This is a genomic window from Chryseobacterium geocarposphaerae, assembly GCF_002797535.1.
Classification (GTDB): Bacteria; Bacteroidota; Bacteroidia; order Flavobacteriales; family Weeksellaceae; genus Chryseobacterium; species Chryseobacterium geocarposphaerae.
On the sequence record NZ_PGFD01000001.1, the window covers coordinates 2,076,175 to 2,537,547 of the forward strand.

The window sequence follows — 461,373 nt, forward strand, 5'->3', positions numbered from 1 at the left end:
GTTAAAATCTGTATTCTGGAGCTTAGCAGTGACCTACTCTCTTATTTTACTCTTATTTCTGACCGTATTCGGGATCGCATTTTTTACCGTAATGATTCTTATTATATTTTTACCACTGATTCTGTATGTTTTCAGATTTAATTATGTATTGCTTAAACAATGAAAAATACGATTAAAATAGAAAGAGCGGTAAAAAATATTACTCAGGAAGACCTTGCAAAAATAATAGGTGTCTCAAGGCAGACCATCAATGCAATGGAAGCAGGAAAATATATTCCTTCTACAGTTTTAGCCTTAAAAATTGCAAGATATTTCGAAAAAAATGTGGAAAATATCTTTTTACTTGAAGATAATGATTGATTATTATTTCATCTCATCCGAAAAATAAACCATAGAAATTCTATGGTTTTTTGTTTATGATTATCTTTTAACAAACATTTTTTACAGAAAAAAAGAACTAATTCACAAATATTAGAATGAATAAATAACACTATTACCCCCTTAAATTCTTAAATTAGCTATAAACTAAAATGTAATTCTTATGAAATTCGGACAAGTAGAAGACCCCTCAAAAATAGATTTCACTTTACCAAAAGATCACCCCAGAACGAAAGACATTTTGAAGCAAAATAAAAAAGGGCTTGAAAACATCTCAATCGGTTGTGCTAAATGGAACAAAACCGATCTTAAAGGATTTTATCCCAAGGGAACTAAAGACGAGCTTTCTTACTATTCTACGCAATTCAATTCTATTGAGCTGAATGCTACTTTCTACGGAATGCCCACTCCGGAACAGGTAGAAACCTGGAAAGAAAAAACACCGGCAGATTTTAAGTTTTTCCCTAAAATCACCAATACAGTTTCTCACTTTAGAAGATTATTAAATGTTGATGATGTGGTGACACAATTTGCTTCAGCTGTACTGAATTTTGATGAAAAATTGGGAATGGTTTTTCTACAGCTTCATGACAATTTTAAACCAAAAGATTATGAAAGACTGGAAAAATTCGTGAATAACTGGCCACAAGAAGTTCCGTTAGCCATAGAATTAAGAAATACAGACTGGTTCAGTGATGAGGAAATTCTGAATAAGACCTGTGACCTTTTTGAGAAAAATAACATAACCAATATCATTGTAGACACAGCCGGAAGAAGAGATATGCTTCACATGAGACTTACTACTCCTAATGCTTTTATCAGATATGTGGGCGCAAATGCAGAGAGCGATTATGAAAGATTGGACGACTGGTTGAAACACCTTACAGAATGGAAAAAAGAAGGACTCCAAAATCTTTATTTCTTCGTCCATCAAAATATTGAAAAAGCCTCTCCTCTTTTATCAGCTTATTTTATCAAAAAAATGAATGAAGAATGGAAAACCGAGCTTAAAGTACCTCAAATGGCTACCGAAAGCATGCAAACTTTATTTTAATAGCCAACGAAAAATTTATTAAAACAACATTATCAATAAAAAATATCTAAAAATACCCTCCTAAAAACACAAAAAAACACATCGAAAAGCACAAAAAATCAATACTTTAAAATATTTTTTAATATTTTATAAAATTCACTATATTGTGACAGATTAAATCACACTATGGTAGAGTAATTAATAAAACTAAAATAATGGAAAAAGAAATTTGTACCATCACCCTCACAGGCGACCAGGCGGAACAGTATACATTCTACAATGACAATACAATAAAAAAAGTAGAAAATAATGATACTAGTCCATTAATTGAATGGGTTACCCCCAATCAGATCAACAAACATAATAAAGACAGAATCATCAGAAGCTGTCCGGAAGATGTGAAAGAAATCGTAATGCAAATATTAGATTATCCTTAACAGGATAATCTAATTTATTTTTTTCTTACGAATAAAGAAAGATTTAAAAACAGAAGCAGGAGATTTAGTGTGATGAGAACTCCAAGTTTGGTGTTCTCCTGATTATAGGCCTCTATTTCTTTTTTGGCAATGCCTGAAAGCTTTACACTTTGATTGATGTAATTCTGCACCTCGATCATTTGGTCAATATTTTTATTCGGAACCGAATGCTGAGAAAAATAAACGGCATTCTTTTTACCTAAATATCCGATAATCCAATATTCATCAGAATTTTTCATTTTCAGGTATTCAACTCTGTAATATTCGGGGCGAATCTTACCCAAGTGCATCACCTCCAACGCATCATTTTTATTGTTATTAACATTTAAAACATAAAAGTCCAGCGGTTGGGGAAGCTTATTGATCAGCTGTAAAGCAACGGCATTCTGCACAATACCAATTGAACTTTTTTTAATAAACCAATATGTAAAAAGAGAAATGGAAAAAACCAATATTACAGCTCTGAAAATCTTTGCCCACCCAAATTTTACCTTCGATAAAAGAAGCGAGATGATCAAAGTAATCAATATGATAAAAAGAAGATACCCCATATTACAAAGATAGTCAATTAAGAAATCATCTAATCAACATTCCATTCTTTATAAAACTGATCCAGAAAATTCAGCATAAACTCATGTCTTTCCTCTGCTATTTTTTTTCCTTCAGAAGTATTCATCAGGTCTTTCAGCAAAAGAAGCTTTTCGTAGAAATGATTAATCGTTGTGCCATTAGACTTCTTATATTCTTCTTTAGACATATTCAGGCTAGGCTTAATATTCGGATCATACATCGGATTATTTTTAAAACCTCCGAAATTAAACGTTCTGCCTATTCCAATTGCACCGATCGCATCAATTCTGTCAGCATCCTGAACTATTTTAAGCTCAATCGGAAGATTTTTAGGTGCATCTCCCCTGTTTTTAAATGAAATATTTTTGATCACAAATAAAACCTGTTCAATAATATCTTCGGAAGCATTTTCGCTTTCTAAAAACTCACGGGAAATTTTTAAAGCTAACGTTTCATCTCCGTTATGAAACTTAGGATCTGCAATATCATGCAGCAACGCGGAAAGTTCTACCACATCAATATTACACACCTCCTTTTCTGCAATTTTCCTGGAAAGCTTCCACACTCTTTCGATATGAAACCAGTCATGCCCCGCTTCCGCTCCTTCTAATTTTTCTTTTACAAATTTTATCGTGTTTCCAATTAAATTATTCATTTACCAATTCTTCTAAAATAATGTCCCAAAGTTTCCTATTATAGCTTCTAAAAAAATTAATGTGCCCAATTTCTCCTTTTTCCGATTCAGAGATTTTTACGATTCTATAGGTTGGCTTTAGATTCGGATAAGTTTCTTCCAATAAACTTTTTACACCTTTTTCGGTAAGCCATACATCGTCTTCTGCACGGATCACAAATACTTTTTGAGTTAATCTTTTAGAATAGTCCTCTATTTGATCCAACAACCGGTTGGTAGATTTCCTGTTCAAAATTAAGGTTCTCCAGTCATAAGCGCAATTTTTTGGAAGACTTTCTCCCAAGCCAAACCAATTTGCTGGAAAATAGCCAAAAAGCTCCGTAAATAGTGGTTGCGCCACACCAAATCCCAAAAAAGCCTCTACCTTTGTTCGCCATCTTAAATTCCCTACAAAAGCATTCTGAGTTCCTACAAAAACAAATTCATCAAATATCTTAGTATCCCGGTTCATTCCTAAAATCAATGCACCAACAGAATGTCCTAAACAATATTTTTTATAGGTCGGGAAATTCTCCTGTATATAATGGGTAAGTGTTTTAAAATCCTTTGTCCCCCAAGTTCTCATGGAAGCTTTAAAATTCTTCATCTTTAAAGGTTTTGAGAGACCAATTCCTGCATAATCATAGGTAATGACCGTAAACCCATGTTCTGCGAAAAAGTGAGCAAATGAAAAATAGATCTGCTGCTTTACTCCTGTTGCAGAATTAATCAGCAAAACTCTATGATTACTTCTTTTGGGAATAAAAATATGAACTACCAGATCTACATTATCTTCAGTTTTAAGAATAATTTTTTCCATAAAACAATAAAAAGTCCACTTCAAAAATGGACTTTTTATTTTAAAATATTTTATCTGAAAACTTTATTTCAGTATGCGGTAAATAGTTATTTAAATTGATTAACTCACAAGTACTTCTATAAACTCGGTTACAATTTTCACCGGTTCACCATTTTTGTTGTAAGCTATGTAGCTCGCATAAAATCCTTCTCCATAGCCGGTTTCAAAAGCAAAAATAGTCCCCGGATGTTCTTCTGAAGGCTTCAGAAATGCATACTGATCGATCGCACCGTTTTCATCAAAGAAATATTCATGGAAAAACTCTTCATAAATTCCCATGAAGTCTACTCCTTTGCTTTTGTACAATTTTTGTTCGAGCTCATTAAGGCTGTTTTGGGTATCAACATCCATAAAACAGCCCATTCCGCTTTCTACAGGATATCCAAAAACTTCTCCTTCAGCTAAATCTTTCACATTTTGTCCGACTGTTGTCGCCATTTTCCATTCAGCAATCTCTGAACCACTGAAAATAATTTCAGCATAGGCTACACAATTACTTTCTCTTTCTTTATGCAACAAGACAGAAAAGTCCCCTTTTGGAAATTCTGTTGAGAAAGGCTGCATATCATTTGTAATCAGAGGATCACAAGACACAAGCTTTCCGCTCGAAAGGTAGATCTTCCCAACCTCGAAGCTTTCCAGTAACGGACTTTCCACGAAGTTTTTAGAGAATAATTTCTGTATATTTTCTAGGTGTGTCATTTTATTTTTTAGGCTAAGATTAAGGTTTAGGCTAAGCTTGAGACTCAACCTTAACCTAAACCTTTAAATTATAAACTTTTCAGCTTCTCTTCTAAAATCGCAATCTTATCAAGAGCATCTTTTTGCTTTTTGCGCTCAACTTCTACAATTTCCGGTTTTGCGTTGGCAACAAACTTTTCGTTTGAAAGTTTTTTATCAACTGAAATTAAGAATCCTTTTAAATATTTCAATTCTTCTTCCGTCTTGATTTTTTCCTCCTCTAAATCTAAGTTTTCACTTAAAGGAATTGAAATTTCCGTTGCACCAACCAGGAATGTAAAACTAGGTTTATCAGTTTTCGTACCAAAATGAATTTCAGAAACGTTTGCTAATTTTTTAATAATAGATTCATTCGCAAATTCTGATGCGTTTGTATAAATTTCAGCAGCTTCTCTTGGGGAAATTCCTTTTGTTTGACGATAGTTTCTAACTCCGGAAATAATTTCAGATGCTGTTTCGAAGTTTTTAATAATATCTTCACTGAATGCTTCTGCTTTTTTCTGCTGGGCAATAATTAAGGCCTCTTCAATACTTCTTTCAGAAATTGTTTGCCATAATTCTTCTGTTAAGAATGGCATGAAAGGATGCAGTAATTTCATTAATTCCTCAAAGAAGTAGATTGTTTTATTGTAAACCTCTTTAGAAATGCCTTCTCCATAGTTCGGTTTAATAGCTTCCAGATACCAAGCACAGAAATCATCCCAGATCAGTTTATAAATCAAATGTAAGGCATCAGAAATTCTGAACTTTTCAAACTGATCATTAATTTCAACAATCGTTTTATTCAATTTATTTTCAAACCATTCGATTGTCTGAATTTCCGTTGTGTTGGCAGGCTTATCTTCATGATTCCACATATTGATCAAACGGAATGCACTCCAGATCTTTGTCATAAAGTTTCTTCCCTGAAGCATCAGATCTTCATCAAAAAGAAGGTCATTTCCAGCTGCAGAGCTTAATAAAATTCCTACACGAACTCCATCCGCTCCATATTTGTCCATCAGTTCCAACGGATCCGGTGAATTTCCTAAAGATTTTGACATCTTTCTTCTCTGCTTATCTCTTACAATTCCTGTGAAATAAACATTTTTGAAGGGAACTTCTTTTCTGTATTCCAATCCTGCCATGATCATTCTTGCTACCCAGAAGAAGATAATATCCGGACCTGTTACCAAATCAGATGTTGGATAGTAATAATTGATATCTTTATTTTCAGGATCAAGTAATCCATCAAACACTGACATTGGCCATAACCAAGATGAAAACCATGTATCAAGAGCGTCTTCGTCTTGTCTTAAGTCATCAAGATCAGCAATAATTCCTTTTTGTTCTTCTAAAACCACAAGAGCCTGATATTTATCTTCCGCAACTACAAAATCATTTTCTCCGTCACCATAATAATAGGCAGGAATTTGCTGTCCCCACCAAAGCTGACGAGAAATATTCCAGTCACAGATGTTTTCCATCCAGTGTTTGTAGGTATTTTTAAACTTTTCAGGATAGAATTTAACCTCATCATCCATTACAACATCCAAAGCCGGTTTTGCAATTTCAGACATTTTTAAGAACCACTGAACGGAAACTTTAGGTTCGATCACCGCTCCTGTTCTTTCAGAAGTTCCAACTTTATTTACATAATCTTCTGCCTTTAATAAAAGATCTTTTTCTTCTAATTCTTTCGCGATCTGTTTTCTTACTTCAAATCTGTTTTTCCCGGCATAATGTAAACCATAATCATTCAGATTTCCATCATCATCCAAAGCATCAATCATTTGGAGATTATGTTTTTGTCCGATTTCGTAGTCGTTGATATCGTGAGCCGGGGTAATTTTCAAAGCACCTGTTCCGAATTCAATGTCAACATATTCGTCTTCGATGATAGGAATCACTCTGTCAACGATCGGTACGATTACTTTTTTACCTTTTAAATGAGCATATCGCTCATCATTTGGATTGATACAAACCGCAGTATCCCCGAAAATTGTTTCCGGACGTGTTGTAGCTACCGAAAGGAATTCTTCCGAACCTTCGATCTTATATTTAAGGAAATAAAGTTTTCCGTTTTGCTCTTTAAAGATTACCTCTTCATCTGAGATATTGGTTTTCGCTTCAGGGTCCCAGTTTACCATTCTGTAGCCACGATAAATCAATCCTTTATTGTATAGATCAACAAAAGATTTGATAACCTGCTGAGAAAGTTTAGGCTCCATGGTAAAACGGGTTCTGTCCCAATCGCAAGAGCAACCTAGTTTTTTCAACTGCTCAAGGATCGTTCCTCCGTATTTATCTGTCCAGTCCCAAGCGTGTTTCAAAAATTCTTCACGGGTAATATCAGACTTGCTGACCCCTTCTGATTTCAATTTAGCAACAACTTTAGCTTCAGTAGCAATGGAAGCGTGATCTGTTCCCGGAATCCAACAAGCATTGAAGCCCTGCATTCTTGCACGACGGACCAGAACATCTTGAATGGTATTGTTCAGCATATGCCCCATGTGTAAGATCCCCGTAACATTTGGCGGAGGAATTACAACAGTGTAAGGCGGCTTGTCATTCGGCTCTGAATGGAAGCATTTGTTTTCCAACCAGTAATTGTACCACTTTTGTTCTGTTTCCTGTGGATTGTACTTTTCTGAAATCTGCATAAATTCTATTACTTTAATTTACAATTTGCAAAAATAGTCTAAAGAAAAAAAATTTTAAGTATGAATTAAAATAATTTTTAACTTTGTTTCTTAATATTTATCTAAACAAACGTATTAACATTCAAGAATATGAAAAAATTAATTGCAGGAATTGCATTATTCGGGACATTTGCTGTTGCATCTGCACAGAGCATTACTTTCGACACTACAACATTTGATTATGGTGCTATTAAACCGGGAGCTGATGGAACAAGATTTTTTAATGTAACGAATACAGGAGATAAGCCTTTGATTATTTCAAACGTAAAACCATCTTGCGGATGTACAACTCCTGAATTTAGCACAGATCCTATTCTTCCTGGTAAATCTGCAAAAATTAAAGTTGGATACAACACGGCTAATCCTGGTGCTTTCAACAAAATGATTGAAGTATTTTCTAATGACCCGGTAAACAGCAGAAGCGTAATCTATATTAAAGGTAACGTAGATCCTAATGCTCCCGAGCCAAAACCATTGACTCCTGAAGAGCTAAAAGCAAAAGAAAAGGCTGAGAAGAAAGCTGCTAAGATAGCTGCCAAAGAAGCTAAAAAAGCTGCAGCAGCAAAATAAATCTCTACTCAAAAAAATTAAAACCGTCTCAATTGAGACGGTTTTTTTATTACATTTATACTACGTTTACTTACTAAATTTTAAACACATACAATATATGGATAAAGATTTTTCAGACAATTTTCTCATCAAAGGAAGTTTTTCTATAAAAAAAGCTTCAACTCAATATAAAGGGAAACTTACCAAAGAGGAAGGAGAAATTCTTCTGGTTCAGGAAAAAGAAAAGCTTCGCGAACTGCAGGAAAAATTGTATTCGGATGGCAGCCAATCTCTTCTCGTTGTGCTGCAGGCCATGGATGCCGCAGGAAAAGACAGTTTAGTAGAACATGTTTTCGGAGGAGTGAATCCGCAAGGCTGTAATGTGACAAGTTTTAAAACTCCAAGCTCAAAAGAGTATTCCCACGATTTTTTATGGAGACATTATTTAGCATTACCACAAAAAGGGATGATCGGGATTTTCAACCGCTCACATTATGAAAGTGTTTTGGTATGCAAGGTACACCCTGAATATAATCTAAGTGAAAAAACCTGGAAATCGGTCAAAGATTTTGATAAAAAATTCTGGGAAAACCGCTATGAAAGTATCCGAAATTTTGAAAAACATCTTTCTCAAAACGGGACCACTATTGTAAAAATATTTTTAAATGTTTCCAAAGATGAACAAAAGAAAAGATTCCTGGACAGGATTAATGAACAGGAAAAAAACTGGAAATTTTCTATGGGTGACCTTCCGGAACGGGCATTATTTGATCAGTATATGAACTGTTATGAACAGGCTATCAACGAAACGTCAAAGGATTATGCACCATGGTATGTTTTGCCGGCAGATGATAAATGGTTTGCAAGAGTCGCTGCTATCCAGATCATTATTGATACTATGGAAAAAATGAATTTAAAATACCCCCAACTTTCGGAAAAAAATAAACAGGAACTGAAAGATGCAAAAAAACAATTGGAAAATGAATAAACATTAAAAAGCTTTCAATAACTGATTATAATAGTCTTTTGATTAAAAAATACACCTAAAAGTGAATAATTTCATTTTGGTGTATTTTTTTTATTTATATTTATAACACTAAATTATTAAACTTTAAACATGAAAAAACATTTATTGTTATCAGCCTTTCTAATATTAGGCTTAACATCTTGCAGTAATGAAAGAGCGGCAATCGACAATGTGGAAAGTATGAAAAGTCCAGAAATGGAAAATTTCAACAAAGCATTGAGAAGTGTAAACCAACCTAAAAACAGACCTACTGCAGAAGAAAGAAAACAACATTCTTTAGAAATGAGCGATTCAAGAAAAGAACTTTTAGTTCCCGCTTCAAAGGATTTAATTCTTTCTACAGGTATTTCTGAAAAAGAAATGATGCGTCAAACCGGAGGTGATAAAACAAAAATAATTGTTTGGGCCAATAAGATTTATTTTGAAAAGAAGAAGCAAATCAATAGAAGTCTGAAGCTTGAAAATTAATTCATTTATTATTTAATCCAAACAAATGTACTCACCATGAAAAAACTAACACTATTTATATTCTTATTCTTAGGAATTTTCGCATTTTCTCAAAGCCACACTTTAGTCATTGTTAATAATACCGGACTTGATGCTGTAGGCAGACTCATCACAGCAAGCCGTACAACTCCAGGAGGACCAGCAATGTTTGCATTTCCTAATCCTCCTTATGGCACATTCACAGTTCCTTCTGGCCAAACTGCAGATTATGATCATTTTGATACAACGGGAGGCTCTTCCGTATCTTTTCCCATTCCCGGCTGGAATATCATCAATAATCCCAATCCTGCATACAACGGACCTCAGGCTTATAACTCTCCTGCAGTAAGTTCAATGACCACATTAAATGAATGGGCAGGGTTTCTTTTTAACTTAGTTGATCCTGCAACAGGAGACTCAATTGATAGTTTTGCAATTGGAAATCCGGCAATTGCTGCCAATGCAAGTTTTGTTGTATACACAAATCAACTTGGAACAAATACCGGAATTCCTGTAGAATGGGCATATGTAGGTTCTATTGTTTACTTATTTATAGGATAATTAAAGACCTTAGATAACAGAAAAGCGGAGATAACCTCTCCGCTTTTCTATTTTTATGCAATTTAAATTTTATCAAAAACACGAGAAAATCTATAAGCCGGATTTTGTTCTTCAAAAAGAAGTGCCTGTTATTTATCTGCGTCTTACATTGCTGCAAAACTTTAGCTGATTACCCCTCGGCTTTCAGAGCGAGCAACCCCTATTTTCATTACTGAAAAGAACCGATATACTTATCATTGCACCACAAAGAGTTTACCTGATTTCACTACAGCCGAACTGTACATCCTTTCTGTTGCACTTGTCCTACCCTCGCGGGTGACGGATGTTATCCGCTTTGCTGCTCTATGGTGTCCGGACTTTCCTACCCTTACCTAAGTAAGAATCAACAAGCCGATTTTCTCGTGGCTGCAAAGATAGATAATTTGAAAATGTAGCAGTGTGATAATTTGAAAATTTTCAATTCGCATGAAGATTTATTATTCCTGTTTCACATGATTCATTCATTTTCAAATTACTTAATTTTTAAATTCTCAAATTATATCATATATTCGTGCAACTAAACAACACATCCTCATTGGGTTCAAAAGAAAAAGAATTTGCACAGCTTATTAAAGATAATCAGGGATTGATTATCAAAGTTTCGCGTCTTTATACCAATTCTCTTGAGGATGAGGAAGATCTTTTCCAGGAGATCGTCTTACAGCTTTGGAGAAGCTACGGTTCCTTTAAAGGAAATTCTAAAATTTCTACCTGGATGTATCGTGTAGCTTTAAACACAGCCATTACGCTTTTCAGAAAAAAAAGCAAAAGCCCGCTTACGAACGAACTAGATATTAATCACAAAGATTTTGTAGAGGATGACGATGAGAAACAGCAGCAAATTTCTCTTTTGTACACTGTGATTAAAACCCTTCCCAATATAGAGAGAGCCATCGTCATGATGTATCTGGATGATTTGCCTTATAAGGATATTGCAGAGAACCTCGGGATCACCGAAGTCAATGCGCGTGTGAAAATGAACAGATTAAAGAAAACCCTTAAAGAAAAGATGGAAAAACATGCCTGAATTTGATTTAGACAGCTTTAAGAAAACATGGCAAGAACAGCCTGTTCAAGAAAAATACGACAACACTGAGATTCTTCAGATGCTGAACAGAAAATCACGTAACTACGTTAAATATATTTTCTGGATCAGTGTTGTAGAGTTATTATTCTTTTCCGGAATAGGGTTATTTTACATCATAAAAGGTGATGAGTCTAATAGTTTTTTAAAACTTCTGGAGAGATTGGGAGCACAAAAAACCCCTGAAATCATTGCCAATTTTGACACCATTTATTTGGCTATAAAGGTTCTAAGTTTGCTCGTTACAGCCTATTTTGTCTTTAAATTCTATCAAAATTATCATAAGATAAAAATCGAGGAAAACTTAAAAGGTCTTATCACCCGTATCATTAAGTTTAAGAAAACTGTAAATGCTTTTATTTTAATAAGCATTGCCATATTACTTGTTTTTATTCTGACATTTACAGCATTTATTTTTTACGCACTGAATTCCCAAAACATAGAACCTAAAGGTTCAGACCTTATGATCGTTATTGCCATAATTATAGTTAGTACAGCATTATGTGTGTTGCTTATCTGGCTGTATTACAAACTTGTTTATGGAATCATCATCAGAAAACTGGATAAGAACTTAAAACAGTTGAAAGAAATAGATTCTCAGGAAATTTAATTCACCCATCCGTTCCAAGATAAAGATATAATTGTTAATTTTATTTTATCAAATCTTAATCTATGCCTTTATCTTACGTTCATGGAGCTTCTGATATTCCATTGTTGGGACAAACTATTGGAGCCAATCTAAAAAATACCGTAGAAAAATTTCCACATCAAGAAGCACTGATTTGTGTGCATCAAAATTACCGTGCCACTTATCAGGAATTTTATAATCAAACCACTGCTGTTGCAAAAGCTCTTATATTTTTGGGAGCAAAAGCTGGCGATAGAATCGGAATCTGGTCTACCAACCGTTACGAATGGGTTCTTTTACAATATGCCACAGCTAGAATCGGTGCTATTTTAGTGAATATAAATCCTGCATACAGAACCAGTGAGTTGATCTTTGTGATCAATCAGTCCGAAATGTCACACCTTTTCTCTTCCTTAGCTTTTAAATCAAGTGACTATAAAGCAATGATTACCGATGCAAGAGAATTCTGCCCTACTTTAAAATCAGAAATTTTCTTTGATGATAATTGGGAATATTTTTTAAATAACGGACAGGATATTTCTGACGATGTGCTACATAGCTATGAAGAACATGTTCAATTTGATGATCCGGTAAACATTCAATATACATCAGGAACAACCGGATTTCCTAAAGGCGTAACGCTTTCCCATCATAATATTTTAAATAACGGATATTTTATCGGAATACGATTAAAATATACACAAAATGACAGAGTTTGTATTCCCGTTCCATTTTACCACTGCTTCGGAATGGTGATCGGAAATATATGCTGTACTTCTCACGGAGCCTGTATGGTGATTCCTAACGACAGCTTTGATCCGGATATTACACTGAAAGTGGTTTCGGATGAAAAATGCACCTCTTTATATGGAGTTCCTACCATGTTTATCGCTGAATTGGCTGTAAAAGATTTTGATACTTTTGATTTTTCGAGCTTAAGAACTGGGGTAATGGCTGGTTCTGTCTGTCCGCCTGAAATCATGAAAAAAGTGGAAAGCCTCATGAATATTAAAGAAATGAGCATCTGCTATGGAATGACGGAAACCTCTCCTGTTTCTACCCAGACTTTAATTGGAACCCCTTTTGAAAAGCAGGTAAATACCGTAGGAACTGTTCAGGATCATTTAGAAATAAAAATCATTGATGAAAACGGCAAAATCCTTAAACGCGGCGAACATGGAGAGCTATGCACAAGAGGATATTCTGTTATGCTGAAATACTGGAACGATCCTGAAAACACTAAAAAAGTTATTGATGACGGCAGATGGATGCATACAGGAGATATGGCCGTAATGGATGAAGAAGGCTACGTTACCATTTCCGGAAGAATTAAAGATCTGATTATCCGTGGCGGAGAAAATATTTCCCCAAAAGAAATCGAAGATTTTTTATACACCTATCCTAATATTTTAGATGTTCAGATCATTGGAGTACCCAGTGAAAAATTTGGAGAAGAAGTTATGGCCTGGGTAAAAGTAAGAAAAGGCTTCAATGTAACAGAAGAAGAACTTTTAAATTATTGCAAAGGAAGAATTGCCCATTATAAAGTTCCAAAATACTGGAAGTTTGTAGAAGAATTCCCGATGACGATCTCAGGAAAGATAAGAAAAATAGAGATGCGGGAAGTCTCTGTGAAAGAACTTGGCCTGGAACATATAAAAGAATAATCCGTAAATAAAAAAAGCATTTCAGATTGAAATGCTTTTTTTTATTTTTTTAGAGTTCTTTTCTTAATCTTGCTACAGGAATATTCAGCTGTTCACGGTATTTTGCGATCGTTCTTCTCGCAATATTATAGCCCTGCTCCTTCAAAATGACTACCAATGCATCATCCGTCAATGGCTTTCTTTTATTTTCCTTATCAATAACCTCCTGAAGATGGGTTTTAATCTCTTTTGTAGAAACCTCTTCACCGTCATCATTGGTTAAACTATCCGAAAATAAATCTTTAAGATATACTATTCCGTTCGGAGTATCTGCATATTTACTTTTTACCACTCTGGAAATTGTGGAGATATCAAAACCGGTAATATCTGCGATATCCTTTAAAATCATCGGCTTTAATGACTTCTCATCGCCTGTAATGAAATAGTCCTTCTGGAATTTCACAATGGCAGTAATGGTCTGCAATAAAGTATTCTGACGCTGGTTGATGGCATCAATATACCATTTTGCCGCATCCAGTTTTTGCTTAATAAATAAAGCAGCCTGCTTATGTTCTGCAGAGTTCTTATCATGGGAATACGTTGATAAAATATCCTTATACTCTTCAGAAACTCTTAAAGTAGGCGCATTCTTACTGTTCAGCATCGGAATAACCTGCCCGTCTTTTACCTGAATGACAAAATCGGGAATGATTTCCTGATTAATAGTAATCGTCTGAGTATCGAAATTACCTCCTACTTTCGGTGATAGTTTGGATATTTCATCCAGTGCATCCTTCAAATCTTCTTCCTCAATATCATACTTCTGAATGATCTTATTATAATGCTTATTGGTAAGGGCATCAAACTGATGTCTTAGAATATTTGCCGCCAGAGAAACTGCTTTATCAGAGCTTACTTTCTTTTCAATCTGTAAAAGAAGGCATTCCTGCAGGTTTCTTGCTCCCACACCGGATGGATCAAGCTTCTGAATATAGTTTTCAAGAATATCCTCCACTTTTTCTTTAGTGGTGTAAATACCCTGAGAAAAGGCCAAATCATCCACAATCGATTTAATTTCTCTTCTCAGATAACCGTCTGTATCCAGGTTTCCAATGATATATTCTGCAATTTTCACATCTTCATCCGAAATATTCACAAGATGAATTTGCTCCATTAAGTAATCATATAAAGACTGACCTTCTGTCAGAAGACTTTCATTATCAAATTCTTCATCATCAGGAGAGTAGTTGCTGGATGCTGTTTTATAGCTTGGCTCATCATCATAAAGATATTCGTTGACATCGAAATCAGTTTCAATGCTTTCTGTACCCTCACTCTCGTAAGAATCTTCAAGGGAAGAATAATCATCTTCCTTAGAGTCTTCTTTTGCTATTTCCAACGCAGGATTTTCCTCTAACTCTCTTTCCAATTCCTCCTCAAACTCCAGAGTATGAAGCTGAATCAACTTCATCAACTGAATTTGCTGAGGCGCCAGCTTTTGTCCTAATTTGAGCTGTAAGTGTTGTTTAAGCATATCTGTCTTTGTGTTTTAACATACATATTCTACGAATTTAATAAATTTATTTGTAGAATAATAATTTTTAGCACGATTTTTGTAGTATAGATTTTTATAATAAACTATTTTAAATAAACTAAAAAGCCTTAAAAATTACTTTAAGGCTTTTTATTTTTAGAATTCTGCGTTTTTCGGAGTCCTTGGGAAAGGAATTACATCTCTGATATTGGTCATTCCCGTTACAAAAAGCACTAACCTTTCTAGCCCCAATCCAAATCCTGCATGCGGCACAGAACCGAATTTTCTGGTATCCAAATACCACCAAAGCTCATGTTCATCTACATGCATCTCTGTCATTTTCTGTTTCAGAACATCTAGTCTTGCTTCTCTTTCGGAACCTCCGATGATCTCTCCGATTCCAGGGAAAAGGACATCCATTGCCGCAACGGTTTTATTATCATCATTCAGCTTCATATAGAATGCCTTGATTTCTTTCGGATAATCAAACAGAACTACAGGACTTTCGAAATGTTTTTCAACCAGATATCTTTCGTGTTCAGACTGAAGATCGGTTCCCCAGTTTTCAACCGGATAAACGAATTTTCCTTTTTTATTTTCCTTAGAGTTCATTAGGATCTCAATCGCTTCTGTATAAGAAACTCTCTTGAAACGCTTAGCAACAACATTTTCAAGTTTCTCGATCAATCCTTCTTTTGCTCTGTCTTTTTCTGCTTTTCCTTTTTGTTCTTCAGCAAAACGCTTGTCCAGGAACTCCAAATCATCTTTGCAATTATCCAGTACATACTGAATCACATATTTCAGAAAATCTTCTGCCAAATCGATGTTGTCTTCAAGGTTGTTGAAAGCAACTTCCGGCTCGATCATCCAGAATTCTGCCAAGTGACGGGTTGTGTTTGAGTTTTCTGCACGGAAAGTAGGTCCGAACGTATAAATTCTTCCCAATCCCATCGCTGCAGTTTCCCCTTCAAGCTGCCCGGAAACCGTTAAATTAGTTTTTCTTCCAAAGAAATCCTGAGAGAAATCGATATCTCCCTGCTCATCTCTTGGAATATTATTTAGATCAAAGTTGGTCACTCCAAACATTTCTCCAGCTCCTTCCGCATCAGCTCCCGTAATTACAGGGGTATTGATATAAAAAAACTGGTTTTGATTAAAGAATGAATGTACCGCAAAACTTACTGCATGACGCACTCTGAAAACCGCTCCGAATAAGTTGGTCCTGAATCTTAGGTGAGCCTGCTCTCTCAACGTTTCCAATGAATGCTTCTTAGGCTGAAGAATCGTTTTATCTCTTTCCTCAGTAAAGTTGTCTCCTAAAATAATAATCTTTTTAGCGATGATCTCTACCGTCTGTCCCGCTCCCTGGCTTTCCACAACTTCACCTACCACTTTCAAAGAAGCCGCAGTACTGATTTTACTAATAATCTCTTCGTCGAAATTTTCGAAATCAACAACTATTTGCAAATTATTAATCGTAGAACCATCATTAAGCGCAATGAAGCGATTTGAACGGAACGCTCTTACCCAACCGTAAACCGTAATGTCATGATGTAATACTTTCTTGTAATCCTGTAGGATTTCCTTAATTGTCTGCTTTTTCATTTGTTGATTAAAATTTTTATATAAAAATTAATGTCCGCAAAGTTACAAAAAAACAGCGCAACTTGATGATTGCACTGCCTTAATTAAAAAGTGATTTATCAATTACTTAGCGAAGAACTATGCTTCAAATATGAATTAATTAAAGAAAATTGACTTTTTACGCTGTTTCCCATTCCGGATTTTCCACGCATGGTAAGAGCTGGGAACATCATACTGCCACTTTGGAAGGAATAAAATAATCATGATAACATCAATATGAGAAATAAAACCTAATATAACCGTCAAATAAAAAGCCCAACCTGCCTGCTGAAATCCAATTAAATAAGTAAAGGCAATCAGCAGACTTATTCCCCACATTTTCGATAAAAAAGCATGAGTACAGGTTTCCTTACCGAATTTCAGAATACTTACAACATAGCACAAAGCTTCCATTAACAGGATCAAAAGAATTCCTTCCCATTCACTTTTTATCAATTCTAGATTCAGAAAATAGGCTGCAAATCCTAACGAAAGCCAGAAAACCAAGTCAGTCTGACTGTCTAATCTTCTTAATTTTTCCGAAGAAGCTCCAATTTTCCGGGCAATAATGCCGTCGAAAATATCTGTTAACAATCCAAAATACATTAAAGAGAGAAGTAAGAATCGTGATTCTATACCTTGAAAATAAGCCAAGAAGAGAATAATTGGAGCAAGAAGAAATCTTATGATAATTAAAATATAGGGTATTGTTTTCATGATTTTAAAAATTAATTATGGGTAAACTTCTTTTTCCATTTTTGTTCCACAGACCAATTTGCAGCCCTTTCAATTTTTTAGATGTATTTACTAAGCCAATCTGCAGCCCTTTTACGTCATCACCAGCATTATATCCACCAATCTGTGTTCCTCTTACCATTTCTGCATCATTGAAAACTGAAAGACTCATTCCATTGAGCTCCTTTGAATAGACACCCAACGAAGAGGCAAAAATTCCGTTTCCTTTTTCAATATAAGTTGTAAATAGAGTACCCGATATACCATTCATCGTATGACCATAATTGTAAAGAGAAATACTCATCCCGTTATGACTCACTCCTCGTAAGTATCCCGCAGCAGAAATATTAAGTCCGTTAATCTTTATAAACTCTGTATTTTCGCCTTTTGCAGGATCGTAAAACATCCACAATAAAAATCCTAAAGCATTAACATCTATATTTAATCCATTCACTTTTTGGAGCAATTTTACATTTTGTTCTTTAATAATATGTTCAGAATCAAAACCCAATCCGATTGCCAATCCATTTACTTTACCAATTTTATCATTCAAAGGAGTTAAAGCAATCAATCTCGTTTTTTGCACTTTCAAGCTGTTTTGAGCATGAAAAAAATTAATTATCAAAAAGCTCATTATTAATAAAATCCTTGTTCTCATAATTCATTATTCTAAAATTATGTTTCAAAATTATCTGCGAAAAACACAAATCCGAATGCGAAAAAAAATTAAAATAAATAAGTACATTTGTGAAAATCACAAAACCATGCATCATGAACTTTTACTGAGGGAAATCCGAAAAAGAATTGGCGACAAATCATTGAATGATGAGATTGCCAATATCCTGAATATAAGCTATGATGCTGCCCACAGAAGAACCTCACAGAAGGCAAAATTCAGTTTTGAAGAAGCTTTGGAGCTGGCTAAATATTATCAGATTTCTTTAGATCAGTTTCTTACTTCCGACCATCAGATCCTGGTTCGGAAAACTTCAGCAGTTACCCAAACGGAAGATTTACAGTCTTTTTTTCAGAATAACCTCAGTATTTTTGAAAATTTGCCGCTTTCCGATGAGATGACTATTTATTATTCCGCGAAAGACATTCCGTTTTTCTATACACTTTCGGATACCTTACTTTCCCGTTTCAAAATATATGTATGGATGAATCTGCTGAATGCCAAACAGGTTTTTGTACCATTTTTACAGTTCTCCCCTCCTCAGTTTGAAGCTGACACGAAGGAACTAAGAAAAAAATACGAAGAACAGCATGTTGCTGAATTATGGAATGACATGACTATTTCCAGTATTTTACAACAGGTCTTATTCTATTACGACACCCGGCTTTTAAAAAGAAATGAAGCACACATCATTCTACAGGAGCTGAATGAATTAATAGAGTTTATTGAGAAAAAAACTGAAAACAATCCGAAATTTCATCTCTATGAAAACGAGCTGATGCATCTTTCCAATGACATCTTTTTTCATCACCCTCAACAGTCACTTTTTGCTTTACCAACAAATATGTTCGGATATATTTTGATTAATGATGCCAAAACCTGCAACGAAACGCTAAATTATTTTGAGCATCAAATCAAAAATTCAAAATCACTGAACACTTCAGGAAATCGCGATAGGAAAATATTTTTCAATAAAATGTACCAGCAAATTGAAAATTTAACCCAAAAACTATAATATGAAAAGCCTTCGTCATGGTGAATTTTTCGGGCAGACTAACGAAACTCTCAATTTCGATGGAGTTACTATTACGGATACAGAATACACCCATTCTTTTGTTGATTGGCATTATCATGAAAACCCTTATCTTACGTTTCTCCTACAGGGAAATATGACGGAAGGCAACAAAAAAGAAATATATGATTGCTCAGCAGGAACATTGCTTTATCATCATTGGGAAGATGCACATTACAATATAAAGCCAGATGTTTTTACCCGTGGATTTCACATCGAAATTACAGAAGATTGGTTTGAAAGATTTCACGTTCCGAAAACTCAAGTTGAAGGAAGCTTTACTATTAAAAACCCTGCCATAAAGTTGTTGATGCATCAGATTTTCAAAGAAACAAAATTAAATGATGATTTTCCTGATCTTTCTGTTCATCAACTTTTATTAAATCTTTTTGATCAATTATCAAATCAAAAAAGCGATACAAAAAAGAAGCCAGCCTGGGTAAAACAACTTGATGAAATTTTGCATGAACATTTTACAGAAAAATTGAATTTAGTTGAGCTTTCCCAAACATTAAATATTCATCCAGCACATTTGAGCAGAGATTTTCAGAAGTATTTTCAATGTAATCTGGGAGAATATCTGAGAAAATTAAAGGTTGAAAGATCCTTACAACTTTTGAATGAATTTGAGTCTTTATCGGAAGTTGCATTGGAGTGCGGATTTTCAGACCAGAATCATTTTATCCGTTGTTTTAAGGCAAATATCGGAGTTACACCTTGGAAATATCGGAATATTTTGAAATAGTCTTTCAACAGATTTCACAGACAATTGCGCATATTTTATATTTCATTTGATTCAGTAGTCCTTCTGACGAAAGAAGAATCTCACTTCTCAATAACAGATTCTTCACTGCGCTTCGCTTCGTTCAGAATGACAGTGTGTATTAGCAGTATATATTAATATGTAGTACAAAGGAAAATTAAAATGTTAATTTCATTCTATTTTTTCTAAAAATTGATATCTATTTTTGTTTAGATAAAATTGACAATGAAACTCATCATCTTATTTTTTTTAATTCTAATTTCAAGTTTGTCTTTTGGCCAAGCTTCAAACATTATTGAGCCGGAAAAAATTGAAAATTCCGTTCAGAAAAATCATTTGAACAGAATTATGTTTTTAGACAGAGTCATTTCTCTAGAAAATATAAAAGAAAGTGATTTCTTAAAAACCATGACATTTCATGAGGATAAGGATTTTGATATCCGTATCTTCCTCAGTAATTCATTGGTCAATTACTTACATCAGCTCGAACCCCATTTACCTGCAGATGAACTCTTGAAAAACAGAAATTATCAATTTAATTTCATCATTGACGGAAAACTGATATATGCTGAAAATCTGAATCCGGGAGCAGGAACCGCAGAAAGCAAAAAAATCAAAACAAATTTTAGAATTCCTTTTATAAGCGCGACAAACGAAGATTCCTGGGGAAGATATTTATGGATGCGGTTTTATCTTGCAAACGGTGGAATTGATGCGCTAGAACCTGGAAATCATATCTTGAAAATTGAAATAAAACCTTACTTAAAAACTTCAGCCTTGAAGGTAGGAAATGTAATTGCTCAAGGAGAAATTCAATTAATCATTCCTAAAAAAAGTATTTCTGAACAACAAATTGCGGTCCAGAAAATCAAACCCGGAAGTGGCTGGAAAGTTTCTGAAGAAAAGTTCAGCACTGAACGGATAAGAGCTTTAAATCAAAAAATAGCAGAAAACAGGTTTCGGGATATTACCGGAATCGTTATGATAAAAGATGAGAAACTGCTATTGGAGGAATATTTTAACGGGTACAAAAGAGACAGTTTAAATGATACCCGTTCTGTGGGAAAATCTTTTTCATCCGCATTAATGGGAATTGCGATACAAGATGGCTTTATTAAAAGTGAAAATCAAAGTCTGAAAGAGTTTTATAATGTAAGACAATTCAAAAATTATTCTTCTAAAAAAGACAGCGTTACCATTAAAAGTTTACTCACTATGAGCTCCGCATTTAACGGCAATGATGAAGATTACGAATCTCCCGGAAATGAAGAAAATATGTACCCTACAAAAAATTGGGTAACATTCACCTTAGATTTACCGATGACTCAAAATAAAATAGGGAAAAACTGGAATTATTTCACTGCCGGTGTTGTAGTAACGGGTGATATTCTGGATAAATCAGTTCCCAACGGCTTGGAAAATTATGCCGATAAAAAACTTTTTCAACCTCTCGGAATTAAAGAATACAAATGGCAATTTACACCTCAACAAAAGCCTTCTTTAGCGGGAGGACTAAGGATGAAAGCTTTAGATCTTGCCAAATTCGGACAGCTTTACAAAAATAACGGAACCTGGAACGGTAAGAGAATTTTAGAAAAAGTATGGATCAAAAAATCCTTTACCAATTATTTCACGGAAAATAAAGATTTTGAAGGTTACGGATATCTGTTCTGGAGAAAAGTGTATAAAGTCGGTAACAAAGCATTTGAATCTTACCAGTCCAGCGGAAATGGCGGAAACAAAATTATCATTTTTACAGAAATACCAGTGGTGATCGTTATTACAGCAAAAGCATATAATAAACCTTACGCCCATTCTCAAGTCGACAAAATTGTACAGGATTATTTATTGCCCTCGATTTATAATTAATGAAAATTGGTAATAAAGTATATGAAAAAGTGAATGGTCAACAGGAAATTGATCATCACAAAAGAAAAAATAATTATTCGTCTTTTTTAGAAGGAACTAAAAAGACATCAATAAGACCTTCAGGAAGTTCCATTTTAATAAATCTTTCTTCTCTGTTCACTTCAAGAATCCAGTCTTTAATAATAGGAATTACCACTTCCTTTCCATCAAGATTGGTAATGAAATACACTTGTGCTGTCTGATCATTTACAGATCTGATTACGCCACAGTCATTTCCGTTTTCATCTAAAATATTATATCCGATGATTTCGTGATAGTAGAATTGCTTTCCTGATAGTTTTGGCAGTGAAGTCAACGGCAAATAAACATTTTTACCCAAAGACTGGTCTACCAGAGCTTCTGTAGAGTTTTTAAAAGCAATATTAAGAGCATCCAGTTTGCTCCATGATGACTTAGCAATAAAAAAAGGAACCAATAATCCGTTGATTTCAACGAATATTGATTCCAGTTTATTGTAAAGCTCGGGTTGGTCTGTATCCAGTTTAAGGATTACATTTCCCGCAAGTCCGTGTCTGCGTGTGATTTTTCCTAATAAATAGCAATCTTCTTTACGCATACAGGAGTTTTCTTAAGCTTCAGTGTTTTCTTCTGTAGATTCAGCAGCAGCTTCTCCTTCTGTAGCAACTTCTTCAGCAGGTGCATTAGCAGCCTCTTCAGCAGCTTTAGCATCAGCTTCAGCTTGTGCAGCAGCAGCGATTCTAGCTTCATTTACTTTTACTTCAGCTTCTAAAGCAGCTTTCTTAGCATCAGCTTTAGCCGTAGCCAAACCTTCTACTTTACCTTGTACTTTAGATTCTTTAGCTTCTACCCAAGCATTGAATCTTTTTTCAGCTTCAGCCTCATCAAAAGCTCCTTTAGCAACACCACCTTGTAAGTGTTTTTTGTAAAGTGCACCTTTGTAAGAAAGGATAGCTCTTGCAGTATCAGTTGGCTGAGCACCGTTGTTTAACCACTTCACAGCAGAATCAACATTCAAATCGATAGTTGCAGGGTTAGTAATTGGGTTGTAAGTTCCTAGTTTTTCGATGAATCTACCATCTCTTCTTGATCTAGAATCTGCAACCACGATGTGGAAGAAAGGTCTCCCTTTTGATCCGTGTCTTTGTAATCTGATTTTTACTGACATAATGTTTGAATTTTAAGGGAACTCGTCCCAGTTAAATATTTAAGAGTGCAAAGATAAACAAAATTTTCAATTCAATGGTCTGAAACTAAGATATTTTTACATCTTTCTAATAAAATAAAATGAAAGGCAATACTGTTGAGAGGATTACGGAAATGAAAACAGCTAAAAATACAATAAGATTGTCTCTGGTTTTTCCTGTAATCAATCGTATTACCCAATAATTTACGATATAGAGAGGAATCAATAAAAGAAACGAAGCTCCATTGGTTATTGAAACCAAATCTCCTAATACCAGGATTCCGATAAATGTTGATATTAAAATCCCCAAAAGGCTTCTGTAAATAGTTTTTTTGTCGATTGTATTATTTTCTTTGTACGATGAAAATTGATAGTACTTTTCGATAATAAGATGTTCCAATTCCCTTTTAGTAAGAATATCAGATGAAATATTGTTCTCAATAACATTGAAATCATCTCCTTTCTGAACTCTATTATGAATCTCAAAAGAAATCCTTCCTTTTTCTTTAATTAAAGCCGTCCTGAAATTAGCTTTCTTTACAAATTCATTATAATCGAATTTCTGACTGATTGCCTCTCGCATTTCATCGTTGATCTTCCCTGTATGCTCTACCATAGAAAGATAGGCAACGATTAAATCTTCTTCGTTATAATTCCTGTAAATATTTTTCATTTCAAATTTGTCCCATGTAGAAAAGCCCCAGGCATTTCTGGTTTTCTTCAATTGTTAAAGATTCTTTCAGATGATCTACGATTTTCGGAGAACTCCAGTAACACCCTATTCCATTAGCTGTACAGGTAAGATACATATTCTGAACCGCCATAGAAACCGCTGCGATTTCTTCCCATTCCGGAACCATACCGCTGAAATTAACTACAATAGAAATAACGGTATCAGCTTTATTGATTTTAAAACCAATATCGTTATATTTTTTTTCCAGAAAAAGTTGTTCGGGTTGAGTTGCCTTGTAAATAGACTGCATTTCTAAAGCCAGTTTGGCTTTTTCCTGTCCCTTAAATATTTTAAAACGCCAAGGTTTTGTACGTTTGTGATTGGGAGCCAGTGTTGCTGAATGTAAAATCTCATCAATAATTTCCTGAGAAATTTCATTTTCATTATAATCTTTTGGAAAGATACTTCTTCTTTGCTCTATGATTTCTTTTAAAACTTCTGCTTTATTCATGAAGCAAAATTACAACATGAAATTCAATATACTTTACTTATTCTAAATTAAATAAGCTTAAAAATCTGTTTGTCATTCTGATGAAGGAAGAATCTCAGCAATAACAACAATTCTTCTTTACGTTTCGCTTCACTCAGAATGACAGTGAGGAGACATTATAAAACCTCAACGATCTCCTGATGGATTTTATTTAATGTAAAATCATCACCGGATTTCATCCCCATCATTTTTTTAGCCATCGGACTTTCCGGGGAAATCGCATAAAAACGATCACCCTCAAAGAAAAACTCACCCAGTGAAACCGAAATATAAAAACGGGCTTTATTGGTAATTACCAGAGAACCCAGCTGTATACGTTCAGTAGAATTTGTTAAAACCTTCGCCATATTTCTTCTCAAATCATTCAAAGCTCCAAGCTGTCTTTGCATCTGGTAGATTTCCTCCTGCATTTCTTCTCTCATACTGTCATATTTCGGAGTTTTTTTGATATCGCGACTTGCTTCCTGGGTAAATTCAATGAAGTTTTTAAGCTTCTCAATCTTTTCAGCAATCACGCTTTTCACATAATTTCTTATGTCATTTTTTTCAAATACTATCTTCTCCATACATCGAATCTTTATATAAAGATAATATTTTTATATAAAAAAGCCTTGTAAAAAATTTTACAAGGCTTTGATTTTATTTTTCTACCAATTTCTTCAGATTGTCCAATCCCTCTCCATAAGACTTACCCATCTGATAATCCATCATCGGTCTCATTATTTTCATCATCGGATCTTGTTCAGTGTCCATACTCCAGGTTACTTTTGTAGAATTGCCTTCAGGTGTTAAAATAATATCTGAAGTAGCCTGGCCTTCGAATGGTTTTTTAAAGATCATTTCCGTTTTCTGCTTTTGATTCGGAATCAATTCTTTAATTTCCTGACAGCCTGCTCCGGCATCTTTATTCTGACTGTCCCAACAATACTTATCTCCTACTTCTCCTGCATTCCCTGTATAATTAAGTGTCATACTTTTATCAAGTTTAAGCCAAGGATTCCATTGGTTAAAAGCTTTCATAGAACTTACTTGTTCCCATACTTTTTCTTTGGGAGCATTAATAACAATAGATTTTTCATAATGATAGTTTTTGCCGAAAGCCAGTATGGCAATCACAGCATACACAAGAATCAGAAGGATAAGTACACCAAGAATTTTTAAGATCGTTTTCATAGTCTAATTTATTTAAAGTTAAAATTTCCAAACGTAAAACTGTTGCCAAAAGTAGTCATTCCACCTTCATTTTAACTTCGCCTATGACAAGATTAATAAAGATAAACAATTTTGTCACATCTTTTCACTCAGGCATCATTTTTGAGCAATTCCCTCACGAATCACTATGATTCCTTACATTTACAATTATTAAAAATCAAAAAATGAATATTTTAACAGAACATTTTAACACACCATATCATTCCGCACCGTTCAATGCTATCAAAAACGAAGATTATCTCCCGGCTTTTAAGGAACTAATTCAAAAATCTGAAGAAGAGATCAATGCTATTGTCAATAATCCTGAAGAACCAACTTTTACAAACGTCATTGAAGCACTAGCATATTCCGGTGAACAGCTTGATGTGGTTTCCAACATATTTTTTAATCTGAATTCCGCTGAGACAAGTGATGAACTACAGCAAATTGCACAGGAAGTTTCTCCGATTTTAACAGAATATTCGTCAAAAATCTCTCAAAACGAAGCTTTGTTTAATAAAATTAAAAAAGTTTACGATGAGAAAGAAAACTACAATCTGAATGAAGAACAACAAATGCTTTTAAATGAAACCTACAAAGGTTTTGTAAGAAGTGGAGCTTTACTGAATGAAGAAAACAAAGAAAAATTAAAGAAAATCAGCATGGATTTATCTTTAAAATCGCTTCAGTTCGGGCAGAATGTATTGGCTTCAACAAATAATTATTTCAAACATATTACAAACAAAGAAGATCTGGCAGGAATTCCGGATGCTATTCTGGAGCAGTATGCTGAAGAAGCTAAAGAAAGAAATCTGGAAGGCTGGGTGGTTACCTTACAATATCCAAGCTATATCCCGTTCATGACCTATGCTGAAAACCGCGAACTGAGAAAAGAAATCGCTTTGGCAAATGGTAAAAAATCTTTTGACGGTGGCGAATTTGACAATCAGAATTTAATTAAAGAGCTTCTTAGTTTAAAACAGCAAAAAGCTGAATTATTAGGATATGGTAATTATGCAGACTATGTTTTGGAGGAAAGAATGGCTAAATCCCCATCAAAAGTTATTGACTTTTTAAATGAATTGTTAGTAAAAGCAAAACCTTATGCAGACAAAGAAATTGAGGAATTAAAATCTTTGGCAAAAGCAGATGGGATTGATGAATTGCAGTCGTATGACCATGCTTTTTATGCTGAAAAACTTCGTAAAGCAAAATATGATCTGAATGATGAAGAATTAAAGCCATATTTCCCTTTAAACCAGGTTCAGGATGCTGTTTTCGGATTAGCAAACCAGCTTTTCGGATTGACTTTTGAGGAAAGAAATGACATTCCGAAATATCATGAAGATGTAAAAGTATATGAAGTAAAAGAAAATGGGGATTATAAATCTTTACTGTACGTTGATTATTTTCCAAGAAAGGGCAAAAGAGCCGGAGCATGGATGACAAGCTATAAAAATCAGTATAAAAAAGATGTTGAAAACTCACGTCCTCATATTTCTATCGTTTGTAATTTCAGCAAACCAACAAAAGATACACCGAGTTTATTAACGTTTCAGGAAGTCACTACCTTGTTCCACGAATTCGGCCATGCCCTTCACGGAATGTTGGCCAACACACAATATCCTACTCTTTCCGGAACTTCTGTGAAATGGGATTTTGTAGAATTACCTTCTCAGTTCCTGGAAAATTTCTGTTATGAGCAAGAGTTCTTAAAAACTTTCGCAAAACATTATAAAACCGGCGAAACTCTTCCTGATGAAAAAATCGAGAAGATAGAACATTCAAAAAATTTCATGGAAGGTTACCAGACTTTGAGACAGCTTGGTTTCGGATTGCTGGATATGAATTACCATACAAAAGTGGCAGAACTGGAGAACAAAACCGTAAAACAGTTTGAAGATGAGTACACAAAAGCAACACAATTGTATCCTACCAATCCTGAAACAGCAATGAGTCCAAGTTTTTCCCACATCTTCCAGGGTGGTTATTCTGCAGGATATTATTCTTACAAATGGGCGGAAGTTCTTGATGCCGATGCTTTCCAGTATTTTAAAGAAAATGGAATTTTCAATCCTGAAATTGCAGCAAAATACAAAGTCCTGCTTTCTTCCGGCGGTACAAAAGATCCTATGGAACTGTATAAAAACTTCAGAGGCAGCGAACCGAAAGTGGAGAGTTTGTTGAAGAGGGCGTTTGGATAGAAAGAATATTAAAAACCATTAAGACCTTGATTAAAGCTTAATGGTTTTTATTTTTATAGAAATATCAATAAATTGGTAAAAACTTTCCAACCATGATATTTAAAGCTTTCGTTACTTTCTCAATATTATTTTCTTTTCATTTACAATCACAAAGAAGAAATTTCTTCCCTGATTCGGATACCCCCCCTAATTGTAATATAATTAAAAAGGGCACCTTTTTCAGAGATGATAAAACCGATTCACGTTTTAAAGTAAAATTTCACAACAATAAAATGATTGAAGTTTATGGAAATAATACTGTAATTATAGAAAGTAATCTGAAAATGTTGAGCAAATGCAAATTTGAAGGAGAAATAAAAAAAATCAAAACAAAATTTTTAATGACAGATAGTTTATTCTATGTTGGCAAGACAACGACATATGAAATTGTAGAAACTGGGAAAAATTATATTGTTTATGAATATCCATGCGTAGCAGATCTGAATAATTGTACTGAAATTTTAGAAAAAAAATAAACTAGAAAAAACATTTCCTATATTTCCTTAATAAAAAATTTAATAACCTGCACTTTGAAAAAAATCATCCTTACTTTTTTTATTTTTCTATTGAGCGCTAATACTTATCCTTCACAAGAATTAAAAAACAACATAGAATTTGGTTTAATAGGAAATTTAGGATTTTTGCATGTTGGCTATACACTATCTGTTTTTAATTTCTCTAAATTTTCAATTAATACAGGTCTGAAAGTTGGTTACGTTCCCAGTTCCGGTGATGAACAGACGAAAAATCCTCAGAATTCCGTTCCAAATTTTATACATTGAACCTTCCTGTTGAATTTTTATGGTAATTTCACAGATCAAATAATGTTGGAATTGGTGCAAGCTATTCAAAAATTTTCGTAGGATCAAGTGAATATGGCAATCGTCCCAAAACAAATTACAACAGAATGTTGGGAGAAATAAGCTACAGTCATATTCTTAGCTGGGGTGAAAATAGTGGTGACAACCTGGATCAGATTTGCTTTCACCCCGATGCTTCATGACGATCATGCAGATGATGTACAGAATCTTCCCGTTCGACTGTCATTTATTTATAATTTTTAATTACAATAATGAACACAATAACAAAAAGACTCCAAAACATAAAAAAACTCCAAGCCAAAAGATGGGAAAACGAAGAGGAATACTGGGATGAGATCAGTGAACTTTTAATCAACGAGCTGGATGAAATTTTACTGATCGAACCTGAAAATACAGTGGCTTTAATTAGTCTCGGAGCTATTTATTCTGATCTGGGAGAGAACGAAAAAGCCATGTATTATTTAAAACAGGCATTGCAATTAGGTTCTGAAGATAAAAATCTTTACATCAATCTCGCTATTGTCATGGTTGGTATGGGAATGCATGCGGAAGAATATCACGAATATCTTGAAATTGCAGAGGATAAAGAAGAAGATCCGCTGACTTTTAAAGCCTATTTTGATCCGCAGTCGCATTAGTGTATTGATCTTTAAAATCATCTTACCAGTCTCTTATCACTCTTATCCGTGGAAAAGTTAATCAGCCCATCAAGAAAACGAATATAATTTTTAATAAAAAAACGATAGCCAACTATGTTCAATTTTTTCAAGAAAAGCAAACCCGCTAAGCAACCGGCAACTATAATCCCTGTTACGATCCAATCCGTTACTATTCCCAATTTTGGATGGAATAAAGTAGAAGAAAACGATTCCCGGATTGTTTGGTAAACCCGGAAGAAAACGCATTGATTTCACTTTATTTTTTTAATATTCCTCCGGATTTGCCTACTATAAAAGATGTTAATTCCTTGAGAGATTTTTACCGACAATCAATTGCTGCTTCTGGTGGCGGACTTATTGAGGTATCAGCTTTCGATCTGCAGAATTTCCCAAGTGTAAAAACCATTTTTAAAGTTCCTCAACAGGAAGGCGGAATGACTTATCTCACAGCCGTAACAATTCCTTTTGAAAATTGCAGTTTTGTAATTAAAACCCAAGCCGTAGAAATCGGAACCACAGGAATTAGAGATGCTTTTGTTTTGAATAGATTTCTTGAAAACGGTAAAGTAACTTTTGATGGAAACGGACTTAAGAACTGGTTTGAAGATCCCTACGATCCCGCATTTAAAGAAGGAACTCTTATGAACAAATCCGAGCGGGAAGAATACGACACAGAGTTTCCTCAGCATCCTTTATCGATCGCAAGAGCTTCAATTGATAAGGCTATCCGGGAAATAGATTTCAAACCGGAAGTAATGGAGCTTGCAGGTTTTAACAAATAGCAAATCAATTATTACCTGAAAAAAACAACAGTTAAAGGAAAATCATCTTATTCAGTATTTTTAGAAAAAGTCGTATATTTATACATAGTAAAGAAGTTTAGAGCTCATCCAACAACCTTGATAATACTTGAAAGTAAAAACAAGCAGAAAACTAAATTTTTTGATCATGCCCAAGTACGTCATTGAACGGGAAATTCCCGAAGCTGGTAAGTTAACTGGCGAACAATTAAAAGGGATCTCACAAACCTCTTGTGGGGTACTCAGTAAAATGGGTTCACAAATTCAATGGTTACAAAGTTATGTGACAGGTGATAAAATTTATTGCGTTTACATTGCCCCCAACGAAGATATGGTTTGGGAGCATGCAAAACAAGGAGGATTCCCTGCCAACTCTGTAAGTGAAGTTGTCGCCATCATCGACCCTACAACTGCTGAATAAAAGTTATATTGTCTATTCAACATTTAATTTTAGCAGACAGTTTATAGCAAAGTCTAGCATTTGATTGAGATATACTGTAAGGAAATCTTAATCAAATGCTATTTTGTGATCATTCATCCGTTATACTATTTGAAAAACTTTTATTTTAAGTATTTTTTGCATTGATTTTTCTCTATTTTAGTTCATGGAAAATTATTACAACCATAAAAAACAACTAAATACAGCCTACGATTAAGTCAGTAAAAAAATAATTAACGAATGAAAAATATTGAATTTAATTTTGGTGAATATCACTTCTCCACCGATAAAAATAAAATGGACATTCCTGCAATTCATGATTTTTTATCAAACCATTCCGGATGGAGCAATGGTATTCCCATTAAGAAAGTTGAATTATCTATTCAAAACTCACTTAATTTTGGTGTTTTTCATCACAACCGTCAAATTGGATTTGCAAGAATAATTTCAGACTTTTCAACCATTGCCTATCTGGGAGATGTTTATCTTCTTAACGATTATCGCGGAAAAGGCATCTCCAAAAAACTAATGGATTTTATTATATCTCATCCCAATTTACAAGGACTAAGAAGATGGATATTGTTAACATCCACAGCTGATTGGTTATATGAAAAATATGGATTTGAAAAAATACCTAACCCGGAAATCTATATGGAATTGTATAATCCAAACGTTTATAAAAATAACAAATAGTTATAAATTACAGATTTCAGTTTCACAATTATGTAAAACATAATAAAAACCAAAATGACATAGTCTCAGAAAATTAATAATATTTGTATTTTAGATTAGAAAAACAGAATGTAAAAACTAAAAAGCTATTATCATAATTCGTATCTTTAAATAAGGAACAGCAATTTAAATTATTAATAAAATATGGCAGAAGAACTTTACTTTCTAAAAACCAATCCTCTTGTTGCCAAAATTAATTTATATAATAAGCTGTGCAATGAAGAAGATGATGTTTTACGCTTTCTAAATGAGGATAAAAAAACAAACCTTGAGGTTATTAAAAATAAATTACAGGATTCTATCGAAACCCTTAGTCCGGAAGAGCTTCGACAGCTCTTTGACTGGTTTAAGTTTCAATATAATTCAGCTTCTGTCAATGGAAATCTGAATAATGACGAAGTAAAAACCCAACTGTACATCAATGGGATTGATTTATTTCATGAAATTCCATCTAATCTTACCCAAACATTTGACAGGATTCTCAATGATTATGAAAAAGTAAATCAAACTCATCTTCAGTATCTTTCAGATGCAGAAAAATTTAATAAGTTTTTACTCTATGCTCTTTTCTACACAAGCTTTGCTCTTGAAGACGACAGTGAGAAACGTATTTTGACTGACTATTTAAAATCACAGCATCCTTCAATTTACGAATCGGCCCAATCCGTATTTAAAGAAAAAATAAACCATACGGGTTTTACAGAAGATTTAAATACCAAAGGAATTATATTATTTGACAATTTCTCTGAGCTGTATGATTCAACTAAATTTTACAAAGGTTCTATTATTCAGATTACAGATGTCTAAAAAAATGACCGGAAGAAAAACTCTCTCCCGGTCAATTATATCTAAGTAAGTTTTTATTTAAACTCTTTTTCAGCAACGACTTTATTTCTTGCTTTTGCCAACATAGGAATAGAAATAAGTCCCATTACCAACATAATGATAATCTGTAACGGTAAAGAAATAAAAGAATAGGTTAATCCTACTTCTCCTCCCAATTGTCCGCTTTTTCCCATTGAAATGAACAAAGCCATAAAACCATATTTCATAGCCAGGTTAAAAGCACCAATTCCGCCACTTGCAGGGATGATCATGCCGAATGTTCCTACTACGAGAATCAAAAAGCCATCATCGAAAGTAAAGTTTGAAGTTTCCGGAAGTGCAAAACATACAAGAAATGCCGCAAAATAATAAGAAACCCAGATTCCTATGGTGTAAAGGATAAATTTTCCTTTTTGTCTCAACTTAAAAATTGAGGTAAAACCTTTAAGAATTCCTCTCCCAAAATTGATCAGTTTTTCTTTTTTATATTTATAGAAAAGAAGTAAGCCTATTAAAACCAATATAGCAATAGCTATTTTTAAATATAAGTAGAAAGAATCAAAATCATTAACACCTAATTTAATCATTTGCTTTTCAAAAAAATTGGGAACAAACTTATCTTTTTCGACCCTTCTATCCATAACAAAATGGTAGAATGATAAAATTGTATGAAATTTAAAAATAGCCGTCAATGCTAAAAAAGCGAGCATACAAACCAAATCCACCACTCTTTCCAGAATAATCGTCCCAAAAGACTGATCAACCGGAACTTTTTCCACACCATACAAAGCGGTTGCTCTTGCCACTTCCCCGCTTCTAGGGATGGTAAGGTTCATTAAATATCCAAACGAAATTGACCACAATGAATTGGAATTTGAAATCTGGTGCCCCATAGGTTCCAGCATCAGGTTCCAGCGGATTGCTCTGAACCAATAGGCGGCAATTCCAAAGCAGGCGGCAAATAAAACCCACCAGTAGTTTGCTTTGGAAATCGATTTTTTAAAAGATATGTAATCAAAATCTTTAAGAGCCAGCCATAAAAAAAAGCCTGCAATCGCAAGCGAAATTACTATGGTGAGTATTGATTTTAAAGGATTTTTTACTTTTTTTTCCATCAGATTACGTCAAAAGATTGGTTTTCTCGTCCGGGAAAACAATTTTCGGCTGAAAATCTTTAGCTTCTTCGGGAGTCATCTGCGCATAGGCAATAATAATGATGATATCGTCTTTTTGTACTTTTCTTGCGGCAGGACCGTTCAGACAAACTTCACCTGATTTTCTTTTTCCTTTAATAACATACGTATCGAAACGCTCTCCGTTATTCACATTCACGATATACACTCTTTCACCCACTACCAATCCGGCAGCTTCAATAAGCTCTTCATCTATCGTAATACTTCCAATATAATTAAGGTCTGAAGCCGTAACTCTTACCCTGTGAATCTTAGACTTAAAAACTTCTATTAACATGATGCAAATTTATTAATAAAAATTCAGAAAACAGCCTTTTAAAATGATTTTAAAACTAGCAGATATACAGGAGTTTAATTTTAAAAAAAATATTTTTTTTGAATTTTAATTAACAAATATTCAAACATATTCTCAAAAACATTGAGACTTTATCTTAAATTTAGGATTTAATAAATACATGGAATAAAATATCAATTTTGCTAAAGTCAATATACATAAGCAATTGGCATGATTTTAGTAACGGCTAACGTAGATTTTTCGTGAAATGTTAAATTATGATATTTTAATCATTTTCATTGAATTTCAAAAAAATTGCACAATATTTAATAAAAAAATTGCACAATTAGAAAATAGTATTATATTTGCTATAATAACGAACTAACTTTAATATTAAAAATTATGAACAAGTCTGAATTAATCGACGCAATCGCAAAAGATGCAGGAATTACTAAAGTTGCAGCAAAAGCTGCTTTAGAATCATTCATCAGTAATGTAACTTCTACTCTAAAGAAAAAAGACGGAAAAGTTTCTTTAGTAGGTTTCGGAACATTCTCTGTAGCTGAAAGAGCTGCTAGACAAGGTATCAACCCTGCAACTAAAAAACCAATCAAAATTGCTGCTAAGAAGGTTGCTAAGTTTAAAGCTGGAGCTGACTTATCTAACGCAGTTTCTGGTGCTAAGAAAAAATAATCATTCAGATTAAAAGATCAAGGGCTGTTTCGATTGAAACAGCCTTTTTTTATATACTGAGATGCTTCACATTCGTTCAGCATGACAAATACTAATTTAACTTACAAACAGGTAGAATGTCATGCTGAGCGAAGCCGAAGCATCTTTAGATTACAACTTTACGGAGCTAATCTTGCTATTTTCCAATCCAAATCCTCCAAAGTATAAACAATTCTGTCATGAAGTCTATTAGGTCTTCCCTGCCAGAATTCTATTTCATAAGGTCTCGCAATATAACCTCCCCAATTTTCAGGTCTTGGAACTTCAGTATTTTCATATATTGTTTCCAAATCCTTCAATTTTTCTTCCAAAAACTCCCTGTCCGGAATTTCCTGACTTTGTGGAGAAACTACTGCTCCAAGCTGACTTCCTTTAGGTCTTGAATGAAAATACCCGTCACTAAGGTTTTCAGCAATTTTTTCCAGTTCAGCTTTAATAATGATCTGCCTTTCCAGGCCCGGCCAGAAAAAATGAAGACAGGCTTTGCGCGTTCTTTCTATTGCTTTTCCTTTTTTACTGTCATAGTTTGTATAAAAAATAAACCCTTCGTAGGTATATGACTTCAGCAAAACCATTCTTGTACGCGGGCATCCGTCTTCTTCCACTGTAGAAACCGCCATAGCATTGGCTTCGGAAATACTTGGAGTTTCGCTTGCTTCCAAATACCAGTCGCGAAATTGTTCCATAGGATTTTGTTTAATCTCACTTTCAATAAGTTGAGATTTCTCGTACACTTTTCTCTTATGGTGCAGGTTTTCCATAAATATTTTTATTAAATTTGAGTATGAATTACTCTTACAAAGGTAAAATATTAATTTCCACACCTGATATTTCCGGTGACATTTTTTCAAGATCAGTAGTCCTTATTATTGAGCATAACGAAAATGGTGCATTTGGGTTGATTCTGAATAAAAAAAACAACCAGATGAGCGGTAAATTTAAAAGTCTTTTTGATTTTCCGATTGAAGTTTATGACGGTGGACCTGTAGAAAATGATAAAGTTTTTTTCATTGTAAAAGGAAAAAAAGTAACGGAAGTATATTCTGAAATAACGGATGAGTTTTACCTTACCGAAGATATTGAAAACATCATGACTGCTATTCTCAGTAATGAATTAAAGATCGAAGATATAAAAATATTTTCGGGATATTCCGGATGGACCGCCCAGCAATTGGATAATGAGGTTCTCAAAAAGCTTTGGACAGTGGTAGATATCTACAATCTTGATTATACGTTACCTAATGACCAGACCCTTTGGAAATCGATCATGCAAAATTTGGGAGGAGAATATTTACTTTGGGCTAATTCACCTGAAGATATCTCTTTAAATTAATCTTCTTTTTCTATAACCAGTGATTTAACAAACTTTAAGATTGTTTTAACCAATTTTTAGGAAAGAATTGCCGTTATTTGATAAATCAAAAATAAAAGTATGAAAGGAACTAAACTACTTGTTGTATCTCTTTTTTCTACAGTATTTTTATCTTTTACTCCTGTCAATAAAAAATATATTGTCATAGATCCCGGACATGGCGGAAATGACCTAGGAGTTAATCTTAACGGACAATCTGAAAAAGAAATCACACTTACCATCGCTAAAGAAATCAAAACGATTATTAATTCTCAGGATAGATATGAGGTGGTTTTAACCAGAGATTCTGATACCAACAGCCAACTTAAAGAAAGAACTGACTTAATTAATAAGCTGACTCCTGAAATGGTAATTTCTTTACATGTGAACGGAAGTCCGCAAAAGGAATCCACACAGCAAGGACAAGAAATCTATTTTCAAAATTCTGATCCTTCAAGAATACTCGCTGAAAGAATATCTCAAAAATTCACTTCCAGTAAAGTAATAGGCGAACGCAATCTTCATATACTAAGAGAAAGCAAATCTCCGACTGTACTGGTAGAGCTTGGGTTTATCAATAATTCAAAAGACAGGGCTTATATGACCAGCAGAGAAGGTCAAAGAGAAATCGCACAAAAATTTGTTGAGGTCATCAACGAATCTAAATAAAAAACAATTTCTGATGTATTCAGAATAAAACCCGGTAAAGGACTTTGGGACTTTGTTGTTTACCGGGTTTGTCAATTTTAAAAACTTTCTTTCCAGCTCTCTACCCATTCTAAAAAACGGGAAACTTCAAAAGTCTTATTTCTTATTTTACCTACAGAAAATATACCTTTTTCTTCGGAAACCATTAAAATTTCTTCAGCTTTCTGAGATTCAAAGGCGATAATCTCGTGTTCCTGAATATCTGCAAGGTTATTTTTATGCAAAAAAGTAACGAAATTTTCCATTAAAGGAGAAATGTAAGCACCTTCCGTTTGTTTCGGAACTTTAATAACATTTCCTTCCAAAAACAAAAGATTCCCCGATGTGGTACGTGCAATTCTTTTATTGGGATTCAAAAGAATAACATCATCCAGATCATTTTCCTGGGCATAAATTTCGCCATAGATATTTTCCGGAGAATGAACCCTGATATTGCTTAAGAGATTATTATTGACGTTGATTTCCTTAATCAGATCCAATTCCAAAGGTCTCTTATTAACGGCTAAAACATCATCTGTTTCTGTAACATCATAGAAGTAGGAAATGCTTGATTTAGACAGTGTAAGTCCGTCATTATTTCTGAACACCTGAAAGTTGATGATCCCGTTTTCTATTCCCTTCTGGTCAATAATTTCTTTTTGAAAAAGAGACTGAAAAAATTCCAAAGTATACGTCAAAGGAATATTCATTCTCATCTTTCTCATGGATGCCATCAAGAAAAAATAACATTCTTCATCCATTATAAGTTTAGCATTTCTCACAAAGAAAGAAACCTTCACTGCATCTCCTGCAAGAAATGCTCTATTTTTTACAGGTATTTCTCCTGAAGTAAAATATTGATTTTCCAATTTTTATAGTGATTATGTTATAAAAAAATAATGAACGATAAATCGTTCATCAGTTTTGTTATTTGGTTTATACTGCATTATGCAGCACCTAATTTTATTCTTAGATTCTCTATCAGATTTTCCCAGTACATTGCGTTTTCTTCTTCATCTCCATCTTCGCAGAAGTCGGTAATATTTAGAGCAAGGTCTTCAGTAATATCATCAATTACGATCGTCATTTCAAAGAAGTTTTTGGTTCCTTCATCTTCTTCCCATCTGAAACGAACGAAACCTTCAGGCTTATATCTGATTAAAGTGGCTTTCTCAGCAGGACCTCCACCCCAGCTGAAAAAGAAATCATCACCCTTCTCTGTTACCTCATCCGCAAACCATTCAGATAATCCTTCTGCAGTTGCAAGATATTCATATAAAATCTCTGACAGACAATGCATTGGAAATTCATAATGGACTTTATGTTTCGCCATATAATCTTTGTTTTAATCGTCACGCAATATATAAATTAATTTTTTTATTACACAAAAATGTATTTACTTTTTTACACAATCTTCATGATATTTATCAGAGATTTTTAAATAGTTGTTTAACTCTGTTTTCATGAAAAAACGCTTCAAAAATTGAAGCGTTTTCTCTATTAATTTTCATTTAAAACATCCAAAATAATCTGGCACCCTTCTCTGATTTCATCCAGAGAAATCGTTAACGGTGGAGAAATTCTTAAATATTCGTTTCTGTACAATTGCCAGAAGACAATCAAACCTTTTTCCATACATTTTTTGGCAACATCCAGGGTGTACTCCGGAGAGCCTAGGTTTACAGCAAGCATCAATCCTTTTCCATTGATATTTTGGATTTTAGGATGAACCAACAATTCTCTGAATAGTTTTTCTTTTTCTTCGACTTCATCCATCAATCCGCTTTCCAACACCTCTTTTAACGTAGCATAACTGGAAGCAGCAATCAGCGGATTTCCTCCAAACGTTGTAATATGACCTAATTTTGGAGAATGGGCCAAAGTCTCCATAATTTCTCTAGAACTCATAAAGGCCCCTACCGGAACTCCTCCTCCCATTCCTTTTCCCATTACCAAAATATCGGGAACAATTCCGAAATGCTCAAAAGAGAATAACTTTCCTGTTCTTCCGAATCCCGGCTGAATTTCATCAAGAATCAATAAAGCTCCTACTTCTTCACATCTTCTTTTCAATTTTATTAAATAATCATCATTGGGAACCAAGAAACCTGCAGCTCCCTGAACGGTTTCCAAAATAACACAGGCAGTTTTTTCAGTGATTTTACTAAAATCTTCTTCATTATTAAACTCAATGAAAGAAACCATTGGCAACAAAGGACGGAATTCTCTCTTATGGGTTTCATTTCCCGAAACACTCAGTGCTCCATGTGTATTTCCGTGGTAAGAATTTTTAAATGATACGATTTCTTCTCTTCCTGTATATCTTTTGGCAAGTTTTAAACTTCCGTCAATCGCCTCTGCTCCACTGTTCACCAAATAGGTAATTTCTAGCGGATCCGGGGTAGCTTCTGCCAATAATTTACATAAAGCAACCGGTTTTTCCTGCGCATATTCGCCATATACCATGACATGAAGATATTTTTCTGCCTGTTCTTTAATTGCCTCAACGACTTTAGGATGTGAGTGACCTAAGGTATTAGCTGAAACTCCTGCTACAAAGTCCAAATATTTTGTTCCGTCGGTCCCATAAATATAGCTCCCTACTGCTTTTTCAACTTCAAAACCCGCCGCAAACTGTGTTGTTTGAGCCTGGTATGTAAAAAAATCCTTTTGCATTTCCATTATAAGAAAAATTTCAGCAAAGCTATAAAACATTCATTAAACCCTGAAATTAATCCCAATAAAAAAAGACCAGCTTAAAACTGATCTTTATATTATTTCCTTACTCTTTTCGGCTTTTTAGCTTCTTCTTTTGCTCTTTCCGCCTCTATGGCTTGCTGGGCCTTATCATAAAGCTCATTATCTGAGGTATATTTTATCTCTTCATAATTCGGAGTATCGACGAGAATATCCTGCCATTTCCTGATCCGGTCTTTTGTATTCCAGTTGAAATCCTGAAACTTTCTCTTTTCAGGTTCTATCTTACTCATGGGATATGTTTCAGAAGTAGCTCCAATACTACATGAAATAATATGCAACTCTCTTTCTGAAAACAAAGTACTGATAATACCACAAGAAGACAGAGTAATCCCTATTCTTTCTGTTTTTTTAGTTTCTTTATTAGTATCGTCTGTATAAGCAATTGCCTGAGCATTGCCGATCACCGAGGCTTCTTTAATCTCATTATTCTCATAATGGACTGTCATAAATTTTCCTTTCACCTGATTGAATTCATCTTTCAGAGTCAGAGAATCCACTTTACTTATGGCCAAAGCATTTCCTATTACTTTTAGTGAATCAATATTTTCATTTTGAGTATTGAAATAGGCTTCCACTTTATCTCCGGTCACCTGTTTTTCTCCACTCCAAAGAATAGGTGCTGTATACATGTGCATAACTCCGTCTGTCTCATTAAAAGCAATGGAATCAGCCCTTCCTTGTGCATTTGATTTGTAAAATCTGGCTTTTTTAAACGCTCTTATAAAGCTTTTCTTTACCTTCGGATCTATAGAATCCGGTCTTTGATAAGAGATTATTTTTTCCGATGCAAAATATAGAGAATCTTTTTCCATCGCTTTTACTGCATATGGATTTTTCGTCATCATTGCAGAATCTTTCTTTTCAAAAATTTCTCCATATCCTCCCTTTATCCATCTTCTTTCATTAGGATCATCCAATGTTACATTTCCCGTCGCTTTTCCAAAACCGGTAAGCTGATTGTAATACATTTCATCACCGGTAAGAATCTTATCATTATAATATACCCTTGAATTTTTCGTCAGAAAAGATTCTTTGGTATTCATGTTATGAGTTCCTTTTTCAGTAATGATTCTGTTTTTAGGATTTTTATTATTGGTAATGGTAGTATAGCCATTAATTGTAACAATGTTGGTATTTTGATTCTGAACAACATTATCACCTTCCAATGTATAGTCACGATCTACAATTTTCACTCTTCCTGTAAGATCAATGGTACGGGTTGTTAAAAAATAGGTTGCCGACTTGGAATAGGTTGTGCTCTTTCCGTCATTAATAGTACCTCCCGTATTATAATATGCCTGATTGGTAAGCCTGTCATAATACATCGTTTCCGTTGTGATAACAGTTCCTTTTGGGTCCGTAAGCACAACATTTTGTTTGGCAACACCTTTTTGAGTGGTACCATTGTACTCCATTTCTTTTGCCGAAATTACCGAACCGTCTGCATTCACAAGCTTTACATTTCCAAAAGCTTTTACAAGACTTTGTTCATTATAGAGAACCACTTCATCAGCAGTTAAAACCGAACCCTGATGTTCAATAACCACATGTCCAACCATATATTGGTTTCCCTCATATTTGGTGTCTTTCTTAAATTCATCAGCATTTTTAATTCTCACCTTATCTTCAGGACGAACCGGTTGTTGCGCAGCGCTAGCTTTAGGCTGTATATAAGGATCCATCTGCACAGTTTTTTTATCCTGCGCAAAAGAGAATGTAGAAACGAAAAATAACAGAAAAAGAATATATCTCATTGATTAGTCATTCTTAGTGCCATAAAAATATAGCGAATGAGAATCAATTTTTACGCCAAAAGCTTCTTCAATAGCCTCTTTAATTCCCTGAATTCTGGGGTCGCAAAACTCGATAATTTCTTCAATCTCCTTATCGGAATCTTTTTTATAAATGACCAAATGATCATGCTGCTTATCAAAATAAGACTTTTCGTAAGAAGAAGAAGTTAAAGTTTTCTCACCGAACTGATGTTTACGGATCAGTCCTGCATCAAGGAAAATCTCAATTGTATTATAAATTGTAGCTTTAGATACGTGATATTTTTTCTGAAGCATCAGTAAATACAGATCATCCACATTGAAGTGGTGATCCATATTATAGATTTCTTCCAATATAGTATATCTTTCAGGCGTATTTCTGAAACCCTTCTCTAATAAATAGTTTCTTAAAACATCCTTAATTAAAGTTATATTTTTTTCTTTTTGTAAAGTATCCATCAAAAAAATTATCTACAAATTTATTGATTTTTATTTAATTAATATCAGAAGGAACTGTTAAAGAAGTCTAACTATTGTGTCTTAAAAACCCAGCCTGTTCTATTTTATGATCATAAACTGTTAGTTCCGTAATCGGCGCAGATTCCACCACCACGTTGTGTGATGTCACTCCCCATGCTTTGAAATCATCACTTCCTATATACTTCACAAAGTTGTAAATATTAAGAATAATCTTCTGTTTAACAGTCAAAAGTATATCGTTGATATAGGAGTTATCTATAATTACATACTTTAAATCTGGTGGAATATTATATGATCTTAAAGAAGGATGACTGCTTCGCGAAGGTATCGTTCCGTCTGCCATTAAGTCCTTCAGAACCATGCTAAAATAGTCGTTGATTCTACGGTCCACCTTAAATCCTAAAAGGAAATTGATTTTATAAATGGTGCCTGGTAAAATCTCATCCACAGTATATTTAAAGGTAAACGGGTCTTCCTGATTGGTAATGGTAAGGATAAAATAATGATCCGCTCTCTTCGGCTGTTTTTTTATGATTGAATAGATGATTTTCGATTCAACTTCATCACTTCTTTTCGCCCTGCTCAGATAAGCTAAGTTAGTAGCATATTTAGGAATCGTTTCATCCAGCTTCATATCTTTAATAATCGGAGTATAATTTTCCAGTTTCACAAACTGAATAAACTGAGTCTTTATAGATCTTCCGTTGTACCATGCGTACATACAAACTCCAATGAAACCTCCTAAAACCACCGTGATCCAACCACCTTCCATGAATTTGATAATATTCGCACTGAAGAATCCTAATTCTATAGATAAGTAAACGATACCAAAAACAAGAATAAAAAGCTTGTTTACTCTGTGTTTCAAAAGCCAGAATCCTAAAAGTATTGTAGTCATCAACATGGTCACCGTAATAGAAAGGCCATAAGCCGCTTCCATTTTTCCTGACTCTTTAAAGTGAAGTACCACAATAATGCAGAATAATAAAAGCCCCCAGTTGATTCTTGGAATATACATCTGTCCTTTCACTCCGGAAGGATAATCAATTTTCTGATTAGGCCATAAATTCAGCGCCATCGCTTCGGAGAAAATAGTAAATGATCCTGTAATCAATGCCTGGCTGGCAATAATTGCTGCAGCTGTCGCCAGAATTACTCCCGGTAACACTGCCCATGGCGGCATAATTCCGAAGAAAGGATTGACTACAGAAAATCCCGGATTCTGATAATTTGACAATAACCATGCTCCCTGCCCAAGATAATTTAAGATCAGCATGATTTTAACGAATCCCCAGCTTACTCTGATATTTTTCGCACCACAGTGTCCAAGATCCGAGTATAAAGCTTCCGCTCCGGTTGTACAAAGGAAAACTGCTCCTAAGATCACAATTGCACTCGGAGAATTTACTATAAGTTTATAGGCGTAATAAGGGTTGAATGATCTTAAAATTTCAAAATTTTCGCTCAAATGGGATATTCCCAATCCACCAAGCACCAAAAACCAAACTACCATAATCGGTCCAAAAAACTTACCGATAAAGCTGGTTCCGAATTGCTGAACTACGAAAATAACAATCAAAATTCCAATAGTAATAGGAACTACAGGAGTATGAGGATTATAAATCTCCAGACCTTCAATCGCAGACATTACCGTCAGTGAAGGGGTAATAACACCATCTGCAATAAGCGCTGCTGCTCCCACAATAGCGATAAGATAGAGCCAGCCTTTTTTAAGATTTTTAACTAAGGAAAATAAAGCCAGAATTCCACCTTCCCCTTTATTATCTGCACGAAGAGCAATGATAACGTATTTGATGGTTGTCTGCAAGGTTAAAGTCCAAATGATACACGAAAGTGCCCCTTCGATGTATTCATTAAAAGGCATATTGCTTCCGCTTTCTCTTGCGTTGACAATTGCTTTCATTACGTAAAGCGGTGAAGTACCAATATCTCCAAAAACAATTCCCAAAGAAACTAAGACTCCAATAAAGGAAAGCTTTTTAATGTCAAAATGATGACCGCCTTCTGTAACTTCTGTCATAACAGATAATTTAATTTTTAAACGCGCAAATTTAAACCAAAATTATATCCACAAGAACTTTTCTTCATGAATATAATAAATGAAAAAACTTCCTTTCGGAAGTTTTTTTCTATTACTTAACGTACATCGCTTTTTTAATCTCTTCTTTTACTTTTTCAAGTTTCGGGAACCACTCTGCAAATAATGCAGCTGAATAAGGTGCCGGAGCATCAGGAGTTGTAATTCTCTTGATAGGAGCATCTAAATAATCGAATGCTTTTTGCTGTACCATATATGTAATTTCAGAAGAAATTGATCCAAATGGCCAAGCTTCTTCCAAGATCACCAATCTATTGGTTTTCTTCACAGATTCTAAAATCGTATCAAAATCTAGAGGGCGAACTGTTCTAAGGTCTATAACCTCTACAGAAATTCCTTCTTTTTCCATATCTTCAGCAGCCTGAATCGCCAACTTCATGATTTTTCCGAAAGAAACCAAGGTAACATCTGTACCTGCTCTTTTAATATCTGCTTTTCCGATTGGTAAGTAGTATTCTTCTTCAGGAATTTCCATTTTATCTCCATACATCTGTTCAGATTCCATGAAAATTACCGGATCATTATCCTGAATAGCAGATTTTAACAATCCTTTTGCGTCGTAAGGGTTGGAAGGTACAATTACCTTAAGCCCCGGACAGTTCGCATACCACCCTTCAAAAGCTTGTGAATGCGTTGCTCCCAACTGACCTGCAGAGGCAGTCGGTCCTCTGAAAACGATTGGACAATTCCACTGACCACCGCTCATCTGACGGATTTTAGCAGCGTTATTAATAATCTGATCAATTCCTACCAAAGAGAAATTGAATGTCATAAATTCTACGATGGGTCTGTTCCCGTTCATTGCAGCTCCCACAGAAATCCCTGTAAAACCAAGCTCAGCAATAGGTGTATCGATTACTCTTTTCGGACCAAATTCATCCAGCATTCCTTTTGAAGCTTTATATGCACCGTTATATTCTGCAACTTCCTCTCCCATTAAAAAGATGGATTCGTCTTTACGCATTTCCTCGCTCATTGCTTGTGCAATTACCTCACGAAAAGTATATTCTGCCATATCTATTTGAAAAATTTAGACTACAAAAGTAGTGTTTTTTTATTATACACCTCATAAAAAAGAGATCACATTCGCTAAGATTTTTGTATTAATTTTAATTTAAATTACATTTTCTTCCGCTTTATTAAATTTTTATAAATTCCTTCAAAACAAAAGACGATATTCCCAAAGAAATACCGTCTCACAATTCTATTTACACTTTATATTTAGTTCACTTTCTGCCAGGTCTGTGTTCTTCCGATCAAAGACAAACCGATATACCCTCTTACATTCAGCTTATCACCGTCTCTTGTAATGGTACATTTGTATGTTTTTCCGGTTTTAGGGTCTGTGATTGTTCCTCCTGTGAATTCATCATCCTCTTTCTTCAATCCTCTGATAATTTCCATCCCTAAAATAGGCTTCCCTTTTCTATCGTCTTTACAAACCGTACAATTTGGATCTGCAGGCTTGATCAATAGCTGAGAAACTTTCCCATAGTATTTCCCGTCAGATTTTTTATAGATTTCTACAATAGATTTCGCCTGTTTCGTTTCGTCATCTATTGTTTTCCACTTTCCTTCGATCTGTGCAAAGGACAATACTCCTAATAAAGAAAAAGCGGATGTTAATAATAATTTTCTCATATTTTTATAGTTTTAATTCTAATACGATAATTTAGTTATCTATTTATTGTTAAAAATATAAATTAATTTCAAACAAACAAAAACTTTTATTATCCTAGGCATATATAACAAGAGCTATACCAACTTTCAGAATTAAACATTTCTTAAACATTAATACATTTTTCTGTTAATCACCCTGTTCATATAATCCTGATACCAAGCTTTGGCAGTCAGCTTTCCTCTTTCTACTTCAGGATTGTTCTTCAGCTGATCGATCAGGTTTTTTTCTAATCCTAAATCAGTTTTCTCGAAAACACCTACTATTTCTTTTCCATCAAAGCGATAGATATAATTTCCAATAATAAACTGCTCAACCGTACCGTCCGAATTGGCTATAATCGGAGCATATTTTTTATCGCTCACCAAACTTCTGCCCCAGCTTCTTATTTTTTTATCATACCCTATCAAATCTGCCAATGTAGGATAAATATCAATCTGCTGCGCGAATTCCTGATTGACTCCTTTCAGATTATATTCCGGATTGGGTGAGTAAAAAATTAAAGGAACAGCAAAACGGTTCATTATTTTTTCATATTCGGGATAGTATACTTCATTGGTATGATCTCCTGTAAATACGAAAATGGTATTGTTGTACCAAGGTTGCTTTTTAGCGGTCTCAAAATATTTTTTGATTGAATAGTCGGTATACTGTATCGGCTCATGCATCTGATTTTTTCCTTTTTTGAACTTTCCGTTGTATTTTTCAGGAATCTTAAAAGGGTGATGAGATGAAGCTGTAAAAATGGTGGCCATAAAAGGTTGCGTTTTCCCTACATTTTTAGCAAAATACTGTAAAAAGGGCTCATCCCAGATTGCCCACATTCCATCAAAATCTTTATCATTGTTGTATTCCGTTTTCCCATAATAATGTTTAAATCCTAGAATATTTCCGAAGCCTAAAAACCCCATAGAACCATTCGGAGCTCCGTGATAAAAGGAAGTATCATAGCCTAAATCATTACAAATCGAAACAATAGACTGTATTTTCTGGTTAGAATACGGTGAACTTGTAAAAGCATCCGTTAGGCTCGGAATTCCTGCCAAAACAGAGCTCATCCCGTGAATAGATTGTCTTCCGTTCGCAAAAGTATTTGGGAATATTAAGCTTTGACCTGCTAAACTATCAATAAATGGTGTATAAGAAACATAATCCTTGATATTCTTGTCTTTGTTGAATGCTCCTGAATACTCTCTCCCAAAAGATTCTACAATAAAAATAACGATATTAGGTTTATTAGTTACTTTCCTGTCATACTGTTTATATGGCTGAATATTTTCATCAATAAACTTTTCATCTACGAAATATACCTCTTTAAAATTATTCGTATTCAATGTTCTGAAGAACGAAAAAGTACTGTTCAGCACCATATTTCCCTGAGCAGGAAGCTTCACAAAGCGGTTCGCATCTACCAGGTTAATCGGTCTTGTACTATGCTTAAAATCTCCCCGTATTCCTCCAACGGTTAGAACAGCAGTAATACAGAGTGTCAAAATGGATAAAATAAAATACGGAACCAATCTCACAGGTTTACGTTCTGTAATTTTCACTTTCTTGTAAAGGAAAACCCAAAGCCACATCAAAATGACAAACCATAGTAAGATATAAGGATTCTGTACAATAGAAGCGGTGAATACTTTAAAAACATTGTCCTCATGCTTCGCTACCTGGAAAGCCGCTGAAGTAAGCCTTGTCTGTGAGAATTTGAAATAAACAATATCTCCAAAGTTCATGGCATAGGTAATTCCGTTGGTGATAAAATATAACCAGAAAAGAATTTTCTGATACACTTTTTTAGTATTAACAACTATAGGAATTAAGCTCAACAAAATGAAAAGAGCATTTACATATAAGATGGCAGTGGTATCAAATGCAACCCCGTGATAAGACAGGCTAAAATAATCTGAGACCGAATCTACTTTAATCAACCCTTTATTAAAATACCAAAATAAAAACCTGGCAATCTGATAGAAAAAATAAGCTAAAAAAATCCGGTACAACAATACCAGAACTTCCTGTTTTCTAAATTCTTTAAAAAATCTCATGGCGCAAATTTACATCAAATTCGGTAACAAATAAGCAATCCGAAAATGTAACAATAATTAAATTGATAAATGCTTATCTTAATTTATTTGATATATTATTTTAATTTTGTGACTATGAATTTTATTAAAAATAATCTTGCAAACGCAATTACTCTGGGAAATCTGTTTTCGGGCAGCGTGGGAGCAATCCATCTTATTCTTGGCGACTATCAAACTACTGCTATTTGCATCATTCTTTCTTTGATTTTAGACTTTTTTGATGGTTTTGTAGCCCGGGCTTTAAAATCGAATTCAAATTTAGGAGTTCAGCTAGACTCCTTAGCCGATATGGTAAGCTTCGGACTGATTCCGGGGCTGACAATTGTTGTAGCATTAACAGGAGTTGAGATTCGGAATCCTTTAGAATCCATCAATTATGCATCTAAGCTCGCAGACGGCCATCTATGGATACCTTATCTGGGGCTTTTCATCACTCTTTTTTCATGTCTGAGACTGGCCATTTTTAATTTGGACGAAGATCAGAAATATTACTTTAAAGGATTAAATACTCCCTCAAATACCATCTTGATTTTCGGGTTATTTTACGCTAATAAAGAAGTAGGAAGCTTTGAATTTCTCTTTGAAAACCAAATATATCTTATTCTTCTTACGGCTATCTCATCTTGGTTTTTAATCAGTCCAATAAAAATGATCGCCATGAAATTCAAATCGATGAAGCTGCAGGACAATTATCCGAAACTGGCTTTACTGATCGGCTCTGTCATTATTTTAATTATTTTTAAAAGTGCCGGAGTTCCAATGGTAATTATTTATTATATACTCATATCAATTATTTTTCAGAAACAATTAAAATAAACTGGAACCGGATTCAATCACGTTTCCAATTTCAATTAGTACATTTTCAATTTCAAATTAAAAAAATGAATTTAAAGTTACATAAACCTCTTTGCATCTTTGATCTGGAAACTACCGGAACCAATATCGGGAAAGACCGAATTGTGGAAATCTGTATTTTAAAAGTAAATCCTGACGCTTCAAGAGAAAGCAAAACATGGAAAGTAAACCCAGAAATGCCTATTCCTTTAGAATCCAGCCAGATTCACGGGATATATGATGAAGATGTAAAGGATGCACCAACCTTCAAAGAAATCGCCCCTAAAGTAATGGAAATGCTTGCAGGAAGTGATTTGGGAGGTTTTAATTCTAACCGTTTTGATGTCCCTCTTTTAGCCGAAGAGCTTTTAAGAGTAGGCATTGATTTTGATCTGAGCAAATTCAGATTAGTAGATGCTCAAACGATTTTTCATAAAAAGGAACCTAGAAATTTAGGGGCCGCTTATCAGTTTTATTGTGGTAAAACATTAGAAAATGCCCACTCTGCAGAAGCTGATGTGATGGCAACTTTTGAGGTTTTGGATGCACAGGTCGGAAAATATGATGATATTCCAAATGAAATAGGACCACTAAGTGAATTCACTTTCCATAACAAGCATGCGGATCTTGCAGGTTTCATAGGATACAACGAGAAGCTTGAAGAAATTTTTAATTTCGGTAAATATAAAGGACAGTGTGTGAAAGTAATTTTCCAGAAAGATCTAGGGTATTTCGGGTGGCTTCAGAATGCGGATTTCCCGCTGTATACAAAGAAAGTATTCACAAAAATCCAACTATCAAGCAGATTCTAAATGAACGAGCTGGTTAAATTCAAATTTTACGAGAATGCTCTTCAGGCCAACAGAGATAAACAAATATTGGCAGAGAGCGGCATCAACAGCTTTATTGCTAATGAACAGCTGATTCAGTCGGATTGGCTGCTTTCTCAGGCTGTTGGCGGAATCCAGCTGCAGGTTTTTGAAAAAGATCTGGAAAAAGCAGAACAAACCTTACGGGATTACAATGAAAATCAAGAGTTTTCTTTAGAAGTGGAACATACCATTGAGAATCCTGAATTTGATTTTGTTTGCCCTAAATGTGGTTCGAATCATATTTACAGGGATGAAAAGCCAGGCGGTGTTTTTGGCCTAAGTCTCTTGTTCATAGGTATTCCCGTAAAAGTCCCTGCCAATTTATATCACTGTTATTATTGCGGGAATGAGTTTACCCATTAAAATAGAACATATGAGAAAACTACTGCTCACAATACTTTTTTTCATCTCCATTTCAGTTTTCAGCCAGATAACAAAAACTGACACATGGGATGAAGCACAGAAAATTGCACTTTCAGAAAATAAGGATATCCTTATAGAGTTTACAGGTTCCAGCTGGTGCAAACCATGCATCAGAATGGAAAAAGAAGTGCTTAGTGATCCTAAATTCGAAGAGTTTGCAAAGGATAAATTTGTTCTTTTTGTTTTAGATCTACAAATGCCAATAAAAGTTGATTCTGAAAATTATCAGACTTTTGAGCGCTATAAAAAAATACATAATGTTAGCTTTTATCCTACTTATATTCTTACCGATTCCGACGGAAAAGAAAAAATAAGATTAAAAGGGTATTACAGTCTAAACAATTTTATTAAAAAATTATCTAAATGAAAATAATCTGCATAGGAAGAAATTACAGCGAACACGCAAAAGAATTAGGAAATGAAATTCCTGACAGACCGGTAATTTTTATGAAGCCGGATACAGCCGTTTTAAAGGGAAGCGATTTTTATATTCCTGAATTCTCAGACGATATTCATTATGAGCTGGAAGTGGTGGTTAAAATTTCAAAAGGAGGAAAATACATCCAGAAAGAGTCTGCCCATAAGCATTATGAAGAAATCGGTTTGGGAATAGATTTTACAGCAAGAGATCTCCAGAGTGATCTTAAATCGAAAGGTTTACCCTGGGAACTGGCAAAAGGCTTTGATGGCTCTGCCGTAATAAGCAGTTTCTTCAAAAAAGAAAAGTTCAATCTTGAATCGCTGAATTTTTCACTATTAAAAAATAAGGAAAAAGTGCAGGACGGAAATACGCAGGATATGATGTTCAGCATTGATGATATCATCACGTTCGTTTCACAGTACTTTACTTTAAGAGTGGGAGATCTTATTTTTACCGGAACTCCGAAAGGAGTCGGAAAGGTTAACGAAAACGATATTCTTGAAGCTTACCTGGAAGAGGATAAAGTTTTAGATTTAAGAATATTGTAATTTTTAAATTTTTCATTTATCTATTTTTTTTCATACCTTTAAGAGACAAAATATGAAAATATGATAAATATAGTATTACCCGTAGATTTTGGGGAAAAAACAGATCAGCTGATAGATGGAGCCGTCAAGTTTGCAAAACAGGTCAATGGAAAAATAAATCTGATACATGTTGCTCCTACTGATATAGGTTTTGCTATTGGCGATATGGGATATCAATATTTTCCTGAGGTTGAAGAGAACGAAATCAGAGAAGAATTGGTACAGCTCAACAAACTTCAGCAAAGAGTTCTTGCCCATGATATAGATTGCGAGCACCTTTTGAAACAAGGGATTGCAAAAGATATCATTCTGGAGTATGCAAAAACCAAAAAAGCTGATTTTATTGTGATGGGATCACATGGAAGAAGCGGAATATATGACGTTTTTGTAGGAAGCTTAACTAAAGGACTTACCAAGAGTTCACCTATTCCGGTCCTAGTTTTGCCTATTCATGAATAACATTTTAATCGTTAATAATAAAAAAACCGATCAAATATATTATTTGATCGGTTTTTTACTATATAACCAATTAATTAACCTTCTTTTTTGTAGATTTTTGGATCGTAATAAGGATGTTTTCCTTCTGTAGGAGAAAAATATTCTTTGTCTTTATCTCCACCTAATTTTGCTACTAAAACATAGCACCAGTAAGTAAACAAAACACAGCAAACGATAAATAGTACCCAGTTTAAAACATTCCCAAACGCATCATAAAAACCGAAAGACCATTTGAAAACTTTACTTAAGAATAGAAAGAAAGACGTCATTATTTTCCTTTTTTAAATTAACTTTGCACAAATTTATAAAAAATGTTTAAATTACTTTCAAAAGAAAGCAATATTTTTTCGATTCCGGTCTATATTGTTTTTCTTCTTTTTATAGTAATCATATTTAACATACTGAATTTCAACACTTATGAAGCTATTATTGCCGGGATTACCTTCCTGGGAATTGCGTTGGCTTATTTTTGTTTTCACTCTATTGCACTTAATTATCAAACCCACCTCCCTTTATTTTTATATACATTTTTTATTTTCGGATTATATCCGGGCGGGCTGGACATAGGTATTGCCGTAGCACTGCTCACGAATTCATTTCTTTTGCTTCTTCTTACAAGTACGAATGAAGATTTAAGAAAAAAATCTTATGTACTGGTAGGTTCCATTGTAGCCCTTAATTTTATATTTCTTCCTACCACATGGCCCATGGCTATTTTCGTTATGATACACGTTATTGCTACTTCAGAACGAGTAGGTTTGAATATCATCAGATTTTTACTGGGAATCCTTCTTATCGCAATCAGTTATTTTTCTGCGATGTACTTCTTGGATTTCACTACCTGGAACCCCGATTATTTCCCTTTTGGAAAAATGAAGATCATTACAGATTATCACGATATTTTTCCTTTAATTCCTATTGCGTTGCTTCTTATTTATGCTATATATGACCATTTCAGCAATTACAATAAAAAAAGTCCGATAAGCAGATATAAATATACGTTCTTACTGGTTTTTTCATTAGCGCAGCTGGTAACTATTATTCTGTATATGAATAAAAACTATGAGTACTTATTATTATTGGCATTTCCCTGCAGTATTATTTTAAGTAGAATGCTACGTTTCCTCCCGAAATACTGGATGCGGGAAGCGAGTTTGTGGCTTATCATCATAAGCCTGATTATGTTTAAAGCAGAAACATATTTTGATATATTTTAAAAGATTATGATTCAGATAGACGATAAATTAATTTCAGAGGATATATTTTCCGAAGAGTTTGTATGTAACCTTACCAAATGTAAGGGGGCATGTTGTGTGGAAGGAGATGTAGGTGCTCCGCTAGATAAAGATGAGCTTGAAATATTAGACAGTATTTTTGATAAGATAAAACCTTACTTAACACAGGAAGGAATAAAGGCACTTGAAGAACAGGGAACCTGGACCACAGATCCGTCGGACGGGATGTATGTAACCCCAATGGTTGAAGACCGTGAATGCGCTTATGTTACTTTTGACGAAAAAGGAATTACCAAATGTGGGATTGAAAAGGCCTATGAAGACGGTGCCTTAGATTGGCAAAAACCTATTTCTTGCCACCTATACCCGATCAGGATCACAGAATATTCTACTTTTTCAGCTTTAAATTACCATGAATGGAATGTATGTAGTGATGCCTGCACTTTAGGAAAAGAATTGCAGGTTCCTGTTTATAAATTTTTAAAAACTCCGCTTACAAGAAAATACGGTGAAGATTTCTACACGACTCTAAGTGAAGTTGCAGAAGAGTGGAAAAACGAGTATGGTTCTTAATTGATTTTAAGAAATAAAATAAAACCGCAGAAAATTTCTGCGGTTTTTTAATTGAATGTAAATCTATTGTTAGTTGGCAACACTTGCTTTAATAGCCGCAGGTTTTCCGTCTTCTTTTTTGGTGTTCTCCCACCCGTCTTCCGGCATTAATGTAGCAATTACTCTGTTTTTCGTTAGATATTTTTTAGCAACATCCTGCAGATCTTTTACGGTAAGTGCTTTTACTTTCTCCTGATAGTTAAGGATGTCATATTTATCACTTCCATCCAGCTGATTTTTAGATAAAGCATTCACCCAGTAATTGTTGTCCTTTAAATCTGTTTTATAGTCATTCAACTCCCCTTCCTTATATTTATCCAGGTCTTTTTGTTCAGGGCCTTTTTCAATAAGTTTCTGAAGCTCTGCAATCGCACTTTTCGTCAGTTTATCAGCATTTTCCGGTCCACAAGGGAAACTTACACTGAAGCTGTAATTACCGTAAGGAACTTTATACATTCCTCCTCTTGCTCCGCCACCGTAGATACCACTCTCGTCTTCTCTCAACTTTTCAATTACTTTAATGGTAGCTACTTCCCCTAAAGCTGAAAGTGCCAAAGCTTCCTTCTCATTGTAAGGTGTTTCTCCTGAATACACAATCTGAACCATACTTTTCGGATCCTTACCTTTTTTGTACACTCTGGTATGATCTCCGGTAATGGATCTGTATCCTGTATCTTTAAAATTAGTGGTTTTTCCTGTAGTTGGTAAACTAGCTATATATTGTAAAACTTCATTTTTAAATTTAGCTTCATCAATATTCCCTACGAAATAGAAATGGAAGTTTCCTGCATTGGCAAATTTCTCTTTGTAAATATCGTACGCTTTTTTGTAATCTGTAGCCGCCCAATCTTTTTCCAGCGGAAGAATTCCTATGAATCTTGGATTTTTCTGATTCGTAAACTTAGCATGTTCACTGGCAAAATAAGTCTGCGGATTTGATAAAAGATTATTCAGCATTGCAGACTGCTTCATCTTATAGGCATTAAAGGCTTCAGGGCTGTAATTTAGACCCGTAAAATAAGCGTAAGTAAGCTCCATTGCCGTGCTTAAATCTTTTTGGTTTGTTCTACCATATATACCCTCCAATGTACTACTGATATATGGAGTAACACTCACCTGCTTTCCAGCAAGATAATTCGTAAGATCTGCTTTAGAGGCACTGTTAACGCCGGCTTCAGTCAAAGCCTGGTAAGCAAACTGTGTCTTATTAAAATCCGCATCAGGAATTAAAGAGTTTCCTCCCAGACTTCTTGCTGAAAATACGATTTCATCATCTTTAAAATCTGTTTTCTTAAAGGTTACTTTTGCTCCGTTGCTCAACGTCCAGGTTGTTATTCCCAGTTTTTCATCTGTTTCAGTTTTCGCGATCTTACCTTCTGATTTAAATGGTTTTACCAGGTTTTTAATCGTTGCTTTTTCTTCATAAGGCTTAATATCTGCCATTTTTACAGATTCAAAAGCATTAAGAACCATTGCTTCGGTAGGCATTTTAACATTATCCTTTTTAGGACCTGTGATTACAATAACCCTACTGTCATCTTTCACAAATTTCTTGATGATATCGTTGGTTTGTGCTAATGTAACGCCTGGTAAAAACGCTTTTGTATCTTCATATTCCCAAATAATTCCCGGCATAGGTTCCTGCTCCAAAAAATTTCTTACATACTCATCTACAAGCATATAACTTTCTGTCTTATCTCTGTTATTATAAGAATTTTCAACATTGGATAAAACCTGAGATTTTGCCCTGTCAAGCTCAGATTGGGTAAATCCGAATTTCTTTGCTCTTTCCACTTCTGTTAAAAGTACCGTAAGCGCATTCAACTGATCTCCCTCTTTCGTCATAGCAAACCCCTGAAAAGCTTCTTTTGTTCTTGCATAAGTTCCTCCATGATAAACCGAACCGTAAGTAAAAGGAGGATTATTTGAATTGATCAGTTCTCTCAGCCTGTTATTCAACATTGTAGTCGCCAGATTCTTAATCAGGCTCTGATTGTATTGTTCAATCGTTACATCAGGCGTATACGCTTCCGAATCTTTCATAATGAACTGAACTCTGGAGCTTGTAGCATCCGGATCTGTTTCTATAGCCACCAATGTTTCTTTGTGATTAGGCAGATCAAAAATCTTCCTTTCTTTTGGTTTAGCAGGATTTTTATATTTGCTAAAGTTGTCTTTTATCTTTTTTTCAACTTCATCTACATTGATGTCTCCTACTACTACAATTGCCATTAAATCAGGTCTGTACCAATCCTGGTGAAATTTTCTGATCACATCCGGCTTAAAGTTTTCCAGCACTTCTTTCTTTCCTATCGGAAGCCTGTTTGCATATTGTGAATTGTATAAAAGCTTAGGAAGATATTTATCAGACATTCTTTTATCCGCACCCAAACCTAATCTTAATTCTTCCAGTACCACGCCTCTTTCTTTGTTAATTTGTTCATCAGAAAGTGTAGCATTGAAAGCCCAGTCTTCCATCACCTTGAGACCGGAATCAAGATTACCCGGCTTATCTAAAGGTACAGGAAGCATATACACCGTCTCATCAAAGCTTGTATAAGCATTAAGGTGCTGTCCGAACTTCACTCCTATCGATTGTAAAAAGTCAACCAGTTTATTATCCGGAAAGTTTTTAGTCCCGTTAAAGTTCATGTGCTCCATAAAATGCGCAAGACCTCTTTGGTTTTCGTCTTCCAGGATAGATCCCGCATTGATCGCCAGTCTGAAGTCAACTTTCTTTTCCGGTAAATTATTTTTCTTGATGTAATACTTCATTCCATTGGAAAGAGTCCCGATTCTCACAGAAGGATCTGCTGGAATGTTCTGAGCAAAGCCATTTGCAGATGCGAAGAAGATCACTGCAAATGAAAATAACATTTTCTTCATTGTATTAATTATTAATTTTTTTCGGGGTAAAAATATCAATTATTCACAACGCTAGGAAATGTTTTATTCTTATTTAAAGTTAAAGTTGAGTTAAATAGAGTTAATTTTTAAGCCCACAAAAAAACCGGACAAATGCCCGGTTTTATTATGTTAAATGCAACTATTCTTATTTAAAATCTGCGTCAGTAACTCCAGAGTTAAGAACCACTTTTGTGGTCTTAATAGCAACTTTCTGACCTCCTCCTTCTGCTTCAATATCAGCAGGGAACTGAATTCCGTCAACAGTCATATAGCTTTTTACGAATGCATTTCCTTCTTTGGTTTCGGACTTATACAATAAACCTGTAGCTGCATCAAAATAAAACTTTCCTTTATCAGAGCTCAGAACATTATAATCTTTTCCATCAATTTTTTCGGTAGTTACTGTCTTGAAGGTAGAAGCGTCATATCCCAATGCGTCAATCACCTTGCTCTTTTTAAGTTCAGCAATTTTATCAGCAGGAATATCCATTTTTTGTCCCATCTGATCCATATATCCTTTTTCACCATCGAAAACCTGAACCATTTTTTGTCCCATCACCGATTGTTCAGATCTGAATTTATTTCCCATCTTTTTAGTGGTCATTGCAACCTCCATCCCTTGTACAGAAAGAGTATTGTCAGTAATCGAGCTTTTTACAGCTTCTAATTTTGCTTTTCCTCCTAAAGCTTTAAGGTAGTTATCAATTACCTGTTGAGAGCTCAGTGTAGATTGTGCTGCAGTTGTTTTTGCAGGAGCCGATTTTTGCTGAGCAGCTACTGAAGTAGAAACAAGCACTGCACAGAAAAATGGAATTATAATCTTTTTCATATATTATATTATTTTTTTAAGTGTAAAGATAATAATATTGGAAAGATACCAATACAAAAGCCACCAATATTTTGGTGGCTTTTAATTTTATTTAAGATTTAGAAAATTATTTCTTAAGTTCTTCTAAAAACTCATCGTGAGAAATAGCAGTTTCTTTCTTAGTTGCTTTTTCAAGGATTACATCTTTCAATTTAGCCATTGCTACTTCAGAAGAAATTTGTCTCACCTGCTCCTGATCTTTCAACATCTCAACAGCATATTTCTGGATTTCCTCATCACCTAAGTGGTGAATTCCGTAGATAGCTAATTGGTTTCTTACCAATTGCTCAGCTTGTCCTAAAACGTCAGCATAGTCTAACTGAATTTCGTTATCTGTCATCAATTTTCCTTCGATGATCTGATATTTCAACTGGTTTTTCTCAGCTTCAAGGATTTCTTTAGCCTGCTCTTCAGACTGAATGTTCTGATTAGAGAATTGCAACCATTTTACCAAGAAAGTTTCAGGAAGTTTTACTTCTTCTTTTTCAGAAACCTGCTCCAATACTTTATTCACAAAGTGAACATCAGCATTTTGCTGGAAATATTCATCCAATTCAGATTTTACTTTTTCTTTCAATTCTTCTTCAGACTTGATATTTCCTTCACCATATACTTTATCAAAAAGATCCTGGTTAAGTTCAGCTAAGTTAAGAGCATAGAAATCTTTTACTTTTACTTCAACCTCAGCGTGGTGTAAATGCTCAACTTCTTCTTTAGCAAACCCTAATTCTTTAGCCAATTCTTCATTTTCAGCAAGAGTTTCTTTAGAAACTTTTACAGATCCGTCCATTTTCAAAGACTTTACCAATTTGAAAGCTTCTTTGTTTTCAGCAGTAATGGTAACGTTCTTTGGATGGTGGTGGTGCTCTCCTTCAGCATCTTCCTCAACAACCTGAGAAATTTCTAAAGCAATGTAAGAATCTTTATTGATTTTGTCTTGAGGAGCCTGCTCAGCAAAACGCTTCTGCATGTTCTCAATACTCTTGTTGATTTCTTTTTCAGAAGCCTCTACTTTATAGTGAGGAGCTTCATATTTAGATAAGTCGATAGTGAATTCTGGTTCGTATCCTACTTCAAAAGCAACTTCTAACTGATCAGCATTGTAATCGAATTCGTTTACTGGCTGAGGAACAGGCTGACCAACTAATCTTAGTTTGTTTTCATTTACATACCCGTTCAAAGCATCAGAAACCTGCTTGTTGATTTCTTCAAAAGCAATCCCTGCTTCATATTGTTTTCTAACCATACTCAAAGGCACTTTTCCTTTTCTGAATCCAGGAACTTGTGCATTTTTAGCATAATTAATCAATTGTTTCTCAACTTTTTCCTTATAGTCAGATTTTTCCAATGTCACTGTAAGCAATGCACTTACATCATCATGGTTTTTTGCAGTAACCTTCATTATTGATTAAAATTTTAGGTTGCAAAAATATGAAAATTTTATGAAAATCACTCATTTAAAATCAACTTAAAAAGCCAAATAGTGTTAAATAAAAAACCACCGAAAAAATTCAGTGGTTTCTTAACAAGATTAAAGGATATATTAATTGATAATATTATAGTTTGCCTGTGCGTCTGTCTCTCCTCCTGTATGGGTTCCATAAACAACACCGTTTCCACTCACTGAAGACGCTTCAGATACTGTTACCGGCTCGTGGTATAAGGTAAGAACCAGCTGAGCAGCTGCAGAAGTATTTTTAACTGCTTTATTCACGACCCATTTTGTTTTTATTCCTACATGATTACCATCTGCTCTTACAAATTCAGGATCATCAGTACGGGTAAGCGTGATATCAGAATTAGGGAAATTGTACACTAAGAAATGTTCATCTACCGCATCTTTTATCTCTTCTGTTGCATCTTCGTCTCCATTTTTGAAAATAACCTGTACATCATAGGTGTGGCCGTCGATAAGTTTAACATTCGGATTCGTTGTACTATTTACCTGATAGTCATATACCACCGGAATTCCGGTAGCTTCATCCGTCACTCTTAAAAGAACGTCTGAAAGTTCTTCCTGAGGAAGATCATCAGCTTCGTCATCACTCCTGTTACATGATGTTAAGCTCAGCGAAACAGCTAAGAATAAAAGTCCTAAAATAAGCGTAGTATTTTTAAAAATGTTTTTCATTTTTTGATTTTAAGTAATTAAAATTGATATTTAAGAGTTAAAATAAAGTTTCTTCCCATTTCGCTGGAAAAGAAACGAAGCCTGTTCAGATAATCTCTGTAAGACTTATTAAATACATTTCGAACTGAAAAATCAACTCCGAAATTTTTAGACAGATTCACCCCTGTCTGAAGGTTCCAAAGCGAATATCCACTTGGTGGCGTAGAAATATCTACTTCTTCATTGTAAGCGTTTCCATCAGAATCGAATAATCTGATCGGAACATTATAAACAGGAAATCTCGTTTGTTTTAAATAAGTATTGTTACTTACATTAAAATAAAAGTTTTTCCATTCTTTTTTATTGAACTCCAATGAATTGTTAAAATTCGGAGGCATCATCAGGATAAGAGGAACATTATTCGTAAGATCCTGACCGTATACATAAGAACCACTTCCTTTATAGTTCAGGTGATCTGTGATCTTAAGCTGCACATCAAGGTCTATCCCATACATTTTAGCATCGATCTGCTGATAGTTGTAGACTACAAAAGCTCCTCCCCATTGTGTATTCTGATATCCCGTAGGAATTTCATTAATGAAGTTTTGAGTATAAAAGAAATACGGATTTACAGAAACATTTAATCCTTTTAAAACGTTTGCTTTCACATCAGCAACCAAATTAAACTGATTTCCCGTTTCACTTTTCATTCTCATATCTCCTCTTTCAATAATTGCCGCAGAATGGTGAAGCCCGTCTGCAAAAAGCTCTGCTACATTAGGAGATCTTGAAACTCTTGCGTAATTAAATTTCAGGTCAAAATATTCAGAAGGATGATAAACAATCCCTCCATTCACCGAAACATTATTATAGCTTAATGAAGGTTTTGTAAGAATCCTGTTTTTATTTACTCTTACTTCAAAATCTGAATAATCTGCAGCATAAAGCTTGTTCCAATCGCTCAAATCATACCATTTTGTGACTTCATAATGATCAAAATCGTATCTTCCTCCCAGTTCAAGATCTAATACGGGAGCCATTTTATATTTAAATACAGAATAAATTCCCGCATAGTATCTGTCATAGTTAGGAACAAGGCGTCTTGCTTCAGTCTGAGTATTAGAATAATTATTCTGATATCCTGCATTAATTCCGGTTTCAAGATTCCATTTTCCTCTTTCTATCAAATGATTAATATTTAAATCATTGGTTATCAATTCAAGGTCTAACGCCGGTTTTTTGCTCAGCTCTTCTGTACGTCTTATATCATATTCTTTTCTATGATTATACTGGAAGCTGTAGGTAGCCGTAATCTTCCCAAAATTTTCAAACCTTTGATAAGCAGAAATTTTAGCGATATGATGTTCGATCTCCTGTCTCGGATTATCAATGTCGTAGCTAAAATCCCTTTGATAGATCGGTTCAGATGATGTAAGAGCCAAGCGCAGGTCTTCAGAATTTCCGACGTGAGAACTCCTAAGAATCCCAATCGAGCTTTTCGTAAGATAGTAGTCAAAAGAAAAACCTTTATTAAAAGTCATTTTCTGAACGCCAAAATTAAATCCTGAATTCTCAATCCCGGTATTCATCAAACCATAATCAGGAGCCTGAAGATCACCAAGTTTCTTATAACTTCCATTGGTTTTTATTGCCCAGCCATCTTTCCATGTCTTTGCTAATTTTACGTTAAGATCAGCGCCTCTTCCGTTAGAAATTCCGGAAAGAGCTACATTTCCCATAATGGTATCTTTTTTAGGCAAAATCTGTGGCTGCAAAACAACAACTCCACCTACAGCACCACTCCCATACTTCAAGGCAGACGCTCCTTTCACAACATCAATATGTTCAAAATTATTGACATCTACATTCGGAGCATGCTCTACTCCCCACTCCTGTTCGGCAAGTTTCACTCCATCATTAAGGATGGAAACCCTGCTTCCGTAAAGCCCGTGAATAATCGGTTTTGCAATATTATTTCCTGTTTTAAGAACATTTACTCCCGAAATATTCGTCAATAGATTTCCAAGATTTTCGGTAACATTTCGTGAAATCATAGATTTATCAATCGTTTTCACCACCATGCTTCCATTATTCTTGTGGCTTCCATGAAGGGTTACCGTTTCAATATCCTGAATATGGTGCTCAAGAGTGATTGTCAAATGCAAATCCTGAGTAATTCCTATATTTTCAGTATAATCATTACAATCGGGATGTTTAGCAATGAGTATATATTTTCCTGTAGGAATTTTATTAAATGAAAACTTACCGTTTTTATCGGTTTTTGTAGAAAAGTCTCCAATTTTCACGACTGCATTTTCCAGCATCGTTTTATCATGAAAATCCTGAACAGTTCCCTGCACCGTGTAAGTCTGCTGTGCGTTTGTAAATGCAAATCCGCAAAGGATCAACATAAAGCTATATATCAATTTCATTGTTAAATAGATTGATTGCGTACGTTTTAAGTTGTTCATTATGAGTAAATGATTAACTTAAAAATACATTTTCGTTAAAATTTGAATTGGATTTTGTTAACTTAAAATTGTAAATCTATACGCTCAATTTTGAATCATTAAGATTTTATTTAAGCATTTTAGAAAATTAAGTTTAGCTTTGCTTTTTAAGAGATACTAAAAATCTATATGATTTTTCTTAAAGAAACTTAACTCCTAAATTTACCTTAATAGTTTAAAGCGCGAGTTTAGTTTAATTAAAATACTAGTATTTGAAGCAAAAAATCCGAAAAAGAATCTAAAACTAAGAAATTGCGGGCGGACCGCGAAGCTGAAAGGTAAATTTGGTCTGAGACCAGATTTTCTCCTGAACAGCAATGATCTGCTTTACCTCATGGGTATAGTTTTCAAAAGAAAAACTGAATTCTTCAGGAACTAAAGTATGTCCCGTAGCCAAGAAATGACAGGCCAAACAATCGGCTGCTTTTTCTTTCGCTATATTTTTTGTAACCGTACTTTCTGATTTTTTAAAGCTGAAGTTTTTAAAAACTTCCTCAGAGCTGTGACTGTGAAAATTTTGAGAAAACAGCGCAAGAAAATAGATTCCAAACAATAATTTGGAAATAAAATTCTTCAGATTTCTGCTTTCTTTAAAAATCATGTGTCAAAATTATAAAAATAATTTAAGCTTTGCGATTAAAGTTTTATTAAAATATTTTGATTAATGGGTAGATCTACTTACAATTTTGTTACAAAATCTATCACAATTTACGTTTAGATCCTTTGGCTTCGCTCAGGATGACATCGCTATCAATCAACGTTCAATAAAAACATTTAGTATTAAAGAAAGTCATGCTGAGCACGCCGAAGCACCTTATATCATGATTTAATTCAAAGAATTAATCCAATTGAGCTCCCAAATATTCCCATTCCTGCAATGCAAGATCCAACTCTTCCTTAGTTTTGTTATACTTCTCTAAAGTTTCATCAGATGGGTTTTCCTTTGTAAAAGAAGCTTCAAATTCCTCCACTTTGGTTTCAAGCTCAGAAATTTTTTCTTCTACTTTTTTTATTTTATTCTGAATATTTTTCTGCTCTTTGCTTAGGATCACATTCGATTGACTGGCCGGAGCAGGCTTTTCCTCCGCCTTTTTTTCCTCAATCTTTGGCACTTCGTTGTGAAGTTTTGCTTTTTCAGCAGAAATCTCTCTGATGGATTCTTTCTGTCTGAATTCAAGATATTCGTTGATGTCTCCTAAGAATTCCTTCATTTTACCATCACGGAATTCGTATATTTTATCACAAAGACCTTGTAAGAACTCCCTGTCGTGCGAAATCACAATTAATGTCCCTTCAAACTTCTGAAGAGCCAGTTTGATAATTTCCTTAGACTGAATATCCAAGTGGTTCGTAGGTTCGTCCATAATCAGCGTATTGAAAGGACGTAACAACAATTTACAAAGCGCCAAACGGTTTCTTTCCCCTCCGGAAAGTACCTTCGTTTTTTTGTTCACGGCCTCACCCTGAAACAGGAAAGATCCTAATAAATCACGAACTCTAGGTCTGGTTTCTTCTGTTGCAGCATCTTCCGCTTCTTCCTGAACCGTTTTATTCGGCGTCAGAACTTCCTCCTGATTTTGGGCGAAGTAACCGATGTTTACATTATGCCCGAGATTCCAGGTTCCTGAATAATCTTTGATATCTCCCGCAAGAATTTTCGCCAACGTTGTTTTTCCCTGACCGTTTTGTCCCAAAAGCGCAATTCTGTCTCCTCTCTGAACGATAAAGTCTACATCATCAAAAATCTGCTTGTCTCCATAAGCTTTTCCTAATTTTTCGGCTTCGAAAATAATTTTTCCCGGAACCTGTGACTGAACGAAACGGATGTTGAATTTGGAAACGTCTTCATTATCCACTTCGATACGCTCAATTTTATCTAATTTTTTAATAAGTGACTGTGCAAAAGAAGCTTTGGTAGCACTTGCACGGAACTTATTAATATTATCTTCCATCTGCTTAATCTCCGCGTCCTGATTCTTTTTAGCCTGAATCAGCTTTTCACGGCGGTCTTCACGCATGATCAGATATTTGGAATAATTAGCTTTATAATCATCAACCTTTTTGTTGTTGATATCAAAAGTTCTGTTACAAACTGCCGTCATGAACTGCTTATCGTGACTTACCAAAACAATTGCTCCAGGATAATCTTTCAAAAAGTTTTCCAGCCACATGATCGATTCCATATCCAGGTGGTTGGTAGGCTCATCAAGAAGCATGATATCGTTCTTTTGAAGAAGCAGTTTTGCCAATTCAATCCTCATTCTCCAGCCTCCTGAAAATTCATCGGTAATTTTTTGGAAATCATCTGCTTTAAAACCTAAACCAAACAGCACTTTTTCCATGTCGCCCTCAAGATTGTAGGCATCGTGGTTCATCAAAAGATCGTTTAGCTCGGCCATCTTATTAATCAAATCGGTATAAGAATCACTTTCGTAGTCGGTTCTTGTTGCCATCTGATGATTCACCTCTTCTAGCTCATTTTTCCATGCATTGATCTGTTCGAAAGCCTGCATTGTTTCTGCCCAGACTGTTCTTCCTTTTACAAAATCAAGATCCTGCTTCAGGAAACCAATGGTAATATTTCCTTCCGGAACCACGTTTCCTTCGTAGAAATTAATTTCTCCGGAAAGCATTTTCAATAAAGTGGATTTCCCCGCCCCATTTTTACCAACCAAACCAATTTTATCATCCTTTTTAATCGTGAAATTCACGTTTTGAAACAAATATGTTCCTGAATGATGTAATCCTAGACTCTGAACAGAAAGCATGTTAAATAATGATTAATAGTGAATAATGAATTTTCGGGTGCAAAAATACGGAAAAAGAAATGAATTTAATGAATAGAAAATTTTCTTGAAAATCTACACCTATGTTATCCACCATCAGTAGTTTCTTACGGTAATATGGAAACAGCTTTGCTGCCTTTCTTTGATGTAATAAATCCTTCCCAAATCGTAATAATATTTTAAAACTTTTTCTAAAGCCACTTCCATTTTAGGGTTGTTTCTTAAAGTACTATTGAACCGCACATAAGAAATATCAAAAGAGTTTCCGTAATTGTGTGAGCTAATTCCCATTGCAGCATTAGAATTCACTCTTCTCAAACGACATTGATCTTCCAATGTTCTTGTAATGGATGAAACCGTAAATGTATGTCCTTTTGTCTCCTTGCTAAAACGGGTTCCAATTTTCTCGAGCATTAATTTGCCTTTTGAAACCATCCAAGCTCTGCTGTAATCTAATTTTTGCACACGATAACCTTTTCCCGTCTTTTTTATTTTATGAAATTTCCCGTTATTAATATATTTCTGTACTGCCTTAGAATCTTGAAGAAGCTTTACCCCAAAACTTTTAGAAGCATCCAAGTGAGGTTTATACAGAGGAGTAGGTTCTACTTTCATCACCTGCCCCAGATCATAACATGGTAATGTTTTTTTTATAGACTGAGCATGATAAGTATACCAATTAAAAGATAAAAAAAACAGACATACACACTTTTTCATTCAACTGATTTTTGAATTTATAAACAAAAATTACTACTTATTTTACAGCATTCAAATTCCGTGCTACCATTCTTATCGGCCTACCTTCAACGATTTTATTAAATTAAAAACATTATTTCAAATTACCTATAAATATTTTTTATAATTTATCTTAAAGTTTAATATTTTAATTATAAATTTGAGATAACTTACAAAATTAACATATGATAAAAAAACTTTTCGCTGAATTTTTCGGCACATTCTGGCTTGTTTTCGGAGGTTGTGGAAGCGCAATTTTTGCTTCTCAGATCGCTCCTGCCTCTAATGGTCAAATGGGTATACTTCTTATAGGAGTTGCTTTAGCATTTGGACTTACTGTACTTACCATGGCATACGCTGTTGGGCACATTTCCGGAGGACATTTCAATCCTGCTGTATCATTCGGTCTTTTGGCTGGTGGAAGATTTCCTGCAAAAGATCTTATTTCATACATTGTAGCACAATGTTTAGGCGCCATCGTTGCTGCAGGAGCGTTATACACTATTTTAAGCGGTTCAGGGACGCCCGATTTTTCCGGACCCGGAGCTTTTGCCACCAACTTTTACGGAGATGCCGTCTATTTTGGGAAAGGCTATTCTATGGGAGCGGCTTTTCTTACGGAGTTTATCTTAACAGCATTTTTCCTGATCATTATTATGGGAGCAACTGATAAGTTTGCCAACGGGAAATTTGCCGGTATTGCTATTGGTCTGGCCTTGACTTTAATCCACTTAATTTCAATTCCTATCACGAATACTTCTGTAAACCCCGCAAGGTCACTTTCCCAAGCTGTTTTTGTAGGAGGTAATTCCTTGTCCCAGTTATGGTTATTCTGGGTAGCGCCTATTTTAGGAGGTGTTGTGGGTGGATTGATTTATAAATTCTTGCTTCAGAATAATCAGGAAGAGGAACTTGCTCATTAAAAGATTATAAGATGTCGTCCTGCCGAAGGAAGAATCTGTTAGCGTATTAAGAGATTCTCACTTTATTCAGAATGACAACTACCAATAAGCTAGTTATACAATTTTACACATAAAAAATCCTGTTAGTAGTAACAGGATTTTTTTATTTTCTAAGAAACAAGAAGACTGCATCCCCGAATATCCGAATGATCTATTCTTCCCAACACCTGAAATTTGTTTCCGATTATTTTACCCAAATCCTGAGTGGCTATAAATGAACACGAATGAATATTGGCTAAATCAATAATATTAATGGCCCCGGTTCTTCCTTCCTTTTCGTAAGCAAAGGGATCTTCAGCATTTCTAATCATCACTTTCATCCAATTCGGACAATCATATTCGTTGTTTCCTAATGAATAAGCCTGAGAAAGAAGCTCAGTCATAGAATATTCCGAATAAATTTTATCTGTTTTAAAACCGTTCTTTAAAATCTCAAGTAATTCATCTTTTGTCATTTCTTCTTTTCTTCCTTTCATTCCGCCGGTTTCAATGACGACGAGATTTTCAAGAAGATTCATAGATTCCTCACTTCGCTCGGAATGACAGTAATCTAGAAAGTCCAGTAACGCAAAGGAAACTCCAAAAAGAATTACTTTCTTATTTTTTATAGTATTTAATAATTCAAATAAATCTGAGTGATTATAAAGAAAATATCCGTTTTCAGGTTTGGCAGATTTTTTCATTAAGTAATCTACCATATAAATCAATGACGAATTTTGTCTTTCAAGATAACTTGGCAGCAATCCTAAAAATATAAAATCTTCCGGCTTTCCGATAAATTTTTCAAAACTTTTATAAATACTTTCCTGATATATACTCTCGTCGGCAATGAAATGTTTTGACAAATTCATCTGAGTCGTTCCGGAACTCTGAAAAAAAAGATCAGCCGTTACATTTCTATCAACCACTTTATGATTTTTAAACATTTCTATGGGAAGAAACGGGATTTTCTCCAGGCTTGTCACCTCATCAGGCTTTATATTGAGATAGCTGACAAAATTTCTATACACCTCTATATTTTCATATTGGTAACGGAAAACTTTTAAAGATTCAGCCAAAAAGTCCTGCTCTGTTTGTATGTCAAATATTGTACGCAATTTTCTAAAATTTATTATTAACTCAAAATGAGACACTTACATCTATGAAGAAAAATTTTAATCATTTCTTAATATTGAAAGTAAATTTTGGTAAAATTCTTGCAATTAATTCACCGGAATATGGATTAAAAACAGGATGAATTAACTTTCTATCCGAAGATTACCTCAGTATGAGGTAATTTTTTTTTATTTTTTTCCGAAAGTTTTTAGTTCAAAATCTTTTTCAAAAACGCCATAGGTGAAATACGATATCCAGTCTCCCAGATTGATATACTTCGCTTTTCCCTGCAGGTCCAAAACCATCGGAAGGTGACGATGTCCGTAAATAAAATAATCAATCTTTTCGGTTTCCAGTTTCTTTTTAGAATAGATAATTAAAAATTCCTTGTCTTCTCCTAAAAACTCTTTGTCTTCATCCCCAGAAATCATTTTGTTTTTCTGTGACATATACAATGCTATTTTCATTGCAATATCCGGATGTAGCCATTTGAAAAACCATTGAGCCACAGGATTCGTAAAGACTTTTTTCATTCTCTTGTACCCTTTATCTCCCGGTCCCAAACCATCTCCATGGGCTAAAAGAAACTGTTTCCCACCCATTTCAAAGTATTGCTTTTTATAAAAAACCGTACATCCGATTTCTTCTTCTAGATAATCTTTCATCCACAAATCATGGTTACCCACAAAGAAATAAATATGAATTCCACGATCTTTTAATTCAGCAATTTTCCCTAAAACACGAACATAGCCTTTTGGAATTACATGCTTCCATTCGTGCCAGAAATCGAACAGATCCCCCATTAAAAACAAAACCTGAGCATCATGCTTGATCTCATCCATCCATCTGATAAAACGCTCTTCACGAATTTTGCTTTCCTTAGGATTGGGCGCACCAAAATGCTGATCTGAAGCGAAATATACTTTTTTTCCAGGCTCTAAATTGATGGTCGTCTTTAACACCGTTTTCGTTTTAAATTACTGATTATCTTCTGCAAACCACTCTCCGTAAGAGTTTTCTGTTTCATGAAGTTTAAGATAAGCCAAAGAAATTCCTTCCGGAAGTCTAGATTTTATTTTTGCTGCAATAGCGTATAACATATTTTCGCAAGTTGGCTGGAATGAACAATAAATCACTTTATGTCCCTGATTTTCCAACCCTTCTCCCAATTCTTTATGGGGAGAAAGTGCATTAATCATTACCGCATGATCCCAAACGTCCACAATTTCAGATTTTACAATTGTTTTAATATCGCCAAAATCTACCACCATCCCATTTTTAGGGTTTTCCAAATCATTAATCGGCTTTCCTTTCACTGTTACGAATAGTTTATAGGAATGCCCATGCATATTTTTACATTTTCCGTCGTAATTGTACAGCACATGAGCTGTTTCGAATGTAAAAATTTTTGTAATACGTATCATGGTGCAAAGATAAGGAATTTGAGTTTTGAATTTATCTTATCATTTACGAAAGCATCATTCTTACAATTTATCCAGCCAATCACTCTCCAATCTTTTAATCCTTTGTGTTTCTACATCTACCAAAACCCAAAGCGTACTGGAATCCACCACCAGCTGATCATTGCAGTAAAACTCAACTTTTCTCGGCTGACGAATTCCTTCAGGAGCTTTCGGATAGGTTTTTATGGTGACAATATCGTTGAGATATACCTGTTTTTTATACTGAATATGATGATCGAGAAGCATCCATGCGAATTCTGAAAATTCGGTTTTATGTTTTACGAAGTCCCAGTGTTCCCCTGCAATTTCTTCCACCCAATGAACATACTGCACATTGTTAACATGATTATTTCCATCAATATGCTCTTCCGTAACTTGTATTTGTTTTTCAAAAATCAAACTCATCTTCTTCAAATATTTACTCAAAAATAAGACATAAAAAGCAAAACCTTCCCGAAATTGAGAAGGTCCTGACAATAAAATTTATTTAAAAAATGGAACTTTCTAATGAAATTGCGCCGTCTCTGTGGAATCTTTCATTGCCACCGTTGCAGAAGAACCATTGGTTACAATATTCTGAACCTCATCGAAATACCCTGTCCCTACAAAAGATTGGTGTTTTACCGCTCTGAACCCCTGTTTCTGCAAAGCAAATTCACGTTCCTGGAGCTCAGAATATCCTGCCATTCCTTTTTCTTTATAAGCTAAGGCAAGTTCAAACATTGCTGTATTCAATGCATGGAAACCTGCCAAAGTAATAAACTGGAATTTATAACCCATTTTCGCCAATTCTTCGCGGAAATTAAGCATTTCATCCACACTCAATTTTGCCGCCCAGTTGAAAGACGGTGAGCAATTATAAGCCAGCATTTTATCCGGAAATTTTGCATGAATTCCTTCTGCAAATCTTTTCGCCTGCTCCAGATCAGGATTTGATGTTTCCATCCAGATCAGATCTGCGTATGGTGCATAGGATAATCCTCTGTCAATTCCCTGTTCCACTCCATTTTTCACCACATAAAATCCTTCGGAAGTTCTTTCTCCTGTCACAAATTTTTTATCCCTGTCATCGATATCCGAAGTAAGCAAATCTGCTGCATCAGCATCTGTTCTGGCTATAATTAAAGTAGGAACTCCCAAAACATCTGCTGCCAAGCGAGCCGAAATTAATTTATTCACCGCTTCCTGGGTTGGAACCAATACTTTTCCACCCAAATGACCGCATTTTTTAGCAGAAGACAACTGATCTTCAAAATGTACCGCAGCTGCTCCTGCCTCAATCATTTGCTTCATTAATTCATAAGCATTTAAATTTCCTCCAAAACCAGCTTCCGCATCCGCAATGATCGGAACCAGATACTCTTTTTCACCGCCTCCACTCACCGATTGAACCTGATCCGCTCTTAGTAAAGCATTATTTATTTTTTTCACCACTGAAGGAACTGAGTTCGCCGGATACAACGACTGATCAGGGTACATTTCTCCGGATAAGTTTGCATCTGCAGCCACCTGCCATCCTGAAAGATAAATTGCTTCCAGTCCTGCATCAACTTCCTGTACTGCCTGATTTCCGGTTAATGCTCCCAATCCGGCAATAAAATCCTGAGTGGTTAATTTGTTCCAGAATTTTTTTGACATTTCTGTTGCAATCGTATAATCTAATTTATAAGAACCACGAAGTTTCAGCACATCTTCTGCCGTATAAGGCCTTTTCACACCTTTCCAACGTGGATTTTCAAGCCAGTCTTTTTCTATTTCCCGGATTTGTTCTTGTTTTGTTTTCATATTATTTTAGATTTAAAATTTAAGATTGTTAGGTTTTAGATTCGAGTTACGAGATTCGGGTTATTCGTTCCGTCAGTTCGAGTAAAAATTATTTGTAATGAAATGAAGAATAATTTTGTATCGAGAACTTTATTTTTAAGCCTTTTTAAACTTTTTATTAAAAACTTCTCGATACGATTTTTTCAAAATCTACTCGAAGTGACGGGGTAGAAAATATTTCATCTTACCACCTATATAAATGGATAAGCTTTGAGCGTAAGAAATTCTGTAAAGTCTTCACAGAAGATCAGTTCATTAAAAAGTTCTTTTGCCAGACCGAATTTTCCGTTTTTAAATCGTTCTGAACCGACATATTTTTCAATACGTTCCAGTTCTTCAAATTCCCATTGAAGAATCATTTCTCTTGTCAGAGTTCTGTCATCACTTAAAACTGCTTCATTTTTCAGCCATTGCCAAACCTGAGTTCTTGATATTTCCGCTGTTGCTGCATCTTCCATTAGATTATAAATCGCAGCCGCCCCAACTCCCATCAGCCAGGATTCAATGTACAGGATTCCGACATTGATATTTTTCCGAACCCCTTTTTCCGTAATTTCTCCTTTGGGAATTTCAAGCAAATCATTTTCTGTAATCTGATAATTGAATTTTTTATCAATCTGGTTCTTAAAAGGCATAAACTGGTCGAAAATACTTTTGGCTACGGAAACCAAAGCAGGATGCGCCACCCAGGTTCCATCGTGACCATTTTTCACTTCTCTTTCTTTATCGCTTCTCACTTTTCCGAAAGCAATACTGTTGGCTTCGTAATCGTTTTTAATCGGAATTTGTGCCGCCATTCCGCCGATCGCATGGACGTTTCTTTTATGACAAATTTCGATCACTCTTTTTGAGTAAGCACTCATAAAAGGAGAAGTCATCGTCACCTGGTCCCTGTCCGGAACGATAAACTCAGGAAGGTTTCTGAATTTTTTGATGTATGAAAAAATATAATCCCAACGACCACAATTCAAACCAGAACTGTGTTCTCTTAATTCAAATAAAGTTTCATCGATTTGAAACGAAGCAGTAATGGTTTCTATTAAAACAGTTGCTTTAATGGTCCCTTGTGAAATTCCCAGGTAATTTTGCGAAAACACGAAAACATCATTCCACCAACGGGCTTCTTTGTAATGCTCTAATTTTGGAAGATAAAAATAGGGGGCATTTCCATTTTGCAAGAGCTTTTCCGCATTTCTGAAAAAATAAATTCCAAAATCAATTAATGAAGCCGAAGTCTGCTCTTCATTGATTTCAATATGTTTTTCATTTAAATGCAGTCCACGTGGACGAACTAATAAGACCGCTGTTTTTTCATTCAGCTGATAAGATTTCCCATTTTCATTTGTAAAATCAATTTTTCTGTTGATGGCATCGGAAAGATTAAGCTGCCCTTCCATACAGTTTCTCCATGTGGGAGAATTACTGTCTTCGAAATCTGCCATAAAAGTGGAAGCTCCGGAATTCAACGCGTTAATAATCATTTTACGATCAACAGGTCCTGTAATTTCCACTCTTCTATCCAACAAATCTTCAGGAAGCGAAGCACAGACCCAATCACCATTTCTGATTTCTTGAGTTTCTGATAAAAATTTCGGAAGTATTCCTTTATCGAATTCCTGCTGAGCTTTTTTCCTTTCCTCTAACAGCTCCAATCTTTCCGGATTAAAGTTCTGATGAAGCTCCACCAAAAAATCGATTAAATCATTGCTGAAAATTTCTTCAAACCGCTGTTCCGCCTTTATTTTTAGTTGAGTTTTAGTTTCCATAACATACTGATTTTGTGATTCAACATTACAAACATAAATAAAAATTTTCACAAATAGCGAACGTTCGCTAAATTATTTTAAAAAAATATTATGCGAAAAATCGCTTTTTACTTTTATATTTGAATTATGAATTCAGACAGCGACTTTATTAAAACGGTTTTCGGACTGAAACTAAAACAGCAGAGACAAAAGAAAAATTGGTCTTTACAGGACCTTGCTGTGAAAACAGGATTATCCAAATCATACCTTAATGAAATCGAAAACGGGAAAAAATATCCGAAACATGATAAGATCATTCAGCTTTCTGAGGCATTGAGCTGCACTTTTGATGATCTGGTTTCCACAAAGCTGGATAAAAGCTTAGCACCATTCAATGAAATTCTGCAATCTGATTTTTTTAAAGAGATCCCGCTTGAACTTTTCGGAATCAATAAAAACAACTTAATCAGTATTATTAGCGATGCTCCTAAAAAAGTAACGGCTTTTATCAATGCTCTGATTGAAATTTCACAGAATTATAATTTAGGAAAAGAAAGATTTTATTTTGCTGTTATGCGTTCCTTCCAGGAATTGTACGATAATTACTTTCCGGAAATTGAGGAAAAAGTTGTGCTGTTTGCCAAAGAAAATCAACTGGAAATCAGTAAAAATTTACAGTCAGATATTTTAGAGAACATTCTGACTAAAAAATTCAATTACAACATACAAGCAGAAGATTTCGAACGTTATGAAACTTTAGATAAACTCCGTTCTCTCTTTGTTCCTGAGAAGAAATTATTGCTTTTAAACAAAAAATTAGAGCAAGATCAGAAAACTTTTATTCTTGCCAAAGAGATTGGATTTAATGTTTTAGAGCTGAAAAATCGTCCGAATACGTATTCATGGCTGGATTTTGGGAGCTTTGAAGAAATATTGAATAATTTTTACGCTTCTTATTTTGCAGGAGCATTATTGATTTCAAAGGAGGAAACCATTGAGAAAACTTCCGAATTTTTCTTAGAGAATGAATGGAAACCTTCCAGTTTTGAAAATTTAATCGAAAATTTCACCCATTCTCCTGAAACCTTTTATTATCGGTTAACCAATATTCTTTCTTCCGAATTAGGAATTAAAGATCTGTTTTATTTATGCCTGGTTAAAAAGAAAAATTCAGACAAAATACAGATCTTAAAGGAATTACATTTAAACCATCAACAGGCTCCACATGCTAATGCCACCAACGAACATTATTGCAGAAGATGGATTGCCGTAAAAAACCTTCATCATCTAAAGGAAAATGAAACATTGACAGATGCTCAAATTTCACATTACAAAGATCAGGGTTTCAGTTACCTGGTAATTTCTACCTCCCAGAAAAATCCATTTTCTGATGGAAGCAACAGAAGTTATTGTTTAGGAATTTTGCTGAATTCACAAACTATTAAAAAAATTAACTTCATCAAATCGCCTACCCTGAAAACCATCAATGTGGGAGTAACCTGCGAATCCTGCAGTATCGCCGACTGTGAAGTAAGACAAGCACCACCTGTCCGCCTGGAAAAGGAATATTTCAATTCCAGCATGAAGAATTCCATTGAAAGATTGAGGAAAGATATTTTGTAGTTTTTGGTTTCCGGTATCTATCTAAATTTATATTTTAGTGCTTTAAAACACACAAATGATTTTAGATCTCTTATTTCCAAACCGTTGCATCCACTGCAACCGAATTATTGACGGTAATTTACCTGTCTGTAATCTTTGCTTTGAGCAAATCCACTTTACTCATTTTAATTATTTTGAAAACAATTATCTTAAAGAAAGATGCAAATTATTATTTCCTATTGAGAACGCTTTTGCTTTGATGCAATTTGAAAAAGAAAATCTGAGCCGGAAAATTATACATGAACTAAAATATAAAAGCAGAGAAAAAATCGGAAAAACTATTGCCGACTGGACCATTGAACGGTTAGATTTTAAAAACGAAAAACCGGATGTATTGGTTTCTGTTCCTTTACATCCCAAAAAACTGAAAGAAAGGGGCTATAATCAACTGCACTTATTTACAGAAACTTTATCTAAGTTTTATGAAATTCCATTTAGTCATGATTTAATCAAAAGAAATCATTATTCAAAAGCTCAGGCTTTGAAAGACAAACAGCATCGATTGGATACGGAAAATACTTTTTCTATTAGCAAAAGTATTTCAGGGAAACATGTTTTATTAATTGATGATGTTTTCACTACAGGAAATACTTTATCAACTATTGCATGGGAAATTTTAAAGGCAGGAGATAATACAGTGAGTATTCTTATTATGGCGATTGATGTTTAAAAATTATGAGCTTCGTGTTTCGAGATTAGAGTTTAATTGGTAAGACATCAATTTCAGCTCTATTTTCTGAAATCTTTTTCTTAATTTTCCAACAAACTAATGATAATGCCAAATCTTATTTTATTGCACGGAGCTTTAGGCCACAGTGAAGTTTTTAAACCTATTAAAGAAGAGCTTTCAAAATATTTTACCATTCATACTCCTTTATTTTCGGGACATGGCAATACAGAACTTCCTGAAAACGGGATCAGTATTGAACAATACACACACGAATTAAAAGGACTTATTGAAAAAGAAAAACTGAACGATGTTTCAATTTTTGGACACAGCATGGGCGGTTACGTTGCCCTTTGTTACGCCATGGAAAATCCTTCTGCTATAAATTCCATCATGACTTTGGGTACAAAATTCGACTGGAACGAAGAACAAGCTCTGAAAGAAAGTAAAATGCTCGATCCTGATGTGATTGCAGAAAAAGTTCCGAAATACGCAGAATTACTGGAAGCCCAACACAGCTCAAAATGGAAACAGTTACTTCCGGCCATTGCAGATATGATGGTTTCTTTAGGTAAAAATCCGCCTTTGAAAAATAATTTATCCGGCATTAATATCCCGATACAAGTAATGGTAGGTGATAAAGATAATATGGTAACCCTTGAAGAAAGTTTGGAAGTATACAGAAGCCTTCCAAATGCAAAACTGGCCGTACTTCCCGATACGAAACATCCTATGGATAAAGTACGACCAAAATTATTATTAGATTTAATGAAAGATTTTTGGAATCTGTCTTAAACAAACTATCTCTGAAGTTTTTCTCCGTAGCTCAAATCTCCTGCATCTCCCAATCCGGGTGTGATGTAGCCTTTTGACGTCAAGTTTTCATCAATGGCTCCAACCCATATTTTTGCATTTGGGTATGCTTTTTCTATGGTTTCCACTCCTTGCTTTGAAGCAATTGCCGCCACAATATGAAGTTGAGAGGGATTTCCGTTTGTTAATAAATCTTTAATCGCTTCAATTAAAGATGCTCCTGTTGCCAACATAGGATCTCCAACAATCAATGGTCTTCCTTCGATATTCGGACAGGTTAGGTAATCCTGCTTGATCGAAAAATAATCATTGGCATCATGTTTTCTGTAGGCAGCAACAAAACCACAATCCGCTTTATCAAAATAATTCAAAATCCCTTCAAACAAAGGAACTCCAGCTCTCAAAATCGTTGTAATAACAGGCTGAACGGCAATTTCCTTAACTCTGATTTTATCCAAAGGAGTCTGAATTTCAATTTCTTTTTGCTCCAACCCTTTACTAATCTCAAACGCTGCAATTTCCCCGATTCTCTCCATATTTCTGCGGAATCTCATTCGATCGTGCTGGATTTCAATATTCCTCAATTCATTAATCCAAGTATTCACTAGAGAAAATTGTTCTGATAATACGACTGTATTCATTATTTTGAAAGCTTTATCTAAAATTATAAAATTTAATTAAGAATAAAAACCCTCTTAGAAAATCTAAAAGGGTTTATTATTTATTTCTGTCTGAAATATACTTCAATAGGAACTCCGGTAAATCCGAATTCTTTTCTCAATTGGTTTTCAGTAAATCTTTTGTATGGTTCTTTTACGTATTGTGGTAAATTACAGAAGAATACAAACTGTGGTGACGGCGTTGGAAGCTGTACACAGTACTTGATTTTAATGTATTTCCCTTTATTTGCCGGCGGCGGTGTTCCTTCGAAAATAGGAAGCATTACTTCGTTTAATTTTGAAGTTTTAATCTTCTTTTTACGGTCTTCGTAAACCTGCATTGCCATATCAACAGCCTTCAGAATTCTCTGTTTTGTCAATGCTGAAACAAATAAAATGGGAACATCCTGAAACTGCCCGATTTTATCCTTGATTAATTTTTCGAAATCACGCATTGTATTGGTCTGCTTATCTTCGATCAAATCCCATTTATTGACCAAGATTACGATTCCTTTTCTGTTTTTCTGAGCCAATCCGAAAATGTTCATATCCTGAGATTCCCACCCTTGTGTAGCATCCACCATGATGATCACAACATCTGAATATTCAATAGAACGGATCGAACGCATTACAGAGTAGAATTCCAAATCTTCGTTAACCTTAGATTTTCTCCTCATTCCGGCAGTATCTACCAACACAAACTCATGACCGAATTTATTGTAAAGTGTCTGAATACTGTCTCTTGTTGTTCCTGCAATATCGGTTACAATATTTCTTTCCACATCAAGCAAAGCATTCGTCATGGTAGATTTTCCTACGTTCGGACGACCTGCAATCGTAATTTTTGGCAATCCTTCAAACGGATCTTTATATTCTGTTGTTGGGAAATCTCTTACGATATCATCCAATAAGTCTCCTGTCCCTGAACCTGTTGCAGAAGATAAAGTATAATATCTATCGATCCCCAATTGATAGAATTCAGTAGCCGGAAGTTCTTCTTTTGCAGAATCTACTTTATTGATCACAATATAAATAGGTTTGTTTGATCTTCTTAACAATCTGTAAATTTCATGATCCGTATCGGTAAGACCTTCTTCCACATTCATCATAAAAATAATAGAAGTAGCTTCATCTACTGCTAACTGCACCTGCTTACGGATTTCTTCTTCAAAGATATCATCCGTTCCTACATCATAACCTCCGGTATCAATTACTGTAAAGTCTACGCCATTCCAGTCAGATTTTCCGTAGTGACGGTCTCTGGTAACCCCTGCAGTAGAGTCTACAATAGCTTCTCTTCTTTCTAATAAACGATTAAATAACGTGGATTTTCCTACGTTGGGACGCCCAACGATTGCGACAATATTCGACATAAAAATGTTTAATAATTTAATTATTAATGGGTTTCTCCAACATTTGGAGCCCAATTTTTTGCAAAGATAAGGTTTTTATTTTACTCGGTTGATTGGGCCAAGAAAGCTGAAATGGTAAATAAGCTAATCTACCAATGCTTCAACCTCTAATTTTTGTTTTTAATTTTAAAAAATTTTCATGAAAATAATTCTTTGAATATCAATAAATAAAACATTTGCGAACATTTTACATGCATTTATCTTTCGATATCATTTTTATTTTTGAAATAATTTCTATAATTTCGCGACATAGAAATACAGACCCATGGTGTAGCGGTAACACTACTGATTTTGGTTCAGTCATCTGGGGTTCGAATCCCTGTGGGTCTACATTCGAATTTAAGCAATCTTCTGAATACCAGTTGATTGCTTTTTTATTTTGATTTTTATATTTAGTCAAGGTTAAGGTTAATTCTAAATATTGATTTCTATCCATAATTATAAAATTAAGGTTTAAAATATTTTAAGTTGAAACCACAAAAACAAAATAACTGCCAAGCCCCAGCTATTAAACCTCATAGATTAAGAAGATAACTATAGAAAAGTACAGGTGGAAAATGAAAACAGATCCACAAAAACCAAATAAAACAGTACCTACTTTTGAAAAAAGGTTGACGATTTGGAAGGGGTTCTTTAACTTGACGATATGGGTAAGGAGAAAGTGGGTTGAGTCCATATACTCAAAATAATTTTACTGGTATCCGTGTAGGGATTTAACAGATTACTGTTTTCTAAAAACTCCTGAGCTTCTTGGCGGATAATTTTTTCATCGTTCATATTAGTTTATTTAAATAATTTATAAAAGTTATTTCTGAAATCTTATATCTTCATATTTGACATTCAGTTTTCAAAGACACAAACTAACCCTAAATACATTTCTTCTGTTACGGTACGGTAAATAGTTAGATATTAATCTAACTAATTCAACAAATATTAATTCTACTGTTTATCATAAGGAAATGATGGACTTATGAATTTTGTGCCTGTTGCTTTACCATCTTTATTGTAGATGACCTCTTGTACCCCAAGGTCTTCTCCAATACCCTTCATTATCATTGTTTCTGCGTCTACAATACAATAATACATTTTTGGAATATCAAATACATTATGAAAAAAATCAACTGTGTAATAGCTCCATTCTTTGCCATCATACATTTTTTCTTTATCATGATACATAGCATCCATAAACTCTAATTCTTCTTCTGAATTTCCATATTGGAACTTCAATTGGTCTAACACTTTTAGTGCTGTTTTTATTACTTCTTTTTCTTTTTCTGTCTTTTCCATTTTTTATAATTTTTTATAATCGATACCTACTTTTTCTAATTTCTTGATTGCTTGCCCTAAAACCCATTCAGCATTTTCTAATTCTAACTCATTAAACAAATGTTTCTTTTCCATAACTTTATCATAAACCCATTTTTCTCGTTTGTAAGTCCTAATGGTTTTTCTGTTAATGTTCCCGAAGCTCCAGCTAAATAAGCTTCTTTCCCTAAAAGTTTAAATTCTAATGCGTGTTGTATTTCATGAAAAGCTTCATAAAAAGTAAACTTTTTTCTAAAGAATAATTCTCTGCTATTTGGAGAAAAACCTGCCTGGGCTCCACTAGCATCTAAAAACTTATCTTCTCCCTTTCGCATAACTACTCCCACATCTCCTAAAACTTCCGCAATGTATTTTTCGAGAGCCTTCATTTGCCTGTTATTCATATATTCTCTGCCCAAGAATTTCCCACGTTTACTTGCTTCTTTTCCTTCCCATCCTAACTCATCCAACAATTCATCAAAAACCTCTTCTTCTCTGCCTAATAATTGATTAAATTTGGTCTTTAAGTAATTTGCTAATCTTCCATTCTTTATCGCTTCTACCAATTCCAAAAATTCCTTTTCCAGCCATTTATAAAGATCTTTTGCGGAATTAGCAACTTTCTGTCCTAAACCTTTTCCAAAATTAAGAACCTTTGCTCCTGCCTGCTCTGCTTTAGTTGTTATTCTGCTGATTTTCGCAGAAGCTTGTGCTACTAAAGAACTACCTCCTGTAAAATAAGCAATAATAGCATCTAAAATAAGCTCAAAAGCAACACCACCAATGAAGTATGCCCAAAAATACTCATTCAAGTCTTTTATTTGAATAAATTTCTTTTTCAGCATATCAAAAAATTCAGAAATTTCTTTCCATATCTTACCATCGCTAAAGAGATTTTTAATACCTTCAAAAAATTCTTTAGAGTTTTTGGCAAATAAATCTACAAAATCTTCTATAAATTCCAATTTTTCCTGATGCTTTGCCAATTCCAAAGGACTATTTTTTTCTATTTCAAAAAGTGGAAATTTTTCAACTATCATAGCCAAAAGCATAATAATGGTTTGCACCAATGAGATTAAACCATTCAACAAACCACATAAGAAGGCATTGATTTTTGCAACCTCACTATTAAGTTCCACTGTTATAAAACTTTCAATTCCTGAAACTACATTCAACAAATCATTAAAAACAGTTTTTAGCTTATTATATACAATTTTGATACTATCAGGCATATTATCCTCTATTGTATTTTTCACCAAATAAGTAACAGCAAAAAGAATATCATCCGCAATAGTAGGTGTAGCCATTACAATATTGAAAACAGCAGCAGTAGAAATTTCATCAAATGAGCTAATGAAATCTTTAAGATTTTTCAAACCGTCTGCTACTATATGTGGAGATTCAGACATACTGTTATACTGATCATTTGGAAAAGGAACAGGAATTATGGGTTTGTATCCTACTTCTTGTTGAGGGAAACCATTTGTTCCCATTTTGTTTTGGTACTTGCTATACATAGGTAATACATAATATTTTATGTAATCATAGTTTTCCTCTGTGAACTTCCATTTCTCAGTAGCTTCTATACCTCCCTTTAACCAATCTGCTAACTGACTATTCAATGAAGAGACTTTTTTGAAGATATCATTTATCTTACTTTTGTCTAAAATTTCCAAATAAATAGCACCTTTCAAAAGAGTGGCATTAATCCCATAATCTTCTGCAATCACTTTTATAAGGGTGTTAAAGTCCGATACACTTCTATCTAAAGTATTTCCATCATAATTGATTGTTTTTCCTTTACTGTAATAGTGTTTTACCAATTGTTTTCTTGCATAATCGCCCATTTTTACCCGACAAGCTGTACCAAAAAAGTTACTGGCATCTTTGGACGTCATTTCGTAATAAATTGTAAAGTAATTGGGTTCAATAGTATCTTTTTCATACTTATCAAAAACCTCTGTTCCACTTTCACAAAAAACAGCCTGATGATAAACCACACTGTATTTTTCTGATTTAGGATAGCTGTCTTTTAAATCAGGAGGAACAACAAATGTTTCATAAAATACACTGTTTTCTCCTAAAGGACTGTCAATGCCTCTGCTCAAAATACAATCTAATCTTTGTATCATATCATTTGAATTTATTATAAGCCAAATGTAGATACGGGTAGCGACAGAACTTGACGTGTTTTATTGTAGGAGTAGCCTGATGAATTACAGGAACCGTTTCGACCAAAGAAGATTCAGAAAAAATTCTGTAGTTGCTGTTGAAGCATTTATTTCAACAGATTCAAATGTTGCGGTGGAATTAAATGACGGCTGGACAATGGTGGGAAACAAAGGCGGTTACATGGCTCAACACGAACACACGATTATTGTAACCGACGGAAAACCAATCATTCTCACGCAAATGAATGGGATTCTAAATTAAAATAAAAGACCTCTCCATATTAGAAAGGTCTTTTTTTATATATTCTAAGCTCTCTTCCTTATTAAAGAGACCTTTATTAATTTGATTGCAAAATTAAATCAAATCTGTCCGCATTCATTACCTTCACCCAGGCAGAAACGAAATCATTCACAAATTTCTCTTTCGCATCCGAGCTTGCATAGACTTCCGCAATAGCTCTTAATTCAGAATTTGAGCCGAAAACAAGGTCTGCACGGGTAGCCGTCCATCTCTTCTCCCCTGTTTTACGGTCTACACCTTCATACAGCTCATTATCATTAGAAACTGCCTTCCATTGTGTATTCATATCCAAAAGATTGATAAAGAAATCGTTTGAAAGAACTTCTGTATTTTTAGTGAAAATCCCATGAGAAGAACCATCAAAGTTCGTATTTAAAGCTCTCATTCCTCCCACCAATACAGTTAATTCCGGAGCCGTAAGATTTAATAACTGCGCTTTATCAATCAATAAAGATTCTGTAGAAACGGAGAACTTTTTCTTTAAATAATTTCTGAAACCATCTGCTGCAGGTTCAAGATACCCCATAGATTCTACGTCAGTCTGCTCCTGAGAGGCATCCATTCTTCCCGGCGCAAAAGGAACAATCAGGTTATACCCAGCATTTTTAGCCGCTTTTTCAATTCCGGCACTTCCTGCAAGAACGATCATATCTGCCAGGGAAACTTTTTTACCTCCTGTCTGATTTTCATTAAATTCCTTCTGAATATTTTCCAGAACAGACAAAACTTTTTGAAGCTGGGTTGGATTATTCACCGCCCAATATCTTTGGGGAGCCAAACGGATTCTCGCTCCATTTGCCCCTCCTCTTTTATCACTTCCTCTAAAAGTTGAAGCTGAAGCCCAAGCTGTAGAAACCAATTCAGAAATGCTTAGTCCTGAATCTAAAATCTTTGATTTTAATGCTTCAATATCTGAATTATTAATCAGAACATGATCTACTTCCGGAATAGGATCCTGCCAGATTAATTCCTCTGCTGGCACTTCCGGACCTAAATAACGAGCTTTTGGCCCCATATCTCTGTGGGTTAATTTAAACCAGGCTCTGGCAAATGCATCTGCAAAAGCATCCGGGTTTTCATAAAATTTTCTTGAAATCTTTTCATAGACCGGATCAAACCTCAATGATAAATCTGTCGTAAGCATTGTTGGTCTGTGCTTTTTAGAAGAATCGAATGCATCCGGAATAATTTCTTCTCCGTTTTTCGCTACCCATTGATGAGCACCTGCAGGACTTTTAGTTAATTCCCATTCGTTTTCAAAAAGGTTTTTGAAGAAATAATTACTCCATTGTGTCGGAGTTTCCGTCCAGGTAACTTCCAATCCACTTGAAATTGCATCCGTTCCTTTTCCTGATTTATAAGAGCTGCTCCATCCTAACCCCTGAAGCTCAATTCCCGCTGCTTCAGGCTCTTTTCCTACATGATCTGCTGGTCCGGCTCCGTGGGTTTTCCCAAAAGTATGCCCTCCTGCAATTAAGGCCACCGTTTCCTCATCATTCATCGCCATTCTTCCGAAAGTATCTCTAATATCTTTTGCAGCCGCAATAGGATCCGGATTTCCATCAGGACCTTCAGGGTTTACATAAATTAATCCCATTTGTACCGCAGCCAAAGGTTTTTCTAAATTTCTTGAATGAATATCTCCGTCAGCGTCATCATCTGTAGGGAGAACTCCCCTGTTTTCATCAACTCCTTCTGAACCATGAGCATAACGTAAATCTCCTCCTAACCAAGTTTTTTCTGATCCCCAATATACATCCATATCCGGTTCCCAAACATCTTCACGACCTCCTGCAAAACCAAATGTTTTGAAGCCCATCGATTCTAACGCCACATTTCCCGTAAGAATCATCAAATCTGCCCAGGAAATTTTCTTTCCATATTTTTGTTTGATCGGCCACAACAATCTTCGCGCTTTATCCAGGCTTACATTATCCGGCCAGCTGTTCAGAGGAGCAAAACGTTGTTGCCCGGCTCCGGCTCCCCCTCTACCATCACCTACACGGTAAGTTCCTGCACTATGCCAAGCCATACGGATAAATAAAGGACCATAATGTCCAAAATCTGCCGGCCACCAATCTTGCGAATCAGTCATCAAAGCATGAAGATCTTTTTTTACTGCATCCAGATCGAGACTTTTAAATGCTTCGGCGTAATCAAAATCTTTATCCATCGGGTTTGATAAAGAAGAGTGCTGACGAAGAATATCTACCCTCAACTGATCCGGCCACCAATCCAGATTTTTGGTACCTCCACCTGCTACACTTTGTTTTTTCATTGTCCCGTTATGGAACGGACATTTACTGATGTCATTCAAATCGTTTTCCATTATCGTTTAATTTTTTATGTTGATTACCTCTAATTTTTTCTTTATGAACAGAGCAAACTTACAATTCTTTTAAAATAAATACAATCTATTGAAATTATTTTTACAATAGCTAAAAACTATTATTTGTCTTGAATTACATTCCAGAAAATAGGATATACGCAAACCATATTAACCTGCAATTAAGTTAGAAAATTTCCGTCTTATTTTATTAAAAAATAAACTTCAGAAAATCTATTTAGAATCATTCAAATTATTAAAAATGAAACTCTTAGCCGACCCATTATTATTAATTTAAAATTCACTACCTTTATTCGTTGGAGAATTTCTGATATTAAAAAGACGAATTATGCAAGAGGACATACAACATAAACACATTGTTTTTTTTGACGGAGAGTGTGGAGTCTGTAATTTTTGGGTTCAGTGGATTTTGGAAAAGGATAAAAACGATGAATTTCTGTTCGCTTCCCTTCAATCGGATTTTGGACAGAAATTTCTTACAGAACGCGGCCTCGAGACTAAGCAATTCAACACTCTTTATCTCTGGAAACCTCAACAGTATTATCTTATAAAATCTAAAGCCGTATTGAAGATTTCTGACATTTTGGGCGGGTTTTATAAAATAGTAAGTGTACTTGGGAAAATATTTCCTACGTTTTTCAGTAATGCCATTTACGATATGGTTTCTAAAAACAGAATGAAACTTTCTTCCCAGAAGTGTTTCTTGCCCGACGCCCATCAGAAAAAGAAATTCATAGAAGTATAAAAATAGTTTCACATTTTTTTATTAAATAATCATAAAGAATTAAGTTTTTCGAAACCATTTTTCTTTTAATCCATATATTTGCAAACTATGGAATATAACACCCAAAAAACACAGCTTCATTTACCGGAATACGGTAGAATCATACAACAGTTGGTTGAGCGTTGCAAAGAGCTTTCTACAAAGGAAGAAAGAAACGAAATGGCAATGGCGATCATCGATTTTATGGGTCAGAGAAACCCGCAGCTTCGCGACGAAGAAAATTACAAGCATAAACTTTGGGATCATCTTTTTATTTTGGCGAATTATGATTTGGATGTTGATTCTCCTTATCCCTTCCCGACAAGAGAACAACTTGCCGAAAAACCTAAAAAGATGGAATACCCTAAACTACAGGGGGACTTTAAATTTTACGGAAAAAGTATTCTTCAACTTATAGAAAAAGCAATTGAACTGGAGACCGGAGACGAAAAAGAGGCTCTTATAGAAGTAATTGCCAATAATATGAAGAAGTCTTACAACGTTTATAATAAGGAACATGTAACAGATGATGTTATTTTCCGCCATTTAAAAGAACTTTCCGAAAACAGACTTGATCTTACGGGAATAGAAACGTTGGAGAAAAGTAAGATTTATTATACCGGAAACAACCGTAATAATAAAGGCGGCAATAACAACAACAACAATAATAAAAACCAACCCAACAAGAGAAGACATAACAATAATCACAAGAACAGAAAATAATGAGTGGAACATTTCAAATAAGAGGAGGGAAAAGATTACAGGGTGAAATTACCCCACAAGGAGCCAAAAACGAAGCTTTACAAATTTTATGTGCTGTTCTGTTAACGGATGAAGAAGTAAGAATAAAAAATATTCCGGATATTCATGATGTCAACAGACTGATCGAAATTTTAGCTGACTTTGGTGTAAAAGTGACCAAAAACGGACACGGTGATTACACGTTTAAGGCTGATTCTGTGAATTTTGATTATGTAAAATCTGAAGAATTTAAGAAAGACGGAGCTAAACTAAGAGGTTCTATCATGCTGATGGGACCGATGCTTGCCCGATATGGAGAAGCTTATATGCCAACTCCAGGTGGAGACAAAATCGGAAGAAGAAGGCTTGACACCCATTTTCAGGGATTGGTAGAACTGGGTGCTGAATTCAATTATGATGAAGAGCAATATTTCTATTCTTTAAAAGCTAAAGAGCTTAACGGAAAATTTATTCTGCTGGAAGAAGCTTCTGTAACAGGAACCGCTAATATTGTAATGGCAGCCGTTTTAGCTAAAGGGAAAACAAGAATTTATAACGCGGCATGTGAACCTTATCTGCAACAGCTTTGTAAAATGCTAAACAGAATGGGGGCAAACATCTCAGGAATTGGTTCCAACCTTTTAACGATTGAAGGGGTAACCCACCTCAAAGGAACTGAACACACCATGCTTCCTGATATGGTGGAAATCGGATCCTGGATTGGCCTTGCTGCCATGACAAAATCTGAAATCACAATTAAAAATGTAAACTGGAATCAGCTTGGCGTAATTCCTAATACTTTCAGAAAACTGGGAATCCAATTGGAACAGAGTGGCGATGACATTTATATTCCTTCGCAGGAAAATTATAAAATCCAGAAATTTATAGACGGTTCTATTCTTACCATTTCAGATGCTCCATGGCCAGGATTTACTCCGGATTTGCTTTCTATTATTTTAGTGGTTGCCACCCAGGCTAAAGGAAGTATTTTAGTACATCAGAAAATGTTTGAATCCAGATTATTCTTCGTTGATAAATTGATCGATATGGGAGCACAGATCATCTTGTGTGATCCGCACAGAGCAACCGTAATCGGTTTAAATCAGGAAGCCCCGTTAAGAGGAACAACAATGGTTTCTCCGGACATCAGAGCCGGAAACGCGCTTCTTATTGCCGCGCTTTCTGCTGAAGGGAAATCAATTATTCATAATATTGAGCAGATCGACAGAGGATATGAAAACATTGACGGCAGACTAAAAGCTATTGGTGCTGATATTGAAAGAATTTAATTGATTTTTCATTAATCATATAAAAAAAGCGTTCAGGATTTCTGAGCGCTTTTATTTATTAAGACTTGGAAACGGTTTACCAACCACCGCCGCCGCCACCACCGCCGCCGCCTCCGGAGAAACCGCCACCTCCTGAACCAGAACCACTGCTGGAATTGTTGGAAGGCTGTGTTGATGAAGACTGTATTGAGCTTGTAAGACTTGAATTAAGCGAACTTGCAAAAGCATAACGGTTTAACGTAGAACCAACATACCAGTTATGTTGATATTCGGTCGACATTCTTGAAAGCATGGCATTAAATTTTTGTCCCCAAATCTCATCCACTCCTAATACCATTGCAAAAGGAAGGTATTTTTCAAAAACCTCGGGAGTCATTTCAGGAGGATTATGAAATTTAAGCTGTTCGTTCTCCGCTGCTCCCATATACATCTGGAAACCTTCAATAAGAGATTTTATTTTTAATTTTTCCTCGGAAGGTCTTTTGATCAAAAATGCATAGATGATAAGTGAGGTAAACCCTAATACAATAAAAATATAACAGATATTAAAATTATTATCAATGGTAAAATCACTGCTTTTATGAATAAATACTCCGATAAGAATAAAAACAAGAACCGGAAACCCCAAAAAGAGCTTAAAGAGAGCCGGAAAGTATTTGAATAATAATCCCGCAATAAAGAAAGCAATAAACAGCCCTCCATACAAAAACATTCCGATGACAATTTTTTCAAATTCAGGGAACATTCTGAAGCTTAAAAATAAGCCTGTAAAATACACAAAACTAATCAGCAAAAAAGGCAGAATCAGTTTTTTGGTATTATTTCCCTCATTTAAAAAAGCATCATGCTGAAACTTCAATGCTTCTTTACAATTTAAGACAGCCTGTTCGATTTTAGAATCATATTTTCCATCAAAATCAATTGTATCGCGATAGCTTGAAAAAAGATAGTCCATCAGTTTTTTTTCTTCTTTGGGAAGATCTTCATCAGCCGGCTTCAATTTTTTAACAGTATAATATTTTGATTTAAAAAGCCCCAAAAGACCAGAATCATCTTTTTCAATAATCTGAATATAGCCTTTAATAGCAAGGTTGACCAACGCCGCGGTTACATATTTATTTTTGAAGTTTTCTGTTTTCAAATACCCTAAAGATGCCGGTGAAAAATCATTAGGGACGTTAAATTGAGGATACACAATAGGTTTTTCAGGATCAACCCCATACTTCCTCCAGGTTGAATAGTAGTAATATAAAAGTCCTAAAAACACAAGAAAACCGCCGATCAATATTCCGAATTTTTCCAGGAAACTTGGTGGTGGTGGCGGAATCATGATTCCTTTTTGAAAGCCTACAGCAACAGTAAGTCCATCATTAGCCTGAAAACCGGAAGCACTCCATTCTATGGAATAATTTGAAAGAAGCTTTGAACTGCAATTTTGATCTCTGCTCCCAGCAAAACCAGTATAGCAGGAATTTTGTAAAATATTTGCTCCCATCGGAAGATGTACTATTGCAGAAATGGTATCGATAGGAAAATCCCAATAATTTCCATTTACATTCCAGTACAGTTCATCATATCTGTCAAAAAAGCCGATTTGATTTTCTGTTTTGTACTGAATTTCATATTCATAATTTCCAGGTTCAAGAATAATATCCTTGTTTCCGATATAGATCTTAAGAAATCCATCCTCTATTTCTTCATGGTAATTTTCCTCTACTCCATTTTTCTTTATTGAAATGATATCATATTTTACTTTCTGAGTTCTGTTATTCAGATTTCTTGACAGCGGTAAAGTACGGAATATTCCTCTTTGAATTCTGTCCCCAAGACTATGAACCTTGATATTCTCTGTAACATTCAAGGTTGAATGGGTATCTACATTAATATCCGAATGAAAAGAAAGAATTCTTTCGGTTCCAGATAAATTTTCGTTTAATAGACTGTCTTCCTGAGCAAAGCCTAAAGTAAAACACAGCAGAAAGAGAAACTTTAGAAATTTCTTCATCGTTAGAACTTTACTGTTGGAACTTCCCGTTCTGCAATATTGTCCAGCTCGAAATAAGAAACCTTTTCAAACTTGAACATATTAGCAACTATGTTACTAGGGAACGATTCTATCAATGTATTGTTTTCACGGGCAGTTCCGTTATAATATCTTCTGGATTTTTCAATATCATTTTCAATAGAGGTAAGTTCTCCCTGTAATTGCTGAAAATTAGCATTGGCTTTCAGGTCAGGATACTGTTCTGCAACAGCAAAAAGATTCATCATTGCCTGGTTAAGATTTTTCTCGGCAGCTTCTTTAGCTTCTAGAGAATTAGCTCCTACTGCCTGATTTCTTGCTCTAGTCACACTCTCAAGTGTTTCTCTTTCGTGAGTGGCATATCCTTTCACCGTCTCTACAAGGTTAGGAATAAGGTCATGACGTTTTTTCAGCATCACATCAATGCTGCTCCAGGCTTCCTGAACCAAATTTTTAAGCTTTACCAGGCGATTATAAATAGAAACCGCATACAGAAGGAAAATTGCTATGATACCGATAATAATAAGTGCAACCATAATTGTGATGTATTTATTAGGATAAAAATAGTCTTTTTAACGGAAAATAAATAAAAAAAGCGCTCAATAAATGAACGCTCCTCAAACTATATGGATCTACACAACTAGGAATACTTTCTGCAGACATATTCTACAGTAGTATTCAAAAGTTTATTTTTATTCAGAAAAAATTCAAGCTGCTGAAAATCTTCTGAAGTGGCATTAAGGTATAATTGAAATGATCCGAAATCATTTCCGTTGATGTATTCCACATCTGCATTCAAGAGCTTATAACACATTCCCATTTGCTGATAGATAATATTGAGTAAATGATCAAATTTCATTTTCCCGTTCAATTCTATTTCTAAAATCAGTTCTTTCTTGATTAGGTTTACGTTATTAGGCAGTGATTGCAAATTTGTTATCATAACATCTCGGTTTTTGATTAAAAGTTATTTTCTGAAATACATACTGTTGTTGATTATTAATACAGGACAAAAATATAAAAAAATATTAGTCTACCAAATTTATAGACTAATATTTTTAAATTTATTTTAAAATAAAAAAAGAAGCAATGACGCTTCTTTAGTATATTATTTAAGTTGCTGAATTCTTTCTATTTTCGACGATCCTGCTAAACCATTCGGGTTACAACCTAATTCTCCTTCGGGAACTTTAAGATTTTTCTCCTGATAAAATTTTTGCCAGAATTCATTGGTTTTGCCTGTCTGCGGATCAATAAAAGTCATGGGTTCTAACGTGAAGATATGATCTTTTCTAAAAACCCTTTCAATAAAATCCGAACAATAATAGGAATCTTCATTCAGGATGTAGTTAAAATTATAAGGTTTTCCCAACATTGAATTTGCTTTGGCAATAGCATCAGGAATTGCATTTTGGTATTCGGGTTTCAGTCTATAAACAAAAATATCCTGTCCATCTTTCTTCTGATCTTCTACAAAATCTTTAAGTTTCTGTTTTTCCGAACCTCTTTTTGGAGAAGCATGAAGTACAAAATAATGGCCATCAACTTTTTCCAGCATTCCAATATGATCAAAGGAGGCATTTTTTTCTTTTTGAGTCACATTATTAATTGCTCCGGATAGTCCGGAATCTTTAGCCGTAATAAAAAGCAAATCCCCGTTTTTTAATCCTGAGCTTTTAACCCCTGCACATTCAACAGCAATAAACAGAACTATAAAAAGAGATAAAAATGTGGTAAGAAATTTATTTTTTATAATTCTTTTCATAAGTTTCTATCCATTCATCCACAGTCATTTTTTTACTCAGTTCAGCAATAAGCTCAAGAGGAATATCATCAACTTTTTTAAACCTGATACAAGATTTTCCCATATCTAGCTTTCTTTTTGAATATTTTGGAAATTCTTCTACAAACCAGTTCAACAATTCAGGCTTTGCATAGATTCCCATATGATACAATGCAATAAAGTTTTTCTGAGAAGCCAATCCTATAAAAGGAAGCGGTGTATTGGGTGTACAGTGATATCCCGGAGGATATGTTTCAAGCGGAACTCCCCAACCCACCATACCGTAACTGATATTTTCTGAAAAGCCTTTGGGTAAATTATTGTTTACTGTATCAAAAAGCTTCTTAAAAGCATCCTGCCTTTCTTCAGGAATTTTTGAGATATAGTCATCTATTGAAATTGCAGAAATTTGCATCCTAGTATAAATTTAATGCTTAAAATTAGCAAATTTAATATAAAACAAAAGCGACTTTACAAAAAGTAAAGCCGCTCAATAATATTTAATAAAAATAGATACTATTTCTTAATTGCTTTTATGGTCTGCTTAGAACCGTCGTTCATGTTCAGAACCACTAAATACAATCCTTCTTTTAAATCTCCCAGATGAAGAGTTGATGAAGGTTTTTCAATGTTTTTAATAAGTCTTCCCGCAATATCCATTACTGAAACAGATTTTACATTTTTGATATCGGAAATATTTAAAACATCTGTGAATGGATTTGGATATGCCTGAACAGTATTCTTATTTGCTGAAACTTCAGATGTTGCCAAATTTGCATTATTAACGCTAATATCATCAACATATAAATAATACTGATTTGCAGTTGAATAAGCATTAAACCCAAAATAATAGATTCCCGTTGTAGGCACTGTAAAATTAACAGACGCTGTATGAGCTGTTTTGTCATTAATACTCGGATAATCTGCTATAGCATTAACCATGGCTGCTGCAGTTGCCGAAGTACCAAAGGCTACTTTTAGCTTTTCTACATATGTAGTAGAATTATTCCCATATTTATAGGAGATTGTGTACTGTGTTCCAGCCGTTAAATTCAATCCTTGAGTAAAGAACCAAGTATTTGCAGCGTTTGAACTATTCCAAGCATATCTTAATACCTTAGTTGAAAGTCCCGGGCAATCTGTAGGAGCATCTGCTGTCGTCCAGTTATTTCCAGTTCCTGCATTCACATTATACGTACAGCCAGGAAGTGCAGGTGTTGTTACACTTTCAAAATCTAAAACATAAGGAGTACCTATACTTGTACATGCAGTAGTAAAATTATTTTCTGTACAAGATGATGAAGTCTGCCCTCCAGCATAAGCATTAACAGTGTAATAATACTTTGTATTAAATGCTAAAGAAATAGTAAACGGATAAGTAGTGACATTTCCGACATCTATGTTATTTAAAACATCTGTTCCTCCTGCCGTAGTACCTACCGTTAATCTATATCCTGCTGCTCCGGTAACAGCATTCCAAGTAATTGATGGTGTTACGGAAACTCCCGTTGCCCCAGCTGCAGGCGCTGTTACTGTTGGACAGAATGATGGAGTCGTAATAGAAATTGGCCCCGTCCATGTACTTTTATCTGTAGAACTACAATTTGATCTCACCCAAATATAATAAGTTGTACTAGACGCTAAGGTTGTCAATTGAGCGGAAGTCGTAGTAGCAGGTACAGAATTTGTAGAATTTAAAACTGTACTTGAAGTAGGAGCTACATTCGACGTACTATAATATACATCGTATCCATTTGCAGGTGCTGTTGATGGAGCTGTCCATCCGATTGTAGCTGAGAATGAAGCTACATTTGATGATGTAATTGTAGTTGGCGCAAAACAAGAAGGCAACGGCTCCCAATAAACATCATCCCAGTAATATGATTTAGCATCCGCTGTGTTCTGAATAGCTAACCTTGCATTAGCAGGAACAGTATTAGGAACTATTACTGTATATTCCGAATTGGTATAAGTAGTATTAGTTATACTTAAAGCTTGCAATAAAACAAAGGTAGAAGCATCTGTAGGGTTAGTTACATACCCCACTTTTAAAGTTCCGGTTGCCGAACTTACTTTCGCTTTAAATCTTAACCAATTTGTTCCTGCATTTATATTAGAAAACTCTGGCAATACAACAGTACTTGGAGTTCCGGTTGAGGAAACATTTTGATAGATATTTCTAGTTCCAGAAGCCGGACTGGTTGAAGAGATTGTCATACTTCCTGTACCTGCATTCCTTACCCAGCAATCAGGAACGATATTTCCTGTAGTATAGGAATCAAAATTTTCAACCATAGAAGTCATGGCACCACAAGCTGTTTTAAATGTACCGCCAAAAGACCATGAGCTCTGGCTTGTTCCTGTACTGCAGTTGGATCTTACCCAATAATAGTAAACCGTATTTGGATTCAAGCTCGGAATAGTTTTGGAAGTTCCCGTTTCTCCCGCAAAATTCGGAGTAGCAGTACTGGATGGAATTGTATTCGAGGTACTATAGTAAATATCATAACTTGCCGGTGTTGATCCCGTAGGAGCCGTCCATGAAATTGTAGCTGAATTAGCGGTAATTGACCCGGCTGCCTGTAATGTAGGTGGCACACAAGTTGAGTATTCATCCACTGAAAAAGCAAAAATATTAGGGAATGTTGCTGTTGTAGATGTTTTTGTAATAGTTACGCTTTGAATCAGTTTAGCCTGGTTAGCAGCATTAATCGGTAGTGCCAGTTGGTACATTCTCGGATTGGTACTACTAGACTCCAATGTATTATTAGTTCTGTTAATCCTACCTAAACCTTGAACAGCAAATCCGGCTCCATCATACCAGTCAGAAATAGAAATTCCTGTAAATTGCTGATTTGTTCCGTCTGAGAAATTCACTGTTACGTTTTGTGTTGAAGCCCCGCTTCCTCCCGTAGCCAACATATACAATGTAAAAGCGGCTTTAGGCGTTGTAAAAGTGATTGTTCCTGTTGGATTAGCAGTAGAAAGCCTCAAAGAATTTGGTCCACTAAGATTCCCTAACTGATAACTCAATCCCGGTGTAGTAGTCACTACTGAATTGATAATACCATCCACCGGAACTCCGTAAGTGATTGGTGCACTCGTTGCTGTGGCCTGGAAATCTTTAGCTACAAAAACAAAAGAATCTCCATCTAGAATACTTGTAGTAGAACTTAATGCACTACCTATTCCATTTGCAATAACATCTTCGTTAAACCCTGACTGAACAGGCATTTTCTGATAGTTTTGTGCTAAGGCAAAAGAACTGGCAAATAGTCCTAATGCACCAAGCACAAGAGCTGGTTGATTTTTTCTCATAAAATTTTTTATTAGTCTGCTGTAAAACTATGAATTTAATCCAAAACAACAATGAATATTTTGATTATTTTTCAACATTTAAATCAAAACTAAATAAATTAAATAATAAACAAACGTTTAATTACAAAAATTATATACCAAATAAATCAAAACACAAAATATATCACAATTATTATTTAAAGCATAATATATTGGATTTAGTCTCACGCATTCAATTCTTAGATAAAATATTTTGCTATTTTTGTGCAATCAATTTTTAGATAAAAAATAATGCCTAATATTTCAAACAGAGCACAACAGATGCCGCCTTCACCGGTGAGAAAACTGGTACCTTTTGCATTGAAAGCAAAACAGAAAGGAACTAAAGTATACCACCTTAATATCGGACAGCCTGATATTGAAACTCCTGAAACAGCATTAAATGCTTTAAAAAACATTGATTTAAAAGTATTGGAATATGCTCTTTCCGAAGGAAATTTAGACTATAGAAAAGCTCTTACTGAATATTACCATTCTTTAGACTTCACAGATCTTACGCCTGATAACTTTATTGTAACCAACGGAGGTTCAGAAGCTTTAAATTTCGCCATTTCAACATTATGCGATGACGGAGACGAGGTGATCATTCCTGAACCCTATTATGCAAATTACAACGGATTTACAAGCACTTTTAATGTTCATGTAGTGGCAGTTCCGTCAACCATTGATACAGGTTTTGCCCTTCCTCCAATTGAAGAATTCGAAAAGAAGATCACAGAAAAAACAAGAGCAATCGTTATCTGTAATCCTGGAAATCCGACAGGATATCTTTACACCCGTGAAGAATTGCAGAAATTAGCAGAAATTGCCTTAAAATATGACATTGTAGTAATCTCTGATGAAGTATACAGAGAATATGTATATGACGGGAAACAGCAAATCTCAATGCTTGCTTTCCCTGAACTAAGCGAAAACTGTATTATTATTGATTCGGAATCCAAACGTTATTCTATGTGCGGAGTAAGAATCGGGTGCATGATTACGCGTTCTAAAAAAATTCACGATGCAGCCATGCTTTTTGCACAGGCAAGACTGAGCCCTGTTCTTTTAGGTCAAATTGCAGCCACTGCCGCGCATCAAAATGACGGAGCTTACATCAGAGCTGTAAGAGAAGAATATACTCACAGAAGAAATGTATTGGTAGATTTACTGAATGCTATTCCGGGAGTAATTTGTCCAAAACCAAAAGGAGCTTTTTATTGTGTGGCTGAACTTCCTGTTGACGACAGTGAAAAGTTTGCACAATGGTTATTAGAGAAATATTCCAATAACAACGAAACCATTATGGTTGCGCCTGCAGGAGGGTTCTACAGTGATCCTGAACTGGGTAAAAAACAGGTAAGAATAGCTTATGTGCTTAAAGAACAAGACTTAAGAAGAAGCGCAGAAATTCTAAAAGATGCTTTACAGCAGTACAAATTAGAGTTCAACCTTTAATACATAAAAATGTCAGCAATAAAATTCTTAGGTTTGAAAATATTCTTTTCAACGGTTTTATTGCTGATTTTTTTATCCTGTAATGAGGAAGCTAAAAAAAACATTTCTGAAAGTAATAAAATTACATTTATCAGCTTCTCAAATGTAAGCGGAAATCTGGGAAATTACCGGATCATCAAAATCACCCAGGACTCCATTACATCAGAATCGGGAAATACCGCCCGACAAACTCATAAGCAATGGGCCTCCAAAACATCTCCAAAAATTTGGAAACAACTAACTTCTTCTTTTGATCTTAAAAGTTTAAATCATATAAAAAGCTCAGAAAGCATCCAGGCCAAAGGAGGAACCGATGAAGTTTTCCAGATCAAAACTTCACAAAAATCCCATGTATATGTAAATTCTTATCATGATACTCTTCATTATAAGCAATTTGAAAGATTCAAATCACAATTAGAAAAAATTCTATCAGAACATCCATAACTCATGCAAGAAAATTTTTCATTAAAAGCTTACAATACTTTCGGAGTAGAAGCTAAAGCAAAATATTTTGTTGAAGTCACCACCGTAGAAGAACTAAAGGAAGCCATCAGCTTTTCAAATTCTCAAATACCCAAAACCCCCGTCCTGTTTCTTGGGGGCGGAAGTAATATTTTATTCACCAAGGACTTTGACGGACTTGCTATTAAGCTGAATCTGACAGGCATTTCAGAACAGGTTATTAATGAAAACGAGGTATGGATAACTGCTAAAGCAGGCGAAAACTGGCATAATTTCGTTATGCACTGCCTGGATAAAAACTATGGTGGACTGGAAAACCTTTCTCTTATTCCCGGAAATGTAGGAACTTCTCCCATGCAAAATATCGGAGCTTACGGAACTGAAATAAAAGACATCTTTGTGAGCTGTAAGGTTTTGGATCTGGAGAGTCTGGAGCTTAAAACATTCGATCTTGAAGAATGTAGATTCGGATACAGAGATTCGATTTTTAAACAAGAAGGAAAAGGAAAATATGTGATTCTGGAAGTCACCTTTAAGCTTACCACCAAAAATCATATCATTAAAACAGAATACGGAGCTATCAAATCCGAGCTGGAAAATTTAGGCATTGAAAGTCCGACAATTCAGGATGTTTCAAAAGCTGTAATTAATATCCGGCAAAGTAAACTTCCGGATCCAAAAGAAACCGGAAATGCAGGAAGTTTTTTCAAAAACCCTACGATTCCTTTAGCTCAATTTGAAAAATTAAAAGAGAAATTTGAAAATATTCAAGGCTACCCCAACGGAAACTTCGTTAAAGTCCCGGCTGGCTGGCTGATTGAACAATCCGGCTGGAAAGGAAAACAGATCGGCAATGTTGCTTCTCATAAGCTTCAGGCATTAGTGATCATCAATGCAACAGGAAATGCGACAGGAAAAGAAGTGTTTGAGTTTTCTACTGAAATTATCAATTCTGTGAAAGAAAAATACGGAATTGAACTGGAAAGGGAAGTGAATATTATTTGATATTTAAAATGGCAAAAAATTTAACCGAAAAAGAATTTAAAAAACTTATCAAGAAGCATATTGACAGAACTAATTTTGTAAAAGTTAATCTTCAGGATGACTTGTCAGTATTAGGTTTTATAGTGAAAGCATCAGACAGTTTTTTGATGGTTGAAGAAACAAATGACTTTTCTCTAGCCGGAACAAAAATCATCCCTTATCACAGGGTAAAAGGAATTCGACACAGTACTTCTGACAACGTCTCGAAAAGGATTTATTCTGAAGAGGGGCTTATAAAATTAAATGTAAAGATAATTAACAATACTTCCTTAAAAGATTTTGAGTCTCTTTTTAAATCTATTAAAAAACAGGATCTCCACTGCATTGTTGAAAGCAGAAAAAAAGACCAGGAAATATTTTCAATTGGAGAGATTCTGGAAGTAAACAAAAAATCAGTTGTCATCAGGAATTATAATCCGGTTGGGAAATTTGATAAAAAGCCAAGAAAAATTAACTTCAAAAACATTGAATTGATTAATTTTAATGACAATTATTCTTTAGTTTTTAGAAAATATTTAATGGAATAAAAAACATAATATGAAAATCGCCATTCTCGGGGCAGGAAATATGGGTTTATCTTTTTCAAAATCATTTTTAAAGTATGAACTCATAAAGCCTGAAAATCTGCATTTAATTATAAGAAACGACTCCAAATTCTCAAAAATATCGGAAGAATTTCCAAAATCGAAAATCTCAACTTTTGACGAAGTTACAGATTTGGATGCGGATTTAATCATCATCGCCGTAAAACCTCAGGATTTCCAACATGTAGCTGAAAATTTCAAGTTTCAGTTGAAAGAAAACCAGATGGTTTTATCGATCATGGCAGGAATCAAAATTGAAAAAATTCAAACATTATTACACCATCCATTAGTAGTCAGAGCCATGCCAAATTCTCCTACGCTTTTAGGAATGGGAATCACAGGATATACAGCAGCAGAAGGAATTTCTTTCAGCCAATTAATTAATATCGAAAGATTATTAAACTCTACCGGAAGATCAGTTTATCTGGAAAACGAAGAATTACTGGATGGTGTTACAGCACTTTCAGGAAGCGGACCTGCCTATTTTTATTACATCGTTGATGCCATGATAAAGGCCGGAGTTGAAATGGGAATTGAGGAAAATCTTTCCAAACTTTTTGTAAAACAAACTATGCTGGGAGCCTATCACCTGATGAATAATTCCGAAAAAAGCCTCGAAGAACTGATTAAGGATGTTGCCTCAAAAGGTGGCACAACCGAAGCGGCTTTAAAAACTTTCGACGAAAACAGTTGTAAGGAAATTCTGAAAAAAGGAATTCTGAACGCAGAACAGCGTGCCAAGGAACTGAACGGATAGTTTTAAAAATATGCTCAATTTATCGGAACCCTTATCTATTCTATTCACGCAACCCAATCCTTACATTTCTTTTCCGCAAACCTCCTCACCAGGAAGCCTAAAAACACTCCAAACGTATTCAAAATGATATCATCCACTTCAAAAATCCCCATTCTTGTAAAATACTGAGTCGCCTCAACAATTGTAATGGCCGAAATAAATGTGAAAAGCAGGCTTCTTAGTTCTTTAAGCTTAGGAAAAACCCAGCCCAGAAATCCGAAAGGAATAAACATCACGACATTTCCTACAACGATGATTATAATATCTTTCCAGGAGATACAGCCTTTAATAAAATTTATTGTAGAAAATATAGGTTCGATGGTCAGTAAATTATCTTCCATCTGGGTTCTTCCCATCCCGAAAAACATCAGATAGAGTAAAAATAAAACATAAGGAACAATAATAATTTTATAAAATTTCTTTAACATCGATTACAAATTTATTCATTTCAAAAACATTAAATTTGTGTGTTAAATTAATTTAATGAAATACGTTTTACTTACGCTCATTTCCGCGATGCTTTTGTCCATTTCGTGGCCCACTTACGGAGTTCCGTTTTTTATATTTTTTGCGCTAGTTCCTCTTTTAATGATGGAACACGGTGTTTCGAAATTTTCAGATTACAAAAGAAAAAGCTGGGTTGTTTTCGGACTCTCCTACTTATGCTTTATTATTTGGAATATTGTAACGACAGGCTGGTTGTACGGATCAAAAAATCCTGACGGAAGCCATTCTTTAATGGCGGTTTTATTTCCGGTTTTAGTTAATTCCTTACTATATTCGTTAGTATTTCAATGTTATCACTGGTACAAAAACGCACAGGGAACGTATTGGGGATTGGCATTTTTTGTAGCCATCTGGATGAGCTTTGAAAAGTTCCACCTGAACTGGGAATTAACCTGGCCCTGGCTGAATCTTGGAAATTCATTTTCAGAATATCCAAAATTAATACAATGGTATGATACATTAGGTGCTACAGGCGGAAGTTTCTGGATTTTACTGGTAAATGTATTACTTTTCTATACCATAAGAACCTGGGAAGCCGGGAGAAAGAGAAAAGATTTGATTAAAAACTCCTCTATTGTTGCTGCTTTAATAATTATTCCCATGATTATTTCGGTAGTAAAATACAATAACTTTAATGAAAAGCCAATCGGAACCGTTAATGTTCTAATGCTTCAGCCAGACCTTGATCCTTATGCTGAAAAATATTCCAAAGACAGCTTAACAATCGAACAGGATCTTTTAGACCTTGCAGAAAAAAATACAAAAGGAAGAATTGATTATTATATTGCGCCAGAGACAGCGCTTCCGGGAAGAGGTTCTATTTCCGAAACAGCCTTTGAAAAAAGTATCATTTTACATAATCTTAAAGGATTCTTAGCCAAACATCCGGGCTCTGTTTTTTCAACGGGAATTTCATCACATAAATTTTACACTGGTTCAAAAGACCTGCCCACTGAAGCTTATCAAATCAATCAAGGACTTTGGGTAGAAAGTTTTAACTCAGCAATACAGGTTATTCCCAATCAAAAAGTACAGGTGTATCATAAAGGCAAATTGGTTCCAGGAGTAGAAATTTTCCCTTATATGAATTATTTAAAACCCCTTCTTGGAGATGCGATGATTAACCTGGGAGGAACCGTTGCTTCTTTAGGCTCAGATAAAGAAAGAGTTGCCTTTTCAAATCCTTATAACAAAGGGAAAATCGCTCCTATCATTTGCTACGAAAGTATCTATGGAGAATTCGTAACAGATTATGTAAAAAAAGGAGCCAACTTCCTGGGCATTATGACCAATGATTCCTGGTGGGGAGTTTCAGAAGGACACAAACAGCTTCTGTCCTATGCAAAATTAAGAGCCATAGAAACGCGAAGAGAAATTGCACGCGCAGCAAATAGCGGAATTTCGGCCCATATCAATGCTCAAGGAGAAATTGTGGAAGATACTTTTTATGGAGACAAAACAGCTTTGTTTGCCAAGATAAACTTATATGAGAACCAAACGTTTTATGTAAAGGCCGGAGATCTACTAACTAGGTTCTCTATCTTCGCCTTAGGATTTTTATTATTTTATTTCCTGATAAAAAGGTTTCAGAAAAAGTTCACTAAACAACAGGCTTAATGGCCGTATTTCTGAAAAAATATTATAACTAATTGAAAAATAAATTTTAAAACATTTGTCTATCTAAAAAATTCTTCGTTATTTTGCAACCTCAAATATTATACAAATAAGAACATCGAGATATGTCAAGAATTTGCCAAATAACAGGAAAGCGTGCAATGGTTGGTAACAACGTTTCTCACGCTAATAACAAAACGAAGCGTCGTTTTGAAATTAACTTATTGGAGAAGAAGTTTTACCTTCCGGAGCAAGATAAGCACGTAACACTGAAAGTATCAGCTCATGGATTGAGAGTGATTAACAAGATTGGAATCGAGGAAGCTCTAGAAAGAGCTGTAAGAAACGGATTGATTAAAAAGTAATTGAATCATGGCAAAAAAAGGAAACAGAGTTCAAGTAATTCTTGAATGTACAGAGCATAAAGAAAGCGGAGTAGCAGGAATGTCTAGATACATCACTACTAAAAACAAAAAGAACACTACAGAAAGATTGGAGCTTAAGAAGTACAATCCGGTTCTTAAGAAAGTTACCGTTCACAAAGAAATCAAGTAATTTAGAAAATATAATTTACCATGGCAAAGAAAGTAGTAGCAACCCTACAGAGTGGTCAGTCAAAAAAAATGACTAAAGTTGTGAAAATGGTTAAGTCATCTAAGTCAGGTGCTTACGTTTTCGAAGAAAAAGTAATGAATGCAGACGAGGTAGACGGTTATTTGAAAAAATAATCTACACTTTATTTACAATATAAAAAACTACTCAGCTTTTGGGTAGTTTTTTTGTTATCTTTGTTCTAAAGACAGATAACACAACATCTTATATTATAAAATTCTATGAGTTGGTTTAAAAATATTTTTAAAAAAGAAGAAAAAGAAACTTTAGATAAAGGATTGGAAAAATCCAGCCAGGGATTCTTTGAAAAAATGACGAAAGCCGTAGTCGGCAAAAGCAAAGTAGATGATGAAGTTCTGGATGACCTTGAAGAAGTACTTATTGCATCCGACGTGGGTGCCTCTACAACCATCAAAATCATAGAAAGAATTGAAGAACGTGTTGCCCGGGACAAATACGTTAGTGTAAACGAACTGGATAAAATCCTCCGTGAAGAAATTTCAGGACTTCTTCTTGAAAACCCTCATGCGGGAACAGGAAATATTGACACTTCTAAAAAACCATATGTTATTATGGTTGTAGGAGTAAACGGAGTCGGTAAAACAACAACCATTGGAAAATTAGCTCATCAGTTTACTTCCGAAGGAAAAAAAGTCGTTCTAGGAGCTGCGGATACCTTCAGAGCGGCCGCTGTAGATCAGCTAGTAATCTGGAGCCAGAGAGTCGGCGTTCCTATCGTAAAACAGGAAATGGGATCAGATCCTGCCTCTGTAGCTTTTGATACTGTACAAAGTGCCGTTGCACAAAATGCAGATGTTGTAATCATTGATACAGCCGGAAGACTTCACAATAAGATCAATTTAATGAATGAGCTTTCTAAAATCAAAAGAGTAATGCAAAAGGTTATTCCTGATGCTCCTCACGAGATTTTACTGGTTCTTGACGGATCTACGGGGCAGAACGCTTTTGAGCAGGCTAAGCAATTTACCGCAGCCACTGAAGTAAATGCTTTAGCTGTAACAAAACTTGACGGAACCGCAAAAGGCGGAGTTGTGATTGGTATTTCCGATCAATTCCAAATTCCTGTTAAATATATTGGAGTGGGCGAAAAAATGCAAGACCTTCAATTATTCAATGGTACGGAATTTGTTGATTCGTTCTTCAAGAAAAGATGATATTTATCATGTTTTCCCTTAAATTAGCAAAAAATCAATTTCATAAATATTAACAATTAAAAAATTTGCAACTATGGGAATTTTAACATGGATTTTATTCGGACTTATTGCTGGAGCAATCGCAAAAATGATCATGCCGGGAACTCAGGGAGGAGGATGGCTGATTACAATCATTTTAGGAATTGTAGGAGCTTTTGTAGGTGGAGCTATTGGAGTGTATATTTTACACTGGGGTGATGTCACTTCTTTCTGGAATCCAAGAAGCTGGATTTTAGCTATCGGAGGAGCACTGATTGTCCTCTGGATCTACGGAATGGCAACAAAGAAAAGTAGCTGAAAAAAATAATTAACATAAAATAAAACGGCGGATTTGAAAATTCAAATCCGCCGTTTTTGTTACAATATATAATTTAGTTAATTTTTATCTGATAAGGCATTTCCATTTTCACCTCAGATTTCAGCTTTTGGTTAGTAACCTGCTCAAGAATTTCATAATTGGCCTTCCCTATTTTATTTTTAATTAATCTTGCAGAAATATCATCCTCATTCATATCATCGAAAATTTGTTCAAATGCTGTTTTTTTCTTCGGATACGATGTTACCCCGTAAGATTTCAAGCCAGCCTTCTGCGCTGCAAATTTCACAGCATCATTCAATGTTCCCAAATCATCTACCAAACCAATTTGCTTGGCACGTACTCCACTCCAGACTCTTCCTCCCCCTACGTTATCAATCTGCTCAAATGTTTGTTTTCTATTTTGTGTTACAAAATGAACGAATCTTTTATAAGTTCCCTCAACACTTCTTGTAACCTGTGCAACTCCATAAGGCGTTAATCCGTTCAAAGCAGAGTAATAAGCAGAATTGGCATTCGTAGCCACAATATCTGAACGTATTCCGTTTTTATTGGCAATCTCTTTATAATAAGGCATTACTCCAAAAACACCTATTGAACCTGTAAGGGTATTCGGTTCAGAATAAATTTTATCCGCAGACATAGCGATATAATATCCTCCCGAAGCAGCATAATCTCCAAATGACACAACAACTGGTTTTACTTTTTTAAGCTGCTGAAGCTCATATAAAATTTCATCTGAAGCATTTGCACTTCCTCCCGGAGAATTAATTCTGAAAACAACAGCCTTTACTTTATCATCATTTTTAAGCTCCTGAATATATTTCACATATTTTTCCGAATAAATATCCCCGTACTTATCTCCATTATTAATCGAACCCGAAGCATAAAGTATTGCAACACCATCTCCAGAGCTATCCTTATCAGAATATGAATTGATATAGTTTGTAATAGATACTTTATTTAATTTGTCATCTTTAGATGAGCCTATCTTAGATTTGATAAAATCATCATATTCTGATTTCTGAACTAATTTATCTACTAATTTATATTTTAGACTCTGCTCGGGAATCATTCCGTAAAGACTATCTACCGCAGTTTTAAACTGATTGACATCTATCTTTCGGGAAGCCGATATTTTTGCAGCAGTATTTCCCCAAATATCATTCAACAAAGTACTTAGCTGTTCCCTATTCTCATCAGAAATATCATTTCTTATAAAAGGTTCTACCGCAGACTTAAATTTACCGTGTCTGATTACTTCTATTCCGATCCCGTATTTATCAGCAAATTCCTTAAAGAAGGTAACTTCAGTAGCAAGCCCCTTCAAATCAATCATTCCAGAAGGGTTTAGGAAATACTGATCTGCCACAGATCCTAAATAATAGGTAGATTGGGAAACTCCATTTCCATAAGCATATACAAACTTTCCACTCTTCTTAAAATCTTCTAAGGCAGCTCTAATATCATCCAATTGAGTAATTCCTGCATTTAGGTGATCAGTTTCAATACTGATTCCCTTAATATGATCATCTGTTTTGGCTTTCTTAATGGCCTCTAAAACATCATACAGCAATATGCTTTTGTTTTTATCACTTACGTTAAATATACTGGTCTGTTCTTCTGTAGGACTATCTATAATATCTGTCTTTAAATTAATGGTTAAAACTGAATTCTTTTTTACCACAACAGATTTTTCTCCACTCATCGCACTGAAGAAAACAACGACTATAAAAAAGAAAAAAAACACGGCACATAGTATTACAAATGCAACTATATTTGCCAATACATTTTTAAAGAAACTCTTCATAAAATTTATATTTAAACAATATGTCGCAACATACTGTCATTTTGTTACTCGGAAGTAATCTTGGTGATACAAAAAAAAATATTGAACGGGCTATTGACAAACTCAATAAGGAGGTAGGAAATGTCATAAATTTAAGCGAATTTTTAATTACTGAACCCGTAGAATTTGTTAGTTCTAATATTTTTTGTAATATTGCATTAGTAATATGCACACATTTTTCACCTATTCAGTTACTTAAACATATCAAAAGGATTGAAATTGAGATGGGAAGAGCACATGATTCTAGCACTCTAGGAGTATATACGGATAGAGTAATAGATATTGATATCGTAAAGTTTGACAATCTGAAATTTGTGTCAGAAAAGCTAGAAATCCCTCATCAGAAACATCTTTTTGAAAGGGAATTCTCCAAGATAATCTTAAAAGACTTTATCTAAAACATAAAACATATTGTATGAAATTAGGTTTATTATTATTGGCTGCATTGCCTATTGCAACATATGCACAGGACAGTATTGCTGTTAGTTCCTACGATGAATACCCTAATACGTTCTCCTCTGGTTCTGCCAATGTACAGCCTTTCAACAACAAAGCAAGAAAATTCAACGACTGGTCTATCTCAGTCGGTGGAGGTGCTGCTTTCATGGTTCACGCTGATTTGAGATCTTTTTATGATAAAAAGGTCAACTGGGGATATAATTCTTACGTGAGTATCGACAAACAGATTACTCATGTTGTAGGAGTTAGCCTTATTTATCAGCGAGGTGAAACAACACAGAAAGCTCAGCTTGACGGAGCTGCTGGAATTGCCGCAGGAATTGCGGAAGCTAATACAAAATTTAATCAGATTGCCTTAATGGGAGACGTTAACTTTTCAAATCTTTTGAGAAGAGTAGACAACCTTTCTCCTTACAGATGGGCTTTTCATGGTTATGCCGGTATTGGATTGATGAGCTATAATACCTCTTTACATGATAATAATGAATTCAGATGGAATACCACTCCACCTAGAATTCCTTTATTCATTAAGCAAAAAATGGATATTAATTCAATTTATTACCAGTTTGGTGTTGGATTGAAATATAATGTTTCCAAACTTATTGATATAGAGGCAAGAACAATGTATATTATCAGTGGGGATGATGAATTTGATGGAGGAGGAAACGCAGGACCTGCCGATTACGATCCAACATCCAAAGTTTCCAAGTATAACATGATCAGCAAAAGAAGATCTGATAATGCCTGGACAGTTAACTTAGGAGTATCCTTCAAACTGGGAAAACATTTGACACATTTGGCTTGGCACGATCCATTACAAGAAACATACTCTAGAATCCATACTTTAGAAAATACCAATGTAGATTTTGTTGTATGTGAAAAAGGAGACCAAGACAATGACGGCGTTTGCGACGACTGGGACAGACAGCTTGACACTCCTGCAGGAGCAAGAGTTGACGGAGCTGGTGTTGCACTTGACATGGACCTTGACGGTGTGATTGATCTTTATGATAAATGCGTAACTGTACCTGGACCGGTTGAAAATGCTGGTTGTCCTAAATAAATAAATCATTTAATTAACTAAATAATAAAAATACACTATGAAAATAAGTTTAGCAATTGTAGCATTAGCACTGGCTGTTCCTGCCATAAGCTTTGCACAAGATTCAACAGCAGTTTCGGCTGAAGAAAAATATCCTAATACTTTTTCATCAGGCTCAGCAAATGTTTCTCCCTTCACTAATCAATCTAAAAGATTTAATGATTGGGCCATTTCAGCAGGGGTCGGTGTACCATTAGTTCAATCGGCAGATTTAACATCAATAAAAAATGGTAACGGTAAAAATCTTTTTGGATATTCTGCATATATTAGTATTGATAAGGCGATTACCCATGCTTTCGGTATTAACTTACAATATGACAGAGGAGAAACCAGACAAGGATGGTTCAGTACTAAAAAAGATGCACCAGCAAATGCATCTGTTTACCAGCAAGTAGGAGCAAGAACTCAATATGATGCAATCTCTTTATTGGGAGATGTTAATATTTCAAACATACTAAGAAGAGTTGACAATAAGTCTCCATACAGATGGGCTTTGCATGCTTATGGAGGTCTTGGAACATTAGCTTATAGAGCTTATCAGAAAGATGAAAACGGACAAAGATTGATGACAGAAGTTAAACCTTTCAAATTGGGTTCAATGTTTGCTCAAGCTGGTGCCGGTGTTAAATTCAAAGTTAACAGAAGAATCGATATTGAAGGTAGACTAATGTACGTTATGACCGGTGATGATGAGTTTGATGGAGGAGGTGACAAATACAGCGCTATCAACCAGCGTGAAGAGCAAGTTTCAGACAACTTCTTTAATGCTACTTTAGGGGTAAGCTTAAAATTAGGGAAACATGAATCTCACTTAATGTGGCATGACCCTCTTCAGGAAGTATATTATAAGCTAGATGTTTTAGCTAATAAAAATCAAGATATTGAGGTTTGTAAAAAAGGTGATTTAGATAACGACGGTGTTTGTGATGATTGGGACAGACAGCTTGATACTCCTGCAGGAGCAAGAGTTGACGGAGCCGGAGTTGCCCTTGATACAGACTTAGACGGAGTAATTGACCTTTACGATAAATGTGTAACTGTTCCTGGACCTGTTGAAAATGGTGGCTGCCCAGTTGCGCCTGCAACAACCGGACCTGTAACGGATGATACAAGAACATTAGAAGGAATTGAATTTGATCTGAACTCAGACAGAATCTTACCATCTAACACTCCTATCCTTAACAACGCTGTAAATTATATCAACTCATCAAGTGGTACTTATACAGTAGTAGGAGCTACGGATACGAGAGGTACCGATGCTTACAACCAGAAATTATCCGAAAGAAGAGCAAATAATGTAAAAAATTATTTAATTAAAAACGGAGTTGAGTCTGGAAAATTAAATGCAATTGGTAAAGGTAAAAAAGACCTGAAATATCCTGAATGTGACCCAGCTACAAAATGTCCAGAATGGAAAAACAGAGCTAACAGAAGGGTATATTTCGAAGCTAAATAGTAAACTTTCTATTATATTAAAAAGTCACGCAATGCGTGACTTTTTTTGTTTCAATACTTTCCTTATTTTTACCTTATGATTTCTCCACAAGACCTACAAAAATTAAAATTTGATACTCTGAAATATTTTTGGAGCTATGACACTTTCAGGGATTCTCAGGAAGAAATTATAGACTCCATACTTCATTCAAAAGATACATTGGCCTTGCTACCTACAGGAGCCGGAAAATCACTGTGTTATCAGTTACCTGCACTTCTTCGTGAAGGTGTATGTCTGGTTATTTCACCGTTACTCGCGCTCATGAAGGATCAGGTCAATCAATTGAAAAGCCGCCAGATTGAAGCAGAATACCTATCTTCCGAACTGGATGAATTTGATGCGGAAGTTATTTATAACAGATGTAAAGACGGTCTCACAAAATTATTATATGTCTCACCCGAAAGATTAACAAATACTCAGTTTTTACAGAATATCGAAGAAATACAACTGTCGTTCATCGCAGTTGATGAAGCACACTGTATTTCCGAATGGGGGCAGGATTTCAGACCCAGCTATCAGAATATTAAAGAATTTAGAAAAAACAATCCTGAAATTGCCTGCTTAGCTTTAACGGCAACAGCAACTCCAAAAGTGCTGGATGAAATCAAATCTAAGTTGGAATTAAAGAATCCTGCTGTATTTCAAAAAAGTTTTAAGAGAGAGAATATCAAGATCTTTTCAGAAGAAGTTTCAGATAAATACCAAAGGGTTTTTGATATTCTAAAGTATGCCACAAAATCTGGTATTGTGTATGTAAGAACAAGGAAAGATGCGGAACAGCTGACTGAATTCCTTCATAAAAACCAATTGAAAAATGTTGATTTTTTTCATGCAGGGCTTACAACAAAAGAAAAAAACACCAGACAAAACATTTGGAATAACAGCGACCAGCATGTTCTAATATCCACCAACGCCTTCGGAATGGGAATCGACAAAGATAATGTGCGTTTCGTCATTCACTTCTCTCCTTCCCCTTCTATTGAAAATTATTATCAGGAAATAGGAAGAACCGGAAGAGATGGTAAAAAAAGCTTTGCATTCTTGCTTTGGGATAAGCAGGAACTTTCAAATTTTGATCAGATCTTAAAAAACCAGATCCCAAATAAGGCAGAGTTCTTAAAAATCATCACTTACCTTTATTCTGTTTTTCAGGTGGCAGAATACGAGCTTCCCGAAAAAGTCTTTCAGCTGAATACAGCCGGAATTCAGAATTTCACAAAATTGTCGAAAGCAAAAATCAATAATGTACTGGGCTTTCTGCATAACCAGGAAATAATTTATTATAATAACAATAAAAGCCTTTCATCTTTGCAGTTATTGATGAAAGCAGATGAAATTGATCAGCTCCCTCAAAAAGACGCTTATTTTATTGAACTTTTATTGAGAACAGTATCCGGAATTACCACTCACAAAGTAATGTTCAGCGAACAGCAGGTCAGCAATAAAATCGACGTAAGTGTACCACTAATCAAAGAAAGATTAAAAGAATTACAGCAAAAAAACTATATAGAATATGTTGACGGAGTTCTAGCAAGCATTAAGTTTTTAAAACCACGAGACGAAAGACTTATTAACAGTTCCTACTGGAAACTGTTTGAACATATTCAGAAAAACAAGATCCAGAAGTGGGAGGAAATGAAATTTTATCTTGAGGATAACCAATACTGCAAAATGAAGCTTATTCTTTCTTATTTTGGAGAAAAGGACACTAAAAACTGCGGTAACTGTTCTGTCTGTGAAAAAAAGAAACGGTCTGTTTTCGGACAGAATATTTCTCTGGAAATTATTAATATTTTAGCTAAAAAACCGGCAACGATAGAAGAGCTCTCAATACAGCTTACTTATCATCCGAAAGATAATATTCTGGAAAACCTTATTTATCTTTTAGATTCCGGAAAAGTAAAAATGTTGAATTTCAGAACGTATGCTTTGGCATAAGTAAGAAGTAATGAGTAATATAAATTAACAAAGTTTATCTGTCATTTCGATAAGGGAGAAGTCTATTGCTGTTAAAGTAAATCCTCACCATGTTTCGTTGAGAATGATATTTAGTTTTGATTTTAATTCAACAGTCTTTATCATAGATAAACAAAGTTTATCTTTGCACTATGAAATCATTGAAAGTAGTTTTTTTAGGCACTCCTGAGTTTGCGAAGACTTCATTGGAGGCCATTCATCAATCACATCATGAAGTTGTTGGTGTTGTAACCGTTGCTGATAAAGCGAGCGGGCGCGGACAGAAAATCAGCCAGTCTCCGGTAAAAGTTTTTGCCGTAGAAAATAACCTTCCCGTTTTTCAGCCTGAAAAATTGAGAAATCCTGAGTTTTTAGAAGAATTAAGAAAGCTTGATGCTGATGTTTTTGTAGTAGTAGCTTTCAGGATGATGCCAAAAGTTCTTTTTGAAATGCCTAAAATAGGCACCTTTAATTTACATGCTTCCTTACTTCCCGATTATAGGGGCGCTGCTCCCATTAATTACGCGGTTATTAACGGTGAAGAAAAAACCGGAGCAACCACATTTTTTATCAATGAAAAAATTGACGAAGGAAATATTTTATTACAGGAAGAACTAGCTATTTTACCTGATGAAAATGCAGGAAGCCTTCATGACAGATTGATGGAAATGGGTTCAAAACTAGTCGTGAAAACATTGGACGGATTAGCAGAAAACTCCATTATTGAAAAACCTCAACCTAATGTAGAGCATCCGAAAAATGCTTATAAAATCTTTAAAGAAGACACCAAAATCGACTGGAGTAAAACGTCAAAAGAAGTTCATCAGTTTATTTTAGGAATGTCTCCTTATCCTGCCGCTTTTACAATATTAAAAATCGGAGAAGAGGAAAAGGGATTAAAAATATTCGGTGGTAAATTTGAACTTTCCAGTCACAATCAGCCTGCAGCAAGCTTAGCTATTTCCAAAAATGATTTTAAGATTTATACAAAAGACGGGATTTATTTTCCTTTAGAATTACAGTTGGAAGGAAAAAAAAGAATGAATGTAAAAGATTTTCTGAATGGTTTCAGAAATTTCGACGAAATAAAAATGGCTTGATTTTATCAAGCCATTTTTTTTGTGAAATGTCAATAAGTCAATTTGCTTCGCGAGTGAATTTTAAAATCGAATCAATAAATTGACAACGAAGTTAATTCACAATTGACTTTTGACCATTAAAGCTGAACCATCTCCGTCACCTCAACATCATATCCTCCAACCTGAGGTTTGATATTAGGATTTTGAGTGATTACTTTAAACTTATTAATTCCAAGATTCTTTAATATTTGGGTCCCGATTCCGTAATCTCTGTAATTATAGGCCAATGTAGGATGCTGTTCCTGACCGTCCTGATAATTTAAGAACTGTTGTAATTTTCTCAATGTATTTTCAGAATTCGAAACGTTATTGATGAAAATAATTGCTCCTTTTCCAGCTTCATTCACCATATTGGTTACTTTCTGCAATAGAGGTTTTTCACCGTTATTTAGTCTTGTCAAGACATCAAAATAAGAATCAGAAGACTGAACTCTTACCAGAACAGGTTCATCAACAGTCCAGGAGCCTTTTGTTAAAGCAAAATGGATCTGATCATTTGAAGTTTCCCTGAAAGCAAAGAAATCAAAATCTCCATAAGCGGTTTTCACTTTTCTTTCCTCCAATCTTTCGATCAGATTTCCTTTTTTAAGCTGATAATGAATCAGATCTTCAATAGAAACGATTTTCATGTCATGCTTTTGAGCAAAAATGTGTAAATCCGGTAGACGCGCCATTGAGCCGTCTTCATTCATGATCTCACAGATTACACCACCTTCCTTCAATCCAGCCAAATGAGTAAGATCAATTGCCGCTTCAGTATGTCCTGCTCTTTTCAGAACACCTCCTTTTCTTGCACGGAGCGGGAAAATGTGTCCGGGTCTCATGAAATCTGTAGGCTTGGACTTTTCATCCATCAAAGCTAAAATGGTTTTCGCTCTGTCACCTGCAGAAATTCCCGTAGAAGTTCCGTTTCCAAGAAGGTCAACCGATACGGTAAAGGCAGTTTCTTTCGGATCGCTGCTTCTGCTTACCATCACTTCCAATCCAAGTTCATCACATCTCTTTTCAGGAAGCGGCATACAGATCAGTCCTCTTCCGTGAAGAGCCATGAAATTTATGATTTCCGGTGTTGTTAATTCAGCAGCACAAAGAAAATCACCTTCATTTTCTCTGTCTTCATCATCTACTACTATGATTATTTTACCATTTTTAAGGTCTTCAATAGCCTCTGGAATAGTATTTAATTTAATATCAGACATTTTTACTTTTTAAATTTATGCAAAGATACTCATAAAAAAAGGCATCTTCCAATTAATCTTAAGCTTTGAATATCGTGTTTTTAGCATTTCTGAAAATATGATAAGACTCCAGTCTTTTCTGATGGTTGTAGATATGGGAATTGATCATTAATTCATCCACATTGAATTTTTCCTGGAAGCTTATAAGCTTTTCTTCAATTTCTTTTTGATCCCCAATCAAGGTATATTTTAATTTCTGTAAAACCATTGATTTTTCCATAGCAGACCAGATTTCATCCATATCGTCAACAGGCGGAGCAAAAGGTTTTCTGTCGTTTCTTACAATATTAATGAAAGCTTGGAACAAAGTTGTTGATATTTTATGAGCTTCCTCGGAAGTTTCAGCTGCAATCCCATTAACACAGGCAATAATATAAGGTTGATCTAAATATTTTGAAGGTTCAAAATTCTGTCTGTAGATATTGAAAGCCATTTCCATTTGCTCAGGGGCAAAATGTCCGGCAAAAGCATACGGAAGCCCTAATTCTGCTGCTAAAAATGCGCTGTCTGTGCTTGAGCCTAAAATATATAACGGAATATCCAATCCTTCTCCCGGAATTGCACGAACTAAGGCATCCCGATTTTCCTTAGAAAAATATTTTTGCAGTTCCAGAATCTGTCTTGGAAACTGCTGATTAATAATTGCAGGATTTCTTCCCAACGCCTGAGCAGTCAATCCGTCTGTTCCGGGAGCTCTTCCCAGTCCAAGATCGATTCTTCCGGGGAAAAGTGATTCCAATGTACCGAATTGTTCTGCAATCACCAATGAGCTGTGATTCGGAAGCATAATTCCACCAGATCCTACTCTTATTTTTTTAGTTCCGTTCGCAATAAAACCAATGAGAACGGAAGTTGCAGAACTCGCAATACTTTCCATATTATGATGTTCTGCAAGCCAGAATCTTTTATAATCTAAATTCTCAGTATACTTGGCTAAAGACAAACTGTCCTGAAAAGTATCATGAATACTTTTTTCCTGCTTTACAGGAGCAAGATCAAGAACCGACATTTCAAAATTTTTCATATCGAGGTATTTATTTAAAAGAGATGTGGAATCTCCTTCGTCCATTTCATAATTTATTAAAAAAATCAAGCAAATTTAAAACTAATAAATTGCATTAGTTACTTTTTGTAATTGATAGGATTGATCGACTAGTTCAGGAAAAAACTATTGGAAGAGTTTATTGTTATGATGATATTATCTTATAGTTTAAAAATAATTTATTAAAAATTCATAAACAATATTCACTCTATGTGGAATAATTTGTAATTTTAATGTCATATTCATAATGTAAAAATTATGATAAAACCGACTAACCGTTAAACAAAATCATTAAAAACCCGTATGCGAATGAAATAATAAAAAATAAAACAAACCCAAAACTAGAATCATGAATAATGAAAAATTTAACACGCTTGAGCTTCTTCAAACGAAGTTCAGATATCCGTTCCCTACCCTAAAGAATCCTCATGCTGATCAACTACAGGAGATCACAGAAACCCAATGGATTGATGGAGAATATTTGTGGCTCTTCGAAAACAATCCTGACCTACGGAAAAAGTACAAAAAAACAAAAACAGCACATATCGCAGCGCAGTGGTTTCCCACAGCATCCGTTGAAAGGTTCAGGCCTATTTGCCGATTGATGTTATGGACTCTATACAATGATGATCTTTATGAAGAGAGTGAACCGGAAAACATTCAATACATCCGCGACCAATCTCTTGCAATTCTGCACGGAGAAATTACCGCTGAAGATTCCGGAATACCGCTTGGCAAAATGCTGGCTTCTTTAAGACAAGAATTACTGCTGTTCATTCCAGAAGTATCTCTTTCCCGTTTTACCGAAATGATTGAAAAATATTTCAACGGCTTGGAAAGAGAGCTGAAATTGAAAAGAGACAAAATTTATCCATCGGTAACGGAATGTATTGCTTTACGTGAAGACTCTATCTGCCTTTATCCTTTCTTACAACTTGTAGAGGTAGAAACCGGGATCATTTTACCACAAGAAATTCATGACCACCCTGTCATCCGTCGTTTGCAGGCATTGGCTTGCCACTTGGTAACTTTTTTTAATGAAGTTCAGTCGGTCGCAAAAGATGAAGCAACAGACAGTGTTTACTACAATATTGTAAAGGTAATCCAGAATGAGCATAAAATAACTTTGGAAGAGGCCTGTATGGAAAACCTGCGTTTGCATAATCAGGATTTGAAAGAATTTGTCGAATTACAAGCATCTCTTCCTGATTTTGGAATTTGGCATGAAGCGGTTGTCAACTGGGTACATTATATGAGTATGGTGCTAAGTGGCTGGAAAAGTATATCTACAAAATTAGCCCGCTACACAGCTGCAGATTTCCCGGAAGCTAATGAACTGAAAGACAAACTAAAACAAATGTAATAATAGCGTATTTATAGAAATGGGGATTCAATGAAAACCCAATCCCTGTTTATCTTTATGTATTAATCTATCTGATTATTATTAAAAACTAAAAAAATGAAACAACAAGACGTTCCTGTTTTACAATACCCTTGGCCTTATGAAATTGGCCCTTTTTCTCAATCCTTTTATGAAGAGCAAAATAAATGGATCGATGATGATTACCAATTCATGTCTGAAGCCACAAGAACAAAATACAAAAAACACGGTCTGGTAGAAGCAGCCTCTTACATGTTTCCGGCAGCTTCCACAAAAGAACAACTAAGACCCATAGCAAGATTTATGGTATGGCTTACTTTATATGATGATTATTATGAGGTTTGTCCGGTTAATAAACTTGCTGATATCCGTGACCATATTATGGACATTATGATGGGCGCTCAACCTAAACCTGATGATATTGGACTGATGAGACAGGTAGCTTTAAGCAGACAAGAATTTCTTCCTTATGCCAATGATAATTGGTTTGAACGTTGGACAAAAAATTTTTATGATTACACCACTTACGGAATTATGGAAGAAACACCGTATAAGCTAAAAAAAGAATTTCCTACTTTACAAAATCTTTTGCTTATCCGTGAATATTCAATTTCTATGTATCCGTATGGAGATCCGGTGGAGCCAGCCATCAATTATATTGTTCCGAATACAATATCAGAACATCCAGTGATCAAACGATTAAAAATGTTGATGTGCCGTGCTATGGCTATCCAAAATGATTTTGCTTCGATTGAAAAAGAATTAGCAGTAGAAACCGAAACTTTAAATATTATTTTAGTGATTAAAAACCAATACAAGGTTTCGTTGGAAGAGGCTGTCTCAGAAGCAATGCGTATTCATGATAATTATATAAAAGAATTTGTGGAACTAGAGAATAATCTACCTGATTTTGGGCCAGAGCAGAAAAACATACAGCGTTTTGTTCATAATATGGCTTTAATGATCTCCGGATTAGGAGCATGGTATCACAAAGGAAGCTCTACCCGATACAAAACACCGGGGGAATTTCCAAAGCCTGAATATGGATTGTCTTTGTAGTAAATGATTACCAATAAAGTACGTATATAAAAAACACGGATTCAATTAAAACCGAATCCGTGTTTATTTTATACATTCCAGTATTTGATTATTACCTAAATTATGAAATAATTAATGTCAAATATATCTATTGTTTATTGCTTCGCTTTTTCTTTCAAATAAGTAAAATGATTAATTAAAATCCTGATTTCGTTAAATTCAAAATTACTCGGCAAGGCGTTTTTCCATTCTGTCAAAGTTTCTTTTGGATCTTTATAGAAAACATCTTCAAAGGCTTTGATTTTATCGGAAGTAATGACTCTTGAAATATCTAGCAATCCTTGCTCGGCAAATTTTGCTAAATGACCGATCACCGTCTCTTTTACCAATCCTCTTTCCAAAGCAATTTCTGAAATAGTTTTCCCTTGCTCAAACAACTGAAAAGTAAGAACCTGGGACGGAACTTTTGCAATTTTCATGCTGACTTCCTTATCATTTTTCTCATCAAGAAGTTTAGTATCCAGTAAATGAATTTCTTTTAAACTGTTCAGATATTCTTCTACATCTTCCAGCCAGTTTTTAAATTCTTCATTATATTGTTTTAGTCCTTTTACGCCTTTTATTTCAGCATAAAATTCTTTCAACGGATTAAAAACTTTATCTCTGATCTCGGTAAAGAAGAAATTAACCGCACCTTTGGTTTTACTTTCAATCTCCGACCACTCTTCCTTCTGTTCAATAAAATTATTGACCTTCTGAGAAATAACTCTTTCTAATTTTTCGAAGATTTTTCCAAGGTTAACAATTTCGTGTTTTAGCTGAAGGTATAATTGATTGGTCTTTACCTTATCAATACTTTTGGTAGAAATTGATAATTTATTCCACTCCTCCACTTCATTCAGCAACCATTGAGAATCTACAGCACGAAGAACTTTCCTGATGCTGTAATCGTATTTTTCCTGATTTAGAATTGCTTCTACATTATCATTCGCATAAGTTTCACCCTGGAATTTCAGGATTCGGTTGTCTTTAAAAATAACTTCAGGCGTAATTTTCGATTTTAAAACAATTCCTTCCAGTGTTCGGCAACGCGATAATGCTACATACACCTGTCCTGCTGTAAAACTTTTCCCAGCATCAATAATGACTTTATCAAAAGTTAATCCCTGGCTTTTATGTATCGTAACTGCCCAAGCCAGCTTTATCGGAAACTGTTCGAAACTTCCCAGGACCTCTTCCTTAATATTCTTATCCGTATCCAGGAAATATTTTTTCTGTTCCCAGACTTCTCTTTTTACGGTAATTTCTCTTTCGCTCCCTTCTAAAACAACTTTAATTTCGTTTTCATCCAGTCCGGAAATCTCACCCAATTTCCCATTGAAATATTTCTTTTCTCCCGAAATATCATTACGGATAAACATAATCTGAGCTCCGATTTTAAGCTCTAAAAACTGTTCGTTGGGAAACTGGTTTTCTTTGAATTCTCCAAAAAGTTTGGCTTCATAGGTTCTGGTGTCAACTTTTATCTCCGCTAATTTTTCCTGATTAATTTCATCCGCCATTTTGTTGTGCGAACATAAGTAAACGTAAGATTCTTTTCCCATATCAAAATCGGGATCATATCTTTCATTCAAATGATCAAAATCAATATTGGCAACATCACCATCGCGGATTGCATTTAAAATTTTCAGAAACTCTTCATCAGACTGACGGTATACTTTCGTCAACTCAATCGTAATTAATGGGATTTCCTTAATCGCTAAGCTGTCAAAAAAGAAAGGAGAATTATAACACATTTTCAAAATATGCTCATCCCTCACTACCGGCGGAAGCTGATATAGATCACCAATGAACAACATTTGCACTCCACCAAAACGCTGATTATTTCTTCGGATAAATCTCAATGAAAAATCCATCATATCCAACACATCAGCACGAAGCATCGAAACCTCATCAATAATGATGACTTCAACTTCTCTTAAGAGCTTAAGTTTATCCTTGCGGTATTTAAAATGAGGCATCAGATCGGCAATATTATTTGCCAAACTCGTATCAATTCTTTCCGTAGTTGGTAAAAAGGTCCTCAACGGCAACCCAAACATCGAATGGATAGTAACGCCTCCCGCATTGATTGCTGCAATTCCTGTAGGTGCAATTACAATATGTTTCTTGCGTGTCCGCTTTACGAAATCATTGAGGAAAGTTGTCTTTCCCGTTCCCGCTTTCCCTGTTAAAAATACGCTTCGGTTGGTATGCTCTATTAAGTCAAAAAAATGATTGTTCATCGTTGTCAAAATTACGGAAAATGTCGTTAAGGCATAAACTTTGATTCTAGTTAAAAAAAATTTTATGAAAAATAAACTGTTAAAAATATCTTCCGTTTTATTTTGCCTGTCTCTTTTTGCAGTATCATGCAAAACGGTTGTTAATGATGATTCTACCTTACCTAAAGACATCTCTGAAAGACCTGCCGATGAAAACAGCCAAAAATATGATCAGGCCAGATTAGATAAAATAAAATCAACTATTGAAGAGGAAATCGCAAAAGAAGAATGCACCAATGCTGCAGACTGGGCATTTTCACCCATCGGATCAAAAGCCTGTGGCGGACCCGTTTCTTACATCGCTTATCCTAAAAAAATGGAAAACGAAATTCTCCCTAAAATTAAAAGCTACACCAGTATTATGTCTGAATATAATAAAAAATACAACATTACTTCAGACTGTATGATGCCTGCAGAGCCTACCGGAGTGAAATGTGAAAACGGAAAAGCGGTTTTAGTATATTAATAAAGTAACGCTTAAAAAAAGCTCTCCTGATTTATACCAAGAGAGCTTTTTATTACTTTTGAAGTTCATTCTTATCCTTCAACGTGCTTTACATTTTCTTTATACCAGGAAGAATATTTCACATAATTATCCGCAATCCTGTTGACTTCCCCCTCTAATAACTGTGCATTAATATCCTTAATTTTTCTTGCAGGAACACCTCCCCAAACTTCTCCTGATTTAATATGCGTTCCCTGCGTTACTACAGAACCTGCACCCACAATAGAATTTTCTTCAACCAGGCAATCATCCATCACGATAGCCCCCATTCCGATTAAAACATTGTCATGAATAGTACATCCGTGAACAATCGCATTATGACCAATGGACACATTGTTTCCTATATTTAAAGGATGCTTCTGATAAGTACAATGTAACATTGCATTATCCTGAACATTCACTTTATCACCCATTTTGATATAGTGAACATCTCCTCGAATCACCGCATTATACCAGATACTGCAGTCTTTCCCCATCGTAACATTACCAATAATGGTCGCTGTTTCAGCCAAAAAAGTATTTTCGCCTATTTGTGGTGCTTTACCTAAAAGTTCTTTTATAAGTGCCATATTTTTTAATTTGAAAATTTGATAATGAGCTGATTTGAAATTAAATTTTATCTCTCATAATTTAAAATGATACCGATAGCGAAAATCTAACTCCAGCTTCTGACTTCTAATTTCTAATTCCGTATTTTTGTATCTCAAATTTAACGAAAAAATGCATACTATCCTTATAGAACCAACCGAAAACCCGAAAGTGATGAAATTTGTAGCAGACTACAACCTGATTCCGGGATCTTTAGAGTTGGACAGAGATTCAGATATTTCAGAAATTCCTTTAGCACAGGAACTTTTCAACTATCCGTTTGTAGAAAGAATTTTCATTACGGCGAATTTTGTAGCGGTTGCAAAACAAGATACCGTAGAATGGGAACATGTAGCTGAAAGCCTGAAAAATGTAGTAGAAGATGAGTTGCTGGCCAACCCGAGAATTTATCTTCAGAAGAAAAAAGAAATGTATCAGATCTATGCTGAAATGACCCCAAACCCGAATGTGATGAAGTTCGTTTCCAGCAAATTATTACTGGATGGTTTTGTTGAAGTAAAATCAAGAGATGAGGCTGAAGGAGTTCCTTTGGCTCAGGGAATTTTTAAAGAATTCGATTTTGCTACGGAAGTTTTTATTTCTGATAATTTCGTAGCAGTAACGAGAGATAATTCTGTTGAATGGCATCAGGTAATGATGGCTGTTCGCGGTTTCATTGCCGAATATCTTCAAAACGGAGGTGAAATTTCCAGTATTGAAGCTCAGAAGCACGAAAACCCTGTTGAGAAAATCATCAACAGAGAATATACAGACGATGAACAAAAAATTTCCGATATCCTGAACGAATATGTTGCACCTGCAGTAGAAAATGACGGCGGAAAAATCTCTTTGATGGAATACGATCAGGAACATAAAACTGCAAAGATGCTTCTTCAGGGAGCCTGTTCAGGATGTCCAAGTTCCACAGCTACTCTGAAAAACGGAATCGAAAATATTCTAAAGCAATTTGTACCCGATTTAGTAGAAAAAGTAGAAGCTGTAAACGGATAAAACATAAGTAATCAGTAAAAATAATAAGCAATAAAAATTACTCATTACCAGTTACTCATTATTTATATTTTATGAAAGGAATTTTATTAGTCAATCTGGGATCACCAAAATCTACGGCCGTAAATGATGTAAAGGAATATCTTGATGAATTCCTGATGGATGAAAGAGTGATAGACTATCGTTGGATTTTCCGTGCACTTTTGGTTCGTGGAATTATTCTAAAGACAAGACCTGCAAATTCTGCAGAAGCTTACAAAACCGTTTGGACGGATGAAGGATCTCCACTGATTGTCATTACAGAAAAAATTCAGAAAAAACTTCAGAAACTTGTGGATGTTCCGGTAGAAATCGGAATGCGATATGCCGAACCAAGTATTGAAACAGGAATCAGAAAATTAACCGAGAAAGGCGTTTCCGAAATTGTACTTTTCCCACTGTATCCGCAATATGCGATGAGTACAACGGAAACAGTAATTGAAAAAGCTGAGGAAGTAAGAAAAGCCAAGTTTCCGAACGTAAAGATCAATTATATTCAGCCTTTTTATGATAGAGACATCTATATCAATTGTCTGGCGGAAAGCATCAAGGAAAAACTTCCTGAAAACTTCGATGCTCTTCAATTCTCTTATCACGGAGTTCCGGAAAGGCATATTTATAAAACCGATCCTACCAAAACGTGCAATTTAAACGATTGCTGTTCGAGAGAGAGTAATCCGAGTCATAAATTCTGCTACCGTCACCAATGTTTTACAACAACCAATCTGGTGATTGAAAAACTCAATTTGCCTAAAGAAAAAACAATTGTCTCTTTCCAGTCCAGATTAGGAAAAGATAAATGGATCGAGCCTTATACGGATGAAACCCTGGAAACTATTCCGAAAAAAGGAGTAAAAAATCTGGCCATTGTTTGTCCGGCTTTCGTTTCTGACTGCCTGGAAACTTTAGAAGAAATTTCTGTAGAAGGGAAAGAACAGTTTTTACACGGAGGAGGGGAAAATTTCCATTACATCCCATGCCTGAATGACGAAGACCGATGGATTGAAGTGGTAAAAACACTTTGCGAAGAGAAACTCAATGAATTTTATCTGGTTTAAAAAATAGTAACCTCCATTTGCGGAGGTTATTTTTTTAATATATTTTTTAAACACCCCCTTATTTTTTTTAAAAAAATTCCAATAAATTATATTTTATTTCAAAATACCCCTATTATTTTAAAATAAAAATACAAAATTTAATTATTTTTCTTACCTTTACCCCATCAAAAGAACATCATTAACCCTAAAAATTAAAAATGATGAATGCAACTGCCGAAATTTTAAAAACAAAGATCGAAAGCTTCAGCCCCGAAACTCTGGAAGCATTTGCTAAAATGGTAGAGAGTTTTGAAATCAACAACAGACCTGCAATTCCTCAATTTCAATTGGACGAAGTGCTGTACAGAATTCAGTTTCATAACGAAAACCCGGCTACAAAACTTGATTTTTACAAAAATATATCTGAATTGAAAAAGAATTGTGCATAAAATGAACGTCCTCCTCTCTTCTATTGCCAAAAACGATATAAGACTTCTTATGCGGGTATTCAATGCGGAAAAAGAAAATATGGGAATGGACTTTCTTGAAGATTTGAAAGTAACTATCGGTGAGATCCTACAAAACAAAAAAAACCATGAAACAAGACATAACGAAATCACCGTTAATACCATGCAGAATTTCCCTGTGAATATTCATTATATATTTGAAGATCATGAAAATCTACTGGTAACTGCTATTTTTAAAATATAAAAAGAATTCCTAAACTATTATTATATGTGAACCCTTACAGAAACATCTATAAGGGTTTTTATTTATATTCTAATCTGTTTTATTATTTTATCGTACAGGTGTTCTAAATTCTCCATACCCCATCAAACCGTCATAATTTCTGCCAAAAGGAGCATAATATAAAAAGCCCTGGTAAAGGTTCTCCGTCTGCCAGAAATTCCCGTTAATTTCTCCCAAATTTAAAACTCCGTTAGCATCTTTCGTTGCCAGGATATAATTATAGAAACCCTGCTTCAGATATATTTTTGCTACATATTTTTTAGTAGCCTCATCATATTGCATCTGATATTCTTTAGAAGGTTTAAAACCGTTGAAACCGCCTAAAACATAAAGTTCCTTATCCATAGGATCCGAATCTATTGAAAAATACACCCACGAATAATCTGCTTCTCTCTCCGCGTTTCTTTCAATTCCTAAATCACTCCTTCTGTAATACCAAGCTCCGTTTACATCTGGCTGATACTGGTAATTCAGAGGATAAGCCCAAACCGGGTGAAGATAAGTATTGTTCACTCCGTCTTTCACTTCGGTTGCACGAACCATATCTGCAGCCATATTCATGTTCTTATTATCAAAATAATAAAACTCATTATTTCCAGGAAAGGCAATATTTAATTGTTGAAAAAGCAGTTTATTTCCTAAAGTAGTACTCGGTTTTAAATTTTTAATAACCATATCAGGATTATTATTCTGCATTACATTCATGCTCACAGAGTTGACGTTGGAAGTAATATCCCCTCCTTTTGAAATTACCTGTACTTCTACCCTTTGGTTGAGATTCGGATTTTTATCTACAAATCTTGAAACATCAAGTGCCACATTGGCATTATCTTCCACCACATAGAATCTTCTTTTAAAAAGAGGCTTCTCAGCAGAATCTTTATAAACGATCAATTCAAAATTACCAGAAATTTTTGGCTGTATTTTATCGTTGGGAAATATCAGTTTATAGTGGGTATAAGCCTGTAATGTATTAAATGAATACTGGAAGTTATCCAAAAGTCCATTTAGGCTTCCATTCGCAAATTCAGTAAAGAAAAGATTGTCATCTTCCCAGTTTCTGTCATAATGCTTAATGGTGTACCTGTAAATCTGATTAGTATTGGCAAGATCATCAAAACTTAAAACCAGCGTCTCATTCATTTTGATTACCGGTGTCTCATCGTTGGTTTGAGGATTAAAAAGCTGAATACTCTGGATATTTTGTCCAAACATCAGTCCGCTCAAAGAAAATAAAAGTAATTGCAAAGTTTTCATTATGACGAAGATAACGAAAAATACCCATTTTCTACATAATATCGTATTTTTGAAAAAAAATTCAATTATGCTTCACATTCAGAGATTCGTATTCAATTTTGCAAGCGAAAACACGTATATCCTTTATAACGATCATAAAAATGCATGGATTATTGATCCGGGAAACATGAATGAGCAGGAAACTTATGCTATCAGGAATTTTATCACTAAAAACAAGTTAAATATCCAGAAGATCCTTTTAACACATGCTCACATCGATCATGTTTTAGGATTGCAATGGGCTTTTGACACCTATAAAGTTCCTGTTATTTTACATACAGAAGATCAGGAAGTATTGGATATGCTTTCATCAAGCGGGGCAAGATTCGGATTTCAGGTCTCTCCCGTTAAAGTTGAAACTACTTATATTAATGAAGGAGATGAACTTGATCTGGATGGGGAAAAATTCAAAATTTATCATGTTCCGGGACATTCTCCGGGAAGCTTGGTTTACCATAACGAGGCAAGAAAATTCATGATTTCCGGAGATGTTCTTTTTGAAGGAAGCATTGGAAGAACAGATTTATACAAAGGAAATTATGAGCAACTAATTAATGGCATCAAAACAAAGCTTTTCATTCTTGATGATGAAACCCAGGTTTTTTCCGGTCATGGAAATGCTACAACAATAGGATTTGAAAAACAACACAATCCTTTCTTAAAATAAGCGTTGATGATTTGGGAAAGTAAGTATCTATAAGAAAAAAAGCCGTCCTCTAAGACGGCTTTATATTTTCAAAAATTCATTAAGAACTATTTCCATTTAATATTACATCCCATACTTGGTCTCTGAATTTCTTCCTGTGGCTCACCCAATAAAAGGTTTTCAAAAGCAATGATTAAATCTTCACCTGTTACATCCTTATTGTTTCCAGGTCTTGAATCGTCCATTTGTCCTCTGTAAATAAGGTCTAATTTTTCATCAAAGAAAAAGAAATCAGGTGTACAAGCTGCGTCGTAAGCTTTAGCAATAGCCTGGCTTTCATCATATAAATAAGGAAAATCGAATTTTCTTTCAATCTGGAATTCAATCATTTTTTCCGGAGAATCTGCTGGATATTTTTCTACATCATTAGAGTTAATCGCAATAAACTCAATCCCTCTTTCATTATAGTCTTCATATAATTCATTCAATTTATCAATTACATGAAGAACAAACGGACAATGGTTGCACATAAAGATCACCAACGTACCTTTTTCTCCTTTCAGATCATCCAGTGATTGGATTTCGTTACTTTTTGAAGGGTTCGGAAGCTCAAAAAAAGGTGCTTTTGTACCCAAAGCGATCATATTTGAAGGCGTATTCATAACTTTTTTATTTGACCACAAAGATAAAAATTTCTTTTAGTATACGGCTAAAACATAGATAATTGAATAAGGCTATTAAATTCATTAATTTTAATAATAATTTCAAATTAGCAGTATAGAAATATATTCCAGTTCCCATAAAAACAGTATTTTATCAGTTTTCAAAATCTCCTTAAAAGTTTTCAAAGAAGTTAAATGCCAAAAATTGTTTGGAAGATATACTCAAAAGTTTGTAGTTTTGCTAACACTGTTAGTAATAAAAAATCATGGGTCTACATGAACGTCGACAAAGAGAAAAAGAAAACATACGCACCAGTATTTTGGACGCGGCTTTCTCTTTGGCTAAAACCGAAGGTTGGGCTTCACTTTCCATGAGAAAAATTGCCGATGCCATTGAATACAGTGCACCGGTAGTTTATGATTATTTTGAAAACAAAGAAGCTATTTTATACGAGATCTCATTAAATGGTTTCCATTGTTTACACATCGAATTGTTGAAGGCTCAGAGAGAACACAACACTCCGGAAGATCAGTTGAAAGCTATTGTGGATGCCTATTGGAAATTTGCATTCAGAAATAAAGAATACTATCAATTGATGTTTGGATTGGGAATGCAATGTAGCGGAAAAGGAATGATGAAAGAAGAATTTTCTTCATTTCAGGATATGCTTTACGATTGCACGTATGAAATCATTAAGAAAAAAGGATCAAATCCGGAAAATGCCTGTCACTCATCACATGCTTTGTTTTCAGCGGTGCATGGATTGATTTCCATTATGATGATGAGAAATGATGATATTCCTTCTACGATGAACAAAACGACTTTAGATGAAACAGTTGCTGCTTTCATTAAGTCTTTGTAAATTTTTTTTGAATTAAAAATTAACACCGTTAGGAAAAGTAACATACAATATTTTTTTTTTTCACTCATTTATATAACTTAAAAATTTTTTAAAATGAAATACGATTTTATAACCATGCTTATGGCAATTTTTTTTCCTTACCATTAACACTGTTAGGTAATTTAACAGGTGATTTTAGTAAGCTTAACTTCACTTTTTTAATTAAAGCAAAATAACATCCATTTGACACCTCATCTTTAATTATACTTAAACAACATTAAAAACCATTTTTCAATTATGGAAACAACGATTTAACCATCGAGTATTAAGAATTCTGTAATTTTTTTTGAACTTAAAATTAACACCGTTAGTAAAAATAACAGAATTCAACTAAAAACATTTATTATTTAATCTAACACTTCATTAAAAACTTAAACTCAAAATGAAAATACCTGGAAAAATAAGGTTCATCGTACTTATATCAAGTATTATCCTTTTACAAAACTGCACAAAGGCTGCTGAAGGATCAAATGCCGCTCCTCCCGCTCCTGAACTGCCTGTTTATACAGTCATTACCTCTCCTGCTACTACCTATCAAGAATTTCCTACCGCTCTGGAAGGGAAAAACAATGTGGAAATCAGATCGCAGGTGGACGGTTATTTAGATAAAATTTATGTGGAAGAAGGCGCTTATGTAAGAGCCGGACAGCCTTTATTTAAAATAGATTCAAGAGCTTACGGAGAGCAAATGAATATGGCTTCTGCCAATCTTCAGGTTGCCAATGCCAACATCCAGAAAGCAAAAGTGGAAGTTGACAGACTGGAACCTCTTGTAGCTGCAAAAGTAGTTTCTGATGTACAATTGAGAACTGCAAAAGCCAATTACGCAGCCGCTGTAGCCGTCGCTTCCCAAGCAAGAGCATCAGTTGGAAGCGCTAAAATCAATGTTGGATTTACAACGATCACAGCGCCGGTAAGCGGATACATCGGAAGAATTCCTTACAAAAAAGGAAGTCTTATTTCGAGAACAGACCCGAATCCATTGACTTTATTGTCAGACATCAGCGAAATTTATGCCTATTTCTCTTTAAGTGAATTAGACTTCATCGCTTTCCAAAATAAATATGAAGGAGCAACTTTAGAGCAAAAGCTGAAAAATATGCCGATGATAGATTTGGTGATTGCAGACAACACCATTTATCCGCAAAAAGGAAAAATGAGCATTGTTGACGGGCAGTTTGACAAAACAACCGGAGCAATCAGTGTTCGTGCCGTTTTCCCAAATGCCAACGGAACATTGAGAACAGGAAACACAGGACGTGTTCGTATGCCGCAATTAATGTCCAACGCAGTAGTCATTCCACAGGAATCTACTTTTGAAATTCAGGATAAAACGTACGTTTACGTAGTTGGAAAAGACCAGAAAGTGACCAGCAAACCTGTAACAATCTCTGGAAAAACCGAAAACTATTACTTCATTTCTGAAGGAATAAAGCCTGGTGAGAAAATCGTATTCACGGGAATCGGAATGTTAAAAGATGGTGTTTCTATCAAGCCTAAAGCTATTTCTTCTGACAGTTTGTTGAAAGCAAAACCATTGTAACAGTTTAAACTTTTTAAACCACAAAAGTCACAAAAGTTTTTAAACACATTAGTCACATGAAGTTTACATCATTGGCTATAATAAGAACACATAAGTCTCAGAAAATCTTTGATTTTCATTTTTGTGAACTTTTAATGATCTTAAAAATCAGATATAATCTTTTGTTCCTTTTGTGGTAAGAACATCGTTTAAACACCATTAAAAAATAAACTTCTTATGTTAAAACAATTTATAGAAAGACCGGTACTCTCTACCGTGATCTCCATAATACTTTTATTATTGGGGGCTTTGTCCCTCTTTAATTTACCCATTGCCCTCTTTCCAGATATTGCTCCTCCGAGCGTTCAGGTGACGGCATTTTATCCGGGAGCGAATGCGGAGGTAGTAGCACGTTCTGTGGCAACACCTATTGAAGAAGCCGTAAACGGGGTGGAAAACATGACCTACATGACTTCCAACTCAAGTAACGATGGTACAATGACATTAAATGTCTTCTTCAAGCAGGGTTCTGACGCGGATAACGCTGCGGTAAACGTACAAAACCGTGTATCCAAAGCGATGAGCCAACTTCCACAGGAGGTTGTTCAGGCAGGAGTTTCTACTCAGAAAGTACAAAACAGTATGATCATGTTCATGGGATTAACAAGTAATGATCCTAAACAATACGATGAATTGTTTTTACAGAACTACCTGAAAATCAATATCATTCCGCAAATTCAGCGTATTCCAGGGGTTGCTCAGGCGCAGGTTTTCGGAACGAGAGATTACTCCATGAGACTTTGGCTTAAACCGGACAGATTAGCTGCGAACGGACTTTCTCCACAGGAAGTTTTGAATGCGGTGAAAGATCACAACTTAGAAGCTGCACCAGGTCGTTTGGGACAAGGGAGTAAGGAAACTTATGAATATATCTTAAAATATAAAGGTAAATTAAACAAGAACGAAGACTACGAAAATATTGCCATCAAAGCCAATAGCGACGGTTCTTTCCTAAGACTGAAAGACGTGGCAAGAGTGGAATTCGGATCTTACACCTATACAGCAGCTAACAGAGTTGACGGGAAACCGGTAGCTGGATTTGCGATCATGCAGACTGCCGGTTCCAACGCCAACGAGATCTTAACAGAAATTGAAAAACAGGTTGACCAGTTCAAAACAACCCTTCCAAAAGGTGTGGAGCCGATCATCATGTACAACTCTAAAGATTTCTTAGACGCGTCTATTCATCAGGTTGTTGAAACATTGGTGATTGCATTTATCCTGGTATTTATTGTAGTGTATATTTTCCTTCAGGATTTCAGATCTACATTAATTCCTGCGATTGCCGTTCCAGTTGCGATTATTGGTACCTTCTTCTTCTTGCAGTTATTTGGTTTCAGTATCAACATGTTGACATTGTTCGCATTGGTACTCGCGATTGGTATTGTGGTGGATGACGCGATCGTTGTGGTAGAAGCTATTCACTCCAAAATGGAACATACAGGAATGCCTGTAGAACATGCTACCATGAGTTCGATGAGTGAAATTTCCGGAGCGATTATTTCCATTACTTTGGTGATGTGCGCCGTGTTTATCCCGGTAGGTTTCATGCAAGGTCCTGCAGGAGTTTTCTACAGACAGTTTGCCTTTACATTGGCTATTGCGATTATGATTTCTGCGGTTAACGCACTAACGTTAAGTCCGGCTCTTTGTGCATTATTATTAAATGATCCTCAAGGTGAGCACGGTGAACATGGGAAGAAAACCGGTTTCGGAGCAAAATTTTTCAATGCTTTCAATACGAGCTTTAATAATTTAACTAAAAAATACATTTACAGCCTTAAATTTTTAATTAAAAACAAATGGGTTGCAGTCGGAGGATTGGTTGTATTGACGGCAGCAAGTGTTTTCTTAATTAAAAAAGCGCCATCAGGATTTATTCCAACAGAAGATCAAGGTTTCATTTTATATGCAGTGAATACTCCTCCGGGAAGTTCATTAGACAGAACGCACAATGCAACTGAACAAATCGATAAAATTATTGACGGTGAAAAAGCGAAAAATCACCTTTGGGTTGCAGACGGTCTGAACTTCATCAGTAATGCGAATGCTTCTCCTTATTCTGCAGGTTTCATCAAATTAAAAGATCATGACCAGCGAGGTGAAATCACCGATCCGGATCAGATTGCAGCAGGATTAACCGGGAAAGTTTCGCAGGTAAAAGATGCAAGTGCATTCTTCTTCAACTTCCCTACAGTTCAGGGATTTGGTAATGTTTCCGGGTTTGAATTTATGCTTCAGGACAGAACGAACGGTTCTCTGGAACAATTAGGAACGAACACTCAGGCTTTCATCGGAGAAATGATGAAACGTCCGGAAATTGCATTCGCTTTCACAACGTATGCAGCAGGAAATCCACAATTCACAATCGAGGTTGATAATGATAAAGCCAATCAGCTTGGAGTTTCTATCACAGAATTGATGCAGACGATGCAGATTTACTATGGAAGTAGCTTCGTTTCGGATTTCAACAGATTCGGGAAATACTACAGAGTAATGGCTCAGGCAGATATTCCTTACCGTACCGACGCGAATTCTCTGGAAGGAATTTATGTTAAAAATAAATCTGGCGAAATGGTTCCTGTAAAAACATTGGTAACATTAAAAAGAAGCTTCGGGCCTGAAACAGTGACAAGAAACAACCTATTCAACGCCGTTACGATCAACGGAACTCCAAAACCTGGTTACAGTACCGGAGATGCCATTAAGGCAGTAGAAGAAGTTGCACAGAAATCACTTCCGAGAGGTTACGGTTACGAATGGACGGGAATCACCCGTGAAGAGATCAAAACAAGCGGACAGACAGCATTTATCTTTATGTTAAGTATTTTGTTTGTGTATTTCTTATTGGCAGCTCAATATGAAAGTTATATCCTTCCGTTTGCCGTTATTTTAACGATTCCTACAGGTATTTTCGGAGTATTTGCTTTCACAGGATTAGCCGGAATTGATAACAACATTTACGTTCAGGTTGGATTGATCATGTTGGTCGGATTATTGGCGAAAAACGCGATTCTTATTGTAGAATTTGCCGTACAAAGAAGAAATGCGGGAAGATCATTACTGGAATCTGCGCTTCAGGCTTCAAGACTACGTTTAAGACCAATCTTAATGACCTCATTTGCCTTCATCATCGGTATGCTTCCATTGGTTTGGACACAGGGAGCTTCCGCAAAAGGTAACCACTCAATCGGAATGAGTACTGTTGGTGGAATGTTGACCGGAGTTGTATTCGGAGTATTTATTATTCCTGTAATGTTTGTGATTTTCCAATACTTACACGAAAAAATGCCGAGCAGAAAAAAGAAAAGACTTCAGAGACAGAAATTAGAAAATGAACTTTTAACTCCGGCTCATTAATATAATGATTGACAAAACTTTGAGAATAATTTAAATATACTTTGAACCATTAAGATTTTGATTAAGAAGTTTAGAATATTAAGTTCAGCTTCGCTTATTAAAAATCTATTTGATTTTTCTTAATTAAACTTAATTCCTTAAATGTTCTTAATGGTTCAAATTAAAAAAATAGAGAAGAAACTATTCAAACTAACATTATAAAAAAGCAAAGCATTTTCTCCTACTAAAGATTTCTTTGCTTTAAAAAAACTTCTCAAAGTTTTGTAATCAATTAAAAGCTTATTTAAATTATGAAAAAAATAATAAATATTATCATCGCTTTTGGACTGGCTTTAGGTTCGGTCTCCTGTGTGTCGAAACTGGCATACAAGGAGCCTGAGCTTGAGCTTCCCGAAACGTTCAAATATACTGCAACTGCCGATACAGCCAGCGTTGCCAACTTAGAGTGGAAACAGTTTTTCAGCGACCCGATGTTGCAAAGCTTAATCGAAAAAGGAATTAAAAACAATTACGATTTACAGATTGCTTTAAAACAGGTGGCTTCTTCACAGGAGAAATTAAAACAGGCAAAATACCTTCAGTATCCGGATGTTGGTTTCGGCGTTTCTGCACAGATTTCAAAACCTTCTAAAAACAGCATGAACGGGCAAAGCTTAAATTTATTTTTAGGCAAAAGCTATGTTGAAGATTATAATGCAGCCTTCAATCTTTCCTGGGAAGCCGATATTTGGGGAAAAATCAAAAATCAGCAGGAAATTTCAAGAATGCAATATCTGCAAACATATGAGGCAACAAAAGCAATCCAGACTCAGGTTGTTGCAGCAATTGCCCAGGGATATTATAATTTGTTGATGCTCGACAAACAGTTGCAGATTGCCAACTCAAATTTAGAATTGAGCAAAAACACCCTTTCCTTGACAGAAAAATTATGGAAAAGTGGTGATACAACTTCTTTGGGAGTTCAGCAGGCAACGGCTCAAAAGCAGTCTACAGAATTATTGATCACTCAACTGGAGCAAAATATAGCCATTCAGGAAAATGCATTGAGTATTTTAATCGGAGAAAACCCGGGAAAAATCAGCAGAACAATTGAAATGTCTGAAACCTCTTTGCCACAGAATATTTCAGCAGGTCTTCCAGCAGCAATGGTAAGCCGCCGTCCGGATGTACGTCAACAGGAATTGGCATTGCTGGAATCCAACTCAATGGTGGGAATTGCTCAGGCCAATATGTATCCTTCGTTAAAAATCACAGCAAACGGAGGGGTAAATTCATTTAAAATTGATAACTGGTTTCAGATTCCTGCTTCATTATTCGGGTCTGTTTTAGGAGGAATCACTCAACCTATTTTCCAGAAAAGACAATTGAAAACGGATTTAAATGTTGCTAAAATCCAGAGAGAGAAAAACGTATTGGCTTTCCGTCAATCGGTTTTGAATGCAGTGGGTGAAGTTTCTGATGCCTTGGTTTCTAATGAAAGCTTAAAAGTTCAGGAACAAAAAGCAACCGAACAGGTAGCAACGTTAAAAGACGGAATTAAAAGTGCCGAAATGCTTTACAAAGGCGGAATGGCAAACTATTTAGAAGTAATAACAGCTCAGGGAAATTCTCTACAGGCCGAGCTTAATTTGGCGTCCGTAAAAAGACAGAGATTAAGCAGTATAGTAGACTTGTACCGAGCGTTAGGAGGCGGTTGGAAGTAGTAAATTAAATTATATTGTTTAATGGAATGCGGTCTTTCGGGATCGCATTTTTATTTTTAAATATGTATAAGCTTGATTGTGTAGTTTGTCATTCTGAACATAACCAAAGGTTTACGAACATAGTTCAGAAGTGGAGTGAAGAATCTATAAATATTCGTAGAGATTCTTCCTTTGTCAGAATGACAATTCATATTTTTTTAAACCATTAAGAACATTTAAGAAGTCAAGCTTCATTAAGAAAAATCAAATAGATTTTTATAAGCATTGTTCTAAAATCCTAGCTAAACTTAGTAAATCCGTGAAATCTGTGGAAGAAAAATTATTTTGAAATTTGTTCATTAATATACCCAATCAACCTATCAAAATCCTCCCGCGAATACCCCAGCTGCAAATAATGAATATCATCCGCTTTTCGGTACCAGGTCAATTGGCGTTTTGCATATCTTCGGCTATTTTTCTTAATTTCAGAAATGGCAAAATCCAACTCCCATTCCCCATCAAAATATTTGAATAATTCAGAATATCCAACGGTCTTCAGAGCCGTTAAATCTTTAAATTCTTCCAGATTTTTAGCTTCTTCCAACAAACCTTTCTCCATCATAATATCCACTCTCCTGTTGATTCGGTCGTACAATTCTTCTCTCGGCGCTTCAATTCCGATTCGGATAGAATTAAAATCCCTGGAATCCTGTGAAACAGCAATCTGTTCAGAATATTTTTTATTCGTCTGCCAGATAACATCAATTGCACGTAAAAGTCTTCTGTGATTATGAAAATCAACCACCGCAAAATATTCAGGATCGAGTTCTTTTAAAAGTTCCTGAAGCTTTTCGATGCCTTCATTTTCGAGAATTTCATGAAGTTTTTTCTGATTTTCTTCGTCAGCTTCCGGTAAGTCATTCAATCCTTCAATTACCGCTTTTTCATACATCATGCTTCCGCCCACCAAAATGACCGTATCGTGATTCTCAAAAAGCTCGTTGAGCTTTTTTAAAGCATCTTCTTCATACTGCCCGATGGAATAATATTCCTGAACTGAAAGGTTTCCGATAAAATGATGAGGTGCCTCCGCCAATTCCTCCGCAGAAGGCGCTGCAGTACCGATTTCCATTCCTTTAAAAAACTGACGCGAATCACAGGAAATAATTTCCGTATTGAAATGTTTAGCCAAATCAATTGCCAGTCTTGTTTTACCAATTCCGGTGGGTCCTACTACAGAAATCAAATTTTTCTTTTTCACAGCGCTAATTTACGAAAATGAGCCAACTTTATTTTAACTGTAAAAAACTCAAAAAAACTGCACCTTAATTTTGAGCCATTAAGAATAATTTAAGGAGTTAAGTTTAATTAATAAATCTAATAGATTTTCTCAAGCACTATTCTAAAAGCGAAGCTCATCTTAATGTTCTAAATATCTTAATAAAAATCTTAACGGTTAAAAATAAATTTTAAATCAATAATTTGACATTAACGTTAAAGTTTCATCTTATCACACTATAGACTTAAATGTTTATCTTTGTACGACAATAAAAAACTATGATTTTATCAATGACAGGCTTTGGTAGAGCCGAAGACGTTTTTGAAGGAAAGAAAATTACAATAGATATTAAATCACTGAACAGCAAAAGCTTTGATTTAAATATTAAAATCCCTCTGCGTTATAAAGAAAAAGAATTTGAAATCAGAAAAATTCTTAATGATAGACTCATCCGTGGAAAAGTAGACTGCTACATCAATATAGAGAATCTTGAAGAGACCAATGATGTAAAAATCAACAAAGGATTAATTGATTCTTACATTAACGAACTTCGAAATATTGCGTCTGATGGACCCGATTTCGAATATCTGAAAATGGCGGTTAGACTTCCGGACGCGATCACTTCCAGACCCGATGAATTGTCTGAAGGTGAATGGGAAGCTTTAGCAAAGATTGTAAATACTGCAATTGACCGTTTTGAGGAGTTCAGAAAAACAGAAGGTAAAATTCTGCACGAAGAATTAGAAAGAAACATTCAGAATATCGATAAATATCTAAACGAGGTTATTCCTTTTGAAGAAGAAAGAATTGTAGCTGTACGAGAACGTTATCAGAAAACATTGAAGGAATTTGAAAATGTTGATGAAACCCGTTTTTATCAGGAGATGGCTTATTTCACCGAAAAATTGGATATTTCTGAGGAAAAAGTAAGATTAACCCAGCATTTGAAATATTACAAAGAAGTAATGGACAATGAAGATTTCAACGGGAAAAAACTTGGGTTTATTTCTCAGGAAATTGGTCGTGAAATCAATACTTTAGGTTCAAAAGCTAACCATGCTCAAATTCAGAAACTAGTAGTGATGATGAAGGATGATTTGGAAAAAATTAAAGAACAAACGTTAAACGTATTATAATTTAGTTGACTGTTTTTGGTTGATGGTTGTTGGATCTTTGCTACTATCAACTAAAACCTATCAACCAACAACCATATGGATAAAGTTATCATATTTTCAGCACCGTCAGGAAGCGGAAAAACGACATTAGTAAGGCATTCTCTGGAAGTTTTTGATGAATTGCGGTTCTCAATTTCCTGTACAACAAGACAGCCTAGAGGAAGTGAAGTTCATGCGGTGGATTATCATTTTTTGACACCGGATGAATTCAGACAGAAAATTGCGGAAGATGCATTTGTAGAATTTGAGGAGGTTTATACGGATAAATATTACGGTACTTTAAAATCTGAAGTTGAAAAGATCTGGAATCAGGGAAAAGTCGTTATTTTTGATGTTGATGTAAAAGGAGGAATTTCCCTGAAAAAATATTTTGGAGAAAAAGCATTGTCAATTTTCATTGAACCACCTTCCATTGAAGAGTTGGAACGAAGATTGATTTCAAGGAACACAGATGATGCAGAGACCATCAAAACCCGCGTAGCAAAAGCAGAAGAAGAAATGTCTTATGCTAAAGAATTTGATAAAATCGTCATCAATGCTGATTTGGACGAAGCAAAAAAAGAAATAGAAAGTTTAATAAAAAATTTTATAGAAGAAACTAGAAATTAGGGCTTAGTTTTTTAAACACAAATTTTAACTAATATCAAATTTCTAACCTCTAACTTCTGTAATCAAAAACATTGAGGTTGATATGAGTACCGAAACATTAGAAAAAGCTAAATCTACCATTCCTGTAAAAGGATTTCTGGATATTAAAGATTTAGTGATTCCTCAAGGAGAAGAGCTTGTAAAAGCAATTCTTAAATTGAAAGAAGAAAAAAATGCGGTCATTTTAGCGCATTATTACCAGCCTGGAGAAATTCAGGATATTGCCGATTTCCTGGGAGATTCTCTTCAATTGGCAAGGCAGGCAAAAGATACGAATGCGGATATGATTGTATTCTGTGGAGTGCATTTCATGGCTGAAGCAGCAAAAATTCTGAATCCGACTAAAAAAGTTGTCCTTCCCGACACAATGGCGGGATGCTCTTTAGCAGACGGCTGCTCAGGAGAAGGTTTGAGAAAAATGCGTGAACAGCATCCGAATGCTCTGGTTGCAACCTATATCAACTGTAACGCTGAAACGAAAGCAGAAAGTGATATTATCGTCACAAGTTCCAACGCCGAAACAGTGATTGAAGCTTTACCGAAAGACAGACCAATCATTTTTGCACCGGATAAAAATCTAGGGAGATATTTATCTCAGAAAACAGGACGTGATATGATACTTTGGGATGGAAGCTGCATCGTTCACGAAGCATTTTCCATGGAAAGAATTGCAAAACAATTGGCAGAGAACCCAGATGCAAAATTGATTGCTCATCCGGAAAGTGAAGAAGCGGTTTTGAAACTGGCTCATTTTATTGGTTCTACTTCTGCATTGTTGGATTATGTGCAGAAAGACGATTGTCAGAAGTTCATCATCGCAACAGAGGAAGGAATCCTGCACGAAATGAAAAAGCGTGCTCCTCACAAAGAATTGATTCCGGCTTTGGTTTTTGATGAAAGTTGTAACTGTTCAGAATGTTTCTACATGAAACGCAATACAATGGAAAAATTGTATTTATGTATGAAATATGAACTTCCTGAAATTATTATTGATGAAGAATTGAGATTAAAAGCATTAAAGCCAATTGAGGCAATGCTTGATCTTTCTAAAAGTATAAAATAAAATTAAAGCACTGTTTTTACAGTGCTTTTTTCTTTTTCAAAATTTTAGCACAAAAACTTTGGTGTTTTAAAATAATTTGTACATTTGTTCAAGTAACAATGAACTTTTTAAGAAACATATCTGATATTTCTATTCCGGATTTCTCTATCCCGGAAGGAAACTTTGTTTCTATTATTGCTACAACAACTACGACTACCCCATAACGGGGTAAATTTTCACATATCATTCACACGCGTGTACTCTTTTTTTGAAGAGTAAAATTTCATTTTTCATAACCTAAATAAAATATAATGAAAGTTTTAAAATTTGGCGGAACTTCTGTCGCCAATGCCCAAAATATATTAAAGGTCGAAGATATTATAAAAAAAGAATCTCTGAAAAACAGAGTTGTAGTTGTGGTTTCTGCACTTCATGGCGTAACAGATCAATTGATAAAAGCAGCAGAATCAGCCTCCCAAAGCAATGAAAATTATTTTCAAATAATTAAAAATATTGAAGAAAAACATCTGGATTTAGTCAAAGAATTAATTCCGATTTTGGATCAAAGCTCTTGGCTGAGCTTCGTTAAAAAACATTTTAATGATATTGAAGACATCTGCAACGGGATTTTCGTATTGGGAGAATTTACCGACAGAATTAAAGATAAAATAACCTCTTATGGTGAATTTCTTTCTTCCAATATAATTACCGCAAGATTAAAATCTGAAGGACTGAATGTTTTTTGGATGAATTCTGCAGAAAATATTACTACCAACAGTAATTTCACAAATGCAAAAGTACATTTTGAAGCTACGGAAAAAAATCTGCTGCAATTTTTAAATGAAAATCAAAACCAGATTATTATTGCTCCGGGATTTATTGCTAAAGATGAAAAAAGAAACTCCACAACATTAGGACGGGGCGGTTCAGATTATACTGCCTCTATTATTGCTTCCTCCATCAATGCTGATGAACTTCAGATCTGGACAGACGTTAGCGGAATGATGACCTCTGATCCCAGATTGGTTTCCGATGCAAAACCAATTCCTGAGATTTCATATTCTGAAGCCATGGAGCTTTCTCATTTCGGAGCAAAAGTTTTGTATCCTCCTACCATACAGCCCGTCATGGTAAAAAATATCGATTTAAGAATTAAAAACACTTTTGATCCTGAAGCTCCGGGAACATTAATTTCTCACAATCTGAAAAAAAATGATCCTGAAAACGAACCAATCGCTGTTGGGATTTCAAACATGAGCAATATTGCTCTGCTGACTTTAGAAGGAAGCGGAATGATTGGAATTCCCGGGTTTTCTGCAAAACTATTCCAATGCTTAAGCAATGAAAAAGTGAACGTTATTCTCATCACTCAGAGTTCCTCCGAACATTCCATTACTGTTGCGATTCATGAAAAAGATATGATAGGAGCTAAAAGTGCTATAGATTCGGCTTTTGAAGATGATCTGAAACTAAAAAGACTTGAACCTGTAAAAATTGAAACCGGTTTATCCATCGTAGCATTAGTCGGCGAAAATATGAAAAGTCGAAGCGGCGTAAGCGCCAAAATGTTTGGCTGTCTGGGAAATAACGGCATCAATATCAGAGCGATTGCACAGGGATCTTCAGAAAAAAATATCAGCATTGTTATTTTAGAAAAAGATATTAAAAAGGCTGTTAATGTTCTACATGAAGAGTTTTTTGAGTCCGAAATAAAACAGATCCACCTTTATATCTGCGGAACAGGGAATGTAGGGAAGAAATTAATCCAGCAAATTTATGATCAGAACGAATATCTTAAAGAAAACCTTCTGATCAATTTAAGAATCGCAGGACTTTCCAACAGCCGGAAAATGATTTTCGCGGATAAAGGAATCCCGGAAAATGATTGGAATGATTGGAATCAACATGGCGAAGAAGCTTCTGTGGAAAAATTTACCAGGGAAATTATTTCACGGAATTTAAGAAACTCTGTTTTTATAGATGTAACGGCCAGTTCCGAAGTTCCGAATATGTATGAAAAATTATTAAAAAAGAGCATTAATATTGTCGCCTGCAACAAAATTGCAGCTTCTTCCGGTTTTGAAAATTATAGATCATTAAAATCTATTGCCAGAAACCACAGCTGCAAATTTTTATTTGAAACGAATGTAGGAGCCGGACTTCCGATTATCGGAACAATTAACGACCTGATAAGAAGTGGTGATAAAATAACTTCTATTCAGGCAGTTTTAAGCGGAACTCTGAATTTTGTTTTCAACAATTATAACGGCAGCAAGACCTTTTCCGAAGTTGTAGCCCAGGCTCAAAAAGAAGGTTATACCGAGCCGGATCCACGACTTGATTTATCTGGAACCGATGTTGCACGAAAAATTTTGATCCTGGCAAGAGAGGCTGGTTATTCCCTTGAATTTGATGATATTGAAAATGAAAGTTTTCTTCCGGAAGAATGTATGAAAGGTAACGTACAAGATTTTTATCAATCACTTACGAAATATGAAGACCATTTTAAAAATATACTTCATCAAGCCAAAAATAATGGTAAGATTTTAAAATACGTGGCAGAGTTCAATGATGGAAAAGCCAAAGTCGGGTTGCAGCATATTGCTCCTGAAAGTGATCTTTTTCATCTGTACGGGAAAGATAATATTGTAATCTTTAAAACTTTGAGATATTCTGAACAGCCTTTGGTTGTAAAAGGTGCGGGAGCCGGTGCAGAAGTAACCGCAAGTGGTGTTTTTGCCGATATCGTTCGTTCTGTTTAAAATTTTAATTATGAGAAAAATTAAATTAAAAATACCTGCAACTGTTGCCAATCTGGTTTGCGGGTTTGATATTTTGGGAATGGCAATTCACGAACCTTATGATGAGATGGAGTTTAAGCTCCTGGAAACCCCCGAAATTATTATCAGACATAAGGATAGTTTCGGTTTACCCGAAAAGCCAACAGAAAATGTTGCCGGAGTCGTTTTATTAAAAATCCAGGAATATTTAAATTTGAAAAAAGGCTTTGAAGTCATCATTAATAAAAAGATAAAACCAGGAAGCGGGCTCGGCTCCAGTGCGGCTAGCGCCGCTGGAGCCGCCATCGGAGCCAATGAATTATTGGGAAATATTTTCACTAAAGAAGAACTGGTTTATTTTGCAATGTTTGGAGAAGAGCTGGCTTCCGGCGTAAAACATGCAGATAATATTGCACCTTGCATTTTTGGAGGAATAACTTTAGTGAAATCATCCAATCTTATTGATATTATTCCCCTGAATTCTCCTGATTTATTGGTGACGGCAGTTCATCCGCAGGTTGAAGTAAAAACTTCTGATGCAAGACAGATTCTGAAAAAGAATATTCTTCTGAAAGATGCAATAGAACAATGGGGAAATATTGCAGGATTAGTTGCCGGGATTCAGAATAATGACTTTGGATTGATTGGCAGAAGCCTGAACGACGTCATAGTAGAACCCATACGAAGCATTTTAATTCCGAGGTTTAACGATATCAAAGAAAATAGTCTGGAATTAGGAGCTTTGGGCGGAGGAATTTCAGGTTCCGGGCCGTCAATTTTTATGATTTCGGAAAAAGAAGAAATTGCACAGAAAATCGCAGATATGATGAAATCTGTTTATAATGAAATTGACATTGAAAGCTTCGTGTATGTTTCAAAAATAAATCCGTCAGGAATTAAAATCATCGAAAATTAAAATTTAGCCCAATGAAGTATTACAATTTAAAAGATAAAAAAGAAGCTGTTGATTTCAAAACTGCGACCATAAAAGGACAGGGAAAAGAAAAAGGTTTATTTTTTCCTGAATTTATTCCAAAATTTGATCTGGATTTCATTGAAAATTTACATCAATATTCTGATGAAGAAATTGCTTTTCAGTGCATGAAAGATTTTATTGGGGATGAAATTCCTTCTGATGTTTTAAAAGAAATCGTTTCAGAAACCATTAATTTCGAAATTCCTTTGAAAAAAATTAATGAAAATATTTATTCACTAGAACTTTTTCATGGACCTACTTTGGCATTTAAAGATGTTGGAGCAAGATTTATGAGTCGTATTCTTTCCTATTTTCTGCAGGATGAAGATAAAAAGGTAACGGTTTTGGTTGCAACTTCAGGAGACACGGGAGGCGCAGTTGCCAATGGGTTTTATCAAACTGAAAATATTGAAGTTGTTATCCTTTATCCTAAAAATCGTGTGAGTGAAGTTCAGGAAAAGCAATTGACTGCTTTAGGCGAAAATATTTCCGCCCTGGAAGTTGACGGCAGTTTTGATGATTGCCAAAGTCTGGTAAAACAGGCTTTTTCGGATAAAGAAATAAATTTAGCTTTATTTTTAACCTCCGCAAATTCTATTAATGTCGCAAGATGGCTTCCTCAGCAGATTTATTATTTATTAGCGTTAAAACAATGGCAGATACTGGAAAAAGAAAACCCTGTTATTTGCGTTCCCAGTGGAAATTTTGGCAATATTTGCGCAGGAATTTTAGCTCATTTCAGAGGACTTCCTGCCGAACATTTTATTGCTGCCTGTAATGAGAATGATGTAGTTCCGCAGTATTTAAAAACACAAAAATTAGAATATAAAGAAACGGTTGCTACCCTTTCGAATGCAATGGATGTCGGAAATCCGAGCAATTTTATAAGAATTTTAGAGCTTTTTGAAAATCATTTTGAAGATGTAAAAAGTAAAATTTCAGGCTATTCTATTGATGATGATACAACCTTACAGACCATCAAAGAAATTGATAAAAAATTTAATTATTTGCTTGACCCCCACAGTTCAGTCGCTTATACAGCAATGGAACAATATTTGAAAGAAAATCCGGGTAAAAAAGGTTTTATTTTGGCAACAGCACATCCTGTAAAATTTCCTGATGCAGTAGAAATGGCAGCACAAGTCTCTATTGAACTCCCCGAGTCTTTAAAAGATTTAATGAAAAAGGAGAAAAAAAGTCTTGAAATACAAGCTGACTTTGCAGAATTAAAGCGAATTTTGCTTGATAAAAATTAAGAAAATATGAGCAAAATATATCTTGAAGACGTAAAAATATATGCCTATCACGGCGTTTTACCTGAAGAAAATGTTATCGGAACATATTATATTCTAAATGTGGAACTTCACACTGATTTGTGGAAAGCAGCGGAATCTGATGATTTGAAGGATACTATAAGTTATGCAGACATCAACCATATCATCCATGATGAAATGAAGGTTAAATCTAAATTACTGGAGCATGTAGCAGGGAGAATCATTTCTAAAATTCATGATAAATTTTCCCAGATTGATTATATCAAATTAAAAATTACCAAAACTGCTCCTCCTATGCAAGGCGAAATGAGAGGCGCAAGTATCGAGCTGGAGCAGAGTTTTAAACCTGAAAATTAAATTTACTTCGTTTTCTAAAATTTTATACATTGAAAATCATCAAAATATTATTTCTAGTCGCTTTTATCAATACTTTTGGACAAACAAATGCCGAGAGTCAGCCGGTCGCATATAATTTCCCGAAGATAAAATCCAACATTACTATGCCGGTAACGATTCCCCTTTCGGAAATCAGCAACATGATTAATGCCTCTGTAAAAGAGCTTATTTATCAGGACGATTCTTATACGGATAACAATAATGACCAGTTCAAAGTCAAAGTATGGAAAACCCGGCCTATACGTTTAGTAGGAGGAACGAATCAAAATATTTTAATTGAAGTTCCTTTAAAGATCTGGGCAGAAAAAGGTATCGGAACATTAGGCATTTACACCTATCAAAATACAACTTTTGAAACCGTGATGTCTTTTAATACCACATTAACTTTCCAAAACAACTGGACCATAACAACCAATACAAAACCCAATGGTTTCAGATGGGTAACAAAACCTGTTTTAGATTTCGGGAAAATTCAAATTCCGATCACGTCTATCGTTGAAAAAAACTTAATCGAACAGCAGCAAAAATTCTGTAAAACCATTGATCAGCAAATGGCATCTCAATTGAATTTCCAACAATATGCTGTAACGGCATGGAATGCTTTTTCACAGCCCTTCAACATTTCAGAAGAATATAATACCTGGTTGAAAGTCTCTCCTATTGCAGTAAATATTACTCCGTTAAAATTTTATGCCAATCAGATCAATACCAATATTGGAATTGATATATATTCTGAAACCTTCACAGGCACTAAACCGGAGGCTTCACAACCTATAAAAACAGCCTTAAACTTCAGCTTCTCCCCTAGCTTAGGAGATAACTTTTTATTACAGACAACAGCCAATATTCCTTATACGGAAGCCAGTAATATTGCTAGAAAGACATTTTTGAATAAAGAATTCGACATAAGGGATTCGAAGGTGAAAATTACTGACATTAGAGTATACGGAATAGATGATAAAATTATGATTGAAGCTCAAACTGAAGGCTATGTAAAAGGAACCTGTATTATTTCAGGGATTCCAGTATATGATGAGGCCAAAAAGAAAATTGTCCTTTCAGGAACCAAATTCAAACTTAAAACTTCTAATTTTTTACAGAAAACAGCATCTGTATTATTTCAGGGAAAAATCGTAAAAATGATAGAAGAGGAATATGGAATTCCTACACAAGACCTTGAAAACAGCTCGAAAAAAAGTATTGAAGAAGCTTTCAACAAAGAATATTATAAAGGACTAAAAATGAGTGGAAAGGTTTTTAATCTTAAACCTACAAAAATACTCTTAACATCAACAGCCATTACAGCCGTTATTGATACCAACGCATCCTTAAAATTAATTCTTGCCGGAATTTGAGTTATACTCTATTCAAAACAAGCTTTTTTTAAAAATTTATCCCACTGATAAACAAGATAAAAAGGATTCACAATACAGAAATATAGCATAAAGTTTTTGCTAAATAATAAATTTTACTATATTTGCAGACGTAAAAAATGGTGCTTTGGCCGAGCGGCTAGGCAGTGGTCTGCAACACCATCTACAGCGGTTCGAATCCGCTAGGCACCTCCAAAAACTCAAATCTTAAGATTTGAGTTTTTTTGTTTAATACTGGTCCAAACATCTAATCTGACCAAGAGACAATTCCATAGCCACCATTGATCTGGATTAGAATATTTTATAAATGAAATTTAAAAATATGTATCATTTAACTTCTTCTTTGGAGTCCAGGTCTTTTTTCTTAGGATCCATATATTTTTTATAATGGGGAAAATCATAACCGTAATACCCGAATCCTGATCTGTTGCTACTCTTCCGAAGAAATAAGTACAGGCAAACGGTAAAAAACATGAGGAGTACAAACAGTAAAATCAGTTTGATGAATGAATAATCAAATAAGTCCATGGCAAGTTTTTTAGTTTATACAAATCTACAAAAATAACATCATTATAAAAAAACTAAAAAAACTGTTTTTTGAAGTTTTTTTTTCGTAATAAAATCAAAAAAAATGTAAAAAAATCACATAAAATAGATTTATAATTATTTCATTACTTTTTGACTTAATGCAATATTTTTTTCACTAAAAAGTCCATATAAAAGCACAAAGCCTAGTGTTTAAAGTACTTTTAAGCATATTTTTTCAGGAATAAAAAAAGACTTTTATTTTTCTCTCAAGAAAAAGTGAAATAAGTATTCAAAAAATATTGCAAATACTGAACAATAAAGCAATTTAAAATCTGGAATTCACTTTTTGTAATTGAAAAATTCAAAGTATCGATTTCCTTCATTCCACTAATTTTAACACTTATTAACATTATTTGGCTTTAAAATTGAAATTATCATTACAACAATTGATAAATCTTTGTCAATAAAAAATTGAATTATGAAAAAGATAGTGTTAGCAAGTTTTTTGTCAGTATTTTTAATGACAGCTTGTAAAAAAGATGATCAAGTAGCTGAAAAATCTCTGGAGCAACAAAAAATAGAGTTTCAAATGAGACAGCTAGAAATTGAAAAACAGAAATTAGCTATTGAAAAAGAAAAAATGGCTTACGAAGCTCAAAAACAAGCAGACAGCATTGTTGAAGTTAAAAAAGCAAAAGAAGTCGCTTCAAATTCAAATAATTCAAGACCACAGGTAATAAGAGAGAAAACCATCTATAGAGAAAGTTCAGGCTCAAACGGAAGTTATGCCAATAACGGAAGTAGTAGCACCGCTTCACAGGGAACAACTCAGAAAAAAGGGATGAGTAAAGCAGCAAAAGGTACTATCATCGGAGCCGTAGGTGGTGCAGCAGCAGGTGCCATTATTGCTAAGAAAAACAGAGGGCTTGGTGCCGTAATCGGTGGAGTTGTAGGGGGCGCAACCGGATATACGATTGGTAGAGCCGGAGATAGAAAGGACGGTAGAGTTCAGCCTAGTAATTAATTATTTTTCAATATAACACTAAAAGATTGCTTATTTTTAAGCAATCTTTTTTTATGATTTTAATTTTACTTTCAACAATTTTAATTATTCCGGTTTTAATCGGTTGGGGAAGAATTTCAGAATATTTATCAACTCCTTTATTTGAAGGAATTTCAGGAAAAGTATTTTCAGGAATTTTAACCGTCAGTTTGATCTGGACAATTCTTTCCTTCTTCATTCCTTTAAAGATTTATGTAGAAATTCCGACCATTTTACTGGGCCTTTTTTATTTTTTTAAAGACAAATTATATCAGGAATTCACTCTACTTTCAAAAAAAGATTCTCTGTTATTTACCGGCAGTTTACTGATAATTTTATTCTGCGGTTCATTCTATCCATATATGATAGATCACTTCGGATATTATATTCCCACGATAAAATGGCTTACAGAAGTCGGTATGGTAAAAGGTATTTCAAATCTTAATCTTGTACTTGGTCAAATGTCTATTTGGCATATTTTCCAAGCCGGATTTTCCAATTTTACCGATCCTTTTCTGAGAATAAACACTATTTTACTCATTGTTTACATAGTATATATCATTGAAAAAAAAAGCTGGATTCACCTTTGCTTTCTCCCTTTTTTACTAATGTTCTCACAATCTCCGAGTCCGGATCTTCCCGTTATTATTTTTTCATTGATTATTTTAAATGAAATCGTAAAACAAAATAAAGAAACAGCCATTTTATTCACATTTTCAGCATTTGTTTTTGCAATAAAACCAACAATGATCTGGCTTCCGATCTTAAGTTGTCTTTATTCGGTTTTCATTATAAAATCGGGTTTTAAAAATCTAATTCCAGGAATTTTGATCCTAATATTATTTTGTATTAAGAACATTTATACCTTTGGTTATCCTGTTTTCCCCGTTTCAGTCGGAGATATTGGAATAAGTTGGAAGCCTAACCCCGATATTTTAAAAACCTCTTCCCAAATTGCTATTCAAAAAACCTATGATATGCAGTATTCCTATCTGCAAATTCAACAATTTTCTTGGTTTGATTATGTAAAAAACTGGTTTTTCTTACACGGAATGAAATCAAAAATCAATATACTACTTGTTATAAGTTTAATTATTTTCACCGGATTTGCATTCATCAAAAAAAACAGAATCATTACTTTAATTTGTATTTCGATTCTAATAAAAAGCATTTTAATCATTTTATTTTCGGCACAATACCGTTTTTTTATAGATGTTTTCTTTGTCATTTTCTTTGTAATGTTTATCAATTATTTCGATAAAAAAAAATCACTTATTATATTTTCTGTTTTCAGCCTATTTTTTGTCGGATTCATATCAATTCCTCAACTTGTTAAAAAACATTTGCAGAGCTTCTATTTAGGAAACTTCATGAAAGAACCCGAAATAGAGCAGCTTTATAAACCGTCCGTTTATAAAGCTATAGATTACAACTCTTACAAAATCGGTAATTTAAATTTCAATGTTTCAAAAAAATATCCGCTCAACTACAGCACTCCCCTTCCCGCTATTTCCGAAGGCTATGTTTTTGAGTATATAAAAGCCGGAATTTTCCCGCAGCTCATCGATGAAACCGATACCGAAAGTGGATTTATCTGGAAAAAATTAAATTCAAAGGAAAAAAAAGAAGCAGACAACGTGATCAATTCCATCAACAATCTGTATAAACAGAAGTAATGTGTGAGTCTTTTTATCTGAAGAAAAAGCCGTAAATTTGTACCATGTTAAATACTTTAGGTAATCTTCTCAGTCTTACAACATTTGGAGAGAGTCATGGCTTGGCTTATGGTGGAATCATCAATAATTTTCCGGCAGGTTTAACGGTTGATTTCGATAAAATTCAATACGAATTGGATCGAAGAAAACCCGGACAATCTGCAATTGTAACCCAAAGAAAAGAAAGTGACACCGTACAGTTTCTTTCAGGAATTTTTGAAGGAAAAACAACCGGAACTCCCATTGGTTTTATTATCGAAAACGAAAATCAGAAATCAAAAGATTATGACCATATTGCTAACTCGTATCGTCCGAGTCATGCGGACTTTACCTATGATCAAAAATATGGTCTAAGAGATTATCGCGGCGGCGGAAAATCATCAGCAAGAGAAACCATGAACTGGGTGGTTGCCGGAGCTTTAGCAAAACAGCTTTTATCAAATATTGAGATCAATGCTTACGTTTCTTCCGTAGGTGAAATTTTCTGTGAAAAACCTTATCAGGCTTTGGATTTTTCTAAAACCGAAAGCAACGAAGTTCGTTGTCCTGATGCTGAAACAGCAGAAAAGATGATCAAGAGAATCAAAGAAATCAAAAAAGAAGGCAATACAATCGGCGGAACAATTACATGTGTGATCAAAAATGTTCCTGTCGGAATTGGCGAACCTGTCTTCTCAAAACTGCAGGCAGAATTAGGTAAAGCAATGCTGAATATCAATGCCGCAAAAGGTTTTGAATATGGAAGCGGTTTCTGCGGGGCAAAAATGACAGGAAAAGAACATAATGATCTTTTCAACGAAGACTTTACAACAAAATCTAATCTTTCCGGTGGAATCCAAGGCGGAATTTCAAACGGAATGGATATTTATTTCCGGGTAGCTTTCAAACCAGTGGCTACTATTTTAAGACCTCAGGAAAGTGTGGATAAATTTGGAAATCCTGCCATTGTAGAAGGAAAAGGACGCCACGATCCTTGTGTTCTTCCAAGAGCTGTTCCTGTAGTGGAAAGTTTGGCAGCTTTTGTCTTAGCGGATTTATTTTTGATTAACAAAACAAGAAATATTAATAATTTTTAATACAAATTTTAAGTAATGGAAAATTACTGGGCTCAAGGAATTTCTTATGAAGAATATATTCAAATCGCAAAAGAACGATTAGAAAACCCTTCCACTCAACAGGAAATTGACTATAAACAATACTATGAACTGGGACTTCAAAGAATGGACAGAACTTTGAAAAAATACATTCCGGATGAAGAACAGCTGAAAGAACTGGCTGCTAAAAATTTTGACGGAAAAATTTTAATCATTTCCGAAGCCTGGTGTGGTGATGCAAGCGCAACAGTTCCTGCTTTGATTAAATTTTTTGAAGGTCATAATGAAGTAAAAATCTTCCTGAGAGATAGTGATAAAAGCTTAATCAATCAGTTTTTGACTAATGGAACCGAATCTATTCCTAAAGTTATTATTTTGGATAAAGACTTCAACGTAAAAAATTCATGGGGACCTCGTCCAAAATATGGAAAAGAATTATTGATGAAACATAAAGCCGATCCTGAAGGTTATCCAAAAGACAGCTTTTATAACGATCTTCAGCTCTATTATGCAAAAAACAGAGGAAAAGACGCGGTTCAGGAAATTTTAGATCTTCTTTAAAATATTAGTTTTCTGATATTCAGAAGATAAAAAATATCATTATTTTAGGTAAATTAAATAAGTAAAACTCATGAAAAAAAATATAATTTATCTTGTATTAATCGTCATCATTGCTGTAATTGCATTCGTTCCGGGAGTGAAAGAAAAATTACAGGATACTTTTTTTCCAATCGCTACGATTGAAAATGCCGTTCATGTAAGCGAAGAAGATTATGATATTGATTTACAGGGAATCAATGTTCCAAGTACCAATCTTAAAGCTTTCAAAGATAAGGCTGTCTTTCTTAATTTCTGGGGAACATGGTGCCCTCCATGCAGAAAAGAATGGCCTTCGATCCAGAAATTATATGATGCTAAAAAGGATAAGGTCAGTTTTGTTTTAATAGCTATGAACGATCAGGAAGACGCTGTAAAAAAATTTTTGAAACAAAACAACTACAACGTTCCTGTTTATATTGCACAGAGTCCTATTTCAGAGAAAATCCTTCCTAAAGTTTTCCCTACCACTTATCTTTTGGATAAAAACGGAAGAATCATCATCAAAGAAGATGCGTCAAGAGATTGGAATTCAGAATCTGCACACCAGTTTATCGACAGCACTATCAAATAATTTAACTAAATTTTATATCTATTTGGTACAAAGTTTGTGAAATATACACAGAGTTAAAATTATTTTAAACTATAAACACAAAATGAAATATTCGAAACTGAGTCTTGCAAAAGAAGCTATCAATCATAAAGGCTTCATTAAAAAGATCCCTGATATTTTCAGAATGATAAAAATGTGGCGAAAAGGAACGTATCCAATGAAGTCTATTGATATTATTCTTCCTCTATTAGGTGTTCTTTATATACTTTCACCCATCGATCTTCTTCCTGAAGTAGCTATCCCTGTTTTGGGGGTAATGGATGATCTTGCGGTATTATATCTGGTAATTCCAAAGCTCATTAAAGAGGTAGATAAGTTTTTACTTTGGGAAGCCCAACAAAAATACAGTAGTGGAGAAACAAAGATTATTGATGCAGAAATAATAGAATAAAAAAACATTCCCAATTGGGAATGTTTTTTTATTCTAAATGAAGCGAAAGCGGAGTGAAGAATCTGGTACCAATTCCGATTTCTCCTTTCGTCGAAATGACAAGCTCAAAAGTATTTCATCCTAATAAATAATCTTTCTAAAATCACGGAAATCAGGATTTAAGGTTCACTGTTTGTTTATATGATAAAATTGACATTTGAATTTTCCCATTTCGTTTTCAAATCCTTAAATTTGCACCATCTAATAAAAAATAATGGAAAGTAAAAAAGAATTCTTTTTAGAGTGCTACAAACTGGGCATCATTAAATTCGGAAGATTTACATTAAAAAGCGGTATTGAAAGTCCGTTTTATGTAGATTTAAGACCGCTGGCTTCAGATCCTAAAATTTTGAAAAGCCTGGCTAATTATTTATTGGAAATGCTTCCTTTGGATAATTTCGATTTAATATGCGGAGTTCCTTACGCTGCACTTCCTATGGCAACAGCAATGTCTTTGGAAAGCTACATTCCGTTAATTATTAAAAGAAAAGAAGCAAAAAATTACGGTACAAAGAAGCTGATTGAAGGAATTTATCAGAAAGGACAAAACTGTCTTTTGGTAGAGGATGTCATCACTTCAGGAAAATCTTTGATCGAAACCATCGCAGAAGTAGAACAGGAAGATCTTAAAGTTGCAGATATCGTTGTTGTTCTTGACAGAGAGCAGGGCGGAACACAACTTTTGGAAAGCAAGGGGTATAAAGTACACACGCTTTTCAATATTTCAGAAGTTTGCGAAATCCTTCAGGAAAATGGAGAATTATCTGATGAAGAGGTAAAAAGAATTCAAGATTTTTTACAGGGAAACCATATTCAGTTTGAAGAAAAGACAAAATCTTCTTACGAACAAAAACTAAGCAGTACACAACATTCTGTTTCTAAAAAATTATTGGAAACCGCGATTGCTAAACAATCGAATCTAATTGCTTCTGCTGATGTTACGACCACTCAGGAATTATTAGATCTCGCTGATAAAGTTGGAACGCACGTTATTGCATTGAAAACTCATATCGACGTTATTTCTGATTTCGAATACGAAAAAACAATCACCCCGTTAAAAGCATTAGCTGCAAAGCACAACTTCTTATTGATGGAAGACAGAAAATTTGCAGACATAGGAAATACTCAGGAACTTCAGTTCACAAGCGGAGTTTTCAAAATTACAGACTGGGCAGATTTTGTAACTTCTCAGGTAATTGGTGGTTTTGAATCTCTAGACTGCTTCAAAAATGTAGGGGTAGTTGCAATTATCGGAATGTCTTCCAAAGGAACTTTAACTACAAGCAGCTATAGAGAAGAAGCCTTAAAAGTAGCTTTATCTCATCCTAATGTAATCGGAGGAGTTTCTCAGAATACACTTCCTGAAGAACTATTACTATTCACTCCGGGTGTGAATCTAGCTGATTCGGGTGACGGAAAAGGACAGCAGTACAATACTCCGGAACATGTATTCAGAACTCTTCACACTGATTTCATTATTGTAGGTAGAGGAATTTATAAAGCTGAAAATCCTGAACAGGCTGCCATCACTTATAAAAATGAAGGATGGAAAGCTTACTTGAATTCTTTATAAAAAACAATTTAAAATATTTTTTTAACCACAAGAGGTACAAAAGAACTTAAGTCTATTATATCTTTTGTGGTTAATTTTTTATCAATTCCTTGCTCAAATCTTTACCAAATCTATTCAAAATAAGTTATATTTGGTGCTTTATCAGGAATATTGAAAAGAATTAGTATTTGTCTTATTTTGTTTTTAGGTGTTGTAGAGATTTCTGCACAGAAAGACAGTATATCTGTTGAAGCCAGGCTATCTGCAGATCATAAAACATTAACAGTGAATCAGGAATTGGTCTATTTTAACCATTCCGAAAAAGAACTGGACTCTATAAAACTGCTAAACTGGATTTCTGCTTATCATAAAAGAGGAACTTCTTTAGCCTACAGAAAACTGGAAGACCGGAATACTGATCTTCATTTTGCTAAAGATGAACAACAGGGAAAGCTTTTAAACTTACAGATTAAAAATTCTGGTCAGGATATTCCCGTTCAAGACCTCTCAGATGAAAATCTTTTCCTGCCTTTGCAGCAAGCACTGAAACCGGGAGAAAAAATAAAACTACAACTGCAGTATCAATTGCAGCTTCCTGATCAAAAGTTTACAGGATACGGAACATCTGATAACAATGTGGTTTTAAAATATTTCTTTATTGTTCCCGATCACTTTGATCCGGACAATAAGTATCCAAAAAAATATCATGATATTGAAGAATCTGTAAACTTCAATACTTTTTGGGACATTAATCTCGCAGCGGAAACAAAATATTATATTCAAAGCAATATCACCCAATCTTCAAATGCCCATTTCACGGGTGATCTGGATACTGATCCTGAATTTATTCTTTCTAAAAAAGAGTTTCCGGTGATCAGCATCAATTCCGATGACCTTAATACTGCAATTAAATTCGGGTACAATCTGAGTCCACAGGAAAAAGAAAATCTGGAATTTTTCTTACCTCTTCATTTAAGATTTATTAAAGAGAAACTTGGATTTGTTCCTGAAACACTTTTTATTTCTGAGAAATTCAGGAATAAGGAAGATTTTTTCGGAAATAATGACATTAGTGTCTGGAAGTTTAATTTTCCTCTTTTTACGGATGCTGAAAAAATAGATTTAGACTATTTTGGAATTATTGCGAAGAAAATCCTTGACGAAACCATCATAACCAATAAACAGGATAATCATTGGTTTAAAAACGGCTTAAAATCTTATTTAGAAATTCAATACCTGAATAAATTCTATAAAGAAACCAAACTTTTAGGAACCCTTCCTGAAACTAAAATTTTTGGAGTAAAGCCTTTAAAACTATTCCATGCTTCCAAGGTGAAATTGGTTGACCGCTATGGTATTGCCTATCAATATATCATGTCGCAGAATCTTGACCAGAAAGTTGATGAAAAGTTCACGGTTTTGAGCAACTTTAATGATATGGCCATCAGCAGTTTTGAGACGGGAAGTTTGTTCAATTATTCTGCTGATAAAATGGGATATGAAAATTTTAATACCCTTTTAAAAGATTTCATACTAAAAAACCAACATCAAAAGGTTGATCCCAGAGATTTTTTAAAAGAACTTGCTGAAAAAGATGAGAGAACAGAATATCTGGCTGATTTTCTGGAGCATAAAAACAGAGTCAATTTTAAATTAAAAAGATTACAGAAAGAAAATGACACTTTGAATATTAAAATTCATAAAAATACATTTTCAAATATCCCTGTAAAATTAAAAACGGAAGATAAAGAAGGAAACAAACAAGAATACTGGGTCGAAGCTGAAGAAAATGCAAAAACAAAGACTTTTTCGCTTCCTGCAGATGATATTTACAAAATCACCCTGAATGAGGACTACATCTTTCCAGAGTCTAAATACAGAGATAATTACTTGTATGCCAAAGGTTTTTTCTCTAATACCAAGAAAATTAAATTCAAATTTATAAAAGACATTCCCAATCCGGAATTCAATGAAATATATATAAGTCCTAAGATCAGATTTAATAATACTTACGATAAATTTTTATTTGGAGTCAATTTTAAAAACCAGTCATTTTTTGACCAGAAATTCCTGTATTCATTTACTCCGATGTACAGTTCCGGAACAGGAAAAATGACAGGTTCCGGGGCAATCTCCTATTCTTTTTTACCGGCTGAAAGTATTATCCGAAGTCTGACTTTCGGAGTTTCGGGTTCGTATTTTCATTACGACTATAATCTTGCTTATCGCAAATTATCAGCTTTCTCCAATATTAATTTCAGAAAAAACCCAAGAAGTACAGTAGGAAGAAGTTTAGCTTTTTCATACAACTATTTCGAAAGAGATCTCAGTCCGGCAATGATTGCCAAAAAAGATTATGACAAATACAATCTTTGGAGTCTTGGATATGGATATAGCGACAGCCAGATGATTCATGAGAAAAGCCTAAGCATCAGTACTCAGGGAATGGAAGATTTCAATAAAATAACTGCAGAAGGCTTTTACAGATGGGAATTTGCTCCTAAGCAAAAATTAAGTTTACGATTATTTGCAGGATATTTTGTAAGGAATGATACCCGGAACAGCACATTCAACTACGGGATTTCAAGGGTTTCCAATTATTCATTTTCCTATACACTCCTAGGTGAAAGCGCCAGCAGCGGAATTTTATCCCAGCAGTTTATCCTGGCAGACGGAGGTTTCAAATCTTTCCTACCCGGAAGTGTAAACCAATGGATCACTTCTTTCAATGTAGATTCAAGTGTATGGAAAATTTTCCATGTATATGCAGATGCCGGATTTTATAAAAACAAAAACCGACCGACTCAATTTATATGGGACAGTGGAATAAAAGTGAGGGTAATTCCTGATTTTCTTGAAGTTTATTTCCCTGTACAGTCTTCATTAGGTTTTGAACCTTCTTTCAAAGATTATGCAAAACGTATCCGATACACATTGGTTCTCAATCTGGGATCTATTATTAATGCTGCGAGAAGAGGCTGGTATTAACTGATACAATAAAAAAGAGCTGTCAAATGACAGCTCTTTCAGTATAATTTTCTATTAAAATTAATCTTTCAAAATTTTCTGAGAAATAGCTTGATTGTTTACAGTACCTGTAACGATATAGTTTCCTTTTGCCAAATCAGCAACATTTAAAGTTCCATCAGCTTTTACCGATGCAGTCTTCACTATTTGTCCGAACATATTGTAAACTTTTACATCTTTTGCGTCAGCTCCGAAAACAATTTCATTATTCTTTACAAAGGTGTTTTTTACAAAAAGAGATTTTTCTTTTCCGAAATCTGCGACAGCTAAAGATCCATTAGCATAAACTCTAGCCACCAAATTACTTATACTAACATTTCCAGTACCAGATGTTGTATTTCCAGCCTGTCTAATTGCAACTCCTCCTAAAGTTGCAGGTGCAGCTCCAGTTCCTAAATTATTTGTCAAAAGCGGCTGTGAATTAATTTGCAAAGTTGCAGTATTGGTAGCAGGATTTGCAGAATTATCTATTGTATATGTAACAGTGATATTTGCCGGTGTGCCATAAGGGATTTCAGTACCATAAGTTGGATTTGGCGCAGGAGTTCCCGCACCATTATTTAGAACTCCTAATGTATATCCCGTAGTGGAACCTTTAATATATAGTCTTCCATTAAAGTTTCCAGGAGAAGTTCCTGCCGTCACAATAAACATCAAAAAGTAATCTCCAGAAGTAGTTAAACCTGTAGCATTTGCAACGTTAATTGTAGCAGAATAATCTGCCTTACTAATTCCTGTTGTACTTACAGCATATGGAGATGAAAATGCTTTATTTGCATCTTCACTATTTCCAGCTACAAGATTAACCTTAGTTCCATCAGCAGTCAATTGACCTGCAGTTCCACTATGTGAAACCCAGCCATTTGAAATTAAAGTTCCGGTATAGTTAAAGTTATCAGTTAAAACAGTTGTTTGGGCACTCGCTATTGCAGACACAGCAACAATTCCTAAAACAGTAAATATTTTTCTCATAATTTAATTTTTTAATTATTTATAATTTATAACACAAAATTACATCATTTTTTTAATCAAAAGCAATAATTGGATTAATTTTTTGTTAATACTACTAAAACCCCAAGTATAAGTATTTTTTTAGCTATTTTTACCAATTATTTTTAAAGAATTGCGGAATTATCTTTTAATATTCGTATTGTTTTTTACGGGCATATTTCAGGGAAATGCGCAGATTTTCTCGTGGAAAAATCCTAACCTGCCCAAAGACACTTTAAAAAAAGACAGCATTCTCTCTGCGAAGAAAGACAGCATCATTGCGGCCAAGCTGGAACAGGATATTTTTGCAAAAGACACTCTAGATTTTGTAAGAACCAGCAACAGAATTCTTGTAGACGAAGCCGTTTTAGCTAAAAATGACAAAAAGAGATTTTTAGGGGAACTAAATTCCAAAGGTTCTATCATTCGTGGAATTACTTTTGGTAACAATCAAGGACAGTCTGTGCAGAGTTCTATGGACCTTCAGATTTCCGGAAGGCTTTCTAAAGATGTCACGATCTTAGCCAGTATTTCTGATCATAACCTTCCTATTCAAGCCGATGGATATACCCAGACCCTGGAAGAGTTTGATAAGATCTACATGCAGCTAAACATAAAGGATAAATCTATTCTTAGAGCCGGACATTTGGATCTGGCAGAAACCAAAAACTATTTTGCGAAATACCAGAGAAGAAGCATGGGACTTCAATTCCAGACCGAAATGGGAAAGGAAAATAAAACCTTTGTGGATGTTTCCATGGGCGTAGCACGAAGCGAGTTCCACAGAGTGCGTTTTCAGGGGGTGGAAGGAAATCAGGGACCTTACCGATTAACCGGAAAAAACGGAGAGCAGTTTATTACACTGATTTCAGGTTCTGAGCAGGTTTTTATTGATGGAATTTTAATGAAAAGAGGGGAAAACCAGGATTACATCATCAATTACAACACCGGTGAAGTTACTTTTACCAGTTTCCGGCCTATTTTCCAGCAAAATTTCATTACCATTTCCTATAACTATACCAACAGAAATTATTCCAGGTATTTATTTACCGGAAAGATAGAACACGCAAGGGAAAAACTTAAACTAGGATTGAACTGGTTTATGGAAAACGATAATAAAAATGCTCCTCTTGCTCTTAATCTCTCCAAGGAAGATGAACAAATTTTAGCAGATGCAGGAAATAATCCTGATTTAATGTATGCACCATCAGGAGTTGTCACCGAATATGATGTGAATAAAATCCTGTACCGGCTGAATCCTAATGGAAATTATTATGAATTTTCAACAGATCCCAATGAAACCCTTTATCAGGTATCTTTTACTTATTTCGGAGTCAACCTTGGAGATTACAAACTTACTCAGACTACCAACAACGGACGTGTTTTTGAATATGTGGGAACAAATCTGGGAGATTATAAAGCCGTAAGAAAACTGCCTTCTCCCGAAAAATCCCAGGTGTACTCATTAAATTCTGAATATGCGCTTAAAGACGGTAAAATAGGAGCTGATTTCTCTTTAAGCAATTATGATGTCAACTTATTCTCCTCAAAAGATTCAAGGCTGAATACAGGATATGCTTGGCGTATATTCGGAAACAAAATTTTCAAGAAAAACAACTGGAGCGGTACTCCGACTTTTGAATATCAGTACATTGATAAGCAATTCCATATTTTAGACCGTATCAATGATGTGGAATTCTCCAGGGATTTCAACTTGGCCCAGGAATTCAGCGGAAGGACCCAGAACAGATTTATTTTCAGCTTTTTAAACAAATGGAATAATAAATCGACTTTAAACTACCGGATCAATTATCTGGATGAACAGGATTCTTATAAAGGAATTAAAAATGATCTAGATTTCGCCTGGACTAAAGGTAAATTTTTAACAAAAGGAAATTTATCTTATCTGGATACCAAAGCAACACTTCAGAATACTAAATTTATAAGAGGAGGAGCTTCTACGGAATTCACCGGACAGAAAGGAAGCTGGGCTGTAGGGGGAAGTATGGAGCATAATGAGAAAACCTACAATGATACTCAACTCATGGATGTTACCAGTTTCAGCTGGAGAGAACTTTTTGTCCAGAAGAAAATCGGAGACAGTACCAGAACCAAATTATTGGCAAAAGTATATATGAGGGGCAATGACTCCGTGCGTGATAACCGTCTGCAAAGCATGAATAATATTTTAGGATTCATGGCTGAAAGTCAGATTATAAAAACAGAAAAAACGACACTAAATGCTTTGCTTCACTACAGAAAATTCTTCTACCAAAATCAGGAGCCGGATGTGACTCAAAACAATGATTTCGTTGTCGGAAACATTCTTTATAATCAGCAGCTTTTCAGAAACGGAATGCGTCTACAGGCATTTTACGAATTAGGAAACGGACAGGAAGCTCAAAGGGAATTCCAATATTTAAAGGTAACAGACGGACAAGGTATTTATAAATGGACCGATTACAACGGAGATGGTGTTCAGCAGCTTGATGAGTTTGAAATTGCGGAATATTCCGATTTGGCACAATATATCAGAGTTTACACCAATTCCGTACGCTATCTTCCTTCCAATAAAAATAAGCTTCAGTTAGCATTATTTGTTAATCCGGCTATTGTTTTTAACTCCGAAAATAAATTTTTAAAACGCTGGAATTTTAATATTTCTCTGAATTCACAAAATTCATTTTATAAAAAAGATAAAGTACTAGTGCTCAATCCTTTTGAAAAAAATGACAATCAGATTCTTAAAAATCAAAATATCTTAACATCCGTACAGTTCAACCCAACTGAAAAATCCGGCTGGAACGGAAACTACCGTTTTATCTCAAACGATAACCTCATCAATGCCAATTTCAGTAATGAGGAAAGGGAGCAGACTTCCCATTTCTTAAACATCGGATATTGGTTTAATAAAGAGTTCAGGGTAGATTGGGAAAATTCTGTCCATGATATTAAAAACTCCTCCCAACTGTTTGCAACAAGAGATTATCGCTTAAACAATTTTGAAACAAAGCCAAAGGCAACCTATAAATTTACAGATGCTATACAGGCGGAGCTTTCTTCTGCTTACAGAGAAAAACAGAGAGTAGATGGTGAAGAATTATTAAAGGCCTTCGACGTTACCGGAACAATCCAATGGGAGCGTAAAAAAACATCTATCAGAGGGAATTTTTCATTCATTAATAACGATTTCACAGGAAACAATTTCAGTATTGTGGGAAATCAAATGCTTGATGGACTAAAGCCCGGCAAAAACCAGGTTTGGAGTGTATTTATCCAGCAGGCGATCAATTCTTTCCTTCAGCTAAATTTAACATACGAAGGAAGAAATTCAGGGGACAGAACCATTCATATCGGAAGTATGCAGGTGAAAGCATCTTTTTGAGTTGTTAAGATGTTAAATTGCTAAGTCGTTAAGATTGATAAAAAAAATCTTTTAATATCTTTAATATAAAGTAAAAATTTAACAGACAACAATAAGAAAATATATATACCTACTCATTTGAAAAATTAGATGTTTGGCAGAATGCAAAAAGTTTAGTAAAAGATATTTACAAAATTACAAGAACATTTCCGGATGAAGAAAGGTTCGGAATTACTAATCAAATCAGGAGAGCTACAACAAGCATTACTGCGAATATTGCGGAAGGATTATATAGAAATACTACAAAAGACAAATTAAAGTTCATCAATATTTCATACAGTACAAGTATTGAGGTAATTAATTTTTTAATTCTCTCTTTTGATTTAGAATTTATTCCTGAAGAAAAATATATAGAATTAAGAGAAAAAGCTGAAAAAATCACCAATCAACTTAACGCATTGTATCATTCACTTAATACATAATTGTTGAGCCGTTAATACTTTGAATGATTGTAACAATAAAAAATAGCGACTCAACGATTCTACAATTTAACGACTTAACGACTTAACGACTTAACAATTTAGCAGTTTCACAACTCAACAACAAATTCCGTATCTTTGCACCATGATAAAAATAGGCAACATAGAACTGCCGGAATTTCCGCTTTTGCTGGCTCCGATGGAAGATGTGAGTGACCCTCCGTTCAGAAGGCTGTGCAAAATGCATGGCGCAGATTTGATGTATTCAGAGTTTATTTCTTCTGAAGGTTTGATTCGTGATGCCATCAAGAGTAGAAAAAAGCTTGATATTTTCGATTACGAAAGACCTGTCGGAATTCAGATTTTCGGAGGTGATGAAGAAGCAATGGCCATGTCTGCAAGAATTGTGGAGACGGTAAATCCTGATTTGGTTGACATCAATTTTGGATGCCCTGTAAAAAAAGTGGTTTGTAAAGGAGCAGGAGCAGGAGTTTTAAAAGATATCGATCTTATGGTTCGTTTGACCAAAGCCGTGGTAAGTTCCACTCATCTTCCTGTAACGGTAAAAACCCGTTTAGGATGGGACAGCACTTCTATTAATATTGATGAGGTTGCTGAACGTCTTCAGGAAACCGGTATCAAAGCATTAACAATACACGCAAGAACGCGTGCCCAAATGTATAAAGGTGAAGCCGATTGGGAACATATCTCAAGAATCAAACAAAATCCGAATATTGAAATTCCAATCTTTGGAAACGGAGATATCGATTCTCCTGAAAAGGCTTTGGAATATAAACAAAAATACGCCTGCGACGGAATTATGATCGGTCGTGCTGCGATTGGTTACCCTTGGATTTTCAACGAAATCAAACATTTCTTTAAAACAGGAGAGCATTTACCTGCTCCAACAATTGAAGACCGATTATTAGCTGTTCGTCAGCACGCAGAATGGAGTGCAGAATGGAAAGGCGAAAGATTAGGGTTGGTTGAAATGAGACAACATTACAGCAATTATTTCCGGGGGGTTCCGCATTTCAAGGATTTCAGAAAGAAATTCCTGGAAGTTTTCACTTTAGAGGAAATGGATGCGTTAATTAAAGAAACTCAAGAATTTTACAACGAATATTTTACTCAACAAGCATAAAAGAAAAACCCATCAAGTTGATGGGTTTTTCTTTTTTGTATTAAAAAAATATCTTTTATTAATATCCTTCCGAAGCAGACTGATTTTTAATTAATGCTAAAGCCGAAGAAGTACCTATCCTTTTTACACCTAGATTAATCATTTTTTCAGCATCTTCCGGAGTTCTTACTCCTCCTGCAGCTTTCACAGGAAGTTTACCTGCATTATCCAGCATAATTTTTATTCCTTCAAATGTTGCTCCGTTAGGTTTTCCATTCTCAGTTTTATAAAAACCGGTTGAAGATTTTACGAAAATTTTCGACAAATCATTCTCAGAAAAATTTTCTTCTGCCCAGTCGGAAATGTGTTTAGTAAGATCTGCAATCTGTACATCCGTTAAAGCTGCAATTTCGATAATCCATTTTGCAATTTTATGATGCTGCAGACATAATGTTGTACATTGTACAAACTCTTCCTTTACTACATTTAAATCTCCTTTCAGATAGGCGTTGTAATTGATGACAAAATCCAGTTCATCTGCTCCGTCTGCAATTGCTTTTGTAGCTTCAGCCAGTTTTTCATCAACGGAATAGGTTCCTTCATGGAAACCAATAACAGTTCCCACCACAACATTGGATTGTTTTTCCCGAATATACTTTTTGATTTCAGATACATAATCAGGGCGAATCATTACGGCAAAAATACCGTTATTAATTGCTTCCTGTGTCAATTCTATATCTTTCTGTAAAGTTTCTTCATCTGAAAGTCCGGACTGTGCCGGAGTTTTCAAATAAGTGGAATCCAAATATTGCGCAATGTTCATAATCTGTTATACTTTCAGTTGTCTGTAAATACCCTGTTCCAAAGATATGAAAGTTTCAGTTCTGGTCACTCCTTTTAGCTTCTGAATTTTACTAAGAATTTGCATCAGATGATCATTATCTTTACACAGAACTTTTAGGAAAATAGTATAGTTTCCGGTTGTATAATGTGCTTCCACCACTTCATTAATATCCCTCAAAGCTTTTACCATATCAGGATAATGACTTGGCTGATCTAAGAAAACGCCGATATATGAAATTACTTTATACCCTATCTTTTTAGGATTTAAAAAAGATATTGAGTTTTCAATAACTTCTGCCTGCTCCAATTTTTTTATCCTTTGATGCACGGCTGTTGTAGAAATCCCTACATTTTTTGAAATATGTGCTAAAGAGGTTTTGGCATTATCCATCAGCATATGGATAATCTGCTTATCTATGGAGTCTAGATGATACGTTGTGTTTTCAGCGTCTTTCATTTTTGTTAAACTTTTACTTGTTTACTTTTATTTTTATTTATTATGTTTTCTTAATTCTATGATTACAGGATAATGATCACTATAACCACCTAAATAACGGGTTCCTGCATAGGTTCTAAAAGGTCTCCCGCTAAACATTTTATCCCGGCTACTGATTTCTTCGACATTAAAAACATATGCCTCTTCAAAGCCGAGCTCCATACTTTTATTAAAAAAAGACATGGACAATATTATCTGATCAAACAAAAGACCAGATTTGTAATGATAAGTGGAGTACTTTTTCTCGGTAAATAACTGCCGAAAAGGATTTTCTAAGATTTTACCTGAGGAGGAATCAGATAACATCTCAACTAGATTCTTTTCATCCGGATTCTCATTGAAATCACCAAACAAAATCACAGATTCATTACGGTTGCTAATAATTTCTACAATTTTACTTTTAATCTCTTTGAGAATAAAATCTCTTTTAGGCTTATTGACGTCTTTTTCTCTTTTGGAGGGTAAATGAGCAACAAAAACGTTGATAATTTCATCACTATATTTTATTTTCGAAAAAAGAACATCTCTTGTAGTGTCATAATCTTCCCTACTCGGATTTCCTCTTTCAAAAAAAAAAGTAATGGCTTCGGAATCTAAAATTTCCACTTTTGATTTGTCATACAGCAATGCTACATCTACTTTTCTTTCATCCATAGAATTGTAATGAACAATTCCATAATTTGAATTAAAAGGCTGCATCTGTACAAGTTCTTCTAAAACTTTTCTTCCTGAAATTTCAGACAAACCAATGAGGAATGGCAAGGAACCTTTCTTGTCTTTTATAAGCTGAAAAACATGAGAAATTTTGTGTAGCTTATTTTTATATTTCCGCTCGTCCCAGTTTCTCAATCCTGAATTCGTTGGATCAAGTTTATGTGTGGGGGTCGGATCAGGTAAAAATAAATTTTCTACATTATAAAAAGCTAATAATTCCATCAACATTCATTTTCAAAACACGGTTCTCCACCTTAAATTCCGAATGTAAATTTATCACTTTTTTACAAATATTATTACCTATTTCACAATTATTTTATGAAAAACAAAAAAAACAAATCTTCATAATGTGAAAATTAACAATTTAATCATCTGTAGTAGTTTAAATTTTACTTAAAATAGCCAAAATTTTAAATTAATTTTTCTTCGATCCGATATAATTTTTCATCAATTTTGACGGTTCAGAAATTTCGTAAAAAAATCAAAAATTCTACCTAACAATCACAGGTTTTGTGGTTTTTTAATCTAAACCAGAGCTTTAAAACGGGATTATTTTACGTTTTTTAGGCTGATTTAAACTTTAATCACTTTTTATTAATTTTTTTTAGAATTTGTTTCAATAAAAAACCGGATTTATAATAAATCCGGTCGTTTTTCTTTCGTTATTCTTACAGCTTCGTCATGCCGCCACTCTTCTATTTTACCAAAATTACCACTCAGTAATACTTTAGGGACTTCTAATCCTTTATATATTTCCGGCCTTGTATAAATAGGCGGTGAAAGAAGGTCATCCTGAAAACTATCCGTTAAAGCACTTTGTTCGTCATTAAGAACTCCCGGTAAAAGACGGATAACAGAATCTGCAAGCACGCATGCGGCAAGTTCTCCCCCGGTTAAAACATAATCCCCAATAGAAATTTCTTTAGTGATATGAAGATCTCTTACTCTCTGATCAATTCCTTTATAGTGACCACAAAGGAAAATCAGATTGTTTTTTATAGAAAGTGTATTGGCAATTTTCTGATTCAAAGTAATACCATCGGGCGTCAAATAAATCACCTCATCATATTCTCTTTGCGATTTCAGCTCAGAAATACATTTATCCAATGGCTCTACCATCATTACCATTCCTGCTCCTCCTCCATAAGGCTCATCATCGATCTGCCTGTGTTTATTGATCGCCCAATCCCTAAGATGATGAAAGTGCACTTCTACCAATCCTTTATCCATTGCTCTTCTTAATATGGAAGTTTGAAATGGACTTTCCATCAATTCTGGAAGTACGCTTATGATATCAATTCTCATTGTAATGTTCCGTTTTTCTTATTAGGTAAAATAATTAATCTTAATGCTGAATCTTTGTTGAAATAACTCCACATCCAATTAAAAAACACGGCAAGTTTATTTCGAACGCTCAAAATTAACATTAAGTGGAGGAACATCCAAAAATACCAGGCCAAGAATCCCTGAAATTTTATAAATGGAAGATCAACAACCGCTCTGTGTTTACCTATTGTTGCTAATGAGCCTTTGTCATCATACTCATACTCATTCCATTCGCTTATATTTTTCTTCAAAAAGTTCTTCCCCAGATTTTTTGCCTGATTGATTGCGACATTGGCCACCTGCGGATGACCTTGAGGATATTTCGGAGTCTCCATATAGGCAATATCTCCTATAGCATAAATATTATTATATCCTTTTATTTTATTGTATCGATCAACAATATATCGGTTTTTCATTAAATTTTCGGCAGGAAAACCATCAATTACATTCCCGGTAACTCCTGCTGCCCAGATCACATTATTTGAAGGAATTTCTTTTCCGCTTTTCATGTACACTTTATCACCATCATAATCTGTCACATATTCTTCGCTCAGGAAAGTTACTCCCAAATCTTTCAGATATTTTTCAGATTTTTCCTGAGATTCATTGCTCATTACTGCAAGCGGCTTTTCCGTAGAACTCACCAGGATAATTTTAAGATGATCAAAATTCATATAAGGATAATCTCTCGGGAGAATATCTTTTTTCATTTCTGCAAAAGCACCGGCAAGTTCCACTCCCGTTGGTCCGCTTCCTACGATGACGATATTCCAGTTTCCGTCATCACTTCTGCTTTTCTCCAGGATCAGCTTTTCAAACGTCATCAGAACATGGTTTCTGATACTGATGGCTTCCTGGGTATTTTTCATCCCGAAAGCTTTGGATTCCAGATCTTTGTTCCCAAAAAAATTGGTCTTACAGCCCGTTGCAATAACTAGTTTATCATAAGTAAATTCTGCTCCGTCTGTTATTACTTTATTATGAGCAACATCAATCTCCTTGACCTCTGTCAAACGAAATTGTGTGTTTCTGGATTGCTGAAAGATTTTTCTGAACGGAAAAGAAATATTGGAAGGCTCTATCCTGCCACATGCCACCTGGTAAAAAAGCGGCTGAAACATATGATGATTTACCCTGTCCAGAACAATAACTTTTTTATTTTTATTGTTCAAAGTTTTTGCAAGTTGCAATCCCGCAAAACCGCCTCCTATAATGATGATCTTTTCGCGTGTTTCCATATTACACAAATTTACTTATTTTATTTAGTATTTTTTCGCTTAAAAAGCTAGTTTTGCAAAACTTTATGAGCCCTAAAAAGTACACCAAAAAGACTGCCAAAAAGATCCATAAAAACCGGCGAAGAAACTATTTTTTTCGTCGCAAAGTTGTATTGGTATTGCTTCTTATTGCTCTTATAGGAACCGGATTGTATTTAAAACATTCCATAAGTTATTACTATGCTTTATATTTTAACAAATTTAGACATAAAAAGCTTCATAATACGGAAACAGAAGCTTTAAGGATCCAAAAAATCCTTTCGGATAACCTTGATAAAACATACGGTTTTGATGTTTCTCATTATCAGAATAAAGAAGATATCAGTTGGGACAGCTTAAGTATCGGTAATAAAACCATTCCTTTGGAGTTTGTGGTGATGCGTGCAACTATGGGAAACCGTAATGCGGATAAGCATTTTGATGAATTCTGGCAACAGGCTAAGAAACATGAACTGATTCGGGGAGCTTACCATTTTTACAGAGCGGATGAAGATCCGGTCATTCAAGCAAATAACTTTCTGGCAAATGTGCATTTAGAAGAAGGTGACTTACCTCCAATTTTAGACATTGAAAAAATTCCCAGACGAAAATCCAACCAAAAACTGGTAGAGGATTTAAAAGTCTGGTGTAAGATTGTAGAGGAAAGATACGGAGAGAAACCTATTATTTATACCTATTATCATTATTACAAGGATTTTTTAAAAGGCGAATTTGATGATTACCCACTCTGGCTTGCCAACTACAATGATGTTCCTGCTCCGTCTCCCGATGACAGCTGGGATTTCTGGCAGTTTACAGAAAACGGAATTGTACATGGCATCAACACCAAAGTAGACCTGGATATCTACAATGGAAATTCCTGGTCTTTAAAAAGACTGACCCTGGATTAATTTTTCAAAAAATCAATAACGTCTTTGTTCAGATCTTCTGCAATTTCAAAAGGAAGATAATGCGTTGCTTTAGGATAAATTTTAAGCTTAGCTTTCGGAATTTCTTTGGCGATCATTTCCGTATGCTCTTTTTTTATCACATCATTTTCTCCGGCAAGAACCAAGGTCGGATTTTGAATCTGATGTAATGACTTTTTATTGATATGAGGCTCATTCAGCATTAAGTTCAATAATCTTTTTTCAGTTTCATGTTCCGGCTGATTGGCAAGCTGCATCATATGAACTTTACTTTTAAAGTTTTTGATCAGATCTTCATCTACACCCTCCGGAAATGCATTGGCTCCGATAATGATTAATTTATTGAGATGTTGAGGATATTTTAAAGCAAATTCAAGTCCTGTATTTCCTCCATCACTCCATCCTAAAATATTAGTTTTTGAAATGTTTAAATGATGCATTAAATTTTTCAGGTCATCCGCAAAAATTTTGTAATTCAAATCCCCTTTAGTAAAGTCCTTGCTTTTTCCCTGAGCTCTTGTATCAACAGCAATGACTTTAAATTCTTTTGAAAGTCCGGGAATCTGTTTGTAAAATTCTTTGATACTTCCTCCGTTTCCATGAAGTAAAACAAGCGGCTCACCTTCCCCATAGATTTCATAATAGAGTTCTGCACTATTCAATTTCAGAGTGTTTCCTACAGCATCATTTTTACCGTAAACAGAATTTTCAGACTCCATATTATATTGACTAAGATCCGGAGCCAGGATTGAAGCTTTATCATTATTATCCTTCACTTCGTCTTTACTATTCTTACCGTTTTTATCTACTTTTACATCAATATTAATTGCCGGTGCCGCAATAGTCATTTTCTGCCAGTCGCCATAAAATTCTCTGATATATCCCGTTCTGAACAAGGCAGCGCTAATCGTTATTCTTCCCTGAAATCTTTTCAAAAACTGTATCCCGACGAAAAATTTTCCCTGAACCCAGATATTCCGGTCATTGACATCTAAAGTAAAGGTACCGTCTTTTATCATATCTTTCGTGAGTTCAACCGTAATTTCTTCATCTAAAATATTTTTATCCGGAAAACCGTTTTTCTCTGAATAAATACTGTAACGCATCAGAACAGGCTGATCCGAAGTATAGCTTGAGATATTCAGATTAATGTTCTTAATTTTTGATTTTTTACTGGTATTAAATTCTAAAGCTGTCTCACCCAAAAAGTTCTCATTATTTATATCCGGATTCACATTGTACATCACGCTTTTTGTCTTCGTATTCACTCCCCAGTTTTTATCCACCAGTTTTTTAGGCTTAATACTTACTTCATCAATATTTTTAACTTTCTCTTTTAAAAATATCTTTTGTCCGTCAAGATTTTTAAAATCTTGAACAGGTTGAGAATATTTTTCATATCCGGGAACTTCAATCAAGATGGGCTTGTTAGAATTTATCTTGGAAAGATCGATGGAAAAACGGCCGCTTTCATCCGAAATCACTCCGGCTTTTTCTTTTTCTACTCCTACTTTTACATAAGGAATGGGTTTATTCTCCTCCTTAGAAAATACAGTTGCCGAAACAATCTGTGCATGGAAAGAAACAGCAATAAGAGAAAGAAATAGAATGGTAAGTTTTTTCATGGTAAAAATTTGAAACAAAATTCTTTATTTATTCTTTCAAAAGCTCATAACACGGTATTAAATTTGACAATAGAACTGTTAAATTTATTGTAAAACCTTAGCTACAGGTGAAATTAATTATTAAAAACATTTAAAAACCTTTCTATAGCAAAATATATTTTCTCTCTTGTAAAGCCTTATATTTTCGTATTTTCGCGCTACAAAATTTTTATAGAAATGAATTACGTTGCTGCTGAAAACCTTACCAAATCTTACGGAATAAAAGTTTTATTTGAAAATATCTCTTTTAATATCAATGAGGGTGATAAGATTGCCATTGTTGCCAAGAACGGAAGCGGAAAATCTACCCTTCTGAAAATTCTTATGGGAAAGGAAATCGCAGACAGTGGAAATGTAATCATTAATAAAGATATTCAGGTTGTTTTATTTGATCAGGAAATAGATTTTGATCCGAATCTTACCGTAGATGAATTTATGATGACGTTAGATTCGGCTCCGATTGCCGCTCTTAAAAATTATCATAAATCGCTTCATTCCACCGACAGTGATTTCATCGAAAAAGCTCTGGCCGAAATGGAAGTTCATAAAGCATGGGATCTTGAAAATGAAATGAAACAGATTCTTTCCCAGCTTAAAATTACCAATCTTGAAGCAAAGATGGGAACACTTTCAGGTGGTCAGATCAAACGTGTGGCACTGGCGAAGCTGTTAACTGAAACCAGAGCCGAACACCGCCATACTTTATTGATCATGGATGAGCCTACCAATCACCTGGATGTGGAAATGGTAGAATGGCTTGAAAATTATTTAAATAAAGCAAAAATAACTTTACTGCTGGTTACTCACGACAGATATTTCCTGGATAGTGTTTGCGATATTATCTGGGAAATGGAAGACAAAAATCTTTACTTTCACAACGGTTCCTATGCAACGTATCTTGAGAATAAGATGATTCGTGAGGACAACATGAATGCAACCATCGACAAAGCCAACAATCTTTACAGAAAAGAGCTTGAATGGATGCGAAGACAACCCAAAGCAAGAACTACAAAATCCAAATCGAGAATTGATGCTTTTTACGAAACTGAAAAAGTTGCCAAGACAGACACAAGAAAACAAGGCCTTGAACTGGACTTTGAGATGAAACGTTTGGGAAATAAAATTCTTGAATTAAAAAACATCGATAAAAGCTTCGGAGATAAAGTGTTGTTTAAAGATTTCAGCTATCAGTTCCAAAGAGGAGAAAAAATAGGAATTGTCGGAAAAAACGGTGCGGGAAAATCTACCCTTCTCAACATTATTCAGGGATTTGAAAAAGCCGATAAAGGAGAAATAGAAACCGGAGAAACAATCTCTTTCGGATACTTTTCACAAAAAGGCTTAACCTATAAAGAAGATGAGAGAGTTATAGATTTCATTAAAGAAATTGCCGAATTTTATCCTTTGGCAAATGGAAAAAGCCTTTCTGCCTCTCAGTTTTTAAGATTATTCTTATTTGATGATCAAACCCAGTACTCTCCCATTTCAAAACTTTCCGGCGGAGAGAAAAGAAGGCTGCATCTGATGTACATTCTGTATCAGAATCCTAATTTCTTGATTTTCGATGAGCCTACCAATGATCTTGACCTTCCTACATTGACGGTTCTGGAAAATTTCCTGCAAATGTTCCAAGGATCATTGATTATCGTATCCCACGACAGATATTTTATGGACAGGATTGTAGATCATGTTCTTGCTTTTGAAGGAAACGGAAAAATAAAAGATTTTGTAGGTAATTTTTCTGAATACCGCGAAGCAAAAAGCCGCGAAGAATCTTTAGAAAAAAATACGGTTCAGAAACAGGAACCTGCAAAAGAAAACGTAACTGCTCCAGTTCAGACTTCTACGAAAAAGAAAAAACTTTCTTTTAAAGAGCAAAGAGAACTTGAACTCATTGAAAAAGAAATGCCCGAACTGGAAGAACAGAGGGCAAAAATTTTAGATCAACTTAATAACGAAGCTGATTATGAAAAAATTTCCAAACTTTCTGCAGAATTGGAAACGATTTCCGAAAAGTTGGAAAACCACGAAATGAGATGGCTGGAACTCCAGGAAATTCTGGGAGAAGCATAAAAATAAAAAAGGTTCATGAAATTCCATGAACCTTTAACTTTTAATCCAGATGAATAACTTTACCTTCTTTAGAGCTTTTCTCTGCCGCCTCAATAATTTTCATATTCTGGATAATCTCATATCCTGGTGACGGTAAAGCATATCCAAAAACAATATACTCATAAACCTGCTGATAATAATTCATATAATTACCGGCTTCACTGGAAGTCAGGATTCTTTCAGTTTCTGAACTCTCGTTGATGTAATTTAAAATCCCATCAGTCTCTTTTAGTGGTTTAGTCCATTCTTTCCCATATACAGGAATGAATCCTGCCACCAGTTCATTTTCCTGATCGTCACTTCTTTCCTGCAAAAAACTTCCTTTATCTCCATGAAGAATATAAGCATAATGGGCTTCTTTGCTAAAAACCGAAGACTTTAATCTTACTCTAAGGTTATTGGGATAATATAGAAGGACTTCAAAGTAATCATTGGCAAATTCATTTCCTTTCATAGAAAAGATATCCGCAAATAGTTTCTCAGGATAGCCAAAAAACTGTGTTGCCTGGTCAATAAGATGCGATCCTAAATCATGTAAAGAACCAGAACCCATTTGTTCAGGGTTTTCCTTATGTTGCTTTCCGCTTGCTTCTGTTCTGAATCTGTCAAAACGTATTTCTACTTCTTTCAGATTTCCCAATCTATTTTCCTGAATGATCTTCTGTACCTGTAAATAGTCTCTGTCAAACCTTCTGTTCTGATACACACTAATGAACAATCCTTTTTCATCTGCCAGTTTCACCAATTCTTCGGCTTCAGCCAACGTTACGGTAAAAGGTTTTTCTACAATTACATTTTTACCCGCATTCAAGGCCATTTTTACGTATTCGAAATGAGTTTGAACCGGTGTATTGACTACAACCAATTCGATATCTGCATTAGCCAACATTTCTTCAACAGATCGATAAATAACAGCATCAGGATATTTTTCTTTGGAATCTTCTTTACTTCTCTCTACTACTCCCGACATAAAAAAGCCGGGATGTTCTTTTAAAAACGGAGCATGAAAAACTTTCCCACTCATTCCAAAGGCGCAAAGCCCTACTTTTACCAATTGCATACCATTATTTTTTAACAAAGATATTTATAAAAACATTTTAGAGATATTGATTGTTGCAAAATTTTAACATTTATTATGATAAAAATCAGTAATATTATTTTTAATAAATCTAAATAAAGACAAAAAAATATTTAGCTTTGCACCTTATTTAAAACTACTCTAAATAAAAATAAGAATGAAAAAGCAACTGGTAACTTTAGGACTATTGTTTACAGCGATATCTTTAGGTGCACAAATGAAAAACACCGAAGCTGACACAATCAGAATTCAGACTATTGAAGACGTGAATCTTCATAAAACTGGAAATCCCAATAAGGCAAAATCATCATCAATAAAGTCCAATCTGACCGTGATGGAAACGCCTCAACCAATTGCTATCGTTACCCACGAAATCATTGAACAGCAACAGGCTAAACAACTTAGCGATGTACTTCAAAATGTAAACGGAATGTATGTAACTTCTTCCAGAGGTAATTCTCAGGATAGTTTTGGAGGGAGAGGTTTCATTTTAGGTAATGATAATATTTTTAAAAATGGAGCAAGGGTAAACAGTGGTGTTTTTCCGGAAGTAAGCAGCTTGGAAAGAGTTGAAGTACTAAAAGGAGCAAACGCAATGCTTTACGGAAATACAGCTGCAGGAGGTGTTATCAACATGATCACAAAAAAACCAAAATTTAATTTTGGAGGAACCCTGGGAATGAATGCGGGTAGCTGGAATTCTTACAAACCAACTGTTGATATTTATGGACCTTTATCTAAAAATATCGCATTCAGAGTTAACGGAACTTACGAATATGCTGAAAGTTTTAGAGATGTTGTACAGTCTGAAAAATATTATTTCAATCCATCATTTTTATTTAATTTAAATGAAAAATCACAATTAATTGTAGAAGCAGATTATCTTAAAAATAATTTTACTCCTGATTTTGGAATCGGATCGATTACGAATAAAGATTTAAGCTATTCAATGGTAGATACCTTACCTAGAAGTACTTTCTTTGGAACTGATTGGCAATACCAGGATGTGCAACAGGCTTCAACAAACGTTACATTCAATCATCAGATTAATGATAAGTGGACATTAAATGCTTCTGCATCATATCAAAATTATACGAAAGACTACTTCTCTACAGAAAGAGTTCAGTGGGTATATGCAACACCAACTGCAACCCGCTTATCATGGACGACACCATTCAACAAAACTTATAATGAACAAAACTATGGTTCTGCACAGGTAAATCTAAATGGTGAATTCAATACCGGAAAAATAAATCACAAAGTATTATTTGGAACGGATGCTGATTACAGCCAATCTGATTCATATGCTTATACTTTGAAAAATGCTCCAACAAATGTATTATACTTAGATGATCCAAGTTCTTGGGATAATGGAAGTTTAGAAATGCCAGAATCTACTTTAAATACCAATACAAGAACAAGAACAAGAAGAATTGGAGTATACGCTCAAGATTTCATAAGCCTTACAAAAGAATTTAAAGTAATTGCAGGTTTAAGATGGTCATATGTAGAAAATATGCCAAGTTTGTTAACTCGTTTCACACTTAATGAAAAAATTGAAGTAGCAAATTCAGCAACATCTGATAATGCAATTTCGCCAAAAATAGGGTTGGTTTATGCACCAAATGATAATCTTTCTGTATTTGCAACTTATACAAATTCATTTGTTACAAATGCTGGATATACATCTAATGAACTTGAAAATCTAAATACAAGCGGAACACTAGCACAAGTAAGATCAAGAGTAGATAACTTACCAAAACAAGCTATAAAGCCAACCACTGTTGATCAGTACGAAATTGGTGCAAAGAAAAACATTTGGAATAATGCATTGGCTATTAATCTGACACTATACCAAATCATGTATAATAATTATTATCAAAATTATTTCTATGTTGATAATTCCAATGCTATACAAACTCCGGATACCAATTTGAAAGAATTTGCTGGGAAAATGAGAAGCCGCGGTGTTGAATTAGATATTACAGGTAATCCAAACGAAAACATCTCAATTATCGGAGGTTTCTCTTACAACAACTCAGTTTACATCGATACTCCGGAAAAAGGATATGTTGAAAAACAAAGATTAGTAAGAACTCCTGCTACAACAGCAAATGCATCAGTTTTCTATAAATTCACCAGTTATTTAAAAGGTTTAAAAGTTGGAGCTGGTGTTTACTACATCGGTAACAGAATTGCTGGCTGGAATGACTCTAAATCTACAAACATAAGTAGAAATGGAGTAAGCAGAAGTTTTGAACTAAAAGATTACACTACAGTTTCATTATCGGCTGGCTACGAGTGGAAGAAATTCTCAATTCAAGGAAAAGTTGGAAACCTGTTTGATACTGTAAACTATAACGTTCACGAAAACTATTCTGTAAACCCTATTACACCAAGAAATTTCTATTTCACATTGACATATAAACTGTAAGATTAAATAATTTTTTCAGATAAAAGTGGAAGTTGCATTTTGCAGTTTCCACTTTGAACTTTATAAACAAAAATAATTAAGATATGGATAAGATTAAAGACACAAGAAGTTTCATGCGAGTTACCCACCGTTATCTGGGGTTCTTTCTTGCCGGCATTATGGCAGTTTATGCAATAAGTGGAGTTTTATTGATTTACAGAGACACTGATTTTCTAAAAAAAGAGAAGAAAATTGATAAAATCATTGCCAAAAACCTTTCTGAAAAAGAGCTTGGGAAAGAACTGAAACTTAGAAACCTTGAAGTAGAGAAAACAGAAGGCAGCGTTTTAAAATTCAAACAGGGAACTTATGATGCAGCTACTGGTGAGGCAAAATATACTAAAAAGGAGCTTCCTTTTGTACTGGATAAAATGACAAAACTTCACAAGTCGCAGTCTAAAGATTCCCTTTCCCCACTAAATACCTTTTTTGGAATTTCTTTATTTTTCTTTGTTATTTCTAGCTTCTGGATGTTTAATCCCAAGACAAAAGCGTTTAAACGCGGAATGATGTTTACCATTGTGGGGCTTATCGTTTCCATTATTCTTGTTTTTATATAAATTATAAAATCAATAAAAAAAGGTTCAAAAAATTATGTCTAATTTTCACTTGAGTTTGAGTAAATATTAAAAAATCACCTTAAAATGAGTTACATGGCATATTTATTGTTTTTAACAAATTATTAAGATAATAAACATTAATTATTAAAACGATAAAGTATGAAAAAACTAATTTTAGCAGGAATTTTTGCGATCGGTGGACTCACTGCAACAGTGAATGCTCAAATACAAAAAGGGAACTGGCTGGTAGGAAGCAGCCTTCTTTCCAGCAACTTCGGGCTTAATACAGGAGGTGGTTACAACATCTCTATTCAGCCGAAAGGAGCTTATTTTATTGAAGATAATGTAGCAGTCGGTGGTTATGTAAATCTTGGAATAAGCAAGGTAACTAACGGAAGCCCAACAAGATTTGATTATGCAGTTGGAGGTTTAGGACGTTATTATTTATCACCTGGAGAAAAAGGTGTTGATAATCTTCTTAACCATGGAAGATGGTTCTTTGAAGGTAATGTGGGAATTGGAGGATCTTCCGTAGAAAACGGAAACTCAACTACAGGTCTTGATTTTGGAGTTGGGCCAGGGTATTCTTACTTTATTACACCTAACATCGGGTTAGAAGGTTTAGTAAAATATCAGGGACAGGCAGGATTCGGAAATGAAGGATTGAATTCCAATATTACTTTTAATGTAGGCTTCAGTATTTATATTCCGACATCAAAAGCAAAACAAGTAATCAGAGAAGCTAACTAATGTTTCTTTATTAAATATAGTAAAAGCGGCCCGGAAATTCCGGGCCGCTTTTCGTACAAATTAAAACTAAACTATAAAAAATCAAATAAATCATGTATTAGGTTGGGGTGTATATCTCAGATATGGCTTGATTTCCCTTACCCCTTTTGGGAATATTTTTTTAGCCTCCTCAGTGGAAACTGCCGGTGGAATAATAACATCTTCACCGTTTTTCCAATTAACCGGAGTGGCAATCTTATGAGAATCTACCAATTGTAGAGAATCTAAAACCCTTATAATCTCATTAAAGTTTCTTCCTGTAGACGTAGGATACGTAATAATCAATCTTACTTTTTTATCAGGGTCAATAATCAATAAAGAACGAACCGTTGCTGTTGCCGAGGCATTCGGATGTATAAAGTCATACAATTCAGAAATTTTCCGGTCTTTATCCGCTATAATGGGGAATTCCACTTCTGTATTCTGGGTTTCATTAATGTCTTTTATCCAGTTTTGATGGTCTTCTACTCCATCCACACTTAAAGCAATCGTTTTTGTGTTCCTCTGTTCAAACTCAGATTTCAGCTTTGCTGTAAAGCCAAGTTCTGTAGTACATACCGGGGTATAATCTGCAGGATGAGAGAATAAGATTCCCCAGGAGTTTCCAAGAAAATCATAAAAATTCAAATTCCCGATGGTAGACTCTGCATTAAAGTCTGGTGCTATATCTCCTAGTTTAATCGACATATTAATTTGTTTTATTAGTCTACAAATTTAGTAGACTTTTTGAGACTGGCAAAATTTTTGTTGAAAATTTCTAAAAAAAATTTAATTTTGAATTTCTATGGAGAAAACAGGCTTAAGATATGTAGATGTTGTATACAGGGTTTTGGAAAACTGGTACTTAACTTTTGCTGAACTCACCCCAAAACTGATCGTAGGAGTTATTGTATTTTCCTTTTTCCTTTTTACCAGCAAATATCTCAGCCAAATAGCGGTAAGACTTTTCCATAAATTTTTCCCAAAAAGCCAAAAAGAAAGTTCCCTTGTCGCTTTAATCAGCGTTTTCAGATTTTTAATTATGGTGATGGGAACATTTATCACATTAGAAATCATGGGCTTCAGTGGTTTTCTCTGGAAGTTTATCGGAAGTTTAGGAGTAGCCGGGGTAATTGCCGGGGTTGCATTGAAGGACTTAGTTTCCAGTATATTTTCAGGGATGCTGATTGGAATTGATAAAGCGTATAAAGTCGGCGATTACATTACTATAGGAACGCACTCAGGAACGGTGCAGGAAATTGGTTTTCTAACCACTAAAATCCTTACTGATGACGGAAAGAAGGCATACATTCCGAACCAGGTTGTTTTTAATGCTCCATTTTACAATATTACAGCTTCTCCTCAGCGAAGAATTATTTTAAATTTCGAAATTCCAGCTGATGAAGACATCAGCAAAGCTCAAAAAGGAATTTTAGAGGTTGTCAAAAACCTTGAAAACGTAGACCGCCTGGATAGCGTGGAAGTTATTTTCACGGACTTAAAACAGGGTGTTTTCAATCTGCAGGCAAAATTCTGGATGAAGATAGGGGCTAATATGGTTCAGCTCAAAAGCGAAGCCTACTTAAAAATAAAAGAGCGCCTGGATGCAGACGAAATTCAGCTGGTAACTCCAACAAGCATAAGCATCACAAATGGAGAAGCCGGTATCAATGAAAATCATGATAAATAAAAAAAAAGCAGTCGAATCGACTGCTTTTTTATTGAGGACTTAAATTTACTTTCCGATAATTAGCTTTTCAGTTACTTTCTCTCCATTTTCTAAAGCAATTGAAATCAAATAATTTCCACTTGTAAGATCATTAACTTTCAATTTTGTTTCACCTTTAAAGCTTCCATTTTTCACCAATCTTCCGGAAGCATCAAATAATGAATAATCAGCTTTTTGTGATTGATTTTTTAATTTAATATTTACTACATCATGAGAAGGATTAGGGTAGATTGAGAAGCCACTCTTTATTTCAGATTCTGAAGTTCCCAACGATTGAGTGATTGAGAAGTTTGAAGAATTTACTGCAAAATAGATATTATTAAGTGCTTTTACCATAATTCTTGCTGAGGCAACATTTTCATTAGGCAGTATCACAGATGCAGATCCGTTATTCGGAACACTTGCAGCCAACACTGTATTAAAAGTCAGACCTCCGTCTTTAGAAAGTAAAATCGTTACATTTTGAGTATTGATCGTTCCCGTATTGGTTCCTGCAACATTCCATGTAATATTGGTTGCTGTACCTCCAACATATGCTATATTACTCGTATGTGAAGAAACAGTGAAAGGGCCGTCATTAGTAACGGTTACTACCATTGCATCTCTTGCTGCCTGATTTCCTGTTGCTTTATTATCATTAACCAGCAAAGAGAAATTCAACGTTCTTGCAACACTTGGTGTAACCTCCCATTTTGGAATAAGGTTATTGGCAATTACAGAACTTAACATAGGAAAATATCTTGAAGGAGAAGTTGTTGGTAACAAAGAGCGATATACAGGACCCGCCGTTGCTGTAGAAACCGGAGGCTGAGTATTTGACGTATTATCATATTGTTCCCATAAATAAGTGATCGGATCTCCGTTAGGATCGGTACCAGTTCCTGTTAAAACAAAGGCCGTTCCATTAGGGATAATATAATCAGCTCCTGCATCTGCAGTTGGAACCAGATTATTATTAGAAACTTTCGCCGAACAATCTGTCGGTCTTTGTAGCACAGCATACATTTCTTGCACATTCGCAGCATGAAAATAAGCATCACTATTATTTTGAACATTGTTTGTTGATCCACAAATTCCTGCATAGGCCATAATAGTGCTGCCACTACCTGGTTCATATGCTGTAGGGTTGTTGGCATTCCCACTGCATGAACCAGTATTAGCTCTGAACGTATGGTTTCCACCAAACTGATGTCCCATCTCATGCGCAACATAATCGATATCAAAGGGATCACCAACCGGAGCACCTGAACCGGTAACTCCTCTTGCTTTATTTGATGTACATACTGATCCTAAATAGGCAACACCACCTCCACCGGTACTGAAAACATGGCCAATATCGTAATTAGCAGTCCCTATTACAGTATTGATATTAGTCTGATTTTGACCTAACATTGTAGATCCATCGTTATTTGTATAAGGATCAGTAGCAGCATTAGTATAAATCAATAAACTATTATTGGCTATCATTACCATGGTAGAGGATATTGTTTTTTCGTAAACACCATTTACTCTAGTCATCGTTGTAGCCATTGCAGCAAGCGCGCCTGCCACTGTTCCTCCATGAAAAATTGTATATTCTCCTGTTGCCGCTAAAGCCAATCTATATGTTCTGAATTGCCCATCAGAAACCAAGGGTGCTTTACTAGCAGATCCATTATTTTTTAAATTATCAAGTTCATTTTCAACATGACATTCAAAAAGTCGGTCATTTTTAGGTAAATCTTTTCTTTTATACAGGATGAAGGAAGAATGATCTTTTGTGTAACTATCCAGATAGCTTATTTCCCAATTGTCAAAATACATTACACTGATCCCTGTCTGCGGTGTAAGACTGAAACGGATCGAGTTTTCCGGGTGACCTTTTTGCCATCCAACATACGAGCGAATCTCCGGAAATTTAGCCTGTAACTCAGGCTCCATTACAGGGGCTTCTTGAATAATATAATCTCTTATTTTTCCGTCTGAATCGGGAAATTTAATAACTAAACTTTCGTCTTTGGAAAAACGTTGTGGAGCACTTTTAAGATCAGCTTTTATTTTGTCTAAATCCAGCTGATACAAAGAAAAAGCAGTAGGTGTCGTCCATCTTGGACTTAAATCTTCTCTACTTACTTTTTGATCTTTGAGTTTTGTCCAATAATTCTGCTGGCTAAATGCCTGCACCGCTATTAAAAGACACGAAACAATAAATGGTTTAGTTTTCATGATCGTAATTTATATATTAATATTAGTGGCTGATTGGTTTCTCTTATTTTAAAAGATTAACTACTTATTATTATGGCGTAATAAAAAGAAAATCCTTGCTTATAATAAATAATAAAAGAGAATAATTAGGAAATAAAAAGGAAAAACCATAAAGGATATTCATTTTAAAACCCAATTATTGTAAAAATAATAATTTAAAAATGAATACATTACATTTTAACAAAAAAAACCGTTCCAAAAAATGAAACGGTTTTAAGCTTTATATAAAATTTTAGATTAAGCTAAAACTTCTTTTACTTTGTTGGCTGCTTCTTCCAAAGTAATTGCAGAATGAACAGGAAGTCCAGACTCGTCAATTAATTTTTTAGCTTCTACAGCATTAGTTCCCTGCAATCTTACGATCAATGGAACAGGAAGGCTTCCCATCGCTTTGTAAGCATCTACAACCCCCTGAGCAACTCTGTCACATCTTACGATACCTCCGAAGATGTTGATTAGGATTGCTTTTACGTTCGGATCTCTTAAGATGATTCCGAAAGCAGTCTGTACTCTTTGAGCATCTGCAGTACCTCCTACGTCAAGGAAGTTAGCAGGGTTACCACCTGATAATTTGATGATATCCATAGTTGCCATTGCAAGACCAGCTCCGTTTACCATACAAGCAACGTTACCATCAAGTTTTACGAAATTAAGACCTGCTTCACCAGCTTCAACATCCATTGGATCTTCTTCTCTTGTATCTCTAAGTTCAGCTAAATCTTTGTGACGGAATAATGAGTTATCATCCAAAGTTACTTTAGCATCTACAGCGATAATCTTGTTATCAGAAGTTTTCAAAACCGGGTTGATTTCGAAAAGAGATGCATCAATACCTGTATAAGCATTGTAAAGAGAACCGATGAATTTTACGAATTCTTTGAAAGCATTCCCTTCAAGACCTAGGTTGAAAGCAATTTTTCTAGCCTGGAAACCTTGAAGACCTAAAGCAGGATCAATGATTTCTTTGTGGATTAAGTGAGGTGTTACTTCAGCAACGTGCTCAATATCCATACCACCTTCAGTAGAATATACGATTGTATTTTTACCTTCAGCTCTGTCTAATAGAATAGAAACATAAAATTCTTTAGTTTCTGACTCTCCCGGATAATATACATCCTCTGCAACCAAAACAGAATTTACTTTTTTACCTTCAGCAGAAGTTTGTGGAGTTACCAACTGCATTCCGATGATGTTCTGAGCGTTTTCCTTAAGCTTATCCATGTTTGGAGAGAACTTTACACCACCACCTTTACCACGACCACCTGCGTGGATCTGAGCTTTTACTACCCACCCTTGAGCGCCAGTTTCAGCCGTTAGTTTTTCAGCAGCAGCTACCGCTTCATCTACGTTGTTTGCTACGAAACCACGTTGGATTGCTACTCCATACTTTGATAAAATCTCTTTTGATTGATACTCGTGAAGATTCATATTATTTTTATTATTTTATTTTAAAATTTAAAGGTTGACAAATTTACTAAAAAGACACGGAAGTTCAAGTTTATTGACTTAAAAATTAAAGCTCGTCTGACTTGATTTTTAACATATCCTTTAAATTCACTTTATTCTTCGGATAATTTCTCAGATTGAGATCCGATAAACGGGATTTTTGGAGCCAGAAAATAACCGGTTAAGCTTGCAAAAAGTATTGGAACAAAATAGGTAAAACCTGTTAAAGTCCCCAGAATGATCGTTGTGCTCATTGGTGTTCTTGTGACACAGGCATTAATGGCAGCCATACAGCTTACAATAGCCAATGTAGTATCTATCGTTGGAAATAAGTTATGAATAATTAACCCCAAAGTTGTTCCTACAAAGAAAAGAGGAATAATAAAACCACCTCTCCATCCTGAAGTTACAGTAATTGCTATTGCTAAAATTTTGAAAACTAAAACAACAATTAAAAAACTCAGCGCAAAATTTCCGTTGATTAACTGGTTGATTTCATTATGTCCGAAATATCTTGTAATGGGAAAATAAAAAGCAATGATTCCCAGTATAATTCCACCTACCAAAGTTTTAATGTAAATCGGGAGTTTTCTGTATTCAAAAACCCTTTTGAAAAACTTAACCACAAAAATAAAAATCCAGCCAAATAAAGTTCCTACCGCACCGAAAGCAGTAGCATAAGCAAAATCGTAAACTCCAGTATAATGATAAGCCTTCAGATCCCAGGTCGCTCCAATTCCCAAATGGATGATCAGAGCAAACATCACATAGCTGAAACAGCTCGCCACCAATGCAGGAATAATGGCTCTATAGTATTCAACAGCATGTTTATGATGAAGAATTTCCAGTGAGAATAAGCTTCCTCCAAGCGGAGCCCCGAAAAGTGCAGTGAAACCCGACGCCATTCCCGCAATACTCAAAGAACGCAACTCTTCACCTTTCAATCTGAATATTTTTCCCAGCCAGGTTCCTGTAGAGCCCGTCACCTGAACCAAAGGAGCTTCCGGACCTAAACTTCCACCCGATGCTACACAAAAAAGCGATGACAAAATCATGGAAGGATTATTTTTCGGATCCAATTTTCCTTTATTAAACCTGATATTGTTAACAATCAGATGAATTTCTCCCGGATCACCGATAAAGTGAATGACTAAACCCGCCAGTAAACCGCAAATTGCCATCGTCGGAATTACCATCCAACCCTGAAATTCGGCTAAAAATTCTGTAAAGTGTTCCAGAACAATCCAATAAAGCCCGGCAATAATCCCGCCAACCAATCCTGTAATCGCCCACACAAAAAAAGTACGGCTGAATACAAAAGGATTGAATCTGATGGGCTGATCCAAAAGATTAAATGTTTTGATGAGTCTTCGTCTTCTATTGATTCTCATTTTAATTCATTAAATATTAAGATCATCATTTGTTTTTAATATTTTCGAATTTTGAAATGCTTAATTGAAATACTTCAAGAACCTCAGCATGACATCGCTAATACTACGTGCTTTGACGCTCGCTTCGCTCGCTCCTCCATTTTAAATTCTGTCTTTCGCAAAATGGAAAATCAGCATCAACCAGCTTAGAATCATTAATAATCCTCCGAGCGGTGTAATCGGTCCTAAAAATTTAAGATTTACACCAAAATAATCTTGTAGACTCAGGAAATAAATACTTACTGAGAATAAAAATGTTCCGGCAATCATTAAAATTGAGGTCCATTTTTCTGATGAAGTTTCAAACTTCAAAATGTAGCCGATAATTAATAAGAAAAATGCAGCATACATTTGATATCTTACTCCTGTTTCAAAACTTTCCAGTCTCTCCACAGATAAAATTTTCTTCAAGGCATGTGCTCCGAATGCACCAAGAATTACGGAAAGCATTCCGTAAACTGCTCCAAAAACTAAAGTAACTGTTTTCATTTTATAATTCTTCTAATTCTAGTTTCAAATATTTTTTTGTTTTATAATCCTGCCAGGTTCCAACAATAGTGTTGCCTTTCAGCTCCGCTTCTACTAAAGCTCTAAAAATCCATTGGTTGGTTTCTTCACTATAGTAATCATTTTCTATTATAGAGATATGATTTCCTTTGATGTTGCCATTCCATTCAATCAGCTTTTTAGTTTTATCATACCAGTACTTTGCAGAAAAAGAACCATCTTGATACACCTTGCCGATCAAAACTGTGATGGGGTATTTGCCATCAATTTTTCCTTTATATAATTTATTGCTAAAACTCGTTCTGTCAGTTTTTTCCGAATCTGACAGCAAATTTTTCGCATAAGGACTCCAGTATTTTTCCAACTGTTTATAAGGAAACTCTACAACATGACTTCCTAAATCATCCAACGCTCTCATCGCATGATTCGAGCATCTTCCGGCAACAAAGGTTAATTTATCTTTGCTGAAACGATATTCAATATCTTCCAAAGTAAAATCCATGAAACAATCTTCGTAAATAGCAATCTGATCTGCCACTTCTTCCGACGGATTCTTCTCAGATTTTAACTGAGCAAGAAAATCACCGACCTCTTTTTTAATACTTTTCTGAATTAAATTTTCAACCGTTTTCACGGAACCGGATTGAAATAAATCTTTAGCGTTAATAAAATTTCCCGTTCTCAGATCAAAATTCTTCCAGATTGAAAAACCTTCAGGATAAGCGCCTGAAGCTTCTCCATCTAACGCAAGACTCAATATGTTTTTTGGTGTCTCCAGCTTTTCCCAACTATAAAAATAGACATAATTGGAATAGGAAGTCTTTCCCGTAGAAACCAGCTTAAATGGATTTTCTGAAGATCCGGGAATGTATTCCAACTGGTCAACCTGCAAAAAGGTATTGATTTTATTTTCCACTCTGGGATTTACAGCATAAGAAATCACCGGAAAAACAGTGTCTTCAGATTTTGGAGGCAAATCCTTAATGGTTAAACTTTTCTGTTGTGAAAAACTTAAGCCGGAAATCAGCAGAAAAAATATAATTTTCTTTTTCACTATGCAGGATGTAAAAAATATGAAGTTAGCTTGCCAATCAGTATTACAACCCCTAAAATGATAAACATGATAGCAAATCTTTTAGAACTTCTGAATCCGGGATGATTGGTTTTCTTTAAAAACAAACCAAAGATTAAGAAGATAATGGCAAAAATAATTTGTAGCATTACTGACCTCTCATTCTGTTAAACTCATTGATCACTTCATGATGGCTTACCGTTTTATCCTTGAAATACGTCACAAAATGCTGCTTTTCGTCTTCTGTTGCTCCTAATTGGTTCAAAATATTCAATAAGTGCATTTTCATATGACCTTTCTGAATGCCGGTGGTGATCAAAGAACGTAGTGCTCCAAAATTCTGAGCGAGACCGGAAACCGCCAAAATACTCATCAATTCCTGCGCAGAAGGCTTTCCAAGAAGTGCCAAAGAAAATTTAACCAACGGATGAAGATTCGTTAAGCCACCTACAACCCCAACAGAAATCGGCAGGTCGATCCAGAATCTGAAAATCCCATTGTCGATTGTACAATGCGTTAAAGAAGAATATTTTCCGTTTCTTGCTGCATAAGCGTGTGCACAAGCTTCCGTTGCTCTAAAATCGTTCCCTGTAGCAATTACAACAGCGTCTACTCCATTCATAATTCCTTTATTGTGAGTGGTAGCACGGAAAGGCTCAATCTCAGCAATGGTTACCGCCTGCTTGAATTTCCAGGCAAACTCTTCATTGGGAATTCCGCTGTCATCTTTTAAATCTTCTATCTTACAGGAAACCTCAGCTCTTACGATACAATCCGGTGTAAAATTGGAAAGGATATTCATCACGATCTGCAGAGAATTCTTCTCTTCCTGCGAAAAATCTTCACTGATCGCAACTTCCTGTTTCAATGTTTTCCCGAACTGTTCCAGACAGGAATTAATAAAATTCGCGCCCATCGAATCTACCGTATCAAAACTTGCTTTGAGCTGATAATAATTTGGCATTTCGGAAGTTTTGTCGACTAATTTTATATCTAAAATTCCGCCACCGCGATTTCTCATATTCGCAGTAATGTCGTTGGTAGCCTCAATTAGTTTCTTCTTTAAATTAAAGTTGAAAAAATGAAGCAGTTTATGAGGTTCAACATTAAAAATAAAGTGGGTATGACCTAATTTTTCGTTGTTAATGATCGTTGTTTTAAAACCGCCTTTATCGATCCAGAACTTGGCAGCTTTGGAAGCCGCTGCAACCACCGAACTTTCTTCAACAGCCATTGGAAGCGCCAGAAGTTTTCCATCAATCAGGAAATTCGGGGCAATTCCGTAAGGCATATAAAAATTGGAAATCGTATTTTCCGAGAACTCTTCGTGAAGTTTTTGCAGGTCGTGGTTATTATTCCAATATTGTTGCAAAATCTGCTCGTAACTTCTGTCATTACTCAGGTATTCTGAAATAAGCCAGTCGATTTTTCTTTGTTTGGAAAGTTTTGAAAACCCTTCAACAGGTTGATGATTCATAGCAAAAATTTATATTCGTAAAGATAAGGATTTTGAAGGATTTTGATTGAATGACTTTTGTATATTTGTTTAATTGTATAGAATTTTGCTTATGATATTTGACATTGAATCTAAAAATATTTATGATGAACTTTATCAAAATTCAATTCAAAATATCCAAGGCGGAAAAAATGATATTGATTTTAATTTAGTTGATAAAAAAAATGATAAACGGCGTGGGATTACTTTATTGATAAGGCCTGATGAAGACATTAAAAATCAAATTACCAAGTTTCAAAAAGAACTATTTGAAATCGATGAAAATCAATATTATCAGCCTGAACCTGATTTACATATCACTGTGCTATCTGTTATTTCTTGTTATGATGGATTTGAATTAGATAAAATAGATATTGGAAGATATTCAGAAATTATTCAAAATTCTTTGATTAACAATAATGATTTCTTTATTACATTCAAAGGTGTAACGACTTCTACGAATGCAGTAATGATTCAAGGTTTTTGTACAAATAGCAGGCTAAGTGAAATCAGACAAAACCTAAGGAATAATTTTAAAAAATCGGATTTAGAAAATTCGATAGATTCCAGATATATTATTAAGACATCACATATAACTTCAGTCAGATTTATTACAAGATTGAAAAATCCAAAATCTTATTCACAAATAATAAACACATACAGAGAGTTCAACTTTGGTAATTTCAAACCTAAAGAATTTGAACTTGTATATAATGATTGGTATCAAACTAATGAAATTGTAAAAGTGCTAAAATCATTTTCGCTGAAGTAATATATTTGATATTCCTGTTAGTAACTTAATTGACAAAAACTATCGTATTTGTAATAAATTGGGCTTATTTTTGACGTAAATTGAACGCTATAACTATCACTCAAAACCGTCCAATGTTATGAACTTCGACCGCACAAAAGAAAAACTCGAAATACTTGCAGATGCAGCCAAGTATGATGTTTCGTGTTCTTCCAGCGGCGGAAAAAGAAAGAATAACGGTGGTTTGGGCGACAGCTCAGCCAGCGGAATTTGTCATACTTATACGGAAGACGGACGTTGTGTCTCGCTTCTCAAAATTCTTTTGACCAATCATTGCATTTACGATTGCATCTATTGTGTTTCCAGGAAATCAAATGATATCAAACGTGCCGCTTTTACAGTTGAAGAGGTCGTAGATTTAACCATTAGTTTTTACAGACGAAATTATATCGAAGGCTTATTTCTGAGTTCCGGAATTTTCAAAGATGCCGATACGACAATGGAACGCTTGGTTCGGGTTGCCAAAAAACTTAGAACCGAACATAATTTCAATGGCTATATTCATTTGAAATCAATTCCCGGAGCGAGTGACGATTTGATGAATGAAGCTGCACTTTACGCTGATAGACTTTCCGTAAACTTAGAAATTCCAACTGAATCTGGATTGAAATTATTGGCTCCTGATAAAAACCGTGAAGATATGCTTCAGCCTATGCGGATTGTTCAGAAAGGAATTCAACAATATAAAGATGAAAAGAAGATCATCAGAAGCACGCCGAAATTTGCTCCAGCCGGACAATCAACTCAAATGATTGTAGGCGCAACCAATGAAAATGACTTGCAAATCATCAAAGTGGCCGACCATTTTTACAAAAATTATGGAATGAAACGGGTTTATTACTCAGGTTATATTCCTGTAACGGTCGACAATCGCTTACCGGCAATTACGGCGGAAGTTCCTGTTTTACGAGAAAACCGTTTGTATCAGTCAGATTGGTTAATGCGTTTTTATGGTTTCAAAGCGGATGAAATTTTGGATTTTAATATGCCTTTTTTAGACTTGGAAGTTGATCCAAAATTAAGCTGGGCGTTGCGGCATCTCGACCAGTTTCCTGTTAATCTTCAAACAGCAGATTATAAAATGATTCTCAGAATTCCGGGAATCGGTGTAAAAACAGCACAGAAAATTGTAAGTGCAAGAAAATTCCAGGTTCTGAGCATAGACCATCTTAAAAAACTCGGCGCAGCAGTCAACCGTGCTAAATATTTTATTGATTTTACTTACGGAAATCCGTTTCTGAAACATTTAACCGATTTGAATTTGAGAAAATTAATTCTCAGTGGAAGTCAGTCGAAATTTCAGAATCAGTTTTCTCAGCAATTGACATTGTTTTAATTAAAATGACCACTCTTCTCTACGACGGCAGTTTCGACGGGCTTTTCACAGCGATATTTGAAGTTTTCGAGTATCGTTATCAGGATGTGGAAATCATGAACAGAGAAAATTTCCAACAGAAAAATATGTTTGCAGAAGTCCACGAGGTTGTTACCCAACAGGAAAAATCTGAAAGAGTTCTGAATAAGCTGGAAAAGAGTATCGGCAAATCAGGAATCAATGATTTGCTGCGCGTATATCTTTCGGAAGATAATGAATTGGAACAGCTGGTTTTATCAGTGGTGAGACAATCTGTGAAATTTCCCAATGATAATGTCCTGAAAAACTTCGCCAACGATGATATTTTGAAAATCTCCAAAATCTGCAAATCCGTAAGCAGAGAGAGGCACAGAATGACCGCTTTCGTAAGGTTTAAAAAAATGCAGGATGATGTTTTCTTTGCAAAAATTGATCCTGATTTCAATGTGTTGCCTCTGATTCGGAAACATTTTAAAGACCGATATGCCGATCAAAAATGGATGATATATGACCTGCGAAGACATTATGGTTTATTCTACGATTTGGAAAACTGTGAATTCTTTTATCCCGATGAAAAATTAGATTTAAATCAATACCAGGAGAAATTTCACGACGAAGAAAAAAAATACCAAACGCTCTGGCAAAGCTATTTTACCAAAACCAATATTAAGGAACGGAAAAATATAAAACTGCATATTCAGCACGTCCCGAAAAGATATTGGAAATATCTCACTGAGAAACATTAACTCTTACCTATCGATTATTATTAAATAAAAACAGAAAGATATATTTTTCAATCTTTCAAATTTTAGAACTTTTTAATCATTTATATTCAAATCTCCTATAAAGTTACTGCAATTATCTGAACTTGTTTTTGTAAATTTGTGTTCGAAATTTTTTACTAGATGAAAGAGAGTGCTGTAAAAAAAATTGCAGTTCTTACTTCAGGAGGAGATTCTCCGGGTATGAATGCAGCATTAAGGGCGGTAGTAAGGACCGCAAATTATTATAATATCGAGTGTTACGGAGTAAGAGAAGGCTACAATGGGCTAATCAATGATGATTTCCTGAAAATGGGACCTCGTTCCGTAAAAAATATAATCAACCAGGGTGGAACTATTCTGAAATCTGCCCGTTCCATGGAGTTTAAAACGAAAGAAGGCCGTCAAAAGGCTTATGATAACTGTGTAAAACATGGTGTCGATGCTTTGGTATGTATAGGAGGAGACGGAACTTTCACCGGAGCAAAAATCTTTAACGAGGAATTTGGAATCAGGGTAATCGGTGTTCCGGGAACTATTGATAATGATATTTTCGGAACTGATAACACCATCGGATATGACACTGCCTTGAATACGGCAATGGAAGCAATCGACAAAATCCGTGATACCGCAACTTCTCACAACAGGGTTTTCTTTGTGGAAGTAATGGGGCGCGACGCAGGATTTATCGCTTTGAACAGTGGATTGGCTTCCGGAGCTTTGGATATTTTAATTCCGGAAAGAAAAGACAGTATTGATGAACTTTTCGTTAATTTCAGAAATGCTGAAAGAACGGGAAAATCCTCCAGTATCGTTGTAGTAGCTGAAGGAGAGAAATTAGCCAACATTTATGAATTAGCCGAAAAAACCAAGGCTGAATTCCCTGATTATGACATCCGTGTTGCCATCTTAGGACATATCCAGAGAGGAGGTTCTCCAAGCTGCGCAGACAGAGTTTTGGCAAGCAGACTGGGTTACGGAGCCGTAACAGGATTAATGGAAGGACAAACCAACGTAATGGCAGGAATGCGTTCCAACGATCTGGTATATACACCCATCGAAGAAGCCATTAAAAAACACAATGAAATCAATAAAGATCTTTTACTGATTTCAGAAATTTTAGCAATCTAATATTTTTAATATAATTTAAAACAAACTATTATGTCAACAATCAAAGTAGGTATCAACGGGTTTGGTAGAATTGGACGTCTTGTTTTCAGAGCAATGACTGAAAGAGACAACATCGAAGTAGTGGGAATCAATGACCTTATCGATGCTACATACATGGCTTACATGTTAAAATATGATTCTGTACACGGGATTTTCCCAGGTGAGGTTTCTGTAGAAGGAAACGACCTTGTTGTAAACGGAAAAAGAATCAGAGTAACTGCTGAAAGAGACCCTAACAACTTGAAGTGGAACGAAATCGGTGCTGATTATATCGTTGAATCTACAGGTTTATTCTTAGATAAAGAAAATGCTGCAAAACACATCAACGCTGGTGCTAAGAAAGTAATTCTTTCGGCTCCTTCTAAAGATGATACTCCAATGTTCGTAATGGGTGTAAACCACACTGAACTTACTGACGATATCAAAATTTTATCAAATGCTTCTTGTACAACCAACTGTTTAGCTCCTTTAGCTAAAGTAATCCACGATAACTTCGGAATCGTAGAAGGTTTGATGACAACGGTACACGCTACAACTGCAACTCAGAAAACTGTTGACGGCCCTTCAATGAAAGACTGGAGAGGTGGTAGAGCTGCTCTAAACAATATCATCCCTTCTTCTACAGGTGCTGCTAAAGCGGTAGGAAAAGTAATTCCTTCATTAAACGGAAAATTAACAGGTATGTCTTTCAGAGTACCAACTGTTGACGTTTCTGTGGTAGATTTAACAGTAAGACTTGAGAAAGCTACTTCTTATGATGAAATCTGTGCTGCGATCAAAGCTGCTTCTGAAGGTGAATTGAAAGGTATTCTTGGATACACTGAAGATGCTGTAGTTTCTCAGGATTTCGTAGGAGACAAGAGAACTTCAATCTTCGATAAAGATGCTGGTATCATGCTTTCTCCTAACTTCGTAAAACTTGTTTCTTGGTATGACAACGAAATGGGATATTCTAACAAGTTAGTTGATATGTTAGTACACGCTGCTTCTTTATAATGAGTAATAAGCAATGAATAAAAAAACCTTCCGATTTGGAAGGTTTTATTTTTATCTTTAATATATAAATTAAACTATGGATTCAAAAGGGTTTCAGGAAAAATCGGGATTTCCAAAATCCATTCTTATCATCCTTGTTTTTCAATCTATTGTAACTACTTTAATTCTTCTTAAGGATAAAGAATCTCCCTGGGTTGTACTTTATGTAACAGTTCCTCTGATTCTAGTGTTTGCTTTTTCTTTTTTAAGATTACGTATTAATCAGAACTATTTTGAATACAGTTTTTTCCCTTTCACTTTTAAAACAACCAAGATCCCTTGGAATGAAATTCAAGAAATTCAATTTGTAAATACAGATCCTATTTCTGATTTTGGAGGTTGGGGAGTGAGGCTCTCAAAAAAATATGGTAAAGCTTTTATTACCGGAAATAATGAAATTATATTTTTAAAACTGAAAAATGGTAAAAAAAGATCGTTTACTATTAGGAATAAAGAAAAAATTTTAGACTTTTTTAATGAGAATAAAATATCTTTTATAAATAATAAATGAAATTATCCCTCATATGTACTTCAAGTAAAAACTAACAATCAATATTACTTATTGTACATCTTTCTTACTTCCCCCTCCTAAATCAACATTAAATAATTGATATCCCACACCAAACCCAAACCACAAATTACCATTATTTCTCCACTGATAATGTTTCTGATTATTAATTTGATCCACACCACAATAAATTCCAGCTTGAACCTTTTTATATTGTAGCATCACTCCAGTAAACATAGTTAAAGTTGCAGCATTTATATTCTCGTCCGCTCCGATTCCTAAAGAATTATTTGAATTCAGTTCTACACTTCCTAATCCTGCACCAATCTGTATATAATAATCTGTTGAATAAAATTTCCCTACTCTCCAATTTAATGTTGAACTCAAATTAAATTGTGCTTCAAATGTTTTTTCATCTTGAGGTCGGAATTTAAATGGTAAGGTTAATATCCCAACTGAGAAACGATCTGGAACCTCTGCTATTTTTTCAGCTTTGGCTAGAAACTCTTCTTTAGAGACATAAAAAAGTTTATAGTTATAATAACTCGCTTTAGATATTGATCCTTCAGATTCTTTAAATGGAGGATCAACTTTCAGCCCTATAGTATTACCTGAAATATCTACAATTTTATACTTTACTCCATCTTCCAAATAATTCGGATTATTTGTATCCTTATTATATATTTCAGTTTTCTTTACATCAGTACCTGTATGTTTTGCAGGAGCCTTGAAAGTAAATGGTTCCCCAATTTTTATTTCCTGTCCAGAAACCACTTGTGTCCATTCAAAAAGGAACAGCAATAAAATTTTTGTTCTCATGATATTTAGTTTAGTTATTAGAGTAACAAATCTCGGTTTTATTCTAACACAAAAAAATCACACTTTTGTGGTATTTTTAATAAAATTTTGGAAAAGGAAGCCATTAAGTTTTTATTTCAACTGACAAATCTCACAACCTCGTTTAAATGAAAAACTTGTATTTTTATAGGAATGGAAAACACAATTTTACAACCGAGATTTAAGAATTCATCTCATTTCAAAGAATTTTGGACAAAAGGCAACGGAAAGCAGCTTATTGAATTTTCTGGTGCAAAAGTCAGTTTTAATGCTTTTGAGAAATTCGCACCCTATTTTTATCATGTAGATGAAATTGGTGATGAGGTTGTAAGAGAAGTTTATCTTACCAAAAAATTCCATGAAGCTTCTAAAGAAATTGAGCAGTATATCAGAAATGGTATTTCTGAAAATGATGATACACCTGAAAGTGTAAAAAAACTTTTTCTTCAAACCCAAAAAATCCCTGACTGGCTTGATTATGATTTAATTAAATCCGGTGCAGAGTTATGCATGAGAGCTAATCTCGATTCTCTGATTTCTTTAAGAGATTATTGTTTAATTGGTGGTTATGATTACGCTTACCTCAATAAACCTCTGATTGCAACAGAAGCGCTAAAAAAAGGAGCCGTAAAACGTCTTTCAGAAACTTTGGATTTCTGGGTAAATGTTACAAGATATGACGCATTGGAAGTTCATAAGAAAGGATATGAATTTGCCATAAAAACCAGATTAATTCACTCTTATGCCAGAGTTTCCATCAAAAAATATTATAAAAACTGGGATACGGAAAACTGGGGTGAGCCGATCAATTCCTGGGATATGATGGCCACTTATATTGGTTTCAGCCTTGTTTTCTTACATAGTCTTCATAAATTGGGAAATACTTTTTCAGAGAAAGAGGAAAAAGGAATTTTTCACCTTTGGAAATATGTAGGCTATTTACTGGGAATTCCTGAGAGCCTTCTTCCCAACGATAAAAAACAGGCTACAGAATTTTTTTATTTATGGACTTCCATTCAGCCACCTGCTGATAAAGATTCTGTACTTCTGGCTCATTCTCTTCTCAATGAATCGCTGGAAAATCCTATTTTAAAATATCAGTTTCAAAGAAAAAATTTACGTTATCTACATATTTGCTGTACATGGTTTCTATTGGATGATGAAGTTTGCAAGAGGTTACAAATTCCTGATGTTTCTAACAAAAATGTTTTCCCGAAAGCAAAGTGGCTGATCAATAAAATTTATGATAAAATGGTAAGCCGACAAGCCAGAATAAACAAAGGAAATAGGGACCAGATGAAAGTACTGAGTGATTATTTAAAGATTACCCACAACTCAAATTTTCATTAAGCATATCAAAATCCGAACTAACACATTCTTTTAATTTTGAATAAGTTAAGTATGAATACCTTATATTTTCATCACTTAAAAAATGATTTTCTGCAATAAATAATATTAGCTTTTCATTGAGAAATTATGTATTTTTGAGAAATTATAATTATACAGATGAGCAACGCAGACGATAAAAAGAAAGCACTTGCCTTAGTGCTTGAAAAACTAGATAAAACATACGGAAAGGGAACTGTAATGACTTTAGGAGACAGTTCTGTGGATAATACCATTGAAGTAATTCCTTCAGGATCCTTAGGATTAGACATCGCTTTAGGTGTTGGTGGTTATCCAAGAGGAAGAATCATTGAAATCTACGGTCCGGAATCTTCAGGTAAAACAACTTTAACACTTCATGCCATTGCTGAGGCTCAGAAAGCAGGAGGAATTGCTGCATTCATTGATGCTGAACATGCATTCGACAGAACCTACGCTGCCAAGTTAGGAATTGATTTAGAAAACTTAATTATTTCCCAGCCTGATAACGGGGAACAAGCATTAGAAATTGCTGATAACCTTATCCGTTCAGGAGCGATAGATATTGTAGTCATCGACTCAGTAGCTGCACTAACTCCAAAAGCGGAAATTGAAGGAGAAATGGGAGATTCAAAAATGGGTCTTCACGCAAGACTGATGTCTCAGGCATTAAGAAAATTAACGGCTACTATTTCAAGAACAAAATGTACGGTAATCTTCATCAACCAGTTGAGAGAAAAAATCGGAGTAATGTTCGGGAATCCTGAAACAACGACCGGTGGTAATGCTTTGAAGTTTTACGCTTCTGTGAGAATTGATATCAGAAAAGCTTCTGCTCCAATTAAAAACGGAGATGAAGCGATTGGAAGCCGTGTAAAAGTGAAAATTGTGAAAAACAAAGTAGCTCCGCCTTTCAAACAGGCAGAGTTCGATATTATGTACGGTGAAGGAGTTTCTAAAACAGGAGAAATTCTGGACCAGGCCGTAGAACAGGGAATTGTAAAGAAAAGCGGTTCTTGGTTCAGCTATGAAGAAACAAAATTAGGTCAAGGTCGTGATGCGGTGAAAGACGTATTGAAGGACAATCCTGAACTTTCTGAAGAGCTGGAAAATAGAATTAAAGAAGAGATTGCTACTAAAAAATAGTAATCTGTTTGCATAAAAAACCCCGGCGGAGCCAAAGGCTCCGCCGGGGTTTTTTATGCATTTTTGGTAGCGGCGGCAAAGCCGCCGCCACTGCTGAAACTCAATTAAGGTTTATCCTCCGTCAACTCAAATCCCCAGTCTTTTCCTTTTTGAACTGCAGGTATACCTTTTGTCATCCAGACCGGAGCTTTAGCCCCTTTAAGATAATGATCGAAAAACTGCTGTTCACGAATCTGAATATCTTTTCTGTTCTGGCGCTTTATAAGATTATGATCATCACCATTATAGTTCAACAGCCATGCTGGTTTCCCAAGACGTCGCAAAGCTGTAAACATTTCAATTCCCTGATACCAAGGCACAGCTCCATCTTTATCATTACTCATGATCACCACAGGAGTTTTCACCTGATTGATTGTAAAAAGTGGTGAATTTTTAATGTACAATTCAGGTGCTTCCCAAAGGTTTTTCCCTAATCTACTCTGTGATTTTTCATATTGAAATTGACGGTTCATTCCTGAAGACCATCGGATTCCACCATAAGCGGAAGTCATATTAACAACGGGAGCACCACTCCATGCTGCTGCATACATATCCGTATGAGCAATAAGATAGGCAACCTGATAACCTCCCCAGCTTTGTCCCTGAATTCCTATTTTAGTTCCGTCAACCCACGAATTCTGCTTCAGTTTTTCTACTCCGGAATTAATATATTCCATGGCTGATTCTCCGGGAAGTCCATCAACATATGAAATATCAGGAGTAAAAACCAAATATCCATTACTCACGAAATAAGAAATATTCAGTCTTGAAGGTGTTGGAGCCGGAGCTACATATCGATTCAGGTTATCTGAAAGCTTTTCATAGAAATATACAATCATAGGGTATTTTTTATTCGGATCGAAATCTTCCGGTTTATACAAAACTCCTGTAGATGCATTCCCCTTGAATGTTGTCCAGTTTACCAATTCACTCGTTCCCCAGTTATAATTACTTTGTTGCGGATTAGTATTGCTTAATTTTTGTTGTTCAGAAAAATCTGATGTGGCAAAAATATTGGGGGAATCTGTGTATGATTCTTTTACTAAAATATATTCTTCCGCGTTTTTCGCTTTCTGAAGACTTCTGTATCCCCAGATATTCTCCATTTGAATTTTTATAGGATCAGAATTCGACTGAATTTTTGTTTTAAAAATCCCGTTTGCCTTAGTTGTATTATCAAATGCTGATAAATAAATGAGAACTTTACGGTTTATACTTTTAATATCTTTATCTAAATCGTAGGTATCAAATGTTATTTTATTTTTACGTCCGAATCCATTCGTAATATTTCTTGGCTTTTTTGATCCGTTCAGGAAAAATTCCCAAAGGTCAAAACGGTCTTTGATAATCACCGACTCATCATTATCGGTCCAGGATGCAATACCATAAGCACCCGGAAAGTCCGGCATATCAAACTCTTCATCTACAAAAGAAACCTGCAATTCGTTATTCAATGGAAGTGTCTGTTTAGTCTTCACATTATAGCTAAAATACATTCCTTTTTCCCTATCAAAAATCACAACAAATTTTCCGAGTGGAGATACCTCAACCGAACCATTCAGATTTTTAATAATTTCCGTTCTGTTCCCCGTTTTATTATCAATAAGGAAATAGGTTTTCTTGGTTGAACCTTCCCATTGTGAAGAAATGCGGTTATTTAAACTTGTAACACCGATGACAAAATCTGCATTTCCATCGTTTACCAACCGTAAAGTATCCAAATCTTCTCCGTCAATATTTCTGAAGAAATCAGGCTTTTCCGTTTGCAGGACTGCAGCATAGGATTTTTTCAGATCATTTTTAAGTTCCTTCAGCTGAACTGTTTGCAGATAATCATCTTTATAGTTCCAAATATCCACAACAGCGTGGTCATTTGCAATCATGGCTGTATCTTTGGCAACAGGTTTTGGGGCCACTCCGAAATACAATTGTTTTCCATTTTTACTGAATAGCGGGAAACGGTTTTCAGAAATCACCCAATTCTTTTTCATTTGGGCATTTTTGTTGGTTACCATTTCTTTTTTACCGGTCTTAAAATTAAAATAATACAACTGATACAGTTTCACAAGGTCATTCTGTGCAGAAGAAGTTCCCACAAAAGCTAATTGGTTTCCCTCTTCATCAAAAGACAGTTGTGAAAAATCACCTTCCATTTCAGCAATCTTAGTCACCGTTCCTTTTTTGAGATCAACTATCTGTACCGTTTCAAGGGCGTATTTCTTTGGTTTTGATTTATCATTATCCTTTTTTTCCGCAGCTTTTTCATCTTCTGAATCCTTCTCTCCTTTTTTATCTTTAGTTTTTTTCTCCTCTGGCTTCTTCGTTACAAAAGCTAGCTGTTTTCCATTTTTACTGAATTCATAGCGGATTACATTATCATATGTTGTACTTTTTCCATCCGGAAGATTTTGCACAACCAACTGCAAAGGTTTTGTATTTTTATCCTCATCTTTCTTGTCGTCTCCATCCTCTTTATCAGAAGCATCACCTGAAGATTTATCTTTCATATTTTCCAAAAGATAAGCGACATAAGAACCGCCCTTTTCAGGAATTTTAAACCCTTTTACATTGGGGACTTTTTCTGTTATATTACTGAAAAGATTAACTATTGCAAGGCTGTCTTTTGTTAATTTATCCTGTTTCAGTTTTTTATCTTTTACCGCTTTTATATCTTTATATAGCGGACGGATCTGGAAAACAGCAAACTTGGAATCATTTGTAAAATCAGCTTTTGTCGCTCTTGCAAACTGCTTTGAAATTTTATTTTTAACTGAATATAGAAAAAGAGTTGAATTTCCTTCCTGCATGTCTACAGAATAGGAAATCCATTTTCCGTCATTGGAAATTTTTCTTGCTCCGATATTTTGCCAGTTATCATAAACCGAATGATCTAAAGGCTTTTTCTGTCCATACACAAAATAGCACATGATGAACAAAATAAAAACTGTACTTCTCAACTTCATTTTAAATACTTTAAAGTTTAAAAATAAGATATTTCTTTGATAAAACTTTTATCAGTAGCTTGTTCATTATAAAAATGTCAAAATGTCACTTTTCATCAAACGGTATTTTTTTTGAGAAAGATTTGGAAGAAAAAATTAAAACTAAAAATATTATGACGAAAGGAAATATTAATGTATCTGTGGAAAATATTTTTCCGCTTATTAAGAAATTCTTGTACAGTGACCACGAAATCTTTTTAAGAGAATTGATTTCCAATGCAACGGATGCCACTTTAAAACTAAAGCATTTAACGAGCATTGGTGAAGCGAAAGTTGAATATGGAAATCCAAAACTTGAAGTTAAGATCGATAAAGAGAATAAGACTCTTCATATTATCGACCAAGGAATCGGGATGACGGGTGAAGAAGTTGAAAAATATATCAACCAGGTTGCCTTTTCCGGAGCAGAAGAGTTTTTGGAGAAATATAAAGACTCTGCAAAAGATTCAGGAATCATAGGTCATTTCGGACTTGGATTCTATTCTGCCTTTATGGTTGCAGAGAAGGTTGAGATCTTAACCAAATCCTACAAAGATGAACCTGCCGTTCGCTGGATCTGCGACGGAAGCCCTGAATTTACTTTAGAAGAAACTGCCGATAAAACGGAAAGAGGAACTGAAATCATTCTTCATATCGCTGAAGACTCCGTAGAATTTTTAGAAGAAGGAAAAATCCGTGAATTGTTATTAAAATACAACAAATTCATGCCTGTTCCTATTAAATTCGGAACCAAAACACATACATTGCCTTTACCGGAAGACGCTCCTGAAGATGCAGTTGCAGAAACCGAGGAAGTTGATAACATCATCAACAACCCTACTCCGGCCTGGACGATTGCTCCAAGTGAGCTGACCAATGAAGATTATATGAAATTCTACCACGAATTGTATCCAATGCAGTTTGAGGAGCCTTTATTTAATATTCATTTGAATGTTGATTATCCGTTCAACTTAACGGGGATTTTATTCTTCCCAAAACTGAGCAATAATCTAAATATTGAAAAAGATAAAATCCAGTTATATCAGAACCAGGTATTTGTAACGGATGAAGTGAAAGGTATCGTTCCGGATTTCCTAATGCTTCTTCGTGGGGTAATTGATTCTCCGGATATTCCGTTGAACGTTTCCCGTTCGTATTTACAGGCAGATGGTGCCGTGAAGAAAATCTCTTCTTACATCACGAAAAAAGTTGCCGACAAAATGTCATCTCTAATCAATGAAAACCGCGAGGACTATGAAAAAAAATGGAATGACATTAAAGTGGTTATTGAATACGGAATTGTAACGGAAGAGAAATTTGCTGAGAAAGCAGACAAATTCACATTATACCCTACAACAGACGGAAAGTATTTCTTGTGGAATGAATTAGAAGAAAAAATTAAATTAAATCAAACCGATAAAGATGGAAATTTAGTAGTTCTTTACGCTTCCAACGCTGATGAACAGCACAGTTATATCCAGTCAGCAAAAGATAAAGGGTATGAAGTTCTTCTGTTAGATTCACCAATCATTCCTCACGTGATCCAAAAGCTTGAAACTTCAAAAGAGAAAATTTCTTTTGTAAGAGTAGATGCAGATCACATCAACAATCTGATCAAAAAAGACGAACCAATCATCGCTAAATTGAACGAAACGGAAAAAGAATCGTTGAAGAAAAATGTTGAAGAAGCAATCAATGATACAAAATTCACGGTTCAGCTGGAAGATTTAGACAGCAATGATGCTCCGTTTACGATTACCCAGCCAGAATTCATGAGAAGAATGAAAGATATGCAGGCAACCGGTGGAGGCGGAATGTTTGGAATGGGCGGATTCCCTGAAATGTACAACCTGGTAGTAAATTCCAACAGCGAGTTTGCCAACCAAATTTTAAATACAGAAAGTTCCGAGGAAAAAGCAGGTTTAATTAAACATGCTCTAGATCTGGCAAAACTTTCTCAGAATCTATTGAAAGGAAAAGATCTGACTGACTTTATTCAAAGAAGCTATCAGAACCTGAATAAATAATTGGTTATTTTATATGGAGGTTTCGGGGCGGCTTTGCCGCCCCGAAACTTTTATTTTACAGCTCATCCAAAGGATTCCAGAATAATTTCTTAAAATTCTTGATCCTAAAATTTTCTACCTCAATTCCCTCTGCTTCTAATCTTACCTGAAATTCCGGAACAGATAAAGTTCCCGAACTTGAAATGACCCGATGAGCCGGGACATCTTTCGGGCAGCCTCCCATCGCCTTCCCTACATGCCGTGAATGGTTAGGATACCCCACTGCTTTTGCAATCGCTCCGTAACTCGTTACTCTGCCTTTGGGAACTAACTTGGTAATTTCCCATACCTGTTGTTTAAATATTTCGTCCATAAAATAGCTGAATAGAATAAAGGTAAACATAATTTCCGGACCTGAAAATAATTTTAAAATATTATGAATTCCTGATAATGCAATCGATTTCTTATCATAGATCAAGATGAAAAACTTTTAAGATGTGTAACTTTATGTATCATTAATTCAAAAAATTATGGCAAATTTAAAAGGAAAAGTAATAATTGTAACAGGAGCAGCAATGGGACTTGGTCTGGCTGCAGCGGATGTATTAGCTTCTAAAGGAGCCGATTTGACATTAGTAGATTATAATGCTGAAGCTTTGGACAAAACCAAGGCTGATCTACAATCAAAATATCCCGAAAATAAATTCTTAACCGTTACAGCAGATGTTTCTGTGGAAGAAAACGTGAAAAATTATGTTGACCAAACCGTTAAAACGTTTGGAAAAGTTGACGGATTATATAACAACGCTGGAATTGAAGGAAAGCAGGCCCCTTTGATTGATTATGACATCAATATTTTCAAAAAAGTAATTGATATCAACCTTTTAGGTGTTTATTATGGAATGAAATATGTGATCCCTGAATTACAGAAAAACGGAGGCGGAAGAATTGTAAACGTTGCTTCTGTTGGCGGAATTAGAGGGGTTCTGAATCAGACTGCTTATGTTGCAACAAAACATGCTGTAGCAGGTATGACAAAAAATGCAGCTTTGGAATATGGAAAAGATAATATTTTAACGAATGCTATTGCTCCGGGAGCTATTTTAACACCTATGGTTGCGGAAGCTTTTAAACAGGTAAATCCAAATGATCCCAAAGCAGCTGAACAAGAATATGCATCCAGAAACCCTACAAGAAGATTAGGAGATCCAATGGATGTTGGACATTTGGTAGCCTATTTATTAAGTGATGAAAACGGATATGTTTCAGGACAGGTAATTGCTATTGACGGAGGAGAATCCAATATGTATGGAAATCCATAGAAGGATAATGCGATAAATAAATTTAATATGTTAGTAAGAAAATTGCCTGTCGAAATGATGGGCAGTTTTTATTTTAAATAAAACCGCATACTTTTTGAATACTACTAACAACCCCTAAAATATTTTATCATGAAAAAATCATTTTTCAAATTTTTGAATAAGATCAACAAAGCCATTCTTCCAAAAATGAGTAATAAAGATCCCAATAAGCTGACAAAATTTCAGAAAGGAATTCTGGCGTATCGTTATTTTGTCCTTATCAATTCTTTAGACTGAAGTCTTATTTAACTTTCGCAATTATTTTTCTACACCACTCATAAAGAGGCTTTTCAATCCATAAATAAATAATAATAGAGCAGATCCACAATAAAATAAAATTGTGATCAGGTAAATACAGATATGACTTGAGCTTAAGATTAAAATAGCTGATATGAATAAGATAGAAAACAAAAGAAGCATTGCCCAAAAGAATAAATAATCTGGACGACAGTATTTTAGATATCAAAGTTTTTTCAGACATTAATCCCCAAAAGAAAATGGCAATGGCAACTGGCAGAAACAATTCATGGATTAACCTTCCCTCCCATCGTTCCACTCCATGTACGAAGTTGTTTCTGGCAAAAAGAGCAATAGCAATCGTAAAAACTATAATTGCAATCCCTCCGTATAAAGTCGGATTTTTCAATCTTGCTAAAAATCCAATCCCTTTTTCTTTCTTCATCAGATAAGCCAGTAACATTCCAAAAAAGAATTCTAAGCTTCTTGCGAAAAAAGTATTTCCCATCATGAAATTCAATGGATACAAAAATCCTTCAGGATTACCGTTATACCAATGCAGGCCGTAACCTATTCCACAACTGAAAAGAAAAATCCCCAACAAAAATAAAATGCAATATTTCCAACTTTTCTTCAACAGCAAAAATAAAAGTGGAGACAGCAAATAAAAAAAGAATTCCACCTGAAGCGACCACGCCTGTACAATTCCTGAAACCGAATACTTTTCAAATAATGAATACAACAGTGAATATTGCAGGAAATAAGTATTTACATTTCGGGAATATGCCGTATCAAAGAAGAAAAAACTCAGTAAAATCCAATACAACGGAAAAATTCTCGCGATACGGAGCAGAATATATTTTAAGTAAGATTTTTTTGATTCTAAAGGTGAATCTTCATAGCGATAGGCCAACAAAAAACCACTCAAAACAAAGAAAACCGTTACTCCGATATGCCATTCACTGATAAAACGCATAATCGGAAAAGGCAGATCATGACGCCAATATTTACGATTATGATATACAAACACCATAATCGCCGCAATGGCACGCATTCCCGTAAGAGCTTCGAATGTATTTTTCCTTAGATTCTCCAATACTTAAAAAAATAAAAGGCTTACATGATAAGCCTTTTACCTAAATTTATTATTATTTTCAATTAAGAATTCTCTAAAATATAAGAGAACATCAATGGTGCACAGATGGTAGCATCACTTTCAACGATAAACTTCGGTGTTGTAATGTCTAATTTACCCCAAGTGATTTTCTCATTTGGAACCGCTCCTGAATAAGAGCCATAAGATGTTGTAGAGTCTGAAATCTGACAGAAATAAGACCAGAACGGAATATCATGCATTTCCATATCCTGATACAACATTGGTACTACACAAATTGGGAAATCCCCTGCGATACCTCCACCAATCTGGAAGAAACCAACTCCTTTTCCTGCTGAATTTTTAGTATACCAATCCGCTAAATAAGCCATATATTCAATTCCTGACTTCATCGTAGAGAATTTCAATTCTCCTTTGATACAGTAAGAAGCGAAGATGTTACCCATTGTTGAATCTTCCCATCCCGGAACTACGATTGGTAAGTTTTTCTCAGCCGCAGCAATCATCCAAGAGTTTTCTCTGGGAATTTCGTAATACTGCTCCAGAACTCCCGAAAGGATCATTTTATACATATATTCGTGCGGGAAATATCTTTCTCCTTTATTATCCGCATCTTTCCAGATTTCAAAGATGTGTTTCTGCAGTCTTCTGAAAGCTTCTTCTTCAGGGATACAAGTATCTGTAACCCTGTTTAGCCCTCTTTCCAATAGATCCCACTCTTCCTGAGGTGTAAGATCTCTGTAGTGAGGTACTCTTTCATAATGAGAATGCGCTACAAGATTCATAAGATCTTCTTCAAGGTTTGCACCTGTACAAGAGATAAAATCTACTTTATCCTGACGGATCATTTCAGCAAGAATTTTCCCCAACTCTGCAGTAGACATTGCTCCTGCCAAAGTAATCATCATTTTTCCGCCATCTTTAAGGTGTGCAACATATCCTTTAGAAGCATCCACCAATGCAGCAGCATTAAAGTGAAGGTAATATTTTTCTATGAATTCAGTTATCGGTTTGCCCATTTTTTTAATTTTTGCAAAGATAAGAATTTTGGGTTGTAAGATGGAAGCCGGAAGTTATAAGAATTCTTAAAACTTAAACCTCCTGTTTTCTTTTTTCTCCGAAAGTTTTTTTTTGGTATCCAATCTTTTCTGTTTCTTGGCTTTAGAGGGCTTTGTTGCAATCCGTTTTTTGGGAATAAATAATGCTTTATCAACAATTTCCAGGATCTTTTCAATCGCTTTATTTTTATTCATTAATTGAGTTCGACTTTCGGAAACCGTTAAGAATAAAAAACCATCTGCGTTGATCCTGTTTTTCAATTTATCCTCAATCAAATCTTTTTGTTCATCAGTAAAAAATTCAGATTCCGAAACATTCCAAAGAACCGTCGCAGAAGTCTCCACTTTATTCACATTCTGACCTCCTGCCCCACTGCTGCGGGAAGTTTTGAAGCTAAGTTCCTTTGAAAAATCTTTCATTTTAATTCTATTTAGCCATAAAGATAAACTTTACAGCATATTTTTTAATTCGATTCTATTTACCTTTCCATTGGGGGTTCTCGGAATGTTTTCAATGAAAATTATTTCTTTCGGCTTGTGAAAATTTTTCTCAAAAGAAATACCCGAAATCTTTTCCAACAGATTTGCTGACTTTTTTCCTTCAATAATCAATATCAATTTCTGTCCCAAACTTTCATCAGCAATTCCTAAAAAAATAGCCTCATTGGGAATTTCTTTTTTAATTAAAGCTTCCAGTTGTTCAGGAAAAATTTTTGCCCCTCCGGAATTGATTACATTGTCCATTCTACCTAAAAATCTAAATTGATTTTTATCTTTAATCTCAACTAAATCATTAGTTTGTAATACCTCAGCATTTACTTTTGGAGCAAAGATTTTCAGACAACCTCTCTCATCCTTAGAAATCTCGACGTTTTCAAAAGCCGTAAAAAAATCTTCCGCATTTGGAGCAATCTGTTTTAATCCAACATGAGAAAGCGTTTCCGACATTCCGTAAGTTTCAAATATTTTAGTTGAAGAATTTGAAAGTCTGAGTGTTTGATAAATTTTCTTTTTTAAACTTTCAGAAACCGCTGCTCCACCAATAATCAGATTTTTAATTAAATGCAGTTTACCCAAAGAATTTTCTACCTGAAGCGGCGTCATGGCACAAAAGTCAATTTCCTCGTTCAGATCTTCAATTGGTCTTGTAGAAGGATCAACAATTATTAGTTTTAGTTTTCTGATGACAGACCGAACAACCATCATTTTCCCTGAAATATATTCAACAGGCAAACAGATTAAAGCAGTATTCCCTTCTTCTAATTCTAAAAAATTGCAGGTCATTTCTGCAGAATTAATCATTTTCTTTTTCTCAATATCAAATATCTTTGGAACCCCCGTAGACCCCGAAGTCTGTACTTTTACCGTTTCGGAATCTGAAAACCATTCCTCCAAGAAACTTTTAATTTTAATTTCAAATTCGGTTTCAAAAGATAATTGATTAATATTGAGATTATTGAAGTCTATCAGCATAATTAGCGGGAATAAAAACTACAGTAAATTTAAAAAAAATTGTAAAAAGTTCTTGCATGTAATGAAAAAAGCTGTAAATTTGCACCACTAAAACAAACAGAGACTCATGGTGTAGCGGTAACACTACTGATTTTGGTTCAGTCATCTGGGGTTCGAATCCCTGTGAGTCTACGAAAAACCATCCTTTTCCAGGATGGTTTTTTTTATTTATCAATTCAATATTTAGTCAATATAAAAAACTTACAAATAATCCTTAGGAATAGCGATATTATTTTTTTTCATGTACTCTACAAGATCATGAAATTTATTTTCGTATTCATCATTTCCGCATTTATGAGAAATACTACAGATATCCGAAGGCTTAATTTCTAAAATCTCCGAAATCTTAGTTAAAATTTCCAGATTGATCTTCACCTTAGAATTTTCTATATCAGAGTAAGCTTTCTGAGAAATCCCCATCTCAAAAGCCATATATTCCTGAGTGAAATCCCTTTCTCTCCGTATTTTCCTTATATTTTGTCCGCACACTTTCATCACTTCTTGTTTTTAGTAGTTTTCGGTATATTTTAGAAGTATATCTATTAGACTTACACAAAGTTAGTGAATACCTTTGGCAAAACATTATTACGCTGCATGATATTTAAAACTTAAGCCGAAAATTTGCTCAGAGCTTCTGTTTTAAAGTAAATATTACCTCAGTACAACACATAGGAATTATGGAGACGCAAAAATTTAATTATGACAATACTATTGTCAGAGCATTCCTCTATGCTACAATTGCATTCGGTTTAGTCGGTTTTTTACTCGGACTTACCGCTGCACTGATGCTTTTTTATCCTGAACTTCCCGAATTTTTATTCGGAACAGATGATACCACCATTAAAAGTTTAGCATCTGGGAACATTCAGGGACTGATTAATACACAAGGAGCCCTTGGTTTCGGAAGGATCAGAATGTTGCATACGAGTGCGGTGATTTTTGCTTTTGTCTGTAATTCCTTTTTCTGTGGCGCCTACTACAGTATGCAGAGATTACTTAAAACAAGAATGTACAGTGACACCTTATCATGGATACATTTCTGGACCTGGCAAATCATGATTGTCAGTGTAGTGATTACTTTCCTTATGGGAATCAATACCTCTAAAGAATATGCAGAACACGAATGGCCAATTGATATTTTAATAACAGTTTCATGGGTTGTGTTCGGGATCAATATGTTCGGAACAATCGCCAAAAGACGTGTAAGACATTTATATGTTGCCATCTGGTTTTTCATCGGAACCTGGATTGCAGTAGCCATGCTTCATATTTTCAATAATCTTGAAGTCCCGTTATCATTCACAAGCTGGAAATCCTATTCGATCTATGCAGGAGCAAAAGATGCCTTGGTTCAGTGGTGGTACGGTCACAATGCAGTAGCATTCGTATTAACGACCCCGGTTTTAGGCTTGATGTATTATTTCTTACCAAAAGCTGCAGATAGACCCGTTTTTTCTTATAAATTGTCTATTATTCACTTCTGGTCACTCATCTTCGTTTATCTTTGGGCAGGACCGCACCATTTGCAATACACTGCGCTCCCAGCTTGGGCGCAAGCGGTAGGAACAGGTTTCTCAATTATGCTGATTGCACCATCTTGGGGAGGTATGCTGAACGGGCTTTTAACCTTAAGAGGAGCCTGGGATAAAGTAAGAGAAAATCCTATTCTAAAATTCTTCGTTGTAGCTGTTACGTGTTACGGTATGGCAACGTTTGAAGGTCCGCTTTTAGCAACAAAATCTTTAAACAAAATAGGGCATTATACCGATTGGGTAATTGGTCACGTACACATCGGAGCTCTTGGCTGGAACGGTTTCATGGCTTTTGGTATCGTCTACTATCTTATCCCTGTCATGTGGAGAACACCACTTTGGTCTAAGAAACTTGCCAACTGGCATTTCTGGCTGGGAACTTTAGGAATTATTTTCTACGCCGTTCCAATGTATATTTCAGGATTTACTCAGGGGTTAATGTGGAAACAATTCAACCCGGACGGAACTTTATTGTGGAAAAACTGGCTGGATACCGTAACTGCAATCATTCCATATTATAAAATGAGATTTTTGGGTGGCTTATTTTATATCTCAGGAGCTATTTTAATGGTTGTAAACGTTATAAAAACCATCAGAGCCGGATCATTCCAGAGAGAAGTTCCTGCAGAAGCACCTGCATTGGCCAATATCGGAAGTACGAGAAAAGAAGGGGAAGGAATCCATTTATGGCTGGAAAGAACTCCGAAATTATTATCAATATTAGCTTTCATCACCATTGCCATTGGAGGATTGGTAGAAATTATACCGACATTAACTTTAAAGCAAAGTGTACCAACCATTACCGCCGTTAAACCTTATTCGCCGCTAGAGTTGGAAGGAAGAGATTTATACATCCGCGAAGGTTGTAATGCCTGTCACTCACAAATGATACGACCATTCAGGGACGAGATTGTAAGATTTGAAGGCAAGAACGGGCAGTATTCTAAAGCCGGAGAATTTATTTATGACAGACCTTTCCTTTGGGGATCGAAAAGAACAGGACCTGACTTACATAGAGAAGGAGGAAGAAATCCTGATTCATGGCACTTCAAACATATGTACAACCCGAGAATTACCTCAGCAGGATCCATTATGCCACGTTTTCCCTGGTTGATTACAAACAAACTGGACAAAACAAAAATGGTGGACAAAATGAAACTGATGAAAAACTATTTCGACGTTCCATACACAAAAGCTGAAATAGATTCCGCCAATCAATGGGCCAATAATCAGGCTGCAGGAATTGTAAAAAGAATTTATTCCGAAGCTACCGATGTGAAAGAACAGATTGAAAAAGACAGAGCTGCAAAAGGAGCAACATTCGTTCCGCTTGAGCAAAGAGAGATTGTAGCCATGATCGCCTATCTGCAAAGATTAGGAACCGATATCAAAACGACTCAGATTCAAACCGCAAGTGCAGAATAATTTAAATTGAATTACAATGAAAACAAGAACCCCTATTTCCATATATATCCTTGTCACAATAGGTTTGACGATCATGGCGTTCGAAATGTTCGCGCACGATTCAGGATATTTCTCTTCACCTTTTTTCTGGGGATTGATGCTGATTGCAATTATTCTTCTGTTGATCATGAATTCGATTGGAGATTTAATTGAAAACCAGAATTTCACCAAATTATCAGCTGAAGAAAAAGCTGAATATTTAAAAGATAAAAACACTCCCTATTTCCAGAAACTTTGGAATTCGGCTTTCAAAAAACAGTCTGCTACTGAAGAAAAAGACATTCTTATTGATCATGGTTTCGATGGAATTACAGAGCTCGACAACTCACTTCCAAAATGGTGGATCGGCCTGTTTTATTTCGGGTGCATCTTCTGTGCGGTATATCTTACAGCCTTTGCCTTCACAGATTACGCCCATCCTGAAGCAGAATTAAACCATGAAACGAAACAGATGCTCGCATCTATCGAAGAATATGAAAAAAATGCACCACAGGTAACACTTGAAACCGCAAAATACAGTGCAGATAATATTGCAGAAGGTCAGGAATTATTTAAAACCAACTGTGTCACATGTCATGGCGATAACGGGAAAGGAGGAATTGGTCCAAATTTAACCGATACCCATTGGATCAATGTAAAACAAAAAAGCTTATTCAAAAATGTAATCTGGATGCTTGAAAACGGATCGCCCAACAATCCTACGATGAGACCATTTATCAAAGAGGGAACCATTACAGGAAGAGATGCTGAAAAAATTGCGGCTTACATATATCATATCAATCAGGAAACCGCTCCTATCACTCCTGCTCAAGGAGGTGCCCCTCCACAAGGTGAAGAGGTAAAATGGGAGAACGGAAATAATGAATAAAATTTTTTATCTCAACATACAAACCATGCCAATGCCCCCTTTGAATAACTAAACTAACATTTGAAACTTCATTTTTGCTAACCTTTTCAACATAGAAAATGATAAAAAGGGGGCTTTTAAAAACAAAAAATCCGCACCTTGACTGTCTTCATCAACTAATTCACTTGACGACAACTAAACTTAAATTCCATAAATGGACAGTCAAGGCAGGATTTTTGTATTCATAAAAGAGTATCACTGCAGATAGATAATAAATTCGTATTATTATATTTGTCTAAAACCGAATCACTCTTGAAACTGAAAATCAATAAAAGAAAGCTCTTAAGGCGATTCCTCATAACCTTTATTTCCATATTGGTTTTTCTTATCCTGCTTGTTTTTAGTTTAAGGCTTCCGGCTGTTCAAAACTTCATAAAGGATAAACTGGTCGTCTATCTTGAAAAGAAAATTAAAACCAAAGTAAGCCTCGAAAGAGTTTATATAGGATTTCCAAACAGTCTTGTTATGGAAAATTTGTATTTAAAAGGACAGGATGTTGATACGCTTCTGGCCGTAAAAAAACTTGACGTTGGATTAAATATGCTTAAACTGATCAATTCCACAGCAGATATTACTTCGGTGGATTTGGAGGGCGCAAGAGCCAATGTCATAAGAAAGCCAAACGGGAAATTCAACTTCGATTATATTATTGATGCTTTTGCCACCAGTGATAAAGAAGAAAGTCCATCGAAACCTTTCATTATTTCCTTAGATAAAATTAAACTAAAAGATATTGGCATTACTTTCAACGACCAGCAATCCAGAAATGATATAAAACTTTACTTTGCATCTTTTGACACAAGAGTAAAAACCTTCGATTTAGCTAACAACAAGTATGCTGTTAATGACATTAATCTTGACGGATTAAAGCTAAAATTAAAACAGGATCTCGTAGAAGAAGTCTCTAAGAAAGTTGAAAAGAAAGTCGATTCTCTTAATAATAAAAAGCCGATGCAGATTGGTTTAAGAGGAATAAAACTTACCAACTTCGATATTGATTACGGCGACGACAATACCAAAACTTTCGCAAAAGTATTATTCAAAGAACTCAGCACAAAAGTCAATAAGCTTGATCTGGAAAACAATGCATATAGCATAGATAATATTTTCCTTTCCGGCGCAGCTATTAATGCCAATCTTTATCTTCCGGCTCAGAATGCGAATCCTAAAAACAGCAAAGAATCTGAAGCCTCAAAAGTAACGGATAAAGAAAAAGCACTGAATCTGTTACTCGGAAAATTGGTATTAAATGATGTAAAAGTTGCCTACAACAATACTGCCATCGCTGCTACAAAGCAAGGAATGGATTTCAATCACATGAATTTTTCCAAAATGAATGTCGAGGTAAGAAGTTTCAGAATGCAGGACAATACGTTTGCCGGAACCGTGAGCTCAGCAGAAATTCAGGAAGCAAGAGGAATGGATATTCAAAAGTTCAATACGGATTTTGTATATAATGACAAGGAGGCCTATCTAAAGGATCTTTATCTGCAGACTCCAAAAACATTGCTACGTGATGAGGTTATTTTAAATTATAATTCTATTGAACAATTAAATTCCAATTTAGGAGCCGTAAAAATTTCAGCCAATATCAAAGATTCCAGAATTGGTTTTGCAGATATCCTGAATTTGGCTCCGACTTTGAGAAATACCGTTCCTTTTAACAAATATCCAAATGCCATTTTAAATGTAAATGCCAACGTAAAAGGAAGTGTCAACGATTTATTGATCAACAATCTCAAGCTTTCAGGTTTAGATCAGTTAAGAGTTGCTGCATCAGGAAGAATCAGAAACGCGATGAATCCTGAGAATTTATATTATGATTTGAGGATTACAGAATTGTCTTCATCCGCAAAAACGATTTTCAATTTAGTTCCGAAAAATACAATTCCTTCCACTATTTCTCTACCTTCCCATATGAGCATCAAAGGAATAGCAAAAGGAACCACCAAAGTGGTGGATGCCAATCTGAACCTCTACTCCAGTCTTGGTAACGCAGCTGTTATTGCCAAAGTAGATATGCGAAGAAAAAATCATGAACTGTATGATGTAAAAGCCAATCTACAGGGATTACAGATCGGGAAAATCATCCAGAATAAAGATATAGGAGCAATTTCGGCGCAGATTTATGCCAAAGGAGAAAGTTTTGATTTCAAAAATGCAAAAGCAGATTTAAAAGGTCATGTTGCATCAGCAGTTTATAAAGGATACCGTTACCAAAACATGAACCTTACGGGAAAAATCAATCGTGGAGCCTATCATATTGTTCTCAACTCAAAAGACCCGAATGCTAGTCTATTGCTAACGGCTTCCGGAGTTTACAACGAGAAAAATCCTACGGTAAAAGTGAATGGTGAAGTGATAAAACTGGATGTGAACAAACTTGGATTCTACGAAAAACCAATGATTATCGCAGGAAAAATAGATGGCGATTTTACCAATCTGGATCCGGACAATCTGAATGGCTATCTAACTTTAAAAGATTTTGCTTTTTCGGATACCAAAGAAGTGTATCCTGTTCAGGAACTGAATCTGAAAGCTTCTTCAACTGCTGATTCTACCAATATTGTTCTCAACTCTCAGGTTGCAGATATAGAGCTGAAAGGAAAATACAAACTGACCCAGATTTTTGGCTCTTTATCGAATACCATTAATCAGTATTATCAGTTCCAAAAGCCGGGAAAGGCTCAGAAAATTCAGCAGGGACAGTTCTTTACCTTTAGTGCAAAAATTAAAAATGATGATATCATCAGAAAGTTTGTTCCTGATCTGAAAAGTTTTGAAACCATTAATCTGACCGGAAATTATGATGCCGATTCTCAGAAAATTGAAATCGACGGACAAATTCCACAGCTTCTGTATGGGGAAAATTCCATTGAAAATGCAACGTTAAAAGTAACCAACGAGAACCAGGCGTTACAATACAACCTATTTGTCGCAGGATTAAAAAGCTCAAGTTTTGCCCTAAACAAAGTAAATATTGGTGGCGATGTTTCAAATAACATTATCAATTACAGCATCACGACAAAAGATCAAAAAGATGAAACTCAATTCCTGATTGCCGGAAATGCAAAATCATTGAATGACATCACAGAAATATCTTTAAATCCGAATGGCTTAAAATTAAATTACACCGACTGGACAGTTTCAGAAGGGAACAAAATACAGATCGGAAATAAAGGAATTTTTGCAGATAATTTCAGACTTTCAAATGGAGGAAGTGAGATTTTATTACAGTCGGAATCCCAATCTCCAAATTCACCTTTAAATGTTTCGCTGAGAGATTTTAAAATTGAGACCATTACAGAGCTGATTAAAAAAGATACACTGTTGGCAAGAGGAACAATCAACGGAACTGCCCAACTGCGTGATTTGACAAAAAAGATGACTTTCACATCTGACTTAAATATTTCTGATTTAATTGTTTATGAAAACCCTATCGGAAACCTTGCTGTAAAAGTCAACAACAATTCTCCGAATCTCCTGAATGCTGATGTCGTACTTTCAGGAAATAATAATGATGTAAAAATTTTGGGAGATTACAACACTTCTTCCAGCACATTTAACCTGAACATGGACATCAATCAGTTACAGATGAAGTCTGTTCAAGGATTCTCCATGAATGCCATTACCAATACGGAAGGTTATCTTTCGGGAAATCTGAAAATTACCGGAACTACAGATAAACCCAACATTTTAGGTAAAGTCAAATTTAATGATGTAGGTTTGGAAATTACCAAAACAGGAAGTGATTTCAGAAAGCTGAACGATGAGATCGACTTTACCAGCCGAGGTATTGAGTTCGATGATTTCAAAATCAATGATAAAGACGGAAATTCTCTGAGAATTAATGGTGAAGTTCTTACACAGACCTATAAAGATTTTGCTTTCAACTTAGACGTCCGAGCCAAAGATTTTAAAGTCGTAAATTCCGAAAAATCGAACGATGCCATTATGTACGGAATTTTAGCGATTGACGCCAATCTCCATGTTCGTGGTGATCTTGATCTGCCAAAAGTTGACGGAAGGCTGAATGTTTCCGATGCTACTGATTTTTCATTCGTACTTCCGCAATCGAGCCCTTCGTTACAGGAAAGAGACGGAATTGTAGAATTTATCGATCAGGATCAGGTAGTTCTTAATAAAACGATCAAAGCTGACTCTCTAAATGCACAAAGCCGCATTAAAGGAATGGATGTAAGTGTAAATATAGAAGTAAGTAAAGAAGCTAAACTATCCATCATTATTGATAAAGCCAATGGAGATTTCGTAAAGCTTCAGGGAGAGGCAGAATTAACCGGAGGTATAGATCCTTCCGGAAAAACAACACTTGTAGGAATTTATCAGGTAGAATCCGGAGCGTATGAAATGTCTGTAAGCTTGCTAAAACGTAAATTCGATATTCAAAAAGGGAGCACCATTACCTGGACCGGAGAGCCTACCACGGCAACACTGGATATTACCGCCATTTATAAAACAGAGGCCGCTCCGATCGATCTGGTAGAGCAGCAATTAAATCCGGATTCACCGGGTGAACTCAATCAGTATAAGCAAAGAATACCTTTCAATACATTATTAAAAATGAAAGGAGAACTACTGAAACCCGAAATTACCTTTGATATTACTACTGATAAGAAGAATAATGCAGTTTCATCTGCTGTAATTGAAACTATAGATCAGAAACTTGCCCAGCTGAGAACCCAAGAATCGGAAATGAATAAACAGGTTTTTGCCTTGCTATTATTAAATCGTTTCATTGGTGAAAATCCTTTTGAGTCCAGCGCTGGAATGTCCGGTGAAATGATCGCAAGACAGAGTGTGAGTAAGCTTCTTTCTCAGCAGCTTAATAATCTTGCCTCCGATTTGATAAAAGGAGTAGACCTGAATTTTGATCTCGAATCTTCAGAAGATTATTCAACCGGCAACAAAAATACAAGAACAGACCTTAATGTAGGAGTCAGCAAAAAGCTACTGAATGATCGTCTGAAGGTTTCCGTGGGAAGCAATTTTGCATTAGAGGGTGAAGCACGGGAAAACGAAAACATGACCAATATTGCAGGAAATGTCACAGTGGATTATAGCCTTTCCAAAGACGGAAGATACATGCTTCGTGCCTACCGTAAAGATGAATATCAGGTAGCTCTTCAGGGACAAATTATAGAAACCGGGGTTGGATTTATTATCACACTGGATTACGATAAATTCCGTGATATTTTCAAAAAATCTAAAGAGAAAAGAGTAAGAAAAAACCAAAAAGATCAGGTGGTAGAATTTAAATAACCATTCAAATAATGAAAACTAAACGCTCCATATATTTCAAATATTTATTCGCTTCCGGGTTTGCAGCGCTCAGTCTTTCATGTAATAATACAAGATTTCTGAAAGAAGGACAAATGCTTTATACAGGAGGAGAAGTAAAAATAAAAAATGACTCTCTCTCAAAAAAAGAAAGAAAAGAGCTTAAAACGGCTTTGGAGGCCAATCTTACTCCAAAACCCAATTCCACATTTTTAGGAATGAGACCTAAGCTGTATTTCTACAATATTGCCAAAGAACCTAAAAAGGAAAAAGGATTCAACTACTGGCTGAAATATAAAATGGGAGAAAAACCTGTTTTACTGGGTGATGTAGACAGGGAGTTCAATAAAGATATTATTGAAAATTATTCTGAAAATAAAGGCTATTTTAATGCAAGAGCAACTTATGACACAGTTTCGAAAAACAAAAGAGCTCAGGTCATTTATACCTTAAGACCCGGCTCAAGATATTTGATCAGCAATGTTAAATTTCAGAAAGACTCTTCCTTAGTTAATAAAGAAATTCAGGATTTATCCGGTAAAACATTTCTTAAAAACGGAAATCCGTTTGACCTGGATGTAATTAAAAATGAAAGGGACAGAATTGATAACGGACTAAAGGAAAGAGGTTTTTATTATTTCCATCCCGATAATATTATTGTTCAGGCCGACAGTACCATAAGCAAAAATCATAAGGTGGAACTCAATGTCAAGCTGAAAGAGGATACTCCGGATCTTTCGACCCAGCAATTCAGTATTAATAATGTAATAGTGTTTCCGACCTACAATATTCAGGATGTAAGAGCAGGAAAATATAAAATTCCGATGAATACGGATTCTCTTGCTCAATATGCCTACAAGGATATTTATGTCATCGATCCGCAACACAAGTTCAAGCCTAAAATTTTTGACAGGGCTTTATATTTTAAAAAAGGAGATCTTTACAACCGAACCAATCACAACCTTACCTTAAACCGTTTAATCAGTTTAGGAGTATTCAAGTTTGTAAAAAATGAATTTATTGTTTCAGATTCACTGCAGCATAAATTTGATGCTTACTATCTTTTAACGCCAAGAGAAATACAGTCTCTTCGTCTGGAAGCTTTAGGAAGAACCAATTCTGCCAATTATGCAGGAAGCGAATTGAATCTCAACTGGACACACCGAAATTTCTTCAGAGGAGCAGAACAATTTAAAGCAGCAATCTACGGAGCTTTTGATTTCCAGATGGGAGGTCCTGAAAATGCTAAAAACCTCTTCAGAGCCGGAACCAATGTTCAGCTTTCAATCCCGAGAATTGTTGCTCCTTTCAGGTTTAGCTCATCAAGCGCTTTTGTTCCGAGAACAAATATTACTTTAGGCTACGAGTTCCAGAATCGTACGGAATATTATACTTTGAATACTTTCACAGGTTCATTCGGATACGTCTGGAAAGAAAATGCTAGAAAGGAACATGATCTGAAAATCTTTGATGTAACCTATGTTTCTCCCGCAAATATTACAGCATTGTATGATTCAATCTCTGCAAAAAGCGATGCCATGCGGAGAGTTGTTCAGAAACAATTGATTTTCGGACCTACTTATTCTTATACCTACACCAATACCATGTTGTCGAAACCGACCACCATATATTATAAAGGTACATTGGATCTGGCAGGAAATATAACAGGATTGGTAACGGGTGCGAATGTAAAAAAAGATAAAGAGAAAACTATTTTTGGAGTTCCTTTCAGCCAGTATGCAAAGATTGAAAATGATTTCAGACTGTATCACAAATTCACCGAAAAAACGTCTTTAGCAACACGATTTATTGCCGGGTTAGCCTATCCGTACGGAAATTCTGAGCATATCCCTTTTTCAAAACAGTTCTTTTCAGGAGGAAGCAACAGTGTAAGAGCATTCCGGGCAAGAACTTTAGGACCGGGAATTTTTGATCCGAGAACGATTGAACAGGGCTATTATTTCGATCAGTCCGGTGATGTTAAATTAGAACTCAATGCAGAATACCGCGCCAATCTTTATAAGTTTTTAAATGTTGCCGTTTTTGCCGATGCCGGAAACGTTTGGCTTATTAATGAAGATCCGGACAGACCGGGAGCCAAATTTTCAAAAGAATTTTTAAGTGAAATTGCTGTTGGAGCCGGAGTTGGGTTAAGATTAGATTTTTCCATTTTGATTTTAAGATTGGATCTGGCCATGCCGTTGAGAGTTCCTTATTATGAAAAAAATGACCGATGGACGTTTGATAAAATAAATTTCGGTGATTCCAACTGGAGGAAGGACAATCTTATTCTGAATATTGCGATCGGTTATCCTTTTTAGGGGTTATGCCGAATAAATCCCGACGATACTATGATGAAAAATATAAAATTTTTATGGCAAGTCTTAAAGGAAACATTCGCTGCATGGAACAGTTCTTCTGCTTCAACAGATTCTGCAAGCCTGGCTTATTACGCTATTTTTTCAATTCCGGGGTTATTGATCATTATCATCTGGATTGCAGGTCATTTTTTGGGAGAAGAAGCTATACGTGGGGAGATAAGTAATCAAATAAGCGGTTTGATGGGCACCGATGCAGCCAAAAGCATAGAAAATATGATTGCAGGAGCTTTGATTGACAAGCAAAATATTTTCATGAAAATTGTAGGAGTCGGCTCTTTGGTTTTTGGTTCTACTACCCTATTTTTTCAGCTCCAACATTCATTAAATACACTTTGGGACGTAGAAGCTGCTCCTAAAAAAGCGATCTTAAAATTCTTGCTGGACAGAGCCAATTCATTAGGAATGATTTTGATCCTAGGCTTTTTACTTATGATAACTATGATCTTGTCTTCGCTAATCAGTATTTTCAACAAGTTTATCACCCAATATTTTGGTTTAGAGACGTATATGTTGGTAGAACTTATCAATTTTACTGTTGGTTTTGGGGTGGTTATGCTTTTGTTTGCCTTACTATTCAAAGTATTACCGGATGTAGAAATCAGCTGGAAATCTGTTTGGGCAGGAGCATTGCTTACGACCATCCTCTTTACATTGGGGAAGTTTTTATTAAGCCTCTATTTCGGAACGGCTAAACCTACCTCGGCATTCGGAACCGCCGGAACTGTTATTTTAATTATGATGTGGATCAATTATTCCTGTATGCTTGTATTTTTCGGAGCCGAGTTCACAAAAGTGTACACTTATAGAAAAGGCTACAGAATTGTTCCTTCAAAACACGCTAAATGGAGCAATGCTAAACTCTATGAAGACAGCCAGAAATCACAAACATAAAAAAAGAAACTCCGAGGAGCTTCTTTTCACATTCCAATTATTTAGGGTTCCAGATGATTAACCGGTTTATGGGTAATATCATAGAATTCTGCCGGATTATTGGTTGCATCAGGTACTATTCTGTAAGTAAATTCTGCATTATTCAAAGTAAGAATATCTACAATCCTGGTGAATATCACATTTCCGTTAGCATCTATTGCGGTAATGGTTCTTGTTTTTCCATCCGGAGATATAGACCAGGTTCCTTGTGACCTCAATACGTTATTTAAACCATAAATAGCATACGTCCCATTCGCTCTGAAATAAGAATATCCTACAAATCCACTTACCTTTGGATCCGTTAAAGCAACCGGATTTCCATTTTTATCTTTTACTGCAGTCATTTCCCAAGGTGTGGATGCTAAAATAAGCTGTCCCAGATTAGGCTCTGCATGAGATACTTTAGAGTGCTTAATATCATAAAACACCGAAGAATCATTTGGGTTGGCGTGAATTCTGTAGGTAAACTCATTTTTATTTAAAACAAGAATATCAACCACACGCGTAAAAAGAGTTGTTCCATCCGGTTTTAAAGCGGTAATGGTTCTTGTTTTTCCATCTGCAGATACAGACCAGGTTCCTCTTGACCTCAACACATCATTCAATCCATAAATGGCAAAATTTCCATCTCCTTTAAAGTAAGAAAAACCAACAAAGCCACTTACATTGGGATCAGTCAAAGCCACAGAATTTCCGTCTTTATCTTTCGCTCCCGTTGTTTCCCAAGGTGTTGATGATAAGACTTGGGATGGCGTTTCTATCTCACTTTCATTATTATCTGAACTACATGATACAAAAGTAGCTACAAAAGCAAAAATTGAAGCCACATACATAAGTTTCTTTGCTATACTTATTATCATAATTAATTTTTGGCAAAATTATCATCTCAATGGTGTCAAAAATTGTATGAAACCTTCCGAAAGTTGTAGAAAATATAACTTGTTGTATAAATTATGTTAGTATAGTATAAGAAAAAAGGCTTTTGAAATTCAAAAGCCTTTATATTTACATTCTGTTTACCGTTTCTATTCCTAAGAGCTGTAACGATTTTTTTATCGTTTTTGCCGTAAGATCCGAAACACTCAGACGGAACTGCTTTACATTTTCATCCTCCTGATTCATAATCGGATTGCTCTGATAGAAGGAATTATATGCTTTTACCAAATCATACACATAGTTCGCTACCAAAGCAGGACTTAAAACTTCTGCCGCCTTTTCAACAACTGTTTTATAATTTGCCAGCTGCATGATCAATTCTTTTTCAGATTGGTTCAATTCAACCTCAGCAATTTCTTTTTGTTCAAAATTCGCTTTAGTCAATAGAGACTGAATACGTGCGAAAGTATATTGGATAAAAGGACCTGTATTTCCGTTAAAATCGATACTTTCTTCAGGATTGAAGAGCATTTTTTTCTTCGGATCCACTTTCAGCATGAAGTATTTCAATGCACCGATTCCTACATTTTCATAGTTTGCATTCTTTTCTTCTTCTGTCAGATTTCCTAATTTTCCTAATTCTTCAGCTTTAGATTTTGCGATCGTATACATTTCCTGCATCAGATCATCGGCATCCACTACTGTTCCTTCACGGGATTTCATTTTCCCGTTAGGAAGCTCCACCATACCGTAAGATAAATGATACAGATGATCTGCCCAGGAATATCCTAATTTACCCAGAATCTTAAATAAAACCTGGAAATGATAATCCTGCTCGTTTCCTACCGTGTAAATCAGTTTTTGAATATTATTTTGCTTAAAACGTTCTACTGCAGTTCCCAAATCCTGGGTCATGTAAACAGAAGTTCCGTCTGAACGCAATAAAAGTTTCTGGTCCAGTCCTTCATCGGTAAGATCACACCAAACAGAACCATCTTCTTTCTGATATAAAACTCCTTTATCCAACCCTTCCTGAATAAGATCCTTCCCAAGAATATAAGTGTTACTTTCATATTGCACCTGATCGAAGTTCACTCCTAATCTCTTATAAGTCTCATTGAAACCTTTATACACCCAGGAATTCATTTCATTCCAAAGATTTCTTACTTTTTCATCTCCATTTTCCCAATCCAGCAACATCTTTTGAGCTTCTTTCATTAAAGGAGCTTCTTTTTTTGCCTGGTCTTCAGTCATTCCCTGAGCGACAAGCTCAGCAATTTCCAGCTTATATTCCTGATCGAATTTCACATAATAGTTCCCAACGAACTTATCCCCTTTAGTATGAGTCGCATCAGGAGTTTCATTTTGTCCGAATTTTTCCCAAGCCAACATCGACTTACAAATGTGAATACCTCTATCATTAATAATTTGAGTCTTGATCACATCATAACCAGCTTCTTTCAAAATCTGAGCAACAGAAAATCCTAACAGATTATTTCTGATATGTCCCAAGTGGAGGGGCTTATTCGTATTCGGAGAAGAGTATTCTACCATTACCGTAGAATTTTTCTTTTCAATAGCATCAAATTGATTAGCTATCGATCTAAAATTATCTACAAAAAACTGATTTTTAACTTTAACATTAAGAAACCCTTTGACAACGTTGAAGCTCTCCAATAACTCAGTTTGCTCTGTTAAAGCCTCTCCTAATTCAACACCAATACTCTCAGGATTTTTTTTCAGCTGTTTTACCAAAGGAAAAGTCACGATGGTAAAATCTCCTTCAAATTCCGTTTTATTCTCCTGAATTTCTAATTTAATGTCTTTCAGCTGATAGACATTAAGGATAACATCTGCAAGGTTTTGTTCTATTATATCTTTAATATTCATTATTCCATTTTGAAATACAAATATACGGAAATAAAAAAACCACCTTTCGGCGGTTTTTAAATATTAAAATTTGTTTTGTTTTTTTAATTGATATCCCAAAATACTTTTACTGTCAGTTTATCTCCTCCAATTGCTGATGAAGCTTGACTCCAGTTGCTTCCATTTACCGTTTGTTCATTAATTGGATAAGTTAATCTTACTGGTATCTTTCCTTCTGCTGCTGGTGTTGCATTTGGAGCAGTCATTACAGGATAATCAAGTCTTCTGTAAAAATTCCAAGACTCAAATCCTCTATTATACATTGCAATCCAAGCTTGTTCACCGATTCTTTGCTTCCAATTTGCTGGTGAAAAAACAACATTAGGATCTGCCAGATAAGTAGTAACCGCAGCACCTGTAACTCCCCATTGAGCCATTGACTCAGTAATTGCTGTGTTATAATAGCTTGCAGCAGTACCACCAACACTATATCCTCTTGAAGCCGCTTCTGCTAAATAAAAATTAACTTCTGCTGCATCAAATAAAACGCCTGTTTTATTGGGGGCCAACAAACTTTCTCCAATATGAGAATTGGTAGAATAAGAATTTGAAAGTCCTACAGTACCTCCCACATATCCACCTCCTGGTCCTGGTACAGCAGTAAAATAGGAAGGCCTTCTAGGATCATTTAGATTATTCATTGCATCGACAATACCTTCTTCCGCAACAAAATCATTTCTGTTACTAGCAATTACTTCCGCGTATAGACGATTAAAGTTGGGTGAAGTTCCATCATATTTAAATAATGCATTAGTAGAATTTGTTAATAAAACCCCAGCATTATAAGCAGACTCTACTGTTTGTTTAGCCAAAGTAGGATTCACATCAGCAAGATTGATTCCTATCTTTAATTTAAGACTATTTGCGAAAGTAATCCACTCCGCTACATCTCCACCATAAATATTATCTCCAGTTTCAAAACTTGGATATGCAGTATCTAAAGTTGGTATAAGTGCGTTCAGTCTATTGATTAAATCAGCATAGATTGTTTTTGCATCATCATATTTAGGCAAAACAGTAGTCTCAACCTTAGCCGCCTCTGAATATGGGACGTTCCCAAAACTATCTACTAAAACCTGATAGGTGTAAATTTCAAGTATATTAATAATTGCTAATTTATTTGCCTGTTGTTTATCCCATGCTAATTGTGTTAATGCAGCAGGCTTTGCTTCTGTAGGAATGATTTTTTTTGCTTCACTAAGGTTACCTAAAACATCGGTATACAGTGCTAACCACATATTATCAGGCACTTTTCTAGTCCCAGTGAAGTTAAAGCGTGCATCATTCCTATAAATTGTCGTCGCCAAATAATGCTGAAAGAATCTAAATACATTTAAATTAACACTTGGCGTTTCCATTTGATCTATCAGTTCTTTCTGAGCATTAGTAAAGGCTAGCTCCGCAGGAACCTGATATGGCTGAGTTTGGTTATTATTAAAGTCGTCATCACCATTGACACACCCCGTAAGTAATGCCAAAGATCCTATAGTAAGTATTGAAAATATTTTTTTCATTGTAATTCTTTTTTAGAAGTCTAATTTTACGTTAAATGAATAAATTCGAGTAGAAGGCATCACCCCAGATTGGAAACCTTGAATATTACCTGAAGAAGTTCCTGCTTCCGGATCCGCATCTGGTAAATTTTTATGAATAATCCATAGATTTTGTCCCAATAAACTTAAAGTCATACCTTTAATAAACGTATTCTTCAACAAATCAGATGGTAAAGTGTATGATATTTTTGCTTCTCTCAATTTTACGTAAGAAGCGTCATAAATAAATGCTTCCTGAGGTATTCCTGCATCGGTTCCATAAGCTCCTCCTGCGTAAGAGGCATCAATTCTTACATCATTAGGCCTTCCATCTTGTTTCACACCAGGCAAAATAATACCTCCCGAATTTGGGCCATTGGTTAAAGGATTTCTCACCGGATTACCTAAATCATTTAGCCCAGCGCTATAAGCATAGATTCCTGTTAATCCTCCATATGATTGGTCAAGTGAATAAACACTTCCTCCTTTTTTCACATCAATTAAGAATCCAAGAGAGAAGTTTTTGTATCTAAAAGTATTATAAACACCACCTATCCAGTCAGCTTGTATATTTCCTAATACTCTATCCGTCGCAACTAAATAATGTCCATCATCATCTACAACTTTGTTTCCATTAGCATCATAAACGAAGCCAGTACCTCTAAATGTTCCATAAGCTTCCCCCACTGTCGCATTTAAAGTCGTTTCTTGAAAACTAGCTAATTGTAGATTGTTTCTACCTTGATTTAAAGCTACGACTGTATTTTTGTTTTTAGACCAGTTCACATTAATATCCCATTGAAAATCAGAGCTTTTAATCGGAACTATACCTAATGCAACTTCAACACCTTTGTTTTGAGTTTCTCCGGCATTAATTAATGAAAAACTATAAGAAGTAGATGGGGATTGTGGCACACTAAACAATAGATCTTTAGTATTTGTTTTATAAAGTGACACATCTAAAGTCACTCTTCTTTTAAACATGGACGTTTCTAAACCTACCTCCCAGCTTTTCTGTCTTTCAGGCTTTAAAGCATCAAAATCAACATAAGTGTTACTTATATCAGCCATTGGAAGTCCACTCACAGTACCTCTTGATGAAAAGAATCCAGGTCTTCCGAATGCCATATCGTTTCCTACCTCTGCATAACTTAATCTTACTTTTCCAAAATTTAGCCAACTGCTTTTAAATAATTCTGAAAATACAAAACTGGAACCTAATGAAAAATAAGTATAGTTTCTATTAGATTTAGGTAATGCAGTAGAAGTATCGTTACGGATAGTTCCTTCCAAAAATAAATATTTATCATAATCGAACGATGCCTGGGCATAAACTCCCGATTTCTGTCCTCTTATATTATTTTCTATTGAAGGATAATAAGCTCTCGAATTCCCCACTGTATATAATCCCGGAATAATTAACCCTCCAGTTGTAGAGTTTTCAGTACTTCTTTGATGCTGATCCATAAACTGTCCTCCTGCAACAAATAAGGCATTAAATTTATCTGATACATTCCAAGTATACCTACCTATTAAATCATAAGTCTGTCTTATGATCATGTCATCATATACCCAATATCCAGATGTTTCATCAGCCTGAGCAAGTCCGAACTCTTCTGCATGACTCCCTACAGCTTTTCTTAGCTCTTGTTTACTTGATGTATAATCTACGGTCGCTCTACCTAATATATTAAATTTTTTGGTAACGTCATATGATAACTCTGCACCCGTAATTAATCTCGTTTTGTCATCAGATGAATAGTTTTGATATCTATCCCAATAAGGGTTATTCCAAAAAGCAGCTGATAAATCACCATCTAAAGGAGCATTCATATTCCAGGTATAATTCTTATTTGTTCTGAAATATTCATCTCTTAATTCCAAGATATCAACATTTAAAGGCCACCATTGTCTAAATCCTGTAAGTATATTGTCGTTATATCCTACAGAGTTTCTACCTACTGTTGTTTGGTCATTAAAAGTTAAGAAAGTTCTTACTGTAAAATTATCCGCAAACTTTCGGCTAAAGTTACCACTTAACATATTCTTGTTCAATTTACTATTTGGAAGAATTCCAGTTTCATTATTATTAGTAAATGTTAAGTTATAGGTATTTAACTCATCTCCACCATTTAGGTTAAAACTATTTACGAAAGAAAGTGATTTTTGAAAAAATTTGCTTGGATCGTTTTTAGCAGCCACCCATGGTGTTGCCTTGCCAAAATTTGGGTTTCCAGGAACAAAAGCATTCCATTGATAAACTAATAAGTTTGGATTATATGCTGGTCCATAAGAAGCATCATCTCCTGTCGGGGCAACTGTATCTGGAATACCGTCTCCATTAACGTCTGCGCTTATAAAACTGTCTGCACCATTATATCCTGCTCCATAAAGTTTTTGATATTCCGGAAATGTTGATTTATCCATTGATCCTACTGAGACAGTAGAGTTAATTGAAAGCCCTAAAGATTTGCTTCGCTTTCCTTTTTTAGTAGTGATAATAACCGCTCCGTTTGCAGCCATACTTCCATATAAAGCTGTAGCAGCCGCTCCTTTAAGTACATTTATTGATTCAATATTATTAGGATCGATATCTGCTGTAGCATTTCCAAAATCAAATCCGTCACGTCCTCTTGAAGCATCACCAGAGTTTAGATTACCACTGATAATTGGTACTCCATCTAATACGATCAATGCCTGGTTGTCACCAGTGATACTTTTCGCCCCTCTTAAAACAATATTACTTGACCCACCAAAGTTTCCATTGTTTTTAATTTCCATACCTGCTACTTTACCTGATAAGTTATTAATAAAGTTAGTAGTAGGTACTGAATTTACTTTTTCTGCGTCTAAGGTTTGGGATGAATAGCCTAGAGATTTTTTCTCTCTTTTAATACCAAGGGCAGTTACTACAACTCCCTCTATCTCTTGTGTTTTAATAGAATCCTTCTTTGTCTGCTGAGCATTGGCAACAGCAAGAGACGAAGACAATACTAATACAAGCACACCTGCTGTTAGTTTCTTCATATCAAATTAATTTTGTGATATACAAATTTGTAAAACTTTCTTAAAAAGACAAAATAAAATCTTAAAAAAATATTATTTTTGCCATAGTATTAAAAAAAATATCAATTTTACCCTTTAAAATGTTTTAGTTTTTATGGAATTACTAAAGAAATGGACAAATAATTATATTGAAGCAGGATGTGATGAGGTAGGAAGAGGTTGTCTGTGCGGCCCCGTAGTGGCAGCAGCTGTAATTCTGGATGAAACCTTCGAACAAAATCTAATCAATGACTCCAAAAAATTGAATTTTAAAACAAGAATGGAGCTTGATCATTATATTAAAAACAATGTTAAAAGCTATGCAATTGCGGAGCTTTCTCCTTCATTCATAGATCAACATAACATCCTCAATGCCAGTATACACGCTATGCACCGAGCTCTTGATAAGCTAAGCATACAACCCGAGCTCATCTTAGTAGATGGAAATAAATTCCATCCTTATAACTATATTCCTCATGAATGTATCATAAAGGGAGACTCGAAAGTACTTTCTATTGCTGCCGCATCTATTTTGGCTAAGAATTACAGGGATAGATTAATGATAGAATTACACAAAGAGTTCCCAGAATACGGATGGGATACTAACTTTGGTTATGCGACGAAAAAGCACCAGGAAGCTTTAATAAAACATGGTCCAACCAGACATCACCGTCAGTCATTCAGGTTAAAATATGATTGAGTTTAAAATTGAACTGTCAATTATTTATCTTTTATCACGATCACTTAAAATTTAAATCATTTCTAAATAAAAAAGAGAAGCAATAATTTGCTTCTCTTTTTGTTATAATAAGTTATTTTATTTCTTCTTTCTTTGCTGCTCCTGTGCTTTTTGCTGTTCCTGAGCCTTTTCCATCATTTCTCTCATACGTTTTTGGAACTTACCTTCAGCTTTTGGCTTTTCTTTGTTGGCCTGGATTTGTGCGTGGATTTTCTTTTCATCCAAAATCACATACTTAATGACAAGGATAATCAAGATATTAATCGCGTTGGATACGAAATAATACCAAGAAAGACCAGATGCAGAAGTATTCAGGAAGAATAAGAATGTAATTGGGAAAATGTACATTAATACTTTCATATTTGGCATTCCTTCCTGTTGAGGCTGCTGCATATTTCCAGAAGTCATCACCGTATAAATTAAAATTACAATGGTACATGCCAAAGCAAAAATACTTAAGTGATCTCCTAAGAAAGGAATTTTAAATGGCAATTTGATCAAGTCATCATAGGCTGTCAAGTCTTTTGCAAACCAGAAACCTTGTCCTCTCAGGTCAATAAAGTTAGGGAAGAAACGGAACAACGCATAGAAAATAGGAATCTGAACTAACGCAGGTAAACATCCTGCCATTTGATTTACCCCTGCTTTTCTGTATACCTCCATTGTTGCCTGTTGCTTTTTCATCGGATCTGCATCCTTAAATTTAGCATTTACTTCATCAATTTCCGGACGGATCACCCTCATCATCGCACTCAGCTTATGCTGTTTGTACATAATTGGCGATAAGATTAATTTAACCAAGATTGTCAATAAGAAAATTGCCCAGCCTGCAGTTAATCCCCAAGATGCAATAAAGTTATAAATAGGAATAAAGAATCCTCTGTTCATCCATCCGATGAAAGACCATCCTAACGGAAGAATTTCGTCGAAGTTTTTGTTATATTCTTTCAATAATGGTAAATCCAACGGTAAGAAATACCAAGTAAAATCTTGGTTCAGTTCACTTCCGGTCATTTGAACAAAACCTTCATAGTTAAGTTTTTTCAAATATTCTCCTTCTTCAATAGTTTCCTGATTTCCTTTACTTTGTGTAAATCCGTTTTTAGCTTCAATCACAGAAGCAAAGAACTGCTGCTTTACTCCGATCCAATTAAGGGTTTCTTTATCTTCAGTCATTGTCGTTCTTCCGTCATAATCATAATCTTTATAATTATTGAAAGCATATGAGAATTCCGAGTGAGACTGTTCCTGTGCTCTACCCTTTTCTAAGTTTCTTACATTATAATCCCAAAGGAAATCTGCTTTGTTATCAGCTGTGATTTTTGAAAGCCCCTGAGTTCTTACTTTAAAATCTAAGGTATATTTCGGAAGTAAAGTATAAATAAACTGAATAACCGCTCCATTACAATTCGCCGTCATTGTCACTTCATTTCCATTTACGGTTGGAGCAAAAACAAGATCTTTCGTATTGATCACTTTTCCTGTTTTATCCTTGAACTGGAAACCGTAGTTCGAATTATTTTTTGTGATCAGGTAAAGCGGAAGATCGGCTTTATCTGTTTTATGATCGTATGCTTTGTATTCTGCAAGCTCTACTTTAGAAACCTGCCCTCCTAAGCTGTTGAATTCAATTTTTAACTCATTGTTGGAAAGATTCGCTGTTTGAATTGAGTTCGGAGTTACATTTGGATTGATATTGCTTGCCTGAGTCTGTTTTACTACACTTTTTACCTGTTCAGTTTTTTGCTGCTGAGCTTTTACTGCTTCCTCTTTCGATTGCTTGTTTTGGAAATAAAACATAAAACCGAAGAGAACCAAACATAAAACCGCAAAACTAATAATCTGACTTTTATCGAGTCCGTTGTTCTGTTGCATTTTATTTTTAATTAAAATTTTTAAACATTAATTATATACACAAAATGTATATTTTAACCTTAAATATATACATATTGTATATATTTTCGAGTCGACAAAAATACTGTTTTTTTATCAAAACTCTATGCTATACTCTATTACTATATAATAAACTCAGGCTGAGAAAAATCAGTCTGAGTTTATGTATGACGTTTGTAACCTTTAAATTACTTTATTTCTGTGTGCAAGCTTTAATGAATGCTCTGAATAAAGGATGCGGTGTTGCAACCGTACTCTTGTATTCCGGGTGATACTGCACTCCAACGTAGAACGGATGTTCCGGCATTTCTAATGCTTCCACCAATCCTGTTTCCGGGTTGGTTCCTGTTGCTAAGAAACCGTTTTTCTCAAACTCTCCGATATAATCACTGTTGAATTCATATCTGTGACGGTGTCTTTCCGTAATATTTTTGGCTCCGTAAATGTCGTTTAATTTAGAACCATTTTTCAAAGAACATTTCCAAGCTCCAAGACGCATGGTTCCTCCTTTATCAACAACATTTTTCTGTTCTTCCATCAATGAGATTACAGGATGTTCTGTAGAAGTATCGAATTCCATTGAATTGGCTTTAGAATACCCCAAAACATTTCTAGCGAATTCAATCGTCATGATCTGCATTCCCAAACAAATTCCCAGCATAGGAATTTTATTTTCTCTTGCATATTGAGCGGTAAGAACCTTTCCTTCAATTCCTCTATCGCCAAAACCTGGAGCGACAAGGATACCATCAACACCTTTTAAAGTCTCTTTAATATTTTCAGGAGTAATATCTCCACTATACACCCATCTTACCTTCACCTCAGTTTCCAGATCTGCTCCTGCATGTTTAAAAGCTTCAGCAATCGAAATATAGGAATCCTGAAGAGATACATACTTTCCAACCAAAGCAATTTCGACAGATTTTTTAGGATTCTGGAATTTCTTTAAGAAGCTTTTCCATTCTTTAAGATCTGCATCTTTATCACTTTTAAGATCCAATTCTTTAAGAACTACATCATCAAAGTTTTGTTTCTGAAGATACATCGGAACTTCATAGATTGTATCCAGATCTTTACATTCAATCACATTATCTAAAGGAACGTTACAGAACTGAGCCAGTTTTGCTCTCTGATCTTTTGGAATTTTGTGCTCTGTACGGCAAACCAAAACATCGGCCATAATTCCGCTTTCCATTAACTGACGAACAGAATGCTGAGATGGTTTCGTTTTAAGTTCCCCACTTGAAGCCAGATACGGCAATAAAGTCAGGTGAATGACCATAGAGTTTTTCTCACCCAATTCCCACTTCAACTGACGGACAGTTTCAATGTAAGGTAAAGACTCGATATCTCCGACAGTACCACCGATTTCTGTAATAATGATATCGTAATTCTGCTTAGATAAAATTTTAATTCTGCGTTTGATTTCGTTCGTAATATGAGGAATTACCTGAACTGTTTTTCCAAGGAAGTCTCCTTTTCTTTCTTTTTCGATGACAGTCTGGTAGATTTTCCCTGTTGTAACGTTGTTGTTTTGGGAAGTCGGAGCATCAAGATAACGCTCATAGTGTCCTAAATCCAGATCCGTCTCCGCACCATCTTCGGTCACATAACATTCTCCATGTTCGTAAGGATTCAAGGTTCCCGGATCAATATTGATATAAGGATCAAGCTTTTGAATAGTTACGTTGAAGCCACGTGATTTTAGTAGAAGTCCAAGAGAAGCTGAAACGATTCCCTTTCCCAAAGATGAAGTTACACCTCCTGTCACAAAGATGTACTTTGTATTCTTTTTACTCATTAGATTAGGTTTGTGCAAAGTTAGGGGAAAAAGAGATACAAAGCAATTTTGTTACGATTTTAAATTTTATATTCTTCAAAAGAAAATAAAAATAAAGGCTTCCAACCTATGTTGAAAGCCTTTCACCCAAATCAAATTATATACTTAGCTTATTGTTTTATCAACTCAAAATATAAAGCTACCTCAACATCTTTAGCAACTCCTGCTCCTGTAGGATCATATTTGATATTATAATCTAAACGATTGATCGTAAACTTAGATTGAAATCCCAATACTTCTTTCCCCTGCTGGTTTTTTGCAACCCCTCCAAAAGTAGCGGGAACAGTAATTTCCTTTGTAACGTCTTTAATCGTAAGTTTCCCTTTCAAAGTATAGGTGTTATCTTTCCCTTTTGCCACTGTACCCCCTTCAAATCTTATCTGCGGATATTTTTCTGCATCAAAAAAATCTGCACTTGTAAGATGTTTATCTCTCTTATCTACTCCAGTATTGATCGTCGCAGGATATACGATAAAATCGAAGGCTCCTTTTTCCAGGTTATTTCCGGCTGTGGAAACTTTCCCGTCAAATTTATCAAACTTCCCCTGTACAAAACTAATTCCCATATGTTTAATATTGAAATTAATGGAAGAATGCATAGGATCTACCGTCCATTCCGATTGTGCAAAAGCTGTAATACTAATTAAAGCCAATACAAAAGTTAAAAATAGTTTTCTCATTTCTTTATTTATTATACTAACAAAGTTATTCTTTAATTGCGAATTTATACATTGATCTATGTTAGTTTTTTGATTTTGCTAAAATTATTTTTGAATACACTAAATAAATCAAATAAACGATTAAAAGAACAATAAATGAATTTATATACAACAGTAAACTTAAAATATTTACAGCATCAGATCCAAATGGATTGAACCCAATTAAAATTAGACTAATCAAATAAATTATCTGAAATAAAACCGCAATTCTCAGAACAGAACGATAGCTTTTTCGAAATATACAAACAGTAATAAAAGCTACCACTGAAGTTACTAAAGATTCTATTAGTATCAAAAAAGGATACATCCCAAAACTTCCGCTAGGAAAACGCGCAATATTTAAGATCAGTACACTCAACAATAAATTCATCATTGACATAAATGCAAAAATCTGAATACTTTTCAGTAAAATATTTTTCATGCCAGAAAATTAACTAAAAATCAAAAGAAAAATTCAAAAAAAATTTTGAACTTCGCGGTATGGCAAAATTAAAAACAGCATATTTCTGTCAAAACTGCGGTTCACAGTATCCTCAATGGACCGGACAGTGTAAAAATTGCGGTGAATGGAACACTTTGGTGGAAGAAGTGGTAGAAAAAACAGCTTCACACAAAGCCCCACCTTTTTCAAAAACAAAACAACATGTTATCAACATCATTGAAGTTGAAGCCATTGAAGAGCCGAGAATAAAAACCCCTTCCGATGAGCTCAACAGAGTGTTGGGAGGAGGCATTGTATTAGGTTCTGTCACTTTAATTGGCGGAGAACCGGGAATCGGGAAATCTACCCTACTTCTTCAACTCGCCCTGAAAATGAAGAAAAAAATCTTTTATGTTTCAGGAGAAGAAAGTGCTTCCCAGATCAAAATGAGAGCTGACCGTTTAGCTGATGTAAAAAACCCGAACTGTTTTCTTTACACGGAAACTTCCCTGGAAAAAATCCTTCACGAAGCCAAAAAATTAGAACCCGATTTTGTCATCATCGACTCTATACAGACCTTACAGTCTCAACTCATTGAGAGTTCTCCGGGAACCGTTTCCCAGATCAGAGAATGTTCCAATGAAATCATTAAATACGCCAAGGAAAATAATGTCCCTGTATTTTTAGTAGGACACATCACCAAAGACGGACAGATCGCAGGACCAAAAGTGTTGGAACACATGGTAGATGTTGTTTTAAATTTTGATGGCGACAGAAACCATCTTTTCAGATTGTTAAGAGCCAATAAAAACCGTTTCGGATCGACTGCCGAAATCGGAATTTATGAAATGATCTCGCAAGGTTTAAAAGAAATTAAAAATCCTTCAGAAATACTGATTACCAAAAAATCTGAGGAACTTTCCGGAAATTCCGTTGCTGTAACCATAGAGGGAAACAGACCGATGCTATTGGAAATTCAGGCGTTAGTAAGTTCTGCAGTCTACGGAACCCCACAAAGAAGCTCTACCGGATTTGATTCTAAAAGATTAAATATGCTGCTCGCTGTACTTGAAAAAAGAGCAGGTTTCCAATTGGGAGCCAAGGATGTTTTCCTGAATATCACAGGAGGAATAAAAACAGATGACCCCGCTTTAGACTTGGCAGTGGTAGCTTCTATTCTTTCTTCCAATGAGGATATTCCGATCTCTGAACATTATTGCTTTGCAGGTGAGATTGGATTAAGTGGTGAAATCCGTCCGATTGCACAGGCCGAACAGAGAATTTCTGAAGCCGAAAAACTGGGTTATGAAAAGATTTTTGTTTCTAACCTTAATAAAATTCCAAAGAAAAAATTTGGGATTAAAATCGAAGAAGTAAGTAAAATTGAAGATTTCCATGAGCGTCTTTTTTAGAATAAACTTTTTGATGATTCGGGCGTTTTTCCTTTAGGAAAAACGCCCGAATATTTTTTATGAGAAACATAATAAAAACTCACATACTTTAGAAATAAATTATTAATTTTATACAAAAACCAACAAAACACAACCGATAAACTTAAATATTTATTTTATGAAAACAAAAATCACAATTTTAGCTTTAGCGATTTCCTCTTCAGCTTTTGCTCAACAGACCTATTTTCGGAATAAAATTCCCGAAAACTCCCTGAAAGAATCACAGAAAATTTCAAAAGAGCTTGCGACAACGTATTACAATACTCAATATTATAATCAAACATCATTTGATCTCAATCAGGACATCAGAATTCCCACAATAAAAGATCAGATGATCGTTGCAAAGCTTGATAAAATTTACAGATACACTAACAAAAGTGAATCTTATACCTATAAAATTGTAAACGATCCTTCTGCAGAACTTGTCCTTTCTAAATACGACAATATTATCACCGGAATGTATGTTTCAGGTTCAGGAGAAAAGATAATGTATCATCAGGTAAACGAAAATACATTTACCATCTCTCAGGTAGCAGAAAAATTATTAATTGATCAGGATGCTAAAGATGATACTATTATTGACGAATCAGCTATATCCAGTGTAATAGCTTCCAAAACCAACAGTAATATCTGTTCTTCCAGCACCGCAACATGTTCTGCATCCACCGTAGATGTTATGGTTGTTTATACCAGCGCTGCAAGTACGGCGTGGGGAGGAAATTCACAAAGTAACTCTTACATCGCAACAGCGATTACCAATTTCAATACTGCATTAACCAATTCCGGAATTACAAATGCCACCATTAATCTGGTATATTCAGGAGTGATTTCCTATGCAGAATCCGGAAATTTAAGCACGGATCTATCAAGATTAAGAGCTACTGCAGACGGTTATATGGATGATGTTCATACCTTAAGAACAACTTACGGAGCAGATCTCGTTTCTTTAGTCACTTCTACTCCTACCAACACTTGTGGATTAGGGTACGTAAACACTTCGTCAACAAATTACGTCGCTACCGCAGGCTTTTCTACTGTTCTATATAATTGCGCAGTATCCAATTATTCTTTAGCACATGAAATGGGACACAATATGGGATTAAGACACGATTGGTATGTTGATACAAGCACAACACCCTGCAGTCATCATCACGGATACACAAACGCTGTTGCCATTACCAACGGAACTTCAGCAACATCAGCTCAAAAATGGAGAACCATCATGGCTTACAATGATGAATGTACCAACGCAGGAATAAGCTGTACAAGAATCAACAGATGGGCAAATCCCGCTATCAATTACAATACTTATCCGACAGGAGTTGCAATAGGAAGTACCAATCCCGCAAACGAAGCTTTCGGCTTTGCACGTTTCATTTGCGTAGTTGCCGGGTTTACAGCCAGCGTTGGTGATGTATTATCCGTAGAAGAAAGGGGTACTACAACTAAAACTAAAGAATTTGCAATCTACCCTAACCCTGCAAAGACAACGATCAATATTACTACAGACGAAAAAGAAAATTACAGTTTTGAAATCATTAATGCTGCAGGACAGGGTCTTCAAAGAACAACTTCAAAGGAAATCAACATCAGCAAATATCCTACAGGAGAATATTTTATTAATATATACTCAGGAAATACACTTACAGGAAGTAAAAAATTCTTAAAAAACTAAAATATTATTAACCTTAATTAAAGTCTCCTTTTATTTTTTAATAATGGGAGATCTTTTTATTTTTATCATTTTAGATATAGGAAAACAATAATATTCCACAACTGTTATAATGAAAAATAAAATTCTGACGTACTATGATACCCTTGCAAAAGATTATGATAAAGACAGGTTTGAGAACTCCTATGGTAAATATATCGACAAACAGGAAAGATTATTTTTACATTCATTTGTAAAGAACAAAAAGTTTTCAAAAATCTTGGATTTAGGCTGCGGAACCGGAAGATTACTTGAGTTTGCAACTCATGGAGCAGACTTCAGTCAGGAAATGATAAAAATTGCCCGGACAAAATATCCTGAAAAAACAATATCTGTAGGTGAAATTTCCGATATTCCTTTTGAAGCAGAATTCGACTGTATTTTTTGTTTCCATGTCATTATGCATCAAAACAAAGAAAAAACACAATCTTTTTTGAATGAATGCTATAAAAAATTATCATCTAATGGAGTTCTGATTTTTGACTTTCCAACCAAAACAAGAAGAAAAGTAATTTCAGAACAGGAAGAATGGCACGCTTCAAATACTTTCACGGAAAAAGAAATTTTAGATAAAACTAGAAATCAATGGAAACCAGTAAAAACAGTAGGAGTTTTATTTTTTCCTATTCACAGATTTCCTAAAAATCTCAGAAGATTATTTTTACCTTTAGACAGAATGATCTGCAATACTTTCCTAAAAAAATGGGCTTCCTATAATATTATTGTTTTAGAAAAAAAATGAAACAAAAGTTTAAAAGTATACTTCCTTCCATCTTAAAACTGCATTTAAGGCTTTTAAAAAGGTATTTTCACGAATCTAAAAATAAATATATCTATTCAAAAAGTTATAATACACAGTCTATCGGAAGATATAAAAACGAGATCCTGCAACCCATTAAAAAAAGTGAATTCCACGAAAATAAAATACATAATCTGAATATCGTTCACGGTAAAATTAATCACCTGGTAATCAATCCCAATGAAACCTTTTCCTTTTGGAAAATCGTGGGAAAACCAAACAAAAAAAATAATTTTAAAGAAGGAAGAAACCTAATCCAAAATAACATTTCAAGTGAAATAGGTGGAGGTATTTGTCAGTTTTCATCCATCATCTATTTCTTAGCACTTCAATCCGGATTGAAAATATTGGAAAGACACTCACATTCTATCGACATTTATAAGGACCAGGAACGTTTTACGCCTTTAGGCTCTGATAGCACTGTTGTATACGGCTATAAAGATTTACAGATTCAGAATCCTTATGAATTCCCTATACAATTTGAATGTAATGTAAACGAAAATGAGCTTCGTTTTTACATTATTTCGCCCTACGAATTACAGTTGAATACAATTAATTTTGAATATTCCGAAAATAGTGAAGGAGTCTGGGTTAAAACTTTTTCCAATGGTAAAAAATTGCTTGAAAATTTTTATATTCGTTTATGAATTATCTGGCCCATTCTTTTTTAGCTTTTACTGACGGACAGATCGTGGGTCAGTTTCTTGAGGATTTTATCAGGAACAAGGAACGTTTTTCTTTTCCTAAAGAAATTCAGGACGGGATCACTCTGCACAGAGCCATTGATACCTTTACCGATTCTCATCCCGCAATTCATGAAGCCAAGAAAGTATTCAGCCCATTGGTAAGATTATATTCAGGAGCTTTTGTAGATGTTTCTATGGATTATTTTTTAGCCAATGACCTAAGTTTGAATTCAGAAAAAGAATGGAAAGATCATTCTTTGAAAGTCTACAGGGTTTTAAATGAAAATAGTCAGTTTTTACCCGAAAACTTCAAAAAAATGCTTGTAAAAATGGAACATGATGACTGGCTGTACAATTACCGTGAAGACTGGGGAATCAAATTCAGCATTCAAAATGTTTTGAATAAAGCCAAATATCTTGAAAAAGACATTCCCGTTTTCCAGGCGTTTCTTGACCATAAAGAAATTCTGCAAAAATGCTATGATGATTTTTTTCCAGATCTTCTTGCCCATGCAAAAGCAGAAAATGCTCTTTTACAGCTGGAAAGATAATTGATTCTAAAATTGCTGATACAAATACCGGTTCGGATACGTCAGTTTCTCACTTTTCCTGTTTCCGTTGACAATAATATGAACGATATTAATCTGATCATCAAATAAATTATACAGGAAACTTACTGCCGCTTCAACTTTTTTCGGAGTATTAACCGTTTCTGATTCCAGATAAAGATTTACGGATTCATTATCCTCTTCATACCCCACATAATTTATCTTTAAAAACTTATTATCCGTTTTCAGTTTAAAATATTCTGCGCTGTAATTCTTTAAAGTTTCCTTGAGTTGAGTCTTGTATTTCGCATCATTGAAATGAAATGACTTCCCATATTTTTGAGACAGTCCATTCTCCAGATCGTCCAGAAAAAACCTTCCCGTAATTTCAAAAGTCTTTGATTGAGAATTGTAATTAATTTCTACCGAACCTACATGATAAGGATGTTTCCCCTCTTTAAAAGAGAAAAGAAAAAAGACACAGCACAAAAACAACAAAAACTTTCTCATAATCTCAACCCATTGCTAAAATCTGTTCCGAAATTAATCATTATTTTCGTAACCTTTATTATGTAAACTTATGATGCAGGATTTTCTATTTTATTTAAAGCTCGGTTGGGAACATATTATTTCTTTGGATGCATTGGATCATCAACTCTTTGTTCTCGCACTTATTGCCGTTTATTCCTACAGCGATTGGAAAAAAATATTGGTTTTGGTCACCGCATTTACGATTGGTCATTCAGTGACTTTAGCTTTAAGTATTTTAGATATCGTGAGAGTTCCTTCAAACTGGGTAGAATTTCTGATTCCGCTTACGATTGTTTTAACAGCTTTGGGGAATATTCTTATGAAAAATAAAAAACAATCCCAGAGTAAACTCAATTATTATCTGGCTTTATTTTTCGGACTTATTCATGGGATGGGATTTGCCAATACGGCAAGAGTAATGATCGCTAAAAGCCAAAGCATTGCATTACCTCTTTTAGGATTTAATGTAGGACTGGAAGTAGGGCAAATTGCGATTGTTTTTGGAATCCTTATTCTGCTATTTATTCTTTTGAATCTATTTAAAGTCAATAAAAAAGACTGGATATTATTTGTTTCATCGGGAGTTTTTGCTTTATCCTTAAAAATGACATTAGAAAGAATTCCTTTTTAGCCTTGAAACATTTTCAAGTTTTCAGCTACTTATCATTATATTTGAAAATTAATTAAATCATTTCGGTTATGAAATTTAAAGTTTCAGCACTTTCAGTTCTTTTTTACATCGGTGCTTTTGCTCAAAACATTCAGAATAATCCGGGAAGCAACCACGGAAACAGATTTGAACAATTGGGAACCATTTTACCAACTCCCAATGTGTACAGAACCGCTTCAGGAGCTCCGGGACACGCTTATTGGCAAAACAGGGCAGATTATGACATCACTGCTTTTCTTGATGAAGATAAAAGAAACCTGAAAGGATCAGAAACCATTACCTATTACAATAATTCTCCGGATGATTTGGATTATATCTGGCTTCAACTGGACGAAAACCAGCAGTCTACTGTAAAAAAAGCAGATTTCCCTTTCTCTTCTACCCTGCCGAAAGCAGCCAACGATCAGCAGCTTAAAGCTTCTGAATTACCTGTAAAAGACAACGGATATGGCGTAAATCTTGAAAAAGTAACCGATGCTTCGGGAAATCCTTTAAAATATACGGTCAACAAAACCATGATGCGTATTGACTTGCCTAAAGTGCTGAAAAAAGGAGAAAAACTGGTCTTCAAAATTGACTGGAACTACAATATCCCTAACCGAATGAAAATGGGCGGTCGAGGCGGCTACGAAAACTTCGCAGAAGACGGAAATGATCTGTACACGATGACACAATGGTATCCGAGAATGTGTGTATACAGCGATTTTCACGGATGGCAGAATCACCAGTTTACAGGAAGAGGAGAATTTGCCTTGGTTTTCGGAAATTTTAAAGTTTCAATGAATGTTCCAGCTGATCACGTTGTAGGAGGAACCGGAGAATGTAAAAACTACGATCAGGTATTAACATCAGATCAGTTGGCAAGATATAACAAATCTAAAACGTCAACTGAGCCTGTAGAAATTGTAACGCTTGATGAAGCCAAAAAAGCAGAGAAAAATCATTCAAAACAAAGAAAAACATGGAATTTTGAAGCACATGATGTAAGAGATTTCGCATGGACTTCTTCCAGAAAATTTGTTTGGGACGGAATGGGCGTTACCATTCCTGAAAACAACAATAAAGTAATGGCCATGAGTTTCTATCCGAAAGAAGCTTACGGATTATATAGAAAATTCTCTACAAAAGCCGTTGCACACACCATTAAAACCTATTCTGAATTCACAATTCCATATCCGTATCCTGTTGCTCAGTCCGTAGAAGCATCCAACGGGATGGAATATCCTATGATTTGCTTTAACTACGGAAGAACTGAAAAAGACGGAACCTATTCGGAAGCAATCAAAAACGGGATGTTGGGAGTAATCATTCATGAAGTCGGACACAACTTTTTCCCGATGATCATCAATTCAGATGAAAGACAATGGAGTTGGATGGATGAAGGATTAAATACCTTCACAGAATATCTTACTGAAGAAAAATGGGACAACAAATTCCCATCCAAAAGAGGACCGGCCTGGACGATCGTTGATTATATGAAACTTCCGAAAGATCAGCTGGAACCCATCATGAGTAATTCAGAAAATATTATTCAGTTTGGCCCGAATGCGTATTCGAAACCGGCAACCGGATTGAATATTCTTCGTGAAACGATCATGGGAAGAGAGCTTTTTGATAAAGCTTTTAAAACCTACGCAAAAAGATGGGCTTTCAAACATCCTGAACCTGCTGATTTCTTCCGCACAATGGAAGATGCGAGTGGTGAAGATTTAGACTGGTTTTGGAGAGGCTGGTTCTACGGAACAGATCCTGTAGATATTGCCATCGACAAAGTAACCATTGCGGCTCCTGATTTGGAGACAGCTCCAAAACAGGCTTCAGAAACAAAATATAAAGTGGATAAGCCTTTACAAAACGAATTTGAAGATATTTCAAAGGTCAGAAACAGAGAGGATAAAAACATCACCTTTTATGTAGAAAAAGATAAAGAAACTCAGGATTTCTATTACAGATATGACAGAGGTCAGGAAAAAGTAGATACTCAAAAAGAATATGTTTCTAAAACTGAAGGGACAGAACCTTTAACTGCAAAAGACAAAGAGAAATTTAAAAACTTAACGGGTTATCAAATCGATTTCGTTAACAAGGGAGGTTTAGTAATGCCAATCATTCTTGAATTCACCTTTGAAGACGGAACAAAACTGACTGACAAATCTTCTGCACAGATCTGGAGACAAAATGAACAGAAAGTTTCCAAGACTTATTATTTTGACAAAAAATTAAAGTCAATTCAATTGGATCCGATGAGAGAAACTGCCGATATAGATATTTCAAACAATTTCTGGAGCAATGATAACGGAACTGCTGAAGTTTCCAAATTCCAGTTATTCAAACAAAAAGAAGGCGGCAATGCAAGAGGGGCTTCCAACGGAAAAGTAAATCCGATGCAGGCCGCAGGAAAGAAAAACTAAATTTAAAAATACTAAGGATTGCAAATTGCAATCCTTTTTTTCTGCCAAAATTTCCAGCTTAAAAAAATAAATACTGACAATTCAGTCACAAAAAAGTGTTGGCATACAATTAGAGAATTTCAAGACAGAAATAATTAAAAAATTAAATATATTATGTCAGTAAACTTTAAACCATTGGCAGACAGAGTTTTGGTAGAACCAATCGCTGCAGAGACTAAAACAGCATCAGGTATTATTATTCCGGACACTGCAAAAGAAAAACCTCAAGAAGGTACTGTAGTGGCAGTAGGTCCAGGTAAAAAAGATGAGCCTACAACTGTAAAAGTGGGTGACAAAGTTCTTTATGGGAAATATTCAGGCTCTGAATTAAAATTGGAAGGAAAGGATTATTTAATTGTAAAAGAAGGAGATCTTTTAGGAATCATCGGATAAGATGCTTCTGGCTTTTGGCTGATGGCGTAACTGCATATAGATTAGCATGAGAGATTTTAAAAAGTTTGACGTTTGGCAATTAAGCCATCAATTAACTTTAAAAATTTATACATCAACTAAAAATTTCCCTAATGAAGAAATTTTTGGATTGATCTCCCAAATCAGAAGATCGTTTGCTTCAATTGGATATAATATTTCAGAAGGAAGCGGAAGAAATTCAGATAAAGAATTTGCTAATTTCATCAATATTGCATTAGGATCGTCAAATGAAGCCGAGAACCAATTAATTCTTGCTAAAGATTTAGGTTACATTAATGAAACTGATTATCAAAATCTTTTAACCGAATTAACAATCTTAAAAAAGAAGCTTGTCACACTATGGAACAGGCTCAACGGAAATTAAAACTAAAAAATAAACTTGCGAATTGCTAAAGCTAAAAGCCAACAGCAAATCGCCAAAAGCTTAAAACAATGGCAAAAGAAATAAAATTCGATATTGAATCAAGAGACGCTTTAAAAAGAGGGGTTGATGCATTGGCTAATGCAGTAAAAGTAACTTTAGGACCAAAAGGTAGAAACGTGGTAATCGAAAAATCTTTCGGTGCACCTCACGTAACGAAAGACGGGGTTTCAGTTGCAAAAGAAATCGAACTTGAAGACAGAGTAGAAAACATGGGAGCGCAAATGGTAAAAGAAGTGGCTTCCAAAACTAATGATATCGCAGGAGACGGTACTACTACCGCTACTGTTTTGGCACAGGCTATCGTAAGAGAAGGTCTTAAGAACGTAGCTGCAGGTGCAAACCCAATGGATCTGAAAAGAGGGATCGACAAAGCTGTTGCAACAGTTGTTGAAAACCTTAAATCTCAATCTCAGGCTGTTGGAGATTCTACAGATAAAGTAAAGCAGGTTGCTTCCGTATCTGCTAACAACGACGAAACTATCGGTGCTTTGATCGCTGAAGCTTTTGGAAAAGTAGGTAAAGAAGGTGTTATCACGGTAGAAGAAGCTAAAGGTATCGATACAACGGTAGACGTTGTAGAAGGGATGCAGTTTGACAGAGGTTACCAGTCGCCATATTTCGTGACTAACCCTGAAAAAATGTTAGCTGAACTAGAAAATCCATATATCCTTTTAGTTGAGAAAAAAATCTCTTCTATGAAAGAATTGCTTCCTGTTCTTGAGCCAATTGCACAAGGAGGTAAGTCTTTATTAATCATTTCTGAAGAAGTTGAAGGAGAAGCTTTGGCAACTTTAGTAGTAAACAAACTAAGAGGTTCTCTTAAGATTGCTGCTGTAAAAGCTCCGGGATTCGGAGACAGAAGAAAAGCAATGTTGGAAGACATCGCAATCCTTACAGGTGGTACAGTAATTTCTGAAGAGCAAGGTTTCACCATGGAAAACATCACTATGGATATGTTGGGAACTGCTGAGAAAGTATCTATCGATAAAGACAACACAACAATTGTAAACGGTGGTGGTGAAGAAAGCAAAATCAAAGGAAGAGTGGCGCAGATCAAAGCTCAGATGGAAACTTCTACTTCTGACTACGATAAAGAAAAACTGCAGGAGAGATTGGCTAAATTAGCTGGTGGTGTTGCCGTTCTTTACGTAGGTGCAGCTTCTGAAGTGGAAATGAAAGAGAAAAAAGACAGAGTAGATGATGCCCTTCACGCTACAAGAGCAGCTGTTGAAGAAGGTATCGTTGCTGGTGGTGGTGTTGCTTTGGTAAGAGCAATCGCTTCTCTTGAAAGCCTTTCAGGTTCAAATGCAGACGAAAACACAGGAATCAAAATCGTGAAAAGAGCAATCGAAGAGCCATTGAGACAAATCGTTGCTAATGCAGGTGGTGAAGGTTCTGTAATCGTTGCTAAAGTAGCAGAAGGAAGCGGAGACTTCGGATACAACGCTAAAACTGACGAATTCGTAAACATGCTTGAAGCAGGGATCATCGACCCAACTAAAGTAACAAGAGTTGCCCTTGAAAACGCAGCTTCGGTTTCTGGAATGCTTCTTACAACTGAATGTGTAATCACTGAAGTGAAAAAAGACGAACCAGCTATGCCAATGGGTGGTGGAATGCCAGGAATGATGTAACAGCGTGTCGCTGAGACAATTTAATATACTAACCGTTCTACTTTTGTGGAGCGGTTTTTTGTTCGGATACAATTCCCATAAAGCATAAGTATGCAATTATTTTTAAATTTAGTATATTAATAAATAGATTTAAATGCTACATATAATAACAAAGTAATAGAACTATGAAAATTAATGATTATATTCTTAGATATACTTTTCCTAATAATTATAATAAAGATGGAATTTGCAGAATTAGAACCTTTGTAAATTCTAAATTAGATACCTTAATATTAATTACTGATTTAGATACAAAAAATACTTCCATGTCTATAACAAATTCAATTGAAGTAATATGTAAAACTTTAATTGAGAAATATAGAATTCCTGAAACAACTGTTTTTATTGAACATTATGAACCATCAGCAATTCACGATCATACATTTGATTTAGTTAAGTTAAATGTTAGCAATGATACAGAATGGGAGTCAATAACATTTAAAAATGTCATAGAATTACTCGAGTGTAATGATACTGAAATAAACAATTTAACATTAAAAAACACCCATCTATTAGAAGAAATCGAGCAACTTAGAACATTAATTTCTCCACACTCTGAATTACCTTCTCAATTTGAATCCAAATATATGTTAAGGCAATTTGAAATTGAAAATAATATGATCAAAAAAAATGCTTTACATCAACTTATAATAAATAATTCAAATGAAACAGAATTTTTAAACTTGTTAAGAAAGGATTTATCATTTTTCGCAGAAATTTATGCTTCTCCTAATGATAGCTACATATGCTTCTCCGAATTCCCATTAGATAATGGTTTTGTTGATTTTGTAATTTTAACTGGAAGATCAAGAATGGATGTATTTTTAATAGAGATTAAAGGAGCTGATTTTAGTTTACTAACTCAAAATTCTTATAAAAAATTTAATTATAAAATTGATACCGCAGCTAGCCAAATCCGAGATAGGCTTGGCTATATTCATAGGAATATAATTTCATTTAGAAAATTCGTTCATGAGGTTAGAGAGAAGGCATTTAGTGGAGAGAAAATATTTAATGCTTTTGTTGGTCCGGAACAAGATATTTTAGTAGATAAAAACAAAGATATTAACATTCATAATATTATTATTGGCGGACGAACACAAAATGATTTAGAAGAAAGTTACAAAAGGCATGATTTTGAAACGAATTTTAATTTACCCATTAAATTAGAATCATGGGATTCATTTTATCGAAAACTTCGTAGAAAATAAAATATAATAAAATTCCCTTTGTTATAATTTTAACGCCATACTCACTTATAGAAAAATATAATAAAAATATATTTGCCTATGCCAATAGTTGGCAAAATGCCGGAAATAATGTAGTCTTAACCTATACAGATAAATCAAAACCTTTCTATTATAGGGCGTTTTTTGTTTATTCTTACATTTGAAGATCCGTTATGAGAACCAAAGAGTATAACCTTCTATTAAAAAAACTGGACAAAAACAGTCCGGTCCCTTATGAACTGTTGCTATCAGCAGATCCTTCCAAAGAATTGGTTGACGAATACCTCCCGACTTCAGATGTATTTATAGTGATACAACAGAAAGAAACAGTGGGTGTCATTGTTCTTTTTCCCCTAACAATTGATACGGTTGAAATTAAAAATGTTGCCGTTAAAGCAGCACTTCAGGGGCAGGGAATCGGTAGTTTCCTGATTGAAAATGCTATTCAGGCCGCGCAACAAAAGGCAATAAAAAGCATGATCATAGGAACCGCCAACTCAAGCACCTCACAACTCTACCTGTATCAGAAACTAGGTTTTGAACTTATGGAAATCAAAAAAATTTCTTTGTTGACCACTATGCTGAACCTATTTTTGAGAATGGTATCCAAGCAAAACATATGCTGGTTTTGGAGAAAGTATTGAGGTGAAAAAGGCAAACTATCTATGGCAATGGGTGGTGGAATGCCGGGAATGATGTAACAGTCAGCGACCGAGGCAAATTAATATACTGACTGTTCTACTTTTTGTAGAGCGGTTTTTTGTTTGCCTTATGGTTTTCCGTAAGGAATCCATTTGTATAACATATTACTTTAGCGAAAGCATTGTCATCAATTAGTAAACGACAAAATAAAGTTAAAAATTCCGATACTAATACGTAATTTAGAAAACTAAGCTTAAAAACATTAACCAATGAAATTAAATAAATTCACGTGGAATAATTATCTTCAAACTACAGAAGCAAAAGAAACTATTGGAATATTTCAGAATAGCGATATTGACTCAATTTCAAATAAGTTTATAAATAACATTGAGTTTTCAGAAGAAAAAGCTACAAATTTTATTTTAAATTTATATAACTTCGCTATTAATCCAAAATTAAACTCAATCCAAAACTATCAAGAAGCCAATCTATTTTTAGAAGATATCTATGATAATGGCATTGAATTAATATTTGAAGATGGTGAAAAAGAAATCCCACTTTTAAAAGATGATTTTACCCATTTAATTTCTATAGTTTCAACTTGGCTATTTTATGAATATCCGGAAATATTTAAGCCATACTTTTTTAAAAACAACTATGATTTATTAACTAAGATTGCAGATACTTTTCATTTAGACCTTCCAAAGGTTCCTTTAAAAAGATATAAAAAAGAAAGATTTTTACATTACTTAGACTTATGCAAATGTTTCAATAAATTCCAAAAAGAAAATGAATTGACAGATTTTGAATTCTGTGCTTTCCTGTACGACTTTGCTCCTAAATTCATAAAGGAAACTGATGATGAAAAAGAATTACCTGAACCTTCACAAGTTTGGTGGATTGGAGGAGACAAACATGGAGAAGATTTTGAATTTTTAGATACAAATCTTAACTCAAATATTTCATCTTTTTGGCAGGGAAATATTGATACTAAAAGAGGAGATATTTTAGTAGTTTATTGTTTAGCACCCCGAAGCTATATTCATTCTGTATGGAGAGTAAAAAGAGATGGAATTGCAGATCCCTTTTTTCATTATTACAGTAATATTTATATTACGAATGGTCAAAAGGTTCCACCAATTACAATTCACGAATTGAAAGCAGATAAACACTTTAGTAAAAATCCACTCGTAAGGAAAAACCTCCAAGGAATTAATGGCTATCCATTATCTTCTGAAGATTATTTACGCCTGCAAGAGATTTTTAATGAAAAAGGATATAATTCCTCAAATCTACCACAATTATATAATTATACCTATGAGCAAAATAAGGAAATACAAAATGAAAGAGAGGTAGAAATAAATTTAATAGAACCATTTCTAAAACGAATTGGATATATTGAAAAAGACTGGATTCGTCAATTATCTATTCGTATGGGGCGGGGTGAAAGAAACTATCCAGATTATGCATTTCTTACTGATAAAACACAGAATTATGAAAAAGCTTCTATGTTGATCGAAAGTAAATTTCACATAAAAAACAATAAAGAGTTAGAAGAAACATTTAAACAAATATGGTCTTATGGACAGAGATTAAATTCTCATACACTGATTATTGCAGATAAGGACTCCATATGGATTTATTTAAGAAAAAATGATTCATTTGATAGAACAAAATATAAAAAGTTTTTTTGGAAAGAATTAGAAAACTCAGATAAGTACAATGAGGTCAAAAAACTTATTGGAAAATAGATTCTTGTCACTCAAAATCTCCTAAATTTGAGTCAATATAAAATAATCTCAACACCCTTGAAAACAAAATTATTCCTCCTTTCATTTTTCGGCATATTCTTCGCGAATGCACAAACCTTAAATTTTAAACATCTTTCGGATATGTCTGTGAGAAGAGGAGCAGTAACAAGTACCATTGCAGATGGCAATATCTATGTGAGCAATGGTTATAAAGATACGGACGGTAATGCCACTATTATTGAGAAATACAGTATTAAAGATAACCGCTGGAGTATAATAAATTCTACTTTGGTTCCTAAAAGATTCTCCAATTCAGAGACTTACGGTAATAAAATTTATATTTTTAACGGCTGGGGAAATAGTCATCTTGAAATTGTAGACCTTGAAACTCATAAAATAACGAAGGGAGCTGTTAATCATGCCTATACAGGAAATGCAGGTTCTGCCATTCACAACGGAAAAATATATACGTTCGGAGGAAGTGGGCTAAACAATGCCGCCACCACAGTATTTTCTAACAGATTCCAATACTATGATATTGCTTCAGATACGTGGCATCCATTACCAGATATGCCCAAAGCCAGAGAAACAAAAGGCAAAATTGTGAATGATAAACTTTATGTTATTGGTGGCTTTAACGGTACATCATCCCGTCTGGTAAATGTTTTCGACCTCAATAAAAACATGTGGACTGAGCAATACACGATGCCTGCTGCGATATCCGGTCATTCATTAGCGGTATCCGGTAATAAGATTTTTATTGCAGGGGGTTATAATAATCAAACTTTTCTTGCTTATTTTGATACTGAAACCAATAAATTACATCAGTTATCTTCAAACATGATCCCGCGAAGACATGCTGCTGCGGAAATATATAACGATAAATTATACATCATAGGTGGAAGCACAACATCTTCAACCAAATCAGCCATTAAAAGCATTCAGGTTGCTGATATTAGCGAAGAAGCACTTTCCGCTGCAGCAACCAATGAAGATGTGTTTAAATCAAAAGTTTATACCAATGCACAGAGAGACGGTTTTACGATCAGTAATAAAAATAACAGCAATCAGTTTGAATACACTGTTTATACAATAGATGGAAAAGAAGTCGGAAAAGGTTTTGCTTATTACAATAAAAATATAGATTTAACAAAAGTACCACGCGGAACGTATATTTTTACTTACAAAAATGAGAAAGGGGTTTTGCAGAAAGTTAGGGTGATAAGATAAGAATATTAATAAAAACAATCATGAAAAGAATTTTATCATCAATTACAATTTTACTTTTTTTTGGTAAGCGCCAAATTATCTTCGCAAATCGTTAAGAATATGAACACTGATTTGGAAGAATTTATTAAAACCGAATCAAAAGAAGGCGGAAAACTCGACTTTAAAAATACTGTGGAAAAATATGATGGAGCTTTCATAGCTTTCGATAAAGTTTTATACAACAAAAAAGATTTTACAATTTTGATGTGGGGAGCTGCTGTAAATCAGACTGGAATAAAAGATTTTGAAAAAGCTCAATTATTATGGGAAGAAATCAATCATCGAAAATTAACAGAACCAGAATTAAAAGCTCTAAAAAAAGGGGTTGAAACAAAACTACAATAATAAAGATCACACTTTACTGGTTCGATTGCCTCACCTATACTCACAAACATAACACCGCTCAATTCCCAAAGCGGTTTTTTAATTCCAAAACAAATTCCTAAGTTTACAGGTTCTTCCAACCTCAAAAACACTTTCATAATGGAAAACAAAAAAGACGAAACAATTCTGGATAACGGGCCATTCTACCACGGTACAAAAGCTGATTTACAAATCGGTGATCTGCTCAGTGCCGGATTTGAATCGAATTATTATCCCGAGATCATCATGAACCATATCTATTTTACTGCCTTACAAAACGGCGCCGGATTAGCTGCTGCATTGGCAAAAGGTGATGGCCGTGAACGGATTTATATCGTGGAACCGACAGGAGAATTTGAAAATGATCCCAACGTAACCGATAAAAAGTTTCCGGGAAACCCTACCCGATCTTATCGCAGTACAAAACCTGTGAGAATTGTCGGTGAAGTAACAGACTGGATCCGGTTAACAGACGAAGAGCTCCAAAACTGGCGGGAAAGAATCGCCAAGCTTCGGGAAAATCCGGATGCTGAAATTATTAATTAGAATTGCAAATCGCAATACTCTATAAAACATCACCAATGAAAAAAACCTTTGAATTTCTTAAACAATTAGAAAAAAATAACAATCGTGAATGGTTTGCCCAGCACAAAGCAGAATATGATTCGGTTGTAAAAGAAAACAAAACATTGTTTAATAAGATTTATGCTGAGCTTCAGGAACACGATAACTTAAAAGGAATCCATATTTTCAGAATTTACAGGGATGTCCGCTTTTCCAAAGACCAGACTCCGTACAAGACTAATTTCGGGGTTGGATATTCCCGTACAAAACCCATGTTGAGAGGCGGATATTATATTCAGCTGGACCCCGGGAACAGCTTTGTAGGTGGCGGATTTTGGGGACCGGATGCTAAAGACCTGCTCCGCATCCGTAAAGATTTTGAAATCAGTACTGCAGAAATTGAAAGGATTACTTCAGACGATACATTCATAAAATATTTTGGAGAAATTAAAGGTGATGCCGTAAAAACTGCTCCAAGAGGCTTTGATAAAGATCATCCCTCCATAAACCTCATTAGAAAAAAACAATATGTTGTCATGAGAAAATTTACAGATAAAGAAGTTCTTTCTGATGGTTTTCAGAAAGAGGCGGTTCTCACCTTATTAGCCATGCGTCCTTTTTTTGATTATATGAGCGAAGTATTGACTACAGACCTGAATGGGGAACCGTTATTTTAAAATATAAAAACTGTTTAAGATTTCTGGCTTGCTCAATCAGGCTACTATTTTATTATTTTTATAGCAGACTAAATCACCAAACAAAATATTAATATTATGAATCTAAAAACTTTAATCACCCACACCGTCCAGTACAACAACTGGGTGTTCAACAAGTACATCGACTGGCTTTCTACCAAATCTGATGCACAGCTCAACCAGGAAGTTATTTCAAGTTTTCCGACCATATTAAAAACACTACATCACATCTTGCAAACTCAGGAATATTGGTGGAGTTATATCGGAGAAAATGATGAATTTGATTTTGCGGCGACCTCAGCAATCACCGGTAAAGAGGAAATTTTCAATGCACTCAGAAACAATTCTCAAAAACTGATGGATTATGTGGAAGGATTATCAGAGGAAGATCTTGTAAAAAATGTAAAAATCGAGTCTCAGTGGTTCCAGTGTGATTTTTCAAAATACGAATACATTCAGCATATTGTTCTACACGGAACGTATCACAGAGGGCAAATTGTAACCATGGGAAGAAACGTAGGAATTACCGATGCTCCCATGACGGATTATAATTTCTGGAATATCTATAAGGATGCTGATGTAGCAAATACCAATTAAGTAAATACAATTAAATATATTTATATTATAAAACCGTTCAGCTTTTCAGAGCGGTTTTGTTATATTCGAAAATTATTTATGAAACTAAATCAATGACCATCCAAGATCAAATTCAGGACTATATAACCAGCATGCCGGAATCCAAACGCAGCGATATTCAAGAGCTCCACAACATCATTTTAGGACTCATGCCGGAATCTAAACTTTGGTTCCTTGACGGTAAAAATGAAGAAGGCAAAATAGTTTCCAACCCTAATATCGGCTATGGAGTCTATTCAATACAATACAAAGACGGAACTTCAAAAGAATTTTATCAGATCGGAATAAGCGCGAATACAACTGGGATTTCAGTTTACATCATGGGAATTGATGATAAAAAATACTTGCTTCAAACCTATGGAGAAAAAATAGGTAAAGCGAGTGTTACCGGATACTGTATTAGGTTCAAAAAGCTGAAAGATATACATATTGACATCCTTAAAACAGCAATAAAAGACAGAATTGAAAAATTTGCATAAATGAAAAATAAGTTAGTCTCTCTTATCTCCAGATATAAATACTTTTTAATTTATCTCTTATTGTTTGCAGTCATCTCCTTTATCTTCAATCCGAAACAAAAGGAATACTACTTAACAAAAGATATTCAGACCTTCCAAGAAAGTCATTATCTTAAAATAGCCCTGATTGGCAGTGTAATCTTAATGTGTATAATGCTGACAATAGGCTTTCTGAGAAAATTTAAGTTCAATCAAATTTTAAATACCATTGTTTTCACTTCTTTTATCTGCTTTTCAGTATTTCTCCTAATGCAGACTACTATTACTTGCTTTTGTTTATGGGTCAATAGGTTTGACTCAAAGAAAGAAATTATTGAATCTTACCGGACATTAAGTATTACTGATAACAAATATTTCATAGCAAAAAAATACGAAACAGCCGGATGACTTTATTGATCAATCCGATTATTTTAAATATTCCGGATTAAAAGACGCTTCAAAATTGAAAAGAGGAGATACGATCAGCTTAAAATTTAAACAGGGATTACTTGATATTAATTACTTTGAAGCAGAATAATGTAATTCAATTTCAGGAGATTTTTTTGCTCTATTGATCCGTTGTACGTATTATTGTAAAAAATTATTTCCATGTACATTGAAGTTTCTCAGGATTTTAGGAAGAAAACTAAAGCGGCTGTATTTTCTATTGCCATTTTCATTTTCGTTTATATCCTTTTATTTTTATTTACAATAGCTTTGGCGCTTGGATGCATTGCCGGTGGAATAGCAATCATCGCCGCGAAACCAATGTTTATCACCCTTATGTTAGGGGCAGGTTTGGCAGGAACCGGACTTTTCGTATTCTTTTTTATCATTAAATTTTTATTTAAAAAACACATCAACGACAGAAGTGACCTTACTGAAATCAGAAGAAATGACGAGCCGGAGCTTTTCCGAATGATCGACGAAATCGTACAGGAAGCAGGAACGAATGCCCCCAAAAAAGTCTACCTTTCCTATGATGTGAACGCAAGCGTTTTTTATGATTCAAGTTTCTGGAGCATGTTCTTACCCATTCAGAAAAATCTGACCATTGGAATGGGACTGATCAATACCACGACAAAACAGGAGCTGAAAGCCATTCTTTCCCACGAATTCGGGCACTTTTCCCAGCGTTCCATGAAAGTGGGAAGTTATGTCTACAATGTTAATCAGATCATTTTCAACCTGGTAAATGATGATGAATCTTACCGTAATTCGGTAGAAAAGTTCGCGAGTATAAGCGGCTATTTTTCCATATTTGCAGCCCTGGCATTTTTCTTTACCGGAAAAATCAAGTGGATTTTGGTAAAGATGTATAATTTTGTCAATATCCGCCATATGGCACTTTCCAGAGAAATGGAATTTCATGCAGATGAAGTAGCTGCTAATATTGCAGGTTCGCTTGCATTGGAAGAATCGCTTTTAAGACTGGAGCTTGCTAACAATTCTTATCAGAATGTTCTAAGCTTTTATGATAACAGATATTCTAAAAACGAATCGAGTAAAAATATCTACCGCGAACAGTTTTTTGTCATGAATTTTCTTGCTGAGCAGAGTGAAGTGGAATCTAAAAACGGACTTCCCAACATTCAGCTTTCAGAATCAGGATTATTTAATAAATCAAAACTCAATATTGAGAACCAGTGGGCTTCACATCCTTCTCAAAAAGAGAGAATCACTAAACTCAGAAGTTTAAATATTATAAAGGAGCAGGACAATCTGCCTGCAAAAAGTATTTTCAAGAACTTTCAGAAAACAGAAGAACAAATCACTTCAAAGCTTTTTTCACGAGTACAATACCAGAAACAAAAAACAGATCTGGAATTTGAAGAATTTCGGTCCGAATTTGAAAAACAATATCAGAAAGATTCATTTGATAAAATTTTCAATGCTTATTATGACAACAAAAACCCCGATTTCACCGTAAAAGAAGGTGAATTAACTGATGAAATTTCTTTCGATGAACTTTTCAGTAAGGAAAAAGTGGAATGGGTATATACATTAATTGCTCTTGAAAGTGATCTCAAAACTGTAGAGGCCATTTCCAAAAAGGAGTATGCCATTAAAACGTTTGATTATGACGGTAAAAAATACAAACAGACTGAAGCAAAAACTTTAATTCCAACTGTTCAGAAAACGATTGAAGAGATTAAGGAAAAGATTCACCAGAATGACGCTGTTATTTACAATTATTTTGCAAAGAGAGCAGAAGAGCAACAGAAAAAAGCTGACTTCATACAGCTTTACAAAAGTTTTAGAGAATACGATGCCGAATATGATGATCAATACAAACTGTATATTGATTTAATGAACGCAACGGCATTCATGAATACGAAAACTCCTTTCGAACAGATTAGAAAAAACTTTAGCGATCTTAAACCTCTTGAGGAAAAATTAAAATACCAGATTACCGTTTTTTATCAGAATGAGATGCTCATTAAAGAAATGAATGAAGAAGATATAAAGGACCTGAAATTCTACACGGAAAAAGAGCATCCTTATTTTAATAACAACGAATATATGGAACACAACCTTCAGCTTCTGATGAAGGCTATCAATTATCTTCCTTATTTTCTTCACAGAAAATATTTTTACAAGAAAAAAGAGCTTTTGAAACTGATGAAAGAGTTGGAAGAACAAAACTCTATGGCGAAGATCTCTTAAAAATACCGCTCTGAAAAATCAGAGCGTTTTTTTATCTTTATCCAAATCATTTAGCAATGAAAAATAACGAAAAAGTCTATCAAATGTCCTTTTCAAGTGTTTACCCTCATTATATCGCTAAAGCTGAAAAGAAAGGCCGAACCAAAGAAGAAGTTCATGAGGTTATTTCTTGGCTAACCGGTTATAATGAAAAAAGTTTGCAGCAGATTTTAGATAACAAAACTGATTTCAGGACTTTTTTTGAACAAGCACCCAGGATTAATCCTAACGTAACTCTGATAAAAGGAGTTATCTGCGGCTATCGTATTGAAGACATTGAAGAAGAGCTTATGAGAAACATCCGCTATCTCGACAAGCTGATTGATGAATTGGCAAAAGGAAAAACAATGGAAAAAATTTTGAGAAAATAAGATGGATAAAAATACAGCTACTCACTACAACGATTTCGGCTATATTCATTCAGAAAACTTTTTTTCAGATAAAGAACTACAGCAAATCGAAGTTATCATAAATAAGTTCCATGAAAACTGGCTGAAGGAAAACGAAAAAGATTATCAGTCCGGATTAATCAACAGTCACAGTCTTACTTCAAGTAAATTTATTAGTCCGGAAGAACGCCTGGAAATTTTCAAATTCATTGCTCAGGATAAAATTTCAAAGATTATTCAAGCCATCATTCCAGAAAAAGCTATATTTCTCAATACCCAGTTATTCTTCGATCCTTTCAATAAAAATCAGACCAATTATTGGCATCGTGACATTCAGTATACCGGAATGAGTATTGACGAACAAAAAGAAAAAATCAAAACCCAGAACGTTCTTCATTTCAGAATTCCGTTACAGCCTGAATTAGGAATTGAATTAATTCCCACAACACACAAAACGTGGGATGTAAAGGAAGAAGAAGAAACCAGGCTTTCATTAAACGGAAGAAAACCAAGTGACAGTCTTCACCGGGGAAAAACAATCAGCTTACATCGTGGAGACCTGTTAGTATTCTCCGCCAATATGATTCACCGGGGCCTGTACGGAAACGACCGTTTTACTTTTGACATTATTTTCTGTGACGACACTCCTGAATTTAAAAAATTTATTGATTTTAAAAACCATCCGACTCAGGAAGAATTAAAATCTTTAAATTCTGAACTTTTCTGATGAAAAAAGCTGGAAGCAGCTTGAGGTAAATTATTTATTTGAATTAAAACTAATGGAAAAAACAAATTGAAGTTTTATAACTTCCATCATCCAGTCCTTTCCAAATTATCAAAAAACCTCTTCCCTATTTCAAAAAACTTCCCGAAATTAGCAGTCTGTGCGTTAAACAAAAATTAATGAATTAAAAATTTAAACAGAACATACAGTAAAACTTAGCATAAGTTTTCTTCGGGGCAGGGTGAAATTCCCTACCGGCGGTTACAGTCCGCGACTCCTTTCTTTTTGAGAGGACTGATTTGGTGAAATTCCAAAACCGACAGTTAAAGTCTGGATGGGAGAAGAAAATGAGACAATTAGTGAGGCTATTTCGATGGACTCTTGTATTGTATTTCATTTCCATGTACCGAAGTGTATTTTAACTTTCAACAGTAAAATAACATGGAAAAATTATTAGAAAAATTTGGAGCTACTCCGAAAGAACGTGTAGAAAAAGCACTCCTGAAATTACAGCAAGGCAAAGGAATCCTTTTAGTAGATGATGAAAACCGTGAAAATGAAGGCGACATCATCTTTCCCGCCTCCACCATCACAGAAAAAGATATGGCACTTTTAATCCGCGAATGTAGCGGAATTGTTTGCCTGTGTATTTCTGAAGAGAAAAGCAGACATCTCAATCTTCGCCCGATGGTGGAAGCCAACAATTCCAAAAATCAAACCGCATTTACCATTTCCATAGAAGCCAAAGAAGGTGTAGAATCCGGGGTTTCAGCGAAAGACCGTGTAACGACTATTAAAACAGCCATTGCAGAAAATGCTTTGGCGGAGCACATTGCAAGTCCCGGACATGTATTTCCTTTAGTCGCTAAAAAGAACGGCGTTTTTGAAAGACGTGGCCATACGGAAGGAAGTGTAGATTTGGTACAGCTTGCCAACTTAGGTGATGATGCTGTGCTTTGTGAACTGACCAACGAAGACGGAACCATGGCAAGGCTTCCGGAAATTGCAGATTTTGCAGAGAAAAGAGAAATGACCGTAGTAACGATCGAGGACATTTATCATTACCGTAAGATGCTTATCAGTCAGAATTAAAATAAAGCTTTAGCGCACAGAAATAGCCGTTCAATTATTTTGAACGGTTTTTTATAACTAATCATAAAAATTAGATTATGATTAATTAAAAGCCATTTTTACATCTTATTTTTTATTTATATTTAACAAAATTTCTAATTATGAAAAAAAAATCTACTTTTCATATTTGCATTCTCAGGATTATGCTCAGCACAAACTACCATAACCAAAGCATTTAACGATCCTCTTGTGGGAGATATCGTGAATAATTTTGTGGTTAACGGAACGGTTGATAATTCCGCAACAGGAGCCAATACAACCTTCAACAATGCATCTTTGACACAAGGAGCTGCTTCACAGGTAACTTACATAGCTCCTACTTCTTCTGAAATCAGTACCTATCCCGGATCTACCATCAAAATGAATGATACCGGAAACTCTGTTTTATATAAAGCTACGGCAACCCAGCTTGAAATTACGGGAGTGATCACTCCTACTGCAACTTTAAATTTTGCCGCCGATAATGGAACATTTATCACCTACCCTGCAAGCTTTGGCTACTCAAATACCGATACTGCGAAAGGAACTTTTACTTCAACAGCAGCTTCTGGATTATTTAAAGGAAATATTGTCACTACGGCGGATGCTTCAGGAACTCTTCTCGTGGGCCCGAAAACATATTCTAATGTTTTAAGGATAAAATCTGTACAGAATTTCAACTTATACCAATCTACAGATACCAATTATCTTTTTCCGATCGGAAGCGTGATCAATACTTCATACACTTATTTTGACAGCACTCATAAATTTCCGTTGTTGAGTTCTACCAGCGGAACCCTTAGTGTACCATTACTTAGCATCAATCAATCCACAAGCGGAGCACAGGCTCTCAATGAAGTTTTTTTAGCAGTAAATGATCATGTATCTAAAAAGCAAAATTTTAAAGTATATCCAAATCCTGCACAAGACTTTGTGGAGTTCACAGGAGACACAGACAATTATTCAACAGCAAGAATATACAGTCTGGACGGAAAACTGGTAAAAACTTCCGATATCCAATCGGGGAAGATTCAAATTTCAGAATTACCGTCTGCAGCTTACTTTATTGAAGTTTCAGGTAAAGATTCAAAGAAGGAGATCACTAAGGTGATCAAAAAATAGAAATTTTATAAAATAGTATCTGTTTTTGGTGCTTTTGTGTTCAGAATCTTATTATCCCACACAACTTTGAGAAATTTGCCCATTTTTTGCATTCCGTTTTAATACACACACTAAAAATATAAAGTCATGAAAAGATATCTCATACTCCTTCTTTGTTTTATTTTTTCGGGAATAAACGCACAGGAAGAATCGGGAGCTGTATCTTCAGAAAAGATGAATATCGTCAAAACTAATGTTACAGCGTACGTGTTCAGAAATATTAATCTTTCTTATGAAAGAGCTTTTAACAGATGGTTTTCCGTCAATATGGGATTCGGAGCCATGCCGGAAGGAAAAGTTCCCTTTATCAATTCCTTTCTAAATGATGAGGATGAAAAAAAATTTCAAAACCTTGAAGTAAAAGCATTCAATTTCACTATAGAACCCCGTTTCTATATAGGACATGGATATGGTAAAGGATTTTATTTTGCACCGTATTACCGCTATTCAAAAGTAACTTCCAACACCTTCGATTTTTATTATGATTACAGACTTAATGGAAATACCTACCGAATTCCTATAAAAGGCTTCGGAAACACTAACGGAAACAGTGGCGGCTTAATGGTCGGAGTACAGTTCTTTCTCACCAGAAAACAAAACTTAGTATTGGATTTCTGGATTGCAGGAGCACATTACGGAGCCGGAAAAGGAGACTTCACTATGACCAGCGATGTTATTTTGACACCCGATATGCAGGCGCAACTGAAAAAAGAAATTGAAGATCTTGATATTCCTTATGTGAAATATACCGTAGAAACCAACGCCAACGGAGCCCATGTAAAAGTAGATGGCCCATGGATTGGTTTTAGAAGCGGATTGTCTTTAGGATTTAGATTTTAGATAATTTTATTGAATATTTTTGAAACCGTTCTTTAAAAAGGGCGGTTATTTTTATGATAGTATTGGAATGCTTATTTTTGAAGAGTAAGATAATTTAATGTCAAAAAAAACTAAAAATAGAAAATCTCAATCCATTTTCTCAGGCTTAATAATGCATAAACTTTCATGGCTTGAACTTGTTGCTATTGGACTTTGTTTATGGTTTTTGCTCTATCCCCATCCTTATGAAATTCTTCTCGGAATATTACTGCTTATACCACTTATAGGAATATTAATCAATGGAATTGAAAAACCGAGTTTAGTTTCTTTAGTTGAAATAACAAAAGATGAACGTGGGTATAAAAAATATGACGTTCTTGATTTCATTGATATCACAGCATGGGTAATTTTAATTAGAGTTTTATTAGATTATGAATTCGAAAGCTTTTACAGTATGATAATTCCCGGAACAATAGCATTCATTATTGTTCTCATTATTTTATTTTCTACCCATAAACTTATTACCCAATCAACAAAAAATAAATGGTGGATTTACACCTCAATTATTTTTAATGTATGTATTTACAGCTATGCAGGAACTTATGCTGCAAACTGCGCTTTTGACAATTCTAAGCCTCAGAAATATCTTGTAAAAATTGTCGGCAAAAGAATTGTGGAAGGCAGGCGTTCTGATAGCTATTATATAAAAATTACACCTTGGGGAAATCATAATGAAGAAGAAATAAGTGTTTCCAAACAAGATTTTGACAAATTATATAACGACCGGGAAATAAATATAGACTTAAAAAAAGGCTTATTTAATATTCCCTGGTATTATGTTGAGATCCACTAAATTATTAACAATTATATCTTTCCTGCATGAATTCATCACAAATCACCACCGCTCAAAGAATTAAAGCTATTGTAGGCGGCTCCATAGGGAATCTCGTTGAATGGTACGATTGGTATGCCTATGCTGCATTTGCCATTTATTTTTCCAATTCATTTTTTCCGGATTCGGATCTTACGGCCCAACTTTTAAATACCGCAGGAATTTTTGCAGTCGGTTTTCTGATGAGACCTGTAGGAGGATGGCTTTTCGGGAGGATTGCAGACAGAATCGGAAGGAAAAAAGCAATGACACTTTCTGTTTTACTGATGTCTTTTGGCTCTTTACTAATTGCCTTAACTCCTACTTATAAAACGATAGGTGTTTTAGCACCGCTATTATTACTTATCGCAAGATTATTACAAGGCTTAAGTGTTGGTGGAGAATACGGAGTATCGGCAACTTACCTCAGCGAAATGGCAACCAACGACCGACGAGGGTTTTATTCCAGCTTTCAATATGTTACATTAATTGGTGGACAACTAATTGCATTGGGAATCCAGTTGATTTTACAAAAATTATTATTAACGGAGGCTCAGCTTGAAGATTGGGGATGGAGAATCCCCTTTGTTATTGGAGCTTTACTTTCTGTGATCGCTTTATATCTGAGATCAAACCTTCATGAGACCGAAGCTTTTGAAAATAAAAAAGAGGTCAGCGAAAAGAAAAAAGGCACTATCAAAGAATTATTAAAGCATCCCAAAGCTTTATTAACTGTTGTAGGATTAACCTTAGGCGGAACACTGGCTTTTTACACTTACACCACTTATATGCAGAAATTCCTGGTTAATACCGTTCATCTTACAAAAGAGGAATCTACGCTTATATCTTTTATTTCCCTGTTTATTTTTGCATGTTTGCAGCCCGTTTTCGGAGCTTTATCCGATAAAATCGGAAGAAGACCATTATTATTAAGCTTCGGGATTTTGGGTACAGTTTTTACGTATCCGCTTCTGAATGCTTTAAGCCATACCGCTTCCATGTGGGGCGCATTTTTCCTGATTATGTCAGCGTTGATTATTGTGAGTGGCTATACATCAATCAATGCCGTGGTAAAAGCCGAACTTTTTCCTTCTGAAGTAAGAGCTTTAGGAGTAGGATTACCTTATGCATTAACAGTTGCCATCTTTGGAGGAACAGCGGAATATATCGCGCTTTGGTTTAAACAGGCCAATGTAGAACATTACTTTTACTGGTATATTACCGCTTGTATTTTCTTTTCGTTCGTGGTTTACGCAAGAATGAAAGATACGAAAGAAACATCAGCTTTGGATAAAGATTGATGTCTACAGTATACATAAAAAGCGCGGCTCAGAGAATCTGAGCCGCGCTTTTTATTTAATGATAAGCTTGTTTAAACTTCTCTAAAATACTGTCTAAATTATGCCTCTGTACATACACACTCTTCACATCTTCGTACCTTGGTGACTTATAAAAAACTTCATGGAAATCCATACTCCCGTTTCCTACTTTTACTACTTTCTGCACATCGATATTCAATTTTCTAAGTTCATCTTTAAAAACTTGAAATTCATCTTGGATATTCTTCATCTATATATTGGTTTTAATTAAAAAATAATCAATTTACTTCAAACACCCTGCCATTTTTTAGGGGTACATTCAATTTTTCATTAAAGTTAATAAATTTACCCGAATAAACATAAGATTTGTTAACAATTTATTCATATAAATGTAAAATAAAAACCTTTTTTACAATATCCATACACATTCCTTATATTTACACACGAAAGAAATCTTTTGCAACCATGAATATTAAAGCATTTTTTATTTTATTCTTCATTAGTTTATCCGTATCACTGCAAGCCCAGAAAACAGAGTTTCAGGCTCCTGATTATTCATTGATCAAAAAGAATATAGAAGATAAAAGTTCTGAATTTTATTATCCCCGTGTTTTAAAAAGGCTAAAAGAGAATGATACCCTGCTTACCAATGAGCATTACAGACATCTTTATTTTGGTTTTACTTTCCAGAAAAACTATAAACCTTATAAAGTCAGTAAGAAAAATGACGAGCTGAAAAAGTATTATCTTGGTGAGGTTACTGAGAAAGATTTTCCAAAAGGAATCAAACTTTTCACTGAAGAGCTGGAAGAAAATCCGTTTAACCTTCGTGCCATGAATTACCTGGCTTACCTTTATCACCTCAACAAAGATGAGGTTACGGCGAAGAAAATGTCTAAAAATTTCCACGGGTTGCTGGATGCTGTTTTATCTTCCGGTGACGGTCAAAAATGCGAAACGGGATTTCATGTGATTGCAGTACCGGATGAATACGTTCTTCTCAATATGTTTCAGATGGAAACCCAATCTCAAAGCTACTCCGGAAAATGTGACTATATAGAATTTGAAAAGGATAAGTATAAAGTACCCGGCTTATATTTTGACGTAAGTATATTTTACGGGAAATTTTAATCAGTCCAAAAAAAATAAAGGTTAAAATCAATGTTGATTTTAACCTTTATTTTATATTTAAATATCATTTATTTTGATTCTTCTTGTTCCTCCTCCATTTCCACTTCATGTCTTAGCTGAGCTTTATACAATGTTGCATAATATCCGTTTTTGTCTAAAAGCTCCAGATGTCTTCCTTCTTCAACGATCTTTCCGTGTTCCATTACGATAATTTTATCGGCTTTTTCTATCGTAGAAAGCCGATGTGCAATAATAATTGACGTTCTGTTTTTAGTGATCTTTTCTGTCGCTCTCTGAATTAATTTTTCACTTTCATGATCTATAGATGAGGTGGCTTCATCCAGAATTAAAATTTTCGGATCAGATAAATAAGCTCTTAGAAACGATAATAATTGTCTTTGCCCTAATGAAATGGATGAACCTCTTTCACTTACTACATAATCATATCCTCCCGGAAGCTGCTCTATAAATTGGTCTACCTCAATTTCTTTTGCTCCTGCTTTTATTTTATCTAAAGTAATGGTTTCATCACCAAACGCAAGGTTTTCAAAAATACTTCCGTGGAACAAGAACACATCCTGCAGTACAACGCCAATATGACTTCTCAGATTGTATAATTCATAGTCTTTAAGATTAACATCATCAATAAAGATATTTCCTGAATTAATATCATATAATCTTGTAATCAAACTGATAATGGTAGATTTTCCGGCTCCGGTTGCACCTACAATTGCGACAGTTTCTCCAGGATTAACCTTGAAATCAATTCCTTTTAGGACTTCCTGCTTATCATCATAGGCAAAATGAACGTTCTGGAATTCAATTTTCCCGTCAAAATGGTCTTTTTTTACCGTTCCCGTATTTGGCATTGCATAGTCTTCATCCATCAATCCCAATACTCTTTCGGCCCCTACAATCCCTCTCTGAATGTTGTTAAATCGGTCTGCAATCTGTCTTAACGGACGAATCAACATGGAAATATATTGAATAAATGCAATTACCACTCCCGCACTGATGGTAATATAGCCTCCGTAGAAAAGAATAAATCCGATAAAAAGTGAAGAAATCAATTCCACTACAGGGAAGAACAATGAGAAAATAAATACAGTTCTCAATAAAGCTCCTTTCAGAGTAATATTAATATCATCAAATTTTTTAAACTCAGATTCTTGTCTGTTGAATACCTGAATAATAGACATTCCGGCTAATCTTTCCTGAACAAAAGAGTTCTGATTCGCGGTCCAGTTTCTTTCATCTCCAAAAGCTTTCTTCAGTCTTTTCTGGAAAAACCTTGTGATAATAACCATTAAAGGCAAAATAGCCAATGTAATGTAACTCAGGTGAACATTCGTATTAAACATCATTATCAGCACAAAAATAATCCTTAACACATCTCCGAAAACCATCAGAAAACCGTCTGTATAAACTGTTGCGATTGTTTCAACGTCACCTACGGCTCTTGTCACCAGTTGCCCGATCGGAGTTTTATCAAAAAATGATGTCTTAAAATAAATCAATTTACCATAAAGTCTTTCTCTGATATCTCTGATTACATTTTGCGAAATATAGTTGGAGAAATAAACTAAGAAAAAGTTCAAGATTGTTTCGGCAAAGACCAGACCTACCAACAGGTAGATATGCTGCATCATCAGAGATTTGTCTTTTAGCTTCGTAATATCATTATCCACAACTTCCATAGTGAGATAAGGCCTATACGTGGAAACCATTGCCAGTAAGATGGAGATAATCAGCGTAATGATGAACCAAGAACGAAACTTCATCCCAATAAAGAACAGCCGCTTGATAATTCCCCAGGTATCTTGTTTTTTCATTGTACGAATTGAAGAAAGAATTAAAATAAAATTCTCTGCAAAAATAAGACTTTCAAATTTCTCAGCCTTTACAACTTCATTAAATACTCATGAAAATTTCAGATAGCTGTTATTTATGCTATGAATATTAATTGACTTTAAACCTATGAGATTATTCAAATTCATATCCCACATCCACCAGATACAACCCATGAGCGGGCGCGGAAGTTCCTGCAGAATTACGATGCTTGTCTTCAATTACTTTTCGTAAATCTTCAGGCTTTATTTTTCCTGAACCGATTTCAACCATCGTTCCGACAATTGCCCTCACCATATTCCGTAAAAAACGGTTCGCCGAAACGGTGAATTTCAATTCACTTCCATTTTGCTCCCATTCTGCTTTATACATTTTGCAGATATTGGTTTTATTGTCGGTTTTTAATTTTGCAAAACTTGTAAAATCTTCATACTCAAATAAAATCTTACAGGCCTCATTCATTTTATCAATATCCAATCCTTTTTTCCAGTGCTGCCACGCAGATTCTGTAGTGAAAGGATTTTTTTCTAAGGTAATATAATATTCATACGTTCTGTAAGTAGCATCAAAGCGGGCATGAAAATTATTTTTCACTTTAAAGATTCTTTTAATGGAAATATCCGGAGGAAGAAAGCTGTTCAATCTTCTGGGAAGATCATCATCCAAAACTTTTTCCGTATCAAAATGAGCGAAAATTTTCTTTGCATGAACGCCGGTATCTGTTCTTCCCGCTCCTGTTGTCTTAATTTCTTCCCTTAAAATGGTGGAAAGCGCTTTTTCCAGTTCTTCCTGCACAGAAATTGCATCCGGCTGAATCTGATAGCCGAAATAATTTTTACCGTTGTAGGAAAATTCAATAAAATACCTCAATGTAATAGTTTAACTTTACAAAAATACTTTAATTTAATAAAATATTTGTTGAAAAGTCGTTGTGAATATGAGACAAAATGATGTTGAAATTCCTATTTTTGCATACGTATGAAAAGATGGTACCTTTATCCTTTTTCCCTCGGTTATCATTTGGTAACGGGTATCCGGAACACAATGTATGATTTGGGGATTTTTAAATCTACAAAATTCAAAACTCCGATTATCTGTGTCGGAAATCTTTCTGTGGGCGGAAGCGGAAAATCACCAATGGTGATGTATCTTGCTCAGTTTTTATCAAAACACTATAGAACCGGAGTGCTTTCACGTGGCTATGGAAGAGTTACCAAAGGTTATGAAGTAACAAACTACGACAGCAACTATAAAATGGTGGGTGATGAAGCGATGCAGTTGTTTGAGCGTTTCAAAAATCGTTTTGTCATTGCTGTTTCCGAAGAAAGAGTTCCCGGAGCCAAGAAAGTCATTGCCGATATGGATCTTGATGTGCTTGTACTGGATGATGCCATGCAGCACAGAGCTATAAAACCTGGGTTCAATATTTTAATGACCGATTTTAATGATCCTTATTTTAAAGATCATTTGCTTCCGGCAGGAGATTTAAGAGAATCCAGAGCAGGCGCCAGAAGAGCAGACATTATTATGGTCAGCAAATGTCCTGATGAACTTACGGAGGAAACCAAGCAATATTATATTTCAAGAATACGACCGGATCGTACCCAGAAAGTATTTTTTTCATCGATTGGTTATGACGAAAATGTATACGGGAAAGAAAAAATGCTTCCAGACAACAACCTGAATTATTATGATATTCTATTAATTACTGGAATTGCCAATCCCAAACCTTTGTTGCAGCATTTAGCCAAATTTTCGCAAAGGGTAAAGCATTTAAAATTCAGAGATCATCATAACTTTACGGATGATGATATTAAAAAAATTGTTGCCGAATACAAAAAACTGGGCGAATATAAATTAATCTTAACCACAGAAAAAGATTACGTACGTCTTAAAACTTTTGACTATCTTAGAGATATTGTTTACTACTGGCCTATTAATGTGATCATTGATAAGAAAGAAGAATTCAATCAAATCATCTTAGATTATGTTAGAAAAAATTAAGCAAACTGCCGGGTTTATCAAAAACATTATTCAGGAAACGCCTGATTTCGCCATCGTTTTAGGTTCCGGATTGGGAAAGCTTCAGGATGAAGTGGAAGCCATTTACATTCTTGAATACAAAGACATCCCTAATTTTCCGCAAACCACTGTTGTTGGTCACAGCGGAAAGCTTATCTACGGAATTCTGGAAGGCAAAAAAGTACTGATGATGAGCGGCCGCTTTCATTACTATGAAGGCCATTCCATGGAAACAGTGACTTTTCCTATCAGGGTTTTTAATTTGTTAGGTATTCAAAATTTAATTCTTTCTAATGCTTGCGGCGGGGTAAATCCCAATTATAACATCGCTGATATTGTTATGGTAAAAGACCACATCAATATGATGCCTGAACATCCGCTTCGTGGCAAAAATATTGATGAACTGGGTCCTCGTTTTGTTGATATGAGCGAGCCTTACAACAAAAAAATGATTTCTGTTGCAGAGCAATCTGCCAAAGAGAACAATATTAAAGTTCACCAGGGGATATACGTTGCTTTACAAGGGCCAACTTTTGAAACTCCGGCAGAATACGGAATGATAAAAGCAATCGGTGGTGATATGGTGGGTATGAGCACCGTTCCTGAAGTAATTGTTGCCAAACACATGAATATGGATGTTTTCTGTGTTTCCGTAATTACAGATTTGGGAGGACCTGATATCGCCTTCACTGTTTCTCATGAAAAAGTATTAAATGCAGCCAATAAAGCTATGCCTAATGTAATCGCTATCGTAAAAGGTCTGGTGAAAAATTACCAATAGACAATCTCAATTTATAATTTTTTCCTAATTCATAAGAAACTGATCTCAAATTACGTTTCATTGTTTAGATTTGCATAAAATGAATTGAAAAATGAAAAAGTTAGTATTAATTTTTGCCTTAAGTATTTTTGGACTGGGGTATTCTCAGGATGTTCCAAAAGTCCTTAAAACCGGTTTTTCCAAAGAAGCACTAAGCCAGAAGCTGGAAGATGAAGAAGGGAAAAGCATTACGATTAAACAAATTTTAGATCAGCATAAAGGAAAAGTATTGGTCATTGATTTTTGGGCAGGCTGGTGCAGAGACTGTCTGAAAGCACTTCCAAAAGCTAAAGAACTGGAAGAAAACAATAAAAATATTGATTTCGTATTCCTTTCGCTCGATCGCTCCAAAGAAGGTTTTGAAAAAAGCCTGGAAAGATTTGAAATGAAGGATAAGGAAAACTATTGGTTTGCTTCCGGCTGGAAAAATGATTTCAATAATTATGTTGATCTCAACTGGATTCCCAGATATATGGTGATCGATCAAAAATCCGGTATTGCAAAATATTACGCCATTTCTCCTGAAGATCCGGAAATTCAGACTACAATTGACAAGCTGTTAAAATAAATAAAGTTTAGGCTAAGATTGAGATTAAGAATCTCATTGCACTCTAAAACCATAACAAGAAAATACAGAATCCATATCTTTGTGATATGGATTTTCCTTTTCCTATCCGCAAAATAATTCATGTCGATATGGATGCATTTTATGCTTCCGTAGAGCAGCATGACAATCCTGCGTTAAGAGGAAAACCCATTGCTGTCGGTGGCGGACACCGTGGTGTGGTTTCTGCAGCCAGCTATGAAGCCAGAAAATTTGGAGTCCGTTCTGCTATGCCCAGTAAAACAGCCAAAGAAAAATGTCCGCATCTTATTTTCGTTCCCCCACGTTTTGCCCGGTATAAAGAAATTTCAAGAAAGATCAGGGAGATTTTTTATGAATATACAGATCTTGTAGAACCACTTTCATTAGATGAAGCATATCTTGATGTTACTGAAAATAAAAAAGGAATAGAATCTGCCAATCAGATTGCAAAGGAAATCCGGCAGAAAATATTTAATGAAACAGGACTTACCGCTTCTGCCGGAATTTCGGTCAACAAATTTTTAGCTAAAGTAGCTTCTGATATTAATAAGCCGAACGGACAAAAAACGATTCATCCTGACAAAATTGAAGCCTTTTTAGAGGAATTGCCTGTCGAAAAGTTTTATGGAGTAGGAAAAGTTACAGCTAACAAAATGTTCAGCTTGGGAATTTTCAAAGGAAAAGATTTAAAGAAAAGATCTATTGAGGATCTGACCAGAATGTTCGGCAAATCTGGTGGGTATTACTACAATGTCGTCCGCGGAATTCATCATTCTGAAGTAAAACCTCATCGTATACAGAAAAGTGTGGCCGTTGAAAGAACTTTTTTTGAGGATCTTTTCGATGAACAGCAAATCAATGAAAAGCTGGAGAGTTTAAGCACAGAACTTCATTCAAGATTACAAAAAAATAATATTCTCGGGCGGACCTTAACGTTAAAAATTAAATATAAAGATTTCTCTCTTTTTACAAGAAGCATTACTAAAGAAGAATATTTTTCTTCGGCAGACCAATATTTCAATACCGGAAAAAAACTCTGGGAACTTCGTCCGTTCGACAAACCCGTCCGTTTACTCGGACTCTCGTTATCCCATTTGAATACTGAAGATCAAAAGCTTGTTTCTGTTCAACTAAAAATCCCGTTTAAAGAATTTGAAGATCAATAGTTTGTAAATTTTCACTATCTTGTAGAAACCAAATTTTACAAAGTATGAACCAGACTATGATTCAATTCTTCCACTGGTACTCGGAAGGGAACGGAAAACTTTGGCAAGAAGCTGAAAAACAGGCAAAATATTTATCCAAATTAGGAATCACATCAGTTTGGTTCCCACCTGCTTACAAAGGCGCAAACGGAGGCTATTCTATTGGCTATGATACGTACGATCTGTTTGATCTCGGGGAATTTGATCAGAAAGGAACCATCCCTACCAAATATGGAACAAAAGATCAGTATTTAAAAGCTATTAAAACCCTTAAGAAAAATAATATTCAAATCATTGTTGATATTGTACTGGGACATAAAGGCGGTGGTGATGAGCTGGAAACCTTTAAAGTGGTAAAAGTAGATGAAAACAACCGTGAAAAAGTGATTTCTGATATTTTTGAAATACAGTCCTATACTAAATTTACTTTCCCGGGAAGAGGAAAAAAATATTCAGAATTCGAATGGAATTTCACCTGCTTCAGCGGAACAGATTATGCAGAGGGCATGGATAAACATATCTATAAAATTCAATCTGAATACGGAAATGACTGGGAAGAAATGATTGATGATGAAAAAGGAAATTATGATTACCTGATGTTTAATGATATTGAGCATCGGAATCCTCATGTACGTGAAGAGCTTAATTATTGGGCAAAATGGTATTTTGATCAGACCGATTTTGACGGAGTAAGACTCGACGCTTTGAAACATATTTCTTTTGATTTTTACAAAGAATGGCTCACTTTATTACGTTCCAATTCCGGAAAAAATATTTTTGCCGTAGGTGAATACTGGGCTCCCGGACATCTGCATCTGCTTCAGAAATATATTGAAGTAACAGAAGGCTGCATGAGCTTATTTGACAGCTCTTTGCAGAATAATTTCCATACAGCCTCCAAAGAAGGCGGTTCTTATGACTTGCGAAGGATTTTTGATGAAACCTTAACATTAACAGATCCTATACATTCCGTTACTTTAGTGGATAATCATGATACACAGCCCTTACAGAAACTGGAAGCTCCCGTAGAATCATGGTTCAAACCTATTGCTTATGCTCTCATATTACTCAGAGAAAAAGGCTATCCATGTGTTTTTTACCCCGATTTATATGGAGCTCATTATATAGATAAGGATGGAGCAGGCAATGATCAGGAAATTTTCCTTCCGAAAGTTGATAAGATTGAAGAATTGCTAAAAGCCCGAAAAGATCATGCTTACGGAGCTCAAAGGGATTATTTTGAAGACGCCAATTGCTTAGGCTGGATTCGGGAAGGAGACCAGGAACATACCGGCTGTGCTGTTGTGATCAGCAATAAAGATGCCTACAATAAACCTATGGAGGTTGGAAAACAATACTCCGGAAAAAAGTTTCATGATCTCCTGAAAAGATTTAAGGAGAAAGTGACAATCGATGAAAATGGCTGGGGGAATTTCCCTGTTCCGGCAGGAAACGTGAGTGTTTGGATTCCTGAATAATTTTGGAATTATTAAGTCGTAGGTATGCTGAATAATGTGAATATTATCGTTTTTAGAGGCTAACCTTTCTTAATTCAAGAATTTCAGGTTTTTCCGAGTCTTCAGAAATTTTTCCGGTTCTGGCAAATTCGGCCCAAAGTGCCCGAAGTTTTTTTCCATTTTCCCGGATATGCTTCCAGGGCACATCTTTTAGTAATTCCGAGTCTTTCCATGCCGTTTCATTTTCAAAAATTAACGGAAGATCAATACAATGGGAAGCTCCAATATAATTATTTTTTACTCTGGAATGAATCTTAAACTGATAAATATTCCCGCCTCCTTCTGCATAGTTTCGAGCGAAAATATTTGCGGGTTTTTCGTAGATAGATTCTGTGGTTTTCCGAACAATTCTGTTGAGAATTTTTTCGTGTAAATATGTGTACAGTCCTTCTTTAGCTGTTTTTACATAAAAAGCTGTTTCATCATGATTTAAACCTATCAGTACATCGTATTTTTTAGCATTTTCTTTCCATTTCGGAAAACTTTCTTCTTCTTTACACAAAGGCGGGTATCCATATTGTGTACAAAAAGGCATGGAGGTTTTTAATCCGTATCTCATAAATGACGGCAAAAATTTTGAATAGCTTTCCGTCATTTTTAGAGGATCTTCTTCATCTTTTAAGAATGCCGTTTTCTGAAAAAACTCAAGAGACATTTTGCATCTTTTAAGACGAAAACCAAGAGGAGCACTCTGAATAATGAGTCTTTGGAACAAATTTTCAATGTCTTCCGAAATCATTAAATGCGCAATTGCATCTCCTCCGGAAGACTGTCCGAAAAGTGTAATGTTTTCAGGATTTCCTCCAAAGCCTTCAATATTATTTTTGATCCATTTTAAAGCTTCAATGATATCAAAAAGTCCCAAATTCGGAGGTCTTTTTTCATCACCGCCTAGAAAACCGAAAAGTCCGAGACGATAAGAAACAGAAACTACAATAATATTTTGCTCCTTTACCCAAACCGAAGGATCTGAAGTGGGAAGATCTCCACAACCAACTTCATAAGAGCCACCATGAATCCAGACTACCACAGGAAGTTTTTCATTTTCTTTAAAAATCTCAGGACGGGTAACTGTTAAATATTGCGTGGATTCATCAGCATGAAACTTTTCAATGTCCGTTTTCCCAATGAGTCGTTCCAGAAGCGGACTTATTTTCTGCGGACAAACCGGGGTTTTATCGGGAAAAGTAACATCTGACGAATATTCTGCCGGAACGGGCTTCTGATATCTTTCTGATGTTGCATAACGAATACTCTTGGCTTTAATAACTCCATTTTCTTTTAAAGCTAAAATTTTCCCTAAAGAGATTTGAAAAGTATGAGTTTTAATGTTTTGCTGTGATGTCATCGGGTTTCAAAATAGTGAGCAATAGGCCCCAGATTTTTCAACTTCAATTTACAACTTTTTTGTTTGACCTTAATTTAAGGTTTTATATTCACTCGGAGACACTCCCACTTTACTTTTGAACAGTCTTGTAAAATGCTGAGGATATTTAAAGCCTAGGTCATAAGAAATCTCACTGATGGATTTTTCCGCATCAAAAATCTGATCTTTGGCAACATCAATCAATTTATTGTGGATATATTCCTGTGCAGAAATTCCGAGTTCTTTTTTGATCAAATCCCCAAAATAGTTGGCCGAAAGGTTGAGCTGCTCAGCAAAATAGTTAACCATAGGAAAACCTAAGTTTTTAGGTTTGTCAGATTTTAAATACTCATTCAGCAGATTTTCAAATTTACCGATAACTCCCTGATTGATATGATCTCTTGTAATGAACTGACGGTCATAGAAACGCATGCAATAATTTAAAAACAATTCAATATTGTTTACAATTAAGGATTTACTGTGTTTATCAATAGGCTGTTCCAGCTCATGCTTTATATTTTTAAAACATTCTAAAATAATTTCCCTTTCTTTTTCTGAAAGGTGCAATGCTTCATGAACTTCGTAAGAAAAGAAATTATAGTTGTTGATATTTTTGCCCAAATTGGTTCCTTTTAATAAATCGGGATGAAAAATTAGGGCAAAACCTGCAGGCTGAATATAAGTGTCTGCATTATAAATTCCATAAGTCTGTCCCGGAGCAATAAAGACCAGCGTTCCTTCCTGATAATCATAGCTGTGCTTTCCATACAGCATATCTCCGCACATCATATCTTTTAAGAAAACCGTATAAAATCCAAATTTCCTAATATACTGGCAAATAGGGTTCGCTTTAGAAAAATCAACTACACTTATCAACGGATGCATCGTTTCGTGATTCATCATTTTATTATATTCCGCAACCGTATTAAATATTTCAACCTTCTGATTTTCCATGAAGTATATTTTATTTTATTCAAAATTACCATTTTCCCGGCTGACATTTTATGGAGCCTGTAAAATTGGTACATCTTTCCGTAATTTATATAAGCTGAGTTGCTCTAAAAGTTTCGACTTTTGTATCCATGATAAGAATATTTAATCCCTACGAATATATTTTAATCGTAAATTAAACATCCTTTTTTAATGATCCCTCAACACAAATTTAAAACTCAACTTAATTAACACTTAAACTAAAAAAATAAATGAGCACACTCACGGTAAAAGCTTATGGAGCAGAATCCAAAACTGCAGATTTAGCAGAAATTAACATTGAAAGAAGAGAAGTAACAGCTAAAGATGTGGAAATTGAAATTCTATATTGCGGAGTTTGTCACTCAGATCTTCATACCGCAAGAAATGACTGGGGCGGATCGATGTATCCTGTTGTTCCGGGGCACGAAATTGTAGGAAGAATCACCAATGTAGGAAGCGAGGTCTCTAAATTTAAAATCGGAGATTTAGCCGCTGTTGGTTGTATGGTAGATTCCTGCGGGCACTGCGACAGCTGTAAACACGATCTGGAACAATACTGCCAAAATGGTTTCACCGGAACTTACAACGGAAAGGACAAACATTTGGGAGGACATACTTTCGGTGGGTATTCCCAGAAAGTGGTTGTGGATGAACATTTTGTATTAAGCGTGCCTGAAAATCTGGATCTGGCTGCAGTAGCACCACTTCTATGTGCAGGCATCACCACTTGGTCTCCTTTGAGACACTGGAATGTTGGACCGAACTCTAAAGTCGCCGTGGTAGGTTTAGGAGGTTTGGGACATATGGCCATTAAGCTGGCAAAAGGTTTGGGAGCTGAAGTTACTTTATTCTCAAGAACTCCGGGAAAAACCGAAGATGCTAAGAAATTGGGAGCAGATCACGTAGTAATTTCTACAGATGATGCTCAAATGAAAGAAGTAGCTGCAAAATTCGATCTGATTATTGATACTGTTCCTTATGAACATGACATCAATCCATATATGCAGACTGTTGCACTGAATGGAACTTTGGTATTAGTAGGATTTGTAGGAGAATTTGAGAATGAGTCCCCAAGTACAAGACCTATGATTTTCCAACGCCGTTCTGTTGCAGGTTCTTTGATCGGAGGTATTGCTGAAACCCAGGAAATGCTTGATTTCTGTGGAAAACACAATATTGTTTCTGATATTGAATTAATTAAAATTCAGGATATCAATAACGCTTATGAAAGAATGCTGAAAAGCGATGTAAAATATCGTTTCGTAATTGATATGCAATCTTTGTAATTCTTCGTATATTTTAACAGAAAGGCTCTCTCCGGAGAGTCTTTTTTTTGCTTATAGTAAGAATTTTAAATTAATTCCTGTATTTTCCATCCATATCTTCAAATGCCCATTCCGCCATTGAATTGATCACCGGAATTAATCCTTTTCCGGCTTTACTTAATTCATAGGTTACATGAGGCGGTACGACTGGTTTTGCAGTTCTTATGACCAATCCATCATTTTCCAATTGCTTCAGATGCTGAATCAGCATCTTTTCCGTCACCGCCGGAATTGCACGTTTTAGTTCACTGTATCTTTTATCGCCGTTCGAAAGATGGTATAAAATAATAGGTTTCCAAAAACCACCGATTTTTTCCATTACATACGTTACCGGACAAGAATCGAGTGCATATTTCTTGTTCTGCTGAATTGTTGAACTTTCTTTAATTGCTGCCATTAAACATACTTTAGGGTAAGTACTTGTATAAAAGTAAGTACAAATATACCTTTGTATCAGGAAATAAAAAAATAATTACTAACAAATAATACAAATTATTATGAAAATTGTTATTACAGGTTCATTAGGAAATGTAGCCAGACCTCTTACTAAGCAGTTAATTGCAGAAGGACACAATATTACTGTAATCAGCAGTAATGAAACTAAGAAAGCTGAAATCGAAAATTTAGGCGCAAAAGCAGCTATTGGTTCAATCATCGATTTAGGTTTCCTAATTGAAACTTTTAAAGGGAATGATGCTGCCTTTTTGATGACGCCACCTAATATGGGTTTCGAAAATATTGTTGAAAATACCATCAATGCAGGAAAAAATTATGCTGAAGCAATCAAACAGGCAAGAATAAAAAAGATTGTAATGTTAAGCAGCATCGGTGCCGAATCTCCGGTTGAAAACGGGCCAATCAAAGGTCTCCATTTTATCGAAAAACTTTATAATGAAGTAGAAAATACTTCTGTAACTTTTTTAAGAGCTGGATATTTCTACATCAATTTCTTTAACGATATACCATTGATTAAAAATGTAGGAATTATAGGAGGAAACTACCCTGATAATACAGAAGTTCCTTTAGTTCATCCGAAAGATATTGCGAAAGCTGCTGCAGAAGAATTAACAAAAAATTCTGAAGGCAAAAATGTAAGATATATAGTAAGTGACGTGAGAACCGCTTCAGATGTTGCCAAAGCTTTTGGAAATGCCATCGGAAAACCTGAACTTCCTTGGGTTGAGTTTAAAGACGAAGAATCGTTAAACGGAATGCTACAAGCCGGACTTCCTCAGGAAATTGCAGAATTATATACGGAAATGGGGAGAGGAATCAGAACAGGTGTTGTGCAGAAAGATTTTATTGAGCATGATTCTGTGGTTGATGGAAAGATTAAATTAGAGGAATATGCTGAAGAATTTGCAAATAAGTTTAATTCATAATTTCTTTATTGAACTTTTTAAACTGGTTTCGGCGAGCCTTTGGCTCGCCGAAACCAGTTTAAATTATGATTAATTCAAATTATTTCTTTTCTTTCAATGTTGCCTTTAAGATTTTCAATCTCCCGTCAATTGGCTGCTCAATCTTCAATCCTAAAATTTCAGCAACCAAAGGATATACATTTATATTAGCAAATTCATCAATCACCAGGTTATTTTTAAAGTCTGGGCCCCAAGCGAAGAAGGTGGCTTTCATTTCAGGAACGATTCTTGGGTTATACCCATGTTTCCCAATGGAAGTTTTCTTGCCTTTTTCCAAGAATACTTTTGGAGCTTTCGGAATCAATAAGATCTGTCCTATTCTATTGTATCTATCGTCTTTTGTTCCAAAGTGAAGATATTTTGGGAGCCTTTTGTCTAAATATACTTGGTAATCTTCTGTTTTATTTGCTTTTAATTCTTTGTATGTTTCCTTTACCTCAGAAGGTTTTTTAACGTAAACTCTCAATAAAGTATTGGAATTAAAGATATCAAACCTGTTTTTATCTAAAAGCAACTCAGGAATTTCCAAAGGATTTCCACCGTCTACTTTTATCATTCCGTGGTCTGAAACAAAAATGAAGTTTACATTTTTTAATCCTAAAGCATTTACTTTTTGAACTAATTCTCCAATAGCGTTATCAACCAGATGAACAGCATCTTCTGTTTCCTTGGTATCGGGGCCAAAGTGATGTCCGCTTCCATCAACTTCAGGAAAATATAAGGAGATAAAATGTGGTCTTTTATCCATCGGGAGCTTCAGCCAGTTAATTACTTTGTCAACTTTTTCTGATGGGGTAAATTTTTCGTGATAAGAGTAGTAATAGGTCGGTCTTTTTCTACCTGCATCACTCGCAGAACCCACCCATTGCATTGAAGCGGAAACCATTCCCTGCTTTTCAGCTAAACTCCATAGCGGAGTTCCACCATACCAGCTTCCATCTTCAGCATTCTTTTTATTGCTCATTGCGTACGGTTCTTTTCTTTTATAATCGTAAAAATAATTATCGATCAAACCGTGATGAGAAGGGTAAAGTCCGGTGATTAAAGTCCAGTGATTCGGAAAAGTAATGCTAGGATAACTTGGAACCATTGCTTTAGCCTGAACTCCTTGATTTGAAAATTTCAGAAGATTTTCTGCGTTGTATTTTTTAGCATAATCATAGCGAAATCCGTCTGTTGAGATCATGATCACATAAGGCTTTGTCTGGGCTTCAGCGCTATTGTATCTGTTGGGAATAACGATTTGTGTCGTATCAACTGTTTCTTTCTGGGCAAAAACTGTCAATGAAAAAATCAACAGTAAAAATTGTAATCCTCGCTTCATTATAAATTTTTCGCAAAGTTACTTCCGTAAAGTTTGACATAAAAATTTCCCGGGTTAAAAAAACATTAAAAGCACTTTTTAGAATAAATGTAAACAGAAACTTTTTAATTTTAACTCTTAAAGAAACCAGCCATGAAAATAATAATAGTTTTATTTATCCTTTTTTTATTTACGAGCTGTAATAAGAAGAATAAAAGAATCAGCACCACACTCGAAATTAACAGCGAATGGATTAAAGATTCTTTAGGATGCCTCCAAAAGAGAAATAATGATTATTCAGAAAATTTAATACAAAAATATAATCTCAAAAATTCAAACATATCTGATTTTAAAAAAGTATTCGGAGCCCCAAATACAACTGAAAAAGGTGATTTTAATACTGAAATCTTAATTTATTTTTTTGATTCTTTTTGTGAAAATAATATTCTTCAAAATAACTCAGATAAATGCTATGCAACATTTTATTTTAGAAACAATATACTAATTGATAGAAGTTATATATGTGAATAAAAAAGCCACTTTTCAGTGGCTTCTATCTATTCTTTTATCAATTTTTCATAGGACAATGTCCCATCTTTCTGAGTAATTTCTAAATAATAACTTCCTGATCTTAGATCTGAAATACTGATATTCCCACCTTCAACTTTTACAGTTCTCACTTTTCGGCCTGTAGATTCATAAATATCAACTGACTTGATATTATCCGCATTTTTAAAGTTCGCCGTTTCTTTGGCAGGATTTGGGTAAATACTTATTTTTTTATTTTCAAGTGCTAGATCACTCGTTGCAAGAGTTGCTGATCTTGTGAGCGTAGCATAATCCCTGGTTGAATTATGGTATCCTAAAGCAGTATTTCCTGCTCTCTTCGCATAGAAGATATTAATGCTTGTATTGGCATTGGAAATAGCAAAATCTCCCGTTCCTCCGGCTAAAGTTCTTGTTGCAACAATAGTTCTCGTACTTCCGGAAACTGTATTGCTGCTCACCGTCCAGTCTTGTGATGCATCTGCAGTAGGCGTAATTCCTACTCCTCCAAAAGTATAATCGGTATTGCCTGAAGAATTATAAATGAAACCGTCTGCTCCACTTGCCATTCCACTCGATCCGAAACCAATTCCCAGCATTGAATTACTGTCTCCTGTTAATGTTAAAGTTACCGTAGTAGGGGTTGTATCTATTTTTACAGTCATACTTGCTGTTGGAAGCGAGACTGTTCCTGTCGTAAACTGAGCCCAGGCAAAATTTGCCAGAAGCACTCCCATTGATAGTAGAATTTTTTTCATTTTTAATTTTTTAAGAGGTTGATGATGTCTTTATTATTGGTTTGAAGGGCATATTCGAATGGAGTCATTCCCTGAGCATCTTTGGTCGATTTGTCTGCTTTGTGTTTCAATAGTAACTCTATAAGCTCTTTATTACCAAATTTCACAGCCCAGAATAAGGGAGTAGCTCCTGTAGCATCTGCTATATTGGGATCAGCGTTCTTTTGTAATAAACGCTCCACCAAATCTTTATTATATTTCACAGAAAGTCCGGCTAAAGCAGTTCCTTCCTGGCTCTTATAATTAACGTTCTTTACATGATCAATCAAAAACTTAGCCACTTCTATATTTCCTCTGTAACATGCTAAAATAAGAGGAGAAAAGCCGTGATCATTGGTCTGATTAATAATATCCGGATCCTGTTTCATTAAGTTTTGTACCTCTGTAACAGTTCCGCTTCTGGCAATATCAAAAATTGATTTTGCTTTTTCCTGAGCAGACAATGTGAAGCTCAGAAAAACACTTATTATGAAGATCAGGTTTTTCATTGTTTTGTAAGGATATAATCGTATTGAACATTTACATTTTCAGCCACTTTCTTAGTAACCATTTTAGGAATTGTTACTTTATGATCCGCTGATTTTGCTACGAAGCCACCAGATATATAAATTTTTCCATCTTTAGCATAAATACTTGCATTGGAGGTATAGGCTTTATCCACTCCATGAAAGTTTAATGTTCCCTGTATGGTATATTTCTGTGGATTTGAACTCAATTTGGTTTTATCAAAATTTAAAATCTTTCCTGAGAAAGTGGTTTTCGGGTATTTTGCAGTTTCTGCATAGCTTTCGTTAAAATGCTCCTCCATGAGTTTCACTTTGAAATGAAAGTTTTTAACTGCAGAAACAGAAGCTATATCTCCTGTATCTGCATTCAATACAACAATATTATTGTCATCCTGGGCAAAAACATCCTCAAATAGAGGAACAGAAGCTTCAAAAGTTACTTTCCCTGTTTTTGAGCTGTATTTCTGAGCTGAAACAACGTTTGCAAAAAGTAACGAAACGGTTAGTATGATTAATTTTTTCATATTATTCAGTTTAATTTTCAATAAGTCCGTCAGTTTTCCACTTAATAAAAATATTGATCTGTGGTGGAGACAGAGCCCCTCCTTGTGGCATTTTCTGAGGATCTCCGACAGGCCTTTGTATTCTGTCTAAAATATTATCAATATGGGTTTTCACCTGATTATAGCTTGTCCAAGGTTGAAAAGAAGCTGATCCTCCCGCTGAATGGCAAACGATACAATTTGCATCTATAAGAGGTTTTACATCTTTATTATAGGTTACTTTTTCTACAATGGGCGTGGATCCGGAGATTTCTTCATAGGTTCTGCTTTCACAAGCAATCAGAATAGTCGCCAATGAAAATATGTACATTATCTTTTTCATATTAAAAAACTCTATAAAGATTAAACCCAAAGAAAATATGCCCTTTTCCCCAATCTCCGGTTGCATTGGTGAGATAGCCAATATCCGAATTGAGCTGGGAATTGGTAAATAACAGCTGGAAAACATGTCCCCCGGTTTCTATATCCATACCCAAAGACAGGGGATTTTTATAAAAACTGTGATTATCAAAATTCACAAAATATTCTGCGTTGAGAGAAATTCTTTTTGAAATCTTATAACGACCACCTAATCCTGTAAGAAACTGGTCTTTATTTTCGATACTCGGCTCATAAAGATTCTTGTGGACATAGGAAGGAGTTAATTGTAAAGAAAATTTATCATTAAACCTTCTTGAAATTAATGCCTGAGTAAGATAGGAAAGCCTGTCCCCAAACTTAAGATCAGGATAATTATCTTTACTAAGATCCGTATTTACCGCCAATACATTATATCCAACGATATCCAACGGAAAATTTTCGCTTTGTTTTAGCAGTTTGTATTTAGCACCGCCCTCAAAGGTTTTCTGATTTGTTTCTCTGGAAAGGTTTAATGAAAACCCGTCTGTTACTCCATAGATCACTCCTAATTTGGTAGAAGCATCATCTAATCCAAAAAAATCTTTGAATCCTTTGCTTACATCTCCAAAACGATGGGCTACAACGATGTACCATTCATTTTTCGCAGGAAGCTTTGTAGATTGGCCTGTGACGATTTGTAATGCCTTAAATGCAGGCTGTGAAATTTTGGTGTTTGTTTTAATAGTATCAATATCCTTCAACAAGTCTTCCTGTGCAAAAGCAAGACTTGAAGCCAACATTGACAAAAAGAAGAAAGTTTTTGTCATACGCTTATTTTTTATTAAAAAATTAGTACAACAAACTTATAGACTTATGCTTTCAAAAGCAGGTGATAAAAGTCACCGACAAAATTGTTTTTATCAATCGGATTGTTAAAATAATTAAATAGCATTTATTAGAATCACCTAACATTTTCATTAACAGGTATTTTTATACCTTCTCTAGTCTGAACAATTTCGCCTTCGTTTTCAACTTTTTTTAATACACGGCTTACCACTTCTCTGGAAGTTCCTAAATTACTGGCGATTTCTCTATGGGTAAGTTTTATAGGATTACTTCCTGTTATTAAAATCTGCTGTTTGATATAATTCAATACTCTTTTATCAAGCCTATGAAAAACGGCATCATTGACCATATTCATGATATCTGTGAATCTTTTGTCATATTCATGATAAAAAAGTTTATTGATTTCAGGAAATCTAATCAGCCACTCATGCAAAACTGCCACGGGAACCAACATTACTTCAGAATCTTCTTCAGCAAGAGCATATACTTTACTGGTATAGTCACCAAAAATAGATGAAAAAGTCATCAAACAGCTATCATTAGGTCTTACGTAATAATAGATCAGCTCTCTTCCATCATTTAGAGAATAAACCTTAATTGAACCTTTTATCAGGAACGGAACATATCTTACTTTCTGCCCTTCTGTAATAATTTCCGTCTTAGCTTTAATATCGGTAATAAATGCATTCTTTTGAAGCTCAATTGAAAAATCTTCTCCCAAAAACCCGAATTTATTAATAATAAACTGATTATTTATCATATCTACAAATCATATCTAAGAACAAATATATAAAATTGAAGAATTTATAGGAATATTTTTTATTTATTAAATACATTTAATAATGAAGATTGATAGAATGACGCTTTTTATTAAGCAAAAAATGCCCCAATTTTCATTGAGGCATTTATGTATATGTTAAGAAAAAATCTTAAGCTTGTACGTTGTTAGCTCCTAATACGAAAGGTTCAACTTCTTTGATTTCTCCAAATTGTTGTTCGTAGTTAGCAATGTTTTGTTGTAGAGCAGATAATACTCTTTTAGCGTGAAGTGGAGCAAGAATAACTCTTGATCTTACTTTTGCTTGTTGTACCCCCGGCATCAATTGGATAAAATCTACAACGAATTCAGATGGAGAGTGGTTTACTAAAGCTAAGTTAGCATAGATTCCTGCTGCTACCATTTCGTTTAATTCGATGTTGATGTTTCCGTCTTGTGGATTTTGATTGTTGTCCATTGTTATAAATTATTTTTTAAATTCGAAATTTGAGGTTGTGAAAATATAAAAATAATTTCAAACCTCAAATTCCAAATCATTAATTTTAGTTAAGGTCTTCGAATTCTTTTCTAGAACCTACAATTACATTTTGGTATTCTTTAAGACCCGTACCTGCAGGGATTCTGTGTCCTACAATTACATTTTCTTTAAGACCGTTAAGATCGTCTACCTTACCAGCAACTGCTGCTTCGTTAAGAACCTTAGTTGTTTCCTGGAACGATGCTGCAGACATGAACGATTTAGTCTGAAGAGCTGCTCTTGTAATACCTTGCAATACAGGTGTTGCTGTAGCCGGTAAAGCTTCTCTTACTTCAACTAAAGCCTGATCTTCACGCTTCAATTTAGAGTTTTCGTCTCTTAATTCTCTCGCTGTAATCATCTGACCTGGTTTGAATACTTTAGAATCACCAGCATCAACAACTACTTTAAGACCGAATACTCTGTTATTTTCTTCCAAGAAGTCATATTTATGCTCAAGAGCTCCTTCAAGGAACTGAGTATCACCTCCATCCACGATAGATACTTTCGTCATCATCTGTCTTACGATAATTTCGAAGTGCTTGTCGTCGATTTTTACCCCTTGTAAACGGTAAACTTCCTGAATTTCATTTACCAGATATTCCTGAACTGCAGTTGGACCTTTAATTCTTAGGATATCTTCAGGTGTGATAGAACCGTCAGACAATGGAGAACCTGCTCTTACGAAGTCATTCTCCTGTACTAAGATCTGGTTTGATAATTTAACTAAATAAATTTTTCTCTCTCCAGTTTTAGCCTCAACAATCAATTCACGGTTACCTCTCTTGATTTTTCCGTAAGAAACTACCCCATCGATTTCTGTTACTACCGCTGGGTTTGAAGGGTTTCTTGCTTCGAATAATTCAGTAACTCTCGGAAGACCTCCGGTGATATCCCCTGCTTTTGCAGATTTTCTAGGGATCTTAATCAAGACTTTACCAGCCTTAATTTTTTCACCATCGTTAACCATTAAGTGAGCTCCTACCGGTAAGTTGTAACCTTTTTGTTCAACACCTTTAGAATCTACTACTTTTAACGTAGGTACCGCTTTCTTATTTCTAGATTCAGAGATTACTTTCTCTTCAAATCCTGTTGCTTCGTCAATCTCCAACTGGAATGAAATACCCTGGATGATATCCTCGTATTCAACCTTACCAGATGTTTCAGCAATGATTACCGCGTTATAGGCATCCCATGTACAGATTACATCACCTTTTTTCACTTTATCACCCGGTTTTACAGCCAATATTGAACCGTAAGGTACGTTAGCTACCATTAATGGAGTTCTGGACTCATTATCAGCAACTAATCTGAATTCTGTTGAACGAGAAACTACAACTTCTGATGTATTACCGTTTTCATCTTCAGAAGTAATTGTTCTTACTTCATCCATTTCAACGATACCATCTCTTCTTGCAACGATTGATGGGTTTTCTGATACGTTTCCTGCAGTACCCCCTTGGTGGAAAGTTCTCAACGTAAGCTGAGTTCCCGGCTCCCCAATTGATTGTGCTGCAATTACACCTACCGCTTCACCCATATGAATCATTTTACCTGTAGCCAAGTTTCTACCGTAGCATTTCGCACAGATACCTTTCTTAGCTTCACAAGTTAATGGTGAACGAACTTCAACAGCTTCTAATCCAGCTTCCTCAATTCTCTTAGCTAATGCCTCAGTAATTACCTGGTCAGCTTCAGCAATTAATTCATCTGTTTCAGGATCGTAAACATTATGTAAAGAAACTCTACCTAAGATTCTTTCAGAGATTTTTTCAACGATCTCGTCATTTTTCTTAAGTGCAGTAACTTCTGTACCTCTTAAAGTTCCACAGTCGTCTTCTGTAACGATAACGTCCTGTGCAACGTCTACCAATCTTCTCGTTAAGTAACCTGCATCAGCAGTCTTAAGAGCGGTATCTGCAAGACCTTTACGGGCACCGTGGGTAGAGATAAAGTACTCTAGAATCGAAAGACCTTCTTTAAAGTTAGCAAGAATCGGGTTTTCGATGATCTCCGCTCCGGTAGAACCGGCTTTTTGCGGTTTCGCCATCAAACCTCTCATCCCTGATAACTGACGGATCTGTTCCTTAGAACCCCTCGCTCCAGAGTCAAGCATCATGTATACAGAGTTGAAACCACCTTGGTCAGTTTTCATTCTGCTCATGATCATTTCAGTTAATCCTGCGTTGGTGTTCGTCCAAACGTCGATTACCTGGTTATAACGTTCTGTATCTGTAATTAGACCCATGTTATAGTTGGCTCTAATTTCGTCCACAGTTTCAATTGATTGTGCAATCATCTGTTTTTTCTCAACAGGAACCACGATGTCTCCTAATGAGAAAGAAAGACCTCCTTTAAATGCATTTGAATATCCTAAGTCTTTCATTGCATCAAGGAACTTCACAGTTGTAGGGAAATCTGTATCAGCAAGGATCTTACCGATAACGTTTCTTAATGATTTCTTAGTAAGAAGCTCATTGATATATCCTACTTGTTTTGGTACAATCTGGTTGAATAAGATTCTACCTACAGTGGTTTCGATCAGTCTTGTTACGATTTCTCCGTTTTCCTTAACAGGTAATTTACATCTTACCTTAGCATTTAGAGAAACTTTTCCTTCTGCATAAGCGATTTCCGCTTCCTCAGGAGAATAGAATGCAAGACCTTCACCTTTTACTTTCATAGTCTCAGTTGAATCCAACTGTTTTGTCATGAAGTAAAGACCAAGAACCATGTCCTGAGAAGGTACGGTAATTGGAGAACCGTTTGCCGGGTTCAGGATGTTTTGAGAACCTAACATCAATAACTGAGCTTCAAGGATCGCTTCAGGACCTAACGGTAAGTGTACCGCCATCTGGTCACCGTCGAAATCGGCGTTGAAGGCCGTAGTTACTAACGGGTGTAGCTGGATTGCCTTACCTTCGATCATCTTAGGTTGGAAAGCCTGAATACCCAATCTGTGAAGCGTAGGTGCCCTGTTCAATAGTACAGGGTGACCTTTCATCACGTTTTCAAGAATATCATAAACTACCGGCTCTTTTCTGTCAATAATTCTCTTTGCAGATTTTACTGTTTTTACAATACCTCTCTCGATTAGTTTTCTAATGATGAACGGTTTGTAAAGTTCTGCAGCCATATCTTTAGGAATACCACATTCGTGAAGTTGTAAGTTCGGACCTACAACAATTACCGAACGCGCAGAGTAGTCTACCCTTTTCCCTAGTAAGTTCTGACGGAAACGACCTTGCTTACCTTTCAATGAATCAGAAAGTGATTTCAATGGTCTGTTTGATTCAGATTTTACTGCAGAAGATTTTCTTGTGTTATCGAATAATGAATCTACTGATTCCTGAAGCATACGCTTCTCGTTTCTTAAGATTACTTCAGGAGCTTTGATCTCCAATAATCTCTTCAAACGGTTATTTCTGATGATAACTCTTCTGTAAAGGTCATTTAAGTCAGAAGTTGCGAAACGTCCTCCATCCAATGGAACCAATGGTCTTAGTTCCGGTGGGATAACTGGAAGCACACGCATGATCATCCACTCAGGCTTGTTGATCATTCTTGTATTCGCTCCTCTTAATGCTTCTACAACGTTCAATCTTTTCAGAGCTTCAGTTCTTCTTTGTTTTGAACCTTCGTTGTGAGCTTTGTGTCTCAAATCGAAAGACAATGCATCAAGATCGATTCTTTTCAATAATTCCTCAACAGCTTCAGCACCCATTTTAGCGATGAATTTGTTAGGATCAGAATCGTCAAGATATTGGTTCTCTACCGGAAGAGTCTCCATGATATCCAGATACTCTTCTTCAGTTAAGAATTCCATGTTTTCGAAGTCGGAACCGTCTAATTTTTTAGCAATACCTTGCTGAATCACCACATATCTTTCGTAGTAGATGATCATATCCAATTTCTTGGAAGGAATTCCTAAAAGGTAACCTATTTTGTTCGGTAAAGAACGGAAATACCAGATATGAGCGATTGGAACTACAAGGTTGATGTGCCCGATTCTCTCTCTTCTTACTTTTTTCTCCGTAACTTCTACTCCACAACGGTCACAAACGATCCCTTTGTAACGAATTCTCTTGTATTTACCACAAGCACATTCGTAATCCTTAACAGGACCGAAGATTTTTTCACAGAACAAACCGTCTCTTTCAGGCTTGTGAGTTCTGTAGTTAATAGTTTCCGGCTTAAGAACTTCTCCTCTTGAGTCTTGTAAGATAGACTCCGGTGAAGCTAAACCGATGGTTATTTTATTAAATCTACTTGATTTATTTTTATTTGACATTTGTTAGATTTTAAATTTTAGATTTTAGATTTTAGATTAATTTTTGAATGTTGCCATTCAACATTTATAATTTAAAATTTAAAATTATTCCTCTAGTCTTACATCAAGTCCAAGACCTTGTAACTCGTGAAGTAATACGTTGAATGATTCCGGAATACCAGGTTCAGGCATCGACTCACCTTTTGCAATTGCTTCATAAGTTTTTGCTCTACCAATCACGTCATCTGACTTCACAGTTAAGATTTCTCTCAAGATGTTAGATGCTCCGAATGCTTCAAGGGCCCAAACCTCCATCTCTCCGAATCTCTGACCTCCGAACTGAGCTTTACCTCCTAACGGCTGCTGAGTAATCAATGAGTAAGGACCGATAGAACGTGCGTGCATCTTATCATCTACCATGTGTCCTAGTTTCAACATATAGATTACCCCTACTGTAGCCGGCTGTGTAAATCTTTCTCCGGTACCACCATCATAAAGATAGGTGTTACCAAATTTAGGAAGACCTGCTTTTTCAGTGTATTCAGTGATTTGATCTAAGCTTGCTCCGTCAAAAATTGGTGTAGCGAACTTCAATCCTAATTTTTTACCAGCCCATCCAAGAACTGTTTCATAAATCTGACCGATGTTCATACGAGAAGGTACCCCTAGTGGATTCAATACGATATCTACCGGTGTTCCGTCTTCAAGGAATGGCATATCTTCTTCACGAACGATTCTTGAAACGATACCTTTGTTACCGTGACGCCCTGCCATTTTATCCCCTACATTCAGTTTACGTTTTTTAGCAATATAAACTTTAGCCAACTTCATGATACCTGCAGGAAGCTCGTCTCCGATTGAAATTGCGAATTTCTCACGGTTTTTAACCCCTTGAATATCATTGTATTTGATTTTGTAATTATGAATTAATTGCTTAATCAATTCATTTTTATCGTTATCTACAGTCCAGTCTGAACCGCTAACGTTTACATAATCTTCAACTGAAGTCAATAATTTATGAGTGAATTTCACACCTTTACCGATGATTTCTTCATCTAGGTCATTTTTAACCCCTTGAGAAGTTTTACCGCTTACCAGTGTATTTAATTTTTCAATTAAAGTATTTCTCAACTCATCAAACTTAGCCTTGTAAGTGTTTTCAATTTCTTCAAGTTTAAGTTTCTCTTCAGTTCTCTTCTTTTTATCTTTAATGTTTCTTGAGAACAACTTTTTGTTGATCACAACCCCTCTTAATGACGAGTCAGCCTTCAATGAAGCGTCCTTCACATCACCGGCTTTGTCACCGAAGATTGCTCTTAAAAGCTTTTCTTCAGGAGTCGGGTCAGATTCACCTTTTGGAGTGATTTTACCAATCATGATATCTCCAGGCTTCACTTCAGCACCGATTCTGATCATACCATTTTCATCAAGATCTTTAGTTGCTTCTTCAGAAACGTTTGGAATATCTGCTGTTAATTCTTCCATACCTAATTTGGTATCACGAACCTCAAGAGAATATTCATCTACGTGGATGGAAGTAAACCAGTCTTCACGTACAACTTTTTCGTTGATTACGATCGCATCCTCAAAGTTGTATCCTTTCCAAGGCATGAACGCAACCACTAAGTTTCTACCAAGAGCTAATTCTCCGTCTTCAGTAGCATAACCGTCGCAAAGTACTTGTCCTTTCTCCACTACATCACCTACTCTTACGTTTGGTCTTAGCGTGATAGTTGTACTTTGGTTAGTTTTTCTAAACTTAGTTAAGTTATATGTTTTAGTAGCAGATTCAAATGATACTAAATCCTCATCCTCGCTTCTTTCATATTTAATAACGATCTTGTCAGCATCTACGTACTCTACAGTACCAGTACCTTCAGCGTTAATTAAAATTCTTGAATCTTTCGCAACTTGCTGTTCCAGACCTGTACCTACGATTGGAGCCTGTGGCTTCAACAAAGGAACTGCCTGACGCATCATGTTAGATCCCATCAAGGCACGGTTCGCATCATCATGCTCCAAGAATGGAATTAATGATGCAGAAATACCCGAAATCTGGTTTGGCGCTACGTCGATAAGATTTACCTGACTTGGCTCCACTACTGGGTAGTCACCATCCAATCTTGCAATAATTCTGTCTGTTAAGAACTCACCGTTATCGTTTAGTTCAACGTTCGCCTGAGCAATTACTTTATCTTCTTCGTCTTCTGCATTTAAGTAAATCGGATCAGCCGATAAATCGATCTTACCATCTTCTACTTTTCTATATGGAGTTTCGATGAAACCTAAGTTATTGATCTTAGCATAAATACCTAGAGATGAAATCAAACCGATGTTTGGTCCTTCCGGAGTTTCAATCGGACAAATTCTTCCGTAGTGAGTATGGTGAACGTCTCGAACCTCGAAACCTGCTCTTTCTCTTGATAAACCTCCAGGCCCTAGTGCAGATAATCTTCTCTTGTGAGTGATCTCTGAAAGCGGGTTGGTCTGGTCCATAAACTGAGAAAGCTGGTTGGTACCAAAGAACGAGTTGATTACAGATGTTAATGTTTTCGCATTAACAAGATCAAGCGGAGTAAAGATTTCGTTATCTCTAACGTTCATTCTTTCCTTGATTGTTCTTGCAATTCTTGAAAGACCTACACCGAATTGTCCAGCTAATTGCTCACCAACAGTTTTGATTCTTCTGTTTGATAAGTGGTCGATATCATCAACTTCTGCTTTAGAGTTAACAAGCTCGATCAAGTGTCTTACAATAGCGATGATATCTTCTTTTGTAAGAACTTCAGTCGTAGTTGGGATATTAAGACCTAATTTTTTATTCAATCTGTAACGTCCTACTTCACCTAGAGAATATCTTTGCTCAGAGAAGAATAATTTTTCAATGATTCCTCTTGCCGTTTCCTCATCTGGCGGATCTGCGTTTCTTAACTGACGATAGATATACTCTACTGCCTCTTTTTCAGAGTTGGTAGGGTCTTTTTGTAATGTATTCTGAATGATAGAGAATTCATTGCTGTTTTCTTTGTGAATAAGGATTGATTTCACACCAGCATCAAGAATAAGATCCAAATGTTCTTTTTCAAGAATCGTTTCTCTATCCAAGATGATTTCGTTTCTTTCGATAGAAACTACCTCACCCGTATCTTCATCTACGAAATCTTCGAACCAAGTGTTCAAAACTCTCGCAGCCAATGTTCTTCCTTCAACTTTTTTAAGGGCAGCTTTAGAAACTTTCACTTCCTCAGCAAGGTCGAAGATCTGAAGGATATCCTTATCAGATTCGTAACCAATCGCTCTTAATAAAGTAGTTAGTGGTAATTTTTTCTTACGGTCGATATACGCGTACATAACGCTGTTGATATCGGTCGTAAATTCCATCCAAGACCCTTTGAAAGGGATAATTCTTGAATAATACAATTTTGTTCCATTTGCGTGGTACGTTTGTCCGAAGAATACACCAGGTGAACGGTGAAGCTGCGTAACGATAACTCTTTCTGCACCATTGATGATGAAAGACCCACTAGGCGTCATATAAGGAACAGGGCCTAAATATACATCCTGAACTACAGTCTGGAAATCCTCGTGTTCAGGGTCTGTACAATACAATTTAAGTCTTGCTTTAAGAGGCACTGAATACGTCAATCCTCTTTCCACACACTCATCAATTGAATAACGTGGAGAATCCACCAAATAATCCAAGAATTCCAATACGAATTGGTTTCTGGAATCGGTAATCGGGAAATTTTCCTGGAAGGTCTTATACAAACCTTCGTTTGTTCTGTCTTCCGGAAGGGTATCTAGCTGGAAAAACTCACTGAAAGACTCAATTTGGATATCCAAGAAGTCTGGAGTAATAATTTTTCCTTTCGCTGAAGAGAAGTTAACTCTCTTATCCCCCCTAGTTGTTGCTGTTGTTTTACTCATAAAACTTTTAAGAAAGGGTTAAAAAATATTTTGATTAAAAAATATCAGAAGTGAATCGTATTAAATCCCGAGAAAAGAATAAATAGAAAATTTTGGCGCAATCATCAAGTTTTATTCCTAATTCTCAACTATTTAAATCGTATTAAGCTTCTAACTGCAACACTGGTATATCTTTTCACAGTGTAATGCAAAATATTTTTATTACTTTTGAGGCAGAACCGCCGCAATGTCTATATACAACAAAGCCCTTTCATTTTCATGAAAGAGTTAATACTCAGTATTTTATAGATTTACAAACAATTTTTCGCGCCAAAAGAGGAGCAAAGATACAAAAAGTTATCCACATTCACAATATTTCATTGCGAAATAAATTTTTGCATCATTTAAAATTAGTGTATTTTATTTAAACAGTGGTCTTTTTTAATAGCAAAAAGTCCAGAGCTCTAATTTTTACCCCACAAAAAAAGCCCGAGTAAATACTCAGGCTTATTATTTATAATAAAATTGATTATTTCAATTCTACTTCAGCACCAGCTTCTTCTAATTGCTTCTTAAGAGCTTCAGCTTCGTCTTTAGATACACCAGTTTTGATTGGAGCTGGAGCACCGTCTACGATATCTTTAGCTTCTTTAAGACCAGCACCAGTTAAATCTTTTACTAATTTAACGATAGCTAATTTAGAAGCACCTGCAGACTTAAGAATTACGTCGAATTCTGTTTTTTCTTCAGCAGCTTCACCTGCACCACCTGCAGCAACTACTACAGCAGCAGCAGCTGGCTCAATTCCGTACTCATCCTTAAGGATAGCAGCTAATTCGTTTACGTCTTTTACTGTTAAGTTTACTAGCGTTTCAGCTAAATTTTTTAAATCTGACATTGTTGTAATGTTTTTGTTGATTATTTATTATTTTTTGAGTGTAATTATTCAGCAGCTGGCGTTTCGTCAGTGCTTTCTGCAGCAGGAGCTTCCGGAGCCTCAGCAGCAGGAGTTTCTTCAACAGCAGGAGCAGCTTCTTCAGCTTTAGCTTCTACAGTTTCAGGTTTGTTTTGAAGAGCAGAAACAACTCTTTGAATTGGAGACTGAAGTAATCCGATGATTTCACCGATCATTTCTTCTCTAGACTTGATGTTAGCCAACATGTCTAGGTTGTTGTCACCAACGTAGAAAGTTTCCTGAACAAAAGCAGACTTCAAAGCTGGCTTTTCTTCTTTCTTTCTGAACCCTTGGATTAATTTTGCAGGAGCGTTTGCAGTCTCAGAAATCATAATAGCTGAATTTCCTTTGAAAGACTGGAACATTTCAGAGTAATCCACTCCTTCCATTTGCTCCATTGCTTTTTGTAAAAGTGTATTTTTTACAACTTTTACTTTAATATTTTGCTTGAAAGCCTGTCTTCTGAAGTCAGAAGATTTTGCAGCGTTCAAACCTTCTAGATCTGCTACGTAAACTACTTTTGCATCCTGAAGCAAATCTTTGATCTCTTGTATTGCTACAACTTTTTGGTCTTTTGTCATTGTCTTAAGGATTTATTATTAGTTAACAGATTTAGTATCAATTGCAATACCCGGACTCATTGTAGAAGACAAATAGATAGACTTCACATAAGTTCCTTTAGCAGCAGTTGGTTTCATTTTAATCAAAGTAGAGATCAATTCCTGAGCATTTTCCTTGATTTTAGCAGCATCGAAAGATACTTTACCAATACCAGCGTGGATAATACCGTATTTATCAACTTTGAAGTCAATTTTACCTGCTTTTACTTCAGTTACTGCTTTACCAATTTCCATAGTTACAGTTCCTGATTTAGGGTTTGGCATTAAACCTCTTGGTCCTAATACTCTACCCAATGGTCCTAATTTACCCATTACAGCTGGCATCGTAACGATAACGTCAACATCCGTCCAACCTTCTTTGATTTTTTGTAAATATTCATCAAGACCTACATAGTCAGCACCAGCTTCTTTAGCTTCTGCTTCTTTATCTGGAGTTACTAAAGCCAAAACTTTAACATCTTTACCAGTTCCGTGAGGAAGAGATACAACACCTCTTACCATTTGGTTAGCTTTTCTTGGATCTACCCCTAATCTTACAGCGATGTCTACAGAAGCATCAAACTTTGCAGTGTTTACTTCTTTTACAAGAGCTGAACCTTCTTCAAGGTTATAGATTCTTCCTTTTTCTACTTTGCTTAAAGCTTCCTTTTGCTTTTTTGTTAATTTTGCCATTTCTTCTTTAAGTATTAAGCGTTAAAAGTTGGTTTAGTTCCTGTTACTCTTAATCCCATAGATCTTGCAGTACCTGCAACCATAGAAACAGCTGAATCCATTGTAAAGCAGTTAAGGTCCGCCATTTTATCTTCAGCGATTTTTTTCACTTGATCCCAAGATACAGAACCTACTTTGTTTCTGTTTGGTTCTCCAGAACCACCCTTGATTTTAGCCGCATCCATTAACTGGATTGCTGCAGGAGGAGTTTTGATAACGAATTCAAAAGATTTGTCTTCGTATACTGTAATTACTACAGGTAAAACTTGTCCTGGCTTATCTTGAGTTCTTCCGTTAAATTGCTTACAAAACTCCATGATGTTCACACCCGCAGAACCCAATGCTGGACCTACTGGTGGAGAAGGGTTAGCTGCGCCACCTTTCACCTGAAGCTTTACCATTTTAAAGACTTTTTTAGCCATTTTTTGTTTTTTAAGTTTGAATAATTAATGAGTTTGGAAGCATTTATTATTCAGCAGGTTATCTATTCTCACCTTAGACAATCCTACTTTTCGGACTGCAAAATTATAAAATATTTTTGAAATAGCAAACCGAATCAGCTGATTTTTAGAAAGTATTATATTTTTTTCTAAATACTAAGTCTATCTTTTGGATTGAACTTCTTATTTGATACAAAATATTTATGAAATAAAAAAAGCGAGATTACAGAAGTTTCTATCCATTCAAAATCCAATTTAAAACGAATGTTCGCAGCATGTCCTATTAAATACGGAAATGTAAATCCTACAAATAGAATACAGCAAAAAAGAAATATTTTTTTATTGTTCCTGAAAAAATAGATCATGCTTATTAATAATAATAAATTAATGAAAATAACGTATAATTTACGCCCAATAAGAATAGACAGACTATTATTATCAAAATATGTTTTGGGAACAAACCATAAGCTAATAAAGTTATTGAATCCTTTTTTAATGAAAGCAAAACTGTCTTTTCTTACAATTTTCAAGACCTCTTCCTTATAAATTTTCTCATTGATAAATTCATTATGGGCTGCCGTTTTTTTAAAGACAGTCTTCTTTTCTTCTTGTGTTAGAAAATGATTATCCGGTAATATCTGATAGTCAGGAATGTAACCAAAAAAAACGTTTTGCCAAAAAGGAGACTTACTGATGATTACCTTATCAAAAGTAGTATAGTTTCTAATTACCCAGGGAGAATACGCAAGTACAGCAATACAGGCAACAGTGAAAATATCTTTTAAAGAACGTTTTTTATAATATATTAAAAATAAAGCCATCACTCCCATGATGGGAACAGCTACCACCTGCGTTAAAGCAACCAAAGCCGTGATCACAGAAAAAATTATGATCTTATTAAAGCTAATATAAGTCTGAGTCCAGCATATAGAATACCCATAAAGCCAAACAGCAAAAAGCAGAATAAATAGATTAGTAGCCTCTAAAACATTAGAATAATAAAAATAAGCGGGCGAAAAAATAAAAAAATATGCAGATAGAAAACCAACTGTCTTTAGATTAAAATTTTCGAATATTTTAATAATTATTACGGGAATAATAAAGTAAAAAATATGCTGAGCAATAATGATAAATTTAGCAGCATTCAGGAGTCCGAAACATTTCATAAAAAAACACAGAAACAAAGGATATAAGGGAAGTTTATAGGCCGAGCTTCCAAATTTGTAGTTCCATGAGTAGATTTCAAGAGTGGCTAAATTCCTGGCAATACTCCAATCTTCAAACCATTCTGCTTGAAAGTTATTATATGCTGAAAAAACGATTTTAGCAACGAAAATAAGAATGTTAAAAACAAGAAAAGATTTCCAATTAAGAAAAAAATCTGTTATCCGTATTTTTGAAATATTGAACATGTAAAAATTTCTAGAAACAAAAATAAAAAAAGCTATTTACTTCTAAATAGCCTTTTATATATTTGACAGGAAAAATCTGTTAAAAACCTGATGGTTTATTTATCGTTTGCGTAGAACCATCATTTCCTCCAAGATCAGCATTGATATCACTGATGTTTTGCTTTTCAATCAATCTTTTATATGCCATCAGATACAGATCAACGGTAAAATTATTATAAGTTCTTGATGGAATGGGTGAATTCGTCGCAATAATTCTGCTGTCTGTAAATTGCGCTTTGATATGCCATGTTCCATTACTTTTGAATGCAACAACATCAGGAGATCCCTGCCTGTTATCATTGATACCGTTATCTCCGTAGTCAAGCATTACACTGGTAGTTCCGTCATTCAGCTTGAATGAGTAGTTATGAAGCACAACAAGAAAATTGTTGGCATCTATCTTTGTGTCATAATCTGCAATTCCTGTACCCGGAACTCCGGTAAGAGTAAGTTTAAGATAATTAAATAATCCACTACTTTCCAAAGCAGGGTCATACAACTGTAAAGCATTTTCTGAAGTTGCCAGAAAGCTACCTCCTGACATAGTAGGTTCTCCCGGGTTTCTCAGATATAAAGAATTGGTATATGTTTTACCATTAACATCAAGTGTTTCTGTAGGGTTTGTGGTATTTATCCCTACTTTTCCCTGCTGGGCATTCATAAGCAATCCCAGACACATGATTATCGTGATATAAATTTTTCTTTTCATAGTTTTCTTATTGAAGTCCTAGAGGTGTATTGGTTGAAACTCCTGAATAACCAGGTGAAGCTGATGCCGAAACAGAACCATTGAAAGTTCCCCAATCTTTAACTAATGACTTTTCAAAGACAGTTAAAGAAAGTGTCCAGGTTCCGTTTTGAGATGAAACAGTTCCTGCCCCTTTAAAAGCCAAATTAATGGCATGGTAGCTTTTCCCACCACTCGTTACCTGTGTAATTTCTGTGGAATAAGATCCAAATGATTTCGGATTTGTAGTCGTATTTGCCGCAGAAACCGCTCCTGTAAAAACAGCACCTGTAATAGCCACAACATATTTACTCGCATCTAATCCTGTATTCAGATTCACAACTTCGTCCTGTTTCACATTTTTCAATACAACATTATACATATTTACAGGCGCTACATTACGAAGCGATATATCCAGCAGCTTAACTTTTCCTATCGGTGAACTGTCTTTTGAACGGGTAATAAGGAGATAATTCCCTCCCGCTTTCGTATTCTCAGTATCTATTAAATAAGACTCTACCAACGTTTCCCCTTCTACATCAAGAGTTCCCTTTGGTGTTTTGGTATTAATTCCCACTTGGGCATGCACGCCTAAGGCAGCAAAACCCGTAAAGAGGATTGCAATAATTTTTTTCATCGTTTTGTTTTATTTTTTTACTGAATTAATGGAGCAGAAGCAGCACCTGTTCCTAAAGAATTAAGGTTTTGTGTTGTATTGAAATCTTTGGCATATGATCTGTCAAACACCAACAGGTTCAGTGTCCAGATTCCCGTTGGAAGTGATGAATCCGGAGCGAATCCATGATAATCTGCTTTCAATTTCCATGTTCCTCCTGAAGAATAAGCAAAAATCTGGGGCACGGGAGTAAGCCAGTTAGCAGAAAACGTTCTTGTAGGCTGTGTAAAACCAAAAGAAGAGATTACCACCAAAAACTTGCTGGAATTAATCTTTGTATCAAATTGGTTTACCCAATCCTTGTCTGCAGGATCACAGGTTATTTTAAACTGAATAAGGTTAATGGGTGCCGGTGAATTAGGCACGAAAGAATCATTATACGCAGTAATTTTGTTTTCCGGAGCCGGAGATTTGATAATGAAAGTGTAGTTCTCATCCGCTCCCAATTTTTCCATAGGCTGTTTAAAAACAATTCCTGATGTCTTCATCGTACCATTCACGGTAAGTTCTTTTTCCGGCGTAGTAGTGTTGATTCCAACCTGCGCACTCATAAGTACTGATGCACTCACCAGAGTGATCATAAAAATAATTTTTTTCATTGAAATGTGTTTTTATAAGACTTGTGTTTTTTAACTATTCCGTATTTTATATTTTAATTAAAACATATAGAAATTCTTCTATAACTGCAAATAGCGTATTAAAAAGAATATAAATTTGGGATTAGTTAATAACTTAATTACAAGAAGCATGCCATTCAAGTTAAATTAAATTATTCAAAAAAAATCAGGACAGAGATAATACAAGCACTAACCGGTGATAAATTATTAATCAAAATATTATTTAGAAACAGTAAACAGAGTTTCTCATATTGAAACATCAGTAGAATAAACTAAAAATTTTACCAACAGGGAAAAAATATGGAAATCCTATTTCAATATTCTATTAAGGATTAATAAACCTTTTAGTTTGCTGTCAAAATAGTCATATATCCAAAAGACTGCTTAATAGCAGTCTTTTATATTTTATCTATAAATTTAATCATACTTTTTTACTCATATAAAATTAATTGCAGAGTAATAGAACTTTATTTTTTGATAAATTTTTCATTAATAATTCCATTTTTGGTTTCAATTTTCAAATGATATACGCCAGCTGGAATAGACTTAAGATTAATCGTTTTTACACCTTTTTCAATCTTTAAAACCTTTTGCCCCGAACTACTATAAATTGAAATTGATATGATGTCTTCGTCAGCTTTTATATTAATCACATCTCTAGCCGGATTGGGATAAACTTTAACTGTTTTTTTATCATTTATAGATACTCGTAATGGATTATCTTTTCTAGAAAGTATTGGGTCAAATGGATCAATTGGATGGGATGTTCTTGGAGTTAATCTAATCATTACTCCTTCCCCTGGAGTAAGCTCCGGAATAGTTATTGTCGTCGTATTCGACGATGCATTGTATTGTTGCGGTAATGTCGAAAAAAGATTATTCCCTGAAGTATATGTATCAATCCGTGGAGAAATATAAGCTCTGTAATTATTTCCCTCTATGCTAAGTACAATTGAGGATGCAGTAGAGTTCAGGTCTTTATTCATTACCCAGACATAATATTCCATAGAGTTTATACCAACTTTAGAAAATAGACCTAATAATACATTATTATTACTAACTGTTTTAATTATTCCTGTACTATTTGAGTCCACTAGCTCATCAATACCAAACGGGCGTCCCTGATTCATGTAAGTATCACTTTTATGTAATGTGGTAATATAATCAGAAGTCATGATAATTGGTCCAACTATTTCTTTTAAATATTTATTAACTTTTTGAACAGACGAATAGGTTGAAGAATATTCTTCTATTCCATTCATGTATGACCAATATAATAATCCTTTTGCCCCATATGCAATAGCACTCGAAGTAATAAATTTAAGTTTGGGTTCATAAGGAAGTGTCGTAAAATTCCCATATATTCCATTATGGGATTGGACAACAAACCAAAAAGGTCTTAAAGGCCCTATCTTATCCTTAAAAGCTTTCATATTGTAGAAAAAATCTGTTCTAAAAGGTTCGTCATTTTTCAAAGGATAGTGATCATAAGAAACAAAGTTGGTTTCATTATCATTGATATACATATTCAGATAATCTTCATATTCCGCGTCATTTTGTGGAGCGCCCCAATATCTAGGGAATAGATTATAATAAAGAGGTTTCTCCTGAAAATTTGATTTAAAGAAGGTTGTCCATTTATTAACATTATTATAGCTAGTAAAACCCGGTTCATCACCCAAGAAAAACCCCATAACAGCGGCATCTAATCCCGTAGGAAGATTATATTTAAAACGATTTAACAGTTCTTGCTTATAATCTGGCAGTCCATCAGGATCCTTATAACTAGCAATATTATGTCCTGTTAAAAGCACCTTAAGCGATTTTTGTTTAGCCAATTCTAAATAAGCATATATTTTGGCATAATTATTAGGGCTAAACATAATAGTTGGTGATACTAGAAAATCAATATAAGCATCTTTTACTTTTTGAAATTTGAGCAAATCACCATAATAATAGGGAAGAGTAGATCCCAGCAAATAATGATAATCTGTATGATCACCTAATATGGACTCACAATCCCACCCTCCAAAGCCTGAGGTGGATTTATCTATTAACCATCTCCCCGTCTCAGTTGACTTTATACTTAAATCACTTGCACCATCGCCGTCGTAATCAGCAGTAATCGGATATGCGTCTGCATCACCATATTGATTATAAACATCTATAAAATCTCCAAATCCATTATTAGGAAGACTAAGGTTAGCATAATCAATATTCCATTTCTCATCAACTTTTACAGCAATATCCGTTAAACCGTCACCATTATAATCTCCAGGAACGGGCACAGCATCAGCAAGCCATGTAGTTTGCACAACAGTTTCCCAACCTCCGAATCCGTTGTTTGGAGCATTGGGAACAGCATAATCTATAAGCCATCCTCCATTATCTGTCTTAACGGAAAGATCTGTTAAACCATCTCCGTTATAGTCCCCAGGAACAGGATGAGCATCTGGGCCGCCATATTGAGAGAATATCAAATCCCAAGAACCAAATCCATTATTTGTTGCAGTAGGATCTGCAAAATCAATTTTCCAAAACCCATCATCTGTTTTAACAGCCATATCCATTATAGAATCGTTATTGTAATATCCTGGGACAGGATGAGAATCTGTACCTCCATAAATAGTACTGTTAAGATTAAGATCCCAGCCTCCAAGTCCATTGTTAGCCAAATCAATAAGCCATAATCCAGAATCCGTTTTTACCGCAAGATCTGTTAAACCATCTCCATCATAATCACCAGGAACCGGTATTGCATCATCTCCTCCATACTCAGCATAAATTTTATCCCAAGAACCAAATCCGTTATTTGGTGTATTAGGATCCGCATAATCTATAAGCCAATACCCTCCTGAAGTCTTTACACTTATATCCGCATAATTATCATTATTGTAATCTGCAGGTACAGCTCTAAAATTTGCTTTCATAATAGGAGGATCAAAAATTCCAATTTGAAAATCTACGTCCTGTAATTGACCAAAAGACTTATTTGATAAAATAATTAGTATGAAGAAGCCCCAAAAAGAAAGCTTGGAACAAGAGTATTTTGTTTTCATGGTATTATATTTTGTTTTTAAATATAATAAAATTAATAATCATTACATAGTATTAAAAATAAAAAACCGTTCAAATATTGAACGGTTTTTAAAATATGTATTTAAGTATTAAACCTTTTCTACTTGCATATAGCTAAGTTCCATTGGAGTTTTTCTACCAAAGATAAGAACGGAAACTTCAATTTTCTTTTTATCTTCAAGAATTTTCTCCACAGTTCCGTTGAATCCGTTGAATGGTCCGTCAATTACTTTAACGTTTTCACCCACTACATAAGGAATTTCAACATCGCTAGCAAATTCTGACAATTCATCCATTCTTCCAAGCATTCTGTTAACTTCAGACTTTCTCATTGGAACAGGATCTCCTCCTTTTGTTAAGCTTAAGAAAGAAATAACTCCAGGAATGTTCTTAATAATGTGAGGAATCTCTCCCATCAGATCAGCTTCAATCATTAAGTATCCAGGATAATAAGGTCTTTCTTTAGGAACTTTTTTTCCGTTTCTAATTTGAATAACCTTTTCCATAGGAATAACCACTTGAGTTACATACTGCTCAAACCCTAAACGCTTGATTTCTGTCTCAATATAGTTTTTCACTTTATTTTCCTGTCCGCTGATTGCTTTCAGCACATACCATTTCAATTCGCTCATTGTGGGAAAATACTTTTATTATTAATTGAACAAGTTGATTAGCATTCCTATTATGTTGCTGATTGCTTTAGAAAACAATTCATCAACCCCAAAGGTAAATAATGCCAAAATAACTGTCGCAATAGTTACTACTACTGTAGAGGATTGCAGATCAGCCCACTTTGGCCATTCAACTTTATGTCTGAATTCGTTATAAGAACCTTTTAAAAAATCGATAAATGAACTCATAATTGTTATTTGCACGGGCACAAGGATTCGAACCCTGATCAACGGTTTTGGAGACCGGTATCCTACCATTGGACGATGCCCGTAGTTAAAAAAGCTTCCGATTGTTTCCTTTCGGAAGCTTTAATATTTTAGATAATTATTCTAAGATTTCAGTAACCTGACCAGCACCAACTGTTCTACCTCCTTCTCTGATCGCGAATCTAAGACCCTCGTTAAGAGCGATTGGTTGTAACAATTCTACAGTGATTGTTAAGTTATCACCAGGCATTACCATTTCTACACCTTCTGGTAAGAAGATTTCACCTGTAACGTCAGTAGTTCTTACATAGAACTGAGGACGGTATTTGTTGTGGAATGGAGTGTGACGTCCACCTTCTTCTTTAGAAAGGATATAAACCTCAGCTTTGAATTTTTTGTGTGGTTTAACAGAATCTTTCTTAGCGATAACCATACCTCTCTTGATGTCAGTTTTTTCAATACCTCTCAACAATAGACCTACGTTATCACCAGCTTCACCTCTGTCTAGGATTTTTCTGAACATCTCAACCCCTGTAATTGTAGAAGTTAATTTTTCATCACCCATACCAACGATATCAACCGGATCACCAGTGTTGATAACACCAGACTCGATTCTACCAGTTGCTACAGTACCTCTACCTGTAATAGAGAATACGTCTTCGATTGGCATCAAGAATGGTTTATCCTGATCTCTTACCGGTTGCTCGATCCAAGTATCAACAGCATCCATTAATTCTTCTACAGTCTTGAACCACTTATCATCAGAGTTACCTTCAGTAGCTGCAGTAAGTGCACCAAGAGCAGAACCTTGGATTACTGGAGAGTTATCTCCATCATATTCGTAAGTAGATAAAAGATCTCTAAGTTCAAGCTCAACAAGCTCTAATAACTCAGCATCATCTACCATATCAACTTTGTTCATGAACACAACGATTCTAGGTACGTTTACCTGACGGCAAAGTAGGATGTGTTCTCTAGTTTGAGGCATTGGTCCATCAGTTGCAGCACATACTAAGATAGCTCCATCCATCTGAGCAGCACCAGTTACCATGTTCTTTACGTAATCCGCGTGACCTGGACAGTCAACGTGAGCATAGTGTCTGTTAGCAGTTTCGTACTCGATGTGAGCAGTATTAATAGTGATACCTCTTTCTTTTTCTTCTGGAGCAGAGTCAATCGCAGAGAAGTCTTTTTTCTCAGCAAGACCTTTGCTAGCTAATACAGCAGAAATAGCAGCTGTAAGAGTAGTTTTACCATGGTCAACGTGACCAATAGTACCAATGTTCAAGTGTGGTTTGTTACGATTAAACGTTTCCTTTGCCATGATTTAAAATTATTTATTTATTGTTTTTCAAATTTTCGGTGTGCAAATATAATGAATTTTTACATACCAAAACCTTTTTATCAAAAAAAGTTTTAATATTTAAATCTCATGAACTACAAACCGTATATTTCGAAGTATTGAGACTGCAAATTTACACATTTTTCTCAATTGAAAAAATTCGGAAAACTCTTTTATTAAAAATCTAAACTATCTCATTAATTATGAATGAAATAATTTAGAAATAATCATCTCGGTAAATCCAGGCTGATTCTTTTCTCGTAAATAAAAAAACAACCTATTAAAAATTAATATTATGAGAAAATTACTACATTTATGTACCGTACTGTTCAGCGTTTCCATTTTATTTTCATGTAATGATTCTGAAAACATGATGTCTCCCATAGAAATGCCTGTACAAGGACCAGACCTTATGGCATACGGACTTACATCGAGTAACGAACTGGTGTCTTTTAATTCCAACAATCCCAAAGTGTTTATTTCCAAAACATCAGTAACCGGTGTAGCTTCAGGAGAAAAACTGATGAGTATCGATTTCAGACCTGCAACAGGAGAGCTTTACGCTTTATCCAGCGCAAGCAAACTATACATCATCAATACTTCTAATGCTTCTGCAAGAGCGGTAAGCACTACTGTATTTTCACCCGCAGTTTCAGGTACCATTGCTTCTATCGATTTTAATCCTACTGTGGACAGAATTCGCTTAGTAAGCAATACCGGGCAAAATTTAAGACTTCATCCCGAAACAGGAGCAGTTGCTGCTACCGACGTGAATATCAATGGAGGCGGAACCCCTTCCGTAGCAGGAATAGCTTATACTAACAGTAAATCCGGAGCTTCAAGCACTGTTTTGTATGATATTGATATGGCTTCAGGAAAATTATTTAAGCAAGATCCTCCCAATAATGGTACATTGGTAGAAGTAGGAAGCTTGGGAACTACTTTTACAGGACAGGCGGCTTTTGATATCAAATATGACAATAGTGTGGCCTTATTAGCTTTAAATAGTAATTTACATGTATTAGATCTGAACACTGGTAAAGCCACCGCTGTCGGAATGTTGCAGCAGCCAATCATTGATCTTGCTATTCCTACAGAACCCGTTGCTTATGCAGTGGATAATTCGAATAATCTGCAGATCTTCAATCCTAATAATCCGATGCCAGTTTCAAAAGCAATTTCAGGACTTCAAAGTGGTGAAAATATTCTGGGAATAGATTTCAGACCTGCCAACGGACAGCTTTACGCTTTAGGAAGCTCAAGCAGACTATATACAATTAATTTAGGAACCGGAGCTGCAACAGCCGTGGGAACTTCGCCTTTTGCAACGTTATTGGCAGGAACAGATTTCGGATTTGACTTCAATCCTACAGTGGATAAAATAAGAGTTGTCAGCAACACTGGGCAGAATTTACGCCTGGATCCCGTAACAGGCGGAATTACCGCAGTAGACAGCGTTCTTAACCCCGGAAGCCCTATGATCGGAGCAGCAGCCTACACCAACAATTTTGCAGGAGCTACTTCAACAACGTTGTTTGTAATTGATCATAATACCGATAAATTATATCAACAAAACCCACCCAATAACGGCACTTTGGTAGAAACAGGCTCTTTGGGCATCAATATTACCAACGCCAATGGTTTCGACATCGGAAGCATGAGCCAAAAAGCTTATTTACTTGCAACAGCAGGAAGCACAACAAAAATTTACAGCATTAATACTTCAACGGGAGCAGCAACATCAGTTTCTGATTTTCCGAATGCCGTGAGAGGTTTCACAGTGGGATTAGGATTCTAAACTCATAATATTTTATTTCAATAAGGAAGGGCGGAAAACAAAGTTTTCCGCCCTTTTGGTCAATATAATATAAATGAAAGAAAGTTAGATTTGCTGCGATTTTTTTGTTCTGTTGAAGATCCAGAAAATAATTGGGAAAATTAATAAGGTTAAAACCGTTGCTGTAATTAATCCGCCAATAATTACAATCGCCAATGGCTTCTGAGACTCTGAACCGATACCTGTTGACAATGCTGCAGGCATTAATCCGATTGATGCCATTAAAGCTGTCATGATTACGGGACGTGTCCTGGATTTTACTCCGTTCAATATAGATTCATCAAGACTCAGCCCACTCTTAACATTATGGTGAAATTCCGTAATCAGAATCACTCCGTTTTGGATACAGATCCCGAGAAGAGCAATCATTCCTACTCCGGCAGAGATTCCAAAGTTAATTCCTGTTATATGGAGCGCGATAATCCCGCCAATTAAAGTAAATGGTACATTGGCCAATACCAAAAGGGAATCTTTCATATTTCCGAAAAGGATGAATAGCAGGAAGAAAATTCCTAAAATACTGATCGGAACTACCTGTGTAAGACGTTTTGAAGCTCTCTGCTGATTTTCAAACTGCCCCGTCCATCCTATTGAATAGCCATCCGGAAGCTCAATCTTAGCAACCTTTTTCTGGGCATCTGCAATTGTACTTCCCAAATCGCGGTCACGGATAGAGAATTTCACTCCAATATATCTCTTAATATCATCACGATAAATAAATGCTGCTCCGTTATCTTTAACAATGGTACTGATCTCTTTTAAAGGAATTTTGGTACCATCCTGCGTAGGAACCATCAGTGCTGCAATATCATTTTCATCTTTTCTGTACTCCTGTGAGTAACGAAGACGGATGGGAAACTTTCTTTCTCCATCGAACATTTCTGAAGCCGTTTTTCCACCAAAAGCCATTTCCAAAACCGCCTGTGCATCTGCAGGCATTACTCCGTAAGCTGCCATTTTATCCCTATCAAGAACAACACTTACTTCCGGCTGACCAATATTTTTAATGATTCCCGGATCTTTTACACCGTCTACATCTTTGATTTGTTTTAAAACTTCTTCCGCCAATCTGTCCAGTGTTTCCAAATTGTCACCATAAATTTTAATCCCGTTTTCTGCTTTGAAACCTGCCACCGCTTCGGCAACGTTGTCGGAAATCGGCTGGGAATAGTTAAAAGTAATTCCCTGATAGTTTCTTAGCTTTTTATCGATTTCTTCAATTAATTCTTCATAAGTGATTTTTCTGTTCCACTCTTCTTTAGGCTTAAGATTTACTGCAAACTGTACGAATCCGAAACCATTCGGGTCAGTTCCGTCATTACTTCGTCCTGTTTGTGCCAAAACATCCGTCACCTCAGGAAAGCTCATGATATCCTTTTTAAGAAGATCTGCAGTTTTTAAAGACTCTTTTAAGGATGAACTCATCGGCATTTCTGCAGTAATCCAGAGCGAACCTTCATTTAACTGAGGTAAAAATTCCGTTCCTAAGAATTTACCTGAGAATAAGGTTACTGCTAAAAATGAAATGGCTACAATCAAGCTCATTCTTTTATGTTTAAAAGTATAATTGAAGCCTTTTAAAACAATTCTGTCCCAGAAATTTACAAAAGGGTTATTCTTTTCTTTAACATTCTTATTTAAAAGGATATGCGAAAGAACCGGTACCAACGTTAGGGTGAAAATCAAAGCCCCCATCAAAGCAAAACCTAAAGTAAAAGCCAATGGTGAGAACATTTTTCCTTCCACCTTCTGAAATGAGAAGATCGGAATTAAGGAAGTAATAATAATTAATTTCGAAAAGAAAATTGCTTTCCCCAATCCGGTTCCGGTTTGTTTGATCCAGCCTCCTTTGGCCAATTTATTGAAACGTTCTTCTCCGTATTTATGAGCTTTATGATCGAGCATTACAAAGAGTCCTTCTACCATGACGACGGCTCCGTCAATGATGATCCCGAAATCTACCGCACCCAGCGAAAGTAAGTTTGCACTCATTCCCGCAAGCTTTAAACATAAAAATGCAAATAACAGAGATAACGGAATAATAATGGAAACAATTAAAGTTGTTCTCCAGTCAGCCATGAAGATCAAAACGATCACGGTCACCAAAACAATTCCTTCAATAAGGTTGTGCATTACGGTATGCGTAGTGAAATCCATCAGATTATCACGGTCGTAGAAAGTGACCATTTTTACATCTTTCGGAAGGATTTTTTCGTTGAGTTCTTTAATTTTAGCTTTTACTCCCACTAATACTTCGCGCGGATTCTCGCCTTTTCGCATCACCACAATTCCTTCAACGGTATCTTCGTGATTATTCAATCCTGCCTGTCCAACTCTAGGCATCGAGCTTTCGTGAACTTCGGCCACATTTTTTACCAGGACCGGGTTTCCGCTGTCGTTTTGTATCGTGATATTTCCGATATCAGCGACAGATTTCACCAGACCAATTCCCCGAACTACATAAGCCTGTCCGTTTTTTTCGATCACATCTCCACCAACATTTAAATTGCTTTTTGTGACAGCATCATACACCTGAAGCGGCGTCAGATTGTATTTATCCAAAGCTCTCGGATCAATACTCAATTCAAAAACTTTATCCTGGCCACCGAATACATTGATATCTGCAACTCCCGGAACACCCCGTAAAGCCCGGTCGATTACCCAGCTTTGCAAGGTTAATAATTCGCGGGAATCTTTCTTCTTGCTTTCCAAGGTATATCGGAAAATTTCTCCGGTTGGTCCGTAAGGAGGCTGAACTTCCGGATCTACCTCATCCGGAAGGCTTACCGTTCGTAATTGATTGTTCACCTGATTTCGGGCAAAAGTATCATCTACACCATCGTCAAAAAGGATTTTAACAATGGAAAGTCCAAACATCGTGGTACTTCTCACACTCGTTTTCTTCTGAACGGGGCTCATCGCCAATTCGATGGGGGTCGTCACGAAACGCTCTACTTCCTCCGCACTTCGCCCATTCCATTGAGTAATGATAACAATCTGGGTATTGGTAACGTCCGGAAAAGCTTCAATAGGCATATTTTTGAAACTTATAAATCCCGCAACCGCCAAAACCGCGACCCAAATAAAGGTAAACGCTTTATTCTTCAACGAAAAAGCAATTATATTTTTAATGAATTTATTCATGATGGATTTTTTGATGATGTTTTTTAACGCAAAGTCCACAAAGATTTTTTATGATTATCTTCTGCGTATTTTTGTTTGCAAAGGCGTTTCACTCAGCAAAGAATTTTGCTTTTGAACCATTAAGAGAGTTTAAGGTATTAGAATTATTAAATGATTTGCAAGCAAATTGATAAGGCTCAATGTTAAAAATATCTTTAGATATTTCTTAATTCAACTTAACTTCTTAATTAAAATCTTAATGGTTTAAAATAAAACTCAACTATTCAAAGAGCGGTAAATCAACAGTTGATTGTTGGTGATTACCTGTTCTCCTTCAGACAGACCTTCAGAAATATAAGTAATATCTCCCACCTGCTTCAGAACTTTTACTTCTTTAACCTTAACATCAGTTCTGGATTTATAGACCACTACAAAGCTTCTGTTATCATCAAAAATCACTGCTTTTGAAGGGACAGTAAGCGCCATGCTGCTTTCTGAGCTTGTGACTTTTATTGTCGCCTTGCTTTCAGGAATCAATAATCCGTTTTGATTATCCAAAACTACTCTGGCCTGCATTGCATTGGTTTCAGGATCGATGATCTTGAAAATCTTATCAATTTTTCCGTCAAAAACTTTATCCGGATAAGATAATGTGGAAACCTGCGCTTTCATTCCTAGGCTGATTTTATCAATATCCGATTCGTTAACGTTCATGATTGCCCAAACATTGGTGGTATTTGCCACATCGAAAATATTATCACTTCTGTCGCTTCGCAGCTGCATATCTTTGTTAATATTTTTCTGAACGATATATCCGCTGATCGGAGCAAGAACACTATAAATATTCCCTTTCTTCACATTATAAACCGTACTTACTGCGCTTGCTCTCTGCAACTGGTCCTGTGCTTTTTGGAGCTGGCTTTTTGCTTCCAGCACATCTCTCTCGGTATTCAGTTTTCCTTCATACATTTCTTTAGCGACTCGAAGGTTATTCTGTGCCACTACCAAATCGGTTTTGGCATCGCTTACATCTTTCTGAACTTCTGCCAACTCTGTACTTCTGATCGTCGCCAGAACCTGGCCTTTCGTCACGTGATCTCCCAATTCAGCATTTACACTCAAAACATTTCCTCCAACCAAGGGATAAACATCGATATAGCTGTTTTTGTCTGCCGAGATTTTTCCGTAGAAATTATAGTCGTCTTCTATATATCTTTTTTCAACTTTAGCTAAAGAAATCGATTGAAGCATGGTATTGCTCAGTTCAAAACCTTTTTTCGCCTGTTGCTTTACCGTTTCCTCTTTTTTGGAGCAAGATAAAACTGATAAAGTTATCATTACCGGAATTATATAATTTTTCATTGTTTAATAGAAGATTTTCGTTTGTACTAGTTGATTCAATTGTTCCACCGACTGCATGATCCCGTTTTTCATATCATAGATCTGAAGAGCCGTTTCTCTGTAGCTGTCCATGAAATCAGTAAATTCGATAAGGCTCACATTCCCTTTTCTGAAATTGTTCAGCATTCCGTTGTATACCAGTTCCATATTATTAAGATCATCAGATTTAATTTGCGCCAGCTGGTCATATTGTGATTTCCAGGTTTTGTAAGCCGCCTGAACTTTAGTCTCAAGATTTAATTTCTGGAAATCCGCATTTCTCTGGTTTTGCTGAATGGCAAAATTCGCTTTCTCAACATTTCCTTTATTGGATTTCCATAATGGTAAAGGAATCCCCACCAAAAGATTCACTTCATTTTTAAAAGTCCCTCCATTCTGATCCCATCCTGCACCAAGATTAAGATCCGGAACATTTAGTGATTTTTGCCATTGAGCATATAGCTTACCATTGTCTATTAATTTTAAATTATATTGATAATCTGCATTGTTTTCCAGTGCTTTTTTCTGTAGTTCGGTTTCGTCACCAAAAGGCTGAGCCGCAAGAATATCTTTCGCTTCCGAATCTGAAAGCTCAGGCTCAATATCATCTGTAATGCCTGTCAGGATTTTTAAAATCTGCTCAAACTCAAGAATATTTTTATTAATACCCACTTTATCATTATTCAGCTGAATCACGATACTCTGCAGCCTCACCTCATCTTTCAGAGAGACATTCCCTTTTGCAGACTGTACTTTATAAGCTGCCAACAGGTCGTTCATATAACCCAGCTGCCTATTGGTATTTTCCAATTTTAATTGCTCGTAATAAAGATCGAAATAAGTGGAACGAAGCTGAGATCTCAAATCTACCAGAAGTTGGGAAAACTGCAGCTGTGCTAATTCTTTGTTAGATTTGGCGAAAGCAATTTCGTTTTTTTTCTTGCCTCCCATGTAGATCAACTGCGTTACCTGCGCTCCTTTCGCGCGACCGACATCAAAAACTTTTCGGTCTTCAGGATTGTATGCATTGATTTGTCCGCTCAATTGCGGAAGCTCCCAGATTTTGGCCTGCAAAATGTCTGCATCAGCCATGTTAATGTTATACTGTTCCGCAAGCAGTTGTAAATTGTTCTCCTGAAAAGCTTTTTCGCAATCCTGAAGAGACATTTTCTGTTGTGCCGCCATGAATGAGGAAATGACGATGAACAGTCCTGCAAATTTGTTCATTTTATTGATTTTTATGATACAAAATTGCCTTTCTGCTATTAAAAAGCTCTTAAAGAATCCTTAAAAAAAAATTAAAATCCCTGATTAATACTCATTTTTTGAATGATTACTATAAAAAAGAGTTTGATTTTTTGTCAAATAAAAAAAATTATTGTGAGGATTATTTATGGAAAATAACACTGAACTTATTTAATAAATCTCCCGGAGATGTATAAACGATTTGAGCATTGTGATATTCCAGAATTCTCTTGACAATTCTTAAACCGAGTCCTGAACCTGAGATGTTCTGAGAGTTTTTCCCACGTTTGAAAGCTTCAAATAATTTTGACTGCTCCTCCGCAGGAATCGTATTTCCGTGGGAAATGACATCGACAATAAGGTTCTCATTTGTTTCAGTAATCAGAACATCAACTTCCACATCATCGGAATAGACTGCCGCGTTTTTAAATAAATTAATAAATACAATATCTAATAGGGATTGTACCCCTTTTATTGTCAAAAGGGCATCTTCGGAAGTGTCTTCGGAAATAAGGAAATCCATTTTAAGCTTGGGATAACTTTTCTCCACGGCTTCAAAAGATTCAAAAATTACTTCATCTATTCTTACTTCTTCATAAATACTCTGGATATTTTCTTTATCGAATTTTGTTAACAACAAAAGCGAATTTGTTAAATCCGACAATTGATAAACATCGCGTTGAATTTGCTTTAGGGAGGATAAGGTTTCCGGAGAGTGCTTCTCAAATTTAATTAAATTCTCCAGCTGAAAAGCCATTCTTGTAATCGGCGTCCGGATTTCATGGGAAGCACTCGCTGTAAAATCTTTTTGTGACTGAAAAACATCATCCAGTCGTGTGATCATGGTGTTGAAAGACTGTGCCAGTACATTAATTTCATCATTAGATTCACGAACAGGGATTTGAGTCGTCAGCTTATGGGCGGTAACCTCCGAAATTTCTTTGTTCAGATCTTCTAAAGGCTTTAAGAACTGCCCCATAAAATAATAACTGAAAAAACCGATGAGCAGTGTACTCATTACATAAGCCGTAATCAAAAGGTACTTCAGGTACGCCAGTTTAGAATTTCCGTTGGTATCGAATGCGCTGGTAAGAATGTAGTAATTTTCGCCATTGATCGTTTTGAGAGCCGCATAGATTTCAGGAACAGTTTTTTCGGAATAAATAATTTTCTTTTCATCAAGTTCTTTCAGCAAAGCATTATCCCAGGTAACATTTCGATCTTTGATGGTGCTGTAAATTAATTCCTTTTGGCCGTTAAAAATTAAAATGGTTTCATTTAAAAGAATATTATCCGAATTCTCATTAAAAAAAATAGGAGCTTCTTCTTCAAAATCTTTTGATTTGGCAATAAAATGTGAAGTAAACTCTAATCTCTGCCTGAATCTTTCTTTAAATTCATCTCTTCGGAAATCATTAAAAGACATATAAATTACTGCCATTACAATACCAAAAAGCAATGAAAAGGCAATACTGAGATTAAGTGCGATCTTCCTTTTTAAAGACATTTTATAATGGACTTAAATAGTATCCGAAACCGGAACGTGTATGAATAAGCTTAATTTTAAAATCTTTATCGATCTTTTTTCTTAAAAAGTTGATGTAGACTTCTACTGTATTGGTATTCGTATTAAAGTTATGTTCCCACACATGCTCTGTAATCTGTTGTTTTGAAACTGTTCTCCCCTGCGCTTCTGCAAGATAAACCAACAATTGAAACTCTTTTAGGGTAAGGCCGATTTCATTTCCGCCACGATACACTTTTTGTTCGGTTTTATTAACAATTAAATCATCAATCCTGATAATATCCTGATCGGTAGTTTCAGAAGGAACTTTTCTTCTCAGTAATGAATTAATCCTCAATAATAATTCCTCAAACTGGAAAGGTTTTACCAAATAATCATCCGCCAATCGGGTGAACGCATCTTTTTTATCTGACAGATCGCCATATGCTGAAATGATGATAATCGGAGTATTTTTATCAAAAGAACGAATGGTTTGACAAACATCCAGCCCATTGATTTTCGGAACATTGATATCCAGCAAATACAGATCATAGGTATTATTCTTTATCTGACGGATAAAGGTTTCCCCATCATAGATTTTATCACATGTAAAATTATTCGATTCCAGGAATTTGCAAAGCTCTGCCGAAAGAATAAGATCGTCTTCCAATAAAAGAATATTCATCAAACTATATTTTATACGAATGTAACAAAAATTTTTATGATAGTAATTGCAGTTGTAGGGATAAGCAGATACTTTAATTAAATTTTAAGGTGGAAACTTTTTATTAAAAAAATTAAATGAACATCAGAATGAATATTATGAAAAACAATTGAACTTTAGTATAGGTGTTTAACCATTATTCTAACTAGCGCTTAATTTTTTCTCTTTGGAATATTTATAATTTCAAAAAATATACAAAAATTCAGGCAAAAAAATATCCCGAAGAAATCGGGATTAAACGAGAGCCAACTACGGGACTTGAACCCGTGACCTCTTCCTTACCAAGGAAGCACTCTACCGCTGAGCTAAGTCGGCATTAATTAAAAAAATCACACTGAATAGCGTGATTTTGTTGAGCGGAAGACGGGGGTCGAACCCGCGACATTCAGCTTGGAAGGCTGACGCTCTACCAACTGAGCTACTTCCGCAATTTTGTTTCCAAAACTATTGGTAACGCTGTGCAAACTTAGGAAAAATCCTTTAGGTATGCAACTTTTTTTCTAATATAAAATGTGGGGAGAGCAGGATTCGAACCTACGAAGCCGAAGCAACTGAGTTACAGTCAGTCCCATTTAGCCACTCTGGAATCTCCCCTCATGTTTATATTAAAATAGAGCTTCCAGAGGGATTCGAACCCACGACCCCGAGATTACAAATCACGTGCTCTGGCCAACTGAGCTATGGAAGCATTTTAATAAATGGACTGAACGTGTGAGAAACTCTACTCTACATCATTTCAGTAGTAAAAAAAATCACGCTAATACAAGTGTGATATTTGAGCGGAAGACGGGGGTCGAACCCGCGACATTCAGCTTGGAAGGCTGACGCTCTACCAACTGAGCTACTTCCGCAATTTTGTTTCCAAAACTATTGGTAACGCTGTGCAAACTTAGGAAAAATCCTTTAGGTATGCAACTTTTTTTCTAATATAAAATGTGGGGAGAGCAGGATTCGAACCTACGAAGCCGAAGCAACTGAGTTACAGTCAGTCCCATTTAGCCACTCTGGAATCTCCCCTCATGTTTATATTAAAATAGAGCTTCCAGAGGGATTCGAACCCACGACCCCGAGATTACAAATCACGTGCTCTGGCCAACTGAGCTATGGAAGCATTTTAATAAAAAAGAATTCAAAAGATCGCTGTTCCCTTTTTGCGAGTGCAAATATAGAACGGATTTTTTGAATTCTCAAATTTTTTAATGACTTTTTTTTAACTTTTTTTCTATGCCATTTCTTTTTTCTTGATTAATAGCTTTTTAGCAGTATCAACGCACAGGTCTAAACTTTCTTCAAAAGTGGTAGTTGTCTTTTTTACTACAATATCGTCTCCCGGAACCGCCAGAATAATCTCGGCAGTTTTATTAGCTTTATCAGCATTATTCTCTACTTTTAAGAATACTTTACATTCTTGAATTTTATCATAAAATGTATCAAGTTTGCTTACTTTTTTGTCAATGTGTGATTCTAGTGGTTCGTGAGGAGTTAAACCAATTGATTGTACTGTGATCTTCATAATTCTTCTTTTTTTGATGCTCGAGGATGAGCCTGATTAAACACTTTTTTCAATTGTTCAATATTAGCATTCGTATAGACCTGAGTACTGGCAAGACTGGAATGACCTAATATTTTTTTTACTTTGGAGATCTCCGCCCCATTGTCCAAAACGTGTGTAGCAAAGCTGTGACGAAGGATATGAGGACTTCTTTTTTCTTTTGTTGTTATAAAACTAAGGTACTTATTAACTACCACATAAACAAATTTTTCAGAGAGTTTTTTGCCTTTCTTATTGACAAAAAAATAGTGCTCATATTCAGTCAATGGTTTACGGATATCTAAGTAACTTTTCAACAAATTTGATAACTCTCCGGAAATAGGAATTACCCTTTCTTTATTACCTTTTCCGATTATTTTCAATTCGTTTCCGTCTAAGTTAACATTTTCAAATACCATACCACAAAGCTCTGCTTTACGAATTCCTGTCTGATATAATACTTCCATAATACATTTTTCCAAAATATCATTCATTTGATCAAATACATTATCACTAAGAATCTGCATTTCCTCTTTAGAGACGGGAATTTGCTTTTCTGCATAAAATTTGAGGGAAGAAACACTTTCCGTAGGAGAAACTTTAATTTCACCTATCTTAAGAAGAAAAAGATAGAAGCTACGCAATGAAGAGAGCTTTCTATTGATACTTCTCTTGGAAATACCATTTCCGCTTAGTTCTACGATAAAGTTTCTGATAATTTTTTTGTCTGCTTTGGAAATATTGTCGGAAGATTCTGTTTTAAGATAGAAATGAGAAAAGTCTTCCAGGTCTTTCTTATAGCTTGTAATCGTATGAGGAGAATACCTCTTTTCGAATTGTAAATAGTCTAAAAATTTATCCAGCATCATTGAAGTATAAAAACAAAAATTCACTCTTCAAATATACGTATTTAAAGAGTGAATTTAATATGTGTTTAAGAAAATATCTTAAGCCTGTTCTTCCTTGCTAAGATTTCTTTGCTTGTGAGCAGCTTTCAATCTAGCTTGTCTTAAAATTACAGAAGGCTTAATAAACTGTTGTCTAGCTCTTAGTTGACGAACTGTACCAGTTTTATCAAATTTTCTTTTATATTTTTTTAATGCTCTGTCGATAGACTCTCCGTCTTTTACTGGAATTATTAACATATATTACATCTCATTTTGGATTGCAAAAGTAGGAATTTTTTATTTAATCACAAAATAATCACAATAAAATATTAAATTCTTAATTGTTAAATCCTAACTTTCAATGAAGGACGACCACCCTAGCCCCGATTGAAACGACATCCTTTTGGGTTGCGGGCGAAGCGAAGCGGAGCCCGTAACCCAAAAGATACAGTGGAAAGCGGGATAAAGCTTCTAATAAAAATAAAAGTGTTATCTTTGCATTCACTTTATCAACGGGGTTGACTGGTTTCGACAGCAAGGTCAATGGATAAGTAAGCATGCAGAGAACCGTAGCGCGATCTCTATAATCCCTTGCTACAAAATTTTAACTGGCAACGAAGAGTTCGCTCTTGCAGCTTAATATCGAAGTATAGTAGATCAAGCGTTTCCCTGAAGACTTTAGTAAGGGAGCAAGATATTCCACAAATGCTCTGTTCTGCGGCGTTTGATCCTGGGATATAGGAATGCGGAAATAAGGTTTTAGATGCTTCGGCTAAAACTCGAAAATCTCAGAAGATAAGCTGAAAGTTGGGTGTCTGCTCTCTGCTTTCAGTCGAAAACCAATAGTAGAATAAGCATGTAGAAAGCTTATGTATTGCTTGTTTGGACGAGGGTTCGAATCCCTCCAACTCCACTTTCTAAACTAAAGAGAATTTGTAAATTATTGAATTTTAAATAATTACATTTTCTCTTTTTTGTTTTTGTGTCCGAAATTGTTCCCAAATTATTTTTAGCTTTTTTAATCTATCTTAAAGAACAAATACTTTATTATGTAAAGATAATACTATTTTTGTTCAAAAATAGAATTGTAGTATTGCTTATAGGTTTAATATTATTTAAAAATTAATATTTATCAAAAATGCGTCAAGATTTGACGTTAGCAAGTAATAGATTTGTTAAATTATTATTTATAACTATTCTAAATTACAATCTAATGATTAAATCGTTAACTTTCAAATTTTTAAAAGTCTTTTTTTGTATAAATTTGCAAAAAGAATTACGTAATATGGCAAAAGTACAAAATATTTTAGATGTTTCCGATTACATCATCTTTCGTACGAAGTCTGAAGGTGAAGGGTTCTTGAGTTTCTTAAAATTACAAAAATTACTATATTATACCCAAGCGTGGTATCTCGCTTTTAATAACGATAAACTCTTTGATTCTAATTTTCAAGCTTGGATTCATGGTCCAGTTAATAGATTATTATTTGACACCTATAAACAATATAAATTCATGTATAGTGATATGTTAATAAGCGATATACAAGGAGATGGTTACAAAGAGCTTAGTGATGATATAAAACTCCATATTGATAATGTTTTGGATGCTTATGCTGGTTTCTCTTCTTCCGAACTAGAGCGTATGACTCACGAAGAAGACCCATGGATTGATGCTAGAAAGGGATTTTCTGATTACGAAAGATGTGAAGTTATTATTAGTGATGATATAATGAAAAACTATTATGCCGCCAGAATTAAAAAATAGAATTGTAGTTAATGAAAACAGCTACAATAGTAAAAAACCAGTTGTTACAAAATCAAGACCAGAACAAAAGTACTGGTCTTTCTCTTTTAAATACTTTAGAGAAATTGAATATTTCGGTGTTGGTGATAAAAACGCAAGTTGGTTCATATCGGTTTTGGATAAACTTAAGGATATGTGCAATTATGACATAGATAGCTTTCTCGCAAACGCTACTATTAAACAAGCTAGTAGATATCATAAAATAAATTGGGAACAAAAAAATATACCATTAGCAAGAGAAGATTTTAATTGGATTGATAAATCTATAATTCAAAATGATGATGAGTTTCCTTTTGTGCAATTTCAGATATCTAAATCGCTAGGTAGAGTTGTTGGCTTTTGGTATGAATCAATATTTTACATTGTTATACTAGATCCAATGCACAACATACAACCTGCAAAATCTTATAATTATGCAGTAGATAAAACTAAAATCGCTGACAATGATTATACTTCACTATTAATGGACATCGATAAAATAAGAAGAATTTCTTGTAATCATGATTGTAATATATATAAAGAATTATGTTTAATCCCAACCAAGATGAACACTTCTAACTTTTACTACTTCTCATTAGAAGATGATTATTATGCTGAATTTACAGAAAAAATTAAAGATAAATCAATTACGGAATTGATTGAATTGGGAATTGCAAGCCTTTAGTAAAAAAAGGTTGTTTCAGAGCCATATTTACTAATAACTTATTAACCTTTATTTAAGAGAACGTAAATATTATGACAGTTCCATATTTTTATAAATAATGACATTTTCTCTATAAAAATATGCTTCTGAAGAACCCAAGTCAATCATATTATTTAATATAAAAATATAATCTTCAATTAATTTTTTGTTTGATTTAATTTTTGAGATATGATTTAAGAAAAGTCGTTTTATTAATCTCTCCGATGATTCGTAGGTTAATATAAATTTAAGGTTATTATCAATTTTAATTGCTTCCACAATAATTTTAATACCTTCTGGAAGTAAGGATTTATCTCCTATTGTGCTAAGCACTTTTATTATTGAAGGTAAGGCAATTGTTTTAAAGTCATTCATCATATTTTTATAAAAGTCTCTTTTAGCTTCCAAAACAATCCAATTTTTTGACTCATGTTTCCAATCAATACCTAAAAGTAAATAGTTTATTAAAAGTTTAGAATTCGAAACTTTTGCCTGGTTATAAAAAATCCCCCATAACTGCCAAAATCTATTTGTATAATAATTTTTCAACACTATGTCTTCAGTATTTGCAACAAGTGCATCAATCTGTAAAATAAAATATTTCAAAAGGTCTTCTATAAATTTAAATTTATATTTTTTATAGTTATCCTTTTCATCGTTGTAAATCTGTTTTAATGTGCCAATAAATAATTCTCTATAGAGATTATCTTTATTATGGATAAATGTATCTCTCAAATAGATACAAAAATCTAATAAACAACGATAATCTAATTCATTACTTTGTCTGAGGTACTGGTAATCCTCTTTATTTAAAATACTAAAAATATATTCAAATATTTCTTTTTTATAATCAGTAAAATTATTATTCTCTGTATTGAAAGGAGTTATCAATATGGTTATAATTAAATTTTCCATGATGAAATCCTTTAAATTTATTTCTCCAAAACTTATTTTAGAAGGAAGTATAATTTCGCTTTGTTTCTTTAAAAAATCATATTCTTCTTCAGCCAATCCTTGAACATGCTGTCTATCATAGTATTTATGCCTTGAAATAAACTCTTTTTTAAATTTAGAAAAGTTTAAAAACCCATACCATATTCTATTATGAATCATGGGGTATTTTAAACTTACACAATCTCTCGTATATTTATATATTTGATTTTTCTCGTTGTCAGAAAAATGGGCAGAAAGCATATATAAATATAAAACTATTAATTCTGATAACTTTTCTTGGTTATCTAAATCCATTTCAAATAATAAATGAAATGATTCTAAAGCAAGATTCTTTTCAACTATATTATATTCTAATTCTATATTAAAAGAATGTGATAAGTTAATTTTAATAATAGAGACAATTGTATTTTGAATTTTTGTTTTACACCAATTAATTTGTTCAGAATTTAATAAGTATCTAAATTCGTTTAAGCCTATTACAGCTAAATGAACAGGTTTGTCAAAAAGACGGTCAAAATAAGCCTTATTTAAAAAGTAATTATAGCACTCATTCCAAACTTCAATAGTAATTGAAGAAGGTTCATTATAAGCGTTTGTTATTATATTTGAATACTTATATGTATTATTTTGTGAATTTTCTACTTCCTTATTAGCTTCTTGAAATTTTATTACAGAATCACTGTAGGAAGGCATTAACATATACCCATTATATTCTTCATGCTTTTCTTTTTTCCAATTTTTAAAATCCATTTCATCTAATTTTTTTTGCCAGAGTACATCTGACTCCTTGCATTCAGAAATCATCTTAGCAATAATATTCTGAATATTTTCATTAAATGTTTCGATTCTATATTGATATTCGATTACGAAATCTTCTAATCCTCTAAAATATTTCGTTCTATGTTCAAGCTTACCAAATGCTATTCTATTTTCAAACTCAGAATATAAAAGCTGTTCAGAGTGAGTATTTGTTTGCTCATTTAAAGCTCTATTACTATCCCAGCTATAAAATTCTTTCACAGTTAATAAAGGTAGGAACTTATCTCCAATCTCTTCGGGATAAGCCATAGTAATACTCGCTAAAACTCCCATAGCAAAAACGTTATTGCTTTTCGTTATTATACTGTTAAAAATAGCTTGTATATGTTTTCTACTAGTTTCAGTTTTTAATTTAGCTAACTCCATTAGATAATATTCGGTAGACATTAGAATGCATTCTATTCCATAATGCGTAACACTCATACCTCTAAAGGCAATCCACATTTCAGGACTTCCAATTTGCTTTATTTTTTTACCATTACTTAACGTCAGCTCAATCTCTTTTAGTTCATTTTTATGTCTACACTTACTTTCTAAGTAGAATTTTGAAGAATAATTTAAAAATTCAATTATGAAAGAAATACCTTCTTCAGTATTATATTTAAGTAAATAATAAATCGGAGTTCTAAATACTCCTGATGGGAAAAAAGCACTTTTATCTTTAATTCCCCAACATTTATCACCTTCTAATTCATCATTATTTTCCAGTAATTGACTGAGTGGAAATGAAATATCAGACTCTTTTACAATTTTTGCTTTCTTTTTTTCTAATTCTAATTTCCACTCCTTCCACATGGTATCTATAAGAAGTTCTGGAAGGTATTTTGAAAGAATTATTGCTCCTCTATCATTTAATGCAATATTAATAACTTTCTTATAAAAGCCATTTAATTTATAATCTCTTTCGTATCTATCAATGCTTAAAGATTCATAAATTAAATCATGAATTTCCAATTTAGAAATTTTAGCTAATTGAAATAAAATGATTATTAAATCTTCAGTTTTATCGAAAATTGCAACTTCCTTATGCCAGAAATCATCTTTATTTTTTACCTGCTCTAAAAAATATAAAACAACTCTTTTAACTGAATTAAGCTCATCAAAAGAAATCTCTTTTTGGTTATACCATATTTTGTCATTCCAATTGGTAATAAAATGTAATATGCTAGTTCTTATATCTATTAAATCGATTATATTTTGTGAAATAAAAAAGATTGTTTCTTTCCAGCCTGAACCTATAGGGTTTAATATGGAACTACCATCTGTGAGAAAAATATACTCTCGACATGCTGTTTTAAGTAAATGCATAATTCTTGTTAGCAATCTTGTTTTAGTTTCTAACAAATAATCTTTAAAAAAAATAAAGAAATTATTACTATTACTGGATTTCAAAACAGCAATTAAGGCTTCATCAGCCCAATAAGATTCAAACGAATTATCGGATATTATATTTAATATCAATTCATTTAGTTTTGAGAAATCTTCAATCAAATTTTCTTCAATCCATAACCTAAACGCCCTTCTTATAGCAGGTTCATTACCTATTTGATTGAAAAATTCTTTTGTTGTGCTGGAAGCATCATAACACCTTGCAACATACTTGACTAAAGCCCAATCTTCTAAAATATCATGACTTGGACTGTAAGCCATGTCATTTACATCTTGAAAAATAATATTATCCTTTTCTAGCTCAAGAACAGCTTCCTCGTCAATATCTGATTTTGGTATTGTAAAAAGTCTCATTTCTTTAGCTCTGTTCACAGCAATAGATATAAATGCCTTATCTCTTTTGATAGGCATTCCAGACGTTTTATTATGAACATTTATGACTAACTGATTCCATAATATTTTTTTAAGTTCTATAATTGATACATTATCCAAATCTCCACTGTTAGTCTCTAGTGCTTTTAGTGAAAAATCTAAATACTTTGGGACTTGAATAAGGCTTTTTATCTGATTATTTTTAATTAAAGGAGATAATATTGGATAATTTTTTTGAATTTGTTCAAGTTCATTTTTATCTAAATATGGAACCGAGATATACCCTAATTTATCTTTATTTATTCCAAATTTTTGGACTATTAAATCTACTGAATATGTTCTTGAAGTTGCAACAATTTTAATATCATTATATTTCTCTTGTAAGGAAACTAATTGTTTAAATGAACAATCTGGGTCTGCTTCCAAAAGCCTTTCTAAACTATCTATAAAAATTATTTTAGATTTTGATAACGCAATAATCGAAAATATACCTTCTACCGAAATATTATTACCTATTTTTGAAAAAAGCTCAGAGAGGTTGGATATATTAAACTGGTCTGCTTTAAAAATAAAAGCTTCTGATAGGATATTTTCTTTAGTAAGCAATTCTTTAACCAATGCAGACTTTCCAACACCTGCATTTCCCGTAACAATTGTAATACTATTATTTTGTACCTTTTGTATTAAGTTTTCAAGTATTTCTAAACGAGTTAAATGAAAATCTCCTATTTTATTTTTAATTGGTTCTAAAGTTAATAATCCATCTTGTCTAAATCTTTCAAGACAATCATAATACGGAACAATCTTAGCGGTATCAAAGTAAAAAAACACCTCTTCATCCCTGACACTTTTAGTAGTTACGCTTCCTCCGTCTTTATTTAACTTGGAAACAACTGATAATATATTGCTCCAAATCTCAGTTTCAGTGATAGGATTTGTTTTGTTCTTGGAGACACTTATTAGGTTTTTAATATAACTTTCATCCAAACTATTTTGATTTCCAAAATCATAATCAAATACTTCAAAACATTTTAAAAACTGCCATAAATCTTCATCTGTAATCTGATTATCATCATTTGCCTTTATTAAAACCTCTCTGAAAATGTTTAATTTTTCTTTTTTTATTGCTATTCTTTCTACTTCACTAATAAAATCGTCAGCATAGGCATGTGTTTTAGCCCAATTAAGTATAACTTTTATATGATTTCTTTCGTCATTTGTTAAACCATTAAGCACTAAAATTAAATAGTCATTTTTTTTATTAAACTTTTCAGAATTATAATCCTTCCAAAAATCATTAATTACATCTATAAAAATAGAGTTGTTTACAGTAAAAGATAATTGTGTTTTTATTTGAAATAAGAGTTGGTGAGTTCCTTGATTACTTTCTGTAATTACAAGCAAATCATCCGTATTAAAGCCTCTGTTTGTTGTTTGAAAAGCAATTTCAACTATTTTATTAGAAATATTAATTGGTGCGGAACCGTTAATTAACAGCATTGCCAGATAGGCAGATTGAACTGCTTGTTCAAAATTTGTACCTCCGCCACCCTTTTGGTAAACACTTCCTTTTTCTGCCATTTTAATAAATTTGTTTGTGAAATTTCTAATATAAAAATTATATATAGAATAACCAACAATACACTCAACAAGCCCCCCCTATCATCATAAACTTTTGATACCCCCCTTGATTTTTTTTAAAAAAACTTACATGAAATTTCTTAAATTCAATATTTAAGAAAAATCTCATTTTTTTCTAAAGTTAATAAGACTAAAGACGTTTTAAAGATTTTTAAATGAATATTTAAAGTTTTATTTAATGAGTGGTATACTTTTTGGTACCTTATCGATCAACTACATAATGAATCAATAGAAGTGCTTTAGTTTTATAAAGTAACAGCAACCGACTTTTAAGCACGGTGCCACACGGAGTTAATCCAGATTCGGAGTATTTAATTAATATTCAAAATTTCTAAAGATTCATTGTTTTAAAACTATATAAAACAATGCAGACATCATTACAACCTACTTCTTTAACAAGATTCGAAAAACTACTCTTAATCCCGTCATCTATTAATATTGAAGAATTAAAAGAATCTGCTAATTCTTATGACAATAGAATAGATTACTACAAATTAGTTTCTCTAATAAGCTTGATAACAAGCAAAACTGTTAGTTATAACATCGAGAAAGACCGATATTATTCATATAAAAAAATAAAAATTCATAGTAATCAACTAAAAAAGTGTTGTGGGAATAATTATAAAATCTACTACAACTTTTTATCTGAAATAAATATATTTTCTAAAAGAAGTCCTTATTCAAGAGACGAAAAAGGGGAAACATTTGGATATGGTTTCGCTAGTAATCACTTATACAAAAGATTAAAGTTTATTAAAATTAATACCTCAGAGCCGACTACTGATGATGTAAGCTTTAATAGTTCTTACACAAAGAAATATGAAAGAATTCTATACAAACAATTTGATAGAACTAGATTTAGCATAGACTTTAATCTGGCAGAAGAAAGATTATCTACAAAATATTTAGGAAATATAAATTACCTAAATAAATCAGATAGTGCGAGAAACTGGGAAAAATATTCTTCTTATCATGGAGCTTTAAAACAATTGTTTAAGTTTCTTAATGGCGATTATAAATTTACTAGAAAATGTAAGCGATATGAAAGAAAGCCATCTGGAAGATTTTATTCACCTTTAACTAGTTTAAATAAAATTATACGAAACTTACTTTATTACGATGGAAAAAAATTACAGCAATTAGATGTAAAAAATATGTTTCCTTATTTATTGTCAAATTACCTACCCGAAATAGCCATCTTAAATTCAAAAAGAATAGATAGATTACGAAAATGCACAGCATTCAATGCTAAGTATAACGTAAATAAAAAATTAAAAACAAAAGATTATCTACAAAACAACTGGGCAGAAGAGTCTACAAATAAAATTTATACGCATTTTTCATCTGTCAAATCCAAAAAAAGTTATTCTTCTAATAGTCTTATTAAAAAAAATGTTAGCCATTACCTCTTTTCAGCGAAAACTAAAAGCTTGTTTCAGTATAGGGATAGCCACTTTCAAGAGTCTAGCAAAAATTTTTATTCTTTATTCAAATATGATTTATATAATGAAAAACAAAATAAAGGGCACTATTTACCACCAAAAAGTAATTTTAACCTGCTAAGTCAGAAGAGAACTAAAAGTAATATTTTTCCAAAAGGTTACACTAATCCCGAAGATTTATATATAAAAAACCATTTAGCTACACTTTATACTGGAACATTAAAAAGTCTGAAAATTTGTAATAGTTCTGACTTTCTTCAAAAGATTTGCTCTTCTTTAGATGAGTACTCTTACTATATCTCGACTAAAACTCTCGAAACCCTTATGAATAAAGAGATTAAAAAGTTCAATACTCTCTCTGCGGAAGGAGTTATTTACGACCATTTTATTGAAGCTTTCATGAATCAAATCCCACTTATAGAATGGGCTAAAAATTATGAAAAATTGTTTAATGAAAATTACAATTATACTTATGGGCAAGACAGAGCTTTAACAAAAAAACTTTTTATTTCAATGCTTTACGCTCGAAACAATCATTATATAAGAGAACAGCAAATATTTAAATCAGAATTTCCAATTATATATGATTTAATACGAGAAAAGAAAAAAGATAACTACAAAACTATAACTCATCAACTATTTGATTTAGAATCTGAAATAATTGTTGATAGTGTTGCTCGTAGCTTAATTAAACAGGGAATTTCAACCTTTACTATACATGATTGCATTGCTGTGCCCGAGCAAGAAATTGAAGCTTCAAAATTGACATTAAATAATGCCTTTATTACAAAATTTGGAAATTGTCCAAGAATCGAATTAGAATAAAATATACAATGAGAAATGATTTACATTGAATTATCAAATCTATTTTACAAGAAATTGAATTGAAAGATTCATTTTGAATTAATATCTTTGCTGCTTACTTCAACGAAAAAGAGAAAACTTTTGCAATTGTAATACGAATCGGCAAAATTCAAATTTGACACAAAATGCAAACAGTTTAGCTCCTTGCCATATAATGGTGAGGGCTTTCCTGTTATGTGTCAAAGCTTTGCCGAGCTTGTATTACTAACATGGATAAGTACCTCACTTTTTTGTTGTTCATAATAACATTATTAACAATAAAATTCAATTATATGAAACAATTATTTCTTACAGCTGCTGTAGCTACCTTTGTAGTAAACTGTTCTAATAGCGATGATATCTCATCAACATCACAGCAAAATAATCCTGTAACAACCCAATACTTTCATCCTCCAACATGGATTCAAGGCTCATGGAAAGTTGGCAACACATCTTATTACAAATTCACAAATGATGATTTTATCTATGTAATGAATGGAACAAGTTACAAAGCAATTCTGACGCAAACTGCAAGTAATGGACAGACTGCAAAAGTTGATGAAACAATTACTGATACCGATTACAACTTCACTATCACTGCTGGTGCATCAAGTGGAACTTATAAATTTAAAAAGATAAGTACCAGTCAAATTCAATGGCTAAATGGAGTTAATAATAACATTTTAGATAAAGAATAAATTAGAAACATGAAAAAGATTTTATTCTTAAAAATATTTTTTCTTTCATGTTCATTCCTATACTGTCAAGGATTTGATGTGAAAAAAGATGGAAGTTCAGTAACAGCCTTTAATGGTTATAAATTATCGTATGTTCAATACAAATTAGATGCTGATACAAAAGAAATTTACGATAGAATTGATAACAATAGGATAAAAGTACTTATTAGTTTTAATATTGATTGGGATTGTGTTACATGTGTATTAAACTATATTGGAACAGGAAGCATATCTGTCTTTGAAGGAAATTACAGAACTGATTACACAATTTCAACAGGTTACTATAGTAGAAATGGGGATATAGAAAGTTACAAGTTCTACTACAATAACAAAGAGGTTGGAACTATATTAGGTACAAAAGGTTCTGCAGTATCAATTGTGCTCAATAATCATGAAGGCAGATATTTTAAATACTACACTGGGATTACAAATTTTGCACAATAGAATTATATGTATAAGATGCTACTTTATAAAATAAATAAAATTCGCATGTGGTTATTTTCCTCAATACCAGATGAAGAAATGGATATTATAACAATTCCACCTTACGATTATTCTCAATTTTTTGATGAGAATGTAATAAAGAGGCTGGAGTATTTTGAATTCTTGTTTAATGATGAATCTAAAAAAGTTTGATATACCTTCTTTATTCCCCATAGACCATCCTCCATTTGTTAGGGTGATACTATATTATCTAAAACAACATGGAATTACTGAATTTGGAGGTGTAAGCTATTTTTCACAGATAAATTATGAAGACATTGAAACATCGTTATTCGAGGCTGGATTTAAGGGAAAAGGCTACATAGACAAATTAATTATAGATGAATGGGATAAAGCTGACAAAACATATTTTTTATTTAACTTAACGAGGTTTGCTTATAATTTTCAAACAAATTATAGAAATTGGAATATTGAAAAATACACATACATAGAGGTTCAAAATAGGAATCAAAAGTTAAAGAACAAATATTATGAGCTTGTGAGTGTAATAGACCGTTTACAAGGTTATTTAGAATCTTTTGAGCTACGATTACGAATAGATAGCAACTATATAGACAGGGAAACAATTTACCAGTGTTTAACACCTTTTTGCATAATATCAGTAAAGTGTGATGAACTTGGTAATTTCAGTATCAAGTATGCTTTAGCTCCCGATTTAAGAACTATAATAACAGACCTTTTAGCCAGTATTTTGGAAAAGAGAATTTTAGATACTCAAATGACCGACTTAAAAGATTATGTCAAACAAACAATATTTGAAAGTGATTTCAAAGATAGATTTACTGCCAGATTGAAAGAAAATTCACTTTTATATAAAGGATTTAAAAAGGATTTTCCAATATATGTTTTGAGAAACAAGCATAAGTAAATAACTAATCTTTAGTTCAAAATAAAATCTCTCATTCTCACATGAGAGATTTTTTAAATTTATATAACGTGGTAACATAACTGTCCTGAAACCACCATTAAAAAACTGATTACCAGTAATAAACAAATTACAAATAGCAGATTGTATGTTTTATTAATCGTTATAACTAGCTGTTAATATAGAATTATTATTTTTCATGTAAATTCTTTTGATAAATCCAAGCTCTCGAAGATTTTCTAAGAAAACTTTATTTTCATCCGAATTGTCAATTTCTATTTTTTCTTTTTGAAGTATTAAAGAAAATGGCTTACCCAATTGTTCAATATACTTTCTAAACTGTAAAGTATCAATACTATCTTTCTCAAAATTCAAAAGAAAAATCTTGTCACTAATTATTAATTGTGACTCCATTACTGAATCAACAAAAAATTCTGAATATTGATGAAATTTATTCTCTTTGAAAATATTTATTAAAACCTCTAAAAAGGAAGTATCCTCACTATTGTACATTTCATTATCAGTTAAAAAATCAAAAATTAGCAACTTTAATTCTGGATTAATATTTGCCATAAATATCGCTTTCCAACTATCAATTGGAAGCTCCAAATTGGAATAGGTTTCATTTAGTTCAACTTCTTTTTTTTCACATATTGCTATAATTTCAATTTCGGATAAAGATGATAGATTTTCAGAATTTAAAATAATATTTCCATTACTAATTAATTTTGGAATTCTTTCTGTTTTTTCAATAACTGATGTTTCATCAAAATTAACAGTTAAAGAATCAATTAATTCATCAAATGCATCATTCGAAATCTCACTGTTTATCAACGAGATATTAAAATTTGTAATCAATTCATCTGTTAAGTGATTTTCATTTTCATCAATAGAATCATTTATGCAGATTAATTTCAATCGGTTGTAGTTCTCTTCTTTATTGAGGAATTCCTCTATTACAAAATCAATTTCCTTATTATTATAATTGTAGTAAGATAGAATATTTATCCAATGTGGTAAAATTCTATTATTAATGAAAAGAGGAACCCATAGCTCAGTATCTATATTGGTAATTTTTTGTACTGTAAAATCTATTTTTCTTATTAAGGCAGTTCTATTACTTATAGTAATTTCATCATTATTCAGTAATGTCTCAACCACTTCAATTTCTTCCTCATTATTATTATCTAATTTTAATAATACATTTTCTACATAATAATTTATATTATCGCTAACATTTTCTTTAAGCGCAATGCAATCCGAGTTTAGAAGAGCTGTGTAATTATTAGTACTATATGAGTATTGGATGTAATCTGGATTGGAATATTTTGCAAGGAAAAGATTAATATTATTGATGTCAATAACATATAAATTATTATTCATTACTTGCAGAATCCAATCATGTAGAGAAGCCTCATATTTGATTTCCTTGAATTTAATTCCTAACGATTTTAATTTATTAAAAATTTCTTCTTTTCTGTTCTCATTATAATTATTTAATAAAAAATCATCGTAATCTTCCAAAAATTCTTTTATCTTATTTTCTTTATTAAGACTTTTTATTTCATCAATATTGTTTACCCTAAACAAAATATCAATAATTTTCTTTTTCTTTTTTAAACTAAATATATCCTCGTTATGCACTAAATACCAAAAGTCCTCCCAAGAAGATATTTTTAATATAAAAGTGTGGGTATAGCCTGAAATTTCGGAGTATTCTATATACTTATCAATAAAATCAACAGACTTATCGTTTGTATTTGATATTGTGTTGAGAAATTCTTCTAATTTATGTGTCAACACCTCATTATTTTTAAAATTTCCTAACAGATAGTCTAAAATATAAAAATTTAAAATAGATTCCTTTTTAAAATTAGCAATACTCAATTCTGAAATCAAATTTTTAGGCTTATTTATAACATCATTAAAGGCAGTTTCCCCATCTTCAATAATTTTCAATTTGAGATTATAATCATTTTCACTGATAGATTCTGGATAGAAAAGAGATATATAATTAGAATAGTTTTCATCGAGATAATTATTAGTAATTATAACTTTAAGCAAACTATATTTTCGGTGTTCATTCGCAATGTTATTTTCAATACTTAATCCATCACCAAGTTCAATTTTATCATTTGCATCTACAAAGGCTTTAGTAAAATATTCTTCTATATGTTTTCTGTCAGCCTTTTGAAATAGCTGGTTTAAAGACGAATTTTTTAACTTGTTAATTCTTTTTCTTAGTTTTCGAATTTCAAAATTATTAGATTGTTTTTTATTATTCAATTTATCTTCTATTCTTTTTTTCCTGTCAATATAACCAGCATCAGGATTTACCTTCGTTTCAATATTAGCAAATGACAAAAATGTAGTTCTTCCCCCTAAGGTATATGACAGAGTTCCCTTATTTACAAATTGTTCAAACTTTTCTTCTTTTATTAAATCTTGTACTTGTAAGGAATCCTCATCTATATTATATCTTATAGCACCAAATGAATCCAAAAGTAGTTGAGAAAGATAAATCATTTGTAATTCTATGAGGCTAGATTGTCTTTCTAACTCAATATTTGAATTGTCTTCTTCTAGTAATTCTATATCCTTCTTGATTTGCTTTACTATATCAGAATAAAAAATACTTTTTAACTCAAATATTTTATAAATAATCCCTTCTTTATTTTGTAAACTTTTAAATTCAATAGGATACATGTTTTTAATAACAATTAAAGAAAACAGCTTATTTCCATTTAACGCTTGATTTTCCTTACTCTTTATTTTATAATAAGTTTTAAATTCATTAATGATATTAATGAGACTTCTCATATCATTTACATAAGGTGAAATATCGTTTATAATATCCTCAGAAATAATATCCTCATTAATAAAATCGTCCTTTAATCTTTTAATAAATTGTGTATTAGAATTACTATAGTCCACAACTGGAATCACAGGAATGATTAAATCAAAAAATTTAGTTTTTTCATTATTTTTACTAAACAACTCATCTTTTACAGCGTAAATAAAAGTCACTTTTTGAACTATATCTTTCGAATTATTTATTATAATGTTGAGTTCTCGAAGCTTAATAAATACCTCTACAGCATCCTCAAACCTATCAATATCTTCAATGAAGACAATTTGTGTTCGAGTCTTTTCAAAGAAATATATTAGCTCATCAACATGTTTATTAATTATAGAAATATCATTATCTTTTGGAACAAATTCAGCATCACTAAAACTTACTTTATTTACTTTTAACTTAAAGAGCTGTTTAAATATTTTTTTTAAAATAAAGAAAACTCCTAATAAAAAAGAAAACTTCATAAGATAAACATAATAAAAAGACTCCTCTCTATTAATAAGATACAATTTCTGGTATATTTTGTCGAAGAAAAGATAAAGTATTGATAAAGCCCAAATAATAAAAAAAACTACTTTAATAAAAATGAATCTATCAAAAGTAATTCTTTCAAATCTCGAATCTTTTAAGTTTTTCTTTTTCTCATAATAAAGAATTTGCTGAACAATACTTGTTTCAATGTCAACTTCTGTTTGTTTATTCTTTTCTTCAAATTTCCCTAAGTTAATATCTAAGATTTTAAACTCAGGATTATTCTTTTTAAACAAATTTAGAATTGTACTTTTACCAGTACCAAAAGAACCAGAAATTGCAATATTTCGAACATTATTATTTAATACTCCCCATTTTAAGGAATTCAAATATGTTTGGAGATTATAGTTGCTTTCTTCATCTTTTAAAATATATGGAGTAAGGTCTTCTAAGTTGTTTGGATTGTCATTATTCTTTACCAAAAGTTTCATTTTTTTTCTACCCAAAAAAAGTATTGCTCCTGATAAAAGATTTAAATAAAACTCAGTTGATAATATTTTAAACTCTAAATACCTTTCTCTTATCTCGTTTAATAGTTTCTTCATTGTTTTAGTTTGATGCCAAATTACAATTTTCAAACTAAAATTAAAAGCTTATGAATATTTTGAAGATGTTAACAAGTAGTTAATTCACTAAAGGTCTTTTTAATAAATTATAAAAAAATTAAAAACCTAAGCTTTTAAATATTTTTGCTGTTGATTTCGCTTTTTCTACATCGGTTTTACTTATATAAGCTAATAATTGCCTCTCTGTTTTATGTCCAGTAAAATTTAATAAGTAAGTAATAGGAATTTTTTCATAAAAATTTGTGGCAAAACTTTTGCGTCCAATGTGAGAGGTCACTAGTTCATATTTGGGATAATCACCAAAAACTTTTCTTGTAATTTTAGACAAATCCTCTCTCTCGATTGTCATAGTTTTTCCATTATATAAAACCTCATCAATATCTGCGAACTTACAAACGTCTTTAATATATAGATTAAGATTTACATCTGAAATCTTGCGTGGGAATTCACCTCCTCTTTTGAGTAAAATATTTTGCACCTTGTGTAGTAGTGGAATTTGCATCTTAGTTCCTGTTTTGATTTGATTAAACTCTATGTAAGATTGATTTTCATCATCCTGTATAATCATACTGGAATTAAACCTCAAATAATCACTAACTCTCTGTCCTGTATAGCAAGCTATCAATAACCAGTCTCTTGCGTTATCCAAGTGCTCATTTGGCATTTCTGCTTTTTCTATTTTGTCTAATTCTTCGAAAGTAAGATAAATAGATTTTGGGATATTTTTAGATGCTTTCTCTATATCAAACTTCCATAAAAAAGTATGTTTGTGTACTACCAAATCAAGAGACTCAGCAACCTTACAAATCATTTTTAAAAATTTAAGATTTCGATAAGTTGTAGATATTTTATAATTCTCTCGAAGGCAATATTTTTCAAAATCCACCCTAAAAGAGTTGTCTAAATCAGAGAACTTTAAATGCTTAAATGTCTTCTTTCGAGCTCTAAGGTCATCACAGTAACGTTTTAATAACTGTTTAACAACATTTGCTTTTTTAATTGTTGAGTCACTTACAACATCTTTTTTCAAACTAATATAGTCATCAATAAATAAAAGAATATTATCTGACTGTTGTTTGATATTTTCTGAAACAACTTTTTCAGGTGAAATAATTAAATCTAGCCACTCCTTTAAATCGAGTTCAGGTTTATAATTTGAATACTCTGAAATAATTTTTGTCTCAAGCTTGATAAGCTTAATATTTATTTCAGCTTTTTCAATATTAGAATTTCTTGATGTTACTATACATTTACCATTTTTCCAATCTTTTGGTTTACATTTTAAGTATGGTATAGGTGTCTTCACATCTATATTTTTATCCCTTAATCGTACCCATATTGTACTCTCTTTATTTTCAACTTTACCTCTGTTAAAAAAACTAATTGATGCCATAATTCTTGATTCAAAATTGTTCCCAAAATTGTATCCGAATTCTAAAAGATAAGCTTAAAGCAATAGGTCTGCAATGTCTTCGGGCATGTAGAAAGCTTATGTATTGCTTGTTTGGACGAGGGTTCGAATCCCTCCAACTCCACAAAAAGAGGTTTTGTAATTACAAAACCTCTTTTTTCTTTTTCTTATTCTTCCGGAAGTCCCATGGGGAAATCGCGTTACTGTCTTTCCACAATCCAGCTTTTGAACTTCTAGCTTCTAATTCATAGTTCTTTAATTCTATATTTTTTGATGCTTTAAAATACCACCATCCCCAACCTGATTTTATAATCTCAGCAGACAAATATTTATCTTTATCATAGAATATTTTAGCAACCGTTCGTTTGTACCGGTCTTTTCCTGTTCTGTAAAACATTACTTTTTTACCAAAAACCTGAGAACTGGTAAACTGTTTTGCATTTTTACCAAAAGCCTGGCCGTTTTCAGGACAATCCACTTCTGCCAGACGCAATGTTTCCTGCTGATTATTTCCTAAGAGAACAACTATAGTATCGCCATCTTTCACTTTAATGACTTTACCTTTCGATTGAGAAAACAGTAAAAGGCCACTTAACAACAGAATTACATAGACAAATTTCAACTTCATGATATATAAGGTACCTATATTATTTTACTGGGTGACGAGCCATAATGTTTTTTAAAAGCAAATGAAAAATGAGAAAGATCTTCAAAACCGAGGTCCAGATATATCTCAGAAGCCATTTTCCCTTTTTCTAAAATCAGATAATGAGCCTCCTGCAATCTTTTCTGAATCAACCATTTTCCGGGAGTAATTCCGAAAATCTTTTCAAAGTCCCGTTTAAAAGTCGCCAAGCTTCGGCCGGTAAGATATGCAAAGCGGTCTAAGTTAACATTAAAATGGAAGTTTTTATTCATAAAGGCTTCAATGTCTATTTTACCGGGTTCATTGAAATCAAATAAAATATTTTTTAATTCGGGCACTTCTTCAAGTAATAAAATTAGCGCTTCTTTTATTTTTAAATCTACCAGTCTTGCATCAGAAAGCTTCCCTGAATCATAATAAAACAACAGTGAGTTCATATAATTTTGAAATTGTACACTGTCATTAAGCAGACATAATGGTTTATTATACTCCTTCTTTTCCGATACTAAATTATATTCAATACTAAAATCTTTAAGAATTTGTTGGTTTAAATAAATGGATAAGGACTTAAATTCTCCATCGGGAGGCGGTTGCTTAGTAAATTTCAACAGCTGATTTCTTCTCAGAAAACGAATTGAACCATCTTTAGCGGAATAATCATGCAATCCGTCATTTAAAATCAAGTCGCCTGAGATCTGATAGCTCAATACATGATCAGACACAAAATGTTCTCCCTGCCGACTCAACTGAGTATAACAAGAAAACACAATACTCCCAAAATCTTCTCTTTTAGATTTCATGATATACAAAGATATGAAATGAGACTGCAAAACACAGTCTCATTTGTTATTCCAGACTAATTCCTTTGTGAGCCAAATATTGTTTCCCATATTCTGTGTCAAAAATATTAACTGCGTCATCAGAATCGGTAGATATTGTCACACTCATCCATTTTTCGAATTCTTCTTTTCTTTTTTCGTCAGTTGCTCTTAAAATAGCTGCAGCTTCACTTCCCAACACCAAATGCAATGGAGGATTTTCATTTTCTACAACATCAATCATCACTTTCGCAGCCTTTGCAGGATCTCCCATTGGCAGAAACTTACCCGAAGTTAAATGTTGTTTCACCCCTCCTACTGTTGCTTCATACCCTTCAATATCTTTTGCAAAACTCATTGAGGGACCTGCCCATTCTGTACGGAAACCACCAGGCTGAATACAGGTTACTTTTATTCCCAAAGGAGCAACTTCTTTACTTAAAGATTCAGAAAACCCAACCAAACCAAATTTAGCCGCCTGATAAATTGAAAGTCCCGCATTCCCTACTCTACCTCCAATAGAACTGATCTGCAGAATATTTCCCGCACGTTGTTTTCTCATATAAGGCAAAACAGCTCTCGTTACTTCAATTGGTGCATATAAATTAACTTCCAATTGATTTCTTACCTGTTCATTCGTAAAAGCTTCTGCCGCTCCCGTAATTCCGAAACCTGCATTATTTACCAGAACATCTATTTTACCAAAATGACTTACTGCTTCTTCAACTGTAGCATAAATCTGTTCTTTATTCTGAACATCCAACTCCAGTGGTAACAACTGCTCAGGATATTGTTCAGTCAGTTCTTTTAACTGTTGGGGATTTCTGGCTGTAGCCACAACATAGTCACCTTTTAATAATACCGCTTTAACAAGATTTTTCCCTAAACCTTTTGAGCTTCCTGTGATAAACCAAACTTTTTTCATTGTATTACTGATTTTTATTTGATACAAATTTCCGCCAATAATGACTGTACAAGGTTTGTTAAAAAGCTCAAATTCACTTTGTTAAAAAACTCATTTTATTTCAACTCAGATCATTAATATATAGGATATATGAAGACTTCAAAATTTATTTTAATGAAACCCCAAGCAGCATATAAAATGTTAAAAATATAAACTCCTGAAAACTAAAACACTAAACTACCCAACGATAAAATAAGCACCTGCAAGCCACAAAAAAGACTAAAAAAATGTTTTATCGTAAAGAATTTTATATATTTGCACCATCTAACAATTAAAAAAAATAATTTACTATGTCAGACATTGCATCAAGAGTAAAAGCTATCATCGCTGATAAGCTTGACGTTGAAGAAACAGAAGTAACTCCTGAAGCTAGCTTCACTAACGATTTAGGAGCTGATTCATTGGATACAGTTGAACTAATCATGGAATTTGAAAAAGAATTCAACATTCAAATCCCTGATGATCAAGCTGAAAAAATTACTACTGTAGGACACGCTATCGCTTATATCGAAGAAGTAGTAAATAAATAATATTCTTCAACAAAAAAGAAATTAACAAAGTTTATGGAATTAAAAAGAGTAGTTGTAACCGGGTTTGGAGCAATAACACCGATTGGAAATAATGCAAAAGAATACTGGGAAAATCTTGTAAAAGGTGAGAGCGGTGCCGCTCCGATTACTCTTTTTGATGCCACAAACTTTAAAACAAAATTCGCTTGCGAAGTAAAAAATTTCAATCCATTAGACCATTTCGACAAGAAAGAAGCTAAAAAAATGGATAGAAATACACAACTTGGGCTGGTTGCTGCTAAAGAAGCTGTTGAGCACTCAAGAATTATTGAAGACAATGTAGACAAAAACAGAGTCGGTGTAATCTGGGGTTCAGGAATCGGAGGCTTAGAAACTTTCGAAACTGAAGTTCTGGGATGGGCAAACACGGAAATTCCGAGATTCAACCCTTTCTTTATCCCTAAAATGATTGCAGATATTACTCCTGGGCATATTTCTATTGAATATGGATTCCACGGACCTAACTATACTACTGTTTCTGCTTGCGCGTCTTCAGCAAATGCTTTAATTGATTCCAAAATGCTGATCCAGCTGGGAAAAGCAGATGTAATTGTGTGCGGAGGCTCTGAAGCTGCCGTTACAGCAAGTGGTGTAGGTGGATTCAACGCAATGATGGCACTTTCTACAAGAAATGATGATCCCAAAACAGCTTCAAGACCTTTTGACAAAGACAGAGACGGATTTGTGTTAGGAGAAGGAGCAGGATGTATCATTCTTGAAGAATATGAGCACGCCGTAAAACGTGGTGCCACAATTTATGCAGAATTAAAAGGAGGAGGTCTTAGTGCGGATGCACATCACATGACAGCGCCTCATCCTGAAGGTTTAGGAGCTTATCTGGTAATGAAAAATTGCTTGGAAGATGCAGGATTAACTGCTGATGAAGTAGATCACATCAATATGCATGGTACCTCTACTCCATTAGGAGATATTGCAGAATCTAACGCAATTTCAAAATTATTAGGAGAGCACGCTTTCGACATTCAGATTAATTCTACAAAATCAATGACAGGCCACTTATTGGGTGCAGCCGGAGTTATTGAAGCTATCGCTGCGTTAGGAACTATTATTCATGGTATTGTTCCTCCTACCATCAACCATTTTACTGATGATGAAAATATCGACAGCAGACTGAACTTTACGTTCAATGAAGCTGTGAAGAAAGATGTAAAAGTAGCCATGAGTAATACTTTTGGGTTTGGTGGGCATAACGCTTGCGTTCTATTTAAGAAAATCTAATTTTACTGAATGGAGTTACAGAAATACTTTTCTAAATTCCTTCTCAAACAAAGAAAAAGAAAATTAACGGAGAGAGATTATTTCCTCAGTACTGAACTTAATAAAATGTTGGGTACCGAGGTGCAAAATGTTGCGCTCTACCGTGAAGCTTTCTCTTTAAAAAGCTCTTCTAAAAATCAAGACAACACTAATTACGAAAGACTTGAATTTTTGGGAGATTCTGTTTTGGGTACAATTATCTCCTGTCATTTGTTTCAGACCTATCCTAAGGCTAATGAAGGATATTTGACCCAAATGAAATCTAAGATTGTCAACAGGAAAAACCTTAATAAGCTTGGGGAAGATTTAAAACTGACGGATCTTCTGCAAAAGCAAAATTCGGTGGCTTTAGGGGAAAATATCTCCGGAAATTTATTTGAAGCCTTAATAGGTGCCGTTTATCTGGATTTTCAATATGATACCTGTAAGAAAATCATTTTGGAAAGACTTTTAACACCATCTGAGATCAATAAGCTTGAGAATAAAATTGTAAGCTATAAAGGTCTTTTGCTGGAATGGAGCCAGAAGAAAAAAGTTAATATAAAATATGAGACCTGCGAAGAAATCCAGGTCAATAAAGCTGTCGTTTTTCGTTGTCATGTCTGGTTGGGAGAAGAAAAAATAGCCAACGCTACAGAAACCTCCAAAAAGAAAGCAGAAGAAAAAGCAGCACAGAGAGCATTTTATATTTTAAACAAAAAAGAAAATATACTTGGAAATCCAAAAACTTTATGATCTAGACGATATAGAATTTGAAGATATTGCCATAGGATTGGTAAGATTAGCAAAAAATATACCTGCTCATGAGTTTTTTTACAAAATAAATCAAAATAACAATTTAACATTCTCCAGAAAGCAAGATATGGTCTTTCACGGTGATTATTATGATTATTATTTTCCAAGATTTGAAGCTTATCACAAGTTTACAAAGACATGTTTTACTTTCATTTCGAATAAATCTTCAGAAAGTAAGCAAAAAAAAATACAGACAGAACTCTTCTCAGAAGAAGAAAACATTAAATTTTTATTAAATAATCAGGTAGATGTAGAATATATTCTGCATAGTTCGGAACAGTTTCCTGATTTTTCCGTAATTTTGCTCCCTGAAAATCTTGTATTTCCAATTCAAGATTACACATTGAGTTCTGAGGAAGAACTATATCAAATTATCCAGTATTATGAATAAGTATTTAAAGAAGACCAAAATTATCGCAACACTTGGACCGGCTTCATCGTCGAAGGAAGTAATGTTAGGATTAATGAAAGCGGGAGTTGATATTTTTAGAATCAATTTTTCACACGCAGACTACGATCTAGTTAAAGCAAACATCAAAATAATTAGAGAACTTAATAAAGAATATGGGTACTCTGTAGGTATTTTGGGAGATTTGCAAGGTCCAAAATTGAGAGTAGGTGTAGTAAAAGAGGGTTCTTATCTAAATCCTGGAGACATTCTTACTTTCACTAATGAAAAAATTGAAGGAGATTCTACAAAAGTATATATGACTTACCAACAGTTTCCACAAGATGTAAAGGTTGGTGAAAGAATTCTGATCGATGATGGTAAACTGGTTTTGGAAGTTACTGAAACCAACCTGACTGATACGGTAAAAGCAAAAACGATTCAAGGGGGGCCCTTAAGCTCTAAGAAAGGGGTAAACCTTCCGAATACCAATGTTTCTCTTCCTGCTTTAACGGAAAAAGATATTCAGGACGCTAATTTCATGCTTGATCAGGAAGTAGACTGGGTTGCTCTTTCTTTCGTGCGTCATGCACAGGATATTATCGATCTAAAAGAATTAATCGATAAACACCCTAAAGGTAAATTCAAAACTCCTATTATTGCGAAAATTGAAAAGCCTGAAGGAGTAAAAAATATTGATGAAATCCTGTTGGAATGCGACGGATTAATGGTTGCCCGAGGTGACTTAGGGGTAGAAGTTCCGATGGAAGAAGTTCCTGCTATTCAGAAAACATTGGTGGAGAAAGCAAGATTCTATTCCAAGCCGGTAATTATTGCTACTCAGATGATGGAAACAATGATTAACAGCCTAACTCCAACAAGAGCAGAGGTAAATGACGTTGCCAACTCTGTATTGGATGGAGCTGATGCGGTAATGCTTTCTGGAGAAACTTCTGTGGGGAGATACCCTGTTCAGGTGGTTGAAAATATGGCTAAAATTGTGAAGAACATTGAGATGACTCACTTTTACCAACACAAAAACGAACCGATTGAAAAAGATTATAACTGCATCGATGAAAGGTTCATTACTAACAGGGTTTGTCTTGCAGCCGTAAGAATTGCGAAAACGACTAATGTTTCTGCTATTGTTACACTGACGCATTCAGGATATACAGCATTCCAGCTTGCAGCACACAGACCGAATTCACATATTATCGTTTACAGTGGAAATAAGAGAGTCATTACCATGCTGAACCTGCTTTGGGGAGTTCATGCTTACTATTATGACATGAAGAAGCCTACGGATGAAACGATTATCCAGGTAAATATGTTGACACACAATCACGGTTATATTGAAACCGGAGATTTTGTAATCAACATCAATGCTACTCCATCATATGAAGGAGGAAAAACGAATACATTAAGATTAACAACAGTTTAATCAAAATATAATAAAACAAAACAACTCCCAAAATAATGGGAGTTGTTTTATTTTAAGTAAAATTGTATATAATTAATTTCCAACAATCGTCTTAGCCGTCACAAACTCTTTTAAAGCCAGTAAAGAAAGCTCTGTTCCATAACCTGACGCCTTTGTTCCTCCAAAAGGAAAACGGGGATCAGAACTTGTCATTCTGTTAATATTTACCGTTCCGGATTCCAGATTTTCAATAAAAAATAATTGTCGGTCTTTATCAGACGTCCAGACAGAGTTTGAAAGCCCGAAAGGAATATCATTGGCCATCTGTAAAGCTTCCTCATCGTTTTTAGCAATCATTACCATTCCAAGCGGTCCGAAAAGTTCTTCCTGTAAGATGGGATTACCTTCCTTTACACGGATTAACCCCGGATTAAACTCAATATCGGAAATTCTTTCCAACGGAATAATAATTTCCGCTCCGTTCTCTAAAGCTTTTTGAAACTGCTTTTCAAGATCATCTGCTAAATCAGGTCTAGCCATACCGGAAATTTTTGTTTCTTTATCCATCGGATCTGCCGGAACGAATTTTTTATATTCTTCGATGAACTTCGGAAGAAATGCATCTTCTATCTTCTCATCAATAATAAACCTTTTCGCAGCAACACACGTTTGGCCACAGTTTTGAAGTCTTGCCTGAGCACCTACTTCAGCAGCTTTTTCCAAATCGGCGTCATCCAATACAATAAAAGCATCACTACCGCCCAGCTCAAGTAAAGATTTTTTGATATTGAGTCCCGCAATTGAGGCTACTTCTCCGCCCGCTCTTCCACTTCCCGTTAAACTTACCCCTTTTACAGCATCATGTTCTAGAATTTCTCTTACTTCCTTATGTCCTACTTCCAGATTTTGAAAAATACCTTTTGGAAAGCCCGTTTCTAAAAACATATCTTCAATTGCATTTCCGCTTCCGAAACAAATGGATGCGTGTTTAAGAACAACTGTATTTCCCGCCAAAATTGCAGGAATAGCAAACCTTAACACCTGCCAGAAAGGAAAATTCCAAGGCATTACTCCTAAGATTACTCCTTTCGGAACGTAATGAATTTCAGAGTATTTATATTCGGAATCTACTTTTTCCGGTTTTAAAATATTTTCAGCATCCGCATAATAATTCATCATTAAAGCAGATTTCTCAACTTCTGCAATCGACTGTGAAATTGGCTTATTCATCTCCGTGGTAATGATTTTACCAAATCTTTCAGCATTGTTTTTTAAAATTTCTGCAGCTTTTGCAATGAGCTTTTGTCTGTCTTCGAATGGTACTTTTTTCCATTCAGAAAATGCCTTATCTGCTGTAATAAGTTTATTTTCAATTAATTGTTCCATACTTTAATTTCTGTTTTTAAATTCAACTGAATGAATTTATTAGCGCTCTTTCTCAAAGCACCATGAAAGCAACAAATTTTGTTCCTTAGGGATAAATAAAATAGAGATTTTCTCTATCGGAAAAATATGATTTTACCGTTTATATCATAAACCATTCATTCATAAGACATGCCGCCAGTCTTGCCGTTCTTTCCTGAATATCAAATAACGGATTAACTTCTGCCACGTCCAATGCCAAGAGTTTTTTACTTTTCAAAATGTGTCTGTAAAAATGCATAAATGTAGCGTCTGCAAAAATTCCATTATAAGCTGAAGCCGAAACTCCCGGAGCAATGGAAGCATTAAAAACATCCATACATATCGTTAGATAAACATAATCTACACTTTCCAAAAGCTCATCTATTCTCTGATAAATGGATGGTAAGTTTTCAAAAAACAGCTCATCTGCCAGAATGTATTTCATTCCGTACTGGTGTGCCGTATCGAATAATTTTAAGGTATTGGAATTTCTTTGAATACCGATATGCAGGGAATGAATTTCTCCTTCCTGAGCAATTTGCCAAAATCCCGTCCCTGAGCTTGCTCCTACTCCATTTTCCGGCTGTCTGTTATCAAAATGGGCATCAATATTAATGATCCCGACTTTTTGTTCAGGAAAAGCTGTTTTAACACCTAAGTAATGGGCATAAGTAACTTCATGACCACCTCCTAATACCATTGACTTTCCTCCTTTCAACAAAACTTTGGAAACGTTTTTGGCAAGGTTATTTTGAGCGTTTTCTAATTTTCCATCTTCACAGGTAACATTTCCAAAATCCAGTAACGAAAAATCAGGAAGAATCACCGGAAAGTTGGACATATTTTTTCTTATAATGCATGGAGCATCTTTTGCACCCTGCCTTCCTTTATTCCTTCGAACCCCTTCATCTACAGCAAATCCGTGTAAAACGAAATCATTCGTTGAAATCATATCGTAATTCGTTTCTTCTTTTACTCTTTGAAATAGTCTGTGATAAAGAAGCTCTTCACCGTCTAATCTACCCTGCCAGATTTTGTTCATTACCTTGATAATTTTGTATTTAATCTAAACTTTTTGTCCGTCAATGTAAACACTTTCAACTTTTAAGCTTCCCTGATTATAAAGGACATTTTGAAAATTATTGGTTTTAAAAGTTACAAAATCTGCTTTCAAACCTTCAGCTAATTTACCTCTGTCTTCCAAACCAAGTGCAAATGCCGAACGGAACGTCATTCCGGCTAACACTTCTGCTGTCGTTAGTTTTTCGAATGTAGCTAAAATGGAAGCCTGTGTAATCAGGTTTCCCATCGGTGCAGAGCCAGGATTCCAGTCGCTTGCGATGGCTACAATCGCTCCTGCATCCAATAATTTTCTTGCCGGAGTAAATTTTTCTCCCAATCCTAAACTTGCTCCCGGTAAAGCCGTTGCCACAGTTTCTGATTGTGCTAAAAATTCAATATCTTCATCAATCGTTGCTTCCAAGTGATCTGCAGATTTTGCCCCCACTTCCACCGCAATTCTTGAACTTCCAGGTGTGAACTGATCCGCATGAACAGTAATTTCAAAACCTAAGTCTTTCGTTTTAAGTAAAAAACTTTTACTTTCTTCAGGCTGAAATGCCGATTTCTCAATAAAAATATCCACACGTTTTGCCAGATTTTCTTCTTTTACCTTAGGTAAAATCTCAGTTAAGATATATTGTAAATATTCTTCATTATTTCCATCAAAATCTCTTGGCTTTAAATGTGCAGAAAGACAGGTAGGAACTAAAGTTGCTTTAGTTTTTCCCTGAGCTTTTTTAATGATTCGAAGCATTTTCAATTCATTTTCTACGTCTAAACCATAACCACTTTTTACTTCAATAGTTGTGATTCCTAGCGAAATCAGAAAATCAATTCTTTCCAGTAAAGTTTTTAATAATTCTTCTTCTGAAGCATTTCTTGTATGCTGAACAGAGCTCCAGATTCCACCTCCACTTTCTGCAATCTCAAGATATGTCTTTCCTGCATTACGCATTGCAAAATCATTCGCACGGTTTCCACCAAAGCAAATATGAGTGTGAGAATCTACAAAAGCGGGAAGAACGATCTGTTCACCCTCTACAGTTTCAATCTCTATATTTTGATTTTCAGATTTTAATGTTTCAAAATTTCCAAGTTGCCGGATTTTGTCATTATTGACTAAAATACCTCCATCAGTAATAATTTCAAGTTGCTCATCAGAAAGCTTTCCTCTTAAAGGAAGATTCGCAAGTGTTATAACCTGCTTAAAAGGACCAATAAGTTTCATTTATTTAGTTTAATGCTAAAATTTAGATAAAAATACTTTTAAACTTACTTTACTACACACTTTAAGTATGATAAAACGAATATAAGGTCTATCATTCATCAAGGATCGCAGAAAGAATAAGCAAAAGAGTTATCTTATTTTCTCTCTCAAAAATACTCAAAATATCTCTTCTGCTCAAATCTTAATTTTTCGCCTGTTCCTGTCTTCATCTTAACCTCAATTTTCCTATCTTTACGGTAAATGAAATTGAATTAATGCCCGATTTTTTACATCCAGACAAAGACAACTACTCCCGTGAAGAGCTGATGCAGGAAGAACAGATTCGTCCTCAAAGCTTTAAAGATTTTGCGGGACAGAGGAAAACTTTGGAAAATCTTGAAGTCTTCGTGACTGCCGCCAAGAAGCGTGGTGGCGCTCTTGACCATGTTTTATTGCATGGTCCTCCCGGTTTGGGTAAAACCACTTTAGCGAATATTATTGCCAACGAATTGGGTGTAAATTGTAAAATTACATCCGGACCAGTTCTGGATAAGCCGGGAAGTTTAGCCGGACTTTTGACAAACCTAGAGGAAAACGACGTTCTTTTCATTGATGAAATTCATCGCCTGTCTCCTGTCGTAGAAGAATACTTATACTCCGCGATGGAAGATTATAAAATAGATATTATGCTGGAAACCGGTCCGAACGCGAGAAGTGTTCAGATTGGCCTGAATCCTTTTACTTTAGTTGGTGCAACGACCAGAAGCGGAATGCTGACAAAACCGATGCTTGCCAGATTCGGGATTCAAAGCAGGCTTGAATATTACACCATCGAACTTTTATCAATGATTATCATCAGGAGTGCAAGAGTTTTGGGTGTAAAGATCTATGAAGATGCAGCCATTGAAATTGCAAGAAGAAGCCGCGGAACCCCGAGAATTGCCAATGCTCTATTGAGAAGAGTCCGGGATTTTGCAGAGATAAAAGGTAATGGTGAAATTGAAATTAACATCACCAAATATGCTCTTGATTCATTAAATGTAGATGAATTCGGATTGGATGAAATGGATAATAAGATCATGCGTGTGATGATTGAGAATTTCAAAGGAAAACCTGTGGGTATTTCCGCACTCGCTACCTCAATAGCCGAAAACCCTGAAACACTGGAAGAGGTTTATGAACCGTTTTTAATTCAGGAGGGATTTATCATTAGAACTCCGAGAGGCCGCGAAGTGACTGAGAAAGCATATAAACATTTAAATATTGCAAGACCTAAAAATCCCGGGAAATTATTTTAGATAATGTTTATACCTAAATTATACAAAAGCGAAGATTACAATCTGATGAAAGAAATTATCCGAGAGCATTCTTTTGCTTTATTAATTTCTTCCGTAGATAAGATTCGTGCCACCCATTCGATGATGTTGCTGAATGAAGATGACACAGAAAATATTTTTATTGAAACCCATATTTCGAAAGCCAATCCACAGGCAAAAGCATTAAAAAACGGAGATGAAGTTCTTTGTGATTTTTTAGGAGCCCATGCGTATATTTCTAGCAGCTGGTACGATCATGTGAATGTTTCTACCTGGAATTATGAGGCGGTGCAAATCTATGGAAAAGTGGAACTGATGAATCCTGAAGAGTTGTATCATCATCTGGATAAACTGACTTCCAAATATGAGAAGTTTCAGCAGTGTCCGATGATGGTAGAAAATATGGGAAAGGAATTTGTTGAGAAAGAGATGAAAGGAGCTTTCGGATTAAAAATTATTCCTACTGAAATTTTCATTAAACAGAAACTTTCTCAAAACAGAAAAGAGAACGATTTTAAAAATATCATTTCAAATCTTGAAAACAGCGATGAAAATGGAAAAAAGATTGCTGAGAAAATGAAACTGTTAAAAAATAATACATTATAAAACTTAATATTATATGAAACTATATCCAATACAGTGTGGAAAATTTAAATTGGATGGCGGTGCCATGTTTGGAGTCGTCCCAAAGAGTTTGTGGGAAAAGACTAATCCTGGAGACGAAAAAAACCTGATCGAGCTTGGAACACGCTCACTTCTTGTGGAAGACGGAAAGAAATTAATTTTAATTGATTGCGGTCTTGGAAATAAACAAGACGATAAATTCTTTGGACATTATTCTCTTTGGGGAGATGATAATTTAGATAAAAATTTAAAGAAATATGGTTTCGTAAGAGAAGATATTACTGATGTTTTCTTAACGCACCTTCATTTCGACCATTGTGGTGGAGCTATTGAATGGAACGATGACAGAACGGGCTACAGACCGGCTTTCAAAAACGCACAGTTCTGGACCAACGAAAACCACTGGCAATGGGCAACAGAGCCTAACGCGAGAGAAAAAGCAAGTTTTCTAAAAGAAAATATCATCCCAATGCAGGAAAGCGGACAATTAAACTTCTTACCGCTTCCAACGACCGGAAATTATGGCTTCGCACCCGATTTGAAAATGGATGTTATATTTGTTGATGGGCACACAGAGAAACAAATGTTACCTGTCATTCAATACCAGGATAAAACAATAGTTTTTGCTGCTGACTTGATTCCTACAGTAGGACATATCAATCAGGTATATGTGATGGGATATGATACAAGACCTCTTTTGACATTAGAAGAAAAAGGAAAATTCCTGAAGCAATGTGTGGATAATGAATACCTGTTGTTCTTTGAACATGATGCACACAATGAATTAGCCAGTCTTAAAATGACTGAAAAAGGAGTAAGATTGGATGAGACGTTTAGTTTTAATGATGTTTTCGGATATTAATTTTTAAGTATGGAAGAATTACAATCAGAAACTCAGAAAGCAGAGCCAGAACCGTTATCTGCCCCAAAAATAATTGGTTTAACAGGCGGAATAGGCTCCGGAAAAACTACGGTTGCAAAATTTATTGAAGAATTTGGATTTCCTGTATATTACTCGGATGACAGAGCAAAAGATATCGTAAATGACAATGATGCACTGAAAGGTAAAATCATCGAACTTTTAGGTAATGAAGCTTATGAAAATGGTGTCTATAACAGAAAGTTTGTTGCTGAAAAAGTTTTTAATAATAAAGATTTGCTTCAAAGCTTAAATGAAATTATTCATCCTGCGGTCCGGATTGATTTTGAAGAATGGGTAAAGAGACAAACCAAATATTTGGTTTTTAAGGAAACTGCTTTATTATTTGAATTACAACTCAATAGGCAATGTTACCAATCTGTTTTAGTAACTGCCGAAGATAATATCAGGGCGAAAAGGGTTATGGATAGAGACCGTAAAACCTACCGGGAAGTAGAAGCCGTTATGGAAAAGCAGATGCCTGAAAAAGATAAAATAAAATTGGCAGATTATGTCATCTATAACAATACAAATTTGGAGGATCTAAAAGAACAAACCGAAAAAATCATTTTTAGTATTGAATAAAATACAGCTCGTTGGAATTTTCAGCGAGCATTTTATTTCTTTTATAATAATATTAAAAAAATCAGCTCTCATTTCTGAGAGCTGATTCTATTTTAAAAAGTAATCGTTGTATGATTTTTATTCCTTAATGAATTTCTTCTGTACCGAAGTTGAACCATCCTGAATATCGATCATATAAACTCCATTAATCAATGTATGAACATCTACCTTGTTGTTTAAGATAATTCCACTCGCGATTAACTGGCCTGCTGCACTATAAATCTTATAGTTAGCTCTCTTGCTGATATTCTTAACATTCAATACTGTACTTACAGGGTTAGGATAAATTAAGATATCATTCTGATTCAGTAAGTTAGTAGCTGGTTTCTTAGAGATTCTCACTGTGTAATCTTCCACTTCTCCACTGTCGAAGTTGGTACAGTTTACCGGAATTCCTCCCTTCATTAACGCTACTCTCATCACTACATACATATAGTCTGCATTGCTTACAAAAGCATCGGACGGTACACTGAATGTGGTCGTTGCTGTTGCTGCAGTACTTGGATTAGATACCAAAATTCTTTCATTGATGTCAAATTCTCCGTTTCTGTCGAAATCAATCCATGCTACAACGCCTGCATCTGCACTTACTACTTTATCAATCGTTAGCTGGTTGTTCACTGAACCCTGGATCAATTCAATCTGAGCAAGAGGATCAGTAGTATAATCGGTATATGTTGAGCCTGCAGAAGCTTTTATCATCTGTGGCTTTCCATTAGGAACCACTGTCACTTTAGAGATATATTCTCCTGAAGGATTCAACGCTCCCATTTGGCAATAGATTACTGTTGGAGTCGTAAAGTAATACGGTAAAGTAAAATTACCTGGTGTACCGCTACAAATATTAGCTACCTCCATTTCATACTTAGTAAGTTCTGTTAAACCAGTAAGAGTATAGATGTTGTTGGATACCTGAATATTAGTCCATCCTGGGATTCCTACTTTTCTGTATCTTAAGATATACTTACCTGTTGCATCCGGACCTACATAAGGATCCCACTGAACCTTAGCACTTGTTGGTTTTAACTCAAGAATGGTTAATCCCGGAGGTGCAATATCACATGTTCTCTCCGTAGTAAATCTTGCCAAGCTTGACCATGGGTTAGGTGTTGTTGAACCTACACATGTACTTCTTACCTGAACCTCATATTGTGTATAAGGACTTAATCCTGAAAGTAAATAATTATTAGTTGGTGGATTAGGTAAATTGATCGTAGCTGACCATCCTATATCTCCAACTTTTCTCCATTGCATCTGGTATGTTGCACTTGCCACTAACGGAGACCAATTTATAACTGCTGAAGTAGATGTAATATTGGTAAACGTTACATTCGGTGGAGTAGGGTCACATTTAGTGGTAAACACATTATGTGAATATGTTCCTACATTTACGGTATTACAAACAGCCGCTACTTCTACTTCATAATCCGTTGCCGGAGTTAATGGATAAGTTGGTGGATTTAATGTAAATGTTTGCGTTGTTCCTGTTATAGCAGCTACATCAATAGGACCTGCTGTTGGCAGCCATTGGGTAGAACCTACCGGTCTGTATCTTACTTTGTAAGAAGCACCTCCGATATCCTGCGGCCAGGTAATTGTCGCTGAATTATGCGTAATAGAAGTTGGAACTACCGTGACAACAGGAGTAGCATTACTACACACTCTCAATACAATATTATCAACGGCTGCCGGTGGTTGTGTTCCTCCGGAAGTATCATTATACCATTCAAATACCACACGCATTATACCTCCTGCATAGCTGGTTAAATTTAAATTAGCATTGGAATAAGTACTCCATGTTGTCCCGTTCAAATTGTACTGTCCAATCTGAACTCTTCCTGTTCCTGCCACGATTCGGGTTCCCGGTGTAGGCATAAAGTTGGATGGTACCAACCATACTCTTAAATAGTCAAACGAAGAACTCTCACCCTGTGCTTTCCAGTCAAATGAGAAAGTTGCAAGGCTGGTTCCTGTCGGAATCTCTATATCTCTGTAGGCCTGTACTACACTTCCGGCTGTAATGTTATAAGCATTTGTTACCCCGTTATCATTTGTAATATAGATAGATTTTCCGGTATTTCCGGTTGCAGAACCATAGAACCATTTATTGGTTTGAGTTCCATTGATCAATCCTAAATCATTCGCCGTTTCAAAATTCTGAATATAAGGAAGTGTTGCAGGTATCTGTGTCGTCATAACAGAAACAACATCTGATAAATCACTTTGATCTGTAGAACTACACAATGCTTTTACCCATATATAATAGGTAGTACTCTGTGCAAGTCCTGGAATTGTATATCCTGTACTTCCGCTTGGAATTCCTGTAATATTAGGTGTTGCAGGTGGCGTAGTTGTAGTACTGTAATATATCTGATATCCTCCTGCAGGTGCAGTAGTAGGAGGTGTCCAAGAAATTGTCGCAGTAGAAGATGTTGAGCCAACTACTGTTACTCCTAATGGTTCAATACATGTAGGCGCTACTCTCAATTTAAAATCGTCAAGTCCTAAATACCAAGGAGAACCATTTGCAGATACATTTGCAGCAAAATAATATGTTCCGGATGTAGCTGGAGTATAATATACTTTATACTTAACATACCCCGATGTATCCTGAGTAGCCGTTATAAATGTTCCTAAATTGGTTGCTCCCGTCATTGAAGTGGCAGAATTTACCAATACATTACCTGTAAACCCTTGGTAAGAAGAGCCTTGCCCTCCTGTATTATAATAGAATGAAAACTCATAGGCTGTACCGGCTGTTAATGCAAAGCCAGGTGTCCATAACTGACTTGCCGTAGTATTACCATATTGAATCCTCATATAATTCGGAGTAGATCTAGGCACATTATATGTCGTAGAAGCTGTATTCGAAGAGTTCCATGAATAAGTACCTGCAATTTGTTTCCAGCAAGAAGGAACAATTCCTGAACCAATACTTGACATAGAATCAAAATTTTCAGTCCATGGTAAAGCTGTGATCGCTGTACATGGCGTGGTAAAAGATGTTGAAGTCCAAGCACTTTGATCCGTCCCACTACATTTAGACCTTACCCACACATAGTATGTTGTATTGGGAGTTAAAGGCGAAATGGTTGCAGAAGTTCCTGTTGGTACTGTCTGTGATGGTACCGTTGCAGATGTTGGTGCTGTTGTAGAAGTGGTATAATAAATGTCATATCCACTCCCCGGAGCCAATGAAGGAGCTGTCCAGCTAACTGATCCACTTGTAGCTGTTATTGCTGATGATGTTAAATTCGTAGGTGCAAAACAGGTTGGCGGAGTCCAGGTATAGGTCAATCCGGCAGTTGGCATCCCTGGTGTAGCAGCAGTCGTATTATATGCCTGAGTATTACTATTTGCAGTACCGGCAGTAGAGTTTGTAAAAAGAACTGAGGTTGAATTAGTTCTGTTATTAAAATCAGCATTGGTTGTACCTCTTAAACCAATTTGTCTGGTTCCACTAATAGATGTACTTCCAACAAGATAAGACCCGTTCTTATAAACAACAGCAATTGTATTCGTAGTTTCTCTTAATCGTATTTGAAAAGAAAAAGAATAAGCATTTGTAGTAGAAAGTGTATAAGAAGGTCTGAAATCAGCCCATTGTACCACTATCTCTCTGTTTGGAGCCGTCCCCACAACTCCCCAGCTGATGTTACCTGTAGTACCACCAAGATTGAACACTGAATTAAGATCTCCACCAAATGCAGAAACGGCACCAGAATAGGCCCCTGTATTGGAAATGGGTGAATATTCAGATGTTGACGGAGCCGTTGTTCCAAAAGTTAAAAAACCGTTTGTTGAAACATTTAATGATGAATAATTAACACCATTAAATGAAAAATTAAATGGAATTGTTACCGGATAGACATTGTTATCCAACGAACCTGCAAGTGTATTTGCTGTTGCCGTTTCTAAAGTCGTCGCCCCTGTTAAGGCCGTGTAAGTTCCAGATGACTTCACAAAACTGTAAGAACTCACCTGTGCATTGGTTATCAATGCAATTACAAATGAAAAAAGTAGTAAAATCTTCTTCATATCATCAAAATATTAAATCCATTATTAGGATTTTGAGAATTATACATAAATTAAATTAGAATTAAATGGATGGTCCTAAAAATATCTTTAACGTTTAAAACCATTAGTTATTATAGAAAATAGTAAAATGTAAAAATTTTTATCATAGGCTGTATTATTTTAAATTGGTTGCAAAACTAATACTTTTATCTCACAAATACCTTACACTTATTTATTTTAAATAAATAACACAAATTCTCATTTTTTATTGGAAATAAATAAAAACCAAAAAAAAGATTTAAATTTTAAAAACAACAACCTTTAACTATCAAATATCTATTAAATCGGTCATATGGAAACAAAAAAAATAATTCTTCTCGAAAACTTCATTTTTACCTCTATCAAATTTTAATATCATCAAGCATAAAATATTCATTCTTAAATATTACAACCGCTTATATATTTATAATAAAAAAATAAGCTCCCATTTCTGAGAGCTTATTCTATTTAAAAAGTAATCAATTAGTAATTCTTATTCCTTGATAAACTTCTTCTGTACCGAAGTTGAACCATCCTGAATATCGATCATATAAACTCCATTAATCAACGTATGAACATCTACTTTGTTGTTTAAGATGATTCCACTCGTGATTAGTTGACCTGCAGAACTATAAATCTTATAGTTAGCTCTCTTGCTGATATTCTTAACATTCAATACTGTACTTACAGGGTTCGGATAAATTAAGATATCATCTTGATTCAATAAACTATTTGCAGGTTTCTTAGAAATTCTTATTGAGTAATCTTCCACTTCTCCACTGTCGAAGTTAGTACAGTTTACCGGAATTCCTCCTTTCATTAAGGCTACTCTCATCACTACATACATATAGTCTGCATTGCTTACAAAAGCATCGGATGGTACACTGAATGTCGTAGTTGCTGTTGCTGCAGTACTTGGATTAGATACCAAGATTCTTTCATTGATATCAAATTCTCCGTTTCTGTCGAAATCGATCCATGCTACAACGCCTGCGTCTCCACTTACTACTTTATCAATCGTTAACTGATTGTTCACTGAACCCTGAATCAATTCAATTTGGGCAGGTACTACAGCCGTATAATCAGTATACTTCGATCCTACAGAAGTATTGACCATCTGCGGTTTTCCATTAGGAACCACTGTCACTTTGGAGATATATTCTCCTGAAGTATTCAATGCTCCCATCTGACAGTAGATCACTGTTGGAGTCGTAAAGTAATATGGTAAAGTGAAATTACCTGGAGTACCACTACAAACGTTAGCTACCTCCATTTCATACTTAGTCAGTTCCGTTAAACCGGTAAGAGTATAGATATTGTTCGACACCTGAACAGTAGTCCATCCTGGGATTCCTACTTTTCTGTATCTTAAAATATATTTACCTGTTGCATCCGGGCCTATATAAGGATCCCACTGAACTTTAGCACTTGTTGGTTTCAATTCCAGAATCGTTAATCCTGGTGGCGGAATCTCACAAGTTCTCTCCGTAGTAAATCTTGCTAAGCTTGACCATGGGTTAGGTGTTGTTGAATTCACACATATATTTCTTACCTGAACTTCATACTGTGTATACGGTGTTAGAGTATACCCTGTTGAAGGAAGTGAGAAGCTGTTAGCCGGAGGGTTTGGTAAATTAATTGGTCCAATCCATGTAGGATCTCCTACCTTTCTCCATTGCAACTGATAGGTAGCACTTGCTGCCAATGGTGACCAGTTCACAACTGCTGTAGTAGCTGTAATATTAGTAAACGTTACATTCGGTGGAGTTGGGTCACATCTTGTGGTAAACACATTATGTGAATATGTTCCTACGTTCACGGTATTACAAACAGCCGCTACTTCTACTTCATAATTGGTTGCCGGAGTCAATGGATAAGTCGGCGGGTTTAACGTAAACGTCTGTGTAATTCCCGTTACTGCAGCTATATCAATTGGACCCGCTGTCGGCAACCATTGGGTAGAACCTACCGGTCTGTATCTCAATTTATAAGAAGCTCCTCCGATATCCTGTGGCCAGGTAATTGTTGCTGAATTATGCGTAATAGAAGCCGGAGTTACTGTAACGACAGGAGTAGCTGTACTACAAACTCTCAATACAATATTGTCAACAGCTGCCGGCGGCTGAGTTCCTCCGGTACCATCATTTCTCCATTCGAATACCAAACGCATTACACTTCCTGCAAAGCTGGTTAAATTTAAATTTGCATTGGAATAAGACTGCCAAGTCGTTCCATTTAAATTATACTGTCCTACCTGCACTCTTCCAGAACCAGTTGTAATCTGAGTTCCCGGTGTAGGCATAAAGTTGGATGGCACCAACCATACTCTTAAATAGTCATATGAACTTTCACCCTGTGCTTTCCAGTCAAAAGAGAAGGTAGCAAGACTGGTTCCTGTTGGAATTTCAATATCTCTATAAGCCTGTACCGTACTTGCCGCAGAAGAAACAGTATAAGCATTTGTTACTCCATTATCATTAGAAATATAGATGGATTTTCCAGTATTTCCGGTTGCAGAGCCATAGAACCATTTATTAGCTTGCGTTCCATTCAATAATCCTAAATCATTAGCCGCCTCAAAATTCTGAATATAAGGAAGCTGAGCCGGAATCTGTGTCGTCATAAAGTTTGGCCCCTGAGCTACATAACTGTTATCTGTAGGAGAGCAGATTGCTTTTACCCACCAATAATACGTTGTGTTCGGAGCTAAAGTCGGTGCAAGGTTCACTGATGTTGCCGTTGTTGTCCCTGTAGGGGTTGCCGGCTGCGTTGGAGTTGTAGAAACATAATATGCATATCCGTTTGCCGGTGGCGTTGCTGGAGTTGCCCAGCTTATAATTGCCCCATTACCCGTTAAACCGCTTACTGCTAAACCTGTTGGTGGTAAACATGTTGGTGGCGCAACTACAGCCAATGTAAAGTCTACATAATTTCCGTATGGTGCAGGTCCACAAGGAGTAACTGCTCCAATAAAAGATGAAGAAGCTCTTACTCTATAATTTCCTAACGCTTGTGCTGCAGGAATATTAATTGTTGCAGTTCCTGTAGACGCATAAGAAGTTGTTGCCAGGATAGTTTCTCCCGGATCATTAAAGTCCATGTCATTATTCCAGTCAATCCAAACATAATAGTAATATGTAGAACCACCAGAAGTCGCCAAGTTCATCACAACACTATTTCCCGGAGAACTAAGGAATGACATATTAGAATTAACATAAGCCGTATAAGATGATGCCGTATATCCAAGGTTTGTCCATCCTCCTGTAGTAGTAATATTATTTAAATAGTATGTTGTTGAACTACTTCCTCCTGTTGGAGCACAATAATTAGTAAATACAGTAATTGGTCCAGACCAAGGGCTCGCATCTGTAGAACTACATCTTGCTCGTACCCATATATAATAAGTGGTATTAATTGTTAGACCAGGAATTGTAGCAGTTGTACCTGTTACTCCTGTAATCTGAGGAGTAGTTGCTGCTCCCGGCGCAATACCTGTTGTATTATAATAAATTTCATAGCCTAGAGGATTCGTTGTAGAAGCCGTCCATCCGATAGCCGCTGAAGATGTTGTAGCAGAGTTTAAAACTAATGCTGTAGGCGGCATACATGTAGGAGGAGCTCCAACCGCTATAGTATAATCCACATAATTACCATATGATGCAGTGCCACAAGATGTAATTGCTCCACTGTATGATACCGCAAATCTCACTCTGTAATTTCCATAAGGCTGTGCTGCCGGAACGTTAATGCTGGTTGATCCTGTAGCAGCATAAGAAGTTGTTGCCAGAATAGTTTCTCCCGCATCATTAAAGTCCATGTCATTATTCCAGTCTACCCATGTATAATAATAGTAAGTACTAGAGCCTGCCGCTGCTAAACTGACACTAATGTTACTTCCTGGTGAAGTAGTAATTGTATTTGTTGAATTATTAACATAAGCTGTGTAGGATGATGCTGTATAATTTAAATTGGTCCATCCTCCTGTCGTTAAGATTTTATTCAGGTAATAAGATGTGGAACTCGTTCCTCCTGCCGGCACACAATACCCTGTATAGAAAGAAACAGGCCCCACCCAAATACTTTGCTGTGTAGAACTACACTTAGCTCTTGCCCATACATAATAAGTGGTGTTAGCCGTTAATCCTGAAATAGTAGCAGATGTCGTAGTACTTTGTACAGAATTGGTGGCATTGAGTACTGTTGAAGAAGTAGGAGCAACTCCTGTCGTGTTATAATATACATCATAGCCGTTGGCTGGTACAGGAGTAGGAGCTGTCCAGGTAATCTGTCCACTATTTGAAGTAATAACTCCCGTAGCTAACTGATTTGGAAACATACATCCAGAAGGCGCTTCACTCACAAGCTGTAACCTTGGAATAGATGCCGTTCTGCTATTTGCAGTTGGTGGCGAAGCCGGATCTGCATTTACAGTATCACTATAATGATATATTCCCGTATTTGTTCCTGATGTATATGATCCCCAGCTAGCCGTACAGGAATAGCCAGGTGCATTCTCATCAACTGCAATTACCAGGTTACTTGTTCCATTCCAGACAAACGGTGTGGTTAGAGAAAGCTCTACCCAATTCCCCGCTGTCATCGTTCCTAATGTTCCAGAATAAACCTGTGACATTTGGGATAAAGGCACCCAGTCGGTTGTAGAAGAAAAGGTCGTTTTTGTTGTATTTCCAATATAGACTGTCCACTGATTGTAGTTGGACTGGGTTGCTGCCGTAGCTGATACGTAAAACCTCACTTTGGTAATTACCGTATTGGTAGTCCCAATAGCTGTAGTAAGCTCAGCAGCTGTATACAATTGTTGTGAATAACTGTATCCATAACAAGAGTAAACAGGAAGGTAAGTAGATGTAGCAGTACCTGTACCTATTGATCCTGTCTGTCCTTTCGCAAACAGTCCGAACAGCATACAGAATAATACAATCAACTCCCTAAAGAATTTTTTGTTTTTACAATGTAAAAATACGCTCATAGTTTTTAAAATTTAATGAATTGATAATCGTCGAAAGACAAGTTATTTTTTCGATCATATATCCAGTATTCTGAATATATTTTATTGCAGTTTCAACTGCATTAAAGAGAGAATAAAGTTTATTTCATATTACAAGATTTTTAATAATTATACAAATCTAATCATATTTTCATTAAAAATATCATTAATAATTACTTATTTTAATCAAATACTAACAAAATCTTTCAATTATGATTATAGATATCCAAAAAATACACAAAGGTGTGAATTTTACGACATTGATTTTCCCTGTAAGCAAAAGCGTTTAGCGAAATCATCATTTGAAAAAAGAACGATCCCAACCAATAAGTTATCGATTCAACACCGAATAGGAAATATTCAAATTATTTCTTCAACACATTCTATTTTTTAATCAAAACTCAATAAATAGCAAAAAAAAAATCAGCTCTCATTTCTGAGAGCTGATTCTATTTTAAAAAGTAATCGTTGTTATGATTTCTTATTCCTTGATAAACTTCTTCTGTACCGAAGTTGAACCATCCTGAATATCGATCACATACATTCCGTTGATTAATGAATGGACATCTACTTTGTTATTTAAGATGATTCCGGTCGTGATCAACTGACCTGCAGAACTATAAATCTTATAGTTAGCTCTCTTGCTGATATTCTTAACATTCAATACTGTACTTACAGGGTTAGGATAAATTAAGATATCATTCTGATTCAGTAAGTTAGTAGCCGGTTTCTTAGAGATTCTCACTGTGTAATCTTCCACTTCTCCACTGTCGAAGTTGGTACAGTTTACCGGAATTCCTCCTTTCATTAACGCTACTCTCATCACTACATACATATAGTCTGCATTGCTTACAAAAGCATCGGATGGTACACTGAATGTAGTCGTTGCTGTTGCTGCAGTACTTGGATTAGATACCAAAATTCTTTCATTGATGTCAAATTCTCCGTTTCTGTCGAAATCAATCCATGCTACAACACCTGCATCTCCGCTTACCACTTTATCAATTGTTAACTGGTTATTGGTTGATCCCTGAATCAATTCAATTTGAGCAGGTACTACAGCCGTATAATCAGTGTATGTTGATCCTGCAGAAGTATTAACCATCTGTGGTTTTCCATTAGGAGTTACTGTCACTTTAGAGATATATTCTCCTGAAGTATTCACTGCTCCCATCTGACAGTAGATCACTGTTGGAGTCGTAAAGTAATATGGTAAAGTATAATTACCCGGAGTACCACTACAAACGTTAGCTACCTCCATTTCATACTTCGTCAGTTCCGTTAAATCGGTAAGAGTATAGATATTGTTGGATACCTGAATAGTAGTCCATCCAGGAATTCCTATTTTTCTATATCTTAAAATATATTTACCTGTTGCATCCGGACCTACATAAGGATCCCACTGTACTTTAGCACTTGTTGGTTTCAATTCAAGAATGGTTAATCCCGGAGGTGCAATATCACAAGTTCTCTCCGTAGTAAATCTTGCCAAACTTGACCATGGATTAGGTGTCGTTGAATTTACACATGTATTTCTTACCTGAACTTCATATTGTGTATATGGTGTTAAAGTATATCCTGTTGAAGGAAGCGAGAAGCTATTAGCAGGAGGGTTTGGTAAATTAATTGGTCCAATCCATGTAGGATCTCCTACTTTTCTCCATTGCAGCTGATAGGTAGCACTTGCCGCCAATGGTGACCAGTTCACAACTGCTGTAGTAGCTGTAATATTTGTAAACGTTACATTCGGTGGAGTCGGATCACACAATGTAATAAATTCATTGTGGGAATATGTTCCTACGTTCACGGTATTACAAACTGCTGCCACTTCTACTTCGTATAATGTTGCAGGTAATAATCCTGTAAGAGGAAAAGGTGGCTGGTTAGGTGCATTTACTGCTGGCACATCAATAGGACCTGCTGTTGGCAGCCATTGGGTAGAACCTACCGGTCTGTATCTTACTTTATAAGAAGCTCCTCCGATATCCTGCGGCCAGGTAATTGTCGCTGAATTATGCGTAATAGAAGTTGGAACTACTGTAACAACAGGAGTAGCCGTACTACAAACTCTCAATATAATATTGTCAACGGCTGCCGGTGGCGGTGTTCCTCCAGAACTATCATTGGTCCATTCGAATACCAAACGCATAATACCACCTGCATAGTTAGTCAGATTTAAATTTGCATTGGAGTAAGACTGCCAAGTCGTTCCATTTAAATTATACTGTCCTACCTGAACTCTTCCCGGCGATCCAGGTGTTCCGGTTGCAGTTGTAATCTGAGTTCCCGGTGTAGGTAAAAAGGTAGCTGGTACCAGCCATACTTTTAAATAATCATAAGAACTCTCTCCATCTGCTTTCCAGTCAAAAGAGAAAGTAGCAAGGCTGGTTCCTGCCGGAATTTCTATATCTCTGTAGGCATGTACAATACTTGTTAAATTATCAGCATATGAGTTCGTAACTCCATTATCATTTGTAATATAGATGGACTTTCCGGTATTTCCGGTTGCAGAACCATGGAACCATATATTAGGTTGTCCTCCATTTAACAATCCGAAATCATTGCTTCCAGAAAAATCCTGGATATAAGGAATTTGCGCCGGAATTTGTGTAGTCATAAAACTCGGTCCCGGAATCCAAATACTGGAGTCGGTAGTGGAGCAAACTGCTTTTACCCACCAATAATATGTTGTGTTCGGAGCTAAAGTCGGAATCAAATTCACAGATGTCGCTGAGGTAGGTACTCCGACCGTACTTGCACCAGGAGGCGTATTTGAAGCCGATACATAGTATATATATCCACCAACAGGCGCAGGCGTTGGTGCTGTCCAGCTGATTGTTGCTCCATTCGAAACAATTCCTGTTACATTCAAAGTTGTTGGCACTTTACAAGTAGGGATCAATAAATTTATATTATCTATCGCTCCAGCCGGCGAATTACCACCATACGAATCATTTTTCCATTCGAATACCAAACGCATAACACCTCCTGCATAACCTGATAAATCCACATTAGTATTCACAAAGCTCTGCCAAGTTCCCTGTTGGTTTAGCTGGCCCAGCAAAACTCTATTCGCTCCTGCAGTAATTGCATTTCCTGCAGCTGGCATGTATGATGAAGGAACCATCCATACACTAATATAATCATATAAATATGGTGTTGTCCCTTCTCCCATTGCTCTCCAATCAAAAGTAAGAATAGCTGGTGAAGCAGCTGTTGTTCCTGCAGGTATGGCAAAATCTCTATAGGCATGAACTACACTCGTAGAATAAGCATCATAAGCATTTGTAACCCCGTTATCATTAGAGATAAATATTGAATTTGCCGGATTACCTGTTGCCGAGCCATAATACCATTTATTTGTCTGAGATCCATTTATAATTCCAAAATCATTACTGGTAAAAGGCTGAGAATATGGTAGTGTAGCAGGAATTTGTGTTGTTGTAAACGTTGGCCCCTGAATCCAGATACTGGAGTCTGTTGTAGAGCAAACTGCTCTCACCCACCAATAATAGGTAGTGTTTGGAGCCAAAGTACTTGGCAAACTAAATGAAGTTCCTGTTACAGGTCCAGTAGCAGCAGTAGGCGGTGTGTTTGTTGTAGAAATATAATATTCATATCCGTTTGCAGGAACAGGCGTTGGTGCTGTCCAGCCTATAGTAGCTGTATTTGAAGAGATTCCACTCACGGTCATTCCTGTAGGCTCTACACAGGTAGGAGTAGGCATTACATTAAAATCATCAAATCCTAAATAATACGGATCCCAGGTAGCAGCATAAGCTTTAATTCCGAAATTATACTCCCCTGTTGTAGTTGGTACAAATGTTACTTTAACTTTTGTATAATTTGTACTATTTGAACCCCCATTTGTTGTTTGGGAAGAAGTAACAAAAGTAGTCAAATTGGTAGCTCCTGTAGAAGACTGTAAGGTATTCACCAATACATCTCCTTCCCAACCAGAATATCCGTCTCCTACCCAATAGAAGGAGAAATCATAAGACTGATTTGCCGTTAAGTGAAAGCTAGGTGTCCATAAATAAGATGCTGTTGTAGGATAATAAACAGTTACATAATTAGGAGTAGATTTTGGATCATTATAATCTTGAGCAGAAGCATCCTGAGTCGTAAATAAATTAGAACCTCCATTAGTCGCCCAACAATTTGGCAATACAGCTGTTCCAATACCTGTCATTGAGTCAAAATTTTCAGACCAAGGGAAAGTAGAAATTGCAACACATGGTGTTGTGAATGGTAAAGCCATTGGAATCCAGTAACTCTGATCAGTAGCACTGCATTTTGCCCTTACCCATACATAATAAGTTGTTGTTGGCGATAAGCCTGAAATCGTAGCCGAGGTCGTAGTACTTGATACGGAATTACTTGCATTAAGCACCGTACTTGAAGTTGGAGGGATTCCTGTAGTATTATAATAGACATCATATCCGTTCGCCGGAGCCGGTGTAGGTGCTGTCCATGATATAGCAGCGGTAGCCGCAGTAACAGTTCCTAACGTTATTGCTGATGGTGCGGCACAAGTTGGGGGTGCAGATTGCGAAATTGATACGTTATCAAAATAATAATAAACATCTGAATTAAGATCAGAAGTAACATTAAATCGAACATATAAATTCCCTGCCGAAGGTACGAAAGTAATCGTTTTTGTCGCACATGTATTAGCCGATATGTGGTTGGCAGAATTAATCGTATAAGCCGTAGTCCAGGGTCCTGAAGTGCTTGTAGCATATTCTACTTTTATAGTCCCTATATTAGCAGCTGGCGTAGCAGTAGTTCCCGCATAATAGTCAGTTACCTTGTAATCAAAAGACATAGTGACCTGCCCGGTATTATTTCCTGTGAGATTAGGGGAAGTAAACTCACCTGTGTTTCCATAATACCTTTCACCTCTAATGGTTCCACCACTGGTTCCACATATTTGATTGGCAGCAGTTTCATTGGAGAAAACAGACCCGCTTGTGGTCCAGTTGTTAAGTCCAGAGGCCGTCCAATTCTGGGTGTAGGCGATCTGGGCCATCAAAAATGAGCCAAAAAGTAATTGGCACATGAGTAAAAGTTTTTTCATAGTATGATAAATAAGTGTTAGATGATTTTAATTGCCAAAATTCTATTTTGATTTCAAAGTATTGACTATCTCGCAGAAATTGGCTAAAGAACTCTATTAAAGCTCTGAATCAGATGTTTTTCATTCGAATTCAGGACTAATGAAGATTCTAGAATATTGGGGGAATTGCATTTTTTCATAATATTTCACTTGTTTTGGTATTATTTATACAAATCTAATCATTTTTTACAATCATCCTATTAAATCTTTATTTTTTTAATCAAATTCATTAAAAAAACCAATGACAATCATTCATTATACATCATAAACATTAAATAAATAATGGTATAAAAATAAAAAAGCCCCATGTAAACATGAGGCTTTGGAATCTATAAAAGATTGACTATTTATTTTTTAATAAACTTAGATTTAAACAAATCATTTCCTTTATCTTCAATAGAAATTACATAAGCTCCTTTTACCAATGCAGAAACATTAATCTTTCCGCCACTAATATTTCCGTTGCTTACTAATTGTCCAGCAGTATTATAAATTTTATAAGTTGCTTTATCAGAAACTTTAGTTACATTTAAGAAATCTGTTGCCGGGTTTGGATAGATTTGAATACCATCTTTTGTGTTAGTAATATCATTTGTACCCAAAGCTGCTGTAACAACAACATTGTAATCTTCAACTTCACCATAGTAATTTCCTGTCCCGCACGCCCAAGTTGCTGGCCCTACCAGTCCAACATTTGCAGAACCAGCATAAGCATATAAAATTCTCATTCTGAGCGGCTGGCCTTCTATTGCTGTTGAAGGAACAGTAAAAGTTCCTGTAAATGCAGCTGTATTAGCAACAGGGAAATTAAGAATTCTCTCAGTAGAAGCAAAAGTACCATCTAAGTTGTAGTCAATAAATACCATAACTGTATTATAGTTAGCAGCTGCACCAGTAACTGTAATACTATACTGACTTCCTTTCACAAGATTAAGCTGTAAAGCGGAATTTGTTGTAAAATCTGTATATGTACTTGTTCCTGAAGTATTATTGATAGATCCTGTTACGGAAACATTTGAAATGTAAAACGGTGAGCCTGAAACACCTGAAGCTGTACAATAAGTAGTAGCTAATGTTGAGAAATTTCCGGATGATGAATAACCACTAGGAGCGCCTGAACAAACTGTAGCTACCTGAACTTCATAAGCAGTTGCAGCAGTAAGATTAGATAGCGCAACAGAGTTTGTAGTTGAAGTCGTTTGCGTCCAGTTAGTATCCGAAACTTTTTTATATCTAATATTATAAGATGTGGCTCCAGATATTGGTGCCCAATTTACATTTGCCGTTGTAGAAGTAATTGTATTAATAAAAATTCCGTTTGGAGCAGAACCACATACAGCAGAAGTCGTAACATAAATTGTTTTTACAGCATAGAATACGTTCCCAATAGCAGAAATTCTCAATTTAATTGTTTGATTATTCAAAGACGCCGGGAAAGTAAAATTCTCAGAACCATCATTTGGAGTAGAAGCTATTAAAACATTCCAAGTCGTTCCGTTATCTACTGTATAGTCAATCTTAACATTTGTTACACTATAAGGAGCAGATGATGTATTTACTACATCCCATAAAATCGGAGCAGCGACATTTACAAAGCCGTATTGATACAAATCGTTTACTTTAAACGGACCATCACTTCCAACATTAATCGTTTGAAGAGCAGACTGTGTCTGTTGTTGGAAAACATTAGCATTATTGTCCCTTACAGTAACCGCGAAGTTAGATGCTCTTGCTACTTGAGAAACTGATTCCCACTGATTGGTAGAATTATTTAAAACACCATTTAAAACAGATGAAAGTTTAGGAAAATAACGTGTTGGACTAGTAGTAGGAGCTATTGATCTAAATGATGCCCCATAGGTTGTTGTACCTAAATTCGCAGCTGTAATTGTTCCACCTGTTATTACTCCATTTACTACAGCCCCTGCATCATCAAACTCCTCCCAAGTATATGTTAATGGATCATTTTCCGGATCAGTTGCAGAAGCAGTAAGTACGAATGCAGTTCCTTTAGGAATACTATATGTTGGAAGAGACGCTATTACCGGCGGATTGTTTGCAATTGCAGTTTCTGTATCACAGGTTTTACTAGTTAGATTATTTTGAACCTGTATAATACTTGCCACATGAAAATAAGCATCAGAATGTGCCTGAACATCAGCATTAGTAATTCCAGCATACCCCATAATAGTAGAACCTGAACCCGGTTCCATATTTACACCAGATCCTTCAATACTATGAGCAAAGGTATGATTTGCCCCAAGCTGATGCCCCATTTCGTGAGCAACATAATCAATATCAAAAGTATCTCCTGTAGGAGATGTACTTTGTGTAAAAGCAGACCCTTTCGCTAAAGAATTAGTCGTTGCTGGTGCAATACATACACAACCAATACAACCCGCATTACCATTTCCACCTGCAGCATTAAAAACGTGACCAATATCATAATTTGCGTCACCTACATTTGCCGTAAGAAGTTGTTGTAATTTTAGATTTAAATTGGTAACGCCTACATATGGATCTGTCGCTGGATCTGTATAAATAATTCCAGGAAAGTTTGCGATATTAAGATGTAATGCAAAGTCCTTCTCAAAAACTCCATTTACCCTTGTCATTGTAGCATTAATCTGAGCTAAAGCCGAAGCCAAAGTACCTCCGGTAAATGTTACATAAGAACTTGTTGCAGAGATAGCCAACCTCATTGTTCTATATTTTTTATCAGAGTTTTTTGAAGTATCATTTGCTTGGTTGCTAAACATCTGACCCTTTTTAGCCATTTGCTGAATCTGATTAATCATTTGAGGATTTTCTTCCGTACTACATACAAAACTCTTCCCATTTGTATTAATCGTTTTAGGATGTACTCCATAAATAGTTTTATCACTATTCTGAGCATCAATAAATTCATACTGACCATTGTTCGTGATCATTGACTGAAAATCGTTTGGAGCAACTGAGAACCTCAATTGTTTATTAGGATCATCAATCCCAACTCCAATGTAAGATCCTAATTGATATTGATCTGCCAATTCTTTTGCCATAACTGGAAAACTATACACAGCAAATTTTTCCATTCTACCATTCAATGTTGGCAATGATATTTCAACTGGTTTAGCATTTGGACCTGTCTCCTGAGCATTTTTAAGCTGCTGTTGAAGCTGTTGAATATTAAGTTTGTAATACCCTGTTACCGGAGAGATCTCAGCTTTAGAGCTCCTTACTGGTCTCGAAGATGGAGACCATTGGGCAAACGCCGGCATTGCTATTACACTACAAAATAAAACAGTAATAAGTTTTTTCATAAAAACAAATCTTAATAATTATTTAATCTCCAAATATAATGCTTTAAAATTATTCAAAATACATAAAAACTAAAAATTATGTTAAATAATCATTTTACAAAAATCAAATATTAGTGATAAAAAAACCTCAAGCAAATTACTTGAGGTTTTTGTTTACAGTAAAGATTTTACTTATTTTTTAATAAACTTAATATTTTCAGTAAGACTATTATCTTTAATCGTAATAATGTAAGTGCCTTTGATCAACTCAGCAACTCTCACCTGATTATTTTTAATATCTCCAGTTTTTACCAACTGTCCAACAGCATTATGAATTTCAAATTTAGCTTTTTCTGAGACTTTAGTTATATTAAGAACATCTGTAGCAGGATTTGGATAAACTCCAAAATTCTGATTACTTACCTCACTAGTCCCTAATGTACTTAATTTCAAAGCTCTAGTCTGTTTTTTAAAGTATGAAGAACCAACAACAACATCAGTTCCAGCAGAGTTTTTTATCTTATAAAAGCCTCCATTATCATAAATCCCGTCACCATATGTATCATTAATAGTAAATGTATAACATTCATTTGGGTTTAGCGTCCAGTTTTCTGTATAAAGAGCAGGAAGAGGAGTAGAAGAGGTAGGATTTGGCACATCAGAATATACTCCGCTGCTATAAACAATCGTTCCCGCACTATTTTTCAAATTCCAGCTTACTTCAGAGCCCCAATAATCTAATTGTAAATTAAATACAAAATTAGTACCTGAACTTGATGCGATTGTATTGTTAAAAGTTCCTGTTACTGTATTATTAGAAGCTCTTTGATCAGCGACACCATTTACACTTGAAATATTAATTGCCAAAGCTCCGTTTGTTGCTGATGTAGGAACCGGCAATGCAACAATCCCATATTTATTTTGTGCCAAATTACCTGACCAGTTATAAGAATAAGGAGTTCCATTTATTGTATACGAAATAACTGCAGAAGTAAGAGCAGAAGTCCCTCTGTTCGTAAGTACTACATTGATAATATATCCGGTACAATAATTGTCTACAGAACATTGGTTCTCTAGTTTTATTTCTGCATCATTTGGAAATAATGGAATTGCAACATCTTTTGTAGAAGTTTTCAGTTCTACTCTTCGAGGAGAATTGTTCATTACAGCAGTAATTCTATCCTTCTGATTCTGTGTAAAAATATTCATACAAGTATCATTAGTATAGTCCATATAATTCTCCACCATTTCAAACAAACCAGAAGTACAGCTTGCAATAGGTGTTGTACAGGAGTAATTATCTTCATGTGCAGGAGGTGTATCATTACAATAATCTGTAGCACACACTGTCGCATCATTATCATCTCCCCATATATGTCTAAGTCCTAAAAAATGTCCCACTTCATGGGTCATCGTTCTTCCTTTATCATATGGTGCATTCATAGGGAATGCTCCATAATCTGTACTTCCAAATGTCGTATAATTTGCTACTACACCATCTGTATTTGCTGCTCCACCAGAAGTATTTAAACCTCCAAGTCCTGAATTTGACGGAAATTGCGCATATCCTAACAATGTATTATCAGAAAAATTCACACTCCACATATTCATATATTGTGTAGGATCCCAAATAGTTAATGGTTTTACATATCCATTAATATTACCTGTCGACCAATCAGGATAACACAAGTTTACTCTATCAATACCGTTTGTAGGATTCCCATTAATATCCACCTTTGCTAACGCAAACTGTATCATTGTATCAGCTCCTACTGCATTTGTATTGTAACCTGGTGTTCCCGCCATTCTCCTAAAATCCTGATTCATTACAGTAATCTGGGATTGTACCTGCTCATCGGTAATATTTGCACCAGTTCCATATGGTTCTCCTGAATGAATAACGTGTACTACTACCGGAATAGTAACAACACCTCCAGTGGTAGATTTATTGGCTAGTCTTTCTTCTTTAGCTTTTTCAACTAGCGGCGCAATCCAAGCTTCAAATTGTTCTGTCGTCATTCTTTTAGGGTCTTTCTTTTGGAGATACTCTTCATACTCTACAAAAGAACAACGGTCAAAACCATTACTTTTAGCTAATTCTTGTGTTGATTTTTTTGGAAAATCGCCATTTATATTCGTTTTTTGTATTTTTTGAGCATGAATAGTAATAACTCCTATTGCAACAAATGAAAACGATAAAACAGATGTAAAAATTCTTCTCATTATATTATTAATATTCAACAAAGATATTTATTTTTAAGATAATTCTAAAATTTAGTTATAACTTATAAGAAAATTTTTAAATAAAAGTGGATGAAAGCTATTATTTTATCATTTCTAATGATTGTAGTAAACTCATGTTCTGTACAGAGTCATAACAATCCTCAATTCAATAATATTGAAAGAAAAGAGATAGACAAGATAGAACTCAAAGAACAAACAAGGGGAACAAACAGAAGTTTCGTTTTAAATTCAGAGTATTTAATTACTGTATTAAACGAAAATACAAGCAAGTCAAAAGTTTCTTTGTCAGAATGGGAGAATATAGAAAAGCAAATCAACTTAATTGAACTTTCTAAGATCTCATCATTGGCAGCTCCAACCACTGGGCGTTATTCTGATCAAGCATTAGCTTCCACTATCATTGTTATTTCAAATGGAAAAACCTATCAATCTTCAAGCTTTGATGCCGGAAATCCGCCAAAAGAATTAGCGTCTCTTTATAAAGCAATACAACAAATCATACAAAACAAAAAGACAACTCCATAGTTGTCTTTTATTTTTTCCATATTTTTTTTTACTAAAACTTATACGCAATATTCCAGGCAAATCCCATTGTAAATTTTCCCGAGCTTCTTCCAAAACCGGGGACAATCATTGGCTGTATATCATCCTGTTTTGTAGTGTATACTAAGTATTTAGGTTGTAAATTTACATCTATATAAAAATTAGATTCGAATAACTGAACCCTTCCTCCTAAGGTTCCTTCAATCCAATAGGAAGATTGGGTAGAGGAAGGAAATGCCACTGAAGCACTACTACCTCCATATCCACGTACCGGAATAGCCATATATTCCTGTTTGTAAAACGCTGCGGCTAATTTTCCTCCACCATAAAAACCATTAAATTCATTTTCAGGATCTCTTGCCAGCATATAAAAGCTTCCCAACCGGAGAAAAACACCATTTACTTTAGCGTCATACCCATTTTTTTGATAAACGTTGGATTCAAAACCCGCATCTATTACTCCATGGACTTTTTCTTTAATTCTTGAGGATATGAAACCCTGATATAGTTTTCTATCCGAAAAAAAAGAGGCACCTGTATTCAGCAGATCAAAACCTACCATAAAATTAGGCTTATAGTGCCATTCTTTTTTCTGATCTTCTTTCTTTTCCTGAGCAAAAGCTACAAAATATGAAAGACTAAAAATTAAGATATAAATTAGTTTTTTCCTCATTTTCAATAAAATTTTGCCCGGTTTCCACACCTAAAACAGTTGTTGGTAATAATAGTTCCGACTTCAGATTTTCGTAGTTCTTTTTCATTCCGCATCCCGGTGAAACATAAATAGCTTTGGTGGTATAACTTACCCTAACTTTAGATGAATCTGCAGTAGTGGTAGTTTTAACAAACAAATCCGTGTAAGGGGAATCATCTACACGCAACGGAACAAAAACTGAGTCTACATTTTTTTGCCAGCCAAAATCTACAATATTGGAACCATAGTTTACAAACACTTTAATAGAATCTAAAGTAGTCTGTTTTCCTGCTTTTTTAAACTTGATTTTCATTCTCGGTGTACCTTCTCCGCTTTCGCAGATATCATCATCTCCTCCACAGGAAGTAAGCATTCCGAGACTACATAATAATATAATAATGCTAATATATTTCATACTTCTACTTTACTTTGGGTCTAAAGCTTTTTCAATTCTGAAAACCAGGTCTTCATAGTGATATTTATTTACCGTATTAGAATCTGCTCTTCCGGAAAGATCTTTTTTAATCATTACTAAATTTCCTCTTGCAATAGCCGAAACATCAGATCTGTCAGAGTTTTTCACGTCAATAAGCTTAATTAAATTATCAACATAATTTCTCTGAAGATTTCTTCCATACACATCCGGATTTTCTTTTTTAATGATTGAAGCATTAAGATCTGAAAATAATTCAACCGTTGTATAGGTATTCGGATCTATCGCTTCCATCTGATACATATTATTTAAAACCATTGGGCTCAAAATTCTTGCAAGAACACCATTCTGAATATCTTCAACTGTTTTTACCGGCGTTTTTCCTGTTTTTTCAAAAATTTCTTTTTTCAGCAGCCATTGCGGTGTTGTGAAAACATTTTCCTCCAAAAACTTCATAGCTTCCTTCTGATCTTTTTTAGCGACTACTTCATATACCGCTCCCGACTGTTCTGCGGTTTTAGGAGTTTCCATCTGTCCACCGATATATTTTGAAACATGACCTGCATATCTTCTGAACTGTGTGGTTACCTGATCATACATCATTCCAAGGTTATCATAATCTTCATTCGGAGTTTTGGTCCACTTTTCAAGATTATCAATAATTCTTTTTAGGTTTTTAATTCCGTAAGAACTTGCAATCATTGCATTATCTCCTACCTGCTCACTTTGAGATCTAGGATCAAAAGGATTGGTTTCTGTGCCGAACCAAAGTCTTTCGTTTTTAAGATTTTTGATCACCCAGTTATTTAAATATTCCTTTTCCAGATCAGGAGTATTATATTGATAAAATCTTCTATATCCCCACTCAATAGCCCAATTATCATAATCCCCAATTCTCGGCATAATTCCGGATTCTCCGATATTATCTTCCGGCTGAGCTACATAATTAAATCGTGCATAATCCATAATTGAAGGAGTATGACCATTTTTTTCAAGCCATTTTTTATCTCTCAATTTTTCAACAGGTACGGTAGAACTCGATCCGAAATTATGTCTTAATCCTAATGTATGCCCCACTTCATGAGACGAAACAAAACGAATAAGCTCTCCCATCAATTTATCATCAAATTCAATTTTTCTTGCCCGTTCATCATTCGGCGAAGCCTGAACAAAATACCAGTTTCTCAACAGCATCATTACATTATGATACCAGTTGATATGACTTTCCATAATTTCTCCTGTTCTCGGGTCCGAAATTGAAGGCCCTGAAGCATTAGGCACATCTGAAGGTTTATATACAATTGCTGAAAATCTTGCATCTTCAAGGCTCCATTCCGGATCAACTTTCGGGTCCGGAACTTTAGCATAAATTGCATTTTTGAAACCTGCTTTTTCAAAAGCTTTTTGCCAGTCATTTACTCCCTGAATCAGATAAGGAACCCATTTTTTAGGGGTTGCAGGATCAATATAGAATACAATAGGTTTTGCAGGTTCCACAAGCTCTCCTTTTTTATATTTTTCCAAATCCTGAGGTTTAGGCTCCAACCTCCATCTTTTAACCAGAGAAACCCTTTTTACACCTTGAGGGTCAAGATCAAAATCTGTATACCCTACTGCAAAGTATCCTACTCTTGGGTCAAAATACCTTGCCTGCATTTTATTTTCCGGTAAAAGAACAAATGAAGAATTGATTTCCACCGTATAGTTTCCACTCACTTTTGGCAGATTGGCAGCAGGAATTCCTGGTATTGGTCTTCCTAACGTACGAGCAAAAGTTTTGGTGGTATTGATCTCAAGATTGGTTGGATAGGATTTTACAAAATTTACAAAAGACATATCCTTCTGAAATGTCCCTACTCTGAAATCGTCTTTAGAATTCGCAGCGAAAGAAACCATCTCATTATCCGAATTTAAAAGATCTGTTACTTCAATTACGGAAGATTTTTTATTATTCCCGTATGTTTTTACATCAAAAGATTTGATAATAGATTGTACATTATTTCTGATCACAGAATTGTACATATCTGATGTAGAGTCCTTCGCATAGTCAACAAAAGAAATCGATCTTAAAAGTATTTTATCTTTGGGTCCTTTTTCAAAAGCTACTACCTGCTGCCCGATCTGATCTCCTGCATAACCGGCACTACCAGAACGCATTCCTGCCGCTGCTTTTGTAAGCCTTGTTACCAACAGAAATTCCTTTTTCAATATAGTGTCAGGAATTTCAAAATAATATTTATCATCAATTTTATGAACGGTGATAACCCCCTGGTCGGAAATTGCCTTATCGGTGATAATTTCTTTATAAGACTTCATGGAAGGCTTTTTCTTATCATCCTTTTTCACTTTGGCAGTATCTATTTTTACTGCTGTAGAATCTTTTTCCTGACCTTTCAATTCGTACTGGCCAAACATCAAGGTAACTAAGATAAAAGCAGCACTGAGGTTTTTCACTTTTTTCATTTAAATTTTATGATTAATATTTCAAATGTAGGTAATTATTTTTTGATAAGTAATGCAATATTTTCCACATGATGAGTTTGTGGAAACATGTCTACAGGCAAAATCTTAATGACATCATAATGTTCTTTCATCAAAGCAAGATCTCTTGCCTGGGTTGCAGAATTACAGCTTACATACACCACTTTCTCCGGAGAAAGTTTTAAAATCTGCTCCACAACTTTCTGATGCATCCCGTCTCTTGGTGGATCAGTGATCAAAACATCTGCTTTTGGATGATTGGCAAGGAATTCATCATTGAAAATATCCTTCATATCTCCACAGTAGAATGTTGTATTGGTCAAACCATTCAGCTCTGCATGTTCAATTGCAGCATCAATAGCTTCCTGAACAGATTCTATACCGATCACCTGTTTTGCGTTTCTTGCCACATATTGTGCAATTGTGCCCGTCCCTGTGTATAAGTCATAAACAACTTCATCTCCTTTTAAGTCGGCAAATTCAAGCGTTTTTCTGTATAACTCTAGAGCTTGCTTATAATTGGTTTGAAAGAATGATTTCGGACCTATTTTGAACTTTAATCCATCCATTTCTTCCATCAAATACCCTTCTCCGAAATATACATTGATATCCAGATCGTAAATGGAATCATTCGGCTTCGGATTAATCGCATACACCAAGGTTTTAATCTGAGGGAATTTCTCTAATAAAAACTCAAAAAGCTTTTCTCTGTTCTCTTTTTCTTCTCTGTACAACTGGAAAAGAACCATCCACTCTCCTTTAGAGTTCTGTCTCATCATTAAGGTTCTTAAAAAGCCTTCGTGATTTCTTACATCAAAGAAATCCAGTCCGTTATCTACAGCATATTTCTTTACTGCAAGCCTGATTTGATTGGAAGGATCCTCCTGAAGAAAACATTCTTTAAGATCAAGAATCTTGCTCCACATTCCCGGAATATGGAAACCTAAAGCATCTTTATTGCCAAAATTTTCTTCAGAACTTATTTCGTATTGAGTCAGCCAGCGAGTATTCGAGAACGAAAACTCCATTTTATTTCTGTAAAAATATTGTTCTTCCGAGCCCAGAATCGGAACGGTTTCAAAGTTTTCAATTCCTCCAATTCTTTTGATGTTGTTGTAAACTTCCTCCTGCTTGAAATCAAGCTGCTTTTCATAGCTCATATTCTGCCATTTGCAACCTCCGCAAACCCCAAAGTGAATACATTTAGGGTCAACTCTGTAAGGTGATTTTTCAAGAACTTCTATAGCTTCGCCTTCATAATATTTTGACTTCGCCTTTTTCACTTTTACGTTCACAATATCACCTGGAATCGCTCCGGTTACCATAACTGCTTTCCCTTCTTCTGTTTTCCCGATAGCAACACCCTTTGCTCCTGCAGTTAACAACTTTATATTTTCAAGAACTAAATTTTTCTTATTCTTTCTGCTCATTCTAAAATTTTCTATTTTCCTAATTGAAACTGTAAAGTCTCAGTTTGCAAAAATACAATAAAAAAAACCTTATCCGAAGATAAGGTTTTCATATGTTTACTAAATGTTTATTATTTTGCCTGAGCCGGTTGAGGAGCCTGTTTTTGTGCAGCAGCCTGCTGAGCCGCTACTACTGCCGGATCCATTCCTGCACCTTGCTGTAACTGAACATTAGGATCTACTTTAGGAGCAGACAAACCTGTTTGCTTATCTAAAATTGTTACCAATTCCTGTTCACCAAGATTTACAAAAGATCTGCTTGCAATTTTTCCGTCTTTATCAACGATTACAAAATTTGGAAGTTTGAAGCCATAGATCCCGTATTTTTTTGCAATATCTGAATTTAAACCTCCTTCTGCATACACGTTTGTTCCCGGAATTCCTTTGAACATTGCATTGCTTGTCTTAATAAACTGATCTTTAGTGTCATCAACATTTACAAAAACAAAATTCATTTTTGATTTATAGAAATTAACAACTTCTTTCAAAACCGGTACTGTAGATTCTGCGATATAAGGATTCCAAGATGCATAGAAGCATAACATATAAGGTTTCCCTTTATTTTCTGACAATTTATATGATTTACCATCCTGCTTGATCAATGATGCTTCAGGAGCAACTTCTCCTACTTTTAATCCGATTACAGCTGTCTGAATTTTAGCCAAGTCTGCTTTAATGGTAGCATCTTTAATTTCAGTATCAATGATTTTTTTGATTTTATCTGAAGTTTTAGCAGGAGTACCCGGGTGAATATCAGATTGTGCCATTACGAAAGCTAATAAATAATCTTTAGCTGTATCTGAAAGATTTTTATCCGTTTTTAAATACTGAGAGAAAAGCTCAGAAGTTGTAATGTCAGTTTTGCCTTTACTGTTAGCTTCGGCATACTTTTGAAAATCAGGGCTAATTTTAGTCAATAAATATTGTCTGTAGAAAGGATTCTCTTTTACCATAACATCCTTATTCTCCTGAAGTTTGTTTTCATAATCTGTAAACACTTTTGAAGGCTTGAATGAAGGATTTCCTGAGAACTGCTTCTGTCTCATTTCATACTGCATAAGAATAGAAAGTATCGTTGCAGAAAGATCATTCTTTTTCCACTCTACAATTTCATTATCCGGATTGAATTTTTTAACATTCTGATCAATATTATCACTAATGTTTTTTTCAATTTTCTGAACTCCTGCTACAAAAGCTTTATCATCTTTCGTCATCAGTTCAGACATTGTAGTGTTTACTTTCTGTCCATATTCTCCAAGGTATTTCTGAGTTGCCATAAAGAAGTCATTATTCTTTTTAGCATCACCGGTAATTACATATTCTGAAGGAAATGTCATTCCATTTCCGGAGATTTCAAGAGTCTGACCTCCTTTAAGATATACTAAATTTTGCTTACCTGCATAATTGATTAAATACATTCCATTTTTAGGAGCTTCAAAGCTACCAGAAAATGTTCCGTCATTTTTTACACCAATATTAGCCAAAGGTAACGTTGCTACCCCTGAAGCTTCAATAAATTCGATTCTCTCTAACGGAGAAGCTCCTGTAATTTTTCCTTTTACTTCAACTTTTTTAGAGCAAGACACCGCAAAAACAGCGATGATAAACAATAAAAGATATTTTTTCATTTTTGATTTTAATAATGTAGCAAAAATAGGTTTTTCCAATCAACTGAAAACAATTATTTAAGGTATTTTATGAAAGATTTAACTAATATTTCAGTTATCCGGGAAAACGATAGGATGACACTTATTCTATGGAGAGGAAAATTACCGGGCAATGGTAAGTAGCTTGTTTAAACCATTGAAACTTCTCTTCTACATTATAACATTTATTTTCGTCTATTTTATTAGCTTTCTTCATTTTAATTACAAAACTGCCCAGTGATACAAATCCTACGTATATATTTTTAAAAGTTTCGTCAATGATGATATTTCTATGGTTAACATCTATTTCTAAGTATTTACCATTACCCGTAAAATTCACCTCCGTCTTCGGAAGAAGATATTGTGGATTTTTACAATCCGCCGATTCACAAGTGTACATAAAAGCAATAATTTTTGTATCACTTTTATCAACCCTTTCTCCGGTTACCGGATGCTTTCCGCCACTGAAATAGTATCTGATTTTCTTTATTTTTTTACCTACATACAATTTGTTTTCAGGAATCTCAACCATTCTTGATGTACCCGGTCGAATGTATAGTCGTGAAGCCCATCCTTTATCTTCTATACCGATTAATGTTTCTTCCTTTTTACTATTAATAACAACAGTTTCAATAATTTTACCCTGAGAAAAATACAAAACAGAGTCTTTAATTTTCAGCTCTTCTTTATAAAGATGATAGTCTATCTTCTTATCTAAATCAACAATCACAAAGGCTTCCGCTTTGTTGATGATTTCCAGAGGAATATCAACAATACCGTTTTCAGATATAAACAACTGGTTTTCCTGACCGTATATTTCAATCTGGTAATTTTTGATAAATTCTGAATCTTTCTTTAACTGGAAATTTTGTGTAAAACAAAGCCCGAAGCAAAATAAGAAAGCGAATAAAAAAAGTTTTCGAAAGACCGTTTTGTTTATTTGTGAAATATTCACATTCATATTTAAAATATGTTTGAAGGAATTATTGTATAAAAAAAATCGCCATCCTGTAAAGGTGGCGATTTTTTCTTTATATATGATAAAATTTATCCTCTGTCAACAAGAGCTGCCATGTATTCTCTGTTCATTCTGGCAATGTTTTCAAGAGAAATTCCTTTTGGACATTCCACTTCACAAGCACCGGTATTTGAACAGTTTCCGAATCCCTCTTCGTCCATCGCTTTTACCATGTTCAGAACTCTTCTCTTCGCCTCTATTCTACCTTGAGGTAAAAGAGCGTACTGAGAAACTTTAGCCCCTACAAATAGCATTGCAGAACCATTTTTACAGGTAGCTACACAAGCTCCGCATCCGATACAAGCTGCAGCATCCATTGCTTTGTCCGCATCTTCTTTAGGAACCGGAATTGCGTTCGCATCCAAAGTATTTCCTGAAGTGTTCACCGAAATGAAACCACCTGCAGCCATTACCCTGTCGAATGCACTTCTGTCTACCATTAAATCTTTAATAACCGGGAAAGCAGCACTTCTCCAAGGCTCAATAACGATGGTTTCACCGTCTTTGAACATTCTCATGTGAAGCTGGCAGGTAGTGATTCCTGTATCCGGACCGTGCGCTCTACCGTTGATGTAAAGAGAACACATTCCGCAAATTCCTTCACGACAGTCGTGATCGAAAGCTACAGGCTCTTTTCCTTCATTAATAAGATTTTCGTTCAGGATGTCCAGCATTTCCAAAAATGAAGAATCTGTAGAAACATCCGATATTTTGTAGGTCTCAAACTGACCTTTGGTTTTATTATTTTTTTGTCTCCAAATTTTCAGCGTAAGATGTAAGCCTTTTTTTGCACTCATAATGTTATATTTATAGGTTGGAGATTATTTGTAACTTCTAGTTTTAACCTCGATGTTGTCATATATCAGTTCTTCTTTATGCAATACCTCTTTGTTGATATCGCTTCCCTGATATTCCCAAGCTCCGACGTATTTGTAATTAACGTCATCTCTTTCCGCTTCTCCGTCCGGAGTTGAGTGGTCTTCACGGAAATGTCCTCCACAAGACTCATTTCTGTGCAATGCATCGATAGCCATTAATTGTCCAAGTTCTAGGAAATCCGCAACTCTGAATGCTTTTTCAAGCTCAGTGTTCATGCCGTCATTATCTCCAGGAACTTTTACATTCTTCCAGAAGTCGTTTCTTACTTCTTCAATTTCTTTGATGGCTTCTGCCAATCCTTCAGGAGTTCTACCCATACCAACTTTATTCCACATAATGTTTCCTAGTTGCTTGTGGAAGTGATCCACTGAATGGGTTCCTTTATTATTTAAGAAGAAATCAATTTTATCTTTAATTCCTTTTTCAGCCTCGTCAAACGCTCCTGAATTGGTAGGAATAGCTCCCGTTCTGATATCTGCAGAAAGGTAATCTGCAATTGTGTAAGGCAATACAAAATATCCATCTGCCAAACCTTGCATCAATGCAGAAGCTCCCAGTCTGTTTGCTCCGTGATCTGAGAAGTTTGCCTCACCAATTACAAAACATCCAGGAATTGTAGATTGTAAGTTGTAATCAACCCAAACACCACCCATTGTGTAGTGAACTGCAGGATAAATCTTCATCGGAGTTTTGTAAGGATCATCCGCCGTAATTTTTTCATACATTACGAATAAGTTACCATACTTCTCTTCCACCCAAGCTTTTCCTAAATCATAAATCTGCTGATCGGTTGGATTGTGGATATGTTTTTCGATAGCGGCTTCTCTACCTTTTTTCATGATCTCTGTAGAGAAATCAAGGTAAACCCCTTCTTTTGTATCATTATTTTCGATTCCGTATCCGGCATCACATCTTTCCTTAGCAGCTCTTGAGGCAACGTCTCTTGGTACAAGGTTACCAAATGCAGGATATCTTCTTTCTAAATAATAATCTCTGTCTTCTTCTTTAATATTTTCAGGTCTCAATTTACCTTCTCTGATAGCTTCTGCGTCTTCAATCTTTTTAGGAACCCAGATTCTACCTGAGTTTCTTAATGATTCAGACATCAAAGTAAGTTTAGACTGCTGAGTTCCGTGAACCGGAATACAAGTCGGGTGAATCTGTACGTAGCAAGGGTTTGCGAAGTAAGCTCCCTTTTTGTGAATTTTCCAAGCTGCAGAAACGTTTGAACCCATTGCATTGGTAGAAAGGAAATATACGTTTCCGTAACCTCCGGAAGCAATAACAACAGCGTGAGCAGAATGTCTTTCAATTTCTCCTGTTACAAGGTTTCTTGCGATGATACCTCTTGCTTTTCCGTCAACGATTACAAGATCCATCATTTCATGACGGTTGTACATTTTAATTCTACCTTTACCGATCTGACGGCTCATTGCAGAATATGCACCTAATAATAACTGTTGACCTGTCTGCCCTTTTGCGTAGAAAGTTCTTTTTACCTGAACTCCACCAAATGAACGGTTATCCAGCTGACCTCCGTACTCACGTCCGAAAGGAACCCCTTGAGCAACGCATTGGTCGATAATATTTGCAGACACTTCAGCTAATCTGTAAACGTTGGCCTCTCTTGCTCTATAGTCACCACCTTTAATCGTGTCATAAAACAATCTGTAAGTAGAGTCACCGTCTCCCTGATAATTTTTAGCAGCGTTAATACCCCCCTGAGCTGCAATAGAGTGTGCTCTTCTTGGAGAATCCTGATAGCAGAATGCTTTTACGTTATATCCCTGCTCAGCCAAAGTAGCTGCAGCAGAACCGCCTGCCAAACCTGTACCTACAACAATAATATCAATCTTATCTCTGTTGTTTGGTGCAACAAGGTTCATATGGTCTTTATGATTTTTCCATTTATCCTTAAGAGGACCTGCTGGAATTTTTGAATCTAATTTACTCATATTGGTATATTGATATTATTGAGTTACAAAGTGAAAAATTGCGATAAAAATAAATCCTGCAGGAATAAGGATTGAATACCATTTCCCGAAAGCTTTAATTACCGGAGTATATTTTGGATGTCTAGCCCCGATCGACTGGAATGAAGACTGAAAACCGTGAGCCAAATGCAGACCCAACAATACAAAAGCAATTACATAAATTGCTACTCTCCAAAGATCAGCAAACTTCTCGTGAAGCTCTGGCCAGAAACGTTCTGCATCAGGAGCAATTCCTTCCAGATACTTGTAATTCATTTCGTGTATCCAGAAATCGTATAAGTGAAGCGCCAAGAAAGCCAAAACAACTGCTCCGGAAATAATCATATTTCTAGACATCCATGAAGAGTTCACAGAAGGATTGTTTGAAGCGTACTTTACAGGACGCGCCTTATTATTCTTAATTTCAAGAACAAATCCCATGATAAAATGGAAAATAACTGCGAAACCAAGAACAGGCTGCATTAAGAACTGCACAAAAGGATTATAGCCCATAAAATCGGATGCCGTATTGAATGCATCCCTGTTAAGAACTGATAACAAATTGGTCGTCAAATGCAGTATAAGAAAAATCAGCAAAAATAGAGCTGATAATGCCATAGCATATTTTCTACCTATCGTAGAACTCGTTAAACCTGCCATATAAGTTTAAATTTGAATTTCCACAAAATTATGAAATGTTAACAATATCAAAAAGTGAGAAATCTCACAATTTATCAGTTTGTAATCTTTCTAAATAAGATTTCAGACGTTATTAATTAAAGAGAAAATAAAATACTTAACAATTATCTTATGACATAAATCTTGTTGCCATAAATGATCTTTTGAGCATCATCAGGAATGGTTTTTACAGCAGTAACATTCACCCTTCGTGAAGCACAATACGGATTAATAATAAATTGTTTAAACTTCTGTTTATCTGATTTTTTATCGATCCAAAAATGCACTTCATTTCCTTTTTTCACAGAAAACGCTTTATGCTTATAAAAATCATATACAAGCACCTCATCTTTATTGTTTTCGTAGATAGTAAAACCTGTTCTAAGAATTAAAAAAACCAGCGCACACATTATCAATCTCACAGCATTCTTGGCATTAAATTTCAGAATCGAAAATCTGAGCAAATAAACAAACATAAACAAGCATGCAGCTTCTATAAGGTTCATCGCTATATTATCCGAAAAAAGGAAATCAATATCCGCAAACCAATGAACCAATTTTAGCAATATCTGAACTGTAAAATCATAAATTGTGTTAATAAAAGAAAGATTCAGCCCGAACGCAATTAAAGCCGTCTCTACAAATGAAAATATAATAATAGCTTCAGAAAAAGGCACAATAATAAAATTGGCTAAAATAGAAATCAATGAAAACTGATGAAAATAAAACAATACTAAAGGTAATGTTGCCAATTGTGCAGAAAGAGAAATTGACACCGTATTAAAAATCATTTTCTTAAAATAACTATCGGCTTTTGGTAAGTAATTTAAAATAGGCTGATTCAACCAATAAATCCCTAAAACAGCAAGAAAACTCAGTTGAAAGCCTACATCGAAAAGCTGCTGGGAATCATTAATTAGAATGATAAAAGCAGACAAAGCCAGGGAGTGCAGCAAATCCGGTTTCCGCTGGAGCAAAACATACATAAAATAAGTAGTCAGCATAATACACGATCTTACCACCGAATTTCCGAACCCGATAAATGCTGCAAACAGCCAGATAAAAATCAAACTGGAAATGACTGCATATTTTCTGAACTGAAGAGGCAAAACTTTTATCAACATTATATAAAATAGTCCGAAAATCACCACAATATGTGTTCCGGAGATTGCTAAAAAGTGTACCAATCCTGATTTATTAAAATCCTGTAGAGTTTCAGCATCAATTTCAGTTCGGTCCGCTAAAATAATTCCTTTTAAAAACTCCTGACTTTTAGAAGAAAGGCTTGATTGATCAATCTTTCGCAAGACTTCTAACCTTTTCTGCTGAATTTTTTCGGTTAGAGAAAGATCATATCTGTGTTTTGATAATATTTCTCCCTGAAGATAAAATTGCGACCGGATATTTTTTCGCTGAAGGTATTTTGCATAATTAAACTGAAAATCATATTGAGGCTTTTTTACATCATACCGGAAAGCTTTCGACTTATAATAGTTTTCAAAATTCAGTTCTTCAGATTCTTTCGGAAGATAGACCAGAGCATTTTCATCGTTTTTTTCGGACTGTACCAAAGCTTCATATTTCTTATACTTTTCCGTAGAATTCAGTTTTTTAGAGATTTTAAAAACAATAAAATCTTCTTTTTGAGGAGCTTCTGTACTCTCATTAACCTGCCGGAAATAGTGGAAACAGATTCCAATTCCGAAAAACGAAGCCATCAGAAAAATAGGCTTTACTTTAGAAACAAAATACGAACGGTAAAAAATGGCAAGTAAAAAAACAAGACTCAGAACAATAATTCCTGTAATTACATTTTTAGTTACAGGAAAAATATCTTGCAGAAATATCCCAAGAATAAAAGCAATGACAAGAATCAAAAGAGGCTGCCTGTTCAAAATCATTTGTGTTTGGACAAGCAATTTAATAAATTTTACGAAAAAAAAGAAGCAAACCGCTGATTTCCAAAAACAATCAGCCAAAAAACAACTATTGAAGTTTTAAAATTACTTCTGCCGCATTTTCACTTGCTCCTTCTCCACCCAATTTTTCCCGCAGTAATTCATAATCCCTAAGAACCTCAGCTCTCATCCCGCCTTCTAGTATTTTTTTGAGCTCTTCAACCAGATTTTTAGTATTTAAATCATTCTGAATTAGCTCTTTCACAACTTCACGATCCATGATGAGATTGACCAAAGAAATATATTTAATATTTTTCACCAACCTTTTTGCAATGGCATAAGAAACTTTACTTCCGCGGTAACAAACCACTTCAGGCACATTTAACAAAGCTGTTTCTAAAGTTGCCGTTCCCGAAGTTACCAAAGCTGCTTTTGAACATCTTAACAAATCATACGTCCTGTTCGAGACAAAATGTACATTTTCATCCACATATTTTTCATAAAATTCTTTCGGAAGACTTGGCGCACCTGCAATGACAAACTGATATTCTTTAAAATACGGTCTTACGGAAAGCATCATTTCAAGCATTTTTTCAACTTCCTGCTTTCTCGAACCCGGTAAAAGGGCTATGATTTCTTTTCCGTTTAATCCGTTTTCTTTTTTAAATCCTTCAATACTAATCTCTTGAAGCGTGGAAATTGCATCTAGTAAAGGATGTCCTACAAAATGAGAATGGACTTTATGTTTTTTATAAAAATCTTCCTCAAAAGGTAAAATTACCATCATCTCATCTACATACTTTTTGATAATCTCTACCCTTCCCTCTTTCCATGCCCAAAGCTGAGGAGAAATATAGTATACAACTTTTATCCCCAGTTCTTTTGCAAACTTTGCAATTCTTAAGTTAAACCCCGGATAATCCACTAAAATTAAAACATCAGGCTTATTGTTTTTAATATCTTCTTTGCAAAATTTAATATTGTTCAAAATGGTTCTTAAATTCATCGCAACTTCCAAAAACCCCATAAAAGCCAAGTCCCGGTAATGCTTTACCAATGTTCCGCCTTGCTTCTCCATAAGATCTCCTCCCCAAAATCTGAATTCTGCATTAGAATCTTTTTGTTTTAAAGCTTTCATTAAATTACTTCCGTGTAGATCTCCGGAAGCTTCGCCTGCGATAATATAATATTTCATTCCCTCTGAAATCTTTTATGTTTTTATAATCATCAGCAAACCTTACCGTATTACTTTCTGTTATCAAAGTTATGGGAGGCTTCTATGATCAGGATAGAAAACAAATAAGATATTATAATATCTTTAATTTGTAAATTTGTTTCAAAGATAATGATAAAAATGTCAGAAGAATTTGAAATACGAAATAAAGTTGCAGAAAGCGGTTTAATCAATTTTGATCTCACCACACTTGTTCCGAAAGGAGTACGAAAAGGTATTGATTTGAAAGATTTCCTTTACATGGAAATGATTTTAAAAGAGAAAGATTTCCGTGAAAAAGTAGCAGCCATTAATCCCGAAGAATACCGAGATGCTTATGTCTATATATACAATTCTGCAGATGCCATTGTCCCTCTTTGGGCTTATTTTTTAATCACAGCAAAAATTACCGATGTCACCAAAAAAGTTGTATTCGGTGATAAAGAAGATCTGGAAGTTATTTTGATGCACAACGCTATCCAAAGCTATGATTTTGATGAAATGAGAGGCAAAAGAGTCCTGGTTAAAGGCTGCTCAGACAAAGAAATTCCAGAGAATGCTTATATTGAACTTGTAGAGCAATTACAACCTCTTGTAAAATCACTTATGTTTGGAGAAGCATGTTCTAATGTTCCGATTTTAAAGAACTAGCTTAACATAAAATAAAACCTCTAATAATTACAGGATAAAAAAACTCTTCATTCAGAATTTTTAATAAATTTGATTTCAACATTTAAAAATCACATACGAAATGAGTTTACTTGATTTACTTACCGGAAACACCAGCAATCAGGTTGCTGAAAAGGCTGAAAACAAATTCGGAATCAGCAGAAATCAAATTATTGCCCTATTAGCAGTAGCCGCCCCGTTGATTATTTCTTATCTGAGAAATAAATCTCAGGATGCCAAAGAAGCTGAAGCACTAAACAATGCATTAGATAAAGACCATGACGGAAGCATCCTTAATGATTCTTCTCAATTGGAAGCCAGAGAATCTGAAGGAGGTTCTATTTTAAATCACATTTTTGGTGGAGATAAACAAAATGTAGAAAACCAACTTTCTCAGAATACCGGTATTTCTATTGATAAAATCGGCCCTGTTTTAGCGATGTTAGCTCCTGTAATTATGGGATATATAGGAAAAGAAAAGCAACAAAACAATGTAGGAGCAGGAGGTTTAGGTGATCTTTTGGGAGGAATTCTCGGAAACGCATCCAGCCAGGCTCAAACGCAACAATCCAATCCTCTGAATGATATTTTAGGAAGTGTTTTGGGTGGTGGGCAATCTCAATCCTCCGGAAATCCTTTGAATGACATCTTAGGAAGTGTTCTTGGAGGAGGTAACAATCAGCAAAAACAGCAAGGAGGCGGATTAGGGGATATCCTGGGAAGCTTTTTAGGAGGAAAATAATTTTTTAATTATAAAGTAAAAAAGACCGGGCTAATTAATTTCCCGGTCTTTTTATTTCTGTTACTTTTTAGATTGGTCTTCAGAAACTACAGTTGTTTTTGAATTTCTTCTTGGTCTTCTTTTTCCGTAGCTTCCATTATTAATTTTACCTCTTCTTGATTTTTTGTCTCCTTTTCCCATAAGTAATAATTTTGGTTGATTGATGACGAATTTAGAAAATATGTGTTTAAAATCAAAGATATAAGCTGTTAAAATTATTATAAAACTATACTTTCACAGTCTTCCACTTTCCTCTTTTAAACAAAATAAATGCAACAACTGTGATTAAAGTTTCAGCAGCGGGGATGGAAATAAAGACACCCTTCGGTCCCATTCCTGAATATTTTGCAAGAAAATAAGCCAAAGGAATCTGGAACAACCAAAACCCAAAAAGATTCACCCAAGTCGGCGTCCATGTATCTCCCGCTCCGTTAAAAGCATTGATCATCACCATCCCGATTCCGTAGAAGATAAATCCGATACTCATAATATGTAAAGCATTTTTAGCATAGTTTTTAATTTCTATTTCCTGTGTAAAAAATCCTACTAAAAAATCACTCAAAAGAAAGAATATCAAACTTACCGTCAACATAAAAATTACGTTGTATTTTACCGTTTTCATAACGGATTGTTCAGCCCTTACCATTTCGTTGGCTCCCATATTTTGTCCCACTAAGGTTGATGCCGCATTACTCAGCCCCCAAGCCGGAAGCATAAAGAACATCATGAGCCGTAAAGCCGTCTGGTAACCCGCAGAAGCATCTTCATGACCTGTAGTTGCCACCAATTGCGCTAAAAAAATCCAGCTACAGGAAGCAATTACAAACTGGAAGATTCCCGGGGTTGCAATTTTTATGACAGATTTTATAATTTCAAAATCCGGTTTAAAATAATTAATCAGGATACGGATCTGAGTATCTGCAATCAACAGATGATACAACTGATATATCACCCCTATGCTTCTTCCGATCGTTGTGGCCAAAGCCGCGCCTGTTAATCCCATCGCAGGAACCGGGCCGAAACCTTTAATAAGAACCGGGCACAAAATAATATTGGCAATATTGGCGATCCAAAGAGATTTCATCGCAATCGCAGCATTTCCTGCGCCTCTGAAAATTCCATTAATTAAAAACAGGAGCATAATAATCACACTACTTCCCATCATTATTCTTGTGAATTCTTTTCCATAAGAGGCCGCTTCAGGTTTTGCCCCCATCAGCATTAAGATTTCTTCAGCATAAATTACTCCGAATAAACTCAAAATAAAAGTTACAGCGAACGAAACCAATAAAACCTGTGCCGCACTTCTGGAGGCCTGTTCAGGATTTTTTTCTCCGATTCTTCTGGCAACCATTGCCGTTGCCGCCATACTCATCCCGATGGCAATAGAATACATTACAGAGAGTACAGATTCTGTTAAACCAACCGTCTGGATTGCATAACCGCTTTCTTTCAAATGGCCTACAAAATACAAATCAACCAACGCAAATACAGATTCCATGGCCATTTCCAGCATCATTGGAATTGCTAAAAGAAGAACTGCGCTTCTTATGGTTGCTTTGGTATAATCGACTTCTTCGCCACTTAACGCTTTTCTAATAAAAGCAAAATATTTCTTCACAATTTTATCATTTAAGTTTCCAACAAAAATATACATTCACAGAGGATTACAACTTGGCATATGAAAAGATTTCGAACAGTCCAACTAATCATATTTTTATCCCCAGGAAATAAATTCAATAAATATTTATTGTTTTACAATAAATATTTATATATTTGCAATAATAAAACAGTTGACACATGAAGCTAAATTCAGATTTCATACTTGAAATTCTAAAAATTTTCTTTTGGATATTCACATTGATTTTAGGTATTGCAATATCCATATTAGTCCTTATTTTCTTTTTTACCATTTTCGGAATTGATATGGGCAGTTTAAAAGAAATAAAGATTAGCATTACCCTTTTCAGCGGAAAAATAAAAGATATACAGTCGCTGGGAAAATTAAAATCAATTTTTATTTTAGGGTATTCCATCCTTGAAGGTCTTTTGCAGCTTGTCTTTTTTTTAACGGTCATTAAAATCCTTAAAAAGATCAGTCTCAATAGTACTTTTTCTACCGAAATATACTTTTTAATCTCCAAGATTGCCAAACTGGCTTTGTTAATTGGCAGCTTATCTTTCTTAGTCAACATGGGCAATGAACTGATTCATGGAAACCTCAATATATCAGCGGATTTAAACAGTAAAAGCTTACAGTTCTTTTTAGTTTCAGGTGTAGTTTATATCATCGCACAGGTTTATAAAAGAGCCGTTGACTTGCAAAATGAAAGTGATTTAACAATTTAAATGCTCAACACTATGAAAATTATCGGCAAAAACTCCTTATCACAATACATAAGCTATCTGCTTTTTGTTTTGTTCATCATTATTGCTTTTAACCTTGTGTACGAAATTATTGGTCATGGTATTTTGTTTTATAAATACAAAACCGGAAGCACGATATTATCAGATACTTTTATATTGGCAAACGATGTCGGATGGTCAAAAAACAAGTGGACAATTCCGATGGAAAACCTGTTAAAGTTCAAAATCAATTACCCTTTTTCTGACATTCAGATGGTAACCGGAGTCTATGCTCCCAATCAGATCATTCATAATATCCTGGGCATGATTTTCCTGAGCTTATTTTTCTTTTTCTCTTATAGATGCTTTAAAGAAATGAGTGCTGATCAGATTTTCAATCAAAATGCAATAAAGTGGCTCAAACGATTTTGCTTTCTGAACCTTATCATCGGAGCAGCCGGAATTTTCGAATTTTTCTATTTTAAAATGAATTCTGTGTATACCTTATTGACCTACTTCTTTTTTGCTTTTTTTGGGATCATTATTCTCTTTATTGTTGAATTTTTCAAAAAGGGACTAGCTTTGCAGACTGAAAACGATTTAACAATTTAAACCATGCCTATTATCATTAATGTAGACGTAATGCTCGCCAAACGAAAAATGCAGTCACAGGAATTGGCAGAAAAAATAGGGATTACACAGGCAAACCTTTCGATTTTAAAAACCGGAAAAGCAAAAGCGGTTAAACTTTCTACACTGGAAGCCATTTGTAAGGCGCTGGATTGTCAGCCGGGCGATATCCTTGAGTACGTAAAAGATTAATATTTATTAAGAATTTAATTTAAAATAATCTATTAAAAACACAATTTCTATTATAAAATATTTTAAAACTCATTTCAAATCACAAACACCCCAATCTAACTCACTAGATTTGGAAAAAATTTAATCAATCATGAAAAAGTTTTTCACAACAATCCCATTATTGCTTTTGGGCATTACTTCCTTTGCCCAAAATAAAATCGAAAACCTGAATTTTGAAAGTGTAGAAAACAATCTTCCGAAAATTTGGAAAATAATGGGAGATGGCTCTGCAAAAGTTTTCACAGACACCAAGGAAAAACAGGAAGGAAAAAATGCTGTTCTTATTGATGCCGAAAAGACCGGCTTTAAAGCATTAATGTACACTCTTCCGGAAAACTATGCCGGAAAAAAGATTACGCTTTCCGGTTATATTAAGACCGAAAATGTTTCGGATGGCTTTGCAGGACTCTGGATGAGAATTGATCCTGAAGTTGCCTTTGACAATATGCATAAAACAGGGATAACCGGAACAACTCCCTGGAAAAAATACGAGATCACCCTGGAAATGTCACCTAAAAACACCCAGAAAATTGTAATTGGGGCACTCCTTACCGGAAAAGGAAAAATGTGGGTAGATAATCTGAAGCTTTCTATTGACGGAAAAGATATTGAAAATGCTAAAATTTTTGAAAAAGAACTGACAAAAGTAGAACTGGATAAAGAATTCGATAATGGTTCTAAAATCAGCAACATCTCTTTGGATAAAAACAACCTGAACAATCTTAAAAGCCTCGGATTGATTTGGGGTTACCTGAAATATTACCATCCAAAAGTAGCGGGAGGAAATATCAATTGGGATTACGAATTATTCAGAATTTATCCCAAAATTGCCAATGCTACTGCCAATCAGAGGGATCAAATTTTATCCAACTGGATCAAGAACCTGGGAACTTATCAAACCGCTAAAAATAAAGAGCCAAAGGATCTAAAATTCAGACCGGATCTCGACTGGATCACGAATTCAGGTTTTTCAAAAGAACTTACTAACCAACTTTTAGAATTAAAAGATGCAAAAAGACCAGCAGTAAATTATTATGTAGATTTTTTTGCTCACGTAGGAAATCCGGATTTTAAAAATGAAAATCCTTATACCCAAATGAGTTATCCTGATGAAGGTTTTCGTTTACTTTCTCTCTACAGATATTGGAACATTATTCAATATTATTTCCCTTATAAAAATCTCATCGACGAAGACTGGAAAGGTATTTTAGCAGAATTCATCCCAAAGTTTATCAATGCTAAAAATGAAACAGAATACACCCTTGCTTCATTGGAAATCATTGGCAGAATCCATGATACACATGCAGGAATCTGGGGAAATAACGAAGCCTTAAAGAAATATTTCGGAGAAAGATATGCTCCGGTCTTACTAACTTTTGCAGAAAATAAAGCTGTTGTCAAAGATTTTTACAATGACAGCTTAGGCGAAGAAACAGGGTTACAAAAAGGTGATGTAATTACTGAAATCAATGGTGAAAATGTAGATAATATCGTTAAAAATACTTTGAAGTATTTACCTGCATCCAATTATCCAACACAACTAAGAGATATTTCAAAAAAATTATTGAGAAGCAATGCCGAAACAATTGTTATTAAAATTATCAGAAACGGCAAAACAGAAGAAAAAACAATAAAAACCTACACTTTCTCTGACTTAAAAATAAAGAATGAAGACAAAGAGTTCTTCAAAATGCATGACCATGATGTGGCATATGTCTATATGGGAAGTGTGAATTCGGATAAGCTTTCTGGGGTCTTTGACAAAATTAAAAACACAAAGGGACTCGTTATCGACTTCAGAAACTATCCATCCGATTTTGTTGTTTTCACGATGAGTAAATTATTAAAACCAGATTCTACAGAATTTGTAAAATTCAGTAATACAAACAACAATCAACCCGGACTGTTCACTTTTACACCAAGTTTGAAGATTCCCGGAAGCGGAAGCAATGCTTACAAAGGAAAAATAGCGATTTTGATCAATGAAACTACCCAAAGTAGTGCAGAGTACCACACAATGGCATTCAGAACAGCACCCAATGCGAAAGTTTTTGGTTCAACAACCGCAGGAGCTGACGGAAATGTTTCCAAGATCATGCTTCCCGGAAATATTTCAACCATGATCAGCGGAATCGGAGTTTATTATCCGGACGGAACAGAAACCCAAAGAATTGGAATTGTTCCGGATGTAGAAGTAAAACCTACCATAGATGGAATTAAAAATAATAAAGACGAAGTTCTAGACAAAGCCGTGGAGTGGATCAAAAGCTAATAACTATCAATAAAAAACACAAAATTCAAATACTAAATCCAACATCAAACTCATTTATTTTTATATTTCAATACTCAAAAACTTCCGAAAGGGAGTTTTTTTGTTTCTAAAACCTTCAAAAATCTTATCTTTGCAAACGGAAAATAAAGGCTCAAAATATTGGCCTTAAACCTTGAACTTTAAACAAATAATTATGTTTCGATCGCACACAAACGGAGAATTATCTCTGAAAAATCTTAATGAAGAAGTTACACTTTCAGGATGGGTACAAACTATCCGTGATAAAGGATTTATGATTTGGATAGATCTTCGAGATCGTTACGGAATTACACAGTTGGTTTTTGATCAGGATCGTTCTACGGCAGAACTGATGGAAAATGCAAAAAAATTGGGCCGTGAGTTCGTCATTCAGGTTACGGGAAAAGTAATCGAAAGAGTAAGCAAAAACCCTAATATTCCAACAGGAGAAGTTGAAATTTTAGTTGAAAAATTAACGGTTCTCAATGAATCACAGCTTCCGCCTTTCACTATTGAAGATGAAACGGATGGTGGTGAAGAATTAAGAATGAAATACCGATACCTGGATATCAGAAGAAATCCTGTAAAAGATAAATTGATCTTCCGCCACAAAATGGCGCAGAAAGTGAGAAATTATCTTTCAGATAATGGATTTATTGAGGTTGAAACTCCGGTTTTAATCAAATCCACACCGGAAGGAGCAAGAGACTTCGTGGTTCCAAGCAGAATGAATCCGGGACAATTCTATGCGTTGCCACAATCTCCACAAACTTTCAAACAATTATTGATGGTAGGTGGAATGGATAAATATTTCCAGATCGTAAAATGCTTCCGCGATGAGGACTTAAGAGCCGACAGACAGCCGGAATTCACACAAATCGACTGTGAAATGGCATTCGTAGAGCAGGAAGATGTAATGAATGTTTTTGAAGGAATGACGAAAACTTTATTGAAAGACATCACTGGTCAGGAATTCGGAGATTTCCCGAGAATGACGTTTGCCGATGCCATGAGAAAATATGGAAACGACAAACCGGATATCCGTTTCGGAATGGAATTCGTTGAATTAAACGACTTGGTAAAAGGAAAAGATTTCAAAATATTTGACGAAGCAGAATTGGTTGTCGGAATCAATGTTGAAGGATGTGCAGACTACACAAGAAAACAAATTGACGAGCTTGTTGACTGGGTAAAAAGACCACAGATCGGAGCTTCAGGAATGGTTTGGGTTAAATTCCAGAATGACGGGGTAAAAACTTCTTCTGTAAATAAATTCTACAACGAAGAAGATCTAGCAAAAATCATTGAAAAATTCGGAGCAAAAGAAGGCGATTTGATGCTTATTCTTTCCGGAAATGAAAACAAGGTAAGAACTCAGCTTTCTGCATTGAGAATGGAGCTAGGAAACCGTTTAGGATTAAGAAAAGGAAATGAATTCGCTCCTCTTTGGGTAGTAGATTTCCCATTGCTTGAATTTGATGAAGAAAGCGGACGTTACCATGCGATGCACCACCCTTTCACCTCTCCGAAACCTGAAGATATTCATTTATTGGAAACAGATCCGGGAAAAGCAAGAGCCAACGCTTACGACATGGTATTGAACGGAAACGAAATAGGTGGTGGTTCTATCAGGATTTTTGATAAAGACCTTCAGTCTAAAATGTTTGACCTATTAGGATTCTCAAAAGAAGAAGCTGAAGCACAGTTCGGATTCTTAATGAACGCTTTCAAATACGGAGCTCCCCCTCACGGAGGCTTGGCTTTTGGGTTTGACCGTTTAGTAGCCATTCTTGACGGGAACGAGGTAATCAGAGATTATATTGCCTTCCCTAAAAACAATTCGGGACGTGATGTAATGATCGATGCACCTGCAGCTATCGCGAATGAGCAACTTGATGAACTGGAATTACAGTTGAATTTAAAAGCATAAATTTTAAGGCGGAGATTTTTCTCCGCTTTTTTATTTAAATTTCCCAAATCTATTTATAAAGATTTGGGAAAACTTGTTTGGAAAAGGAATTTATGTTATAAAGCTCAAAAGTTTTTACAGAATATTTAATAAAACGTATATTTTCAAAAAATACAAGTAATGAAAAATACCTTCTCAATTGTAATCTTATTACTTCTAGTCAGTTGTTCAAACAAAGAAATTACAAAAGAAAAAGATCAACAATTAAAATATTCATTTGACAATATATTAAGCTACAATAATCAGGATACGTTATTTATAAAATCTCGTTTTGCAGATTGTGGAGAATGGGGAGGCCATGAAGAAATTATTAAAATTTATCGCTCAGAAAGAAAAGTAAAACTGACTTATCTCAAATACAAAGTCAATTGTGGCAATAGAGATAATTTAGGATCTATTATTCAAATCAAAGATATTACCAATACTATCACTCTTTCAAATTCACAACAAACAAATTTAATGAATTATATAAATAATTTAATGAAATTAAAATTTATTAATCCTGAATTCAGTAATGCCGGAACTCTCTTCTCAGTCGAAGACAACAAAGGGACATTAAAGCTTTCTAAATATGGTAATAATATTCATTTACTAAATAATTATAATACTTTAATGATAAATTTAGGATTTTCAAAAGTTGTTATTGAAAGTAAATAATACTAAGGAAGTTTAGCAACCAAATTCTCCGGCAATATTTTCAGAATATAATAAATTATCTTCCATTTAAAATTAGGAACAATGGTGAAAGAACTTCCGGCATTAACTATAAATTTTGCCACATAATCAGGCTCCATAATCAAAGATTCATTCAATTGTAACCCTTCATTTATTTTGGTTCTGATATATCCAATTACCAGCGCATTTACTTTTACATTCTTTGAAGCCAATTCCTGTCTCAATCCCGCTAGATAAGTCGTAAAAGCTGCTTTGGTACTTCCATACACAAAATTACTCTTCCGGCCTCTTACTCCGGAAAGCGAAGAGAGTCCGATAATTCTTTCTAAATTTTTATTACTTATATCTGTTGCAATGATATTTAGAATAGAAACAGCTCCCATATAATTCACCAGCATCATTTGTTGAGCTTCTTTAAAATCTATCAAAGCTTTTTCATTATTCACTAAAAACCCTGCTGCATACACAACAATGTGAGGCTTTACCGGAAGTTCATCGTAAAATTTCTGATGGGAATCAAAATCAACAGAATCAAAATACAGAATGGTCACCTTTGAATCAAAACGATTTTCAGCAACGAAATCTCTCAGAGAATCCATATTTCTGGAAGCCGCTATTACCGAAAACCCTTTTTTAACGTATTGTTTGATACATTCTTTGGCAACATCAGAGTTTGCGCCTAGAATGAGAACTGTTTTATTTGTGTTTTGATTCATTAGGCAAAGAAATTGTATTAATTATTCGTATTAAAAAAGTTTCGGCGGGGTAAGCAAAGCTCACCCCGCCGAAATGAAATATATTTCAATCAAGAGAATTAATTTTTCTCTTCAGCTTCTTTTTTGTCAGCCGTTTTTTCAGCAGCTTTAGCTTTATCTCCAAAACGAGCTTCTGTCAGATCCTTAGAAATTGCAGCTTTTTCAAATTTAAGTTTCCCTGATAATGTTTCGATAACATAACCATCGTCCTGAACCTGAGCAATTCTTCCGTGAAGACCTGAGGTAAGTACGACTCTGCTCCCCACTTTTAAATTTTCCTGAAAGTTTTTTTCTTTTTTCTGCTTTCTTTGCTGAGGAAGAATAATTAACAGGAAAAAACCAACCATCATAACCCCCATTATAATCATCATGTTTCCTCCTCCACCTGGTTGAGCCTGTAAAAAAATTGATAGTAAACTCATGATATTATGGTTGAATATTCGCAGTGAATGTTAATTTAATCGGTGCTTTTTCTACATTCGCAAAAACGTCAGCATATTTATTGACTGCCCCGTCAAAGTTTGTAGAATCAAAATGCAATGTAATTTTTCCTTTTTTACCCGGCAAAATCGGTTCTTTTGTAAAATCAGGAGCTGTACATCCACATCCCGGTTTTACTTCAGAAATCACCAATGGGTTTGTTCCGGTATTCGTAATTTCATATACATGTTCTACTTTATCTCCTTTTTTAATCTTTCCGAAGTCAAAATTGCTTTCAGATAGAGCAATTGTAGTTAACGGTTGGTTTGAAGTTGGAGCCGGAGTTGTCGTTTCAGCAGAAACCGGAGCTACTGTAGAAGAATCCGCAGGAGTTGTAGTTGTAGCAGTAGAATCAGTAGCTACAGCATCTGCTACCTGAGCTTCTTTATTTTCTTTTTTACAAGAAACCAAACCAAAGCCTATAATAGACAAAGTGATAATGGATAATGTCTTTTTCATGTTAAATTCTATTTTGATCTTTACAATATTTATCTAAAATTCCATTAATAAATATATTGGATCGGTCTGTTGCAAATACTTTCGCAATCTCAATATATTCATTGATAATAACTTTTGAAGGTGTAAAAGGAAAGTTATCCAATTCCGCAATAGCTGTAGACAAAATCACTTTATCCATCAAAGAAACCCTTTCCAAATCCCAGTTTTCCAGTCTTTCTTCCAATTTCTTTTCATTATTTTCCCAACTATCCAATGTATTTCTCAATAGTTTCATCGCGAAAGTCTTATCCTCTTCATCTTTGATCATTTTGATCAACGTTCTGCTTTCTTCATCTTCTTTCAGGAAACCAATTGTTTTTTGTACCATCGAATTGGCAATGTGGATATCATCGTACCAGGAAAGTTCCTTATCTCCAAGGTAGTCGTGGAAATCATCATTTTCAGCAATATATCTTAAAAATAATTTACCAATGAACTTCTGATCTTCTTCAAAAGAATACCCTTCTTCCTTCATAAAATCCTGATAACGCTTCCCTGCAGTAATTCTCTGGAAAGTTTTCACCAATAAATCATCATGCAAATCCCATTTCAATTGCTTATGCTGTCCTGTGAAAAATAATCTCTCAGGATTTTCTTCTAATTTAATTAAAACTTGATTGTTGATGAATTTTTGATTAGGATTGATATCAGACTCGGATTTAATGTATTTATTCTTACTAATCTCAATCTGGTTCTCTGCCAGTTCTTTTAAAGCAACTAAAAAATTCAGTTGATAGATGTACAGGTAATAGATTTTCTCTATTCCAGAAAACATATTTTTCTCTAATACATCAAACTTTACAGGGTTCTGGTAATATGAATACACAGTCTGTACTACTTTTTCACGGATTTGTCTTCTTCCTAACATTCAAAGAGCTTTTAATGAGTGCAAAGATACAAAATTTAAAATTTATGAAATTCGTAGTCTGATGACATTTTTGTAATTTTGTAAAACTTTATGAAAGCGCTGAAAACCTTAAACCCCTATTTTTGGAAACACAAAATACTTTTATTTTGGGGAGTCCTATTTATCATTGCCAGTAATTTTTTTAATATATATAAAGTCCAGTTTGTAGGTAAATCGGTAGATGAACTTACCAAAAACGGCAATCTCGGTTTCAATCAGCAGGTTCTGATTTATGTTGCCATTATCGTAGGCTGTTCGTTATTAACAGGTTTTTTCACCTTCATGATGCGCCAGACCATTATTGTGGCGTCCAGAAGAATTGAATATGAACTTAAAAATAAAATCTACAGACATTATCAGGATTTATCTTTAACAGATTATAAACAAACAACCATCGGGGACTTAATGAACAGATTAAGTGAAGACGTTGTTGCGGTAAGAATGTATTTAGGACCGGGGGTAATGTATGTAGCAAACTTAATTGTTCTTGTTATTATCACCGCTGTATATATGGTAAAAACAGACGCATCCATGACAATGTGGACATTGCTGCCTCTCCCAATTCTATCCTATGCCATATATAAAGTAAGTTCAATTATCAACAAGAAGTCGAAAATCATGCAGAAAAGTCAGTCTGCTATTTCAACCTTTGTTCAGGACAGCTTTTCAGGAATTCGTGTGGTGAAATTTTTTGCCAAAGAAAAATACATTGAAAGGAATTATGGGGTAAAAGTTACCGACTACCAAAACAAGGCTCTTGATTTAGCAAAAACAGAAGCATATTTCTTTACGATCATTTTATTTGTAATTGGATTGCTTAATGTTGCCATTATTTTAATTGGAGGACAGAAGTATATTGACGGCCAATTAAGCATTGGTAAAATTGCTGACTTCTTCATGTATATCAATACTTTGATTTTCCCATTTTCTATGGTAGGCTGGGTCACTTCAGTTAATCAGCGTGCAGAAGCTTCCATGCAGAGAATTAATGAGTTCATGGATAAAAAGTCCGAAATCATCAATACTAATTTTGAAACTTATGCCATTAAAGGAGATATTGAGTTCAGAAACGTTTCTTATGTTTACCCAAATACAGGAATCAAAGCGTTAGAAAACTTAAGCTTTACAGTAAAAGCAGGAGAGTCCTTAGCAATTATGGGAAAAACCGGAAGCGGAAAATCTACCATAGCATTATTATTGTGCAGATTAATTGATCCTACTGAAGGTGAAATTTTAATTGACGGAAAAAATCTCAAAGAACACAACCTGGAAAACTACAGGAATTTCATAGGTTATATTCCCCAGGAAAGCTATCTCTTCTCAGATTCTATTGAAAACAATATTGGCTTTGCCATAGATAATCCGTCTCATAAAAAAATAGTTGAGTATGCTAAAATTGCTGATGTTGATAAAAATATCATAGAATTTAAAGATCAGTATAAAACTATGGTTGGTGAGCGCGGAGTGATGCTTTCGGGAGGTCAAAAGCAAAGAATTTGTATTGCCAGAGCCTTAATTAAAGACCCGAATATTATCATTTTTGACGATTCTTTATCTGCTTTAGACACCGAAACCGAGCAGAATATTTTAGAAAATATCGACAGAAAAATCAGCAACGCGACCTCCATAATTATCACACATAGAGAGTCTAGCGCACAAAAAGCTGATAAAATTATTAATCTTACCGAAATTGCAAATTCTGTAACTGCTTAGCCATTTCATTCCCAATTGTTAAATAAATCATAAAAAAAATTTTGTGATTAAAAGAAAACTTTTATATTTGTTCTTAACAAGATTAAAAAATATCTAACAATGAGTGAATACAAGGAACGCCATGAAAATGAAATTTTCACTAAGGTGTTAAAAGCAGGGAGAAGAACTTATTTCTTTGATGTGCGCGAGACGAAAGCAGGAGATTATTATCTTACGATTACCGAAAGTAAGAAGAACTTCGGAGAGAATGGAGAAGCAACATTCGAGAAGCATAAAATTTATCTTTACAAAGAAGATTTTAAAAGTTTTCAGGAGATGTTTAATGAGTCCACAGATTTCATCATTAACGAAAAGGGTGAGGATGTAATTTCAGAAAAACATGATAAAGACTTCAAAAGTAAATCATACACTATAGATTCTGACGACGAAGTTTAAAAGAATACTTAAAAAAACACAAGCATCTGAAAAAGGTGCTTTTTTTATGCCCTAAAGTGAGATCATTTAAAAACTACAAATAAAAACAGTAAGACTAGTTGACTTATAAATGCTATAATATTAAAGTCTGAATAGTATAAAATAAAAAAGTACACTTTAAAAAGTGTACTTTTATTGGGTGAATGATGGGTCTCGAACCCACGACCTTCGGAACCACAATCCGACGCTCTAACCAACTGAGCTACAATCACCGTTTTTCGTGCTGCAAATATACGCAAGATTTATAAACTACCAAACAATTCCATCAAAATTTTTCAAAGAAATTAGCTTTTCAGACGTAAAGCCCTCAGCATAAGTAACTCCCGATAAACGCCCTAAATCCTGAGCTCGGTAAGTTAAGCTCTCATAAAAGTCTTTTGATGTAATTGGAGTTTCCGGCTCCTTTGAAGTTGGATCATAAAACTGTGTTTTGAAAGCCATACAAGCAGCAATTTTTTTATCCAGATGCTCAGAAATATCAATACAGAATTCAGGCTCAATATTTTTCCACTGTATATAATGGAAAATATGCTTCGGTCTCCATACCTCCTGGTTTTCTCCATTCAAAACCGTTTCAATTTTTCTCAATCCGGCTAAAAAGCACGCATCCGATACTAATTTCGCTCCTTTTGCATGATCCGGATGTCTATCATCAATTGCATTCGCTAAGACGATTTCTGGCCTATATTTACGAACCATTTTTACAATCCTCATCTGGTATTCTTCAGAATTCTCCAAAAAGCCATCTTTCATTCCAAGATTCTCCCTGGCAACAACTCCCAGAATTTTTGCAGAATCCATAGCTTCATCTCTTCTGGTTTCTTCAGTTCCTCTTGTCCCCAGTTCTCCTTTTGTAAGGTCTACAATAGCACAGGTTTTACCCTCAGAAATTAATTTCGCAATAGTTCCGCCACATCCAAGCTCTACATCGTCGGGATGTGCCCCAAAAGCAAGTATATCTATTTTCTTCATATCTTCAAAGATAAGATTTAAAACAAAAACTTCCCAAACGAAACGAATGGGAAGTTTTTATGATATTAATTCAAATTATTTATTGATCTCAGCATTCAATTTCACAGCATCCTGATAAGTAGGATCCAATTGAACGGATTTAGCAACATAATCTTTTGCTTTTGCTAAATCTGAGTCTTTACTCATATATGCTACTGCAAAATACGCATAAGCAAGAGTTTGCTTATTTGCTTCCTGATCTGCCGGCTTTACTGTATTAATGAATTTCTCATAAGCCATTTTTGCAGAATCATTATTTCCTGCCTGCTGATAAGAATATCCTAGGCTATAATAAGCTGGAGCCCAGTCTGGAAGAAGAGCACTCATTTTCTGCCATGTAGCAATCGCCCCATTCCAGTTTTTAACATCCTGATAAGCTGTTGCCAATTTAAACAAAGCATCTGAATCTTGTGCATTTGCCGCTACTTGCTTTTTAAGAGCCTCAATAGTTGGGTTTGTTGGCCCCGCATCTACAGCAGCTTGTGAAGCTCCTCCACCTGAAATTTTCATCAACTCCACATCCCATTTCATTGTTTCATCTTTTGCCGCTTTAGCAATTGCAATTTTTTGTTGTGCTTCATTTGTCAAAGCTGTTTTCTTAGCAGCATCTTTTTCAGTCTTTGCTAATCCAGCTGCAATAAGACCTTGTAGTCCCTGATCTGCAGGTTGAATTCTTGATTTCTCAGCCTGAGATACAAAATTGTCCATATTTTGTTTAGCTTCTGCATAATTACCCTCCGCGAACAACTGATATGCTCTTAATTTAAATTTGATAGGATCATTAATCTTATCAAAGATTTTATCTAAAACCTGCTTAGAGTTTGCATAATCTTCATTTGTAAAATAAAGTTTTGAAATTTCTAGCTGAGTATATGGATCTTCATCTGCATATTTTGTATAGTTGATAAGGTCCTGAGTTGCTTTCCCATTTTGCTGGTATCTGATATTGTAAGCCGCCATTGCCTTGTATGCAGGTGCATAAGAAGGATCTGTAGCAATTGCCTTTTCAATACTTGTTTTAGCTTGTTGCCATTGCTGAGCTGCCATCCACAAAGTCCCTATTCTGGTGTAAACAGAGGCTTTATTTGTTGCAAGCGGCAAAGCTTTATCATAAGCAGTCATTGCATCACCAGGAATTTTTTTCAATCTGTAAGCATCTCCTAATGTATAGTAATAATATGCAGGAACTCCTTTTTTCTGTGCTTTTTCAACAGCCTTATTCAGATAATCTATGGCAAGATCAGGTGCATTATTTTTTTCAAATAAGGTTAAAGCTTCAGCTGCTCTGAAAAGAACTTCCGCATCTTTTTCTTTAGAATCAGCAACAACTTTTTGAATTTCAGCAATTGCAGACTTATCTCCTTTCCCTAATTTAACTGTAGCCAAACCTATTTTGTTCAAATAACTCTTAGGATCAGCAGCTAAACCTTTATTAAAACTTTCAGTAGCCGCCGCAAAATCGGGCTCACCTTGTCTAAGGAAAGTATTCCCTAAGTAAAAATAGTTTACTGCAGTAGGTTCTTTAGCAATCATTTGAGTGAAGTTTGTCTTTGCCTGAGCAAACTTATCACTGTCTATACTATTAATACCATCCTGCAACGTCTGTGCTGTTGCAAAGCTGGTAAAAAATACCACTGCTGCTCCTAAAGCAATCTTTTTTACATTCATAATCATTATATCTTTCATTTTATATTTGTAAATTAAAAACTAGAATAACCAAAGACAATTTTCAGACCAAAATAGATGATTAATGTCATGAAAATTATTTTTAAATATTTTTTAACGCATTTGCACCTCTCTTTTGTAGATATTATAAGGTTGCAGTCCTTCTTTTTGAACAATCATTTGTCCTAACTGCGTGCAAGAAAATCGTATAAATCCATTCGCTATATTAAAATTGCCCTCGTTTGCTAAGAAGTACAAAATTCGGGTAAAAGGATATTTCATCTCTCTCATACCTGAATAATCCGGCGCATAAAGCTGCCCTTTACTTTCTACCTTCAGAATTTTAACTTTATTTCTTAATTCTATGGAAGCTTTATCATAAGGACGGCTGAATGTATTCAGTCCAATAACTCCTATTTTATTAGGATATTTATTCAATTCTTCAATTAGATTTTTACTTCCCGGAATGACTGAAAATTTTAAATCTTTTGGCTGTTTATGAAGCTTTTGAGCCACAAAATTCAGGTTACTTGAATTGGTTCCATCAAAAATAAATTCTTTTTCTTCTGACTGTAAGCCTTTTTCAATTTCATCCATAGAAACAGATTCTTTAGACGATGTATTGGGAACAACAAATATGACTGCATCTGCCGCGAACTTTGCCGGCAGAAACTTTAATTCAACCTGTTTTTCATATTCTTTTATTTCGTCAGGAGAAAGTTCTTTCGACATTACAACGATTCTCGCTTTACCATTTAACAAATCAAGAAATCCTAAATCTTCCTTTTTAGTCTCAACCTTTAATTTAGTTTCGGGATAATTGATCATATAACCATCCGCCAAAGCTTCGGTAACACTTTGGAACGATTCGTCGGTAAGAATGGTAAGGTCTCCTTTATTGTAAGATGGTGAACTTTCTTTTTTCTTTGAACACCCTGAAAGAATAGTTATAACAATTATTAAAGCTATTTTAAGAGAATTATTCATCTTTATTTTTTTTAAGTTGGGATATTGCCCTAAAAATTCTAAATATCCCGTACAATACCAAAACAGCTCCTAATGGATAGGCTATTGTTGGCTCTAAGGTAACAACGAAGAATTTGTAAATAATTACAACGATACCTAAAACAATATAAAAAAATCCTGTTATTAAGGATAACCACTTGAACATCATATGACAAAAATACCAAAAAAAATAAAAAGAGAAGCAGTTGCTTCTCTTTTTTAGATATTATTTAATTATTAATAATTAAATTATTCTGGTGGTTGCATTGCAAGAGGTAGTCTATATCTGTAACGTACAGCTTGACCATTGATCTTAGCAGGCGCCCATTTGTTTTTAATTGATTTAACAGTTCTCACTGCTTCAGCATTAAAGTCAGAGTTTGAACCTGTAACCTTAACGTCTGTGATACTTCCGTCTCTTTCAACAACGAAAGTTACTTCACCTTTTACCACACCATCAGCTCCTTCGATTGCAGAAGTATCAAAGTTCTCTCCTACTTTCTTTCTGAAGGCATTAATCCCTCCAGGGAATTCCGCAGTTTGCTCCACTTCTGTATAAACCTGAGTATCACTTACTTGAGGTTTAACTTCAGCTGTAGAAGCTTTAGTTCCTGTTGAAGGTGGTGGTGGTGGAGGTGTATAAGCCGGAGCTTTTACCCCTTCCTGATTTACCAAACCAGTCGTTGTTTCTAATTGCTTAGAAATTGGTGGTGGTGGAGTTTCAATCTTTGGAGCTTTTACAGGCTCCGGAACCACATTTTGAATAATTTCAATTTTCTCCTCCTCTTTTGGTGGTGGAGGTGGTGGAGGTGGTTCTTCTTCTTTCGGCTGCTCAATAATTTTATCTTCCTGAAGAATTTCTACCAAATCCGCCTTAACTTCTTGTTTAGGAGGAGCAGTAAGTCTCTTAATTGTAAGATAAATGAAAGGAGACAAGGCCGCAATAAGGAATAATGCTGTTCCAACGATAAAAGATTTCGTCAGAAGTCTTGGATACTGATGTCTTAAATCGTATGCACCATATTCCTTGTTTCTATTTTCAAATACAATCTCATCTAAGGTAAGATTAGGATCGTATACATTTTCATTTGCCATAGATTTACAATTTTATGGTTTAAATTACTTTGTAGCCGGTGCTGCAGCAGCTCCAGTGTTACCAACTTTTCTATCGTAAATTGCTTTTTCCCAAGGTTTAAGATCAGTAACCCCGTACTGCTCACTCTTAGTAATCGCCATTTCATCAAGAATATCTACAAAGTTTTTATATACAGCATCGTCAGTCGGCTTAATAATTACAGTAAACTTAGTTTTATCTGCCGCGTTTGCTTTTGCCTGCTCAATTACTTTTCTAATTCCTTCTCTGTCAAAAGTAGTTTCATTAAGATTCTGATCAGTTAAAGACGTATTGTCTTGCTGATGCCAGAAAATCTTGTTGTCTTTACCTAATAGTAAAGAGATAGAGTTAGAAAGTTTAATTTCTGTTGGAGGTGGTTTTTTATCTTTTTCTTTCGGTTTTGCCGGAAGACCCAAATCCATTACATTCGGTTTAGAGAATGTAGTTGTGAACATAAAGAAGGTAATCAATAGAAACCCTAAGTCCACCATCGGAGTCATATCGACTCTGGTACTCTGCTTCTTGGAGCGTACCTTGCCGCCTTTGGCGCCCTTTTCCTGTACTTGTACTTCTGCCATTTCTAAATGATATTATTCATTAGGTTTACCTTCTTGTGATGTAATCAACCAAAATTTAAGAAAATCAATATCTCTTAAACCTTCAAATAAACTTTTAACTTTAGGATATTTAGTTGTAACGTCACCCTTAATTGCTAATTTGTAATCAGGATTAACACTTAAACTTTGTTGTACCCAGTCCACTAATTGTTTATTTGTACTATCCATAGGAATCCCTGTAGGACTCTTGAAATTCTTTTGCTCGTCATCTGGCAAATCAAGATAGCTCTTAAGTTGGTTCATAGGAACCCCAATCGCTTGTACTTTTTGGAATGCAGCTTTTTGTTTGTTGTCAAAAGTAATTCCATACTTTTTCCCCATGTTGTCCAAAAGCTGTAATCTCTCAGATGCATTTTCTACCGGCTGGAAATAAAATTTTCCGTCCGGAGTAGCGTTGATGGTCATCAAACTTGCATCAGGAAGTAACTTCTCTGATATTGAAGATGGCGGTTTGATCTGCTCCACGTCAGGTTTTTTGAACTGAGTGGTCAAGATAAAGAACGTAAGTAGTAGGAACGCAACGTCACACATTGCCGTCATATCCGTAACTACTCCATGTCTTTTTGGTTTGACTCTCGCCATTATTAATAATTTTTAATTAAACTTCTTTTTTACTTACTACAAATTCCTTGCTAATTCTTAGTTGAATTCAGCGAAAGACTGCTGGATGCTCATAGCGATCTCGTCGATCTTATAAGTTAATCCGTCAATTTTAGAAGTAAAGAAGTTATAAAGGATGATAGCGATAGCTGAAGTACCAATACCTAATGCTGTGTTGATCAAAGCTTCAGAGATACCAGTAGAAAGTGCAGCCGCGTCAGGAGTACCACCTCCAGAACCTAATGCGAAGAACGCCTTGATCATCCCGATTACCGTACCTAATAGTGCTACTAATGTTGCAACAGTACCTAAAGTAGAAAGGATCATCATATTTTTCTCCAACATTGGCATTTCAAGAGTTGTAGCCTCTTCGATCGCTTTGTTAAGCGCTACCATTTTTTGCTCTTTGTTTAATGTTGTATCGTGAGCTAGAGCTTTATAAGTAGTAAGACCTTCTTTTACTACGTTACCAACAGAACCTTCTTGTCTGTCGCACTCTTCTAAAGCTGCATCGATTTTGTTTTGGTTTAGTAAGCTTCTTACTTGTACTACGAAGTTATCCAAGTTTCCTTTTCCAGCAGCTTTACCTAAAACGAAGAATCTTTCAAAAGAGAAAACGATTACAGTAAGCATGAAAGTAATCAAGATAGGTACGATAACCCCTCCTTTGTAGATAATTCCCAAGAACGAATCTGGATGAATGTCTTTTCCTTCAACATCTGAAAAAGCTACAGACGCTCCACCAAGTTTTTCAGCATCTTTAAAGTTTCCAGGGCTACCCAAAACGAATAAATAAATACAAATTCCTATTGCTAAGATGATAGGAATAATAACAGCCGGGTTTAAACCTCCTGCTTTTTTAGCAACTACTTGCTCATCATTTTTTGAAACATTCATTTCCATATTTAACTAAATTATATTGTTTTAAATTTTTTGAGGCTGTAAATTAAAGGCAAAATTAATTAAAATGCAATTATTTTAAATAAACAATTCGCTTTTTTTTGATCGATAAATTTTAAATCAATTTCAAAATCTTAATTATTCTTTATTTTTTTGGCAATATTATTTCATTTTAAATAATATATTGAAAATTTAAAAAAATTACCTTACTTTTTTTTTTATTTTACCAATGTTAATTTTTTTTTAAATCACAACATTCACAATTTTGTGAGGTACTACAATGATTTTTTTAGGTGTTTTACCCTCCAATATCTGTACCATTTTTTCGTTCTGAAGCGCTGCTTCTTCAACTTCTTTTGCAGAAAGCTGAGCAGAAAGTGAAATTTTAAACTTCATTTTTCCATTCACACTTACCGGGTATTCAATTTCATCTTCTATCAGGTAATCTTCGTTCAATACAGGGAATTTCTCAAATTCGATCGACTCAGTATGACCTAATAAGCTCCAAAGCTCTTCACAGATATGGGGAGCATAAGGCGAAATGATAACGGCTAAAGGTTCTAAAATATTGCGTTTGTTACATTTTATTTTTTGTAATTCATTTACAGCGATCATAAATGAAGATACAGAAGTATTGAAAGAGAAGTTTTCAATGTCGTAAACCACTTTCTTTATTAAGGTATGCAAAATTTTATATTCTGCTTTTGTAGGCTCTTCGTCCGAAACGGAGAAAGTATCTCCATCAAAATACAGATTCCAGAATTTTTTAAGGAAACCATAAACCCCGCTTAGTCCCTGTGTGTTCCAAGGCTTGGATTGTTCCAATGGACCTAAGAACATTTCATACAATCTCAATCCGTCTGCTCCATATTCCGCACAGATATCATCAGGATTTACTACATTGTATTTAGATTTAGACATTTTTTCTACTTCACGGCCTGTAATGTACTTTCCGTCTTCTAAAATAAATTCTGCATCAGCGTAATCCGGTCTCCAAGCTTTGAAGGCTTCAGTATCCAATTCATCAGAAGTTCCTTTTAATAAAGATACATCAACGTGGATTGCTTGAGTTGTGTAATCTTTTGCCAAATTTTCAGATACATATTTATTAGTACCATCTATTCTGTACACAAAAGCACTCATTCCCAAAATCATTCCCTGATTGATCAATTTTTGGAAAGGCTCATCATGATTAATAAATCCTCTGTCTTTTAAGAACATATTCCAAAAACGGGAATATAATAAATGTCCAGTTGCGTGCTCGCTACCCCCAATATATAAATCCACCTGCCCCCAATAATCTGCCAATTCTTTTTTAACAAAAACCTTATCATCATTCGGATCCATATATCTAAGGAAGTACCAAGAACTTCCTGCCCAACCCGGCATTGTAGATAATTCTAACGGGAAAACCGTTTTTTCATCAATTAAATTCGTATCCACAACTTTTTGGTTCGCTTCGTCCCAGGCAAATGTTTTTGCATTTCCCAATGGTGGATCTCCGTCTTCCGTTGGCAAATATTTTTCAACTTCAGGAAGTTCCAAAGGCAATGCGGAAGTTGGCAACGTGTAAGGCATTCCATCCTTATAATATATAGGAACCGGTTCTCCCCAATATCTTTGTCTTGAGAAAATCGCATCACGTTGTCTGTAATTGGTAGTTCCGTGACCGATTCCTTTGTTTTCGATTTCTGAAATTATTTTTGCTTTCGCATCATTATAATTAAGACCATTTAAGAAATCAGAATTTACACAAACCGAATCTTTAGAATCAAAAGAAGCTTCCTGAACATCTTCGTCAGTTTCCACTACTTTTTTAATTTCCAAATTAAATTTCTTTGCAAATCTGTGATCACGTTCATCATGTGCAGGAACAGCCATTACAGCTCCCGTTCCGTAGCCCATCAAAACATAATCTGAAATATAGATCGGCATTCTTTCGCCACTGAAGGGGTTCAAAGCATAACTTCCCGTGAAAGCACCTGAAACGTTTTTCACGTCAGACATTCTGTCTCTTTCAGATTTTTTGGAAGTTTCTTCAATATACGTATCTACTTCAGCTTTTTGTTCTGTCGTAGTAATTGTTTCCACTAAAGGGTTTTCCGGAGCCAATACCATAAAAGTTGCTCCAAAGATTGTATCAGGTCTTGTTGTGAACACCTCAACGATTTCATCATGACCTTCAACATTGAATTTCACTTGTGCTCCCTGAGATTTTCCGATCCAGTATTCCTGAGAATCTTTCAACGGTTGTGGCCAGTCTAATGTTTTTAGACCTTGCAATAATCTTTCAGAGTAAGCAGAAATTCTCATGCTCCACTGCATCATTTTCTTTTGGAAAACAGGAAAACCTCCTCTTTCAGATTTTCCGTCTTTTACCTCATCGTTGGCTAAAACCGTTCCCAATGCAGGGCACCAGTTCACCGTTGTTTCCGCTCTATAAGCTAAACGATAATTTAAAAGAATATCTTCTTTATCCATTTCAGAAGCTTCTTTCCATTCTTCTGCCGTGAAATTCAACTCGTCGTTCTGATTGGCATTTAGTCCTTCTGTTCCTTTTTCTTCAAAACGTTTAACTAAAGTTGAAATAGACTCCGCTTTATCTGTATCTTTATTATACCATGAATGGAATAATTCAATGAAAATCCACTGCGTCCATTTATAATAAGAAGGATCGGAAGTTCTTACTTCTCTGCTCCAGTCGAATGAAAAGCCGATTTTTCTTAACTGCTCTTCGTACCTTGTAATGTTTTGTTCAGTCGTAATCGCAGGATGTTGTCCTGTCTGGATTGCATACTGTTCAGCAGGAAGCCCGAAACTGTCATAACCAACCGGGTGAAGCACATTGAAACCCTGATGTCTTTTATATCTCGCATAAATATCGGAAGCAATATATCCAAGCGGGTGACCTACGTGAAGCCCTGCACCTGATGGATACGGAAACATATCGAGAACATAAAATTTTGGTTTGTCTGTATTATTGGAAGTCTTGTATGTTTGGTTATCTTCCCAGTATTTCTGCCACTTTTTTTCTATCTGCTGATGATCGTAAAACACTTTTTTATAGATATTAGATGTTAGATATTAGATATGGAAACTTTAAATCCTGATTCTAATTTTCACAAAAATAATGAATTTAAAAGAAATGGAAATTTTAATTTTGAATTAAATAAATGAAAATAAAAAATCTCATCCGAAGATGAGACTTATATTATAATGTTAAATCCAGCAATTATTATTGAGGAATTCTCTTCATAGTATATGTTACTGAATAATATTTATTAGGATCAGTTTTATCTTCAATCGTAAGATTCAATGTAGTGTCATTAAGAAGGGTTACTTTTCCTTTCTCCGGCTCAACTGTCCCCACATATTTTATTTGAATACTTTTATCTTCATTATAAATATAGGTAAACATACGGTCCGGAGATACAATACACTGTCCCGGATTTGCCGAATCATCATCACTATCTTTTCTTTTACCTGTAGAACCTTCGTTAAAAACCCATCGTGAGGCTTTTTCACAATCAGTATAACTAATCTCATCGGAAACACCAGCTCCCGAAGCTTGAATGGTTGTTCTTACTTCCTTAATTGGAGACCATGTCCCAACCAGCGGATATACTTGTTCAGTATTATCATCTTTACAAGCTGAGATAGACAATAATGATAAACCTGCAAATAGCAATGCTAATTTCTTCATATATCAATTTTTTCAAGGCCTAAAATTATGATTTTTTTTAAAAACTTCATCATTTTTTTTAGCTTTCGTAATTTAATTTTCAAATTATTAAAAATAACGTTGCCGGAAGCTTATATTTTAAGCCTTATATTTGTATAAAAACATTCAATGCCATTAGTTTCTATCATTACTCCCTGCTATAATTCTTCTCAGTTCCTGAAAGAAACCATTGCATCTGTAATGAATCAAACATTCAAAGACTGGGAATGGTTGATAACGGACGACTGTTCTTCGGATCATTCTGTTGAAATTATAAAAAGCATAGAGGATCCGAGAATAAAACTTATCCTTTCCGAAAAAAACAGGGGAGCGGGGCATGCAAGAAACAGGTCATTAGAAAAAGCATCAGGAAGATATATCACCTTTTTAGATGCTGATGACTTCTGGGAACCTGAATTTCTTAACGAAATGCTTAGTTTTATGCAAGAAGAGCAAGCCGAAATTGCCTATTCAAACTACGCAAGATGTAATGAAGAACTTATTCCTCAGCTCGAGGATTTTAAGGCAGACAAAGAAGTTACCTTTCAGAACCTTTTAAAAACCTGTCGTCTTTCCCTGCTTTCTTCCATGTATGATTCTCAACGGGCCGGAAAGGAATATTTTCCGGAAGGAAGTAAACGTGAAGATCATGTTATGTGGCTGAATCTGCTAAAAAAAATACCTGCAGGAAAACCACTTCCTAAAACCATGGCCAAATACAGAATGCATTCCAAGAGTATCTCCAGAAAAAAACAAAATATTGTAAAAGACCAGTATCTTGTTTACAAAGATCATATGAAGTTCTCCACCATAAAATCTTTGTACTATACTGTCAATTGGGCAATTAACGGGTTTCTTAAATACTCTAAAATTTTCAACTGATGGAATATTCAAAAGAATTCAAAGCTGCCATTAGCAACTTCTCTTCTGCGGAAAAAGACCGTTTAATTTTCAGGCTGCTGAAAAAGGATAAGCTGCTTTCAAAAAAATTATATTTTGAGCTTATTGATCCGGAAAATACAGACCAGAAAAGAACGCAGATGGAGGAAAACATCCGTGAAAAGCTAATGCTTTTAAATAAGTATTTATCAAATCATAAATACTATCTGATGCATATCCGAAAAATAAGCAGCGAAATTACAGAACATGTAAAGGTAACGACAGATAAATACGGAGAGGTTTCCCTGAATCTTTTTCTGGTAAATGAAATTTTAGAAAACAATGACCAATTAAATGCTCTTCGATTTGATAATGTATACAAACTCTATCTTTATCTCATTAATAAAATTACTAAAAGCTTCACCTTAACTAAAAAATTAGATGAAGATTACTGGATGGAAATCGATGAATATTTAAGAGAAATACGGCAAAAAATAACACACAATCATTATCTGAAAAAACTGTGTGAAAACAATGGGGTAAATCTTAATTGGTTTGCTACAGAGAAAATCCCGGCGAACATTGATCAGATCGTAAAAGATCTTAAAACACAGGGATTTCTACGATGACATTATTTTATTCATGATTAATTCCGTAGAATTGGGTTTCTCCGTTACAAATCTTTCGGCGTGACCTGACATTTCATTTAGAATATCTTCGTTAGCCACCAGTGAAAGAACAAATTGTGCGGCTACATTTTCACTTTCAAACGATTTGCCTCCGTTTGCTTTAATCAGATCATCCGCTTCAGGATTTTTTTGGTAATGATTCCCAAAAATTACAGGAATACCAAATGTAGCAGCTTCTAAAATATTATGAAGCCCTGCATCATGAAAACCTCCTCCAACGACTGCAATATCTGCATAAGAATACAATTTGGAAAGCAAGCCGATACTGTCAATAATAAGGATTTGAATATCAAAAATTTCAGATTTCTGAATATTTTGAATCTGACTATAAAGAATCGACTCCGGAAAAATCTGCTTTAAATGATGAACCCTCTTTAAATCGTGTGGAGCAATGATAAGTTTTATTTCATTGTTTTTGGCGACCAGCAATTCCGCTATTCTCTCTTCGGCACTCCATGAACTTCCAAAAACTACCGCTTTTTCTCCTGCTATAAAGTCTACTATATAATCTACGTGATTGTTTCTTTCCCGAAGCTGCTTTACTCTGTCGAACCTTGTATCTCCGGTTATGGAAGAATTCACAAGACCTATACTTTTTGCCAAAAGATATGAATGCTGGGTTTGGTGAAAAAACCAGTCTACATTGTTTTTAAGCTGTTTTACAAACCATTTTCCATAGCTTGTAAAAAAAGACTGTCTCTCATAAAACAGTGCGGAAATTACATACGTCTTTACATCTTTTGCTTTAAGCTCAGCCAGTAAATTATACCAGAAATCGTACTTGACCGTAAAAAATAGTTTAACATTAAAAGCTGATACAAAATCTTTTACAATTTTCTTTTTATCAAACGGCAGATAACAAATGGCATCAGCAATATGTTTTTTCTTAAATACATTTTCATATCCGGAAGGAGAAAAGAAGGTCACTAAAATTTTACGTTCCGGAAATTCTTTTTTCAATCGTTCCAGAACGGGTAATCCCTGTTCGTATTCACCCAAGCTGGCAGCATGCATCCATATAACCTCATCGGATTCACTGAAAGCCTTTTTTACTTTCTGTAAAGATTCTCTTCTCCCTTCAACGCCTTTTTTAGTTTTATCATTAAACCATGAAAAAACCTTCATCCCGAAAATGAGCAAATTGATAAATATTTTATAGAAAAAAGACATTGAATATATTTTAAACTTCTGTTTTATCGTTATTCGTAGAAGGAGTTGAAATTACCAAAAATTCCAGCACTTCGTCCGACTCGTTGGAAATATAATGCTTTGATTCTGGTAACACCGAAATACCCTCTCCCACTCTTACAGAAAACTTTTCTTCATTTACATAGAAAACAGCTTCCCCTTTCAAAATATAAAAAAACTGCTCTGCTTCTTTATGAAAATGTCGTTTTTCAGCTGTTCCCGGAGGCATTATTTCCTGTTTTACGGAAAGCCCGGGAGCATCTTTCAGAATCCAGCTGTCACATCCGTTTCCCCAGATATAATGCGTCGAATTATTTTTAGATTGTATCATTTGAAAATACCTACAAAAACAAATAAAATAATTAAACTTCCAATCACCGAAAAGATTGCTGAAACCATCGGAACCCGCGGTTTTGCGTTCTCGTCAAAAGAATATCGGAACATATAGTCCTGACTATTCAGAAAAAGCAATGTAATAAGTGTAAATAGCCATCTGATGAAAATTTCCATGATCATAAATTGGGCATCCTCATTTTCTGCTGTAATTTTTACAGGATAATTGGCAGATTCCGGAGATCTTACAATAAAAGCAAACAAAAAATAGAGCACTGTTAAAACAACCGGCATCAAAAAAGAATATTTTTTGCTTCCAAAACCATCTGCCTTTCCGTCAAAATCAAAATGAATCGGAATAGTCTGCGGTAAGGTTTTATAATTTTTTATGGTAAACCACCACAAGAAAACAAGCAATCCGAAATTGAAAACGTCAAAGATGATAAAAAGTGTATTTTCCATTTCAAGATTGGATTTCAGTACTACAAAATACTTTTAATGACTCTCAATTTATGGGTATGCTTATTAAGCTCTTTATTGAAAATACCTGTAGAATCTAAGGTATCTATCCTCACCTTTCCTGAAGCATGAATAATTTTTTGAGAATCCAGCATAATTCCTACGTGAATAATTTTTCCTTCAGGATTTTCAAAAAAGGCTAAATCTCCCGGCCTGCTTTCTTCCACAAAGCTAAGCGCTTCTCCTACTTCAGCCTGTTGATAAGTATCTCTCGGCAGCTTTATGTTGTGGACTTTGTAAACCAATTGGGTAAAACCCGAGCAGTCTACAGCAAAAAAGCTTTTGCCTCCCCACAAATAAGGAACATTAAGGAATTCTTTAGCCGTTAAAGCAATACTTTCCCGAACATCATGACTTCTGCGTGACGCCACAACAGGAAATTCAACTTCTGATCCCATAGACAATAAGGTTTTCCCGTCATTCATAAGAACAGAAGAGAAGTCTTCGGTAACTACCGTCACCTTTCTTTTGGCGAAATCTTCGTCAGAAATCGGCCTAATCTGTTTTGTATCCATCCAGCCTTCGTAGTCATCATAATGCATTTTTATTTTGGTCCAGTTTTTATTCACTTCCAAAATATCTGCACTTTCTCCGAAAAGTATTTCTGTAACAATCTCTGCTTTATCTGAACCTTCGGCACGAACGGGCGCTACGGTAACAACACAAATTCCTTTATCCATTTATATTTTGATTAAAAGATTCAAGAATTAAAAATTAAAAAATTAGCGCTCTCTAATTTTTTAATAATTTAATCTTTTAATAGTTTAGTTAATTATTTTCTACGAAGTAAATTTACCCCATCACGCAAAGGTAAAATAAGATTCTCAAAATCTTCATCATTTGCGGCCAAATCGTTCAGTTCTTTGATAACCTGAGTAGATTTCTGCTTAGGATTTTCTTCTAAAACCTTTCCATACCACAATACATTATCAAACATTACCACAGAACCAGATTTTGTCTTAGGTTTTATCAGGCGAAAATATTCTGCATAGTTTTCTTTATCGGCATCAATAAAAACAAGATCAAAAATCTCGTCTGTTTCCTTTAAAAATTCCTTCGCGTCCTGAAGCTTAAAATCTATCTGACCGGAATATTCGCTTTCTGTAAAATATTTCCTGGGCAAATAAGCTAAATCCTCATTTACATCCAATGTTGTAATTTTCCCGTCTTCTGCTAAACCCGCCGTCAAACAAAGCGTAGCATATCCCGTAAAAGTCCCGATTTCAAGAATGTTTTTCGGCTGCATCATTTGAGATATTATAGTCAACAGTCTTCCTTGCTGATATCCGGAAATCATATGAGGCTGTGTTGTTTTCTGAAAGGTTTCCCTTCTCAGCTTTCTCAGGATTTCGGGCTCAGAAGAAGCGTGCGTTTCTAAATATCTGTCCATCTCAGGATTCGTCTCTTCGAAAAAACTCATTTTATTTTTTTAATGATTCAAATTTAACTAAAAATAATTTAGCCTTTATCATTAGAAACAGTAAAATACACGATGTAAAATTCCGTAAAAACACGGATGTTTTTCAGAAAAACTAAACAATACCTTTGCAGAGAAGGTAAAAACACACAATCAAAATGAATACCGGAGAAAATCAAATCAAGAAGGCTGAAGAATCAAAGGCGCATATCATCACAATGAATGCGTCAAAAAAAACTAAACCCGAAATATCCAATTCATTTTTACAGCGAATTATTTCATTATTGAAAAAAGAAGACGTAGTTTAAGTAACAAAAAAACTCCCGAATATTTCGGGAGTTTTTATTTATATTATTAGAAATTATTTCTTTGGAGCAATATCCATAAGCTTCATAAACTCATCAAGCTTAGGCATAATGATAATTTCAGTTCTTCTGTTTTCCGCTCTTCCGGAAACACTCATATTAGTTGCTTTAGGGTTATATTCAGAACGACCACCTGCTGTAATCCTCGCCGGATCAACTCCAAACTGAGTCTGCAAGATTTTAGCCACTGCAGTCCCTCTCAACGCAGAAAGATCCCAGTTATCTCTTGGTAAATTGGCAGAGCTTAATGGAGCATTATCCGTATTACCTTCAATCAATACTGAATATTTATCATAATCGTTGATCACTTTAGCTACTTTACCTAAAACTTCCTGAGCTGCAGGAAGGATATTATAATCTCCTGTTTTATACAACATCTTGTCGGAAAGGGAAATCATTACGACACCTTTCAATACTTTTACCTGTACATCATCATCTGCTACATTATCAAGAGATCTTTTTAATTTGTTTGATAATGCTAAATTTAAACTGTCATTTTTAGCATTGCTAGAAATTAACTGTTTGATATAAGAGTTAGAAGCATTGATTTCTCCTACCAATTTATCAATATTTGCTGAACTCTTACCTGTATTGGACAGACAAGCATCCAAAGATGATTTTAAAGCATCATGCTGACTTTTCAACAAATTATTTTCTCCTGACAAAGCAGAATTTTGAGACTTTAAATCCTGAATCTCACGTTGTCTTTCTCCAATATTTTCAATACATTGTTTGTAATTGGAACTCAAAGCTTCATACTGCTTTTTACTGACGCAAGATGTCAATCCCAACACCATTGCAGAAACTGCTAAAATTTTAAAAATCTTCATAAATAATCATTTTTAGACGAGTCAAAGGTAGGAAAATTGAATTGAATTATAAGGATTATCTTTGCCTAAAAGAAATTCCCTATCTAAATTTTGAAAAAACCGGACTTAAAAAAAGAATTAGAAAATCTTGTTAATCTACCCCAAAATCACACTTATCTTCTGGCAGTGAGCGGAGGTGTTGACTCTATGGTTTTAGCACACCTGTTCAATCAGTTGCGAGATTCAGGTTTTGAGTTCCAGATTGCTCATATCAACTATCATCTCCGGGGCGAAGACTCTAATCTTGACCAGAAAGTCGTTTCTGACTTTTGCCAAAAGAACCTCATTAAATTTCATGTATATGACGTTTCAGAGAAAGATCAAAAACCGCAAAATTCTATTCAGCTCTGGGCCAGAGAATTGAGATATAGCTTCTTTAAAAAGATTCAAGAGAAGGAAAATTTGGATTTTCTGGTTACTGCCCATCACCTGAATGATCAGTTGGAAACGTTTATTATTAATCTTTCCAAAGCAGCAGGAATTAACGGACTGAGCGGAATTCCTTCGAACGAAAATAATATTCTCCGGCCTCTTTTACATTTCACAAAAGAAGAGATCTATGAATTTGCAAAAGAGAATAATATTGAGTACCGCGAAGATCTTTCTAATAAAAAAAGTGACTATTTAAGAAATAAAATCCGCCTGGAAATCACGCCTAAATTACTAGAGACCAACGATCATTTTTTAGAGAACTTCAAAAAAAGTATTACTTATTTAAATCAGACAAAAGATTTTGTCCAGGAACAGATTAAAACAATAGAAGAAAGCCTGACAATATTTAACAATAGCTATAAAATTATATCAAAAGACAGACTCAGTCTGCAAAGTGATTTTGTAAAGTTTGAGATTTTAAAAAAATATGGTTTTGATTCAGAAGAAATACCTAAAATTTTTACCGCTGAAAACGGAAGTTCTTTTTTTTCAAAAAACTATCAATTGATTGTTACCCGTGATGAATTGATCTTAAAACAAAAAACAGAAGGCCAAAATGCTCCATTGGATGAAGAAATTCTCCTGATAGAAAAATTTGACTTTTCCCAAAACCAAATGATCATTAATCTCGAAGATGTTATTGAAGAGATTGAAGAAATCAATAAAAACATCGAATGGGAATTTGATGCTGAAAAACTACACTTCCCATTGCGATTGCGAAGACAAAAAGATGGTGACGAGTTTTATCCTGCCGGATTTTTGGGGAAAAAGAAAGTTTCTAAGTTTTTTAGGGACGAAAAATTATCTATTTTAGCGAGGCAAAAAATTTGGGTTCTTGTAGATGGAGAAAATTCTATCCTTGGAATTATCCCCTTGAGACAAGACCGACGAAATGCAAAGGATGAGAATACCCATAAAATTCTCAAAATTATTAATGAAAAGTAAGATGAAATTTAGAAACTGGTTTTTATTAGTTCTGTTATTTTTAGCAACAGGAATTAATGCACAAATCAAAAATCCTGTAAAGTTTAAGTTTACCATCAACGATCTGGGAAACAACCAATACGAAGCCGTTTTGAATGCCACCATGGAAAGCGGATGGCATATTTATTCCAAAGATATCCCGGAAGACACCGGAATTCCAACGGAATACAAAGTTTCCGGAAAAAACATTGAACTGATTGGAAAATTTACCGAAGTCGGAAAAAAACATGAAGAATTTTCGGAAGCTTTCGGAGGGACTATTATTTTTTATTCCAATACTGCAGGCTTCAAACAAAAATTTAAATTAAAAGACGGAACAAAGCCGGGCGATGTGGTTGCAGAAATCACTTATCAAACCTGCGACGACAGAGTTTGTCTGGCTCCGAATACATTAGAATTCAATAAACAGGTGACTCCAACAGGAGCAACTGAAGAAGCTGCCACCGAAGAAAAAACTGAGCCAGCAAAGGATTCTGTAAAAACGGTTGAAACAGTCGTAGAAAAACCTGCTAAAGGAGAAGTTACCATAGCAGAAACCTCAAAACTGGATCCAAAACAGTTAAAAATAGAATCGATTGATTTTGAAAAACCTTTGACTGATTGCGGAACGGGTTCTACAAAAATTGAAGAAAATTATTGGACGTACTTATTCTTAGGTTTCATCGGAGGACTAATTGCGTTGTTAACACCATGTGTTTTCCCAATGATCCCATTAACCGTTTCTTTCTTTACGAAAGGCAGCAAAAACAAAGCAAAAGGAAAAAGAGACGCGTTGATCTATGGATTTTTCATTCTTTTAATCTTTGTATTATTAAGTGTTCCATTCCATATTATTGACGGAATTGCAGGAAATATCTTCAATGAAATTTCTACAAGTGTTTGGCTGAATATTGCATTCTTTATCATATTCATTTTCTTCGCAGGAAGTTTCTTCGGATATTACGATATTACATTACCAAGTTCAATTGCCAACAAATCTTCAAAAGCTGAAGAAGCAGGAGGAATTATCGGAATCTTCTTTATGGCTTTAACATTGGTTATTGTTTCTTTCTCTTGTACGGGTCCAATTTTAGGAAGCTTATTAGGAAGCGCAGTAACAGGTTCTGCAAACGTTCCGATGTTATTGACATTTGCTCTGGCAGGTTTCGGTTTAGCTTGGGCAATCATTTTCGGATTATTAGCCTTATTTCCTCAGGCATTACAAAGTCTTCCAAAATCAGGAGGCTGGATGAATACGGTGAAAGTAGTATTGGGGTTTGTAGAACTGGCTTTGGCATTGAAATTCTTATCAAAAGCTGATTTGGTTTCTAAAACTTTCTTACTAAAAAGAGAACTTTTCATTGCGATCTGGATTGTTATTGCTCTAGGATTAGCATTATATCTATTCGGATTAATCAGATTTCCGCATGATGATAAAAAACCTAAAATTTCTATCACCAGAAAAATTCTTGGAGCTTTAGGATTCGGATTTGTAATCTATTTAGTTCAGGGATTAATTCCTTCGGAACGCCCGAAACTGCAATTATTAAGTGGAATTCTACCTCCATTGAATATTAGTTATTTCCATGACGAAAAAGACGGAATTTTGGGAATGCATCCTGAACATGACTTCTTCAAAGCAGTAGAAATAGCAAAAAAAGAAGACAAACCTATCTTAATTGATTTTACCGGCTATGGCTGTGAAAACTGTAGAAAAATGGAGGAATTCGTGTGGAGCGAAGCAGATATTTTACCGATTCTTCAGAACGATGTTGTTTTAGCCTCTCTATATGTTGATGATAAAGAAGAGCTTCCGGAGGACCAGAAAACAAAAATTGATCTCGGAGACGGGCAGGTAAAAAAGGTAAAAACGATCGGTGACAGATGGAGCTTGTTCCAACAAGTAAACTTTAATAACAATTCTCAGCCCCACTATGTTCTAGTGACTCCGGACGGAAAAGTAATCAATACTCCGGTCTCAGGATATATGCCAAAAGAAGATTTTAAAAAGTTCTTGGAATGTGGAGTCAATTATTATAAAAAGAATAAATAAAAAATTCAAAATATTATAGAAACTCATGTCGAAAGGCATGAGTTTTTTTGTCGTCTCCGATCCTCTCTTTTTATATTCTCAAATTAATTTTATCTATATTTGAATAATCAACAACACGATACACAATATTATGAAATATAAATTTATTTTCTTATCCATTCTTATCCATTATGGAATTACCACATATTCCCAATCTTCCATTCCGGGTATTGAGTGGCAGAAATCTTTTGGAGGATCTGCTTCCGAAATTGCGAAATCTATTGTACAAACTCCGGATGGAGGATACATCACTACAGGATTTTCAAAATCTTCCGACGGAAACGCAACCATAAACCATGGAGATAATGATTTCTGGGTAGTGAAAATGAGTGCTACAGGAACTCTTGAGTGGCAAAAAGCTCTTGGCGGTTCTGGTGATGATCAGGCAAACTCAATCTGCACCACCTCAGATGGAGGATATGTTATCGCAGGATATACCACCTCATCCAATGGTGACATCACCTTGAATCAAGGATATGCAGATTACTGGATTATAAAACTGAATGCACTTGGAAATATAGAATGGCAGAAAACCTATGGAGGTCAAAATCAAGACATGGCAACCTCCGTAAAGCAAACTACTGATGGCGGATATATTGTAGGGGGACATTCAAGTTCAAACAGCGGAAACGTCACTGGAAATCATGGCTCATATACATACGATTATTGGGTCATAAAATTAGACTCTTTAGGAAATCTACAATGGCAAAAAGCTCTTGGCGGATCTGGTGAAGAATTTGCTTATGATATTAAGCAAACTACTGACGGAGGATATATTATTGCTGGAGAAACCAGCTCTCAAAGCAGCGGAGATATTTCTGGCACTTATTTAGGGGTAAAAGATTCCTGGATAGTAAAGCTGGGAACTACAGGTAGTATTATTTGGGAAAAACGTTTCGGAGGTATAGGAACCGATATTACCTATTCCGTAGCACAAACTTCAGATGGAGGCTATATAGCATCCGGTACAACGACTTCAAATATCGGAAACAGTACTTACAACGGACAAGGAGATTTTTGGATCATAAAACTCGACACAGCAGGAAATCTGCAGTGGCAAAATGCGATGGGCAGCCTTAGCTATGACCAAGCGTATTCTGTAACCCAAACTCCGGACGGAAATTTTGTCGCAGCAGGATACATTTCTTCGAATACCGGAATTGTTGAACCCGGACTCCCAACGGGTACAAACTTTTGGATTGTAAAACTAGACAATACAGGAAATCTGTTATGGAACAAAGTCTTAGGCGGAGACGGACATGAGACAGCATGGAGCATTATTTCAACTACAGATGGAGGTTTAGCCGCCGCAGGAAATTCAAGTACGAACCCAGACACCGGAGATGTTACCGGAAATCACGGCCAATCGGATTTTTGGATTGTAAAACTAAGCGGATCTAAAGAATCATTAGGAATCACCGAGAGTAACACACCAGAAAAGCCACAAATATATCCCAATCCCGCAAAAGATATTGTACACATCAACCATCTTCCAAAAGAAAGCACGGTGACTATTTTTGACGCTGCAGGAAGAAAAATTTTCAGTAAAAAATATTCTGAGCCAAACATTTCCATTAATACCTCCGCATTTGCAAACGGAATGTACATTCTTCAGATTGACGGTGCAGAAAAAAATATTGTTTCTGAAAAACTAATCATCAAGAAATAACCCACTCTTAAAATATTATAAAACCTTATGAAAACAAAATTATCATAAGGTTTTTTCATTTCAAAATTCAATAAAATTAAAATTTAGCAATCAATTCCATAAATTAGGTATAAACTTTGTATAGGTTCAAAAAGAAAGATACGAAAGTGTCATTTTTTTATCAACATCGTTTAACTATTAAAAAAATTATTATGGCTGAAGTAATTGCACAAGAGAAATCAGGAGGAAGCAAGCAAAGAAAAAAACTGATCAGAGTTGACATGACTCCTATGGTGGATTTAGGATTTTTATTGATCACCTTTTTTATGTTTACCACCAATTTTACAAAACCTAACGTGATGGATTTAGGATTGCCTGCAAAAGATCACAAACCAAATCCAAAAATCGATGATATAGTAATTGATCAAAAAAATCAGATTACTTTCATTTTAGGAAAAGACAATCGAGTTTTTTATCATCAAAATACAGCTGAAGATTTAAATTCAAATAATTTAAAGGAAACTAATTTTAGCGGAATCAACATTTCTAAAGTTATTTCAGAAGCCTATAATCGCGCACCTTCAAAAGAAAAATTTACAATTATTGTAAAACCCACAGATGATGCAAACTATAAAAATTTTGTAGACGTTCTTGACAATATCGCCATCTCCAACAAAGAACAATACGGAATCACCGATATTAAACCTTGGGAAAAGAAAGTTTACGAAGAATTAACAAAATAAAATAAGAAGGGCATTTTTACAATGCTCTTTTTTTTGTTTACATTTGAGTATAATTTTATTTAATGAAAAATTTTTTAGTCGCAATCATTGTCTCTGCTTTACTTATTTCATGTTCTAAAAAAGAAGTCACCCCCTCTTCAGTTCAAACAGACAGCACAAAAATCATTGATTCAATCAATGCTGTGCGAACAAAAATAAATGACAGCATCCGAAGTAAGAATTCATTTAAAGATTTCAGCGGAGATCATAAATTCACGCATAATTTAATTAAAAACGCAGGAACTATTCATTTTAAGAAAATTGATGGCGAAAGCGATCATTATACAGTTTCAGGCTTTATAAAATCTGGGAAAAATTCAGTCGATATAAAAGGCTTTATGGCCGTTGTTTCCAATAAACATATGAACTTCACCGGAGAAATCACCCAAAGCATTTCTGAAAATGATAACGGGAAACCTTACACCAGAAAAGGGACAAAAACTTTTGCCTCTAAAGATGGCGGAAAAACTTATCGACTTCAGGACATGGTAAATGGTTCGGGATTTGTAGACTATATAGACATTCATTTTTAATTTTTGAATATGCTTAATTTTGAAAGAAAAGGAAACGGAAAAGAAACATTAGTCCTACTCCACGGATTTATGGAAAACATTTCAATATGGCATGAAATGGAATCTCATCTTTCTGAACATTTCTCATTATTAAAAATAGACCTTCCGGGACATGGCCAATCAGAAATTATAGCTGAAGTTCAAACCATGGAAATCATGGCTGAAGAAGTAAAAAAAGTACTGGATAAACTCAGCTTAACTAAAGTTCATTTACTCGGTCATTCAATGGGAGGCTATACTTCCCTGGCTTTTGCAGAAAAATATCCCGAATTCCTTATAAGCTTAACTTTATTTTTCTCGACATACTTTCCTGATGATGCAGAAAAAAAAGAACAACGCATAAAAAGCTACAGAATTATCAAGGATGCTTTTCCTCATTATGCCAGAGCCGGTGTACCCAATCTTTTTAATCCGAATGAAAGAGACATTCTGGAGGGGAAAATAGAAACGGCTTTAGAAATTGCTCTTTCCACAAATAATCTTGGAGCTCTAGCTTCGGTAAAAGGAATGGTAGAAAGAACCGATAAAAAACACGTTTTGGAAAGTCTGGATGCAAAAATTCTGGTGATAGCAGGAAAACATGACAATGCCGTAAAAACAGAAATCATGATTAAAAATCTTCCCGACAGAACCAATATCAAATCTTACGTTCTGGATTGCGGACATAACGGACATTGGGAAAAGCCAAGTATTTGTGCTGAAATCATCAATACCGAACTTCTTCACCACCTTCCAAAACATTTGATCCTTTAAAAAATTTTTATGAGAATTTGGATTTCATCACTACTGCTTCTTGCAGTAATCAGCTGTAAAAAAGAAGCTGAAACTTCTAAAAATACAACTTCAAAAGACTCTGTTTCTATGACAGAAACTCAAAAGGACAGCCTTAAAGCTGGCCAGAACAAACAAATTTTTAATTTCGTAACAGAACTTTGTGACAACAAAGGTCAGTATGATGCCAATAAATATTCTAGGGAAGAAATTGAAGGCACATACAAACTTTGGTTTGAATACAGCAGTTTATTATTGAGTAAGCCATCCGTTTTTAAGCCTGAAACATTACAGGAAGTAAGAAGAGATAAAGATAAAATTTTAGCAAAACTGGATAAAGATTTTGCAGAAAAGAAAAAAGCACTTGAGAATTTAAAAGTGGTTAACGATCCCTATTGGCAGAATATTAAATCACAAAAAATCCAGGAACTCATTCAGGAATATGAATTTGATAAAACTGAAATTACAGCATTTTCCGATCCATCAATATTACTGAACAGCAAATTTTCCAAAAATTGCGAAAACTTTGTAAGAGCGCTTAATTCTGATGAAGATGTAATGATTGATGAATGGAGAAAACTGAGACTGCAGATGAGCAAAAAGAATGGCAGTCCTGAAAAAATTATGGATGAGTTTGAAAACAACCTGCATGCTCAAAACAGAAATGAGTATGCCATTGTAGATCTTATTACTTTTGGCTGGGGAAATTGTGCCAATAATAATATCAAAAGAATAGAGCATGATGAAAAAATGGCGAAGGCATTCAACTCTTTATTCATCAAGATTGAGCAACAATGTGACGAGCCTTAAAAAGCATAAATAAAATTACTAAAATTTAATCCCAGATCAATGAACTTCTTTTCTTCTTCCAAAAAGAATCCCATAATCGGACTTACTCTTTCCGGAGGCGGAATGCGTGGAATTGCCCACATTGCCGTTTTAAAAGCATTGGAGGAATTTGATCTGAAACCCCAGATTATTTCGGGGACAAGCGCAGGATCCATTATTGGAGCATTTTATTCTTTAGGAAAGACTCCGGATGAAATGATGGAAATTGTAAGACAGACCACGTTTTTTTCGCGATCCTATTTAAGGCTTTCAAAAAATGGAATTTTCAGTTCCAAGTTTATTGTAAAACTCCTGGTCGATTATTTTCCCGAAAATGATTTTAAAGTCTTAAAAATTCCATTATACGTTGCCGCAACAGAAATGACCCACGGAATTGTCGATTTTTTTTCAGAAGGCGAGCTTTTTGGTCCGTTATTAGCCTCATCAAGTGTTCCTTTCGTACTTCCTCCTGTTAGAATAGGAGAGAAAATATATGTAGATGGCGGCGTATTAGACAATCTTCCTATAGAGCCTATTATGGATAAATGTGATTTTCTGATTGCATCCCACGTCAATTCATTAAGCTATGATCCGCTTCCCAATATGAGCTTACTGAAAGAGTTTGACCGTATTTTACACTTAGCGATCGCAAAATCAGTGTATTCCAAGGCGGATTTTTGTGATATATTCTTAGATCCTCCCAAGATGACCAAATTCAGCCTTTTCAATAAAAAAAACCTGGATGAAATGTTTCAGGAAGTTTATGACTACACCTGTAAAGAATTGGAGGAAAAAGGATATAAAAAAATACAGCCTTCTTTATAGCTGTTCTTCTGCTACCCTATTCTTAAAAGTTTCAAGAGTATCCATAAGAGATTCTAAAGATTTTCCTCCGGCTGCGTTAATGTGCCCTCCTCCATTGAAATATTTTCTTGAGAACTGGTTGACATCCACATCATCTTTACTTCTAAAAGATATTTTAATAAAATCATCATACAGATCTTCCATAAAGAAAGCCGACATTCTTACTCCGACAATACTTAAACCGTAATTTACAAAACCTTCTGTATCTCCTTTCTGGAAACCGTATTCCTGCAGTTCTTTTCTTGTAAGATATAAAACAGCCACTTTACCATCATTCACCACTTCAATTCTTCCCAGAATAAGAGCTAGTAAATGTAGCCTTGAAACAGTATTTGTATCCCATGTATTGGACGTAATAACCGAAGGATCTGCACCTTTTTCGATAAGATTTGCCACAATTCTATGAGTAGTTGCACTTGTGGAACGAAAACGGAAACCTCCCGTATCGGTCATAATCCCGGTATAAAGACATTCTGCCATATCTTTATTAACCAGATTTTCATCATCCATTGCTTCAATAAAATGATACACCATCTGACAGGTCGCAGGAATGATCGTATCTGAATATACAAAATCAAACTGCTCCGGTTGCTGGTGATGGTCTATAAGGATTTTTTTTGCTTTGGATTTTACCAGCCATTCTCCCAAAATTCCGATTCTTGACGGAGAATTGAAATCCAGACAGAAAATAACATCGGCTTCATTAATTATATCAAAAGCTAATTTTCTTTTATATTCAGCAATAATATTTTTTTTAGCTTCAGGCATCCATTTCAAAAACTTCGGAAAATCATTAGGAACAACAACTTCAGCCTGTAAACCTTTTGCCTGCAAATAATGCTTTAATCCCAAACTTGATCCAATAGCATCACCATCAGGATTATAATGAGTAATGATAACGATTTTGTTTTGTGGAATAAGTAATGATTTGATTTCTAGGATTTCTGCAGGTGTAAACATCTATGCTTCTTTAATTTTGAGTTTCCAAAGATAGAGCTTTTTAACTCAATCATTAGTATTATTTTTAAATGTTACGGATTTCAGCCACAGCAGGACTTTTATAAATATAGTACTAAAAACCTTCAAAATAATTTCAAAAAAAAGAGTCTAAAGTTTGTATCTTATAAAAAAATCTATATCTTTGCAACCTGAAAAATTAATAGATAATTACGATTTAAACATATAGTAATGAGTAAAAGAACATTCCAGCCATCAGAAAGAAAGAGAAGAAACAAACACGGTTTCAGAGAAAGAATGTCTACGCCAAATGGAAGAAGAGTTTTGGCTGCAAGAAGAGCTAAAGGCAGAAAGAGTTTAACTGTAAGTGCATCTCGCGCTAAGAGATAATTCTTTAATTATCATATACAAATCATGCTTGAAAATAATCTTTTCAGGCATTTTTTGTTGTTAAATTTTACTAAAATTCAAGGTTCTTAAGTTTCTTTTTTCTATTTTTAAAAATTGAAAAATTTATAAGAATAGATCATAAAACAGCATTATGCCACATACAAATATATCCGGAGATAATATCATAAGTTTGCAGCACGCAAAGATTGCCCAAAAAAACTTTACGGTTCTTTCTGATGTTAATCTTAACATCAAAAAAGGCAGATTTTGTTATCTTATTGGGAAAACGGGTTCCGGAAAAAGCTCATTACTAAAAACTTTATATGGACACATTCCATTAGCTGCAGGACACGGAGCAGTAGTTGGTTTTGATCTTGCCAAATTAAAGATGTCTGAAATTCCTAACCTGAGAAGAAAATTAGGAATCGTTTTTCAGGATTTCCAATTATTATCCGACAGGACAGTAGAGAAGAACTTAATATTCGTTCTTGAAGCAACAGGCTGGAGCGACAAAACAAAAATGCAAGACCGCATTAATGAAGTTCTGGGAAGTGTAAACATGAAAAGTAAAAAGCACAAAATGCCTCATGAACTTTCTGGTGGAGAACAACAACGTGTGGCCATAGCAAGAGCTTTATTAAACCACCCTGATCTGATTTTAGCCGATGAACCTACAGGAAACCTTGATCCTGAAACCTCAAACGAAATCATGACCTTATTGAAGCAGGTTGCACTGGAAAACGGAGCTGCAGTAGTAATGGCAACCCATGATTACCATATGATCCAAAATTTCCCGGGTGAAGCAATCAGATGTGAAGACGGAAGAGTTTCCGTATTGGATACTTCAGAATTGTTCGAGTAATTATTTTTCACGAAAAATATGAAAGTCTTTGGTGAGTTCAAGATATTGGTCCGAGTATTTTCTCGGACTTTTTTCTATCACAAATTCTAGTACTGCAGGATCTTTTTCAACAGAAGAAAACTCAAGAACCAGTCTTTTCACCGGAGAAGTTTCAATTCCTTTAATATTTATTCGTTTGATTAAGAATAATCGATTTTCTTTTGCTATCTCAATAAAATCAACTCCCGCTTCCACCGGAATAATCACAGAAATAATCCCATTTTCAGAAAGCAATTCTGCAGCTTTTGAAATAAGCTGCCTAAAATTCAGCTCAACAGTTTGCCTGGCAATTTTATCTTTTTCGGAATCAGACGCTTCAAAATATGGTGGATTTGAGACAATAAGATCAAATTTATCTCCGGTTTGGAAACTTTTAAAATCCTGCAGAATATTATTTAACCTAAGCTTAAAAGGCGAATTTTCAAAGTTAGTTTTCGTAAGCTCTACAGCCTCCTTATTAATATCGATCCCTAAAAATTCCGCTTTAGAAAATCTTTGAGCCAGCATTAAAGAAATTAATCCTGTTCCCGTTCCAACTTCCAATACTTTAGAAGCTTTATTTGCATCAGCTAAAGCTCCAAGCAAAACACCGTCAGTCCCTACGCGGAAAACATTTTGTGACTGCCGGATTTCGAACTGTTTAAACTTAAAGGGTTTCACTATAAATTCGTTGGTAATGTAATAATGAATGTAGAGCCTTTTCCTACTTCCGACTTTACAACAATTTCCCCTTTGTAATCCTCAATCATTTTTCTTACCATTGATAATCCAAGTCCCATCCCGCTGCTTTTGGACGTAAAATTAGGTTCAAAAATTCTTTCATACATATTTTCGGGAATTCCAACTCCGTTATCCTGAACTGAGATCATCACCCGTCTTTGATGCTGTTCAACATCAACATTAATAATCAGCTTTCTGTCATCACTTTGTGCCTGCTTAGCATTGGTAACAAGATTGGTAATAATCCTCGAAAGATAAATCCTGTCCATACTGATCATGATATTATTTTTATTCGTGTGCATAAAAATACTGTCATCATTAAATACTCTAAGAATGTCTTCAACTTCTTTATTAAGATTAATAACCTCATTATTTTTTTCCGGAAGCTTGGCAAACTCAGAAAATGCAGAGGCAACAGTAGCAATGAGATCAATCTGATCCACTACAGTTTTACTCATCTGTTTAACTCTTTCCCTGATGTTAGGATCTTCCGGGTCAAATTTTCTTTCAAAATTCTGAATGGTTAATTTCATTGGAGTTAATGGATTTTTCACTTCATGAGCAACCTGTTTTGCCATTTCCCTCCAGGCTTCTTCCGATGCTTTAAACCGTAACCTTTCCTTCTGATCCTGAATCTGAAGAATCATTCTGTTATAAGCTCTTGCCAATGCATTCAACTCGTCATTTTTATAATATCTGATGGGCTGCATTTCATTTTCAAACAATGTGATCCGGGTAATCATATCGGAAAACTTCGTAATATTTTTTGCCAAACTATTCGAAGTCACCCAGCTTATCCAAATACTGAAAAGAATCAGAAATATATCTACGAGCAAAATATATTTAATATATTCATGAAGCACTTCAAAATCAGCTGATTCATTATGATACAAAGGAATATATACAATTCCGATAGGTTCAAGTTCATTATTCTTCAACAATAAATAGGAAGAAGTAAGTGCAGCATCAACTGAAGGATCGTAGCTTTTAATATCAACTCTGGCATCAGTAGCTAAAATCTTATTTACAATATGTAATGGTATTTTTTTTTGCTCAACAAGACTTACATCTTTATTTGAAATCAAATAATTACCTTTTAAATCATAAATAATAATATCATGCTGATTAATATCTGCAATTTCAAAAATCTTATTTTCCAGAACAGTCGGAAGATCTGCCGTTTCAATACGCGCCCTGCTCACAGCATAATCCAAATACCTCATTACGGCATTTGTTTTGTCCTGCATGTCGATACGGCTTTGTTGCAAAGAATTATCCCTCAGCACAAAATAAGGCACCAAGGACGAAGCAACAACACTTAAAAGACACACCAGCAAGAATCCGAAAAAAACACGGTTTCTCAGGCTATATCCTCTATATTTATTAGACGCCATGCTGTTTGTTTATTAACCTGGCAATATATTTACCTATAATATCGAATTCCAAATTAACTTTATCTCCTGATTTCAGGTACTGCATATTCGTAAACTCCCAGGTAAACGGGATAATAGCGACAGAAAACTGTTTCTCTTCACTCTTAGCAACCGTTAAACTGATTCCATTTACTGTAATAGAACCTTGAGGAACCGTTACAAAACTTCCGTTATCTTCATATTTAATGGTGATAAAATAACTTCCGTCCTTATTTTCGATGCTTACAACCTCACCTGTTTTATCTACATGCCCCTGTACAATGTGGCCATCCAGTCTTCCGTCCATTTTCATGCAACGTTCAAGGTTTACCACAGTTCCCACTTCCCATTTTCCAAGATTGGTTTTCTCCAATGTTTCGTTGATGGCAGTCACTACATATTGATCTCCGTCAATTTTAACAACCGTTAAACAACACCCATTATGAGCAAGACTCTGATCTATTTTTAATTCGTTCGTAAAAGGACAGCTAAGTGTAAAATCTATATTAGTTCCGTTTTCTTCAATTTTCTCAATAACACCTACTGCTTCAATTATTCCTGTGAACATATTATTTTTTGCTAAATTTGTAAAATTATAATCTTCAAAGATAATCAAAATGAGCCCAAAAAACCATAAAGTACGAGTAGGAATTTCAATTGGCGATTTCAACGGCATCGGTCCGGAAATCATCATGAAGTCTATGAAAGACAAAACCATTACAGATTTTTTCACTCCTGTAATTTTTGGTTCGGGAAAATTGTTTACCTATCAGAAAAATATTTTTAAATTAAATTTAAATTTCAACTACATCAATGAGGCTTCCCAAGCACACGGTGGGAAACTGAATATGGTAAACCTTGTGAAAGACAATGTGAATGTAGAACTGGGAACTCCTACCGAAGAATCCACAAAAATGGCGATCGATTCTTTGGAAGCCGCTACGGAAGCTTTGATAAAAGGAGATATTGATGTTTTGGTCACTGCTCCTATCAACAAAGACGAAATGGTAAAAATGGGATTCAGACACGCTGGTCACACCGGCTATTTTGAAGAAAAATTTAACAAAAAAGGACTGATGTTTTTGGTTACAGAAGACTTAAAAGTAGCGGTTTCAACTCATCACATTCCAATTTCACAGGTCGCTGAAAATATTTCTAAAGAAAAAATAAAAAAACAGATCAAAGCTTTACATCAGACTTTAATTGAAGATTTTAATATTGCAAAGCCAAAGATTGCCGTTTTGGGATTAAATCCTCACGCAGGTGACGGTGGTGTAATAGGAAACGAAGAAATTGAAATTATTTCTCCAGCCATCAAAGAACTTTCAGACCACGGAATTTTAGCTTTTGGACCATTTCCTGCCGATAGTTTTTTCCAGCCTGGTAAATATAAAAGCTTTGATGCTGTTTTAGCAATGTATCATGATCAAGGTCTGGCTCCTTTTAAAACATTGGCCTATGAAGAAGGGGTAAATTATACCGCCGGACTTCCATTCATCAGAACATCTCCGGATCATGGAGTAGCTTATGACATTGCCGGAAAAAATATCGCGGATGAACAAAGCTTTACTGAAGCTATTTTCACCGCTATTAAAATTTTTAAAAACAGAAGCGAATACAACGAACTTATGGCCAACCGTCTTCAACCAAGAAAAATGGCTATAGACAACGGAATCGACGAAGACCTTCCGGAAGATACAGAAGGATAAATCTTTGAAACAAATTTTAAATTAATTTGTTAGAAAAATTATTTGTTATTATAAAAAAATTGCATATTTTTGCACACTCATTTTATGGACAAGTTAAGAAACTACGACGTAAGCTTTTCCGGCTTAAAAACTGGCAAGCACGAGTTCAAGTTTGAGATAGATAAAGAGTTCTTTCAATTATTTGATACTGAACAGGATTTTACAAATCCTAAAATTACAGTAGATGTTTTATTAGACAAACACTCTACTTTTTTAGAATTTGAGATTAAAGTAAGCGGGATGGTAGAATTGGTTTGTGATATCACCAACGAAAATTTTGATCATCCCATTGAAAATCAAATTAAGGTCTTGGTGAAGTTTGGAGAAGAATATGATGACAGCGAAGAAGATGTTATCACAATTCCGACAAGTGATCATGCATTTAATATTGCACAACTGATCTACGAAAATGTAGCGCTTTCAATTCCAATGAAAAAGCTATCTCCTAATGTAACCGAAGAAGATCTGGCAATTTTAGACAAGTTCAGTCCAAAAGATGTTGAAGAGGAAGAACATGAAAGCGATCCCAGATGGGACGCATTAAAAAATTTAAAGAATAAAAATTAAATAGTTTAATGATGGGATGATGAATCTCATCGCTCATCAATTAAAAAAGTTATTACAAAATGGCACATCCAAAGAGAAGACAGTCGTCTACAAGAAGAGATAAGAGAAGAACTCACTACAAAGCTGTAGTTCCTCAATTAGCAAAAGATGCAACAACAGGAGAGCTTCACCTATACCACAGAGCTCACTGGCATGAAGGAAAATTATACTACAGAGGAAAAGTAGTATTGGAAAAAGAAGTAGCAACTACTGAAGAAAACTAAGAGTCGATTTTCACCGAAAAACACTCGTTTTAATACAAAAACCGCCCAATTTTGATAAAATTGGGCGGTTTTTTGTTGTTTTTTACGTTTTTTTGGTATCTTTGGCTCAAAATCAAATATCAAATTTATGGACATTAAAGACATACAAAATCTTATCAAGTTTGTATCTAAGGCTGAGGTTTCTGAAGTGAAGTACAAAACTAAAGATTTCGAAATCACTATTAAAACTCCATTAGCTGGAAGCGAAGTTGCTTATGCACAGCCTGCAGTTTACCATACTGCACCTCAACAAGTAGCTGCTGCTCCTGTACAAGCTGCAACCCCTGCTGCTGCACCTGCTGAAAAAGCAGAAGCTGCATCAGACGACAGCAAATATGTAACCATCAAGTCTCCAATGATCGGAACTTTCTACAGAAAGCCATCTCCTGACAAAGACGTTTTCGTAAATGTTGGTGATGAAGTTTCTAACGGAAAAGTAGTTTGCGTAATTGAAGCAATGAAGTTATTCAACCAGATCGAGTCTGAGGTAAGCGGAAAAATCGTTAAGATTTTAGTGGATGATGCTACTCCTGTGGAATATGACCAACCTTTATTCTTAGTAGATCCATCTTAAGGAATTTTAGATTAAAGATTATAAATTTTAGATGAATCTTTTTCATTTAAAATAATTTAAAATTCAAAATTTATAATTTAAAATTTCGGAGAGATGTTCAAAAAAATATTAATTGCCAATCGTGGCGAAATTGCAATGCGTATTTTACGTACTTGTAAAGAAATGGGGATCAAAACCGTTGCGGTTTATTCAACTGCAGATAAAGACAGTCTTCACGTAAGATTTGCGGATGAAGCAGTTTGTATCGGTCCTGCAATGAGTAAAGACTCATATTTGAAAATCCCTAACATTATTGCTGCCGCAGAAATTACCAACGCAGACGCTATTCATCCAGGTTACGGATTTTTATCTGAAAATGCTAACTTCTCAAGAATCTGCCAGAAAAATGGCATCAAATTCATTGGTGCTTCTCCTGAACAGATTGAAAAAATGGGAGATAAAGCCAATGCTAAGGCTACGATGAAAGCTGCAGGGGTACCATGTGTACCTGGTTCTGATGGCCTGATCGAATCTTATGAAATCGCTGCTAAAACTGCTGAAGAAATCGGTTATCCGGTAATGATCAAAGCAACTGCAGGTGGTGGTGGAAAAGGGATGAGAGCCGTTTGGAAAGCTGAAGATCTTAAAGATCATTGGGAATCTGCCATTCAGGAAGCTGTTGCTGCATTCGGAAACGGAGGTATGTACATGGAAAAACTGATTGAAGAGCCTAGACATATTGAAATTCAGGTTGCGGGTGACCAATATGGTAAAGCCTGTCACCTTTCAGAAAGAGACTGCTCAGTTCAGAGAAGAAATCAGAAATTGACGGAAGAAACACCTTCTCCTTTCATGACTGATGAACTTCGTGAAAAAATGGGTGATGCTGCTGTAAAAGCTGCAGAATTCATTGGATATGAAGGAGTAGGAACTATTGAATTCTTGGTTGACAAACACAGAAATTTCTATTTCATGGAAATGAACACAAGAATCCAGGTAGAACATCCTATTACTGAACAGGTTATCGATTATGATCTAATCAGAGAACAAATTCTTTTAGCTGCAGGAACTCCAATTTCAGGAATTAATTATTATCCAAAATTACATTCCATTGAATGTAGAATTAATGCTGAAGATCCTTACGCAGATTTCAGACCGTCTCCGGGAAAAATCACAGGATTAAATATTCCTGGAGGACATGGGGTAAGAGTTGACACTCATGTTTATTCCGGATATACAATCCCTTCTAACTATGACTCAATGATTGCAAAATTGATCACGACAGCTCAGACCCGTGAAGAAGCCATTGCAAAAATGAGAAGAGCTTTGGAAGAATTTTATATTGAAGGAGTAAAAACTACCATTCCTTTCCACAGACAATTGATGGATAATGAAGATTATCTTGCAGGAAATTATACTACGAAATTCATGGAGGATTTTGTAATGGATAGAAAGTATGAAAATCACTAAATAATTATCATTCATATAAAAAGAAGGCGTCTAAAAAGGCGCCTTCTTTAGTTTTTATGCTATGTCCAATTTTAATAAGGCAGTAAAAGTTATTTTTGTAGTTATAAAAAATAAAATTTGTTGTAGTATCAATCAAAATTAACATACAAATGATGACATCAACAATAAAAGAGAAACTAGCAGAAACACTTCAAATTTCAACAGAACGCGCAGCGGAATTTCTGGAAATTGGCTACATCGTAAATTATGATAAAAGCAAAATGATAGAACCTAGAAATGGAGTTTTTGATTGTTTAGGATTCATTTTGAATGGCGCTGTCCGGATTTATTACATCAATGAAAAAGGCGAAGATATCAGCTATCTTTTGCAAGTGAATAATGATGTTATTGGTGATTATGCAAGCTATATTACTGGAAAGAAATCAATGGCTGTTATACAAACTCTCTTAAAAACAGAAGTTTTATATTTTGATAAAAAAGATATTGAAACTTTAGTCCGTAAAGATATTTTTTGGCTTGGAATAGCAAAGCACATATCCGATTTGGCTTTTTTGGATGCAAAACAAAGGTTGGACGAGTTGTTTTTCTATACACCCGAAGAACGCTATCTCAACCTCTTGAAAAAGTCCCCCGAAATTCTAAACAAAATTCCGCAGAAATATATTTCTTCTTATTTAGGAATTACGCCGCAATCGCTGAGTAGAATTCGAAAAAGAATTTACTAATTCCGAAATTAACTTAAGTGAACGTTTTTGGCTTTTATGACCTTTAATTTTGCCTCATAATATAAATGTAATCCAATGAAAATAGCAATTATCGGTGGCGGAATTGGCGGTTTGACAACAGCTTTAGCCTTACAAAGAAGTAACCTGGACGTTACTATTTATGAAAGTGCACCCGAAATAAAACCTGTCGGTGCCGGAATTATCATGGCCAATAATGCAATGCAGGTTTTTGACAAACTTGGCATCCGGCAGAAAATCGAACAGGCAGGTCACAAAATTTCAACTATTAAAATTACTGATCCACAGCTCAAAACCTTATCGGAGGTTCAACTGAATAAATTCGAGCGTAAATATGGGGTGCATAATATCGCCATTCACCGTGGCGATCTGCAAATGATTTTAGCTGAGAAAATTGGTTTTGAAAATATTAAACTTTCAAAACGCTTATCCAAAATCGAACCAGAAAACTGCGGCTACCGACTCAATTTTGAAGACGGAACTATTGTCAATGCAGAAGCTGTTATTGGTGCAGATGGAATTAAATCGGTAGTGCGGCATCAAATTCTAAACATTGGAAAGCTAAGATCTAGCCAACAAAAATGCTGGCGTGGTGTGAGCGAATTCGATTGGACAACGAAATACAACCATCAAGCCTATGAAGCCTGGGGAAAAGGAAAACGTTTTGGTTTTGTGAGAATTAATGACAAAAAGGTTTATTGGTACGCTGTGGTTAACGAGAACCTGGTTAAAAATCCGAACAAGCTTGAAGAGCTTTTTACTGAATTTAATCCAGAAGTTGCAAGAATGATTTCCGAAACGCCTAAAGAAACAATATTTGTCAGTGACATTATCGATTTGGAACCAATTTTTCAATGGCAAAAAGATCGTGTTTGTTTGATTGGTGATGCAGCACATGCAACAACCCCTAATATGGGACAAGGTGCCTGTCAGGCAATTGAAGATGCCTATCTTCTAGGAAAGCTTTTTAGTGAAGGAAAAAGCGTGAATGAAGTTTTTACACATTACGAAAAGCTACGCATGGAGAAAGCGCATTACATCGTTAACACAAGTTCAACCATTGGTAAAGTTTCTCATTATGAAAACAGCCTGGCAATTTGGCTTCGTAATACGCTACTAAAGGCAACGCCCAGCTCCATCAACGAAACGCAACTGGAAAAAGTGTTTGATATTTCGTACTAGAAGAATTTATAATTTAATGATCTATATTAAAGGGGTAAAAACTACCATTCCTTTCCATAGACAACTCATGGACAATGAAGATTATTTGCAGGAAACTATACAACAAATTCATGGAAAATTTTGTAATGGATAGAAAATATGAAAATCACTAAGATTTTTAATTAATCATAAGCCATCTCTGTTGAGGCGGTTTTTTATGACTTTTATCATCCTTAAAAATATCACCATTTAATGATTTAATACTATTTTTAATTAAAATTTTAAATAATGAAAAAGTTATTCTTTTTGTCTTATTGTTTCATGTTTTTGGCTTTAGCAATATCGTGTTCAACAACAGATGATGATATTGTTAATCAAGAAAATACTGAAAACTGGGAACACATTAAACTTCCAAACACAGAATCTTCTAAAACACTTGGAGTATATAATGCATTAGGATATGGATACAATGTATTGGGAGAATATGCAAGTGAGAATTCAGTAGCATCACCTATCATTGATATCGAAAAATTTAAAACTGAAGAAAGTCCGCGTCTTTCTGAGGAAAATATACTTTCTCAAGAATATAAAGAAGTTTACGGAGAAGATGCAGCTGCCTTTTCAAAAATAATTTCAGGAAGAGTTTCAGCGACCGAAAAACTAAAAGTGTTTGGTGGAACAATACCTTTTTCCTCTGCAGTTTTAAGCAACAAAAAATATGACCCAGTCTATATCTATGGAAGTTATAATTTAATTATAAAACAAAAAAGGTTTAGAATTAATGCTACTCCGGAACTTTTGAGTAATTATCTAACGGCAAGCTTTATTAAAGACATTGAAGAAAAAACTCCAGAGCAAATTGTTAAAGATTACGGAACTCATGTGGCGGTTGACGTATATATCGGATCAGCATTAAACATGATTTTTCAGGCCAAAACAACAAACCCTAATCGTGAAAGTGCTGCAAGAGCAGGTGTAAAAAAAGCTATTAACGGGAGCAATGAAATTGATGCTATAGAAGCTTCAAAAAATTACGCAAAAAAATTATTTTACAAAACGAGAGGTGGAGATAAGTCTTTAGCTATGGCGGGAATTTATAACCTTGATAAAATTACTCCTACAATTGACTATTCCAATTGGCAAAATACTGCTACAAAAGAAAATTCAGTGTTGGTAGATTTTGGTAATAACGGGCTGATATTTATATATGATTTAGTAAAAAATCCGGTAAAGAAAGCTGAGTTAAAATCTTACGTAGATCAATATCTTACAGATAATCAAGTAGCCTTTTAATTTTAATTTATACTTATCAAAAAATCCGCCTTTAAGATGGCGGATTTTTTTACGTTTTTACTACAGGAGTAAAAAAGATATAAAAACCAAAACTCAATTATTCTTCAACAAATATTTTCCTGCATTCGTAAATAAATCTTAATACTTATACTGGATCTTGTTTCATTTCAAAATTATTTTACTAAAGTCAGATAATTTATAATATTTAACTTTGTCAAAAACCAAAATATATGTCAACAACAGCAGTAAAAAATTCACAGTATTTCATTGACCTTGAAAACCAATATGGAGCCCATAACTACCACCCGCTTCCCGTTGTTTTAGATAAAGGAGAAGGTGTTTTTGTTTGGGATGTGGAAGGCAAAAAATATTATGATTTTCTTTCAGCATACTCTGCTGTGAACCAAGGACATTCTCACCCTAAAATCGTAAATGCTTTGGTAGAACAGGCTCAGAAATTAGCCCTAACTTCTAGAGCGTTTTACAATTCGAAGCTGGGGGAATATGAAAAAAAGATCACTACTCTATTTGGTTTTGATAAGGTTTTACCTATGAACTCCGGAGCTGAAGCGGTAGAAACTGCTGTAAAATTAGCAAGAAAATGGAGCTACGAGGTAAAAGGTATTTCAGAAAATGCTGCAAAAATAATCGTTTGTGAAAATAACTTTCATGGAAGAACAACAACCATTGTCTCTTTCTCGAACGATCCGGATGCAAATCAAAATTATGGTCCTTTTACTCCCGGATTTATTAAAATCCCGTACAATGATATTACTGCTTTGGAAGAAGTTTTAAGTAAAGAATCTGAAAATATTGCAGCATTTCTGGTGGAGCCTATTCAAGGTGAAGCAGGAGTCTATGTTCCTCATGATGGGTTCCTGAAAAATGCATCTGAATTATGTAAAAAACACAACGTGCTCTTCATTGCTGATGAAGTTCAGACAGGAATTGCAAGGACCGGAAAATTAATCGCTTGTCATCATGAAAATGTACAGCCAGATATTTTAATTCTCGGAAAAGCACTTTCCGGCGGGATGTACCCGGTTTCGGCAGTTTTAGCAGACAATGAAATCATGAACGTCATTAAACCCGGACAACACGGTTCTACATTCGGAGGAAATCCTATTGCATGTGCTGTTGCTGTTGCAGCTTTAGACGTTGTTGAGGAAGAAAAGTTATCTGAAAGAGCAGAAAATCTGGGCCAAATATTCAGAGCAGAAATCGAAAAGCTGATTACAAAAACAGATTTGATTACCAAAGTAAGAGGAAAAGGCCTATTAAACGCTATTTTAATCAATGACACTCCGGATAGCTCAACAGCATGGAACATTTGTGTACAATTAAAAGAAAACGGGTTATTGGCTAAACCAACCCATGGAAATATCATCAGATTAGCACCACCTTTGGTTATTACAGAAGAACAATTATTGGAATGTGTAAAGATTATTGAAAAAACAGTGTTGGAATTCCAAAAATGAAACAAATAAAAGAAGATTTCTTAAAAAAATAGCACTCATTATCAGAGTGTTATTTTTTTATTGCTAAAATCATACAAACGATTGATTAACTTTTTACAACTTTTATTATCTAATACATACTAATTAGTTGTTGAAAATGAAGAACCTGAAGATAAGTGCACTTCTTATAACCTATAATGAGGAAAAAAATATAGAAGAAGCCTTAAGATCCGTAGATTTTGCAGATGAAATCATTGTTTTAGACTCCTACAGTACAGATAAAACAATCGATATTATTAAAAGTAAATTTCCTGAAGTAAAGCTTTATCAAAATAAATTTGAAGACTTTACCAAACAAAGAAATTTATGTCTTTCCTACGCTAATTTTGAATGGATCTTATTTCTGGATGCAGATGAAAGAGTAACTCCAGCTCTTAAGGCGGAAATTCTACAGGAAATACAAAATCCTAAAGCAAAAGACGCTTATTATTTTAAAAGAAAATTCTTTTTCATGGGTGAGCCTGTACATTATTCTGGGACACAAAATGATAAAAATATTCGTCTCTTTAAAAAAACAGTAGGCAACTATGATGAAAACAAAAGAGTACACGAAGGGCTTCAAAATCTAAACAATCCGGGAACCCTTAAAAATTACCTTTTACATTTTTCTTTTGATTCTTATCAAGCTTATTACCATAAGGTGATACATTATGCACAACTAAAAGCAAAAGACCTGCGTGAGAAAAATGTGTCTTATATGTTTATAAAGCAAATCACAAAAAGTATTTTCAACTTTTTTAAGATGTACATTTTAAAGCTGGGAATATTAGATGGCAGAAAGGGAATCATCCTCTCCTATCTAAGTGCATTAAGCTCTTTTAAAACTTATGAATATTTAAAAGAAGAATATATATAAGTCTTACATTTATAAAATTTCCGGATCTCAAAATAAACTGTATTTTTGTATTAAACATCAATACAGTATGAAGCTATCCGTAGCATTTATTACATTCAATGAGGATCGGATTATTGAAAAGAACCTCATCTCAATTCATGATCTTGCTGACGAGATTATTGTCGTTGACAGTTTTTCGACAGACCATACTGTAGAGATCTGTGAAAAGTTTTCAAAAGTAAAATTTGTACAGAAAAAATTCGAAGGATTTGGCAAACAAAAAAACTACGCGATAAGTCTTTGTAGCGGAGACTGGATCCTTTTTTTAGATGCCGATGAAATTCCGGATCAGCAGGCGCAACAATCGATAAAAAAAATTGTGGGAGCTGAAACTTCACCATTCAATGTTTATGAATTTGCTTTTAATAATATTTTCCTGGGAAAAGCCTTAAAATATGGAGGTTGGGGAAATACAAAAAGGGAAAGACTCTTTAAAAGAAATTTTGGAAAATATTCTGAAGATATCGTTCACGAATGTTTTATCACTTCAGAAAAAAAAGGCAAAATAGAGGGTAAAATAAACCACTATACTTACAAGGATATTTATCACCACATCGAAAAATCCAACAAATACACTTCGATGATGGCTGAAAAAATGTATGCAAATGGGAAAAGGTCAAATGCACTTAAAATCATTTTCAAACCGATATATCAATTTATCAAGTCTTACATTATCCGGTTAGGTTTTTTAGATGGCCTGGTTGGGTATTATGCAGCAGCAACCGCAGCTTTTTATACTTTCTTAAAATATAAAAAACTACACGAAATTTCTAAATTCGGTAAAGCATGCTGATAAACGCAGTTAAGGGATTATTCGGTTTGTCAAAAAGAAAAACCGTTCGTATTCTGATGTATCATCAGGTATTGCCAAAGGAACTGGCTCCCAAAGATAACCTCATTGTAACCACAGAAAATCTGGAAGAACAGCTTATTTATATAAAAAATAACTTCAATACGCTATTTTTCAGGGATCTTTATAATGAAAGTAATACTCCGAACAAAATCATTCTGACATTTGATGATGGGTATTACAACAATCTTGAATATTTACTTCCTCTGCTGGTAAAATATCAGTTGAAAGCTACCATTTTTATTCCTACGGAATACATTCAAAATGCAATACATTCTGATGAAAGGAATTTCATGAATTTTGATGAAATCAGGAATTTAAATCCTGAACTTATAGAAATCGCTCTTCATAGCCATACCCATCGAAATTATTCTGAAATGCCTGTTGAAGAAGCCAGAGAAGACCTCAAAAAAAACATAGAGCTTCTAAAAGAAAATTCTATCCAGTTCTCTAATGTCTTAGCATATCCCTATGGAAAATTCCCGAAGGAGAAGAATAAAAAAAGAACCTTCTTTAAAATGCTTGAAGAATCGGGAATTACTGCTGCCTTAAGAATCGGAAACGAAATAGAGTCATATCCATGGAAAAATAAGTTTGAAATCAAACGTATCGATATCAAATATGGTGACAGCATCACTACATTTAAATGGAAGCTTAAGTTAGGAAAACTAAAATTTTAGGTCAATAATTCTTTGTAAATATTCTCATACGATTCAGCCATTTTAAGATAGCTGAATTCTAAAGCTCTGTCTCTTAGTTTGGTTTGAAACGCAACTTTATCTTCATTGAATTTTGAAATTCCATCAAGGTAGACATTGTTCATATTTTCCGCAGTAAAATCTTCAAAATAAAAAGCTAAATCGCCTCCAATCTCAGGAAGGCTTGTATACTTACTAAGGAAAACAGGTTTTCCAAAATACATAGCTTCAACAGGAGGAATTCCAAAACCTTCGGCCAATGAGGGGTGACAATAGGATTCGCAATGCTGAAGTAGAAAATATTTCTCTTCATTCTCTACATTTTCTAAAATATGTACCCGTTCAGTAAGTCCCAGTATTTTAATTTTTTCAAGAAATCTTTCTTTGTACTCCGATTTTGCAGAGCTTGTGATCAGAACCAGATGTCTATCGTTTTTAGAAATTAAATCCAATAACACATTTTGATTTTTTTTGGGAAAAAGAACTCCAATATTCAGTATAAACTTCTCATTAATAAAAGAATAGTTTCTTGTGGGTAAAAAGTTTTCTTTTTCCGGAAACATTAGGCCATTATAAACCACCTCTATTTTTACATTGTCTCTCAGTTGGAATAAATGCTTATTCTTTATAAAATCATCTTTTACAAATTCTGAAATACAAACGATAGCATTAGCATTACCAATATTCTTTTGTACGAGGCGCCTGCTTTTTTCTATTTTTCTTTGAGAACTTTTGTCGTGAAGAAAATTAAGATCATGCAATGTCACTACTTTTTTCTGATCTTTTTTAATTTGATGAAAATATTCAGAAAGCTGATGCGTTGTATGAATAAGGGCATAAGATACGATGGATACAGGAATTTTCTTTTGCCAAAATTTCCAGTTTATAATAGTGAATCTGGATTTTGTAGTTGGGATATTCGCTTTTGGCCCGTAAAATGTATAGTTAAACGCAGGTATTTTTTGATCCAATCCTTTTATCAGTGATAAACAAACGTTTGCGATTCCAGATTTTGGATATTTTAATCGTTCAACATCTATCAGAACATTTTTTTTCATTGAGAAAGCAGGGTTTGGCTCAAAAGTATAAATTTAAAAATTAAAATCTTTATTTTTGTGATATGAAAATTTGTTTGATTAGTTTTGATTTTTGGCATTATGACGAGCATATCGTTAATAAGCTCAAAGAAAAAGGCATTGAGGCATACCACATCAACATTGGAGCTTTCACTCACAAAAATTTTGGAGCAAGAGTAAAAAATACCTTCAGTAAAGTTTTCTTAGGCAAAAATCTCAAGCACGGAAAAAGACAAAATTTCATTATAGAGTCTTTGCATAAAATAGGGAAGCAGGATCAGATTCTTGTCATTAATCCTGAAGCTATTGAAGAAAGGGTTCATAAAGAGATCAGAAAATATGCAAAAAGAAATATTGCTTATCTCTACGACAGTATGTCTAGAAATCCGGCCGAACATATTTTACATTTTTTTGATACCGTTTTTTCTTTTGATGATGAGGATGTAGCAAATTTTGGGTTTCATAAAATCACGAATTATAATTATCTGGAATTCTGTCCTGCAAAAAAGCAGCATCCTAAATTGGATCTTTTCTACATCACATCATATGATACTCATAGATTGCAAAGACTAAACGTATTGATTAACAAAATAAATCAACTCAATATCTGTTTCAAGACAATTGTTGCCGGAAAAAAAAGCTGGAAAAAGAAAATTACCCAGATAATTGATCAGAAGAACATTGACATTATTACATTCAGAACCAAGAATATTCCCCAACAATCTTTGCCCAAGCTTTATAAAAATACAAAAGCGATTCTTGATCTTCAACGAAATAATCAAATGGGATTAAGCTTCCGTATTTTTGAGGCAATGGCACTGGAAAAAAAATTCATTACAGATAATATTACCATAAAAAATTACGATTTTTATAATCCTAATAATATATTAATTATGAATGATGATTGCAGTAATATTGAAAAGTCATTTTTTGAAACAGAATACCAAAGTATTCCACAAGAAATCTATTATAAATATACACTCGATCATTGGATAAATACGGTTTTTAATCTGAATAAATGACAAAAATATCTGTTGCAGTCTGTACTTATAATGGCGAAAAATTTCTTCGTCAGCAAATAGATTCTATTTTAAATCAAACGCTTAAAGTAGATGAAATTGTTGTATGCGATGATGGTTCAACAGATAAAACATCCCAAATCTTAGGCGATTATCAAAAGAAATTCCCCGAAATATTCAGGATTTACATTAATGAAAAGAATTTACGAAGTGTAAAGAATTTTGAAAAAGCTGTTTCTCTGTGTACCGGGGAGATTATTTTCTTAAGCGATCAGGATGATGTTTGGGAAAAGAATAAAGTAGAGGCTTTCGATACATTTTTCACGCTGAATAAGCAAACTGATGTTCTTTGTTCCAACGGACACATCATTAATGAAAATAATCAAAAGCAGGATCTGTATACTGTTTGGGACGTTCCGGAATTTTTATACGCAAATAAACAAGAAATCGATTATTTTAAAATTTTTGCAACAATCGGCAATTTTGCGACAGGAGCAGCAATGGCTTTGAGAAAATCTATTTTACCTCAAGTTCTGCCTTTTCCCAATATTGAAGGTCTTCATCATGATGAATGGATCGCACTTAACTCATCAGAACAAAAAAAGTTCGCGTTTCTAAACGAAAAACTTTTCTCTTATCGTATTCACAATGAACAACAGGTGGGAGGAATATCTTACCCGAAAAATGAGGCTTCCAAAGAAAAGCTGATCAATAGATTTGACTATAATAAAAAAGCCAAAACATTTAGGGATTTTAAAATAAAATTCAGAACCCTCAATGATAAAGAAAGAAAATTCAGCAGTTTTCTGGAGAAAAACACGGATCCGAAAGTTAAGCGATTTGTAGAAACAGTTCAAAAAGAAAGACAGGTCCTGGAACAAAACCTAAAATCTGAACATTTCTTATTTTCTCTCTTTTTTAAATATTTTTACCGATGAGCAGAATACTTATCATTATGCACAACTATGCAGGAATTTCAGATCTTATCAAAAGAAACTTAAAGGATCTGCACTATGATAATGTTGATTTCATGTTATATTCTGAAGAAAAGTTCAGATATAAGAATCTAGGGGAAAAACTGACTAATCTCTACCGGAAAATTTTTCTAGGTGATAAAAAATATAAAGAAAAACTCAGAGCTTCATTTATAGAAAATACGCTTCTTCAAAAAGCCAGAAACCTTCCGGAATATGATACAATTTTGATGATGACTACCGAGTTTTTTTCGGACGAATTCATAAGTGTCATTAGAACGAAAACTAAAAAACTCATCGGTAATCATTGGGATGGACTCAAAAGAACGCCCAGTGTTTATCCCAAGCTAAAGTTTTTTGATAAATTTTTCGTATTTGATCCAGACGACGTTGATGAACAAAAAAATATTTTCTTCCTCACCAATTTCTTTTTTACTTTTGACGAAACAAACGACTCGGCTAAGATTGAAAATGATGTTTTTTACATCGGGACATATGTTGAAGAACGTTTTAAAGCTCTAAAGAAAATATCAGAAACTTTAAGCCTGAAGAAAATTTCACAGAAAATACTTCTTTTTAATTGGGATAAAAGAGAGAAAGACGGAGAAATTGTTTTTACTAATGATTTTCTAACTTATGATGAAAATATCAAATGGGTAAAAAGTTCGAAAGCTCTTTTAGATTTAAAATTAAAGGAACATAATGGACTTTCATTCCGTTTTTTTGAGGCCTTAAAATATGAAAAAAAGATTATCACGGATAATCCACATGTGAAAAATTATGATTTTTACAGAAAGGAAAATATCTTCATTATTGGTGAAGATTCTGAGCGTGAACTTAATAATTTTATTGAAACATCTTACTTTGAAATTCCTTTAGAAATCAAAAATAAATATAACTTTGAAAGCTGGTTCAAAACACTAACTTCTTAAGATATGAGCGAGAAAATTTCCGTCATTATTCCTTATTACAAAGGTGAAGACTATATTTATGAAACGCTTAAGAGTGTTTATGATCAAACTTACCAGGATTTTGAAATTATAATCGTAAATGACGGTTCCGATCGTACTCTATTAAATTCGATTGAAAGCAATGAAGCTTTTAAAAATCTGAAAATTATCCATCAGGAAAATCAGGGACAATCTTCTGCAAGAAATAACGGAGTGAAGCATGCTTCGGGAAAATATCTTCTTTTTCTGGATTGTGATGATATCATAGACAAAACTTTCCTTGAAAAGACCCATAAGATCCTTAAAAACAAACCTGAAATCAGAATTTGCTACACCAAAGGTAAATTCTTTGAAAAAACAGATAAAGAATGGGTTCTTCAGCCATTTAATACATTTGATTTTTTAATTGAAAACTGCATTCCTATCACAGCACTTATTTACAAAGAAGATTTTGAAAAAGTTGGCGGATTTGATACAAAATTAAATTATTACGAAGACTGGGATTTCTGGATCTATTTAATTGAAAAAGGAGCAAAAGTCAATAAGATTGAAGAATTTCTGTTTTTTTACAGGATCAGAAACACGACCAATTCTTTGACAAACACGAGCATTGACAACAGCTCAAAGCTTTCTGATAATTTTTTTGAAATTTACAAAAAGCATTATACTTTTTACAAACAGAATGGGCTCGATTTTCATTCGATTATGAGTCTTATCCGTGAAAATAAAAAGTACAAAGCCAAATATTATAATGAATGGTACAGAAAGCTTATGTATAAACTATTCAAACCGAAAAAGTATCAAAGGATTTATAAGAATTAATCTTTAAATCCTAGATATTCCAACATTTTCTTTATATTTTCCTCCTGAGTTTCTATAGAGAATTTCGATAACGGTTGCAGGCTATTTTCATGCAGAGTTTGCCAAAGATGTTCATCATTATACAGCTCCAGGATTTTATCTGCAAAATTCTGTGGATTTTCATCGGAGATCAAAGCGGTTTTCCGGTCTTCCAAGCTCATACCTTCTGCTCCTATTTCTGTAGTAACTACCGGTAACTTAAACTCCAATGCCTGTCCGATTTTCCCTTTCACACCTGCTCCGTAACGAAGCGGTGCTACGAAAACTCTTGCATTTTCAAACCAATGGTCAACCGATTTCTGATAGCCCAAAACCTGGAATTTATCTGAATGATATTTTTGTTTTAAATCTTCTGGGAAATCCGGGCCTAAAATAAATACTTTAATATTTTCATTCTTTTTCCAAACCAAAGGCATAACGCTCTCATGTAAAAATTTAACCGCATCAATATTTGGTAAATGATTATATCCACCGATGAACAATACTCCTTCTCTTTTTGAAAAACCTACAGCATTAGCATTTACAGGTTTATGGATGTTGCTTACTGTGAAAATTTTATCAGATTTTACTCCGTTTTTAGAAACTGTATTCTTTTCTTCGTCACTTATGGAAAGAACCGCATCAGAAGTATTCATTCCGAAGTATTCTTTTTCTTTGAAGAATTTTATTTCTTTTTCTCTTTCTTTTGTTACTAGGTCAATATAGCCGTTCTCCCTTTCCATTCTAAGATAGTGAAGATCAACCATATCATACACAATTTTCTTTCCTGAAATTTTATTTTTGATCTGGCCGTACCAATGATCAAAACCGATAGGGCGGAAAATCCAGATGATATCAACAGAATGAATCGCTTCTTCAATCTGATCTGCAACTTTTATAATTTTATCTTTTGGAGTAACATAATCCATACAAACCTGCACTCCAATTGACCTGAAAAATTTCACATAAGGACGGTCAATGGATTCTTCAAAGTGCTTTACTGCCAAAATAATTCTGTGCCCGTTTTTCTGGAGGATCTTTACAATTTCCAAAAATCTTCTCGATCCTGAATCCTGATCAGGTTTTGGCATATTTTCTTCCAGAAAAAGAAAATTCGGCTTTTTGAAATGGGTATTGTAATTGATCTTTCCATCTGGTAAAAACATCTCATTTGTAAAATAATTATCCCATTTTTCCAGAAAAGTTCTCTTGTCTTTTGCAAAAAGTTTTTTTTCTTTATTCGGAATATTTTCAAAATGAACAATTTCCGAAAGAGGTTGGTAATAAGTATCTAATTTTTGCTTATTTTTCAGTCTAAGGCACAAATCTGCAACCCCGGAATCAACAGATAAAAAAGCTTCATCGAGAAGATTAAGATTTCCTTCCGTATTTATCCTGCTAAATAATAAACTGTTTTCTGAACAGCAGTCTACTTTTCTCAAATAATCATATTGAGGAGCATCAATAGCTTCTCCTCTACCGATACTGATAATTCCAGATTTTTTAAAAATAAGGCATCCTGCTTCTTGTAATGTATTATCTGGTGAAACAATTTTTGATCCTACCGCTCCGACATTTTCTTTTGTTTTAAAAACATCTAACAGACTGGATAAACAATACTCCTGAATCTCAACACTACTGTTCAACATATAAATATAGACTCCTTTTGCAGACTTTATACCTTTATTGATATTTTGCGTAAGATCAGCATCTTTATCACTATTAATAATTACGATTCCAGGAATTCTGTCTAAAAACTGTAATGTATCTTCCAGACTTTCATTATTGATAATAATAATTTCTTTAGAAATATTTTTATCATACTGCTCCAGTGTATAAAGGCAATTTAAAGTTTGTCTGATTGAGCCTGAGAAAAAAATTATGATGGAAACTTCGGGGTTTTTATTTATTTCGAAATTAAAAGAATAGTTTTCAAAAAACTTTATTTCAAAATTATTAATCTCAAGTTTTCTTTTATTTTTAATAAAATTTCGATCCTTTATTTTATTTTTAAAAAATCTTTTAATTCCCATTTTTAATTTATTATTTTGTCGTGCCTTTATTTTTTAGGAAAAACGAAATTAAGCATTTTATTACAAATTCCTTAGAAAGTAGTTCTTCTAAAAGTTAAACCAAAAACAAAAGGTAATTTGAAATTATAATAAATATCATGAACTTTTCCGATAAAAAGCTACTTTTCTTTTTTCCTGAAAATCCATTTTCAAAGCGTGCTGGAAATGTATTGCGTTGTTATACCAACCTTATGCAGCTAAAGTCATTGGGATTAAGCATCGATCTTGTAGGTGTAGAGGATTACTATAAAAGTTTTGGAGATTCTTTTGAAAATATGGCTCCTGAAATCATTGACAATGTCTTTGTTCTGAAAACCAACCCGCCGAAGAAAAAACTAACTTTTGAATATTGGAAATATAAGTTTCTCAAGAAATATGGGGAAAAAAATCCTAACCAATACCTTACTCATTTTTTAAAAGATAATTTCAGAACAGTTCTTGCTCAGAAAAAGTATGATTATATTGTAATTAATTATGAATACTGGACAGATCTTATCCGAGGTCAGGACTTAAAAGGAGCAAAAACAATTATCGACACGCACGACTGGATTACCTTAAACGAATTTTACAATAATGCAACTATTGATTTAGGCAAAAAATTTGGGGAGGAAATCAACAATCTTTCGTTCTATGATAAAGTAATTACCATTTCTCAGGATGAATATTTTATATTTAAAAGTCTCCTGGGTGAAAAAGTGATCAATATCCCACCAAGTTTCCCTGAAAATTTCGATGATACGAGCCAGCAAAAGAAATATGACTTAATCTTCGTGGGCTCTGATAATCCTTTCAATGTATTATCAATTCAATGGTTTGTTGAAAAAGTTCTGCCCCTGCTTTCCGAAAAAATAAGAATCTGCATTATCGGAAGAATTTGTAAACATGTTCCTGATCATCCCAATATCGAAAAGCTTTTTTTTGCAGATGATCTTAAAACATATTATCATGCAAGTAAAATAGCAATTTGCCCGATGCTGAAAGGAACCGGCATCAAAATTAAAGTTGTAGAGGCATTATCTTTCGGATTACCCGTTGTAGGAACGGAAAAAGCGATTGATGGTTTTTTAGACAAAAAAAATAACGGCTGTCTGGTGAGTGATGATGAGAAAGAATTTGCAGATATTATCAAAAATCTTTTAAATAACCCATCCGACTACGAAAAACAAAAACAGGAAGCCATACACTTTTTCAAGAATAATTTCTCAGAAGAAAAATCTATTGAACTTTGGAAAAATAGCTTAACTTTTTAATTACCATATATTCTATCTTTATATATTAATACCTCTATGCAAGATTTAGCAATTATTATTTTAAATTATAATTCTTTTGATGATACTTCTCGTGAAGTAAGTAAGTTATTAGATGAAGGCTGCATTGAAAAATCCATTTATATTGTAGATAATAACTCTGATGATAAGGATAGGATCACACAGTTCTCCCTGCAAAACAAAATCAACTATATTATAAGTAATAAAAATGGAGGTTATGCTTATGGTAATAATCTGGCTATTAGGCAGGCTATAAGTGATGGAAAAAAATATTTTCTGCTCTTGAATCCTGATATTGATATCAGTATTTCCTCCATCGAGGGTTTATACAATGATCTGCAGAATCAGCCCGAAGTAGGAGTTATTGGCCCTAGAATATGCTACAGAAATAATTCAGGTAAAATTTATTCTGATGGCGGCTTATTGTTTCCTGAAAGAGGATTTATGGGGGGACATGTGAATTTTAATATTGATACATCAGAAGTACAAATGCCATCATACAATTATAATATTGATTATGTGGATGGTAGTGCCATTATGTTCAGAAAAGAAGTTTTGGACGATATTGGATTTATGAATGAGCGTTTTTTCATGTATTATGAAGAATCAGAATGGTGTCTTAGAGTTAAACAAAAAAGCAACTGGAAATTAGCTGTAAATACCACTATTTTAGCTTTTAATACTTATAGTGATAAAGGAAGCTTCTATGAATATTATATGACAAGGAACCGATTCTGGCTTTGTAGAATGTATAATGGGAATATAAAATTTGTAAAAAAAGAACGTTGGAAGCTTGCCAAAAATGCTTTTAAAAATAAGCAATACTCATTGGCAAAAGCATATTTTAAAGGAATATACAATGGACTTTATTCAAAATTGTAATGGAAAAAATTATCTTATTTATAAAGACTTATAAAAATGATTTCCTTGTTTTTAAAAAATTATTGGCTTCAATTATAAAACATAATAAAGACAATCTACCGTTGGTAGTTTCTGTAAATGATGAAGATTTTAATTTTTTTGACAAGGAATTCAAAGAAAGAAATTTTCAGCTGATAAAGGACAGTCAGATTGATCCATGTTCCATAGAAAATAATTGGGTTTACCAGCAAATCATAAAATCACAGGTACATAAATTAAATATCTGTGAGAATTATGTATGCATAGATTCCGATAGTCATTTTATAAAAGATTTTTATTTTCAGGATTTCATGTATTCCGATGAAATTCCGTACACTGTCATTCATGAACAGAAAGAATTATTTGGCTGGAGCAGTAACAATATTGAAAAAATAGGTTATAACCCCAAAAACGAGTTTTTAAATGACCGAAGATATATTATGGATAAACTTAAAAGGAAAGGAAAAATATACGATTTCGGGCCTTCTCCTGTTATCTGGTCTACAAAAGTCTGGAGATCATTTGAAGAAAATTATCTGAAAAAGAGAAACCTCACCTTCAAATCTTGTTTTGAAGAAAGACCAAGTGAATTTACCTGGTACGGAGAATGGTTATTAAAAAATGCCGTAATTCCTATTTATCCGGCTGAGCCCCTTTTCAAAGTTTTTCATTACGAAAAACAATATGATGATTTTCTTAAACAAAAATTTACGTTAGAATCTTTGGAGGAAAATTATCTCGGTATTGTTCTACAGTCAAACTGGAATAAAAACAAAGAGAAAAAACGTTTTAGATTTTTCAGATAAAACTAACACGACACAATACTGATATTGTGTCGTGTTAATTATAATTAATGATAGCGAAGAATAATAGTTTAATAATGATTTTCACTATCAATAAATATTTTAATTTTAAAACTGAAAATTATTATTTAGTAAGACAAGCGTCCAGCTTTTTCTTATTAAGCTGAAATTCTCTATACTTAAACACTCCGGATTTATAGGCAATAATAGCTCCAAAATCAATGTTCTCATTATCTGTATGCATGGGAAAAAAACAAGATCTGTATGTATTTTGTTCTACAAATGGTTTAGCTAATACCTTGAAATTGAGCCCATCTTTAGAATAAGCTAGATAAAGCATATCTGAAGTATATTTCCTAACCTCGCCAGCAGCAATACATAAAAAGTAATATCCATCTACATAAGACGCCTGTATATGCCATGGAGCATATTCAGGATTTACATTTGTCCAGGGTTTATTAATGAAATTAACTACCTTACTTTGCTGAAAATTTGAAAAATCCAACCCGTTCTTAGAAGTCCTTTGAATAATATATGACGGATCATTTCCAGGAAAATTTGGACTGATATTATTTTCTACTTCAAAACTTACATACTCTTGACCGTCATAAACAATACTGGGTGAAAGAATATGATTATTTTTAGGAGAATAAGGGGGATTACTGGTATAAACAGCTTCTAAGGGACTCCAAGATATTCCGTTTGTAGAAGTCTGCCTTACAATGGTTCGCTGAGCATTATTTTTTAATTTTTTCAAATTATTTTGGCTTTTAGCGCCTCTATTCTGTAATGAACTAGCTTTTATAAAGCTTCCTCTATAATACAACGAAAACTTACCTTTTTCAAAAGTCCAGTCCACATCGGACCAAAAGGTATATTTAGCTGCGCCATCTTTTTCTGGGAAGGATTCATTCAATGATGGAGCTTTCTGCAGAGGACCAGTCATACCATTTGGGCTACTCCAGTTTAATCCGTCATTAGAAACAACGACGGTTGGGTTTTCATATCTTTCAGATTCACGAACGTTTCCTATTACTCCAAAAAAAGGAGTGAAAACCATCCAGTATTTATATCCGTTGAAACCATTAGGAAAATATTCTACATCGGGATGACAATAGGAAAAATTAGGCGAATTGATATTCTTTATATAGGAGGCATCATTTTTTCCCGGATAATTCCCATTTGCCATTACATTAATATTCACAGTTCCAATATCCGTAAGATAATTCATCACTCCTCCATACTCAATATTATTATCAGATACGGCAGGTATATTTTCAGCTAACAAACTTTCTTCCTGTTGTGAGCAGGAAGTGATAAAAGCAATAAGCAAAAGTGGTAAAAGCTTTAGCTTATTAATATAATGAGGCGTCATTATTATACGCATTATTTCTTATTATCTATCATAATATCCTCACCCCTTACAATATCATCTTCCTCAAAGTAGGTTCCTGTCTGTAATTCAATTCTTTTTAGCTTATAATTAGGCTCATCTGCTAAAACGTAATATTTTCCCAAAGGTCTTTCTCCAATTTCTAACATAAATTCAGTTTTTATAAAAATTTTTCAGCGAAAGTAATCAAAATACCTTTTCAAAACTAAAATTGACATTAAATTTTGTTTATTTTTACAATTAAATCAATTAATTAAACACTTCTCTACATTATAATTATTAATATCCTTTATATAGTACCTTCCATTTTCTTAAATTTGCACCAAAATTTTAATTGAAATGGAGAAAGTAAGAGTACGTTTTGCTCCAAGTCCTACAGGACCTTTGCATTTGGGAGGCGTAAGAACCGCATTATATGATTATCTTTTTGCCAAAAATCAGGGTGGTGAATTTGTATTAAGAATTGAAGATACGGATACCGCAAGATACGTAGAAGGAGCAGAAGAATATATAGAAGAAGCTCTTGAATGGTGCGGAATCATCGCTGATGAAAGTCCTAAAAAAGGAGGAAAATTTGCTCCATACAGACAATCTGAAAGAAGAGATATTTACGACAGATATACAGAGCAGATCTTAAAAACAGATTATGCGTACATTGCTTTTGACACAGCTGAAGAACTGGATGCCATCCGTGCTGAATATGAAGCAAGGGGTGATGTTTTCTCTTATGACAACAAAACAAGAAACCGATTGAGAAACAGCCTTGCTCTTTCTGAAGAAGAAGTTCAGAAATTACTGGATGAAAAAACACCGTATGTGGTAAGATTCAAAATGCCTGTTGACAGAACTTTAAATCTTGAAGACATCATCCGCGGAAAATCATCTGTTAATACAAATACTTTAGACGATAAAGTTTTGGTAAAAAACGACGGAATGCCGACTTACCATTTTGCCAACATTATCGATGATCACGAAATGGAAATTTCTCACGTGATCCGTGGTGAAGAATGGCTGCCTTCTTTAGGGTTACATACTTTGTTATATGAAGCCATGGGCTGGAAAGCACCTCAGTTTGCTCATCTTTCATTAATTTTAAAACCAGAAGGAAAAGGAAAATTAAGCAAAAGAGACGGCGACAAATTCGGGTTCCCGGTTTTCCCGCTGAACTTCACGGATCCTGTTACTGGAAATGTTTCTAAAGGATACAGAGAAAGCGGATATCTTCCGGAAGCGTTTATTAATATGGTTGCTTTATTAGGATGGTCTCCTGCAGATGATAAAGAAATTTTATCCCTAGATGAAATGGCAAAAGAATTTGATTTAAATAAAGTTCACAAAGCCGGAGCAAGGTTCAGTAAAGAAAAAGCAGAATGGTTCAATCACCAGTATATTCAGAAAACATCTGACGAAGATTTATTGAATATTCTTAAAAATTCATATTTAAACCTTACTCTTTCTGATGAGAAATTATTAAAAGTAATCCACCTGATGAAAGAAAGAGCAACTTTCCCTAAAGACATTTATGAAAACGGGAAGTTCTTCTTCGAAGCTCCAACGTCTTATGATGAAAAAGCTTCAAAAAAAGCATGGAATGATGAAACTTCCGCAATTTTAGGGGAATTGTCCACAAATTTGGAGGGAGCGGACTTTAATACTGAAAACCTGAAACAGATTGTTCATGACTTCGCTGAAAACAAAGGATTGGGGATGGGTAAAGTGATGATGCCTTTACGTTTAGCGTTAGTAGGAGAACTGAAAGGACCTGATGTTCCGGACATCATGGAACTTCTTGGAAAAGAGGAAACTATCTCCAGAATAAGCAATGCTATAAATAATTTTAAATAAAATTACCATATTTTTCATACATTTGAAAGATTTAATTTACTTCAAGAAATGGAATATTTAAGTTTCGAACTTCCTATAAAAGAATTAATGGATCAATATCAAACTTGTTCTTTAGTAGGAGAAGAAAGTGGTGTTGATGTAAAATTAGCATGCAGCCAAATTGAGGATAAGATTTTAGAAAAGAAAAAAGAAATCTACGGAAATCTGACTCCTTGGCAAAGAGTACAACTCTCCCGTCATCCGGATCGTCCTTACGCTTTAGACTATATCAATGGAATGGCAGACAAAGGCAGTTTCTTAGAACTTCACGGTGACAGAAATTTTGCTGATGACCCTGCAATGGTAGGAGGCTTAATCACTCTTGACGGTCAAAGAGTAATGATTATTGGAACTCAAAAAGGCAGAACAACTAAAGAAAGACAATACAGAAGATTTGGAATGCCGAATCCTGAAGGATACAGAAAAGCTTTGAGATTGATGAAGCTTGCTGAAAAATTCCAGATTCCTGTAGTAACTTTAGTAGACACACCGGGAGCTTACCCAGGATTGGAAGCAGAAGAAAGAGGTCAGGGAGAGGCAATTGCCAGAAACATTTTTGAAATGGTTCAGCTTAAAACCCCGATCTTTACTTATATTATTGGAGAAGGAGCCAGTGGTGGAGCATTAGGAATTGGTGTAGGTAACAAAGTATATATGTTAGAAAACACTTGGTATACGGTAATTGCACCTGAAAGCTGTTCCTCAATTCTTTGGAGAAACTGGGACCACAAAGAAGATGCTGCCAATGCGCTGAATCTTACTCCAAAAGATGCTTTAAGAGAAAAATTCATTGATGGAATCATTGAAGAGCCACTTGGAGGAGCACATTATGATTCGGAAACAACTTTCCTGAATTTGAAAAACTCAATTTTACAGAATATCAAAGCGTTTTCAAAATTCACAGGCCAGGAACTTGAAACCCAAAGACAGGATAAATTCATTGCAATGGGGCAATTCAAAGGTTAAAATATAAAAAAAAGGTTAAGAAAAATTTTCTTAACCTTTTTTTTATATTTTATTGTTTTCCTTCTTATTCTTTTATTCCCCTATATTTAGAGCAATCTCAATATCTTTATCTATTTTCTTTACAGTAGTATATGGTGAGTCACACACTTTAGTAGACAGCTGATAATCTCCTTTATCTACCATAACATAATTTTCACTTCTTGAAGGAATAATCAAACTATAGTTTTTCTTGCCGCTTATTTTCATCTCCATATTACATTTTGATTTATTTTTAACATTCACATATGCTTCTTTATCACTAATATCATTGTTAAAAATATGTGTCAGCAAAGCCGCAGTTTTCTTTCCGTGTTCGTCCGGTTCAGATTTTTTACTCGTCCCACCTACGCTTGCATAATTTACTGTTCTTGCCGGAGCTGCAGATTTAAGACTAGTATTTGATGCTAACGATTTATTAACATCCGCTTTAGGAGTAACTTTTTCTTTTCCTACAGATGCCATCATAGGTTTAGATTCAGTAGGAGAAGGCGTCGCCATAATAATATCCATTAGTTTTCTCTTGAAATGGTCTGTTTTAGGATGATTGGGATTCTGTTTCAAAAATCCGGCAATCACTCTGGCTTCACTGCTATTTTCAGCATCGGCTTCAGTATAGATAATAGCCGTTTCTTTTTCAACAACAGCCTTTGTTTTAGTTTTTGCTTTCTTTTTTTGAGAAAATCCTAAAGAAAAAACACATAATAATATAAGAAGAAATATTTTTTTCATTAACCAAATATTTAAAAAATTATTAAATAACTAAATAACGTGAAAAGTCATTTTTTAGTTTATCATTAAAATCATTATCTTTGCACTGCTCAAAAATAAACTAAAATTTAATACGAATCTTTAAATAAAAAAATAATAGATATTATGTCTTATACACCAGCTGCTGCAGACGTAGCAAAATTAAGAAACCAAACAGGTGCAGGTATGATGGACTGCAAGAAAGCTCTAGTTGAAGCTGAAGGAGACTTCGAAAAAGCGGTAGATATCCTTAGAAAAAAAGGACAAAAAGTTGCTGCTAACAGAGCTGACAGAGAATCTACTGAAGGTGCTGTAATCGCAAGAGTAAACGAAGATAACACTTTAGGTGCAATCATTTCTTTGAACTGTGAAACTGACTTCGTTGCTAAAAATGAAGCTTTCATCGAGCTAGCTTATGAATTAGCTGAAATGGCTATCACTGCTGCAACTAAAGAAGAATTATTGGCTACAGATTTCCACGGAATTACTGTTGCTGAGAAATTAATTGAACAAACAGGTGTTATTGGTGAGAAAATCGAGATCGGCGCATTCGAAAGAATCGAAGGTCCTTTCTTAGGAGCTTATATCCACGCTGGAAACAAAATTGCTGCCATCACTTCTCTTTCTGCTAAAGTAGACGGAGCTGATGAAGCTGCTAAAGCTGTTTCTATGCAGGCTGCTGCAATGAACCCAATTGCTCTTGACGAAACTATGGTTTCTCAGGAAACTATCGATAAGGAATTAGAAATCGAAAGAGAACTTCTAACAAAAGAAGGTAAGCCTGAAAACATTATCGAAAACATCCTTAAAGGTAAAATGCAAAGATTCTACAAAGACAATACTTTGGTACACCAATCTTTCATTAAAGACCCAAGCATCTCAGTTGCTGACTATGTAAAGTCTGTAAACGGAGATCTAAAAGTAACAGGATTCAGAAGAGTAAGCTTATAATTTATTCTTTCAATCTAAAATATAATCCCGGTGATTTTTCATCGGGATTTTTTTATTCCGTAATTACACCAATTTATTGATTATTAAAAAATCATTAAATATTTAATAATATTAACCATCCTATAAATCACAGTTGAAATTTTATGTAAAAAATTGATTTTTAATACTTACATTTGCATCCCTTATTGAAAAAAATGAAAAAATTTCTATTAACCATTTGTACATTTCTTTGTTTATTCTTTAATGCTCAGCTTGATACGGATCATTGGTTTGCTCCCATGGCTTCAAAAGCAGGCTCAAGCGGACTGAGCGGTTACTTATATCTATCAACAAACGAAACAACTCCATTTCCTGTACAGGTTTTTAATAACAATACGCTCTTTACCACCGTACAAGTAAGTAAAGGAAACCCTGTACAGATAAGTATTCCGAACGACTTTTTAATTACAACCAATCAAGCGCTCTTATTTGCTCCCAATTCTATGGGAATGTATGTAAAAGGCACAAAAAAATTCTTTGCCAATTATCGATTTTCTTTACAAAACCATGCTGAAATTATCACTTCAAAAGGTCTTGCCGGGTTGGGAACGAAATTTTATGCAGGAGTAATACCCATTACGGGTATAGCCAACTATGTAAACTCTACGATTGGAATTACTGCCACTGAAGACAATACATCTGTCGTGATTTCCGGATACAACCCGAACGTTATTTTTTCTGATGGCAGCTCCTCTGCTACTAAAACATTTACTCTTAACAAAGGACAGTCTTATATTTTAGACGCGGTAAGTTCGGACTCACAATATAATTTAGCAGGTCTTGTAGGAGCAAAAATAGAATCTACAAAACCTATTTCTGTTACCAATGGAAATTTCAACGGAATATACACGAACCAGAATTTCACCAACAATGATGTTCTTATGGATCAGGCAGTTCCGGTTGACAGATTAGGAAAAGATTTCGTATTGGTAAAAGGTAACGGGAATATCACTTATCAAATGGAAACCGCCCTTTTGATTGCCACTGAAGACAATACCCAAATCACCCTAAACGGTGTAAGTACAGGAATTACTTTGAATGCAGGGCAATATTTTATGGTTCCGAGCAGTAATTACATCAACCAGGGTAATGGAAATTATAATATGGGAATTTCCACTACCAAAAATGTTTATGTTTATCAATTATTGGCAGGGATTACAGGAAGCTCGTCCGTCAATGAATATGCAACCGGCGGAATGAATTTTATCCCCCCTTTAAGCTGTTTCATGCCTAATAAAGTTGACGAAATTGGATTTATCAACCAAATTGGCGCACAAACGTACAACACAAAACTTAATATCATTACCCAAACGGGAGCAACGGTAACATTTAACAACAACCCGATCGCTGCTGCAAACGGGCCTTACCCTGTAACAGGAAACCCGAACTGGGTAACCTACTCCATTCCGAATGTATCAGGAACGGTTACTGTAAGTTCCACAAAATCCGTAACTGCTGGAATTGCTGCCGGAAGTGGGGCTGTAGGATACGGAGGATATTTTGCAGGTTTTTCATCAGTGCCGGTAATTTCTAAAACAGGAGATTGTTATTTAGGAGTCTTATTACAGGTTGACAATACTTATGACAGCTATCAATGGTATCTTAATGGTAATATTATTCCCGGAGCAACTTCTTATTCTATCAATCCTGAATTATATGGAGCCGGAAGCTACACTTGTTTAGTTACCAAAACCAATTGCGAATCTAAGCTGACCACTGCATATAATTATACACTTTGTCCACCAATTACAACAACAACATACAATATTGGATCTTGTAATACGAAAACCATCATTCCTGCGTTTACGAACTCTACACAAAGTATAGTTCCTGCTAATACGGCAATTATTTCCGCTCCCGCTTCAGGAACAGCAACTGTGAATCCTACGACAGGTCAAATCACTTACACTCCCAATGCAGGATTAACAGTAAATACAACAGATACTTTTATTTATTATATACAAGGAAACGGGAACCCAGCAGATTTTGAATATTTTAAAATCATTATCAATACCAATGTACTACAGATAAATAATACTTCGTTATCTTCTTGCGCAGATGCAAACGGAAACGGAACCTTCAACCTTACTACAGCCAACGTATCTTCTGATCCAGGGATTACTGTTACTTATTTTACCAATGCCAACTTAACAGGACAAATTACAACTCCAGCAACCTATACAGGACCCGCAGGAACAGTATATGCTAATGTAACTTCACAGTATGGGTGTTCAAAGGTGACACAGATTAATTTAACAACCAATCCATCTCCTAATGTAAATACCGCTAATTTCAACGCTACATTATGTGATGATAATTTTGATGGAATCATCAATGTAAATTTTGCGAATATCACACCACAGATCGTTAATAACTCCACAAACTTTACTGTAAGATATTATTTGGTTCAGGCAGATGCCAATGCAGGAAACGCAAATACATTACCCGCAAACTGGACCTATACTACCAACACCACCGTTTATGTAAGAGTAGACGCAACTACAGGTACATGTGCGACGGCTTTTGGCCAAATTAATTTTAAAATTGGCAACAGACTTACCTTACTTAATAACAATATCAGTGTAGATATTTGTGATAACAACCTTGACGGCTCCGAAACCGCCAATTTAAATGATTATAAAAATCAATTTACAGCAGATCCATCAGTAACTTTAACTTTTCATTCTACTTTAGCTGATGCACAAAATGGTAGTAATGCCCTACCTGCTTCACAGATCATCACTTCTGCAAGTACATTCTATATCAGATTCCAAAGTCCTACAGAATGTCCGAATACAGCAGTTTTAAATATTAAATTAAAATCACCAAAAAAATCTGGCACGCTAAGTGATCAGGTTATTTGCTCAAATGAAAAAGCAATACTTAATGCAGGAACAGGGTTTACATCATATCTTTGGAGCACAGGTGCTACCACTCAAAGCATTACAGTCGGAACGGGTACTTACTATGTAGATTTAGGATTTAATGGTTGTGTCTATCGTCAAACCGTAAATGTAACTGCGGCACAGGCTCCGACTATCACTAGAATTGAAACTTCAGGTTCTACAGCTACTGTTTATGTTACCGGAGGAACTCCTCCATATCAGTATTCTTTAAATGGAATTGATTATCAGTCCTCCAATGTTTTCACCGGATTATCAAGAGGCCCACATAAGGCTTATGTACTTGGAAAAGACGGATGTCAGCCGACAACAAAAGACTTCCTAATTGTAAATCTCATCAACGCTATTACTCCCAACGGAGACGGCCATAATGATGTATTAAATTATTCAGATCTGAGAATTAAACAAAACGTTTCCATTGAAGTAGTGGACAGATATGGAGCGCTTGTTTACAAATCATCTGACAACAATTATATCTGGGATGGAAAATCAGGAGGAAGAACGCTTTCTACGGGAACTTATTGGTATATTTTAAAATGGACTGAGCCGGATACTAAATTGCCCGTTTCATATTCGGGATGGATATTGATCAAAAACAGATAATAATTATTGAAATCGTTCATTAATTAACCATAAAAACAGCTTTCAAGGAAGCTGTTTTTTATATATAAATCATTCATAAAATATTATTAATAAAAATAGTAGACCAAGAATCTTGCAAAAACTAAAATTTCAATTGCTTATTTCACCAAACGAAGATAATTTGTTACTTTTAAAAACTTAAACTCAAAATTTAACTATGAAAAAAACATTTTTATTCTTGTTTCTGACATTTATAATGTCTTGGAATGCTTTGCGAGCACAAAACGGAGGATCAGATTACATCATTGTCTTAGATAACGGAAGCTCAATGACAACACAACGTTTCGAATCAATGAAACTGGGAGCAACAAAACTGATTCAGCAGCTATTATCATGCAATCCTTTAAACAGAATTGCTCTAGTACATTATGGCACCGGAATTTATAACACCAACAATACCAACTATAGCCCGAAAATTTACATTGAGTATGATTTTTCAAACGACACTTTCATGACCCAACAGATTGAAAGAAGACTTGATAACGGAGATCATTTTCATGAAGCCCTGGGAATTATCGGGAATGCTTTGGATGGGGTTTCCAATCCTGACATTGTAAGTCCACAGACAACATTAAACAACGATCCGGCGAATCCTTTAAAAGTAGTAGTATTTACGGACGCTGAAAGGAATACAGGAAATCTCAGCTTTGGCTCTTATCTTGTCAACTACGATTACCCTACTCCCAATACTCCTGAAGCTTTCAAATATGTAACCGATTTTAAAGTCAATAGAAATGCAAAATTTGCAGTTATCCATATAAATCCGGATACTCCAGCTACAGAGGCCGCAGCATCCATTGCAAGCCAGGGAGGATCTTACAGCGGGCCCGTGGAAACCAATATTGACGATCCCGATTACGGATCCCCAACAAGACTTTATTTCCCAAGAACAAGCTTCGACATGTCACCATCTGAAATAGATTACTGGGTACGCTTAGGCACTCAGATTTGCGATACTTCAGGCTGGGGAAGTGTTAATTTTAAATATGAGCCCAATGGATGCGGGACCAACATGGTGCAAACTATTTCCGGAAGCTATTCATTACCAGCCGGAGCAACTTTTACACAATTTAAATTAGTGGCAAGAGATATTGTTACAGGCCAGGATTATGGTGTCAATTTTAATCCGGTAATGACATCCCCTACAGATTTTTATTATGCACTACAACCTTCAGATTTTAGTTTTCCAGGAATTACGGATGCTAAATTTGTATTTATTTTAGGGCTTCAATATAATTATCAAGGTAACTCTTATGATGTGATGAGCTGGAACGGATACCCTTATTTTAATTATGATCTTTTATTAACTTCTTTACCTAATTGCGGAATGAGGCAGGCTGGACCATCTTATCCAGTACTAGATGAAAATTCAATACAGATTACTCCTAATCCTACAAACGGTGCAATCAAAGTCATTTTAGATCAAAAGAAAATTGAAGCCGGGAAAATCCAGATCGTAGATCTTAGCGGAAAAACAGTATATGAAAAGACATTTAGAGACCAAAATACTGTAGACATTGATATTCATTCACAAAAAGAAGGAGTGTACATTATAAAAATCATCTCTAACAAAAATGAAATCTTTACCGAAAAAGTGATCAAAAAATAAATAGATGATTGAATAATTGGATATTGATCAGCCTAAACTTAAATCCGAAGAAATATTTCTTCGGATTTTTTTGTTAAAAACTTTCAGCTCCAAAAAAATCAAAAAAAGTTTTTTTAAGAAAAGTATTAATTCATTAAAATACTTTTATACTCTGTAAAAAAAAGAGATACTTTTAATTTTCTTCATAGATTTTAATGAAAACATGAATATTATTTTAATTTTTTATTTATTATTCGTAAACAATATTCAAAATAATATTTTAATTTTGTAAAAATCCTAATTCCAACAACTATGAAAAGATTTCTATTCTCTTTCGTATTATTGTTTTTTACATTTAATACCATCTTTGCCCAAAAAGATACAGAGCATTGGATTGCTCCGTTCTATTATTCTCAGCAATATACGCAGGCAGTATATCTATCCACAGATTCCGTAACCCCTTTTGATGTTAAAATATACACAGGAGGTAGCTTTGGAACTTTGTTAGGTACTGTTACCATTAGCAAAAACAGTCCAAAAACTTACTCGATACCTCGTACCAATATTGCAACAAATAGTACTTTAGAAGCATTTACACCTATTGACAAAGGGCTATATATAACTGGTGGTAAACCATTTTTCTGTAGCTTGAGAATGGTAAGTAGCACAACCCATGCTGAAATTGTCACAAGTAAAGGGAAAGCAGGTATAGGGAAAGAGTTTTACGTAGCTTCAACTCCTTCTACAGCCACTTCAAATAACTTTACTGCAGCTGTTATGGCAACGGAAAACAATACAACCGTAACCGCAACTTGGAGCGGATTTGTAGCATTTTTTGGCGGCTCTCCGACAGGGAATACCCATACTTTTACTTTAAATAAAGGGCAATCTTTCATCTTTGCGGGGAACGCAGGAGCGACAGCCCCTTTTACCGGAGCTAAAATTGTTTCTGACAAGCCGGTTACACTTACTAACGGAAACGTTAATGGTAATTTCGGTAACAATACAGGTTCCGGGTCGGATGCAATTTTAGACCAATCTGTTCCTACCGAAAGATTAGGAAGCACATTTGCAATCGTAAGAACAAGATCTACTACATCTGATCTTGAAGGAGCTATTGTTGTTGCTGTTGAAAACGACACTAAAATATTCATAAACGGATCGACCACTCCAATCGCTACACTCAACCAAGGCGAATGGTATAGAATTGCAGGCGACAACTATGTTTTGCAGGGAACAAATGGCCATTATAATATGTTTGTATCTACTTCAAAAAAAGTATATCTATATCAATTGGTTTCTGTTCTTGACAGCAGTGCAACATGCGGATTTAACTACATCCCTCCATTAAACTGTTTTTTGCCTAGAAAAATTGATGAAATTGCATTTGTGAATGAAATGCCTCTTGGGACAAATGACACCAGTACTGTACCAGCAGGGCAAGTTATAAAATTGAACATTTTGACAGAAGCAGGTGCTACTGTTACTTACACTGTAACGCCTCCGGGAGGAGTACCAGGAGCTCCAATCACTCCAACTGCTGCACAAGGACCTTATCCCCTTACCGGAAATACAGCCTGGGTAACCTATGGTATTGAAGGGGTAACGGGTACTGTTAAAATTGAATCCAATAAAGCAGTAACTGCTGGAATTAACGGAGGATATAACACTTCAGGATATGGAGGATATTTTGCAGGATTCTCTTCAATTCCGGTTATTTCAAAACAAACAGGAGAATGTGCTCCGGGAATTATCCTGGAAGTAGATCCTGGATATGACTCTTACCAATGGTATCTAAATGGTAACATTATTCCGGGAGCAACTTCAAATACCTATGCTCCATTAGTAGGGGGCAACTATACTGTAAGAGTAACAATGGGAGGATGTCAGCCTGTAACAACAATTGCTTATAAAGTGTTTTCATGTTTAAAAGAAACAGCAAAAACAGATGAAAGTTGCGGCACCAAAATCATAACTCCTACCTTCACGTCTTCAACTCAGGCCCCTGTTGCCAATACTGTAAAAATTATCACAGCACCTACTCACGGTACAGCGGTAGTAAATGCAAACGGGACGATTACTTATACTCCGAATGCTGGTTTCGCCGGCTCAGATGTAATTGTTTATAAATTCTGTGGAAACGACCCTGAATTTGTAGATTGTGAGCAGGTAACCCATACCATAAAAATTGTACCTCTTGTTCCTAAAGAACCGACCATCACAGCATGTCAATACGACACTGACCCTACCGCATTGTTTGACCTTACGACAGCAAATGTTATTGATTATACTTCTCCTTATACGAAAAAGTATTACCCTACACTGAATGATTTAAATACAAATAATAATGAGATTACAACTCCTAAAAAGTATGCTTCAGCAGGTGGCTATGCTTATGTAAAAATAACAGCTGAAGGAGGATGTGTTGCAACGACAAAAATTAAATTAGTTCCGATTCCTGTAAAAAAATCTCCACTTTTAGTAGACAAATTTATTTGTATTGATGGCAGAACCTCTTTGGATGCAGGTCCAGGATATGACAGCTACCAATGGAGTACAGGGGCAACAACATCATCTATTCAAGGATTGTCTGTAGGGGAATATACTGTCATTCTTGAACATAACGGCTGTTTCCTGGAACAGACTGTACATGTGAAAAAAGCTCAGGATCCGGTAATTACTAAAATCGAAATTACAAACAATACAGCTACCGTAATCGTTACCGGAGGAGTTGCCCCTTATAAATATTCTGTAGACGGAACTACTGCATGGCAAGATTCTAATGTATTCACAAACTTATCGAGAGGGCAACATACTTTTTATGTGAAAGATGCGTACAGCTGTGCTCCTATCTCTGTGGAAGTAACTGTACCTAACTTAATCAATGCAATCACCCCTAATGGAGATAACGTAAATGATGTTATCGACTATAGTGCGTTAGCTTATAAAGAGAATCTTACATTCGTAATCTATGACCGATACGGTAACAAAATCTTCACCGGAGATAAATTCAACAACTACCGTTGGGATGGAAAAGGATCCGGAAAAAAGATTGTAACAGGCACTTACTGGTATCATATTAATTGGAACGAACCCAATGCAGCGAAAACGCCGATAAAATATACAGGTTGGGTCCTTGTGAAAAACAGAGAATAATTTTTAAAACTATATTTTAAAGCCACAATTTAAAAAGATTGTGGCTTTTTTATTGTTGCTTTATCATATTTTCTTTTATTTTTTTCAAAACATATCAAATATTCTTTTAATTTTGCAAAAATCCTAATTCTAACGTTTATGAAAAAATTTCTACTCAGCTTAGTATTGATTTTCTTTTCAATCAGTACATTATTTGCTCAGAGAGATACTGAGCACTGGATAGCACCATACTTTATGAGCTCTAGTGCTACCGGATATACCAATACGTTGTATATGTCCACAGACTCGACGACACCGTTTCAGGTAAAGATTTATAACAACAATACTCTCCTTACTACCGTTACTATAAGTAAAGGTGCCCCACAGAGTTACACTGTTGCTCCAGCTCTTATATCCACAAGTAATGCATCTGAAGCTGCTACAGTGATTACCAAAGGACTATATCTGAAAGGAGATAAGCCTTTCTTTTGTAGCTTGAGAGCTGCACAAAGTGCTCACGGTGAAATTGTAACTTCTAAAGGAAAAGCAGGAATAGGAACTAAGTTTTATGCCGCCGCAGCACCTATTACTTATAGCAGTGCTTTTCTAATGAACTTTACCACAGGAATCATGGCTACAGAAGATGGCACTACAGTAACTGTTTCAGGTTATAACCCTAATATACAGTTTGTAAATAATACACCAGCTCCTTTAAGTGTGACTTTTACTTTAAACAAAGGACAATCTTATATTCTTGCAGGGCTTGGAGATAACACTCCCAACTTTACAGGTTTCATAGGGGCTAAGATTACTTCAAACAAGGCTATTACAGTGACCAACGGAAATGCCAATGCAATGTATGCCACTGGAAGCCAGTCTTCTGGATCTGACCTTGTACTAGACCAGTCTGTTCCTACAGAAAGACTTGGAAACGAATTTGCAATGGTAAGAAGTTTATCTCCTATTAACAACTCGTATGATATGGAAGGAGGTATTGTAATTGCAACAGAAAATAATACTGAAGTTTATCTTAACAATGGAGCAACTCCTGTTGCAACCCTTAATGAAGGACAGTATTATAGAATTTTAAATAACGCCTATATTAACCAAGGTAATAACCATTACAACGTTTATGTACATACTTCAAAAAACGTGTACCTTTATCAATTGGTAGGTTCTGATGGAACGGCAACAGGAGGATACAATTATATTCCACCTTTGAACTGTTTCTTACCTAGAAAAATTGATGAAATTGGTAAAGTAAACGAAATGCCAGGATCAGGAGGTAGTCCGATTACTTTAAAATTGAATATTTTAACTGAAGTTGGAGCAACCGTTACATATAGCGTTAATGGAGGTGCTCCGATCACACCTACTGCAGCACAGGGGCCTTACAGTCTTACAGGAAACAGTAACTGGGTAACCTATGCTATCACTGGTGTTACAGGGAACCTTGCTATTCAATCGAACAAAGCCGTAACAGCAGGTATAAACGGTGGATATAGTACAGCAGGATATGGAGGGTACTTCGCAGGATTCTCTTCCATTCCTCTTATTTCTAAAACGACAGGAGATTGTATTCCTGGAATTAAATTGGAAGTAGATGACAGTTATGATACCTACCAATGGTTTTTAAATGGAAATCCTATTACCGGTGCTAATGGAAACACATATACTCCGACACAGGGAGGCGACTATACTGTAAAAGTTACTATTGGAAGTTGCCCTCCAGAAACGACTCCTGTCTTCAAAGTGTTCACATGTTTAACCAAGTCTAACAAAACAATGAATGTTTGCGACATTTCGCAGGTGATCATTCCAGAATTTACTATTTCAACACAGACATATAATCCAAGTTCTGTAACTATCGTTACCCCTCCTACTAATGGTATTGCGACAGTAAATCCTGTAACCGGTGTTATTAACTACACACCAAATGTTAACTTCGTAGGAACTGATACTGTTGTATATAAATTCTGTGGAATAGCTCCAGAGTTTGTAGATTGTGAACAGGTTACTTTAACTTTAAATGTTTCTGAACTTCCTGTCGTAACTGATGCAATATTGAGAACTTGTTTCTTAGAAACCAATACAGCTACAGGTCAATTTGATCTTACCATTGCCCCAGTTTCAGGACAACCAGGAGTAACAAAAAAATATTATCCTTCACTTACAGATGCTCAAAACGGTACTAATGAAATTTTAACTCCTAATCAGTATATTGCTCCTAATGGAGTTGTATTTGTAAGGGTAACGAACGGAAACGGATGTTATAGAATTGCTAAAGTTACACTTGTTGTTTTCCCTCCTACTAAATCAACAGTTTTAACTGATAAGATTATCTGTATGGAAGATAAAACCACATTAGATGCTGGTCCTAACTTCGACGGATATCAGTGGAGTACAGGAGCAACAACACAAACAATATCTGATGTTACCGTAGGTACATACTGGGTAAAACTAAAAACAGGAGATTGTTGGACGAAGCAAACGGTAAAAGTATATGCTTCTGAACAACCTGTAATTACAAGTGTTGATATTGCTACGACAACAGTTACTGTATATACAACAGGTGGAACGGCTCCGTATAAATATTCTATGGATAACATTAGCTGGCAGGATTCTAATGTCTTCACAAATGTTCCGAGAGGAAGTGGAGTGGTGTATGTAAAAGACGCATACGATTGTAATCCTATTTCTGTAGAAATTACAATTCCTAACATTATCAATGTGATTACTCCAAATAATGATGGTGTAAATGATGTTTTAGATTACTCTGAATTAGGACATAAATCAAATCTGGTAATCGACATCTTTGACAGATACGGAACTAGAATTTACCAGGCCAACAAAGCCAACGGATACAAATGGGATGGGACAACGAACGGAAGCAAGAAAGTATCTACTGGAAGCTACTGGTTCAGCGTAAGCTGGAATGAACCAAATGCAAAACAAACTCCGGTTAAATATTCTGGATGGATTTTGGTTAAAAACAGAGAATAAATATTCCTAATACTAGAATTTATTAAAAACCACGATTTGAAATCGTGGTTTTTTTATTGTTTTTTCAAGCTAATACTACTTTTTATTATTAAATTTGTGTCAAAAGCTACCCCTGAATGAGAAAAATTCTATCTTTTTTATTTATATTTTTCATTTCCATGTCTACTTTTGCACAGCTAGACAGAGAACATTGGTTTGCTCCTATGATGGATAGAACAGGAAACCCTAATCCTTATCAAAAGCTTTACTTATCAACCAATCGCTCTACCCCATTCCCGGTAAATATTTATAATAATAATGTTTTAATTGGCACCGTAACAATCAGTAAAAATAATCCTCAGAAGTTTGATGTTCTTAGAGATTATATTATCACAACATTGCAAACGGATCTTTTCACGCCTATCACCAAAGGTCTTTATCTAAAAGCAGATTTCCCTTTTTATGCCAACCTGAGATTTTCTGTTTTCAATCACGCTGAAATCATTACTTCTAAAGGAATCCCATCTACCGGAAAAACTTTTTATGCGGCAAACGCACCTATTACAGTAAGTAATAATATCCTAAACTTCATGACAAGTATTTTAGCAACTGAAGACAATACAACAGTTACTATCTCGGGATATAAATCGACCGTTCAGTTTTCAAATGGAACAACCGGGCTTACCAATCCTACAATAACCTTTACATTAAACAAAGGGAAATCTTTCATCATTGATGGTATAGGTGATATTGCAGGGAATTTTGATGGTTTTATAGGAGCAAAAATTGTTGCCAACAAAGCAATCAATGTAACCAACGGTAATTTTAACGGACAGTATGCAGGCAATTATCCTATAAGCTCAGATATTTTGATGGATCAGGCTGTACCTGTTGAAAGATTAGGAACCGAATTTGCCTTAGTTAAAGGAAACGGGAGTATTGGATCCAATATGGAAACAGCTTTAGTAATAGCTACTGAAGACAATACCCAAATTTATGTAAACAATGAAATTCCTCCTATTGCCACATTAAATACAGGACAATATTATGTAATTCCTGACAGCAAATATATTTTGCAGGGAAACAACCATTACAACTTATATATAAGAACCACGAAAAACGCGTATGTTTATCAAATGCTTGCCGGAGATTCAGCATCCGGAAGCGAAGTTGCGACCGGAGGCTTTAATTTTATCCCCGCATTGAACTGCTACTTGCCTAAACAAATCAACGAGCTCGGTTTTATTGATGAAAATTTTGTCCTTTCCAATAACAACCCCACCGGGATTTTAAATATTCCTACCAAACTAAATCTGATCACTCAAAAGGGAGCAGTTGTAACAGTAAATGGCAATACCCCTCCAGCCAATACGGGACCTTTTGATATGACCGGAACCAATAACTGGGTAACTTATGGGATACCTAATACAACAGGAACTATTACTGTTATTTCCAATAAAGCCATTACTGCCGGAATTAATGCAGGAAGCGATGCAGTAGGATATGGTGGTTTTTTCGCAGGTTTCCCTACACAACCGGTCATTTTACAGACTGGGGCAGGTTGCGCACCGGGAATACAGCTTACTGTAGATCCATTAATCTATGACAGCTATCAATGGTACAGAAACGGATCAATTATTCCCGGGGCTACAAGTTCAACATACAACCCTACTCAATCCGGCTTTTATTCATGTTCAGTAACAATGGGAAGTTGTGCGCCTTTAATTTCTAATGAAATCAAAGTTTTAAATTGTACAAAGCAAAGCACTGCAACCTATAATGTTTGTACTACACAAACAATAACACCTGCATTTACAACATCAACACAAACTCCCGTTCCTTCTACGGTATCAATAGTCACTCCGCCTTCGCTAGGTACTGCCACTATCAATCCCACAACAGGAGTTATTACTTATACCCCAACCAATCCGGGAACGCTAACAGGTACGGATACATTCACCTATACATTTTGTGGAAATGATGCTGTTTTTCCGGATTGTGAAACGGTTACTGTTACTATTCACTTAGAAGCACTTACAACCACTAATGCTACAATTTATGCCTGTAATATAAATAATCAGGGTACTTTCAACCTTACGTCTGCCAATATAAGTAACAATTCTCCTATTACAATTACTTACTACCCAACTTTAACAGATGCTCAAACCGAAAACCCAACAGCTCTTATTACATCTACTACTGCTTATACCGCAACAAACGGTACTATTGTGTATGCTGTCGTAAAAAATAATAATGGTTGTAAAAGCATCGCTCAGATCACATTAAGTCTTTATAATCTTGCAGTCATCACTCCTAACTATTCAGGAGTATTTTGTGATGATAATTTTGACGGCACTGTTACCATAAATTTACTAAACATTACCCCAATTGTTCTTAATAACCCTACCTATTTTACCAATGTAAGGTATTATGCAAATATTACAGATGCTAATGCAGGAAATTCCAACACTCTTCCTAATAGCTGGAGCTTCACAACAAATACTACAATTTATATTCGGGTAGATTCACCTGATGGGTGTGCAGCCGTAGTACAACCGTTAAATTTTTCCATTGGACAGCCTATTCAATTATTAACAGATCGTGTTACAACAAGTATTTGTGATGAAGATCTGGATGGCAGTAAACAGATAAATCTATTACCTTTTATCCCTCAATTTACAACAGATCCAGGTGTTACCTATACTTTCCACAGCAATTTGCAGGATGCACAAAATGGTACTACTCCTATCAATAGCACCATAACTCTTTCCGGAACTCAAACTATTTACATAAGATTTGAAAAAAACGGAGTTTGCCCGGCTATAGGAAAAATAATTATCACTGTAAAAACACCAAAGAAATCTGATATTTTATTAGATCAGATCATTTGTGCAAAAACAACCACAACCTTAGATGCCGGTTCAGGCTTCGAGTCCTACGTTTGGAGTACAGGAGCTACAACAACATATATTTCCAATGTTCCTGTTGGAAATTATTGGGTAGATCTTACTTATAACGGGTGTGTATACAGACAATATGTAAATGTTACTGAAGCCCAGCTTCCGGCAATTCTTTCCATCGATATCAACGGGACAACAGTAACAGTAAATGTAGGGGGTGGATTCCCTCCTTACCAGTATTCTTTAGATGGTATCAATTGGCAGAGTTCCAATGTTTTCTATAATGTAGCACGAGGCTCTCACGTGGTATATGTAAGAGATTCTAAAAACTGTCAAATGGTTGAGAAGCCTTTTGTAGTTGTAAAGCTTATTAATACCATTACACCAAATGGAGATGGGCACAATGACCAGATCGATTATTCCGGGCTTGCCGATAAAACCAACTTTGAATTCAGAATTTTTGACCGATATGGTGCCGAGGTTTTCAGAGGAACCCCTACCAACAATTATACCTGGGATGGAAGAATGGGAGGCAGAAATGTACCGACAGCAACCTACTGGTATTTTATCAGTTGGGTGGAATCCGGGCTCATTCCTACAACCGTAAAATATACAAGCTGGCTTTTGGTAAAACACAGATAAAATTTTAAAACACATATTTATAACAATCATTAACAGTTTTATACTAAAGTTTAATATACTTTAACCCGTTTTTGTAGTTTATAAAGTGATAAATTGGCGTATTTCTATGTAATTTTGCCAATTATATGAAGAAACTAATTACTTTAATTTTTTTGATTTTTTTAGCTAAAATCAATGCTCAGCTTTTCTCCGGAGAAGTTTTTTTAAGAGACAACTCTATTTTGTATCTCAATCAGGTATATGTGACCAATCTTACCACACAAAAAACAGTACTTACCAACTATAATGGTAATTTCAATATTGAAGCTAAGCTGGGAGATGTAATTCGTTTTACCTCAATCATTACAGAAAGAAAAGATTTTAAAATCACTCAACAAATGTTGGGTGGCAAAAATCTGATTGAACTTAAAATAGCTTATTATGACATTCAGGAAGTACTTATCAGTAGATTCAAGCCTACAGGCAACCTCAGATATGATGTAAACGCTATAAGGAAAGAAGACAAAAGTCTTACCCTAAAAAAAATGATCGGCTTACCAGCTCCTAAAGGAGATGGCACTTCACCCGAACTTCCGGTTGCCGGCTTAAGAGATGGTGGGCTCACTTTTAGTTTGGAAAGTATTTATGATATCCTCTCAGGAGACCGCAAGAAAAAACAGCGTTATCTAGCGTATGAACGAATGAATTCTTCCATTACCCAGATTAAAAATTATTTAGGCAAAGATTATTTTGTAAAGTTTAAAATTCCTGAAAACCTAATTGATAATTTCTTACAGTTCGTATATACATCAGAAAATGTAGAACCTTATGTA

General features: G+C 34.8%; 398 protein-coding genes, 12 tRNA genes, 2 other RNA genes, 1 pseudogene and 1 riboswitch (2 of these 414 cut by a window edge). Of the genes and pseudogenes, 218 read left to right on the top strand and 195 right to left on the bottom strand.

The features are described from left to right. The 4 genes from CLV73_RS09195 to CLV73_RS09210 form a co-directional block, all read left to right on the top strand. On the top strand, positions 1-163 hold the final stretch of the coding sequence (locus CLV73_RS09195) for a hypothetical protein (RefSeq protein ID WP_100376536.1). It extends 296 nt beyond the left edge of the window; 163 of the gene's 459 nt are visible here — the last part of the coding sequence; the start codon falls outside the window, past its left edge; its stop codon occupies positions 161-163. Continuing rightward, complete coding sequence (locus CLV73_RS09200) at positions 160-360, top strand: helix-turn-helix transcriptional regulator (RefSeq protein ID WP_100376537.1); 201 nt, start codon at positions 160-162, stop codon at positions 358-360. Before CLV73_RS09195 ends, CLV73_RS09200 begins: the two co-directional genes overlap by 4 nt. Before the next feature lie 181 nt (positions 361-541). Continuing rightward, positions 542-1,432 (top strand): DUF72 domain-containing protein, encoded by an 891-nt coding sequence (locus CLV73_RS09205; protein WP_100376538.1) that lies wholly within the window; start codon positions 542-544, stop codon positions 1,430-1,432. Positions 1,433-1,626: 194 nt separating this feature from the next. Next, positions 1,627-1,848 (top strand): hypothetical protein, encoded by a 222-nt coding sequence (locus tag CLV73_RS09210; RefSeq protein ID WP_100376539.1) that lies wholly within the window; start codon positions 1,627-1,629, stop codon positions 1,846-1,848. A gap of 14 nt (positions 1,849-1,862) precedes the next feature. Here the strand turns inward: CLV73_RS09210 and CLV73_RS09215 are convergent, their stop codons facing one another. The 5 genes from CLV73_RS09215 to CLV73_RS09235 form a co-directional block, all read right to left on the bottom strand. Further along, complete coding sequence (locus CLV73_RS09215; RefSeq protein ID WP_228424301.1) at positions 1,863-2,279, bottom strand: hypothetical protein; 417 nt, start codon at positions 2,277-2,279, stop codon at positions 1,863-1,865. A gap of 188 nt (positions 2,280-2,467) precedes the next feature. After that, the gene (locus CLV73_RS09220; protein ID WP_100376541.1) at positions 2,468-3,112 is read right to left on the bottom strand and encodes an HD domain-containing protein; all 645 of its coding nucleotides are present in this window, start codon (positions 3,110-3,112) and stop codon (positions 2,468-2,470) included. Next, positions 3,105-3,950 carry an alpha/beta hydrolase family protein gene (locus CLV73_RS09225; protein ID WP_100376542.1) on the bottom strand — a complete coding sequence of 282 codons (846 nt, stop codon included), beginning with the start codon at positions 3,948-3,950 and terminating at the stop codon, positions 3,105-3,107. The genes CLV73_RS09220 and CLV73_RS09225 overlap by 8 nt, the downstream gene beginning before the upstream one ends. Before the next feature lie 99 nt (positions 3,951-4,049). Further along, positions 4,050-4,691 carry a DUF4241 domain-containing protein gene (locus tag CLV73_RS09230; RefSeq protein ID WP_100376543.1) on the bottom strand — a complete coding sequence of 214 codons (642 nt, stop codon included), beginning with the start codon at positions 4,689-4,691 and terminating at the stop codon, positions 4,050-4,052. 68 nt (positions 4,692-4,759) lie between these two features. Then, positions 4,760-7,372 carry a valine--tRNA ligase gene (locus CLV73_RS09235; protein WP_100376544.1) on the bottom strand — a complete coding sequence of 871 codons (2,613 nt, stop codon included), beginning with the start codon at positions 7,370-7,372 and terminating at the stop codon, positions 4,760-4,762. Between the two features lie 129 nt (positions 7,373-7,501). On the opposite strand from CLV73_RS09235, the gene CLV73_RS09240 reads away from it, so the two are divergent. The 4 genes from CLV73_RS09240 to CLV73_RS09255 all read left to right on the top strand — a co-directional run bounded on the left by CLV73_RS09240 (position 7,502) and on the right by CLV73_RS09255 (position 10,034). After that, entirely contained in the window at positions 7,502-7,981 is a 480-nt protein-coding gene (locus tag CLV73_RS09240; protein WP_100376545.1) for a DUF1573 domain-containing protein, read from the top strand. A gap of 97 nt (positions 7,982-8,078) precedes the next feature. Next, complete coding sequence (locus CLV73_RS09245; RefSeq protein WP_100376546.1) at positions 8,079-8,948, top strand: polyphosphate kinase 2 family protein; 870 nt, start codon at positions 8,079-8,081, stop codon at positions 8,946-8,948. Positions 8,949-9,077: 129 nt separating this feature from the next. Continuing rightward, positions 9,078-9,455 carry a hypothetical protein gene (locus CLV73_RS09250; RefSeq protein ID WP_100376547.1) on the top strand — a complete coding sequence of 126 codons (378 nt, stop codon included), beginning with the start codon at positions 9,078-9,080 and terminating at the stop codon, positions 9,453-9,455. A 36-nt stretch (positions 9,456-9,491) separates the two neighbouring features. Beyond that, positions 9,492-10,034 carry a hypothetical protein gene (locus CLV73_RS09255; protein WP_100376548.1) on the top strand — a complete coding sequence of 181 codons (543 nt, stop codon included), beginning with the start codon at positions 9,492-9,494 and terminating at the stop codon, positions 10,032-10,034. A 77-nt stretch (positions 10,035-10,111) separates the two neighbouring features. Here CLV73_RS09255 and rnpB read toward each other — a convergent pair. Further along, positions 10,112-10,436: RNase P RNA component class A (gene rnpB, locus CLV73_RS09260), an RNA gene on the bottom strand. Positions 10,437-10,608: 172 nt separating this feature from the next. Between rnpB and CLV73_RS09265 the strand changes: the two genes are divergently transcribed. The 3 genes from CLV73_RS09265 (at position 10,609) to CLV73_RS09275 (ending at position 13,452) form a co-directional block, all read left to right on the top strand. After that, positions 10,609-11,100: an RNA polymerase sigma factor gene (locus CLV73_RS09265; protein ID WP_039367723.1), complete on the top strand. Its 492-nt coding sequence runs from the start codon at positions 10,609-10,611 to the stop codon at positions 11,098-11,100. Then, positions 11,093-11,767 (top strand): beta-carotene 15,15'-monooxygenase, encoded by a 675-nt coding sequence (locus CLV73_RS09270; protein ID WP_100376549.1) that lies wholly within the window; start codon positions 11,093-11,095, stop codon positions 11,765-11,767. The genes CLV73_RS09265 and CLV73_RS09270 overlap by 8 nt, the downstream gene beginning before the upstream one ends. Positions 11,768-11,829: 62 nt before the next feature. Continuing rightward, a complete protein-coding gene (locus tag CLV73_RS09275; protein ID WP_100376550.1) occupies positions 11,830-13,452 on the top strand; it encodes an AMP-binding protein in 1,623 nt (540 codons plus the stop codon). Positions 13,453-13,501: 49 nt separating this feature from the next. On the opposite strand, the gene rpoN is transcribed toward CLV73_RS09275, so the two are convergent. The 4 genes from rpoN to CLV73_RS09295 all read right to left on the bottom strand — a co-directional run bounded on the left by rpoN (position 13,502) and on the right by CLV73_RS09295 (position 17,909). Continuing rightward, positions 13,502-14,965, bottom strand: coding sequence for an RNA polymerase factor sigma-54 (gene rpoN / locus CLV73_RS09280; RefSeq protein WP_100376551.1), 1,464 nt, complete (start codon positions 14,963-14,965; stop codon positions 13,502-13,504). A 156-nt stretch (positions 14,966-15,121) separates the two neighbouring features. Further along, a complete protein-coding gene (gene asnS, locus CLV73_RS09285) occupies positions 15,122-16,570 on the bottom strand; it encodes an asparagine--tRNA ligase (protein WP_100376552.1) in 1,449 nt (482 codons plus the stop codon). A 135-nt stretch (positions 16,571-16,705) separates the two neighbouring features. Next, positions 16,706-17,305, bottom strand: a complete 600-nt coding sequence (locus tag CLV73_RS09290) for a CDP-alcohol phosphatidyltransferase family protein (protein WP_100376553.1) — start codon at positions 17,303-17,305, stop codon at positions 16,706-16,708. A gap of 4 nt (positions 17,306-17,309) precedes the next feature. Then, a complete protein-coding gene (locus CLV73_RS09295; protein ID WP_157798774.1) occupies positions 17,310-17,909 on the bottom strand; it encodes an LA_2272 family surface repeat-containing protein in 600 nt (199 codons plus the stop codon). A 127-nt stretch (positions 17,910-18,036) separates the two neighbouring features. On the opposite strand from CLV73_RS09295, the gene CLV73_RS09300 reads away from it, so the two are divergent. From CLV73_RS09300 to CLV73_RS09310, 3 genes are all read left to right on the top strand, one after another. Then, positions 18,037-19,014: a helix-turn-helix domain-containing protein gene (locus tag CLV73_RS09300; RefSeq protein WP_228424303.1), complete on the top strand. Its 978-nt coding sequence runs from the start codon at positions 18,037-18,039 to the stop codon at positions 19,012-19,014. 1 nt (position 19,015) lies between these two features. Beyond that, positions 19,016-19,816 (top strand): helix-turn-helix domain-containing protein, encoded by an 801-nt coding sequence (locus tag CLV73_RS09305; protein WP_100376556.1) that lies wholly within the window; start codon positions 19,016-19,018, stop codon positions 19,814-19,816. A gap of 243 nt (positions 19,817-20,059) precedes the next feature. Next, complete coding sequence (locus tag CLV73_RS09310; protein ID WP_100376557.1) at positions 20,060-21,703, top strand: serine hydrolase domain-containing protein; 1,644 nt, start codon at positions 20,060-20,062, stop codon at positions 21,701-21,703. A gap of 73 nt (positions 21,704-21,776) precedes the next feature. Here the strand turns inward: CLV73_RS09310 and rimM are convergent, their stop codons facing one another. From rimM to CLV73_RS09340, 6 genes are all read right to left on the bottom strand, one after another. Beyond that, positions 21,777-22,319: a ribosome maturation factor RimM gene (gene rimM, locus CLV73_RS09315; RefSeq protein ID WP_100376558.1), complete on the bottom strand. Its 543-nt coding sequence runs from the start codon at positions 22,317-22,319 to the stop codon at positions 21,777-21,779. Between the two features lie 12 nt (positions 22,320-22,331). Further along, complete coding sequence (locus tag CLV73_RS09320; RefSeq protein WP_100376559.1) at positions 22,332-22,889, bottom strand: 30S ribosomal protein S16; 558 nt, start codon at positions 22,887-22,889, stop codon at positions 22,332-22,334. A gap of 106 nt (positions 22,890-22,995) precedes the next feature. Continuing rightward, positions 22,996-23,631, bottom strand: coding sequence for a hypothetical protein (locus CLV73_RS09325; protein ID WP_169925744.1), 636 nt, complete (start codon positions 23,629-23,631; stop codon positions 22,996-22,998). Then, a complete protein-coding gene (locus CLV73_RS09330) occupies positions 23,582-24,091 on the bottom strand; it encodes a nitroreductase family protein (RefSeq protein WP_100376561.1) in 510 nt (169 codons plus the stop codon). The genes CLV73_RS09325 and CLV73_RS09330 overlap by 50 nt, the downstream gene beginning before the upstream one ends. Before the next feature lie 155 nt (positions 24,092-24,246). Then, positions 24,247-24,696: a GreA/GreB family elongation factor gene (locus CLV73_RS09335; protein WP_100376562.1), complete on the bottom strand. Its 450-nt coding sequence runs from the start codon at positions 24,694-24,696 to the stop codon at positions 24,247-24,249. A gap of 73 nt (positions 24,697-24,769) precedes the next feature. Further along, complete coding sequence (locus CLV73_RS09340) at positions 24,770-25,303, bottom strand: SRPBCC family protein (RefSeq protein ID WP_100376563.1); 534 nt, start codon at positions 25,301-25,303, stop codon at positions 24,770-24,772. A gap of 203 nt (positions 25,304-25,506) precedes the next feature. Between CLV73_RS09340 and CLV73_RS09345 the strand changes: the two genes are divergently transcribed. The 8 genes from CLV73_RS09345 to CLV73_RS09380 all read left to right on the top strand — a co-directional run bounded on the left by CLV73_RS09345 (position 25,507) and on the right by CLV73_RS09380 (position 31,822). After that, on the top strand, positions 25,507-27,525 hold the full coding sequence (locus CLV73_RS09345; protein ID WP_100376564.1) for a M3 family metallopeptidase: 2,019 nt from the start codon (positions 25,507-25,509) through the stop codon (positions 27,523-27,525). Between the two features lie 92 nt (positions 27,526-27,617). Then, positions 27,618-28,040: a hypothetical protein gene (locus CLV73_RS09350; RefSeq protein ID WP_100376565.1), complete on the top strand. Its 423-nt coding sequence runs from the start codon at positions 27,618-27,620 to the stop codon at positions 28,038-28,040. Between the two features lie 596 nt (positions 28,041-28,636). Further along, a complete protein-coding gene (locus CLV73_RS09360) occupies positions 28,637-29,023 on the top strand; it encodes a tetratricopeptide repeat protein (protein WP_100376567.1) in 387 nt (128 codons plus the stop codon). A gap of 114 nt (positions 29,024-29,137) precedes the next feature. Further along, positions 29,138-29,272, top strand: a complete 135-nt coding sequence (locus CLV73_RS19165) for a hypothetical protein (RefSeq protein WP_262496327.1) — start codon at positions 29,138-29,140, stop codon at positions 29,270-29,272. Next, positions 29,266-29,826 carry a hypothetical protein gene (locus CLV73_RS09365; RefSeq protein WP_100376568.1) on the top strand — a complete coding sequence of 187 codons (561 nt, stop codon included), beginning with the start codon at positions 29,266-29,268 and terminating at the stop codon, positions 29,824-29,826. Before CLV73_RS19165 ends, CLV73_RS09365 begins: the two co-directional genes overlap by 7 nt. Before the next feature lie 166 nt (positions 29,827-29,992). After that, entirely contained in the window at positions 29,993-30,265 is a 273-nt protein-coding gene (locus CLV73_RS09370; RefSeq protein ID WP_100376569.1) for a DUF4242 domain-containing protein, read from the top strand. A 258-nt stretch (positions 30,266-30,523) separates the two neighbouring features. Continuing rightward, positions 30,524-30,976, top strand: a complete 453-nt coding sequence (locus CLV73_RS09375; protein WP_100376570.1) for a GNAT family N-acetyltransferase — start codon at positions 30,524-30,526, stop codon at positions 30,974-30,976. A 183-nt stretch (positions 30,977-31,159) separates the two neighbouring features. Then, positions 31,160-31,822 (top strand): hypothetical protein, encoded by a 663-nt coding sequence (locus CLV73_RS09380; protein WP_100376571.1) that lies wholly within the window; start codon positions 31,160-31,162, stop codon positions 31,820-31,822. Between the two features lie 53 nt (positions 31,823-31,875). Here the strand turns inward: CLV73_RS09380 and CLV73_RS09385 are convergent, their stop codons facing one another. Both CLV73_RS09385 and panD read right to left on the bottom strand, forming a co-directional pair. After that, positions 31,876-32,955, bottom strand: a complete 1,080-nt coding sequence (locus CLV73_RS09385; protein WP_100376572.1) for a lysylphosphatidylglycerol synthase transmembrane domain-containing protein — start codon at positions 32,953-32,955, stop codon at positions 31,876-31,878. A 4-nt stretch (positions 32,956-32,959) separates the two neighbouring features. Continuing rightward, positions 32,960-33,310, bottom strand: coding sequence for an aspartate 1-decarboxylase (panD, locus tag CLV73_RS09390; protein WP_039366628.1), 351 nt, complete (start codon positions 33,308-33,310; stop codon positions 32,960-32,962). Positions 33,311-33,709: 399 nt separating this feature from the next. Between panD and CLV73_RS09395 the strand changes: the two genes are divergently transcribed. Continuing rightward, positions 33,710-34,000 (top strand): HU family DNA-binding protein, encoded by a 291-nt coding sequence (locus CLV73_RS09395; protein ID WP_047097388.1) that lies wholly within the window; start codon positions 33,710-33,712, stop codon positions 33,998-34,000. A gap of 158 nt (positions 34,001-34,158) precedes the next feature. On the opposite strand, the gene pdxH is transcribed toward CLV73_RS09395, so the two are convergent. Then, positions 34,159-34,800: a pyridoxamine 5'-phosphate oxidase gene (pdxH, locus tag CLV73_RS09400; RefSeq protein WP_100376573.1), complete on the bottom strand. Its 642-nt coding sequence runs from the start codon at positions 34,798-34,800 to the stop codon at positions 34,159-34,161. 23 nt (positions 34,801-34,823) lie between these two features. Here pdxH and CLV73_RS09405 point away from each other — a divergent pair, with 23 nt between their 5' ends. Continuing rightward, a complete protein-coding gene (locus CLV73_RS09405) occupies positions 34,824-35,372 on the top strand; it encodes a YqgE/AlgH family protein (protein ID WP_100376574.1) in 549 nt (182 codons plus the stop codon). A 99-nt stretch (positions 35,373-35,471) separates the two neighbouring features. Continuing rightward, positions 35,472-36,059 (top strand): N-acetylmuramoyl-L-alanine amidase family protein, encoded by a 588-nt coding sequence (locus tag CLV73_RS09410; RefSeq protein WP_100376575.1) that lies wholly within the window; start codon positions 35,472-35,474, stop codon positions 36,057-36,059. 77 nt (positions 36,060-36,136) lie between these two features. Here CLV73_RS09410 and CLV73_RS09415 read toward each other — a convergent pair whose 3' ends face one another. The 9 genes from CLV73_RS09415 to CLV73_RS09455 form a co-directional block, all read right to left on the bottom strand. Continuing rightward, a complete protein-coding gene (locus CLV73_RS09415; protein WP_100376576.1) occupies positions 36,137-36,946 on the bottom strand; it encodes an aminotransferase class IV in 810 nt (269 codons plus the stop codon). Positions 36,947-37,023: 77 nt separating this feature from the next. Continuing rightward, entirely contained in the window at positions 37,024-37,410 is a 387-nt protein-coding gene (locus CLV73_RS09420) for an START-like domain-containing protein (RefSeq protein WP_100376577.1), read from the bottom strand. Between the two features lie 167 nt (positions 37,411-37,577). Continuing rightward, positions 37,578-38,753 (bottom strand): aspartate aminotransferase family protein, encoded by a 1,176-nt coding sequence (locus CLV73_RS09425; RefSeq protein WP_100377031.1) that lies wholly within the window; start codon positions 38,751-38,753, stop codon positions 37,578-37,580. A 98-nt stretch (positions 38,754-38,851) separates the two neighbouring features. Next, positions 38,852-40,591, bottom strand: coding sequence for an OstA-like protein (locus CLV73_RS09430; protein ID WP_100376578.1), 1,740 nt, complete (start codon positions 40,589-40,591; stop codon positions 38,852-38,854). Positions 40,592-40,594: 3 nt separating this feature from the next. Beyond that, the gene (locus tag CLV73_RS09435; protein WP_100376579.1) at positions 40,595-41,068 is read right to left on the bottom strand and encodes a Fur family transcriptional regulator; all 474 of its coding nucleotides are present in this window, start codon (positions 41,066-41,068) and stop codon (positions 40,595-40,597) included. 67 nt (positions 41,069-41,135) lie between these two features. Then, positions 41,136-43,130, bottom strand: coding sequence for a KUP/HAK/KT family potassium transporter (locus CLV73_RS09440; protein ID WP_100376580.1), 1,995 nt, complete (start codon positions 43,128-43,130; stop codon positions 41,136-41,138). Positions 43,131-43,242: 112 nt separating this feature from the next. Beyond that, entirely contained in the window at positions 43,243-44,223 is a 981-nt protein-coding gene (locus CLV73_RS09445) for a pyruvate dehydrogenase complex E1 component subunit beta (protein WP_100376581.1), read from the bottom strand. 206 nt (positions 44,224-44,429) lie between these two features. Further along, positions 44,430-44,849, bottom strand: a complete 420-nt coding sequence (locus CLV73_RS09450) for a DUF2147 domain-containing protein (protein ID WP_100376582.1) — start codon at positions 44,847-44,849, stop codon at positions 44,430-44,432. 150 nt (positions 44,850-44,999) lie between these two features. Continuing rightward, a complete protein-coding gene (locus tag CLV73_RS09455) occupies positions 45,000-46,931 on the bottom strand; it encodes an LTA synthase family protein (protein WP_100376583.1) in 1,932 nt (643 codons plus the stop codon). 114 nt (positions 46,932-47,045) lie between these two features. On the opposite strand from CLV73_RS09455, the gene CLV73_RS09460 reads away from it, so the two are divergent. The 6 genes from CLV73_RS09460 (at position 47,046) to CLV73_RS09485 (ending at position 50,566) form a co-directional block, all read left to right on the top strand. Further along, a complete protein-coding gene (locus tag CLV73_RS09460) occupies positions 47,046-47,786 on the top strand; it encodes a CDP-alcohol phosphatidyltransferase family protein (RefSeq protein WP_100376584.1) in 741 nt (246 codons plus the stop codon). 65 nt (positions 47,787-47,851) lie between these two features. Further along, positions 47,852-48,616, top strand: a complete 765-nt coding sequence (locus CLV73_RS09465; RefSeq protein ID WP_100376585.1) for a 3'-5' exonuclease — start codon at positions 47,852-47,854, stop codon at positions 48,614-48,616. Continuing rightward, complete coding sequence (locus CLV73_RS09470; RefSeq protein WP_100376586.1) at positions 48,617-49,039, top strand: putative signal transducing protein; 423 nt, start codon at positions 48,617-48,619, stop codon at positions 49,037-49,039. Positions 49,040-49,049: 10 nt separating this feature from the next. Then, positions 49,050-49,466: a thioredoxin family protein gene (locus tag CLV73_RS09475; RefSeq protein WP_157798775.1), complete on the top strand. Its 417-nt coding sequence runs from the start codon at positions 49,050-49,052 to the stop codon at positions 49,464-49,466. Continuing rightward, positions 49,463-50,068: a fumarylacetoacetate hydrolase family protein gene (locus tag CLV73_RS09480; protein WP_100376588.1), complete on the top strand. Its 606-nt coding sequence runs from the start codon at positions 49,463-49,465 to the stop codon at positions 50,066-50,068. Before CLV73_RS09475 ends, CLV73_RS09480 begins: the two co-directional genes overlap by 4 nt. A 60-nt stretch (positions 50,069-50,128) precedes the next feature. Continuing rightward, on the top strand, positions 50,129-50,566 hold the full coding sequence (locus tag CLV73_RS09485) for a universal stress protein (RefSeq protein WP_100376589.1): 438 nt from the start codon (positions 50,129-50,131) through the stop codon (positions 50,564-50,566). A 74-nt stretch (positions 50,567-50,640) separates the two neighbouring features. Here CLV73_RS09485 and CLV73_RS09490 read toward each other — a convergent pair whose 3' ends face one another. Beyond that, the gene (locus tag CLV73_RS09490; RefSeq protein ID WP_100376590.1) at positions 50,641-50,874 is read right to left on the bottom strand and encodes a DUF6341 family protein; all 234 of its coding nucleotides are present in this window, start codon (positions 50,872-50,874) and stop codon (positions 50,641-50,643) included. Between the two features lie 42 nt (positions 50,875-50,916). Here CLV73_RS09490 and CLV73_RS09495 point away from each other — a divergent pair, with 42 nt between their 5' ends. Both CLV73_RS09495 and CLV73_RS09500 read left to right on the top strand, forming a co-directional pair. Continuing rightward, positions 50,917-51,822 carry a DUF6427 family protein gene (locus CLV73_RS09495; RefSeq protein WP_100376591.1) on the top strand — a complete coding sequence of 302 codons (906 nt, stop codon included), beginning with the start codon at positions 50,917-50,919 and terminating at the stop codon, positions 51,820-51,822. Positions 51,823-51,828: 6 nt separating this feature from the next. Next, positions 51,829-52,413 carry a DUF3109 family protein gene (locus tag CLV73_RS09500; RefSeq protein WP_100376592.1) on the top strand — a complete coding sequence of 195 codons (585 nt, stop codon included), beginning with the start codon at positions 51,829-51,831 and terminating at the stop codon, positions 52,411-52,413. Positions 52,414-52,482: 69 nt separating this feature from the next. Here CLV73_RS09500 and CLV73_RS09505 read toward each other — a convergent pair whose 3' ends face one another. From CLV73_RS09505 to CLV73_RS09540, 8 genes are all read right to left on the bottom strand, one after another. After that, positions 52,483-55,338 carry a M16 family metallopeptidase gene (locus tag CLV73_RS09505; protein WP_100376593.1) on the bottom strand — a complete coding sequence of 952 codons (2,856 nt, stop codon included), beginning with the start codon at positions 55,336-55,338 and terminating at the stop codon, positions 52,483-52,485. A gap of 166 nt (positions 55,339-55,504) precedes the next feature. Further along, complete coding sequence (locus CLV73_RS09510) at positions 55,505-56,188, bottom strand: hypothetical protein (protein WP_100376594.1); 684 nt, start codon at positions 56,186-56,188, stop codon at positions 55,505-55,507. 106 nt (positions 56,189-56,294) lie between these two features. After that, complete coding sequence (locus tag CLV73_RS09515; protein ID WP_100376595.1) at positions 56,295-57,629, bottom strand: trigger factor; 1,335 nt, start codon at positions 57,627-57,629, stop codon at positions 56,295-56,297. Positions 57,630-57,770: 141 nt separating this feature from the next. After that, positions 57,771-58,358 carry a hypothetical protein gene (locus tag CLV73_RS09520; protein ID WP_100376596.1) on the bottom strand — a complete coding sequence of 196 codons (588 nt, stop codon included), beginning with the start codon at positions 58,356-58,358 and terminating at the stop codon, positions 57,771-57,773. Positions 58,359-58,375: 17 nt separating this feature from the next. Next, positions 58,376-60,769 carry a TonB-dependent receptor gene (locus CLV73_RS09525; protein WP_100377032.1) on the bottom strand — a complete coding sequence of 798 codons (2,394 nt, stop codon included), beginning with the start codon at positions 60,767-60,769 and terminating at the stop codon, positions 58,376-58,378. Between the two features lie 322 nt (positions 60,770-61,091). After that, the gene (locus tag CLV73_RS09530; protein ID WP_100376597.1) at positions 61,092-61,448 is read right to left on the bottom strand and encodes a hypothetical protein; all 357 of its coding nucleotides are present in this window, start codon (positions 61,446-61,448) and stop codon (positions 61,092-61,094) included. A gap of 238 nt (positions 61,449-61,686) precedes the next feature. Then, positions 61,687-63,615 (bottom strand): ABC-F family ATP-binding cassette domain-containing protein, encoded by a 1,929-nt coding sequence (locus CLV73_RS09535; protein WP_100376598.1) that lies wholly within the window; start codon positions 63,613-63,615, stop codon positions 61,687-61,689. A 114-nt stretch (positions 63,616-63,729) separates the two neighbouring features. Further along, on the bottom strand, positions 63,730-64,350 hold the full coding sequence (locus CLV73_RS09540; RefSeq protein WP_100376599.1) for a DUF5715 family protein: 621 nt from the start codon (positions 64,348-64,350) through the stop codon (positions 63,730-63,732). A gap of 206 nt (positions 64,351-64,556) precedes the next feature. Here CLV73_RS09540 and aqpZ point away from each other — a divergent pair, with 206 nt between their 5' ends. After that, positions 64,557-65,291 (top strand): aquaporin Z, encoded by a 735-nt coding sequence (aqpZ, locus tag CLV73_RS09545; RefSeq protein ID WP_100377033.1) that lies wholly within the window; start codon positions 64,557-64,559, stop codon positions 65,289-65,291. Between the two features lie 149 nt (positions 65,292-65,440). Here aqpZ and CLV73_RS09550 read toward each other — a convergent pair whose 3' ends face one another. From CLV73_RS09550 to aceB, 6 genes are all read right to left on the bottom strand, one after another. Continuing rightward, positions 65,441-66,427, bottom strand: a complete 987-nt coding sequence (locus CLV73_RS09550) for a long-chain-fatty-acid--protein ligase (RefSeq protein WP_100376600.1) — start codon at positions 66,425-66,427, stop codon at positions 65,441-65,443. A gap of 186 nt (positions 66,428-66,613) precedes the next feature. Continuing rightward, on the bottom strand, positions 66,614-67,387 hold the full coding sequence (locus CLV73_RS09555) for a UDP-2,3-diacylglucosamine diphosphatase (protein ID WP_100376601.1): 774 nt from the start codon (positions 67,385-67,387) through the stop codon (positions 66,614-66,616). 15 nt (positions 67,388-67,402) lie between these two features. After that, on the bottom strand, positions 67,403-67,849 hold the full coding sequence (locus tag CLV73_RS09560; RefSeq protein ID WP_100376602.1) for a 6-pyruvoyl trahydropterin synthase family protein: 447 nt from the start codon (positions 67,847-67,849) through the stop codon (positions 67,403-67,405). A gap of 60 nt (positions 67,850-67,909) precedes the next feature. Then, positions 67,910-68,293: an acyl-CoA thioesterase gene (locus CLV73_RS09565; protein WP_100376603.1), complete on the bottom strand. Its 384-nt coding sequence runs from the start codon at positions 68,291-68,293 to the stop codon at positions 67,910-67,912. Between the two features lie 99 nt (positions 68,294-68,392). Then, the gene (gene aceA, locus CLV73_RS09570; protein ID WP_100376604.1) at positions 68,393-69,673 is read right to left on the bottom strand and encodes an isocitrate lyase; all 1,281 of its coding nucleotides are present in this window, start codon (positions 69,671-69,673) and stop codon (positions 68,393-68,395) included. Between the two features lie 230 nt (positions 69,674-69,903). Beyond that, complete coding sequence (aceB, locus tag CLV73_RS09575) at positions 69,904-71,478, bottom strand: malate synthase A (protein WP_100376605.1); 1,575 nt, start codon at positions 71,476-71,478, stop codon at positions 69,904-69,906. A 126-nt stretch (positions 71,479-71,604) separates the two neighbouring features. Between aceB and CLV73_RS09580 the strand changes: the two genes are divergently transcribed. The 3 genes from CLV73_RS09580 to CLV73_RS09590 all read left to right on the top strand — a co-directional run bounded on the left by CLV73_RS09580 (position 71,605) and on the right by CLV73_RS09590 (position 74,581). Beyond that, positions 71,605-73,080 (top strand): helix-turn-helix domain-containing protein, encoded by a 1,476-nt coding sequence (locus CLV73_RS09580; RefSeq protein ID WP_100376606.1) that lies wholly within the window; start codon positions 71,605-71,607, stop codon positions 73,078-73,080. Between the two features lie 55 nt (positions 73,081-73,135). After that, positions 73,136-73,789, top strand: coding sequence for a ComF family protein (locus tag CLV73_RS09585; RefSeq protein WP_100376607.1), 654 nt, complete (start codon positions 73,136-73,138; stop codon positions 73,787-73,789). A gap of 105 nt (positions 73,790-73,894) precedes the next feature. Then, positions 73,895-74,581: an alpha/beta fold hydrolase gene (locus tag CLV73_RS09590; protein WP_100376608.1), complete on the top strand. Its 687-nt coding sequence runs from the start codon at positions 73,895-73,897 to the stop codon at positions 74,579-74,581. Between the two features lie 5 nt (positions 74,582-74,586). Here CLV73_RS09590 and upp read toward each other — a convergent pair whose 3' ends face one another. Further along, on the bottom strand, positions 74,587-75,240 hold the full coding sequence (upp, locus tag CLV73_RS09595; RefSeq protein ID WP_100376609.1) for a uracil phosphoribosyltransferase: 654 nt from the start codon (positions 75,238-75,240) through the stop codon (positions 74,587-74,589). Between the two features lie 80 nt (positions 75,241-75,320). Further along, positions 75,321-76,631, bottom strand: coding sequence for a ribosome biogenesis GTPase Der (der, locus tag CLV73_RS09600; RefSeq protein WP_100376610.1), 1,311 nt, complete (start codon positions 76,629-76,631; stop codon positions 75,321-75,323). A 298-nt stretch (positions 76,632-76,929) separates the two neighbouring features. On the opposite strand from der, the gene CLV73_RS09605 reads away from it, so the two are divergent. Beyond that, positions 76,930-77,000 (top strand) — tRNA-Gln (locus tag CLV73_RS09605). 609 nt (positions 77,001-77,609) lie between these two features. Here the strand turns inward: CLV73_RS09605 and CLV73_RS09610 are convergent. Together CLV73_RS09610 and CLV73_RS09615 are read right to left on the bottom strand one after the other, a co-directional pair. Then, the gene (locus tag CLV73_RS09610; protein ID WP_100376611.1) at positions 77,610-77,957 is read right to left on the bottom strand and encodes a hypothetical protein; all 348 of its coding nucleotides are present in this window, start codon (positions 77,955-77,957) and stop codon (positions 77,610-77,612) included. An 83-nt stretch (positions 77,958-78,040) separates the two neighbouring features. Continuing rightward, the gene (locus CLV73_RS09615) at positions 78,041-80,107 is read right to left on the bottom strand and encodes a zincin-like metallopeptidase toxin domain-containing protein (RefSeq protein WP_100376612.1); all 2,067 of its coding nucleotides are present in this window, start codon (positions 80,105-80,107) and stop codon (positions 78,041-78,043) included. A gap of 76 nt (positions 80,108-80,183) precedes the next feature. Between CLV73_RS09615 and CLV73_RS09620 the strand changes: the two are divergent. Continuing rightward, positions 80,184-80,408 (top strand): annotated as a pseudogene (locus CLV73_RS09620) (type I methionyl aminopeptidase); the annotation flags it as partial. A gap of 76 nt (positions 80,409-80,484) precedes the next feature. Here CLV73_RS09620 and katG read toward each other — a convergent pair. After that, complete coding sequence (katG, locus tag CLV73_RS09625) at positions 80,485-82,776, bottom strand: catalase/peroxidase HPI (protein ID WP_100376613.1); 2,292 nt, start codon at positions 82,774-82,776, stop codon at positions 80,485-80,487. 346 nt (positions 82,777-83,122) lie between these two features. Here katG and CLV73_RS09630 point away from each other — a divergent pair, with 346 nt between their 5' ends. The 3 genes from CLV73_RS09630 to murA all read left to right on the top strand — a co-directional run bounded on the left by CLV73_RS09630 (position 83,123) and on the right by murA (position 85,587). Then, positions 83,123-83,539 (top strand): thiol-disulfide oxidoreductase DCC family protein, encoded by a 417-nt coding sequence (locus tag CLV73_RS09630; RefSeq protein WP_100376614.1) that lies wholly within the window; start codon positions 83,123-83,125, stop codon positions 83,537-83,539. 87 nt (positions 83,540-83,626) lie between these two features. Next, entirely contained in the window at positions 83,627-84,280 is a 654-nt protein-coding gene (locus CLV73_RS09635; RefSeq protein WP_100376615.1) for a DUF4290 domain-containing protein, read from the top strand. Continuing rightward, a complete protein-coding gene (murA, locus tag CLV73_RS09640) occupies positions 84,280-85,587 on the top strand; it encodes a UDP-N-acetylglucosamine 1-carboxyvinyltransferase (protein WP_100376616.1) in 1,308 nt (435 codons plus the stop codon). The genes CLV73_RS09635 and murA overlap by 1 nt, the downstream gene beginning before the upstream one ends. A gap of 76 nt (positions 85,588-85,663) precedes the next feature. Here murA and CLV73_RS09645 read toward each other — a convergent pair whose 3' ends face one another. From CLV73_RS09645 to CLV73_RS09670, 6 genes are all read right to left on the bottom strand, one after another. Next, positions 85,664-87,592 carry a DUF2207 domain-containing protein gene (locus CLV73_RS09645; RefSeq protein WP_100376617.1) on the bottom strand — a complete coding sequence of 643 codons (1,929 nt, stop codon included), beginning with the start codon at positions 87,590-87,592 and terminating at the stop codon, positions 85,664-85,666. Between the two features lie 2 nt (positions 87,593-87,594). Next, positions 87,595-88,146, bottom strand: coding sequence for a LemA family protein (locus CLV73_RS09650; RefSeq protein WP_100376618.1), 552 nt, complete (start codon positions 88,144-88,146; stop codon positions 87,595-87,597). 104 nt (positions 88,147-88,250) lie between these two features. Further along, positions 88,251-88,553, bottom strand: coding sequence for an NIL domain-containing protein (locus CLV73_RS09655; protein WP_039368139.1), 303 nt, complete (start codon positions 88,551-88,553; stop codon positions 88,251-88,253). Positions 88,554-88,718: 165 nt separating this feature from the next. Beyond that, positions 88,719-89,375: a YiiX/YebB-like N1pC/P60 family cysteine hydrolase gene (locus CLV73_RS09660; protein WP_100376619.1), complete on the bottom strand. Its 657-nt coding sequence runs from the start codon at positions 89,373-89,375 to the stop codon at positions 88,719-88,721. Next, a complete protein-coding gene (locus tag CLV73_RS09665) occupies positions 89,353-89,808 on the bottom strand; it encodes a DUF1801 domain-containing protein (protein ID WP_100376620.1) in 456 nt (151 codons plus the stop codon). Before CLV73_RS09665 ends, CLV73_RS09660 begins: the two co-directional genes overlap by 23 nt. A 101-nt stretch (positions 89,809-89,909) precedes the next feature. Continuing rightward, entirely contained in the window at positions 89,910-92,711 is a 2,802-nt protein-coding gene (locus CLV73_RS09670; protein ID WP_100376621.1) for a fibronectin type III domain-containing protein, read from the bottom strand. Positions 92,712-92,981: 270 nt separating this feature from the next. Between CLV73_RS09670 and CLV73_RS09675 the strand changes: the two genes are divergently transcribed. The 5 genes from CLV73_RS09675 to proC are packed head-to-tail and all read left to right on the top strand — an operon-like array spanning position 92,982 to position 97,073. After that, positions 92,982-94,187 carry a pyridoxal phosphate-dependent aminotransferase gene (locus tag CLV73_RS09675; RefSeq protein WP_100376622.1) on the top strand — a complete coding sequence of 402 codons (1,206 nt, stop codon included), beginning with the start codon at positions 92,982-92,984 and terminating at the stop codon, positions 94,185-94,187. Between the two features lie 9 nt (positions 94,188-94,196). Further along, entirely contained in the window at positions 94,197-94,670 is a 474-nt protein-coding gene (locus CLV73_RS09680) for a hypothetical protein (RefSeq protein WP_100376623.1), read from the top strand. Positions 94,671-94,673: 3 nt separating this feature from the next. Continuing rightward, positions 94,674-95,693 (top strand): UDP-N-acetylmuramate dehydrogenase, encoded by a 1,020-nt coding sequence (murB, locus tag CLV73_RS09685; protein ID WP_100376624.1) that lies wholly within the window; start codon positions 94,674-94,676, stop codon positions 95,691-95,693. An 8-nt stretch (positions 95,694-95,701) separates the two neighbouring features. Continuing rightward, on the top strand, positions 95,702-96,259 hold the full coding sequence (locus CLV73_RS09690) for a hypothetical protein (RefSeq protein ID WP_100376625.1): 558 nt from the start codon (positions 95,702-95,704) through the stop codon (positions 96,257-96,259). Positions 96,260-96,269: 10 nt separating this feature from the next. Further along, a complete protein-coding gene (gene proC, locus CLV73_RS09695; protein ID WP_100376626.1) occupies positions 96,270-97,073 on the top strand; it encodes a pyrroline-5-carboxylate reductase in 804 nt (267 codons plus the stop codon). Positions 97,074-97,117: 44 nt separating this feature from the next. Here proC and CLV73_RS09700 read toward each other — a convergent pair whose 3' ends face one another. Beyond that, positions 97,118-97,540: a VanZ family protein gene (locus tag CLV73_RS09700; protein WP_100376627.1), complete on the bottom strand. Its 423-nt coding sequence runs from the start codon at positions 97,538-97,540 to the stop codon at positions 97,118-97,120. Positions 97,541-97,595: 55 nt separating this feature from the next. Here CLV73_RS09700 and lnt point away from each other — a divergent pair, with 55 nt between their 5' ends. The 6 genes from lnt (at position 97,596) to CLV73_RS09730 (ending at position 101,357) form a co-directional block, all read left to right on the top strand. Then, positions 97,596-99,236 (top strand): apolipoprotein N-acyltransferase, encoded by a 1,641-nt coding sequence (lnt, locus tag CLV73_RS09705; protein WP_100376628.1) that lies wholly within the window; start codon positions 97,596-97,598, stop codon positions 99,234-99,236. 122 nt (positions 99,237-99,358) lie between these two features. Then, positions 99,359-99,598, top strand: a complete 240-nt coding sequence (rpmB, locus tag CLV73_RS09710) for a 50S ribosomal protein L28 (RefSeq protein WP_007841810.1) — start codon at positions 99,359-99,361, stop codon at positions 99,596-99,598. Positions 99,599-99,605: 7 nt separating this feature from the next. Next, complete coding sequence (rpmG, locus tag CLV73_RS09715; RefSeq protein ID WP_039368104.1) at positions 99,606-99,788, top strand: 50S ribosomal protein L33; 183 nt, start codon at positions 99,606-99,608, stop codon at positions 99,786-99,788. Positions 99,789-99,808: 20 nt separating this feature from the next. Continuing rightward, positions 99,809-99,961 (top strand): DUF4295 domain-containing protein, encoded by a 153-nt coding sequence (locus CLV73_RS09720; RefSeq protein ID WP_002976755.1) that lies wholly within the window; start codon positions 99,809-99,811, stop codon positions 99,959-99,961. 105 nt (positions 99,962-100,066) lie between these two features. After that, a complete protein-coding gene (gene ftsY / locus CLV73_RS09725; RefSeq protein ID WP_100376629.1) occupies positions 100,067-101,020 on the top strand; it encodes a signal recognition particle-docking protein FtsY in 954 nt (317 codons plus the stop codon). Between the two features lie 73 nt (positions 101,021-101,093). Continuing rightward, complete coding sequence (locus CLV73_RS09730) at positions 101,094-101,357, top strand: GlsB/YeaQ/YmgE family stress response membrane protein (protein WP_047441876.1); 264 nt, start codon at positions 101,094-101,096, stop codon at positions 101,355-101,357. A gap of 73 nt (positions 101,358-101,430) precedes the next feature. Here the strand turns inward: CLV73_RS09730 and sppA are convergent, their stop codons facing one another. Beyond that, positions 101,431-103,185, bottom strand: coding sequence for a signal peptide peptidase SppA (gene sppA, locus CLV73_RS09735; protein WP_100376630.1), 1,755 nt, complete (start codon positions 103,183-103,185; stop codon positions 101,431-101,433). Positions 103,186-103,205: 20 nt separating this feature from the next. On the opposite strand from sppA, the gene folK reads away from it, so the two are divergent. The 5 genes from folK to fmt all read left to right on the top strand — a co-directional run bounded on the left by folK (position 103,206) and on the right by fmt (position 109,336). Continuing rightward, positions 103,206-103,622: a 2-amino-4-hydroxy-6-hydroxymethyldihydropteridine diphosphokinase gene (gene folK, locus CLV73_RS09740; RefSeq protein ID WP_100376631.1), complete on the top strand. Its 417-nt coding sequence runs from the start codon at positions 103,206-103,208 to the stop codon at positions 103,620-103,622. Between the two features lie 17 nt (positions 103,623-103,639). Next, entirely contained in the window at positions 103,640-104,746 is a 1,107-nt protein-coding gene (locus tag CLV73_RS09745; RefSeq protein ID WP_100376632.1) for a flagellar motor protein MotB, read from the top strand. A 37-nt stretch (positions 104,747-104,783) separates the two neighbouring features. Further along, positions 104,784-106,241: an OmpA family protein gene (locus tag CLV73_RS09750; RefSeq protein ID WP_100376633.1), complete on the top strand. Its 1,458-nt coding sequence runs from the start codon at positions 104,784-104,786 to the stop codon at positions 106,239-106,241. A 75-nt stretch (positions 106,242-106,316) separates the two neighbouring features. After that, on the top strand, positions 106,317-108,218 hold the full coding sequence (locus tag CLV73_RS09755; RefSeq protein WP_100376634.1) for a RecQ family ATP-dependent DNA helicase: 1,902 nt from the start codon (positions 106,317-106,319) through the stop codon (positions 108,216-108,218). A 170-nt stretch (positions 108,219-108,388) separates the two neighbouring features. Next, on the top strand, positions 108,389-109,336 hold the full coding sequence (gene fmt, locus CLV73_RS09760) for a methionyl-tRNA formyltransferase (RefSeq protein WP_100376635.1): 948 nt from the start codon (positions 108,389-108,391) through the stop codon (positions 109,334-109,336). 116 nt (positions 109,337-109,452) lie between these two features. Here fmt and ribB (CLV73_RS09765) read toward each other — a convergent pair whose 3' ends face one another. Further along, positions 109,453-110,574, bottom strand: a complete 1,122-nt coding sequence (gene ribB, locus CLV73_RS09765) for a 3,4-dihydroxy-2-butanone-4-phosphate synthase (protein ID WP_100376636.1) — start codon at positions 110,572-110,574, stop codon at positions 109,453-109,455. 58 nt (positions 110,575-110,632) lie between these two features. Continuing rightward, positions 110,633-111,637, bottom strand: coding sequence for an LLM class flavin-dependent oxidoreductase (locus tag CLV73_RS09770; protein WP_100377034.1), 1,005 nt, complete (start codon positions 111,635-111,637; stop codon positions 110,633-110,635). 622 nt (positions 111,638-112,259) lie between these two features. Between CLV73_RS09770 and CLV73_RS09775 the strand changes: the two genes are divergently transcribed. Next, a complete protein-coding gene (locus CLV73_RS09775) occupies positions 112,260-113,018 on the top strand; it encodes a terpene synthase family protein (RefSeq protein ID WP_157798776.1) in 759 nt (252 codons plus the stop codon). Positions 113,019-113,114: 96 nt separating this feature from the next. Further along, positions 113,115-114,095: a terpene synthase family protein gene (locus CLV73_RS09780; protein ID WP_100376638.1), complete on the top strand. Its 981-nt coding sequence runs from the start codon at positions 113,115-113,117 to the stop codon at positions 114,093-114,095. 134 nt (positions 114,096-114,229) lie between these two features. Here the strand turns inward: CLV73_RS09780 and CLV73_RS09785 are convergent, their stop codons facing one another. Continuing rightward, positions 114,230-116,359, bottom strand: a complete 2,130-nt coding sequence (locus CLV73_RS09785) for a helix-turn-helix domain-containing protein (RefSeq protein WP_100377035.1) — start codon at positions 116,357-116,359, stop codon at positions 114,230-114,232. Between the two features lie 64 nt (positions 116,360-116,423). On the opposite strand from CLV73_RS09785, the gene CLV73_RS09790 reads away from it, so the two are divergent. Then, a complete protein-coding gene (locus CLV73_RS09790; RefSeq protein WP_100376639.1) occupies positions 116,424-116,864 on the top strand; it encodes a hypothetical protein in 441 nt (146 codons plus the stop codon). Positions 116,865-116,935: 71 nt separating this feature from the next. Here CLV73_RS09790 and CLV73_RS09795 read toward each other — a convergent pair whose 3' ends face one another. Further along, on the bottom strand, positions 116,936-117,472 hold the full coding sequence (locus CLV73_RS09795) for a gamma carbonic anhydrase family protein (RefSeq protein ID WP_100376640.1): 537 nt from the start codon (positions 117,470-117,472) through the stop codon (positions 116,936-116,938). Between the two features lie 151 nt (positions 117,473-117,623). Between CLV73_RS09795 and CLV73_RS09800 the strand changes: the two genes are divergently transcribed. From CLV73_RS09800 to CLV73_RS09815, 4 genes are all read left to right on the top strand, one after another. Beyond that, positions 117,624-118,502, top strand: a complete 879-nt coding sequence (locus tag CLV73_RS09800) for a NifU family protein (protein ID WP_100376641.1) — start codon at positions 117,624-117,626, stop codon at positions 118,500-118,502. Positions 118,503-118,573: 71 nt separating this feature from the next. Beyond that, the gene (gene hemH, locus CLV73_RS09805; RefSeq protein WP_100376642.1) at positions 118,574-119,596 is read left to right on the top strand and encodes a ferrochelatase; all 1,023 of its coding nucleotides are present in this window, start codon (positions 118,574-118,576) and stop codon (positions 119,594-119,596) included. A gap of 197 nt (positions 119,597-119,793) precedes the next feature. After that, positions 119,794-120,024: a hypothetical protein gene (locus tag CLV73_RS09810; protein WP_157798777.1), complete on the top strand. Its 231-nt coding sequence runs from the start codon at positions 119,794-119,796 to the stop codon at positions 120,022-120,024. A gap of 1 nt (position 120,025) precedes the next feature. Further along, positions 120,026-120,286: a hypothetical protein gene (locus CLV73_RS09815; RefSeq protein WP_100376644.1), complete on the top strand. Its 261-nt coding sequence runs from the start codon at positions 120,026-120,028 to the stop codon at positions 120,284-120,286. 87 nt (positions 120,287-120,373) lie between these two features. On the opposite strand, the gene CLV73_RS09820 is transcribed toward CLV73_RS09815, so the two are convergent. Beyond that, positions 120,374-121,582: a type IX secretion system plug protein gene (locus CLV73_RS09820; protein WP_185116766.1), complete on the bottom strand. Its 1,209-nt coding sequence runs from the start codon at positions 121,580-121,582 to the stop codon at positions 120,374-120,376. A 67-nt stretch (positions 121,583-121,649) separates the two neighbouring features. Here CLV73_RS09820 and CLV73_RS09825 point away from each other — a divergent pair, with 67 nt between their 5' ends. Next, positions 121,650-122,288, top strand: a complete 639-nt coding sequence (locus CLV73_RS09825; RefSeq protein ID WP_100377036.1) for an MBL fold metallo-hydrolase — start codon at positions 121,650-121,652, stop codon at positions 122,286-122,288. Positions 122,289-122,374: 86 nt separating this feature from the next. Here the strand turns inward: CLV73_RS09825 and CLV73_RS09830 are convergent, their stop codons facing one another. Beyond that, positions 122,375-122,929, bottom strand: coding sequence for a thioredoxin family protein (locus CLV73_RS09830; protein ID WP_100376646.1), 555 nt, complete (start codon positions 122,927-122,929; stop codon positions 122,375-122,377). 266 nt (positions 122,930-123,195) lie between these two features. On the opposite strand from CLV73_RS09830, the gene CLV73_RS09835 reads away from it, so the two are divergent. The 4 genes from CLV73_RS09835 to CLV73_RS09850 all read left to right on the top strand — a co-directional run bounded on the left by CLV73_RS09835 (position 123,196) and on the right by CLV73_RS09850 (position 130,476). Beyond that, complete coding sequence (locus CLV73_RS09835; protein WP_100376647.1) at positions 123,196-123,792, top strand: TetR/AcrR family transcriptional regulator; 597 nt, start codon at positions 123,196-123,198, stop codon at positions 123,790-123,792. 421 nt (positions 123,793-124,213) lie between these two features. Then, positions 124,214-125,374: an efflux RND transporter periplasmic adaptor subunit gene (locus tag CLV73_RS09840; protein ID WP_100376648.1), complete on the top strand. Its 1,161-nt coding sequence runs from the start codon at positions 124,214-124,216 to the stop codon at positions 125,372-125,374. A 216-nt stretch (positions 125,375-125,590) separates the two neighbouring features. Continuing rightward, complete coding sequence (locus CLV73_RS09845) at positions 125,591-128,773, top strand: efflux RND transporter permease subunit (protein WP_100376649.1); 3,183 nt, start codon at positions 125,591-125,593, stop codon at positions 128,771-128,773. Between the two features lie 290 nt (positions 128,774-129,063). Next, on the top strand, positions 129,064-130,476 hold the full coding sequence (locus tag CLV73_RS09850) for an efflux transporter outer membrane subunit (RefSeq protein ID WP_100376650.1): 1,413 nt from the start codon (positions 129,064-129,066) through the stop codon (positions 130,474-130,476). Positions 130,477-130,795: 319 nt separating this feature from the next. Here CLV73_RS09850 and miaA read toward each other — a convergent pair whose 3' ends face one another. Continuing rightward, positions 130,796-131,716 (bottom strand): tRNA (adenosine(37)-N6)-dimethylallyltransferase MiaA, encoded by a 921-nt coding sequence (gene miaA / locus CLV73_RS09855; protein ID WP_100376651.1) that lies wholly within the window; start codon positions 131,714-131,716, stop codon positions 130,796-130,798. Between the two features lie 296 nt (positions 131,717-132,012). Between miaA and CLV73_RS09860 the strand changes: the two genes are divergently transcribed. From CLV73_RS09860 to CLV73_RS09900, 9 genes are all read left to right on the top strand, one after another. Then, positions 132,013-132,870 (top strand): YicC/YloC family endoribonuclease, encoded by an 858-nt coding sequence (locus tag CLV73_RS09860; protein WP_100376652.1) that lies wholly within the window; start codon positions 132,013-132,015, stop codon positions 132,868-132,870. 75 nt (positions 132,871-132,945) lie between these two features. Continuing rightward, positions 132,946-133,518 carry a guanylate kinase gene (gene gmk, locus CLV73_RS09865; protein WP_100376653.1) on the top strand — a complete coding sequence of 191 codons (573 nt, stop codon included), beginning with the start codon at positions 132,946-132,948 and terminating at the stop codon, positions 133,516-133,518. An 82-nt stretch (positions 133,519-133,600) separates the two neighbouring features. Next, positions 133,601-134,620, top strand: a complete 1,020-nt coding sequence (gene nadA, locus CLV73_RS09870; RefSeq protein WP_100376654.1) for a quinolinate synthase NadA — start codon at positions 133,601-133,603, stop codon at positions 134,618-134,620. A 290-nt stretch (positions 134,621-134,910) separates the two neighbouring features. Continuing rightward, positions 134,911-137,361: a bifunctional aspartate kinase/homoserine dehydrogenase I gene (gene thrA / locus CLV73_RS09875; protein ID WP_100376655.1), complete on the top strand. Its 2,451-nt coding sequence runs from the start codon at positions 134,911-134,913 to the stop codon at positions 137,359-137,361. Positions 137,362-137,371: 10 nt separating this feature from the next. Continuing rightward, a complete protein-coding gene (locus tag CLV73_RS09880) occupies positions 137,372-138,295 on the top strand; it encodes a homoserine kinase (RefSeq protein ID WP_100376656.1) in 924 nt (307 codons plus the stop codon). Between the two features lie 11 nt (positions 138,296-138,306). Continuing rightward, complete coding sequence (gene thrC, locus CLV73_RS09885) at positions 138,307-139,611, top strand: threonine synthase (RefSeq protein WP_100376657.1); 1,305 nt, start codon at positions 138,307-138,309, stop codon at positions 139,609-139,611. Positions 139,612-139,617: 6 nt separating this feature from the next. Beyond that, complete coding sequence (gene folB / locus CLV73_RS09890; RefSeq protein WP_100376658.1) at positions 139,618-139,986, top strand: dihydroneopterin aldolase; 369 nt, start codon at positions 139,618-139,620, stop codon at positions 139,984-139,986. Positions 139,987-140,015: 29 nt separating this feature from the next. Beyond that, on the top strand, positions 140,016-141,380 hold the full coding sequence (locus CLV73_RS09895; RefSeq protein ID WP_100376659.1) for a DUF4403 family protein: 1,365 nt from the start codon (positions 140,016-140,018) through the stop codon (positions 141,378-141,380). A 139-nt stretch (positions 141,381-141,519) separates the two neighbouring features. After that, a tRNA-Cys gene (locus CLV73_RS09900) sits at positions 141,520-141,593 on the top strand. 132 nt (positions 141,594-141,725) lie between these two features. Here CLV73_RS09900 and CLV73_RS09905 read toward each other — a convergent pair. Then, complete coding sequence (locus tag CLV73_RS09905) at positions 141,726-141,926, bottom strand: hypothetical protein (RefSeq protein WP_100376660.1); 201 nt, start codon at positions 141,924-141,926, stop codon at positions 141,726-141,728. A gap of 478 nt (positions 141,927-142,404) precedes the next feature. Between CLV73_RS09905 and CLV73_RS09910 the strand changes: the two genes are divergently transcribed. The 8 genes from CLV73_RS09910 to CLV73_RS09945 all read left to right on the top strand — a co-directional run bounded on the left by CLV73_RS09910 (position 142,405) and on the right by CLV73_RS09945 (position 151,957). Then, positions 142,405-142,950 carry a YMGG-like glycine zipper-containing protein gene (locus CLV73_RS09910; protein ID WP_100376661.1) on the top strand — a complete coding sequence of 182 codons (546 nt, stop codon included), beginning with the start codon at positions 142,405-142,407 and terminating at the stop codon, positions 142,948-142,950. A 53-nt stretch (positions 142,951-143,003) separates the two neighbouring features. Next, positions 143,004-144,644 carry an LIC_10190 family membrane protein gene (locus tag CLV73_RS09915; RefSeq protein ID WP_228424305.1) on the top strand — a complete coding sequence of 547 codons (1,641 nt, stop codon included), beginning with the start codon at positions 143,004-143,006 and terminating at the stop codon, positions 144,642-144,644. A gap of 44 nt (positions 144,645-144,688) precedes the next feature. Then, positions 144,689-145,759 (top strand): chorismate synthase, encoded by a 1,071-nt coding sequence (gene aroC, locus CLV73_RS09920; protein WP_100376662.1) that lies wholly within the window; start codon positions 144,689-144,691, stop codon positions 145,757-145,759. A gap of 15 nt (positions 145,760-145,774) precedes the next feature. After that, positions 145,775-146,338, top strand: coding sequence for a thioredoxin family protein (locus CLV73_RS09925; RefSeq protein ID WP_100376663.1), 564 nt, complete (start codon positions 145,775-145,777; stop codon positions 146,336-146,338). Between the two features lie 70 nt (positions 146,339-146,408). Further along, positions 146,409-146,948 (top strand): TlpA family protein disulfide reductase, encoded by a 540-nt coding sequence (locus CLV73_RS09930; protein WP_100376664.1) that lies wholly within the window; start codon positions 146,409-146,411, stop codon positions 146,946-146,948. Positions 146,949-147,030: 82 nt separating this feature from the next. Continuing rightward, positions 147,031-147,378, top strand: a complete 348-nt coding sequence (locus tag CLV73_RS09935; RefSeq protein WP_100376665.1) for a YkvA family protein — start codon at positions 147,031-147,033, stop codon at positions 147,376-147,378. Between the two features lie 253 nt (positions 147,379-147,631). Next, on the top strand, positions 147,632-148,990 hold the full coding sequence (pyrF, locus tag CLV73_RS09940) for an orotidine-5'-phosphate decarboxylase (RefSeq protein ID WP_100376666.1): 1,359 nt from the start codon (positions 147,632-147,634) through the stop codon (positions 148,988-148,990). A gap of 150 nt (positions 148,991-149,140) precedes the next feature. Continuing rightward, the gene (locus tag CLV73_RS09945; protein ID WP_228424307.1) at positions 149,141-151,957 is read left to right on the top strand and encodes a gluzincin family metallopeptidase; all 2,817 of its coding nucleotides are present in this window, start codon (positions 149,141-149,143) and stop codon (positions 151,955-151,957) included. A gap of 60 nt (positions 151,958-152,017) precedes the next feature. Here the strand turns inward: CLV73_RS09945 and CLV73_RS09950 are convergent, their stop codons facing one another. Further along, positions 152,018-152,968 carry a T9SS type A sorting domain-containing protein gene (locus tag CLV73_RS09950; protein ID WP_100376668.1) on the bottom strand — a complete coding sequence of 317 codons (951 nt, stop codon included), beginning with the start codon at positions 152,966-152,968 and terminating at the stop codon, positions 152,018-152,020. Between the two features lie 364 nt (positions 152,969-153,332). On the opposite strand from CLV73_RS09950, the gene CLV73_RS09955 reads away from it, so the two are divergent. The 3 genes from CLV73_RS09955 to dusB all read left to right on the top strand — a co-directional run bounded on the left by CLV73_RS09955 (position 153,333) and on the right by dusB (position 157,973). Next, positions 153,333-156,371 carry a hypothetical protein gene (locus CLV73_RS09955; protein ID WP_394336976.1) on the top strand — a complete coding sequence of 1,013 codons (3,039 nt, stop codon included), beginning with the start codon at positions 153,333-153,335 and terminating at the stop codon, positions 156,369-156,371. Between the two features lie 101 nt (positions 156,372-156,472). Beyond that, positions 156,473-156,832 carry a four helix bundle protein gene (locus tag CLV73_RS09960; RefSeq protein WP_100377039.1) on the top strand — a complete coding sequence of 120 codons (360 nt, stop codon included), beginning with the start codon at positions 156,473-156,475 and terminating at the stop codon, positions 156,830-156,832. Positions 156,833-156,974: 142 nt separating this feature from the next. Then, complete coding sequence (dusB, locus tag CLV73_RS09965) at positions 156,975-157,973, top strand: tRNA dihydrouridine synthase DusB (protein WP_100376669.1); 999 nt, start codon at positions 156,975-156,977, stop codon at positions 157,971-157,973. A 58-nt stretch (positions 157,974-158,031) separates the two neighbouring features. Here dusB and deoC read toward each other — a convergent pair whose 3' ends face one another. The 5 genes from deoC to CLV73_RS09990 all read right to left on the bottom strand — a co-directional run bounded on the left by deoC (position 158,032) and on the right by CLV73_RS09990 (position 162,569). Next, the gene (gene deoC, locus CLV73_RS09970) at positions 158,032-158,778 is read right to left on the bottom strand and encodes a deoxyribose-phosphate aldolase (protein WP_100376670.1); all 747 of its coding nucleotides are present in this window, start codon (positions 158,776-158,778) and stop codon (positions 158,032-158,034) included. Between the two features lie 3 nt (positions 158,779-158,781). Next, entirely contained in the window at positions 158,782-159,252 is a 471-nt protein-coding gene (locus CLV73_RS09975; RefSeq protein ID WP_100376671.1) for an Lrp/AsnC ligand binding domain-containing protein, read from the bottom strand. Between the two features lie 33 nt (positions 159,253-159,285). Beyond that, positions 159,286-160,227 carry an endonuclease/exonuclease/phosphatase family protein gene (locus CLV73_RS09980; protein ID WP_100377040.1) on the bottom strand — a complete coding sequence of 314 codons (942 nt, stop codon included), beginning with the start codon at positions 160,225-160,227 and terminating at the stop codon, positions 159,286-159,288. A gap of 411 nt (positions 160,228-160,638) precedes the next feature. Next, positions 160,639-161,310, bottom strand: coding sequence for a tRNA (guanosine(37)-N1)-methyltransferase TrmD (trmD, locus tag CLV73_RS09985; RefSeq protein WP_100376672.1), 672 nt, complete (start codon positions 161,308-161,310; stop codon positions 160,639-160,641). Next, entirely contained in the window at positions 161,307-162,569 is a 1,263-nt protein-coding gene (locus CLV73_RS09990) for an NAD(P)/FAD-dependent oxidoreductase (protein ID WP_100376673.1), read from the bottom strand. The genes trmD and CLV73_RS09990 overlap by 4 nt, the downstream gene beginning before the upstream one ends. Positions 162,570-162,634: 65 nt before the next feature. On the opposite strand from CLV73_RS09990, the gene CLV73_RS09995 reads away from it, so the two are divergent. Next, a complete protein-coding gene (locus CLV73_RS09995) occupies positions 162,635-163,498 on the top strand; it encodes a glycoside hydrolase family 25 protein (protein ID WP_100376674.1) in 864 nt (287 codons plus the stop codon). On the opposite strand, the gene CLV73_RS10000 is transcribed toward CLV73_RS09995, so the two are convergent. Continuing rightward, on the bottom strand, positions 163,495-165,141 hold the full coding sequence (locus CLV73_RS10000; protein WP_100376675.1) for an alpha/beta fold hydrolase: 1,647 nt from the start codon (positions 165,139-165,141) through the stop codon (positions 163,495-163,497). The genes CLV73_RS09995 and CLV73_RS10000 overlap by 4 nt on opposite strands. 216 nt (positions 165,142-165,357) lie before the next feature. On the opposite strand from CLV73_RS10000, the gene CLV73_RS10005 reads away from it, so the two are divergent. Continuing rightward, a complete protein-coding gene (locus CLV73_RS10005) occupies positions 165,358-167,253 on the top strand; it encodes an ABC-F family ATP-binding cassette domain-containing protein (RefSeq protein WP_100376676.1) in 1,896 nt (631 codons plus the stop codon). Between the two features lie 40 nt (positions 167,254-167,293). Here the strand turns inward: CLV73_RS10005 and CLV73_RS10010 are convergent, their stop codons facing one another. Continuing rightward, positions 167,294-168,352 carry a Gfo/Idh/MocA family oxidoreductase gene (locus CLV73_RS10010; protein WP_100376677.1) on the bottom strand — a complete coding sequence of 353 codons (1,059 nt, stop codon included), beginning with the start codon at positions 168,350-168,352 and terminating at the stop codon, positions 167,294-167,296. 175 nt (positions 168,353-168,527) lie between these two features. On the opposite strand from CLV73_RS10010, the gene CLV73_RS10015 reads away from it, so the two are divergent. The 3 genes from CLV73_RS10015 to CLV73_RS10025 all read left to right on the top strand — a co-directional run bounded on the left by CLV73_RS10015 (position 168,528) and on the right by CLV73_RS10025 (position 172,153). Then, on the top strand, positions 168,528-170,804 hold the full coding sequence (locus CLV73_RS10015) for a TonB-dependent siderophore receptor (RefSeq protein WP_100376678.1): 2,277 nt from the start codon (positions 168,528-168,530) through the stop codon (positions 170,802-170,804). 83 nt (positions 170,805-170,887) lie between these two features. Next, positions 170,888-171,403, top strand: coding sequence for a hypothetical protein (locus CLV73_RS10020; protein ID WP_100376679.1), 516 nt, complete (start codon positions 170,888-170,890; stop codon positions 171,401-171,403). A 159-nt stretch (positions 171,404-171,562) separates the two neighbouring features. Continuing rightward, on the top strand, positions 171,563-172,153 hold the full coding sequence (locus CLV73_RS10025; RefSeq protein WP_100376680.1) for a hypothetical protein: 591 nt from the start codon (positions 171,563-171,565) through the stop codon (positions 172,151-172,153). A gap of 90 nt (positions 172,154-172,243) precedes the next feature. Here the strand turns inward: CLV73_RS10025 and CLV73_RS10030 are convergent, their stop codons facing one another. Next, positions 172,244-172,879, bottom strand: coding sequence for a peroxiredoxin (locus tag CLV73_RS10030; protein ID WP_100376681.1), 636 nt, complete (start codon positions 172,877-172,879; stop codon positions 172,244-172,246). Between the two features lie 97 nt (positions 172,880-172,976). Between CLV73_RS10030 and CLV73_RS10035 the strand changes: the two genes are divergently transcribed. Beyond that, entirely contained in the window at positions 172,977-173,861 is an 885-nt protein-coding gene (locus CLV73_RS10035) for a mechanosensitive ion channel family protein (protein ID WP_100376682.1), read from the top strand. Between the two features lie 45 nt (positions 173,862-173,906). On the opposite strand, the gene CLV73_RS10040 is transcribed toward CLV73_RS10035, so the two are convergent. The 6 genes from CLV73_RS10040 to CLV73_RS10065 all read right to left on the bottom strand — a co-directional run bounded on the left by CLV73_RS10040 (position 173,907) and on the right by CLV73_RS10065 (position 182,076). Continuing rightward, positions 173,907-176,105: a reprolysin-like metallopeptidase gene (locus CLV73_RS10040; RefSeq protein ID WP_100376683.1), complete on the bottom strand. Its 2,199-nt coding sequence runs from the start codon at positions 176,103-176,105 to the stop codon at positions 173,907-173,909. Between the two features lie 276 nt (positions 176,106-176,381). Then, complete coding sequence (gene sucC / locus CLV73_RS10045) at positions 176,382-177,572, bottom strand: ADP-forming succinate--CoA ligase subunit beta (protein ID WP_066697176.1); 1,191 nt, start codon at positions 177,570-177,572, stop codon at positions 176,382-176,384. Positions 177,573-177,703: 131 nt separating this feature from the next. Further along, on the bottom strand, positions 177,704-178,981 hold the full coding sequence (locus CLV73_RS10050) for a chloride channel protein (protein ID WP_100376684.1): 1,278 nt from the start codon (positions 178,979-178,981) through the stop codon (positions 177,704-177,706). A gap of 141 nt (positions 178,982-179,122) precedes the next feature. Further along, positions 179,123-179,509 (bottom strand): DUF423 domain-containing protein, encoded by a 387-nt coding sequence (locus tag CLV73_RS10055; protein ID WP_100376685.1) that lies wholly within the window; start codon positions 179,507-179,509, stop codon positions 179,123-179,125. A gap of 1 nt (position 179,510) precedes the next feature. Next, positions 179,511-180,581, bottom strand: a complete 1,071-nt coding sequence (locus tag CLV73_RS10060; RefSeq protein ID WP_100376686.1) for a hypothetical protein — start codon at positions 180,579-180,581, stop codon at positions 179,511-179,513. A 166-nt stretch (positions 180,582-180,747) separates the two neighbouring features. After that, a complete protein-coding gene (locus CLV73_RS10065; RefSeq protein ID WP_100376687.1) occupies positions 180,748-182,076 on the bottom strand; it encodes a hydroxymethylglutaryl-CoA reductase, degradative in 1,329 nt (442 codons plus the stop codon). A gap of 91 nt (positions 182,077-182,167) precedes the next feature. Between CLV73_RS10065 and CLV73_RS10070 the strand changes: the two genes are divergently transcribed. The 6 genes from CLV73_RS10070 (at position 182,168) to CLV73_RS10095 (ending at position 187,736) form a co-directional block, all read left to right on the top strand. Beyond that, positions 182,168-182,866, top strand: coding sequence for a 2'-5' RNA ligase family protein (locus tag CLV73_RS10070; RefSeq protein WP_100376688.1), 699 nt, complete (start codon positions 182,168-182,170; stop codon positions 182,864-182,866). Between the two features lie 118 nt (positions 182,867-182,984). Beyond that, positions 182,985-184,241, top strand: a complete 1,257-nt coding sequence (locus tag CLV73_RS10075) for a putative DNA modification/repair radical SAM protein (RefSeq protein ID WP_100376689.1) — start codon at positions 182,985-182,987, stop codon at positions 184,239-184,241. A gap of 5 nt (positions 184,242-184,246) precedes the next feature. Continuing rightward, the gene (locus tag CLV73_RS10080; RefSeq protein ID WP_100376690.1) at positions 184,247-185,005 is read left to right on the top strand and encodes a TIGR03915 family putative DNA repair protein; all 759 of its coding nucleotides are present in this window, start codon (positions 184,247-184,249) and stop codon (positions 185,003-185,005) included. Positions 185,006-185,164: 159 nt separating this feature from the next. Beyond that, positions 185,165-186,151: a 6-phosphofructokinase gene (gene pfkA, locus CLV73_RS10085; protein WP_100376691.1), complete on the top strand. Its 987-nt coding sequence runs from the start codon at positions 185,165-185,167 to the stop codon at positions 186,149-186,151. Between the two features lie 30 nt (positions 186,152-186,181). Then, positions 186,182-187,186 (top strand): type I glyceraldehyde-3-phosphate dehydrogenase, encoded by a 1,005-nt coding sequence (gene gap, locus CLV73_RS10090; protein WP_029295781.1) that lies wholly within the window; start codon positions 186,182-186,184, stop codon positions 187,184-187,186. Between the two features lie 76 nt (positions 187,187-187,262). After that, positions 187,263-187,736: a hypothetical protein gene (locus tag CLV73_RS10095; protein WP_100376692.1), complete on the top strand. Its 474-nt coding sequence runs from the start codon at positions 187,263-187,265 to the stop codon at positions 187,734-187,736. Positions 187,737-187,784: 48 nt separating this feature from the next. Here the strand turns inward: CLV73_RS10095 and CLV73_RS10100 are convergent, their stop codons facing one another. Then, positions 187,785-188,552, bottom strand: a complete 768-nt coding sequence (locus tag CLV73_RS10100; RefSeq protein ID WP_100376693.1) for a hypothetical protein — start codon at positions 188,550-188,552, stop codon at positions 187,785-187,787. 171 nt (positions 188,553-188,723) lie between these two features. Here CLV73_RS10100 and CLV73_RS10105 point away from each other — a divergent pair, with 171 nt between their 5' ends. Together CLV73_RS10105 and recA are read left to right on the top strand one after the other, a co-directional pair. Further along, positions 188,724-189,920, top strand: coding sequence for an oxygenase MpaB family protein (locus CLV73_RS10105; RefSeq protein ID WP_100376694.1), 1,197 nt, complete (start codon positions 188,724-188,726; stop codon positions 189,918-189,920). 156 nt (positions 189,921-190,076) lie between these two features. Beyond that, complete coding sequence (gene recA / locus CLV73_RS10110) at positions 190,077-191,081, top strand: recombinase RecA (RefSeq protein ID WP_100376695.1); 1,005 nt, start codon at positions 190,077-190,079, stop codon at positions 191,079-191,081. Between the two features lie 104 nt (positions 191,082-191,185). On the opposite strand, the gene CLV73_RS10115 is transcribed toward recA, so the two are convergent. Then, complete coding sequence (locus tag CLV73_RS10115) at positions 191,186-194,083, bottom strand: alpha/beta hydrolase family protein (RefSeq protein WP_100376696.1); 2,898 nt, start codon at positions 194,081-194,083, stop codon at positions 191,186-191,188. 152 nt (positions 194,084-194,235) lie between these two features. On the opposite strand from CLV73_RS10115, the gene htpG reads away from it, so the two are divergent. Continuing rightward, complete coding sequence (htpG, locus tag CLV73_RS10120; protein ID WP_100377041.1) at positions 194,236-196,128, top strand: molecular chaperone HtpG; 1,893 nt, start codon at positions 194,236-194,238, stop codon at positions 196,126-196,128. 55 nt (positions 196,129-196,183) lie between these two features. Here htpG and CLV73_RS10125 read toward each other — a convergent pair whose 3' ends face one another. Then, the gene (locus tag CLV73_RS10125) at positions 196,184-196,585 is read right to left on the bottom strand and encodes an MGMT family protein (protein ID WP_317044612.1); all 402 of its coding nucleotides are present in this window, start codon (positions 196,583-196,585) and stop codon (positions 196,184-196,186) included. Between the two features lie 52 nt (positions 196,586-196,637). Here CLV73_RS10125 and CLV73_RS10130 point away from each other — a divergent pair, with 52 nt between their 5' ends. Further along, positions 196,638-197,429 carry a glucose 1-dehydrogenase gene (locus CLV73_RS10130; RefSeq protein ID WP_100376697.1) on the top strand — a complete coding sequence of 264 codons (792 nt, stop codon included), beginning with the start codon at positions 196,638-196,640 and terminating at the stop codon, positions 197,427-197,429. A 129-nt stretch (positions 197,430-197,558) separates the two neighbouring features. Then, positions 197,559-197,705 carry a hypothetical protein gene (locus CLV73_RS19015; protein ID WP_169925746.1) on the top strand — a complete coding sequence of 49 codons (147 nt, stop codon included), beginning with the start codon at positions 197,559-197,561 and terminating at the stop codon, positions 197,703-197,705. Positions 197,706-197,709: 4 nt separating this feature from the next. Here CLV73_RS19015 and CLV73_RS10135 read toward each other — a convergent pair whose 3' ends face one another. From CLV73_RS10135 to CLV73_RS10150, 4 genes are all read right to left on the bottom strand, one after another. Then, on the bottom strand, positions 197,710-198,801 hold the full coding sequence (locus tag CLV73_RS10135; protein ID WP_228424309.1) for an acyltransferase family protein: 1,092 nt from the start codon (positions 198,799-198,801) through the stop codon (positions 197,710-197,712). A 62-nt stretch (positions 198,802-198,863) separates the two neighbouring features. Beyond that, positions 198,864-199,838: a deoxyhypusine synthase family protein gene (locus CLV73_RS10140; protein ID WP_100376698.1), complete on the bottom strand. Its 975-nt coding sequence runs from the start codon at positions 199,836-199,838 to the stop codon at positions 198,864-198,866. A gap of 66 nt (positions 199,839-199,904) precedes the next feature. Then, positions 199,905-200,297 (bottom strand): alternative ribosome rescue aminoacyl-tRNA hydrolase ArfB, encoded by a 393-nt coding sequence (gene arfB, locus CLV73_RS10145; RefSeq protein WP_100376699.1) that lies wholly within the window; start codon positions 200,295-200,297, stop codon positions 199,905-199,907. Between the two features lie 30 nt (positions 200,298-200,327). After that, a complete protein-coding gene (locus tag CLV73_RS10150) occupies positions 200,328-201,350 on the bottom strand; it encodes an AMP-binding protein (RefSeq protein WP_100376700.1) in 1,023 nt (340 codons plus the stop codon). 100 nt (positions 201,351-201,450) lie between these two features. Between CLV73_RS10150 and CLV73_RS10155 the strand changes: the two genes are divergently transcribed. After that, positions 201,451-201,521, top strand: a tRNA-Gln gene (locus CLV73_RS10155). Positions 201,522-201,590: 69 nt separating this feature from the next. Here CLV73_RS10155 and CLV73_RS10160 read toward each other — a convergent pair. After that, positions 201,591-201,884, bottom strand: coding sequence for a helix-turn-helix domain-containing protein (locus tag CLV73_RS10160; RefSeq protein ID WP_100376701.1), 294 nt, complete (start codon positions 201,882-201,884; stop codon positions 201,591-201,593). Between the two features lie 182 nt (positions 201,885-202,066). Between CLV73_RS10160 and ccoN the strand changes: the two genes are divergently transcribed. From ccoN to CLV73_RS10185, 5 genes are all read left to right on the top strand, one after another. Beyond that, on the top strand, positions 202,067-204,346 hold the full coding sequence (gene ccoN, locus CLV73_RS10165) for a cytochrome-c oxidase, cbb3-type subunit I (protein WP_100376702.1): 2,280 nt from the start codon (positions 202,067-202,069) through the stop codon (positions 204,344-204,346). 16 nt (positions 204,347-204,362) lie between these two features. Beyond that, positions 204,363-205,253, top strand: coding sequence for a cytochrome c (locus CLV73_RS10170; RefSeq protein WP_100376703.1), 891 nt, complete (start codon positions 204,363-204,365; stop codon positions 205,251-205,253). A gap of 291 nt (positions 205,254-205,544) precedes the next feature. Further along, positions 205,545-210,572, top strand: a complete 5,028-nt coding sequence (locus CLV73_RS10175; RefSeq protein WP_100376704.1) for a translocation/assembly module TamB domain-containing protein — start codon at positions 205,545-205,547, stop codon at positions 210,570-210,572. Positions 210,573-210,583: 11 nt separating this feature from the next. Continuing rightward, positions 210,584-212,911, top strand: coding sequence for a translocation and assembly module lipoprotein TamL (tamL, locus tag CLV73_RS10180; protein ID WP_100376705.1), 2,328 nt, complete (start codon positions 210,584-210,586; stop codon positions 212,909-212,911). A 30-nt stretch (positions 212,912-212,941) separates the two neighbouring features. Then, positions 212,942-213,862 (top strand): YihY/virulence factor BrkB family protein, encoded by a 921-nt coding sequence (locus tag CLV73_RS10185; RefSeq protein ID WP_100376706.1) that lies wholly within the window; start codon positions 212,942-212,944, stop codon positions 213,860-213,862. 41 nt (positions 213,863-213,903) lie between these two features. Here the strand turns inward: CLV73_RS10185 and CLV73_RS10190 are convergent, their stop codons facing one another. The 4 genes from CLV73_RS10190 to CLV73_RS10205 all read right to left on the bottom strand — a co-directional run bounded on the left by CLV73_RS10190 (position 213,904) and on the right by CLV73_RS10205 (position 221,265). Beyond that, the gene (locus tag CLV73_RS10190; RefSeq protein ID WP_100376707.1) at positions 213,904-214,761 is read right to left on the bottom strand and encodes a DUF4822 domain-containing protein; all 858 of its coding nucleotides are present in this window, start codon (positions 214,759-214,761) and stop codon (positions 213,904-213,906) included. Positions 214,762-214,906: 145 nt separating this feature from the next. Continuing rightward, positions 214,907-216,667, bottom strand: coding sequence for an arginine--tRNA ligase (gene argS / locus CLV73_RS10195; RefSeq protein ID WP_100376708.1), 1,761 nt, complete (start codon positions 216,665-216,667; stop codon positions 214,907-214,909). An 83-nt stretch (positions 216,668-216,750) separates the two neighbouring features. Next, a complete protein-coding gene (locus tag CLV73_RS10200; protein WP_100376709.1) occupies positions 216,751-218,220 on the bottom strand; it encodes a SusD/RagB family nutrient-binding outer membrane lipoprotein in 1,470 nt (489 codons plus the stop codon). A gap of 12 nt (positions 218,221-218,232) precedes the next feature. Then, the gene (locus CLV73_RS10205) at positions 218,233-221,265 is read right to left on the bottom strand and encodes a SusC/RagA family TonB-linked outer membrane protein (protein WP_100376710.1); all 3,033 of its coding nucleotides are present in this window, start codon (positions 221,263-221,265) and stop codon (positions 218,233-218,235) included. A gap of 133 nt (positions 221,266-221,398) precedes the next feature. On the opposite strand from CLV73_RS10205, the gene CLV73_RS10210 reads away from it, so the two are divergent. Further along, positions 221,399-221,983, top strand: coding sequence for a ribonuclease HII (locus CLV73_RS10210; RefSeq protein WP_100376711.1), 585 nt, complete (start codon positions 221,399-221,401; stop codon positions 221,981-221,983). Positions 221,984-222,100: 117 nt separating this feature from the next. Here the strand turns inward: CLV73_RS10210 and yidC are convergent, their stop codons facing one another. The 3 genes from yidC to CLV73_RS10225 form a co-directional block, all read right to left on the bottom strand. After that, the gene (gene yidC, locus CLV73_RS10215) at positions 222,101-223,897 is read right to left on the bottom strand and encodes a membrane protein insertase YidC (protein ID WP_100376712.1); all 1,797 of its coding nucleotides are present in this window, start codon (positions 223,895-223,897) and stop codon (positions 222,101-222,103) included. Between the two features lie 211 nt (positions 223,898-224,108). Then, positions 224,109-225,716, bottom strand: coding sequence for a CTP synthase (locus CLV73_RS10220; protein WP_100376713.1), 1,608 nt, complete (start codon positions 225,714-225,716; stop codon positions 224,109-224,111). Positions 225,717-225,865: 149 nt separating this feature from the next. Then, positions 225,866-226,435: a YceI family protein gene (locus CLV73_RS10225; RefSeq protein ID WP_100376714.1), complete on the bottom strand. Its 570-nt coding sequence runs from the start codon at positions 226,433-226,435 to the stop codon at positions 225,866-225,868. Positions 226,436-226,954: 519 nt separating this feature from the next. Between CLV73_RS10225 and radA the strand changes: the two genes are divergently transcribed. The 5 genes from radA (at position 226,955) to CLV73_RS10255 (ending at position 232,093) form a co-directional block, all read left to right on the top strand. Continuing rightward, the gene (gene radA / locus CLV73_RS10235; RefSeq protein WP_100376716.1) at positions 226,955-228,307 is read left to right on the top strand and encodes a DNA repair protein RadA; all 1,353 of its coding nucleotides are present in this window, start codon (positions 226,955-226,957) and stop codon (positions 228,305-228,307) included. Between the two features lie 157 nt (positions 228,308-228,464). Next, positions 228,465-230,021 carry a M12 family metallo-peptidase gene (locus CLV73_RS10240; protein ID WP_100376717.1) on the top strand — a complete coding sequence of 519 codons (1,557 nt, stop codon included), beginning with the start codon at positions 228,465-228,467 and terminating at the stop codon, positions 230,019-230,021. A 109-nt stretch (positions 230,022-230,130) separates the two neighbouring features. Beyond that, positions 230,131-230,799, top strand: coding sequence for a class I SAM-dependent methyltransferase (locus CLV73_RS10245; protein ID WP_100376718.1), 669 nt, complete (start codon positions 230,131-230,133; stop codon positions 230,797-230,799). Beyond that, entirely contained in the window at positions 230,796-231,503 is a 708-nt protein-coding gene (locus tag CLV73_RS10250) for a VanW family protein (protein WP_100376719.1), read from the top strand. Before CLV73_RS10245 ends, CLV73_RS10250 begins: the two co-directional genes overlap by 4 nt. Continuing rightward, a complete protein-coding gene (locus tag CLV73_RS10255) occupies positions 231,500-232,093 on the top strand; it encodes an acyl carrier protein phosphodiesterase (protein ID WP_100376720.1) in 594 nt (197 codons plus the stop codon). Before CLV73_RS10250 ends, CLV73_RS10255 begins: the two co-directional genes overlap by 4 nt. Before the next feature lie 6 nt (positions 232,094-232,099). Here CLV73_RS10255 and CLV73_RS10260 read toward each other — a convergent pair whose 3' ends face one another. Next, a complete protein-coding gene (locus tag CLV73_RS10260) occupies positions 232,100-232,600 on the bottom strand; it encodes a DUF6702 family protein (RefSeq protein WP_100376721.1) in 501 nt (166 codons plus the stop codon). 73 nt (positions 232,601-232,673) lie between these two features. Between CLV73_RS10260 and CLV73_RS10265 the strand changes: the two genes are divergently transcribed. The 22 genes from CLV73_RS10265 to CLV73_RS10375 all read left to right on the top strand — a co-directional run bounded on the left by CLV73_RS10265 (position 232,674) and on the right by CLV73_RS10375 (position 254,997). Next, a complete protein-coding gene (locus tag CLV73_RS10265) occupies positions 232,674-233,252 on the top strand; it encodes a HupE/UreJ family protein (RefSeq protein WP_100376722.1) in 579 nt (192 codons plus the stop codon). Between the two features lie 68 nt (positions 233,253-233,320). Continuing rightward, complete coding sequence (locus tag CLV73_RS10270; RefSeq protein WP_100376723.1) at positions 233,321-235,702, top strand: M1 family metallopeptidase; 2,382 nt, start codon at positions 233,321-233,323, stop codon at positions 235,700-235,702. A 153-nt stretch (positions 235,703-235,855) separates the two neighbouring features. Further along, on the top strand, positions 235,856-236,134 hold the full coding sequence (locus CLV73_RS10275) for a co-chaperone GroES (RefSeq protein WP_039369684.1): 279 nt from the start codon (positions 235,856-235,858) through the stop codon (positions 236,132-236,134). A gap of 46 nt (positions 236,135-236,180) precedes the next feature. Continuing rightward, complete coding sequence (locus CLV73_RS10280; RefSeq protein WP_100376724.1) at positions 236,181-236,537, top strand: four helix bundle protein; 357 nt, start codon at positions 236,181-236,183, stop codon at positions 236,535-236,537. Positions 236,538-236,605: 68 nt separating this feature from the next. Next, a complete protein-coding gene (groL, locus tag CLV73_RS10285; protein ID WP_100376725.1) occupies positions 236,606-238,231 on the top strand; it encodes a chaperonin GroEL in 1,626 nt (541 codons plus the stop codon). Between the two features lie 164 nt (positions 238,232-238,395). Then, on the top strand, positions 238,396-239,481 hold the full coding sequence (locus CLV73_RS10290) for a Shedu anti-phage system protein SduA domain-containing protein (RefSeq protein WP_100376726.1): 1,086 nt from the start codon (positions 238,396-238,398) through the stop codon (positions 239,479-239,481). A 191-nt stretch (positions 239,482-239,672) separates the two neighbouring features. Beyond that, positions 239,673-240,143, top strand: a complete 471-nt coding sequence (locus tag CLV73_RS10295; protein ID WP_228424311.1) for a GNAT family N-acetyltransferase — start codon at positions 239,673-239,675, stop codon at positions 240,141-240,143. Between the two features lie 267 nt (positions 240,144-240,410). After that, positions 240,411-241,892, top strand: a complete 1,482-nt coding sequence (locus tag CLV73_RS10300) for a restriction endonuclease subunit R (protein ID WP_100376727.1) — start codon at positions 240,411-240,413, stop codon at positions 241,890-241,892. A gap of 141 nt (positions 241,893-242,033) precedes the next feature. Further along, the gene (locus CLV73_RS10305; RefSeq protein ID WP_100376728.1) at positions 242,034-243,122 is read left to right on the top strand and encodes a T9SS C-terminal target domain-containing protein; all 1,089 of its coding nucleotides are present in this window, start codon (positions 242,034-242,036) and stop codon (positions 243,120-243,122) included. A 99-nt stretch (positions 243,123-243,221) separates the two neighbouring features. After that, positions 243,222-243,506, top strand: coding sequence for a hypothetical protein (locus CLV73_RS10310; RefSeq protein ID WP_100376729.1), 285 nt, complete (start codon positions 243,222-243,224; stop codon positions 243,504-243,506). A gap of 138 nt (positions 243,507-243,644) precedes the next feature. Beyond that, a complete protein-coding gene (gene arr, locus CLV73_RS10315) occupies positions 243,645-244,070 on the top strand; it encodes an NAD(+)--rifampin ADP-ribosyltransferase (RefSeq protein ID WP_100376730.1) in 426 nt (141 codons plus the stop codon). A 35-nt stretch (positions 244,071-244,105) separates the two neighbouring features. Continuing rightward, on the top strand, positions 244,106-244,765 hold the full coding sequence (locus CLV73_RS10320; protein ID WP_100376731.1) for a DUF2461 domain-containing protein: 660 nt from the start codon (positions 244,106-244,108) through the stop codon (positions 244,763-244,765). Positions 244,766-244,861: 96 nt separating this feature from the next. Further along, positions 244,862-245,380, top strand: a complete 519-nt coding sequence (locus CLV73_RS10325; RefSeq protein ID WP_100376732.1) for a DinB family protein — start codon at positions 244,862-244,864, stop codon at positions 245,378-245,380. A 92-nt stretch (positions 245,381-245,472) separates the two neighbouring features. Then, positions 245,473-245,898: a DUF1801 domain-containing protein gene (locus CLV73_RS10330; RefSeq protein WP_100376733.1), complete on the top strand. Its 426-nt coding sequence runs from the start codon at positions 245,473-245,475 to the stop codon at positions 245,896-245,898. 627 nt (positions 245,899-246,525) lie between these two features. Further along, positions 246,526-248,583 (top strand): M48 family metallopeptidase, encoded by a 2,058-nt coding sequence (locus CLV73_RS10340; RefSeq protein WP_100376735.1) that lies wholly within the window; start codon positions 246,526-246,528, stop codon positions 248,581-248,583. A 56-nt stretch (positions 248,584-248,639) separates the two neighbouring features. After that, the gene (locus CLV73_RS10345) at positions 248,640-248,993 is read left to right on the top strand and encodes a DUF2200 domain-containing protein (protein WP_100376736.1); all 354 of its coding nucleotides are present in this window, start codon (positions 248,640-248,642) and stop codon (positions 248,991-248,993) included. A 1-nt stretch (position 248,994) separates the two neighbouring features. Next, positions 248,995-249,738 (top strand): phytanoyl-CoA dioxygenase family protein, encoded by a 744-nt coding sequence (locus CLV73_RS10350; RefSeq protein ID WP_100376737.1) that lies wholly within the window; start codon positions 248,995-248,997, stop codon positions 249,736-249,738. A 220-nt stretch (positions 249,739-249,958) separates the two neighbouring features. Beyond that, positions 249,959-250,085: riboswitch (FMN riboswitch) on the top strand. A gap of 91 nt (positions 250,086-250,176) precedes the next feature. After that, on the top strand, positions 250,177-250,827 hold the full coding sequence (ribB, locus tag CLV73_RS10355) for a 3,4-dihydroxy-2-butanone-4-phosphate synthase (protein WP_100376738.1): 651 nt from the start codon (positions 250,177-250,179) through the stop codon (positions 250,825-250,827). Between the two features lie 228 nt (positions 250,828-251,055). Then, a complete protein-coding gene (locus CLV73_RS10360) occupies positions 251,056-251,967 on the top strand; it encodes a T9SS type A sorting domain-containing protein (protein WP_228424313.1) in 912 nt (303 codons plus the stop codon). 126 nt (positions 251,968-252,093) lie between these two features. Beyond that, positions 252,094-252,846 carry a DUF3575 domain-containing protein gene (locus tag CLV73_RS10365; protein WP_100376740.1) on the top strand — a complete coding sequence of 251 codons (753 nt, stop codon included), beginning with the start codon at positions 252,094-252,096 and terminating at the stop codon, positions 252,844-252,846. A 97-nt stretch (positions 252,847-252,943) separates the two neighbouring features. Then, positions 252,944-253,678, top strand: a complete 735-nt coding sequence (locus tag CLV73_RS10370) for a hypothetical protein (protein ID WP_100376741.1) — start codon at positions 252,944-252,946, stop codon at positions 253,676-253,678. 26 nt (positions 253,679-253,704) lie between these two features. Next, the gene (locus tag CLV73_RS10375; RefSeq protein WP_100376742.1) at positions 253,705-254,997 is read left to right on the top strand and encodes an MFS transporter; all 1,293 of its coding nucleotides are present in this window, start codon (positions 253,705-253,707) and stop codon (positions 254,995-254,997) included. A 55-nt stretch (positions 254,998-255,052) separates the two neighbouring features. Here CLV73_RS10375 and CLV73_RS10380 read toward each other — a convergent pair whose 3' ends face one another. Next, positions 255,053-255,265, bottom strand: a complete 213-nt coding sequence (locus CLV73_RS10380; RefSeq protein ID WP_100376743.1) for a hypothetical protein — start codon at positions 255,263-255,265, stop codon at positions 255,053-255,055. A 215-nt stretch (positions 255,266-255,480) separates the two neighbouring features. Between CLV73_RS10380 and CLV73_RS10385 the strand changes: the two genes are divergently transcribed. Beyond that, the gene (locus CLV73_RS10385; protein ID WP_100376744.1) at positions 255,481-256,146 is read left to right on the top strand and encodes a DUF4919 domain-containing protein; all 666 of its coding nucleotides are present in this window, start codon (positions 255,481-255,483) and stop codon (positions 256,144-256,146) included. Positions 256,147-256,214: 68 nt separating this feature from the next. Here the strand turns inward: CLV73_RS10385 and CLV73_RS10390 are convergent, their stop codons facing one another. Beyond that, complete coding sequence (locus CLV73_RS10390; RefSeq protein ID WP_100376745.1) at positions 256,215-257,978, bottom strand: ABC transporter ATP-binding protein; 1,764 nt, start codon at positions 257,976-257,978, stop codon at positions 256,215-256,217. Between the two features lie 151 nt (positions 257,979-258,129). Next, positions 258,130-258,864 carry a tRNA pseudouridine(38-40) synthase TruA gene (gene truA, locus CLV73_RS10395; protein WP_100376746.1) on the bottom strand — a complete coding sequence of 245 codons (735 nt, stop codon included), beginning with the start codon at positions 258,862-258,864 and terminating at the stop codon, positions 258,130-258,132. A gap of 108 nt (positions 258,865-258,972) precedes the next feature. On the opposite strand from truA, the gene lpxK reads away from it, so the two are divergent. The 5 genes from lpxK to CLV73_RS10420 all read left to right on the top strand — a co-directional run bounded on the left by lpxK (position 258,973) and on the right by CLV73_RS10420 (position 264,105). Continuing rightward, positions 258,973-259,998: a tetraacyldisaccharide 4'-kinase gene (lpxK, locus tag CLV73_RS10400; RefSeq protein WP_100376747.1), complete on the top strand. Its 1,026-nt coding sequence runs from the start codon at positions 258,973-258,975 to the stop codon at positions 259,996-259,998. Further along, positions 259,982-260,797 carry a purine-nucleoside phosphorylase gene (locus CLV73_RS10405; protein ID WP_100376748.1) on the top strand — a complete coding sequence of 272 codons (816 nt, stop codon included), beginning with the start codon at positions 259,982-259,984 and terminating at the stop codon, positions 260,795-260,797. Before lpxK ends, CLV73_RS10405 begins: the two co-directional genes overlap by 17 nt. A gap of 91 nt (positions 260,798-260,888) precedes the next feature. Then, on the top strand, positions 260,889-261,404 hold the full coding sequence (locus CLV73_RS10410; protein WP_100376749.1) for a TlpA family protein disulfide reductase: 516 nt from the start codon (positions 260,889-260,891) through the stop codon (positions 261,402-261,404). Between the two features lie 86 nt (positions 261,405-261,490). Next, positions 261,491-262,588 (top strand): DNA polymerase IV, encoded by a 1,098-nt coding sequence (dinB, locus tag CLV73_RS10415; protein ID WP_100376750.1) that lies wholly within the window; start codon positions 261,491-261,493, stop codon positions 262,586-262,588. 44 nt (positions 262,589-262,632) lie between these two features. Next, positions 262,633-264,105, top strand: a complete 1,473-nt coding sequence (locus CLV73_RS10420) for an alpha-amylase (RefSeq protein WP_100376751.1) — start codon at positions 262,633-262,635, stop codon at positions 264,103-264,105. Between the two features lie 52 nt (positions 264,106-264,157). On the opposite strand, the gene CLV73_RS10425 is transcribed toward CLV73_RS10420, so the two are convergent. Together CLV73_RS10425 and CLV73_RS10430 are read right to left on the bottom strand one after the other, a co-directional pair. Further along, positions 264,158-265,492, bottom strand: coding sequence for a carboxylesterase family protein (locus tag CLV73_RS10425; protein WP_100376752.1), 1,335 nt, complete (start codon positions 265,490-265,492; stop codon positions 264,158-264,160). A gap of 69 nt (positions 265,493-265,561) precedes the next feature. Continuing rightward, positions 265,562-266,464: a helix-turn-helix domain-containing protein gene (locus tag CLV73_RS10430; RefSeq protein WP_100376753.1), complete on the bottom strand. Its 903-nt coding sequence runs from the start codon at positions 266,462-266,464 to the stop codon at positions 265,562-265,564. A 248-nt stretch (positions 266,465-266,712) separates the two neighbouring features. On the opposite strand from CLV73_RS10430, the gene CLV73_RS10435 reads away from it, so the two are divergent. Further along, entirely contained in the window at positions 266,713-267,768 is a 1,056-nt protein-coding gene (locus CLV73_RS10435; protein WP_100376754.1) for an NAD(P)-dependent alcohol dehydrogenase, read from the top strand. A gap of 70 nt (positions 267,769-267,838) precedes the next feature. On the opposite strand, the gene CLV73_RS10440 is transcribed toward CLV73_RS10435, so the two are convergent. Continuing rightward, positions 267,839-268,204 carry a winged helix-turn-helix transcriptional regulator gene (locus CLV73_RS10440; protein ID WP_100376755.1) on the bottom strand — a complete coding sequence of 122 codons (366 nt, stop codon included), beginning with the start codon at positions 268,202-268,204 and terminating at the stop codon, positions 267,839-267,841. A 100-nt stretch (positions 268,205-268,304) separates the two neighbouring features. On the opposite strand from CLV73_RS10440, the gene CLV73_RS10445 reads away from it, so the two are divergent. Further along, positions 268,305-269,189 carry an NmrA family NAD(P)-binding protein gene (locus CLV73_RS10445; RefSeq protein WP_100376756.1) on the top strand — a complete coding sequence of 295 codons (885 nt, stop codon included), beginning with the start codon at positions 268,305-268,307 and terminating at the stop codon, positions 269,187-269,189. 79 nt (positions 269,190-269,268) lie between these two features. Here CLV73_RS10445 and CLV73_RS10450 read toward each other — a convergent pair whose 3' ends face one another. After that, positions 269,269-270,552 carry an alkaline phosphatase family protein gene (locus CLV73_RS10450; protein WP_100376757.1) on the bottom strand — a complete coding sequence of 428 codons (1,284 nt, stop codon included), beginning with the start codon at positions 270,550-270,552 and terminating at the stop codon, positions 269,269-269,271. Positions 270,553-270,684: 132 nt separating this feature from the next. On the opposite strand from CLV73_RS10450, the gene CLV73_RS10455 reads away from it, so the two are divergent. Further along, positions 270,685-271,062, top strand: a complete 378-nt coding sequence (locus CLV73_RS10455; protein WP_100376758.1) for a hypothetical protein — start codon at positions 270,685-270,687, stop codon at positions 271,060-271,062. A gap of 26 nt (positions 271,063-271,088) precedes the next feature. Here CLV73_RS10455 and CLV73_RS10460 read toward each other — a convergent pair whose 3' ends face one another. From CLV73_RS10460 to tuf, 22 genes are all read right to left on the bottom strand, one after another. Continuing rightward, positions 271,089-271,835 (bottom strand): T9SS type A sorting domain-containing protein, encoded by a 747-nt coding sequence (locus tag CLV73_RS10460; RefSeq protein WP_100376759.1) that lies wholly within the window; start codon positions 271,833-271,835, stop codon positions 271,089-271,091. 2 nt (positions 271,836-271,837) lie between these two features. Beyond that, positions 271,838-272,362 carry an ankyrin repeat domain-containing protein gene (locus tag CLV73_RS10465; RefSeq protein WP_100376760.1) on the bottom strand — a complete coding sequence of 175 codons (525 nt, stop codon included), beginning with the start codon at positions 272,360-272,362 and terminating at the stop codon, positions 271,838-271,840. Then, on the bottom strand, positions 272,359-272,904 hold the full coding sequence (locus CLV73_RS10470) for a YceI family protein (protein ID WP_100377043.1): 546 nt from the start codon (positions 272,902-272,904) through the stop codon (positions 272,359-272,361). Before CLV73_RS10470 ends, CLV73_RS10465 begins: the two co-directional genes overlap by 4 nt. A 10-nt stretch (positions 272,905-272,914) precedes the next feature. Next, on the bottom strand, positions 272,915-273,265 hold the full coding sequence (locus tag CLV73_RS10475) for a hypothetical protein (RefSeq protein WP_228424315.1): 351 nt from the start codon (positions 273,263-273,265) through the stop codon (positions 272,915-272,917). Position 273,266: 1 nt separating this feature from the next. Next, positions 273,267-274,109 (bottom strand): DUF5777 family beta-barrel protein, encoded by an 843-nt coding sequence (locus CLV73_RS10480; RefSeq protein ID WP_100376762.1) that lies wholly within the window; start codon positions 274,107-274,109, stop codon positions 273,267-273,269. A 134-nt stretch (positions 274,110-274,243) separates the two neighbouring features. Then, the gene (locus tag CLV73_RS10485; protein WP_100376763.1) at positions 274,244-274,888 is read right to left on the bottom strand and encodes a Crp/Fnr family transcriptional regulator; all 645 of its coding nucleotides are present in this window, start codon (positions 274,886-274,888) and stop codon (positions 274,244-274,246) included. 169 nt (positions 274,889-275,057) lie between these two features. Continuing rightward, positions 275,058-275,363, bottom strand: a complete 306-nt coding sequence (locus CLV73_RS10490) for a DUF3467 domain-containing protein (protein ID WP_039369566.1) — start codon at positions 275,361-275,363, stop codon at positions 275,058-275,060. A gap of 85 nt (positions 275,364-275,448) precedes the next feature. Continuing rightward, positions 275,449-279,714 (bottom strand): DNA-directed RNA polymerase subunit beta', encoded by a 4,266-nt coding sequence (gene rpoC, locus CLV73_RS10495; protein WP_100376764.1) that lies wholly within the window; start codon positions 279,712-279,714, stop codon positions 275,449-275,451. A gap of 84 nt (positions 279,715-279,798) precedes the next feature. Continuing rightward, positions 279,799-283,620: a DNA-directed RNA polymerase subunit beta gene (rpoB, locus tag CLV73_RS10500; RefSeq protein WP_100376765.1), complete on the bottom strand. Its 3,822-nt coding sequence runs from the start codon at positions 283,618-283,620 to the stop codon at positions 279,799-279,801. Between the two features lie 508 nt (positions 283,621-284,128). Continuing rightward, positions 284,129-284,497: a 50S ribosomal protein L7/L12 gene (gene rplL / locus CLV73_RS10510; protein WP_072997912.1), complete on the bottom strand. Its 369-nt coding sequence runs from the start codon at positions 284,495-284,497 to the stop codon at positions 284,129-284,131. Positions 284,498-284,541: 44 nt separating this feature from the next. Further along, the gene (gene rplJ / locus CLV73_RS10515; RefSeq protein WP_100376767.1) at positions 284,542-285,135 is read right to left on the bottom strand and encodes a 50S ribosomal protein L10; all 594 of its coding nucleotides are present in this window, start codon (positions 285,133-285,135) and stop codon (positions 284,542-284,544) included. A gap of 18 nt (positions 285,136-285,153) precedes the next feature. Then, on the bottom strand, positions 285,154-285,846 hold the full coding sequence (gene rplA / locus CLV73_RS10520; RefSeq protein WP_100075647.1) for a 50S ribosomal protein L1: 693 nt from the start codon (positions 285,844-285,846) through the stop codon (positions 285,154-285,156). A 14-nt stretch (positions 285,847-285,860) separates the two neighbouring features. Then, the gene (rplK, locus tag CLV73_RS10525; RefSeq protein WP_027375531.1) at positions 285,861-286,307 is read right to left on the bottom strand and encodes a 50S ribosomal protein L11; all 447 of its coding nucleotides are present in this window, start codon (positions 286,305-286,307) and stop codon (positions 285,861-285,863) included. Positions 286,308-286,474: 167 nt separating this feature from the next. After that, positions 286,475-287,737: a hypothetical protein gene (locus CLV73_RS10530; protein WP_100376768.1), complete on the bottom strand. Its 1,263-nt coding sequence runs from the start codon at positions 287,735-287,737 to the stop codon at positions 286,475-286,477. A 79-nt stretch (positions 287,738-287,816) separates the two neighbouring features. Next, positions 287,817-288,485, bottom strand: a complete 669-nt coding sequence (locus tag CLV73_RS10535; protein ID WP_100376769.1) for a hypothetical protein — start codon at positions 288,483-288,485, stop codon at positions 287,817-287,819. Between the two features lie 7 nt (positions 288,486-288,492). Beyond that, entirely contained in the window at positions 288,493-289,140 is a 648-nt protein-coding gene (locus CLV73_RS10540; protein ID WP_100376770.1) for a hypothetical protein, read from the bottom strand. 17 nt (positions 289,141-289,157) lie between these two features. Next, positions 289,158-289,778: a hypothetical protein gene (locus CLV73_RS10545; RefSeq protein WP_100376771.1), complete on the bottom strand. Its 621-nt coding sequence runs from the start codon at positions 289,776-289,778 to the stop codon at positions 289,158-289,160. Positions 289,779-290,263: 485 nt separating this feature from the next. Continuing rightward, on the bottom strand, positions 290,264-292,855 hold the full coding sequence (locus CLV73_RS10550) for a T9SS type A sorting domain-containing protein (RefSeq protein WP_100376772.1): 2,592 nt from the start codon (positions 292,853-292,855) through the stop codon (positions 290,264-290,266). A 108-nt stretch (positions 292,856-292,963) separates the two neighbouring features. Further along, a complete protein-coding gene (gene nusG, locus CLV73_RS10555; protein ID WP_100376773.1) occupies positions 292,964-293,506 on the bottom strand; it encodes a transcription termination/antitermination protein NusG in 543 nt (180 codons plus the stop codon). 21 nt (positions 293,507-293,527) lie between these two features. Continuing rightward, positions 293,528-293,734: a preprotein translocase subunit SecE gene (gene secE / locus CLV73_RS10560; protein ID WP_100376774.1), complete on the bottom strand. Its 207-nt coding sequence runs from the start codon at positions 293,732-293,734 to the stop codon at positions 293,528-293,530. Between the two features lie 12 nt (positions 293,735-293,746). Further along, positions 293,747-293,817: transfer RNA gene (locus tag CLV73_RS10565), tRNA-Trp, on the bottom strand. Positions 293,818-293,870: 53 nt separating this feature from the next. Beyond that, the gene (tuf, locus tag CLV73_RS10570) at positions 293,871-295,076 is read right to left on the bottom strand and encodes an elongation factor Tu (RefSeq protein WP_100376775.1); all 1,206 of its coding nucleotides are present in this window, start codon (positions 295,074-295,076) and stop codon (positions 293,871-293,873) included. A 313-nt stretch (positions 295,077-295,389) separates the two neighbouring features. Here tuf and CLV73_RS10575 point away from each other — a divergent pair, with 313 nt between their 5' ends. Continuing rightward, entirely contained in the window at positions 295,390-296,892 is a 1,503-nt protein-coding gene (locus CLV73_RS10575) for a DUF4394 domain-containing protein (protein ID WP_100376776.1), read from the top strand. A gap of 84 nt (positions 296,893-296,976) precedes the next feature. Here the strand turns inward: CLV73_RS10575 and CLV73_RS10580 are convergent, their stop codons facing one another. From CLV73_RS10580 to rpsU, 15 genes are all read right to left on the bottom strand, one after another. After that, a complete protein-coding gene (locus CLV73_RS10580) occupies positions 296,977-300,075 on the bottom strand; it encodes an efflux RND transporter permease subunit (RefSeq protein WP_100376777.1) in 3,099 nt (1,032 codons plus the stop codon). 255 nt (positions 300,076-300,330) lie between these two features. Further along, positions 300,331-301,416 carry an efflux RND transporter periplasmic adaptor subunit gene (locus CLV73_RS10585; protein WP_100376778.1) on the bottom strand — a complete coding sequence of 362 codons (1,086 nt, stop codon included), beginning with the start codon at positions 301,414-301,416 and terminating at the stop codon, positions 300,331-300,333. A gap of 3 nt (positions 301,417-301,419) precedes the next feature. Continuing rightward, complete coding sequence (locus tag CLV73_RS10590) at positions 301,420-302,661, bottom strand: TolC family protein (RefSeq protein WP_100376779.1); 1,242 nt, start codon at positions 302,659-302,661, stop codon at positions 301,420-301,422. 160 nt (positions 302,662-302,821) lie between these two features. Beyond that, positions 302,822-304,186 (bottom strand): ATP-binding protein, encoded by a 1,365-nt coding sequence (locus CLV73_RS10595; protein WP_100376780.1) that lies wholly within the window; start codon positions 304,184-304,186, stop codon positions 302,822-302,824. Between the two features lies 1 nt (position 304,187). Continuing rightward, on the bottom strand, positions 304,188-304,868 hold the full coding sequence (locus CLV73_RS10600) for a response regulator transcription factor (RefSeq protein WP_100376781.1): 681 nt from the start codon (positions 304,866-304,868) through the stop codon (positions 304,188-304,190). Positions 304,869-305,150: 282 nt separating this feature from the next. Next, positions 305,151-305,222, bottom strand: a tRNA-Thr gene (locus tag CLV73_RS10605). A gap of 40 nt (positions 305,223-305,262) precedes the next feature. Further along, positions 305,263-305,335: transfer RNA gene (locus CLV73_RS10610), tRNA-Gly, on the bottom strand. Positions 305,336-305,420: 85 nt separating this feature from the next. After that, a tRNA-Tyr gene (locus CLV73_RS10615) sits at positions 305,421-305,501 on the bottom strand. Between the two features lie 20 nt (positions 305,502-305,521). Then, positions 305,522-305,595: transfer RNA gene (locus CLV73_RS10620), tRNA-Thr, on the bottom strand. Positions 305,596-305,685: 90 nt separating this feature from the next. Beyond that, a tRNA-Gly gene (locus CLV73_RS10625) sits at positions 305,686-305,758 on the bottom strand. Positions 305,759-305,843: 85 nt separating this feature from the next. Next, positions 305,844-305,924 (bottom strand) — tRNA-Tyr (locus CLV73_RS10630). Positions 305,925-305,944: 20 nt separating this feature from the next. After that, positions 305,945-306,018 (bottom strand) — tRNA-Thr (locus tag CLV73_RS10635). A gap of 111 nt (positions 306,019-306,129) precedes the next feature. Continuing rightward, positions 306,130-306,420, bottom strand: a complete 291-nt coding sequence (locus tag CLV73_RS10640; RefSeq protein ID WP_100376782.1) for an HPF/RaiA family ribosome-associated protein — start codon at positions 306,418-306,420, stop codon at positions 306,130-306,132. Continuing rightward, positions 306,417-307,304: a tyrosine-type recombinase/integrase gene (locus CLV73_RS10645; RefSeq protein ID WP_100377044.1), complete on the bottom strand. Its 888-nt coding sequence runs from the start codon at positions 307,302-307,304 to the stop codon at positions 306,417-306,419. Before CLV73_RS10645 ends, CLV73_RS10640 begins: the two co-directional genes overlap by 4 nt. Before the next feature lie 81 nt (positions 307,305-307,385). Further along, positions 307,386-307,583 (bottom strand): 30S ribosomal protein S21, encoded by a 198-nt coding sequence (rpsU, locus tag CLV73_RS10650; RefSeq protein ID WP_100376783.1) that lies wholly within the window; start codon positions 307,581-307,583, stop codon positions 307,386-307,388. Positions 307,584-307,839: 256 nt separating this feature from the next. Here rpsU and ssrA point away from each other — a divergent pair. The 3 genes from ssrA (at position 307,840) to CLV73_RS10665 (ending at position 309,793) form a co-directional block, all read left to right on the top strand. Then, positions 307,840-308,241: a transfer-messenger RNA gene (gene ssrA, locus CLV73_RS10655) on the top strand. Positions 308,242-308,610: 369 nt separating this feature from the next. Next, entirely contained in the window at positions 308,611-309,090 is a 480-nt protein-coding gene (locus CLV73_RS10660; protein WP_100377045.1) for a Panacea domain-containing protein, read from the top strand. Then, positions 309,068-309,793, top strand: coding sequence for a hypothetical protein (locus CLV73_RS10665; RefSeq protein ID WP_100376784.1), 726 nt, complete (start codon positions 309,068-309,070; stop codon positions 309,791-309,793). Before CLV73_RS10660 ends, CLV73_RS10665 begins: the two co-directional genes overlap by 23 nt. A gap of 69 nt (positions 309,794-309,862) precedes the next feature. Here the strand turns inward: CLV73_RS10665 and CLV73_RS10670 are convergent, their stop codons facing one another. Next, entirely contained in the window at positions 309,863-314,926 is a 5,064-nt protein-coding gene (locus CLV73_RS10670; RefSeq protein WP_100376785.1) for an ATP-binding protein, read from the bottom strand. A gap of 425 nt (positions 314,927-315,351) precedes the next feature. Between CLV73_RS10670 and CLV73_RS10675 the strand changes: the two genes are divergently transcribed. The 4 genes from CLV73_RS10675 to CLV73_RS10695 all read left to right on the top strand — a co-directional run bounded on the left by CLV73_RS10675 (position 315,352) and on the right by CLV73_RS10695 (position 319,380). After that, positions 315,352-317,253: a hypothetical protein gene (locus CLV73_RS10675; RefSeq protein ID WP_100376786.1), complete on the top strand. Its 1,902-nt coding sequence runs from the start codon at positions 315,352-315,354 to the stop codon at positions 317,251-317,253. 311 nt (positions 317,254-317,564) lie between these two features. Then, a complete protein-coding gene (locus CLV73_RS10680) occupies positions 317,565-317,969 on the top strand; it encodes a hypothetical protein (protein ID WP_157798778.1) in 405 nt (134 codons plus the stop codon). A 9-nt stretch (positions 317,970-317,978) separates the two neighbouring features. Further along, the gene (locus CLV73_RS10685) at positions 317,979-318,452 is read left to right on the top strand and encodes a hypothetical protein (protein WP_100376788.1); all 474 of its coding nucleotides are present in this window, start codon (positions 317,979-317,981) and stop codon (positions 318,450-318,452) included. Positions 318,453-318,621: 169 nt separating this feature from the next. Continuing rightward, complete coding sequence (locus tag CLV73_RS10695; protein ID WP_157798779.1) at positions 318,622-319,380, top strand: hypothetical protein; 759 nt, start codon at positions 318,622-318,624, stop codon at positions 319,378-319,380. Positions 319,381-319,533: 153 nt separating this feature from the next. Here the strand turns inward: CLV73_RS10695 and CLV73_RS10700 are convergent, their stop codons facing one another. The 5 genes from CLV73_RS10700 to CLV73_RS10720 form a co-directional block, all read right to left on the bottom strand. Beyond that, the gene (locus CLV73_RS10700) at positions 319,534-323,310 is read right to left on the bottom strand and encodes a YobI family P-loop NTPase (protein WP_100376791.1); all 3,777 of its coding nucleotides are present in this window, start codon (positions 323,308-323,310) and stop codon (positions 319,534-319,536) included. Between the two features lie 118 nt (positions 323,311-323,428). Next, positions 323,429-324,724: a phage integrase SAM-like domain-containing protein gene (locus CLV73_RS10705; RefSeq protein ID WP_100376792.1), complete on the bottom strand. Its 1,296-nt coding sequence runs from the start codon at positions 324,722-324,724 to the stop codon at positions 323,429-323,431. A 160-nt stretch (positions 324,725-324,884) separates the two neighbouring features. Further along, a complete protein-coding gene (locus CLV73_RS10710; RefSeq protein ID WP_100376793.1) occupies positions 324,885-325,370 on the bottom strand; it encodes a thermonuclease family protein in 486 nt (161 codons plus the stop codon). A 14-nt stretch (positions 325,371-325,384) separates the two neighbouring features. Beyond that, a complete protein-coding gene (locus CLV73_RS10715; RefSeq protein WP_100376794.1) occupies positions 325,385-326,188 on the bottom strand; it encodes a helix-turn-helix domain-containing protein in 804 nt (267 codons plus the stop codon). A gap of 46 nt (positions 326,189-326,234) precedes the next feature. After that, positions 326,235-327,131: an oxidoreductase gene (locus tag CLV73_RS10720; protein WP_100376795.1), complete on the bottom strand. Its 897-nt coding sequence runs from the start codon at positions 327,129-327,131 to the stop codon at positions 326,235-326,237. A gap of 329 nt (positions 327,132-327,460) precedes the next feature. Between CLV73_RS10720 and CLV73_RS10725 the strand changes: the two genes are divergently transcribed. The 5 genes from CLV73_RS10725 to pyk are packed head-to-tail and all read left to right on the top strand — an operon-like array spanning position 327,461 to position 331,641. Beyond that, entirely contained in the window at positions 327,461-327,700 is a 240-nt protein-coding gene (locus tag CLV73_RS10725) for an acyl carrier protein (RefSeq protein ID WP_002976354.1), read from the top strand. 33 nt (positions 327,701-327,733) lie between these two features. Further along, positions 327,734-328,978 (top strand): beta-ketoacyl-ACP synthase II, encoded by a 1,245-nt coding sequence (gene fabF, locus CLV73_RS10730; RefSeq protein ID WP_100376796.1) that lies wholly within the window; start codon positions 327,734-327,736, stop codon positions 328,976-328,978. 9 nt (positions 328,979-328,987) lie between these two features. Continuing rightward, positions 328,988-329,752 (top strand): ribonuclease III, encoded by a 765-nt coding sequence (rnc, locus tag CLV73_RS10735; protein WP_100376797.1) that lies wholly within the window; start codon positions 328,988-328,990, stop codon positions 329,750-329,752. Further along, a complete protein-coding gene (locus tag CLV73_RS10740) occupies positions 329,730-330,203 on the top strand; it encodes an IPExxxVDY family protein (protein WP_100376798.1) in 474 nt (157 codons plus the stop codon). The genes rnc and CLV73_RS10740 overlap by 23 nt, the downstream gene beginning before the upstream one ends. Next, complete coding sequence (gene pyk / locus CLV73_RS10745; protein WP_100376799.1) at positions 330,196-331,641, top strand: pyruvate kinase; 1,446 nt, start codon at positions 330,196-330,198, stop codon at positions 331,639-331,641. The genes CLV73_RS10740 and pyk overlap by 8 nt, the downstream gene beginning before the upstream one ends. Positions 331,642-331,713: 72 nt before the next feature. Here the strand turns inward: pyk and CLV73_RS10750 are convergent, their stop codons facing one another. From CLV73_RS10750 to hutI, 3 genes are all read right to left on the bottom strand, one after another. Beyond that, positions 331,714-333,006, bottom strand: coding sequence for an aldehyde dehydrogenase family protein (locus CLV73_RS10750; RefSeq protein ID WP_100376800.1), 1,293 nt, complete (start codon positions 333,004-333,006; stop codon positions 331,714-331,716). A gap of 139 nt (positions 333,007-333,145) precedes the next feature. After that, positions 333,146-334,066, bottom strand: coding sequence for a formimidoylglutamase (hutG, locus tag CLV73_RS10755; RefSeq protein ID WP_100376801.1), 921 nt, complete (start codon positions 334,064-334,066; stop codon positions 333,146-333,148). A gap of 24 nt (positions 334,067-334,090) precedes the next feature. Next, positions 334,091-335,314, bottom strand: coding sequence for an imidazolonepropionase (hutI, locus tag CLV73_RS10760; RefSeq protein WP_100376802.1), 1,224 nt, complete (start codon positions 335,312-335,314; stop codon positions 334,091-334,093). Positions 335,315-335,568: 254 nt separating this feature from the next. Here hutI and ruvB point away from each other — a divergent pair, with 254 nt between their 5' ends. From ruvB to coaE, 4 genes are read left to right on the top strand one after another with little or no spacing between them, the layout of a single operon-like run. Next, positions 335,569-336,591 carry a Holliday junction branch migration DNA helicase RuvB gene (gene ruvB, locus CLV73_RS10765; RefSeq protein WP_100376803.1) on the top strand — a complete coding sequence of 341 codons (1,023 nt, stop codon included), beginning with the start codon at positions 335,569-335,571 and terminating at the stop codon, positions 336,589-336,591. A gap of 3 nt (positions 336,592-336,594) precedes the next feature. Further along, positions 336,595-337,215 carry an FMN-binding negative transcriptional regulator gene (locus CLV73_RS10770; protein WP_100376804.1) on the top strand — a complete coding sequence of 207 codons (621 nt, stop codon included), beginning with the start codon at positions 336,595-336,597 and terminating at the stop codon, positions 337,213-337,215. Between the two features lie 13 nt (positions 337,216-337,228). Beyond that, complete coding sequence (locus CLV73_RS10775; RefSeq protein ID WP_100376805.1) at positions 337,229-338,095, top strand: MBL fold metallo-hydrolase; 867 nt, start codon at positions 337,229-337,231, stop codon at positions 338,093-338,095. A 9-nt stretch (positions 338,096-338,104) separates the two neighbouring features. Beyond that, complete coding sequence (gene coaE / locus CLV73_RS10780) at positions 338,105-338,737, top strand: dephospho-CoA kinase (RefSeq protein ID WP_100376806.1); 633 nt, start codon at positions 338,105-338,107, stop codon at positions 338,735-338,737. Between the two features lie 117 nt (positions 338,738-338,854). On the opposite strand, the gene CLV73_RS10785 is transcribed toward coaE, so the two are convergent. The 5 genes from CLV73_RS10785 to CLV73_RS10805 form a co-directional block, all read right to left on the bottom strand. After that, positions 338,855-342,814: a fibronectin type III domain-containing protein gene (locus CLV73_RS10785; protein ID WP_100376807.1), complete on the bottom strand. Its 3,960-nt coding sequence runs from the start codon at positions 342,812-342,814 to the stop codon at positions 338,855-338,857. Between the two features lie 511 nt (positions 342,815-343,325). Beyond that, positions 343,326-347,822, bottom strand: coding sequence for a GEVED domain-containing protein (locus tag CLV73_RS10790; protein WP_100376808.1), 4,497 nt, complete (start codon positions 347,820-347,822; stop codon positions 343,326-343,328). Positions 347,823-348,321: 499 nt separating this feature from the next. Further along, the gene (locus CLV73_RS10795) at positions 348,322-352,902 is read right to left on the bottom strand and encodes a fibronectin type III domain-containing protein (protein WP_169925747.1); all 4,581 of its coding nucleotides are present in this window, start codon (positions 352,900-352,902) and stop codon (positions 348,322-348,324) included. A 404-nt stretch (positions 352,903-353,306) separates the two neighbouring features. Further along, on the bottom strand, positions 353,307-356,261 hold the full coding sequence (locus CLV73_RS10800) for a reprolysin-like metallopeptidase (RefSeq protein ID WP_100376810.1): 2,955 nt from the start codon (positions 356,259-356,261) through the stop codon (positions 353,307-353,309). Between the two features lie 171 nt (positions 356,262-356,432). Continuing rightward, entirely contained in the window at positions 356,433-358,463 is a 2,031-nt protein-coding gene (locus CLV73_RS10805; protein ID WP_100376811.1) for a M43 family zinc metalloprotease, read from the bottom strand. Between the two features lie 90 nt (positions 358,464-358,553). On the opposite strand from CLV73_RS10805, the gene CLV73_RS10810 reads away from it, so the two are divergent. Next, positions 358,554-359,009, top strand: a complete 456-nt coding sequence (locus tag CLV73_RS10810; RefSeq protein WP_100376812.1) for a hypothetical protein — start codon at positions 358,554-358,556, stop codon at positions 359,007-359,009. Positions 359,010-359,040: 31 nt separating this feature from the next. Here CLV73_RS10810 and CLV73_RS10815 read toward each other — a convergent pair whose 3' ends face one another. From CLV73_RS10815 to lpxB, 11 genes are all read right to left on the bottom strand, one after another. After that, a complete protein-coding gene (locus CLV73_RS10815) occupies positions 359,041-359,700 on the bottom strand; it encodes a DUF6048 family protein (RefSeq protein ID WP_100376813.1) in 660 nt (219 codons plus the stop codon). Continuing rightward, the gene (locus tag CLV73_RS10820; RefSeq protein ID WP_100376814.1) at positions 359,666-360,136 is read right to left on the bottom strand and encodes a DUF6452 family protein; all 471 of its coding nucleotides are present in this window, start codon (positions 360,134-360,136) and stop codon (positions 359,666-359,668) included. The genes CLV73_RS10815 and CLV73_RS10820 overlap by 35 nt, the downstream gene beginning before the upstream one ends. Before the next feature lie 9 nt (positions 360,137-360,145). Continuing rightward, a complete protein-coding gene (locus CLV73_RS10825) occupies positions 360,146-362,617 on the bottom strand; it encodes a zinc-dependent metalloprotease (RefSeq protein ID WP_100376815.1) in 2,472 nt (823 codons plus the stop codon). A gap of 35 nt (positions 362,618-362,652) precedes the next feature. Then, complete coding sequence (gene rlmD / locus CLV73_RS10830) at positions 362,653-364,065, bottom strand: 23S rRNA (uracil(1939)-C(5))-methyltransferase RlmD (RefSeq protein WP_100376816.1); 1,413 nt, start codon at positions 364,063-364,065, stop codon at positions 362,653-362,655. A 110-nt stretch (positions 364,066-364,175) separates the two neighbouring features. Further along, entirely contained in the window at positions 364,176-365,732 is a 1,557-nt protein-coding gene (locus CLV73_RS10835; protein WP_100376817.1) for a TlpA family protein disulfide reductase, read from the bottom strand. Between the two features lie 121 nt (positions 365,733-365,853). Continuing rightward, positions 365,854-366,711, bottom strand: coding sequence for a hypothetical protein (locus CLV73_RS10840; protein WP_100376818.1), 858 nt, complete (start codon positions 366,709-366,711; stop codon positions 365,854-365,856). An 86-nt stretch (positions 366,712-366,797) separates the two neighbouring features. Then, positions 366,798-367,565 carry a succinate dehydrogenase/fumarate reductase iron-sulfur subunit gene (locus CLV73_RS10845; RefSeq protein ID WP_100376819.1) on the bottom strand — a complete coding sequence of 256 codons (768 nt, stop codon included), beginning with the start codon at positions 367,563-367,565 and terminating at the stop codon, positions 366,798-366,800. A gap of 24 nt (positions 367,566-367,589) precedes the next feature. After that, a complete protein-coding gene (locus CLV73_RS10850; protein ID WP_100376820.1) occupies positions 367,590-369,602 on the bottom strand; it encodes a fumarate reductase/succinate dehydrogenase flavoprotein subunit in 2,013 nt (670 codons plus the stop codon). Positions 369,603-369,617: 15 nt separating this feature from the next. Then, complete coding sequence (locus CLV73_RS10855) at positions 369,618-370,280, bottom strand: succinate dehydrogenase cytochrome b subunit (RefSeq protein ID WP_100376821.1); 663 nt, start codon at positions 370,278-370,280, stop codon at positions 369,618-369,620. Positions 370,281-370,423: 143 nt separating this feature from the next. Continuing rightward, positions 370,424-372,199, bottom strand: coding sequence for a ComEC/Rec2 family competence protein (locus CLV73_RS10860; RefSeq protein WP_100376822.1), 1,776 nt, complete (start codon positions 372,197-372,199; stop codon positions 370,424-370,426). Positions 372,200-372,284: 85 nt separating this feature from the next. Then, positions 372,285-373,391 carry a lipid-A-disaccharide synthase gene (lpxB, locus tag CLV73_RS10865; protein ID WP_100376823.1) on the bottom strand — a complete coding sequence of 369 codons (1,107 nt, stop codon included), beginning with the start codon at positions 373,389-373,391 and terminating at the stop codon, positions 372,285-372,287. Between the two features lie 159 nt (positions 373,392-373,550). Between lpxB and CLV73_RS10870 the strand changes: the two genes are divergently transcribed. Both CLV73_RS10870 and CLV73_RS10875 read left to right on the top strand, forming a co-directional pair. After that, on the top strand, positions 373,551-374,060 hold the full coding sequence (locus tag CLV73_RS10870; protein WP_100376824.1) for a DUF2480 family protein: 510 nt from the start codon (positions 373,551-373,553) through the stop codon (positions 374,058-374,060). 100 nt (positions 374,061-374,160) lie between these two features. Next, positions 374,161-374,820 carry a DUF937 domain-containing protein gene (locus CLV73_RS10875; RefSeq protein WP_100376825.1) on the top strand — a complete coding sequence of 220 codons (660 nt, stop codon included), beginning with the start codon at positions 374,161-374,163 and terminating at the stop codon, positions 374,818-374,820. A 60-nt stretch (positions 374,821-374,880) separates the two neighbouring features. On the opposite strand, the gene CLV73_RS10880 is transcribed toward CLV73_RS10875, so the two are convergent. Both CLV73_RS10880 and CLV73_RS10885 read right to left on the bottom strand, forming a co-directional pair. Beyond that, on the bottom strand, positions 374,881-375,000 hold the full coding sequence (locus CLV73_RS10880; RefSeq protein WP_100376826.1) for a 30S ribosomal protein THX: 120 nt from the start codon (positions 374,998-375,000) through the stop codon (positions 374,881-374,883). Positions 375,001-375,085: 85 nt separating this feature from the next. Further along, positions 375,086-376,516, bottom strand: coding sequence for an MATE family efflux transporter (locus CLV73_RS10885; RefSeq protein WP_185116767.1), 1,431 nt, complete (start codon positions 376,514-376,516; stop codon positions 375,086-375,088). 143 nt (positions 376,517-376,659) lie between these two features. On the opposite strand from CLV73_RS10885, the gene CLV73_RS10890 reads away from it, so the two are divergent. The 6 genes from CLV73_RS10890 (at position 376,660) to CLV73_RS10915 (ending at position 382,982) form a co-directional block, all read left to right on the top strand. Continuing rightward, entirely contained in the window at positions 376,660-377,208 is a 549-nt protein-coding gene (locus CLV73_RS10890) for a DUF2975 domain-containing protein (RefSeq protein ID WP_100376827.1), read from the top strand. A 12-nt stretch (positions 377,209-377,220) separates the two neighbouring features. Continuing rightward, a complete protein-coding gene (locus CLV73_RS10895) occupies positions 377,221-377,817 on the top strand; it encodes a DUF2975 domain-containing protein (RefSeq protein ID WP_100376828.1) in 597 nt (198 codons plus the stop codon). A gap of 3 nt (positions 377,818-377,820) precedes the next feature. After that, positions 377,821-378,027, top strand: a complete 207-nt coding sequence (locus tag CLV73_RS10900) for a helix-turn-helix domain-containing protein (RefSeq protein WP_039365153.1) — start codon at positions 377,821-377,823, stop codon at positions 378,025-378,027. A 130-nt stretch (positions 378,028-378,157) separates the two neighbouring features. Beyond that, positions 378,158-380,338 carry a S41 family peptidase gene (locus tag CLV73_RS10905; protein WP_100376829.1) on the top strand — a complete coding sequence of 727 codons (2,181 nt, stop codon included), beginning with the start codon at positions 378,158-378,160 and terminating at the stop codon, positions 380,336-380,338. A gap of 193 nt (positions 380,339-380,531) precedes the next feature. Beyond that, a complete protein-coding gene (gene aspS / locus CLV73_RS10910; RefSeq protein ID WP_100376830.1) occupies positions 380,532-382,286 on the top strand; it encodes an aspartate--tRNA ligase in 1,755 nt (584 codons plus the stop codon). A gap of 159 nt (positions 382,287-382,445) precedes the next feature. Next, positions 382,446-382,982, top strand: coding sequence for a hypothetical protein (locus CLV73_RS10915; protein WP_100376831.1), 537 nt, complete (start codon positions 382,446-382,448; stop codon positions 382,980-382,982). A 2-nt stretch (positions 382,983-382,984) separates the two neighbouring features. Here the strand turns inward: CLV73_RS10915 and CLV73_RS10920 are convergent, their stop codons facing one another. The 4 genes from CLV73_RS10920 to nusB all read right to left on the bottom strand — a co-directional run bounded on the left by CLV73_RS10920 (position 382,985) and on the right by nusB (position 385,601). Next, on the bottom strand, positions 382,985-383,716 hold the full coding sequence (locus CLV73_RS10920; protein WP_100376832.1) for an SDR family NAD(P)-dependent oxidoreductase: 732 nt from the start codon (positions 383,714-383,716) through the stop codon (positions 382,985-382,987). 98 nt (positions 383,717-383,814) lie between these two features. Beyond that, positions 383,815-384,177: a preprotein translocase subunit YajC gene (yajC, locus tag CLV73_RS10925; protein WP_100376833.1), complete on the bottom strand. Its 363-nt coding sequence runs from the start codon at positions 384,175-384,177 to the stop codon at positions 383,815-383,817. 4 nt (positions 384,178-384,181) lie between these two features. Continuing rightward, positions 384,182-384,694, bottom strand: a complete 513-nt coding sequence (locus tag CLV73_RS10930) for a DUF1573 domain-containing protein (RefSeq protein ID WP_100376834.1) — start codon at positions 384,692-384,694, stop codon at positions 384,182-384,184. Between the two features lies 1 nt (position 384,695). Then, a complete protein-coding gene (gene nusB / locus CLV73_RS10935; RefSeq protein ID WP_100376835.1) occupies positions 384,696-385,601 on the bottom strand; it encodes a transcription antitermination factor NusB in 906 nt (301 codons plus the stop codon). 90 nt (positions 385,602-385,691) lie between these two features. Between nusB and CLV73_RS10940 the strand changes: the two genes are divergently transcribed. Beyond that, a complete protein-coding gene (locus tag CLV73_RS10940) occupies positions 385,692-387,353 on the top strand; it encodes an ABC transporter ATP-binding protein (protein ID WP_100376836.1) in 1,662 nt (553 codons plus the stop codon). Between the two features lie 99 nt (positions 387,354-387,452). Next, the gene (locus tag CLV73_RS10945; protein ID WP_034679055.1) at positions 387,453-387,788 is read left to right on the top strand and encodes a DUF3276 family protein; all 336 of its coding nucleotides are present in this window, start codon (positions 387,453-387,455) and stop codon (positions 387,786-387,788) included. Positions 387,789-387,964: 176 nt separating this feature from the next. Here the strand turns inward: CLV73_RS10945 and CLV73_RS10950 are convergent. From CLV73_RS10950 to CLV73_RS11000, 10 genes are all read right to left on the bottom strand, one after another. Beyond that, positions 387,965-388,040: transfer RNA gene (locus CLV73_RS10950), tRNA-His, on the bottom strand. Positions 388,041-388,076: 36 nt separating this feature from the next. Further along, a complete protein-coding gene (bshB1, locus tag CLV73_RS10955) occupies positions 388,077-388,799 on the bottom strand; it encodes a bacillithiol biosynthesis deacetylase BshB1 (RefSeq protein WP_100376837.1) in 723 nt (240 codons plus the stop codon). A 75-nt stretch (positions 388,800-388,874) separates the two neighbouring features. Next, on the bottom strand, positions 388,875-390,524 hold the full coding sequence (locus CLV73_RS10960) for a tetratricopeptide repeat protein (RefSeq protein ID WP_100376838.1): 1,650 nt from the start codon (positions 390,522-390,524) through the stop codon (positions 388,875-388,877). Positions 390,525-390,617: 93 nt separating this feature from the next. Beyond that, complete coding sequence (locus CLV73_RS10965; protein ID WP_100376839.1) at positions 390,618-391,490, bottom strand: PstS family phosphate ABC transporter substrate-binding protein; 873 nt, start codon at positions 391,488-391,490, stop codon at positions 390,618-390,620. A 267-nt stretch (positions 391,491-391,757) separates the two neighbouring features. Next, entirely contained in the window at positions 391,758-392,603 is an 846-nt protein-coding gene (locus CLV73_RS10975; RefSeq protein WP_100376840.1) for an energy transducer TonB, read from the bottom strand. A gap of 24 nt (positions 392,604-392,627) precedes the next feature. Continuing rightward, positions 392,628-393,200, bottom strand: coding sequence for an ExbD/TolR family protein (locus CLV73_RS10980; protein ID WP_100376841.1), 573 nt, complete (start codon positions 393,198-393,200; stop codon positions 392,628-392,630). Between the two features lie 12 nt (positions 393,201-393,212). Next, the gene (locus CLV73_RS10985; protein WP_100376842.1) at positions 393,213-393,821 is read right to left on the bottom strand and encodes an ExbD/TolR family protein; all 609 of its coding nucleotides are present in this window, start codon (positions 393,819-393,821) and stop codon (positions 393,213-393,215) included. Between the two features lie 57 nt (positions 393,822-393,878). Then, the gene (locus tag CLV73_RS10990) at positions 393,879-394,742 is read right to left on the bottom strand and encodes a MotA/TolQ/ExbB proton channel family protein (RefSeq protein WP_100376843.1); all 864 of its coding nucleotides are present in this window, start codon (positions 394,740-394,742) and stop codon (positions 393,879-393,881) included. A gap of 240 nt (positions 394,743-394,982) precedes the next feature. Further along, positions 394,983-397,796: a leucine--tRNA ligase gene (gene leuS, locus CLV73_RS10995; protein WP_100376844.1), complete on the bottom strand. Its 2,814-nt coding sequence runs from the start codon at positions 397,794-397,796 to the stop codon at positions 394,983-394,985. Positions 397,797-397,974: 178 nt separating this feature from the next. Continuing rightward, positions 397,975-398,442: a lipocalin-like domain-containing protein gene (locus CLV73_RS11000; protein ID WP_100376845.1), complete on the bottom strand. Its 468-nt coding sequence runs from the start codon at positions 398,440-398,442 to the stop codon at positions 397,975-397,977. A gap of 147 nt (positions 398,443-398,589) precedes the next feature. On the opposite strand from CLV73_RS11000, the gene CLV73_RS11005 reads away from it, so the two are divergent. Both CLV73_RS11005 and CLV73_RS11010 read left to right on the top strand, forming a co-directional pair. Next, positions 398,590-399,342 carry a glycosyltransferase family 2 protein gene (locus tag CLV73_RS11005; protein WP_100376846.1) on the top strand — a complete coding sequence of 251 codons (753 nt, stop codon included), beginning with the start codon at positions 398,590-398,592 and terminating at the stop codon, positions 399,340-399,342. Continuing rightward, positions 399,342-399,968 (top strand): deoxyuridine 5'-triphosphate nucleotidohydrolase, encoded by a 627-nt coding sequence (locus CLV73_RS11010; protein WP_100376847.1) that lies wholly within the window; start codon positions 399,342-399,344, stop codon positions 399,966-399,968. The genes CLV73_RS11005 and CLV73_RS11010 overlap by 1 nt, the downstream gene beginning before the upstream one ends. On the opposite strand, the gene CLV73_RS11015 is transcribed toward CLV73_RS11010, so the two are convergent. The 6 genes from CLV73_RS11015 to CLV73_RS11040 all read right to left on the bottom strand — a co-directional run bounded on the left by CLV73_RS11015 (position 399,960) and on the right by CLV73_RS11040 (position 404,680). Continuing rightward, complete coding sequence (locus CLV73_RS11015) at positions 399,960-401,198, bottom strand: 3-deoxy-D-manno-octulosonic acid transferase (RefSeq protein WP_100376848.1); 1,239 nt, start codon at positions 401,196-401,198, stop codon at positions 399,960-399,962. The genes CLV73_RS11010 and CLV73_RS11015 overlap by 9 nt on opposite strands. A gap of 10 nt (positions 401,199-401,208) precedes the next feature. Continuing rightward, the gene (locus CLV73_RS11020; RefSeq protein WP_100376849.1) at positions 401,209-401,547 is read right to left on the bottom strand and encodes a cupin domain-containing protein; all 339 of its coding nucleotides are present in this window, start codon (positions 401,545-401,547) and stop codon (positions 401,209-401,211) included. Further along, positions 401,544-402,011: a DUF1648 domain-containing protein gene (locus CLV73_RS11025; protein WP_100376850.1), complete on the bottom strand. Its 468-nt coding sequence runs from the start codon at positions 402,009-402,011 to the stop codon at positions 401,544-401,546. Before CLV73_RS11025 ends, CLV73_RS11020 begins: the two co-directional genes overlap by 4 nt. 20 nt (positions 402,012-402,031) lie before the next feature. Continuing rightward, complete coding sequence (locus CLV73_RS11030; RefSeq protein WP_100376851.1) at positions 402,032-402,748, bottom strand: C40 family peptidase; 717 nt, start codon at positions 402,746-402,748, stop codon at positions 402,032-402,034. Positions 402,749-402,840: 92 nt separating this feature from the next. Continuing rightward, positions 402,841-403,488, bottom strand: a complete 648-nt coding sequence (locus tag CLV73_RS11035) for an O-methyltransferase (protein ID WP_100376852.1) — start codon at positions 403,486-403,488, stop codon at positions 402,841-402,843. Positions 403,489-403,846: 358 nt separating this feature from the next. Further along, complete coding sequence (locus CLV73_RS11040) at positions 403,847-404,680, bottom strand: OmpA family protein (protein WP_100376853.1); 834 nt, start codon at positions 404,678-404,680, stop codon at positions 403,847-403,849. An 87-nt stretch (positions 404,681-404,767) separates the two neighbouring features. On the opposite strand from CLV73_RS11040, the gene tilS reads away from it, so the two are divergent. The 8 genes from tilS (at position 404,768) to CLV73_RS11080 (ending at position 413,632) form a co-directional block, all read left to right on the top strand. Further along, complete coding sequence (gene tilS, locus CLV73_RS11045) at positions 404,768-406,096, top strand: tRNA lysidine(34) synthetase TilS (protein ID WP_394336977.1); 1,329 nt, start codon at positions 404,768-404,770, stop codon at positions 406,094-406,096. Position 406,097: 1 nt separating this feature from the next. Further along, entirely contained in the window at positions 406,098-408,167 is a 2,070-nt protein-coding gene (locus CLV73_RS11050; RefSeq protein WP_100377048.1) for a protein-disulfide reductase DsbD family protein, read from the top strand. Between the two features lie 130 nt (positions 408,168-408,297). Then, the gene (locus tag CLV73_RS11055; RefSeq protein WP_100376855.1) at positions 408,298-409,875 is read left to right on the top strand and encodes a T9SS type A sorting domain-containing protein; all 1,578 of its coding nucleotides are present in this window, start codon (positions 408,298-408,300) and stop codon (positions 409,873-409,875) included. A 191-nt stretch (positions 409,876-410,066) separates the two neighbouring features. Continuing rightward, positions 410,067-410,597 (top strand): biopolymer transporter ExbD, encoded by a 531-nt coding sequence (locus CLV73_RS11060; RefSeq protein WP_100376856.1) that lies wholly within the window; start codon positions 410,067-410,069, stop codon positions 410,595-410,597. A 62-nt stretch (positions 410,598-410,659) separates the two neighbouring features. After that, a complete protein-coding gene (locus CLV73_RS11065) occupies positions 410,660-411,169 on the top strand; it encodes a hypothetical protein (protein ID WP_100376857.1) in 510 nt (169 codons plus the stop codon). A 9-nt stretch (positions 411,170-411,178) separates the two neighbouring features. Next, positions 411,179-411,961, top strand: a complete 783-nt coding sequence (locus CLV73_RS11070; protein WP_100376858.1) for an alpha/beta fold hydrolase — start codon at positions 411,179-411,181, stop codon at positions 411,959-411,961. Positions 411,962-411,970: 9 nt separating this feature from the next. Continuing rightward, positions 411,971-412,789 carry a hypothetical protein gene (locus CLV73_RS11075; RefSeq protein WP_100376859.1) on the top strand — a complete coding sequence of 273 codons (819 nt, stop codon included), beginning with the start codon at positions 411,971-411,973 and terminating at the stop codon, positions 412,787-412,789. A 39-nt stretch (positions 412,790-412,828) separates the two neighbouring features. Then, positions 412,829-413,632 (top strand): patatin-like phospholipase family protein, encoded by an 804-nt coding sequence (locus CLV73_RS11080; RefSeq protein ID WP_100376860.1) that lies wholly within the window; start codon positions 412,829-412,831, stop codon positions 413,630-413,632. Here the strand turns inward: CLV73_RS11080 and CLV73_RS11085 are convergent. Continuing rightward, positions 413,627-414,631, bottom strand: a complete 1,005-nt coding sequence (locus tag CLV73_RS11085) for a DHH family phosphoesterase (RefSeq protein ID WP_100376861.1) — start codon at positions 414,629-414,631, stop codon at positions 413,627-413,629. The genes CLV73_RS11080 and CLV73_RS11085 overlap by 6 nt on opposite strands. Before the next feature lie 228 nt (positions 414,632-414,859). Between CLV73_RS11085 and rpmH the strand changes: the two genes are divergently transcribed. Next, positions 414,860-415,018 (top strand): 50S ribosomal protein L34, encoded by a 159-nt coding sequence (gene rpmH, locus CLV73_RS11090; RefSeq protein ID WP_007843334.1) that lies wholly within the window; start codon positions 414,860-414,862, stop codon positions 415,016-415,018. 151 nt (positions 415,019-415,169) lie between these two features. Further along, positions 415,170-415,880 (top strand): cell division ATP-binding protein FtsE, encoded by a 711-nt coding sequence (locus tag CLV73_RS11095; RefSeq protein ID WP_100376862.1) that lies wholly within the window; start codon positions 415,170-415,172, stop codon positions 415,878-415,880. Here the strand turns inward: CLV73_RS11095 and CLV73_RS11100 are convergent, their stop codons facing one another. Genes CLV73_RS11100 through CLV73_RS11110 form a run of 3 tightly spaced genes read right to left on the bottom strand, consistent with a single transcriptional unit; the run spans position 415,881 to position 418,619 of the window. After that, positions 415,881-416,579 (bottom strand): tRNA1(Val) (adenine(37)-N6)-methyltransferase, encoded by a 699-nt coding sequence (locus tag CLV73_RS11100; protein ID WP_100376863.1) that lies wholly within the window; start codon positions 416,577-416,579, stop codon positions 415,881-415,883. After that, entirely contained in the window at positions 416,579-418,033 is a 1,455-nt protein-coding gene (locus CLV73_RS11105) for a sensor histidine kinase (protein WP_100376864.1), read from the bottom strand. The genes CLV73_RS11100 and CLV73_RS11105 overlap by 1 nt, the downstream gene beginning before the upstream one ends. Continuing rightward, the gene (locus CLV73_RS11110) at positions 418,023-418,619 is read right to left on the bottom strand and encodes a riboflavin synthase (RefSeq protein WP_100377049.1); all 597 of its coding nucleotides are present in this window, start codon (positions 418,617-418,619) and stop codon (positions 418,023-418,025) included. The genes CLV73_RS11105 and CLV73_RS11110 overlap by 11 nt, the downstream gene beginning before the upstream one ends. Positions 418,620-418,668: 49 nt before the next feature. Between CLV73_RS11110 and pdxA the strand changes: the two genes are divergently transcribed. The 12 genes from pdxA to CLV73_RS11170 all read left to right on the top strand — a co-directional run bounded on the left by pdxA (position 418,669) and on the right by CLV73_RS11170 (position 429,830). Beyond that, a complete protein-coding gene (gene pdxA, locus CLV73_RS11115; RefSeq protein WP_100376865.1) occupies positions 418,669-419,760 on the top strand; it encodes a 4-hydroxythreonine-4-phosphate dehydrogenase PdxA in 1,092 nt (363 codons plus the stop codon). A gap of 84 nt (positions 419,761-419,844) precedes the next feature. Continuing rightward, a complete protein-coding gene (locus tag CLV73_RS11120) occupies positions 419,845-420,366 on the top strand; it encodes a YceD family protein (RefSeq protein ID WP_100376866.1) in 522 nt (173 codons plus the stop codon). 59 nt (positions 420,367-420,425) lie between these two features. Next, positions 420,426-420,629 carry a 50S ribosomal protein L32 gene (rpmF, locus tag CLV73_RS11125; protein ID WP_007843326.1) on the top strand — a complete coding sequence of 68 codons (204 nt, stop codon included), beginning with the start codon at positions 420,426-420,428 and terminating at the stop codon, positions 420,627-420,629. Positions 420,630-420,756: 127 nt separating this feature from the next. Beyond that, complete coding sequence (accB, locus tag CLV73_RS11130) at positions 420,757-421,242, top strand: acetyl-CoA carboxylase biotin carboxyl carrier protein (protein WP_100376867.1); 486 nt, start codon at positions 420,757-420,759, stop codon at positions 421,240-421,242. A gap of 93 nt (positions 421,243-421,335) precedes the next feature. Next, complete coding sequence (gene accC, locus CLV73_RS11135; protein WP_100376868.1) at positions 421,336-422,691, top strand: acetyl-CoA carboxylase biotin carboxylase subunit; 1,356 nt, start codon at positions 421,336-421,338, stop codon at positions 422,689-422,691. 149 nt (positions 422,692-422,840) lie between these two features. After that, positions 422,841-423,416, top strand: coding sequence for a Crp/Fnr family transcriptional regulator (locus CLV73_RS11140; protein ID WP_228424317.1), 576 nt, complete (start codon positions 422,841-422,843; stop codon positions 423,414-423,416). A gap of 75 nt (positions 423,417-423,491) precedes the next feature. Further along, positions 423,492-424,616 carry an FAD-dependent monooxygenase gene (locus CLV73_RS11145; protein WP_100376870.1) on the top strand — a complete coding sequence of 375 codons (1,125 nt, stop codon included), beginning with the start codon at positions 423,492-423,494 and terminating at the stop codon, positions 424,614-424,616. 267 nt (positions 424,617-424,883) lie between these two features. Beyond that, positions 424,884-425,888 carry an MAC/perforin domain-containing protein gene (locus tag CLV73_RS11150; protein ID WP_100376871.1) on the top strand — a complete coding sequence of 335 codons (1,005 nt, stop codon included), beginning with the start codon at positions 424,884-424,886 and terminating at the stop codon, positions 425,886-425,888. Between the two features lie 230 nt (positions 425,889-426,118). Then, complete coding sequence (gene rocD, locus CLV73_RS11155) at positions 426,119-427,366, top strand: ornithine--oxo-acid transaminase (protein WP_100376872.1); 1,248 nt, start codon at positions 426,119-426,121, stop codon at positions 427,364-427,366. Positions 427,367-427,502: 136 nt separating this feature from the next. Further along, on the top strand, positions 427,503-428,261 hold the full coding sequence (locus CLV73_RS11160; protein WP_100376873.1) for a glycosyltransferase family 2 protein: 759 nt from the start codon (positions 427,503-427,505) through the stop codon (positions 428,259-428,261). Between the two features lie 67 nt (positions 428,262-428,328). Then, the gene (locus CLV73_RS11165) at positions 428,329-429,093 is read left to right on the top strand and encodes a glycosyltransferase family 2 protein (RefSeq protein ID WP_100376874.1); all 765 of its coding nucleotides are present in this window, start codon (positions 428,329-428,331) and stop codon (positions 429,091-429,093) included. Beyond that, complete coding sequence (locus CLV73_RS11170) at positions 429,087-429,830, top strand: polysaccharide deacetylase family protein (protein WP_100376875.1); 744 nt, start codon at positions 429,087-429,089, stop codon at positions 429,828-429,830. The genes CLV73_RS11165 and CLV73_RS11170 overlap by 7 nt, the downstream gene beginning before the upstream one ends. On the opposite strand, the gene CLV73_RS11175 is transcribed toward CLV73_RS11170, so the two are convergent. Then, positions 429,827-430,906 carry a glycosyltransferase family 4 protein gene (locus CLV73_RS11175; protein WP_100376876.1) on the bottom strand — a complete coding sequence of 360 codons (1,080 nt, stop codon included), beginning with the start codon at positions 430,904-430,906 and terminating at the stop codon, positions 429,827-429,829. The genes CLV73_RS11170 and CLV73_RS11175 overlap by 4 nt on opposite strands. Before the next feature lie 62 nt (positions 430,907-430,968). Between CLV73_RS11175 and CLV73_RS11180 the strand changes: the two genes are divergently transcribed. From CLV73_RS11180 to CLV73_RS11195, 4 genes are read left to right on the top strand one after another with little or no spacing between them, the layout of a single operon-like run. After that, positions 430,969-431,946, top strand: a complete 978-nt coding sequence (locus tag CLV73_RS11180) for a glycosyltransferase family protein (RefSeq protein ID WP_100376877.1) — start codon at positions 430,969-430,971, stop codon at positions 431,944-431,946. Further along, positions 431,943-432,881: a glycosyltransferase family 2 protein gene (locus tag CLV73_RS11185; RefSeq protein WP_100376878.1), complete on the top strand. Its 939-nt coding sequence runs from the start codon at positions 431,943-431,945 to the stop codon at positions 432,879-432,881. Before CLV73_RS11180 ends, CLV73_RS11185 begins: the two co-directional genes overlap by 4 nt. After that, positions 432,878-433,849 carry a hypothetical protein gene (locus tag CLV73_RS11190; RefSeq protein WP_100376879.1) on the top strand — a complete coding sequence of 324 codons (972 nt, stop codon included), beginning with the start codon at positions 432,878-432,880 and terminating at the stop codon, positions 433,847-433,849. The genes CLV73_RS11185 and CLV73_RS11190 overlap by 4 nt, the downstream gene beginning before the upstream one ends. A 3-nt stretch (positions 433,850-433,852) precedes the next feature. Then, positions 433,853-434,689, top strand: a complete 837-nt coding sequence (locus CLV73_RS11195) for a glycosyltransferase family 2 protein (RefSeq protein ID WP_100376880.1) — start codon at positions 433,853-433,855, stop codon at positions 434,687-434,689. Here the strand turns inward: CLV73_RS11195 and CLV73_RS11200 are convergent. Continuing rightward, complete coding sequence (locus CLV73_RS11200; protein ID WP_100376881.1) at positions 434,686-436,740, bottom strand: glycosyltransferase; 2,055 nt, start codon at positions 436,738-436,740, stop codon at positions 434,686-434,688. The genes CLV73_RS11195 and CLV73_RS11200 overlap by 4 nt on opposite strands. A gap of 137 nt (positions 436,741-436,877) precedes the next feature. Between CLV73_RS11200 and CLV73_RS11205 the strand changes: the two genes are divergently transcribed. The 3 genes from CLV73_RS11205 to CLV73_RS11215 are packed head-to-tail and all read left to right on the top strand — an operon-like array spanning position 436,878 to position 439,753. After that, positions 436,878-438,029, top strand: coding sequence for a glycosyltransferase (locus CLV73_RS11205; protein ID WP_100376882.1), 1,152 nt, complete (start codon positions 436,878-436,880; stop codon positions 438,027-438,029). Positions 438,030-438,065: 36 nt separating this feature from the next. Then, positions 438,066-438,929, top strand: coding sequence for a glycosyltransferase family 2 protein (locus CLV73_RS11210; protein ID WP_100376883.1), 864 nt, complete (start codon positions 438,066-438,068; stop codon positions 438,927-438,929). Next, on the top strand, positions 438,929-439,753 hold the full coding sequence (locus CLV73_RS11215; RefSeq protein WP_100376884.1) for a DUF6492 family protein: 825 nt from the start codon (positions 438,929-438,931) through the stop codon (positions 439,751-439,753). The genes CLV73_RS11210 and CLV73_RS11215 overlap by 1 nt, the downstream gene beginning before the upstream one ends. A gap of 121 nt (positions 439,754-439,874) precedes the next feature. Here the strand turns inward: CLV73_RS11215 and CLV73_RS11220 are convergent, their stop codons facing one another. Further along, positions 439,875-441,137 carry a hypothetical protein gene (locus tag CLV73_RS11220; RefSeq protein ID WP_228424319.1) on the bottom strand — a complete coding sequence of 421 codons (1,263 nt, stop codon included), beginning with the start codon at positions 441,135-441,137 and terminating at the stop codon, positions 439,875-439,877. Beyond that, a complete protein-coding gene (locus CLV73_RS18920) occupies positions 441,137-441,292 on the bottom strand; it encodes a cupin domain-containing protein (RefSeq protein WP_157798780.1) in 156 nt (51 codons plus the stop codon). The genes CLV73_RS11220 and CLV73_RS18920 overlap by 1 nt, the downstream gene beginning before the upstream one ends. Positions 441,293-441,482: 190 nt before the next feature. On the opposite strand from CLV73_RS18920, the gene gltX reads away from it, so the two are divergent. Continuing rightward, positions 441,483-442,988, top strand: coding sequence for a glutamate--tRNA ligase (gene gltX, locus CLV73_RS11225; protein WP_100376886.1), 1,506 nt, complete (start codon positions 441,483-441,485; stop codon positions 442,986-442,988). Positions 442,989-443,036: 48 nt separating this feature from the next. Then, complete coding sequence (locus CLV73_RS11230; RefSeq protein WP_100376887.1) at positions 443,037-443,993, top strand: acetyl-CoA carboxylase carboxyltransferase subunit alpha; 957 nt, start codon at positions 443,037-443,039, stop codon at positions 443,991-443,993. A 72-nt stretch (positions 443,994-444,065) separates the two neighbouring features. Here the strand turns inward: CLV73_RS11230 and CLV73_RS11235 are convergent, their stop codons facing one another. After that, positions 444,066-444,761: a DUF6759 domain-containing protein gene (locus CLV73_RS11235; RefSeq protein ID WP_100376888.1), complete on the bottom strand. Its 696-nt coding sequence runs from the start codon at positions 444,759-444,761 to the stop codon at positions 444,066-444,068. A 144-nt stretch (positions 444,762-444,905) separates the two neighbouring features. Here CLV73_RS11235 and tsf point away from each other — a divergent pair, with 144 nt between their 5' ends. The 7 genes from tsf to CLV73_RS11270 all read left to right on the top strand — a co-directional run. Next, positions 444,906-445,730 (top strand): translation elongation factor Ts, encoded by an 825-nt coding sequence (tsf, locus tag CLV73_RS11240; protein WP_100376889.1) that lies wholly within the window; start codon positions 444,906-444,908, stop codon positions 445,728-445,730. Positions 445,731-445,924: 194 nt separating this feature from the next. Further along, on the top strand, positions 445,925-449,275 hold the full coding sequence (locus CLV73_RS11245) for a T9SS type B sorting domain-containing protein (RefSeq protein WP_100376890.1): 3,351 nt from the start codon (positions 445,925-445,927) through the stop codon (positions 449,273-449,275). 196 nt (positions 449,276-449,471) lie between these two features. Beyond that, positions 449,472-450,923, top strand: coding sequence for a T9SS type A sorting domain-containing protein (locus CLV73_RS11250; protein ID WP_100376891.1), 1,452 nt, complete (start codon positions 449,472-449,474; stop codon positions 450,921-450,923). Positions 450,924-451,214: 291 nt separating this feature from the next. Next, the gene (locus CLV73_RS11255; RefSeq protein WP_100376892.1) at positions 451,215-454,058 is read left to right on the top strand and encodes a T9SS type B sorting domain-containing protein; all 2,844 of its coding nucleotides are present in this window, start codon (positions 451,215-451,217) and stop codon (positions 454,056-454,058) included. Positions 454,059-454,196: 138 nt separating this feature from the next. Then, entirely contained in the window at positions 454,197-457,040 is a 2,844-nt protein-coding gene (locus CLV73_RS11260) for a T9SS type B sorting domain-containing protein (protein ID WP_100376893.1), read from the top strand. A 116-nt stretch (positions 457,041-457,156) separates the two neighbouring features. Beyond that, positions 457,157-460,561: a T9SS type B sorting domain-containing protein gene (locus tag CLV73_RS11265; RefSeq protein WP_100376894.1), complete on the top strand. Its 3,405-nt coding sequence runs from the start codon at positions 457,157-457,159 to the stop codon at positions 460,559-460,561. 125 nt (positions 460,562-460,686) lie between these two features. Continuing rightward, positions 460,687-461,373, top strand: partial view of a hypothetical protein gene (locus CLV73_RS11270; RefSeq protein WP_100376895.1) — the 5' portion only. 102 nt of this gene lie beyond the right edge of the window; only the first 687 of its 789 coding nucleotides appear in the window; its start codon is at positions 460,687-460,689; the stop codon falls past the right edge of the window.

Bases quoted from the DNA above. Each gene is read 5' to 3' on its own strand.
- CLV73_RS09200 (WP_100376537.1), top strand. From the start codon at position 160: ATGAAAAATACGATTAAAATAGAAAGAGCGGTAAAAAATATTACTCAG.
- CLV73_RS09205 (WP_100376538.1), top strand. From the start codon at position 542: ATGAAATTCGGACAAGTAGAAGACCCCTCAAAAATAGATTTCACTTTA.
- CLV73_RS09210 (WP_100376539.1), top strand. From the start codon at position 1,627: ATGGAAAAAGAAATTTGTACCATCACCCTCACAGGCGACCAGGCGGAA.
- CLV73_RS09220 (WP_100376541.1), bottom strand. From the start codon at position 3,112: ATGAATAATTTAATTGGAAACACGATAAAATTTGTAAAAGAAAAATTA.
- CLV73_RS09225 (WP_100376542.1), bottom strand. From the start codon at position 3,950: ATGGAAAAAATTATTCTTAAAACTGAAGATAATGTAGATCTGGTAGTT.
- CLV73_RS09230 (WP_100376543.1), bottom strand. From the start codon at position 4,691: ATGACACACCTAGAAAATATACAGAAATTATTCTCTAAAAACTTCGTG.
- CLV73_RS09235 (WP_100376544.1), bottom strand. From the start codon at position 7,372: ATGCAGATTTCAGAAAAGTACAATCCACAGGAAACAGAACAAAAGTGG.
- CLV73_RS09240 (WP_100376545.1), top strand. From the start codon at position 7,502: ATGAAAAAATTAATTGCAGGAATTGCATTATTCGGGACATTTGCTGTT.
- CLV73_RS09245 (WP_100376546.1), top strand. From the start codon at position 8,079: ATGGATAAAGATTTTTCAGACAATTTTCTCATCAAAGGAAGTTTTTCT.
- CLV73_RS09250 (WP_100376547.1), top strand. From the start codon at position 9,078: ATGAAAAAACATTTATTGTTATCAGCCTTTCTAATATTAGGCTTAACA.
- CLV73_RS09255 (WP_100376548.1), top strand. From the start codon at position 9,492: ATGAAAAAACTAACACTATTTATATTCTTATTCTTAGGAATTTTCGCA.
- CLV73_RS09270 (WP_100376549.1), top strand. From the start codon at position 11,093: ATGCCTGAATTTGATTTAGACAGCTTTAAGAAAACATGGCAAGAACAG.
- CLV73_RS09275 (WP_100376550.1), top strand. From the start codon at position 11,830: ATGCCTTTATCTTACGTTCATGGAGCTTCTGATATTCCATTGTTGGGA.
- rpoN (WP_100376551.1), bottom strand. From the start codon at position 14,965: ATGCTTAAACAACACTTACAGCTCAAATTAGGACAAAAGCTGGCGCCT.
- asnS (WP_100376552.1), bottom strand. From the start codon at position 16,570: ATGAAAAAGCAGACAATTAAGGAAATCCTACAGGATTACAAGAAAGTA.
- CLV73_RS09290 (WP_100376553.1), bottom strand. From the start codon at position 17,305: ATGAAAACAATACCCTATATTTTAATTATCATAAGATTTCTTCTTGCT.
- CLV73_RS09300 (WP_228424303.1), top strand. From the start codon at position 18,037: ATGCGAAAAAAAATTAAAATAAATAAGTACATTTGTGAAAATCACAAA.
- CLV73_RS09305 (WP_100376556.1), top strand. From the start codon at position 19,016: ATGAAAAGCCTTCGTCATGGTGAATTTTTCGGGCAGACTAACGAAACT.
- CLV73_RS09310 (WP_100376557.1), top strand. From the start codon at position 20,060: ATGAAACTCATCATCTTATTTTTTTTAATTCTAATTTCAAGTTTGTCT.
- rimM (WP_100376558.1), bottom strand. From the start codon at position 22,319: ATGCGTAAAGAAGATTGCTATTTATTAGGAAAAATCACACGCAGACAC.
- CLV73_RS09320 (WP_100376559.1), bottom strand. From the start codon at position 22,889: ATGTCAGTAAAAATCAGATTACAAAGACACGGATCAAAAGGGAGACCT.
- CLV73_RS09330 (WP_100376561.1), bottom strand. From the start codon at position 24,091: ATGAATAAAGCAGAAGTTTTAAAAGAAATCATAGAGCAAAGAAGAAGT.
- CLV73_RS09335 (WP_100376562.1), bottom strand. From the start codon at position 24,696: ATGGAGAAGATAGTATTTGAAAAAAATGACATAAGAAATTATGTGAAA.
- CLV73_RS09340 (WP_100376563.1), bottom strand. From the start codon at position 25,303: ATGAAAACGATCTTAAAAATTCTTGGTGTACTTATCCTTCTGATTCTT.
- CLV73_RS09345 (WP_100376564.1), top strand. From the start codon at position 25,507: ATGAATATTTTAACAGAACATTTTAACACACCATATCATTCCGCACCG.
- CLV73_RS09350 (WP_100376565.1), top strand. From the start codon at position 27,618: ATGATATTTAAAGCTTTCGTTACTTTCTCAATATTATTTTCTTTTCAT.
- CLV73_RS09360 (WP_100376567.1), top strand. From the start codon at position 28,637: ATGAACACAATAACAAAAAGACTCCAAAACATAAAAAAACTCCAAGCC.
- CLV73_RS19165 (WP_262496327.1), top strand. From the start codon at position 29,138: ATGTTCAATTTTTTCAAGAAAAGCAAACCCGCTAAGCAACCGGCAACT.
- CLV73_RS09370 (WP_100376569.1), top strand. From the start codon at position 29,993: ATGCCCAAGTACGTCATTGAACGGGAAATTCCCGAAGCTGGTAAGTTA.
- CLV73_RS09375 (WP_100376570.1), top strand. From the start codon at position 30,524: ATGAAAAATATTGAATTTAATTTTGGTGAATATCACTTCTCCACCGAT.
- CLV73_RS09380 (WP_100376571.1), top strand. From the start codon at position 31,160: ATGGCAGAAGAACTTTACTTTCTAAAAACCAATCCTCTTGTTGCCAAA.
- CLV73_RS09385 (WP_100376572.1), bottom strand. From the start codon at position 32,955: ATGGAAAAAAAAGTAAAAAATCCTTTAAAATCAATACTCACCATAGTA.
- panD (WP_039366628.1), bottom strand. From the start codon at position 33,310: ATGTTAATAGAAGTTTTTAAGTCTAAGATTCACAGGGTAAGAGTTACG.
- CLV73_RS09395 (WP_047097388.1), top strand. From the start codon at position 33,710: ATGAACAAGTCTGAATTAATCGACGCAATCGCAAAAGATGCAGGAATT.
- pdxH (WP_100376573.1), bottom strand. From the start codon at position 34,800: ATGGAAAACCTGCACCATAAGAGAAAAGTGTACGAGAAATCTCAACTT.
- CLV73_RS09405 (WP_100376574.1), top strand. From the start codon at position 34,824: ATGAATTACTCTTACAAAGGTAAAATATTAATTTCCACACCTGATATT.
- CLV73_RS09410 (WP_100376575.1), top strand. From the start codon at position 35,472: ATGAAAGGAACTAAACTACTTGTTGTATCTCTTTTTTCTACAGTATTT.
- CLV73_RS09420 (WP_100376577.1), bottom strand. From the start codon at position 37,410: ATGGCGAAACATAAAGTCCATTATGAATTTCCAATGCATTGTCTGTCA.
- CLV73_RS09425 (WP_100377031.1), bottom strand. From the start codon at position 38,753: ATGCAAAAGGATTTTTTTACATACCAGGCTCAAACAACACAGTTTGCG.
- CLV73_RS09430 (WP_100376578.1), bottom strand. From the start codon at position 40,591: ATGAGATATATTCTTTTTCTGTTATTTTTCGTTTCTACATTCTCTTTT.
- CLV73_RS09435 (WP_100376579.1), bottom strand. From the start codon at position 41,068: ATGGATACTTTACAAAAAGAAAAAAATATAACTTTAATTAAGGATGTT.
- CLV73_RS09440 (WP_100376580.1), bottom strand. From the start codon at position 43,130: ATGACAGAAGTTACAGAAGGCGGTCATCATTTTGACATTAAAAAGCTT.
- CLV73_RS09445 (WP_100376581.1), bottom strand. From the start codon at position 44,223: ATGGCAGAATATACTTTTCGTGAGGTAATTGCACAAGCAATGAGCGAG.
- CLV73_RS09450 (WP_100376582.1), bottom strand. From the start codon at position 44,849: ATGAGAAAATTATTATTAACATCCGCTTTTTCTTTATTAGGAGTATTG.
- CLV73_RS09455 (WP_100376583.1), bottom strand. From the start codon at position 46,931: ATGAGATTTTTTAAAGAATTTAGAAAACAGGAAGTTCTGGTATTGTTG.
- CLV73_RS09460 (WP_100376584.1), top strand. From the start codon at position 47,046: ATGAATTTTATTAAAAATAATCTTGCAAACGCAATTACTCTGGGAAAT.
- CLV73_RS09465 (WP_100376585.1), top strand. From the start codon at position 47,852: ATGAATTTAAAGTTACATAAACCTCTTTGCATCTTTGATCTGGAAACT.
- CLV73_RS09470 (WP_100376586.1), top strand. From the start codon at position 48,617: ATGAACGAGCTGGTTAAATTCAAATTTTACGAGAATGCTCTTCAGGCC.
- CLV73_RS09475 (WP_157798775.1), top strand. From the start codon at position 49,050: ATGAGAAAACTACTGCTCACAATACTTTTTTTCATCTCCATTTCAGTT.
- CLV73_RS09480 (WP_100376588.1), top strand. From the start codon at position 49,463: ATGAAAATAATCTGCATAGGAAGAAATTACAGCGAACACGCAAAAGAA.
- CLV73_RS09485 (WP_100376589.1), top strand. From the start codon at position 50,129: ATGATAAATATAGTATTACCCGTAGATTTTGGGGAAAAAACAGATCAG.
- CLV73_RS09490 (WP_100376590.1), bottom strand. From the start codon at position 50,874: ATGACGTCTTTCTTTCTATTCTTAAGTAAAGTTTTCAAATGGTCTTTC.
- CLV73_RS09495 (WP_100376591.1), top strand. From the start codon at position 50,917: ATGTTTAAATTACTTTCAAAAGAAAGCAATATTTTTTCGATTCCGGTC.
- CLV73_RS09500 (WP_100376592.1), top strand. From the start codon at position 51,829: ATGATTCAGATAGACGATAAATTAATTTCAGAGGATATATTTTCCGAA.
- CLV73_RS09505 (WP_100376593.1), bottom strand. From the start codon at position 55,338: ATGAAGAAAATGTTATTTTCATTTGCAGTGATCTTCTTCGCATCTGCA.
- CLV73_RS09510 (WP_100376594.1), bottom strand. From the start codon at position 56,188: ATGAAAAAGATTATAATTCCATTTTTCTGTGCAGTGCTTGTTTCTACT.
- CLV73_RS09515 (WP_100376595.1), bottom strand. From the start codon at position 57,629: ATGAAGGTTACTGCAAAAAACCATGATGATGTAAGTGCATTGCTTACA.
- CLV73_RS09520 (WP_100376596.1), bottom strand. From the start codon at position 58,358: ATGAAAAACATTTTTAAAAATACTACGCTTATTTTAGGACTTTTATTC.
- CLV73_RS09525 (WP_100377032.1), bottom strand. From the start codon at position 60,769: ATGAAATTGATATATAGCTTTATGTTGATCCTTTGCGGATTTGCATTT.
- CLV73_RS09530 (WP_100376597.1), bottom strand. From the start codon at position 61,448: ATGATTTTTAAAGAAAGCAGAAATCTGAAGAATTTTATTTCCAAATTA.
- CLV73_RS09535 (WP_100376598.1), bottom strand. From the start codon at position 63,615: ATGCTTTCTGTTCAGAGTCTAGGATTACATCATTCAGGAACATATTTG.
- CLV73_RS09540 (WP_100376599.1), bottom strand. From the start codon at position 64,350: ATGAAAAAGTGTGTATGTCTGTTTTTTTTATCTTTTAATTGGTATACT.
- CLV73_RS09560 (WP_100376602.1), bottom strand. From the start codon at position 67,849: ATGATACGTATTACAAAAATTTTTACATTCGAAACAGCTCATGTGCTG.
- CLV73_RS09565 (WP_100376603.1), bottom strand. From the start codon at position 68,293: ATGAGTTTGATTTTTGAAAAACAAATACAAGTTACGGAAGAGCATATT.
- aceA (WP_100376604.1), bottom strand. From the start codon at position 69,673: ATGAAAACAAAACAAGAACAAATCCGGGAAATAGAAAAAGACTGGCTT.
- aceB (WP_100376605.1), bottom strand. From the start codon at position 71,478: ATGGAAACTAAAACTCAACTAAAAATAAAGGCGGAACAGCGGTTTGAA.
- CLV73_RS09580 (WP_100376606.1), top strand. From the start codon at position 71,605: ATGAATTCAGACAGCGACTTTATTAAAACGGTTTTCGGACTGAAACTA.
- CLV73_RS09585 (WP_100376607.1), top strand. From the start codon at position 73,136: ATGATTTTAGATCTCTTATTTCCAAACCGTTGCATCCACTGCAACCGA.
- CLV73_RS09590 (WP_100376608.1), top strand. From the start codon at position 73,895: ATGCCAAATCTTATTTTATTGCACGGAGCTTTAGGCCACAGTGAAGTT.
- upp (WP_100376609.1), bottom strand. From the start codon at position 75,240: ATGAATACAGTCGTATTATCAGAACAATTTTCTCTAGTGAATACTTGG.
- der (WP_100376610.1), bottom strand. From the start codon at position 76,631: ATGTCGAATATTGTCGCAATCGTTGGGCGTCCCAACGTAGGAAAATCC.
- CLV73_RS09610 (WP_100376611.1), bottom strand. From the start codon at position 77,957: ATGGAAAAGACAGAAAAAGAAAAAGAAGTAATAAAAACAGCACTAAAA.
- CLV73_RS09615 (WP_100376612.1), bottom strand. From the start codon at position 80,107: ATGATACAAAGATTAGATTGTATTTTGAGCAGAGGCATTGACAGTCCT.
- katG (WP_100376613.1), bottom strand. From the start codon at position 82,776: ATGGAAAACGATTTGAATGACATCAGTAAATGTCCGTTCCATAACGGG.
- CLV73_RS09630 (WP_100376614.1), top strand. From the start codon at position 83,123: ATGCAAGAGGACATACAACATAAACACATTGTTTTTTTTGACGGAGAG.
- CLV73_RS09635 (WP_100376615.1), top strand. From the start codon at position 83,627: ATGGAATATAACACCCAAAAAACACAGCTTCATTTACCGGAATACGGT.
- murA (WP_100376616.1), top strand. From the start codon at position 84,280: ATGAGTGGAACATTTCAAATAAGAGGAGGGAAAAGATTACAGGGTGAA.
- CLV73_RS09645 (WP_100376617.1), bottom strand. From the start codon at position 87,592: ATGAAGAAATTTCTAAAGTTTCTCTTTCTGCTGTGTTTTACTTTAGGC.
- CLV73_RS09650 (WP_100376618.1), bottom strand. From the start codon at position 88,146: ATGGTTGCACTTATTATTATCGGTATCATAGCAATTTTCCTTCTGTAT.
- CLV73_RS09655 (WP_039368139.1), bottom strand. From the start codon at position 88,553: ATGATAACAAATTTGCAATCACTGCCTAATAACGTAAACCTAATCAAG.
- CLV73_RS09660 (WP_100376619.1), bottom strand. From the start codon at position 89,375: ATGAAAAGAATTATAAAAAATAAATTTCTTACCACATTTTTATCTCTT.
- CLV73_RS09665 (WP_100376620.1), bottom strand. From the start codon at position 89,808: ATGCAAATTTCTGCAATTTCAATAGATGACTATATCTCAAAAATTCCT.
- CLV73_RS09670 (WP_100376621.1), bottom strand. From the start codon at position 92,711: ATGAGAAAAAATCAACCAGCTCTTGTGCTTGGTGCATTAGGACTATTT.
- CLV73_RS09675 (WP_100376622.1), top strand. From the start codon at position 92,982: ATGCCTAATATTTCAAACAGAGCACAACAGATGCCGCCTTCACCGGTG.
- CLV73_RS09680 (WP_100376623.1), top strand. From the start codon at position 94,197: ATGTCAGCAATAAAATTCTTAGGTTTGAAAATATTCTTTTCAACGGTT.
- murB (WP_100376624.1), top strand. From the start codon at position 94,674: ATGCAAGAAAATTTTTCATTAAAAGCTTACAATACTTTCGGAGTAGAA.
- CLV73_RS09690 (WP_100376625.1), top strand. From the start codon at position 95,702: ATGGCAAAAAATTTAACCGAAAAAGAATTTAAAAAACTTATCAAGAAG.
- proC (WP_100376626.1), top strand. From the start codon at position 96,270: ATGAAAATCGCCATTCTCGGGGCAGGAAATATGGGTTTATCTTTTTCA.
- CLV73_RS09700 (WP_100376627.1), bottom strand. From the start codon at position 97,540: ATGTTAAAGAAATTTTATAAAATTATTATTGTTCCTTATGTTTTATTT.
- lnt (WP_100376628.1), top strand. From the start codon at position 97,596: ATGAAATACGTTTTACTTACGCTCATTTCCGCGATGCTTTTGTCCATT.
- rpmB (WP_007841810.1), top strand. From the start codon at position 99,359: ATGTCAAGAATTTGCCAAATAACAGGAAAGCGTGCAATGGTTGGTAAC.
- rpmG (WP_039368104.1), top strand. From the start codon at position 99,606: ATGGCAAAAAAAGGAAACAGAGTTCAAGTAATTCTTGAATGTACAGAG.
- CLV73_RS09720 (WP_002976755.1), top strand. From the start codon at position 99,809: ATGGCAAAGAAAGTAGTAGCAACCCTACAGAGTGGTCAGTCAAAAAAA.
- ftsY (WP_100376629.1), top strand. From the start codon at position 100,067: ATGAGTTGGTTTAAAAATATTTTTAAAAAAGAAGAAAAAGAAACTTTA.
- CLV73_RS09730 (WP_047441876.1), top strand. From the start codon at position 101,094: ATGGGAATTTTAACATGGATTTTATTCGGACTTATTGCTGGAGCAATC.
- sppA (WP_100376630.1), bottom strand. From the start codon at position 103,185: ATGAAGAGTTTCTTTAAAAATGTATTGGCAAATATAGTTGCATTTGTA.
- folK (WP_100376631.1), top strand. From the start codon at position 103,206: ATGTCGCAACATACTGTCATTTTGTTACTCGGAAGTAATCTTGGTGAT.
- CLV73_RS09745 (WP_100376632.1), top strand. From the start codon at position 103,640: ATGAAATTAGGTTTATTATTATTGGCTGCATTGCCTATTGCAACATAT.
- CLV73_RS09750 (WP_100376633.1), top strand. From the start codon at position 104,784: ATGAAAATAAGTTTAGCAATTGTAGCATTAGCACTGGCTGTTCCTGCC.
- CLV73_RS09755 (WP_100376634.1), top strand. From the start codon at position 106,317: ATGATTTCTCCACAAGACCTACAAAAATTAAAATTTGATACTCTGAAA.
- fmt (WP_100376635.1), top strand. From the start codon at position 108,389: ATGAAATCATTGAAAGTAGTTTTTTTAGGCACTCCTGAGTTTGCGAAG.
- ribB (WP_100376636.1), bottom strand. From the start codon at position 110,574: ATGTCTGATATTAAATTAAATACTATTCCAGAGGCTATTGAAGACCTT.
- CLV73_RS09770 (WP_100377034.1), bottom strand. From the start codon at position 111,637: ATGAAAAATTTTGAAATGTCGGTTCTTGATCTTGCTCCTGTAAAGCAG.
- CLV73_RS09775 (WP_157798776.1), top strand. From the start codon at position 112,260: ATGTTATGGACTCTATACAATGATGATCTTTATGAAGAGAGTGAACCG.
- CLV73_RS09780 (WP_100376638.1), top strand. From the start codon at position 113,115: ATGAAACAACAAGACGTTCCTGTTTTACAATACCCTTGGCCTTATGAA.
- CLV73_RS09785 (WP_100377035.1), bottom strand. From the start codon at position 116,359: ATGAACAATCATTTTTTTGACTTAATAGAGCATACCAACCGAAGCGTA.
- CLV73_RS09790 (WP_100376639.1), top strand. From the start codon at position 116,424: ATGAAAAATAAACTGTTAAAAATATCTTCCGTTTTATTTTGCCTGTCT.
- CLV73_RS09795 (WP_100376640.1), bottom strand. From the start codon at position 117,472: ATGGCACTTATAAAAGAACTTTTAGGTAAAGCACCACAAATAGGCGAA.
- CLV73_RS09800 (WP_100376641.1), top strand. From the start codon at position 117,624: ATGCATACTATCCTTATAGAACCAACCGAAAACCCGAAAGTGATGAAA.
- hemH (WP_100376642.1), top strand. From the start codon at position 118,574: ATGAAAGGAATTTTATTAGTCAATCTGGGATCACCAAAATCTACGGCC.
- CLV73_RS09810 (WP_157798777.1), top strand. From the start codon at position 119,794: ATGATGAATGCAACTGCCGAAATTTTAAAAACAAAGATCGAAAGCTTC.
- CLV73_RS09815 (WP_100376644.1), top strand. From the start codon at position 120,026: ATGAACGTCCTCCTCTCTTCTATTGCCAAAAACGATATAAGACTTCTT.
- CLV73_RS09820 (WP_185116766.1), bottom strand. From the start codon at position 121,582: ATGAAAACTTTGCAATTACTTTTATTTTCTTTGAGCGGACTGATGTTT.
- CLV73_RS09825 (WP_100377036.1), top strand. From the start codon at position 121,650: ATGCTTCACATTCAGAGATTCGTATTCAATTTTGCAAGCGAAAACACG.
- CLV73_RS09830 (WP_100376646.1), bottom strand. From the start codon at position 122,929: ATGAATACGCCTTCAAATATGATCGCTTTGGGTACAAAAGCACCTTTT.
- CLV73_RS09835 (WP_100376647.1), top strand. From the start codon at position 123,196: ATGGGTCTACATGAACGTCGACAAAGAGAAAAAGAAAACATACGCACC.
- CLV73_RS09840 (WP_100376648.1), top strand. From the start codon at position 124,214: ATGAAAATACCTGGAAAAATAAGGTTCATCGTACTTATATCAAGTATT.
- CLV73_RS09845 (WP_100376649.1), top strand. From the start codon at position 125,591: ATGTTAAAACAATTTATAGAAAGACCGGTACTCTCTACCGTGATCTCC.
- CLV73_RS09850 (WP_100376650.1), top strand. From the start codon at position 129,064: ATGAAAAAAATAATAAATATTATCATCGCTTTTGGACTGGCTTTAGGT.
- CLV73_RS09860 (WP_100376652.1), top strand. From the start codon at position 132,013: ATGATTTTATCAATGACAGGCTTTGGTAGAGCCGAAGACGTTTTTGAA.
- gmk (WP_100376653.1), top strand. From the start codon at position 132,946: ATGGATAAAGTTATCATATTTTCAGCACCGTCAGGAAGCGGAAAAACG.
- nadA (WP_100376654.1), top strand. From the start codon at position 133,601: ATGAGTACCGAAACATTAGAAAAAGCTAAATCTACCATTCCTGTAAAA.
- thrA (WP_100376655.1), top strand. From the start codon at position 134,911: ATGAAAGTTTTAAAATTTGGCGGAACTTCTGTCGCCAATGCCCAAAAT.
- CLV73_RS09880 (WP_100376656.1), top strand. From the start codon at position 137,372: ATGAGAAAAATTAAATTAAAAATACCTGCAACTGTTGCCAATCTGGTT.
- thrC (WP_100376657.1), top strand. From the start codon at position 138,307: ATGAAGTATTACAATTTAAAAGATAAAAAAGAAGCTGTTGATTTCAAA.
- folB (WP_100376658.1), top strand. From the start codon at position 139,618: ATGAGCAAAATATATCTTGAAGACGTAAAAATATATGCCTATCACGGC.
- CLV73_RS09905 (WP_100376660.1), bottom strand. From the start codon at position 141,926: ATGGACTTATTTGATTATTCATTCATCAAACTGATTTTACTGTTTGTA.
- CLV73_RS09910 (WP_100376661.1), top strand. From the start codon at position 142,405: ATGAAAAAGATAGTGTTAGCAAGTTTTTTGTCAGTATTTTTAATGACA.
- CLV73_RS09915 (WP_228424305.1), top strand. From the start codon at position 143,004: ATGATTTTAATTTTACTTTCAACAATTTTAATTATTCCGGTTTTAATC.
- aroC (WP_100376662.1), top strand. From the start codon at position 144,689: ATGTTAAATACTTTAGGTAATCTTCTCAGTCTTACAACATTTGGAGAG.
- CLV73_RS09925 (WP_100376663.1), top strand. From the start codon at position 145,775: ATGGAAAATTACTGGGCTCAAGGAATTTCTTATGAAGAATATATTCAA.
- CLV73_RS09930 (WP_100376664.1), top strand. From the start codon at position 146,409: ATGAAAAAAAATATAATTTATCTTGTATTAATCGTCATCATTGCTGTA.
- CLV73_RS09935 (WP_100376665.1), top strand. From the start codon at position 147,031: ATGAAATATTCGAAACTGAGTCTTGCAAAAGAAGCTATCAATCATAAA.
- pyrF (WP_100376666.1), top strand. From the start codon at position 147,632: ATGGAAAGTAAAAAAGAATTCTTTTTAGAGTGCTACAAACTGGGCATC.
- CLV73_RS09950 (WP_100376668.1), bottom strand. From the start codon at position 152,968: ATGAGAAAAATATTTACTGTTTTAGGAATTGTTGCTGTGTCTGCAATA.
- dusB (WP_100376669.1), top strand. From the start codon at position 156,975: ATGATAAAAATAGGCAACATAGAACTGCCGGAATTTCCGCTTTTGCTG.
- CLV73_RS09975 (WP_100376671.1), bottom strand. From the start codon at position 159,252: ATGAAAGACGCTGAAAACACAACGTATCATCTAGACTCCATAGATAAG.
- CLV73_RS09980 (WP_100377040.1), bottom strand. From the start codon at position 160,227: ATGGAATTATTAGCTTTTTATAATGTAGAAAATTTATTTTTACCTGAT.
- trmD (WP_100376672.1), bottom strand. From the start codon at position 161,310: ATGAGAATTGATATCATAAGCGTACTTCCAGAATTGATGGAAAGTCCA.
- CLV73_RS09990 (WP_100376673.1), bottom strand. From the start codon at position 162,569: ATGGAAACACGCGAAAAGATCATCATTATAGGAGGCGGTTTTGCGGGA.
- CLV73_RS09995 (WP_100376674.1), top strand. From the start codon at position 162,635: ATGAGCCCTAAAAAGTACACCAAAAAGACTGCCAAAAAGATCCATAAA.
- CLV73_RS10000 (WP_100376675.1), bottom strand. From the start codon at position 165,141: ATGAAAAAACTTACCATTCTATTTCTTTCTCTTATTGCTGTTTCTTTC.
- CLV73_RS10005 (WP_100376676.1), top strand. From the start codon at position 165,358: ATGAATTACGTTGCTGCTGAAAACCTTACCAAATCTTACGGAATAAAA.
- CLV73_RS10010 (WP_100376677.1), bottom strand. From the start codon at position 168,352: ATGCAATTGGTAAAAGTAGGGCTTTGCGCCTTTGGAATGAGTGGGAAA.
- CLV73_RS10015 (WP_100376678.1), top strand. From the start codon at position 168,528: ATGAAAAAGCAACTGGTAACTTTAGGACTATTGTTTACAGCGATATCT.
- CLV73_RS10020 (WP_100376679.1), top strand. From the start codon at position 170,888: ATGGATAAGATTAAAGACACAAGAAGTTTCATGCGAGTTACCCACCGT.
- CLV73_RS10025 (WP_100376680.1), top strand. From the start codon at position 171,563: ATGAAAAAACTAATTTTAGCAGGAATTTTTGCGATCGGTGGACTCACT.
- CLV73_RS10030 (WP_100376681.1), bottom strand. From the start codon at position 172,879: ATGTCGATTAAACTAGGAGATATAGCACCAGACTTTAATGCAGAGTCT.
- CLV73_RS10035 (WP_100376682.1), top strand. From the start codon at position 172,977: ATGGAGAAAACAGGCTTAAGATATGTAGATGTTGTATACAGGGTTTTG.
- CLV73_RS10040 (WP_100376683.1), bottom strand. From the start codon at position 176,105: ATGAAAACTAAACCATTTATTGTTTCGTGTCTTTTAATAGCGGTGCAG.
- sucC (WP_066697176.1), bottom strand. From the start codon at position 177,572: ATGAATCTTCACGAGTATCAATCAAAAGAGATTTTATCAAAGTATGGA.
- CLV73_RS10050 (WP_100376684.1), bottom strand. From the start codon at position 178,981: ATGAGAATCAATAGAAGACGAAGACTCATCAAAACATTTAATCTTTTG.
- CLV73_RS10055 (WP_100376685.1), bottom strand. From the start codon at position 179,509: ATGAAAACAGTTACTTTAGTTTTTGGAGCAGTTTACGGAATGCTTTCC.
- CLV73_RS10065 (WP_100376687.1), bottom strand. From the start codon at position 182,076: ATGAATCATCAACCTGTTGAAGGGTTTTCAAAACTTTCCAAACAAAGA.
- CLV73_RS10070 (WP_100376688.1), top strand. From the start codon at position 182,168: ATGATATTTGACATTGAATCTAAAAATATTTATGATGAACTTTATCAA.
- CLV73_RS10075 (WP_100376689.1), top strand. From the start codon at position 182,985: ATGAACTTCGACCGCACAAAAGAAAAACTCGAAATACTTGCAGATGCA.
- CLV73_RS10080 (WP_100376690.1), top strand. From the start codon at position 184,247: ATGACCACTCTTCTCTACGACGGCAGTTTCGACGGGCTTTTCACAGCG.
- pfkA (WP_100376691.1), top strand. From the start codon at position 185,165: ATGAAAGAGAGTGCTGTAAAAAAAATTGCAGTTCTTACTTCAGGAGGA.
- gap (WP_029295781.1), top strand. From the start codon at position 186,182: ATGTCAACAATCAAAGTAGGTATCAACGGGTTTGGTAGAATTGGACGT.
- CLV73_RS10095 (WP_100376692.1), top strand. From the start codon at position 187,263: ATGGATTCAAAAGGGTTTCAGGAAAAATCGGGATTTCCAAAATCCATT.
- CLV73_RS10100 (WP_100376693.1), bottom strand. From the start codon at position 188,552: ATGAGAACAAAAATTTTATTGCTGTTCCTTTTTGAATGGACACAAGTG.
- CLV73_RS10105 (WP_100376694.1), top strand. From the start codon at position 188,724: ATGGAAAACACAATTTTACAACCGAGATTTAAGAATTCATCTCATTTC.
- recA (WP_100376695.1), top strand. From the start codon at position 190,077: ATGAGCAACGCAGACGATAAAAAGAAAGCACTTGCCTTAGTGCTTGAA.
- CLV73_RS10115 (WP_100376696.1), bottom strand. From the start codon at position 194,083: ATGAAGTTGAGAAGTACAGTTTTTATTTTGTTCATCATGTGCTATTTT.
- htpG (WP_100377041.1), top strand. From the start codon at position 194,236: ATGACGAAAGGAAATATTAATGTATCTGTGGAAAATATTTTTCCGCTT.
- CLV73_RS10130 (WP_100376697.1), top strand. From the start codon at position 196,638: ATGGCAAATTTAAAAGGAAAAGTAATAATTGTAACAGGAGCAGCAATG.
- CLV73_RS19015 (WP_169925746.1), top strand. From the start codon at position 197,559: ATGAAAAAATCATTTTTCAAATTTTTGAATAAGATCAACAAAGCCATT.
- CLV73_RS10140 (WP_100376698.1), bottom strand. From the start codon at position 199,838: ATGGGCAAACCGATAACTGAATTCATAGAAAAATATTACCTTCACTTT.
- arfB (WP_100376699.1), bottom strand. From the start codon at position 200,297: ATGAAAGATTTTTCAAAGGAACTTAGCTTCAAAACTTCCCGCAGCAGT.
- CLV73_RS10150 (WP_100376700.1), bottom strand. From the start codon at position 201,350: ATGCTGATAGACTTCAATAATCTCAATATTAATCAATTATCTTTTGAA.
- CLV73_RS10160 (WP_100376701.1), bottom strand. From the start codon at position 201,884: ATGAAAGTGTGCGGACAAAATATAAGGAAAATACGGAGAGAAAGGGAT.
- ccoN (WP_100376702.1), top strand. From the start codon at position 202,067: ATGGAGACGCAAAAATTTAATTATGACAATACTATTGTCAGAGCATTC.
- CLV73_RS10170 (WP_100376703.1), top strand. From the start codon at position 204,363: ATGAAAACAAGAACCCCTATTTCCATATATATCCTTGTCACAATAGGT.
- tamL (WP_100376705.1), top strand. From the start codon at position 210,584: ATGAAAACTAAACGCTCCATATATTTCAAATATTTATTCGCTTCCGGG.
- CLV73_RS10185 (WP_100376706.1), top strand. From the start codon at position 212,942: ATGATGAAAAATATAAAATTTTTATGGCAAGTCTTAAAGGAAACATTC.
- CLV73_RS10190 (WP_100376707.1), bottom strand. From the start codon at position 214,761: ATGATAATAAGTATAGCAAAGAAACTTATGTATGTGGCTTCAATTTTT.
- argS (WP_100376708.1), bottom strand. From the start codon at position 216,667: ATGAATATTAAAGATATAATAGAACAAAACCTTGCAGATGTTATCCTT.
- CLV73_RS10200 (WP_100376709.1), bottom strand. From the start codon at position 218,220: ATGAAAAAAATATTTTCAATACTTACTATAGGATCTTTGGCATTACTT.
- CLV73_RS10205 (WP_100376710.1), bottom strand. From the start codon at position 221,265: ATGAAGAAACTAACAGCAGGTGTGCTTGTATTAGTATTGTCTTCGTCT.
- CLV73_RS10210 (WP_100376711.1), top strand. From the start codon at position 221,399: ATGGAATTACTAAAGAAATGGACAAATAATTATATTGAAGCAGGATGT.
- yidC (WP_100376712.1), bottom strand. From the start codon at position 223,897: ATGCAACAGAACAACGGACTCGATAAAAGTCAGATTATTAGTTTTGCG.
- CLV73_RS10220 (WP_100376713.1), bottom strand. From the start codon at position 225,716: ATGAGTAAAAAGAATACAAAGTACATCTTTGTGACAGGAGGTGTAACT.
- CLV73_RS10225 (WP_100376714.1), bottom strand. From the start codon at position 226,435: ATGAGAAAACTATTTTTAACTTTTGTATTGGCTTTAATTAGTATTACA.
- radA (WP_100376716.1), top strand. From the start codon at position 226,955: ATGGCAAAATTAAAAACAGCATATTTCTGTCAAAACTGCGGTTCACAG.
- CLV73_RS10240 (WP_100376717.1), top strand. From the start codon at position 228,465: ATGAAAACAAAAATCACAATTTTAGCTTTAGCGATTTCCTCTTCAGCT.
- CLV73_RS10245 (WP_100376718.1), top strand. From the start codon at position 230,131: ATGAAAAATAAAATTCTGACGTACTATGATACCCTTGCAAAAGATTAT.
- CLV73_RS10250 (WP_100376719.1), top strand. From the start codon at position 230,796: ATGAAACAAAAGTTTAAAAGTATACTTCCTTCCATCTTAAAACTGCAT.
- CLV73_RS10255 (WP_100376720.1), top strand. From the start codon at position 231,500: ATGAATTATCTGGCCCATTCTTTTTTAGCTTTTACTGACGGACAGATC.
- CLV73_RS10260 (WP_100376721.1), bottom strand. From the start codon at position 232,600: ATGAGAAAGTTTTTGTTGTTTTTGTGCTGTGTCTTTTTTCTTTTCTCT.
- CLV73_RS10265 (WP_100376722.1), top strand. From the start codon at position 232,674: ATGCAGGATTTTCTATTTTATTTAAAGCTCGGTTGGGAACATATTATT.
- CLV73_RS10270 (WP_100376723.1), top strand. From the start codon at position 233,321: ATGAAATTTAAAGTTTCAGCACTTTCAGTTCTTTTTTACATCGGTGCT.
- CLV73_RS10275 (WP_039369684.1), top strand. From the start codon at position 235,856: ATGTCAGTAAACTTTAAACCATTGGCAGACAGAGTTTTGGTAGAACCA.
- CLV73_RS10280 (WP_100376724.1), top strand. From the start codon at position 236,181: ATGAGAGATTTTAAAAAGTTTGACGTTTGGCAATTAAGCCATCAATTA.
- groL (WP_100376725.1), top strand. From the start codon at position 236,606: ATGGCAAAAGAAATAAAATTCGATATTGAATCAAGAGACGCTTTAAAA.
- CLV73_RS10290 (WP_100376726.1), top strand. From the start codon at position 238,396: ATGAAAATTAATGATTATATTCTTAGATATACTTTTCCTAATAATTAT.
- CLV73_RS10295 (WP_228424311.1), top strand. From the start codon at position 239,673: ATGAGAACCAAAGAGTATAACCTTCTATTAAAAAAACTGGACAAAAAC.
- CLV73_RS10300 (WP_100376727.1), top strand. From the start codon at position 240,411: ATGAAATTAAATAAATTCACGTGGAATAATTATCTTCAAACTACAGAA.
- CLV73_RS10305 (WP_100376728.1), top strand. From the start codon at position 242,034: ATGTCTGTGAGAAGAGGAGCAGTAACAAGTACCATTGCAGATGGCAAT.
- CLV73_RS10310 (WP_100376729.1), top strand. From the start codon at position 243,222: ATGAACACTGATTTGGAAGAATTTATTAAAACCGAATCAAAAGAAGGC.
- arr (WP_100376730.1), top strand. From the start codon at position 243,645: ATGGAAAACAAAAAAGACGAAACAATTCTGGATAACGGGCCATTCTAC.
- CLV73_RS10320 (WP_100376731.1), top strand. From the start codon at position 244,106: ATGAAAAAAACCTTTGAATTTCTTAAACAATTAGAAAAAAATAACAAT.
- CLV73_RS10325 (WP_100376732.1), top strand. From the start codon at position 244,862: ATGAATCTAAAAACTTTAATCACCCACACCGTCCAGTACAACAACTGG.
- CLV73_RS10330 (WP_100376733.1), top strand. From the start codon at position 245,473: ATGACCATCCAAGATCAAATTCAGGACTATATAACCAGCATGCCGGAA.
- CLV73_RS10340 (WP_100376735.1), top strand. From the start codon at position 246,526: ATGTACATTGAAGTTTCTCAGGATTTTAGGAAGAAAACTAAAGCGGCT.
- CLV73_RS10345 (WP_100376736.1), top strand. From the start codon at position 248,640: ATGAAAAATAACGAAAAAGTCTATCAAATGTCCTTTTCAAGTGTTTAC.
- CLV73_RS10350 (WP_100376737.1), top strand. From the start codon at position 248,995: ATGGATAAAAATACAGCTACTCACTACAACGATTTCGGCTATATTCAT.
- ribB (WP_100376738.1), top strand. From the start codon at position 250,177: ATGGAAAAATTATTAGAAAAATTTGGAGCTACTCCGAAAGAACGTGTA.
- CLV73_RS10365 (WP_100376740.1), top strand. From the start codon at position 252,094: ATGAAAAGATATCTCATACTCCTTCTTTGTTTTATTTTTTCGGGAATA.
- CLV73_RS10370 (WP_100376741.1), top strand. From the start codon at position 252,944: ATGTCAAAAAAAACTAAAAATAGAAAATCTCAATCCATTTTCTCAGGC.
- CLV73_RS10375 (WP_100376742.1), top strand. From the start codon at position 253,705: ATGAATTCATCACAAATCACCACCGCTCAAAGAATTAAAGCTATTGTA.
- CLV73_RS10380 (WP_100376743.1), bottom strand. From the start codon at position 255,265: ATGAAGAATATCCAAGATGAATTTCAAGTTTTTAAAGATGAACTTAGA.
- CLV73_RS10385 (WP_100376744.1), top strand. From the start codon at position 255,481: ATGAATATTAAAGCATTTTTTATTTTATTCTTCATTAGTTTATCCGTA.
- CLV73_RS10390 (WP_100376745.1), bottom strand. From the start codon at position 257,978: ATGAAAAAACAAGATACCTGGGGAATTATCAAGCGGCTGTTCTTTATT.
- lpxK (WP_100376747.1), top strand. From the start codon at position 258,973: ATGAAAAGATGGTACCTTTATCCTTTTTCCCTCGGTTATCATTTGGTA.
- CLV73_RS10405 (WP_100376748.1), top strand. From the start codon at position 259,982: ATGTTAGAAAAAATTAAGCAAACTGCCGGGTTTATCAAAAACATTATT.
- CLV73_RS10410 (WP_100376749.1), top strand. From the start codon at position 260,889: ATGAAAAAGTTAGTATTAATTTTTGCCTTAAGTATTTTTGGACTGGGG.
- dinB (WP_100376750.1), top strand. From the start codon at position 261,491: ATGGATTTTCCTTTTCCTATCCGCAAAATAATTCATGTCGATATGGAT.
- CLV73_RS10420 (WP_100376751.1), top strand. From the start codon at position 262,633: ATGAACCAGACTATGATTCAATTCTTCCACTGGTACTCGGAAGGGAAC.
- CLV73_RS10425 (WP_100376752.1), bottom strand. From the start codon at position 265,492: ATGACATCACAGCAAAACATTAAAACTCATACTTTTCAAATCTCTTTA.
- CLV73_RS10430 (WP_100376753.1), bottom strand. From the start codon at position 266,464: ATGGAAAATCAGAAGGTTGAAATATTTAATACGGTTGCGGAATATAAT.
- CLV73_RS10435 (WP_100376754.1), top strand. From the start codon at position 266,713: ATGAGCACACTCACGGTAAAAGCTTATGGAGCAGAATCCAAAACTGCA.
- CLV73_RS10440 (WP_100376755.1), bottom strand. From the start codon at position 268,204: ATGGCAGCAATTAAAGAAAGTTCAACAATTCAGCAGAACAAGAAATAT.
- CLV73_RS10445 (WP_100376756.1), top strand. From the start codon at position 268,305: ATGAAAATTGTTATTACAGGTTCATTAGGAAATGTAGCCAGACCTCTT.
- CLV73_RS10450 (WP_100376757.1), bottom strand. From the start codon at position 270,552: ATGAAGCGAGGATTACAATTTTTACTGTTGATTTTTTCATTGACAGTT.
- CLV73_RS10455 (WP_100376758.1), top strand. From the start codon at position 270,685: ATGAAAATAATAATAGTTTTATTTATCCTTTTTTTATTTACGAGCTGT.
- CLV73_RS10460 (WP_100376759.1), bottom strand. From the start codon at position 271,835: ATGAAAAAAATTCTACTATCAATGGGAGTGCTTCTGGCAAATTTTGCC.
- CLV73_RS10465 (WP_100376760.1), bottom strand. From the start codon at position 272,362: ATGAAAAACCTGATCTTCATAATAAGTGTTTTTCTGAGCTTCACATTG.
- CLV73_RS10470 (WP_100377043.1), bottom strand. From the start codon at position 272,904: ATGAAAAAATTAATCATACTAACCGTTTCGTTACTTTTTGCAAACGTT.
- CLV73_RS10475 (WP_228424315.1), bottom strand. From the start codon at position 273,265: ATGAAAAAGATAATGTACATATTTTCATTGGCGACTATTCTGATTGCT.
- CLV73_RS10480 (WP_100376762.1), bottom strand. From the start codon at position 274,109: ATGACAAAAACTTTCTTCTTTTTGTCAATGTTGGCTTCAAGTCTTGCT.
- CLV73_RS10485 (WP_100376763.1), bottom strand. From the start codon at position 274,888: ATGATAAATAATCAGTTTATTATTAATAAATTCGGGTTTTTGGGAGAA.
- CLV73_RS10490 (WP_039369566.1), bottom strand. From the start codon at position 275,363: ATGGACAACAATCAAAATCCACAAGACGGAAACATCAACATCGAATTA.
- rpoC (WP_100376764.1), bottom strand. From the start codon at position 279,714: ATGTCAAATAAAAATAAATCAAGTAGATTTAATAAAATAACCATCGGT.
- rpoB (WP_100376765.1), bottom strand. From the start codon at position 283,620: ATGAGTAAAACAACAGCAACAACTAGGGGGGATAAGAGAGTTAACTTC.
- rplL (WP_072997912.1), bottom strand. From the start codon at position 284,497: ATGTCAGATTTAAAAAATTTAGCTGAAACGCTAGTAAACTTAACAGTA.
- rplJ (WP_100376767.1), bottom strand. From the start codon at position 285,135: ATGACAAAAGACCAAAAAGTTGTAGCAATACAAGAGATCAAAGATTTG.
- rplA (WP_100075647.1), bottom strand. From the start codon at position 285,846: ATGGCAAAATTAACAAAAAAGCAAAAGGAAGCTTTAAGCAAAGTAGAA.
- rplK (WP_027375531.1), bottom strand. From the start codon at position 286,307: ATGGCTAAAAAAGTCTTTAAAATGGTAAAGCTTCAGGTGAAAGGTGGC.
- CLV73_RS10530 (WP_100376768.1), bottom strand. From the start codon at position 287,737: ATGTTCAATATTTCAAAAATACGGATAACAGATTTTTTTCTTAATTGG.
- CLV73_RS10535 (WP_100376769.1), bottom strand. From the start codon at position 288,485: ATGAAAAGAAAAATTTATATCACGATAATCATGTGTCTGGGATTGCTT.
- CLV73_RS10540 (WP_100376770.1), bottom strand. From the start codon at position 289,140: ATGAAAAAAATTATTGCAATCCTCTTTACGGGTTTTGCTGCCTTAGGC.
- CLV73_RS10545 (WP_100376771.1), bottom strand. From the start codon at position 289,778: ATGAAAAAAATTATTTTTATGATCACTCTGGTGAGTGCATCAGTACTT.
- CLV73_RS10550 (WP_100376772.1), bottom strand. From the start codon at position 292,855: ATGAAAACAAAATACTCTTGTTCCAAGCTTTCTTTTTGGGGCTTCTTC.
- nusG (WP_100376773.1), bottom strand. From the start codon at position 293,506: ATGAGCGAATTGAAATGGTATGTGCTGAAAGCAATCAGCGGACAGGAA.
- secE (WP_100376774.1), bottom strand. From the start codon at position 293,734: ATGAGTTCATTTATCGATTTTTTAAAAGGTTCTTATAACGAATTCAGA.
- tuf (WP_100376775.1), bottom strand. From the start codon at position 295,076: ATGGCAAAGGAAACGTTTAATCGTAACAAACCACACTTGAACATTGGT.
- CLV73_RS10575 (WP_100376776.1), top strand. From the start codon at position 295,390: ATGAGAAAATTACTACATTTATGTACCGTACTGTTCAGCGTTTCCATT.
- CLV73_RS10580 (WP_100376777.1), bottom strand. From the start codon at position 300,075: ATGAATAAATTCATTAAAAATATAATTGCTTTTTCGTTGAAGAATAAA.
- CLV73_RS10585 (WP_100376778.1), bottom strand. From the start codon at position 301,416: ATGAAAAATTATATAATTCCGGTAATGATAACTTTATCAGTTTTATCT.
- CLV73_RS10590 (WP_100376779.1), bottom strand. From the start codon at position 302,661: ATGAACAAATTTGCAGGACTGTTCATCGTCATTTCCTCATTCATGGCG.
- CLV73_RS10595 (WP_100376780.1), bottom strand. From the start codon at position 304,186: ATGTCTTTAAAAAGGAAGATCGCACTTAATCTCAGTATTGCCTTTTCA.
- CLV73_RS10600 (WP_100376781.1), bottom strand. From the start codon at position 304,868: ATGAATATTCTTTTATTGGAAGACGATCTTATTCTTTCGGCAGAGCTT.
- CLV73_RS10640 (WP_100376782.1), bottom strand. From the start codon at position 306,420: ATGAAGATCACAGTACAATCAATTGGTTTAACTCCTCACGAACCACTA.
- CLV73_RS10645 (WP_100377044.1), bottom strand. From the start codon at position 307,304: ATGCTGGATAAATTTTTAGACTATTTACAATTCGAAAAGAGGTATTCT.
- rpsU (WP_100376783.1), bottom strand. From the start codon at position 307,583: ATGTTAATAATTCCAGTAAAAGACGGAGAGTCTATCGACAGAGCATTA.
- CLV73_RS10660 (WP_100377045.1), top strand. From the start codon at position 308,611: ATGGCAAAAGTACAAAATATTTTAGATGTTTCCGATTACATCATCTTT.
- CLV73_RS10665 (WP_100376784.1), top strand. From the start codon at position 309,068: ATGCCGCCAGAATTAAAAAATAGAATTGTAGTTAATGAAAACAGCTAC.
- CLV73_RS10670 (WP_100376785.1), bottom strand. From the start codon at position 314,926: ATGGCAGAAAAAGGAAGTGTTTACCAAAAGGGTGGCGGAGGTACAAAT.
- CLV73_RS10675 (WP_100376786.1), top strand. From the start codon at position 315,352: ATGCAGACATCATTACAACCTACTTCTTTAACAAGATTCGAAAAACTA.
- CLV73_RS10680 (WP_157798778.1), top strand. From the start codon at position 317,565: ATGAAACAATTATTTCTTACAGCTGCTGTAGCTACCTTTGTAGTAAAC.
- CLV73_RS10685 (WP_100376788.1), top strand. From the start codon at position 317,979: ATGAAAAAGATTTTATTCTTAAAAATATTTTTTCTTTCATGTTCATTC.
- CLV73_RS10695 (WP_157798779.1), top strand. From the start codon at position 318,622: ATGATGAATCTAAAAAAGTTTGATATACCTTCTTTATTCCCCATAGAC.
- CLV73_RS10700 (WP_100376791.1), bottom strand. From the start codon at position 323,310: ATGAAGAAACTATTAAACGAGATAAGAGAAAGGTATTTAGAGTTTAAA.
- CLV73_RS10705 (WP_100376792.1), bottom strand. From the start codon at position 324,724: ATGGCATCAATTAGTTTTTTTAACAGAGGTAAAGTTGAAAATAAAGAG.
- CLV73_RS10710 (WP_100376793.1), bottom strand. From the start codon at position 325,370: ATGAAGTTGAAATTTGTCTATGTAATTCTGTTGTTAAGTGGCCTTTTA.
- CLV73_RS10715 (WP_100376794.1), bottom strand. From the start codon at position 326,188: ATGAAATCTAAAAGAGAAGATTTTGGGAGTATTGTGTTTTCTTGTTAT.
- CLV73_RS10720 (WP_100376795.1), bottom strand. From the start codon at position 327,131: ATGAAAAAAGTTTGGTTTATCACAGGAAGCTCAAAAGGTTTAGGGAAA.
- CLV73_RS10725 (WP_002976354.1), top strand. From the start codon at position 327,461: ATGTCAGACATTGCATCAAGAGTAAAAGCTATCATCGCTGATAAGCTT.
- fabF (WP_100376796.1), top strand. From the start codon at position 327,734: ATGGAATTAAAAAGAGTAGTTGTAACCGGGTTTGGAGCAATAACACCG.
- rnc (WP_100376797.1), top strand. From the start codon at position 328,988: ATGGAGTTACAGAAATACTTTTCTAAATTCCTTCTCAAACAAAGAAAA.
- pyk (WP_100376799.1), top strand. From the start codon at position 330,196: ATGAATAAGTATTTAAAGAAGACCAAAATTATCGCAACACTTGGACCG.
- CLV73_RS10750 (WP_100376800.1), bottom strand. From the start codon at position 333,006: ATGGAACAATTAATTGAAAATAAACTTATTACAGCAGATAAGGCATTT.
- hutG (WP_100376801.1), bottom strand. From the start codon at position 334,066: ATGAACAAAATCTGGCAGGGTAGATTAGACGGTGAAGAGCTTCTTTAT.
- hutI (WP_100376802.1), bottom strand. From the start codon at position 335,314: ATGAAACTTATTGGTCCTTTTAAGCAGGTTATAACACTTGCGAATCTT.
- ruvB (WP_100376803.1), top strand. From the start codon at position 335,569: ATGCCCGATTTTTTACATCCAGACAAAGACAACTACTCCCGTGAAGAG.
- CLV73_RS10770 (WP_100376804.1), top strand. From the start codon at position 336,595: ATGTTTATACCTAAATTATACAAAAGCGAAGATTACAATCTGATGAAA.
- CLV73_RS10775 (WP_100376805.1), top strand. From the start codon at position 337,229: ATGAAACTATATCCAATACAGTGTGGAAAATTTAAATTGGATGGCGGT.
- coaE (WP_100376806.1), top strand. From the start codon at position 338,105: ATGGAAGAATTACAATCAGAAACTCAGAAAGCAGAGCCAGAACCGTTA.
- CLV73_RS10785 (WP_100376807.1), bottom strand. From the start codon at position 342,814: ATGAAGAAGATTTTACTACTTTTTTCATTTGTAATTGCATTGATAACC.
- CLV73_RS10790 (WP_100376808.1), bottom strand. From the start codon at position 347,822: ATGAGCGTATTTTTACATTGTAAAAACAAAAAATTCTTTAGGGAGTTG.
- CLV73_RS10795 (WP_169925747.1), bottom strand. From the start codon at position 352,902: ATGTGCCAATTACTTTTTGGCTCATTTTTGATGGCCCAGATCGCCTAC.
- CLV73_RS10800 (WP_100376810.1), bottom strand. From the start codon at position 356,261: ATGAAAAAACTTATTACTGTTTTATTTTGTAGTGTAATAGCAATGCCG.
- CLV73_RS10805 (WP_100376811.1), bottom strand. From the start codon at position 358,463: ATGAGAAGAATTTTTACATCTGTTTTATCGTTTTCATTTGTTGCAATA.
- CLV73_RS10810 (WP_100376812.1), top strand. From the start codon at position 358,554: ATGAAAGCTATTATTTTATCATTTCTAATGATTGTAGTAAACTCATGT.
- CLV73_RS10815 (WP_100376813.1), bottom strand. From the start codon at position 359,700: ATGAGGAAAAAACTAATTTATATCTTAATTTTTAGTCTTTCATATTTT.
- CLV73_RS10820 (WP_100376814.1), bottom strand. From the start codon at position 360,136: ATGAAATATATTAGCATTATTATATTATTATGTAGTCTCGGAATGCTT.
- CLV73_RS10825 (WP_100376815.1), bottom strand. From the start codon at position 362,617: ATGAAAAAAGTGAAAAACCTCAGTGCTGCTTTTATCTTAGTTACCTTG.
- rlmD (WP_100376816.1), bottom strand. From the start codon at position 364,065: ATGAGCAGAAAGAATAAGAAAAATTTAGTTCTTGAAAATATAAAGTTG.
- CLV73_RS10835 (WP_100376817.1), bottom strand. From the start codon at position 365,732: ATGAAAAAATATCTTTTATTGTTTATCATCGCTGTTTTTGCGGTGTCT.
- CLV73_RS10840 (WP_100376818.1), bottom strand. From the start codon at position 366,711: ATGAATGTGAATATTTCACAAATAAACAAAACGGTCTTTCGAAAACTT.
- CLV73_RS10845 (WP_100376819.1), bottom strand. From the start codon at position 367,565: ATGAGTGCAAAAAAAGGCTTACATCTTACGCTGAAAATTTGGAGACAA.
- CLV73_RS10850 (WP_100376820.1), bottom strand. From the start codon at position 369,602: ATGAGTAAATTAGATTCAAAAATTCCAGCAGGTCCTCTTAAGGATAAA.
- CLV73_RS10855 (WP_100376821.1), bottom strand. From the start codon at position 370,280: ATGGCAGGTTTAACGAGTTCTACGATAGGTAGAAAATATGCTATGGCA.
- CLV73_RS10860 (WP_100376822.1), bottom strand. From the start codon at position 372,199: ATGATTTTGAACAGGCAGCCTCTTTTGATTCTTGTCATTGCTTTTATT.
- lpxB (WP_100376823.1), bottom strand. From the start codon at position 373,391: ATGAAATATTATATTATCGCAGGCGAAGCTTCCGGAGATCTACACGGA.
- CLV73_RS10870 (WP_100376824.1), top strand. From the start codon at position 373,551: ATGTCAGAAGAATTTGAAATACGAAATAAAGTTGCAGAAAGCGGTTTA.
- CLV73_RS10875 (WP_100376825.1), top strand. From the start codon at position 374,161: ATGAGTTTACTTGATTTACTTACCGGAAACACCAGCAATCAGGTTGCT.
- CLV73_RS10880 (WP_100376826.1), bottom strand. From the start codon at position 375,000: ATGGGAAAAGGAGACAAAAAATCAAGAAGAGGTAAAATTAATAATGGA.
- CLV73_RS10885 (WP_185116767.1), bottom strand. From the start codon at position 376,516: ATGTATATTTTTGTTGGAAACTTAAATGATAAAATTGTGAAGAAATAT.
- CLV73_RS10890 (WP_100376827.1), top strand. From the start codon at position 376,660: ATGAAGCTAAATTCAGATTTCATACTTGAAATTCTAAAAATTTTCTTT.
- CLV73_RS10895 (WP_100376828.1), top strand. From the start codon at position 377,221: ATGAAAATTATCGGCAAAAACTCCTTATCACAATACATAAGCTATCTG.
- CLV73_RS10900 (WP_039365153.1), top strand. From the start codon at position 377,821: ATGCCTATTATCATTAATGTAGACGTAATGCTCGCCAAACGAAAAATG.
- CLV73_RS10905 (WP_100376829.1), top strand. From the start codon at position 378,158: ATGAAAAAGTTTTTCACAACAATCCCATTATTGCTTTTGGGCATTACT.
- aspS (WP_100376830.1), top strand. From the start codon at position 380,532: ATGTTTCGATCGCACACAAACGGAGAATTATCTCTGAAAAATCTTAAT.
- CLV73_RS10915 (WP_100376831.1), top strand. From the start codon at position 382,446: ATGAAAAATACCTTCTCAATTGTAATCTTATTACTTCTAGTCAGTTGT.
- CLV73_RS10920 (WP_100376832.1), bottom strand. From the start codon at position 383,716: ATGAATCAAAACACAAATAAAACAGTTCTCATTCTAGGCGCAAACTCT.
- yajC (WP_100376833.1), bottom strand. From the start codon at position 384,177: ATGAGTTTACTATCAATTTTTTTACAGGCTCAACCAGGTGGAGGAGGA.
- CLV73_RS10930 (WP_100376834.1), bottom strand. From the start codon at position 384,694: ATGAAAAAGACATTATCCATTATCACTTTGTCTATTATAGGCTTTGGT.
- nusB (WP_100376835.1), bottom strand. From the start codon at position 385,601: ATGTTAGGAAGAAGACAAATCCGTGAAAAAGTAGTACAGACTGTGTAT.
- CLV73_RS10940 (WP_100376836.1), top strand. From the start codon at position 385,692: ATGAAAGCGCTGAAAACCTTAAACCCCTATTTTTGGAAACACAAAATA.
- CLV73_RS10945 (WP_034679055.1), top strand. From the start codon at position 387,453: ATGAGTGAATACAAGGAACGCCATGAAAATGAAATTTTCACTAAGGTG.
- bshB1 (WP_100376837.1), bottom strand. From the start codon at position 388,799: ATGAAGAAAATAGATATACTTGCTTTTGGGGCACATCCCGACGATGTA.
- CLV73_RS10960 (WP_100376838.1), bottom strand. From the start codon at position 390,524: ATGAAAGATATAATGATTATGAATGTAAAAAAGATTGCTTTAGGAGCA.
- CLV73_RS10965 (WP_100376839.1), bottom strand. From the start codon at position 391,490: ATGAATAATTCTCTTAAAATAGCTTTAATAATTGTTATAACTATTCTT.
- CLV73_RS10975 (WP_100376840.1), bottom strand. From the start codon at position 392,603: ATGGCAAATGAAAATGTATACGATCCTAATCTTACCTTAGATGAGATT.
- CLV73_RS10980 (WP_100376841.1), bottom strand. From the start codon at position 393,200: ATGGCAGAAGTACAAGTACAGGAAAAGGGCGCCAAAGGCGGCAAGGTA.
- CLV73_RS10985 (WP_100376842.1), bottom strand. From the start codon at position 393,821: ATGGCGAGAGTCAAACCAAAAAGACATGGAGTAGTTACGGATATGACG.
- CLV73_RS10990 (WP_100376843.1), bottom strand. From the start codon at position 394,742: ATGGAAATGAATGTTTCAAAAAATGATGAGCAAGTAGTTGCTAAAAAA.
- CLV73_RS11000 (WP_100376845.1), bottom strand. From the start codon at position 398,442: ATGAAGAAATTAGCATTGCTATTTGCAGGTTTATCATTATTGTCTATC.
- CLV73_RS11005 (WP_100376846.1), top strand. From the start codon at position 398,590: ATGCCATTAGTTTCTATCATTACTCCCTGCTATAATTCTTCTCAGTTC.
- CLV73_RS11010 (WP_100376847.1), top strand. From the start codon at position 399,342: ATGGAATATTCAAAAGAATTCAAAGCTGCCATTAGCAACTTCTCTTCT.
- CLV73_RS11015 (WP_100376848.1), bottom strand. From the start codon at position 401,198: ATGTCTTTTTTCTATAAAATATTTATCAATTTGCTCATTTTCGGGATG.
- CLV73_RS11020 (WP_100376849.1), bottom strand. From the start codon at position 401,547: ATGATACAATCTAAAAATAATTCGACGCATTATATCTGGGGAAACGGA.
- CLV73_RS11025 (WP_100376850.1), bottom strand. From the start codon at position 402,011: ATGGAAAATACACTTTTTATCATCTTTGACGTTTTCAATTTCGGATTG.
- CLV73_RS11030 (WP_100376851.1), bottom strand. From the start codon at position 402,748: ATGGATAAAGGAATTTGTGTTGTTACCGTAGCGCCCGTTCGTGCCGAA.
- CLV73_RS11035 (WP_100376852.1), bottom strand. From the start codon at position 403,488: ATGAGTTTTTTCGAAGAGACGAATCCTGAGATGGACAGATATTTAGAA.
- CLV73_RS11040 (WP_100376853.1), bottom strand. From the start codon at position 404,680: ATGAAGATTTTTAAAATTTTAGCAGTTTCTGCAATGGTGTTGGGATTG.
- CLV73_RS11050 (WP_100377048.1), top strand. From the start codon at position 406,098: ATGAAATTTAGAAACTGGTTTTTATTAGTTCTGTTATTTTTAGCAACA.
- CLV73_RS11055 (WP_100376855.1), top strand. From the start codon at position 408,298: ATGAAATATAAATTTATTTTCTTATCCATTCTTATCCATTATGGAATT.
- CLV73_RS11060 (WP_100376856.1), top strand. From the start codon at position 410,067: ATGGCTGAAGTAATTGCACAAGAGAAATCAGGAGGAAGCAAGCAAAGA.
- CLV73_RS11065 (WP_100376857.1), top strand. From the start codon at position 410,660: ATGAAAAATTTTTTAGTCGCAATCATTGTCTCTGCTTTACTTATTTCA.
- CLV73_RS11070 (WP_100376858.1), top strand. From the start codon at position 411,179: ATGCTTAATTTTGAAAGAAAAGGAAACGGAAAAGAAACATTAGTCCTA.
- CLV73_RS11075 (WP_100376859.1), top strand. From the start codon at position 411,971: ATGAGAATTTGGATTTCATCACTACTGCTTCTTGCAGTAATCAGCTGT.
- CLV73_RS11080 (WP_100376860.1), top strand. From the start codon at position 412,829: ATGAACTTCTTTTCTTCTTCCAAAAAGAATCCCATAATCGGACTTACT.
- CLV73_RS11085 (WP_100376861.1), bottom strand. From the start codon at position 414,631: ATGTTTACACCTGCAGAAATCCTAGAAATCAAATCATTACTTATTCCA.
- rpmH (WP_007843334.1), top strand. From the start codon at position 414,860: ATGAGTAAAAGAACATTCCAGCCATCAGAAAGAAAGAGAAGAAACAAA.
- CLV73_RS11095 (WP_100376862.1), top strand. From the start codon at position 415,170: ATGCCACATACAAATATATCCGGAGATAATATCATAAGTTTGCAGCAC.
- CLV73_RS11105 (WP_100376864.1), bottom strand. From the start codon at position 418,033: ATGGCGTCTAATAAATATAGAGGATATAGCCTGAGAAACCGTGTTTTT.
- CLV73_RS11110 (WP_100377049.1), bottom strand. From the start codon at position 418,619: ATGTTCACAGGAATAATTGAAGCAGTAGGTGTTATTGAGAAAATTGAA.
- pdxA (WP_100376865.1), top strand. From the start codon at position 418,669: ATGAGCCCAAAAAACCATAAAGTACGAGTAGGAATTTCAATTGGCGAT.
- CLV73_RS11120 (WP_100376866.1), top strand. From the start codon at position 419,845: ATGGACAAGTTAAGAAACTACGACGTAAGCTTTTCCGGCTTAAAAACT.
- rpmF (WP_007843326.1), top strand. From the start codon at position 420,426: ATGGCACATCCAAAGAGAAGACAGTCGTCTACAAGAAGAGATAAGAGA.
- accB (WP_100376867.1), top strand. From the start codon at position 420,757: ATGGACATTAAAGACATACAAAATCTTATCAAGTTTGTATCTAAGGCT.
- accC (WP_100376868.1), top strand. From the start codon at position 421,336: ATGTTCAAAAAAATATTAATTGCCAATCGTGGCGAAATTGCAATGCGT.
- CLV73_RS11140 (WP_228424317.1), top strand. From the start codon at position 422,841: ATGATGACATCAACAATAAAAGAGAAACTAGCAGAAACACTTCAAATT.
- CLV73_RS11145 (WP_100376870.1), top strand. From the start codon at position 423,492: ATGAAAATAGCAATTATCGGTGGCGGAATTGGCGGTTTGACAACAGCT.
- CLV73_RS11150 (WP_100376871.1), top strand. From the start codon at position 424,884: ATGAAAAAGTTATTCTTTTTGTCTTATTGTTTCATGTTTTTGGCTTTA.
- rocD (WP_100376872.1), top strand. From the start codon at position 426,119: ATGTCAACAACAGCAGTAAAAAATTCACAGTATTTCATTGACCTTGAA.
- CLV73_RS11160 (WP_100376873.1), top strand. From the start codon at position 427,503: ATGAAGAACCTGAAGATAAGTGCACTTCTTATAACCTATAATGAGGAA.
- CLV73_RS11165 (WP_100376874.1), top strand. From the start codon at position 428,329: ATGAAGCTATCCGTAGCATTTATTACATTCAATGAGGATCGGATTATT.
- CLV73_RS11170 (WP_100376875.1), top strand. From the start codon at position 429,087: ATGCTGATAAACGCAGTTAAGGGATTATTCGGTTTGTCAAAAAGAAAA.
- CLV73_RS11175 (WP_100376876.1), bottom strand. From the start codon at position 430,906: ATGAAAAAAAATGTTCTGATAGATGTTGAACGATTAAAATATCCAAAA.
- CLV73_RS11180 (WP_100376877.1), top strand. From the start codon at position 430,969: ATGAAAATTTGTTTGATTAGTTTTGATTTTTGGCATTATGACGAGCAT.
- CLV73_RS11185 (WP_100376878.1), top strand. From the start codon at position 431,943: ATGACAAAAATATCTGTTGCAGTCTGTACTTATAATGGCGAAAAATTT.
- CLV73_RS11190 (WP_100376879.1), top strand. From the start codon at position 432,878: ATGAGCAGAATACTTATCATTATGCACAACTATGCAGGAATTTCAGAT.
- CLV73_RS11195 (WP_100376880.1), top strand. From the start codon at position 433,853: ATGAGCGAGAAAATTTCCGTCATTATTCCTTATTACAAAGGTGAAGAC.
- CLV73_RS11200 (WP_100376881.1), bottom strand. From the start codon at position 436,740: ATGGGAATTAAAAGATTTTTTAAAAATAAAATAAAGGATCGAAATTTT.
- CLV73_RS11205 (WP_100376882.1), top strand. From the start codon at position 436,878: ATGAACTTTTCCGATAAAAAGCTACTTTTCTTTTTTCCTGAAAATCCA.
- CLV73_RS11210 (WP_100376883.1), top strand. From the start codon at position 438,066: ATGCAAGATTTAGCAATTATTATTTTAAATTATAATTCTTTTGATGAT.
- CLV73_RS11215 (WP_100376884.1), top strand. From the start codon at position 438,929: ATGGAAAAAATTATCTTATTTATAAAGACTTATAAAAATGATTTCCTT.
- CLV73_RS11220 (WP_228424319.1), bottom strand. From the start codon at position 441,137: ATGCGTATAATAATGACGCCTCATTATATTAATAAGCTAAAGCTTTTA.
- CLV73_RS18920 (WP_157798780.1), bottom strand. From the start codon at position 441,292: ATGTTAGAAATTGGAGAAAGACCTTTGGGAAAATATTACGTTTTAGCA.
- gltX (WP_100376886.1), top strand. From the start codon at position 441,483: ATGGAGAAAGTAAGAGTACGTTTTGCTCCAAGTCCTACAGGACCTTTG.
- CLV73_RS11230 (WP_100376887.1), top strand. From the start codon at position 443,037: ATGGAATATTTAAGTTTCGAACTTCCTATAAAAGAATTAATGGATCAA.
- CLV73_RS11235 (WP_100376888.1), bottom strand. From the start codon at position 444,761: ATGAAAAAAATATTTCTTCTTATATTATTATGTGTTTTTTCTTTAGGA.
- tsf (WP_100376889.1), top strand. From the start codon at position 444,906: ATGTCTTATACACCAGCTGCTGCAGACGTAGCAAAATTAAGAAACCAA.
- CLV73_RS11245 (WP_100376890.1), top strand. From the start codon at position 445,925: ATGAAAAAATTTCTATTAACCATTTGTACATTTCTTTGTTTATTCTTT.
- CLV73_RS11250 (WP_100376891.1), top strand. From the start codon at position 449,472: ATGAAAAAAACATTTTTATTCTTGTTTCTGACATTTATAATGTCTTGG.
- CLV73_RS11255 (WP_100376892.1), top strand. From the start codon at position 451,215: ATGAAAAGATTTCTATTCTCTTTCGTATTATTGTTTTTTACATTTAAT.
- CLV73_RS11260 (WP_100376893.1), top strand. From the start codon at position 454,197: ATGAAAAAATTTCTACTCAGCTTAGTATTGATTTTCTTTTCAATCAGT.
- CLV73_RS11265 (WP_100376894.1), top strand. From the start codon at position 457,157: ATGAGAAAAATTCTATCTTTTTTATTTATATTTTTCATTTCCATGTCT.